This window comes from Mesomycoplasma dispar (genome assembly GCF_000941075.1).
In the GTDB taxonomy this organism is placed as follows: Bacteria; Bacillota_I; Bacilli_A; order Mycoplasmatales; family Metamycoplasmataceae; genus Mesomycoplasma; species Mesomycoplasma dispar.
This window is the reverse complement of sequence record NZ_CP007229.1, coordinates 634,388-1,062,500: the sequence shown is the minus strand read 5'-3', so window position 1 is coordinate 1,062,500 and position 428,113 is coordinate 634,388. Positions and strand designations below refer to the sequence as shown.

Annotated in this window: 294 protein-coding genes, 15 tRNA genes, 11 pseudogenes and 1 riboswitch (2 of these 321 cut by a window edge); of the genes and pseudogenes, 169 read left to right on the top strand and 151 right to left on the bottom strand. The window is 28.8% G+C overall.

Annotated elements, in window-relative coordinates; all coding sequences use genetic code 4:
• Window positions 1–30 carry the beginning of a hypothetical protein gene (locus tag MDIS_RS03840; RefSeq protein WP_044635711.1) on the bottom strand. 432 nt of this gene lie to the left of the window's left edge, so only the first 30 of its 462 coding nucleotides appear in the window; its start codon is at window positions 28–30; the stop codon falls past the left edge of the window.
• 249 nt (window positions 31–279) lie between these two features.
• Here MDIS_RS03840 and MDIS_RS03835 point away from each other — a divergent pair, with 249 nt between their 5' ends.
• The gene (locus tag MDIS_RS03835) at window positions 280–1,083 is read left to right on the top strand and encodes a hypothetical protein (protein ID WP_044635710.1); all 804 of its coding nucleotides are present in this window, start codon (window positions 280–282) and stop codon (window positions 1,081–1,083) included.
• Between the two features lie 132 nt (window positions 1,084–1,215).
• Here MDIS_RS03835 and MDIS_RS03830 read toward each other — a convergent pair whose 3' ends face one another.
• From MDIS_RS03830 to MDIS_RS04020, 4 genes are all read right to left on the bottom strand, one after another.
• Window positions 1,216–2,274, bottom strand: coding sequence for a hypothetical protein (locus MDIS_RS03830; RefSeq protein ID WP_044635709.1), 1,059 nt, complete (start codon window positions 2,272–2,274; stop codon window positions 1,216–1,218).
• A 215-nt stretch (window positions 2,275–2,489) separates the two neighbouring features.
• Window positions 2,490–2,951 (bottom strand): hypothetical protein, encoded by a 462-nt coding sequence (locus MDIS_RS03825; RefSeq protein ID WP_129640163.1) that lies wholly within the window; start codon window positions 2,949–2,951, stop codon window positions 2,490–2,492.
• Window positions 2,952–3,157: 206 nt separating this feature from the next.
• Window positions 3,158–3,289 carry a hypothetical protein gene (locus MDIS_RS04500; protein ID WP_276240847.1) on the bottom strand — a complete coding sequence of 44 codons (132 nt, stop codon included), beginning with the start codon at window positions 3,287–3,289 and terminating at the stop codon, window positions 3,158–3,160.
• A gap of 248 nt (window positions 3,290–3,537) precedes the next feature.
• Entirely contained in the window at window positions 3,538–3,849 is a 312-nt protein-coding gene (locus MDIS_RS04020; protein ID WP_052506243.1) for a DNA cytosine methyltransferase, read from the bottom strand.
• Between the two features lie 298 nt (window positions 3,850–4,147).
• On the opposite strand from MDIS_RS04020, the gene MDIS_RS03815 reads away from it, so the two are divergent.
• Both MDIS_RS03815 and MDIS_RS04015 read left to right on the top strand, forming a co-directional pair.
• Entirely contained in the window at window positions 4,148–7,729 is a 3,582-nt protein-coding gene (locus MDIS_RS03815) for a P97 family adhesin (protein ID WP_052506242.1), read from the top strand.
• A 21-nt stretch (window positions 7,730–7,750) separates the two neighbouring features.
• Window positions 7,751–11,314, top strand: a complete 3,564-nt coding sequence (locus MDIS_RS04015) for a P110/LppT family adhesin N-terminal domain (RefSeq protein ID WP_052506241.1) — start codon at window positions 7,751–7,753, stop codon at window positions 11,312–11,314.
• A gap of 580 nt (window positions 11,315–11,894) precedes the next feature.
• Here MDIS_RS04015 and MDIS_RS03805 read toward each other — a convergent pair.
• The 6 genes from MDIS_RS03805 to MDIS_RS03780 form a co-directional block, all read right to left on the bottom strand.
• Window positions 11,895–13,499: an LppA-related lipoprotein gene (locus tag MDIS_RS03805; RefSeq protein WP_232034217.1), complete on the bottom strand. Its 1,605-nt coding sequence runs from the start codon at window positions 13,497–13,499 to the stop codon at window positions 11,895–11,897.
• Window positions 13,500–13,562: 63 nt separating this feature from the next.
• Window positions 13,563–15,248, bottom strand: a complete 1,686-nt coding sequence (locus MDIS_RS03800; RefSeq protein WP_129640162.1) for an LppA-related lipoprotein — start codon at window positions 15,246–15,248, stop codon at window positions 13,563–13,565.
• A gap of 50 nt (window positions 15,249–15,298) precedes the next feature.
• Window positions 15,299–16,333 (bottom strand): aminopeptidase P family protein, encoded by a 1,035-nt coding sequence (locus MDIS_RS03795; protein ID WP_044635706.1) that lies wholly within the window; start codon window positions 16,331–16,333, stop codon window positions 15,299–15,301.
• 1 nt (window position 16,334) lies between these two features.
• Window positions 16,335–16,487 (bottom strand): 50S ribosomal protein L33, encoded by a 153-nt coding sequence (rpmG, locus tag MDIS_RS03790; protein WP_044635705.1) that lies wholly within the window; start codon window positions 16,485–16,487, stop codon window positions 16,335–16,337.
• Window positions 16,488–16,571: 84 nt separating this feature from the next.
• Window positions 16,572–19,511, bottom strand: a complete 2,940-nt coding sequence (locus tag MDIS_RS03785; RefSeq protein ID WP_044635704.1) for an AAA family ATPase — start codon at window positions 19,509–19,511, stop codon at window positions 16,572–16,574.
• Between the two features lie 207 nt (window positions 19,512–19,718).
• On the bottom strand, window positions 19,719–21,503 hold the full coding sequence (locus MDIS_RS03780; RefSeq protein WP_052506239.1) for an SGNH/GDSL hydrolase family protein: 1,785 nt from the start codon (window positions 21,501–21,503) through the stop codon (window positions 19,719–19,721).
• A 466-nt stretch (window positions 21,504–21,969) separates the two neighbouring features.
• Here MDIS_RS03780 and MDIS_RS03775 point away from each other — a divergent pair, with 466 nt between their 5' ends.
• The 4 genes from MDIS_RS03775 to MDIS_RS03760 are packed head-to-tail and all read left to right on the top strand — an operon-like array spanning window position 21,970 to window position 26,877.
• The gene (locus MDIS_RS03775; RefSeq protein WP_044635703.1) at window positions 21,970–22,707 is read left to right on the top strand and encodes a lysophospholipid acyltransferase family protein; all 738 of its coding nucleotides are present in this window, start codon (window positions 21,970–21,972) and stop codon (window positions 22,705–22,707) included.
• On the top strand, window positions 22,707–23,456 hold the full coding sequence (locus tag MDIS_RS03770; RefSeq protein ID WP_044635702.1) for a segregation/condensation protein A: 750 nt from the start codon (window positions 22,707–22,709) through the stop codon (window positions 23,454–23,456). Before MDIS_RS03775 ends, MDIS_RS03770 begins: the two co-directional genes overlap by 1 nt.
• A complete protein-coding gene (scpB, locus tag MDIS_RS03765) occupies window positions 23,446–24,033 on the top strand; it encodes an SMC-Scp complex subunit ScpB (RefSeq protein WP_044635701.1) in 588 nt (195 codons plus the stop codon). The genes MDIS_RS03770 and scpB overlap by 11 nt, the downstream gene beginning before the upstream one ends.
• Window positions 24,034–24,039: 6 nt before the next feature.
• Entirely contained in the window at window positions 24,040–26,877 is a 2,838-nt protein-coding gene (locus MDIS_RS03760; protein ID WP_044635700.1) for a lysylphosphatidylglycerol synthase transmembrane domain-containing protein, read from the top strand.
• Here MDIS_RS03760 and tsaD read toward each other — a convergent pair.
• Window positions 26,861–27,829, bottom strand: coding sequence for a tRNA (adenosine(37)-N6)-threonylcarbamoyltransferase complex transferase subunit TsaD (gene tsaD / locus MDIS_RS03755; RefSeq protein ID WP_044635699.1), 969 nt, complete (start codon window positions 27,827–27,829; stop codon window positions 26,861–26,863). The two genes, MDIS_RS03760 and tsaD, sit on opposite strands and share 17 nt — an antisense overlap.
• A 72-nt stretch (window positions 27,830–27,901) precedes the next feature.
• On the opposite strand from tsaD, the gene MDIS_RS03750 reads away from it, so the two are divergent.
• Window positions 27,902–27,992: transfer RNA gene (locus MDIS_RS03750), tRNA-Ser, on the top strand.
• A gap of 542 nt (window positions 27,993–28,534) precedes the next feature.
• Here the strand turns inward: MDIS_RS03750 and nusG are convergent.
• Genes nusG through leuS form a run of 12 tightly spaced genes read right to left on the bottom strand, consistent with a single transcriptional unit; the run spans window position 28,535 to window position 40,131 of the window.
• A complete protein-coding gene (gene nusG / locus MDIS_RS03745; protein WP_044635698.1) occupies window positions 28,535–29,107 on the bottom strand; it encodes a transcription termination/antitermination protein NusG in 573 nt (190 codons plus the stop codon).
• Between the two features lie 18 nt (window positions 29,108–29,125).
• Window positions 29,126–29,362 carry a preprotein translocase subunit SecE gene (gene secE / locus MDIS_RS03740; RefSeq protein ID WP_044635697.1) on the bottom strand — a complete coding sequence of 79 codons (237 nt, stop codon included), beginning with the start codon at window positions 29,360–29,362 and terminating at the stop codon, window positions 29,126–29,128.
• A complete protein-coding gene (rpmG, locus tag MDIS_RS04140; protein WP_084217557.1) occupies window positions 29,362–29,502 on the bottom strand; it encodes a 50S ribosomal protein L33 in 141 nt (46 codons plus the stop codon). The genes secE and rpmG (MDIS_RS04140) overlap by 1 nt, the downstream gene beginning before the upstream one ends.
• Window positions 29,503–29,556: 54 nt before the next feature.
• A complete protein-coding gene (locus tag MDIS_RS03735) occupies window positions 29,557–30,102 on the bottom strand; it encodes a sigma-70 RNA polymerase sigma factor region 4 domain-containing protein (protein WP_044635696.1) in 546 nt (181 codons plus the stop codon).
• 33 nt (window positions 30,103–30,135) lie between these two features.
• Window positions 30,136–30,822: a 23S rRNA (guanosine(2251)-2'-O)-methyltransferase RlmB gene (rlmB, locus tag MDIS_RS03730; protein WP_044635695.1), complete on the bottom strand. Its 687-nt coding sequence runs from the start codon at window positions 30,820–30,822 to the stop codon at window positions 30,136–30,138.
• Window positions 30,823–30,855: 33 nt separating this feature from the next.
• Window positions 30,856–32,067 (bottom strand): class I tRNA ligase family protein, encoded by a 1,212-nt coding sequence (locus MDIS_RS03725; protein ID WP_044635694.1) that lies wholly within the window; start codon window positions 32,065–32,067, stop codon window positions 30,856–30,858.
• Entirely contained in the window at window positions 32,054–32,737 is a 684-nt protein-coding gene (locus MDIS_RS03720) for a YgjP-like metallopeptidase domain-containing protein (RefSeq protein WP_044635693.1), read from the bottom strand. Before MDIS_RS03720 ends, MDIS_RS03725 begins: the two co-directional genes overlap by 14 nt.
• Window positions 32,721–33,953: a CNNM domain-containing protein gene (locus MDIS_RS03715; RefSeq protein WP_044635692.1), complete on the bottom strand. Its 1,233-nt coding sequence runs from the start codon at window positions 33,951–33,953 to the stop codon at window positions 32,721–32,723. The genes MDIS_RS03720 and MDIS_RS03715 overlap by 17 nt, the downstream gene beginning before the upstream one ends.
• On the bottom strand, window positions 33,953–35,344 hold the full coding sequence (dnaB, locus tag MDIS_RS03710) for a replicative DNA helicase (RefSeq protein WP_044635691.1): 1,392 nt from the start codon (window positions 35,342–35,344) through the stop codon (window positions 33,953–33,955). Before dnaB ends, MDIS_RS03715 begins: the two co-directional genes overlap by 1 nt.
• Window positions 35,337–35,774, bottom strand: a complete 438-nt coding sequence (gene rplI, locus MDIS_RS03705) for a 50S ribosomal protein L9 (protein WP_044635690.1) — start codon at window positions 35,772–35,774, stop codon at window positions 35,337–35,339. Before rplI ends, dnaB begins: the two co-directional genes overlap by 8 nt.
• Window positions 35,755–37,752: a GGDEF domain-containing protein gene (locus MDIS_RS03700; protein ID WP_044635689.1), complete on the bottom strand. Its 1,998-nt coding sequence runs from the start codon at window positions 37,750–37,752 to the stop codon at window positions 35,755–35,757. Before MDIS_RS03700 ends, rplI begins: the two co-directional genes overlap by 20 nt.
• Window positions 37,753–37,755: 3 nt before the next feature.
• Window positions 37,756–40,131: a leucine--tRNA ligase gene (gene leuS / locus MDIS_RS03695; protein ID WP_044635688.1), complete on the bottom strand. Its 2,376-nt coding sequence runs from the start codon at window positions 40,129–40,131 to the stop codon at window positions 37,756–37,758.
• 213 nt (window positions 40,132–40,344) lie between these two features.
• Here leuS and uvrB point away from each other — a divergent pair, with 213 nt between their 5' ends.
• Together uvrB and MDIS_RS03685 are read left to right on the top strand one after the other, a co-directional pair.
• Entirely contained in the window at window positions 40,345–42,333 is a 1,989-nt protein-coding gene (gene uvrB / locus MDIS_RS03690) for an excinuclease ABC subunit UvrB (RefSeq protein ID WP_044635687.1), read from the top strand.
• 18 nt (window positions 42,334–42,351) lie between these two features.
• Complete coding sequence (locus MDIS_RS03685) at window positions 42,352–43,215, top strand: L-threonylcarbamoyladenylate synthase (RefSeq protein ID WP_044635686.1); 864 nt, start codon at window positions 42,352–42,354, stop codon at window positions 43,213–43,215.
• Between the two features lie 104 nt (window positions 43,216–43,319).
• On the opposite strand, the gene MDIS_RS03680 is transcribed toward MDIS_RS03685, so the two are convergent.
• From MDIS_RS03680 to MDIS_RS03655, 6 genes are all read right to left on the bottom strand, one after another.
• Window positions 43,320–44,606, bottom strand: coding sequence for an IS3 family transposase (locus MDIS_RS03680; RefSeq protein ID WP_044635134.1), 1,287 nt, complete (start codon window positions 44,604–44,606; stop codon window positions 43,320–43,322).
• Between the two features lie 89 nt (window positions 44,607–44,695).
• Window positions 44,696–44,772, bottom strand: a tRNA-Ile gene (locus tag MDIS_RS03675).
• Window positions 44,773–44,838: 66 nt separating this feature from the next.
• Window positions 44,839–45,237: a 30S ribosomal protein S9 gene (rpsI, locus tag MDIS_RS03670; protein WP_044635685.1), complete on the bottom strand. Its 399-nt coding sequence runs from the start codon at window positions 45,235–45,237 to the stop codon at window positions 44,839–44,841.
• Window positions 45,238–45,241: 4 nt separating this feature from the next.
• A complete protein-coding gene (rplM, locus tag MDIS_RS03665; RefSeq protein WP_044635684.1) occupies window positions 45,242–45,676 on the bottom strand; it encodes a 50S ribosomal protein L13 in 435 nt (144 codons plus the stop codon).
• A 145-nt stretch (window positions 45,677–45,821) separates the two neighbouring features.
• Window positions 45,822–46,598: a 16S rRNA (adenine(1518)-N(6)/adenine(1519)-N(6))-dimethyltransferase RsmA gene (gene rsmA, locus MDIS_RS03660; RefSeq protein ID WP_044635683.1), complete on the bottom strand. Its 777-nt coding sequence runs from the start codon at window positions 46,596–46,598 to the stop codon at window positions 45,822–45,824.
• A complete protein-coding gene (locus tag MDIS_RS03655; protein ID WP_044635682.1) occupies window positions 46,579–47,826 on the bottom strand; it encodes a TatD family hydrolase in 1,248 nt (415 codons plus the stop codon). Before MDIS_RS03655 ends, rsmA begins: the two co-directional genes overlap by 20 nt.
• Window positions 47,827–47,923: 97 nt before the next feature.
• On the opposite strand from MDIS_RS03655, the gene MDIS_RS03650 reads away from it, so the two are divergent.
• The 9 genes from MDIS_RS03650 to fusA all read left to right on the top strand — a co-directional run bounded on the left by MDIS_RS03650 (window position 47,924) and on the right by fusA (window position 55,771).
• Window positions 47,924–48,916: a ribose-phosphate pyrophosphokinase gene (locus MDIS_RS03650; protein WP_044635681.1), complete on the top strand. Its 993-nt coding sequence runs from the start codon at window positions 47,924–47,926 to the stop codon at window positions 48,914–48,916.
• Between the two features lie 16 nt (window positions 48,917–48,932).
• Entirely contained in the window at window positions 48,933–49,538 is a 606-nt protein-coding gene (gene rsmG / locus MDIS_RS03645) for a 16S rRNA (guanine(527)-N(7))-methyltransferase RsmG (protein ID WP_044635808.1), read from the top strand.
• A 192-nt stretch (window positions 49,539–49,730) separates the two neighbouring features.
• A complete protein-coding gene (locus tag MDIS_RS03640; protein ID WP_044635680.1) occupies window positions 49,731–51,086 on the top strand; it encodes an APC family permease in 1,356 nt (451 codons plus the stop codon).
• A 119-nt stretch (window positions 51,087–51,205) separates the two neighbouring features.
• Window positions 51,206–51,706, top strand: a complete 501-nt coding sequence (locus MDIS_RS03635) for a hypothetical protein (protein ID WP_044635679.1) — start codon at window positions 51,206–51,208, stop codon at window positions 51,704–51,706.
• Window positions 51,697–52,227: a DUF4231 domain-containing protein gene (locus MDIS_RS03630; protein ID WP_044635678.1), complete on the top strand. Its 531-nt coding sequence runs from the start codon at window positions 51,697–51,699 to the stop codon at window positions 52,225–52,227. The genes MDIS_RS03635 and MDIS_RS03630 overlap by 10 nt, the downstream gene beginning before the upstream one ends.
• Window positions 52,220–52,600: a DUF4231 domain-containing protein gene (locus MDIS_RS03625; protein ID WP_044635677.1), complete on the top strand. Its 381-nt coding sequence runs from the start codon at window positions 52,220–52,222 to the stop codon at window positions 52,598–52,600. The genes MDIS_RS03630 and MDIS_RS03625 overlap by 8 nt, the downstream gene beginning before the upstream one ends.
• Before the next feature lie 129 nt (window positions 52,601–52,729).
• Window positions 52,730–53,149, top strand: a complete 420-nt coding sequence (gene rpsL, locus MDIS_RS03620; protein ID WP_010321104.1) for a 30S ribosomal protein S12 — start codon at window positions 52,730–52,732, stop codon at window positions 53,147–53,149.
• 54 nt (window positions 53,150–53,203) lie between these two features.
• Entirely contained in the window at window positions 53,204–53,674 is a 471-nt protein-coding gene (gene rpsG, locus MDIS_RS03615; RefSeq protein WP_044635676.1) for a 30S ribosomal protein S7, read from the top strand.
• Window positions 53,675–53,686: 12 nt separating this feature from the next.
• Entirely contained in the window at window positions 53,687–55,771 is a 2,085-nt protein-coding gene (fusA, locus tag MDIS_RS03610) for an elongation factor G (RefSeq protein ID WP_044635675.1), read from the top strand.
• 211 nt (window positions 55,772–55,982) lie between these two features.
• Here the strand turns inward: fusA and rpsO are convergent, their stop codons facing one another.
• Both rpsO and tpiA read right to left on the bottom strand, forming a co-directional pair.
• Window positions 55,983–56,249, bottom strand: coding sequence for a 30S ribosomal protein S15 (gene rpsO, locus MDIS_RS03605; protein ID WP_044635807.1), 267 nt, complete (start codon window positions 56,247–56,249; stop codon window positions 55,983–55,985).
• 124 nt (window positions 56,250–56,373) lie between these two features.
• On the bottom strand, window positions 56,374–57,102 hold the full coding sequence (gene tpiA, locus MDIS_RS03600) for a triose-phosphate isomerase (protein ID WP_044635674.1): 729 nt from the start codon (window positions 57,100–57,102) through the stop codon (window positions 56,374–56,376).
• A gap of 175 nt (window positions 57,103–57,277) precedes the next feature.
• On the opposite strand from tpiA, the gene MDIS_RS03595 reads away from it, so the two are divergent.
• Window positions 57,278–59,356 carry an ATP-dependent Clp protease ATP-binding subunit gene (locus MDIS_RS03595; protein ID WP_084217566.1) on the top strand — a complete coding sequence of 693 codons (2,079 nt, stop codon included), beginning with the start codon at window positions 57,278–57,280 and terminating at the stop codon, window positions 59,354–59,356.
• Between the two features lie 5 nt (window positions 59,357–59,361).
• Here MDIS_RS03595 and MDIS_RS03590 read toward each other — a convergent pair whose 3' ends face one another.
• From MDIS_RS03590 to MDIS_RS03565, 6 genes are all read right to left on the bottom strand, one after another.
• Window positions 59,362–62,337, bottom strand: coding sequence for a P110/LppT family adhesin N-terminal domain (locus MDIS_RS03590; RefSeq protein ID WP_169742478.1), 2,976 nt, complete (start codon window positions 62,335–62,337; stop codon window positions 59,362–59,364).
• Window positions 62,338–62,344: 7 nt separating this feature from the next.
• Complete coding sequence (locus tag MDIS_RS03585) at window positions 62,345–65,761, bottom strand: P97 family adhesin (protein ID WP_044635673.1); 3,417 nt, start codon at window positions 65,759–65,761, stop codon at window positions 62,345–62,347.
• Between the two features lie 16 nt (window positions 65,762–65,777).
• The gene (locus MDIS_RS03580; protein ID WP_044635672.1) at window positions 65,778–66,698 is read right to left on the bottom strand and encodes an NAD(P)/FAD-dependent oxidoreductase; all 921 of its coding nucleotides are present in this window, start codon (window positions 66,696–66,698) and stop codon (window positions 65,778–65,780) included.
• A gap of 160 nt (window positions 66,699–66,858) precedes the next feature.
• Window positions 66,859–67,848 (bottom strand): prolipoprotein diacylglyceryl transferase, encoded by a 990-nt coding sequence (locus MDIS_RS03575; protein WP_044635671.1) that lies wholly within the window; start codon window positions 67,846–67,848, stop codon window positions 66,859–66,861.
• 158 nt (window positions 67,849–68,006) lie between these two features.
• Window positions 68,007–68,498, bottom strand: a complete 492-nt coding sequence (locus tag MDIS_RS03570; protein WP_044635670.1) for a peroxiredoxin — start codon at window positions 68,496–68,498, stop codon at window positions 68,007–68,009.
• 151 nt (window positions 68,499–68,649) lie between these two features.
• Window positions 68,650–68,723, bottom strand: a tRNA-Trp gene (locus MDIS_RS03565).
• Between the two features lie 193 nt (window positions 68,724–68,916).
• Here MDIS_RS03565 and MDIS_RS03560 point away from each other — a divergent pair.
• The 5 genes from MDIS_RS03560 (at window position 68,917) to MDIS_RS03540 (ending at window position 72,915) form a co-directional block, all read left to right on the top strand.
• Entirely contained in the window at window positions 68,917–69,249 is a 333-nt protein-coding gene (locus tag MDIS_RS03560) for a glycine cleavage system protein H (protein ID WP_044635669.1), read from the top strand.
• Complete coding sequence (locus MDIS_RS03555) at window positions 69,230–70,099, top strand: SIR2 family NAD-dependent protein deacylase (RefSeq protein WP_044635668.1); 870 nt, start codon at window positions 69,230–69,232, stop codon at window positions 70,097–70,099. The genes MDIS_RS03560 and MDIS_RS03555 overlap by 20 nt, the downstream gene beginning before the upstream one ends.
• A 1-nt stretch (window position 70,100) precedes the next feature.
• Window positions 70,101–71,132: a lipoate--protein ligase gene (locus MDIS_RS03550; RefSeq protein WP_044635667.1), complete on the top strand. Its 1,032-nt coding sequence runs from the start codon at window positions 70,101–70,103 to the stop codon at window positions 71,130–71,132.
• 5 nt (window positions 71,133–71,137) lie between these two features.
• Window positions 71,138–72,319, top strand: coding sequence for an oxidoreductase (locus MDIS_RS03545; protein WP_044635666.1), 1,182 nt, complete (start codon window positions 71,138–71,140; stop codon window positions 72,317–72,319).
• 86 nt (window positions 72,320–72,405) lie between these two features.
• The gene (locus tag MDIS_RS03540) at window positions 72,406–72,915 is read left to right on the top strand and encodes a dUTP diphosphatase (protein WP_084217556.1); all 510 of its coding nucleotides are present in this window, start codon (window positions 72,406–72,408) and stop codon (window positions 72,913–72,915) included.
• Window positions 72,916–73,044: 129 nt separating this feature from the next.
• Here the strand turns inward: MDIS_RS03540 and MDIS_RS03535 are convergent, their stop codons facing one another.
• Window positions 73,045–74,406, bottom strand: a complete 1,362-nt coding sequence (locus tag MDIS_RS03535; protein ID WP_044635664.1) for a DUF2130 domain-containing protein — start codon at window positions 74,404–74,406, stop codon at window positions 73,045–73,047.
• Between the two features lie 138 nt (window positions 74,407–74,544).
• On the opposite strand from MDIS_RS03535, the gene MDIS_RS03530 reads away from it, so the two are divergent.
• The 3 genes from MDIS_RS03530 to uvrA all read left to right on the top strand — a co-directional run bounded on the left by MDIS_RS03530 (window position 74,545) and on the right by uvrA (window position 80,498).
• Window positions 74,545–74,892 (top strand): hypothetical protein, encoded by a 348-nt coding sequence (locus MDIS_RS03530; protein ID WP_044635663.1) that lies wholly within the window; start codon window positions 74,545–74,547, stop codon window positions 74,890–74,892.
• Between the two features lie 231 nt (window positions 74,893–75,123).
• Entirely contained in the window at window positions 75,124–77,643 is a 2,520-nt protein-coding gene (locus tag MDIS_RS03525) for a ribonuclease J (protein WP_044635662.1), read from the top strand.
• Window positions 77,644–77,654: 11 nt separating this feature from the next.
• Complete coding sequence (gene uvrA / locus MDIS_RS03520) at window positions 77,655–80,498, top strand: excinuclease ABC subunit UvrA (RefSeq protein ID WP_044635661.1); 2,844 nt, start codon at window positions 77,655–77,657, stop codon at window positions 80,496–80,498.
• Between the two features lie 559 nt (window positions 80,499–81,057).
• On the opposite strand, the gene MDIS_RS03515 is transcribed toward uvrA, so the two are convergent.
• Together MDIS_RS03515 and ylqF are read right to left on the bottom strand one after the other, a co-directional pair.
• Window positions 81,058–81,774: a ZIP family metal transporter gene (locus MDIS_RS03515; RefSeq protein ID WP_044635805.1), complete on the bottom strand. Its 717-nt coding sequence runs from the start codon at window positions 81,772–81,774 to the stop codon at window positions 81,058–81,060.
• A 265-nt stretch (window positions 81,775–82,039) separates the two neighbouring features.
• The gene (gene ylqF / locus MDIS_RS03510; RefSeq protein WP_044635660.1) at window positions 82,040–82,858 is read right to left on the bottom strand and encodes a ribosome biogenesis GTPase YlqF; all 819 of its coding nucleotides are present in this window, start codon (window positions 82,856–82,858) and stop codon (window positions 82,040–82,042) included.
• A 50-nt stretch (window positions 82,859–82,908) separates the two neighbouring features.
• Between ylqF and MDIS_RS03505 the strand changes: the two genes are divergently transcribed.
• The 10 genes from MDIS_RS03505 to MDIS_RS03460 all read left to right on the top strand — a co-directional run bounded on the left by MDIS_RS03505 (window position 82,909) and on the right by MDIS_RS03460 (window position 84,466).
• Window positions 82,909–82,985, top strand: a tRNA-Arg gene (locus MDIS_RS03505).
• Between the two features lie 74 nt (window positions 82,986–83,059).
• A tRNA-Pro gene (locus MDIS_RS03500) sits at window positions 83,060–83,136 on the top strand.
• A 3-nt stretch (window positions 83,137–83,139) separates the two neighbouring features.
• A tRNA-Ala gene (locus tag MDIS_RS03495) sits at window positions 83,140–83,216 on the top strand.
• 4 nt (window positions 83,217–83,220) lie between these two features.
• Window positions 83,221–83,297: transfer RNA gene (locus MDIS_RS03490), tRNA-Met, on the top strand.
• Between the two features lie 54 nt (window positions 83,298–83,351).
• Window positions 83,352–83,427 (top strand) — tRNA-Ile (locus MDIS_RS03485).
• Window positions 83,428–83,431: 4 nt separating this feature from the next.
• A tRNA-Ser gene (locus MDIS_RS03480) sits at window positions 83,432–83,522 on the top strand.
• A gap of 67 nt (window positions 83,523–83,589) precedes the next feature.
• Window positions 83,590–83,664: transfer RNA gene (locus MDIS_RS03475), tRNA-Met, on the top strand.
• 2 nt (window positions 83,665–83,666) lie between these two features.
• A tRNA-Asp gene (locus tag MDIS_RS03470) sits at window positions 83,667–83,742 on the top strand.
• A 1-nt stretch (window position 83,743) separates the two neighbouring features.
• Window positions 83,744–83,819 (top strand) — tRNA-Phe (locus tag MDIS_RS03465).
• A gap of 194 nt (window positions 83,820–84,013) precedes the next feature.
• Window positions 84,014–84,466: a hypothetical protein gene (locus MDIS_RS03460; RefSeq protein ID WP_044635659.1), complete on the top strand. Its 453-nt coding sequence runs from the start codon at window positions 84,014–84,016 to the stop codon at window positions 84,464–84,466.
• Between the two features lie 43 nt (window positions 84,467–84,509).
• Here the strand turns inward: MDIS_RS03460 and MDIS_RS03455 are convergent, their stop codons facing one another.
• On the bottom strand, window positions 84,510–87,095 hold the full coding sequence (locus MDIS_RS03455; protein WP_044635658.1) for an MAG2960 family serine endopeptidase lipoprotein: 2,586 nt from the start codon (window positions 87,093–87,095) through the stop codon (window positions 84,510–84,512).
• Window positions 87,096–87,812: 717 nt separating this feature from the next.
• On the opposite strand from MDIS_RS03455, the gene recO reads away from it, so the two are divergent.
• The 8 genes from recO to MDIS_RS03415 all read left to right on the top strand — a co-directional run bounded on the left by recO (window position 87,813) and on the right by MDIS_RS03415 (window position 94,610).
• Complete coding sequence (gene recO, locus MDIS_RS03450) at window positions 87,813–88,493, top strand: DNA repair protein RecO (RefSeq protein ID WP_044635804.1); 681 nt, start codon at window positions 87,813–87,815, stop codon at window positions 88,491–88,493.
• A gap of 26 nt (window positions 88,494–88,519) precedes the next feature.
• Window positions 88,520–89,080 carry a 16S rRNA (guanine(966)-N(2))-methyltransferase RsmD gene (rsmD, locus tag MDIS_RS03445; RefSeq protein WP_044635657.1) on the top strand — a complete coding sequence of 187 codons (561 nt, stop codon included), beginning with the start codon at window positions 88,520–88,522 and terminating at the stop codon, window positions 89,078–89,080.
• Complete coding sequence (gmk, locus tag MDIS_RS03440; protein ID WP_044635656.1) at window positions 89,061–89,654, top strand: guanylate kinase; 594 nt, start codon at window positions 89,061–89,063, stop codon at window positions 89,652–89,654. The genes rsmD and gmk overlap by 20 nt, the downstream gene beginning before the upstream one ends.
• Complete coding sequence (rsgA, locus tag MDIS_RS03435; protein ID WP_044635655.1) at window positions 89,655–90,512, top strand: ribosome small subunit-dependent GTPase A; 858 nt, start codon at window positions 89,655–89,657, stop codon at window positions 90,510–90,512.
• Window positions 90,493–91,143 carry a ribulose-phosphate 3-epimerase gene (locus MDIS_RS03430; RefSeq protein ID WP_044635654.1) on the top strand — a complete coding sequence of 217 codons (651 nt, stop codon included), beginning with the start codon at window positions 90,493–90,495 and terminating at the stop codon, window positions 91,141–91,143. The genes rsgA and MDIS_RS03430 overlap by 20 nt, the downstream gene beginning before the upstream one ends.
• Window positions 91,144–91,357: 214 nt before the next feature.
• On the top strand, window positions 91,358–92,716 hold the full coding sequence (eno, locus tag MDIS_RS03425) for a phosphopyruvate hydratase (protein WP_044635653.1): 1,359 nt from the start codon (window positions 91,358–91,360) through the stop codon (window positions 92,714–92,716).
• A gap of 8 nt (window positions 92,717–92,724) precedes the next feature.
• The gene (serS, locus tag MDIS_RS03420) at window positions 92,725–93,966 is read left to right on the top strand and encodes a serine--tRNA ligase (RefSeq protein WP_044635652.1); all 1,242 of its coding nucleotides are present in this window, start codon (window positions 92,725–92,727) and stop codon (window positions 93,964–93,966) included.
• Between the two features lie 107 nt (window positions 93,967–94,073).
• A complete protein-coding gene (locus MDIS_RS03415; RefSeq protein ID WP_044635651.1) occupies window positions 94,074–94,610 on the top strand; it encodes a DJ-1/PfpI family protein in 537 nt (178 codons plus the stop codon).
• Window positions 94,611–94,612: 2 nt separating this feature from the next.
• Here the strand turns inward: MDIS_RS03415 and MDIS_RS03410 are convergent, their stop codons facing one another.
• Genes MDIS_RS03410 through MDIS_RS03400 form a run of 3 tightly spaced genes read right to left on the bottom strand, consistent with a single transcriptional unit; the run spans window position 94,613 to window position 96,770 of the window.
• Entirely contained in the window at window positions 94,613–95,413 is an 801-nt protein-coding gene (locus MDIS_RS03410; protein WP_044635650.1) for an alpha/beta fold hydrolase, read from the bottom strand.
• A 7-nt stretch (window positions 95,414–95,420) separates the two neighbouring features.
• On the bottom strand, window positions 95,421–96,419 hold the full coding sequence (locus MDIS_RS03405; protein ID WP_044635649.1) for a lipoate--protein ligase: 999 nt from the start codon (window positions 96,417–96,419) through the stop codon (window positions 95,421–95,423).
• A 15-nt stretch (window positions 96,420–96,434) separates the two neighbouring features.
• Window positions 96,435–96,770, bottom strand: coding sequence for a hypothetical protein (locus MDIS_RS03400; RefSeq protein ID WP_044635648.1), 336 nt, complete (start codon window positions 96,768–96,770; stop codon window positions 96,435–96,437).
• Between the two features lie 147 nt (window positions 96,771–96,917).
• On the opposite strand from MDIS_RS03400, the gene dnaX reads away from it, so the two are divergent.
• The 13 genes from dnaX to MDIS_RS03335 all read left to right on the top strand — a co-directional run bounded on the left by dnaX (window position 96,918) and on the right by MDIS_RS03335 (window position 109,374).
• A complete protein-coding gene (dnaX, locus tag MDIS_RS03395) occupies window positions 96,918–99,071 on the top strand; it encodes a DNA polymerase III subunit gamma/tau (protein ID WP_044635647.1) in 2,154 nt (717 codons plus the stop codon).
• A gap of 82 nt (window positions 99,072–99,153) precedes the next feature.
• Window positions 99,154–99,432, top strand: a complete 279-nt coding sequence (locus MDIS_RS03390) for a YbaB/EbfC family nucleoid-associated protein (RefSeq protein WP_044635646.1) — start codon at window positions 99,154–99,156, stop codon at window positions 99,430–99,432.
• 2 nt (window positions 99,433–99,434) lie between these two features.
• Window positions 99,435–100,019: a toprim domain-containing protein gene (locus tag MDIS_RS03385; protein WP_044635645.1), complete on the top strand. Its 585-nt coding sequence runs from the start codon at window positions 99,435–99,437 to the stop codon at window positions 100,017–100,019.
• Window positions 100,020–100,021: 2 nt separating this feature from the next.
• Window positions 100,022–100,675, top strand: a complete 654-nt coding sequence (gene tmk, locus MDIS_RS03380; protein ID WP_044635644.1) for a dTMP kinase — start codon at window positions 100,022–100,024, stop codon at window positions 100,673–100,675.
• Window positions 100,638–101,513, top strand: coding sequence for a DNA polymerase III subunit delta' (locus MDIS_RS03375; protein WP_044635643.1), 876 nt, complete (start codon window positions 100,638–100,640; stop codon window positions 101,511–101,513). Before tmk ends, MDIS_RS03375 begins: the two co-directional genes overlap by 38 nt.
• 1 nt (window position 101,514) lies before the next feature.
• A complete protein-coding gene (gene rsmI / locus MDIS_RS03370; RefSeq protein ID WP_044635642.1) occupies window positions 101,515–102,240 on the top strand; it encodes a 16S rRNA (cytidine(1402)-2'-O)-methyltransferase in 726 nt (241 codons plus the stop codon).
• A gap of 32 nt (window positions 102,241–102,272) precedes the next feature.
• Entirely contained in the window at window positions 102,273–102,812 is a 540-nt protein-coding gene (gene hpt / locus MDIS_RS03365) for a hypoxanthine phosphoribosyltransferase (protein WP_044635641.1), read from the top strand.
• 14 nt (window positions 102,813–102,826) lie between these two features.
• Window positions 102,827–103,645 (top strand): energy-coupling factor transporter ATPase, encoded by an 819-nt coding sequence (locus MDIS_RS03360; RefSeq protein ID WP_044635640.1) that lies wholly within the window; start codon window positions 102,827–102,829, stop codon window positions 103,643–103,645.
• Complete coding sequence (locus MDIS_RS03355; protein WP_044635639.1) at window positions 103,618–104,520, top strand: ATP-binding cassette domain-containing protein; 903 nt, start codon at window positions 103,618–103,620, stop codon at window positions 104,518–104,520. Before MDIS_RS03360 ends, MDIS_RS03355 begins: the two co-directional genes overlap by 28 nt.
• A complete protein-coding gene (locus MDIS_RS03350; protein WP_044635638.1) occupies window positions 104,510–105,472 on the top strand; it encodes an energy-coupling factor transporter transmembrane component T family protein in 963 nt (320 codons plus the stop codon). The genes MDIS_RS03355 and MDIS_RS03350 overlap by 11 nt, the downstream gene beginning before the upstream one ends.
• Window positions 105,473–105,475: 3 nt before the next feature.
• Window positions 105,476–107,539, top strand: a complete 2,064-nt coding sequence (gene ligA, locus MDIS_RS03345) for an NAD-dependent DNA ligase LigA (protein ID WP_044635637.1) — start codon at window positions 105,476–105,478, stop codon at window positions 107,537–107,539.
• 24 nt (window positions 107,540–107,563) lie between these two features.
• Complete coding sequence (locus MDIS_RS03340) at window positions 107,564–108,634, top strand: hypothetical protein (protein ID WP_044635636.1); 1,071 nt, start codon at window positions 107,564–107,566, stop codon at window positions 108,632–108,634.
• A 92-nt stretch (window positions 108,635–108,726) separates the two neighbouring features.
• Entirely contained in the window at window positions 108,727–109,374 is a 648-nt protein-coding gene (locus tag MDIS_RS03335; protein ID WP_044635635.1) for a LemA family protein, read from the top strand.
• A gap of 180 nt (window positions 109,375–109,554) precedes the next feature.
• On the opposite strand, the gene mip is transcribed toward MDIS_RS03335, so the two are convergent.
• The 10 genes from mip to pyrH form a co-directional block, all read right to left on the bottom strand.
• Window positions 109,555–112,005, bottom strand: coding sequence for an Ig-specific serine endopeptidase MIP (mip, locus tag MDIS_RS03330; protein ID WP_044635634.1), 2,451 nt, complete (start codon window positions 112,003–112,005; stop codon window positions 109,555–109,557).
• Between the two features lie 17 nt (window positions 112,006–112,022).
• On the bottom strand, window positions 112,023–114,194 hold the full coding sequence (locus MDIS_RS03325) for a putative immunoglobulin-blocking virulence protein (protein WP_232034216.1): 2,172 nt from the start codon (window positions 114,192–114,194) through the stop codon (window positions 112,023–112,025).
• A 507-nt stretch (window positions 114,195–114,701) separates the two neighbouring features.
• Window positions 114,702–115,136, bottom strand: a complete 435-nt coding sequence (gene msrB / locus MDIS_RS03320) for a peptide-methionine (R)-S-oxide reductase MsrB (protein WP_044635632.1) — start codon at window positions 115,134–115,136, stop codon at window positions 114,702–114,704.
• Between the two features lie 129 nt (window positions 115,137–115,265).
• A complete protein-coding gene (locus MDIS_RS03315; RefSeq protein WP_044635631.1) occupies window positions 115,266–115,700 on the bottom strand; it encodes a hypothetical protein in 435 nt (144 codons plus the stop codon).
• A 316-nt stretch (window positions 115,701–116,016) separates the two neighbouring features.
• Window positions 116,017–117,306 (bottom strand): glucose-6-phosphate isomerase, encoded by a 1,290-nt coding sequence (locus MDIS_RS03310; RefSeq protein ID WP_044635630.1) that lies wholly within the window; start codon window positions 117,304–117,306, stop codon window positions 116,017–116,019.
• Window positions 117,272–117,619, bottom strand: a complete 348-nt coding sequence (locus tag MDIS_RS03305) for a S1 domain-containing protein (RefSeq protein ID WP_044635629.1) — start codon at window positions 117,617–117,619, stop codon at window positions 117,272–117,274. The genes MDIS_RS03310 and MDIS_RS03305 overlap by 35 nt, the downstream gene beginning before the upstream one ends.
• A 33-nt stretch (window positions 117,620–117,652) precedes the next feature.
• The gene (locus MDIS_RS03300; RefSeq protein ID WP_044635628.1) at window positions 117,653–122,068 is read right to left on the bottom strand and encodes a PolC-type DNA polymerase III; all 4,416 of its coding nucleotides are present in this window, start codon (window positions 122,066–122,068) and stop codon (window positions 117,653–117,655) included.
• A 30-nt stretch (window positions 122,069–122,098) separates the two neighbouring features.
• Window positions 122,099–123,025 (bottom strand): phosphatidate cytidylyltransferase, encoded by a 927-nt coding sequence (locus tag MDIS_RS03295; RefSeq protein ID WP_044635627.1) that lies wholly within the window; start codon window positions 123,023–123,025, stop codon window positions 122,099–122,101.
• Between the two features lie 2 nt (window positions 123,026–123,027).
• Window positions 123,028–123,552, bottom strand: coding sequence for a ribosome-recycling factor (locus MDIS_RS03290; protein WP_044635803.1), 525 nt, complete (start codon window positions 123,550–123,552; stop codon window positions 123,028–123,030).
• A 76-nt stretch (window positions 123,553–123,628) separates the two neighbouring features.
• On the bottom strand, window positions 123,629–124,339 hold the full coding sequence (gene pyrH, locus MDIS_RS03285; protein ID WP_044635626.1) for a UMP kinase: 711 nt from the start codon (window positions 124,337–124,339) through the stop codon (window positions 123,629–123,631).
• Window positions 124,340–124,505: 166 nt separating this feature from the next.
• Between pyrH and MDIS_RS03280 the strand changes: the two genes are divergently transcribed.
• Together MDIS_RS03280 and MDIS_RS03275 are read left to right on the top strand one after the other, a co-directional pair.
• Window positions 124,506–125,855, top strand: a complete 1,350-nt coding sequence (locus MDIS_RS03280; protein WP_044635625.1) for a hypothetical protein — start codon at window positions 124,506–124,508, stop codon at window positions 125,853–125,855.
• Window positions 125,856–125,894: 39 nt separating this feature from the next.
• Window positions 125,895–126,422 carry a hypothetical protein gene (locus MDIS_RS03275; RefSeq protein WP_044635624.1) on the top strand — a complete coding sequence of 176 codons (528 nt, stop codon included), beginning with the start codon at window positions 125,895–125,897 and terminating at the stop codon, window positions 126,420–126,422.
• A gap of 19 nt (window positions 126,423–126,441) precedes the next feature.
• Here MDIS_RS03275 and MDIS_RS03270 read toward each other — a convergent pair whose 3' ends face one another.
• The 6 genes from MDIS_RS03270 to MDIS_RS04495 form a co-directional block, all read right to left on the bottom strand.
• On the bottom strand, window positions 126,442–127,320 hold the full coding sequence (locus tag MDIS_RS03270) for a leucine-rich repeat domain-containing protein (RefSeq protein WP_044635623.1): 879 nt from the start codon (window positions 127,318–127,320) through the stop codon (window positions 126,442–126,444).
• A 73-nt stretch (window positions 127,321–127,393) separates the two neighbouring features.
• Window positions 127,394–129,109: a type 2 periplasmic-binding domain-containing protein gene (locus MDIS_RS03265; protein WP_044635622.1), complete on the bottom strand. Its 1,716-nt coding sequence runs from the start codon at window positions 129,107–129,109 to the stop codon at window positions 127,394–127,396.
• Window positions 129,094–129,918, bottom strand: a complete 825-nt coding sequence (locus MDIS_RS03260; protein WP_044635621.1) for an ABC transporter permease — start codon at window positions 129,916–129,918, stop codon at window positions 129,094–129,096. Before MDIS_RS03260 ends, MDIS_RS03265 begins: the two co-directional genes overlap by 16 nt.
• Entirely contained in the window at window positions 129,911–130,771 is an 861-nt protein-coding gene (locus MDIS_RS03255; protein ID WP_044635620.1) for an ABC transporter permease, read from the bottom strand. The genes MDIS_RS03260 and MDIS_RS03255 overlap by 8 nt, the downstream gene beginning before the upstream one ends.
• On the bottom strand, window positions 130,758–132,092 hold the full coding sequence (locus MDIS_RS03250) for an ABC transporter ATP-binding protein (protein WP_044635619.1): 1,335 nt from the start codon (window positions 132,090–132,092) through the stop codon (window positions 130,758–130,760). The genes MDIS_RS03255 and MDIS_RS03250 overlap by 14 nt, the downstream gene beginning before the upstream one ends.
• A gap of 115 nt (window positions 132,093–132,207) precedes the next feature.
• The gene (locus tag MDIS_RS04495) at window positions 132,208–132,342 is read right to left on the bottom strand and encodes a hypothetical protein (RefSeq protein WP_276240846.1); all 135 of its coding nucleotides are present in this window, start codon (window positions 132,340–132,342) and stop codon (window positions 132,208–132,210) included.
• Window positions 132,343–132,610: 268 nt separating this feature from the next.
• Between MDIS_RS04495 and MDIS_RS03245 the strand changes: the two genes are divergently transcribed.
• On the top strand, window positions 132,611–133,897 hold the full coding sequence (locus tag MDIS_RS03245; protein WP_044635618.1) for an IS3 family transposase: 1,287 nt from the start codon (window positions 132,611–132,613) through the stop codon (window positions 133,895–133,897).
• A 131-nt stretch (window positions 133,898–134,028) separates the two neighbouring features.
• On the opposite strand, the gene MDIS_RS03240 is transcribed toward MDIS_RS03245, so the two are convergent.
• On the bottom strand, window positions 134,029–134,724 hold the full coding sequence (locus tag MDIS_RS03240; protein WP_044635802.1) for a potassium channel family protein: 696 nt from the start codon (window positions 134,722–134,724) through the stop codon (window positions 134,029–134,031).
• Window positions 134,725–135,078: 354 nt separating this feature from the next.
• Here MDIS_RS03240 and MDIS_RS03230 point away from each other — a divergent pair, with 354 nt between their 5' ends.
• Both MDIS_RS03230 and MDIS_RS03225 read left to right on the top strand, forming a co-directional pair.
• Window positions 135,079–136,563 carry a TrkH family potassium uptake protein gene (locus tag MDIS_RS03230; protein WP_044635616.1) on the top strand — a complete coding sequence of 495 codons (1,485 nt, stop codon included), beginning with the start codon at window positions 135,079–135,081 and terminating at the stop codon, window positions 136,561–136,563.
• A gap of 406 nt (window positions 136,564–136,969) precedes the next feature.
• Window positions 136,970–141,067, top strand: a complete 4,098-nt coding sequence (locus MDIS_RS03225; protein WP_044635615.1) for a hypothetical protein — start codon at window positions 136,970–136,972, stop codon at window positions 141,065–141,067.
• A gap of 930 nt (window positions 141,068–141,997) precedes the next feature.
• Here MDIS_RS03225 and MDIS_RS04490 read toward each other — a convergent pair.
• The 4 genes from MDIS_RS04490 to MDIS_RS03210 all read right to left on the bottom strand — a co-directional run bounded on the left by MDIS_RS04490 (window position 141,998) and on the right by MDIS_RS03210 (window position 143,342).
• Complete coding sequence (locus MDIS_RS04490; RefSeq protein WP_276240845.1) at window positions 141,998–142,126, bottom strand: hypothetical protein; 129 nt, start codon at window positions 142,124–142,126, stop codon at window positions 141,998–142,000.
• A gap of 17 nt (window positions 142,127–142,143) precedes the next feature.
• Window positions 142,144–143,112: a 6-phosphofructokinase gene (gene pfkA / locus MDIS_RS03220; protein WP_044635614.1), complete on the bottom strand. Its 969-nt coding sequence runs from the start codon at window positions 143,110–143,112 to the stop codon at window positions 142,144–142,146.
• A gap of 65 nt (window positions 143,113–143,177) precedes the next feature.
• Window positions 143,178–143,253: transfer RNA gene (locus MDIS_RS03215), tRNA-Lys, on the bottom strand.
• Window positions 143,254–143,256: 3 nt separating this feature from the next.
• Window positions 143,257–143,342: transfer RNA gene (locus tag MDIS_RS03210), tRNA-Leu, on the bottom strand.
• Window positions 143,343–143,675: 333 nt separating this feature from the next.
• Between MDIS_RS03210 and MDIS_RS03205 the strand changes: the two genes are divergently transcribed.
• The 5 genes from MDIS_RS03205 (at window position 143,676) to MDIS_RS03185 (ending at window position 149,339) form a co-directional block, all read left to right on the top strand.
• On the top strand, window positions 143,676–144,809 hold the full coding sequence (locus MDIS_RS03205; protein ID WP_232034215.1) for a hypothetical protein: 1,134 nt from the start codon (window positions 143,676–143,678) through the stop codon (window positions 144,807–144,809).
• 92 nt (window positions 144,810–144,901) lie between these two features.
• Window positions 144,902–146,479 carry an amino acid permease gene (locus tag MDIS_RS03200; protein ID WP_044635613.1) on the top strand — a complete coding sequence of 526 codons (1,578 nt, stop codon included), beginning with the start codon at window positions 144,902–144,904 and terminating at the stop codon, window positions 146,477–146,479.
• 25 nt (window positions 146,480–146,504) lie between these two features.
• Window positions 146,505–147,020 carry an adenine phosphoribosyltransferase gene (locus MDIS_RS03195; RefSeq protein ID WP_084217555.1) on the top strand — a complete coding sequence of 172 codons (516 nt, stop codon included), beginning with the start codon at window positions 146,505–146,507 and terminating at the stop codon, window positions 147,018–147,020.
• A 190-nt stretch (window positions 147,021–147,210) separates the two neighbouring features.
• A complete protein-coding gene (gene pdhA / locus MDIS_RS03190; RefSeq protein ID WP_044635612.1) occupies window positions 147,211–148,335 on the top strand; it encodes a pyruvate dehydrogenase (acetyl-transferring) E1 component subunit alpha in 1,125 nt (374 codons plus the stop codon).
• Window positions 148,335–149,339: an alpha-ketoacid dehydrogenase subunit beta gene (locus tag MDIS_RS03185; RefSeq protein ID WP_044635611.1), complete on the top strand. Its 1,005-nt coding sequence runs from the start codon at window positions 148,335–148,337 to the stop codon at window positions 149,337–149,339. Before pdhA ends, MDIS_RS03185 begins: the two co-directional genes overlap by 1 nt.
• A gap of 139 nt (window positions 149,340–149,478) precedes the next feature.
• On the opposite strand, the gene MDIS_RS03180 is transcribed toward MDIS_RS03185, so the two are convergent.
• Window positions 149,479–149,554, bottom strand: a tRNA-His gene (locus MDIS_RS03180).
• 429 nt (window positions 149,555–149,983) lie between these two features.
• Here MDIS_RS03180 and MDIS_RS03175 point away from each other — a divergent pair.
• From MDIS_RS03175 to MDIS_RS03130, 10 genes and pseudogenes are all read left to right on the top strand, one after another.
• Window positions 149,984–151,366 (top strand): FAD-dependent oxidoreductase, encoded by a 1,383-nt coding sequence (locus tag MDIS_RS03175; RefSeq protein ID WP_044635610.1) that lies wholly within the window; start codon window positions 149,984–149,986, stop codon window positions 151,364–151,366.
• A 94-nt stretch (window positions 151,367–151,460) separates the two neighbouring features.
• The gene (locus MDIS_RS04440; protein WP_044635609.1) at window positions 151,461–151,817 is read left to right on the top strand and encodes a hypothetical protein; all 357 of its coding nucleotides are present in this window, start codon (window positions 151,461–151,463) and stop codon (window positions 151,815–151,817) included.
• Between the two features lie 25 nt (window positions 151,818–151,842).
• Entirely contained in the window at window positions 151,843–153,279 is a 1,437-nt protein-coding gene (locus tag MDIS_RS03165) for a site-specific DNA-methyltransferase (protein WP_318024071.1), read from the top strand.
• 14 nt (window positions 153,280–153,293) lie between these two features.
• On the top strand, window positions 153,294–156,020 hold the full coding sequence (locus MDIS_RS04010; protein WP_052506236.1) for a DEAD/DEAH box helicase: 2,727 nt from the start codon (window positions 153,294–153,296) through the stop codon (window positions 156,018–156,020).
• Window positions 156,021–156,263: 243 nt separating this feature from the next.
• Complete coding sequence (locus tag MDIS_RS03155; RefSeq protein WP_044635608.1) at window positions 156,264–159,557, top strand: exonuclease/endonuclease/phosphatase family protein; 3,294 nt, start codon at window positions 156,264–156,266, stop codon at window positions 159,555–159,557.
• Window positions 159,558–159,786: 229 nt separating this feature from the next.
• Window positions 159,787–161,706 (top strand): DNA gyrase subunit B, encoded by a 1,920-nt coding sequence (locus MDIS_RS03150; protein ID WP_044635607.1) that lies wholly within the window; start codon window positions 159,787–159,789, stop codon window positions 161,704–161,706.
• A 409-nt stretch (window positions 161,707–162,115) separates the two neighbouring features.
• Entirely contained in the window at window positions 162,116–164,173 is a 2,058-nt protein-coding gene (locus MDIS_RS03145) for a S8 family serine peptidase (protein WP_144402873.1), read from the top strand.
• Window positions 164,163–165,629 carry a restriction endonuclease subunit S domain-containing protein gene (locus tag MDIS_RS03140; RefSeq protein WP_129640158.1) on the top strand — a complete coding sequence of 489 codons (1,467 nt, stop codon included), beginning with the start codon at window positions 164,163–164,165 and terminating at the stop codon, window positions 165,627–165,629. The genes MDIS_RS03145 and MDIS_RS03140 overlap by 11 nt, the downstream gene beginning before the upstream one ends.
• A gap of 367 nt (window positions 165,630–165,996) precedes the next feature.
• Window positions 165,997–168,589: pseudogene (locus tag MDIS_RS03135) on the top strand (P97 family adhesin); the annotation flags it as partial.
• Between the two features lie 736 nt (window positions 168,590–169,325).
• Window positions 169,326–172,544, top strand: coding sequence for a P110/LppT family adhesin N-terminal domain (locus MDIS_RS03130; RefSeq protein WP_052506235.1), 3,219 nt, complete (start codon window positions 169,326–169,328; stop codon window positions 172,542–172,544).
• Between the two features lie 205 nt (window positions 172,545–172,749).
• Here MDIS_RS03130 and MDIS_RS04235 read toward each other — a convergent pair whose 3' ends face one another.
• Complete coding sequence (locus MDIS_RS04235; RefSeq protein ID WP_144402872.1) at window positions 172,750–172,923, bottom strand: IS3 family transposase; 174 nt, start codon at window positions 172,921–172,923, stop codon at window positions 172,750–172,752.
• Window positions 172,924–173,250: 327 nt separating this feature from the next.
• On the opposite strand from MDIS_RS04235, the gene MDIS_RS03125 reads away from it, so the two are divergent.
• The gene (locus MDIS_RS03125; protein WP_084217554.1) at window positions 173,251–175,413 is read left to right on the top strand and encodes a putative immunoglobulin-blocking virulence protein; all 2,163 of its coding nucleotides are present in this window, start codon (window positions 173,251–173,253) and stop codon (window positions 175,411–175,413) included.
• 103 nt (window positions 175,414–175,516) lie between these two features.
• Entirely contained in the window at window positions 175,517–176,140 is a 624-nt protein-coding gene (locus MDIS_RS03120) for a hypothetical protein (RefSeq protein WP_044635602.1), read from the top strand.
• Window positions 176,141–176,142: 2 nt separating this feature from the next.
• On the opposite strand, the gene MDIS_RS03115 is transcribed toward MDIS_RS03120, so the two are convergent.
• The 16 genes and pseudogenes from MDIS_RS03115 to cypl form a co-directional block, all read right to left on the bottom strand.
• A complete protein-coding gene (locus MDIS_RS03115) occupies window positions 176,143–177,219 on the bottom strand; it encodes a hypothetical protein (protein WP_044635601.1) in 1,077 nt (358 codons plus the stop codon).
• An 87-nt stretch (window positions 177,220–177,306) separates the two neighbouring features.
• Window positions 177,307–177,543: pseudogene (locus MDIS_RS04580) on the bottom strand (IS256 family transposase); the annotation flags it as partial.
• A 296-nt stretch (window positions 177,544–177,839) separates the two neighbouring features.
• Entirely contained in the window at window positions 177,840–178,007 is a 168-nt protein-coding gene (locus MDIS_RS04280) for a hypothetical protein (RefSeq protein ID WP_165073045.1), read from the bottom strand.
• A gap of 3 nt (window positions 178,008–178,010) precedes the next feature.
• Window positions 178,011–178,976 (bottom strand): carbohydrate ABC transporter permease, encoded by a 966-nt coding sequence (locus tag MDIS_RS03110; RefSeq protein ID WP_044635600.1) that lies wholly within the window; start codon window positions 178,974–178,976, stop codon window positions 178,011–178,013.
• Window positions 178,939–179,949: a carbohydrate ABC transporter permease gene (locus MDIS_RS03105; RefSeq protein ID WP_044635599.1), complete on the bottom strand. Its 1,011-nt coding sequence runs from the start codon at window positions 179,947–179,949 to the stop codon at window positions 178,939–178,941. Before MDIS_RS03105 ends, MDIS_RS03110 begins: the two co-directional genes overlap by 38 nt.
• A complete protein-coding gene (locus MDIS_RS04485; RefSeq protein ID WP_044635598.1) occupies window positions 179,949–182,126 on the bottom strand; it encodes an ATP-binding cassette domain-containing protein in 2,178 nt (725 codons plus the stop codon). The genes MDIS_RS03105 and MDIS_RS04485 overlap by 1 nt, the downstream gene beginning before the upstream one ends.
• Before the next feature lie 2 nt (window positions 182,127–182,128).
• Window positions 182,129–183,073 (bottom strand): thermonuclease family protein, encoded by a 945-nt coding sequence (locus MDIS_RS03095; RefSeq protein WP_044635597.1) that lies wholly within the window; start codon window positions 183,071–183,073, stop codon window positions 182,129–182,131.
• Between the two features lie 33 nt (window positions 183,074–183,106).
• Window positions 183,107–185,239 (bottom strand): P68 family surface lipoprotein, encoded by a 2,133-nt coding sequence (locus MDIS_RS03090; RefSeq protein ID WP_044635596.1) that lies wholly within the window; start codon window positions 185,237–185,239, stop codon window positions 183,107–183,109.
• 12 nt (window positions 185,240–185,251) lie between these two features.
• Window positions 185,252–187,462 (bottom strand): P68 family surface lipoprotein, encoded by a 2,211-nt coding sequence (locus MDIS_RS03085; protein WP_165073043.1) that lies wholly within the window; start codon window positions 187,460–187,462, stop codon window positions 185,252–185,254.
• A 371-nt stretch (window positions 187,463–187,833) separates the two neighbouring features.
• Window positions 187,834–189,990, bottom strand: coding sequence for a P68 family surface lipoprotein (locus tag MDIS_RS03080; RefSeq protein ID WP_044635595.1), 2,157 nt, complete (start codon window positions 189,988–189,990; stop codon window positions 187,834–187,836).
• A gap of 159 nt (window positions 189,991–190,149) precedes the next feature.
• A complete protein-coding gene (gene holA / locus MDIS_RS03075; protein WP_044635594.1) occupies window positions 190,150–191,079 on the bottom strand; it encodes a DNA polymerase III subunit delta in 930 nt (309 codons plus the stop codon).
• The gene (locus MDIS_RS03070) at window positions 190,998–192,134 is read right to left on the bottom strand and encodes a ComEC/Rec2 family competence protein (RefSeq protein WP_232034214.1); all 1,137 of its coding nucleotides are present in this window, start codon (window positions 192,132–192,134) and stop codon (window positions 190,998–191,000) included. The genes holA and MDIS_RS03070 overlap by 82 nt, the downstream gene beginning before the upstream one ends.
• A gap of 167 nt (window positions 192,135–192,301) precedes the next feature.
• A complete protein-coding gene (locus MDIS_RS03065; protein WP_044635592.1) occupies window positions 192,302–192,778 on the bottom strand; it encodes an MAG0490 family ComEA-like DNA-binding protein in 477 nt (158 codons plus the stop codon).
• A gap of 111 nt (window positions 192,779–192,889) precedes the next feature.
• Window positions 192,890–194,611 (bottom strand): ABC transporter permease subunit, encoded by a 1,722-nt coding sequence (locus MDIS_RS03060; RefSeq protein WP_044635591.1) that lies wholly within the window; start codon window positions 194,609–194,611, stop codon window positions 192,890–192,892.
• Window positions 194,589–195,359 carry an ATP-binding cassette domain-containing protein gene (locus MDIS_RS03055; RefSeq protein ID WP_044635590.1) on the bottom strand — a complete coding sequence of 257 codons (771 nt, stop codon included), beginning with the start codon at window positions 195,357–195,359 and terminating at the stop codon, window positions 194,589–194,591. Before MDIS_RS03055 ends, MDIS_RS03060 begins: the two co-directional genes overlap by 23 nt.
• The gene (gene cypl / locus MDIS_RS03050; RefSeq protein ID WP_044635589.1) at window positions 195,343–196,635 is read right to left on the bottom strand and encodes an ABC transporter thiamine pyrophosphate-binding lipoprotein p37/Cypl; all 1,293 of its coding nucleotides are present in this window, start codon (window positions 196,633–196,635) and stop codon (window positions 195,343–195,345) included. Before cypl ends, MDIS_RS03055 begins: the two co-directional genes overlap by 17 nt.
• A gap of 55 nt (window positions 196,636–196,690) precedes the next feature.
• A riboswitch (TPP riboswitch) is annotated at window positions 196,691–196,784 on the bottom strand.
• A gap of 193 nt (window positions 196,785–196,977) precedes the next feature.
• On the opposite strand from cypl, the gene glpK reads away from it, so the two are divergent.
• From glpK to MDIS_RS03035, 3 genes are all read left to right on the top strand, one after another.
• Window positions 196,978–198,510, top strand: coding sequence for a glycerol kinase GlpK (gene glpK, locus MDIS_RS03045; RefSeq protein WP_044635588.1), 1,533 nt, complete (start codon window positions 196,978–196,980; stop codon window positions 198,508–198,510).
• A 24-nt stretch (window positions 198,511–198,534) separates the two neighbouring features.
• Window positions 198,535–199,281, top strand: coding sequence for an MIP/aquaporin family protein (locus MDIS_RS03040; RefSeq protein ID WP_044635587.1), 747 nt, complete (start codon window positions 198,535–198,537; stop codon window positions 199,279–199,281).
• Between the two features lie 195 nt (window positions 199,282–199,476).
• A complete protein-coding gene (locus tag MDIS_RS03035; protein ID WP_044635586.1) occupies window positions 199,477–201,273 on the top strand; it encodes a leucine-rich repeat protein in 1,797 nt (598 codons plus the stop codon).
• A gap of 277 nt (window positions 201,274–201,550) precedes the next feature.
• On the opposite strand, the gene glpO is transcribed toward MDIS_RS03035, so the two are convergent.
• From glpO to trpS, 4 genes are all read right to left on the bottom strand, one after another.
• Window positions 201,551–202,711, bottom strand: a complete 1,161-nt coding sequence (gene glpO / locus MDIS_RS03030; protein WP_044635585.1) for a type 2 glycerol-3-phosphate oxidase — start codon at window positions 202,709–202,711, stop codon at window positions 201,551–201,553.
• Window positions 202,712–202,781: 70 nt separating this feature from the next.
• Window positions 202,782–203,192: an MAG3450 family membrane protein gene (locus MDIS_RS03025; RefSeq protein ID WP_044635584.1), complete on the bottom strand. Its 411-nt coding sequence runs from the start codon at window positions 203,190–203,192 to the stop codon at window positions 202,782–202,784.
• Complete coding sequence (thrS, locus tag MDIS_RS03020) at window positions 203,185–204,924, bottom strand: threonine--tRNA ligase (protein ID WP_044635583.1); 1,740 nt, start codon at window positions 204,922–204,924, stop codon at window positions 203,185–203,187. The genes MDIS_RS03025 and thrS overlap by 8 nt, the downstream gene beginning before the upstream one ends.
• A 3-nt stretch (window positions 204,925–204,927) precedes the next feature.
• Entirely contained in the window at window positions 204,928–205,911 is a 984-nt protein-coding gene (trpS, locus tag MDIS_RS03015; RefSeq protein WP_044635582.1) for a tryptophan--tRNA ligase, read from the bottom strand.
• 41 nt (window positions 205,912–205,952) lie between these two features.
• Between trpS and MDIS_RS03010 the strand changes: the two genes are divergently transcribed.
• The 13 genes from MDIS_RS03010 to MDIS_RS02950 all read left to right on the top strand — a co-directional run bounded on the left by MDIS_RS03010 (window position 205,953) and on the right by MDIS_RS02950 (window position 226,814).
• The gene (locus tag MDIS_RS03010; RefSeq protein ID WP_232034212.1) at window positions 205,953–206,333 is read left to right on the top strand and encodes a PTS transporter subunit EIIB; all 381 of its coding nucleotides are present in this window, start codon (window positions 205,953–205,955) and stop codon (window positions 206,331–206,333) included.
• A 41-nt stretch (window positions 206,334–206,374) separates the two neighbouring features.
• Complete coding sequence (locus tag MDIS_RS03005; RefSeq protein WP_044635580.1) at window positions 206,375–209,575, top strand: DEAD/DEAH box helicase; 3,201 nt, start codon at window positions 206,375–206,377, stop codon at window positions 209,573–209,575.
• On the top strand, window positions 209,562–210,302 hold the full coding sequence (locus MDIS_RS03000; protein ID WP_044635579.1) for a ribonuclease HIII: 741 nt from the start codon (window positions 209,562–209,564) through the stop codon (window positions 210,300–210,302). The genes MDIS_RS03005 and MDIS_RS03000 overlap by 14 nt, the downstream gene beginning before the upstream one ends.
• Window positions 210,286–210,588, top strand: a complete 303-nt coding sequence (locus tag MDIS_RS02995; RefSeq protein ID WP_084217553.1) for a YneF family protein — start codon at window positions 210,286–210,288, stop codon at window positions 210,586–210,588. Before MDIS_RS03000 ends, MDIS_RS02995 begins: the two co-directional genes overlap by 17 nt.
• Before the next feature lie 6 nt (window positions 210,589–210,594).
• Complete coding sequence (gpmI, locus tag MDIS_RS02990) at window positions 210,595–212,112, top strand: 2,3-bisphosphoglycerate-independent phosphoglycerate mutase (RefSeq protein ID WP_044635578.1); 1,518 nt, start codon at window positions 210,595–210,597, stop codon at window positions 212,110–212,112.
• Between the two features lie 140 nt (window positions 212,113–212,252).
• Window positions 212,253–213,491, top strand: coding sequence for a hypothetical protein (locus MDIS_RS02985; protein WP_044635577.1), 1,239 nt, complete (start codon window positions 212,253–212,255; stop codon window positions 213,489–213,491).
• Window positions 213,463–215,235: a hypothetical protein gene (locus MDIS_RS02980; protein WP_044635576.1), complete on the top strand. Its 1,773-nt coding sequence runs from the start codon at window positions 213,463–213,465 to the stop codon at window positions 215,233–215,235. The genes MDIS_RS02985 and MDIS_RS02980 overlap by 29 nt, the downstream gene beginning before the upstream one ends.
• A 140-nt stretch (window positions 215,236–215,375) precedes the next feature.
• On the top strand, window positions 215,376–217,157 hold the full coding sequence (locus MDIS_RS02975) for a hypothetical protein (RefSeq protein WP_044635575.1): 1,782 nt from the start codon (window positions 215,376–215,378) through the stop codon (window positions 217,155–217,157).
• Window positions 217,158–217,297: 140 nt separating this feature from the next.
• Window positions 217,298–219,079 (top strand): hypothetical protein, encoded by a 1,782-nt coding sequence (locus MDIS_RS02970; protein ID WP_044635574.1) that lies wholly within the window; start codon window positions 217,298–217,300, stop codon window positions 219,077–219,079.
• Between the two features lie 140 nt (window positions 219,080–219,219).
• Complete coding sequence (locus MDIS_RS02965) at window positions 219,220–221,001, top strand: hypothetical protein (RefSeq protein ID WP_044635573.1); 1,782 nt, start codon at window positions 219,220–219,222, stop codon at window positions 220,999–221,001.
• Window positions 221,002–221,140: 139 nt separating this feature from the next.
• On the top strand, window positions 221,141–222,922 hold the full coding sequence (locus MDIS_RS02960; protein ID WP_044635572.1) for a hypothetical protein: 1,782 nt from the start codon (window positions 221,141–221,143) through the stop codon (window positions 222,920–222,922).
• Between the two features lie 139 nt (window positions 222,923–223,061).
• On the top strand, window positions 223,062–224,834 hold the full coding sequence (locus tag MDIS_RS02955; protein WP_044635571.1) for a hypothetical protein: 1,773 nt from the start codon (window positions 223,062–223,064) through the stop codon (window positions 224,832–224,834).
• 138 nt (window positions 224,835–224,972) lie between these two features.
• A complete protein-coding gene (locus MDIS_RS02950) occupies window positions 224,973–226,814 on the top strand; it encodes a hypothetical protein (protein WP_232034211.1) in 1,842 nt (613 codons plus the stop codon).
• A gap of 262 nt (window positions 226,815–227,076) precedes the next feature.
• Here MDIS_RS02950 and MDIS_RS02945 read toward each other — a convergent pair whose 3' ends face one another.
• From MDIS_RS02945 to MDIS_RS02935, 3 genes are all read right to left on the bottom strand, one after another.
• Window positions 227,077–228,306, bottom strand: a complete 1,230-nt coding sequence (locus MDIS_RS02945) for an MFS transporter (RefSeq protein ID WP_044635570.1) — start codon at window positions 228,304–228,306, stop codon at window positions 227,077–227,079.
• Entirely contained in the window at window positions 228,278–229,933 is a 1,656-nt protein-coding gene (locus MDIS_RS02940) for a hypothetical protein (RefSeq protein WP_044635569.1), read from the bottom strand. The genes MDIS_RS02945 and MDIS_RS02940 overlap by 29 nt, the downstream gene beginning before the upstream one ends.
• Before the next feature lie 143 nt (window positions 229,934–230,076).
• Window positions 230,077–231,438 (bottom strand): dihydrolipoyl dehydrogenase, encoded by a 1,362-nt coding sequence (locus tag MDIS_RS02935; RefSeq protein WP_044635568.1) that lies wholly within the window; start codon window positions 231,436–231,438, stop codon window positions 230,077–230,079.
• A gap of 462 nt (window positions 231,439–231,900) precedes the next feature.
• On the opposite strand from MDIS_RS02935, the gene MDIS_RS02930 reads away from it, so the two are divergent.
• The 9 genes from MDIS_RS02930 (at window position 231,901) to MDIS_RS02895 (ending at window position 242,525) form a co-directional block, all read left to right on the top strand.
• Window positions 231,901–232,275, top strand: coding sequence for a hypothetical protein (locus tag MDIS_RS02930; protein WP_144402871.1), 375 nt, complete (start codon window positions 231,901–231,903; stop codon window positions 232,273–232,275).
• Between the two features lie 31 nt (window positions 232,276–232,306).
• The gene (locus tag MDIS_RS02925; RefSeq protein WP_044635566.1) at window positions 232,307–234,772 is read left to right on the top strand and encodes a hypothetical protein; all 2,466 of its coding nucleotides are present in this window, start codon (window positions 232,307–232,309) and stop codon (window positions 234,770–234,772) included.
• Between the two features lie 3 nt (window positions 234,773–234,775).
• Window positions 234,776–235,276: a hypothetical protein gene (locus tag MDIS_RS02920; protein ID WP_044635565.1), complete on the top strand. Its 501-nt coding sequence runs from the start codon at window positions 234,776–234,778 to the stop codon at window positions 235,274–235,276.
• The gene (locus tag MDIS_RS02915) at window positions 235,276–237,729 is read left to right on the top strand and encodes a hypothetical protein (RefSeq protein ID WP_052506234.1); all 2,454 of its coding nucleotides are present in this window, start codon (window positions 235,276–235,278) and stop codon (window positions 237,727–237,729) included. Before MDIS_RS02920 ends, MDIS_RS02915 begins: the two co-directional genes overlap by 1 nt.
• 56 nt (window positions 237,730–237,785) lie before the next feature.
• The gene (locus MDIS_RS04005; protein ID WP_052506233.1) at window positions 237,786–238,328 is read left to right on the top strand and encodes a carbohydrate ABC transporter permease; all 543 of its coding nucleotides are present in this window, start codon (window positions 237,786–237,788) and stop codon (window positions 238,326–238,328) included.
• 5 nt (window positions 238,329–238,333) lie between these two features.
• Window positions 238,334–239,269 (top strand): sugar ABC transporter permease, encoded by a 936-nt coding sequence (locus MDIS_RS02910; RefSeq protein ID WP_044635564.1) that lies wholly within the window; start codon window positions 238,334–238,336, stop codon window positions 239,267–239,269.
• A 2-nt stretch (window positions 239,270–239,271) separates the two neighbouring features.
• Complete coding sequence (locus tag MDIS_RS02905; protein ID WP_044635563.1) at window positions 239,272–240,471, top strand: ABC transporter ATP-binding protein; 1,200 nt, start codon at window positions 239,272–239,274, stop codon at window positions 240,469–240,471.
• The gene (locus MDIS_RS02900) at window positions 240,461–241,150 is read left to right on the top strand and encodes a hypothetical protein (protein ID WP_044635562.1); all 690 of its coding nucleotides are present in this window, start codon (window positions 240,461–240,463) and stop codon (window positions 241,148–241,150) included. Before MDIS_RS02905 ends, MDIS_RS02900 begins: the two co-directional genes overlap by 11 nt.
• 226 nt (window positions 241,151–241,376) lie before the next feature.
• On the top strand, window positions 241,377–242,525 hold the full coding sequence (locus MDIS_RS02895) for an amidohydrolase family protein (RefSeq protein ID WP_044635561.1): 1,149 nt from the start codon (window positions 241,377–241,379) through the stop codon (window positions 242,523–242,525).
• Between the two features lie 54 nt (window positions 242,526–242,579).
• Here the strand turns inward: MDIS_RS02895 and MDIS_RS04525 are convergent.
• The 9 genes and pseudogenes from MDIS_RS04525 to MDIS_RS02855 form a co-directional block, all read right to left on the bottom strand.
• A pseudogene (locus MDIS_RS04525) lies at window positions 242,580–242,851 on the bottom strand (hypothetical protein); the annotation flags it as partial.
• A gap of 48 nt (window positions 242,852–242,899) precedes the next feature.
• Window positions 242,900–243,070 (bottom strand): annotated as a pseudogene (locus MDIS_RS04575) (transposase); the annotation flags it as partial.
• 417 nt (window positions 243,071–243,487) lie between these two features.
• Window positions 243,488–243,973: a signal peptidase I gene (gene lepB / locus MDIS_RS02885; RefSeq protein ID WP_232034210.1), complete on the bottom strand. Its 486-nt coding sequence runs from the start codon at window positions 243,971–243,973 to the stop codon at window positions 243,488–243,490.
• Between the two features lie 153 nt (window positions 243,974–244,126).
• Complete coding sequence (locus MDIS_RS02880; RefSeq protein WP_044635559.1) at window positions 244,127–246,481, bottom strand: ATP-binding cassette domain-containing protein; 2,355 nt, start codon at window positions 246,479–246,481, stop codon at window positions 244,127–244,129.
• Window positions 246,468–248,357 (bottom strand): hypothetical protein, encoded by a 1,890-nt coding sequence (locus MDIS_RS02875; protein WP_044635558.1) that lies wholly within the window; start codon window positions 248,355–248,357, stop codon window positions 246,468–246,470. Before MDIS_RS02875 ends, MDIS_RS02880 begins: the two co-directional genes overlap by 14 nt.
• Before the next feature lie 10 nt (window positions 248,358–248,367).
• A complete protein-coding gene (locus MDIS_RS02870) occupies window positions 248,368–248,595 on the bottom strand; it encodes a hypothetical protein (protein ID WP_052506232.1) in 228 nt (75 codons plus the stop codon).
• Window positions 248,596–249,255: 660 nt separating this feature from the next.
• Entirely contained in the window at window positions 249,256–250,086 is an 831-nt protein-coding gene (locus MDIS_RS02865) for a class II fructose-bisphosphate aldolase (RefSeq protein WP_044635557.1), read from the bottom strand.
• Window positions 250,086–251,867 carry a PTS transporter subunit EIIC gene (locus MDIS_RS02860; RefSeq protein ID WP_044635556.1) on the bottom strand — a complete coding sequence of 594 codons (1,782 nt, stop codon included), beginning with the start codon at window positions 251,865–251,867 and terminating at the stop codon, window positions 250,086–250,088. Before MDIS_RS02860 ends, MDIS_RS02865 begins: the two co-directional genes overlap by 1 nt.
• A gap of 22 nt (window positions 251,868–251,889) precedes the next feature.
• Window positions 251,890–252,654 carry a glucosamine-6-phosphate deaminase gene (locus MDIS_RS02855; protein ID WP_044635555.1) on the bottom strand — a complete coding sequence of 255 codons (765 nt, stop codon included), beginning with the start codon at window positions 252,652–252,654 and terminating at the stop codon, window positions 251,890–251,892.
• 135 nt (window positions 252,655–252,789) lie between these two features.
• Here MDIS_RS02855 and MDIS_RS02850 point away from each other — a divergent pair, with 135 nt between their 5' ends.
• From MDIS_RS02850 to MDIS_RS04225, 10 genes are all read left to right on the top strand, one after another.
• Window positions 252,790–254,202 carry a hypothetical protein gene (locus tag MDIS_RS02850; protein ID WP_044635554.1) on the top strand — a complete coding sequence of 471 codons (1,413 nt, stop codon included), beginning with the start codon at window positions 252,790–252,792 and terminating at the stop codon, window positions 254,200–254,202.
• Between the two features lie 260 nt (window positions 254,203–254,462).
• Window positions 254,463–256,094, top strand: coding sequence for a type I restriction-modification system subunit M (locus MDIS_RS02845; RefSeq protein WP_232510545.1), 1,632 nt, complete (start codon window positions 254,463–254,465; stop codon window positions 256,092–256,094).
• A gap of 3 nt (window positions 256,095–256,097) precedes the next feature.
• A complete protein-coding gene (locus MDIS_RS02840; RefSeq protein WP_084217552.1) occupies window positions 256,098–256,748 on the top strand; it encodes a restriction endonuclease subunit S in 651 nt (216 codons plus the stop codon).
• 43 nt (window positions 256,749–256,791) lie between these two features.
• On the top strand, window positions 256,792–257,394 hold the full coding sequence (locus MDIS_RS02835; RefSeq protein WP_044635552.1) for a restriction endonuclease subunit S: 603 nt from the start codon (window positions 256,792–256,794) through the stop codon (window positions 257,392–257,394).
• Complete coding sequence (locus tag MDIS_RS04130; RefSeq protein WP_084217550.1) at window positions 257,391–258,014, top strand: restriction endonuclease subunit S; 624 nt, start codon at window positions 257,391–257,393, stop codon at window positions 258,012–258,014. Before MDIS_RS02835 ends, MDIS_RS04130 begins: the two co-directional genes overlap by 4 nt.
• A gap of 14 nt (window positions 258,015–258,028) precedes the next feature.
• Window positions 258,029–258,706, top strand: coding sequence for a restriction endonuclease subunit S (locus tag MDIS_RS02825; protein WP_084217549.1), 678 nt, complete (start codon window positions 258,029–258,031; stop codon window positions 258,704–258,706).
• Window positions 258,682–259,263 (top strand): restriction endonuclease subunit S, encoded by a 582-nt coding sequence (locus MDIS_RS02820; RefSeq protein WP_052506230.1) that lies wholly within the window; start codon window positions 258,682–258,684, stop codon window positions 259,261–259,263. The genes MDIS_RS02825 and MDIS_RS02820 overlap by 25 nt, the downstream gene beginning before the upstream one ends.
• Window positions 259,260–259,871 carry a restriction endonuclease subunit S gene (locus MDIS_RS04125; protein ID WP_084217548.1) on the top strand — a complete coding sequence of 204 codons (612 nt, stop codon included), beginning with the start codon at window positions 259,260–259,262 and terminating at the stop codon, window positions 259,869–259,871. Before MDIS_RS02820 ends, MDIS_RS04125 begins: the two co-directional genes overlap by 4 nt.
• A gap of 212 nt (window positions 259,872–260,083) precedes the next feature.
• Entirely contained in the window at window positions 260,084–263,197 is a 3,114-nt protein-coding gene (locus MDIS_RS02810; RefSeq protein WP_044635550.1) for a type I restriction endonuclease subunit R, read from the top strand.
• Between the two features lie 26 nt (window positions 263,198–263,223).
• Window positions 263,224–263,397 (top strand): hypothetical protein, encoded by a 174-nt coding sequence (locus MDIS_RS04225; RefSeq protein WP_232034208.1) that lies wholly within the window; start codon window positions 263,224–263,226, stop codon window positions 263,395–263,397.
• 61 nt (window positions 263,398–263,458) lie between these two features.
• On the opposite strand, the gene MDIS_RS02800 is transcribed toward MDIS_RS04225, so the two are convergent.
• The 10 genes from MDIS_RS02800 to MDIS_RS02755 form a co-directional block, all read right to left on the bottom strand.
• Complete coding sequence (locus MDIS_RS02800) at window positions 263,459–265,978, bottom strand: N-6 DNA methylase (RefSeq protein WP_052506228.1); 2,520 nt, start codon at window positions 265,976–265,978, stop codon at window positions 263,459–263,461.
• Between the two features lie 175 nt (window positions 265,979–266,153).
• Complete coding sequence (locus MDIS_RS02795; RefSeq protein ID WP_044635548.1) at window positions 266,154–266,825, bottom strand: protein kinase family protein; 672 nt, start codon at window positions 266,823–266,825, stop codon at window positions 266,154–266,156.
• Window positions 266,826–266,853: 28 nt separating this feature from the next.
• Entirely contained in the window at window positions 266,854–267,984 is a 1,131-nt protein-coding gene (locus MDIS_RS02790) for an endonuclease/exonuclease/phosphatase family protein (protein WP_044635547.1), read from the bottom strand.
• A 29-nt stretch (window positions 267,985–268,013) separates the two neighbouring features.
• Window positions 268,014–268,901, bottom strand: a complete 888-nt coding sequence (locus MDIS_RS02785; protein WP_044635546.1) for a 5'-3' exonuclease — start codon at window positions 268,899–268,901, stop codon at window positions 268,014–268,016.
• On the bottom strand, window positions 268,894–271,851 hold the full coding sequence (locus MDIS_RS02780) for a DNA polymerase III subunit alpha (protein WP_044635545.1): 2,958 nt from the start codon (window positions 271,849–271,851) through the stop codon (window positions 268,894–268,896). Before MDIS_RS02780 ends, MDIS_RS02785 begins: the two co-directional genes overlap by 8 nt.
• Window positions 271,852–271,883: 32 nt before the next feature.
• Entirely contained in the window at window positions 271,884–272,267 is a 384-nt protein-coding gene (locus MDIS_RS02775; RefSeq protein ID WP_044635544.1) for a ribosome-binding factor A, read from the bottom strand.
• Between the two features lie 12 nt (window positions 272,268–272,279).
• On the bottom strand, window positions 272,280–274,079 hold the full coding sequence (infB, locus tag MDIS_RS02770; RefSeq protein ID WP_044635543.1) for a translation initiation factor IF-2: 1,800 nt from the start codon (window positions 274,077–274,079) through the stop codon (window positions 272,280–272,282).
• A complete protein-coding gene (locus MDIS_RS02765; RefSeq protein WP_044635542.1) occupies window positions 274,046–274,339 on the bottom strand; it encodes a YlxR family protein in 294 nt (97 codons plus the stop codon). The genes infB and MDIS_RS02765 overlap by 34 nt, the downstream gene beginning before the upstream one ends.
• Before the next feature lie 8 nt (window positions 274,340–274,347).
• Window positions 274,348–276,258 carry a transcription termination/antitermination protein NusA gene (nusA, locus tag MDIS_RS02760; RefSeq protein WP_044635541.1) on the bottom strand — a complete coding sequence of 637 codons (1,911 nt, stop codon included), beginning with the start codon at window positions 276,256–276,258 and terminating at the stop codon, window positions 274,348–274,350.
• Window positions 276,251–276,478, bottom strand: a complete 228-nt coding sequence (locus MDIS_RS02755; protein ID WP_044635540.1) for an LSm family protein — start codon at window positions 276,476–276,478, stop codon at window positions 276,251–276,253. Before MDIS_RS02755 ends, nusA begins: the two co-directional genes overlap by 8 nt.
• Before the next feature lie 323 nt (window positions 276,479–276,801).
• On the opposite strand from MDIS_RS02755, the gene MDIS_RS02750 reads away from it, so the two are divergent.
• From MDIS_RS02750 to pgmB, 4 genes are read left to right on the top strand one after another with little or no spacing between them, the layout of a single operon-like run.
• Window positions 276,802–278,802 (top strand): alpha-amylase family glycosyl hydrolase, encoded by a 2,001-nt coding sequence (locus MDIS_RS02750; protein ID WP_044635539.1) that lies wholly within the window; start codon window positions 276,802–276,804, stop codon window positions 278,800–278,802.
• Between the two features lie 13 nt (window positions 278,803–278,815).
• A complete protein-coding gene (locus MDIS_RS02745; RefSeq protein WP_044635538.1) occupies window positions 278,816–280,450 on the top strand; it encodes an alpha-amylase family glycosyl hydrolase in 1,635 nt (544 codons plus the stop codon).
• Window position 280,451: 1 nt separating this feature from the next.
• Window positions 280,452–282,818, top strand: coding sequence for a glycosyl hydrolase family 65 protein (locus MDIS_RS02740; protein WP_044635537.1), 2,367 nt, complete (start codon window positions 280,452–280,454; stop codon window positions 282,816–282,818).
• The gene (gene pgmB / locus MDIS_RS02735; protein WP_044635536.1) at window positions 282,808–283,476 is read left to right on the top strand and encodes a beta-phosphoglucomutase; all 669 of its coding nucleotides are present in this window, start codon (window positions 282,808–282,810) and stop codon (window positions 283,474–283,476) included. The genes MDIS_RS02740 and pgmB overlap by 11 nt, the downstream gene beginning before the upstream one ends.
• Before the next feature lie 90 nt (window positions 283,477–283,566).
• Here the strand turns inward: pgmB and MDIS_RS02730 are convergent, their stop codons facing one another.
• Together MDIS_RS02730 and MDIS_RS02725 are read right to left on the bottom strand one after the other, a co-directional pair.
• Window positions 283,567–286,146 (bottom strand): exonuclease/endonuclease/phosphatase family protein, encoded by a 2,580-nt coding sequence (locus MDIS_RS02730; RefSeq protein WP_044635535.1) that lies wholly within the window; start codon window positions 286,144–286,146, stop codon window positions 283,567–283,569.
• On the bottom strand, window positions 286,107–286,490 hold the full coding sequence (locus MDIS_RS02725) for a hypothetical protein (protein ID WP_044635534.1): 384 nt from the start codon (window positions 286,488–286,490) through the stop codon (window positions 286,107–286,109). The genes MDIS_RS02730 and MDIS_RS02725 overlap by 40 nt, the downstream gene beginning before the upstream one ends.
• A gap of 1,054 nt (window positions 286,491–287,544) precedes the next feature.
• On the opposite strand from MDIS_RS02725, the gene MDIS_RS02715 reads away from it, so the two are divergent.
• From MDIS_RS02715 to MDIS_RS02705, 3 genes are all read left to right on the top strand, one after another.
• Window positions 287,545–287,952 carry a hypothetical protein gene (locus MDIS_RS02715; RefSeq protein ID WP_044635532.1) on the top strand — a complete coding sequence of 136 codons (408 nt, stop codon included), beginning with the start codon at window positions 287,545–287,547 and terminating at the stop codon, window positions 287,950–287,952.
• Window positions 287,953–288,294: 342 nt separating this feature from the next.
• The gene (locus MDIS_RS02710; RefSeq protein ID WP_044635531.1) at window positions 288,295–300,156 is read left to right on the top strand and encodes a fibronectin type III domain-containing protein; all 11,862 of its coding nucleotides are present in this window, start codon (window positions 288,295–288,297) and stop codon (window positions 300,154–300,156) included.
• A gap of 66 nt (window positions 300,157–300,222) precedes the next feature.
• Window positions 300,223–311,835 carry a DUF1410 domain-containing protein gene (locus MDIS_RS02705; RefSeq protein ID WP_044635530.1) on the top strand — a complete coding sequence of 3,871 codons (11,613 nt, stop codon included), beginning with the start codon at window positions 300,223–300,225 and terminating at the stop codon, window positions 311,833–311,835.
• Window positions 311,836–311,916: 81 nt separating this feature from the next.
• Here the strand turns inward: MDIS_RS02705 and MDIS_RS04535 are convergent.
• The 8 genes and pseudogenes from MDIS_RS04535 to MDIS_RS02670 form a co-directional block, all read right to left on the bottom strand.
• A pseudogene (locus MDIS_RS04535) lies at window positions 311,917–312,000 on the bottom strand (YebC/PmpR family DNA-binding transcriptional regulator); the annotation flags it as partial.
• A gap of 137 nt (window positions 312,001–312,137) precedes the next feature.
• A complete protein-coding gene (locus MDIS_RS02700; RefSeq protein ID WP_044635529.1) occupies window positions 312,138–313,514 on the bottom strand; it encodes an MSC_0618 family F1-like ATPase beta subunit in 1,377 nt (458 codons plus the stop codon).
• 2 nt (window positions 313,515–313,516) lie between these two features.
• Entirely contained in the window at window positions 313,517–315,043 is a 1,527-nt protein-coding gene (locus MDIS_RS02695; RefSeq protein ID WP_044635528.1) for an MSC_0619 family F1-like ATPase alpha subunit, read from the bottom strand.
• Window positions 315,043–317,355 carry an MSC_0620 family F1-like ATPase-associated subunit gene (locus MDIS_RS02690; protein ID WP_044635527.1) on the bottom strand — a complete coding sequence of 771 codons (2,313 nt, stop codon included), beginning with the start codon at window positions 317,353–317,355 and terminating at the stop codon, window positions 315,043–315,045. The genes MDIS_RS02695 and MDIS_RS02690 overlap by 1 nt, the downstream gene beginning before the upstream one ends.
• On the bottom strand, window positions 317,348–317,818 hold the full coding sequence (locus MDIS_RS02685) for an MSC_0621 family F1-like ATPase epsilon subunit (protein ID WP_044635526.1): 471 nt from the start codon (window positions 317,816–317,818) through the stop codon (window positions 317,348–317,350). Before MDIS_RS02685 ends, MDIS_RS02690 begins: the two co-directional genes overlap by 8 nt.
• Window positions 317,819–318,685 carry an MSC_0622 family F1-like ATPase gamma subunit gene (locus MDIS_RS04120; RefSeq protein WP_197722421.1) on the bottom strand — a complete coding sequence of 289 codons (867 nt, stop codon included), beginning with the start codon at window positions 318,683–318,685 and terminating at the stop codon, window positions 317,819–317,821.
• 19 nt (window positions 318,686–318,704) lie between these two features.
• Window positions 318,705–319,259, bottom strand: coding sequence for an MSC_0623 family F1-like ATPase-associated protein (locus MDIS_RS02675; RefSeq protein WP_044635525.1), 555 nt, complete (start codon window positions 319,257–319,259; stop codon window positions 318,705–318,707).
• Between the two features lie 16 nt (window positions 319,260–319,275).
• The gene (locus MDIS_RS02670) at window positions 319,276–320,865 is read right to left on the bottom strand and encodes an MSC_0624 family F1-like ATPase-associated membrane protein (protein WP_044635524.1); all 1,590 of its coding nucleotides are present in this window, start codon (window positions 320,863–320,865) and stop codon (window positions 319,276–319,278) included.
• A 192-nt stretch (window positions 320,866–321,057) separates the two neighbouring features.
• On the opposite strand from MDIS_RS02670, the gene MDIS_RS02665 reads away from it, so the two are divergent.
• Window positions 321,058–321,861 carry a Cof-type HAD-IIB family hydrolase gene (locus tag MDIS_RS02665; protein ID WP_044635523.1) on the top strand — a complete coding sequence of 268 codons (804 nt, stop codon included), beginning with the start codon at window positions 321,058–321,060 and terminating at the stop codon, window positions 321,859–321,861.
• Between the two features lie 46 nt (window positions 321,862–321,907).
• Here the strand turns inward: MDIS_RS02665 and MDIS_RS02660 are convergent, their stop codons facing one another.
• From MDIS_RS02660 to MDIS_RS02645, 4 genes are all read right to left on the bottom strand, one after another.
• Window positions 321,908–322,603 (bottom strand): PQ-loop repeat-containing protein, encoded by a 696-nt coding sequence (locus tag MDIS_RS02660; RefSeq protein ID WP_044635522.1) that lies wholly within the window; start codon window positions 322,601–322,603, stop codon window positions 321,908–321,910.
• 88 nt (window positions 322,604–322,691) lie between these two features.
• Window positions 322,692–324,158 carry a magnesium transporter gene (gene mgtE / locus MDIS_RS02655; RefSeq protein ID WP_044635521.1) on the bottom strand — a complete coding sequence of 489 codons (1,467 nt, stop codon included), beginning with the start codon at window positions 324,156–324,158 and terminating at the stop codon, window positions 322,692–322,694.
• Window positions 324,159–324,164: 6 nt separating this feature from the next.
• A complete protein-coding gene (locus tag MDIS_RS02650; protein WP_044635520.1) occupies window positions 324,165–324,773 on the bottom strand; it encodes a diadenylate cyclase in 609 nt (202 codons plus the stop codon).
• A 266-nt stretch (window positions 324,774–325,039) separates the two neighbouring features.
• Window positions 325,040–327,937, bottom strand: coding sequence for a hypothetical protein (locus tag MDIS_RS02645; RefSeq protein ID WP_232034207.1), 2,898 nt, complete (start codon window positions 327,935–327,937; stop codon window positions 325,040–325,042).
• Window positions 327,938–328,291: 354 nt separating this feature from the next.
• Between MDIS_RS02645 and MDIS_RS02640 the strand changes: the two genes are divergently transcribed.
• The 7 genes from MDIS_RS02640 (at window position 328,292) to MDIS_RS02610 (ending at window position 344,362) form a co-directional block, all read left to right on the top strand.
• Window positions 328,292–329,512, top strand: a complete 1,221-nt coding sequence (locus MDIS_RS02640; RefSeq protein WP_044635519.1) for a phosphoglycerate kinase — start codon at window positions 328,292–328,294, stop codon at window positions 329,510–329,512.
• Window positions 329,513–329,781: 269 nt separating this feature from the next.
• Window positions 329,782–330,603: a MurR/RpiR family transcriptional regulator gene (locus tag MDIS_RS02635; RefSeq protein WP_044635518.1), complete on the top strand. Its 822-nt coding sequence runs from the start codon at window positions 329,782–329,784 to the stop codon at window positions 330,601–330,603.
• Between the two features lie 116 nt (window positions 330,604–330,719).
• On the top strand, window positions 330,720–332,711 hold the full coding sequence (locus MDIS_RS02630) for a PTS fructose transporter subunit IIABC (RefSeq protein ID WP_044635517.1): 1,992 nt from the start codon (window positions 330,720–330,722) through the stop codon (window positions 332,709–332,711).
• On the top strand, window positions 332,711–332,983 hold the full coding sequence (locus tag MDIS_RS02625) for a hypothetical protein (RefSeq protein WP_044635516.1): 273 nt from the start codon (window positions 332,711–332,713) through the stop codon (window positions 332,981–332,983). The genes MDIS_RS02630 and MDIS_RS02625 overlap by 1 nt, the downstream gene beginning before the upstream one ends.
• Entirely contained in the window at window positions 332,983–333,888 is a 906-nt protein-coding gene (locus MDIS_RS02620; protein WP_044635515.1) for a type I phosphomannose isomerase catalytic subunit, read from the top strand. Before MDIS_RS02625 ends, MDIS_RS02620 begins: the two co-directional genes overlap by 1 nt.
• 512 nt (window positions 333,889–334,400) lie before the next feature.
• Window positions 334,401–338,768: a P110/LppT family adhesin N-terminal domain gene (locus MDIS_RS02615; protein ID WP_052506226.1), complete on the top strand. Its 4,368-nt coding sequence runs from the start codon at window positions 334,401–334,403 to the stop codon at window positions 338,766–338,768.
• 149 nt (window positions 338,769–338,917) lie between these two features.
• Window positions 338,918–344,362, top strand: coding sequence for a P97 family adhesin (locus tag MDIS_RS02610; RefSeq protein ID WP_044635514.1), 5,445 nt, complete (start codon window positions 338,918–338,920; stop codon window positions 344,360–344,362).
• Window positions 344,363–344,837: 475 nt separating this feature from the next.
• Here the strand turns inward: MDIS_RS02610 and MDIS_RS02605 are convergent, their stop codons facing one another.
• Window positions 344,838–346,091 carry an HNH endonuclease signature motif containing protein gene (locus MDIS_RS02605; RefSeq protein WP_044635513.1) on the bottom strand — a complete coding sequence of 418 codons (1,254 nt, stop codon included), beginning with the start codon at window positions 346,089–346,091 and terminating at the stop codon, window positions 344,838–344,840.
• A 99-nt stretch (window positions 346,092–346,190) separates the two neighbouring features.
• On the opposite strand from MDIS_RS02605, the gene dcm reads away from it, so the two are divergent.
• A complete protein-coding gene (gene dcm / locus MDIS_RS04115; RefSeq protein WP_084217543.1) occupies window positions 346,191–348,002 on the top strand; it encodes a DNA (cytosine-5-)-methyltransferase in 1,812 nt (603 codons plus the stop codon).
• A gap of 232 nt (window positions 348,003–348,234) precedes the next feature.
• Here the strand turns inward: dcm and MDIS_RS02590 are convergent, their stop codons facing one another.
• Entirely contained in the window at window positions 348,235–349,311 is a 1,077-nt protein-coding gene (locus MDIS_RS02590) for a DNA adenine methylase (protein ID WP_084217542.1), read from the bottom strand.
• A 428-nt stretch (window positions 349,312–349,739) separates the two neighbouring features.
• On the opposite strand from MDIS_RS02590, the gene MDIS_RS02585 reads away from it, so the two are divergent.
• Window positions 349,740–352,331 (top strand): N-6 DNA methylase, encoded by a 2,592-nt coding sequence (locus MDIS_RS02585; protein WP_084217541.1) that lies wholly within the window; start codon window positions 349,740–349,742, stop codon window positions 352,329–352,331.
• Between the two features lie 74 nt (window positions 352,332–352,405).
• Here the strand turns inward: MDIS_RS02585 and MDIS_RS03990 are convergent, their stop codons facing one another.
• Window positions 352,406–354,178: a hypothetical protein gene (locus tag MDIS_RS03990; RefSeq protein WP_052506225.1), complete on the bottom strand. Its 1,773-nt coding sequence runs from the start codon at window positions 354,176–354,178 to the stop codon at window positions 352,406–352,408.
• A 1,077-nt stretch (window positions 354,179–355,255) separates the two neighbouring features.
• Between MDIS_RS03990 and MDIS_RS03985 the strand changes: the two genes are divergently transcribed.
• A complete protein-coding gene (locus MDIS_RS03985; RefSeq protein ID WP_052506224.1) occupies window positions 355,256–355,603 on the top strand; it encodes a hypothetical protein in 348 nt (115 codons plus the stop codon).
• A 170-nt stretch (window positions 355,604–355,773) separates the two neighbouring features.
• On the opposite strand, the pseudogene MDIS_RS04520 reads toward MDIS_RS03985, so the two are convergent.
• Window positions 355,774–356,262, bottom strand: a pseudogene (locus MDIS_RS04520) (DNA adenine methylase).
• Window positions 356,262–356,621 (bottom strand): DNA adenine methylase, encoded by a 360-nt coding sequence (locus tag MDIS_RS04475; RefSeq protein WP_276240844.1) that lies wholly within the window; start codon window positions 356,619–356,621, stop codon window positions 356,262–356,264. The pseudogene MDIS_RS04520 and the gene MDIS_RS04475 overlap by 1 nt, the downstream one beginning before the upstream one ends.
• A 634-nt stretch (window positions 356,622–357,255) precedes the next feature.
• Here MDIS_RS04475 and MDIS_RS04570 point away from each other — a divergent pair.
• Window positions 357,256–357,488 (top strand): annotated as a pseudogene (locus tag MDIS_RS04570) (IS256 family transposase); the annotation flags it as partial.
• Window positions 357,489–357,566: 78 nt separating this feature from the next.
• Here MDIS_RS04570 and MDIS_RS04210 read toward each other — a convergent pair.
• A complete protein-coding gene (locus tag MDIS_RS04210; RefSeq protein WP_129640152.1) occupies window positions 357,567–358,103 on the bottom strand; it encodes a hypothetical protein in 537 nt (178 codons plus the stop codon).
• Between the two features lie 109 nt (window positions 358,104–358,212).
• On the opposite strand from MDIS_RS04210, the gene MDIS_RS04205 reads away from it, so the two are divergent.
• On the top strand, window positions 358,213–358,611 hold the full coding sequence (locus tag MDIS_RS04205) for a hypothetical protein (RefSeq protein ID WP_129640151.1): 399 nt from the start codon (window positions 358,213–358,215) through the stop codon (window positions 358,609–358,611).
• 364 nt (window positions 358,612–358,975) lie between these two features.
• Here MDIS_RS04205 and MDIS_RS02560 read toward each other — a convergent pair whose 3' ends face one another.
• Window positions 358,976–360,073 carry a hypothetical protein gene (locus tag MDIS_RS02560; protein ID WP_044635510.1) on the bottom strand — a complete coding sequence of 366 codons (1,098 nt, stop codon included), beginning with the start codon at window positions 360,071–360,073 and terminating at the stop codon, window positions 358,976–358,978.
• 321 nt (window positions 360,074–360,394) lie between these two features.
• Here MDIS_RS02560 and MDIS_RS02555 point away from each other — a divergent pair, with 321 nt between their 5' ends.
• The 7 genes and pseudogenes from MDIS_RS02555 to MDIS_RS04470 all read left to right on the top strand — a co-directional run bounded on the left by MDIS_RS02555 (window position 360,395) and on the right by MDIS_RS04470 (window position 367,100).
• Window positions 360,395–360,964 (top strand): hypothetical protein, encoded by a 570-nt coding sequence (locus MDIS_RS02555; protein ID WP_232034205.1) that lies wholly within the window; start codon window positions 360,395–360,397, stop codon window positions 360,962–360,964.
• A gap of 192 nt (window positions 360,965–361,156) precedes the next feature.
• A pseudogene (locus MDIS_RS04565) lies at window positions 361,157–361,391 on the top strand (IS256 family transposase); the annotation flags it as partial.
• 253 nt (window positions 361,392–361,644) lie between these two features.
• Complete coding sequence (locus MDIS_RS02545; protein ID WP_232034204.1) at window positions 361,645–362,223, top strand: hypothetical protein; 579 nt, start codon at window positions 361,645–361,647, stop codon at window positions 362,221–362,223.
• A complete protein-coding gene (locus tag MDIS_RS04410; protein ID WP_232034203.1) occupies window positions 362,162–362,461 on the top strand; it encodes a hypothetical protein in 300 nt (99 codons plus the stop codon). The genes MDIS_RS02545 and MDIS_RS04410 overlap by 62 nt, the downstream gene beginning before the upstream one ends.
• 2 nt (window positions 362,462–362,463) lie before the next feature.
• Window positions 362,464–364,782 carry an ATP-binding cassette domain-containing protein gene (locus MDIS_RS02540; protein WP_044635508.1) on the top strand — a complete coding sequence of 773 codons (2,319 nt, stop codon included), beginning with the start codon at window positions 362,464–362,466 and terminating at the stop codon, window positions 364,780–364,782.
• A 90-nt stretch (window positions 364,783–364,872) separates the two neighbouring features.
• Window positions 364,873–366,825 (top strand): ABC transporter ATP-binding protein/permease, encoded by a 1,953-nt coding sequence (locus MDIS_RS02535; RefSeq protein WP_044635507.1) that lies wholly within the window; start codon window positions 364,873–364,875, stop codon window positions 366,823–366,825.
• A 152-nt stretch (window positions 366,826–366,977) separates the two neighbouring features.
• Entirely contained in the window at window positions 366,978–367,100 is a 123-nt protein-coding gene (locus tag MDIS_RS04470) for a hypothetical protein (protein ID WP_276240843.1), read from the top strand.
• An 859-nt stretch (window positions 367,101–367,959) separates the two neighbouring features.
• Here MDIS_RS04470 and MDIS_RS02525 read toward each other — a convergent pair.
• Window positions 367,960–368,505 carry a hypothetical protein gene (locus MDIS_RS02525; protein ID WP_044635782.1) on the bottom strand — a complete coding sequence of 182 codons (546 nt, stop codon included), beginning with the start codon at window positions 368,503–368,505 and terminating at the stop codon, window positions 367,960–367,962.
• Window positions 368,506–368,778: 273 nt separating this feature from the next.
• Window positions 368,779–369,825 (bottom strand): zinc-dependent alcohol dehydrogenase family protein, encoded by a 1,047-nt coding sequence (locus tag MDIS_RS02520; RefSeq protein WP_044635505.1) that lies wholly within the window; start codon window positions 369,823–369,825, stop codon window positions 368,779–368,781.
• A gap of 842 nt (window positions 369,826–370,667) precedes the next feature.
• Between MDIS_RS02520 and MDIS_RS03980 the strand changes: the two genes are divergently transcribed.
• From MDIS_RS03980 to MDIS_RS04530, 3 genes are all read left to right on the top strand, one after another.
• Window positions 370,668–371,003, top strand: coding sequence for a transposase (locus tag MDIS_RS03980; RefSeq protein ID WP_165073038.1), 336 nt, complete (start codon window positions 370,668–370,670; stop codon window positions 371,001–371,003).
• Window positions 371,004–371,091: 88 nt separating this feature from the next.
• Window positions 371,092–371,421: a transposase gene (locus tag MDIS_RS04465; protein WP_084217539.1), complete on the top strand. Its 330-nt coding sequence runs from the start codon at window positions 371,092–371,094 to the stop codon at window positions 371,419–371,421.
• Window positions 371,422–371,485: 64 nt separating this feature from the next.
• Window positions 371,486–371,614 carry a hypothetical protein gene (locus MDIS_RS04530; protein ID WP_129640150.1) on the top strand — a complete coding sequence of 43 codons (129 nt, stop codon included), beginning with the start codon at window positions 371,486–371,488 and terminating at the stop codon, window positions 371,612–371,614.
• Between the two features lie 397 nt (window positions 371,615–372,011).
• On the opposite strand, the gene MDIS_RS02505 is transcribed toward MDIS_RS04530, so the two are convergent.
• From MDIS_RS02505 to MDIS_RS02495, 3 genes are read right to left on the bottom strand one after another with little or no spacing between them, the layout of a single operon-like run.
• A complete protein-coding gene (locus MDIS_RS02505; protein ID WP_232034200.1) occupies window positions 372,012–373,469 on the bottom strand; it encodes a hypothetical protein in 1,458 nt (485 codons plus the stop codon).
• A gap of 2 nt (window positions 373,470–373,471) precedes the next feature.
• On the bottom strand, window positions 373,472–374,914 hold the full coding sequence (locus MDIS_RS03975; RefSeq protein WP_052506222.1) for a hypothetical protein: 1,443 nt from the start codon (window positions 374,912–374,914) through the stop codon (window positions 373,472–373,474).
• The gene (locus tag MDIS_RS02495) at window positions 374,895–377,192 is read right to left on the bottom strand and encodes a S8 family serine peptidase (protein WP_232034199.1); all 2,298 of its coding nucleotides are present in this window, start codon (window positions 377,190–377,192) and stop codon (window positions 374,895–374,897) included. The genes MDIS_RS03975 and MDIS_RS02495 overlap by 20 nt, the downstream gene beginning before the upstream one ends.
• Window positions 377,193–377,937: 745 nt before the next feature.
• Between MDIS_RS02495 and MDIS_RS04400 the strand changes: the two are divergent.
• From MDIS_RS04400 to lpdA, 17 genes and pseudogenes are all read left to right on the top strand, one after another.
• Window positions 377,938–378,627 (top strand): annotated as a pseudogene (locus tag MDIS_RS04400) (IS256 family transposase).
• A 13-nt stretch (window positions 378,628–378,640) separates the two neighbouring features.
• Complete coding sequence (locus MDIS_RS04395; RefSeq protein ID WP_044635501.1) at window positions 378,641–378,940, top strand: transposase; 300 nt, start codon at window positions 378,641–378,643, stop codon at window positions 378,938–378,940.
• Between the two features lie 164 nt (window positions 378,941–379,104).
• On the top strand, window positions 379,105–379,317 hold the full coding sequence (locus tag MDIS_RS02480; RefSeq protein WP_044635500.1) for a hypothetical protein: 213 nt from the start codon (window positions 379,105–379,107) through the stop codon (window positions 379,315–379,317).
• Window positions 379,318–379,570: 253 nt separating this feature from the next.
• Entirely contained in the window at window positions 379,571–381,340 is a 1,770-nt protein-coding gene (locus MDIS_RS02475; protein ID WP_232034198.1) for a heavy metal translocating P-type ATPase, read from the top strand.
• 463 nt (window positions 381,341–381,803) lie between these two features.
• Window positions 381,804–382,894: pseudogene (locus MDIS_RS04390) on the top strand (IS256 family transposase).
• A gap of 146 nt (window positions 382,895–383,040) precedes the next feature.
• Complete coding sequence (gene lepB / locus MDIS_RS02465) at window positions 383,041–383,367, top strand: signal peptidase I (protein WP_232034197.1); 327 nt, start codon at window positions 383,041–383,043, stop codon at window positions 383,365–383,367.
• A 493-nt stretch (window positions 383,368–383,860) separates the two neighbouring features.
• Entirely contained in the window at window positions 383,861–385,354 is a 1,494-nt protein-coding gene (locus MDIS_RS02460) for a hypothetical protein (RefSeq protein ID WP_044635497.1), read from the top strand.
• A 307-nt stretch (window positions 385,355–385,661) separates the two neighbouring features.
• Window positions 385,662–387,326 (top strand): IS1634 family transposase, encoded by a 1,665-nt coding sequence (locus MDIS_RS02455; protein WP_084217537.1) that lies wholly within the window; start codon window positions 385,662–385,664, stop codon window positions 387,324–387,326.
• A 410-nt stretch (window positions 387,327–387,736) separates the two neighbouring features.
• Window positions 387,737–389,824, top strand: coding sequence for a S8 family serine peptidase (locus tag MDIS_RS02450; RefSeq protein ID WP_044635496.1), 2,088 nt, complete (start codon window positions 387,737–387,739; stop codon window positions 389,822–389,824).
• Window positions 389,814–391,286: a hypothetical protein gene (locus MDIS_RS02445; protein WP_044635495.1), complete on the top strand. Its 1,473-nt coding sequence runs from the start codon at window positions 389,814–389,816 to the stop codon at window positions 391,284–391,286. Before MDIS_RS02450 ends, MDIS_RS02445 begins: the two co-directional genes overlap by 11 nt.
• A 445-nt stretch (window positions 391,287–391,731) precedes the next feature.
• Window positions 391,732–393,822, top strand: coding sequence for a S8 family serine peptidase (locus tag MDIS_RS02440; protein WP_044635494.1), 2,091 nt, complete (start codon window positions 391,732–391,734; stop codon window positions 393,820–393,822).
• Window positions 393,812–395,290 (top strand): hypothetical protein, encoded by a 1,479-nt coding sequence (locus MDIS_RS02435; protein ID WP_044635493.1) that lies wholly within the window; start codon window positions 393,812–393,814, stop codon window positions 395,288–395,290. Before MDIS_RS02440 ends, MDIS_RS02435 begins: the two co-directional genes overlap by 11 nt.
• Before the next feature lie 431 nt (window positions 395,291–395,721).
• Entirely contained in the window at window positions 395,722–397,800 is a 2,079-nt protein-coding gene (locus MDIS_RS02430) for a S8 family serine peptidase (protein ID WP_044635492.1), read from the top strand.
• Window positions 397,790–399,322: a hypothetical protein gene (locus tag MDIS_RS02425; RefSeq protein WP_044635491.1), complete on the top strand. Its 1,533-nt coding sequence runs from the start codon at window positions 397,790–397,792 to the stop codon at window positions 399,320–399,322. Before MDIS_RS02430 ends, MDIS_RS02425 begins: the two co-directional genes overlap by 11 nt.
• A gap of 984 nt (window positions 399,323–400,306) precedes the next feature.
• A pseudogene (locus MDIS_RS04560) lies at window positions 400,307–400,468 on the top strand (transposase); the annotation flags it as partial.
• Window positions 400,469–400,707: 239 nt separating this feature from the next.
• A complete protein-coding gene (locus MDIS_RS02420) occupies window positions 400,708–401,628 on the top strand; it encodes a 2-oxo acid dehydrogenase subunit E2 (RefSeq protein WP_044635490.1) in 921 nt (306 codons plus the stop codon).
• Window positions 401,628–403,481: a dihydrolipoyl dehydrogenase gene (gene lpdA, locus MDIS_RS02415; RefSeq protein ID WP_044635489.1), complete on the top strand. Its 1,854-nt coding sequence runs from the start codon at window positions 401,628–401,630 to the stop codon at window positions 403,479–403,481. Before MDIS_RS02420 ends, lpdA begins: the two co-directional genes overlap by 1 nt.
• Window positions 403,482–403,624: 143 nt before the next feature.
• Here lpdA and MDIS_RS04180 read toward each other — a convergent pair whose 3' ends face one another.
• The 6 genes from MDIS_RS04180 to MDIS_RS02390 form a co-directional block, all read right to left on the bottom strand.
• Window positions 403,625–403,732: an IS3 family transposase gene (locus MDIS_RS04180; protein ID WP_144402870.1), complete on the bottom strand. Its 108-nt coding sequence runs from the start codon at window positions 403,730–403,732 to the stop codon at window positions 403,625–403,627.
• 53 nt (window positions 403,733–403,785) lie between these two features.
• The gene (locus tag MDIS_RS02410; protein WP_044635488.1) at window positions 403,786–403,965 is read right to left on the bottom strand and encodes a hypothetical protein; all 180 of its coding nucleotides are present in this window, start codon (window positions 403,963–403,965) and stop codon (window positions 403,786–403,788) included.
• Between the two features lie 288 nt (window positions 403,966–404,253).
• A complete protein-coding gene (locus tag MDIS_RS02405; RefSeq protein WP_044635487.1) occupies window positions 404,254–404,952 on the bottom strand; it encodes a hypothetical protein in 699 nt (232 codons plus the stop codon).
• Window positions 404,942–405,754 carry a hypothetical protein gene (locus MDIS_RS02400; protein WP_044635486.1) on the bottom strand — a complete coding sequence of 271 codons (813 nt, stop codon included), beginning with the start codon at window positions 405,752–405,754 and terminating at the stop codon, window positions 404,942–404,944. Before MDIS_RS02400 ends, MDIS_RS02405 begins: the two co-directional genes overlap by 11 nt.
• Before the next feature lie 71 nt (window positions 405,755–405,825).
• Window positions 405,826–407,193 (bottom strand): hypothetical protein, encoded by a 1,368-nt coding sequence (locus tag MDIS_RS02395; protein ID WP_044635485.1) that lies wholly within the window; start codon window positions 407,191–407,193, stop codon window positions 405,826–405,828.
• 280 nt (window positions 407,194–407,473) lie between these two features.
• Complete coding sequence (locus MDIS_RS02390; protein ID WP_052506220.1) at window positions 407,474–408,499, bottom strand: IS256 family transposase; 1,026 nt, start codon at window positions 408,497–408,499, stop codon at window positions 407,474–407,476.
• A 329-nt stretch (window positions 408,500–408,828) separates the two neighbouring features.
• On the opposite strand from MDIS_RS02390, the gene MDIS_RS02385 reads away from it, so the two are divergent.
• Together MDIS_RS02385 and MDIS_RS02380 are read left to right on the top strand one after the other, a co-directional pair.
• Window positions 408,829–410,949, top strand: coding sequence for a S8 family serine peptidase (locus tag MDIS_RS02385; RefSeq protein ID WP_044635484.1), 2,121 nt, complete (start codon window positions 408,829–408,831; stop codon window positions 410,947–410,949).
• Window positions 410,939–412,324 carry a hypothetical protein gene (locus MDIS_RS02380; protein WP_044635483.1) on the top strand — a complete coding sequence of 462 codons (1,386 nt, stop codon included), beginning with the start codon at window positions 410,939–410,941 and terminating at the stop codon, window positions 412,322–412,324. The genes MDIS_RS02385 and MDIS_RS02380 overlap by 11 nt, the downstream gene beginning before the upstream one ends.
• A 1,124-nt stretch (window positions 412,325–413,448) precedes the next feature.
• On the opposite strand, the gene MDIS_RS02375 is transcribed toward MDIS_RS02380, so the two are convergent.
• From MDIS_RS02375 to MDIS_RS02345, 8 genes are all read right to left on the bottom strand, one after another.
• Window positions 413,449–415,035 (bottom strand): hypothetical protein, encoded by a 1,587-nt coding sequence (locus MDIS_RS02375; RefSeq protein ID WP_052506219.1) that lies wholly within the window; start codon window positions 415,033–415,035, stop codon window positions 413,449–413,451.
• A gap of 6 nt (window positions 415,036–415,041) precedes the next feature.
• Window positions 415,042–416,487, bottom strand: coding sequence for a hypothetical protein (locus tag MDIS_RS02370; RefSeq protein ID WP_044635482.1), 1,446 nt, complete (start codon window positions 416,485–416,487; stop codon window positions 415,042–415,044).
• Complete coding sequence (locus tag MDIS_RS02365; protein WP_052506218.1) at window positions 416,474–418,810, bottom strand: S8 family serine peptidase; 2,337 nt, start codon at window positions 418,808–418,810, stop codon at window positions 416,474–416,476. The genes MDIS_RS02370 and MDIS_RS02365 overlap by 14 nt, the downstream gene beginning before the upstream one ends.
• Window positions 418,811–419,075: 265 nt before the next feature.
• Window positions 419,076–419,501: an IS256 family transposase gene (locus MDIS_RS04460; protein WP_276240842.1), complete on the bottom strand. Its 426-nt coding sequence runs from the start codon at window positions 419,499–419,501 to the stop codon at window positions 419,076–419,078.
• Window positions 419,477–420,055 (bottom strand): IS256 family transposase, encoded by a 579-nt coding sequence (locus tag MDIS_RS04455; RefSeq protein ID WP_276240841.1) that lies wholly within the window; start codon window positions 420,053–420,055, stop codon window positions 419,477–419,479. The genes MDIS_RS04460 and MDIS_RS04455 overlap by 25 nt, the downstream gene beginning before the upstream one ends.
• Window positions 420,056–420,536: 481 nt before the next feature.
• Window positions 420,537–421,253, bottom strand: a complete 717-nt coding sequence (locus MDIS_RS02355; protein WP_044635480.1) for a hypothetical protein — start codon at window positions 421,251–421,253, stop codon at window positions 420,537–420,539.
• Window positions 421,254–421,255: 2 nt separating this feature from the next.
• The gene (locus MDIS_RS02350) at window positions 421,256–421,939 is read right to left on the bottom strand and encodes a hypothetical protein (protein ID WP_144402869.1); all 684 of its coding nucleotides are present in this window, start codon (window positions 421,937–421,939) and stop codon (window positions 421,256–421,258) included.
• Window positions 421,940–421,941: 2 nt separating this feature from the next.
• A complete protein-coding gene (locus tag MDIS_RS02345; RefSeq protein WP_044635478.1) occupies window positions 421,942–422,448 on the bottom strand; it encodes a hypothetical protein in 507 nt (168 codons plus the stop codon).
• Between the two features lie 167 nt (window positions 422,449–422,615).
• On the opposite strand from MDIS_RS02345, the gene efp reads away from it, so the two are divergent.
• Together efp and MDIS_RS02335 are read left to right on the top strand one after the other, a co-directional pair.
• On the top strand, window positions 422,616–423,182 hold the full coding sequence (efp, locus tag MDIS_RS02340) for an elongation factor P (protein WP_044635477.1): 567 nt from the start codon (window positions 422,616–422,618) through the stop codon (window positions 423,180–423,182).
• A gap of 1 nt (window position 423,183) precedes the next feature.
• Entirely contained in the window at window positions 423,184–425,031 is a 1,848-nt protein-coding gene (locus MDIS_RS02335; RefSeq protein WP_044635476.1) for a transketolase, read from the top strand.
• A gap of 246 nt (window positions 425,032–425,277) precedes the next feature.
• Here MDIS_RS02335 and MDIS_RS02330 read toward each other — a convergent pair whose 3' ends face one another.
• Window positions 425,278–426,564 carry an IS3 family transposase gene (locus tag MDIS_RS02330; protein ID WP_044635475.1) on the bottom strand — a complete coding sequence of 429 codons (1,287 nt, stop codon included), beginning with the start codon at window positions 426,562–426,564 and terminating at the stop codon, window positions 425,278–425,280.
• Between the two features lie 122 nt (window positions 426,565–426,686).
• Between MDIS_RS02330 and MDIS_RS02325 the strand changes: the two genes are divergently transcribed.
• Together MDIS_RS02325 and mnmA are read left to right on the top strand one after the other, a co-directional pair.
• Window positions 426,687–427,559 carry an MAGa3780 family membrane protein gene (locus MDIS_RS02325; protein ID WP_044635474.1) on the top strand — a complete coding sequence of 291 codons (873 nt, stop codon included), beginning with the start codon at window positions 426,687–426,689 and terminating at the stop codon, window positions 427,557–427,559.
• Window positions 427,560–427,598: 39 nt separating this feature from the next.
• Window positions 427,599–428,113: the 5' end (the start) of a tRNA 2-thiouridine(34) synthase MnmA gene (gene mnmA, locus MDIS_RS02320; protein WP_044635473.1), read on the top strand. The gene runs 607 nt beyond the window's last position; 515 of the gene's 1,122 nt are visible here — the first part of the coding sequence; its start codon is at window positions 427,599–427,601; the stop codon falls past the right edge of the window.

Below are 428,113 nucleotides of genomic sequence, written 5' to 3'. Positions count from 1 at the left end.
TAAAGATTTGTCTTTTTTATTAATAGTCATAATATTAAATTATACTTTTTTTTTTTTTTTTGAACGCTAGAAATCTATTTTATGTATTGGCATTTTCATCTTGTTTTTTTATGCTTTAAAAATACTTCTAAATTTTAAAGCATAAAAAATAAATATACCTTTTTTGATATAAAAGTATAGATTTTACTAAATTATGATTTATTTTATAATATAATTTAGTTATAAATTTATAAGAAAATATGATTCTGAAGAAAAAATCTACCTGGGCGGTTATAACCTATGTTAAAAAATAGTAAAAGTAATTTTTGAACTTTCTTCTCTATTGGAATGTGGTTTTGAGTTCAAAGTGCAATTTTAATTTCGGTTGGTGGATATTTGGTTTATGTTTATGATGTTCAAAATCAATATCAATTTTCCAAAATAAGTCAACATCAATTTTGAAATGCTAAAAAAAATGTTCTTACTTTTGAAGGAGTTGAGCCACCCTTTTTTGTTGATGAAATTGATCGAGAAAAAGCAAAAAAAAGACCAAAAACAACAGTAATCGAATCAAAATTAGTCAATAATTTTAATGATTTTCGCGATAAATACGTTTTTGTTAGCAAAAATCCACAACCTTCTTTTCAAAAAAACGGATTAGAATTTAAAAGTAAACAACTACAAAACGCCTATTTAATCAAAAATACTAACGACCTCGTAGATTTAATTATGACTAACAAGAAAAAATCAAACGAAACTTCTCAAGAATTTTTCTTAAGAACTTCTATTGAAAAAGATGTTAATCACTTGCTTAAAGAGGTTAATTTGGCAGAAAAAGATGTGATAATTTTAAATAATTATGTTAGTCAACTTTTTGGAATTTGAGGCGATCGAAGAGAAAAAGGTTTAAATCTTGTTGATTTTAGTTTCGATCAAAAATCTAAAACTATAAAATTAGAGTGAAAATTTCAAAATTATCGCGCAAATGCGGCAATTGTTCAAAAAATTGGCGCTTATGATTGATTTAAATCTTACATCCTTTTGGTCGACAAAAATAAAATTGATACTCTTAAAAACATAAGTTTTGAATCCGTTTTTTCTTAAAAACAAAATTTCTTATTGGTTTCCAAATTCAGTTTTAATAATTGCTAATGAATAAAAAAATCTCATAAAAACTTTTCTAGTTTTTATGAGATTTGTATAAAAACACTGTAATTTACTTGCTAATTTAGAAAATTATTTAACAAAATTACCTAAACGATCAGTTAATTCGCTAACTAAACTTTGTGTTACATCGATTAGTGCGATTACAATTTCTACTTTTGATGCTCAACTTGCTGCAACTAAAGCTGGACGAACAGTTGCTTGTATTCTTCTAACGGTTCCGATTATTGTTAAAACACTTCGAACCCATTTATTAATACTTCCAATAATTCCAAGAACTTGATTTGTGGATGATAAATTGTTTTGTACTTGGTTTGAAATATCAACAGTTGACTGATTTAATTTATTATAAGCTTGTTTGTATTCGACGGCAAGGTAGGTAAGCATTCCACCTGATGCACCCGCAGAAACCGCGGCAACAAAGTTAAAAGTAAATCCATAAGCAACCGCAAGTCCAAAATTTATTGCTGCAAAAACAGCGGATTTTACGTGCGAAGCTCATAGTTTATCCAAAAATCCTTTAACTAAAGGGTCTTTTTTTGGATCCGGAATTCTGATATATTGTGTATTTACTTTTTGGGGATCTCAAGGCAAATACATATTGCCAAAAGGTTTATTATTAGTTAAAATTTCGGTAAAAGTTAGTGAACGACTTTGAAAATTTGTCGCAGTCGGAGAAGCAATACTTGATTTTATTTTTGCATCATATTGACTTTTGATTTTATCAAAATCAATCCCTTTGGTTGCAAGAGTTGATTTTGCTAACTTTTCAAGATCTAAATTTGGGTTTTCCTTAACTTTATCAATAAAGTTGTTAAAATCACTTTTGAATTTAGATGAATTTTTTAGTCTTGTAACATCAGATTGTCCGCCTGAAAAATTAGCAAAATTTTCAGATTCATATGATTCTAGATTTTCAAGCGTGTTTTTAGCTTCTTCTTCTAACGTTGACTTAAATTCTTTGGCAAAATCAGGCGCAGTAGATTTGAAATTGTTACTAATTTTATAGTTTGAAGGGGCGACTGCCGTAATTAAAGGAGTGGAAATCAGCAATGTGGCAAAAGCAAAATTAGTAACATTAGTGAGTTTGAAGATGTTTTTAATTGTTTTTTTGTTTAATTTTGTGGACATTTTTTCCCAGGTTTTAGCAATAAAAAAAAGAGCGTTAACCCTAATTCTTTAAAAAATAAAAAGAACGAAACATGAAAAATATATTGAAAATATATACTATCCAACTTATGAAATTTTATGAAAGGCTATAACTTCAATTATATGATATTTTGAAACTATATTTAAAAAATTATAAAAAAATCTAAAAATTTAGATTTTTTATTTTTCTTATATTTTTAAATTTGGTTGTTATCTATCACTAATTCATCATCTTTTAGTAATTCTTTTTTGTGTCGTAAAATTAGTAACAAAAACATTATCATCGAAATTATTCCAATATAACCAATAAAAAATCCGATAATCGCTGTGATTCTAATTGCCAAAAATCTCGACATTAATAGACGATTTTGCTGAATATCGAGAAAAATTTCTTCTGGTATATTTATTTTTATGATGTAAATTACGAATAAAACCCCAGTTATAGCAGACAATAAAATTCAAATAATTATAAGCGCCAATATGTCTTTAGTTAAAAATACAGGTTCACTGTAGCCGCTAAAAAAACCTTTTAAAATTGGGAGAATGTAAACAAAAAATAAAATTTTTCCAATCACAAATTTTACAGCACGAAATGCAAGTCAAATAAAAATTAAAATTTTAAAAAAACTCAAAAGTCTTTGTTTTTCCTCGTAGTTCATAATATAAAATTATAAAATATTTTTATTATTAAAAGAAAAAATTAGCAAAAAAAATTCACTTTTTCTAAAAATTTATTTTTTCTTAAATTTTTAGCAAAGCTTCTTAATTTTTAAGCCGATCTCTTTGGTTCTTGCAAAACTTAAACGACGTAAAATTCTATGTTTTCCTCCGCCTGAATTTCAAGTTTTTTTCATATATTCGCACGCTAAATTCCGATCAATATTTTTCAAGAATCTTCTGGAGCGACAAACGCAAAAAGTTCAGCTTTTTTAGCAGAATAACTACCACACAAACTTTTTGGAAGGTTTTTTAGCACATCAGCAAGAGTTTTTTTCATTTTCTTGTTCAGGAAATGTGAAACTAGTTTTTGAAACTAAATCATTACGAATTCCAATAACAATTATTCTCTCCCACTTTTGGGCGCGTCATAATCAACTGCGTTAAAAATTTATACTGGATTTTATGCCTTTTTAGCAAAAATCTTGAAAATAGCACTGAAAGTTTACCCTTTATTATGCGAAAAAAGACCTTTTACATTCTCAAAACTCAAAAAGAAACATTTTAGGCTCTAATTGCTCTAAAAAATTAGCATAATGTAAAAAGATTTTGCCACGTTCATCTTAATTCCTTGTTTTTTTCAGCATAACTAAAACTTTGACAAGGCGGTTCGGCAATTATTCCTTCGATTTTCTCATATTTTTTAAGTAGGTTTTTAACTTCTAAATCACTAAATTTACGAATATCAACCGTTGAAACGAGAGTGTTTTTATGATTTTGTTGGTAAGTTTGTGCGGCTCATTCATCTTTTTCAAGCGCAAAAACAGTTTTATACTCTGCCATTTCAAAGCCAGCGCTAAATCCGCCAGCACCAGCAAACAAATCGATAATCTTTTTCATTTATACAAGTTTCTATCTCCAAATTAAGTTTATTTTATCATAATTTTATTTTTAATTTATTGTTTAGAACAATTTATAAATACAAAATTATGATAAAATAACTTTTAAATTCAGGGAAAATTTTAAGAAGTTAACTAGCTTTAAAAGTTTTGCTGTTAGACTTAAGATATATCAATTTTTACTGTTTTTAAATAATTTTTATCAATTTTATACCACTAAATAAAGGTAAAAACCTTTGATTTCAGGGTCTGCTGTGGTATAATTTTCTTATAATCTAATTTTAAAAAAAGGAAACAGTATGGCAAAGAACAAAAATACTTTCATAGGAGCAGCGACGGCGATTGTTGGTGTTGCAGTTTTTGCAACAACCATCGGACTCGTAACCCGTATTCGTTATACAGGCGAGAATCCTCGTGCCGAACTAGAAAATCTAGTCTCTCGTGTTAAAAATGTTGCTTTTAAATCTGACGTTTTTGATAACTCTACTACTTATAAGCAAATAAAAGCGACACTTTTTGACGAAAACGGGAAGTTGTTACCTAACATCGATTTAAATAAATTTATCTCTTTTTACACAACATATAATTCTAAAATTCGTAGATTTGACGTTACTTTTACACCAAATAAGCCTTTTTTTGAATTTGTTAACTTAATTCCAAACGATGAAGACCAAAGTTTTGAACTTCAATTCCGGGCAAAACACCAACTTGATAATAATTACACTGCTTATTCAACAATTTTAAGCAAAAAAATTACTTTTGCACAGCGTTCTCAATTTGCGCTTGCTGATTTTAACGCAAATTTAGAAAAAATCACTGAAAGTTTTAAAGAAAACATTCAAAATTTACGTAAAAAAGATTTGACTAGAAATTTTGCCAGTGAAAATAGTTTGATAATTTCCCAAAAAATTCCTTCACTTACAAGAGTCGAAGATTTTGCTAGTGATATTAATAAATCCGGAACTCAAGAAGAAGCGATTGAGCGAATTTCCCAATATTTTCCTGATTTTCAAAAGATTATTTACGAATTAAACGATGATAAAAATAACAGTTTACCTTTCAGAAAAGGTAAAATTTTTAACTTTAGTTTAGAAAGACATTCCGGAACTAACGATTTTATTGCTCTTGATTCAAATTCAGTACCAAGTTTTTTAGTTAAGGCCGAACTTACAAACGATGCAAAATTTGAACTTAAAGGACTAAACATCCAAGAAGTTCAAATGTTAGAAAAAGTTAATTTAGTTCCGGCATCCGAAAGTGGGAAAAATAAAGAAAAAGAGGTAGAAACTCCAAAAACTGGAGAACAAACTGAAGGGGAAAGTTCAACTTCTACAACTACAGAAGGGGAAAAAACTAAGAAAACTGATAGTAAAAGTCCATCTGTTAGCACGAAATCACCGACTTATTTTGCCGATATTGAGGAAATTTTAAACAAAATCAGTCTTCGAAAACTAGAGTTTAAAGATTTTAAAGTTACATCAAAAAGTGTTGATGATTCATCATCTGCAGCTGCTACTGCTCCTGCCGCAGCCGCAGCTTCTACTTTAGGTAGTCAAACAGAAATTCCTACATTAATTCAAGTATCTTCTACAAATTTTCAACAGCAACAACCTCAACAACAACAGGAAGAATCACAAACTCAAGAACAACAACAGCAAGAATCGCAAGCACAAGAACAACAATCCCAACCTTCTCAAACCGAAGAAACGTCCAAAAAAGAAGATTTGACCAAATATTTAGAAGTTTCTACGCAAAAAGTCAATGATTTTCTTGCTGGATTTAACAAAAAAATCTACCGTTCCTTAAAAGAAAAATCAAAAGCCTTTGTAGATAAAATTAACTCTGATTTGCTAATTAAACCGATTTCATTGGATTTTGGAGAATTTAGCCCTTATTTTAAAGACCGTCAAACTGATGGAGTCGACTATTTTTTGGATGTTGCTAACGCCAAAACCAAAGATGGTTCTGATGGTAAAGAAATTCTTGAAATTCCGGTAACTATTAACCTTTATTCTGGGTTTTTTGGGGATTCAAATAATAAAATTCTCAAATCAAAAAAGACAACTTTTGAAGTTCCTTTTTTCAAAAAAGCAGACGCTTCAACACAAAACGGACAAGCTGATGACAATTTAGACAAAACTCGTAAAGAATTTTATACAGTTGACAGTTTGCCTACAAAATCTTCAGAACCTGTTACTGTCGCGGTTAACGCGGCCACAACATCTTCACCCCAAACTTCTCAACCCAAAAAAATCACAGTTTCTTCTTCGACTGGATACATTTCCAAAGCTGAACTTGAAGCTTTAATCGGTGGAACTAGTTCCGAAACCGACGGTAAAACTACGAAAGAATCAAATGCTGAAGAAATCAAAAAAGTTATTGGAAACCCTTTCCAATATGCTTATAATTTTGATGCAAATGAAGGAATGTTAAAAGCTTGAGTTGGAAAGCAAAACTTTCCCACTTTAAAAGATTTTGCCGATTTCAAAGAAAATAACTCAATTGCTTCTGAATACAAAGTTAAGTCTTTAAAATCTGATAAGTTTTTTGTTAATGATTTTGATGTTGCTGCATTTTATGCACATTTAGCACAAATGGATCCAGCGCAAGTTTTAGAATATCTACTTGAAATTGCAAAAGCACTTAATTTAGTAGATAAATCCACTAAATTAAGTGCTAAAGATATTAGAGATGGTAATGTCTTTAATTCTGCAGCAGGTATTAAACTTAATGTAACAGAAGAAAATCCAGTTTATGCACTTGGTTTCAACAATCAATTTTTAGGATTTGATAATCGAGGTTGAATTTCCAATCTGTTTTTACCAAAAGAAGTTGCTAAAAAATTCACTCAAAATCAAGATGATGATGCAATTTTTGAAGAGTTGAATAAATATTCTTCTGTCGAATTACAAACTGGTGCAGGTGGTTCTGGTTCTGCCGTTGGCGGAAAAGGCGGAAGTGGAACTTCTGATAGTTCGCTTTATGGAGACTTGCAGAAAAAAGCTAGTGAAATTAAAGAAAAATTAAAAACCACAAATTCATCGATACTAAAAGCAACAACAAATGAAAATGGTTCTGGTTCTGCTGGTTCTGCCGTTGGCGGAAAAGGCGGTTCAGGAGTTGCTTCTTCTGATCCAACTTCAATTGAAACAGAAATCAAGAAATTCTTTACCGATAAAACTCAAGAATTCAGAAATTTAAAGGATGTTTTATTAGCTTTTTATTTTAAAGCAAAAGAATTAAACAATTTTAGTGCTTGATCAAAACTTGGCGATGATTTAGATTATAAAATTGTTTTTGAAAAACAAAATGATTCTACAGGTTCAAGTGGTTCTGATTCAACTACCGAACACATTCCTAACGGACTTGAAGCATACAAATTAACTTATCATTACGAAGTTTTTGATGTTAAAACTAAGGATGTTAAATATAAAACCCCAAAAATTGAATTAAGTTTGTGGTTGAACAAAAACGCTTCAAATTCCAAGGAAAAAGAAGAACTTAACAAAGCAGTTTTAACTATTCCGCCTTCATTTTCGTTAGTTTATCTTGGTCAAGATGATTTTGATAAAATTAATAAAAAAGATTCTTCAGATTCTGAAACTTCTCATCATTTCGACAAAACCGAACATTTCAAAAAAATTCAAGCAAAAGTTCAAGAACATAACAAAGATCTTAAAGTTTCTGTTATTTCTGAAGATGAAGATCGTTTTAATCCAAAAAGATACAAAATTGTCAATCTTCAAGTTGAAAAAACTGGCACTCAAGAAAGTCAACCTTCAAACAAATCGGTTTTATATTTCCAAGTTCGTGTTGTTTTAGATGAAACTATTAAAAATTCGTCAGCAACTTCTTCAGTAACTACATCTCCTTCTAATTAAAAACAGAAAAAAAGGACAAAAATGTTTAAAGAAAATGATAAAAATATAAAAAATGGTAAAACGATTATTTCTACTGGATTTTCAGTTACTGCAATTTTAACAACTATAGTTGCTGTTCCAATCGGACTTACAATTTTTGAAAGATCTTATGGATCTCAAGTTTATGGAAATGTTGATAAAAATCAAGTTGTTAATTTAAAAACAGAGACAACTTTTTCTGAAGAAGATTTTATTAATGCTGTTAATAATTTGAAAATTTTTGATAAATACAAAAATTTATCAGCAAAAACGGCGCTGGCTTTAGCAAAAAACCCTTCGTATTCTTTCAACTTTTTACAGGCTTTTGATTTTTCACCAATAACAAAACACAGATTTCGTGTAGTCTTGAACATCGAAAATGCTTCAGTTTCTGGTTCAGAAGTGAAAAATGTTGTTGTTTTTGCACACTCAGATCAGTTGAAACTGACTTATTCAAAAAAAACTGACCTTAGAGGTTTTGCTGCAACTGATACTTCTGATGGAAATTTAGTTAATTTCCAAATTGACCTTGCAAAGTCAAATTTAACAGTTTCTGGTTCAAAAAGTGCAAATTTAATTGCATCTGAGGTTGCTTTCAAAGTTGATAATGACTTTCAAACTGCTTACAAAAAAACTCGCTCACGTTCACAAGCTTTTTCCGATGCTTTGCTCGAAAATGGTCTAAGTTATAATTTAGTTAATAATTTAGGACTTCCAACAATTTTGGAAAAAGGTTATGTTTTAGCACCAAAAACTTCCCTAAATGAAAAAGCTAAACAAGAAAAACTGGTAAAAATCGGCGAAGATGAAAACAAAAGAGTCGAAAATCTCTTAAAAGTTCAGAATTTAGTTTTCAAAAACCTTGATGACAAAAACGGAACACTTTCAATTACTTTTGAGTTATTTGACAAATCTGGAAAATTAGTCCAAGAATTCGACTTTCCGATCACCGGAATTAAAAAATTAGAATATGATGTTAAAAAAGCTGAAAAAGATATTCTTGCAAAAGTTAAAGAATTTGTCCAAGTCAAACCTTTTGTGCAACTTGCACTAGTTCGCGACAAACTTAGTTTGGCGGAAACTATTTACAAAAGCGATACTAATCCAGCTAATTTAGCTAAAGTTTTAGCGAAATTTGGAAAATCTCAAACACCAAAAGCGGAAAAAACTCCTGTTTCTGTGCAAGAATTCCAAGATTCCGGCCAAAGTGGGACTGATGCAGGTAAAAGTTCTGAAAAACCAGGTGAAAAACCTAGTGATGCACCTAAAACTGAACCAAAAACACCTGAAAAATCAAAGGAAACTGAAAAAGTTGAAATTAACCGTGAAGATTTTTCAAGTTTTTTCAATCTTAAATCCAAAGTCATTCCAGTTTCAGAACTTGATTCTTACTTTATCGAAGTAAATTCAATTAATTTTGCTAAAAATTTAACTAAAGAACAAACAGATAAACTTTTACAAGATCAAAAAGTTTCACTTGAAGTTAATTTTAGCGTTAAAAAACAACTTAACGTGCAAGCACCGTATCTTGAAAGCGAATTTGTTAAATCAAATTATTCTCCAGTTTTAAGAACATCACTTTCAAGAGTTGGAAAGGGTAATAATTCCAAAGTAGTTTTACTTGATTTAGGAAGTTTTAAAACTAATATTGATGTTCAACTTGATTATAACGAAAATCAAAGAAAATTATTGTCATCAGTTTTAGAAAAAGACCCGGAAAAACTAGAAAAATTGGAAAATTTGGAGAATTTGAATAGTGAAAGTTCATCTAATTTTGATTTACTTTCTACAACTTTTAAATTCCGTAAAAATCCAAACGAACAACTTTTAACATTAGAACACGTTAAATCTTTAGTTAGCGAAGTCGTTGAGAACGCTAAAAATGGAAAAACTTTTAACGATGTTGCAGCAACACTTCACTTTTTAGATCGCGGATTCCAACCTAAAAATTCAGCTGAACTTGAAAATTATAAGAAACTTTATGCTTCAAAATTTGATAAAGAAGAATCAAAACCAAAACCTGAAGCAGAAGCAGCAAAACCAAAACCAAAACCTGAACCAGAAACAGCAAAACCTAGTGAAAATTCAAGTCAAACTGCAGGAAATGCTGGAAATGCTGGAACTAATGGTTCAACTGAATCATCTAGTTCTTCTTCTGCCTCCACTCCCGAATCTGCAACTTCAGCTTCATCAACTTCGTCTTCCGTTTCAGCAGTCGCAACAACTTTCCAAGAAGCAAAAGAAAGTTCACCTAAAACCTCTAAAGATGATGAAAAAGAAATTATTAAAAACTGATCTTTTGAAGGTTTAGGGGTTAAACTTTGAAAATTCCTGCAAAAATCAAATTATTCTGTTCTCGGCGATACAAATATCAAATATGATGTCCTTAAGAAAAATAAAGAACAAATTGATGTTGTTCTCAGTTTTTCACCAAAAACTGGAAAACCTTCAGATTTGCAAAATGCACAAGTTGTGTTTTCAATCAAAGGTCTAGATGATCAACCTGGTTATGATTTTTTAAGAAGTTACAATCCAACCGTGTTTTTTGATTTTAGGAAAAATCATGAAAGAAATTCAACTGGTCAGATTGATAAAATTTCTGCATTAAATCGAAATGATGCTGTATTTTTAATTAACAAAAGTTCTGCTACTAGCGATAATAACAAAGAGAAACAGCTTTTAAATTCTGTTAATCAAGATGGAATTAGCGTTGAAAAAGCTATTAAAATTGAACAGAAAAAAACAGCACCAGCAGAAAATAGCAAAGATCAAAAAAATGAAACAACTGTTTCCCCCTCTGAAGATTCTCTAATTCTTAAAAAAGGTGTAATTCTTGTTGCGTTTAGTGTTAAAAATGTTTCCGATGGTAAAAAACATCACTTATTTTCATCAAACGAAGGACTTGGGCTTTTTATTAAAAAACAAAAAATGAAGGACAACACTCACAAGTTCATTTTAGGAATAGAGCCGAATCCAAAAGAACCTAACACACCACCAAAAAGTTCAAAATCAACTTTAGCACTAATTTCTGGTCTTGAGGGGCAAACCGAAGCTAATTCAAATTTATTTATCGATGATGAATCTGGAAGTTCAGATAAACCGCCAGAAACTCTAATCTCATTAAACTTTGGCGCTCCACGCGATCCTGATCCTTTCAGGCAAAGAAACATTAACAAAACCGATGTTGATGATTTTGATTTTATTAAAGAAAATCATTTATTATTCTTAACGATTATTAAAAAAGATGACAAATATGATTTTTGATTAACATCAAAAAATGCAAAAAATCCTTATACCCAAAAAATTGCTTCTTTTGTTGATTTATCAGTTTCACGTAGTCATAAAAAAAATCTTAACTGATCAAATTTAGGACCAAATCCACAACCTGAACAACAACAGCAACAACCTCCACAACAGCAACAACATCAAAACCTATCACCTAGAAAGTTAAACGCTGCCACAATCACATTCAAAGGATTTGCAGTTTATGATTCTACAACTTTAGTTAATAACCACGAAGCAGTTTCTGAATTAACAAATCATTTTATTAGAGAATTTAAAGATTAATTTTCAACAAAATTAAATAATTTATGAAAAAAGCACTAATTGCTAAATTAGTGCTTTTTTATTAGACTAACAATCAGTTAACTAGGACACAGACACTAAAACTTAACCTGGGTTTCCCAGTTTTGGTGGTATAATTAATTGTAAATATCAAAAAACACTAATAAATAAGGCTTTGTTTTAAAAAATAATAAGAAAAAAGTACTAACGTTTCATAACAATTATGATATAGTTATTTTAATAATAAAAATGTTAAAAAAGTTGTTCTTTTTTTAGTTTTATAGTAAAAAACCTGATTTGTAAATGCATAATTGTCTCTGATCAAAAATAAAAAGCGACTAGAAATGCATTTTGTTAGCAAAATTTGACAAAAATCAGGGTTATAGGTCAAAAAAATTGTTATGAAATAACGTTAAGTTTTAAAAAGATCACCTAAATTGGGAGGTCTTTTTTAATTAAGCATTTGTAACTGGGAAATTCAGGTAAAACTTAACGTACTTGATAGTATTTTTTGTTTTATTTCTTATTTTTGTAAAAAATATACTAAAAACAAAATTAAATTCATTTTAGTTAATAAAAGTATTTATATTTGATTTAAATCAAATTCACCTGTAATTTTATGTATTTTTTTGTTACCAAACAAAAATTCACCTTTTGGAGTTAGAGTCTGACCATTTTCTAGTAAAAATGATTCTAATTCTAAACTTCAAGAAATTTTAGTTCCTTCTTTTTTTAGTTCTAATTTATTTGTTAATTGAGTTGAATCTAGGTTTACATACTGAATTTGTGGAAAAACAAGTCATTTTTCCGATTTTGTTTCACTCAATTTAACTCATTTATTATTGACATCTGCGTTGATTTCTACATATAATTTATCCAATAACTCTTTTAAAAAGGCGTTTTTTGTAAAATCATTTAGATCTTTTTCTAATAATGTTTTTTTCAGTTCATCACTTAATAATTTCAGTTCTAAATCTTTTTTAGCTAAAGCAATTTGGTAAACATTGCTAGAATTCTTTGCTAAACCTGAAAATTCAACAGATTCAATTTTAGAAAAAAACTCTTTCACATCAGTATTTCCGACTATTTTCCAAAGTTGCAAATTAAGTTTTAATTTACCGTTTTCATCATCAGGTTGAGCACTGACGATATCAAAACCATATTTGTTTTTTTCAACTTCATCAGAATTATCGCTACTAGAAAACTCTACAAAAGCGTCTTTTAATCCAACGCCAAAATTCTGATTAGGTAAAATAAAGTCTAATTTATTAAAAAAAGGTAAAGAAATCACGTCATCTTTGTCTTTATTCAATAAAGCAAAAGCTAAAAATGACGGAAAAATATTTTTAAAACCATCCGGTAAATTTTTTGCTTTTAAAGTGTATTTTTTTTCCCCTTTTTGGTATAAAAGTTTAACTTTTTTAGAATCACGAAGCGATAAATCTTCTTTTGATATCAAAACTAAAAGTACATCTTCGATTGGATCTTTGTTGTTATTACTATTTCCTGTTGTTTTTGCATTCGAAAAATCTAATTTTGCATCATATTTTGCTTCATCAAGACCTTCAATTGGGTCAACGAAATTAACATAAGAAAAATTTTTATAATCATTTTTCCCTTTATAAATTATTGTTTGCGGATACGAGCTTTGCATCGAATTTGTAACATAAAGCGTATTCGGTAAAGTGGAAAGATGCCCTTTTAGCCGTGCTAATTCGATATCAGATTTCTTTTGTTCTTCGCGCGGATTGAAAACTTTGACAATAGGTTTTTCTTTTGGTTTTTCCTTGTTTTTTCCAGAATCTATAGGTTTTTCTTGGGTTTTACCCTTGTTAGGATCGGGTAAAACAGGCTGTTTTTTATCATCATCTATCGCAGGCGGTTTCTCTTTTTTTGGTTTTTCTACTGTAATATCAGGTTTTTCAGGTGGTTCAGTAGGTTTTTCAGGTGCTTTTGGTGGTAGCGGATCTGGTTTAGGTTTTACAGATAAAATTGGGTTTTTTATTTCACCGTTAGAATCGCCAGGTTTTTGATTTTCATTATTATTATTATTATTATTTGGATTTTCCACTTTTTCTTTTTTGGATAGTGGAACATTTGAAGCAACAGAACATCCGGCTGATAAAAGAAAAATTGCCGAAAAATTAGAAAATAAAAGCATTCACTTTTTCTTTTTCATTGTTTCCATAATAAATAATTTTACAATATTTAGGATAAATTTTCTAAAAATAACAAAAAAGGCTATAAATTACTAACTATTTTTGTTTTTTTCAAGATCGAAAGAACCTTGAATTACATGAGTTTTCTTTTCGCCCAGCAAGTAATCACGACTTTGGGGGGTTAATGTTTGATTTTTTGACAATAAATAAGTATTTAATTCAAATTTTCAATTAATTTTATTATCTTCTCTTGTTAAAGTTAGATTTTGGATAAATTTTGTCGAATCTAAATTTAAATATTGAATTTGTGGATAAATTAATCAGTTATCTGCCCTTAATTTAGCGACTTCTATTCATTTTTCGTTCATATTTAAATTTTGATTAATCCGAATGTGTAAATTTTCAAATAAAAGTTTTAGGAAACGATTTTTTGTAAATTCAGAGTTCAGATCATTTTCTGATAGTTTCTTTTTTAACTCTAAATCTGATAATTTTTGCTCAAATTTTCCCCTTTCAGCAACCTCAAATTTGTACTCTTTATTAGAATTTTTTGCAAATCCTGTAATTTCAACTGTTGATATTTCAGGAAAAAACTCCTTGTTATCAGTATTTGAGTTTTTAGCTACTCTTCAAATTTGTAAATTTAGCTTTAATTTTCCACTTTTATCATCAGGCTGAGCACTGACAATTTCAAAATTGTATTCATATTTGTCTTTTTCAGAATCGCTAGCCTTTAAGTCAACAAAGTCATTTTTAAGCCCAACTCCAAAATTTCGATCCTTAAGAATAAAACCTAAATCATTAAAAAAAGGCAATGAAATTACGTCATTTTTGTCTTTATTTAAAAGAAGAAACGCTACGAAAGAAGGAAAAATATTGTTAAATTCAGCGGGTAATTTTGCTTTTAATTCAAAACTACTTTCTATTTTGTTATAAAAAAGACTAACATATTTTCAAAAACTAATATTAGAATTAGTTTTTGAAAATAACACTAATTTTACTCTTTCAATCGGAAATTGGTTTTTCGTCTTTTCTTTGCTTGTTGCCTCTGAAAAATCTAATTTAATTTTGTATTTTTCTTCATCCAACCCGTTAATAGGGTTAATAATATTGAAGGGTAAATCTTTTAAACTATTATTTCCGTTATAAATTAATGTTTGAGCATTTTTTTCTAGGTTAGTTTTAGAAATTTGAAAAGCCGTTGGCAAAATGGAAAGATGACCTTTTAACTGTGCTAATTCGGCATCAAAATTTTTTTGTTCTCTATAAGGATCGAAATCATCAACGAGTTTTTTTTCTGTATTTTGTTGATTTTTTTCTTCCATTTTTTTATCAACAGGAATTGAACCTTTTTTAGGTGGTGAAAAACTTTCGTTTTTCTCTTCTTTTTTTGGTTTAGAAGGCGGTTCGACTTTTTCTAATTTAGAATCTGGTTTTTGGTTATCTTTTTTCTGATTTTGATCGTTATTTGGTAAGTTTTTATCTGTTAAATCCTGTTTTTTCTGATTTTCTTGGTTTCCAGGTTCGGGTTTTTTAACTAAATCGCTAGAATTTTGTGACTGATTTCCTTGCTTATCATTTTTAGGCAGGTTGTTCTTTTGTCCGCTTTCACTGCTTTTGGGTTCAGGTTGGGTAGTTTTTCCTGGTTTTTTTTCAGAAATTGGTACATTTGAAACCACAGAGCAACCTGAAGATAATAAAAACAATGGCACTAAAGTTGTTAGTGTCACTGTTTTTATCTTTTTACTAATTTTTAGTTTACTTTTGTTTGTTTTCACAATATTTTATAAAAAATTGACTAAATATTTATTATATGAATAAAGAAAAACTAACTTTTTTCGTTGCGTGAAAGTGTGCGAAAACCTGATTCTGTGACTAAAACAACATCTTCAATTCTTGCTCCACCCAACCCAGGAATATAAATTCCAGGCTCGACAGTAATTACCATCCCAGGTTCTAAAATTGTTTCGCTATTTAAACTAACAACTGGCAATTCGTGAATGTCGATTCCAACGCCGTGTCCAGTTGAATGCACAAAATATTGACCATAACCTTTTTCGTTAATATAATCGCGGCAAGCACGGTCAATTTCAGATGCTTTTATCCCAGGTTTTACGGTTTTTCTTCCAATTTCAGCAGCTTTTTTAACAATTTCAAGAATTTCTAATTTTTTTTCACTAATTTCACCAAGATAAGAAGTTCTGGTAATATCAGCACAATATCCGTTAAAAAGTGCGCCAAAGTCGATTTTTAAGAGATCGTTATTGGCAATTTTTGCAGAACTTGCTCTTCAATGTGGCATCGCTGAATTTGCACTAGTTGCGATAATTGAATCAAAAGATTCTTTTTCGGCACCAAGTAACTTCATTTGGTAATTTAGTTCGATATCAACGTCTTTTTCAGTCATTCCAGGTTTGATTTTTGGGAATATTTTGCTGTAAGCATCAAGGGAAATTTGAACCGCTTTTTCGATATTGGCAATTTCTTCATCGGTTTTAATAATTCGAAAAAGTTGAGCTTGAAGTTTAATAAATTCAGCTTTAGGAAATCAAGTTTTAATTTTGTCTAATTGCTCAACTGTTAAATATTCAGTTTCAATTCCGATTTTTTTATAAGATTTTTTTTGAAAAAAATCGTCAAGATTAGCTTTAGTAGTTAAAAAAACTTCACAGTTTTGCGCATCTTTTTCCGCTTTTTCGATATAACGACCATCAACAAACAAAAATGCTTTATTTTTTTCAATAAATAAAAGACCATCAGATGCTGCAATTTTTGTAAATCAAAACCGAGTTTGATAAGAAAAAGAAATCACTACATCTAAATTATTTTCTAAAAATGCTTTATCCAAATATTTACGGTTCATCTTATTTTTTCTCACGGTGCAATGTGTGTTTGTTGCATTTGTGGCAATGTTTTTTTACTTCAATTTTTTCAGGTTTAGTTTTTTTGTTTTTTTTAGTTATATAATTTTCCATTTTGCAATCAGTACATCTTAGAGTTAGACCTTCTCTTGGCATCGTTTTTCCTTTTTCATAATTTTATTATTTTTACTGAAAAATAAATTATACCATAATTTATTTTTTTAATAAGCAAAAAGCCAATTATTGTAGTTCGTCTTTTAAAAGTTCGCGTGCTTTTGAGAGTTCAACAGAAAAAATTGAACTTACTCCCCGTTTTTGCATCGTGATTCCTAAAAGTTGATCTACTCGCGACATCGTCCCGTGACGGTGGGTGATGATTAAAAATTGTGTGTTTTGCTTTAATTGTTTTAAAAATTCAACATAACGGATGACATTTGCTTCATCAAGTGCGGCTTCAACTTCATCGAGAATGCAAAGCGGAATCGGTCTTGCTTTGATAATTGAAAATAAAAGCGAAATTGCAATAATCGCTTTTTCACCCCCTGAAAAAAGGCGAATATTTTTAATAGTTTTTCCAGGAGGTTGCGCACTTATTTCAATTCCAGAATTTAGAATATCATTTTTGTCACTAAAGTAAATTTTCGCACTTCCGCCGCCGAACATATTTTGGAAAACTAAATTAAATTCAGAGTTAACTAGATCGACAATTTCCTGTGTTTTTGCAATGATGATTTTATCCAAATCGGAAATTACTTCCAAAATTTTTGATCTGGCAACTTCAAGTTCGTTCTGACTTTTCTTTAGTTTATCAAGACGTTCTGAAGTTTGTTCAAAATCTTGAATCGCATCTAAATTAATGTTTCCAAGGGCTTTAATTTCTGCATTTAAACTATTTACAAATTCACGGGCAACATCAATTTCAATTTCAAGTTCGTATTTTTCAGCAGCAGCTTCAAAAGTTAAATTATATTTTTGTGATAAATTATTTTTTAAATTTGTTAGTAAAAATTCGCACTTATCTTTAAGGTTTTGCTTTTGATTCAAATCAGCATTGATTTTACGCTGTTTTTGATTAAGTTGTTGCACTAAAATTGTTAGTTCATTAATTTGGTCATCAAATTGTTGTTTCTCACTGATTAGAATTTTATTCTCATTTTCGTAAACTGAAATTAAATTCTCGAGTTCAATTTTTTCCTTCAAAGTGCGACTTATTGTCAAATCAACATCATCTGTTTGGTTGATAGTTTCTTCAAGACCTTCGTTTTCAGCTTTAATTGCAATTAGTTCATTTTTTGCAATAGTAAATTTTTGCTCTAAATCATTGAGATTCATCTCTGTTTGTTGCAAAAGCACGCTTTCTCGCGTAATAATTTGCTCAAATTGGTTAGATTGTAATTTAAATTGTTGAATTTTTTCTTCAAAAAAATTCAATTTATTTTTAAGTTCATCAATTTTATACTGTATTGAAAAAGTTGAATCTGTTTTTTGTTTATGACCACCAGAAATTATCCCGCTAGTTCGAATGATATCACCCTCTAAAGTTACGATAACGTATTTGTGATCGACAAATTTTGCAATTCGGTTTGCGGATTCAACTTTGTCAACAACAATGATTCCACCAAGTAAAAAATCAACTAAAACTTGGTATTTTTTATCAAAATCAATTAAATTACTAGCTAAATCAATGAAACCTTTTTGTGAATCTAAATGATTAAGATACAAATCGGAAATAAAACGCGGTTTTAAAGTTGAAAGTGGAATAAAAGTTGCACTTCCAGCATAATTTTTTTTCAAAAAATTAATTGCAGCAACAGCAGTTTCAGGTTGATCGACGACAATTTGTTTCAAAGTTGAACCTAGAGCAACTTCGATTGCATCTGTATATTTTTCAGAAATTTTAATTAAATCACTAACAAGTCCGCAGTATCCAGGAAAAAGAAAACTGTTTTCAACGATGACTTTTGTTCCTTTTGGCAAAAAAGCCATTGATTCAAGTGCTTTTTGCAACTCGGAAATTCTAGTTTGGGCAATTATTTTGTCAGAATTTAAATTATAAAGTGTCTTTTCAATTTCAGTTTTTTTGCTTCTGGAGAAATTAAGTTTTGCTTCGATTTCTTGTTTTTTTGCTTTATTTTCCAGTATTAATTTTTCAAAATTATCCTTTTGAGTAGAAATTTGACTGTATTTTTGTTTAAGTGCAGCCATTTTTTGCTCAAAATTGACACTAACTTCGCTTGATAAAATCATTTCCTGAAGTTGGGTTGCTTTTGCATAAGCTAAATTAATAGAATTAATTTGCTCTTTTAGTTCGTTAATTTTGGCATTTTTTTCGCTAATTTCAGCTTCAATTTTTACTCTTTTTTGCGTATTGTCAACGATTATTTTCTCGTTTGATTCAATTTCACTTAAAAATTTTGGTTCTTGAAACTTTAGTTCATTTAATTCTTCATTTACTTGAGTCAAATTTGATTGAAATTTTTTGATATCACTAACAATCAAACCGACTTCAACAGATTCTAATTGCTTTGATTTTTCAAGGTAAATTTTTGCATTATTTGCCTGTTTTTCAAGTTGTTTTACTTGTTTTTCAAGCTCTTTTATACGAATTTCAATTTTTTCAATTCCAAGAAGAGTTTGGTCAAGTTTGCTAATTGCCTCAGCTTTGTCAATTTTATATTTAGCGGTTCCGGCAACTTCTTCGATTACTTGTTTTCGTTGTTCGGGAGTTGATTCTGCAATTTCAGAAATTGTTCCCTGTGAAATAATTGCCAGTGATGACTTCGAAATTCCCGCTTCAATTGCTAAATTACGAATATCTTTATACCGAACTGGTTGATCATTATAAAAATATTCGTTAGTGCCTTGACCTCTTTTAATAACTCGCGAAATTGTAAAAATTTGTGCGCTATCTTCGCGAGTTTCATCGTTAAACGTTAGTTTTACCATCGCTTTATCGACAGGTGAAACTGTTTTTGAACCAGCAAAAATGACATCGTCCATATTGTGGCCACGAAGTTGTTTTACTGATTTTTCCCCTAAAACCCATTTAATTGCATCGTTTATGTTTGATTTTCCGGATCCATTTGGACCGATTATTCCGACAACAGAACCATCGAATTTAATACTTACAGGTTCAGCAAAAGATTTAAAACCTTCAATTTCAATTTTAATTAATTTCATAATTTCACGATCAACAAAATAAATATTTGAATTTCATTATTATTATAATAAAGTTTTGCAAAAAGTCTATAAAAAACAAAGGTTTTTTTATTCCAAAATTAATTCAGTCTATTTTTTAAAAATTATATCCATAAAAATAAAAACCTAAACTGAATTTAGTTTAGGTTTTTAAAATTTTTAAAAATAAATTAATTAAATTTAATAATTTTATGAAGAAACTCCACTTGTTGAACCAGATGTGCCAGGTTGTGTCGCTGCAGGTTTTGCAGGTTTTGGTGCTGCTGGTTTTGCTGGTTTTGGCGTTGTAGGATTTTTTAGCCGATCTAGCAGTTTTTTTAGACTCTCTCTATTTATTTTTGGTCGACTTTTGGTGGACCCTCCACCACCTAAGAAAAGCGGCACAAGTTTACCAAAAATACGGATAGTTAAAACATCTCTAGTTAATTTTTCTACTTTCCCAGGTGCGCCATTTGATTCTAAAACTTCAACAATTGCTTTAACAAGTTCGTCAGCGAGAACGACGTCTTTTTTACTAATTAGTGATTTTAATTTTTCCTGAATTACTTCTAAATCTTTCAAAAGTGATCCAGATGGTTCAAAATCTTTTAGTCGATCACCTAAAAATCCTTTTGCAGGCGAACTTTCCAAAAGATCCTTAATATTTATACCGCCTAAAGCTTTTGATCCTAAGAAATTTTTAATTATATTTGTAAAGAGAACTTTGTCATTCTTAACAGCATCTTCTTGGTTTTTGTCAAATGTGGACTTACTATCGATAAATTCACTAGTATTTTTATTTTCGTTCAATTTATTTAGTAATTCTTTGTTTGTTTTAGCAAAACTACTTACATCAATAATTTGTTTATAAGTAGGTTTTCCATCAACTATGTCATCAAAATTTTTGCTGTTTTTTAAATCAGAAACTGAAGAATCACCTTCTTCGTTAGGGTTTGTTGCTAATTTTAAAAGAAGTTGATGAGCAATTTTTTTATACCCTTGAATTTGTGGGTGAATATCTAATTTTGTTGCTGAAAATTTTTCATCATTTTCATTTCAAAGACTTTTATCGTAAACATCAACATAATTTTCTTGATTTTTAATAGCAACTTCACGAATAATTTTATTTATTTTTTCAGTACTACTTTGTATAAAATCAAGTTCAATTTTAAGCTCGTTATGTAAAAGATGCTGTAAAACACGGACTAAAGTTGAATTAGGTATTTTATATCCAATTAAATTTATTCGAAGATTGGGATTGATTGCTTTTAATTCCTTAATTAAATTATCAAGATTGGTTTTTAACTCATCAATTTTTTCATTAACTTTAGATTTTAAGTAAGATCCTATAATTTCTTCTCGTTTTTTACTTTTATCAGCATCAATTAATTTTTTTAGTTCTTCATTATCTTTTGATCCTGGAATAAAAAATTTTGTAAATTCAGTAATGACAACAAAAGGATCGTTTGCACCAACTGACATTGTTAACAAGTTAGCGTTCTTAATTTTGCTAATTAATTCAGGATAAGAATCTTTGTCAAACTTACCAAAAACAGAGTTAATTTCATTAAATTTCTCATTTCCAGTATACCCTGAAACTAAAGGGTTATCAGAAACTTTCCCTTTTGGATATTTTTTGGGGTTAATAAGATTTAGTCAATTTTCTGTTGTTGTTCCAGAAATAGCCAAATTATCATAAGAAACTAGCGAATTTTTGTTAATTTTTTGCAAATAATGAGCAAAAAATGCAGGATACGATTGCCCACTTAAATTTCCGTCTTTATCCATTTTACCTTGAAAATCACGGTAAGTGTCTTGGTTAAAACCGGCAGTCACTGAATCACCAATTGCCAAATAATTTACTTTTGAAAGCAAATTGCTTTGATCTTGAGCGACGATAGAACATCCAGCAGCAATAAGCATTGGGAAAATGGTGATAGGCGCTAACCCAAGTGATATCAGTTTAATTTTTTTTTCTTTTATATTAAACTTCATAATAAGCTCTCCATAAAATTTATATTTATAAAATTATACCAAAATAGATATGAAAAGAGTTATAACTTAACAAAATGAGTACTAAAAATTAGGAAAAATTCTTTTTAAATTCATATTTTTTTCTAATTTTGGATCTAAAATTAGAAAAAACCTTTATTTATATAAGTATGTGAAAAGCATGACTCTAAAAAATTAAGAAAGGGGCTTTAATTTTTCTAATTCAACTCATTTTTATATCACAGGTCTTCTAAATTTGCTTAAAAATATACTAAAAAATTCAAAAAACAAAACTAAATAGATACTTAACAAACATTTTCATAGTTAAAATAAGATGTTTAGTTCTTAAATTAACTATGATTTTTAGTTGGATTTTTAAATTAAAAAGATAAATTTTAGTATAATTTTAACATTAACTAGAAAAATAATACATTAAATTAAAAAATTACTAAAAGTTCTTAACAGCAAAATGATAATAAAATTACGAATAGTTCTTTTTTCACTAGTTTGATTGCTAAAGTTACGTAAAATACGTTCTGTTTGAAAAAAACACACCAAAAAAAAAGTTGAATTAAGCGCAGAATTTAGAAGCAATTTGATTTTGAGTTACTCAAAATTCATTTTAAAACTTTTTTCGATTAAAGTAAAAGTTTTTGGTTATGAAAATTTACCAAAAAATGCATCTGTTATTATAGTTAATCGCAATTCAATTGTTGACCATTTTATTTTATTTTCAGCACTCGAGAATCATGAAAAAGGGGAAGATGAAGTTAATCCTATTTTGAGTTTTTTGCTTCAAAAAGAATATTATAATCGTAAAAATAAATGAATTTTTGGTTCACTTGACTCACTTTTTTTGACTGATGATCAAAAAAAAAACAATTTAGAATTAAATAATTTTCTTAAATCTGTACGTGAAAAGAGATCTTTTGGAGTTGTTTTCTCAAAAGAGGTGAACCAAAATTCGACATTTCAATTCCCGATTGATATTTTTAGTGCCACTAAAAAAGTCGGGCTCCCAATTGTCCCTATCACAATTAATTTTTCTGATAAAAATTCTCATAAAACAAGTCGAAAAAAAGTCCAAAATGTTGAAGTTTTAATTCATAAACCAATAAAAACAGGCACTGTTTTTTCACAAACAAGCAAATCTTTGTTTCTGGCAACAAAAAAAGCAATTTTTGAATCTTACAATGGTGATAAATAATGAATTTTGATAGTAATTTTGATATAAAATTAAGCAATTTTTCTGGTCCTCTAGAGTTACTTCTTGATCTTGTTAAGTCAAAAAACATTAATATTCTTGATGTCGATCTTGTTGATCTTGCAAGTCAATATGTGAATATAATTGATAATTTAAAGCAAAAAAATATCCAAGTTGCCGGCGAATATTTAGTAATTGCTGCTACTTTAGTTCATTTAAAGTCAAAAATTCTTTTATTAGGTGATACAGAGGAAAAATTAGATCCTGAAGTTGAACAAGACAGAATTGAATTTTTAGCTCTTCTTTCCGACTACCAGCAAATTAAAAATATTGCTAATATGTTAAAAGAACAACAAGAACACCGAAACGACTATTTTGAAAAAAGTACTTCAAATTACAGCGATTTTCGCCGTCCCAACGATCCTAGCCAACTTGATGGACATTCATCTCAACCTATTTTGGTCAAAGTTTTAAAACTAATGTTTGATCGGACAAGAGCAAAAAATCGACTTAAAATCAGTACAAAGCAAGTTCAAGTTACTGCTGATCAGCAAACTTTGTGACTTAAAAATCTTTTGGAAAATAAAAGTCAAGTTGATTTTTCCGAGTTTTTTTCACTTCCAACTATGAAACATTTTGTAATTACAATGATTTCGATGCTCGAAATGGCGAAAAAGCAAGTTTTACACTTAAAACAACAAAGACAATTTTCCGAAATTTTAATTTTCCGTGGAGGTTTTGATGAAAACTAGAATTATTGAAGCAATTTTGTATTTGCAAGGTGAAAAAGGACTTTCATCACAACAGCTCCAAAATTGTCTAAAGTTAGCAAAAATCAATGAAGCCCGTAAACTTTTAAAAGATTTTGCTGTTCAATTTAATCGTCAAAAACGAGGAATTTTGGTCGTCGAATTTGATGATGTTTTCAAATTTGTTACCGCAAAAGACTTAAAACCTTTCATAATCGACTTTGTTAGTAACGAAAGAAAATACCGTCTTAGTAATTCTTCAATTGAAGTTGCAGCAATTATCGCTTACAAACAACCAGTAACTAGAAGTACAATTGCACAAATTCGCGGCGGAATTAACTCAGATTATATTGTCGGTTCGTTATTAGCGAAAGGGATTATCGAGGAATTAGGAACTGCATCGACCCCGGGAAATCCGACTCTTTATGGGGTAACTTCGCGATTTTTTGATTATTTTAAATTAAGATCAGCAAAAGATCTACCAAAATTTAAAGAATTCGACCTTTTTAGTAACAGTGAGGAAAATTCTCAAACTGAAAGTTTCGACCTTTTTTCTTCACAACGTGAAACTGATGAATAAAAAAATATGGAATCATTAAAAATTAAATCAGAACCGGCTTTACAAAATCAGAATTTAATTTTCTTCAATTATGAATCACCGCTTGAATTAAATAATTCAAAAATTATCGGTTTTATCTCAAACAAACCTAATTCAATTGATGAAAATTACGTTTTTAGTTTAGCGACGATAATTTCTGATTTTTTAAAACAAAAAAATTTGACTAAAATTTTGATTAGTAATAGCGCCAACAATTTTGGAATCGCTTTTGCTTCAATTTTTTACAGTATTTTAGGCGCTGATCCAAAACGAAAAATTTTAATTTTTAATGAAAATTTAGGATATTCTCAAAAATTAGCACGCCACTATTTTATAAATAATGATTTTGATTTTTTTATTGACATTGAAATAAATTGAACTAACAAAAATTCAAATCTTGCTATTCTGTCATTTTTCAAGAAAAATCTAACCTTTTTAACTTACGACGAGGAAAAATTTATTAATAGGGCTGAAAAAAGTCTTTTTTTCTTCAAAAACAACCAAATTGAAAGACCAGAAAAACTAGAAATTAACTGAGATCATATTTTTGAGTTTCAAAAATATTTGAATTTAGATCTTCAAAATTTGCAAAATTTATACCAATTTTACGATCCCGAATCTAGTTTTTTGGCAAATTTTATAAAAACCAATTTTGAGACAAAAACTATTAAGTTTTTGCCAATTAAAAAAAGTTTTCCAATTGAAAACATAATGAAAAAAGTCAGTGATAATTCAATAATTTGAAAAAAAATTACTACTAGTTCCAAATTAAGTACAGATGTAATTTTTTGATTAAGAAAAAATAAAATTATTACCGCCCATCGCAAAAATCTCAATTTTACTATCATCAAAGAAAGAGATTTGCAACTATTATTTCTCGATTATGTTCGTAAAAATTGGAAAAACGGGAAACATTTTTTAGTTAGCAACCAGTGTGATAATTATATTGTCGAGTTTATTAAACAAAATTTTAACGCAAAAATTCAAAGATATTGCGAATATACGGAAAATCCTGAAACTGAAATACTCAAGATTAATTCCCAAAAACAGGAAGAAATTATCCTTATAACTACAGAAAGCATCCATTTTATCCCGAAAAGTTCAGAAAAAAGAACTAATTTTGGGGTAACACCCCATTTTTCTGTACTTTGATACATAAAAGTTTTTGAATTTTACAAAAAAAATAATCAAAACATTTTTGATGTTATTAAAGCAATGAAAAACGAGGTTAACTTTGTTTTTCATTGCAAATTTCGGATGAAAGTTTCACCTTCAAATTTTGATAAAATTGTAAATTTACTTGTTAATGAAAAAGATAAAGAATTTAAACCACAAGGTTTTAACATTAAAAATTCTAGTCTTGATAAAAAAACGATAAACCTTAAAGTAAATTTACAAAAAAATGACTTTTATACTTTAAATTACTTCAAACCCAAACAGCAATTAACGTTAATAACCCACTTTTTGGCAAAAAATCACACTGAAAAACAAGCAGTTTTTCTCGAAAACACTTTAATTGATAAGCTAAAATTAGTTAACAAAGATTCGATTTTAACAAAATCAAATCAAAAAACTAACATCATCAAGTTTTTGATTTTTATTACTACAATTATTTTGATTTTAATAATCTTGTTTTATAACTTTTATAACTCAAGTTTCACTGATGGCTCGCCAACAAAAATTTTTGTTAAATTTTATGAATTTTTCTTTCAACCGCGTATAAATCGGTTAGTTTTTGTTGTAGCAATTGCTCACTTTCTTTTTTGAAACATCAGTGCCGCCTTTCAATTACGGCGAGTTTTCAAAAATCAAGGAATAAAAGCAAGATTTCGACATCTTTTTGTTGGCAGTTTTATTGCTACTTTTATGCAATTTTCGACACCTTTTTCTTTTGGTGGCGAAATAAGTTACTACTGATATTTGCAACGAAAACAATATCCGCTAAAAAATATCAGTACGACATTGACTTACAACGCTTTGGTTCATCAAGTTTTTAATTTATTGATTGGTTTAGTTTTTATTCCTATTGGTTTTGTGTTTTATCGTGAACTTTTTGTTTTTGATTCTTGGGAAAAAATTGTTTTCTTTATTTGATTAATTGTAAATATTTTTCTAAACGCACTTGTTTTACTGATAATTATTATAATTTCGCTTTGAAAAAAATTACAGTATTTATTGATTAAAATTTTTGTTTGACTTTTAAATCTCAATTTTTTTAAAAAAATTGAGGACAAACAGAGACTTGAGTTCCGCTTTCAATTTTTGATCGACAATTTTAAAAATCATTTCATAGAAGTGCTTTCTAATAAAATGTTGTTAACAAAAATACTTTTAACCTACAAATTACCAATATTTTTTGTTAATTTTTCCTTTGTTATTTTAATTGTAGCAATGGAAAAAGGTGGTTTTGACCTAAGAAATATAAATTTCATTCATTATTTGAAATTTATATCTGGTTTTACAATTCTGCAAATTTCAAATAATTTATCACCCGCACCAGGTGGGGTTGGTTCGGTTGATGTGATTACAAAACTGATTTTTCAAAGTTATTTTAGTGAAAAAACAAGCCTTAATTTAGATATTTTTAACTTTGCAAATCGAATTTATACTTGATTTTTACCTTATTTAATATCAGCAATCGGCATTTTCACGGTTTGAATTGGTGAGAAAAGAATCGACCGTTATAAAGAAATTCGTCGAACTATGAAAAATAATCTTGCTCTTAATTTTCAACTCAAAAAGCAAGATACTAATTTTTTTCGTTACGCTATACTTTTTTGACTAATAATTACAATTTCTTCATTTATTTTTATTTTTGTTCATTAGTTTTGATAAAAACTTGTGCCGCTTTTGCGATCATTGCGCCATTATCAGTGCAAAATTCTCTTTTGGGAATCACAATTTTATAATTTTTATTATATGACTGAATTAATTCACGGATTTCTGAATTAGCGGCAACACCGCCAACTAACGTTAAAGTTTTTACATTTTTCTTATTTTTTAAGGCAAAATCAATTTGTCTTTTTAAATATTTTATGACTGTTTTTTGGAAAGAAATGGCAATTTTTACAACTTTTTCTTGTGAAAGTTGATCTTTTTGTTTAAAATTATTAGTGTAATTTATCACCTGCGTTTTTAGACCACTAAAGGAAAAATCAAGGGGATTTTTAAGAACTTTCGGTAAACTAAAGTCAATTAAGTCTGTATTTTTTAAGTTATTTTGCTGTGAAATTAAGTCGATTTTTGGTCCACCAGGAAAACCTAAACCTAAATTTCTTGCAATTTTATCGTAAATTTCACCGAGTGCATCGTCAATTGTGGAACCAACAATTTCTAAATTATTTGCGTTTTCAGCCCAAATTAATTGGCTGTGTCCGCCTGAAATTAGAAGTGAAACCACAGGAAATTCTAGTTCATTTTCGATATTTGCAGATCAAAAATGACCTAAAAGATGATCGACAGGAATTAAAGGTTTTTTAAAATAAATTGCAAGTGCACTTGCAAATAAAAAGCCAATTTTTAAAGGACCAATTAATCCTGGATTTTTAGTATAAGCAATTGCATCAATAGTGGAAAAATCAACATTTTTTAGCAATAATTTTTCTAAAATTATTGCTAAATTTCGCGAATGTTCGCGAGAAGCAAGTTCTGGGACAGTTCCGCCAAATTTTTGGTGAAACTCAATTTGGCTAATTGTCAAAAGAATTTCCACTTTATTTTCATTCAAAAGTGCAATTGATGCATCATCGTGGGAAGTTTCGACTCCTAAAATTTTCATTTTACCTACCTTTTTAATTTTTTATTATAATTATAGATATGCTGTGTTATAATTATAATATAAATTCATTTTGGGTCAGTACTCAAGAGGCTGAAGAGGACGCACTGCTAACGCGTTAGGGGAGTGAAATCCCGCGCAGGTTCAAATCCTGTCTGACCCGCCATACCTTATATACGTTCAAATTTCCACTAATTTTTTTAATACTGATTTTGTTTTTATTTTCATTTGAAAAAAACTATAAATCTCGTATTTCTTATTGTTTCTAAATTCATATTTAAAAATCGCTCATTATGATTTTTTACTCCTTTTTATTTGTCTTTTAATTTCAATTAATTATAGCCATATATAAAATCTTTAATTTCATAAGTTTTTATAAATATAAATTTTCATTTTTTGTAAAACTCCTTATTTTTTAAATTTTGTAATCATTTTTATTTTCCTTCACTTTTTAATTTATTATAATTTTTATACCGTAATTATCTCATCGGTTAATTAGTTTTTATAGAAAGAAACCAGAAATTTTCAATGCCGGAAAATTTCTGGTTTTTTTATTCAAATTATTTTAATAAAGCAGAAAAAACCACTTAAAAACAAAGGGTTTTTATATAGAATAAAAAAAAAAAAAAAACCAAACAAACATAAATTTAAAATGTTTTGTTTGGTTTTTTATGTTTTTAAGCGGTTCTAATTTATTTCTTAACAAATTTAGTCATTAACTCTTTTTAAATTTTTATACTCAAATGTTGCTGGAGTGCGGCGTCCAAAAACATTTTCAAGTTCAACGGTTATCAAAGTTTTGGTTTCATTCATTTCGATAATTTTTCCAAGATCATCAGAAAAAGGTCCTTGAGTTACTTTAACCCAATCTCCAATTTGTCAACTAATTGCACCGTCGTTATTTTGTTGAAAATTAAGGATTTTTTGATTTCAATTTTCCTTCATTTTTTCAAATTGGCGCAAGGAAATTGGGGTTGGTTTTGTCCCTCGACCATGAGATCCGACAAGTCCAGTCACATATTGAGTGTTTCGAACAACAAATCAAGCCCTGTCGACCATATTCATTTTGATGAAAAAATATCCTTTGTATAAATTACGGTATTTTAACTTTTTTTCACCATTTTGTTCGGTATTTTCATCGTAATAGGGAACATCAAATTTTATGATTTCTTGAAAATGTTCTTCTAAACCTTCGTATTTAATTTTATTTTTAAGTAAACTAATGGCAACGTCTTCTTTTGAGGAAATCGTTGAAATCATATACCACTTATAAACTTTCATAATAACGCCAACCTTTTTCTAAATTCCAACACCAACTTGATTTCAAATGAGCGCCGCAATAATAGTGATAGCAAAAAAAACAACCATAAAAATAGTTGAAAAAACAATTGATTGTCCAAAACTTCGAAAAGCAACGCGACTACTAGGCCATTTTACTCTTTTCATCTCTTTTACAAAAAGACGGAAAAAATACTTTTTTTCCCTTGTCTTTTTGATTTTTTTAGTTTTAGACTCTTTTTCACGTTTTTTTTTCACTATTTTTCCTCTTGATGCAAAGTGGATTTACGGCAAACCTTACAAAATTTATTGATCTGGAGACGAGTTTGTATTGATTTGTTTGTTTTATAATTCCGATTTTTGCAAACAAAACAACTTAAACTAATTTTTTTTTTCATAAGAATTATAAACTACAAAGACTAAATTTTATATTATAATATTATAACCTAAACTTAAAAAAAGTTACGTAATTTATTACTAGTAAGTCGTACAAAATCATTAACTTTTTGAGTTGTAATCCCAACTTTTTTTGCAATGTCTTTAGTCGGCAGATCTTGAAGAAAAAACATTTGAAACATTTCTTGCTCAACTTCATCAAGTGGGTCTGTAATTCGACTATAGATGTCCTGAATTTCGTATTGCTCAAAATCACAGTCAGCAGCAAATTGAATTGTTTCAGTTAATTCATCAAGTGAAACAGAGAAATTATTAATTTGGTAATTTTTTGTAGTAAAAGATGTCGCGTAACCTAGCATAAAAAGCTTAATTTTGTGAACTAAATAACTTTCGAGCGGCACACCTAAATTAGGGTCAAATTGCTCATAAAGGTTTACGAATTTTTCAATCGAAGCGTTAAATAAATCAAGATAAGTAATTGGAATTAGTGCAAAAGTTTTCATTACTTGTTTAGCACAAGCTAATAAAATATGCGAATATTTGTTCAAAACTTTAAAACAACGTTTATTTTTCCTTATTTTTTCTTTACGATTCAGTCACATATAAAAAGAAAATACCCCATTTTTCCTTATTTTTTATGTTTTGTTCCTTAAAAAAAACAGAATTATTCCTGCTGCTACAGTTACGTTTAAAGAATCAACTGTTCCTTCGGTTGGGATAAAAAAAGTCTGATCACTTGAATGTGAAGTGCTTTTTTTAATTCCTGTTGATTCGTTGCCAAAAATTATTGCACAAGGATAATTAAACTGTATTTCCTGAATTTTTCTACTTTTTTCATTAAGGTCAGTGGCATAAACTCAAAAACCAAACTCTTTCAATTTATTAATTGCGGCAACAATCGAATTCACCAGAATAAATTTAATCCCGACAAAACCACCAGATGAAACTTTTACTGTTGTTTCATTCAATTTTGCTGCACGTTTTTTGGGTAAAATTATGTGCTTAATTCCAAAACAATTTGCAGTTCTAATGATGTTACCAAGATTATTTTGGTCATAAATATGATCAAGGATTAAAATAATTTCTGGTTTATCTTTTTTTAATACTTCAATTTCAAAAAACTTAAAATTTTCAACAACACCAACAAAACCTTGGTGATTAATGCTAACAAGCTTATCTAAAAAATCGCGGCTAACAACTTTTACTTTTTGATTTAAAAATATTTGATCATTTGTAGGTTTTAAAAGGTAAATTTGTTTAAAAACAAACCCATTTTTGATCGCATCTGTTAATGAATTTTTGCCACAAATATATTTAACCATACTTTTTGTCTTTCAAAAGTAACAAGGAAAAAATTATAAATTTTGGTATATTTTTCATAATTCATCGCGAATTTTGTTAGCTTCCTCAAGTTTTCCTTCTTTGTTTAAACCCTTCCATTCTTCAATTTTTTTTCAATTTTTATCGCCTAAACTTTTATTTATAAAATTAAATCCTAAATTTGAAAAAATATGCTTTAATGTAAGATTTTCTTTTTGTTTTATTAATTCTGATATTAAAAAGTTTGCTTTTGTAAATTTTCCTTCTTCAAATAGTTCAAGAACTTGTTTCATTTTTTCATCATTGGAAGGTTTGGAATCGAAATGCATATCAAAAAAAACTTTTTTATATTTTTCTATTAATTTTTTGTGGTTTAAAATTAATTCATCTGTTAAATTAATTGGTGTTGTTGGATTTATTGATAAAAAAATACTACGAAGAACATCAGGTTCATATTTTTCTGCAAAATCCTTTGCTAACATTACATTTTGCAATGATTTTGCCATCTTTTTCCCATTTAAGTTCACAACTCCCGCGCGAAGTCATTTTTTTGAAATTGGATTTCCTGTTAGAGCAAGATGTTGTGCGTTTTCATTTTCGTGATGTGGAAAAACTAAATCAACACCACCGCTGTGAATATCAATAGATTTTTCTCCAAAATAATCATAAATAATCGCGGCACATTCAGTGTGTCAACCAGGACGCCCAAAACCAAAAGGGGATGCAAAAAATATGCCTTTTTTTGTGTTTTTTCACAAAACAAAGTCATTATTTGACTTTATTTCTTTGTTGTTTTTTTGTACTAACTCATCCTTTTTTTGCCCAGAAATTACTCCATAGTTGTCAATTTTTGCTGTATCGAAAACAAGATCGTTATTTTCGTTGTAATATGTAAATCCTTTTTTTTGAAGAAGTGAAATATATTTGATAATTTGTTCAAGTTTTTTTGTTACACTGACAAATTTCATCGATTGTCTAATGTTGAATATTTTAAGGATTTTAAAATATTCTTCAGTGTATTTTTCTGCTAATTCACTTTCGGAAATACCTAATTCTAACGATTTGTCGATAATTTTGTCGTCAATATCTGTAATATTGTGTAAAAAATATAATTTAGTACCATTTTTTCTTGAATATTCAAAAATAGCATCAAAAATGATAACTGCTCTTAAATTTCCGACATGAATATCGTCATAAACTGTTGGACCGCAAATATAAATATTTAGTGTGTCATTATTGAATTTCATAATTATCTAGTTTCTTTATCAATTCCCTGTAATTTGGAATAATTTTACCAACTTTTTCCCAAAAAAGTTTGTTGTGTTTGCTAAAAAAGTGATGAGAAAGTTCGTGAACAATAACATAATCAATAATTTCTTTTGAAAAAGGGAACAAAAAATAACTATAATGAATTTTTTTACGGTTGTAATTTGTTCCTCAAGCTGTGTTTTTACGGGATAATTTAATTTCGTATTCAGGGGTTTCTAAAATTTTAGATCAATATTGTGTTCTTTTTTGCAAATAATTTGCGAAAAAATTGATTAAAACTTTTTCAATTTTATTTTCCAAATTTTTTGCACGAGTTAAAGGGAAAATTAAATTTTCTGCCTGTAAAAAAAGTTTATTTTGTGATTTTATCAAACTATAGTGATACTTTTTACCAAAAAGATAGAAACTTGACTCAGAAAAGTTAACCATACACCGTTTGGGCAAAATTTTAATTACTTTTTGAAAAAAACTAGAATTTTTAACTATGGAAATTAATGCTTCATCTTTTATTGCCGAATTTGATCGAACAAGAATGAAATCATCGACCATTTTAATTACAATTCGGGAAAATTTAGATTTGTAGTCAACAAAAACTGAATAAGTTTTCCCCTCAAATTCTACATCTAGTTTTCTATACTTCGTTTTCATTTTTAGTTATTTTTACTTCAATAACGTTTGAATTTTTGCCAATTATTTCAAATTCTAGGTTGTATGATGGGGAATTAAAATAAATTTTAGTACCTAAAATCAGTTTCTTTTTGGGGGTTTGTGACAAAAGCCATTGATTTAAATCTTTAAAACTCACAGGCAAATCAACTTTTAGCGCCTTGTTTATTGTAGGAATATTAGTTTCTCCTTTTGTCGTAATTTGGTTTGGATTTATTTGGTAAAAGTCTAAATCGTCACGGTAGTCATGTTCGTCATAAATTGGACCGAAAAGACACTCAAGAATATCTTCAAATGTCAAAATTCCAACAACTTTTTTGTCGCTCATCGAATCAACAACAAAACCAAGGTGGGATTTTGATTTTTTTAAAATTTCGTAATTAGTTTTAATCAAATTGTTCGCTAAAAGCAAAGGAGTTTCGACAATATAGTCGTTAATATCGAATTTGTCAAGGTGTAAAATGTCTTTTGAGAGTAGAATTCCGATAAAATTATTATCTTTTCAGACGGGAATTCGTGAAAAATTATGATCAATTATTACGTTTTTTATTGATTCAAGACTATCTTCATAGTCGACATAGACGACATCTTTTAGTTTTGTAAAGTGTTTTGATGTTTTAAAAGAGTCAAATTCGAGCGCTCGAATTGCCAAATCTGATTCATCTTTTTCTAAAACATCTTCACGGTGAGCTTGTAAAATTATTTTTTTAAGTTCATTTTCGGTGTTAGTTACGTTAATTTTTTTGACAAATTTTGTCATTAAACTTGCAAGCGGATATAGAAAATAATAGAAGAAAGCGATGAAAAATCAGAAAATTTTTAGGAATAAAATAGGCTTTTTTCGCCCAAAAATTTTAGGGTAAATTTCGCCGAAAATAATTAATGGCGGCGTTGTCGTTGCAATCGAAATCAAAATTTGCAACGATTCATTAATAGGCAAACTGGAAAAAAAAGTGGAAATTATGATAGAAATACCGATATTTACGATGTTATTTCAAATTAAAATAATTGTCAGTGTTTTTTCGTAATTATCATAATATTTTAAAATTTGCTTCTTGCCTCAAAATGAATCAGAAATATTTTCGTCAACTTTTACTCGACTTGTGGCTGTAAAAACTGTCTCACTTGCCGAAAAAATTGCCGAAATAAAAAATAAAAATATTAAAACAATTGATAAAGTAACAAAATACGAAGCCATTATTCGTCAAACCCTAAATTAACATCATCCTTTTTATTATATGAAGAATTTAAAAAAGCTGGAGTAAATCTTCCAAATTCAGGGAAAAAATCAAAAAATAAGGTTCCAATCGGACCGTTTCGGTGCTTGGCAATGATTAATTTTGTATTTGGAACTGATTCGTCTGCTTGTTGATTGTTTTTTTTGTGGTAGTAATCCTCGCGATGCAAAAAAGTTACAATATCCGCATCTTGTTCAATCGCCCCAGATTCACGTAAATCAGAAAGCACTGGAGTTTTATCTTCCCTTCTTTCAACATTCCTTGAAAGTTGTGAAAGTGCAATAATCGGCGTTTCGACTTCACGTGCCAACTGTTTTAATTTTCGTGAAATAATTGAAACTTCGACTTGACGATTGTAATTTTGGTTTTTAGACGCAGAGTTAATTAATTGCAAATAGTCAAAAATAATTAAGTCATACCGTTGTTTATTACGGTAACGTTTTTGAACTTGCCAATAAATATCGTCAATATTTATCGAACCTGAGTCGTTAATTGTGAGTTTGCAATTTTTAATTCGAGTTTCAATTATGTTTTGAATTGTTTTAAGATCTTCAGGATGTAAGTTTCTTGGTGTTCGAAATTTACTTGATTCAATTCCAGAAATTAGCGAAAGAAGTCTGGTGACTAAATCAGAACTTGACATTTCGAGAGCAAAAAATAAAACAGAATTACCATTTTCACAGACATTTCAAGCAAGATTTAAAGCAAAAGCCGTTTTTCCGACAGAAGGACGAGCTGCAAGAATAGTCAGATCACCTTTTTGAAAACCAGAAGTCACTGCATCTAAATTATCATAACCAGTCGAAATTCCTTTAATTAAATTTTTACTTGTGCGTAATTCGCCTAAATAGTCAAAAATTTTGACTGCAACCTCGTAAATTGAAACAAAAGACTCGTTTATGTTACTAAAGTTCAAAAGATTAATTTTTTGCAGAATATCTGCACTTATTTCGTAAGAAACTTTCAAACCAGTGTCTAATTCTTTAGTTGAATTATCGACAATTTTCCTTAATTCCCTTAGAATTTTTTTTTCACTAATAATTCGTAAGTGATTGGTGATTTCCGATGGTAAAGAAAAATCACTATTATACAAAGAAGCAATATAAGATCTGCCGCCAATTTCGTTTAATTTTCCCACCCTCTCGAGTTCTTGGAGAACTAAATTGACTTCTGGTTCGTTTGTTTCGCTTGCGACTTTTTTTATTGCTTTTGCAATTTCAGCTAAATTTTTGACACTAAAGTCGTTAGGATCAACGGCATCGATAAAATTAATAATTTTATCTGGATTTGAAAGCAAAAAAGAAATTATAAAAGATTCAATTTCGGGCGAAGTATATCGTGAATTATTCATCTTTAGTAACGTTTATTTTTAATTTTGCACTTATTTCAGAACTTAATTTTATATTTACAAAACTAGTGCCAAAAGTGGTGATTCCACTAGTTTGAATTGTTTGCTTATCGAGAAAAATACCTTTATTTTCTAGTTCTTTTTTAATTTTTTTAGCAGAAACCGCTCCGTGAGCAAAGTCTTTTGTTCCTTTTAATTTAAATCAAAGCACAATATTTTCGATTTCTGATTTTAGCTTAACTGCCAATTCTTTTTTATTTTGTTCTTCAGCTGCAATTTTTTTCTTTCTTTCAATTAAAAGTTTTTCTGTTCTCGAATTAAAAGGCTCTGCCAAATTGTTTTTAAATAAAAAATTTGTGGCATAACCTGGAGAAACATCCACAATTGTGTTTGCTTTGCCATCTTTTGTATCTTTAATTAGAATTACTTTCATATTCTCTCCTTATAATTGCTAATTTAATGTTTTCAACAAATTCGGAAAAAGTCTCAACTGTTGAATAAGCGGCAGCCGATGTGAAATTACCTCCGCCACCAACTTGCTCGGCGATATATTGAACGTTAACATTTTCAAGACTTCGTGCCGACATTTTATAATTTTTTTGTTGAGGTAATTTGGCAACAACAAAGGCGGCCTGCCGATTTTTAACTAGTAAAATTTGTTCACAAGCAATTGAAACTAAATCAGTGTCAATTTCGCGGTCTAAACTTGAAAGGAAAAAACCTGGCTTAATTTCAATTGTGTTTTCTAAAATTTCCTTAATTATTTTCGATTCATTTTCATTTAATTTAAGAAATTCGGCTGTTTTTGCCGTTTTTGCTCCTCAACGAACAAGGGCAGAAACGGCTGCAAAAGTGGAAGAACTGGCAGTTTTTTTCAACTGTGCTGAATCGACATAAAGTCCATTTAGTAAAATTTGCGCTCATTCTTGCTCCATTGTCAAATCTGAATGGAAGGTTAGTAAAATTAAATGGGTAATAATTTCGCAAGTTGATGAAGAAGAAACATCGATATAGTCATGAATTAGTTCTAAAAGTCCTTGCATTTTTGAGCTAATTCCGTGGTGGTCAAAAATAAAAACATTTTCAAGGTTAATGTGATCAAAAGCTTTTGGATTTTCAATCCTTTCAACATCAGAAACATCGACTAAAATTGCAAGACAAGTGTCGCTATTTTTTGAAGCGAGTGTAATTTTTGAAGCAACAGTTGGTGAAATAAATAAATCTTTTTTAATTATAAAGTCAGCCTGTGATAAAAAACGAGTCGTTGTTGGGTCAAAAGTGCGATTTTGAATGTAAAAATTTATCTTTTTTTTATAGATAACTTCTGCATATCTTTTTAAAAAGTTCCCTAAAACATAGGCAGATCCAAAAGAGTCTAGATCAGAATTGGTATGCCCGTAAATAATAATGTTGTCAATTTTCTCTAGTTTTTCCACCAAAACACGTGAAATTCGCTTTAATTTTACGAGGGAATGATGACTGAGAGATTCGCTGTAAGATCCATAAGAGAAAGGTTTTTTTCCGTAAGGGTAAATTGAAACTTGATTTCCACCACGCGCTTTTGAAAAAATTAATGCTTCATTTGCGAGTCTTTTTACTTCAACTAGATTTGTGGTTCCGATTCCAAAACCAACGGAAAATCAAACTTCTGTTGTTTCATCAATTTTTGTGTTTGTATCACGAAAAATGTAGAAGTGATTTTTTTGTCAAATTGCGAAAGTTTCATAATGTAAAACTAGCATAATACGACCATCAGCATATTCTTTGTACAAAAAACCGTATTTTTGGGCTAGTTTTTCAAAAAAATCATTAATAAAAATTTTAATTTTTGGATAGTCTTGGTCGCTACTTCGAAAATTTGAAGAAACAAGGTTATCAACCTCAACCTCGGCAAAAACGAGCGAATTATTTTCATATCCCTGCGAAATCGATTTAAAAAGCGTGATATCGCGGTAGGAAATTCAGTATGCAAATTTATTAAAATTTATTTCAAACCAATTATTCCCCCTTTTTATTTCAAATTTAGGCGGAATGTCCTCTGTTTTTTTGTATTGCGGAAATAAATAAAAAATATCTCGATTAACAAGTCGTTCTGGATACAAATTTTTAACGTATTTTGAAACTTTAACAATTTTGTAAGTTGATGACAAATTGATAATTCCAAGATTATTTTCTTCATTTATAAGATCAAACTTTTGGTAGTAAAAGTGATTCTGTTTTAGAATAAATTGATAAAAAAGAACTATACCGATTGTTAAGGAAATAACAAAAATTACAAAAATTGAGACCGAAACAATCAGAAAAAGGTAAAATTCAAAACTATCATAAAAAATAACTTTTACTAATAAAGTTAAAATTTCAAGCAAAAAACTTATAAATGATATTGAAAAAGGGAATAAAAATTTTTTCATAATTTACTTATTTTTTACAATAAAGTTCAATATTTTTTTAGGAACAAAAATTACTTTAATAATCTCTATATTTTCTAAATATTTACGTATTTTACTGTCTTTTTTTGCAATTTCGATAATTTCTTCCTTGCTTTGTAATTCGTTAAGCTTCAAAATTGACCGATTTTTCCCATTAATTGAAACTGGCAAATTATAGGTATTTTTAACAATTTTACTCTCATCAAATTCTGGTCAACTTTGAAAATGTAAAGGTTTTTTACCTAATTTTTCCAATAACTCTTCAGCAATGTGAGGTGCAAAAATTGAAAAAATAATTAGAAAATCTGTTAAATATTTTTTTGAAGGAATTGCTTCTTGTTTATTTAAAAAATTAATGTAAACCATTAATTTTGAAATCGCCACATTAAATTTAAAATTTTCAATTAAATTTGTTATTTCTGAAACAAAATTATTAAAAAAGTACGTAAATTCATAGTCATTTTCAAGCGAACTATCAATTTCATAGTCATCCAAAATAGTTCGAATCACCCTTTGGATTCAATTATAAATTGACTTTACCCCATATTCATCCCAAATTCGACTATCGCCAATTGGACCCATAAACATTAGAAAAATTCTAATTGTATCAGCCCCATATTGATCAATAACTTGATTAGGATTTATCGTATTTCCTTTGGATTTCGACATTTTTTGCCCATCGGAACCTAGCAGCATTCCTTGGTGAATAATTTTGTCAAAAGGTTCAGAATTTGGAACAATTCCAGCTTCGAATAAAACTTTATGTCAAAAACGGGAATAAATTAAATGACCAACAGCGTGTTCTTGACCACCAATATAAAGATCGACGGGAAGTCATTTTTTGAATTTTTCAAATGCAGTTTCCGAATCTAATTTGAGATAGTTTTTCCCTTTTTCTTTTAAAATAAAAGCTAAATAATATCAAGAACTCCCAGCTCATTGTGGCATTGTGTTTGTTTCGCGACGGTAGTTTTTCCCATCTTTTTCGAAAAAAACTCAATCTTTTATCGAAGCAAGTGGGGATTGACCATCGCCAGAAGGGGTTATTTTATCTATATGTGGGAGTTCAACTATTTTTTCTTCAAGATAAATTTTCCCTGTTTCATCAAAGTAAACTGGGAAAGGTTCGCCCCAATATCTTTGTCGGGAAAAAACTCAATCTTTTAAGCGAAAAGTTGTACTTTTTTCGGCTAAATTCATCAATTTTAATTTTGCAAAAATTGAATTTGAAGCTTGTTCAATATTTAGTCCGCTAAACTCATCGGAATTAATGAGAAAATTTTCAAAATTAATTACTGTGATATAGTCAATTTTGAAAATTTGTGAAAATTCTAAATCGTTTAAATTATGGGCAGGAACCCCCATAATCGCCGAATTTGCATAGTCATTTAGCACATAATTTGCGATATAAACGGGAATTTTACGTGAATTTAAAGGATGTTTTACATATAAACCGGTAAAAATTCCGTTTTTTTCGCTTTGTAATTTAGGACTTAAAAAACTGTTTTGTTCAATAAATTGATTAATTTCTTTATTTTCTTTTGCTAATTCTTGTGCTAAATTGTGCAAAGGAGAAATCGCAATGAAACTAACGCCGTAAAAAGTTTCAATTCTTGTAGTGAAAATCTCAAGAAAATCATCTTTTCCATCAAATTGAAACTTAATTTTTCAGCCTTCAGATTTGCCAATCCACTTTCTTTGAAGAGTTTTTAAAGAAAGTGGAAAGTTAACATCATCGAGTCCATCAAGCAATTTCTGCGCATATTCAGTGATTTTTAAGACTCACTGTTTCATTTTTTTTAGAACAACAGGAAAACCGCCGCGTTCACTAACAAAACTTCCGTCTTTATCTCTTTTTAGTTCCTCATTTGCCAAAACTGTCCCTAATTCAGGGCATCAATTCACTTCTACTTCGCGAATTTCAGCTAGATTCGCTTTGTATAAAAGTTTAAAAATTCATTGAGTTTGCTCATAAAATTCTGGATCAGAAGTGTTGATTTCTTTATCTCAATCATAAGAAAATCCAAAGGAAATTATCTGTTTTTTGAAATTTTCGATATTTTCTTTTGTAAAATCACCTGGGTGATTTCCAGTTTTAATTGCATATTGTTCCGCAGGCAAACCAAAAGCATCTCAACCCATCGGATGGAGAACATCGAAACCGTTTAAACGCTTAAATCTAGCAACAATATCTGATGCAGTATATCCAATCGGATGCCCTAAATGAAGCCCAGATGCCGAGGGGTAGGGAAACATATCAAGAATATAGACTTTTTTCTTTGATGTTTCAGTGGTCTGAAAAACCTTATTTTTATGCCAATAATCTTGTCACTTTTTTTCAATAATTCGGTGCTCAAACATAATAAATAATTATAAATTATAATACAAAGATTAGAAAATAAAAATGAAACGAATTGCTTTTTCACTTGATAAAAAGGAAAAAAAGCGGAATTTGAGAAGTAAAATTCATAATTTAAATTGAAAACGCTTGTTTTCATATTTGTAAATGCTGTAAACATAAAGAATTTTGTGTTAAAATTTTTATTATTTTTTTAAAAATTGGTTGAACTTCAAATGCTAGTTGAAAAAGAGTTTAAAAAATTTAAATTAGATGCAAAATATAAACCAAACGGCGACCAGCCAAAAGCAATCCAAACTTTGATCGAAGGTATCGAAAGTGGTAAAAAATCACAGATTTTAATGGGTGTAACTGGTTCGGGAAAAACTTTTACAATGGCAAATGTAATTGCCCATTTTAACAAACCAGTTATCATTTTGTCTCATAATAAAACTTTAGCATCGCAACTTTACACTGAATTTAAGGAATTTTTCCCAGAAAATCGTGTTGAATTTTACATTTCCTACTTTGATTTTTACAGACCAGAAGCCTATTTGCCAACAAAAGATGTCTATTTAGAAAAAACAAGTAAGACAAATTTCGACCTTGAAACAATGAGAATGTCAGCCTTAAATGCACTAATGATGCGAAATGATACTATTGTTATTGCCTCGGTTGCTGCTATTTATGGAACTCTTAATCCTGATGAATATGAAGATAATTTTTTGACTTTGGAGGTAAATCAGGAAATAAAACCAGGAGAGTTGGCGCTAAAACTTGCTAGAATTAAATATCAAAATAATCCTGTTGAGCAAAAACCAGGAGTTTTTTCGCTAAAAGGTGATGTTTTGGAAATTTTCCCAGCTTGATCTGATGCTTTTAACATCAGAATTGAATTTTTTGGAAACACAATCGAAGCAATCAACATAATTCATCCAATTTCAAAAAAAATAACAAGATCTTATAATTCTTATACAATTTATCCAGCAACGGCATATTCTGTCAAAAAAAATATCATCGATCGCGCGATCGAAACTATTAAAGTTGAACTTGATGAACAACTTGAATTTTTTGAAAAAAATAACAAACTAGTCGAAAAACAAAGACTAAAAGAGCGAGTTAATAACGATATTGACTCGCTTAGCGAATTTGGTATTTGTTCGGGAATTGAAAATTACGCCCGACATATTGACGGACGGCAAAAAGGTGAAAAACCTTTTAGTTTGCTTGATTATTTACCAAAAGATGGGCTAATTTTTATCGACGAATCTCATATTATGGTCAGCCAAATTCGCGGAATGTATGAAGGCGATCGCAGCCGAAAACAAACATTAGTTGACTACGGTTACCGACTTCCTTCAGCACTTGACAATCGACCTTTAAAATTGGAAGAATTTGAAGAATATCAACAGTCTAAAATTTATGTTTCTGCAACGCCAGCAAATTACGAAATTGATAAAACTAGTGGCGAAATTGTCTCACAAATTATACGCCCGACGGGCTTAATTGATCCTGAAATAATTATCGAACCAACTGCTAACCAGATGGAAAAAATTTTTAAACTGTTAGTAAAACAGAAAGAAAAAAATGAACGAAGTCTCATTTTAACAACAACAAAAAGACTTGCTGAAGAAATTAGCAAGTATTTACAAGAAGAAAAGTTGCAAAATGTCTATTATTTACACTCCGAAATGACTACTTTTGAGCGTGATGAAATCATAATTAAACTAAGAAAAGGAATTTATGATGCGATTGTCGGTATTAATTTGTTGCGTGAAGGCGTTGATATTCCCGAGGTATCGCTAATTTTTGTCCTAGAAGCAGGTCTTTCATCCTTTTTAAGATCAAAATCATCTTTAATCCAAATTATCGGGCGTGCCGCTCGAAATGATCGTGGAAAAGTTATCCTTTTTACTGACACAATTACAGAAACAATCCAAAAAGTACTAGAAGATAACGAAAATAAAAGAAAAATCCAAATTGAATATAATCAAAAAAACAATGTTATTCCAAAAACAATAATCAAACCAATTCCAGAAAGCATCAATCCAAATACTTTAAAAATCAGCAAAGTTCTTCGTGAAAAACAGAAAAATAAGAAGGAAATGGAAGGTTATATTAAAATTTTGGAAAAAGAAATGAAAATCGCATCTGATGCCAATCGTTTTGAAGAGGCAATTCAAATTCGTGATTTAATTACAGAAATTAAACTGAAAATGGACTAGTTTTTTAAGAATCATATTATGAAAACTAAAATTCTTCTAATTTACAAAGTTAGTAATTCACTTTTATTTTTTTTTGATTTTCAAAATCAAAAAAAAATAAAAGTGAAAACATCGATTTTTACAGTGTTTTTTGAAAAAAAACTTCATAAACCACTTAATTTTAAATTAAGTTTAAATTTAAAATTAAGATATTTTGAAAATTTTTTACTTTGACTTGTTAGTAAAAAATTACTTTTCAAAAACCATGTTTTTATGGAAAAAACATTGAAAAACAAAGTGTTTTGTTTAAAATTAGCAAATAATTTTCATATTCTGTTTTGAAAATATGACTTTGAAAATCTTATAGTTTTTGTTGAAGATGATGAAAATTTTGCTATTTGATTTAAGGAAAATTTTCATATTTTTGAATTTGAAATTCAGAAATATGAAAAACTTTTTTTATGTACAACTGATACAGTTCCAGGAATTGGCAGTTTTTACGCAAGTCTTGATTTAAAAGCTATTTTTGAAATTAAAAATCGCGATTTTTCAAAAAAAATCGTGACGTTAGTTTCTAATTTAAGACAAATAAAACCGTTAATTTCAAGGAAAAATTACCAAAAATTAAAAGAAATTAGTAAAAATTTTTGACCTGGGCCGACTACATTAATAATTGAAAAGCAATCATTTCGGATCCCAAATCAGGTAAAACTCCAAAAATTATTAGAAAAAAGCGGTCCTGCTTTTGTTACCAGTGCTAACATCTCAAATCAAAAACCACTTAATTTCAGAGATGCAAGGGAAAAGTTTTGGCAAATTTCAAAAATTTTTAATTTTCAACTTGGATCCGAAAAACCTTCAGCAATTTATGACATTGATTTAAAAAAATGAATTAGGAAATAATGTAAAAAAAAAAAAAAAATCTCTTTAAATTAAAGTAAGTTAGTATAGGAAAATGAGACACATCATTATTTTTAATTATTTTTAAAACAAATTTTTATTATTTTTTATTCTCCAAAATTGTGAAAATTTTTTTGAGCACCAAATTGTTCAAAATGAGAATTTGGACTCAAATATGAAAGGCAACTTTGCACTCTAGTTTTATTGTATCATTTAACAAATGAGCTGATTTTTTGATGGGCATCTTCAAGGTTTTCAAAAATTTTACCCTCAACATTCAAGTATTCTCTTTGTAAAATAGCATAAAAGTATTCAATCGGGCGGTTTGCAAGCGCGTTTCCTTTTGGCGACATTGATTGTTGAATGTTGTTTTCTTTTAAAAATTGAGCAAATCGGTGGTTAGCATATTCAACTCCATGATCTGAATGGAAAAATTTAGGTGTAATTTTGTGTTTTTTGATTGTTTCTTTTACTAATTTTATTGTTTCTTCTGAAAATCTAGTCTTGGAAATTGAAAAATTTAGCAAATAATTAGATTTTGTTTCAATTATTGAATGCAAAAAATAAAAATCATCGCCAATTCTTATAAATTTAATATCAGCAAATCATTTTTCACCAAAATTTTTAGATTCAAATTGTCCTTTGATATGATCTTCGGCTCAAATCCGCGAAAATTTAGCTTCTTTTGGCGCATTTTTACCTTGTTTTTTGTAAGCAATCGATTTTATCCCTAAATGTTCATAGTGTTTTTGAAAAACATATGTGCTTATATTATTTCCTTGATTTTTGTATACATTATACAAATTATCTCGACCTTTTACTTTTCTGTTAAAATTAAAACTTTCAAGAATTCAATCAAGTAATTCTTTACTGTATACCATTTCTTTTGGTGATTTTTTCACCTTTATTTTGCGATAAATCGATGTGCGATTAACTTTTAAAACGCTGCAAAGTCTTGTTGAATTTTCGATTTGATCCTTATCTTTTTCTGCTTCTTGTTTTCGCTTTTTAAGTTCGTCCATTACAATTGCAGGATCAATCCCGTATCTTCTAAGGACGTTTTCCATTATTTCTTGATAAATTCCGCGGTCATTTTCCGAAAGATCGTTAATTGTGTATTGTTTTTTTGACTTACGTGGTGATTTATTTTTACCACGTGTGCTAATTAATCCGTTCATACCATAATTATAATACTTTTTTTGTCAGTTTCGAATTAAATTATTCGCATATGTCTGTAAAAAACCCTCTTTTTGCGATTTTTTATTAACTGATTTATTTTTATAAATTTCACGAAACTCGTTTGCAAAATGTATAGTCGCACTTTTGAATCCTTGCGATTCAGCGATTTTGATATATTTGATTTTTTCATTAATTGAAAATTTATTTTGTTTCATAAAAAAACACACCTCTCTTGGTGTGTCTCATTTTTTTCTACTAATTTACTCTTTAAATTAAAGAGATTTTTTTGTAAGTCAATTTGATATGGTGGGAACGAATGGGATCGAACCATCGACCTCACGATTATCAGTCGTGTGCTCTAACCATCTGAGCTACGCTCCCATAATTTATTAATTATAATGTTTTTTTGCAAACACATTATAATTATAACAAATTTTTAAAAAAAAGTTAACGTTTTGAGAATTGACGTGCTCTTCTGGCTTTACGTAATCCAAATTTCTTACGTTCTTTCGCTCTCGCATCACGAGTTAGCATACCAGCAACTTTTAGATCTGAACGATAATCAACCGAAACCTTTAACAAAGCACGAGCAATTCCAAGTCTAATAGCACCAGCTTGGCCAGAAACTCCACCGCCGTGAGCATTGACTCTAATATCAAATTCTGACATTGTGTTTGTAATAGAAAGTGGCTGCAACGCGTCTTTAATTAAAATATCTGATTTTAAATATTCTTTTGCTACCCGATTATTAATTTTAAATTGACCATCACCGTGTTTTAAAATTACACGTGCTACTGATGATTTTCTTCGCCCAGTTCCGTAATAAGATAATTCTTGTTGATTCATTTTATTAGTTTACCTCTAATTTTTCAGGATTTTGTCCTTGATGTGGATGGTCAACCCCAGGATAAACATAAAGATTTTTACGCTGTTTATCGCCTAATTTTGTGTGTGGAATCATTCCAAAAACCGCTCTTTCTATTAGAGCAATTGGCTTTTTAGCTCGCATTTCACGTGCTGTTCTAACCCTTAACCCGCCTGGATACCCAGAGTGATTATAATATAATTTTTGGTCTTCTTTTTTTGCAGTTAGTAAAATTTTTTCTGCATTAATAATGATGATTTTGTCACCCATATCAACGTTGGGAGTGAAATGTGGGTAGTGTTTTCCGCGCAAACGAGAAGCGACAAAAGCAGCTAAACGACCAAGAATTTTTGATTCAGCGTCGATTACAAACCATTTTTGCTTGACTTCTCCATGCTTGACAAAAGTTGTCTGTCTCATGATAAGCCTTTCATTTTGTTTTGTTGACAAAAAACAAAATACGATTTTAATCGTATTTGCTAAATAATATGTAACGAACTAACGGAGTGCGAGAATGTAACAAAATTATACTATAATTTTTTAAAAATCAAAACACTTTAGTTTTTTATAAATTATTAAAATAAAAGTCGGCCAGACTTATATAAGTTAGCAAATCTATTTGTTGTGGTCGTATATTCGCTGGAAATTGAAAAAAATTATAAATTTTTTCAATTTGCTCCCTTTTTAGAAAAAATTTAAAATTATTGTATAAAGTCTTACGTTTAAATTGAAAGCACATCTTTGTAAATCAAAGAAATTGTTCGATTTTTTTAGATTCTAAATCTTTCCTAATTTCAAAAGAAACAACTGCGGAATTCACTTTAGGAATTGGGAAAAATGAGTCTGGTGAAACTTTAAATAACTTCTTAACTTCCGCAACATATTGAGAAGCAAGTGATAATTTTGAGTAAAAACTACTGTTAGTTTTTGCAACTATTCGATCAGCAACTTCTTCTTGAACCATTACCAAAATTTTTTCGAATTTTTCAAAATTAGCAAAGATTTTAAACAATATTTTCGAGGTAATATAGTAAGGAAGGTTCGCAACAATAATCTGTTTTTCAAAAAAATCAAGTTCTACTTGTAAAAAATCTTCGTTAATTATACGAAGATTTTTGTTTTTGAATTTTTCTTCAAGAATCGGGATTAAGTTTTTATCAACTTCGTAGCAAGTCACAAACTTTGCCCTTTTTAGCAAAAAATCTGTTAAAAAACCAGTTCCGCAACCAATTTCAACAACATTTTTTCCTTGAAAATCAATGTTTTCAACAATTTTTTTACCTATTTTTTTATCTTTTAGAAAATTTTGACCTAAATGTTTTTTAGGGATTACTTTTTGCATTTTTAACCTTAAAAATTTTAGTTACATTATCGAAAATTATTTTTGAAAGTTCTCTTTTTGTCAAATTTTTCAAATTTGCTACTGTTTGGTAGGTTCATTGAATTTGTGGGGAAACATTAGGTCAAATTTGCCGATTTGGTTCTGGACTTAAATAAGGAACATCGGTTTCGCATAAAATTTTTGAAAGTGGAGTTTCCTTAATTATCTGCCTTAATTCAACACTTTTTTTAAAAGTTATTACACCAGAAAAAGAAAAAAAACAATTGTTTTTTACGACTAATTTTTTAAATATTTCATAATTTGTTGAAAAATTATGAAATATAAAATTAATTTCAGAAAATCTATCAATTAGTTCTAAAACCAACAACATAGCTCTGTTTTCGCCAGGTTTATCGCGAATATGCAACATAACTGGAATGTTGTTAGTTTTTGCAATCTCAATTTGACTTAATAGCGATTTTAACTGGACTTTTTCAGAGGGATTGTTGTCATAATAAAAATCCAGCCCGACTTCACCAACTCCGATCACTTTATCGTCAATGTATTTTGAAAGCAATGAAAAATTATCTGATTCTTTAACTAAATTAGGGTGAATTCCAATAATTTTATAGATTCGATCAGAATAATTTCCAATTTCCCTAATTTCATCTAGATCTTTTCAAGAAGTTCCCACCGCAAAAATAAGGTCGATATTGTCGTTAAACCAATTTTGAACTTGTTCTTGTGGGTTTTCGAAATATTCGTAGAAAGGATGGCAATGAATATCAATAAATTTGTATTTTTCAACCGATTTTATTTGAAAAGTGTTCAAATTATCATTTTGGGAAGCAGTTAAATTTTCAAAAAAATTAACAAGTTTTTTGTTCAAATCGGGAATTTGTATGTAAAAAGTTTCTAAATTGTAGTTTTCCTTTATAAAGTCAATAACAAATTCGCCGATAATATTGAATCAGTTTTGGTTTAAAAATTCACTAAAAAAGAGCAAATTTATGTAAAAAGTTTGTTCTTTTTTTGAAAGAACAAAAAACGCAAAAATAAAATCGGATTTTTTGTGTTCATCAACGATTAAAAATTCATAATTTTTTTCAAAATTTTGATAAAAACCTAAATTACCGATACTAGTCTTCCCCTTTTTAGTTACTAAATTCAATTCTAAATTAAATTTTTGAATTGAATTTAGTACCAAATTCAAATGTCTAGGGAAAAATTGTTGGATTTTTAAATACATTGCTAAGTTTTTGAATTAAATAAAAATAATTTATTATGCTTTTGTTATACTTTTTTGTACAATTATAAAATTATATATAAAAAAGGAAAAAAGAGTGATGAATATTGAACCAAAAAAAAACATAATTCTTTTTGGAATGGAAAACTCACTTGATTTGGCTGAAAAAATTTCACAACAAACTGGCATTCCACTTTCAGGAATTGAAAGAATTGTTTATGCTGATGGTGAAGTTTTACTAAAATCCAAAGAGACAATTAGAAATTCTACCGTTTTTGTTGTTGCCAACACCTCCAAACCAGTTAATGAAAATATTATGGAACTCTTAATTTTCATTGATTCATTAAAACGCGGTTATGCACAAGAAATCGTTGTAATTCTTTCTTATTATGGTTATGCAAGACAAGATCGTAAATCATCGGGAAGACAACCAATTACGGCAAAATTAATTGCAAATTTACTCGAAAAAGCAGGTGTGACTAAACTGATTTTAGTCGATATTCATAACCCGAGTATTCAAGGTTTTTTTGATATTTCTGTTGATGAACTTCACGGTCAATACATTCTTGCAAACGAACTTGTTGGCAAAAACAAAGATTATGTTGTTGTAAGTCCCGATCACGGCGGTGCTGTTCGAGCGCGAATTTTAGCGGAAATTTTAGGAAAACAGACAAATGTTGCTGTGATTGATAAAAGAAGAACTGGAACAAATCAGACCGAAGTTTTAGGTTTAATTGGCGATGTAAGCGGGAAAGATTGCGTGATAATTGACGATATTATTGATACAGGCGGGACAATAATCAATGCAGCAAATGTTGTTAAGGAAAAAGGGGCAAAATCAGTTGTTCTCGCCGCTACACACGGTGTTTTTAGTTACGGATTTGAAAAATTTCAGGAAAATCCAAACATTGATAACGTGATAATTACAGATTCAATTGATAACACTAAACTTGCTAAAAAATTCAGCAAACTTACAATTACTTCGCTTGCTGAATTTTTGTCAAAAAGTATATTGGCTTGTATTTTTTCAACTTCAATTACAAGTATTTACGAAGAAACAAAGCAAAAGTTGATTGAAAAAAACGGAAATTAAAAACTTTTTAATAATAATGTATAAAGAAAAAACTAAATTAGTAGTCACCCAATCGCAATTTGAAAAATTGGAAGAATATGTTAAATTAATTGAGTTTAACAACAAACACTTTAATTTAACAGGTTTTTCTGGCGATATTCTTTGAAAAGAAGGAATTTTTGAATCAATTTCTACAATGAATTTCATTGTTAAAATGATCAAAGGTGATAAAAATGAACTTAAAAAAGTAAAAATTCTTGATATTGGATCAGGAGCAGGATTTCCTTCGATTCCATTTTTGATTGCAAATCCAGAAATTGATCTTACAATTTCCGAATCTATGCGAAAAAGATGTCGATTTTTAAAGGATGTTTCTGAAAAATTAGCAATTAAATTCACCTTAATTTGTAAACCAGTTCAGGAAATTAATAACAAAAACTTTGACATAATAACGGCACGCGCTGTTGCAAATTTGGAAAAACTTGACCAAATTACAAGGAAATTTCAGTCACCAAAAACAAATTTAGCATTCATTAAAGGTCCAAAAGTTTTTGATGAGGCCAAAAGTTGTAAAAATTGCAACTACCAAATCATTGATTTTATCAACAATTTGGACAAAAAAATTTACATTGTGACTAAATAAGAATGTTTTCACATTTTGAAATTAGTAATTTTTTCTTAATTAAGTCACGAATTTAATTTTTTAAATATTGGAAATATTAAATTTTCATAAAAAATGAAATAAATTTCATTTTTATTTCATTTTTTATGAAGGAATTGGTAAAATTTTAAAACACTTATAAAAAGTGTCTCTACTAAAAGAAAACGAGAAGAAATGTCTGATACAAAATCTAAAAACTCGCTCACTGAGCGTCAGTTTATTTTTTATGGGCTAAATTACATTGTTGGATTTGGGTTTATTGCCACAATTTCACAAGTAATTAAGCAAGGTTTTTGGGGAATTTTGGTTTTTATTTTAACCTCGTTAATTACTTTAGCGGTAATTTTTGCTTTTGCAAGAGCGGGAGAAAAATACCAATCTGAAGTTGGTGGTTCGTATGCTTATGCTAAAAAAACCTTTAAAAATGGGATAGTTTTTTTCCAAGGGTGAAATCAGGTAAGTCAAATTATGCTTTTTTCAGCAACGACACCACTATTTTTTTCAAGTTTACTAACCTCGTTCGACCCATCACGAAAATGAATTTATGTTGCTATTTCTCTAGTAATTTATATTGCACTTATTTTGGCGGGAGCTTTCGGTTTTAGGCTGTCAAAATGGATTGTTTTTATAACTGGAATTTTCAAATGACTGACTTTGTTTGTTGGATTTGGGCTAATTATCTATCTAATTAGTTCATCTAAAAGTTATGGTGAAAGTTTTAAAGAAGTTGCGCCCTTTAGTATTTTAGGGTTTTCTGGAACCGTTCTATCATTTATTTATTCTTATGGTGGGTTTGAATCTTTAGCAACAATTTCGAAAAATGTTGAGACAAAAAGATTTAAAAAAGTAATGATTTTAATCTTTTTGATCGTAATTTTCAGTTATTTCCTTTTTTATATAATATTTTTAGGTCTTGGGAATGAATATTTATCCGACTTTGGGCTTGAAACAGTTTATAAAGTTCTTTGAGGATCAGCGGGAACATCGCTTTTTACAATTGGACTCGCTTTTAATAGGATGTCAGGAGCGATTGCGTCTGTACAACCACGGGCAAGATATATTTCTCCGCTTGCTGAAGATGGTTTTTTACCTGCTTTTTTGGCGAAAAAGAATAAATATAACGAATATCAAAACGCAATTTATTTATCAGTTATAATTGTAATTCTTTCAAGTTTAATTTTCACAATTATTCCAGAAATTTTTGGTCTAAAAAATTCCTTTGATACAATTTTAAAAGCAGGAAATATCTCATTTTTAGTGCAATATTTATTGTCAATTTTCACAGTTTTAGTGTGAAAATGACGTAAAAACGAAGATATTCCGCTATGAGAGACTATAATTTATATTTTAGGGATGATCACAATTTCATTCACACTTATTTTTTCACAGTTACCTTTTATTGGTTCAGAAAAAATAACTTTTCAACAATTTATCCCGCTAATTAGTTATGTTTCTTCAATGTTGATCGGTTATTTTGTTAAATTTTTTATGTGAATTTCGAAAAAAAAAAAAAAAACATCTTTAAATTAAAAAAATTTCAAAAGGATAAAAATATTTAAAAATTTAAAACAGCTAATTTATAAAAGTACTGTAAAATACGTAATAATTTTTAAATTTTTTAAAAAATTTAAAAATTAGAAAGTAAGAAAATGGAACAAAAACAAACAATTGAACAATTAATTAAATTTATTGAAAATAAAGAATCTAAACTAAAAAAAATCCAAAAAATTGCTTACTATAGTGCAAATGCTGTTAAGTGAATCATTTTTTTCGCAAATATAATCGTGATTGCATTAGCAATTTCCGTAATTATCATCGAAATTCACCGTTATCAATTGATTAAATCTCCAAATAAGTCAATTTTTACTGATCTTGGACTCACAATTGTTTTAGCAAGTTTTATTTGCCTTACCTTTTTTATTAATTTATTTCTTGCTGTTTTCCGTGAAGTTATGAAATTTAAAGATTATAAAAAAGCACAACGGGAATTGAGTTATTTATTTTTCCAAATTCAAAACAATGAACAATACAATATGGAAGAATTTGAAAAAGACTATCAGCAAATTTCTGATTTTTATTTTCAAAAAAAAGAAGTTTCAAAATTAAAAATTTTGAAAAAAATTGTTTTTGGAGGTAAAAAATGATTGTAAAAAATGTCCGACTTGAAACAGATGCATATGAATTTGCCAAGTTTTTATACCGAAAAACACTTTTTAAAGCAAGATTCTTTCAAATTTTATTCTGAACAGTTTCACTTTTCGGCATTTTTTTCGGCTTTTTTTCAACATTAATGGGAATTTTTAAATTAGCTTCGCCCAAGTTAAGCGAACTTGAACCTTTTGCTAATTTTTTTACTTCCATTGACGAAAACGGCACAAAAGTTGATCAATGACCAATTTTCGTTTTATGAATTAACCTTTCAATTTCAATAATTAACGGGCTTTTTGCACTTTTTTTAGTAAAACCGCGTTGAATTCGAAATCAAGAAATCAACGATTTCTTAAAAATTGAACTAGTTTTATTTGAAACAAAAGCAGGAAAGTATTCAAAATCAAAAAACGTCCAAATTGAACTTTTTAATTCAATTTCTAAACATTTAGGGATTTTAAACGCACTTAAAACCAAAGTAAACGGACAAAAATTAAAAAACAAGGAAAAAAACAATGAATAAGCGCGAACTCCAAACTAAAATTGATCTAGATATAATTAAATTAACGGCAAAAGCACGGCTTTCAAAGGGTATTTTTCTGTTTTGCAGCATTGCCTTAATTTTAATGTCAGCTTTTAACGGAATTTTATCAGCCTACGCCATCACCAAAAACCCAAACCCAACCGCCGTTAAATTATTTGTCGCGATCGCATTTATCAACGCAATTATTACTTTTGTGACTTCGTTGTCTTCATTTTTTGTTTTCGAAAATGTTTATAAAAAAGCAACACAAAAAATCGAGTTTTACCAAAATAAGAAACTCGAACTCCAAGAATCAGAAGTAAATTTAGACCAGATTGCACGCGAACTAGTTGATTTAAAAATAGAAAATTAAACTTGTTGAAATTTAAAAAAGTGCTAAAATATCCTTATAATTTTCGTTAAAAAAATTCTGTAAAAAATTTTTTTATACTACTGTAACCGTTGTTAACTAAAGAAAAAATCACTGAATTTAAAGGAAAAAATGCCAACAATATCACAATTAGCTAAAGGTTGTCGTGTCAAAAAGACCTGAAAGTCAAAAGTTCCCGCTCTAAATATGCTTTATAACTCTTTGCACAAAAAAGAGTTGAAAATAAGTTCACCATTTAAGCGTGGAGTTTGCACAAGGGTTGCGACAATGACTCCTAAAAAACCTAACTCTGCACTTCGTAAGTTTGCAAGGGTTAAACTTTCAAATGGAATTGAAGTTAATGCTTACATTCCTGGAGAAGGTCACAATTTACAAGAGCACTCAATTGTTCTAATCCGTGGTGGAAAAGTTAAGGATTTACCAGGGATTCGTTATCACATTGTGCGTGGAACTCAGGATACAACAGGGGTTGCAAAAAGAGCACAAGGACGCTCAAAATACGGTGCTAAAAAACCTAAAACATCCAAGTAAAAACTAAAAAATACTATAAATTACGACATATTTTTAAACTAAAAGGAGGTTAAAATGTCACGAAAAAAACAAGCTCCAGTTCGTAATGTTCTTGCTGATCCAGTTTTTAACTCAAAACTAATCACAAAAGCAATCAACTGTGTAATGCTAGAAGGAAAAAAAACTACCGCACAAAACATTCTTTATTCATCTTTTAAATTAGTTCAGGAAAAAACACAAAAAGATGCACTTGAAGTTTTCCAGCAAGCGGTTAAAAATGTAACTCCACTCACTGAAGTACGTTCTCGTCGAATCGGTGGAACCAACTATCAAGTTCCAATGGAAGTTCGTTTGAAACGTCAACAAACTCTTGCACTTCGTTGATTGATTCTTTTCGCCCGTAAACGTAATGAAAAAACAATGGTTGTCAGATTAGCGAACGAAATAATTGATGCTTATAATAAAACTGGCGGTGCTTTCAAGAAAAAAGAAGACACCCACAGAATGGCTGAAGCTAACCGTGCGTTTGCGCACTTTAGATGGTAGGAATTTAGAATTATGGCACGAAAATTTGAACTAAAAGATTATCGCAATATTGGGATTATGGCGCATATTGATGCCGGAAAAACAACAACAACTGAAAGAATTCTATTCCATACAGGAAAAATTCATAAAATTGGTGAAACTCACGATGGGGTTAGCCAAATGGACTGAATGGAACAAGAAAAAGAGCGTGGAATCACGATAACTTCAGCAGCAACAACCGCTTTTTGAAAAGGAAAAAGAATCAACATTATCGATACACCCGGTCACGTTGATTTTACTGTCGAAGTCGAACGTTCATTGAGAGTTTTAGATGGAGCCGTTGCAGTTTTAGATGCTCAATCTGGCGTTGAACCACAAACTGAAACTGTTTGAAGACAAGCAACAAATTACGGCGTTCCGCGCGTTGTTTATGTTAACAAAATGGACAAAGCTGGCGCTAATTTTGAGGCATCAATTGAATCTGTTCGTACAAAATTAAACGGAAATGCCGTTGCAATTCAGTTAAATATTGGTGCTGAGGCTGATTTTAGCGGTGTAATCGATCTCGTTGAAATGAAAGCCTACAATTACGATGGGCAAAAAGAGGAAGTTGAATACGAAATTCCAATTCCTGCAGATTTACTCGAAAAAGCGACTGAAATGCGTCTTGCTTTAGCCGAAGCAGTTGCTGACTATGATGAGAATCTTTTCAACGACTTGCTTGAAGAAAAAGAAATTTCGGCTGAACAATTAAGAGCCGCAATTCGAAAAGCAACAATTACAGGTGATTTTTTCCCTGTTGTTTGCGGTTCTTCTTTCAAAAATAAAGGTGTAAAAAAAATGATCGATGCTGTTATTGATTATTTACCTTCACCTGTTGATGTTCCGCCAATCAAAGCTTTTCGTGATGAAGAAGAAATTACGATTGAAGCTAGTGATGGCCAAGAATTTTCAGCGCTCGCTTTCAAAATTATGAACGATCCTTTCGTTGGTTCGCTTACATTTTTCCGTGTTTATTCTGGAGTTTTAAGCAAAGGAACTTATATAATTAATTCAACTAAAGGTAAAAAAGAACGTGTTGGCCGTATTTTGGCAATGCATGCCAACTCTCGTGAAGAAATTGACGAAGTAAGAACTGGAGATATTGGTGCTTTTGTTGGACTAAAAGATACAACAACTGGTGATTCCTTAATTTCCGAAAAATCAAAAACTTTTGTTCTTGAAAGAATGAACTTCCCAGAACCTGTTATTTCCCAGTCACTTGAACCATTTTCAAAAGCTGAAGTTGAAAAATTAGCAAATGCATTGCAAAAATTAGCAAATGAAGACCCAACTTTTAAAACCTGAACCGACACTGAAACGGGACAAACAATTATTGCCGGAATGGGTGAATTACATCTTGATATTATCGTTGATCGCCTAAAGAGAGAGTTCAATGTGCAAGCTCGGGTTGGAAAACCGCAAGTTTCTTATCGTGAAACAATTACAAAATCAGCCGAAGTTGAAGGAAAATATATCAAACAATCCGGTGGACGTGGTCAGTATGGTCATGTTTGAATCAAATTTGAACCAAATCCAGAAGAAGGATTTGAATTCATTGACAAAATTGTCGGTGGAAAAATTCCGAAAGAATACATTAAATCAATTCAAAAAGGTCTTGAGGAAAAAATGCAAGCTGGAATTTTGGCAGGTTATCCTTTAATTAATTTACGGGCAACTTTATTCGATGGTTCATTCCACGAAGTCGATTCTTCCGAAATGGCATTTAAAATCGCATCATCAAAAGCGCTTTCTCGTGCTCGCGATGCCGTAGGAACAGTGCTTTTAGAACCAATTATGGATGTTTCCGTTTTCGCACCTTCTGAATACGCTGGAGATGTAATGGGAGATTTATCCCGTCGTCGTGGGTTGGTTCGCGAACAAGAAACACGTTCTGATGGCGCTAATGTCATCCGTGGTCATGTTCCACTTGCAGAAATGTTTGGATATTCTACCCAATTACGTTCAATGACTTCAGGTCGAGGAACTTACCAAATGCAATTCGATCATTACGAAATAGTGCCTAAAAATATTTCCGATGTGATCGTAAAACAAAGAGCGATTAAAGAAGACGACTAAAAAAGTCTATAAATTCTTACATCTTTCTAACTAAATTTTAAAATCACAGCAAAAAATATTGTTGTGATTTTTTTTAAAAAATAGTATAAATTCTAGTTTTATTTGCAAAACTAAATTTCATATTTAATAAAGTTAAAAAACCGTGTAAAACAACTTGAAATAACGATAAAAGTTAACACAAATGTGTTAACTTTTATATTAATCTAAAAAATTATTTTCTAATATTCAATGCTTCAATTGTTTCTTTGTAAGAATCAAAATTTTTGGTTCTCAAATAATTCAAAAGTTTTTTACGTTTATTAACTTTTGCAATGAAACCACGCATTGAGTGATTATCTTTTTTGTTTTTTGCAAAATGAACTTTTAATCTTTCGATATCTTCGGTTAAAAGCGCAATTTGAACGCTAGTATCACCAGTGTTTTTTGGACTTTTACCAAATTTTAAAATCAGTTCACTTTTTCTCGCTTTTGAAATCATTTTTAAATCCTTTAAGTTAAATAAATTAAATTTAAAACCTAGCATTAATCCGCGAAACTATTAAAACCAAGCAATAAATCAATGTAGAGATAATTATACAATAAAAAAGCAAAAAAACAAGAAATTAAGAGTTAATTAAAATTCTAACAAACTCTTCGGGATCCAGTGAAGCACCACCAACAAGTGCGCCGTCAATACTTTTTTGTGAGAGTAACTCGTTAATATTCTTTGAATTTACAGATCCGCCATAAATTACGGTGATATTTTCACCAAAATTCACTTTAATCAGTCTGCAAACTCTTTCAGCAATTTCAGCAGTTGCAGTTTTTCCTGTTCCAATTGCCCAAATTGGTTCATAAGCAATAATTGCTTTTTCGAAATTTATTACGTTTTTTACAGCATTTATTTGTGAAATAATTACTTTTTCAGTCTGGTTTGTCTCAAATTCTGAAAGACTTTCACCAACACAAAAAACAGGAACTAAATTATGTTTTTGTGCTTGAAAGATTTTATTTGCTAATTCATCGTTTGTTTCTTTAAAAATAGTTCTTCTCTCGGAATGACCAATTATAACATAATTTACAGATAAATCTTGTAACATTTTTGCACTAATTTCGCCAGTAAAAGCACCTGAATCAAAACTGTTAAGATTTTGCGCAGCAATTTTTAATTTTTTAGTTTTAGATGTTGATATTAAAGGCAAAGAAGTAAAACTTGGAGCGATCGCGAAGTCTAAATCATCCTTAATTTTATTTAAATTTTGGTTGTAGAAAAAGTCAAACTTTTGAATAAAATCACGTGTTTCACTCGCTGTTTTATTCATTTTCCAGTTTCCGATAATAATTTTTTTCATAATAATTAACAATAAATTATAGCATAAATTTGTAAAAAAAGTAAGCAAATAAAGACTTTTTAATTTTTAAAGTATATCTAAAATGATTTTTTTGGCACTTATAATCAAAGAGTGCCAAAAAATATGTTATAATATTGTTGATTTAAAATTTAAAATGAAAATTAAAAGGAAAAAAATGCATTTAAAACTTGAAAACCTAGAAAAATATGCGCGAAATTTAACAAAGTTAGCAAAGGAAAATAAAATTGAGCCTGTAATTGGTAGAGATTCTGAAATTCGACGAATAATTAAAATTTTATCTCGAAAAACAAAAAATAACCCTGTTTTAGTTGGCGAACCTGGAGTCGGGAAAACAGCAATTGTTGAAGGAATGGCGCTAAAAATTATTGCAAATCAAGTACCTGATAACTTGAAAAACAAGCAAATTTTTGAACTTGATCTAACTTCAATTCTTGCTGGAGCTTCGTTTAAGGGTGAATTTGAGAAGAGAATTAAAGCAATTTTGCAAGAAATTGAACAAAAATCAGACGAACTTATTATTTTTATTGACGAAATTCATCTCTTGATTGGTACAGGCTCATCTGGTGCTGATTCAATGGATTTTGCAAATATTTTAAAACCAATTATGGCGCGTGGCGGTATTAAATTAATCGGGGCAACAACGAATTCGGAGTATCGACTTTATATTGAAAAAGATGGTGCGCTTGAACGAAGAATGCAAAAAGTGGAAATTTCTGAACCTTCTGTTATTGATACAATTAATATTTTACGGGGAATCAAAGAAAGACTTGAGAATTTTCATCAAGTAAAAATCCGTGATTCAGCACTAGTTTTTGCGGCAAAAGCAGCAAATCGCTACATTTTTGACCGATTTTTGCCTGATAAGGCAATCGATTTAGTCGATGAAGCAGCTGCTTCTTTAAAAGTGGAAATTAACTATCAACCTGAAAAACTCGAAAAAGCAAAACGTGAACTTATTTATTTAAAGATGGAGCAAATAAATTCACAAAATCAGGATGATTCTGAACTTCAAAATAAGATTGAAAATCTTGAAGTTGAAGTGAAAAAAATGCAAAAAGAATGGGATGATTCAAAAAAATCAGCATCAGAAATTGCCAGATATTCGCTTGAACTTGAAAAGTTAAAATACGAACAAAATCGACTAATGGATCAGGGCAATTATCAGGACGCTTCGCAAATAAAGTATGTAAAAATTCCAGAAATAAGTGCCAAACTGGAAAAAGCAAGGGAAAATCAACAGCAAATTTCCAATGTTTTAGATGAAAATCATATTGCAAAAGTGGTTGCAAGTTGGACTAAAATCCCAATAGAAAAACTTTTAGAATCTGAAATTGAAAAGTACTTGAATTTAGAACAAAATCTTGCAAAGGTTATTAAAGGCCAAAATCGGGCAATCAAAGCGGTTGCAAGTGCGATTTTACGTTTTAAGGCAAAAATTAACGATGAAGCAAGACCAATTTCTTCTTTTTTATTTATGGGACCAACTGGAGTTGGAAAAACTGAACTTGCTCGCGCTTTAGCGCTTAATTTATTTGATAATAAAAACCAAATAATTCGCCTTGATATGTCAGAATATATGGAAAAACACAGTGTTTCCAAGCTAATTGGGGCTCCGCCAGGCTATATTGGTTTTGAACAAGGTGGAATTTTAACAAACAAAGTGCGTCAAAATCCATATTCGATTGTTTTACTTGATGAAATTGAAAAAGCACATCCTGAAGTTATTAACATTTTTTTACAGATTCTTGATAACGGCGAATTAGTTGATAGCAAATCAAGAAAGGTGAACTTTCGAAACACAATTATAATTATGACTTCAAATATTGGCGCATTAGAAATTCTTGATGGTAAAAAAATCGATGATTTTGTGATAAAAAGCGAATTACTGAAGTATTTAAAGCCAGAATTTATTAATAGAATTGATGAAATAATTGCTTTTGATGCTTTAAATACCGACGTAATTTCTGAAATTATTCAGTTAGAACTCGAAGATTTTAAAAAGCGACTAAAAGAAAATAATTTCCAAATTGAATTTGACAGATCGATTATTGACTGAATTATTCAATCAGGTTATGAAAGAAATTTTGGAGCAAGACCGATTAAAAGATTTATTAAAAAGCAAATCGAGAACTTTGTTGCCCAGAAAATTGTTGCAAAAGAAATTGAAAATGATAAAAAACACACTTTGTTTTTTAAAGAAAACAAAGTGTGTTTAGAAAAACAAGAAGATTAATTCTGTTATTTTAAAGAGTTGTTAAAAGCTTCTTCAAAAGTTTTTTTATCAGAAAATTCATATTGAAATTGAGTGAAAAATCTGAATAAAACCTCTGAATTTACAGTACTTTTATTTTCTGAATCGCCAAGAATTAGGGATAAATTATTGGTTTGGGCGGTTCCAGATGTTTGAGTTGTTCCTCAAAAATCTTCTTCTAATTCAATTTCAGGTTGGTTTTTTGATTTTGAACTAGCAATTTTAACTTTTATTTTTTTGTTGGTCGAAGTTCCTTGTCCTGCGCCGCTAGTTGCGGAATTTTCACTAAATCCGTTATAAGAAAGTACAAAATTTGTAAATTGTCCGTCTTCAACAGGCAAAATTCCAATAATTTTTTTAGGCGGTTGACCATTTTGTGCTGTTGCTATTTCATTTTTTTTCGAAACACCAATCACTCAAACTGGCGAATCATCAGGAATTTCGCTTGAATCATCAGAAATTTGTGGCTTTACTTCACTTTTTTTGTCAAATCTTTTCATTCAAATCAAATTATTATTGTTATTCTCTGTTGTTCCAGTTTCCTTTTTACTAAAACTTAAAAGAACTTTGTGCTTGCCATTTTCTAAATTATTTTGAACAGAAAACCCGAAAAAGAAAGGCTTTTTTTCATCAAAAGTAACATCTTCATAAGCTTTATTCTCTTCAGTTTGATATACAAATTTGAGAGGCTCATCATTCAAACTTGGGTGTAAAACTTCGCCGTTCTTGACAAGTTTAATAGTTTTATCACTATTTGTTGTTTGATTTTTAACAGTTGTAATCAAAACTTGTGGATTTGTTATTGATTTGAAGGCTTCTATATTTTTTGGTGATGCAAAATTGTTCTGATCTTTAAGTTTATATCCGCCACCACCATCAATGAAAAAGGTTGCTAAATTTTGTTTTGCAACAAAAAGTGGCGGATTTGCAGGCGCTAACCCCGCAAGTTTAACAACTTTTTTACCTAAAACCTTGTTGAATTTATCATGAATGCTGATGGTTATTTTCAGTTCGCGAGCTAAATTATCAAAGAATAAATTGTACTTAACTCCATAAGAAAAAATTTGTTTGGAATTAATTATGTTATTCATTTTAGCAAAAATTTCTGCTAAAATTTCTTCAGGTTTTTCTGTTGGTTTTGTTTTTTTTCAACTTGGAAATTCAAGCGAATCATTAAAAAAGTCTTTAAATCACGCTACAATTGCTTTTTGACTTGTTAAACTATCATAAGTGGGACTGCTTGTTAAATTAACAATTTCATAACCTTTATTTGTGTCTTTATTTTCTTCAAAAGAATAAAAACTAGCATTAATTGTTTTTAGGTTATTGATAATTTCACTACCATTAAGATAATTAAATTTATCTTTAATTACATAATAATCGTTATCTTTGATCGCCGAATTTAAATATCGTTGCGGTAAATCTTTAAAAGGTTTTAAGGTATAAATGAAATTAAAGTCACGGTAATTTTTTTGTACTTCAAGTTCATCTTCGGTTTGTACAGAAGGTTTTTCAACTTGATTTTCAGGTTGAACTTCGGCTTCTTGGAATAAAGATGCTGTATTTTTCAATGTTTTTTGATTTTGAACAACTTGATTTTCAGTGGCGGAGTCGCTTTGAGTTTTTGGTGCAGTTCCATCTTGTGATTCAGATTCAGGCTGTGTTTTTTCAGTTTTTCCTTCTGATTCTTCAGTTGCTTTTTGCGCCTGATTTTCTCCAGAACTTTGATTTTCAGAGGGGCTTAAATTGGTTTTAGCTTTAAAGTTCATTTGAATCATTAAATCAACTTGTCCAAGTCGGTCATATTGTCTGTTCGCAGTGATTAACCTGATTCCAAAATTAGGTAAGGAATTTGTGAATAGTGAATCTAGTTTGGTGGTATCAAAAAAGTGACGAATCCCAGAATTACTAATTAAAAAAGTTGATAAAGAAACATTTTTGGCAACCATTTCCTGAATTTTTTCATCTTTTAGCACAATTAAATCATCATTGTTTTTTAATAAATTATTCAGATAATTATTAATTTCGTTATAATCTAGTAAATTTCCGACTTTTAAATCAAAAGAGCGAATTTTTTTGTTTTGCTCATCGAAAATATCAAACGGGATTCATAAATTACCTGTTGAATCTTTGATGTTTTTAAAAATTATGTTTCCATTAGAATCGGTTTGGAAATCAAATCTGGTTTTATCTGGAAAGTCAATAACGACATCATTTGAATCAAGTAGTAAAAAAGAACCGTATTTTTCAAGGGTAGTTTTCGCATTCTTTGTTTTTTTATATTCGTTATTTAAACTATCAACAAAAGAAAGAACATTTCATTTTTTTGTTGGTTCAACTGTGTGTAAAATAAAGGATGATTTTTGCTGATCAACATTAAAATTAATAAAAGGGATATCACCTTTTCCTTCAAAACCACGAATTGAATGAACTTTCGAATAAGTTTTATTTGTTAATTGGTCATGTGCGGTAAAAACAACGTTGACTAAATTATTATTAACAACCTTTGTTGTTAAAGTTTTATCTTCGACATCTGAATTTTCAATCGGGTTGATGTTAAGTTTTAAAAAAGGGTATCTTGAGCTGAAATCACCAAGGTTAAAAATGTTAATTAAACGAAAATTAGACTGTGAATTACGAGCTAATTCAAGAATCTGGCTCGCTGAATACTTAGCAAAATCTTTATCAATTTCCATTTTGTCAACAATGTTAGCAAATTGCTGACTTGTTAACTGGATTCCCCTTTGACTTAAATCAGTTGTTACTAAATTTCGCCCGTCCACTTTTGAATAATATTTTGATTCAACAAGCGAAAAAGTTAAAAAAGAAAAACCTAAAACAGCAATTCCAGCGATTGGTCAAGTCGCCATTATCATTAAAGATCTTTTATTTGAAACCTTATTAACGATTTTGGTTTTGGTATTATTAGTTTCCGTTTTAGATTGTGTTTTAGTATTTTTCATATTTAACCTAGTTTCTTATTTGTTGTTTATTTGACTTGATTACTGTGAAAACAAGTGGATATTTTGCTTCTTTTTCTTGTGGAGTGAATTTTTCGAGTTCGTTTTTTAGTTGGGAAGTTGTGGAACCAGATCCAGAAGGAGCCGCTGGAGTACTTGGGGGTGCGGCGGGCGCTGGAGCAGCTGGAGCGACTGGTGCTGCTGGCGAAGGTTCGGTTGCTTCTCCTTCGTTTTGCGGTTTTTCAGTCTCTAAAATATTTGGTAAAACAATTTTTTTCTGTTCTTCTGGAGTTAGGTCTTTAACAGTAAATCTGATTTTAATGTTTCCAAATTTATCTTTAAATACGCTATCTTTTTTATAAACAAGACCATTTCCGCTTAATAAAGGATAAATTTTGACAAAAGTTTTGTTTCCAAAAAGTTTTTTAAAACTTTCAGTTGTTTTTTCAAAATCTTTATCTTGATTGTTAAATTCAGTTTTCAGAATGTCTTCAACACTTTTGTTAATAGTGTCCGCAGTTGCAAAATTAGAATCTGCTAACTGTAATGTTAAAAGTTTTTGTGGAAAATTCAAGACATTATAAGACAATTTTTCAAGTGTGATTCCAGGTTTTTCAGCTAAAAAAACCTTTAAATTTATAGAATTAACCGGTGTTCTAAAGACAATTTTGTTACCATTTCCAGATGTGAAAGTGTAATAATAACCGAGTTTGAAAGTCTCGGTTTCCTGCTCTGGTTTAGTTTCAGAATTTGGGCCTGTTTGTTGCGCGTCGCTAGAATTACCAACTTGACCACTGTTATCACCACCAGAAGTATCACCATTTTGGAACAGAGTAACTTTATTTTTTACTAAAACATTTTGAGTTGTTCCGTCTTGAGATTGTTCTGTTTGGTTTCCAGTTGAACCGTCTGCAGATTCGGCACTTTTATTTCCGGTGCCACTATTAGAATCTGAAGGGCTGCTTTCGTCGGAATTCCCTTCATTTTCAGCATTTTTTTGTGAATCAGAACCACTTGAATTTGGATTAGGTGAGTTTATTTTTTCATCTTCACTAAATTTCTCACTATCTTGACCAGCAACAAAAACGATGTTATAGTTAAGTTTTTCGCCGAAATTGTCAAACTGACTAACTAAATCGCTGTTTTTATAAGATTCGATAAATAAATCTGTAAAATTTTCAGTATTTAATTCTTGATTCTTTTTTTCAGGATCAACTTTTAAAGATTCAATTTTAGAAATTAAATCTTTAAAGGCGGAAACTAAATATTGACTTCGAAGATTTGCGACAATTTTGTCGTTAAATTCAGTTGCTTTTGTGTTTTCTTCAGGTGCTGAATCTGATTCTTGATTGGTTTTTTGATCGCCTTGTGTAGATTCTGAACTTTCAGAATCAGCAGGTTTAGCTGGAGACGAATCTGATCGACCATTTTGTACTGTTCCGTTTTGCCCATTTTCTTGGCTTGAATTCTGCGGACTTTGCGCTTCTGTTTCCTGAAATTTTCTAACTTTTACAGCAACCGATTGAGTTGTAACTGCTGAATTAGTTGTAGAATCTCCACCTGGTTCTGCTGATTTTTGTGATTCATCAGTACTTTTTTCAGCTTTTTTCTCTTCTTCTTTTGTGAGCGCTTTAAAAAGAATGTCGAGATATTTTTTTGCTTCTTCTTTTGGCAGATTTAAAATTTTCTTTGTGAAAAATAGAAATTCTTGGTTGTTTTTGAAAAAAGGTTGAGTTTCTGTGCCATTTTCAAGTGTTTTTGCTACTAAAGTTCTTTTTGAAAATTCTTCAACTGATGGGAAATCGTAACTAGAAATTCAGGAGTCTAAAATTTCTCTTTCTGGAAAAGTTATGTTAAATTTGGAAGAATCAGTTAAAATATCATAAATTTGTTCGTGCTGGTTTGCTGCCAATAATCTTTCTAGTTCAACTTTTGAAACTGATTCAAAAGATTGATAAACTTCGTTGCTGTCATTTTGGTTTTTGTCTTTGATGTATTTTAAATTAACGACTGGAATTGTTGTAAAAGCTTTAGAATCGAACACTGAACTTGGTTGTGAAGTTGAATTTTTAAAGTTTCTCAATAAGATTTTTGTTTCAGTTTTTAATTTGTTTTGCTTTTTTTCATCAAGAGGATAACTGATTTCAAAAGGAATGTAGATTAGTGATGATTCTCCGTCGGCATCGAAACGAATTTTATCAACTAGAATTTGGTAGTCAAATTTTTGTTTGATTTTTTGTTCTAAATCGCTATACTCGCCAAAATCAAGTTTTAAATCACTTTTAAGAAGGGAATTAAGTGCTTTTTTTGCTTCATCAGAAGTTTTTAAGGTTGATTTTTCTTTATATTTAAGGTAATTATAAACTCAAGAAATTGATTTTTGTGAAGAATCAGTTTTGCCTTCTGGATTTTCGCTAGAAAATTTTTCAACTTTTAGTTCAACTAATTTTGGAATGTTAATGAAAAATTTCGGGTTAGCAAAAGCCGATTCGTTTTTACTTGAGTCATAAAGTAAAAAATTAAAATTTTTAGTTATGCTGGTGTTGAAATTTTTTGGGAAAACCTTTTTGGCTTCATCGGTAAAGCTAATTTTTCCTTGAATTTCGAGAAAATCAGAGTTTAGTTGGCTTGGTTTTAGTCAAGTATTATCGCTATTCTTTAGAATTTCAATTTTGTAAGGAAAAACTAAACTATTATTGTGTTTTATGCTAAAATTTTTGTTTTTTAATACTGAATCAAAGTCAAAATTGAAAAATTCGCGGATTTTTTTAATTGCATCATCGGCTGTTGGTTCAACGTTGATTTCGTTTAGAAAATCGGTTGCAAGTCAAATACTTGGGCTTTTTTTATCTTTGTCAGTTCGCGAAAAAGGTGTAACATTTTTCAAGTCAATTTGGAGTGCTTGATAAAAATTTTCTAAAAAAAAAGTAGAATTAGGATTTATAGCAACTTTATCGGTTTTGATGTCAGATTTTATAATTCTTGAACCGTTATAAGATTTAAGCACAAATTCGACATTAAATTGCTGATTTGCATCATCGGGTTCAATTTTTGTGAATTCAGCCCAAATTCCGTTTGGTAGTTTATAGGGTTGTAATCTTTTGTATTCAAGAGTGTAAAAATCGAAGAATTCACCGTTTTTTTCAGAATTTTTTATTGTTTTTCAGTCATTTTTTAAAGTTGCATAAGTGGAAAAAGGTGAAATTTTTTGCGCATTAAAACTTAAGGCATTAATTTTTGATGTAAGTTTATTTAAATCATCAACTGTTGTTTCGTATGATTTTTTTTTAATTAAGGCAAAACCATAAGATGCTGCAAGGGAAACGCTTAAAACTGCAAGAAAAGATGAACTTATACCTAAACCTAAAAGAATTTTTGACTTTCTCGATAAACGTTTTGTTTTCTGTATCTTTTTAACTATTTTCACGTTTCAAACACCTTAATTATTTAATTCGATTAGTTAAAATTTTACCTACAATTGCGCCATCACTTGCGGCGGTAACAATTTGTCTTATATCTTTTGTCACAACATCGCCAACTGCATAAATTCCAGGAATTTTTGATTGGCCATAACGATCAACACTAATGAAATTAATTTTATCAAGAATTTCTTTATGGTTTTTATGCAAAAAGTTTGTTGCTGGTAAAAAACCGATGTAAGGGAAAAGTGAACTGATTTCTAAAGTTTTTTTTTCGCCGTTGCTTTCAATAATTGCCGATTTTAATTCCTGATCACCTTGCAGTTCTAAAACTTTTGTGTTAAAAAGAATTTCGACATTTTTATTTTTTTTCAAATCCTCGATCAGCATTGGTTCGGCATTAAACTGTGAATCGCGAACTAAAACATAAACTTTAGAAGCAATTGAGGCTAAAAAACTTGATTCTTCGACAGCAGAATTTCCGCCACCAATAACAATTGCAGGTTTTCCTGCATAAAAAGGACCATCGCAAACAACGCAATAAGAAACGCCTTTGCCTTCAAATTCAAGGTAATTTTTAATATCAAGTGGTTTTCTTTCAACCATTCCAGAAGCGATAACAACGGATTTTCCGTTAAAAGTTTTGCCATCTTTGCAATAAACTGTATGTTCAAATTCACTATTTGTCTCAAGGTAGTCGACATCGCAAAAACGGTGTTTTGCACCAAATTTTAAAGGGTGTTTGTACATTCTAAGCGCTAAAGTTGCGCCATCAATTATCTCATCACCAGGTCAATTTTCAATTTTTGATTGTGAAACTAATTTACCACCTGGAGCGCCTTTTTCTAAAATCAAAACCTTTAAATTTCCGCGCGAAGCATAAAGTGCAGTCGTTAAACCTGCAGGTCCAGCGCCAATAATTATTACATCATAATAACTTTCCATTTTCAAAAACCCTTTCAAAATATTTTTTATGAAACTATATTATAATAATTATATAATATTTAAATCGTAAAAATGGCAAAAAATATCGATTTTCTAATAAATTTATCAAGTAAAAATCTAGCTTTTCTTTTGTTTTTTAGTACAACTTTTAACTAGTTTTTTAAGCATTTTTTGGTTCTAATTCTTTGTTAGTTTCTTTTAATTCTGAAAAATTACGGTTTCAACGAGTTCAAGTTATTATACCTGCAAAGCGCTTTTTTTCTTTTGAGTATCTGTCAAAAAAAGCGATTTTTAACTTTTTGTTTTCAAATTTTAGGTAGTAATTTGCAAAAAATTGGAAACGTATAAAAAGAAAAAGACCAACAATAATCATAAAAATTGCGATTAGGAAATAATATAAATAAGATTCCTGACGTAAAAATTCCATTGAAGAACGAACGATTCCGTAATATAAAATGTATAAAGCACCGGTTGATCCTGGTTTTAGTCAAGAAAAAAGGTTTAAAATTCAAACTAAAATGATATAACCAAAAAGCGAAGCAATTCCTTCATAGAAAAATAGCGGTACTCGCAACTGTCCGTTTGGCGCGATTTTATCACTAATAAACATATTTTTACGGATGAAACTTCCAAGTCAGTTAACAGTTTTACCTTCGGGATCAAGAAATCCATAAACTTCGTGGTTGGTAAAATTTCCTCATCTTCCGATGAATTGGCCAATTAAAACTGCTGGCAAAATGAAAGAAAATGCTTTTCGTCAGTCAAGTTCTTTTCGTTTTCTGTAAAGATACAATAAATTTGCGATTGTCGGGAAAATTACTCCTCATTGAATCGAAAGTCCACCGTGGCGAATGTTGTACCAGTTTTTTAAATTGGTAAAATCACCAACAAGTAAACGTTCAAGAATAAAACCAAAACGTGCGCCAATTATTGAAACTGGAATTGTGATGAAAATTAGCACTGCTAAATAGTCGTATTTATAGCCTTCACGCTTTCAAAAAAAATAAATTGTAATAATTGAAGCAATCATCCCCAAAACGATTGTTAGCGCGTAAATGGGAATTCAGTCCTGAATTAACCAAAAAGCCTCACCCTCCTTAAACGGGCGTTCATTTGCTAAATCAGCGGGGATTTTTGTATTGTTAGTCATTATTTTCCTGTTTTTATTTGTTCTAGAAAATTATACCATTTTTTATTTTTTTACGTTAATTATTAATATAAAAATAGCACAACTAATGTGTGCATTTTTTTGTTTTTTGATAGGTAAATTTAATTTTTAACTTAAAAATTTCTAAATTTATAAAAAATTTAGGTAAGTTTCTTAAGTTCTTCTTCTAATTTTTCAAAGTCAATTTGATCATGGACATCTGAATTGGACTCGACAACCAGAACCTTACCTTCGGGATCAACAATAATGTAACCACGGTTTAATAAAAAAACATCGTTAATTAAGAACCCAGTTGCTAATCCAAAACTACGGAGTCGGTAGTCTGAATATATTTCTAAATTTTCGGATGCATTAGCGTTTTTTCACTGTCCAATCGCTGAAGGAAGATCTAAAGAAACTGAAATAAATCGGAATTGAGGGTATTTGCGTGACAAATCACGTATTGAAACTGTTTGAAAATCGCAAATTTTAGTGTTAATTGATGGAAAAATTGAAATTACAGTTGTTTTTTCAAAGGATTCAAAGTCAACAACATCAAAATTTGTATCACTAACAGAAAATTTTAATGTTTCACCAGGTTCAATCAATGAAGAAACTAAATCATATTTTTTATCTTTAAATTTTGTTTGCATCATTTTCCTCACACAAAATTTTAGTTTTTATAAATTAAATTCAAATTTATTTGATTTAAAAAATAGAAATTTTTAAATTAACAATTAATTTCATTTTTTCATTTTTTAGACCAAAAAATCAGAAAATAATTGCTAAAAAAAAAAAAAAAAATGGCGGGGGTTAAAGGATTCGAACCTTTACTGATGGGTTTGGAGTCCATAGTACTGCCATTATACTAAACCCCCGTTTAAATTTTTTATATTTAATTATACTCTAAAAAACAAAAAAGATCTTTAAATTAACACGTTTTTTATAGTTAGATTAAAAAAATTCTTTTCAAATTCCTAAATTATTTCCGATTTGTTGTTAATAAAATATTAAAGACATTGTTTTTGTGGTAATATCTTAATTAATACTTAAAAAATAAGGAGGTTTTTTGTGCAAAAAGTTGCTAATTTTATGATAATCGAGCAAAATAATGAAATTTTCACCGTTTATTTAACTGCGGAACTCCAAGATGACCTCGGAACTATTGGTTTTTTGAAGTTTATTAACAAAAAGAAATTTGAAAAAAACGAGATTTTTGCTAAAATCGAAGCCTCAAAAACTGTTTTTTCATTAAAAACACCTTTGAAATGTGAAGTGATTGAGTTTAACGAAGCAGCACTAAAAAATCCAAAGATTTTAAACTCGCATAATCCAGAAGAAAATTGACTTTTTAAAGCAAAAAAAATTGATCAAATCGAGTTCGATGCCCTTGAAGACTTTTAATCAAATTGAAGAATCAGCTAAAAAAATTAAAGAAATAATCAAGAAAGCTGATGCAATTCTTGTTGGCGTAGGTTCTGGAATAACTGATGCTGACGGAAATAATTATTATGGAGCAAAATTTAGCCATAATTTTCAAGATTTTATTGAGAAATATAAGTTTATTGACATGCTACAGGCATCTCTTTTTGATTTTGATTCCTGGCAAATTTATTGAGCTTTTCATAGTAGATTTGCTAAAATTAATTATTTAGATCTTAAGGCATCGCCAAGTTTTTTAAATTTAAAAAAAGTTTTGGAAAATAAAAACTATTTCATTATAACAACAAATTCTGATAGTTTTTTTGAAAAATCAGATTTTCCAAGTGAGAAAATTTTTTATATCCAGGGCAAATATAATTTAATGCAATGTTCAAAAATGTGCAAAAATATCCTTTATAAAAACGATAATTTGCTGTTAAAAATGGCTAAAAGCCAAAAAAATATGAAAGTTGATTTTAAATTATTACCTCGATGTCCAGAATGTGATGCTTTTTTAGAAATAAACAAGCGAATCGCTTTTAAAGGAATGGTGGAAGATAAAAATTTTCACATCCAAAAGAAAAAATACAATGATTTTATTGAAAAAAACAAAGAAAAAAATATAATTTTTCTTGAAATCGGTGTCGGTTTTACTACTCCACAATTGATTAAATTTCCATTTCAAGAAATGACCAAAAAGTTTAAAAATGCAACTTATTTAGTTCTAAATCAAAAAAGATACCGTAAAAACAAAGAAATTGCTGAAAAATCACATTTTTTTTATGAAGATATTAAAATTTTGCTTGAAAAAATAGCACAAAAAGGAACCTAAAATGTATTTAATCGAACCAAAACGCGACGGAAAATGAGTCTATGATGGCGCAGTTTTACTTGCAATTCAATATTGAGCTATAAAAAACTTGAAATTCCTAGAACCAATTATTTTCCCTTATATTTGCGATCCCCATGTGCAAATTGGTTATTTTCAAAACCCAAAAGTTGAAATAAATATGGAACTTTTAAACAAAAGCAACATTCAAGTCGTTAGAAGAGACACTGGCGGCGGCGCGATTTATTTAGACAGAAATGGGATTAATTTTTGTTTTTCATTTCCATATAACAAAAATAAAGATTTACTTGGAAATTATCAGAAATTTTATGAGCCTGTAATTAAGGTTTTGCAAAATTTAGGAATAAAAAACGTCGAATTTAGCGGTAAAAACGACCTTCAAATTGAAGGAAAAAAAGTTTCTGGAGCGGCAATGTCGCTTGTTGATAGCAGAATTTATGCTGGTTTTTCGCTTCTTTATGATGTGAATTTTGATTTCATTGGCAAAATTTTAACCCCAAATCAAAAGAAAATTGAAGCAAAAGGGATTAAATCTGTTTCACAAAGAGTGACAAATTTAAAGGATAAATTAGCGCTGGAATATCAAAATTTATCTGTTGACCAGATGAAAGATCTATTTTTACACGAGTTTTTGAAGGTTAACAAACTAGATAAGTTTCATTATTACAAATTAACAGATGAAGATTGAGTTGAAATTGATCAAATGGTTGCTGATAAATACAAGAATTGAGATTTTGTTTGAGGTTTAAGTCCTGATTTTTCTTTTAATCGAACAATTAGAACACAAATGGGAACGATCACTTTTTCACTTGAAATAACAGAAGGAAAAATTGAAAAAATCAAAATTTCTGGTGATTTTTTCCCGAAAAAAACACTTTTAGAACTTGAAAATTTTCTAATTGGCACAAAACTTGAAGAAAATGAACTTCTAAATCGCTTGAAAGAAGCGAAATTAGAAGATTTTTTTAGTCAAAAACTTGATGAAATAGAAATTTCTAAGTTACTTTTGTCTTAAAATTTATGAAAGATAAACTTTTTAGTCCTTACAAAATCGCTAATTTTACCCTTAAAAACCGCTTTGTTTTCAATCCAATAACATTAAATCTTTCAGAAAAAGGCTTTGTTTGTCAAGCAGATTTAGATTTTGCAACTGCACGAGCTCATTCTGCACCATTAACAATTTCTGGCGGAGTTTGTGTTACAAAATTGGGAAGTTTGTTCAAATATAGTCATAGCATTGAAACTGATGTTTATATTGAAGGTTTGAAAAAATTAGCAATTTCAATGAAATCAAAAGGTAGTTTAGCTGTTTTACAATTAATTCATGCTGGTTCACATTCTGTTGCAACTATTGAAAAATTAGGTTATTGTTTTGGTCCTAGCTCTGAGAAACGAAATTATCCTATAAAATACGACGTTTTTCGACTAACCCAAAAACAAATAAACAAGATTAGCGACCAGTATGCAGCAGCGACTGAACGGGCAATTAAAGCAGGTTTTGATGGAATTGAGATTTCATCAGCGCAAAAACTGTTGCCACAAGAATTTTTTTCAACTTTTACAAATAAAAGAAAAGATAAATACGGTGTGCAAAATCTTGAAAATAGATCAAGATTTTTAATTGAAATATTAGAAAAAGTTCAAAAAACCATTCAAAAAACAGGGAAAAATGATTTTTTACTTGGTTACCGCGCGACTCCTGAAGAAAGGCGCGGCAATGATTTAGGCTATACAATCGAAAATTTCCTTGATTTCCTTGATCTAATTGAAGAAAAAAGGATAAAAATTTCATATTTAGCGATTGCGGGTTGGGGGAAAGACGTTTTCCGTGATAGAGTTCGATCAAAATCAATTAATTTTAACAGACTAGTTTCTGAAGTTGTTTATGAAAAAATACAAGGAAAAATTCCGCTAATAATAAGTGGATCAATAAATTCGTTTGAAAAGTCAATTGAGGCGATTCGGTTTGCTGATTTTCTTGGAATTTCATCAGTTTTTGTTGTTGAACCTGATTTTGTCAAAAAAATTGAAAAAAATCAACCAATAAATTTAACTTTATCCCCAAGTGAGTTCGAGAAGTTAAAAATTGGTAAAAATGCGTTCAAAGAAATTAGTCATTATTTTGATTATGGCAAATCCTTACCAGAAAATTTACGTAAAAATATTTTAAAAAATTCTAAAAATAACAAAAATATTAATTAATTTTTTCATCCACTTGTAAAAAGTAACAAAATACTGTATAATTAAATAGATACTAATTATTTTCTTTTTTCCTAATTTGTGTGATTATGAATTTAGATTTAAAATTGATTTTTGAGAAACAAAAAATTTTAGATAATCTTTTTGCCGAGTATAGTTATGGCAAAAATTCAGCAACTGAAATCGATCCGCAATGGCAAGATAAAGTTATTATTGCTGCAATTGTTGAAATTGCTGAATTCGCCAACGAGATTGAAAGTTTTAAGTACTGAAAAGTAAATAAAAAATCAAATTACGAAAAAACTATTGAAGAATATGTTGATGCAATTCACTTTTTAGTTTCAGCTTGCATTCATTTTGAGACAAAACAAGTTTTTGAAACAAAATTTGTTAAAAATAAGGATATTAACGAGCAATTTAAACAAGTTTTTATTTTAGCATCACAGTTTCTGCAAAATAAAAAAATAGAAATTTTGGTTGAATTATTCGAATTTTTTTTAGGTTTTATTGAAATTTTAGATTGAACAATCAATCAAGTTATTGAAGCTTATCTAGAAAAGTATAAAAAAAACCTTGAAAGAATTAAAAACCAGTATTAAAAAAATTATTTATAAAAAAGTCAAGACAAATTTTATGTCTTGACTTTTTTATAAAAAAACATATGGTTTAGTAAAAACGCTGTATTTTACGGCATTTTTGCGAAGCAATTTTAAAATAATTGGAAAGGATTAGATAATTTCTAGTGCAAGTTTTTCACTTTTTTCTATTTTCTCAACTTTTTTTGCAAGTTTTGTAATTTTAAAATTATCGATTTCATTTTTTAATTTTCTAATAAGAGTGTTGGAAATTTCAATTAATCCATTTTGAATTTTAGTCGCTTCATCAATAATTTTATTACTTGAGGCTATTCCTTCTTCGGATTTTTTTCTTATTTTTTCAGCAATTTTTGTTATTTTGTTATTTTTTCACTCTTCAAAATCTTTAATTATTTTTTCTTTTTCCTCGAGATTTTCAACTTGTCTAGTCAGTTTTTCCTCCTTGATAATCATTGATTTTAGAATCATCAAAAGCGCCAAATAAAAATGTGGTCTACAAATAAATATTTTCGGAAATTTAGGCGCAACCTCAATTGTAATATATTGATCTGGTTCGAGTTCGGTTACTAAAATTGCATAACGAGCTTTCTTTTTTACACGGTCGCTTTCAAGTTTTTTGAAAAAATCCTTGTTTTTTTGCTTCCCAGGTTTTTCCTTTGACTCAGATTTGGCTTCAAGAATTATACTTTCATTAATTTCATTTTCTTTGTCACGAATTGTGAAAATAAAGTCAGCCTTTGTACCTTTTAGTTCGCCATCTTCCTTAAGGTTTTCAGTGTCTTTTTTTAAGGTAAAACTGATTGATTCATCGTTTTCCTGATCAAACGGGAAAACATTTTTGTAACGTTCTAAAATTCAGTTTTCTAAATTTTCACCAATTTCCTTTGAATTGACATTTTTTTCCTTATACTTGTTTAGTTCATCTTCCAATTCTCGGATTTTTGATTCCTTTTCCTTAATCATTTTATCATAACCACTTTGTACATCTAAAATTCTTTTATCTTGTTCTTTTTTAGATTTTTCTTCAAATTGAGCGTTTAGTTTTTCTTCTATTTCTTTAATTTTTTTATCACTTTCAACTTGTTGTTCGAGTTTGATTTTTTCAATTTTATCGCTTTCATTAGCTTTATGGCTTTTGATTTCTGCTTCTAAAATTCCGATTTTTTTATCTTTTTCATTAATTTCGGAAGAATGTCTTGCTTGTAAATTAGAGCTAGTTTTTAAATTTTCACTCTTTAAATCCGAATTTTCTTTTAAAAGTTCTTTGATTTTTTCATCTTTTTCTTTTATGCTTTCGTCGTTTGCAAGAATGTCATTTCGAACTTTAATTTTAAGTGATTCTAATTTTTCTTTAACTTGTGCATTAATATAATTTTGCACATCGCTTGTGATTGTGAACCAATCACCCTTGTTTCCGTCTTCTAAAAGTTCGTATTTAAGGGTTTTTTTGTCAATAATGCTTACTCTAATTTGTTTTTTTTCTTGTTTTTCCATAGTATTTTAATTTTACCATTTATTCATTATTTTAATAAAAAACAAAAAGTGGATTTTGATAAAAATTTTAGAAAATATGGTATAATTATATTTTAAATATTACTTTTTTGGTAATAATACCCCAATTTTTAACTAGTAATGTCAAGTAAAAAAACAAAATTTACTAAAAAAATAAAAGAATTTCACTTTAGTGAATGAGATGAAATCACAAAAGATGTTAAAAATCCAAGCCAGGAAATAAAAAACCTTTTTCCTTACAGTGAAAAAAGTTTTGATTTTCACGGTTTTGACACACAAAAAACAACTGCCATTGTTGAAAATCTCATTTTTGAATTAATGAATTCAAAAATGAGATGCGTTAATTTAATTTCTGGCATTGGATTTGGCCATCTTTATGAACAAATTCTTGATAATTTATCACATTATTCTTCGCAATTTGATTTAGATTTACAAAATCCGGGACTAATTCGCGTTTGCAAAAAGTAATTTTTGTTATTTTTTTAAATAAATTTGTTAAAATTTGTTTAGGTATTTAGGTTCGAACATATCAACCTTTTTTAATTTATTAATAATTTTCATTGTTAAAATTATTAACTACTTATTCTTTTGTTTTTTTTAAAAACACAAAATCGAAAGTTTTTATTGATTATGATTGTGTATAAAATTGTAATTATTTTCGACAAATTTATGAAAATATAATATAATGACAGGAAAATTATGTCCTCAACTGTAAATCCAACACGGTTTTTTGGTCTTGGCGGAATGCAAGAAATCGGTAAATCAACTTTAGTTATTGAAGATGATCATGATATTGTAATTATTGATGCCGGGATAAAATTCGCAAACATTTTTTTAACCGGAATCAAAGGAATGGTTCCAAATTATCAATATTTACAAAAAAAACAAGAGAAAATACGCGGTCTTTTTATCACTCACGGTCATGAAGATCACATTGGCGGAATTGTTTACTTGGTTCAAGAAGTCAATATTAAAAAAATTTTCGCTCCAAAAATCGCTATTGAATATTTGAAGGCAAAATTTGATGATCAAAAAATTAACCCAAAAGTAACTTTTGTTGAAATTAACAAAATGGATTCTTATCGTTTTGAAAGTTTAACAGTCGATTTTTGAACCGCGCAACATTCAATTCCTGATGCTTTTGGAATCAGAGTTAGTTCAAAACACGGTTCAATTATGTGCACTGGCGATTTCCGCTTTGACTATACACCAATTGGAAATTACACTGATTTTGAAAGACTAAAGGAAATTGGTAACCAAAGATTAACAGCACTTTTTTCTGATTCTACAAACGCAATGCGTCCAAATCATTCGCCTTCTGAACGGGATATTCTTGCTGATATCGAAATGCATATGCGTTCTGCAACGCGAAAAATTATTATTACCGCTTTTGCCTCAAATTTAACAAGAATTAAAGCGCTAATTGAAATTGGTGTTAAATTAGGAAAAAAAATTCTTGTTTTTGGTCGTTCGATGGTGAACGGAATTAACATCGGACGCCGTTCAGGTTATATTAATGTTTCTGATGACGTTTTTTTAGGAAAAAATTTAAATGGCGTTGAAGAAAATCAGATGCTAATTTTAACAACTGGTTCACAAGGGGAACAACTTGCTGCTCTTGACCGAATGTCAAATAAAAAACACCCTAAAATCAGTATTGAACCACGTGATATGATTATTTTTTCATCATCGCCAATTCCAGGAAATAAAATCAAAATTGAACATTTAATTAACAGACTTTATAAATTAAGCGCAATTATTAAAGAAAACGGGCCTGATGGCTATCTTCACACTTCTGGACACGCTTATAAAGCCGAGCATGAAAAAATTTTTCAATTAACAAAACCAAAATACTTTTTCCCTTATCATGGCGAGTATCGAATGTCAGTTGCTCACTCACAAACTGCAATTGAATCAGGTGTTGATCCTAAAAATGTAATTATTGCTGAAAACGGGCAAGTTTTTAAAATGGTTGACCAAGAAATTTACAAAACAAGAGAAAAAATTCCTTGTGAGCCAATTTATATCGATGGTGAAACAATTTCCCGTGATAATTCGCGAATTATTAATGAGCGTCAAGAAATGCGTGAAAATGGTTTTGTTTTTGTTTTGATTCCTTTTCACAAAGAGAAAAATTTACTTACTGGTCGAATTTCTATTATTACAAAAGGAACTTTTTCAGTTCGTACAGGAAGTCAAATTATTGCAGAAATTCGTCGTCTTTGTTTTACATCAGTTAAATTTTTTACTGAAAAAAATCAAAAATGATCACCGCCACAAATCAAACAGTTGATAAAAAACCGACTTAATGCATATTTTCACAGAACAAAACGTTGAAAACCAGTAATTTTAACAAAAATTCTTTATATAGATCAAAAAGTTGATTTTATTAAAGAATATCAAGCAAAAAAAGGTGAAAAGTTCATGATTCACACTTTAGAAAAAAGCAAATTTGATTCTAATTTTGAAAAACTAAACCTTCAAAATTCAGATAAAAACAACGAAATTTCAAAGGAAAACCCTTTAAAAACTGATAAGTTTTTCAAGCCAAAAAATTTAGAAGGCAAAATTTCTCAAAAATCTTCAAAAAATTATTATAATAACCAAGTTTTTAACCAAGATTTTAAACCAAAAACAGATAACTATGTCAAACTCTTTAAAAAAGACAATTTAAAAACTACCAAATTAAGAAGAAATTTACAAACTTTTGATTCAAAAAAATCTTTTAATGATTCTACAAGTAAAAAAGCTAGTTTTTTGTGAAAAAAACCGCAAATTAATGGCCAAAACTCTATTATTACTTCTTCATTTTTAACTTCCTTGACTGATAAAAAAGTTAAAAATGAAGAAGATAGTCTTAAATCAATTAAAAAATTTCCAACTTCTAAAAAGTTAAATCTAAAAACACCCTATGAAAAACGTGCTAAAGTTAATAAAAATGACTTTTTGAATTTAAAAAATTTGACTTATAATAATAGGAAAAATACTAATAATCATAAAAGTTCGCATTCTTTAACTGAACAAAAAAGTTTTGTTCCGTTAAAAAACAATAAACCAACTGAAGTTTTCTACCGTAAAAATCAAAAAGATGACCTATTTAATAGTCACAAAAACTGAAAAATGACTAAAAAACCATTTTTTGTTCAGCCACCGCAAGACAAAATAACGAAACAAGATAATATTGCGGAAAAAGTTAAAAAACAAAGAAATAATGAGTAAATTTTGAAAAAATGACTAAAAATAAAGACACTCATAATTTTATTTATATTAAAGGTGCACGCGAGAACAATTTAAAAAATATTGATCTTGTAATACCAAAAAATAAACTTGTTGTTTTTACTGGGCTTTCAGGTTCAGGAAAATCTTCGCTCGCTTTCAATACAATTTACGAAGAAGGAAAACGCCGTTATATCGATTCGCTTAGTTCGTATGCTCGTCAATTTTTAGGTGGTACGAAAAAACCAAAAGTTGAAGCAATTTACGGACTTTCGCCAACAATTTCGGTTGAACAAAAAACAAGCCATAACAATCCGCGTTCAACCGTAGGAACAATTACAGAAATTTATGATTATTTTCGACTTTTGTTTGCAAAAATTGGTAAACCTTTTTGTCCTAATCATAAAGTTGAAATTGTTGCTCAAAAAATTGTTGCAATTTTAGCAACAATTTTATCACGTCCAGAAAAAACTAGAGTTATAATTATGGCTCCTGTTGTGGAAATGGAAAAAGGAAGTCATCGAAATTTGATTGAAAACCTTAAAAATCAAGGTTTTCTACGTGTGAAAATTAATGATGTTTTTTATTATCTTGCTGATGAAATTAATTTGGATCCAAAACAAAAACATACAATTTCGGTAGTTATTGATCGGTTTTTACTCGAAAAAGAAGAGGAAAACCGCCTTCAGTCAGCGCTTGAACTTGCTTTTGATCTTGGCAAAGGAATTGTGCTTTGTGAATTTGATGGATCAGAAACTGTTAGATTTTCAAAATTACAGGCCTGCCCGTTTGGCGATTTTGAGATGCCAAATCTTGAAAACCGCCTTTTTTCCTTTAATTCACCTTATGGAATGTGTAAAACTTGTAAAGGTTTAGGGACGAATTTAGAGGCTGATTTTGATCTTATTGTTCCTGATAAAAATTTGACTATCAATCAAGGTGCGATTAAATATTTTGGTAAATCGGTAAATACAAAATCACTTGAATGGCAAGAATTTAAAATTTTGCTTGACTATTTTGAAATTCCAACTGATTTAGAAATTGCTAAAATGAACAAAAAACAACTTGATGTGATTAAATATGGCACAAAAGAGTCGCTAAATTATTGACTAATTTCCGAAAGTGGCAAGAGATATGACTATTTTCGGCCGATTGAAGGGGTTTTAAGCAAAATTCAGCGAAAATTCTGAGAAACAACAAGTGAAGATTTGCGTCTTTGATTTAAAAAAATGATGTCTGAATTTCTTTGCAGCGCCTGCAAAGGAGCAAGACTTAATGATTATGCTCTCGCTGTTTTAATTGAAAATTATAATATTTTTCAGTTATCACAACTTTCAATTAAAGATTTAATAATTTTTTTTGAAGGTTTAAAATTAACTGAATTTGATCAAAAAATTTCGACATTAATATTATCAGAAATTAAATCTCGCCTTTCATTTTTAGCAAATGTTGGGCTTGAATATTTGACTTTGAGCCGTTCAGCAGCAACTTTGTCTGGAGGTGAGTCGCAACGAATTCGCCTTGCAAGTCAAGTTGGTTCGCAACTGACTGGAATTCTCTACGTTCTTGACGAACCTTCAATCGGTTTGCACCAAAAAGATAATGATAAATTAATTGCAACTTTGAAAAAAATGGTAGAAATCGGAAATAGTTTGATTGTTGTCGAACACGATTTTGAGACTATTTTGGCAGCAGATTATCTTGTTGATATTGGTCCAAAAGCGGGTGAAAACGGTGGTTTTTTAGTTGCAGCTGGTTCGATTAAGGATATTGAAAATGAGCCAAAGTCGATTACAGGTCAGTTTTTAACTGGAAAATTGCAAATTCCAATCCCAAAAAAGCGTCGCAGTGGTAACGGTCAGTTTATTATCATCGAAAAAGCAACTGAAAATAATTTGAAAAAAATTAATATTAATGTTCCGTTAGGTAAATTTGTTGTTGTTTCTGGTGTTTCAGGGTCAGGAAAATCGACATTAGTGAACCAAATTATAGTAAATGCAGTTTCTAAACATCTTGGCGCAACCAATGTTCGAGTTGGAAAATGCGCTGAAATTAAGGGGCTTTTTAATATTGATAAGTTAGTTGCAATCAATCAAAGTCCAATTGGGCGAACACCGCGCTCAAATCCAGCAACTTATACTTCAGTTTTTGATGATATTCGCGAAGTTTTCGCGAATACGGAACAGGCAAGAGCGCTTGGATTCTCAAAGTCAAAATTCTCCTTTAATTTACAAACTGGACGCTGTGATAAATGTCAAGGAGATGGTCAAATTAAAATTGAAATGCATTTTATGCCTGATATTTATGTTTTATGCGACCATTGTCAAGGAAAAAGATACAAACCCGATGTTCTGCAAATTCGTTTTCATGGTAAAACTATTGCTGATATTCTTGATTTAACTGTTTCAGCAGCACTTGAATTTTTTCACAATTGACCTAAAATTGTTGCAAAATTACAGACTTTAATTGATGTTGGCCTCGGTTATATAAAACTTGGTCAATCAGCGATAACTTTATCTGGTGGCGAAGCACAAAGGATTAAATTAGCAACTTTTTTGCAAAAAAAACCAACTGGAAAGTCACTTTTTGTTCTTGATGAACCAACAACCGGTCTTCATAATTATGATGTGGCAAATTTAATTAAAGTTTTAGACCGAATTGTTGATAATGGTGATAGCGTAATTGTAATCGAACATAATTTAGAGGTTATTAAAGTTGCTGATTACATTATTGATTTAGGACCTAATGGCGGAGATGATGGGGGTCGAATTGTCGCAAAAGGAACTCCAGAAGCTATTGCAAATGTTAAAGATTCTTATACTGGCGCTTATTTAAAAACAATTTTAAATACAAAGTAAATTTAAAATTGTTTTTAAATAAAAAACCACCAAATTTTTAGTTTGGTGGTGCAGTTTTTTGCTTTAACTACAACTGCAAAGTCAAAGAAGTTCATTTGAGCGGTCTGAACAAAACCAAAGCATAATATACCATTTTGGTAACTCATAACAAATTATATCATTTTTTTTTTTTTTAAAAAAAAAAAAAAACCAAGTAATTTACAGTCTTTTTAGTAAAATTTGCTTTTATTAGTTTTTTATAGTTTAATTTAAAATTTATTATCAGAATTTTCTTAAAATAAATAAAAATTATTATTTATTTCTCTGTTGATGAAAATAATTAAAATTTATTATTTTTTACCAAAAAGAACTATAAATTTATATCTAAAATTATAGGTTAAACAAATTTGTGTCTTAAAAGTAATATTACTATCGAGTTGAATTTCTAGTTTCCGCTGAAAATTAAAAAAAGGAATTTTGCAGAAGAAACCATAAATACTAGTAAAAATTAACTTTAGAACAAATTTAATTAATTTTTATCCAAGTCCTAGTTAGGTTAAGTTTTAGCACTTTTAATCGACTAATGCTGGTGTAAGGTTAACAGAATTAATGCTAAAACTATCCCGAGAGCGAATAAAAAAAGTGAAAAATGTCACTGAAAAGAAGAATTATTTCTTAAATGAATAAATTCAGGGACTAACTCGATTATTACAACAAAGGATAAAATTGCTCCGCCCGAAACATTAAAAAGGGGAATTAACCAACCAGTTTTTACAAAAAAACGATTTAAAAATGCCCCAATTACAATTATTGGCACCAAAATTAGCGTTGTAATTAGGTTATAAATTACTGATTTTTTAATATTTTGTCCATATTGAACTTGGCGGTAATGAATTATTAAAATTTCAATTAGCATATGAGCAATGAAAGTGCCAATCAAATATCAATTTACACTATCGCCTGCGGTCACTCTCGCAATTACTGAACCTAGAATAAAACCATCGATTGTTCGGTGTGAAAGTAAAAGAAGAATTGCTAGTCAGGCAGATTTTGGGCTATCGACATCAGAAAAATTGACAATGTGATCGCTATGATCGTGTTTTTTATGATCAGAGTGTAATTCTTTTTTAAAAATTTTAATAAAAAATCAACGAGCAATAAAAACAGTTGAAAGACCTAGAATTGCTCCGCCACCTATTATTAAAATTTTGTATAAATTTTCTAGATTGCCAAATTTATGACTAAAATTTTCAGCCCCATGAAAACCTTCTTGCACAAGTCCGACGGTTGCGACCATCAACAAAAGTCCAGTGCTTAACGAATAAAGATAAATATTTGATGTTGGTTTAATTCGTGGTTTAACAAAAGCAACTAATAAAACTAGCAAAACTGGAACTGCAAGAATTATCAACAGAAAAACTAATAAATTTATAAAAAGTGACAAATAAAAATTTGAAGGATCAAGGTAAAAAATGGCACTACCTTCTCTCTACACAAAACAACTAGATAAAAATTATACCACATTTTTGCGCTATACATTATAAAAAAGGAAAATTTTTAAATTAATCTAAAGTAATTTTTTGCTGTTTGAGATAATTTAAAAATCAAATTCGAGTTCTGTTAAAATCCAGTCCATTTTTATCTTTAAACTGTTTAATTTCGGCTAATTTTGATAAATTTTTTTCAATTTCAAATTCAATTTCCGAAGGTTCTATACCCAAATTTTTTACTAAATTTGGGTATAGAACAGAAATTAATTTATAAGCTTCGATAAAAAGGAAAGTTAAATCAATTATTTCTTGTCTTATCGAACCAATAAGGGCCAGTTTTATTGCAACTTTTTGATCATCTAGTTTAGGAGTTAAAATTCCGGGCGTGTCAAGAAAAAGGAATTTTCCCGAACTAATTCACTGATTATTCCTAGTTATTCCGGGCTGATTTCCAACCTTAAGTCGCGAATTTGTCACTAAATTTATTAAAGTTGATTTTCCGGTATTTGGCATCCCAACGACAAAAATTTTTAAGGTCGGGTTTTCAAATTTCATTTGACTATTTTTTTGTTTTAACTTAAAAAAATAGTTTAGTTTTGATAAAATTAAATTTTTACTAGTATTATTTTTTAAATTTAAAAATAATACTAAAAAATTTTTTTCTGTGAAAAAATTTTTAATTTTTACAAATTTTTCGCCATCTGCTAAATCAATTTTTGTGACAATTACTAGTCGAAACTTGTTCGGAGCAATTTTTCAAAAGTCATTATTTATACTAGAAATTGGCGCTCTTCCATCAACAACTAGAACAAAAAGATCGATTATTCTTGCCTTTTTCGACAAGTCATTAAGACTTTTTGCCATATGTCCTGGAAACCAATTAATTTTCATAATATAAAATTATAAATGTTTTTTAAAAAAATGGTATAATTGTTTGGAGTGGTCACGTAGCTCAGTAGGACAGAGCACGAGCCTTCTAAGCTTGTGGTCAGAGGTTCGAATCCTCTCGTGATCGCCATTTTTTTATTTTTTGAAAAAATCAAAAAATAAAAAAATTTGCTTTTTTTCAAAATTAATGTATAATTGTTACTTGGAGAAGTAGCTCAGTTTGGCAGAGCGCTACGTTTGGGACGTAGTGGTCGCAGGTTCAAATCCTGTCTTCTTCACCATTTGGGGGGGTAGCTCATCTGGCTAGAGCGCCTGTTTTGCACGCAGGAGGTAGAGGGTTCGACTCCCTTCCTCTCCACCATTTTGGCTCTATAGCTCAGTTGGTTAGAGCGTCCGGTTCATACCCGGAAGGTCATGAGTTCGAATCTCCTTGGAGCCACCATTCAATAATAGTTTTTTAGAATGAAATAAAATTAATAACTAAAAAATCTGATCTGGATCTATAGCTCAGCGGTTAGAGCATCCGGCTCATAACCGGTTGGTCATTGGTTCGAATCCAGTTAGATCCACCAAAAAGGGCAATTACCCAAGTGGCTGAAGGGACTAGTCTTGAAAACTGGCAGGGGTGTGAAAGCCCGCGGGGGTTCGAATCCCTCATTGCCCGCCATTTTTTCTTTATTTTTATTAAAAAAGATAAAGAATGTGATATAATCTTGTTCTTGTTAACAAAACATAGCGGAGTAGAGCAGAGGTAGCTCGTTGGGCTCATAACCCAAAGGTCATAGGTTCGATTCCTATCTCCGCAACCAATGGTCTAGTAGTAAAGTGGTTAATACGCCTCTCTGTCACGGAGGAGATCGCGGGTTCGATCCCCGTCTAGACCGCCACGGCTCTGTAGCTCAGTAGGTAGAGCAACGGTTTGAAGCACCGTGTGTCACTGGTTCGATTCCTGTCGGAGCCACCATATCTTTTCTTGGCTTCAAAAAAAAAAAAAAAAGATGCTATGAATTACAGCATCTTTTTTTTTTTTTTGCAAAAATTGTAAACTTATCGCTAAAAAGTTTCTTTTTTGATTTTTTTATTTGTAAACAATTATTTTTATAGAATTTATTATAAAATAATCTTTTATAATCAACAAATTTAGTGGGGTTTTAAAAAATGAGTTATAAAAATAACGATCAAAAATATTTTATTAGTCAATATTTTGATTTTATCAAAAAATTAAACCGACCAATTAAACCTTATTCTGAATTACAAATTAGAGAATATGCGAAAAATTACCAAGTTTTGCTTAAAAATAATATCCGCAATAAAATTTGGTTTTGACAGCGTCATCATATTGATGAAATTCATACATCTGGTGCGATTTTAATGGCAAATAAAGAAGTTTATGACAAAGGTCTCACCGTTATTGTTAGCTGGAAAGAACACGCTTTTCTGCATTATCTAATTGTTAATGCAGAAACAACATCGCCCAATTTTGGTTTTTTAATGATGATTAACTTTGAAATTTGAGACGAAGTTGCTCGTGATTTTTGTAAAAAATATAACATAAAATATGTGCCAAATTGGCATACAAAGTTTTCTGGACTAGAAAATAATTTGGAATAAAAGTTTATTCCAAATCCTAAAAGTGCTATAAATCACAGCACTTTTAGGATTTGGGACGAATTTTGACAGTAAATAAATTGTCTTTTTCTAATTTTCTTTTAAAATCTTCACGAATATTACCGTTAAAACCATCTTCGTAAGTGCTTTCACCCTCCATTAAACTGATAGCGTTCGAAAAAGTATTACTACTTGGATCTTTTGAATAGAAAAAATTAATCCCAATTAAATTAAAACTAGAATCAATAGCCATTGAACCAGAAGATCCAGAACTTAAGGCGTTAAGTTTATCTTCGGGTTTTATTTTAGTGTATAAATGCGAATGCTGGTTCAAAATGAGTTTTAACATTCCGTGTTTTAGGTCGTCGCGGAAAGGTTTTTGGTATTTTTTTCAATTTTGATGCTTTGAATTTCAGTCTTTATTTTCACTTTCATTATAAGGAACTCAAAGTGGCTGAAATAAAGAACCAGTAATTATTCGACTTCGAGTGTTGATAATTCCGCCAGTTGATTTGTTAGTTTTGAAATTTAGACCTTTATTTCATTCAACAGTCTCGTTATCTTGACTTGCAACAGGATAACCACCGTAAAATTGTGTTTTTATCGGACTAAATTTTTCATTTTTTCCAAGTCCAACATACCAATCTTTTTCTTTGTCAGTTTCAATTACCTTTTTCAATTCAGGTAAAATTTTATCTAAATCAGTTTTTTTAATTTTTAGCCTTAAAATTACAAAATCAGCACCACCATTTTTTGTCGTTCCAACTCTTGTAGTTTCGTTATAATTATCTAAAAATTTATAGCCAACATCGACATCATTACCCATCAAACCGCTAACTTTGTAGCGAGGCGTGTAATAAGGACCGCTTAAATAACTTTCATAAGCATCGAAAACCGGAAAAACTTTGACACCATTTTGCGTATTTTTGTTTTCAGAAAGTGGGTTTTGCAAACGACCAGCGTTAAAATAGACTTTAGACTGTTTGTTTTTCACGTCTTTTTCACTGATAAAGTGATTATTTTCATCAATAAAACCAGCATTTCATTGTGCTGATTTTGGGTTTTTGCTATCAATATCAAAATACAAACTTTTATCAAAAACACGCCGTAAATTAAAAACGTGAATGTTGGTTGCGACTAAAAGTTCGTAATTTTCTGTATCATTTTCATTAACTATTCTGTCTAAAACTCAAGCAGTTCCTGATTCTTCTTCGCCACGTAAACCGTCGTTTTCAGAAAAAAAAGGATCATCATGCCATTTATAAACTCTAATTCCAAGAGTAAAACTGCGATCATATATGTACTTTTGAAAGTCAAAATCTCTCTTTAGTCCCGAATTGGAGTTTCCACTTGATTTTCATAAATATTTTTTATCATCTTTTGTTTCTAACAGAATTTCAATTTCACCTTTTTTATCATCGAAATTTGCTTTTGCATTTTTTAAATTTGGAATTTTAAAAATTTTTGCAATTTCTTCTAATTTCATATAATAAAATAACTGACTTAAATTAGAAGGCAAAAATCCAAAAGGATTTTTGCTAACAATTTCGCTAATATCTTCTTTATTTTCAGTTACACTTGAGGATTCGCTACTATTAAATTTAGGCAAATAAACTTGTTCAATCATCCCCTTATGAGAAAGACCGCGATTGTAAAACATTAGTTTTTCATCATTATTTTTTCCAAAATCACCATAATGACCGATGTATTTTGTATATTCCCAAAATTTTCTGTTACGATTTTCATCATTAGGTTCAAGGAAATTAATTGGCTGGTTATGTTCGCCAGTATATAAAAAAGTGTATAAATTATGAACTCCAGTTTGATATTTAGGCGTGCTTTGAATAATCTCAAAGGCAGATTTTTCTAATAAAAAATTCTTATCAAAATAATGATCATCTCGGAAATACTCTGGATTTTGTGATTCGGTATAAATTTTATTTACATATTTAAGTTTTGGGTTTTGGTTAAATAAATGGTTGTAATTTTTAGAATTGTAGTTGACGCTGTGAAAATTATTTGAAATTATTTTAGGAGACAAAGGTTCGAAATTTGGTGTTGAATCTTGATATTTTGGTGTTTGTTTTTTTAAATTTTGTGAAAAATCTGGTTTTGGTCTAAAAATAGTTTTACTAGAATCTAAAATTTTTTTAGTGTCATTTCTAACTTTTTCGGGGATTTTTGGTGGTTTAGCAGGTTTTTTTACTTGTTTTTCTACTCTTTTTTTAATTTCTTCTTGTTTTGTTTTTTGCTGGATATCTTGAACTTTTTGGAGATTTTTTAATTCATTTTTATCATTTTGTATTTTCAAAAAAGAGTTGAAAAGAAAAGTTTTTGGTATTGCAACTTGTTTTTCTAAATCTATAAGTGAAACTTCGGCGATTAACTGATTATCTTGGAAATTTTTTGTTAAATTTAATTTTTCTAATCTATATTTATTTTTGTCGTAATCAAAAATAATGTTTTTTCAATCAATACTTTCAAGTGGAATTTGGACTAAATTTTCAATTTTTGCATTAAGAATTTTATTATTTTCATCTTTTTTAGTTTCTTTTGTGACACAAGCCGTAAATAATGTTATTGAGAATGAAAAAGTTACAAATGAAACAATAATTTTTGTTAACTTTTTCATATCTAACCAACTTTGCTAATTTTTAGTAAATATACTTTAAAAATTAATGTTTTAAAGTATATTTACTAAAAATTAGCAACTAAAAATTAATTTTAGCGCTAATATTTATATTTGTAAATTAAAATTAACTATTTTTATGATTAAACTATTAATTTTTATCACCAATTTACTGTACTAACAACTAAAAAAAAAAAAAAAAGAGGAAGAAACATTAAAAAAAGTTGTTAGTTATATGAATAGGAGCATAATTTATAAATAAAGGAAGATATCAAAATATTAATCAAAAAGATTTACGAAAAACATTAAAAAAATTAAGATATCTTAAAGAGGTAAATATATTTTATATATACACAACACAATAATTATTTTATTTATGTTTTAACGGAAATGTTTTATAATTGAAACTTTTAATATATTTTTTAGTAAAATCTACTAAAAGAAACAAATTATTCTTAAATAACCATTTAACACAAGATTATAAATAAAGAAAACAGAAGAAAGGTTCAAAAAATGAAAACTTAAAAAATATTACGGTTAGAAACTTTTGCTAGTAACTAACCAGTTATAATTATAGCATATTTTTATTCAATCAAAAGCAACTAAAAATTTTATACTTATTTTTTAGGTTAAAAACAAAAATAAACTAACAAATAAAAGGTGAAAAATTCTTTGTTTTTTAAAAAAATCCATAAATTCAAAGTGTTTTTGGCAAAAAGAATGGCAGAAAAAATTATTAAAGGTATCGTTATCGATCGATTCAATTTTAGAGATTTTGATCTAATCGTTAGTTTAGCAACAAATTTCGGGGTAATAAAAATGGTTGCGCGTGGCGTCAGACGTCCAACAAGTAAAAATATTTATATTTTAAACCCTGGTTGTTTAGGTGAGTTTGAAATTTTTTTAGCAAGATATTCGAATAAATTGTCTAAATTGAAAAAAGGTGAGTGTTTTTTCAATTTAGACTTAAATGACAAAAAAATTTATGCTTTTTGAAAATTAGTTTCACAAATTACACGTGAAACTAATTTTGTTCCTAAAATTTTTCCAATTTTAGAACAGTCATTTGCCAAAATTAACTCCAAAAACGCGGATGCAATTAAGGTTTATACGATAATTAATTGAATTAAATTTAACGGATGAATTGCAAATTTAACGAGATGTCGAGTTTGTAAAACGAACCAGCGATTAATTAATTTTAATTTTTACGGCGGAATGGAGTGTGTCTATCACCAAAATCCAAAACCTTTTTTTCGTTTTGGTAGAAAAGAATTAGAAATTTTTTACTGATCAAGTTCAAATTTAAATACATTTTTAGAAAAGGTTGACTTTGATTATATTTATTTAGTTTTTGAAATTTTAAAGCAGTTTTTAAAACAAAATTCATACATTTTTTTATAAATTTTGGTATAATTTTTTAATTATTTATGATTAGAATTATTTCTGGAAGTTATCGGCGTGCGGTTATTAAAAATCCTGAATTTTCAGTAGTTCGACCAATGTCTAATCGATGCCGTGAAGCAATTTTTTCGCATTTACAATTTAAAATTCCAAATTCAACTGTTCTTGATTTATTTGCCGGAACGGGAGCGATTGGTTTTGAAGCGAGTTCGCGTGGTGCAAAAAAAGTGATAGCCACTGAAATAAACCAACAAGCATACCAAAATATAGTTGATTTTTGTGAAAAATACAAAGTTAGAGATTATGAAATTTTTAACAAAAATGCAATTTTTTTATTAAGTGATCTTAAAGGACGAAAATTTGACTTCATTTTTGTCGATCCACCGCATCGTGAAGAGGAAATTACTAAAAAATGTCTTTTAAAAATTGCAAAATATAACTTGCTAGAAAATAACGGACTTGTAATTTATAAAACTAATTTAGGCTCTAAATTAATTCCTGATGTTTTTTCTGTTGAAAAAACAAAAAATTACGGAAAAAATACGGTTTTTTTCCTAAAATTGCATAATGAAGACGAAAATGAATAAGTTAATAATCTTATCCGGACCTTCAGGTGTCGGAAAAGGAACGATTGAATCACTTTTGTTAAAAAATAAGGATTTGCTAATAAAACTCGCAATTTCTGCGACAACTCGTGGAAAAAGAAAAAACGAGATTGACGGTATTAACTATTTTTTTTTAACACATCAAATTTTTAAAGAAAAAATAGAAAATAACGAATTTCTTGAATGAAGTCGTCATTTTAACAATTACTATGGAACTCTAAAGTCGCAAATTGAGTTTATTCAAAGTCAAAATTTCATTCCTTTACTCGAAATTGATACGACCGGTGCAAAGAATATTATTAAAAATTACCAAGAAAAAGGTGAATTAGATAAACTTTTAACAATTTTTATTCTTCCACCTTCACTCGAAACGCTTAAAAAACGAATTGAAAAAAGACTAACCGAAACTGATGCCCAAATTAATCAGCGACTAGAAAAAGCTAAATCAGAAATTGAAATTAAAAATTTGTTTAAATTTCAAGTAATTAACGATAATTTGGAAGAATGTGTTAGGCAAATTGAAAAAATTATAAGTAAAGAGATATTAAAATCCTAGATGAAAGGTCAAATTGTTCGAGTTATTGCAGGGTTTTATGATGTAATTGACTGTGAAAGTCAAAAAATACATCCACTTTTAAGAGGTGCTGGTTTGCTTCGCCAAAATGAAAATTCACCTTTAGTTGGTGATTTTGTTGATTTTGAGGTCGATGGATTTATCAAGAAAATTTATGAAAGAAAAAATTGGCTAATTCGCCCAAAAGTAGCAAATATCGACCAAGCTTTGGTTTTTATTTCAATTAAGGAACCTGAATTCTCGAGTTTGTTACTTGATAAATTTTTGTTAATAATTGAATCAAAAAATATTACCCCAATTTTGTTAATCACCAAAATTGATCTTGTTACTAATTTTAAAAGTTTACTACTTGACTATCAAAAAATGAATTATACAATTTTTTTTATTAATAATAAGAAAGGTGAAATTCCTAAAAATTTAAGGGAAAAATTAGAAAAAAAACTTAATTTTGTCATTGGTCAAACCGGCGTTGGTAAAACTAGTTTTATTAATAATTTATTAAAAGAAAAACTTGAAACTCAAGAAATTTCACAGTCGCTAAATCGCGGAAAACATACAACCAGAGTCGTCCAGATTATTGAAAAAGAAAATATTAGAATAATAGATACTCCCGGTTTTTCATCTTTTTCTCATGATGAGATAACAAAAGAAGAAATTCGCAATTCATTTGCAATTTTCCGTGAGTTTTCATCAAATTGTAAATTTCGGTCTTGTTTCCATTTTCAGGAAAAATTAGAACAGTGCGCAATAAAAAGAGCTGTAGAAAATGGAAAAATTCCAGAAAACCGCTATAAAAATTATCTTTATCTTCTAGGAAAATATGAAAAGAAAAATTATTAGCCCTTCACTTTTGAACGTTAAAACGCAAAATCGCCTAAAATTAACAAGAGTTTTCTTAAATCTTGGCATAAAATGGTTTCATTTTGATTTTATGGATGGAAAATTTGTTGAAAATACGGCAATTTCTGTTTCAGAAATCAAAAATATTGTTAAAAAATCAAAAAATTTTATTTCCGATGTACATTTAATGTCTTTTGATCCGGAAAGTCAAATTGATGAATTAATTGGTTATGTTGATTTTGTAACAATTCATTTTGAAAGCAAGAATTATGCCGAAATTAGTAGGATAATTTCTAAATACTCACAAAAAATTAAAATTGGAATCGCAATTAAACCAAATACGGAAGTGGGTGAAATTCTAGAATTATTACCAAAAATCAACTTAATTTTAGTGATGTCTGTTGAACCTGGAAAAGGTGGGCAAAGTTTTATAGAAAGTTCATATGATAAAATAAGTAAATTATCCAAAATAATTAAAGAAAAAAATTATCCAATTATTATTCAAGTTGATGGCGGAATAAAAGACTATAATGCCAAAAAAGTCTTTGATTCAGGTGCTGATGTAATTGTGGTTGGCACCTTTTTGGTTGAAAAACCATCGAAAGTAAAAATTCAGAAACTATTAAGATAAACAAATATTAATTAATAATAAATTTAGTCGTTCTTTCATAGAAAGTTCAAGTAAGGTTAAAAAAATTTGTAAAACCAAAGTAAATTTTCCGTTTTGTAAACTAAAAAACGTGTAAAAGTTTAAATTATGTTATAATTTTTGAAACTGTCAAGTTTAGATTTTTCAACTTTTACTAAAAATCTAATCAAATGAAAACAAATTAGCGAGGTTGATTATGTCAAAAATTACAAAAGTTTTTGCAAGAGAAATTTTAGACTCACGGGGAAATCCAACTATTCAAGTTGAAGTTAGCACTTTTGCTGGCGGGTTTGGTTCTGCAATTGTTCCTTCAGGAGCATCAACTGGTTCAAGAGAAGCGCTTGAATTACGTGATTCAAATACAAAATATGCTGAAAACTGGTATGGCCAAAAAGGTGTAATGACCGCCGTTGATAATGTAAATAATATTATTGCTCCTAAAATTATCGGAATTTGTGTTAAAAATCAAAGATTAATTGACCAAAAAATGATTGAATTGGATGGGACGCCAAATAAAGACAAACTAGGAGCAAATGCAATTTTAGGTGTTTCACTTGCAGTCGCAAAAGCGGCAGCAAGTGAGTTAAGAATGCCACTTTTTCGTTATTTAGGTGGACCAAATACAACTTTAATGCCAGTTCCAATGCTTAATGTGATAAACGGTGGCGAACACGCAACAAATACGCTTGATTTTCAAGAGTTTATGATAATGCCACTTGGTTTTCCAACTTTTCGAAATGCTTTACAAGCATCTAATAAAATTTTTCACAACCTTGCAAAACTTCTCAAAAAATCTGGTTTTGGAACTCAAGTAGGAGATGAAGGTGGATTTGCGCCTAATTTAAATTCGCACGAACAAGCACTTGATTTTCTAGTTGAAGCGATCAAAGAATCAGGATTTAATCCCGCACTTGAGGGCGAAAAAGCTGTTGCAATTGCAATTGATGCAGCCGCTAGTGAATTTTATGATGGCGAAAAATACGTTTTTAAAAAATTAAAAGCAGCACTTTCAACTAAATCTGAATCTGAAATAAGTCAAAAATTTGAGTTTAGTTCTGCTGAATTACTCGATTATTATGGTCAACTTTTTGAAAAATATCCAATAATTTCTGTCGAAGATGGTTTTGCTGAATCTGATTGAGATGGATTTATTGCTTTTAATCAAAGATTTGGAAAAACTCACCAAATTGTTGGCGATGATTTGACTGTTACAAATGTAGAAATTTTAAAAGAGGCTATAAAATCCAAGGCAATTAATTCAATTTTGATTAAATTAAATCAAATTGGAACTTTGAGTGAAACACTTGATGCAATCCAACTTGCACAAAAATCAGGAATGACAGCCGTTGTTTCTCACCGTTCTGGAGAATCTGAAGATACAACAATTGCTGATCTTGCCGTTGCAGTTTCAGCTGGGCAAATCAAAACTGGTTCGCTTTCAAGAACAGATAGAATTGCTAAATATAATCGACTTTTAGTGATCGAAGAATATCTAAATTCTTATTCAAAAAGCGACTATGTTGGGAAAGATGTTTTTTATAACCTAAAAAAATAGTTAAAAATATGGATATTCGCTTAATTTTAAATAATAAATCATTCGTTGAAAAAAAACTTGCAGATCGTGGTTTTGATATTTCGATTATTGATGAAATACACCAGAAGATTTCAAAAAGAAACGCTTTACGTCAGAAAATTGATGAACTTTTAGCAAAAAGAAATGTAATTAGCAAGGAAATTGGCGCTTATTTTCGCGAACAAAAAGATGCTAGTTATCTTAAAAAACAAGTTAGTGAAATCAAAGAAAAAATAGTTAAAATAGAAGTTGAATGGGATGAATTGAATACCTGAGTGAATCAGAAAGTTCTCGAAATTCCAAATTTACCCGATGATTCAGTTCCTTTGGGCACTTCAGAACTAGATAATCAAGTGATTTCGCATTGAGGCTATCCTAAAAAATTTGATTCAAAACATAAACCTCATTATGAATATGGCACTTTTAATAACATTTTAGATTTTAAACGCGCTGTTAAATTGTCTGGAAATCGCTTTGTGATTTATAAAAATCTTGGCGCTAAATTAGTTCGTGCTTTAATTAATTTTATGATTGACACTCATATTGCTTCTGGGTATGAAGAAATTCTCCCAAACACTTTAATTCTTTCCGATTCTCTTTATGGAACTGGCCAACTTCCAAAATTTACAGATGATTTGTACCCTTTAAAGGATTTGGATCATTGGCTAATTCCAACGGCCGAAGTTCCGCTTACAAATTATTTTCGCGATGAAATCATTGACCTTAACAAACCAATTTCGCTAGTGGCATATAGCAAATGTTATCGTTCTGAAGCTGGAAGTGGTGGTAAAGATACTAGAGGTTTAATTCGATTACATGAGTTTCATAAAGTTGAACTTGTGAAAATAACAAACGAAAATGATGGAATTTCTGAATTTGAAAAAGTTGTCCGCGATGCTGCTAATGTTCTTAAATTACTGGAAATTCCTTATCGTGTCGTGCTTTTATCAACTGGCGATTTAGGTTTTTCTGCCAAAAAAACAATTGATTTAGAAGCATGACTACCTTCTGAACATACTTATCGTGAAATTTCCTCAATTAGTTATTGCGGAGATTTTCAAGCAAGAAGAGCGAAAATCCGTTACCGTGACGGAAAAAACAACCGCTATGCACACACAATTAACGGTTCTGGTTTGGCAATCGACCGCGTCGTTGCAATTTTGCTAGAACAATATCAAAATGCTGATGGTAGTTGAAGTGTTCCAAAAGTTTTAAAACCTTATTTTCGCTAATTTTTTTGTTCCAATCTTGTAAAGTAGAAAAATTTTACCACAAAAAAATTTTTATAAAAACAATTTTGTGGTAAAATTTTTTCATTAACTAACAAGGAGCAAAAAAAATGAAAAAATTACTAGTTATTTTACTTGATAAATTTCAGGACATTGAATTAACAACTTTTATTTCGCTAATTAAAAAAGCGAATATTTTTGGGCAAATTGAATTTTTTAACCCAGAAAACAAATTGGTGACAGGTCAATTTGGAGTTGTGCAAATTGAAGGACAAAACCACTGAAAAGCAGATGATTTTGATGCTATTTTTATCCCAGGCGGTTTTGCTGCACAATTGTTTCGCAAATGTGAAAAATCTACTGAATTAGTACGTGAATTTTTCTTAAAAAACAAGTTTGTTTTTGCAATTTGTGATGCACCAAATGCGATTTTTGAACTAAATTTAGCAAAAAATTACAAGTTTAGTTCTTATCCAAACGAAAAAAATTCAAAAATCGAATTAAGACAGGAAGCGTTAGTTACTGTTGATAAAAATTATATTTCAGCAAGAAACGCTGCAAGTTCAGCAGAATTTGCTTTTAAAGTCATCGAAAATTTAGACTCAAAAGAACTTGCTGAAAAAATTAAAAATGGATTTTATGCTTAAATTTACAGCATTTTTTCAATTTCAGCATTAACTTCTTCACTTCTTTCAAAGAAAACAGCATGCCCTGTTTTCTCTAGTTTGATCATTTTTTTTCCAAAAACAAGCGAAATTTTTTCAACACTTTTTATCGAAACAAACTTATCATTAGCACCGCCAACTAAATAATAATCGTTTTTTTGTTCATAAAGTGGTAAAAGCACATTTTTATGTCAATTTAAATTAAGAATTTGCTTAAATACAATGTAGGAAAAAATTATTTCTTTTTTTTCCACAGTTTTAAAAAAATTAATTGCATTTTTGGCTAAATTGTTTTTAAAACCAAATTTATTGTCAAAAACTAGATTTTCAAGTGATTCTTTTGCTTCTTGGAGATTTCTTGGCAATAATCAAATTCCTAATTTTTTCATTTCCTCCATTAAATTTAGTTCAAAAATATAAGGGTTTAAAGGCGCGACTAAAATTGCTTTTTTAGCAAGTTTTTCATTCAAAACATACAAAGCAGATGCTGCGCCAAGCGAGTGGCCAACAACAATTTGGACTTTTAAATTCAAGGTTTTTATGAAACTAATTGCAATTTTTTGGTAATTTTCAACACTAATTTTGTCATTATTACTACTTTGACCGCATCCAGGAAAATCGAATGAAACAATATCATAATTCCGATTTTTATTTTTTCTAAGTTGAAAAATAAAGTTATGACTCGAATTAAAACCGTGTAAAAATAGAACTTTAGGCCGATTATTTTCCTCTAAAAAGTAGAAAATTTCTTCATTTTCAACCTGTATTTTTTTACTAACTTCCATTTATCACTTAATTTCCAAAAATTGTATCTAAAATTTCATTAAGAGGGATTGAACCGAAATATTCTTCTAAATTATGTATATTTAGTAGTTCTATTTCCAAAATATCACGATTAAATTCTTTGTTTTCAAGAATGTTCTCAATTTCTTCAATAGATCTTTGGGATAAAAAGTCGCCCTCAAATTTGATTTTTACAATCAAATTTTTCTCGATATTAGCAAGCACTTTTAAAATTCCAGCACTTGTTCGTTTTGCGTTTTCATAACTAAAAAACGGGTTAGTTCCAAAAACCCAATTTTTTGATTTTCTCAATTGGCTTATTTCTTGGAAATTTTTATGATTTGAAATCCCATTTTCAAAGTAGTTTTCAACATCGACTGCTTTTGTTTCGTATTTTTTTTCAAAAAAAGAAATTAATCTAAAAATAAATTCACTATCATCAATTGGTTCTTCCATTTCGTGAAGGATATTTGTCACCCTTTGGCGGATAGATTTAATCCCTTTTGATTCAATTTTTAGTCGATTTGGCCTTAAAACTTGACCTAGTTTTGCTAAATTTGCATTAAACAAAATTGTTCCGTGATGGACAATTTTGTCTTTATGAATTATTTGCGCATTCCCTGAAACTTTTGCACCATTTACAATCAGATCGTTTCGACCTTTAAATTCAGCTTTTAGACCTAATGATTTAAAAAATTCAATGATTGGCGATAGAAATTTTTGATAACTATGATTTTGCTTTTTAGTTATAAAGGAAAAATTAATATTACCTAAGTCGTGATAAACAGCGCCACCACCTGAAAGTCGACGGTAAACTTCAATATTTTCTTTTTCAATTTTATCAATTTTAATTTCTTCGTAAATATTTTGATTTTTACCGATAATTATTGCGTTTTTATGTTGGTAAAAATACAAAATATCATCGAAATTTTGTTCATCTTTTAAAATTATTTCTTCGCAAACTAACGTGTAAAAAGGGCTTGTATTCTCAGTAGTATAGATTTTCATATTTTCTCCGACATTTTAGTTATATTCCAAATCAAAAGTTGTAATTAATTTAAATTTGGATTTAAAATTTTCAAGATTTTCACCTAAATTCAAATTTTCTAAATTAAAAAGTCGCACTTTTTCGTAATCTCAACGTAAAGCATAACCGTTTTTTGATAAAAAAAAGATTAAATCTTCAACAAATCAGAAAAAATAGTTTGAATTATAGTCTAATTTATCAACAACTTTTTCAACTGATATTTCCAGTTGTCGAAAATGGTAATTTAAAACCTTAAATTCAAAATATAACTTAAAATTTTTACTACATTTTTTCTGAAATTGATTTTTTTCCTTACTAAATGAGGTTGACATATTTTTTTCCTTGTGCTGTATAAAATTAGCGTTTTTGCTTTTATTTAATTATAATTTATAATTATAAACTATTAAATAATAGATTTTATTTCTATCTGATTTTATTTTTAGTCAAAAAATAATTTTTGAATTTTCGAAAGGGCTGCTATGGAAATGAAAAATGGTTATGTTGCTTGGTACCGAAAATATCGCCCAACCAAATTTTCTGATATTGTCGGGCAAAAATATTTGGTTGAAAGTTTGAAAAACATCATAAAATCAGGTCATTTTTTTCACGCCTATCTATTTTCAGGACCGCGTGGAACTGGGAAAACATCAGTTGCAAAAATTTTTGCTAATGCAATAAATTGTACTCACAAACAAGATTCAGTTGAACCTTGCGAAAACTGTATTCAAAATTTGAATAACTCGCTTGATATTATCGAAATGGATGCTGCTTCCCACAACGGAGTCAAAGAAATTAGAGAAATCATTGAAAATTCGATTAATTTACCGCAAGTTAGTCCCTATAAAATTTATATTTTAGATGAAGTTCATATGCTTTCAACTTCAGCTTTCAACGCTTTTTTGAAAACTTTAGAAGAACCACCAAAACATATGATTTTTATTTTAGCAACAACCGAAGTCCACAAAATACCGCTAACAATTCTTTCCCGAGTTCAAAGATACAATTTTCTTGGATTAAATGAAGAAGAAATTTGTAGTAGATTAGAGTTTATTCTTGAAAATGAAAAGATAAAATATGAAAAAGATACGTTAAAATCGATCTTTTTATTAAGTCAGAGCAGTCTTCGTGATGCAATTTCAATTTTAGAACAGGCTATAACTTTCGGAAACGGAGTTCTAAATCAAAAAAATATTAACGAACTTTTTGGTTTAGTAAGTAGAGAAATAATTACTAATTTTGTTAATGCGCTTTTTTTGGGTCAATCTAAAATTTCCTTCGAAATTTTAGATCAAATTTCGTTACAAAGCAAAAATTTTCAATTATTTTTAGAATCATTAATTCATTTGGTAAAAGAATGAATTATTTGAAAAACCACGAAAACAAGTGAATTACTTGAATTTTATACTATTAATGATCTGGAAAAATTAGAAATTAGTCGTGATTTTGCGTTTAAATTTTTAGAAATTGCCTATTCTTCTTTAAAAGACATCAACTTTAAGGAATTTCAAAATTTAACTATTGAAGTTTTTGTAATGAAGGTTTTAGCACAAAAAACTGAAAAAACAAGCGAATTAATCGATATTAAACCTGAAAATTTAGATAACAGTAATAAAAATATTAATAAAAAAGAAAAAAAAGTCGATCAAATTGAGGCTGGTGTTACTAATTTTCGTAAAACAGAGGATCGGATTCAAAAACTTGATAAATTGTATTCAGATGGCTTAAATACAAGTGATAATTTTAAAGAACAAGAAAATTATTCTTCACTTTTTAATCGAAAATTAGAACAAAATTTAGAAAAAAAACCTATGAATACCGATGTTTTTTCCAATTCAAGCATTGGTTTTGAAAAATCCCAAGAAGTAATAAATCCTTTTTTAAAAAGGGAAACTAATGATTTATATTCTTTTAGAGATAGAGCAACAGATTCAAATAAAAATTTAGATTTTCAAGAAAATATTGATTTTTCTAATTCATTTTTGAACGAAAATAACAACGAAAAAATTGAAAATGCTGACAAAAATGACTTTAATTCTTTTAATTCAATGGAAATCAGCAATAAAAATACAGTTAATTTCACCCATTCCTTTGAAAGTAATAATGAAAATTTAGTTGGATTGGATAAAAATTTGACTAATAATAGTAAATTTTTTAAAAAAATAGAGTCAAAAGACTATTTAACAATAGAAGAAGCCTTAAATTTTATACTTTTAGGAAAAAATTTTCATAACCAAGATGCAGCAACATATGTTGCCCTGGTTAAAGATTGAAATACAAATCTACCACTTTTTGAGTATAACGTTGAATTTACAAATATCGTTAGCATTCTAAAACGAGCTGAAATTATCTCTTTAGGATCGAATTTTGTATGTTTTACTGTAAAAAACAACGAATATGAAGAAATTTTAATTGAAACAATAAGGGAAAATTTGAAAGTTAGCGAATTATTAATACAAATTTTTAAACGGGAAATGCAAGCGGTTGCTTTAAGCAAAAATCTGGTAGAAGAAACAAAAATTAGATTCAAAGAAATGAAGGCTCAAGGGAAAGAAATTGTTGTAAAACCATTTGAAATTGCTAAACAAACTGTTGTTTCAAAAGATGATTTAAAAAAACTTTTTTTTGATAAATAAAATTTTAAGTCTTATAATATAATAAATTTACATAATTTTAGTTAATTTTGTTCGTAATTTTAAATTATTGAAAGGACGAGTTATGGATTTTCAAAAAATAATGAAAGAAGCTCGAAGAATACAAAAGGATCAAAAAATTAAAAGAGATGCACTTGAAAAAACAGATTTCGACTTTGAAAACCAAGGCATTTCACTAACAGTTTCAGGTGGTTTTGAGGTAAAAAAAATAAAAATTTCACCCATTTTAGTTGATAAAGAAGATATCGAAACGCTAGAAGATCTACTTTCAATCACATTAAATCAAGCGATGTTAAAAATTAAAGAAGAAAACGAAAAAATAACCAATCCAAGTCAAGTCTAACTATGATTAAAGAAAGATTAGAAAATCTTGCTGAAATTTTAAGGCAAATTCCCGGAATTTCCAAAAAACAGGCAATGAAAATCCTGTTCTTTTTGATTGATATACCACCTTCGCAAATTGAAAATTTTGTTAATTCAATTTACGAATTGAAAAAAAATACTCAATATTGCCAAAAATGTGGTTATTTAAATTCAAATCCAGTCTGTGAAATATGCCTGGATTTTCAACGTTCTTTCAAAATTTTAGTGGTTGAAAATTCAGAAATGGTTACAAAATTTGAAAAATCAGGAAAATATGATGGGCAATATTTCGTTTTTGGGAACTATGATGTTAAAAAATTGGAAAACCATAGTTCCCAAATTAAAAAAATTGCAGATTTAGCTGCAAATAAAAGTGAAATAATTCTTGCTTTTTCATCAACCATAGATGGTTGAGTTTTTACAAATTATCTCGCAAAACACGAACTTTTATCAGGTCTTAAAATTACACGGCTTGCAACGGGAATTCCGTTTGGCGCTTCAATTGACTACATTGATAGCATCACTTTAGATCAAGCGCTTGAAAATCGACAAGAAATGGAAAAGTAAATATGTTTATTAGTTTTGAGGGTATTGATGCAAGTGGTAAATCAACCGTTATGGAATTATTTGCCAAATATTTGAGAATTAAATTTCCGGAAAAAGAAATAATAACCACTTTTGAACCTGGCGGAAGAAATTTAAAAGAAGCCTTACAAATCCGTGAATTTTTACTTAACAAAAACAACCAAATTAGTCCATATGTGGAAATGCTTTTGTTTGCAACTTCAAGGCGAATTCATCTTGAAAAATTGATTTGACCCGCACTAAAGTCAGGAAAAATTGTTCTTTGCGATCGTTATATCGATTCTTCCATCGCTTATCAAGGTTTTGGAAATAATATTGATATTGATTTGGTTATGGATTTAAATAATTTAATTTCCGAAAAAACTTTTCCAGATTTGACTATTTTTTTAGATGTTAAAATCACAAAATCTATCGAAAGAATGAGAATTTTTCGCGATCATAAACGTGATCGCCTTGAGAATCGCGGTGAAGAATTTTACAAAAAAGTAATTGAAGGTTACGAGTTTTTGGAAAAAACTCGTGAAAATTTTTATAAAATCGATGGAAACGGGACTTACGATGAAGTTTTAGCGCTTTTAATTGAGTTTTTTGAGAATTATTATGCTAGCAGAAACAAAAAATTGAACTCATTTTCTTAATAGTTTGACTGAAAGTGAAAAAATTTCTCACGCAATTTTATTAATTTCTAGTTATGCTAATTTTTTGGATGACAAAATTAAGGAATTTCTTGATATTTTTGAGAATCAATACGATATTTTTGAATATGATATTTTAAATAAAACTCTTTCAAAACAAGCATTTGTTGAGGAAATTAATAAATTGTACTTTAGTTCGTTTTCGAACCATCAATCCAAAATTTTCATATTAAAAAATATTGAAGGCGCACACGTTTCTTTACTAAATTCGATTTTAAAAATTCTCGAGGATCCACCTAGGTCAACTTATTTTTTGTTAACTTCAAAGTCTCAAAATTTAGTAATCCCGACTGTTGTCTCGCGTTGTCAAGTTTTCCGATTTAGTAAATTAGATAACGAGAAAGAACTTAAAAAAAAATTAGATAATTGAAAAAAAAGTCCTTATAATTCAATTTTTTCAAGGATTTTTACAAATTTTGAAGTCGCTATTAATGCCATTCAAGTTGTGTCGGAAGAAGATTTAGTAAAATTCGAATCTTTGCTTAGAAATTTAGTTAAAAATAAGGTTGATTTTTTGATTTTCCTAAACAAAACTTTAACAAAAGAAAATACAATTATTTACGTAAAAATGTTAATTTTTCACCTTAAATCAATTTTTTTTGATTATTTTAAAAAAAATCTTAAAAATTTTAAAAAAGAAAAATTTTTACCATTAAATTTTGAAAAAATGACTAATATAATGCAATCATCACATAATTTTTTGTCTACATTGTCTACAAACGAAAATTTTAATGTGCAAAAATCCGCATTTTTAGTAAGATTAAACATTATTTTATCTTAAAATGACTCCAAAAATTACTTTTTTAGCAACTCCAATCGGGAATTTAAAAGATATTAGTCTTCGTGGAATCGAAGCCTTGAAAAATGCGGATTTTATACTGTGCGAGGATAGTAGAATCTCCAAAAAACTATTAAATTTTTTGGAAATTTATGACAAAAAACTAATTTCCTACCATAAATTTAATGAAAAATCAGTTATTTCCAAAATTTCGCCGTTAATTTTTTCAGGAAAAAACATTGTGCTAATTTCCGATGCTGGATCTCCATTAGTTAGCGATCCAGGTCAAATTTTAATAAAATGAGCCCACGAAAAAAAAGTTGAAGTAGATTTCTTGCCTGGTGCGTGTGCTTTTGTCGGCGCTTTTGTCCTTTCGGGATTCGATTCACCATTAGTTTTTATGGGTTTTTTTAATTCAAAAAAACAACAAATTATTAAACAAATAACAGGTTTCAAAGAAGATTTTAGTTATATTTTTTATGTATCACCGTATAAATTAATTCATATTCTTGAAGTAATTCAAGAAATTTATGAACAAACTATAGAAATATTTTTAGTTAAAGAAATGACAAAAATTCACCAAAAATATTTTTTTGGAACACCTTTTGAAATTCTAAATCAAGTCCAAAATTCACTAAAAGGTGAATTTACAATGGTTTTAAGGTTAAAAAAAACTAAAAAAACGCGGGAAAAACAAAACAAGTACCAAAAATTTTCTAAAATAATGTAAAATTTTAAGTTAAAGCTATCCAAGGTGTTAAAATGACTCATAAAAGCATAACTAAAATTCTTTATAATAATGAACAAATTAAAACTCGGATTAACGAAATTGCCGAATGAATTAATCTAAATTATGCAGATTCAAAATTAATAGTTTTTATCGGAGTACTTAAAGGTTCGCTAATTTTTTTAACTGAATTAATTCAAAAGGTTAAAATTGACTGTATGATTGACTTTGTGATCGCCAAATCTTATTTTGGCGGAACTGAATCAACAGGAGAATTAAAAATTATTACTGATATTGATACGATAATCGAAAATAAAGATGTCATTTTAGTTGATGATATTCTTGATTCAGGAATAACCTTGGCTAAAATCAGAGACTATTTAAAACTAAGAAAGCCAAATTCTTTAAAAATTATTACTTTATTTGATAAAAAGTCAAAAAGAAAATACAACATTGAAGCCGATATTTCTGGTTTTGAAGTTCCTGATGCCTTTCTTGTAGGTTATGGTTTGGATTATCAAGATAAATATCGAAACTGACCTTTTGTTGCTATTTTTGATCCTAATAAAAATTAATAAAAAGGTAAAAAATGATCAAAGTTTCAAATATTTGTTTTAGTTATACAAACGATATTGATCAACTTGTTTTAAAAGATATTAGTGTTGTTTTCGAAAAAGGCAAATATTATGCAATTTTAGGGCATAACGGATCGGGAAAATCGACATTTTCCAAGATTCTTTCAGGGATTTTTAGACCACAAAAAGGTACAGTTGAGGTTGACTCTATTTTGTTAAATAGGGAAAATTTGCCAAAAATTAGAAAAAAAATTGGCATTATTTTCCAAAACCCTGATAATCAATTTGTCGGTGCCACAGTTGAAGATGATATTGCCTTTAGTTTAGAAAATATCAATGAAAATCCAAAGAAAATGAATAAAATAATAATTGATTTAGCTGAAAAAGTGCAAATGAAATCCTATTTAGAACGTGAACCGCAATTTTTGTCTGGAGGACAAAAACAAAGAGTGGCGATTGCATCAGTTTTGGCGCTCAATCCTGAAATAATAATTTTTGATGAGATAACTTCAATGCTTGATCCGCGAGGTAAGGCTGATGTGGTTAAAATTTTGGACGATTTGCGGAAAGATAAGACAAAAACCTTAATTTCAATAACTCACAATATGGATGAGGCAATTTTAGCTGATGAAATTATTGTTTTTGCAAAAGGTCAAATTATCGCCAAAGGTGATCCAAGATTAATTTTAAATGATGAAAATATAATAGAACAGGCAAAAATCGACTCTCCTTTTATTTATAAAGTCTCAAGAGCGCTTAATTTAGTTACTCCGACTTACGATGAAAATGAATTGTTGGATCAGTTATGAAAATTAAAACAAAAGAAATTGTAAAAATCTATGATCAAAAATTACCAACTCAATTAATAGCTCTTGATAAAGTTAATGTCGAAATTAATCAAGGCGAATTTATCGCAATAATTGGTCAAACTGGATCAGGCAAAACAACTTTTATTCAACATATGAATGCACTTTTGCTTCCTGATAAAGGTGAAATTGAGTATTTTTATATTGATTCAGAAAATAACGAAAAAAAATTAGTCGTGAAAAAACCAAAGTTTTTTCGTTCAAAACTTAAGTTTGTAAACGAAATTAGACGTCGTGTCGGCGTTGTTTTTCAGTTTGCTGAATATCAACTTTTTGAACAAACAATCGAAAAAGATATCATTTTTGGCGCAGTTTCGATGGGAACTCCTAAAAGTGAAGCGAAAAAAAAGGCGACTGAAATGATTGAATTAGTCGGGCTTGATCAAAGTTTTTTACAAAAATCACCTTTTGAACTTTCAGGTGGACAAAAACGTCGTGTGGCAATTGCTGGAATTTTGGCAATGAACCCCGATATCATTTTTTTTGATGAACCAACAGCTGGTCTAGATCCACAAGGCACAATAAAAATGCTTGAAATTCTTGACACTTTAAACAAAATGGGAAAAACAATCATTTTAGCAACGCACGATCTTGATAGTGTTTTAGAGTGGACAAAACGTTGTATTTTTTTTAAAGATGGTAAAATTATATACGACGGTGAAACTTATCCGATTTTAGCAAATAATAAGTTTTTGGTCGAAAACAACATGTTACCGACCAATCTGTTGAATTTTCGCGAAAAATTAATTAAAATTGGTTACCCAATTTCTGATGTTAAATCAATTGCTGAGTTGATTACAGAAATTAACGCTATAATTGAAAAGGAAAAAAATGCAAATTAGTGTCGCTAAATATGTCCAGCAAAACACGATAATTCATCGAATGGATCCGCGTCTAAAAATAGCTTTTAACATTCTTTTTGCTGTACTTTTTTTTGTTACAACTCATTTAGTCACAATTTCAATTTTGCTCTTATCAACGTTAGTATTTTTTTACATTACCACAAAAAAAATTAAACAAATCTTTAGTTTGATGAAATTGCCGTTAATAATTTTTATAATAATGATTATAATTTACGGTTTCATTATCGACCAAAAAAATATTAACATAATTTTAGGAATTACCACTCCCGAAGATTTGCCAAAATATAAAGTTTTAGGTCTTGATGAACAACAAACTAACAATTTTATTTCGTGACAACTAGTAAAACCAACAGTTTTATTTTGAAATATCAAGTTTTCAATTGGTACAGTTAGCATAATTCGCTCTCTAGTTTTGGCGATTCGGATTTACGGAATGATAATTTCGACTACGATTTTAACCTATTCAACTAAACCATTTTTACTAACTCGGGCAATTGAGGATTTAATTTTACCTTTAAAACTTTTGTTTATTCCAACTCACATAATTGCGATGATAATTTCAATTGCGATTCGTTTTATTCCCACTTTACTTTTAGAAGCGACGAGAATTATGAAAGCGCAATCTTCACGTGGTGTTGATTTCAAACATGGAAAAATTAAAGATAAAGTTAAGTCTTTAATTACTTTGATAATTCCACTTTTTGTTCTTGCCTTTTCACGAGCCGAGGATTTATCAAATGCAATGGATGTTCGTGGTTATGATGTTTATGCAAAAAGAAGTCGTTATCGTCGACTAGTTTTTAATAAACTTGATTATCTTTTCGCTCTTATTTTTATAGGTTTAATTGTTTTAACAATTTTAATGGAAAAAAATATCATTCCAATTTCTCATCTTCCAAAATGGTGATTATATACCAATCAGAAAATTTAAATTATGGAAAATAACAGCAAAATACGTGATGAAATTCTTGAATTAAGAGAAAAAATTGAAAATTGAAACCATCATTACTACCAACTGCAAAATCCACTTGTCGACGATTTGATTTATGACAAAGAATTAAAAAAATTAATTGCACTAGAACAAAAATATTATTATCTTTTTAATTTAGAAGAACTAAATAGTTCGCCAACTCAACAAGTTGGCACAAAAATTACTTCCAAATTCGAAAAGGTTAGGCATTCAAGCCCGATGTTGTCATTAAATAAGGCTTATACAGATTCAGAATTGGAAAAGTGAGCACAAAAAGCAACACTAATTTTAGAAAATGTTACTTTTTTTGTTGAACCTAAAATTGATGGAATTTCTCTTTCGCTTTTTTACAAAAACGGAAATTTAGTTCAAGCATTAACTCGTGGTGATGGTGTTTTTGGTGAAAATGTTTTGATTAATACTCTCAAAATTAGTGATAAATTTATCCCTAAAAAGATAGACTATTTTGCTGATTTGGAAATTAGAGGAGAAATTTACATTGATAATTCCACATTTTCAAATTTGCAACTTGAATCAAAAATGTTCAAAAATCCACGAAATGCCGCAAGTGGAATTTTGCGCCGTTATAAAAAACATAAAAAGGAAAATGAAAATCAACAGGAAAAGGAAACCGATTTTAATTATTTAAGTGGTTTTTTTTACACCCTAATTAATCCAGAAAAACATAAAATTAACTCGCAATCTGATGCTGTTGAATTTTTGAAAAAACTGAGCTTTCCAGTAAATGATTTCCAAAAAAAGTGTGTAAATTTAAAGGATGTTTTTGATTTTATCAACAAAATCAAAGAAAAACGAGAAGTACTAAATTATAATATTGACGGTGTTGTAGTTAAAATCAACGAATTTTCTATTTATGATGAATTAGGTTCAACTTCTAAATTCCCTCATAGTGCAATCGCCTTTAAATTTGAAGATGATGTCGTAAAAACAAGACTTTTAGAGATTTTTCCAACGATTGGCAGAACTGGAAAAGTAACTTACAATGCAAAAATTAAACCTGTAACACTTGCAGGAACGGTAGTTTCATCGGCAGTTTTACCAAATTATTCCTATATTGAGAATTTAAAATTAAATTTAAATTCCGATGTATATGTCAAAAAAGCTGGTGAAATAATTCCGCAAATTATTGGCAGCGTTTTCAATCACCAAAAAACAAACTTTTTAGTAGTTGAAAATTGTCCAAAATGTAACTCAAAATTAGTTTATAGTGATTCTGGCTTGGATCAGTTTTGTCCAAATCAACTATGTCCTGAAATTATTTTGCAAAAAATAGTCCATTTTTGTTCAAAAGCAGCGCTAAACATTGAAACTCTAGCGGAAAAAAGGATAAAAATTCTTTTAGAAAAAAAAATAATTTCCAATCCCTGCGATATTTTCCATCTAAAAGATAAACTTGAACAAATTCATTCTGAATTTAACAATAGGCAAACTAGTGAAGATAAAAAGAATCCACCATCCTTGCAAATTAAATCAATTATGAAACTTCTAAATGAAGTTGAAAAAGCAAAAAACATCGATTTTTATAGACTAATTTTTGGTTTAGGAATAAAAAATGTCGGACTAAAAGCTGCCAAAATTCTTGCAACCTATGCAAAAAATATTTCAGAATTAAGAAATTTGGACTTTAATTCTCTTCAAAGTCAATATGACTTTGGTCCAGTAATTATCGAATCACTACAAGATTATTTTAATAATCCAACAAATTTAGATTTGCTAAATTGTCTTGAAAAAGTTGGTTTTGATTTTAAACAAACTTTAGTTATTGATCAGTCAAACGCTTGAGCTAGTTTTGCAATTTCAGGAAAATTAACAAAATCTCGGAATGATTTTGTTAAAATTATCGAAGAATCAGGCGCAATTTTTCATCAATCAGTGACAAAAAAAACAGACTTTCTTTTATTAGGCGAAGATGCTGGTTCAAAAATAGAAAAAGCAAAGAAAACTGGTGTAAAAATTATTAATGAATCTGAATTTTTTGAACTAATTGAAAAAAAACAAAAAATATAGTACTAATTTTAGGAATTTTGAAAAATGAAAATAATCAACGACTACCAAAGTTATGACGATTATGTTAAAAAAGCAAACGAAAATTTTCGCCCAAAGTTAAAAAAAGTTCTTGATAAACATAATGAAACGTTAAAATTAATGGTAAAAAAGCGAAAAATTGCGATTTACTTCGGGATTGCCGCTGGAATTATTGGTTTTTTAGATTTTATTCTTTATTTATTTTTATTTAAGCAAATTTTTTTAAAAATGGGATTAATTTTAATTCTTGTTATTGCAGCAATCGCTATTATTTTAGGTATAATTTGCTTTTATAAACTTTTATCAATAAAAAACACTATTAAGATACTTTCAAAACAAATAACTCGTGATTTTAATGCTACTGAAACTTATAAGGAAGCGATTCAAGTTTTAGATAGAGGGATGGAATATCTAGGTTCTGTTTCTGACAATGTTTCAAATTTGAAGATTTCAATTAGTGAAATTAAAAATTTTACTCCCGTTGAAATTATCGGCGCATCTACAGCGCAAATATACGCGATCAGGCCAACTCATCAGTTACTTATTGATAAAAAATATAAGGTATGTTTTACGAATGTTCACTGACGTTGAAAAGTAAAAACAAAAGATGAATGAATAACGGAGGAATCTTTCACTGGAATCTTAAAAATCGATACAAGAATTCTAGCTGAAAAAGCGTTTGATTTTCGACTTTTAAGTTCACCTAATTTTTTTGAAAAATTCTTTAAAAAAGATGTAATTAAACTTGAAAATAATGAGTTTAATAAGGTTTTTAGACCTCAGACAGGTGATGAACTTAAAATCCGAAAAATGTATACGCCTTTAGCAATGGAGCTTTCGCTAAAAAGATATTTTGATACCAAAGGCGTTTCTGTCTCAAATGTTAAAATTGAGTCAAATTCCAAATTTTTATACTTTACTTACAATGTGGATTGAAACTTTATGTATCTTGATTTTCCAAAAACCGTAAAAAACCCAGAGTCTTTTTTAAAGGAAATTTTTGATGATTTTATAACTGATACATATAGTTTATATTATATTTTGTCACTTATTTATATTACGCTTTATTTGGATTAATTTTTTATGAGAAAGGTAAATTTTTTGAAAATTTACGAAATAAATATTTTTTAATATAATTTATTATTATATTAAAAAAACGAAAGGAAAAAATGGCTAATTTATTTGACCAGGCAAATAAAGACGATATTGAAGGTTTTGATCCGCGTGTTGATAATAGACCTAAAACTCCAACTGTTTCTGGGTGAGCAAAATTTATTTTTTGATTTTTTGGGACTTTATTATTATTTTTTGCACCAATTTATTATATTGTCAAAAAAAATAATTTTTTAGCTTTACAAAATAGTATCAACGAATCATCTGGAACAATTGAGGTTCAATTAGAACAAAGAAGTGCAACTTTAATTAAATTAGTAGATCAAGTTCGATCATACCGTGAATTTGAAAAATCAGTTTTAACTGATGTCGCTAGATTAAGAAGTTTAGCTTCAAATATTCAAAATGCTGAAGAAATTGACAACCTAAACAGTTCAATATTTGGTCGACTTATGGCGGTAAGTGAAAATTATCCAGAACTTCGTTCTTCACAACTTTACCAAGAATTAATGAATCAAACAACTTATTTAGAGCGAGAACTGGCGGCATCAAGGCGACTTTATAATAGTAAAGTTAATCAATTTAATACTGAAATTTTTATATTCCCAAACTCAATTGTCTCAACTTCGCTAGGTTTGTCCACTATGCAAATGTATAAAGCAAGTGCTAAAAGTCGTGAAGATGTTTCGATGGCTAATCTCTAAAGTTATTCAGTTTTAAAAGATTTTTGAATTAAATTTTTATTTTTTCAATTTGTAAAGATTGTTAAAAAATAAAAAAAACAAACAAAAAGTTTAACGCAAAAGCGTTAAACTTTTTGTTTGTTAGATAAGGCCGATTTTAGATTAATTTTTGTGCTTTAGTTCGAATTTGATAGGTTATTTTTATTGACTGCTAGAATTCCAGTCACCAAAAACATCAACTTTTTGCGAATCATCAAAACCGTTCGGGAACAGGTATGTTTTTACATTTTTATCTTTATAAAGTTGTTGCATTGCTTGAAAATATGATTTTCTTTGATGTTTTGATCCATAAATTAGGTCATATTTTGGTAGATTATACTTACCATAATAACCTTGATAATTTTGACCATAAGATCTTAAATTTAGTGAAATCGCCGTTGAAGCGCGCGGATCAGTAGCAAAAACTAGTGAATAAAGTTTATTATCTTTATATACTCCAGTTCCAGACATTCCACCACCACCAGTGAAATTATCAAGCAAAGTTCCTAAACCTCAAAATAAATACGGTGTTGTTTGAAAAGTATTACTTGATTTATCAAATTTTGTGATTCTAATAAAACCGTTACTTACATAAGGGGTTGAAATAAAAAGATCGGTTAATCCTGGTTTGTTCATAAAAGATCGATAGGATCTTGACCAAGAAAGATCGCCACCTTCTTTTAATTTTTCATTTTGTGCATCTTGGTTATAATAAAGTCCATTATCTTTATTAACATACGGACTTACGCTATGTTTTCTTGTATCTCAAGCTTCTTTGTTTTTAAATTCATCCAAGGTCGAACGTAGTTCGGCTTCAGAAAGCGGGAAACCTAGGCCGTAAAATTTATTTCCGGCTAATTTTTGGTATTGATTATCGTCAACAAAATTGTCTTCAGAAGTAATTGCAGTTGATTTATCTTTAGTTTTTACATCTTTATGATCGTTATACCAATCTTCAGTGATTTTTTTCGCCTGTTCTTCGTTATCAAAGGTTACCTCCATAATTGCAAAATCAAGGAGTTCTTCCATATTTTTATATTTTTGCTGATTTGTGTATTCGCCTAGATTTTTTTCAAAAACGTTAGAACCAAAAACGATTGTTCTAACGTTCATTTCTGCATTTTCTGGAATCGCATTGTTGTTATTTAATTTGTCATCTTGAATTTGGTTATTTGAATCTAGTTGTTTTCCACCATTATGAATATTTGAACTTTTTGAACGAACAACAAGATTAACTGTATCATAATAATTATCTTTTCTTGATTCGCCAGTTGTTGTCATTATGTTGTTAAGTCCAACTGAATTTTTAATTTTTGTAAGTTGAATACTTCAAGTATTATATTGTCTGTTATGCGAATTATAAGCATCTTCATCGCGACCATAAATTTTGCCGCTATGATAATCATTTGCGACTTGAAGGCGATTTAAAACGTGTGCGTTTGTAATAAAATACCAAGTAAGCGGATATTTTCCATTTTCCTCTTTTTTATAGTCAATAATATTCAAAGTTCCACGGTGATTATTGCTAAAATGGACAACTTGATCGGGTGGTAAGTAATCAGGTACTCCATCTTTTCCATCGTGAGTTTTTAAATAGCTTCCGTTACGAAAAGTAACAGCAATTGCACTTTTTGTTAGTTTTTTATATTCTTCATTTGGTAAAATTCTTGGAAGACCTACTCTTCCTGGTCCGCCACGAAGAAATTGACCAGTTTTTTCATCGAGATGAACTGCAGGAGAAGTGTCGCCTTTATGATGTTCGGGAATGTCAATTCCGCTAATATTTCCAGAGTCATCAACTTTTGGTAAAACAAAAGTTCTTTGCGAGGCATTGTCATATAAAGGTTGATTTGCTTTTTTTGCTAATTCATCAATTTTTGACTTTAAATTATTAGCCAATTTTTTTGTCTTCCCGAGTGGATAATCTGCAAGTCCATCAGGGTCATCAAGGCCTAATACTTTTGCACCACCACCGCCGTATTTTTCGATAAAATATTTTCATTCATTATCAGGAAAATCATATTTATACTGATCATCAACAATTCTTTTGCCATCTTTTACAATTGCTCAATTTTGACCTTTAGGAGCAATTTCACTTAATCTTTTATAATATTGATTCACCCGATCTTCAGGAATTTCTGGTCTTGGTTGGCTAGGTTGTTCTTGCCTTTTTTCGACTGGTTTTAAAACATCTAAAAACGAACCAATAATTAATTTTGTTAATTGATCAGTTTGATAATTAGTCTTTTCAACTTGAAAATCAAGAGTTTTTTTAGCGTTATCTCAATCTCTTTGTTTTTGTTCTAAATCAGCATTTTGAAACAATTTTGGCAAGGATTCTTTAATTTCATCAAGTTTTTTCGAAAAAATCTTATAAGTTGATTCAGAAGGTGAACTTTCAAAAGTTTGATATGAAGAATTAATTTGGTTTTTTAATTCTGTTGTAACATTTTCATTGGCAGTTTTATCTGTGTTTTGTTGGGTTGGCGGATTAGGTTTTTCTTCTTTAACTTGGTTTTTTTCACCACAAGATATGAACGAAAAAGTAGCAAAACTAAGACCAAAAAGGAGAAAAAATGCTTTATTTTTCATAAAAAGGTGCTTTTTTTTCATATTTTACTCCTAAAAATTTAATTTAATAAACCGGAACTGCTTGAATCACCAGAAGAATTGCTCTGTTTACCAACTAAAACTTGTGCTGTTCCAATAGTTGAGCCGATACTTTGTTTTGCAGATTCGCTTTCAACAAAAATTTGAGTTATATTATTTCCAGAGCCGTTTGCAACTTCAATAAATTTTCTAAGCTGGCTAACTGAATCGCCACTTGGATTTCCTGATATATAAACAGGATATGAATTTATTTGTTGACCATCAACTTTTACAACAACTCTTGGCGAATTACCTGGAACTGGTTCGGAAAATCTTTCGGTAAATTGAGCGCCATCAAGGTCAGAAAATTTGAAATTTAAACTTTTTGCACCGGATCCACCAGATCCTTTAATTACCAACTTACTGAATTTTAACTTTCTAAATCCAGTGTAATTCTCTTGTGCATGTGGATCATGTTTTCAATTTTTTACTTTATCATTAAAACTTTTATCAAATTCATCGAATTTGATACCTTTAAAAGTATTTACTTCAGTTTCTGAAAAATCAAGTGTTGTTGGTCATCCGCCCTTACCACCAAAATTTCCTTGAAAAACTCTTTGTTCAATTTTGGAATCAAAAACAATCCGAAGACCTTCGTTAATTTTATTAACATCATCACCTTTTTCCCATCTTAGTCCTTGAAAGATGATGGAACCAGCTATTTTCCCTGATGTTGAACCAAAAGATGCTTGATTATTATAGTCAAAACTAATAAAATCAACGTTATTTAAAGCATTAGGATTAATTGATCATTCTTCGTTTAGCGAATTAGTTTCAGTATAAATTGATAATTCTTTTAATTTTTTACCTTCAAGACCACGAAGTGATTTGGTGGCATTAACATTATTTAGGAAAACTGAAACTGTGTTGATTTGATTTGGAATTGCTTTAAGAATTTCATCAGCGTTCTGAAGTGAGTGAGTTTCACCGATGTTTTTAATTCTTATTGCCTGAACTTTGTTATCTTTCTGAGAAACTTTTGCCATTATTTCTTTGAATTTCTGAAAAGCATCATTGTCATTTGTATCTAATTCAATTAGTTTTAATGGTGTTCTTGTCTTATCTTCATTCTGTTCGTTTGGTTTATACTCGAAAACCTTGATTGATTTAGTGTATTGAGATCCGATTTCGTTTGTAAATTGGCTACTTACATCAGATTTTGTCCAACCAGGAAAATTACCTTTGGAAATATCATCAGGCGTCATTGCATACGGACTAGACGTGTTAAAGGTTCTTTTTTTATCATGTTCTTTCAGTCTATTTAAGGTTGGATTTTTATTCTCATCTTCATAAACTCAAACATTTGGTGATTCAGTTGAAGGAACTAGACCTTGTCTTAAAGATTTTAATTCTTCGGCGGTAAATGATGTTTTTGGTGGTCTTCTTTTTAGTTCTTCAAGATAAGTTTTTTCACGATTTAGATTATATTTAGGAAGGTCAATTCTTCTCTGATAATTTTCTTTTCAAAGGTCTCTACCAGCATCAGTTTTTGGAATTATTCCGCGGATATGATCTTTATCAAAATCTTCTTTATACGAGCGTTCAATTTCATTAACTTCCGCTTGTAGTTGTGCAACGCTTTTTTCATATCTTTTAATTTCGGCTTCAAGACCTTGCTTATAACGATCTAACGCCATTTGAATTAGAGATTGTGAAACTGATCCCTGATTTACACTTTTACTAGGGTTTGTCCCCGCAATTGGTGATTCAATTCTTATTCGCGGAACCGTTCTTTCAGCAGGTGGGGCTGGAGTTTCAACAACTTTTTCGGGAGTTTTTAATGAGGGTTTTCTAGGAGAGAGAGAAGGACTTGTTGTTATATTTTTGCTTTCTTTTTTAGGTTTGCTTGGTGAAATTATTTCTGGTTTTACTACTTCTTTTTCAACTTTTGGTTTTATTAAATCAACTTTTGGTTGATTATTTTCAAATGGTTTAAATTCTGAATTTGTAACTGGCGAATAAAAAGTTAAATCATTTGGGTTATTTTTACTTACAATCGAAGGAGATGAAGAATTATATGTAATTTGATTAGTAAATCACAAAAAACCACTAAATTGTGGATTAGCAAAAAAACTGCTACCTCCAATAATTAGTGATACAACAACGCCTAGTATCACGATCTTTTTTCGTCTGGAAAGATAAAACACCATCATTTCTCCTTCTTGTTTTTGTAGCTTCTCTCTTTAAATTATAATATATTTTCAACTTTTATAGTTTTAATTAGATAAATAAAAACTAATTAATTGTAAAGTAAACATTAAAAAACATTAAAAAACTTTAAATAAACCAAAATTATACCTGAATTTTCCGTTTTAAAGGTAAAATTAGTGTTTAAGATTTAAAAAACTCACTATTCCCTTGTTTTTTACAAAAAATAAGTTTCAAACACGATATAACTACTTCAACAGAAGGAGCAAATATTTTAGTTTTTCATAACAAGTTTGAAAAACTAAAATATGCAATAAAAACTGACATTTTTTAATCAACACTCTAAACCTAAATTTTTGGTAAAAAATGATGTGTAAAAATTAGGAAAAACTAGGTTAAACACTTTGAAATTAGAAAATCCAGTTAATCTCAACTTTTAAATAATAAAAGACGAAGGTTTTCAAAAACCTTCGTCTTTTATTTGTTTTTCCAATTTAGAAGATTAAAAAAAATTATTTTGACTCAAAAAATTTCAAAAGATGCACTAAATTATAGTCTTTTAATTCGGATTTAGGAATAAATTTGAGTGCTGCAGAATTGATGCAATAACGTCTGCCACCCTCTTTTTTAGGCCCATCATTAAAAACATGACCTAAATGTGAATTTGCTTTTTTCGAGCGAACCTCAATGCGAGTAATCGAATGGCTAAAATCAAGGACCTCAACGATTTCATTTTCATCAATTGGCTTTCAAAACGAAGGTCAACCTGAACCTGAATCATATTTATTTATTGATAAAAAAAGCGGTGTTCCATCAACAACATCAACATAAACACCCTCTTGATAATTGTCGTTGTAAAGGTTATCAAAAGCTGGTTCGGTAAAATTTTCTTGAGTGACCTTATATTGTAAATCACTTAAATGATCCAGTTTTTTTTTGTTATCCATTTTGACTCCAATCTTGAGAAACTAGTATTTACTGTAAATTTAAAAGTTTTTTTACATAAATAAAAAAATTAAAGAAACAACCAGAATATTTAGAGTTCCTTTAATTTGGTATAAATAATTTAAAAATTTTTATAATATTCGTGTTTTTTCATCAGAATTCAATAATTCTTTTTGATAACGTGAATTTAATGATAAAAACATAATTACTGCAATTACATCAAGGTAACTGATGAAAAACCCAATAATTGAAAGCGTTTTTATAGTTGAGAGTTTTGATAAAATTACTGGATTGTCTCTTATACTTAACACATCAGCAAGCGAACTTATTTTTACAATATAAATAATTAGCAAAATTCTACTAACTATAGTTAATAAAAGCCAAACAGTGAAAAGAACAATTAATCCACCACTTATTTCAATTGCTGATTTTATGGAAAAAGCCGGGATAAGAAAAGCGAAAAATCCACTAACACCTATGATAAATTTAATTATACGAATGGCTAAATGCGCGATTCCGAGATTTTTAATTGAACCTAAAGTTCTTTTTTTGTCTTCTAAATTCATAATTTGTAAATTATACCATATTTTTAGAAAAAATTAGTAATTTACGGATCTTTTTCATGATATTTTAATTTTTGAAAAATTTTAAAAGTTATAATAAAAAAGTGTTAAAAATGATAAAAAAATCGAATAAACCATAAAATTAAAACCAAAACTAGCATTAGTTTTTGGTTTTATAATTTAAAGTTTTTTAAAAAACTTTAAATTATAAAAAAAGTAATAAATGCCTTAGTGAATTTTCAAGTTAAAAATAAATTTTTAACTTGAAAATTCGTTCAGTTCATTTTTTGTTATTGTGAAAAAAGGTAAAAATTTCAAATTATTTGGTTCATCCTAAATTTTTTGTTAATTCTTGTTTGTAGTCCTCAACTCCAGGTTGGTCGAAAGGATTAACTCCAAGCAAATATGCTGACATTGCACAGGCTTTTTCAAAAAACATTACTAAATGACCGAAAGATTTTGGCGAACTATTTTCAACCTCAATAACAATATTTGGATTATTTCCTTTTTCTGAATGAGCTAATGTAGTCGCTAGAAAAGCTTGAAAATTGATTTCATTAACAGTTTTTCCTGAAAGAGTGTTGATTTTTGAATTAAATTGATCCAATTTTTTTATTTCAAAATTAAATTTTGGTCTTTTAACATAAATGACAGTTTGAAAAAAATTTTTACTTCCATCTTGAATAAATTGTCCAAGCGAGTGCAAATCTGTTGTAAAAATAGCAGATGTTGGAAAAATTCCTTTAAGATTTTTACCTTCTGATTCACCAAAAAGTTGTTTTCATCATTCGTTAAAATACATCAAGAAAGGTTCGTAAGAAATTAAAATTTCAGTTTTATAATTGAAATTTTTGTAAAGTAAAAATCGAAAAAGCGCGTATTTATAAGCTAAATTTTCAGAAATTGAACTTTTAGAATAAATTTCATTAGCCTCTTTTGCGCCTTGAATAATCTCAAAAACATCAATTTTTGCAAAAAGCATCGGGAAAAAACCTACCGATGACAAAACGCTAAAACGTCCGCCAATTGATTCGATAACTTCAAAAGTTTCAAAATTATTGTCTTTTGCAATTTGTAAAAGCTCACCCGATTTTAAACTTGTTGTTACAAAGGTTCTTGATTTTGCTTGCTCATCGCCAACTTGTTCAACTAAAAATTGGTACAAAATTTGAAAAGCAATCGCTGGTTCAATTGTTGAACCAGATTTTGAAATAACATTAATTGCAAAATCTTTTGTTTTTAAATATTCAATTTTTTGGTATAAATCTGTTGATGAAAGCGAATTACCTAGAAAAATAACTTCAGGTTTATCTTTAAAAGGTCCTAAACCTAAAATAAAATCAAGTGCAGCTTTTGCTCCCAAATAAGAACCGCCAATCCCAATTACAACTAAAACTTTTACGGAATTTTTATGTAAATTTTCAACGATTTTTTTCATTTTTTCAATTTCTTGAAAATTAACAGCAATTTCTGGGAAATGATTCCATCCTAAAAAATTGATATCAGGACTGTTTTTTGAATTAATTCGCTTGTCAAATTCGCTAATTTTTTCTTCAAATTCTTGGAAATTAAGATTAATTTTTGTTTTTAGACTTAGATTTAGACTCATAATTTATTTGCTCCTCGACAAATTTTTGCAAATTTTTAAATCCGGTTGGGGTTTCTAGAAGTTGATCAGCTTCTTCATAATAAATAATTGGCCGATTATCAGAAAGCGAAGCTTTTTTGTTAAAGTGTGAAATTGTCTCAATTTTTAGTATAAGTTGTTGTCCAACTTGGTAATAATTTTCAATTCTACGACCGCCGGTAAACTGTTTGGCATCCAAAAAAACAACTCCAACATAATCAAACGGCATATCTACCCAAAAATATTTTTTATGCAACGACTTGATTTTGCACAAAACATTATCACCAATATCCATAATTTTACTCCTTTTCTGGAATTTTTTAGTACTTTATTCGAATAAATTCACCTGTGCTTTTTTAGAAATTTTATCAAAAACTCCTAATTCATTTAGTTTTTTTAGTGCTGTATTATTTGTTTCAGTTCGCTCTTGAAAATCTTCAACAGATGTAAAAGGTTTTAAATTACGAGCCTGCACAATTTTTCTAGCATTTATATCACCAATTCCATCAACTGCAATAAACGGTGGAATTAGGGAATTATTTTCTTTATTAACAATTCAGTCTTGTGCTTCTGATTTTTCAAGATTAACTTTTTCAATTTCAAATCCACGTAATTTAAGCTCGAGACTAATTTCTAAAAAAGGAATTAAATCTTTTTCTTTTGGACTTAATTCTTGTGAACCTTTTTGACTTGCAAGTCTTTTTTCATTTAAAGAGTTCAATTTTTTTTCAATTTTTTCAGCAGGTTGGACTAAAGTTTCAATGTCTTTTACATCGGGTCTAATTGAAAAATAGGATGAATAAAATGCAAGTGGGTGATAAAGTTTAAAATATGCAATTTTTCAAGCTTTCATCGCATAAGCAACTGCGTGCGCTTTCGGGAATAAATAACCAATTTTTTGCAGCGATTCAATGTACCAAACGGGAACTTCTTTTTCGTTTAAAAGTTTAATTTCAGATTCATTAAGTCCTTTACCTTTTCGGACATTTTCCATAATGTTAAAAGCATCGCGGTGTTCAAGATTCATTTTCAAAAGGTAAATCATTATGTCATCACGGCATGAAATTACATCGTTAATTACGTGATTTTTTGAAGAAATCAGCGTTTCAGCGTTATCTTGTCACACCCCAGTTCCGTGCGCTAAACCACAAATTGCGACAATGTCAGCAAATGATTTTACTTTTGCGGTTTGGAGCATTTTGCGGACAAATTGTGTTCCAAATTCAGGAATTCCGATTGTGCCAGTAAGTTCGCCAAAAATTTGTTGTGGTTTTATTCCTAATTCTTTGCAAGAACTAAAAAGTGATAGTATTTTAGGATCGCTTTTCGGAATTTGTTCAGATTTTACTTGAGTTAGTTCTTCTAAATGAAGCAAAATTGTAGGGTCATCGTGTCCTAAAATGTCAAGTTTCAAGAGATTGTCATGAAGGGCGTTATAATCAAAATGTGTTGTTTTTCAGTCAGATTTTTCATTATTTGCTGGAAAATTAATCGGTGTAAAATCCTCAATTTCCTGATTTTGCGGAATTACAATAATTCCACCAGCGTGTTTTCCAGAAGTTCTCTTTACTCCTTGTGCTTTTGTTGCTAAAAAATCAAGAAATGAATTGGCAAAATAAGGAATTTCTTTGTTAGTGTCAAATTTTGGATCGAGTGCAGCGCGAAATTCTCCCAATTTACGTCCTAAACCAAAAACAGTTTTTTCAGCGTTAGTCAAAATTGTCCCGGCTCGAAAAGTTTTGTCAATTCCGAAAAGGCTACGCACAAAATCGTGCATTTTTAGTTGCGTTTCACCTGAAAAGTTAAGATCAATATCTGGAACTTTTTCAGCATTAAATCCTAAAAAAGTTTCAAAAGGTATGTTATGCCCATCTTTGTCCATTGGTTTTTCGCAAATTTGACAATTTTTATCTGGTAAATCATATCCCGATAAAAATTGTTCAGATTGATTGAACTCCACTTTTTTACATTTATTGCACAAATAATGACCTAAAAGTGGGTTAACGTCGGTAATTCCAGTTAAAAAAGCGACAATAGATGAACCTACAGACCCACGTGAGTCAACTATCGCTCCTTGTGATTTTGCTTCTTGGACAATTCGCTTTGAAATTCAATAAACAACATGAAATCCGTGCTTAATTATAGGCTCAAGTTCATTTTTTATTCTTTTTTCAATTAAATCAGGCAAGGGATTACCGTATTTTTCATAGGCTTTTTCATAGACAAATTCTTTTAGTTTGACTTCAGAATTATCAAAAGTTGGTGGATATAATCCTGATTTGATAATTTGGATGTCATTTTCAATTAAATTTGCGATTAAATTGGAATTTTTAACAACAATTTCTTCAATTAGTTTATCATTGTTTAGAAATTTAAACTGATTTTTCAATTCATCAGTTGTAAAGAAATGCTTGTCTGGAAAAATATGACTATTTCGAAAATCTTCTCTTTCTTTTTCCCGTGTATCAAACAAAACGTGGTTAACTCCGCCGACCGCTTTTGCGTAAATATAAAGTTCGTAAAAAATTTTTTCCCGCGTCTGACAATAACGAACATCGCCAATTGCAACTGCTGGAATTTTGAATTCATCTGCTAAATCTAAAAGGTTTTTTATTAAATTTTCGATCTGTTTTTCGGTAAAAATTTCCCTTTTGACTAAATGGATAAATGCTGTAGGGGGTGGAATTTCAATAAAGTCAAAAATTTCAGCAAATTCTCTGGCGTTTTCAGGTCCAAAATAAAGCATTGTTTGGATCAAAAGTGAATCTGGACCTCCAGAACCTACTAATAAATCAGCATCTTTTTGCATTTTATCATAAAAAATTAAAGGGCGTGAAATTAAATTTTCCGTATTTGCAAGTGAGACTAATTTATATAATTTTTTAAGTCCTACTTGATTTTTTGCGATTATTGTTAGTTGTTTTGGAAAAACCTTTTCGGGTCGGAGCTCAAAAATTGAACTTTTAATTTTAGAAAGTGTCTCTAAATCATAGATATTTTGACTTTCTAACATTTTAAGGAAGTTTTTTCATATTGATGACAAAATTTTAGCATCATAATCGGCGCGGTGAGCCACTTCGTCATCATATTGGATTTCAAATCTTTTTGCAACGTTTTTAAGACTATGACTTTTTTCGCTTGGGTTTAAAAATCGACTTACTTCAAGAGTGTCAATAATTGGATTTTTCAAAGATTTCTTTACTTGTTTTCTAAAAAATTGCTGTAGAAAATTAAAGTCAAAAACGGCGTTGTGAGCGACTAAAATTGAATTTTCGATAATTTTTTCAATTTTTTGAATAGCTTTTTCTGGGTTTAAGCCATTTTGATCAATCATTTGCTGTGTGATTCCGGTTATTTTTGTTATGATGTGCGGAATTTTTACTGTTGGTTTAATAAAAAATTGGTGCTTTTCAATTTCAACACCATTTTGCAAAACAATCGCACCAAATTCAATAATTTCATTATAATTTGCAGAAAGACCTGTTGTTTCTAAGTCGAAAATGACAAATTTTGCGGAATTTAGACTTTGATTTTCGCCTTTAGAATTAATAACTTTTTCAATTTTTGAATTATATGTTGAAAAAGTTGAGCCATAAATTGGCTTGATTTTCGTTGATTTTACCGCATTATAAAATTCAGGAAAAGCCTGAACTGAATCAAGATCGGCGATTCCAATAGCAGAATAACCGTTTTTTAAAGCGTGATCAACATATTCCTTCGCGCTCGAGATTCCATCCATAGTAGATTTTCAGGTTCGGGCAGCAATTTCAACTCTTTTTTCTTTTGCGTTATCAATTTTTTCTGGAGGAAAAAATTCAGATGATTTAATTTTGGTAATTTTTTGCAATTTTAAATCAGTATTAGAATTATAGCCTGTTGATATTTCTTTTATTTGTGCTTTAACATTTACTAAATCGCCAACTTTTAAGTCATATTTTTGATTTTTTCGCAAAAATTGACTAACGGAAACGGCTTCAGTGTAGTCGTTATTATTAAGAAAAATTTTTAAAATTAGCCCACCTGTCTTTGTTTTTATAGGGTTAATCTTATAAATTTGTGCATCAAATTGAATGTTTGGATTTTTTTGTGAGCGGAGAAATTTTAAATCTATAAATTCAAAGTCAGTTATTTTTTCTTTATTTTTTTTTCGACCTTGTGAAGGTTTGTATTCAATAGGAGATAAAACTGTGCTAATATCAAAGTTTAATTTATTTTCAATTGCTGGTTTCTCCTCAAGTAAAAAATCAACATCTAGATGAATTAGTCCAAAAAATTTAATCATTTTTTGGATTTTTTCCCGATGTTGCTTTAAAAATTCGTAACTTTTTGAATCAGAAAAAACAATTTTAAAACGCGCAGCATCAGATCTAATAATTTCCTTTTCATTGAAAAAATTCTTATTTTTCGAAATAATTTCCATTATTCCGTTTAAATAATCAAGCAAATCTTGATCATAGAAATAATTTTGTTCAATTTCAAATTCAAAGTCAATTTTGCAACTAAACAAACTAGAATTTTTATTTGTCTTATGAATTAAATCTATAAAAGCACAAAGATCCTTGAATCTTGGAAGTTTAGTTTTTCTAAATATAGCTGAAAATACTTGCGATTTCAAGGGTTGATTATCATCTTTTTGAGTGGTGTTATCGTTTTTTTGCTCTTTTTCAATTATTAAAACATCATCTCAATCATAAGGATTTTCTCAATTAATTAATTGAGAAAATTTTTTAAATTTTGTATTCATAAACACTCTCGCTCATATTTAAAAAATAAATTATGATGTTATAATTATGATAATTGAAAATACCAAAAAAACAAAGGAAATAGAATCGAGTCGGTCAAATAAACCGCCATGAGCCTTGATAATTTGTGAAAAATCCTTTATTTTTAGGTATCTTTTTATAATTGAAAAGAAAGCATCTCCGCTGATTGCTGCAATTGGAAGCAGAATCATTACCAAAATTTTAAATAATAAATTTGGGTATATTTTAATACTAAAATCAAAATTTAAAAAAATTAAAAGTGATAAAATTAGTCCAAAAATAAAAGAGAAAATAAAGCCTTCAATAGATTTTTTGGGTGAAAATTTAAATTTTACATTAAAAAACTTTTTACCTAAAAGTGAACCTAAAAAATAACCAAAAGAATCGCTAATTGTTGCGATTGAAATTAATGAAATAACTAGAAAAAAATTAAAAGTATTTAAAATTCAAAGAAATTTAAAAAATAAACTTGCAATAATGATTATTGAGAAATTCAAAAGTGAATCGATTAAAAAATTGCCTTTTTTTTCAATTCTTTTATCAAAAAAGTTCACAATAATCACAAGTGGCAAAATTGCGATAATATGATAGTCAAAAATTTGATTTTTCAGTAAAAAAGACACTAAATCTCAGTCGAAATTTGTTTCTTTTGAAAAAATAGTGTCGATTATTTTTGCTCTTCCAGGAAGCAAAAATAGAAAAAGACCAAAAAAACTAAGTAAAAACGCAAAGGTTTTTTTGGTTTGGAAATGCAGAAAAACCTCAAAAAGACTGTAAAATAAAAATAAACCCAAAAAAACAAAGGCGATTACACGCCCTCAATAAAAAAAATAATAACCAATCAATAAAATTGGCAAAGAAATTAATAAAATTAAAAATGAAGATAAAACCCGATGAAAAAAATCATTTGGTAAACGAATTGGGTTAGACACCCGCATTGCTAAATATTTTGGATTTCTTCCACTTTTTTATTATAAAGTGCGTCAATTTTTTCTATTTGTAAATTTATATTCTTTTGAACTTGATTCAAGTAGTCTTTCTCTTGATCTTCAGAAAATTCTTCTTTTTTAATAAGTTTGTTAATGTCTTGACGAACAAGTCGCATTCTTACTTTCGCTTCTTCGTGAATTTTTTTTAGTTGATGTACACTTTCTTGACGTTTTTGTTGGGTTGGTTCAGGGAAAATTAGACGCACTTGATTTGCTTCTTTTTGCACTTGTGCATCAATTTTTGATGCAACAATTGCAGTAGCAATTTCTTTAACAACAGACATTTCATAAGGTTTTACCAAAAGTTGAAGCGGTGCTGGCGCCGAAATTGAAGCAATTTCGTTAATTGGAGTCAAAACATCGTAAAAATTTACTTTTATATAGGAGATTATTTGTGGATTTGGTGCTCCAACTGTTATTTTTTGAAAACTTCTTTCAAGATAAGTAAAAACGTCTTGAGCTTTTTGCTCGAGCATTTCTTTATAAAAATTAAATTCTATAACTGGTTTTTCATTTTTTTCTGTTTTATCAGACTTGTCGTTTTTCATAATTTTAGTAAACCTCCGTGTGTTTAGTTTGACCTTTTATTAATTTTGTGATACTATTTTTTTCCTTAATATCAAAAATTAATAATTTTATTTTGTTATCACGAGCCATTGAAAAAGCTGTTGAATCCATAACTTTAAGGTTTTTTTCAATAACTTGATCATAAGTAATTTTATCATATCTAACAGCATTTGGGTTGACTTTTGGATCAGAATCGAAAATGCCATTAACATTATTTTTTCCAACTAAAATAATGTTTGCCCCCATTTCGGATGCAAATAGTGTCGCTGCGCTATCAGTTGTAAAAAATGGACGTCCTGTTCCGCCGACAAAAATTAAAACTTTTCCATCGGTCAAGTATTTCATGGCTTTTTCTCTTACAAAATATTCGCAAATTCGTGGATCTAAACCCATTGAAGATAAAACTCGCGTTTTTATCCCAAGATCCCGAAAAACTGATTCAAGCGCGAGCCCGTTCATTACAGTTCCTAACATCCCAATATAATCTGCAGTGTTGCGATTTATTCCGTTTTTAGCGGCCGAAGTTCCGCGTCAAAAGTTGCCGCCACCAATTACTATTAAAATTTTGTGTCCTAATTTTTGTATTTCTTTAAGTTGAGAACCTATTTCACGCACAAGTTCGTAATCAATCGCGAGTGATTTTTGCTTATTTGCAAGACTTTCGCCAGAAAGTTTAATGAGAATAGTTGAATCCATATTAACCCTAAAAGTTTCTTTAAATTATACTTTATTTTATGAAGAATTCCTATTAAAAAAAGAAAATTTAAGGAAAATGATACTGATTTTACTTTTTTAAGAAGAAAAAAGTAAAAAAAATTAAATATATGTGAGAAAAAGAATAAAAGCAAAGGGGAAATGAAAAATGAAAAAGATTTTTAAGTTGGCTTCAGTTTCTAGTTTGTTAGTTTTAAGTCCGTTTTTTATTTTTAGTCAAAAAAGCCCAGTTTTTTCTGATCCATTAGATCTCAATTTTAACTTTGAGGAATTGGCGAAGAAATTAAATTTTGATAAAAATTTAAATCAGTTAAATAGAAACGTCAAAGTTGGCATTATAATCGAAGAAAACGGGAGAGAAAATAATATAAACTATAATAATTTACAGTCAATTTTTCAATTTTTCTCACCAAATTCCAATTTAATTATCTACCGTTTTAAAACAAAAGAACAATGGTTGCAAGGTCTTAAACATTTTGAAACAGTCGGCGTTGAAATGGTTTTGCATTTATATAAACAAGAACGAACTTTTTTAAACGGTCTTCTTCAAAACGGTGAAAAACATATGAAATTTGGTGATTTTCTCGATATTTGAAGTGATAAAACCGGAATTATAAACTTTTTTGATGGAAGTAGGATTCCTGGTGACGAAATTAACAGCAATTTCAGTTTTTTTGCTAAAACAGATGACCGTTTTAAAACAAATAACAGAATGTTAACCTATACAAAAATTTTTGGTAATGGTGCTGGAACTGTAAAATCAAATCATTTTATCGTTCCTGAATTAAAATTTAGTTATCAATTGAATTCACATTTTTCTAATATCGAATTTTATTCATCCTTTTTGTTAGCGGCACTTTTTAGCCAACTTTCTTCTAGTTTTGATGGTTATGAAGAATTAAAGGAAAGAAATCTTAAAATTATCACTGCACTTTCGTTAGCGGCATCACCTTCAGAAAATAGCAACTTAGGATTTGACGGCGCTCACTCAAATGAAGGTTTTGGTTTTATAAATTATAAAGATGCACATTTAACATTAGAACAAGGCAATTATTTATATAATAAATTTGATGGAAACGAATATACATCAAGTCCGTTTGAGTTAAGAAAAGATCAGAAATTTTCAGCAATAGTTTTTCATGATAAATTTTCAAAAAAATACGTAAGAGGCGAATACTTATCTGGTTTTTACGGCTTTTTCTACAATTTGGGTAAGAATATTAAAGAAGTTTTTAATACAACTTTTTACGGTAAACCGGAAACTAAACTTAATGATTTTGACATTTCTATCGAAATTTTTCGCGGTGGTTGGGAAAAAATAATTGAGGCAAATTCAGAAATAAGCCCATATGACAAAATAAGTTTTCACGCCTTTGAAGATGGGCAATACCGAATAAAAATTTCAAACGTAAACTTTTTAACTAGTAAACCAAGCAAATATTTTCTTGCTTGAAGAAGATATCCGCCAAAATTTAAGACAGAAAAGTATTGAATTTAAAACATTTTTACATTTTTGTATTAAAATGTTTTAAATATTATGAATTTTTTTATTGATACAACAGGCAAATATTTAGCACTCGCAATTTTTGAAAAAAATTTTCAATTAATTGACTTTATCGTCAGCGAAATAAAAAACAAAGCAGATCAATTACCTGAATTAGTAAGGCAAATTTTGGTCAAAAATAATAAAAACATCACGGAATTTACAGCGTTTTTTATTAATTTAGGACCAGGAAGTTTTACCGGATGTCGGATTGGGCTAACTTTTTTTCGAACAATTGCACAATTAGAAAAAAAAGAGTTATGAACTACTTCTACTTTTAGTTTGTTATCGTTCAAAGAAACAGAAAATAAGCAATATTATGTTGATTATAGTGAAAAATCGCAATTTAGCGCTTTTGCAAAAGAAGGTAAAATATTTTCTGAAATTTTCGAAATTAAAGAAAAAACTAATAAGGGCAGCGAAATAAATTATAACTTGATTTTCTCAAATTTCGCCGATGCTAAAAAGTTGTTTAAAAAAGAGAATGATTTAATTAATGTTTCCCCTCTTTATATAAAATAAAAGGCAAAATTTTAAAAAATTAATTAAAAATACCTTCGATTTTACTGTTTTTAGGAAGATTTTCTAAATCTGTTTCGTTTTTAATGATATTATCTTTAAAGGCGGAGTCTCTAATTACGAGCGGTTTTCCGTTTGGATTAAATTTTACTTTTGCAATTTGGTTTGACTCAAAACTTGCTAGAAAAATTTCTGAAAGTTCAGTGTTTCCCGAAAAATCAAGTTCATTAATTTTATTGTCGAAAAAAGCACCAGTTTGAATAGTTTCTAATTTTGTTGCTTGTGAAAAATCTACTTGTTCTAATTTGTTTTTTGCAAAAGCCTGCTTTCCAATTGAAGTAATTAATGGCGGTAAAACAAGTTTTTTTATGTTGTTGCCTTGAAAAGCAAAATTGCCAATTCTTTTAAGTTTGGTTGCCTTAGAAAAATCAAGTTCAACAATTTTTTCACTGTCTTGCAAATTTGCGCTGTCGGCGTAAAAGGCATAGTCATCGATTTCTTTAAGTGATTCAGGAAAAATTATTTTTGATAAAAAATAAAAGTTTATTTTATTTTTTGAATCATCAGTTTTTTTTGTGTCTTTTTTTGAATCATCGACCTTTTTTTCATCTTTTTTAGTTTCATCAGATTCTTTTTGCTCTGAATTTTGAGCGTTTATTTTTTGATAAAAACGTGATTTTAGACTGAAAAATGCTGATTTTTCGATCTTTTCAATTCCAGATGTCGACAAATCCAATGTAAATGATTTTGTTTTTTCATCTATTTTTACATATGGTGAATCTTTTTTATCTTTTGTTGTCAAAAGTTGTTCTGCTTGTGAAATTACTTGACCACAAGATAAAAAAGTGATTGTTGGTGTGAAAGCGAAAGCAATTTTTAAAAATTTTGTAATTTTTAGCATAAGAAAAATTTTACAATAATTATTGAAAAATTTATAAAATTTAAATATTTTCGTAATTAAATAGGAAAATTAATTAATTTTTTGTTCTTAAATTATAGTAAGTTCGAATTTGAGAAGCTAATTGTTCATCAAGCGGCTTTAGGAAAGTGTAATTTATTGAATAGCGACCCTCGTCAACATTATTTTCTGTTGGCATATTTCCGTACAAAGTTTGTTGGCTTTGTTGTGAGAGATACATATTTAGCGCACGAAGCGAAGTTTTTTCGGAAATTTCTGATTTTATTTTAGTAAAACTTAAGTTTTTTGGATCGCTGATAATTTCATCATTTTCATCGACTAACACAGATTCATCTTCGCCATCTTCAGTTTCGCGAACAGTCGCAACCGCATCATTAAAGTAGAATTTTTTGAAAAATTCGAATGACTTTTTGAATGAAGGTGTATAGTTTATATAATCAAAATTTGCTAAAACAGGTAGTGATTCATAGTCAAACTTGAATCCTTTACCCTTTTTAGTTTCGAATTTTTCGGTTTCTGAATTCTGCACATAATTGAATTCAACCTCAGACTTAGCCGCATCAACTAGTTCGTCAAATTCAAGTTCTTCACCTTTGAAAATTCCTTCGTAGAGCGAATTATAAACTTTATCAGTCAATTCAGGCGATGTATTTTTCAAGATAATTCATCCATCCAAAAGTGTTAAATTGTTTTTAGGTCGGATAATCGCGATTGTATTTTCTTCTTCAAGTTCTTCGTAATTATCTTTAGAATAATGAGCATCGAGAGCATCGCCGTTGTATAAAAATCCAACATCTTGATTTAAAGAGGGATCAATTACTGAATTTGCTAAATCAAGACCAGAAGTTTTAAAAACATTATGGCGAAGGTTGGTATAATCAAAACCAGAGATGTCGCCAATGTAATTTATAAAACCATCTACTAGCGATTTATAGTTTTTTTCAGTAATAATTGCCCCATATTGGTTGGTTTTTTCACCTCCAATTAGTAAATTATCACGCATCGCCTCGGTTCATTCAAAAAAACTATAACCATTTTTACGGAGTGTTTTTCCAATTCCTGCTAGCGATTGATCTTCAAATTTTAGTCCTTTTTCTTGAATTGACTTACGAAATTCAGGACTTCAGTTTTTCTGAAAATCACGCAAATTTACCCTTTTTCCATCACTTTCATAGTCGCCAATTGTGTAGGCGATAACTTTGTCTTGAGTATAATAAGGGATAAAAAACTCTCAAAAACGGTCTTTTATTCCGTCATTGTCAACGTCTAAGTCCTTTTCAGGATTATCGGCTTCTTTCATAAACTGGTCGTATTTATCGATATGTTCAACAATTTCAGGGCGAAAAATCTCTTCAAAAGCTTTCCTTTTTTTGTTAACAAACTCTTGTTTTTCAGAAAGTGATAAATCTTGATAATTTTCAGGTTGAGCAAAAACTTTTGTAAGTTCCCAATTTGGAAAAAGTTTGGAATAGTCTATTTTTTGCAGTCTTCCTTTTTGGGCAAGACGAGCAATTTGAAAATCAGAACCTACCCCCGCAATTGTGCGATTATCCTCGATTGCTTTTGTAAATTCACTAACATCACCAAATTCACGGTAATTAAAATCTTTGTTAATCACATCGCGACCTTGGTCGGAAATATAAGCTTCATAATTATAAATGACTGGTTTGAAAGGAAAATAAGATTTTGAAAAAGATGCAGCAAAAACAACGCTAATTAGCGAAATTCCTAAGGTTATTTTAGCAAAGAGACTAACTAAACTTTTTTTCATTTTTGCTCCTTTTTGTTTTTATAATAAATTCAAACTAAATTAGAAATAACGGAAACAAAAAGCATAATTGTTCCTAACATTAGCGCTCAAGTTTTAAAAGTTCCTTGATATAAAAGCGTCCCAACTGTTTGCGCATTTGATGTAATTTTTGTGATTATAAAATCATCGAAAGATAGAAAAACTACGACTGCAAAGGTAGAAATTATTGCTGGCGACATATGTTTTAAGTAAATTAAAAATCAGGCTTTCATTTTTGAATAACCTAAATCTTGTGCTGCTTCATACAAACTAAGGGAAAATTTTTCACTTTTTGGGAATAAAAGCAGAATTCCGTAAGGTAAAGTCATAACAATATGGGAAATAATTGCTCGGTATAAACCTTCATGAGCTGCAGAAAGCGAACCAAATAGGAAACCTAAAATTGTCGCAAGTGCAACGGCAGTAATCACATCTGGATTGATTAAGGGGATATTTGAGGTTAGTGTTACATAAGTTTTTGCGGTTTTATTTTTCTGTCTTCAAAGGGCAAAAACTGTTAAAAGTGAAAGAAAAATAACAACAATTGCGGCAAAAAAGGCAATAATTAGTGAGTTAATAAACGCAGATGCAAAACTTTCTTTTCCAAATTCATCAAAAGCTTGCAATGTAAATTTATTTCAAGTTGCAGAAACAAAACCTTTTTTTGAAGGAGCGTTAAAAGCAAAAATTGCACCAACTATAATTGGAATGTAAAAAATTGTAATTAAAAACCAAACATATGATTTTTTCAAAATCTCATGTTTTTGGAAAAAATCAATTATTTTAGTCATATTTAAATCCTTTAAATTTCATAATGATAATTGGTGTGAAATGAATTAGTGTATAAATTCCGATAAAAACTAAAAGTGTTACTAAAACAAGTGAAGAAACACGTGCTAAATCAAAAGGGTTTGCGGTATTTGCTGAATTATTAATTAAATTTCCAATTAATTGGTTTTGCGAACCGTTTGGAAGTAGTTTGTCTGAAACAACAATTGAGGTTGCTGCCATTAGAAAAACAAGGGCAAAACCTGAACTAATTGCCCGAAAACTATAAGGTAAAACTACTTTTATCAGAACTCAAAATTTTGAATAACCCAAATCTGTACCTGCTTCAAGTAAATTTTTCGGCATATCACGAAAAATTGTATAAAGCGGCAATACCATAAAAGGAAAATTTAGAAAAATAAGACCAACAATCATAAAAGAATTATTATTAAGATTACCTTCGTCAAACATCGCCAAAAATAAAGTACGAAGTGCAAAAACTTTTGCGATTGTGAAAATAATTAAAGGCGTAACTATTAAAGAAAGTGAATAAATTTTGAATATTTTTGACTTTGAACTAGCAACAAAAAAAGCATACGGGAATGCTAAAATCAAACAAATGAAAGCGCAAACTAATCCGACAAAAATTGAACGGCCAATAATTTGTCAGGTAGTTTGTTCTTTAACCAACAAATGATTATCGAAACTTTGACCGTGAGTTGAAAGTGGAGTTACCGATTTTACAAAAAGTAAAATTAGTGGAATGACTATTAAAATTAATGCAAAAATTGCATAAGGAATAACAAGACTGATACGTGGATTTAAATTTTTTTTAAAATTTTGTCAAAATTTTTCAAAAAATTTAAGAATTTCCATCTTCAATCTCCATTAAGTGGATCGCATCATCGTCTCATTTTAAGTACACTTCGGTCTCAAGGTCGTAAAAATCGTTAGTTTCGACGTAAATTATTTTATTTCCAACTTTAATATCAAGTCAATAATATGAACCTTTATAGATATTTTGGACAACTTTTCCTTTAAAATATCCTGAATTTAGGTCAATATCAATGTCTTCAGGCCGAATAAGTGCATCTAATTTTTGGTTAGATTGAAATTCGGTGTGAATTGTGTATAAAGGAACGCCAAGAATTTCAACTTGATTTTTTTGAATAAATTTTGCATCAAAAAAGTTAGAATCACCGATGAAATTAGCAACTCATTTGTTAACTGGATAGTCATAAATCTGCTTTGGTTCATCATATTGCGCAATTTGACCGTTTCGAATAATTGCAATTTTATCGGATAATTGCAGCGCTTCATCTTGGTCATGAGTTACAAAAATAAAGGTTAAACCAAGTTTTTGCTGAATTCTCTTTAAAAAAACTTGCATTTTTTGGCGAATTTTAGCATCTAATGCTGATAAAGGTTCATCTAATAAAACAATTTCTGGTTCGATGACAAGTGATCTTGCCAATGCAACTCTTTGCTTCATACCACCTGATAGTTCAGAAATTGCGCGATTTTCATTGCCAGTTAGACCAACAAGTTCAATAATGTCGCTAATTTCCTTATCAATTTCGGCTTTTGTTATTTTTCGGGTAAGATATTTTTTTTCAAAACTTTCTGATTTTGAAAAAACATAATTTTCTCAATTTGAATATTTAAAGTCAGAATCATCTAATTTATCCTGTAATTTTCGACGTGTTTTTTCATACAAATTTGGATTTTCAAGCTGTTTGTCCAGGTTTGCTTGTAAAACATTTAATTCAGCAATTTTTTCATCTTGCTTTGCTTGTCATTTTTTCTTTAACTCAGCGAAATTTTTCCAAACTGAATCAGGAATTTCAGTCTCGCTTTTTTTAATTCGCTTTAATTTAAGTCCAAATTCGATATTTCCTCTAACTGATAAATGTGGAAAAAGTGCATAATCTTGAAAAATTGTGGCTGTATCACGTTTATGGGCGGGAATGTCTTTAATGTCGATGCCGTTGAATTTAATTTCACCACGGGTTGTTCATTCAAAACCACCAATTAACCTTAAAATTGTTGTTTTTCCAGATCCTGAAGGACCTAAAAGAGTGACAAAATCCCCCTTTTTAATGTCCAAATTTATTTGGTTCAAAACTTTTTTATCACCAAATTCTTTGTCAACATCAACAAGTGAGATAATTATTTCACTTTTTTCAGTGTTGTTCATTATTGAATTTTCCCCTTGAATAGATAAAATAAAAACAATATCTAATTTGAATAAAAAAATTAAATTTTTATTCTAAAAAAATATGAAAACCTCATCTTTGAAGAAAAAATCTTCTCTAATGAAGATTAATGGGGAATCTATCAAAAATATCAAGTGATGCGGATTCGAAGAAAAAAGCAGCATCTTCAAAAAGAGATGCCTCAAATATGTAAAGTTTTAGCAAATATAAGTACGATTTTTCGAAATCCATAAGTAAACCAAAATTATAATATATTTTTTGTTTTTTCTTTAAAAAAAATTCGTGTTTTTTATAACGAAAATCTGTTGTAATTTTGCTAAAAACATAAGATTTTATAGTATAATTTCGAATTATAAACTAACAAGGTATAGATAAAAAATCATTTTGTTTTTAAGGCAGTTTTCCTTTAAAAAATAAATTTAATAAGCAAAATTATTCATAAAAACGGTTATAAATTAGTAGAAAAAAATGAGACACACCAAGAGAGGTGTGTTTTTTTATGAAACAAAATAAATTTTCAATTAATGAAAAAATCAAATATATCAAAATCGCTGAATCGCAAGGATTCAAAAGTGCGACTATACATTTTGCAAACGAGTTTCGTGAAATTTATAAAAATAAATCAGTTAATAAAAAATCGCAAAAAGAGGGTTTTTTACAGACATATGCGAATAATTTAATTCGAAACTGACAAAAAAAGTATTATAATTATGGCATGAACGGATTAATTAACACACGTGGTAAAAATAAATCACCACGTAAGTCAAAAAAACAATACACAATTAACGATCTTTCGGAAAATGACCGCGGAATTTATCAAGAAATAATGGAAAACGTCCTTAGAAGATACGGGATTGATCCTGCAATTGTAATGGACGAACTTAAAAAGCGAAAACAAGAAGCAGAAAAAGATAAGGATCAAATCGAAAATTCAACAAGACTTTGCAGCGTTTTAAAAGTTAATCGCACATCGATTTATCGCAAAATAAAGGTGAAAAAATCACCAAAAGAAATGGTATACAGTAAAGAATTACTTGATTGAATTCTTGAAAGTTTTAATTTTAACAGAAAAGTAAAAGGTCGAGATAATTTGTATAATGTATACAAAAATCAAGGAAATAATATAAGCACATATGTTTTTCAAAAACACTATGAACATTTAGGGATAAAATCGATTGCTTACAAAAAACAAGGTAAAAATGCGCCAAAAGAAGCTAAATTTTCGCGGATTTGAGCCGAAGATCATATCAAAGGACAATTTGAATCTAAAAATTTTGGTGAAAAATGATTTGCTGATATTAAATTTATAAGAATTGGCGATGATTTTTATTTTTTGCATTCAATAATTGAAACAAAATCTAATTATTTGCTAAATTTTTCAATTTCCAAGACTAGATTTTCAGAAGAAACAATAAAATTAGTAAAAGAAACAATCAAAAAACACAAAATTACACCTAAATTTTTCCATTCAGATCATGGAGTTGAATATGCTAACCACCGATTTGCTCAATTTTTAAAAGAAAACAACATTCAACAATCAATGTCGCCAAAAGGAAACGCGCTTGCAAACCGCCCGATTGAATACTTTTATGCTATTTTACAAAGAGAATACTTGAATGTTGAGGGTAAAATTTTTGAAAACCTTGAAGATGCCCATCAAAAAATCAGCTCATTTGTTAAATGATACAATAAAACTAGAGTGCAAAGTTGCCTTTCATATTTGAGTCCAAATTCTCATTTTGAACAATTTGGTGCTCAAAAAAATTTTCACAATTTTGGAGAATAAAAAATAATAAAAATTTGTTTTAAAAATAATTAAAAATAATGATGTGTCTCATTTTCCTATACTAACTTAAACCATTTAGAACAAAAAAGCGAGAAATTTCTCGCTTTTTTGTTGTTAAAATCTAAATTTGTTTACTTCTTAATCGACTCTAATTTCTGTAAAACAGTGGTAACATCGCCAATTTTACCAATAATTGTAATTTCATCATTTTGTTGAATTATTGTTTCAGCAGCGGGCAAAAAAGCTTCTTTGTTTCTTTTAATCAAAACAACATTGACGTTAAATTGACGTAAATTAGCGTTTTTAATGGTCTTATTTATATAATGTGGCGATTTTACATTAACACTACCAGCAAAAACTCCGTTAGCAATTTCTTTGAGATTGTCAGCGTAATTTAGAAAATTTTTATCAACAGTTAAAAGTGCCATTTTGATTCCAGCTTCCTCTTCTGGACTAATAATTCAGTCAACACCAATCTGTTTTAAAACACGAGCGTGTCTTTTATTAACAGCACGTGCGGCAATTTTTAGATTATTAAAAAGGTTAATTTCTGTTTGTAATTCTAATAAAGTTGCAATAATTTCAATATTATCCGATGTTGCAACAATAATTGTATCAATATCCTCAAGTCCAACCTCGTTTCGCATTGCGTTTATGTCGCTAGCATCCATAATAATTGGCTCTATCGTCGCGAATTCACGAACAAATTTGAGATTTTCAGCCTTTTTATCAATAACAATTACATTATGTCCTGATTCAGCTAATTGCGAAATCGCCGCCCTTCCAAGGCGACCTGCTCCGATTATACAGATATTTGCACGTTTCATTTGAATAAATTTTAGACTAAAATTCAAAAAAAACTTCAAAATTTTTTTAAAAAATATTTAAAAAATTAAAAAACAAAATTCCTATTATTAATTTCTTTATTAAGTTAATTCTCAAATTTCAAAAAAGTGTATGAATTCATAGATTTTTTTGAAATTTGAGAATAGAAAATAATTAATTTAAAAATTACTCTTGACTTATTTTTGTCTTTCTTGATTAAATTTTTAACTAGATTTGATATAATTATTACATTTATTCTGAACAAAAAAAAATAACTTTTTTTTTTTTTGTTGTTGAAAAATTTAATTTTTAATAAAAATGTAAAAGATAAGGCAAAATATAACAAACGGGGAAAAATGAACCTGAAAATTAATTTCAAAAGTTTTCTAAAATCACTTTTCCGTCTCAAAAAAATTCACATTATTTTCACCGTTTATACATCGATTATTCTTCTTGGTGCTGGTTTTTTAGTGGCACCATTTTCTCATAGTAACTCACTTAATAAAATCAATTTTTTAGCCGCACTTTTTACATCAGTTTCAGCTTTTAGCGACACAGGACTCAGTTTAGTTGATACAGGAACAAATTTTAATGTTTTTGGTCAAAGCGTGATCGCAATCTTAATTTCCCTTGGTGGAATCGGGATTTTTGCTGTAAAATTCTATATTTTTAATCATCTTTTCGGAAAAAAAATTAGTATTTTATCCCGTGAAATTCTCAAAATTGAACGTGGATCGAGCAAGTTAAACGATTTAAAAGGTGTGATTAAAACATCAATTAATCTTTTTTTAATTTTAGTTTTCATTAGTAGTTTTGCCTTAACTCTCTACTTTTATTTCTACGATGCAAATCCTGAAAAGTTTTCCTTTCAAAAATCACCTTATAAAGATTTATCTTTATCGATAAGATTTGCGATTTTTCATAGTATTTCAGCGATAAACAATGCTGGTTTTGACATAATTGGCGCTTATAGTTTTGAACCTTATTATTATTCTTATTTTTTGCAAATAATTATTATAATTTTGACAATAATTGGCGGAATTGGTTATCCAGTAATTTACGATTTTTACTGTTATTTTCGTATTAAACTTTCACGGCAAAAAGTGAAAAACTTTCGCTTTTCCCTTTTTTCAAAAATTTCAATTTTAAGTTATTTTGTGATTTCCTTTTTTGGATTCATTCTCTTTATTGCTTTTGAAACAAGTTCTTCATCAAATCTTACTTTTTGAAACCAAAAACAAAATGGCAACTGATTTGATAAGTCTTTTGCACTTTTATTCCATAATTTTATGGCACGTTCAACTGGTTTTCTCACTTTTGATTTAAAACAATTATCACAAGCAAGCACTTTTTTAACAAGTTTATTAATGTTTATTGGATCTGCGCCTTCTTCAACTGGCGGCGGAATTAGGGTTACAACTTTTTGAATTTTTATTATTGTGATCATCTCTAAAATTAGAGGATCACAAGATGTTAATGTTTTTAAAAGGCGAATCACGACTGACAAAATTGTATCAGCCTCAATTGTCTTTTTTATTTCTTTAGTTTTAGTGATTTTCCTTGTTTTTCTTGCTAGTTTTTCACTTGATGATCTTATTAATCAAGGGAAAAGTAGTCCTTATCAAATTCATCATTTGATTTTTGAAGTCACTTCTGCTTTTGGAACTTCTGGACTTTCGACTGGGCTAATTCGTGATTTGTCGGTAGTTTCCCAAATCGGATTTATGATTATAATGCTAATCGGTCAACTTGGAATTACCTCATTTATTTATGTTTGACAAGGTGATAATATCGGCAAACAAAATAAAACTTATATAACCGAAGATATTCTAATTGGTTAGGTTTTAATCGAAAAATAAAATTTTGTTGATGAAAGATTGCTAATTTTTTTGTAAAAATTCTAGAAATGATATAATATTTATAATTATTATATAAGAAAAATTTTAATTCACTAGAAAAAACACAAACTGGTTTTTTAAACTAACGGTTTAATTTCTTATTAAATTTTGTTTGTTTTTTAAATTTTTTATGTTATAATTACTTCAAGTGTTTTTCAAAACCTAAATTTTAGTTTATTTTAAGAATACATAAATGATCTGTTTTTCTCAAAATGTAGAAAATAGATCATTTTTTGTTTTTCAAAAAATTAAAGGTTCATTTGAACCCGTTTTTTGAGTTTTAATAAATAATCAAAACTAAAATTTCTATTTTAATTTCAAAACGGTTAATGAAAACCGAAGGAGAGAAATGATTAAAAAAAGAAAAAAAATATTAATAGTCGCTACTGTCGGATTTTTTGCAATCACATCGCTTGCACTTACTAGTATCATAATTTTGGGCCAAAACAGTTCAAATTATCTAAAATTGTATAATTATGAATATAAATATAACAAAAATGGTGATATTTTAGCTAGTTTTAATCTTGATAAAAATTTTGCAAGTAAAATTGCAAAATCAAAATTTATAAACAAAAACAACGATTCTGAATTTGTTTCTTTTGAAGTTGACAAAACTGGAACTTTAGCAATAAACCATCCTACAAATCTCGATGAAAGTTTTAAATTAACCTCAATCGAAATTCAAGGCAAACCAATTTTTAAAACTGACTACGAAAATGCGCCGATTTTTAAACCTGTTATGTGAAATAATACAACTGAAAAATTACAATTTAATAAAAATCTTACCGCAAATCGAAATGTATTTTTAATTCTAAAAAACGAATCAGGATATAGCGTTAAAAGAAATATTGCTGTTGATTTCCTTGGTCAAAGCACCCAATTAAATTCTAATTCACTAGATTTAGAACAAAAACTTGCTATTCGTGAAATTTATTTTTTCGATGAAAAAACTAAATCAGAGCAACCAATAAATTTAAACGATCTTTTTGTGGAATTTGAGGGGAAAAAAGTAGTAGAAAATCTCGCTAATCAGTCAAACCTTGAAAATGTTTCTGTTCCAGAAAAGAAATTTTCAATAATCAAGTCAGTAGAGCAAAATGATGAAGCTGTTGATATCTATTTTAATTTCATAGATCCCGAAATAACAAGTTCAAATTTAGTTTTAACAATTAATTCTGAAGATGGACAGACAAAACTATCTTCAAAATACGGATATTTTGATTTTGAAAAAAAATTGTATCATTTTGTTTTTGATAAAATTTTGCCAAATAATAAATATCTTTTATCAAATATTTATTTTATTAATTCAAAAAATAAATTAAATGAAATAAAAATTCAAAATAACATCGAGAGTTTCACTTTTGTAAAACATTTTGAGCCAATAAAAATAAAAGAGATTAAGCACTTAAAAAGTAATTTTATTGACCAAATTTGCGGAGTTTTAGAATTACAAGATGAAAACAGCACTTTAAAACAAGGTGATAAAATTAAACTATTTGCATCTGAAAATCAGAAAGAATTTGAATCAATTGGTGAAGTTTTTGAAGAAAAAGGCAAAATCTTTCTAAAATTTCATTTCAACATTTTACCAAACAAATCGGTTAAAATTGAAAAATTAGAACCATATGAAATTAAGAAAAAATTGTGACTAAAAAATACGGAAAAACCAATTTTTCATGAAAAATTGGCAAAATCAAACTTATTTTCACTTGAAAACAAAATTAAACTTGACAAGATTCAGCAACTTAATTTAGATTCATTTCAAATGAATTTAGTTTCTGAAACAATTGATTTGAATGGCGTTCAAGTAAAAGTTGATTTAAATGAAAAAGACAATCAAAATCGAAAAACTGTTGCTACTAACTACAAAAAATTTAATAATGATTTAGCATTTGATAATATTCATTTTGAAAATAATAAAAAATATGTAATTAACACAGTCAACTTTCGTCAGAATGACAAAATTGTTCCGATAGATTTTAGTAGTAATTTTGTTTTTGATACATCAGTTTTAACATTAAAAGAACTTAAATTTAAAGATTTTTCTGAAAATAAATTGATAATTAGTGGAAAAATTTTAAACAATAACAGCAAAAATTTAACTTTGATTTTAAGGGATAAAAATCAAACTTTTAAATCTTCGTCAGTTAAAACTAGCGGAGAAAATGTTGAATTTACTTTTGAAAATATTGATTCAAATAGAATTTTTGACTTTGACAGTATCGAAACTGATGAAAAATGAATTTCTACTCAAAATTTTAAAGTTAGTATTGAACCAAAAGGTATAGAAATTGTAAAAAATGGAGATAATTTTACAAATTTAACAATTAATTCAGCAAATTTTAGTGCTGAATTAAAAAGTTCTGATAATGTTTTTAGCGAAAACCAAACGGTTAGTGCAGTTTTAACCACAGAAAAAAACGATAAAAGTGAAACATTTCAAGGAAAAATTACGAAAAAAGATCAAAAATGAATGTTAAATTTTAATTTTTCTGGACTAAAAAGCGAAACAAAATATAAAATTCAACGATTATTTTTTAATACTAAACCAGAAAAAGCTTGAAAAAATTACAAACTAAACGGTTTAGAAGGTGTTTTTTATGATTCTTCGATTGAAAAAGCGAACCAATTTGAATTCAGTACAATTAAAAATACAGTCGGATTGACCGTTTTTGACCAGACCGAATCACCTTTTACTAAGGAACGTGAATTAAAAATTGAACTAACAGATAAAAATAAATTCAAAGAAAATAAGGCAAAATTGATTTTTCAGGAAGCAGAAAGTTCAACTGGAAAAGAAATAGCATCTGAATTTTTTGTCGAAAACGAAAGTGTCATTAAAACCAAAATTACCCTTGAAAAAACCAACACTTTTTATGAATTAGTAGCAATTCAAACCTCTAATAATGAAAGGATTAAAGTGGAAAAATCTCAAAGTATTAAAATTTTTGCAAACGATATTTTTGAACAGGGGACACCTATTTTTTCAAGCGATAATCTAAATTCAGTCGATGGGATAATTCCTTTTGCCGATAAAAGTCAAAAAATTAAGGAAAATGACAAGGCAAAAATTACTTATAAAACTAAAGATGGAGAATCTCTTGAAGCAGAAGCAACTGTTGAAAATTCGCAGCAAGAAATTGGTAAACCAGAAGAAAATCTGCAATATTTAAGGGTTAAATTTCAAAATTTAAAAGTAAATCAGAAATACCAAATTGAAACTATTGAATTTGGGACTGAGAAAAAGGTAAACTATTTTAACAAGGAAAACACTGAAAAATTTAGTTTCGAAAATAAAATTGACTTGGTAGATAATTTGAAAATTGACGAAAAAACTGGTGTTGTTAGTTTTGATGTTTCTTCAAATGTTGATTTAAGCAAAAACACCCAACTTTTTGATTTAGAATTACAGCATCAAGAAAAAGAAGATAGTCTGGTTAAACTATTTAGGGCTAAAATTGAAAAGGTCAATAATTCAAATTTGGAAGCAAACAGAATAAGATCACATTTTCAGTTTAAATTAAGTTTTACTTTTGCAAAATCAGAGATAGAAAAGATTAAAACTGGAAATTACAAAATTAAATCATTTTCCTGAAATCAAAGCCGAAACAAACAAATTTTAGACACAGGAATGTTAAAATCAGCGATTAAATTAACCAGTTTTGATGATATTAGGAAAGAAATTGCACAAAAATGGACCGAATTTGCCAAGGAAAATCGTTGAAAATTTGTCTCTGAAATTTCAGAAACTGAAATTGAAAATGTTCTAAAGTCAAATTCTTCACTTTTTAGCAACTTAAAAATTACAAAAGAGAAAAATTTTCCTAATTATTTACAGCCACAATACCAACTTGATTATTTAGGAAGTCAATTTTCTGAGTTTTTGGAAAAACAGAATTTTAACTTTGTTGATTATAACATTTTAAAAAATCCTGGTCAAATTTGAGGATTTGGTGATACGAAATACTCAACCTATTTTTCATACAAATACCGCCCAGAAAATGTTTTTGGACAGGGAAACACTTATTGATATCACGATAATTACGGAAATCAAAGTGGGACTGAATTTAAGATGATTCCAAAAAATGTTTCGCAATATCCTCATGGTTTTTATGTCGAAGGAGTGCGTCTACGTTTTTTTGAAAATAGTGATTATACGCCGATAAACAGAAAAGATTGATGAAAAGATTATATTAGTGTTTCATATGAGGATGTGGATGGAAAAATCCATGAATTAGCTAAAGAAAATATTGGTGATCCTAGCAAAATTGCTGAAATTGATAAGCAACTTTCACTAACAATTACGGTTAAAAAACGCCTTAAAAAGTTAATTTTTAGGTTTAATAACAAAATGGGAAATAAATATATTGCAATTGCGCGGATACATTTTGCTGGTTTTGCTAATAAAAACAAAGACTTTTCCTGAGTTTCCCAGTTAGTGGTATAATTAATTTGTAAATATCAAAAAACACTAACAAATAAGGATTTGTTTTAAAAAATAATAAGAAAAAAGTACTAACCTTTCATAACAATTATGATGTAATTATTTTAATAATAAAAATGTTAAAAAAGTTGTTCTTTTTTAGTTTTATAGTAAAAAACCTGATTTGTAAATGCATAATAACCTCTAATCAAAAATAAAAAGCGACTAGAAATGTATTTTGCTAGTAATGTTTGACAAAAATCCGGGTTATAAGTCGAAAAAATTGTTATGAAATAACGTTAAGTTCTAAAAAGATCACCTAAATTAGGAGGTCTTTTATAATTAAGCGTTTGTACCTGAGTTTCCCAGTTAGTGGTATAATTAATTTGTAAATATCAAAAAACACTAACAAATAAGGATTTGTTTTAAAAAATAATAAGAAAAAAGTACTAACCTTTCATAACAATTATGATGTAATTATTTTAATAATAAAAATGTTAAAAAAGTTGTTCTTTTTTAGTTTTATAGTAAAAAACCTGATTTGTAAATGCATAATAACCTCTAATCAAAAATAAAAAGCGACTAGAAATGTATTTTGCTAGTAATGTTTGACAAAAATCCGGGTTATAAGTCGAAAAAATTGTTATGAAATAACGTTAAGTTCTAAAAAGATCACCTAAATTAGGAGGTCTTTTATAATTAAGCGTTTGTAACTGGGAAACTCAGGAGATCACCTAAATTAGGAGGTCTTTTATAATTAAGCGTTTGTAACTGGGAAACTCAGGTAAAAACAAAGACTTTTAATTTACAGTCGAACTAATTTTTTAAACAAAAAGAAGTCACAAATAACAAAAAATGTTTATTTGTGACTTCTTTTTGTTACAAATTTATCAAAAAAAAAAAAAAAAAACTATAAAAATCGAATTATAGCAAAACTTAAAATTAAAGAATTTTTTAAGATTCAGAAAGACTTTGTTCTGCTAAAAGTTTAAGTTTTGCATTTGCTTTTTTGGCCGCTTTTGAAATTTTCAGACGTCTTAATTCACGTCTTTTTGCCATTTGTAGTCTTCTTATTTTGCGCATTTTTTCACCTTTTAAAACTAGTTTTGGTTAATTTTGTTAACTTTGACAACTAATTCATTCGTTTTTTTAACAGGACTTGAAACAACTTCGGTTATATCACGAGCCTGAATTTTTCCGTCTAAATATCCGATTGCAAGACCAGATTTTCCTTCATTAATTAATTCGATTGCTTTCATTGCCATTTTGGCAGTTAGAATTCGATCAAATGCAGAAGGTCTTCCGCCGCGCTGTGGGTGCCCAACTTCCAACGATCTTGTTGTAATTTTTGTTAATTCTTCAATTTTAGCGGCAAATTCTTTTAAATTAGGCAAAACATTTTCTGTAACAGTAATTATCACACTTGGTTTACCTTTTTCGAATTGTTCTAAAACCATTTCACTCACTTGCTCTGCTGTTAGTATGTGAGTGTTTGTAATTAAAATTTCACTACCAGTTGCCATCGCTGAATACAACGCTAAATCTTGGCAGTGGCGACCCATTACTTCGACAACAAAGCAACGACGATGAGAATTGGCGGTATCTCTCAACTTATCAACAGTTTCAACAATCGTGTTTAAAGCGGTATCAAATCCGATTGTATAATCTGTGAATTCAATGTCGTTATCAATCGTTCCAGGCAATGCGATAACATTAATTCCTTGCAAGTGTAATTTATGACCGCCTTTATAAGTTCCATCTCCACCGATTACAACCAAAGAGTTAATACCGATTTTTTTTAAAATGTTTGCTGCAGTTTTTTGGATTTTTTCCTCTTTGAATTCGGGAAAACGAGTTGAACCAATTGCAGTTCCACCGAAACTTGCAATGCCATTGTAAGGAAAATTAACTGCTGGTAAAATTTTTTCTGAAATTATTCCAGAATAACCTTCAAATATTAAAAAAGGTTCGAACCCCAACTCTAATGCTGATTTTACTAGAAAACTAACAGCAGTATTCATTCCAGGAGAATCGCCTCCTGAAGTTAAAATTGCAATTTTTTTAGACATTTTAAACCCTTTTAAATGGTTTTTCTATTTTTAAACTATGTGAAACGGACAAATTAAATTTGAAATGGTACGCCCTAGAGGATTTGAACCTCTGACCCAATGATTAAAAGTCATTTGCTCTACCTGCTGAGCTAAGGGCGCTTTTGGTGCTCGAAACTGGACTCGAACCAGCACGGGATTACTCCCAAAGGATTTTAAGTCCTTTGTGTCTACCATTCCACCACTCGAGCTGCTTTTGCTTTTTGTTTACGTTAAAACCAAAACTAATTATAACATAAACAAAAAGCAAAAGCAAATTTTATTTTAAATTAAAAGTGTTACTTCAGAAAAGAACAGTTACATTGTACCATAAATTAATTTTTTTTCAGTTAAATTTTAAATTTTAGTAAAAAATTAGTAAATTTTGAAAGCTTTTCTTATTTTTTAGTTATGAATATCAAAATTTTTAATTATAGTAAATGTGAAAAAATAAAAATAAAATCAAAATTTTAATTTTTCCAAAGTTAAGTTTTTTTCTACCAACTTTATTATTTACTAGTTGTTTTAAGATTGACCTAAATTTTATGAATTCTAATAATAAAAATAAAAAAAATTATGATTCAGAACGTGAAAAACCCTTTGTTTTCGAATCTATTATGAAAGGTCTTTCAAAAAATCAAAGAAAACCAACGACAAAATTTAAAGGAATTTTTACAGAAAAAGAAATTGAGAATTTACAAATAGGCCAAATAAATGAGCAGCAATATTTTGGCTTTGAAGAAGTTTTAGTTAAATTTTTCAACACTCTTAATGATCAAGGCGAGCTTAAGAAAAAAGAATTACTTTTTACTTATCTAAAAAAAAGAATTGAAAGTGCAAATTTAAAAATTAACCTTGGAATTAAGGATGATAAAGAATATATAAATCAAAAAAATCCGAGCGTTGAAATAGTACATCCATTTTTTGATGACGTAAATGATAGAATTTTTTACAACGAACAATTAGAACTATTTGAATCGGATAAAAATTTAGAAAAATATCTAGATAAAAAGAAAAAATATCTTTTTATTGAAGAAAATTTTATTAAAGAGAAAAAACAATGAAATCCCGTAATTAAGTTAATTTTTCAATTAAATATGGCGCGTTTTCACCTAGATTTTATTGAAATTACTCAAAATATGATTAAAAATATCATCATTTCAATCATTGATTTTGTTATAAATTTAGAAAATACTAAAAGAGAAGAGAAAAAAATAGAAACTGAAATTGATAATCTTTTTGAACAAAAAAGAAAAATCGAAATCGAAATGTCAAAGGAAAATATTCAAGAGTTAAAACCCGAAGAAAAAGTTAAATTAAAGGAAGAAAATAGTAAAAAACTTGAAAAAGTCAGTGAAAAAATTAAAGATAAAAAAGAAAAACTTGAAAAAATAAAGCAAAAAAATTTACAAATTTTGAAGACTAATGTTAAAAAAATTAGTGATTTTTTGACAAAATTTTTCGATCCTATTTTCCATTATTCAATGAAAAGTGACTATGTTTTTCAGAATGAATTTGATCTTCGAGTTAATAACCAACTTGCTTTTAGTAAATTTTTTGAATTTTTTACAAAAAATTTAAAAGAAAAACTGATTGAATATAATATCGATTCCCCCTTTTCAATTTTAGGCAAAGAGAAAAAGCAACTTATTGAAAAATATTTCTTACAGTTAATATAAATTAATAATAAATAATTTATTTATAGTTTAGATTGCATTTTTAAAAAAACGTGGTATAATTTTACTTCTATTTTGTTTTGAAGGTAAGAGAAATGGAACAAGTGTTTAAAAAAGACAAAAAAACACAAAAAATAACCTTTTTTGGCGCTCTTTTAATAGTGCTTGGCGCCAGTATTGGCGCTGGGATTTTCTTTAAGTCAAAATCCGTTTTAGAAAATTCTGGATATAATCTCGCGCTTGCTATCGGCAATTGAATTATTGCTTGTTTTTCAATTGTTGCAATGGCTATCGCTCTTGTGGAAATTTCATCAGCAACTAAAAAATCAAATTTATCAGTAATTATTTGAAATAAACTCTTTAATTCACAGTCTTTTTTTCAAATTTCAAAGAATTTCATAATTTACCTTTATCTTCCGTTTACTTATTTTGTTTTACCAGTTTATTTTATGCAAATTTTGCAAGATGCAATTGCTTCGTTTCGACTTGAATCTAGTAGTGATTGGAATTTAAGTTCTGATTGAATAATTGTTTTGGTAGTTTCAATTTTAATCACAATTTACTTTTTTGCCATCGGGTTAAACGCAAAAGTTGCCGAATTTCATAATAAAGTAATTTTAATTGCAAAATTTTTGCCAATTTTAGTGACAATAGTTGTTGGTTTTGTCTTATTTTTTCAAGGTGGTTCAAGTAAATTAGTCAATGACATTAATTTTTTGCCAGTAGAAAAGATAAAAACTGAAGGCGCTTCAATTTCTTCTAGTTTGCCTGGAGTTGGTGTTTTAATTTCAATGTCAGGGATTTTCTTTTCGTATGAAGGATTTTTTACCGCTGCTGGTTTGCAATCAGAAATGAAAGAACCAAAAAAAACACCGATTGCAATTTTGCTAGGCATCGGGATCACGACTATAATTTATCTTTTTATTGCAATTGCAACTTCAATTGTTGGCGATGGATCAATTTCATCCTTTATTAAAATTGCAAAAAACGAACTAAAGTGATCGGGTTTAACGATTAAATTAATTCTCGGGACAACCTTTTTATTAATTGGAATTAGTTTATTAGGAATTATTAATGTCTTTACTTTATGAGGTCCAAGAGCTTTAGAAGAATTAATTATAACAAATGAATTTTCTTTGCTTAATAAGTGAAAAAAATTCACAAATTTAAAAAAACCAGTAGTTTCAACTATTTTTTTAGGCTCTTTTTCAATTATTTGTTTAGTTATTTTTACATTAATTGGGGTTTTTGCTTTCGATGACCAAAGCTATGGAAATTACGGTAAAAAATTAAATAATTTGTACTCTTTTGCCGATATTACTGGAAATTGATCGGCTTTAATTAGTTTTTTATTAATTGCAGCGGCAATTTACGGATGTATTCGTAATCGCAAAACCCAAAAAATAACTGTTCAAAAACAGAAGTATTTTCTCTTTTTTGCATATGTTTCAGTAATTTTTATTTCTATAGTATTAATTTTTGCGCTTATTGTTCCAATTATTGATTTAATTTTAATTTCTGCTTATAGACCAGAAATTAGTGCTTTTGATCAAATTCTAAAAACTAGAATAACGCAAGTTATTGTACTTTTATTTTTTATTTTTATACCTTGCTCACCGTTAATTTGAAATTGAACCCAAAAAAAACTAAAAAATCTAAGATTAAAAAATTAAAAATGGTTTATAATATAAGAAAGTTATGCAAATTAACTTAGAAAAATTTATTCGAACTGTCGAGGATTTTCCCAAAAAGGGAATTAGTTTTAAAGACATTTCTCCCCTGCTTGCCGATGGAAAAGCATTAAATTACGCAATCGTTGAAATGGCTTCACTTGCAAAAGATGTTGACATAATTGTCGGACCTGATGCAAGAGGTTTCTTATTCGGAACACCGACCGCCGCCTTTCTTTCAAAACCATTTATAATGGTTCGTAAAGCAGGCAAATTACCAGGCGAAGTTGAGGAATTTGCCTATGATTTAGAATATGGTTCATCCATTTTGGAAGTTCAAGTTGGTATGATAAAACCTGGGCAAAAAGTGGCGATCATTGATGATGTGCTTGCAACCGGAGGGACTGTAAAAGCAATCACAAAAATGATCGAAAGAACTGGTGCTACTGTTTCTAAAATCATCTTTTTAATCGAACTTGAGAAGTTGCAAGGTCGTAAAAATCTTGAAAGTTACGACGTTACTTCTTTAATTAAAGTGAAATAGATTTTTTCTATTTGTAAATAAAAAAGTTTTGACTATTAAGGTAGTTAGAACTTTTTTTATTTAAATAATAATTAAATCTATTTAATGTATAATATTACTTGTAAGTTTATTTTTCAACTCAAGTAAAATTTTTTGGGTTTTTTCTTGAGTTTTGCAAAAAACTACGAAAAAAGTATAAAAAAGGAGACATATGGACAAATTTCGCTATGTAAAGCAAGGCCAAATTATGGCAAAAGATGAAGAAATGATCCGTTTTCTTGATATTGACGGAAATCTTTTAAATTCAACAGTTTTTGGTCCAATTGATGAAAAAAAAGATATCCGCCTTTCAAGCGAGCAAATTAAAAAAGCCTATGAATTTATGGTCTTATCACGTCAACAAGACACATATATGACACAATTGCAACGTCAAGGTAGAATGTTGACTTTTGCTCCTAACTTTGGTGAAGAAGCTCTCCAAGTTGCTTCTGGTATGGCGCTTACAAAGGAAGATTGATTTGTTCCAGCTTTCCGTTCAAATGCAACAATGTTATATCTTGGCGTGCCAATGATCAGACAAATGCAATATTGAAACGGAAGCGAAAAAGGGAATGTAATTCCTGAAGGCGTTAATGTTTTACCAATTAACATTCCAATCGGAACTCAATTTTCACACGCAGCTGGAATCGCTTATGCTGCAAAACTAACAGGGAAAAACATTGTTGCAATGAGTTTTATCGGAAACGGTGGAACTGCTGAGGGTGAATTTTACGAAGCTCTAAACGTTGCAAGCATTTGAAAATGACCAGTAGTTTTCTGTGTAAATAACAATCAATGAGCAATTTCTACTCCAAATAAATACGAAAATGGAGCGACAACAATTGCAGCAAAAGCAATGGCGGCTGGAATTCCTGGGCTTCGTGTTGACGGAAACGACCTTTTAGCTTCTTATGAAGTAATTCAAGAAGCCGTTGATTATGCTCGTTCTGGAAACGGTCCTGTTCTAGTTGAGTTTGTAACCTGACGTCAAGGTGTTCATACTTCTTCTGATAATCCAAGAATTTACCGTACTGAAGAAGAAGAAAAAGAACATGAAAAATGAGAGCCAATGCACAGGATTGAAAAATTTATGTTCGACCGTGGCATTTTAGCTCCTGAAGCAAAACAAAAAATTTGAGATGATGCTCTTGCCGTTGTCAAAGATACTTACGAAAAATCACTTGTAGGTCTTGATTCAACAATTGATGAAATTTTCGATCATACTTACGAAGTTTTACCAGAAGAACTTGCAGAGCAAAAACAAGAAGCACTTGAATTTTTTAAAGGAGCAAAATAATGGCAAATTCAGACAAAATCGCTCTTAACAATATCGGCGCAGTCACAAATGCCCTTGATTTAATGATGGAAAAAGACCCTCGCGTTGTTCTATGAGGAGAAGATGCTGGTTTTGAAGGTGGAGTTTTTCGCGCAACCGAAGGTTTACAAAAAAAATACGGAATTGAACGTGCCTGAGATTCACCAATTGCCGAGGCATCAATTTGTGGTGTTGCAGTTGGTGCAGCGATCGCTGGTCTTCGTCCAGTAATTGAAATGCAATTTCAAGGATTTTCTTTCCCAGCGTTTCAACAACTTTTCGTTCATGCCGCTCGTTATCGTAACCGTTCTCGTTCACGTTTCACTGTTCCAATGGTAATGCGAATGCCAATGGCGGGAGGAGTTCGTGCGCTTGAGCACCATTCAGAAGCAATTGAAGCACTTTATGCCCACATTCCAGGACTAAAAGTAGTAATGCCTTCAACCCCTTACGACACTAAAGGTCTTTTAATTGCCGCAATTAACGACCCAGACCCAGTTGTTTTCCTTGAACCAAAAAAAATCTACCGTGCTTTTAAACAAGAAGTTCCAGCAGGAATTTACGAAGTTCCAATCGGAAAAGCAAACGTAATTAAAGAAGGTTCTGATTTAACACTCGTTACTTACGGTGCACAAGTTCATGAATCAATCGCGGCAATTCAACAACTTACATCTACACCAGGACTTGAAGAAGTTGATGTTGAACTAATCGACCTTAGAACAATTAAACCACTTGATACTGAAACAATTATTGAATCTGTGAAAAAAACTGGAAGAATTTTAATCGTTCACGAAGCAGTTAAATCATTTTCAGTTTCAGCAGAAATAATTGCCCGTGTTAACGAAAAAGCATTTGAGTATCTTGAATCAGCTCCAGCTCGTCTAACTGGATATGATATCACTGTTCCGCTTGCAAAAGGGGAAAATTTCCACTCAATTACAAAAGAAAAAATTATTGACAAAATCCGTAAAATTATGGAGTCATAGTTTAAAACTGTTTAAAAATCCACAGAAAACATTCAGAATCAAAGGATCGGGTTCTGAATGTTTTTTTTATTACCAAAAAAATAAAAAAAACTCTAATTTATTAATAAAAAATTAGAGTTATAATCCCCGAATGGAGAAATGGGGCGGATGACGGGGATCGAACCCGCGAATGTCGGAGCCACAACCCGATGCGTTAACCACTTCGCCACATCCACCAAGTCAGCAAAATATATTAATTATAACATAAAAAGAAAAAAATATGAACTAAAAAATTCAGTTAAAAGTGACAAATTGAGAAAAAAACTAATAATAAAAAGAAGACTTTTTAGGCTAATTTACTAATAAATCATTTTAATTATAATTAATATATTTTTTATTAATTTTTTAATTGAAATTAAAAAATTACGAATTTATTCCATAATTAAAAAAATTACTCAAAGAAGAAAGATAAGCAACACTTTTATTTTAGTTTTCCAGCATTTTAATAATTAATGTTCTTTTGACCAAATTATAACCAAAATAATTTTGACCTTTTTCTACTTTTTACAAAAGTAAATGAAAAAATATAGTATAATTTTCTTAAATTAAATAAAAATATTTAATTTTTCCTTTTTTTTAACAAAAGAAAATAGGGGTTGTACTTTATGAAAATAATATCAATTGGAACAAATCACGCTGGAACTTCATTTTTAAGAACATTGAAAACAATTTATCCACAGGCAGAACTTGTTTCTTATGATAGAAATACTGATATTTCATTTTTAGGTTGTGGAATTGCGCTTTGAGTATCAGACGAGTTCAGTGATCCATCTGGACTTTTTTATTCAAATCCTGAACAACTAAAAGCGATGGGAATTAACGTTAATTTAGAGCACGATGTTCTCGAAATTGATCGGAAAAATAAGATAGTTACTGTTAAAAATTTAGTTACTGGCGAAACTTTTAAAGATAATTACGATAAGTTAGTTTTTGCTGGTGGAACTTGACCGATTATTCCGCCTTTTGAAGGAATTAATCTTAAAAACATTTTAGTTTCAAAAACTTTTACCCACGCAAAAGCAATTAAGGAAAAAGCTGTTGACCCTTCAATTAAAAACGTAATCATTATCGGTGGTGGTTATATCGGAATCGAATTGCTCGAAGCTTTTCATAAATACGGTAAAAAAACAACGCTAATCGATATGCAAGATCGAGTTATTCCTAACTATTTTGATCAGGAATTTACTTCCAAAATGGAAGAAAAAATTCGTGCTGAAGGAATTAATTTGCAATTTGGACAAAAAGTTCTTCGCTTTATTGCCGATGAAAGTGGCAAAAAAGTTGCTTTTGTTGAAACAGATAAAGGAAAATACGCTGCTGATCTTGTAATTTTAGCAATCGGTTTTTCACCAAATACAAAAATTTTAGCTGATGTTGAAAAAACACCAAATGGTGCAATTAAAGTTGATGAATTTCAACGCTGTTTAAGTGATAAAGATCTTTATGTAATTGGTGATTCAGCGGCAATGCTTCATAATGTAACACAAAAACACGCACATATTGCGCTTGCAACAAATGCTGTAAAATCTGGAATAGTTGCCGCTTTTCACCTTGCAGGTCGAAACGATATTCCTTTCCCTGGTTATGTTGGTACAAATGCAATTTCCGTTTTTGGATTTAATTATGCATCAACTGGTTATTGTGAAAGAGGATGTTCATTAATGGGAATCGATGATATTGTCACTGAATATCTCGAAGATTGAGATCGTCCAGAATTTATGCAGGAAAAATCAAAGGTTTGAATTAAAATTACCTACCAAAAATCCACACTTAAATTAGTTGGAGCCCAAATTGGATCATACGGAAAACAATTTAATCACACCGAAGTAATTTATTTCCTTTCCCTTGCAATCCAAAAAGGTCTAAAACTACCTGAAATTGCCCTTTCTGATTTTTATTTCCTCCCTCACTTCAACAAACCATTTAACTTTGTAATTCAAGTAATTTTAAACGCATTAGGACTTAGTTATAATAAAAAGTTAGACTAAAATGTTCTTTTTTAAAAATCATTAATTTCAAAAACGGTTTAATTTTAATATATTAAGCCGTTTTTTTTATTTTTATAAAAAAAAGGAAAAAATTATGAAAAACGAAAGTAAAAATCTTGAAAATTTACTAAAAATTTTAGATGAAATTTCTGTTAATGAACTAAACAGTGAACAAAAACAAATTTGCAAACAACTTTTGAAATTATCCGCTGAAAAAAACCTTGATCTACAAGCAGTTTTTGGTTTTTTACTGCAAAGAGTTAAAGTTGGTTTTACTTTTGATCAGGCTCCAATTTCGGATTCTTCAACCGTTGGAATTCTAGAAAAAGATGAAAGTCTTTCTTTTGAAGGCGAGAATAATTTCCCAAAAAATCATTTAATAATTGGTGAAAATTTCGATGCACTTCAAAATCTTTTAGCCATCGAGAGAGAGAGAGAGAGAGAGCAGTAGCGCAAAAAGTACTGTAAAATACGACATAATTTACATCGATCCGCCTTATAATACCGAGACGACGGGAAATGATGGTAATAATTTTTCAAGTGAAATTTCAGCAAAAAAATTTATTTACCGTGATAAATTTAGTCGAAATGGCTGATTAAATCTTTTAAATGAAAGGCTAAAATTGGCAAAAAAACTTTTAAAAGACGATGGAATTATTTTTGTTTCAATCGATGATAACGAACAAGCCTATCTAAAAGTTTTAATGGATGAAATTTTTGGCGAAGAAAATTTTGTTGCTAATTTAATTTGAATCAAGAAAAATAGCCCTAGCGGAAACACTACAAAACAGAATTCTATCGATGTTTATAGTGAATATGTTCTTTTGTATTGTAAAAATATTAACAAATGTGATTTTAATTATAAAATTTATACTGGCGAAGAACGAAAAGACTTTAAATATAAGGATGAATTTTTTGAAGAAAGAGGTTATTATAAAAGAGTTGAACTTTTTCATAGTGCATCATCTCAAAATTTTCAATATATTGAATCACTTGACTATGAAATAGAAGCGCCCGATGGGACGAAATTTATTGATTATCGTAATGTTTTAAACCCTAAAACTGGACGTTATACTTGAGGTTTTGAATCTTTTCAAAAAGGTAAAGAATTAGGTTTTATTGAAATCAAAGAAGAAATTGACAAAAAAAGCGGCACAAAATATTGAAAAGTATATCGAAAACATTATGAAAAAATAAGTTTTAATCCTAAAGCCAGAAATAATAATGAATTAATTAAATTTAGATTAGCTGGCATAAGATTTGGAAACATAATTGAAGTTATAATAGAGGAAGATGTTAAAGATGAAAATAACCAATCTAAAAAAGTTGAACAGAAACCTAAAACAAAACAATTAAAAACAAGAAGTGTAATAACAAGTTTAGGAAAAAAGGATTTAGTTTCAATTCTAGGTGATAAAAATCTTTTTCCCTATCCCAAACCAGTTGAATTAATCAAATTTTTAATCAATTTACATCCAAATAAAGATGCTAAAATCTTGGATTTTTTTGCAGGAAGTGGGACAACAGGGCAGGCAGTTTTAGATCTAAATCACAAAGATGGCGGAAATCGCAGTTATGTTTTAGTAACAAATAATGAAAATCAGATCGGCGAAAATATCACTTTTGAAAGACTTTATCGGATAAATTTTGGGCAAAAAAGCCCAAAAAATCTTGATAAAAACAGAGAAATTGACTGAACAAAAGACAACAAACCCTTTAAGTCCAATTTAAATACCTATAAAATCAGTTATTATGATGTTTCTGTTTTTGAAAATGATAAAGTTTTAGCCGAATTATTTGAGAAGTTCAAAAAAATGCTAATTAATTTTAATGTCAATTCTAAAAAAAGTATTTTTAATAATGAAACTGAAATTATTCAAGCATTAAAATCGTTAAAACCGCAATTAAATTAGAAAAAAGGATAAATATGAAAGCAAGTAGATCACAAGAAAAAGCAATTAACTGAATTTTAGATAAGGCAGTCCAACATTTGCTCGCTTCGAAAATTCATCTAGGAAATCAAGCAGAATTTAATAGACCATATCAAGAATTTGTTAATCTAAAAGCCCCAACTGGCTCTGGAAAAACTTTTATGATGTTTGAATTTATTAAAAGATTACGGGAAAAATTTCTAAATAATTCTGAAATACGGCTAATTTTTGTCGTTTGTACAGTTGCATCTTCTGATTTACCTGGACAAATTTATCGAAAATTCAATGAATACAAAGGTCATGATAACGAAATTGAAATTGAGCATATTCAAAGCCCTACCGCACAAGCTAAAAGTCGTAAAATTAGTGAACAAGATTTTACAATAAAAGCAAAAAGGAACAAAATTTATATTTTAAGTGGTGCTAGTTTCCGAGCAAACACGATAATGAAGGAACAAAATGTTTTCTATAGTTTCAAAAATCAAATTAGCAATCAAAAGTATCGACTAATTTACATCCGTGATGAAGCTCATATCGGCGATTCTGATTCTAGTAAAAAAGATGCAGATTTTCTAAAATTTGAGGATGATATTCAAAAAACCGCGACTTTTATTCTCAAAATGACGGCAACTCCTGAAAATTTTAGTAATTTATACGAAATTAGTGACCAAGATTTGCTACATGATGAGCCACTTTTAATTAAATCACGTTTAAATTTTAATCAAGGATTTGAAGAAAATCAAGAGGTAAATAGTGAAATTATTTTAAAAACGGCATGTCAAAAATTTAAAAAAATAAAAGAATCTTACCGTGAAAATCAAGAATTAAAATCGATTTATCCTGCAATGTTGATCCAAGTTGAAAACAAAACAGAAAAGAAAGCCGAAGAATTTAATGTTCAAATTCAAAAAATCACTGAAATTATCAAGGAAGAAGGTCTAACTTATTTTAAATATTTTGGTGAAAATGATATCGATTCTAATTTAAAAGGTTTTAAAAATTGAAAACTTGCCGATGTCTCAAATAATTTATCACCTATAGATGTGATAATTTTTAAAGTTGGACCTGCAACTGGATGAGACATTCCGCGCGCTTGTATGTTAGTGCAATTACGTGAAGTTAGCTCGAAGAATTTGACAATTCAAACCCTTGGTAGAATCAAAAGAAATCCAAATCCAGGGTTGATCAAAAATGCAAAATTAGTTCATCCAGGTCTTGAATATTATGTTTATAGTAACAAAAAAGACAATAAAATTCAAGGTTTTGAGCTAAAAACTTATACTTTAAAAAATGAAAATAAATCAATCAAAATTATTGTTGGCGAACACCAATTGCCAAAAAATTTAGCAGAAAATGGGCAATTTTTAACTAGTGATAATGCTTTTTTAAGTGATTATAACAATAAAGTTCTGCAAATTTTAGCAAATTTTATTAACTGTGAATACAAAAAGAAGAGCGAAAATAATTTTGAAAAGCAAAATGTTATTCAAATTGCTGAAACTGAAAGTCATTTATTTTTTTTAGAATCGACATTTTTTGAAAAAGAAAAATACAAAAACAGCGGTATTTATAGTATTTTTGAACAAAAAGTTGATCAGTGACTGAATTCAAAAAATCCTAATCGATATATTTCTGGGTTTTTTAGAAATTATGGCGAATCACAACAGCAAGCTGGCTATGAAATTTATAACCTTCTTGGATTAAAAGAAATTGTTCTTGAGTTAAAAAATAAATATCAAAATTTACTAAATGATTATTTAATAAATCGTATTGAAACTGAATTTTACAGCAAAATTATTTCTAAAATTAAAGTTGATCGCGAAAAAATATACACAATCAGTTTGAATATGTTTTGATTTTTGTTTTTGGATAAAAACATAGCCAAAATTAGCACACTTTTTAGACAAACACTTGAAAAAGTAAAAAATCAAAAACTTACTTACAAAATTAAAAAAGTTAAACTTCCTTATGAGCAAGTTTATAAATTTGAAAGCGAAACTGAAAATAGCAAAAACAAGAAAAAAGGCGAAAAAATAGCAAAAATTGATGAATTTTTTACTTACGAATATACTAAAAAAAGTGGAAAAATAGCTGAAAATGAAAATAATATTCCACTTGATTCTAGAAATGAAGTTGAATTTTTGAAAATTTTAAAAAAATATAGCAAAAATATTAAACCTCCATTAAAAAGTACAGAATTTTTCTGAACAAAACCTCATATCAATGAAGAAAATCCTTCGCTTGATTATTTCGATAACGAAGATGGCAGTCTAAAGAAAATTTACCCTGATTTTATTATTGGGAAAAGAAACAAAAATAACGACTTTGATGTTAGTCACCAATTTTTTATTGAAATCAAAGATAGTGAAAGTGATATAAATCCTGAAAAAACAAAGTTAATTTTGGATTCTTTTCTTGATTTTTTCATCGGCTACCGAAACTATCAAAAAAACCAAATTAACACTCCACATGTGAGCGCAATGGTTTGTTATGTTAGTGAAGTTAATAATGAAAATTTAGAATGCTATGGTTATAGCACAATCGAATCGTTAAACAAAATAATTTCGCAAAAATCAATAGTTGAAATTGATAAATGTGCTAGCGATAGGGAAACTTTTTATGAAAGTTGCAGGTTAGAGCGATTATCAAAAAACAGTGAAGACAGCAAAAACAGTCGTGCAAAACATTTCATTAACCTAAAAAATTTATTTTCGGTATCATAAATAAATTTTTTAGGTTAAAAATTCTAAAAATACTATCAATTTAAACTTTAAAAGGATGAAAAATCCGCGATTAAATACAAACTTGAATCTGTAGAATAATCCCATTTTTGTAGTAAAATTATACAAAAATGGGATTATAGTTTTAATTTCAATTAAGTTTAAAATGAAAATTAGTTCAAAGTTTCTCTTTTTTGTCATAGTTCTATAAAATTATTCAGAAATTCAATTTTATAATAATTATTAATGCATCGGAAGCAGAAAAACAAACAGCAAATTAAGAGAATTTCATTAATTTCCTTTTTAACATCTAGTTTAATTTTTATCCCAATTATCACAACGGGATTTACAGATAATTTTTATAGTCACAATTTCAAAAAACATCCTGTTAGTCATTCTAAAAGCACTAATTCAAATCAGCAAATTGTTAATTTTGATTTTAATGACGATCGACTTTTACTTGGTTTTACTAATCACAATCCTTCTGAAAAAGTTTTTCAGGAAAAAAAAGAAAAAAATACGGCTTCAAACGTTTTTGAAAGTTTTAGCATAAAAAAAGAAGCAAAAACCAATGTAAAAATTACTCCAGGATTTTTAAAACCTGGTCCAATTCAGTGAAATTATAAGTCTAATCCACAAAAAGCTGGATATAATTTTCTTTATGACAAAATTGTTCATCCTGGCAGATATTGGAATCGAATTACAGGAAATCCAGAACAAATTGTGCAAAATGTGCGAATTGGCTATTGGAATTTAACTACTTTTGATGATCAAGCAGATTTTAGCAACATTGCAAAAACAATTTTAGACACAAAATCTTCATTGATGGCTTTATCGGAAAATATCGATAAAAACAGTGATTTAAATTCTAGTAAAATTTTAGAAAATCTAAACTCAAATAGTGAAAATTCCAAATCTGAATGAGTACAAGTTAGTTCAAAAAATGAACAAAACCAGGAAAACGAATCGAAAAAGTACAGTTTTTTCTATAAAAAGAACGAATTAAAACTTTCTGGAAAACACATTAGAGATTCTAATTCTGACCCTTTTTTAGTATCAGATCAGCAAATAAATAATACTTTTCCAGTTGCGCTTGGTTTTAAAGCGCTCAATAATAACAAAGAATTTTTAGTTATTATGGGTAATTTTGTTCAAAAAGGTCAAGAAAAAGAGCAAAAACCACAAGAAAATACTGAGAAAATTATAAAAGAATCAGAAGAGGAATTAGACACTAAACAAGACAGGATTTATGATCCTGTCTTGTTTAGTGATGAAGAAAAAACTGTAATAAAACAGGCACAAAATTCACAACCAACTAAAAAATTAGCAGAAATTATTGAAGAATTCAAGAAAAAATCAGGAATTTCTGAAGTAATTTTCCTAACTTCAACGGATCAAAATCGAAAACTTGGAACTGGTTTAGGTAAGGAAAACTTTGATGCTTTAATTAATAATTCCAACAAAATTACAAACGGTTTGATGACTCAAACGCAAAATCTAGTTAAAAAAATTGAGTCAAATAATTCAGGTATAAATTCACCTTTAGTTGTTGATTTTACTACAGGTCTTTATTTTAAGGATCAAACTACCATTGAAATTGAGGGAGAAAAACTACAAAAATTAAGGTTTGGAAAAATCCCTGAAGAACAAAAAGATGTAAGTCCTGAAGATGCCGACAAACCTGAAAATTCTCCTGAAGATCAAGATAAAAATAGTAGTAACTCTAGTCAAGATCAAGACAAACCTGAAGAAAAAGATCAAGATAAAACTAAAAAAGAATCAGATACAGATAAAAAAGTAGAAGAGAGAAAAGATAAAGACGCATCTGAAGAAGAACAAAATAAAAAACCTGAAGAAGATAAACAAGAATCAGATAAGGAAAAAGAACAAAAACTGAACGAAAATGGAGAGGAATCACAAAGAACAGGGAAGAAACCAACCGAAAATCAAGAAAAAAGAGATCTAGAAAAGCCAGAGGAAACACCAAATTTAGTACGTTTTGGTTTTTGAAATATTGATAAATATGGGTTCTCTAATTCAACAACAAATAGAAGAACTAAAGTTAGCACTGAAGAATCAAACGATGATTCTGCTCTTGAGTTAATTTTTGAAGTATTTAAGAAAATGAACCCAACCGTTGCCGGTCTTGTTTTAAAAGATGTAAGTAAAAAAAATATTGAAAATGCAATTAAGAAATTAGTGCAAAAATTAGAAAATCTTAAAAACAAATCAGAAACTCAAGAATCCATTAAAACTCCGGTTTCAGAAAATGTTGATAGTAAATTAAGACAAACTGCTAAATCTGAATCCATTACAAGATGAAAATACGAAATTTATGACCAAGATGAAGTAAAAAAAATTAATGATGAAAAGGAAGAAGAAAGTGCTTCCCAAGATTCTGGTAGTCATCAAGGTAAAAGAGGATCTAAAAAAACAAGTCCTAAAAAATCCAAAACTGGAAAACGTAAGTTTCTTTTTCTTTATGATTCGGAAATTTGAAAAATGGTAAGTCAACAAGCAGAACAACAAATTAATGCTAAAAATCCATTTATTTCATTCGGTGAAAAAATTGGTTCTACTGAAAGAATGTGGCGAAATCCACCGGTAGGCGTCACATTTGAATTAATAAAAAAACAAGAAAGTGGTGAAAATGCTAAAAACGGTGAAAAAAATAGGCAAGTAACTTTTGTTTTAGGAAGTTTCGATAGCGAAGGTGCAACAAGCCCTGATGAAAAACAAACTAGAACCTCTAGATCTGAAAGAGGTTTGACTTCATCAAGATCAACAGAATTAAATAGTCGAAGTCGTTCGAGATCACGAGGCTCAACTAGATCAAAAATGTTAGAATCCGATAGTGAAACTCAAAGTGATGAATCAATAAGTTCAACTAGAACAATAAATTCTACTATTTCTAAAATTAGCCCTGATTTTTCAAAATACACAGGTCAAGGTTTGCAGGAATTAACAGAAGCAACAAATTTAAAAGACACCCTTGATCAGTTTAAAAAGGACAAACCAACACAAAATCTTCTTTTTGCTGGGACAACCAACATTAAAAGAAAACATTATTCTAATGTTTTTGAAGATTTATTAAAATCATATTCACAATTAATGCCAACTAACCAGCCAACAAAAATTTTCAAAAAAATTGGTTATTCTGAATCAATGAACAGTATGTTTTATACAGGGCAATCAGCACATCCAAATGTTGCACAACGAATTGATTGGTATGGTCTTGAAGGTTATACAAAAAATAGCGAACCACAAGGGCCAAAAGATCCTGAAACGCTGAAACAAGCTTTTGAAAAATACGTTAATGGAAAAAGTGGTTCAAAAAAATCTAAAAAATCAGGGGATTCTCAAAATTGGGATCCACTTAAAACCCTGTCAAATCATGCTCCAATAGTTGTTGACATTGATTTTAATAAACCATTTGATAAAAGCAAATTTGAAGAACAACTTAAAAAAGAGCAAGGAAAAAGTGTTAATTCACAAACGGATTCTGATGATTCAGATTCCAGTGAAGAGGAAGAAAACTAAAAACCCTATAAATTCATAGCTAAATCTTTGAAATCTATTTTTAGATTTTAGATTTCAATTTAAAGTTGAACTGATTTGCTGTTCCTTTGAAAGTGTAAAATCCCCAAAAAAAAGCTTTAAATTTTTTAAAGCTTTTTTCATTTTTCTATTAAAAATAATCTATTAATTTATAGATATTTTGAAATTTATGGTATAATTTATTGTGGAAATTGTCGGAGAAAACTTAATTATGTCAAAAGATTATCAAGCGGAAAATATTGTTGTTTTAGAAGGTTTGGAAGCGGTTCGTAAACGTCCAGGAATGTACATCGGTGGTACAGGGATAAACGAATTGCATCATTTAGTTTGGGAAATTGTTGATAATGCTGTTGACGAAGCGCTTGCTGGTTTTGCATCAAAAATTGCAATTACAATTTTTGATGATCATAAAATTAGTATCGAGGACAATGGAAGGGGAATTCCAGTCGGAATTCACCCAAAACACGGAGTTTCTGCAGCTGAAGTTGTTTTTACAGTTTTACATGCTGGTGGAAAATTTGACGGAAATTCTTATAAAGTTTCTGGCGGACTTCACGGAGTTGGAGCTTCAGTAGTTAATGCCCTTGCAAAAGAATTGGAAGTTTTTATTAGTCGTGAAGGCAAAATTTGGTACCAAAAATTCATTAATGGTGGGCAAAAAACTGACGACTTAAAAGCGCTTTCTGATTTAAAAAGTGACGAAAGCGGAACTAAAATTGTTTTTAGTCCCGATTTTGAAATTCTTGAAAAAAACAGTTTTCAACTTCTTACAATTGTTAGTCGAATTAAAAACACCGCGTATTTAACAGGTGGAATCGAATTTGTTGTCAACGACAAGCGAAATGGCTTTTCGCAGAGTTTCTGTTTTAACGGCGGAATTCGCGACTATGTTATCGAACTTAGTAAAAATTATAAAAAAATAATTGATACAATAATTTATGCTGAAGCAGAATTTGAGCATAACAATGATACTATCAAAGTCGAAGTTGCACTAAATTATGTCGAGGATGATCACTATCAAATCAAAAGTTATACAAATAATATTCATAATACTGAAGGCGGAATGCACGAAATCGGTCTTTCTGATGCGCTTTTACGAATTCTTAACAATTACGCACTATCACATAAATTTATTAAATCTGAATCTGATAAATTCGACAAACAAGATATCAAAGACGGTCTAATTGCGATAATTTCGATCAAACATACAAACCCGATTTTTGAAGGTCAAACTAAAGGAAAACTGAATAACAAAGAAGTTAGACAATTTGTTAATAAAGCTTTTTCTGAAGTTTTTGAACGCTTTTTAGCTGAAAATCCTGATGATGCCCTGAAAATAATCAAGCGGAATTTGCTCGCCCAAAAAGCTGCGCGGGCAGCAAAATCAGCTCGTGAGGCCGTTAAACGAAAATCAGCTTTTGATGTTGGCACACTTCCAGGAAAACTAGCAGATTGCTCAACCAAAAATCCGCAAATTGCTGAACTTTATATTGTTGAGGGAAATTCTGCTGGCGGAAGTGCAAAAATGGGAAGAGACCGTCATTTTCAGGCGATTTTACCTTTACGTGGAAAAGTAATTAATTCCCAACGTTTCCAATTAGAAAAAGTTTTACGTAACGAAGAAATTCTTTCGATGATTACCGCCTTTGGCACTGGCGTAGGTCCTGAATTTAACATCAGCAAAATTCGCTACCAAAAAATTATTATAATGACTGACGCTGATTCAGACGGTTCGCATATTCGTTCGCTTTTGCTAACATTTTTATTCCGTTATTTTAAAAAGTTAATTGAATTTGGTTTTGTTTATATTGCAATTCCGCCGCTTTATAAAATTTCACAAAACAAAAAGATTCTTTATGCCTATAATGAAGCTGAAAAAGAGAAAATTTTAGCAGAAATTAGTGCTGAAAATTCCAAATTTAGCATCCAAAGATACAAAGGACTTGGGGAAATGAACCCAGAACAACTTTGAGAAACAACAATGGATCCAGCAACAAGAAGGATGTCGCAAGTGCAAATTCACGATGTCGAACAAGTAGCGCAAATTTTTGATTCACTAATGGGAACCGATGTCACTTTAAGGAAAATTTTCATCGAAGAAAATGCCCAATATGCAAAAATCGATGTTTAGATTCTACTAGTTTCACAAAGATTTAAAAACAAAAAAAATACACCGAAAATGTGTGATTTTTTGTTTTGATAAAATTAATTTTAATTTATTAAGTTTATTAATTATTATTGAAATTAAGTATAGCTAAACTGTAAAAACTGTAAAAGCGAAAAGTAATAAGAGTTTTTAGAAAAGCAAGAAAAAACCTTTAATAGTTAAAAATATACTAAATTAGTAATAAAATAGAAAAAATTTCAAAATTTAACATTTAATGGTAAAATTAATAATAAAGTTATGATAAATTTCTTATCTGTGCTAATTTTAAATATTTGGAGGTAGAGACGGAAAAAGATTTAGATTATTTAGATGAAAATCTAAAAAAAGTTTTTTTTATTCTATCGGCATTCCTTTAATTATTACACCAATTTTTGTGCAAACTAGTTATTTGCAAAAATCAAAATATTGGTACAATAAAAATACAAACAAAAAAATCCTAATTAGAGATTCGTTTTTGACAACTCTAAGTTTATCTAGTGATAAATCATTGTTACCAAAATCAAATGATTTTGAACTAAAATTAATTTTAAATCCCGATTTTTCTATTGAAGATGATAAGAAAGTAAAAAATTTTAATCAAAATTTTATTAAATTAGTAAAAGATTTAAATTTTAAATTCAAATCTTTTGAAACTAGTAGTATTTTACCGTTTGCTTGATTCTATTTCGATAATGAATTAGAACGTGAAAATTTTATTAAAAAAACTATTAATTTAAAGGAAATTAGTCGTTTTATTGTTTTTAAAAATGAAAATGCAAATCAAAATGATTTAAAACGAATTAGAAACGACTATTATAGCGAGCCTGATACTGAACCTACTGGTTATTCTTATCCTAAAGAGTATAAATACAAAAACCAAAATACAGACCTAGATTTTTTTCCACATCAAGATGGGGATAAATTTAAGGAATCGATTGATAAAAATATTTCAATTGTAAAGTTTGATAAAGAACAAAAGCGAATAGGCGCATTACCCATTAAGGATTATGAATGAATACCAACATATAAAGGGTTTCCACTTACCAAAACAGTATCAAAATATCCAATGCCCCAAGAAATAGGTGTGCTGGAGTTTGCAAAAAGTAAACTTATTTTTGATAAAAAATTTGAATCCTATTTTGCTAATCATAAAATTGATTTTTTTAATCCTGACAAAAAAGAAATTGTTTCTGAAAAGGGTGAATCACATGCAACTCTAGTGTCAATGATTGCGGCTGGAAAATATGGTGTTGATCGAGATTCAAAAGTATTTTTAGCTTTTTTTGACACGGATGGCGGTTGACAAAAAGCATTAGAAGAAATGGTTTTAAACCAGGGAATCAAAGTAATTAATCATAGTTATGGAAGTAACCTTTCAGATGAACATGACTACGATGATAATGCTTATTTTTTAGATTTTCTAGCAAGAAAATATGGTGTTATCAATGTTTTTTCCGCTGGCAATGGTGCAAAACCTAATGGTAGAAATCCTTGAATTAATTCGCACAAACTTTCACTAAATACAATTGTTGTTGGTTCACTGGGTAAGCAATCTGATCCTTCAAATTTAGCATATAATAAAATAGCACATTATTCTAACTATCAACTTAAAGATAGTCTATCCGAACTTGCAAAACCATTGGTTGTTGCTCCTGGTTATTTTTATGATCCAACACAAAAAAAAGTTAATTCAGGAACTAGTTTTTCAGCACCTTTAGTTACAGGATTAATTTCAGCGTTGTTACAAAACAGTGATTATAACCCGTCACTTGATTTTAACGTTCCTGCGATTAAATCGATACTTTCTGCTGCTGCTGTAAGTCCAAAATTAGATAATTTAAATTATAAGCCAAGCGGATATGAAAGAAAAATGGGGGCTGGAACTGTTAATTATGAAAATATGCTTTTAGCCGCCAAAAATCTTGTTACTTTTACGGTTTCAACCTCGCAAAAACCTGGTAACGTTTATACAAGCCGCGATATTTCGCTAAAAACTGGTCAAAAAATTAAAATTGCCTCATCGTGGTTTTTTAATCCCGGGTTGCTAAAAGGAAGGGAATTAAAAACTCTTAATGATTTATATGGATATGCAGATTATTATGGAATTTCAGAGTCTTTTGTTCATCATGTTAACAAATTAACACTACAAAGCAATGATCAATTAAATCAAAAAAATTATCCACAGTGATTAAGACATAAGGAGGAATTATTAAAAGAAAATAAAACTTGGTTTACTGATTTTGATCTTGTGTTAGAAAAGAAAACTAAAAATGGTGAATGAGAAAAGGTTAAAAAAATTTTAGCTACTTTAACCAATGACGAGTTAATTGAATATAAAACTGATGAAGATGGAATTTTTCGATTCAGAATTGAAAAATATAACAATTTAAATTTAGAAGAGCAAATGGATGACAAAATTGCAGTAACTTATTTGGTGCATAATGATGAATAAAATAAAACTTTTTATAAAAACTTTATTATTAAACGGTAGTTTTTCTATCCCTTTAATTCTAGTTTCATGTATTACTGGAAATGATGGCAAAGTCGTCGATGATCACAAAATTGACGAGGAAAATAAAATTGATACGGATAAAATTCTTGATGAATTTAAAGGTTTGATCCAAATTGATTATCAAAAAAAAGGAATAAAATCACTTTCTTTTTCCCCAGCTGAAGCTTATTCTGAAGTTGTAAGGGAAAAATATGAAAATCGATGAGATAAATTGTTTGATAAAAAACTTTTAAATGAAAAAGGATTTTTGGAAATATCTAGTTTTCAAGATTTTAAAACAAAGGTTTTTGATTCTTTTGTTTTAAAAACAAAAGACATTGCTAATTTTCCAAAGATTAGTGAAATTGCTTTTAAAAAAGAATTTGAAAATAAATTTTTGGACGGTCAGAAAATTGAAGACGTTCTAACTAAAAAAAACATTCTTATATCAGAGGAAGATGTCTGAAGTTATGGTTATTATTTACATAGTTTCCGTTATTTTTTAGTTTCAGAAGATGATAAAACATTTTCAATTAAAATTTTTGTAGAATCAGACATTTCTCGTGCTAATTTTAGTATTGTTAAAGATGCTATTCCCAGAGTTGATTCTACTATTTGAACTGTTTTTCAAGTTCCAAAATCTAAAAAAGTTTCTTATAGAACGTTAGATGAAAATATAAAAAAAGATAAACTCAATCAGAAAGCAATTTCGCTAGAAGTTCAAAAAGAGTTTCTTAAAATTTTTGAACATCTTAAAAATGAATACAAAGATATCAAGCAAGAATTTTTGAATAATAAAATCAAAAACAATTTTGAAAAATTTTTGTTTTCAGTTCAAGAAAAAGAAAAAATTCACCGAAATTCTAGTTCAATTTTAACTTCTTTAAATGATAAAATAGATCGTTTTAACAATCCTTTTTTTAAAGATTCACACGTAATTATCAAAACAAAAGAGGATTTTCAAAATCTAATTATTAAAAGATGAAAAGAATTAAATAAAGATGAGTCAAAATTGACTGAAGCAGAATTAATTAAAAATTTTGAAAAAGACTTTTTAGAAAATAAGCAACTAGATAATGTACTTCAGAGTCAAAATATGCTTATTTTTGAAACCTGAATTGATAAATATTTGCAAATTCATCAAAAAAATGAAAAAAATTCCTACCAATTAATTAATTGGCTAATTCCGTTTAAGAAAACTGAAAATGAAATTCATTTTAGCGCAATTGATCCTAAAAACGACTTTTTGAACCGATGTTTTTGCAAGAAATGAGAGTTGCCATTTGCAAATAATGCATTCAATTTTTCTAATGTTGGCTTTCAAGTAGTTCTTGTTCCTAAAAATCTAAAGATTATTTTTGAGAAAAATGTCGATAAAATCGAATTAAATGAGAATTTAGTTAAAAATTATGCTTAAAAATAATTAAAAAATAATGAAAAAATATTTTTTCTTTTCAACTGAAAGTCCAATTTTATTGTTTTTAAAAACGCTATAGTTGGATTTGATTTTAATATAAAAAGATGTAAATAATGCTTAAACAGATACGGATTTTAGTATTTTTCTGTTTTTTTTTTTTTTTTTTGGTAAACAAAAGTTGGTATAATTTTATTGTGCAAATCTAGTAAATTTTTTAAATTTAGTTGCTTATTGAAAAAATTTTAAAGAAAATTAGCATTAAAATATTATTTTTATTGCTAATTTTGCTTTTTATTTTATTTTCATAAGTGCGGAACTAAATTCTAAAAAAATTTATCTTCCTAATCAATACCGAGGAGGTTAGAGTATGAACAAATTGCTAAAATCAAAAACGTTTAAAATTGGTTTAGCAAGCGGAATTGTTGGTATTGGAATTTTTGGTTTAACTGTTGGACTTAGTTCGACAGCAAAATATAATTCTGAAAATCCGCGTAAAAAGGCTAACGATTTTGCTGCAAAAGTTTCAAATTTAGCGTTTAGTCTTGACGCCTTTGATCCTAATTCCGATTATAAGACAGTTAAGAATGCACTTTTAGATAATAATAACCAGATTAAAAACCCAGATGAGGTTCTAAAATCGTTTTCTTTTTTCCAAAAAAATGGTGAAGATCTTGAAAAAATTAATTTCGAAGATACCGAATTTACAAGTGCAAAAATAAAGTACCACATTCTCGAAATTGTCCCTGATGATGCTAATCAAAATTTCAAAGTTAAATTTCAAGCAAGTCAAAAACTTGCAAATGGTGATGTTGCAAAATCTGATATTTACGAACAAACTGTTGCTTTTGCTAAACAAGCGAATCTTTTAATTGCCGAGTTCAATTTTTCGCTTAAAAAAATTACCGACAAATTAAATGAGAAAATTCAGAATTTACTATCTACTAAAATTAGTAATTTCGCCGATGAAGGACAAAGTTCGCAGAAAACTACAACATCAAAGTCAGCTACTCTACCAACTTCTTCAAATCAAAAAGATGTATCAACACTTCGTGCAGTCCATTTCCAACAAGATTTGAATCAATCTTTAAGTCCGAAAGATTTTGGTACCAAACTTGCCTCCTATTTCCCAACCCTTAATAATTTAGTTGAAAGTTTAAATAATTCAGAAGAAAACAAAATTCCTAACCAAACTGGTAGAATTTTTGATTTTAATTTTATCCGTGATCGTTCAACAAATCAATATGTTAGCGTCCAAAACCAAGTTCCTTCTTTCTTTTTAGAGGCAGATTTAACAACTGATGCTCGCGAAACTCTTGGTTCAAATGTTGATTTTAAACGAATTATTAATGCTGTTAAATTAGAAAAAAAAGATAAAACTTCTTATTTTTTAGATTTAAATGATTTTATTAGTAATTTAACTTTAAAAAATCCTGTTGCATCCGATTTTGCTGATACAACAAGCAGCAAATTTGCTTCCGAATTTCTTGCCGATGTTAAATCAGGATTTTTTAGTGATCAAAGTGAGAGATCAAAAAACACAAAATCGGAAATTGATAAACTATTAAAATCAAGCAAACTTGGGTTTTCCTACGGAAAACTAGAAGAAAAATTTAAAAATCATAAAACTTCATCACTTAGTTATTCATTTGATACTTTCAAAGCAACTATTGATAAAAATGATAAAACTAAAGTTTTAATTCCTTATACAATCGCAATAAACGACGGATTTTTCTTACAAGGAGGAAGTTCTTCTTCACAAATTGCAACTAAACCTGGAGTTTTAGAATTATCTGGATTTAAAAATTTAGACCAAAAAGAATTACCAAAACAAAACAAAGATTTGTTTAGTCGCCGTTATTTAGAAAAACTTGGTCAAAGTCAAGATGATGTCAAGAAAAAACAGGCTGTTTTTGCAGCAGGCGGACAAATTAGAACTTCATCAAGACCGCTTGCAAAAGAAGAATTTGAAGAACTTTTTAAGGATAGCGATAAAAACAGAACTGAAATTCGTAAAGCTTTAGCAAGTAATTACGATTTTGACTTCGGCCCTTATTTTTCACTTCTTGATTCTTGAACTGGAAAAACAAGATTTCCAAAACTTGAAGATATTAAAAAATTATCACGTGATGAAGCAAAGTCAACCGCTGATAAAAATGTTTCAGCAATTAATTCCCGTGATTTTTTCCGTGATGGTCACCAAGTTGCAAGTTTTTTCCAAGATCTACTAACAAAAGATCAAAAAACAATTTTAGAAACCTTATTTGAGCTTAGCAAAAAATGAGGAATTGTTGATGAAAAAGTAACATTACCAAAAAGCCTTTTAGAATCAAAAGGAAATATGTTTGCTGAAGCTGATAAGGTTGAATTGAAACCAAAAGCAACACCTGCAACGACGCAACCAACTGCAGTTGCTGCTCCAGTTGCTGCAGCTCCTGCACAAACTTCAACCGAAGCTGAAATCAAAAAACTTTCATTTAACGATCTTTGACAAGATTTAAGTGGTTTTGGATTTTATGGAACTTTAATTTTGCCAGATGAAATTAAGAAAACTTTAACTAGCAAAAAAACAGATGTTGAAGTTTTTGATGAACTAAAAAAACATAAAATTCCACAATTTGATAATCCAACAAAACCGAATGATGACAAAAAATTAACCGAAGGAACCAAATTTGAAAAATTTGGCGATGTGTTGAAGGCTTTTTTCCTAAAAGCTGCCCAATTTGATAACTTTAAATCTTGAACTAAACTAGATGAAAATCTTAAATATAGTTTGGAATTTACTAAAGAAACTGAAGAAGAAAAATCTAGTGTAGAAGAAAAAATAAAGAAAGCGGAAACTGACGCTTCTCCTAAATCCGAAGGAACCCCAAACCAAGGTAAGAAAGCTGAAGGTGCTCAGAACCAAGGTAAAAAAGCAGAGGGCGCTCAAAACCAAGGTAAGAAAGCCGAAGGTGCCCAGAACCAAGGCACACAAAATCAAGGGAAAATTCTTCCAGTTAAATTTAGTTTTAAAATATCATATGGTGAAGATAATCAAGAAAAAAACTTTAAAACTCCTGAAGTTAAATTATTTTTACAGTTAGATTCAGATGATTCATATAATAAAAGAAAAGATATTAAAGAATTAGATAATGCAATTTTAAGTATTCCACGAGAATACGGTGAAACAACTTTGGAGGCTGGAAAATTTGAAAGTTTAAAATTAGAAAATACTACCCAACCATCGTCTAGTTCTTCCAAAAAAGTAAAAGTTTCCGAATATCTTGATGAATTAGGTAAAAAAATTGAAGAGCATTTAAAAGAAAAAAAATATGAAACTAAAGTTGAATCAATAGAAGAATCAACAGATAAAAATACAAAAACTCTTTTCTTTAGGTTGAAAAAAAGTGATTCAGCATCTTCACAAGGCTCTGGAGGCGGAACAGGCGGTTCAGTGTCTAGTGATGAAAAAATTTCCACCCTTAAATTTAAAGTTACTGTAAAAAAAGGGCAAAACGCAGCCAGGAACACAAACACCCAGGATCAGCAAGCCAACCGGGGAAACCAGGGAGCAGCATCCAGCCAGGCAAGCCAGCCAGGAGCAGCGAAGTAGTCAGTCAGAGTCAGGATCAACCAGGTAAACCTGATAATTAAATCGATTTTTAAGTAAACCTTCATCAATTAGTTCAAAGTTAAAAAACAGAAAAGGACAAAATTATGAAACTTTTTAGGAAACCTTTGTGAATAATACTAACAGCAGCATCGCTAACAGTTGCGCTTTCAGCGATTGTTGGTGTTTCGGTTGGTGTTAAATCATATAATAATTCTTATTATTCTTATTTAAATAAAAGTCCTGAATTACATACAATTTCTGGAACTTCGCCGATTAGTGCAGAAGAATTTAAAACTATAGTTACTGATTTAAAATTGAAATCTAACTTTAGTAAAATGTCAGCAAAAACTGCACTTGATCTTGCAAAAAGTAAGTTATACCAACTTGATTTAACTTCAGCATACGATTTTGATAAACTTAAGGCAAAAAATTTTCAAGTTAGTTTTGACTTTGAAAACGCAACTGTTGAAGGAAATGTAATTAAAAATGTTGTTGTTTTTGCAAAATCAGATAAGGATCAAACAACTTATTCAAAACAAGTTGAACTTAAAGGTTTTGCAACAACCGATGAAACAAGTGGTGATTTAGATAAATTCCAAATTGATCAATCAAAATCATTCGTTGATTTATCGCGGTCAAATTTATCGTTAAGTGAATTTAAAAATTCTTTGCAAGATAATTTTAAAAAACAAAGTTCAACTTTAAATGCCTTTTCTAAGTTAGAAAAGGCATTAATTTTAACTAATGCCAGTCTTTCGCTTTATAATTCGCTCGAAGAACCCGTATTTCTTGATGAAAATTATAAATTAGAACCCGTTTTGGATAGTGCTAAAAAAGAATTAAGTCTAGTAGAAAAACAAGGAAAATTACTTTTAGAACTTAATTTGGTTGGTGAAAAAAATAAAAAATCTTTAAAATTACAGCTAGAAATTCGTGGTCTAGTTTCAAATCAGGAAATTAGCAATGCCTTAAAAACTTGATTTGAAGAAAACCTTGAAAATAAAGTTGAAATGAAAGAAGAGTTGCAAAAAGCTCTTATCGAAGACAAAACCAGCCTTGTTGATCATTTGTATAATAGTAAAACTGGTACAAAAACAAGTGCTGTCATAAAAAAAGACTTTAATCAACTTTTTGATTTATCCCAAACTCAATTTGATGCAGAGACAAAATTTGGAGACTATAAGTTAAATGTTCAACCAAAAATTGCTGATGCAACTAAAGTTTCAACTGAAGATAAAACTAAATTAGTTTCATCTAAAAAAGTGCGTTTTGAATTTGTGACTACTGTTAGTCGAAATAATGCTGAAGTTGCAAAAAATCTTTCAGTTTTTGTCGATTTAAATGTTGATCTTAATAAATACGAAGCAGCACTTAGTTCAATTTTTGGATCAGTTAATTCAGTTAAAGAATTTTCAATTGCAAATCAAAACGACGCCCGAACTTTATCATCAAACGAAATTAAAGAAACAATTGACCAACTTTTTGAATTAGCAAAAACAAGTTCGAATCTTGAAGACCCAACTGATGACGTAATTTCTAAGGTTTATTTGCTTGATCACGGAAAATATCCAACATCCGAAGATGAGAAAACAAAGGCAAAAGAAGATCTTAAAAAAGCAATTGAAGACGCAAAACAAAAAGCAAATCCCGGCACAAAAACAGCACCAGCAACTCCGCCTAAACCTGCAAATCCAGCACCAGCACCAACACCTGGAAAACCTGGATCCTCAACACAAAATTCCACCACTCCTCAAACAGATTCCAGTTCTAAAAATGTTTCTGTTAGCACTTTTGCCGACCAAAGTTCTGAATTTGTCAACGATGCAACGCAACAAAATTCACAGACTGCAGTCGCTGCAGAACAAAAAATTGGAACTAACGTTTGAACAACATTAAACGCGGCAACAATTTATGATTTAAAAGATGTAGAACCTAAATATCAAATTGATACTAAAGATGATAAAGTAGTTTTTGATTTCAAATTAGTATCAAAAGAAGATGTCTCTAATATTTTAGCAAGTTCAAAAGTGGTTATTAATAACGTCATCAATTCTGAAAAATCAGCCTATGATGTTATTAAAAAATATAATCCAAAATTATTTTTAGATCCAAGTGGTTTGAAAGTTGATTCTAGTTCAAAATCATCTTCACCAGTTCAGATTTCCGATCCTTTGAATAAAAAACTACTTTTCAAATCAGAAGGTGCTAAAAAAACTGAAGATGGATTGGAACTAACAAAGCCTTTAGTATGGGAAAATAAGGAAATTAAAACAGTTTCTACAGGGAAAGATAATTCTGAATCTGAAGACACAAAAAAACCTGAATCACGCGTAGATTCAGGAGCGGTTTATCTTGCTTTCAGAGCCAAGAACATTTCTGATGGAAAGCAACATTATCTTTTAGCAGATAAAGAAGGCAAAGGAATTTTTGTTCAGAAAATAAAAACTAATAGTCAAAAAGACGTTTATGTAGTCGGGATGGACTATAAACAATTTCAAGAGTATGCTCATTATAAGTCTCACGTTTGGGGTTCAGATAAAAGAGAAAGTTTGATCTCTTTATTCAGTCCAGGAAACAGCAGTCCTAAAATGGTTAATCAACAGCAAATTTTAGTAATTTCTGGATATCCACGTGGAAAAGAGACAAAAACTACTGAAGTTTCCTCGATACCAGTGACGCAAACTGTTTCTGCCAGTTCATCGACCGGATCTATCACTGGAAAGTTTCATATTAGTTCGAGAGATAAAACAAAAAATCCTGGTTTTGAAATAACAACATCTGGAACTTGGGGAAATACCGATACTAAACCAGACTCTAAACCAAAATTACATGATCATGCTAACGATGTTTATTATAAACAGTCATTTTTCTCACCAACCGGTAAGGAATCTAAATATCCAAATTTGCTTGAAGAAGAAACAGATCTTTTATTAGAAATTATTAAAACGCCATATTCAATTAGAACGACCCTTTATTCTTCAAATACCGATGATCCGAAAAATTACAAGGAAGTTGGAACTGTTCTTTACAATTTTGATATTAGCGGAAATTGAAATCCTTTCCCTAACTTCTTCAATTTAGATTGGCATCAAATTGGCCCAGTAGTAAAAAAACCTGAAGCTGCCAAACCAACCGCAACTAAAACAGAGGCTACCAAAACCGAAGCCGCTAAGCCTGTTGCTACTAAAGTGGAAACTCAGCCTGCCAAAATCACCCTAAAAGGTCTTGCAGTTTTTGATGATCCCGAAATTACCTACAGAAAATCTGCTTCAATCCGTAACGAAATAACTGATGCTTTTATTGATTCATATATCAAAAAATAAGAGTTAAAAGTTATTAAAATTTTGCCTTTAATACCCAAAAGAGTCTATAAATTTATAGACTCTTTTGGTATTTTTTAACTTAATCTAGATAAACTTTTTTCTTAAACTCGCTAAATTTGACTAATGTTTTGCGGTAAATTAGTATAGGAAAATGAGACACATTATTATTTTTAACTATTTTTAAAACAAATTTTTATTATTTTTTTTATTCTCCAAAATTGTGAAAATTTTTTTGAGTATCGAATTGTTGAAAATGAGAATTTGGACTCAAATATGAAAGGCAACTTTGCACTCTAGTTTTATTGTATCATTTAACAAATGAGCTGATTTTTTGATGAGCATCTTCGAGATTTTCAAAAATTTTACCATCAACATTCAAATATTATCTTTGTAAAATAGCATAAAAGTATTCAATCGGCCGGTTTGTAAGTACGTTTCATTTTGGCGACATTGATTGTTGAATGTTTGAATCGTTGTGATTCAACGATTTTAATATATTTGATTTTTTCATTAATTGAAAATTTATTTTGTCTCATAAAAAACACAACTTTTATGGTGTGTCTTAATTTTTTCTACTAATTTACAAATTTTGCTTGGAGATTTTTTATTTTTGAATATAATTCTCTAAACCAGGAGAAGATAAAAAATAAAATTAGTAAGTCAATATAAAAAATCGGTTATAATTTAAATTAGATTTAGGAGGTGAATGATGGTAATTTATTTCTCTCGTCGACGAAAGTTGATCATTGGTGCTGCTGGAATGACTTTTTTGGTTGTTTCATCTTTCGTGGTAAAAGAATCATTAGCTAATTTTGATTTTTTACCAACACAAATAAGTTATTCAACTAATGCGCCTTCAACAATTGTCAAAGCAAGACCCAACGATACCGGATTTAATTCGCCAGTGGCGAATACAAATTTTGTGCCACCAAAACCAGAAAAAAAAGTAGAAAACCCGGTTAAGCCACAAATTGTAGTTCCGAAAGTCGAAAAAGTTGACCCACTTCCTGAAAAAATAGAATCAAAACCCAAAGTTTCTTCGCCTGCTATCGAATCACCAATTCCAATTTCTCGCCCTAGTCAATCAAGACAATCACGCCAAATCGCAAGTAGACCAACAATTACGAACACAAGACCAATCGCTCAACCTCAAATTAGTCAACAAAATACTAATCCATCAGCAAATTTAGGTGATTCTGCCTTTCAAAAAGCGCTTGGTTTGTGAAGACAACAAACTGATCGGAAAATTTCTGAAGTACGCCGCGAACGTGATAAATATCAAGCTGAAATTGATGAAGCAGATCGAAAAATTAGAGAAATTGATTCACATTATCAAAAATTTGTTCCACGTGATGAGCACGGTAAGCCTGAAATTACAAAAGAAAATTACCTGGAAGGTATTAAATATCAAAGATGAGTTGCAAATAATTACCGCGAACGTGAACAAGCTTATCTAAAAGTTATTGAAGAAAGAAGAAAATTAGATCAACCTTTCACAGAACAAGAACTACAAATGATTAGGGATGGTTATACTCCAGATCCAAGCACCGATGGATGAGAACCGAAAGTTAATGTTGTTGTTAAAAATATTAGAGCAAACAATAATAAAAGATTAAATGCTAATGACTCAAACTGAAATCGTTACGATCCAACACAAATCGCTTCACTAAAATATGATGGCTGAACTGATTCTGATGTAAGTGGCGAAATTTCTGATCTCACAAACAATAAAAGTTTTTCTCCTGGCAGCATCAAACTTATTAAATACACAAGAAATCAAGGAAATACTGCAGGATCTATTTCTGAATTTAAAACTTTAGTTTTAAATGCCGATGATGATAAAGCATTTCAAGCTTTTGCTGAAATTATGAAACAAGCCGCAAATAAGGACAATTCAATAAAATCAATCGTTCTTAAAAATGTTGGTTCTACACACAAAACTCAAAATATTAAGCAAATACTTGAACTTTTGCCTAAACAAATGCAAAAAGTTTCATTATTTTTAGATGATAAAAGAGCAATTAACGGTCTTCGTGGTCTAGAAAAATTCTCAAAATTATCTGAATTAGAACTTTATACAAACTCACAAACTAACGAACCAAATTGGGCAATTAATCCTAATGCTCTTAAAAATGTTGATTTTATTTCATTCGACTACATAAATAAAGGTGATATTAAACTAGTTCAACCTGGGGAAAAAATTCCTGGATCAATAATTTTTGATACTCTTCGTTGAGATGAAGGAGATTCAGCAGATCAAGTAAACGAAGGTCTTAAGATTGCCTTTGGTTCTAAAATTGATCAGCGCGTATTCCAAGGAACTAACGGTGGTCGCGGCGGTTATCCACTCAATCTTGATTTTTCTTCCTCTAAAAAAATAAAAACATTAAAAGGTATTAATTTTAATGAGATTGAAAAAATTTTTAATCAAAAATTACAAGGATGAGAAGTCGAGGCTGAATCGCAAAAAAATCCTGCGCACGTTAACTTAAGATTCCAATATTTATATTTTGGCGCATCAAAAACTAGTGATTCCGGAGTCGGTAATTACGTTTACAAGGTAGATGTCTCTGATTTTGAAAATTCCCAATTTACCGACAGACTTGTGAATACGCCAGTTCAACAGCCCGGAATTTATGTAAAAGATGAAAATGGTCAAAATCTTAGAGATATTCCGCTTTACATAACAGGAAATTCACTGAATGGCGATGCTTCCTCCCAACTTGCAAAATTCATCGATGTGGCTCGTAAAAGTGCAACTTTCAATAAGATTTATGTCCAAGATTCAAGTTTAAAAGATAAACTTTCAGGTTACGGACTTCCTGTTGAAGTCAAAACTATTAACGTTACAGATGAACAAACTAGATAAAAACAGTTAATTTTTCCTTTTTTTACTTCCATTTACAATTTTTCCCTAAATTTAGTGAAGTAATTGTAAATGGAGGTTTTTATTTAAGCAAAAAAAGGAGATTATGGATAATATTGATTTATGAATTAACAAAATTGAAAGCAATCTTCAAAGATATGGCAATGTTGTTCAAAATTTATACACAATTGCAATTGCATATAGTCAAACTGAGAAAATTTTTTCAATTAGACCAAATTTACTTGATTTCCCGCACGGAATTGGGCTTAAAAAAATCCCGTTTTTAAAAAATTGGCCAACTAAAAAAATTATCACCTTTATTAATAATGGCAAGTTGCAAGAAAAATTTGCTAATTTTCAAAAGTGAAATATACAAAAAAACCGAAGTTTGTTAAGCCAAATTAAAGCAAAACTGTTAGTTTGAGAATGTTATCTTACATTTTTAGAGGGTGATTATTCGCAAACGTTAGTTGCACAAGAAGTTTTATACACTAAAAAGCTTTATTTTTTTAGAGGATTAATCTGAAAAAATAAAAATTACACAATGATTGTTGGTCTAAATAAGTTTCAAGGTAATAAACTTTATGCAAATGATTATTGCTCATTTTTTACTGCGCTTTTAACATCGGAAAGTTTCATTGAAAAAGCACAAAACATCGATAAAATCGCTAAAATTAATAAAATTTGGTATAACTTACAAAAAAATCACGGTAAAATTAATTCTAATTAGAATTAAAAGTTTTCAATTTCGAAAAATCGCTTTTTAATTAGAAAATAATTTCAAATTATGACTGAAAAATAATTCACAATCAATCATATCAAAAACACTGCCAACAACCCAAAAATTGTAAAAACTAGTTTAATTATGGAAAAAGTTAGTTCGTTATTTAAACTTTCTGCATTCAAAATTGTGTAAACATAACTAATATAAAAAATAGAAAGAAAAATAAATATTAAAATTAAGAAAATTAAGTAGTAAAAAAACAAAATCAACGAAAATTGTGAATTAAATTTTTTTCTAAACTCATCAGCAAGCGATTTTTTGTTCATCTCAAAAACATAAGCAAAAACGATCGCGAACGGCCAGAAATAAATATTTGTTTTAATTGAAATTAGTTCAAATTCACTTATTTTTTCTTCCTTATACAAATTATAGTAATGCTCTTCAATTTGATTTTTATAAGTTAAAAAACTATTAAATCGGTATTTTCTTTTTGAAAACCCATTTTCAAGTATTTCAGTTTTGAGTTCATTTTTTTCTTTATCATATGAAAATTTTTTTCTAAAAACATTATCTAAATATGTTTGAAATTTAAATTTTTTGATAAAACCAAAAGTATTTAAAGGATTTATCGTTCCATATTTTCTTCTAAATTTCCTTTTTAGAAGAAAATATAGTCATTTTAAGAAAAATAAATTCACAAAAAATGAACTAAAAATAATTAGACAATAGATGAAAATGTTAAGGAAAACTGCAGATGCAATTTTATTATTAGCAAAAATTCCATTAAAACCGATGTTTTTCAAGTTATCTTCAATTTTAAAAGGCTCAAAAACTCTAAAAATAACAGTAAAAGTTAGGGCAAAAACTATTAGGTATGTAAAAATATTTAAAAAAAACAGAACTGCTGACCGATATTTTGTTTCTGATCGAAAACCGCTTGCAATATGTTTGAAATCCTTGTTATATTTTATTAGCAGACTAAATAGTTTAAAATAAAAAAATGGACCAAAAAAAGGTAGAAAAAAGAACCACTTTGGTATTTTAAGGTTTAGAAATTTTTCAAAACTATCGCGTTCATAGAGCATTTTAATCCTTTGAAAAATTTATTGGTAATAATTATCTTATTTATTATAATCATAAATTAAATTTTTATGGATTTTTCAAATAGAAATCTAATTTAATTTTACATTATTTAGCCAATTAGGGAAAATAATTTCTAATTGTTTTTTAATTATGTGTCAATTTCTTACCTACCTTTGTTATTTTTTGGTTGCTTTTGCAGTGCCAAATAAGTTATTTTGAAAGGTAATTTGCACTTTGAATTCCGTCTTTTGTTTTTGTATTTTTCCTAATTAATTTATTCACTGATTCATTTAATAAGGATATTTAAAAAATTTTGTTAATTTTGCCAAAGTATCTCTGTAAAAGTTTTAAATATATTCGAAATTTCTATGAAAATCTCTTTTTTAATTTTTTATGTCCAACGTTTTTTAATGATTTTTTCAACTTCTAACTCAATTGGGATAATTTTTTGCTCTTTTTTTCATAATTTAGTTCTTGAAGATAAACTTTATCAAATTAGGTTTGCCTTAAGACACAAAATATTTAATATTACCAAATTTTATTAATTCTATAAAAAAATCAATGGCAAAGTTAAAAACTGACATTGATTTTTTTTTTTTTTTAAAACCACATTAATTTTATTTTATAAAAAACCATCAAAAAATGCTTGTTGGAAAAAGTAAATAATTGCTCAAGCAGTTAGCGCGGTAAAAGCTAAACCGATAATTACACAAATTCAAACAAAACCTGATTGAAAACCAAGACCAATTTTTTGTCGATTCTTTTTAAAAAAAGCTTTAAAATCAAACATCTTTTAACCTTTCACCGTTGATCCCTGACGTGATACGGCATTCATAATTCTTCTGCGAAACGCAAAATATACTATAAACATCGGTAAGATCGTTAAAATTGCACCTGCCATTCTTACATTTTTGAAATATCCGCCAGGAATTTGCGCGGTTTCATCAGCAACACCAACTTTTTGAAGTAATCAAGTGTTTAATGTTGTCAAATTTGCTGAATTCGATTGTAAAATCAAAAGCGGTCAAAGTGTAGAATTTCAGGCAGAAAATGCTGTAAGAATCCCGACAGTCCAAATTGTTGGACTTACCATCGGAATTGCGACACGGAAAAAGTAGCGAATTCCCGAACATCCATCGACCATTGAAGCTTCTTTAATCCGATCAGGAATTTCTTCAAAAGCATTTCGGAACATAAAACCAGAAAAAACTGATGCAACAAAAGGCGCGGTGAGAGCAAAAATTGACTGAAAACCGTCATTTCAACCTAACATAACCATAATTCGGTATTGTCCAATTAAAAGCGCAGTTTCGGGAAGCACTAAAATTGAAAGGAAAATAACTCAGGATAACTGTTTGAATCTTCATTTTCGAAGCGAAAACGCATAACCAAAAGTCATTGAAAAAAACACTTTGGCAACAACAGAAATTGCCGTCACTAATGCAGTAATTCCAAGTGCGGCAAAATATCCAGATTCAGCAGCTTTACTGAAATTATCTCAGGCAAAATGTTTTGGTCAATAAACGGGAATTCGTGTATCAAGAATCTGTTCTTCAGGCGAAAGCGCATAAACTAACATAAAATAAAAAGGGAAGATAATAAAAATCCCAAAAACAAAAAGTACTATAAATTTAAAGATAAAATTCGAAATTGCACTTGTTAGACTACGGTTTCGAACTTGCGAATTAATTGATTCAATAACTTTTGCAGTTTTGCGATCGCTAATGAATTTGAGAATTTTTAATTTTATAATAAACATTTTTCTCCGAAATTTTATCAGCTAATAAAAATATAGTACTTAAAAATTTTTTAACAACAATTGACAAGGCGACACCGAAAACAAAAAGGTAAATTGTTAGCGCACCCGCTTGGGCAAAATTAGGCGTTCCACGTACATTTTTATAAATATAAATTAATAAAGTTGAACCACCGTTAGAAATTGCTTCGGTTTCGTTTGGAAAAATTCCGATTGGGAAAACTTTAATTCCACCAATTATCCCAATTGTGATTAGAAAGTTAATTGTTCTTGAAACTGATGGCAAAGTAATTTTGAAAAATTGCCTTACAGGTGAAGCGCCATCGATTGCTGCGGCTTTATAAAGTGTCGGATTTACCGATAACATCGCGGTAGTTAAAATTAAAACCTCAAAAGCGAGACTTCTTCAAACTCCCGAGATTAAAACAACAAAAAGAGCGTTAAGCGAAGAAGGGTTTCCCGAATTTAGCCATCTTGTTGAAATTCCAAAAAGTTTGTTAATAAAACCAGTTTCACTATCAAAAATATAGGCAAAAGCAACTGAGACAGCAATCCCAGAAGTTACATAAGGAAGAAAAAATACTGTCTGCCAGAATCCACGCGCATATTTTCGGTGCAAAGAAGCAATTGTTGATGCAATAATCAAACTAATTATTAATCCGATTGGCAAAGCGACAATTGAATAAATTACCGAGTTCCGAATTGCAATATGGAAATTAGTATCAATTGTGATTAAATCAATAAAGTTATCAAAACCAAATCTTGTATTTCCGGCGATGTTATGATTAATTTCGATACTTAATGATTTTGAAACTGAATACAAAAAAGGTAGGAAAGTGAATAGAAAAATTACTAAAATTGAAGGCAAAAGCGCTAAAAAAGGCTTTCAAAAGGGTTGTTTTTGATCTAAAATCCCGAGTTCAAGATTAGTTTTTCTAATCCTGCGTCGGTAGAAAAATCCGCTGATAAAATTCATTAAATTCGCTCCCTTGTTTCATAGTCAAACAGATGTAATTTTCCAGATCTAAAACTAAATTTAACTAACTCACCAATTTCATAGGTTGGTTTTTTTCGCAAAATTATTGAAACTGAACCGATGTTATTTACTTCGATTTTACCAAGAATATCTTTTCCAAGATATTCAATTACGCTAATTTTTCCTTCAAAATTCCCATTTTCCTGTTCTAATAAATCTTCAGCACGAATTCCAACTCTAATTTTTTCATGCTGATAATCAGCTAAATCATTAAAAATTACTTGATTATCGACAAGAATTCTTTTATTTTTTTCATCATAATAAGCATCAAAAATATTCATTTCTGGTACACCTAAAAAAGATGCGACAAATTCGTTTTTAGGTTTGTGATATAACTCAGTTGGCGTTCCAATTTGTTGGACATAACCAGTCGACATACAAACAATTCGATCAGAAATTGACATTGCTTCTTCTTGATCGTGAGTGACAAAAACAGTTGTAATTCCAATTTCTGTCTGAATTTTACGGATTCATTGACGAGTTTGTACCCGTAGTTTTGCATCTAAATTTGAAAGTGGCTCGTCCATTAGCAAAATATCAGGATGACGAACGATTCCACGAGCAATCGCAACCCTTTGTTGTTGTCCACCTGATAATTTTGTTGGTTTTTTTGCTAAATTTTTCGTAATTTCAACTTTTTCAGCAGTTCGAAGCACGGCGCGATTTATCGCCTCTTTAATGGAAATATTATCGTTTTGATATTCTTGATACTGTTTTAGTTCCGAATCTGATAATTTTTCAGTGTTTAGCGAAAATTTGTTAATTAGATTTTTTTCGTAGTCCAAAAAAAGCTTTAAAGTTGCACTTTTATATGATTTTATCTTTGATTTAAGCGATTTTAACATTAATAAATTCGGCGATTCTTTGGAATTTGTTTCTAAAAATTTCTTTTTAGTTTCTAAATAGTTTTGTTCTAATTCTTCAAGTTTACCTGAATTTTTTATCGCCGCTTTTTCGTTTTCAATTTCAGTTTTAAACCACAATTCTTTGTCGTTTTTTTGCTGATTAAATGCTTCTAATTGCTCTTGATAATCTAAATTAAGTGATTCTTCGTCTTTTAACGATGTTTTTGAACGAAAATTTTTGTAAGCTTTTTGAATTTGACTTAATTCTAATTTAGCATTGTGTCTAAACTTTTTATATAAATCCTCTAGTTTTTCAACTTTTTGAAGCAATTCAGCTTTTTGTTCTAAAAAGTTTTTTCTTGCCTTGACTAATTCAGGAGCGAAATTAATTGCATATTTTTCTTCTTGAATACGTTTTTTATGTTCTTTTTTATCAATTTTTGCTTGATTTTTAATTTTTTGAACTTTTAATTTATAAGCTTTTCGAAACGCAATCGCTTGCTGAATTGGACATATTTCTTCAGAGTTTTTTTGAAACATTTTTTTCCAAAAAGCCCAAAAAATTGAAGCAGATTTTCCTAATTTGAGAAAATCAATTGTAAGATTTTTAATTTCTGCTTGTTTATGCGCTTCAATTAAAAAATAATCAGTTTTTAACTGATTAAGATTTAAATAAGTTTGCGTTTTTAGTTCATTATAGTCGTGTTCTAACTGACGATAAACATCGAAATAATCAAATAAAAGTGATTTATACTTTTCTAAATCTTCAACGGAAGCACCATTTTTTGCTAGGACAATTGAATTGGCATTAACGCGTGCATGCATTGATTTTTCGTATGCTTTTTGTTTTCAACGCGGATCATTATGAAGTGAAAAAGCGATATTTCCAAAAACATTTAAATGAGGATAGAGGGCGTAATTTTGAAAAACTAAACCGATTTTTCGCTGTTGTGGTGACTTTCTTGTAACATCATCACCATTAAAAATAATTTGCCCTGAAGTTGGATTTAACAACCCAGCAATTGCATTCAAAATTGTGGTTTTTCCAGAACCAGAAGGCCCTAAAAGGGTTACAAGTTCACCTTTGAAAATTTTTAAATTTGCTTTATCTACCGCAAGCGTTTCACCAAAATCGATCGTCAAGTCTTTAATTTCAATTGCCGGAATTAAAAATTTAGACTTATAACGATTTTCGGAAGCTTGACGAATTTTTTTAATTTCTGATTCAAAATTAGCATTTAGCAATTCACTATTTTCAGTTATTTTTTTCATTTTTAACTTCCAGTTTTTCTATCCCTTTTTTGTTCCAAACCAAATTCGTATCATTCAAAAACATTTTTATCTTTATTTTTATCGCCTAAAACTAAAAAATCACCAATCGAAGCAACGCCGCGAGTTTTGTAAATTGACTCAATCGCGTTAGTAACTGATTCAAATTTAGTATCTTTTAAATTTTCATAAATACCAAATTTTTTATTAACTGAATTTTCAACAGCGGCAGCTTGTTTGATTGAAACATAAGAGTAAATTGTTGTTTGATCGTTAATACCAGCAAGTCCTTTTTGTAAAGTTGGCACTGCAAGACCAGCTTTTACAACTTCAACGCCGTAACTTTTGAAAAAACCATTATGACCAAAATAAATGCTACCAACATAACGATCATAAGAACGTGCAGGTCCTGTTTTTGGAAAAACAAAGTAAACTAAAGAGTTTTTTGGAAGAATTTTTTCAGCAAATTCTTTTGCTTTTTGGGCATATTTACCTTCTAAACCATCTGTTTTTTCGTAATTTCCAGAAGCGTTTCTTCTTCCAACTTCAGGAGTATCAATACTTTCAAGACGAGCACTAAAATTTTGTGGCAATTTGTCAGAATCTAAAGATTTTAATGTCGCGGTATCGCCATCGGTTCATTTTTCAATTGATGCATTAGCAATTTCAAAATATGTTCTATCAGGAAGAATGTCGTTTTTAAATTTTTGTTTATCTTCTTCAGTTCATACATATTTTCTATCTAAAAATTTTGCAATATCTTTTGCATATTCGCTTTCAGAATTTTGCAAATCCTCAAAGGGATTTTTTAAAAAGTCTTCTATTTTATAGTATTTTTGTGCGTGATTATAAGAAAATTTTTCCTGTTGTTCAATGCAAGAGATAGCAAAAAAAGGAACTAAAATTAAATTTGTAGTTCCAAAAAGCAATTTTGAAAAAAGTTTTTTCATAATTATTTTAAAAAATAGAAAAACTAAATAATTTTAGTTTCTACTTCGATAAGAAGGTCCTAAATTTGTTCTTAAAATTGTAAGAAATTCGGCAAAAGTTCGTAATTTTCCATCACTTGCTTTAAGACTTTGCATTTGAGAAACTGTTGTATCCAAAGTTGAACGGAATGTTGCAGAAGCAGCATCGGCGTTATCGTAAACCAAACTATATCCAGTTTTTGAACTTTCGCTACTAAATTTCTTAAATTGGTTAAGGGCTACTTGCTGACCCTGATTTTTTGGAGTATAAACACCATCACTTAAAGTAGATTTTAAAGGCAATAAATATGAACTAGATTTTGCAAAATATTCAATTGGAGTAATTTTTCCAGCATCACCAAAGTCAACTTTTTCAGTTAAAATTCAATTAACAAAAGCTTTAACTGCTCGATCTTCTTTTTCAGTTGCATGAATAAAAATTAAATCAGGACCTTGGGCGAAAACTCCGGTGGTTTTGCTGTTTTTGTCAAATTTATGTGGTGCGGCTACCATATCAAGTTCGTTATCATTAACTGCTGAAGATCCTGACAATTCTTGTAAACCTGTATATCCAGGAATTACAATTGGTTTAAATTGTTCATTTTTATCAAGAACCTCATAAGTTCCCTCGGCAATTCCGGATGGCTTTTCGTATTTATCAGTAAAATAAAATACTTGTTTTTCTTTGTTTTTTTCTGCAAGTTCTTTAATTTTAGGCAAGAATCTAGCCTTGATTGTTACTTTATCCTTTTTGTTAATTGAGTTTATTGATAAATCTTTGCTAGTATCACTTAAATCTGAAGCTTTAACAACTGCGGCGAACTTAGGGCTGAAAACGCTATATATTTGTTCATTTCCGTTGTGATTAAATCCTACTAGATAATTTTTACTCCCTGCTTTAACAAAATTATGGTGAAATCCTGCTGAAGATCCAATTGAGAAAACTTGTTGGTGATTACGGAAGTAAGTTGAATTATACTCACCGGATGAGGTAAAATAAATTGACTTATCCTTGATGCCCTCAGAAATTAAACCATAGATTTTTTCAAAGTTTTTATAACGATCTGAATTTGGTTGGTCAATAAAAGATGTATAATCAATTAAATTCTTTTTTCGATCCAAAACAGTAACTTCTTTTGATTTATCACCTTCTGATAGAGAACGAGCAAGTGAATAAATTAAAGTTGCAGAATTGTCCACTCCTAGAACTGACTTTGCAGAACTAAGAGCCGATCCGGTTAAAGCTTTTGGAAATGCTTTTAAAATTCTTGAAGATAATTTTTGTAAATCTACAAAATTTTCAAGATCAGATTTTTTAAATTCATAACCAGCAAGAGCTTCTTGGTTTGAAGAATATTCTTTTCAAATTTTTTGAATTTCAGCAACATCCTCTGTACTTTTTTTAGATAGTTGTATAAATTCATTAAAATAATTTTTATCTTCAGCCTTAATTGTTGCTGGTTTTGTTGAATCGCTGGTTGCCTTATCAATAATTCAACCAAATAAAATTTTATTAATCACTAAACCTTCGGTTGATTTTCCGAAAGGAAGAGTATAAACACCTTTTGTATCAAGAAAAGGAATTTCTGAATTAATTTGTAAAAAATCAGAAATTCCTTGTTCCTTTAGGAATTTTTTTGTTGTTTTTTCTTCCTCGTTTTGGGGTTCTTCATTTGAAGTAAAATCAGAAACAATTGGATATGTCATTGAATATTTATTAACTATCGCAAGTAAAGAAGCATAATTTGTAGCAATATTTGGAAGTTTAATACGATCCTTTGTTTCTAAATAGTTGTTGATTGAAGCAGAAGCTCCATTATAACCGCCTTGAAAATATTGTTCTTCCATTTTCATAAAATCTTTTTTATCTTTTGCGGTTGAATTCCAGAGTTCAATTATTTTTTTTAATGCTTTTGCTTCATTTCCAGATGATGAAAATGAGTGCCCAAAAACTAACTTATTATCTTCGTTGCTATCAAATAAAAAGTTTCTTTTTTGGACAGTAGAATCTGTTGAAGACCCTTCATTAGTCGTGCAAGCTGCTGCTAAAAAAGTTATTGGGGCAATGCTGAATAAACTTGTTAAAAAAATTTTTTTAAATTTATTAGAAAATTTAAACTTATTTGTCGTGTCATTATCGAGTTTCATTGTTAAGACTCCTTAATTTTTATTAGATGATTTTTCATCTTTTTTTTCGTTAATTTTTTTAAGTGCAGTTCCAAGGTTTGCTCTCAACTGTTCAAGGAAATAATCGAAATTCAAATCTAATTTAGGATTTTGTAAAAATTGATTATTAACTTGAACTAATGTTGTTAACATAGTATTGCGGAATGTGTTAGAATCAACGCCAGCAGGTTCAGAGAATAATTTATATTTTCCTGGATTTTCTAATTGGTTTTTGAATTGATCAAAAGCAACTTTAAAAATTTGATTTTTAGGCAATAATGGATTTTCGTCAAAATTAGACTTTAAATTTGCTTTTGTTGGGTTTAAATTTGATGCCGAAAATGCCAAAAAGTCACTTGGAGTGGCAGTGATTTTTTGTTTATTTTCAGTTTCAAATTTTACCTTTTCAGAAATAAACCATTTTACAAAGTTAAGAGTTGCAACATCTTCTTTTTCGTTATTATGGAAAGCGATTAGCGAAGGTCCTTGCGATGTAACAATGTTAAATTGGTTTGAATTTTGAGTTTTTCCAGGTTCAGGTAGAACCATTAATTCATCTTCGTTAAGTTTTTCACTTGATTTTGAAAAAATATAAACATTTGAGTTTTGCTTTATCAATTTCACCTTGTTTTTAGAAGAATGATCAGAGTACAATTTACTTAAATCAGGGTTTGTTTTTTGTTTTGATTCAAGTCATTTATCAAAGGCTGGATCAGCCGATAAAAAACTAAAATTATTTAAATCACCCTGTGTTTTTATAGCGCTTTTTATTTCTTCAATCAAATTTTTGTCATCTTCCTGACTTAAATGAATGTCATTTTCAGAAATTGAATTTGATGTGCCTTCGTAAATATAACCTGGCTTGTTATCCAAAATTTGGTGAATTTTAGCAATTGCATTTGCTGGCAAATTTTCTTCGCTAGCACTAACTAATTTCCAGATTTTAGATTTTGAACTTACAGAATAATCAATTGATGAACTTCCAACTTTAAAGCGTAAAAAGTTTTGGCCAATTTTTTCAAAATTTCTAGTGTAATTACTTGTTGAAGTTATAGCAAAAACTAATTGATGATTTTTCAAATAATCACTTGCCAACTTTTGGCTTCAGGGACCAACAAGTTTATTTTTAACTAAATTAGCTATGATTTCAAAGGCTTTTTTTGTGTTTTGGTAATTTTCTGTTGATTTTTCAAACAGATTGTTATAGTTTAATGACTGACCGCTTGAGTCTTTAAAATAACTTGATTTTTCATAATTACCATTAGCTTGAGCAAATGAACTAAAAAAAAGTACGGCAGCTGCATCGTTAAAACCGATTAAAAAATCAACTTTTTCAGCTTGTGAACCTTTTTCTGCATCAGGAAAAGATTTTTTAACTCTGTTAAGAAAGTCAGCAATGTCTTCAAAATTGTTGAATTTTTCAAAACTAAATGTATATCCATCAAAACCATTTTCGTTTACAGGAAAATTTTTATATTCTCCTCAAACTTTTTTAATGTACTCAAGGTCAGTTTTTTGTGGATCGAGATTTTCTACTTTTTGTTTATCGGATTCTAAAATTTTAAATTTAGAACTTGCTTTTTTCGCAGATTCTAAAATATAAGAAAGCACCGGTTTGTCAACCAAAAGTGCTTTTGAAGTTTTCAAAATTGGCAAAAATGGAATTCTCTCAGAACTTATTTCTGGTAAGTTTTTTGTTTCTTCAAGAAATTTTTCATCGTATTCTGATTTAATTTTTTCTTCTAAATCCTTTTGGGTATTTAGGTCTAAAAGCATTCCAAATTTGTTCAAAGTGGAAGCAAGAGCTGGGTAATTTAATGTTAAATTAGGTAATTTTTTATTTTCCTTTACCTCTAAAAAAGATGCTAAACTGGTTTGATCTTTTGTGTAATTACCATATGCTTGATCTAATTTCGCAGGTAAAAAACCAGGTTTTTTTTCTTTTACTTCTGGTTTTTGGTTTCATTTTTGAAAAATTTTATTTAATGCTTTTGCTCTTGCATCGGTTACATTAAAAATTGCACGAAAATCAATCGTTTCATCTGCTTCAGTTTCGTAGCGAAGCGGGTTTCCATTTTGTTTAAAAATCTTGTCATCATTTTTTGTAAAACAAGCAGTTGCAGTTAAGAAAACTACGGAAAAAACAGAACTTAAAATTAATGCTGATTTTAAAAATGTGGACTTAAATTTTTGTGGTTTGTTCATTTTTTAAAAAGGACCAATTATTTTTTTTTAAAATTTAGGCTATAAAATAGCACATTTTTTTAATTTAAATATTTTTGTTTTTTTTTTTTTTTTTGTTACAAATTTCTCTCCATGAATAAATTTTTTTAAAAACAAAAAAGCACAACAAAAAAATTATCAAAATTAACTTGGTTAATTCTTCAAGAATTTAAACCAACTAACCACAAATAATTTTCAGTTGCGCTTAACATTTGCTATCATTATACATTTTTTTAAAAATTTATCAATAAAAAAATCAATTTTTTTCCTAAAATCCCCTTTTTGAATTCCAAAATTGGTAACTTAAAACTTATTTACATAAAAGTTCTGAATTTTAAAAAATCAAACTAAATTTAGCCAACCTTAATTGTGAATAAATTAGTGCGTAAACTAGCAAGAAAATTATCAAAATTAGCCTTTTCTGGACTTCCATCTATTACAAGACGACCCATTTGATTTAAACTAGATAAAATAACTTCACGAATTAAAGATGACCGCGAATCAATTGGGTCAATATAAAACACGCTGTTTTCAGGGTCATCATTTACTTGTTTAAAATTTGTAAAAGCAACACGAAAAGCGTTATTTTGACGAAATTTAGATTTATTTGTCAAACTTTCACGGAAATTAGCTTTTGTTGGCGCTAAATAATTGCCACGAAAAGCGACAAATTCATTTGGACTTCCAAAGTATTTTGCTTCTTTTCCTGCATTTTTGTATGTAAATTCTTGTTTGTGTGTAAGAATTCATTTTAGAAAATTTTTAGTTGCAATATCTTCTTCATCGTTTGAATGAAAGGCAATCAGATCTGGTCCTTGGTAAGTAAATACGTTTTTTAGTTCATTTTTTGAATTTTTAACAGGTTCTTGTAAAAAAATGATTTCATTTTCGTTTAATAATTTTTCACCGTTAATATTTTCAATAAATCCTGATTTTATTAGAAAAATGTCGTTTGAATTGTTATTTTTAGTTAAATTTATAATATTTTCACTATCAATTTTACTAATATTTTCTTGATAATATTTGGCAATTTCAGGATCGATTGCTAAATATATACTTTGATCAGAATTTTTTGATTTTGAATTGATAGCATCATTAATTTTCGCAACTAAATCAAATTTTTTTGCATCTATATAAACATTAGATTCAGGATATTTTGTCTTTTTTGTATCGTTAATTAAATGGGAAAGTTGATTAGTTAATACTTGTTTTAATTGAAAAATTGAATTTTTCGGTTTAAATCCAAAAGAATTAAGTGGTAAAATTTCATAAATTTGTACCGCTGAATTAAGCGGAATTTTTTTAGTAGACTTATTTATTTCAAATACAAAATTAGATTTTGCCCTAGTAAAACGACGTTCATAATTGCTAGTTGAAGAAATTGCCATTGCAATTTGGTGGTGATTCATAAATAAATTAGCAAAACTAGGTTCTGAAAATCGACCAGGATAAAAAATTGCATCTGATTTAAACAATTCTAAAATTTGCTCATAATTCTTTTTGGCAATTTTGTATGTGGGCGAATTTTTTTCAAAAAGTTTTGAAAAACTCACTTGTTCTAGTAATTTTGAATCACCTTTAGCGACTTCGAATAAAAATTTTGAATAATCTGCTCCTGTCGCAGCGAAAATCTTTGAAAAAATTAGATTCGGAATGTCGTCAAAACCAAAAGGGAAATAAGCTGAATCAATTTTTGCTGGATTTAAATTAAATCCAGCTTTGATTTTTAGAACAAAATCAAATAATTGGTCAAAATATTTGAAAATGTCCTGAGAAAACTCGAAATTACTTCAAGGATTATTCGCTTTTGTAAATTCAATAGGTTTTCATAATTTTTGAATTTGTACCAAATCTGTTTTTGATTTGCGAAACTGACTAAAAAATTCTTCTTCGCCTTTTTTGATTTTAGCACCATTTTTTAGTGCATTTTCAATAATTCAAGCCATTACAGGGGCGTTAATTGCAATTGTTTGCGAGGATTTTACAAACGGAAGTGAATAAATTCCCTTTTCATCAAGTGTCGCAATTTGTTTGCTTGTTTCTAAAAATTTTGGATGATACACTTTTTTGATAGCATCTGCTAAATCGGGAAATTCAGCTAAATTTAAAAGCATTTTGTATTTTGCTGCAACCGCAGCTGCGGGAGGAAAATTCAGGACTAAATTAAGTGTTTGGGCTTTATCTTTTGCAGAAAAAATTTGACTAAATTTCGTTGCCATTGGCGCATAATCGACATCATATGATGGTGTTAATTCAATTGGTAGAAATTCACGGTTTTTCATATCTTGAACTTCAGGTTTGTTATTTCAAATTTCTACAATTTGTTTTAGTGCTTGAAATCTTGCCTGTTCTGCAGTTCAACTTGTTACCATCTGTAATTTACCGTCATAATTTCCATCAAAACTAAATTTTTTTTGATGTCCAAGACCGCAAGATGTTAAAATTAAGGTGGAAAAAGATGCTACGGGAAATATAAGTAATTTTTTAAGTTGTTTGAATTTTGTTTTCATTTTTCTCGCCTGTTTTTATTTTTTGGAAAAAATAAAAACCACCCAAAAAAATTAAATTGCTTAAATTAAAACACTTTAATTAAACAAACAATTTTTTGTAGTGGTTTTTGCTTGTGAGAATTATAACACAAAAATCAGTTTTTTTTTTTTTTTTTAAAATTAACTGATTAAACCAAGGAGATAGAGTTCGAATGCTAATTTCTGATTTACTTGTGATTTTTTCATTTGGGTGTCTAATTTTGCAAGTTTTATTATTAGATTTTCAAGTTTTTCAATTCCGATATTATGGTATAAATCGATCGCTTTGTTTATCTGAAAATTGGAAATTTTCATTTTTTGAGAAATTTGTTGGTTTGTCAAACCAAGTTTTTTTTGCAAATAAACAAAAAAACTAAGTGATAATTTTGAATTTATTTGACCAATTAGCAAGTTTAAAGTTTGACCCTCTAACATTTTATGGCGATAAAACTTTAAAACACTTTTTAAATCCAAATTAACAAAAGAATTAATAAAATCTCAAGTTGAATGTGTTGAATACTCACTTACAAAATTTTGAATTATTTCAGAATTTATTGGACAATTTAAACTTTTTAATTTTAAAATTTCGTTATTAATAATCGAACCATTAAGTGGTAACCGCGATTCAAGTTCGATAATTTCGCTAGTTTTTAAATCGACTTTTAAATTATTAAGCGAAATTCTAATAAATTTAGCGATATTTTTTTGATTAATTTCAGAAGTTTGGATTATTTTTGAAATTGGTGAAAAAGATTTATAAATTATCGAGTTTTTAGCATTAGAAATGGTGTTTTTTTCATTAATAATGTATTTAAAAATAATTGTGTGATTAGTGTTTTTAATCTTTGAAAGCAGATATTGATTAGCTTTATTCTCTACTGAAAAATATAAAAAATCATTAAAAACAAAGGTTTTTTTGCTATCAAAAAGTGAAAAATTTGTAATATTTTTCCTAATAAATTCGTATGAATCACTAGTAAAAAAGTTAATTATTTTAGTATTTTGAGATTTTGCGATACTTGAAATTTTTTTTTGGACAATGTAATTGTCACTTCCAAAAACAAAAAACATATTAATGAAATTATACAAGAAAAAATTATAAAAAGTAGGCTAGGTTTGATATTTAAAGTTAAAAAGTGAAGATTACTAATATACTCAACAGTTTGAATAAAATTTTTGCTAATTCATTCAATTATTGTTGGATTAAAAATAAAAATAAGCAAATTTGTATATAAAAATGTAAAAAAAGCTGTAAAAATGGCAACATTTATTGGTGCCATAAAATTGTACATTGAATTCAAAAATAACGAAAATATAGCACTAAAAAAATTAATGAATAAAATTTGTGCTATATATTTATGTCATTTTTTTGAAAATTTTATTTGATTTATGATTAAAATGATAAAACTAATTGTAAATGTTAAAATAAATCCAATTGAATAAAAAATAAGCGGATTTGTTGACAAAATCAGTATTCCACTAATTGATAATAGTTCAATTTTATTGAATTTTTTGTTTAAAAACAGTTTGTTTATTTCGATTAAACCCCAAAAAATAAAGCCCCGTAAAAATGAAATTGCAAAGTTAAAAAGAAACAATTGAAATAATAAAAATGCAAAAAATATCGGTTTGTAAATGTAAGGTTTGATTTTGAAAGCCTTCGAAAATCCAAAAATTGCCTGTTTAAAAAGATTAATATGAAAACCTGAAATAACAAAAATTTGGTAAACACCTAAATAAACTAGTGATTTTCTAAAATCATTTGCTTCCGGTGGCGTTTCTGCTAGAAAAACCATCGGAATTAATTGTTTTGAATAATTTCCTTCTGTTGCAAAAAATCGCCTTATTTTTACAAAAATACTCTTACTTTCACCGATAAGAGTCACTTTTTTATTATTTAGAATTAAAAGCGAACCTTTTGATTTTAAATATGTTACCAAGTCAAAGTCTGATTGATTTTTTGGAACAACTAATTTGCCACTTAATCGCAAATTAGCCCCTATTTCCTGATCTCCATTTCAAACAAAGATTTTATTACCTTTATATTCAACAAAATTTCCAAAACTAACTTTATCAACAACTTTTGATTCAAAATCAACTTGTTGATTATTGATGCTAGGAATCATTAATCAGTAAATTATTAAAAAAATAACTGCTAAAAAAATTAACATTAGAATTTTTTTAAATTCTGAAAGTAATATTAAGAAAAAAATTGGAAAAAACAAGAAAATTATTCATAAAAAACTAAATTTATCAATAGACAAAATTAAAAAAATTAGACTAAGAAAAACTGCTAGTCAAGAGTAAAATTTTCTTGCAGCGTCCTTAAAGTCTCTGAATCAATTTTTAAAGCCCACTCTAACTCTTTTCAAGTTGTTTTTTTGTTTTTTCTTTCCTTAAAAAAAACGCGAATTTTGTCGACAATATTACGACTAATTTTTAGTTTAGCAGTATTTTTTATTGAAATTTTGTCAATTTTAATCCTAAAACCAATCGGTTTTAATTCAACTTTTTGGTCAGTCGTCACTTCTGAATCAAGGTTGTATTTTCCAATATCATAACCACGAATTACATCAAATTCGGTAAAAACTTTCCGCCAATTTATACCATAGTCAAAAAATTTAGTACCTGGATTACGCACTCCGTTCAAAATTGTGATTGCTATTTGCTTGGTTTGTGTGATATGTGGTTGAAGTTTATAAGTTAAATAGGCAAAACCACTTAATGCTCCAACTAAAACAATTAGGCTAATAATTTGTGCTTTTCTCATTTATTCAAATTTAATTTTTGAAGGTTGTTTTCCGTAAAAAAATAAAAAAACAAGAAAACCTGTAATGTTTTCTTGTTTTATATTCTTAAAAAGTAATCAAAAAGTAATTAATTAGAAAAATTTAGAAAAAGGCTTTTTTAGAAATTTATTGAGTAAAATGTTTCGAGTTTTTAAGATAAAATGCACAAATTTTGTGAAATATCTTTTTTCAATGGCTACTAAAGTTATTTCAACTACTAAAATTAAAAATCAAGCAATTCAAGAATAAGTAAAAAAACCGTTTCTATCACCTGAAATTCCGGTTTGCGAAAGTATAGAAATTTTTAAACCTAGTAGTGAACCGCCGAAAATTCCATAAAGTAGTAAATCATGCACTGAATTTGAAATTTCAACCGCTAAATATTTAAAATATTCGTTAGAAATTGAAGGTAAAACGTAGTGAATTATTGTTTTTGATTTACTCCATTGCTGTAATCGCAAAAGTTTATATTTTTGTCAATCAATCGAATTTATTGTTTCGTTCAATTTTTTTGCCATCATTATTCCATTATTAACTCCAACTAAAATCGTCACTCACAAAATCGGGCTAATTGCGAAGTTAACAAAAAGATAAAAGATAACAACTGACGGAATTATTCGAAAAAGATTTAGTAAAAATTTATAACTTAATCATCTAGATCAGTGATTTAACCTTTCGTTTGCCATGATTGCTAAAAAAATTGAGACAATAGCGATCACACCAATGCAAACGATAATTTGGGCAAAAAGTCCCCAAATCATATAAAGTGGATTGTCTAGTTTTCCGAGCGAAAAGAAACCTCAATCAAAAACAAACAGTGAATTAAAAAATCGTTTAACTTGATGAGTGTTTATTGTTCAATTTTGAATATCACTAAGGCTAATAGCAATCAAAATTAGAACAAAAATTGCAAAAAAAGTCTTTAAAACACGGTCATAATTAGTTTTAATTCATAAGTTGAACGAATTTTTTTGCTGAATTTTAACCGATTTTTTATGCAAAATAAACTTATTAAAAAAAATAATTAAAAATTCAAGAACAATCGCAAAAAACAGGAGAACGGCAAGCGGAATTCCAACGATATTTCAGCCCAATGCAGGATTTTGAATTCCGTCGTTGATTAAAACTCCAATTCCAATAACTCCAGTTGCAGAAATAATGGTGGTTCAACGAACATTTGCTTCAAAACTAAACAAAAACAGACCAAAAAATTTATTGACTACAAATGGTAAAATTTCATTTTTAAAAGCAAAAAATCGATTTTGACCTTTCATAATTGATTTTTGATAAGCATTTAGATCAAGCGCATTTAGAAAGGAGTAGAAATAACGGTGTAATCAAATTCAAGTAAATCAAAAAATAATTAAAACTGCTGCTAATTTTTTAGTAAAAATTAGTCGAAAAGGATCGATTACAAAAGGTATTGGAAAGCACTTTAGAATTATAATAATTCACCAAATAAAACTTTTTATAAACTTATTCCTAACAAATTGCGAACTAAAAAGTGCTGTAAAAAACGCAATAATTGTCCCAAAAAAAGTCCCCACGATCGTGTATTTGATTGTTGTTCACAAGAATCGTAAACTTAAAACAAAAATTGAATCACTATAATAAGGGTGAGTGTTCGAAAAACCAAATAAATCATTCAGGTTTCTTTGGAAAACTTTTCAACCGTTAGTATTAATTTTTGAATAAATCGAATAAAACGAAACAATAAATAAAATAACAAAGATCGAAAATAGGATAATTTTTGATTTTTTAAACTTTTGATAAGGTTTGTTTGAAAGTAAATTATTCACTATTTTCCTCACCAAAAATTAGTTGGATTTCATTTTCATCAATTTCTGAAAAAGAGTTAAAAAATTTCCCTTTACCTTCGTTAATGAGCAAAATTTTTTCATTATAATTTTTTACTAAAAAAATATTATGAGAAATAATTAGTGAAATTGAGTTATTTTTTTTTCCAAATTGAATGATTAAATCGATAATTTTTGCAGCGGTTTTTGGATCAAGTGCCGAAGTTGGTTCATCTGCTAGAATAATTTTTGGGTTTTGGAGCATAAGTTTTGCAATTTCTACGCGTTGCTGTTGTCCGCCTGATAAATCTTGAAAAATCGAATAAACTTTTTCACTAAGCCCTAATTGAGACAGAATGTCAATAATTTGTAAACGTTGATTTTTCGTTGCGACTGCAAATAACTTATAAAAAGTGTTTCTATAAGTTGGCAAATTTTTCACTAAATTTGCATAAACGCTTTGAAAATTAATCGAAGTCGGCGTTTGTGTTAGATAACCAATTGACCTGGCGAACTTTTTTTTAGATATTTTTGATTCTTCTAATAAATTTTTCCCTTGTCAAACCAATTGTCCTGATGCAAAAATATGCTGAAAAAGCGCTAGAAAAAACGATGATTTACCTTGTCCACTTGGTCCAATTATGAACAAAATATCCCCGTTACAAAGTTCAAAATTAAGGTTATTAACTAAATTTTTACCGTTTTTGTTATGTCTAAACGAAAAATCTTTAAAAGTTAGACATAAACTTTTAGTTTGATTCTGCATATATTTTACGGAATTCTGGATCAGTTTGATCTATTTTTCTATATCCATTATAACCAACATTTGGTCCGTATGCATCTTTTCCGTTTTTTGCAAGATTTACAAAAGCTTCGGAAATCATATCAGCTTGAGTTTTATTAAAAGTTGGGCGGAACGATCCAACATCATATGAAGCTGGGTTGGTTACCATGAGAATTTCAACTTTTCCGTTATTTTCAGTTGAATGATATTGTTTTCCGTCCTTTTTATTTTCGGTTCAAGCAAAAGAAGCTTCATCATCGAAAGCAATTTTATATTTTGGATCTTGCCCAATTGTAAAACCATCGCCCTGAAGATATTTTTCAGTGTGATTTGTTCTATCTTCATTAAGACTTTTTGCTTTAAATTTATCACCAAAATGCTTTTTTATAATAAAGTTTTGCATTTTGAATTTACCAGCTGAAGTTAATTTTCCGTGGATAATTCCAAAATTACGGAATTTTTCTCAATCTTTTTCATTTCAGGCTTTTTTAATTTCTTGACGAGTTTTATCATCACCTGAAATCATAATCATTCCTCGATAATAAGAAATTATCCGGCGCGGATTTGATTCGTCGTATAAAAATCGATAGGCGATTCCGTCTCATTTTTGTGGGTCATTATTTTTGCTTGATCATTCATTATAAGGATTTTTGTTAAAAAGATCGCTTAATTCTTTTGCAGATTTGCGCAAAGGATCGCTTTCTGTTCCATCCTGATAAAAAGTTGGTTTGTCCGCTGTGTTTTTAAATGCTCAAGTTAAAGTTTGAAGTCCGTTATAAAGTTCTTTTTCACGGTCGTCTTCAATTGTGGTCGTGGCATCAACGATTGCAAAATCAATAGCGTTGTCAGAATTATCAGATGATTTAAGTTGGGAAATTTTAGTTTTTGAATCATCAATCCCAACAAAATCAAAATTAACATCTGGTAAATCTTTTGTTTCTGGATTTGCATTTTTTAATTTATCAAATTCAGCTTTCAAATTTTCTGTGAATTTAGTCACACGGTTTGGATCTTTAGATTTTGCATCAAATCAACTTTGACCTAAACCAAGATTTACTTTTGTATCTCAACTTTTTGCTAAATTAGTCGTTGTTCCTGGAGTTTTTCGGTCCCCGTTCCCTGGGTTTTTGTCTACAGTTTGTGTTGCGCAGCCGGCGGCAACGAAAAATACAGAACTAAATAAAAACGATGACGAAAAAAGAATTTTTTTTAAAAATTCTTTTTTTTTGAAATTAAAACTTTTTGTTTTCACCATCATAAACCAATTTCCTTTTAAAAAATTAGTAAACCAAGGTGTTTTATGACGATATATTCAAGAAAAATGACAAACTCGTTACGCTAGCATTATCTAGGTCAACTAATAAGAGTTTTTCTCAGCCCAAAAAATGGACACCCCTGTTTACCAATTTATAAATTTTATCATAAAAAAAATTTTATTAAATATTTTTATAAAAAAATAATAAATTTTTAAGATTATTGTGAAAATATAGAATTAATTTAAAAAAATTCATAAACTGTTCAAACCTATGTTTTTTCTGGGCTTTTTTATTCATTAAATGTTATAATTTTAATGAATAAAAAATTGAAAGGACACTTGGAAATGCACAAAAATATTGATGAAAAATACGTAATTACGCTTGATTCTGGAACTACATCTTGCCGTAGTTTAATTTTTGACAAAAAAGGACAAGTTGTATCGCTTGTTCAGAAAGAGTTTCAACAACATTTTCCACAATCAGGTTGAGTTGAACACGATGCAAACGAAATTTGGAACACCCAACTTTATACAATGCAAGCCGCAAAAACAAAAGCGAACCTAAAATCTGATGATTTTGTTGCTTTAGGTCTTACAAACCAACGTGAAACCGTTGTTTTATGGGATAAATCAACCGGCGAACCCGTTTATAACGCGATTGTTTGACAAGACCGTCGAACAAGCGATTTTTGTGATGAATTAATTCAGCAAGGTTATGAAAATTATATAAAAGAAACAACCGGTTTAATTATAAACCCTTATTTTAGTGCAACAAAAATCAGATGGATTTTAAAAAACGTCCCTAAAGCACAGAATGTTTTAGCAAAAGGTAATCTTTTAGCAGGAACAATTGATAGCTGACTTGTTTGAAAATTAACCAACGGGAAAGTGCATGCAACTGATGTTTCTAATGCTTCAAGAACAATGTTATTTGACATTAAAGCGAAAAAATGAGACCAAAAAATCCTTGAATTACTAGAAATTCCTAGTGAAATTCTTCCAAAAGTTCTTCCTTCTGCTTCTGATTATGGAATTGTTGATCCAAATTTATGGTCAATTAATGCAAAAGGTCAAGTACCAATTTATGCTGTAATTGGCGATCAGCAATCTGCTTTATTCGGGCAACTTTGCACCGAAGTTGGAATGGTAAAAAATACCTATGGAACAGGATGTTTTACCCTTGTTAATACCGGTGAAAAATTAATTCGTTCAAAAAATAATCTATTAACAACAATTGCATGACAAATTGGTGATAATCCAGTTGAATACGCACTTGAAGGATCAGTTTTTGTTGCCGGAGCGGCAATTCAATGACTTCGTGACGGGCTTGGTTTAATCGAAAACTCTTCTGATAGCGACTTTTTAATTTCAAAAGTTGCCGAAAATGATCATAGTGTTGTCGTTGTACCTTCATTTACCGGACTTGGCGCACCTTATTGAGATTCGTATTCTCGTGGAGCAATTTTTGGACTCGAAAGAGGTAGTCGGAAAGAACATATTATAAAAGCAACGCTTGAATCAATTGCTTTTCAGTCAAATGATTTAATTAAAGCAATGGAATCGGATTTAGGGCATAAAATTACAGTGATGAAAGTTGACGGTGGAGCTTCAAAAAGCGATTTTCTAATGCAATTCCAGTCATCAATTTCACAACTGGAAATTTTTAGACCCACAAATACGGAAACCACAGCAATGGGTGCCGCTTTTCTTGCTGGTTTATTTGCTAAATTTTGAAATTCAGTTGCTGAATTGAAGCAAGTTTTAAAAATTGAAAAAACATTTAGCCCAAAATTTGACCAAAACAAAGTTATTCGTCTAACTTCAAACTGAAATTTAGCAGTTAGAAAAACACTAAACTGGAAAAAAGATATTAAATAAAAGAAAAAATAGAGGAAAAATTAAATGGAAAGTATCCTTTTTTTAGCTGAATTTCTCGGCACTGCAACGCTAATTTTACTCGGGAATGGCGTAAATTATAGTGTGAATGCGACTAAAATGTTTGCAAATCAATCAGGAAAATGAATTGTAATCGCCCTTGGTTGAGCGCTTGGAGTTCTTTTGGGAATTATAGTTTCAAACGGAATTACGTCAGCATCAGTTGCCCATTTAAACCCTGCAGTTTCAATATTTTTTGCTATTAGTGAAAAAAAAGCGGAATTATTAGCGTTAATTCCTTTTGAAATTTTAGGCGCAATTTTTGGGCAGACGATTCTTAATACGATAAATTGACCTCACATCAAAGAAACAAAAGCCGAAGTTATCGCATCTTGTCATCACACTGGTCCAGCTTATCAAAAATCTTATGTAACTAATTTTTTATACGAATTTGTCGGAACTATTGTTTTACTAGGCACAATTTTCCTATTAAAAAAATCATTTCCAACAATGAGGCCAGTAATTGTTGCTCTAATTGTGCTTTCAATTGGACTTTCACTTGGGTCTTCAACTGGTTATGCAATCAATCCTGCTCGTGATTTTGGTCCAAGATTAGTTTATTTTATGTTTGCAACTTTAATTTTGAAAAAAAGAAAAGAATTTGCAACTGTCGGAAATTGAAAAGAAATTTTAGGTTTTAGTTATGCTTGAAACCCAATTATTGCTCCAAGTTTAGCAGGTCTTATTCTTGGTTTAATTACGTTAGCAGTTTAAAAAACTAAAAAAGTTTATCATTTTGCTTAAAAAATTTGAAATAATAACTTATTACAAACAACAAAATTTGCTTAACACACTTCTAAAAGGTGTGTTTTTGTTAATTTAAATCTTTTTTTTTTTTTTTTCGTATATAATTTTCATAGATACCACTTTTTTATTAATACGGATAAAGGAAAGTTAGATAGAGGAAAAATGAAAATTTATAAAAAACCAACTTTTCTAATATTGTTAAGTTCAAGTTTTGTACTTTTAACTTCTTGTGGGGTAAATTTTTCGCAAACCAATCATCACAGTGATTCTAAAATCGAAAAAAGTAAAGATCTTTCAAAAGAAGAAAAGTTTGATAAAATTGAAAAACAAGTAAACGTTGTTAAAAATTTTTCGCAAAAATATTCAGAACTTGAAGATGTGATTAAAAATTTCGTCACTAATGAATTAAAGTCATTAAAATACGAAACTTTGAAAGATAAATTAAATTCGACTATTGATGAAATTGAATATCAAAAATCTATTAATAATAGCAAATTAAGTGATAATTTTTTCGAAAATAATTTTCAAAAACTTTCACAATTATTTAACGAAATTAAAAAAAATTACAAAAATGCACCGGAAATTCCCGCTAATTATTCTCCTAATTTAGAGATTAGCAACTTCAAGAAAGAAGAAAATAACGACGTTCCAGTTGAAGCAAGGGACTACCAAAATTGAGAAACTAACCTAATTTCAAATAAAAATGCTCGAAGTTTTATGAATTTAGTTGGTCAAAATTATGTAGAACCTTTTCAATTTCAAGGTTATACGGAAAAACACCGTCAAAAAGTTGCCGAATTTACTAGAAAATTAATAGAAAAAGAAGGGAAAAAAGATGAAGAATCTAAAATCAGAACAATTTTTAACTGAATTCATCAAAATGTGAAATATGCCTATGATTTAACCAAAATTCCAGCAATTAATCCCGCAGATGTTATCGATTTTCTTTATGCCGTTTGCGGTGGATATTCAAATTTGTACAAAGCGATGCTAGATTCAATAGGCATTAAAAATTCAATTGTAATTGGTTGGTCAAAATACGGTGCACACCAATGAAATTTAGTCTATGATTCTAAAAGTAAAGAATATTTTCACTCTGATCCAACATGGGGGCAATTTCAAAGAACTGATGAGGAATTTGCGAAAGACCATAAAACATTTCGGATTTTAGATACTTACTATTCAAAAAATGGACAAAAATATGAATATAATTTAGGTGTTTCACTTTTTTCTAGTACAAATTCAGAAGTTAAACCAATTGAACAAATTAACAATCAATTTAAAGTTGTCGGTATCTCGCAGGAAGTTTTAAAACAAACAGAAACATTATATGTTAGCAAAAATGTTTCACAAATTGAATACAAAAGTGGAACTTTTAATGTTAAAAATATCGTTGTTGACCAAGAAAATCCTTATTTTGCTTCAAAAGATGGACTTTTATACAATAAGGATTTTACAAAACTAATTTTAGTTCCCGAAAAGTATGAGAGAAAATCAATATTTTTACCAAAAACACTGAAATCAATTGAAGATCAAAAAATTACTTTAAGTGCTAAAAATTTAGAAAAAATTGATGTTGAACCAGGTAATTACTGATTTAGAAGTTTTGGCGGAATTTTATATAATAATGATTTAAGCAAAATCCTTTTTGTTCCGCTTAATTTTCAAGGAAAAGTTGTTACCTCCAAAAACGCCAAGTTAGATCCTCACACTTTTTCTTTTAACCAAAGTCTTCAAGAAATTGAAATTAGCGAAGGGGTTACAGAAATTCCCGATTTTACTTTTAATAATTTAAGCAATTTACAAATTATTCACCTACCAAATTCATTAGAAAAAATTTCAAAAGAAGCTTTTATCGGAATTGATCTTAAGAAAATTAGAATAGTTTATGGCGGTTCTAACCAAAATGTTATTAAAACTCTAAAAGATTTAAAAATTCCAGTTGAAATTAAAGGTTAATTTTATCTTTAAACTAATTTGTTTATTTTAAACCAACAAAAAACCTAGAATGCTAATTTCAAAAATTCTAGGTTTTTTGTTGGTTTTTTATTTGTCTTCAACTTCCTAATTTTACTATTAAAATTGAAGTTGAAGATTTTTAATTAGTTTTTATCCCTTAAAATATAATTTGATAAAATAAAAACGGCGTATTTTAAGTTTTATGATGTTGTTATATGAACTTTTAAAATCTGAAAAATTCAAGGAAAAAATTTTTCTTTTTTTACTTATGGAAAAACTAAATATATTCAATTTCTTGGATTAGTCTTTCTTTTTGAACAAGTTTTACCTGTTTTTTAACTAAATTAACTATTTCTAATGCGATCGCAGGCGCCGCTGATAATCCAGGAGATTGCATTCCGGCTGCAAAAATAAAATTTGAATCACTATTTGAAGTTCTAATAACAAAGTCGCTTTTTTGAATTTCAATTGGGCGAGAACCAGCAAGTGTTAAAAAGGTTTCTTGATAGTCCAAACTGGGAATTATTTTGTGTCCGATTTGTTGGATTTGACTAATAAGATCAAAATCAAGGCAATTTACTTTATTTTTAGGGATATTTTCTTCAGCGGTAGGTCCTACTAAAATATTTCCATCAGGTCGAGGAGCGACAATCACACCTTTTCCATATTTTGAAGGAACTAAAAAATAAACATCTTTTACATTAGGATGGTTTTTAAGAATTAAATATTGCCCACGTCTTTGTTTTTGACTAAATTCATTAAAACCTGCAATTTTGCCGATTTCATCGGCAAAATGTCCAGCAGCATTAATGATAATTTTTGACCGGAAAAGCGGATTTTGTGTATTTTCAGTTTCAATTTTGAAAAGTTCATCTTTTTTTGAAATTGAAATAACTTTAGATTTATTATAAAAATCTAAACCATTTTTACGTGAAATTTCCAAAAATGCAAGTGCAGCTTTTGCTGGATCAACAACTCAAGAACTAGAGCACTCAAGTGCCAAAGTTGCTAAATCAGAAACTAATGGGTGTTCAGTTTTAAGTTGTTTTTTGTCTAAAATTTTTAAATCATTTGGATTAACACCGTTAGTAAAACCACGTTTGTAAAGGTTGTGAATTACTTGCTCTTCTTCGGAATCAAAAGCCAAAACGATACTTTTAGCTTTTTTTCGTGGGAATTTAATTTTTGGAAAAATATTTTCGACCCATAATTTATGACCTAAAACATTCAATTTTGCCTTTAATTTTCCAGGACTTGGGTCAAAACCGCAATGAATTATACCAGAATTTCCGGTTGTTGTTTCAACCGCAGGGTATTCGTTTTTCTCTAAAATTGCTATTTTTAGATCGAATTTACTTAATTCATATGCAATATTAGTTCCGATAATTCCGGCGCCAATGATGACGATATCATAATTTTTAACTTTATTTATTTCCATATCTAATTTTCCTTAAAATTATATATACTAAATTATAACAAAAAGACCATTTTTTGCCTTTTTTAACCTTTTATTGTATTTTTTTCACTTTTCTCTTTCGACTAAATTGCTCAATTTTCTTTTTGATTATTAACGAAGGAATAATTAAAAAAATCGATAATAAAACTAAAAATACTCGTAAAATTAGCAATTTTCAAAAAAGACTAAACGGATAAGTCAAAAGCAAAATGGTTAGTGAAAATGAAATAACGGAATAGTAAAAAGCAAAGGAAAAATTAACAACTTTTAATTTAGTTAGAATAGTCGAAACAACAATCGAAAAAAGGAAAATTAAAATACTAATAACAAATAAAATTCAGTAAGAAATTAGTTCCTTTCCATAAAAATCAGGTGAAAAAAATGCATAAACTACACCAATTGGTGCAATAATAGTTATTAGTGCAAAGAAAAAATCAGGAATTTTTGTTATTTTTTTATGCATTTTTTTCGCGATTTTTTAATAAATCAATAAAAGCAACTAATGAAATTTTATATGTTTCTGGCGATCCGTATTCACGATAAGAGATTTCGTTTTTTTCAATTTCTTCATCGCCAATTATCAATTGAAAACTTATTTTTTGTAAGTTTGCTTCGCGAATTTTCCGAGAAATTCGCTCAGAGCGAATATCAATTTCCGAATGAAATCCAAGATCAAAAAGGATTTCATGAACTTTTTGCGCAAAATCATAATGTTTTTCTGTTACAGGAATTACAATAATTTGTCTTGGTGATAATCAAAAAGGTAAATTTCCTTTGGTTTGTTCTAATAAAATTGCAATAAATCTTTCATAAGTTCCAATTAATCCGCGGTGAATCAAAATTGGTGTTTCCTTTTGGTTTAAATCATTTGTAAAACTAATTCCAAATTTTTGTGGTAAAAGAAAATCTAACTGTAAGGTCGAAATTGTAATTTCTTTATTTAAAGCGGTTTTGATTTGAAAGTCAATTTTTGGACCATAAAAGGCTGCCTCGCCAATTTTTTCAATATATTTAACATTGTTTTCATCTAAAAACTGCTTTAAATCAGATTCAGCCTGGTTTCACATCAGTTCGTCTTGGAAAAATTTATCTTTATTTTCAGGGTCTCTTTTTGAAAAAGAGATATAGAAAATTTTAATTTTAAAAAACTCTAAAACTTCCGTAATCATTTTAAAAAGATGTTTAATTTCGCTAAAAATTTGATTTTTACTAACAAAAATATGACCTTCAGTTAAATCCATTGCCCGAACTCGCTCAAGACCAGAAAGTGCTCCTGATTTTTCATACCGATACAATCTTGACTGTTCTGAAATTCTGTATGGCAAATTTCGGTAACTAAAATGTTGTTGCGAAAATAAAATAATATGGTGTGGACAAGTCATTGGACGCGGAATCAACGGTTCAGTTTCAACCTTAAGAGCAGAAAACATATCGTCTTTATAATGCGATAAATGCCCTGAAATTTCATAGAGTTTTTGGTGACCAAAATGGGGGGTTAGAACTTCTTTAAATCCGTAATTACGGTCAAATTCAAGAATTTTCTGACGAATTTTGTTATGAACTTTCATCCCGTTTTCTAGTCAAACTGGGAAACCAAGTCCAAAATAGGAACTAAAACTAAAAAGTTTCAATCTCGAACCAATTCTACGGTGATCTCTTTCTTGTCTTTCTTGCAAAATTTCAAGAAATTTTGCAAGATTTTCTTTTGAGTCTCAACTTGTGCCGTAAATACGTGTTAGTTGCTTGTTATTAGAATCGCCGCGCCAATACGCTCCTGCTATTTTTAAGAGTTTAAAATTCTTAATTTTATTTAAAGATTCAAGATGTTTACCAGCACATAAATCTTCAAAAAGCACGTTATTTTCGGCATCTACTATCGAATAATAGCTAATTTTTTGTCCATTATTTTCTAGTTCATTTTTTAGTTCTTGTTTATAAATTTGTTCATTAAAATCTAGATTTTTACCATCAGTTTCAATAATTTTCAGATTTTTTGTTACTAATTTTTTCATCAACTTTTCAATTTTAGGAAAATCTGAATCTGAAAGTGAAAAATCAAAGTCAAAATCATAATAAAATCCATCTTCAGAAACAGGACCAAATCCTAATTTAACATTTGGAAAAAGTGTTTTAATAGCAAGCGCTAAAAGGTGTGAAGTTGAGTGATTTAATTCATAGTCAATTTTTAATTCCATAAGTTATAGACCCATTTTTTCTTTTATTTTTAAAAGGTTGTAATTAGCGATTTGATTGGCTTTTTCAGCCCCTTTTTTTGCTAAATCATCGACTAATTCTAGATTTTTTTGGTATTTTTGTTGTAAATCTTCTAAAAAATCAGCAACTATTTTTCCAACTGTTTGTTTTAGAAATTGGTAAGACTGATTTTCAAAAAAAGCGAGACATTCTTCTTGGTTTTTTCCAGTAAAAGCCATAAAAATGTTCAAAAGATTAACAATTCCTGGTTTTTCATCACTAAAATAAATTTTATTTTCAGAATCTGTTTGTGCTTTTTGAATTTTTTTATAGGCGATTTCTGGCGAATCAGTTAGAAAAATAGCAGAATTTTTTACCGTGGTTGATTTAGACATTTTTTTCTGTGGATCAGTCAGTGACATTATTTTTTGTGCAGAATTTGAAATTATAGCTTCTGGAATCGTAAAACTTGTTTTAAAAGTTTTGTTAAATCTTTGCGCAATTTTCCGTGTTAATTCCAAATGCTGCAATTGATCAGCGCCAACCGTGACAAAATCAGGATTGTATAAAAGAATATCGGCAGCCATTAGAATTGGATAAGTTAGCAATCCTGTTGGGATTTTTTCAGTATTATTTTCCTGTTTTTGTCGCGATTTGTCTTTAAATTGCGTCATCCTTGACAATTCGCCAATTGTTGTTTGTGATTGTAAAAGTCAAAAAAGTTCAGAATGAGCACTAATTTCCGATTGGAAAAATAAGACCGTTTTTTCAGGATCAAAACCGCAAGCAAGATAGAAGGCAAAAATATTTTTACGGTTTTCAGCCAATTTTTCTGGACTAATTGGTAATGTTAATGCGTGCAAATCAGCAACAAAAATGAAATTTTCAAATTCATTCTGCAAATTAAGGCTTGGTTTTATTGAACCTAAAAAGTTCCCAATTGTTAGTTGTCCTGTTGCTGTTATTCCACTTACCAATCTTTTTTTCATAATGAAAAAATTTTAACATAATTAGCAGAAAAGTTTTAAAAATGAGTATAATTAAGAACATAATTATGAAGCTAATTTCCAAAATCATTTATTTTCTTTTGCAAATTTTTAGCTTTGGTTTTTTTGCCAAACACATTAACAAAAAACACAATAAAACAAAATCTGATCTTACTTTTGAAAAAAAATTTGATTTTAAAATTGAGGAGTTAATCAATCTGTTAGGAGGAAAAAAAAATATTAAATCAAGCGATTTTAGTATTTCCAGGTTAAAAATTCAATTAAAATCAACAGAAAATCTCGATTTTGAAAAAATCAAAAAATTAAAAGGAGTTTCAGGAATTGTTGTTAACTCGGAAACGATTAGTTTAATTGTTGGTAATAAATCAAAGGCAATTTCAGAAGCCATAAATAATTTTGAATAAGTTTAGAAAAGTTTAGAAAATACCAAGGAAATTACGTTAAAATGCAAAAATTTGGAAACCATAACCGTGAAAACCCAAACTTGAACAATAATCCAAATCAAAATTTAAGTTATGAACGTCTACTCGCAAATTTAATTACAGTCGAGCGTTCAGATTCGGCGCTTTTTACAAGACTTGATAACGAAAATTATATCGATTTATATTCAGTATTAAAGTTAAGTGATTTTAAAAAATTAATCACATCACCTATTTCATCTGTCTCGCTTTCAACTAGTGAAATTGATGATTTTACTGAAAAAATCGAAGAAATTGATAACAAAGATGAACTAGTTGAATTTTTAAAAAGTTCAGATTACAAATTAAATCCACTTGTTTTAAGATCGCTTAATTCCGATTTTCAGTTAGGGAAAAAGGAAATTTTAAACAAAATTTCTTATAAAAAACAAACTAGTTTAGCAAAGTGAAAGCGCTTAATTAAAAAGGCTTATGATATTTTAAGAGACAGAAATGTTTGGCCTTTACACATTGGATTTTTTTATATTTCGTTAACAATTGAGGATCGAAGTTTTTTTGGTCCCTTGTTTGTGAAAGAATGTGAAGTTACAATTGTAAATTCAGTCCCACGGCTTAATGCTGACGGTCACATTAAATTAAATAATAAACTTCTTGCTTTTTTAAAAAAGCTTGATATAGATTTTAATTTCAATTTTGATTTTTCGGAATTTTCAATCGAAGATTTAGTGGAAAATATAAAAAAATTTTACAACGATAAATTTGAAATTCCAAATATTGAAGGTCGGGTTCCAAAGGATTTTGCTTCAAATGAAGATAGCATAATTTTTCATCCTGGAGTTGTTTTAGGATTTTTCAATATCGGCGGATCACATCAACGCCGAATTATGGAAAAAATGATTAAAACTGGTGAAATTCATAATCTTATTGATGTTGATATTAATAAAAATGTTTATCGTAATAATATTGAAAAATCAATTTTTTCACCTAAATTTACAGGTTTTTTTAAAATTCAACCTACCAACTATACTCAAGATTATGCACACATTTCAGCGATTTTGCACAATACAATTATTTGAGGTCCACCAGGAACGGGAAAATCACAAACAATTGCTAATATAATTTCAAACATTATTTCGCTCAACAGAACCGCACTTGTTAGTTCGCAGAAAAAAATTGCACTTGTTGTTCTTAGAAAAAGGCTGAAAATGATGTCCTTTTTTTGCCTTTTTGTAATCAATGAAAAACTTGAAAATTATAAAGATTTTTACAAGCCTATTGAAGAATATATTAAAAACATTGAAAATTTCAATATGGAATCCAAATTGGGTGAAATTAAAGTTTTTTCAGACGATGATCGCCAATATTTGGAACTTTTACTTAAAATTTTCCCAAAAGTCGAAACCTTAACAAATACGCTCGATGCCTATAAAACAATTGAAAATGCCAATAATTTCTTTGCACTCAACGTTGCAGAAGCACTTTTTAAAATAAATAAGTCAATAAACATTAATCCAAAACGTTCGCCGCGTGGTTCTGAACAAAAACTTAAAATTCACATTATCGAATCACAGTTAAAACGTAAATTAAATTTTGTTGAAAAAGCAAAGCATTTTGTTTCAACCGAATTGCGTGAAGATGTTAATTTAATTATTGAAAATTTAGCAAATTATGATGATAATTTGGAAAATATTTACAATAAGATTTCAAAATTAGAAATTTCTAATTTTGAAAATCTTGAAAAGTTTCTAAATTTTGCTAGAAAACCAAAAGTCGAATACCTTGATGATAAAGCATTATTTGTTCATCATGCTAAAAAAGTCTTTGAAATACTGGCTAAATTGAACAATGACAGCGAATTCCAGCAACTTTATACTCGTTTCCGCCTTAGTGTTAAACAAAAAAAGAAAATGTCACCTTATAAATTCTTATTAAAACACGCTGAAATTATCAAGGTTTTATTCCCAGTTATCATTACAACACCTGACATTGAACTTGTAATGTTTGAAAAAAAACATTTTGACTACGTAATTATTGATGAAGCTTCACAAATGTTTTTAGAAGAAGCACTTCCACTTTTATTTTATGGAAAAATAAAAGTTTTAGTTGGTGATCACCAGCAAATGCAACCGATTCGTTGATTTGCATCTAAATTAAACGAAGAATCAGAGGATGATGCCTTTGCAAATATTGAATCAATTCTTGAATATGCCCATTCAAAAGGTGTGTTTAATATTATGCTTGACAAAAATTATCGTTCTCATCATGCTTCACTAATGACTTTTAATTCACGTCATTTTTACGATTCAGATCTTAAAATTGCGAATAATTACAAATTTGAAGGAAATGATGTAATTGAAGTTCATAATGTTAACGGACAATGAGACGGACAGCAAAATATCGTTGAAGCAAAGGCGGTTGTGGAAATTGCGCAAAGAAATATCAATAAATTTCCAACAATGATAATTCTTGCTTTTAACAAAAATCAGCAAAATGCTATTGAAAAAATTATTTTTGAATCCTACCCTGAAATTGAAAGGCTAATTTATACTGATAAAATTATTGTAAATAGTCTTGAAAATATTCAAGGAGACGAAGCTGATCTAGTAATTGTTTCAGTCGCCTATGACCAAAGTGCAAAATTTGGTTCTACTTATATCGCAAGAAAAGGTGGAAAAAACGCCTTAAATGTTGCCACCTCGCGTGCTCGCCAAAAAATGGTAATTTGCAAATCAATCAATGCCGATGAAATTCAAAACTCTTCAAATTCCGAGGATCTTGAAATTTTCAAAGAATGAATCAATTTCCTTGACTTAGATGTTCAATCACAAATTCATTATTCACGTAAAAAGAAAACTGAACTTTCACTAACTGAATTAAAAAAAGTCTCAAAAACAAGTTTTTTCGCTAACTTTCAACAGGAATTTATCGAAGAATTTTCTTCAAATTTTCCCGATTTCGAAGTAAAAGCAAACTTTGTTGTTGGTAGCGAAGAAATCGATGTCGCTATTTTCGACCAAGGCGACCTTTTGTTTGCAATTTACCTTGATTCATTAGAATATAAAACCCCCGAAGAATACATTCAATATTTTGATGCAATTAAATTTATTGAAAAAAAACAATATCCAGTTCTTATTATCAATTTTGTTGACTGAAAACTAAATAAACCAAAAGTAATTGCTAAAATTAAAGAACAAATTCTTAACTTAAAGGAAGATGATCTTGTTTAGATCAGAATTATACAAACCTGATGAATTAGTAATTGGTTGTGATGAAGTCGGAGTTGGTGAGTATTTTACAAATTTAACTGTTTGTTGTGCCGTTTTTCGTGAAAGTGAAATTGATGTCGAAATTTTGGACAAAATTTCTGATTCAAAACTTTTAAACGAAAAGAAAATTAACGACATTTTTGTAATATTAGACAAAAAAATTAGTTATGAATTTATTAGCCTTGAGATGAATGAGTATAACAAATTGATAACAAAAGGTTTAAATTCACACGAAATTAAAGCTTTTTCGTATTTTAAAGTTCTTCAGAAATTAACTTTTACTTTTAAAGATGAAAAAATTGACAAAATTTTTATCGATGGTTTTGTCAGTGAAAGAAAATTTGCTGAGTATTTCTCAAAAATTTCCCGAATCTTCAAACTAGAAACTTGGGATTTTGAAAAATTTCCTTTAATTTTAGAAAAAAAAGCTGATACAAAAATTAAGCAAGTTGGCGCTGCATCAATAATTGCAAAACACGCTTTAAATCAAAAATTTATTCAAAGGCAACAGAAATGAAATGCAATTTTTCCTGCTGGTTCTAACCAAATTGAAAAAATTGTTAATTTTTGCGTTCAACAAATTGGAAAATATGGCAAAATTTTCCTTGAAGAAAATGTAAAATTGCATTTCAGTATTACCGATAAAGTCTATATGAAATTAGAGGAAAAAAATGATAAAAATAGTTAGTTTATTCGCCGAAAACACCGAAAAAATTCAGTCCAATATTAACGTTGCTGGCGGTGTTGGTCTTGGTGGTTGAATTGGAATTACAATTGGTGTCGGAATTGTTTTGTTTATTGCTGGGGCGATTATTGCTTTGGTAGTTTCAAAAAAAATGTTTGAAAAACAAATTCGTGAAAATCCACCGATAACTGAAAGCATGATTCGTGCAATGTATATGCAAATGGGGCGAAAGCCTTCTGAGGCTCAAATCAGAGCGGTAATGCGTTCTGTCAAAAATGCAAAAAAGTAGGAAAAAATGAAGAAAAAATTAGTTTTAATTATCATTGATGGTCTAGGGTTGCGCTCTGAAAAACAAGGAAATGGTTTTGCGCTTGCAAAAACCCCTGTTTTTGATAGTCTTTTTCAAAATTATCCTCATAGTTTAATCACCGCTTCTGGTGAAGAAGTGGGACTTCCTGCTGGTCAAATGGGAAATAGCGAAGTTGGTCATTTAAATATTGGTGCTGGTTTTATTGTCTATACAGGGATTTCAATTATAAATAATGCTTTAAAAACAGGCGCTTTTTTCAAAAACGAGAAGTTTATTAAAGCTTTTGAACATAGTATCAAAACTGGACTTCCACTACAAATAATGGGACTTTTTTCTCCTGGTGGAGTTCATTCGCACCAAGATCATCTTTTTGCGCTAATTGATTTTGCTGCGGATTTTGGTGTAAAAAAGTTAAATATTCACCTTTTTGGTGATGGAAGAGATGTTGGTCCTAAGTCGATCAAACCGTGAATTGAAAAGTTGATTTTAAAACTAAAAAATTACGAAAACTATAAAATAGCTTCAATTTCCGGGCGTTTTTATTCAATGGATCGTGATAAAATGTTCGACCGTGTTGAATTAGGTTATAATGCGCTTTTAGGAAAAGCGGAAAATACCTTCACAAATCCAATCGATTATGTGAATTTGCAATACGGAAAAGGAATTACTGATGAATTTTTCGAGCCAGCAATTAACTTAAAGGTTAATAAAAACGATTTTCTTGGAGATAATCATCCGGTAATTTTTTTCAATTTTCGTCCTGATCGTGCAAGACAATTAAGTCATTTAATTTTAGGAACTAATTTATACAAAAACAAACCAAAAAACCCTGTAAAAATCGACATCTTTGTCTCAATGATGAAATATGAAGGGATAAATTCGCTTGTCGCTTTTGAGGAAATGAAAGTCGAAAATCCGCTTGGAAAAATTATCGACAACGCTGGTTTAAAACAACTTCGGCTCGCTGAAACACAAAAATATGCCCACGTTACCTTTTTTGTTGATGGTGGGATTGAACTTGAGCTAAAAAATTCTGACCGAATTTTAATTGATTCTTTAAAAGTTCAATCTTATGCTGATTTTCCACAAATGTCAGCGGTTGAAATTACTGATAAACTTATTGAAGTCGGCGAAAATTACGACTTTATTATTATGAATTTTGCAAATCCAGATATGGTTGGGCATACTGGAAATTTAGAGTCAACAATTAAAGCTGTTGAAATTCTTGATTCACAAATCGGTCGAATTCATCAATGAGCTAAAGTGAAAAATTTCCACTTTTTTATTACCGCTGACCACGGAAATGCTGAACTAACCGAAGATGAAAATGGAAATCCTTCAACAAAACATACAATTTTTCCAGTAATGTTAATTTCAAGTGATAAAAATATTAAATTAAAAGACGGAAAACTTGCTAATATTGCACCTACTATTTTAGATTATTTTGGAATCGAAAAACACCAAGATATGGATCATAACTCCTTAATAGTTAAAAGTGAATAATTTTTTTATTTCTAAAAAGCGTCGATTTTTACAGTATTTTTTTTAAATTTAGCGATTTTTCTTGAACCAAATTAACTAAATGTATTTTTTTCTTGTTTTTGTTCTTCTAAATAAAAATCTAAAAATTTGATAAATAAAAAATGAAGAAAATCAAAAAAAATTTGATTAAAAAAGTTAGTAAACTTTTTATTTTCCTAACTTTTTCGACATTATCTATAATTTCTGCTACTAATAAAGGTTTGGAAAATCAAGCCGTTATTAGTCAAAAAACAATTGAAAATCAAAGTGAAAATTCTAAAAATTTATATAAAATCACCCAGATGTCAGCAGTGTCTGATAACAAAAATGATCTAATTTCGCCGGCAGTTAAGGAAAAAATCCCCCCACAAAAAAACGGTCTTGCTCCGGCAGTTCCGTTTTTAATTCTTGGCGCCGGCGGTATTCTTTTTGCTAGTTGGATTGCAAATCAATCAAATCAAAACCGACCAATTTTACCAAAACTACCAAATATTACTTTCAATCCAGGCAGATATTCACCACAAAAACCGCAAAAAGAAAATGATTATCAAGATGCAATAGTTGCTAGAACTAATAATTCAATCACTGTTGATCTAAATATTTTAGCTTCAAAAACTAATACAAAATTAAGTTCAAGAGCTGCAGCATTATCTAAAGTTGAATTTGTTGAAGTTACTAGCACAAGTCAACTTAAAAAATTTGATGGTGTCCATTTAGCTTATTTTTTTGATAATGTTCCAGGTTATGCACCAAAATTTTTAATTAGCCCTGTTAAAATTAGCGAAGCGCTTGCCTGAGAATTTTCGGTTTTAAGTCTCCAAGATGCTTTTGACCTTAAAGGTTTGTTATACAACAATTTTTTCCCTAATGTTAATTTAGAACAAAACCCTAAATTTGCACAAAAATTAGGTTTTAAACCTAATTTTTACTCATATAAAAAGAAAAAAATGAAAAAATTAGCCTATAAAGTTGCCTCAACAGTTAATTTATTAATTGGCGCTAAATTGGGATATAATGTTCCTTATTTAAATAATGATAGTGATGAAAATTATCCAAAAAGTTACTATACTGTCGACAAATTTATCGATCAACCTTTTGATAAAAGCATAAATTGATATATGAATATGCCCTCAATTGAAACATTGTATGCAGATGGGAAGGTGAAGGATAAAAACCGTGAAAAAAGGATTAAGGAAAAGGTAGATGATAAAACAATTCTTTTTAGAAACTATCATGTTAGAAGAGTTAAACTTCGCCCTAATGTTGATGGAGAAGAAAAAGAAAAAAAAGATCGAATCGAACTTAAATCTGTAGAAAGAATTCATTATTTATATGGAGATCCAATCAAATTCCCTCATTAATATTAAGCAAAAATTTAAAGAACTAAGATATAGGCAAGTTGATCAAAGAGATTTTATTTCAACAAGAAATATATTTAAACACTGAAATGAACCATATATTCGACCTGACGGAGTTAGAGTATTTACTTGCGCATTTACTTATTGTCAAGAAAAGTTTACAAATTTTTTAAAACATAACATTTCCTTTTACGAACATAATCCTATCGAAGATATGATCGCAATCCTTTATAAACAAGGCGATTATGTTTATCGACTTCAACTTGAAGAAATTCAAAAAGCTGTCTTTTTTTCAAAAGAATTACGATTTTTTAGTTTTTTTAAAAAGCAAATTTCTAAAGAAATTTATCAAATAATCAGCGAAAGTTACTGGCGTTGAACTAGAACATATAGGCAAGTAGACGGAATTTTTTGAGATGAAGGTACTTGAACTGATATAAAAATGGTTGTCGTAGCGATTGAAAACATTGATGATGAAAAAAACTGCCAGTATTCAATCTCTTTTCCTTCAATTTTAAGAATGTCTTATGCAAACAAAGAAAGACTAAAAGAAGTTGAACAGTTAATAATTAACGAAATTGAGGAATTAATTCCGTTTGCAAAACCAAAAAATCTTGAAAATCATCGAGAAAAAATTTTTGACTTTCTAACAATTCAGCATGAATATAATTCAAAACATTTTGATCCTAATAAAATTTATTTAGGTCAAAAAATCGAAGATGATTTAAAAAAAATTGAAAATGGATTTCAGGATTTAAAAGACGATTATTCGCTAGCACTAAATGTAAAAACATTAGAAACTTATGAAAATATTTTAGAAAAATTTAAAAAATATGGAATTAAGAAATTCGACCTTGAAAAAGATGACAGAAGTCAAATTTTAATTAGTTGAATAAATAAATTTGGACCAAATTATCGTCAACACAGTATTAATTTATTCGGCAAAGATGGTCAAAAATATTATGATGATCTAGAAAAATGAACTAATAAAGTAAATTTAGTTCATCTTTTCCAAATTATGTTTGGTCCCAGCGTATATTTTCTTTGAGATCCTACATTGGATGGTCCTATTCCTGATAGTTTAGTGTTAAAAAGTTGGGCTTCACTTGATATTTCTAAATTTGAATTATATTATTTTGGTGGTTCCGAATACGGAATTTATGATGATATTCTTAATCAGTTCGACTCAAAAAACCCTGTTTTTTGACTAAATACTGCCTACGAACCTAGTGGTAACTACGGATCAGAGGGTTGAATCCCAGAAATTGTCACGGCAAATTTAATTTTGCTTTATCGCGATGGCGAAAATGTTCTATACTGAATTGGTAAATGCCCGTTTTATCACCATGTTTATAATGGGAAATATTTTCCGTTAAATTTATATTATAATAAGAAAATTTCTGATCTTGAGAGAGACATTTTTCTTCGCGGAAATACTGATCCGGTTTTTTATTCTTACGATAACGAACTAAAAATTGACGTAATTAGAAGAACAAACAAGGAATTAAGCGAATTATTTGATTATATTCGTTTATATGAAAAAAATTATAAAAATAAGAATGCTAGAAAGCATTTTGAGGATTTTATCGAAGAATCTGATCTTTTAACTGATGAGGATAGAAAAAAAATGACAGTTTGTGAACTAACATCAATTTATTCTGACCACGAAAAATCGATCAACTTTTTAGATATTGAAAATGGAGAATATGTTGATTTTAGATTAAAAGAATATTATAAAAAATCTTAAAAATTAATAACAAAAAAAAGAAGAAAAAGTATAAACAAATTATTAAAAACCAAAAAACATTAAAAATTTGAATTTTTTTCTACTAAATATCAAATTATTGTAAAAAACTACCCAAAAAATAGAAAGAATTCATTATTTATATGGAGATCCAATCAAATTCCCTCATTAATATTAAGCAGAAATTTAAAGAATTAAGATATAGGCAAGTGGATCAAAGAGATTTTATTTCAACAAGAAATCTTTATAAACACTGAAATGAACCATATATTCGACCTGACGGAGTTAAAGTATTTACTTGCGTAACTACTTATTGTCAAGAGAATTTTTTACATTTTTTAGAAATCAACTCTTTTCCTTCTCTTGTTACTAAACATAATGCCATCGAAGATATGATCGCAATCCTTTATAAACAAGGCGATTATGTTTATCGACTTCAACTTGAAGAAATTCAAAAAGCCGTCTTTTTTTCAAAAGAATTGCGATTTTTTAGTTTTTTTAAAAAGCAAATTTCTAAAGAAATTTATCAAATAATCAGCGAACGTTACTGGCGTTGAACTAGAACATATAGGCGAGTAGACGGAATTTTTTGAGATGAAGGTACTTGAACTGATATAAAAATGGTTGTCGTAGCGATTGAAAACATTGATGATGAAAAAAACTGCCAGTATTCAATCTCTTTTCCTTCAATTTTAAGAATGTCTTATGCAAACAAAGAAAGACTAAAAGAAGTTGAACAGTTAATAATTAACGAAATTGAGGAATTAATTCCGTTTGCAAGACCAAAAAATCTTGAAAATCATCGGGAAAAAATTTTTGACTTTCTAACAATTCAGCATGAATATAATTCAAAACATTTTGATCCTAATAAAATTTATTTAGGTCAAAAAATCGAAGAAGATTTGGAAAAAATTAAGGATAAATTTCAAGATTTTGAAGAATATTTTCGTTTAGCGCTAAATGTAAAAACATTAGAAACTTATGAAAATATTTTAGAAAAATTTAAAAAATATGGAATTAAGAAATTTGACCTTGAAAAAGATGATAGAAGTCAAATTTTAATTAGTTGAATAAATAAGTTTGGGTCAAATTATCGCAAGCACTCCATTAATTTATTCGGCAAAGATGGCCAAAAATATTATGATGATCTGGTAAAATGAACTAATAAACTAAATTTAGTTCATTTTTTTCAAATTATTTTTGGTCCAACTATTTTTTTTCTTTGAGATCCAACATGAGAAGATCCGCTTCCTGATAGTTTAGTGTTAAAAAGTTGGGCTTCACTTGATATTTCTAAATTTGAATTATATTATTTTGGTGGCTCCGAATACGGAATTTATGATGATATTCTTAATCAGTTCGACTCAAAAAACCCTGTTTTTTGACTAAATACTGCCTACGAACCTAGTCGTCACACTGCAATTGATGGTTGAATCCCGGAAATTGTCACGGCAAATTTAATTTTGCTTTATCGCGATGGCGAAAATGTTCTATACTGAATTGGTAAATGCCCGTTTTATCACCATGTTTATAATGGAAAATATTTTCCGTTAAATTTATATTATAATAAGAAAATTTCTGATCTTGAAAGAGACATTTTTCTTCGTGGAAATACTGATCCGGTTTTTTATTCTTACGATAACAAACTAAAAATTGACGTAATTAGAAGAACAAACAAGGAATTAAGCGAATTATTTGATTATATTCGTTTATATGAAAAAAATTATAAAAATAAAAATGCTAGAAAGTATTTTGAGGATTTTATCGAAGAATCTGATCTTTTAACTGAAGAAGATAGAAAAAAATTGACAGTTTGTGAACTAACATCAATTTATTCTAACCACGAAAAATCGATCAACTTTTTAGATATTGAAAATGGAGAATATGTTGATTTTAGACTAAAGGAACTTTATAAAAAATCTTAAAAATTAATAACAAAAAAAGAAGAAAAAGTATAAACAAATTATCAATAACTAAAAAACATTCAAAATTTGAATTTTTTTTCTACTAAATATCAAATTATTGTAAAAAACTAATTAAAAAATAGAAAGAATTCATTATTTATATGGAGATCCAATCAAATTCCCTCATTAATATTAAGCAAAAATTTAAAGAATTAAGATATAGGCAAGTCGATCAAAGAGATTTTATTTCAACAAGAAATCTTTATAAACACTGAAATGAACCATATATTCGACCTGACGGAGTTAAAGTATTTACTTGCGTAACTACTTATTGTCAACAGGATTTTTTACATTTTTTAGAAATCAACTCTTTTCCTTCTCTTGTTACTAAACATAATGCCATCGAAGATATGATCGCAATCCTTTATAAACAAGGCGATTATGTTTATCGACTTCAACTTGAAGAAATTCAAAAAGCCGTCTTTTTTTCAAAAGAATTGCGATTTTTTAGTTTTTTTAAAAAGCAAATTTCTAAAGAAATTTATCAAATAATCAGCGAACGTTACTGCCGCTGAACTAGAACATATAGGCGAGTAGACGGAATTTTTTGAGATGAAGGTACTTGAACTGATATAAAAATGGTTGTCGTAGCGATTGAAAACATTGATGATGAAAAAAACTGCCAGTATTCAATCTCTTTTCCTTCAATTTTAAGAATGTCTTATGCAAACAAAGAAAGACTAAAAGAAGTTGAACAGTTAATAATTAACGAAATTGAGGAATTAATTCCGTTTGCAAGACCAAAAAATCTTGAAAATCATCGGGAAAAAATTTTTGACTTTCTAACAATTCAGCATGAATATAATTCAAAACATTTTGATCCTAATAAAATTTATTTAGGTCAAAAAATCGAAGAAGATTTGGAAAAAATTAAGGATAAATTTCAAGATTTTGAAGAATATTTTCGTTTAGCGCTAAATGTAAAAACATTAGAAACTTATGAAAATATTTTAGAAAAATTTAAAAAATATGGAATTAAGAAATTTGACCTTGAAAAAGATGATAGAAGTCAAATTTTAATTAGTTGAATAAATAAGTTTGGGTCAAATTATCGCAAGCACTCCATTAATTTATTCGGCAAAGATGGCCAAAAATATTATGATGATCTGGTAAAATGAACTAATAAACTAAATTTAGTTCATTTTTTTCAAATTATTTTTGGTCCAACTATTTTTTTTCTTTGAGATCCAACATGAGAAGATCCGCTTCCTGATAGTTTAGTGTTAAAAAGTTGGGCTTCACTTGATATTTCTAAATTTGAATTATATTATTTTGGTGGTTCCGAATACGGAATTTATGATGATATTCTTAATCAGTTCGACTCAAAAAACCCTGTTTTTTGACTAAATACTGCCTACGAACCTAGTCGTCACACTGCAATTGATGGTTGAATTCCGGAAATTGTCGCGGCAAATTTAATTTTGCTTTATCGCGATGGCGAAAATGTTCTATACTGAATTGGTAAATGCCCGTTTTATCACCATGTTTATAATGGAAAATATTTTCCGTTAAATTTATATTATAATAAGAAAATTTCTGATCTTGAAAGAGACATTTTTCTTCGTGGAAATACTGATCCGGTTTTTTATTCTTACGATAACGAACTAAAAATTGACGTAATTAGAAGAACAAACAAGGAATTAAGCGAATTATTTGATTATATTCGTTTATATGAAAAAAATTATAAAAATAAAAATGCTAGAAAGCATTTTGAGGATTTTATCGAAGAATCTGATCTTTTAACTGATGAGGATAGAAAAAAATTGACAGTTTGTGAACTAACATCAATTTATTCTAATCACGAAAAATCAGTCAACTTTTTAGATATTGAAAATGGAGAATATGTTGATTTTAGACTAAAGGAACTTTATAAAAAATCTTAAAAATTAATAACAAAAAAAGAAGAAAAAGTATAAACAAATTATCAATAACTAAAAAACATTCAAAATTTGAATTTTTTTTCTACTAAATATCAAATTATTGTAAAAAACTAATTAAAAAATAGAAAGAATTCATTATTTATATGGAGATCCAATCAAATTCCCTCATTAATATTAAGCAAAAATTTAAAGAATTAAGATATAGGCAAGTCGATCAAAGAGATTTTATTTCAACAAGAAATCTTTATAAACACTGAAATGAACCATATATTCGACCTGACGGAGTTAAAGTATTTACTTGCGTAACTACTTATTGTCAACAGGATTTTTTACATTTTTTAGAAATCAACTCTTCTCCTTCTCTTGTGACTAAACATAATGCCATCGAAGATATGATCGCAATCCTTTATAAACAAGGCGATTATGTTTATCGACTTCAACTTGAAGAAATTCAAAAAGCCGTCTTTTTTTCAAAAGAATTGCGATTTTTTAGTTTTTTTAAAAAGCAAATTTCTAAAGAAATTTATCAAATAATCAGCGAACGTTACTGGCGTTGAACTAGAACAACTGAAAACATAGACGGAATTTTTTGAGATGAAGGTACTTGAACTGATATAAAAATGGTTGTCGTAGCGATTGAAAATATTGATGATGAAAAAAACTGCCAGTATTCAATCTCTTTTCCTTCAATTTTAAGAATGTCTTATGCAAACAAAGAAAGACTAAAAGAAGTTGAACAGTTAATAATTAACGAAATTGAGGAATTAATTCCGTTTGCAAAGCCGAAAAATCTTGAAAATCATCGAGAAAAAATTTTTGACTTTCTAACAATTCAGCACGAATATAATTCAAAACATTTTGATCCTAATAAAATTTATTTAGGTCAAAAAATCGAAGAAGATTTGGAAAAAATTAAGGATAAATTTCAAGATTTTGAAGAATATTTTCGTTTAGCGCTAAATGTAAAAACATTAGAAACTTATGAAAATATTTTAGAAAAATTTAAAAAATATGGAATTAAGAAATTTGACCTTGAAAAAGATGATAGAAGTCAAATTTTAATTAGTTGAATAAATAAGTTTGGGTCAAATTATCGCAAGCACTCCATTAATTTATTCGGCAAAGATGGTCAAAAATATTATGATGATCTGGTAAAATGAACTAATAAACTAAATTTAGTTCATTTTTTTCAAATTATTTTTGGTCCAACTATTTTTTTTCTTTGAGATCCAACATGAGAAGATCCGCTTCCTGATAGTTTAGTGTTAAAAAGTTGGGCTTCACTTGATATTTCTAAATTTGAATTATATTATTTTGGTGGCCCCGAATACGGAATTTATGATGATATTCTTAATCAGTTCGACTCAAAAAACCCTGTTTTTTGACTAAATACTGCCTACGAACCTAGTCGTCACACTGCAATTGATGGTTGAATCCCGGAAATTGTCACGGCAAATTTAATTTTGCTTTATCGCGATGGCGAAAATGTTCTATACTGAATTGGTAAATGCCCGGTTTATCACCATGTTTATAATGGAAAATATTTTCCGTTAAATTTATATTATAATAAGAAAATTTCTGATCTTGAAAGAGACATTTTTCTTCGTGGAAATACTGATCCGGTTTTTTATTCTTACGATAACAAACTAAAAATTGACGTAATTAGAAGAACAAACAAGGAATTAAGCGAATTATTTGATTATATTCGTTTATATGAAAAAAATTATAAAAATAACAATGCTAGAAAGTATTTTGAGGATTTTATCGAAGAATCTAATCTTTTAACTGAAGAAGATAGAAAAAAATTGACAGTTTGTGAACTAACATCAATTTATTCTAATCACGAAAAATCAGTCAACTTTTTAGATATTGAAAATGGAGAATATGTTGATTTTAGACTAAAGGAACTTTATAAAAAATCTTAAAAATTAATAACAAAAAAAGAAGAAAAAGTATAAACAAATTATTAAAAACTAAAAAACATTCAAAATTTGAATTTTTTTCTACTAAATATCAAGTTATTGTAAAAAACTACCCAAAAAATAGAAAGAATTCATTATTTATATGGAGATCCAATCAAATTCCCTCATTAATATTAAGCAAAAATTTAAAGAACTAAGATATAGACAAGTCGATCAAAGAGATTTTATTTCAACAAGAAATCTTTATAAACACTGAAATGAACCATATATTCGACCTGACGGAGTTAAAGTATTTACTTGCGTAACTACTTATTGTCAACAGGATTTTTTACATTTTTTAGAAATCAACTCTTCTCCTTCTCTTGTGACTAAACATAATGCCATCGAAGATATGATCGCAATCCTTTATAAACAAGGCGATTATGTTTATCGACTTCAACTTGAAGAAATTCAAAAAGCCGTCTTTTTTTCAAAAGAATTGCGATTTTTTAGTTTTTTTAAAAAGCAAATTTCTAAAGAAATTTATCAAATAATCAGCGAACGTTACTGGCGTTGAACTAGAACAACTGAAAACATAGACGGAATTTTTTGAGATGAAGGTACTTGAACTGATATAAAAATGGTTGTCGTAGTGATTGAAAATATTGATGATGAAAAAAACTGCCAGTATTCAATCTCTTTTCCTTCAATTTTAAGAATGTCTTATGCAAACAAAGAAAGACTAAAAGAAGTTGAACAGTTAATAATTAACGAAATTGAGGAATTAATTCCGTTTGCAAAGCCGAAAAATCTTGAAAATCATCGAGAAAAAATTTTTGACTTTCTAACAATTCAGCACGAATATAATTCAAAACATTTTGATCCTAATAAAATTTATTTAGGTCAAAAAATCGAAGAAGATTTGGAAAAAATTAAGGATAAATTTCAAGATTTTGAAGAATATTTTCGTTTAGCGCTAAATGTAAAAACATTAGAAACTTATGAAAATATTTTAGAAAAATTTAAAAAATATGGAATTAAGAAATTTGACCTTGAAAAAGATGATAGAAGTCAAATTTTAATTAGTTGAATAAATAAGTTTGGGTCAAATTATCGCAAGCACTCCATTAATTTATTCGGCAAAGATGGTCAAAAATATTATGATGATCTGGTAAAATGAACTAATAAACTAAATTTAGTTCATTTTTTTCAAATTATTTTTGGTCCAACTATTTTTTTTCTTTGAGATCCAACATGAGAAGATCCGCTTCCTGATAGTTTAGTGTTAAAAAGTTGGGCTTCACTTGATATTTCTAAATTTGAATTATATTATTTTGGTGGCCCCGAATACGGAATTTATGATGATATTCTTAATCAGTTCGACTCAAAAAACCCTGTTTTTTGACTAAATACTGCCTACGAACCTAGTCGTCACACTGCAATTGATGGTTGAATCCCGGAAATTGTCACGGCAAATTTAATTTTGCTTTATCGCGATGGCGAAAATGTTCTATACTGAATTGGTAAATGCCCGGTTTATCACCATGTTTATAATGGAAAATATTTTCCGTTAAATTTATATTATAATAAGAAAATTTCTGATCTTGAAAGAGACATTTTTCTTCGTGGAAATACTGATCCGGTTTTTTATTCTTACGATAACAAACTAAAAATTGACGTAATTAGAAGAACAAACAAGGAATTAAGCGAATTATTTGATTATATTCGTTTATATGAAAAAAATTATAAAAATAACAATGCTAGAAAGTATTTTGAGGATTTTATCGAAGAATCTAATCTTTTAACTGAAGAAGATAGAAAAAAATTGACAGTTTGTGAACTAACATCAATTTATTCTAATCACGAAAAATCAGTCAACTTTTTAGATATTGAAAATGGAGAATATGTTGATTTTAGACTAAAGGAACTTTATAAAAAATCTTAAAAATTAATAACAAAAAAAGAAGAAAAAGTATAAACAAATTATTAAAAACTAAAAAACATTCAAAATTTGAATTTTTTTCTACTAAATATCAAGTTATTGTAAAAAACTACCCAAAAAATAGAAAGAATTCATTATTTATATGGAGATCCAATCAAATTCCCTCATTAATATTAAGCAAAAATTTAAAGAACTAAGATATAGACAAGTCGATCAAAGAGATTTTATTTCAACAAGAAATATATTTAAACACTGAAATGAACCATATATTCGACCTGACGGAGTTAAAGTATTTACTTGCGCATTTACTTATTGTCAGGAAAAGTTTACAAATTTTTTAAAACATAACATTTTCTTTTACGAACATAATCCCATCGAAGATATGATCGCAATCCTTTATAAACAAGGCGATTATGTTTATCGACTTCAACTTGAAGAAATTCAAAAAACTGTCTTTTTTTCAAAAGAATTACGATTTTTTAGTTTTTTTAAAAAGCAAATTTCTAAAGAAATTTATCAAATAATCAGCGAACGTTACTGGCGTTGAACTAGAACAACTGAAAACATAGACGGAATTTTTTGAGATGAAGGTACTTGAACTGATATAAAAATGGTTGTCGTAGCGATTGAAAACATTGATGATGAAAAAAACTGCCAGTATTCAATCTCTTTTCCTTCAATTTTAAGAATGTCTTATGCAAACAAAGAAAGACTAAAAGAAGTTGAACAGTTAATAATTAACGAAATTGAGGAATTAATTCCGTTTGCAAAGCCGAAAAATCTTGAAAATCATCGAGAAAAAATTTTTGATTTTCTAACAATTCAACACGAGTATAATTCAAAACATTTTGATCCTAATAAAATTTATTTAGGTCAAAAAATCGAAGAAGATTTGGAAAAAATTAGAGATGAATTTCAGGATTTTGAAAAATATTTTCGTTTAGCACTAAATGTAAAAACATTAGAAACTTATGAAAATATTTTAGAAAAATTTAAAAAATATGGAATTAAGAAATTTGACCTTAAAAAAGATGACAGAAGTCAAATTTTAATTAGTTGAATAAATAAATTTGGACCAAATTATCGTCAACACAGTATTAATTTATTTGGTAAGGATGGTCAAAAATATTATGATGATCTAGAAAAATGAACTAACAAACAAAATTTAGTTCATATTTTTCAAATTATGTTTGGTCCCAGGGTACATTTTCTTTGAGATCCAACATGGGATGGTCTTATTCCTGATAGTTTAGTGTTAAAAAGTTGGGCTTCACTTGATATTTCTAAATTTGAATTATATTATTTTGGTGGCTCCGAATACGGAATTTATGATGATATCCTTAATCAGTTTGACTCAAAAAACCCTGTTTTTTGGCTAAATACTGCCTACGAACCTAGTGGTAACTCTGGATCAGAGGGTTGAATCCCGGAAATTGTCACGGCAAATTTAATTTTGCTTTATCGTGATGGCGAAAATGTTTTATATTGAATTGGTAAATGTCCGTTTTATCACCATGTTTATAATGGAAAATATTTTCCGTTAAATTTATATTATAATAAGAAAATTTCTGATCTTGAGAGAGACATTTTTCTTCGCGGAAATACTGATCCGGTTTTTTATTCTTACGATAACGAACTAAAAATTGACGTAATTAGAAGAACAAACAAGGAATTAAGCGAATTATTTGATTATATTCGTTTATATGAAAAAAATTATAAAAATAAGAATGCTAGAAAGCATTTTGAGGATTTTATCGAAGAATCTGATCTTTTAACTGAAGAGGATAGGAAAAAATTGACAGTTTGTGAACTAACATCAATTTATTCTAATCACGAAAAATCAGTCAACTTTTTAGATATTGAAAATGGAGAATATGTTGATTTTAGACTAAAAGAATATTATAAAAAATCTTAAAATTAATAACAAAAAAAGAAGAAAAAGTACAAACAAATTATTAAAAACTAAAAAACATTCAAAATTTGAATTTTTTTCTACTAAATATCAAATTATTGTAAAAAACTAATTAAAAAATAGAAAGAATTCATTATTTATATGGAGATCCAATCAAATTCCCTCATTAATATTAAGCAAAAATTTAAAGAATTAAGATATAGGCAAGTCAATCAAAGAGATTTTATTTCAACAAGAAATCTTTATAAACATTGAAATGAGCCGTATATTCGACCTGACGGAGTTAAAGTATTTACTTGTGCACTTACATATTGTCAGGAGAATTTTTTACATTTTTTAGAATATAATTCGTCTTCTTGATATAATCGCGTGCATAATCCGATAGAAGATATGATCTCAATTGTTTATAAAAAAGATGATTATATTTATCGGCTTAATCTTGAAGAAATCCAAAAAGCAATCTTTTTTTCAAAAGAATTACGATTTTTTAATTTTTTTAAAAAGCAAATTTCTAAAGAAATTTATAAAATAGAGAGAGAAAGATACTTTCGAATGGCAAAAACAGACGCTAATCTCGATGGGATTTTTTGAGATGATGGTTCATTAGTAGATATAAAAATGGTTGTCGTAGCGATTGAAAACATTGATGATGAAAAAAACTGCCAGTATTCAATCTCTTTTCCTTCAATTTTAAGAATGTCTTATGCAAACAAAGAAAGACTAAAAGAAGTTGAACAGTTAATAATTAACGAAATTCAGGAATTAATTCCGTTTGCAAGGCCAAAAAATCTTGAAAATCATCGGGAAAAAATTTTTGACTTTCTAAGAATTCAGCATGAATATAATTCAAAATATTTTGATCCTAATAAAATTTATTTAGGTCAAAAAATCGAAGAAGATTTAAAAAAAATTGAAAATCGATTTCAAGATTTAAAAGACGATTATTCGCTGGCACTAAATGTAAAAACATTAGAAACCTATGAAAATATTTTAGAAAAATTTAAAAAATATGGAATTAAGAAATTCGACCTTGAAAAAGATGACAGAAGTCAAATTTTAATTAGTTGAATAAATAAATTTGGACCAAATTATCGTCAACACAGTATTAATTTATTCGGCAAAGATGGTCAAAAATATTATGATGAACTTGAAAGATGAACTAATAAAGTAAATTTAGTTCATCTTTTCCAAATTATGTTTGGTCCGAATATCTACTCTGTTTGAGATGTCGATGGTGGTTATCTTCCAGATAACGTTATTCTAAAAAGTTGAGCTTCACTTGATCTTTCTAAATTTGAATTATATTATTTTGGTGGTTCACAATACGGAATTTATGATGATATTCTTAATCAATTTGATTCAAAAAATCCTGTTTTTTGAATAAATACCGCTTATGAATCGAGCGGTTTAGATGTTCCCGAAGGTTGAATCCCGGAAATTGTCACGGCAAATTTAATTTTACTTTATCATGATGGTGAAAATGTTTTATACTGAATTGGCAAATGCCCGTTTTACCATCATGTTTATAATGGAAAATATTTTCCGTTAAATTTATATTATAATAAGAAAATTTCTGATCTTGAAAGAGACATTTTTCTTCGCGGAAATACTGATCCAGTTTTTTATTCTTATAAAAACGAACTAAATATTGACGTAATTAGAAGAACGAATAAGGAATTAGGCAAACTATTTGACTATATTCGCTTATATGAAAAAGAGTATAAACCTAAAGATAAATATGCAACTTTTGAAGGTTTTATTCTATATTCTGATTTATTAACTGATAAAGAAAGAGAAATTTTATCTGTTTGTGAGAAAACATCAATAATGTATGAACATAAAAAGTCGGTCAATTTTTTAAATTTTAGAAAAAAACAATATGTTGATTTTAGAATAAAAGAGCTTTTTGGAAAGAATGGTGATAGTAGCAAAAATGATGATAATGATAATGATGAAAATTTAGATGATTTTGAGACAGAATAATCAAAAGAAAAAGTTTGTTGACCTAAAGATCCTAATTGAGGTGCTAAAGCTGTTATTGCAAAAACAGAAAAATCAGTAACAATCGATCTTAATATATTAGCAGAATTAAAGGGAAAAGCAGAAGAAGAATGTGAATAAAAAGTCTCTATATTTAGAATTCTAAATCCAAAAGATACTATAAAATACGACATTTTTTCAATTTGAAATAATTTTAATAATATTTTTTGTAAAATATAAGAATAAAAAGAGACTAGATTTTTGATTAATTTAGTACAACTTTTTTCAATTTTGGCTGAAAAATCAATAACAAAATTGCACAAATTAAAATTATTAAAAAATAAGCAATAAAGGCATAAAGTGCAGAAATTGTTGCAAAATAAGTTAGTAAAATTCTCACAAGCGAACTTAAAATTATTCGAAAACTTAAAGAAATTCCGTTTTGTTTATGAAAAACATCTTTGTCAAATAATTCGTAAGTCAAACTATAATACTGACTAATAAAAAGTGAAAATAAAATTTGTTGAATTGAACTAAAAATCATAAACAAAATTAAATTAATAGACTGATTTTTAACTAAAATTAGCCCTAAAAGTCAAACTAAATTAGCAATCGATATTACTGAAACAACTCAGGACATTTTTATTTGTTTAATTTTTTTTAACTTAAATTGGATTAGCGAAGAAATTAGCGAACTTACTGAAAAAAGAATGTTTAAATAAAAACCTCAAGTTTCTATCGAAAAATTAGGTAGTAAATTAAAAATTTGCGGTAGACCAGATGCTCTAGGATATAAAAATATTCCGATGATCATTGATGAAGAAAGAACAAAAATTCACTTTTTATGCGGTTTTTCTGAGATTTTTTCAGAGGTTTTTGTTTCTTCTTCACTAAAAACAGTTTTTTCCTTATTAGTTTTTAATAACAAATAGAGAAAACCTGATAATAAATAAGTAAGACAATTAAAAATAATAAGGTAATGAAAACTTAAATTTTGGTAGATAAAATATGTAAGAATTGGCGATAAAACAAAACCAACTGATGTTGCAAAAGAAGATCCAATGTTGGTTTTTCACATTTGACTATCGTTGTTTGCGATAAAATAAACAATGTTCCTAATGTAAATAAATCGAAAAGAATGAACAAAACCAACAATTGATGAAATGCTAATTAGTAAAATTGAAAAAATGTAGCTATTCTTGATGAGAAAAAACATCGGAATTAAAGTTATCAAAAAAAGAATACTAATCAAATCACAAATAAAAAGAATTGCTTTATCGGATATTTTAGTAAACTTTGCAACAATTTTTGAACTAAAAAGATAAACAATTATTGTCGGAAACTGAATTAATAAGTACAAAATTGTAACAAGTCAAAAATCCTCAGTAATTCTATAAATATAAAGCGAAGATGCAAACTTAAAAGCTTCTGATCCAATTAGTGAAATCGCCAAAGATGCTGTATATTTATAGAAGTTTTTCTGAAAAACTATCATTTAGAACACCGATTGCTAGGAACATATAGAAAATATTTTTAATAAGTATTTTCGATGAATAACTGTGGATTTCATTTGCAGGAATTGCAATTGTAACTGAATTTTTAAATTGAAATTCGGTTTGATCCGTTGAACCTGAACCAAAATAATACTTAAAAGGTATTGCAAAATCATCAAAAACTCTTGCAATTTTATTAATCATTTCTGCATTTATACCTGTATAAAAATCAGCAACTCGAATTAAAAGGTTTTCCTTATCTCAATGTTGACTAGCAGAAACCTCCAAATTATAAATAAAATTATTTTTTTGAATAATTTCCTTTACAAAAGCTGTTTTTGCTGACTGAGGTTGAACTTCTTCTCTTGTTGTTATCAAAAAGTTAAATTTTGATATTTCAAAATTATCAAAAATCGACAGTATAAGTGTATTAATCCGATTATCGTGATTACGCGATAGAAAAATATGCTCATTAAAAAGTGTTTTTTGACTTGAAACTATCTGGAGAATTTCATTTTCCTTATTTTCATAATCTATTTTTAGTCTAGATCTTGGTATTTTGGCCTGATATTCAACAGATCATTTACTTTCTTCAATTGGAATTCCGTTAGTTTTTCCAACTATTTTCCCAGAAAGATCGTATAAATTATATAATCCTGATTTCCAATTGTAAGTTCCAAGATTATAAATTTTACCATCAACAAGAAGACCGCCTGCTTCATCACTATGACTAACAAAAATATTATCAGAATTGCTATTTTTTTGAAAATAAACTAAATTTTGCTCACTTTTATTTTGATTAATATTAAATATTTTTCTCAAAAAGTTAAATTCAGTTCCTGGGAGCGAAATTTCATCATAACCTTTTAATAAAAAGTTAATAATTTTTTCCTTATTTTTTAAGATAAGATCACAAATATGGACTATTTTATTTATTTTACTGTTTTTAGAAAAAAATTCATAGAATTTTTCAATAATCTCTATTGTGTTCAAATCTAGACTTATTTTTGTAAGATTTTCACTTTTCCCATAATCAAAAACTAGCATTTCCGTGTAGTTATATCAATAAAAAATAAAAAAACTATTTCACATACAATGTTTTAGAAAATCGATTGCTTCATTGGTGAATAGTAAATTTGTATCTATCATTGATTTTCATTTTGATAACTGCGCCAAAGTTCTAGAAATTTTTTGGTCTTGATCGTGAGGAAAATAATCACTTAAAATATAAGGCAAGGAAAGTAATTTTTGACTAAATGACCAAATTTTCTTTAAAAATAGGATACCTTCATATTCAGATTCTTCTAAAAATTTTCTATTAAGATGTTCGAGAAGGACAATTTCAATGTTGAAATTGTCTAGTGAAAATATGAACAAATTACCGTCATTTTTAGTGATTTTTATCTCTGCATTCTTTTCGATATAATTAAGAAACTGCTGTTTAGATTCTAAATTAGTTTCACTTATCGAAAAATCTAAATCGTTTGGATAGTTCTCCTTGGTTTTGTTTTCAATTCAAAAAACGGCACTTCCTTTTAAAATTAGGTTGATTTTTGAATTTGTTATGCCATTAAACTTAACAATTAATTTGCTTATTTTTTCCAGAATTGTTATCGGCATTTTATCCAAAAATCTCCTTATCTTTTAAATTTAATTGCATTTTACTTTAAATTAATAAAAAAAACAAGACAAATCAAGAAAATTGTTTTGTTTTTTAACTAAATTAAAAAAATTATTTAATTTTTTACCTTTTTATTAACAAAAAAATCAAATTACTTTAAATTTGAAAAAGTGATGTTTCGACAAATATAATAAATTGATTCATTCAAAGTTGGGTGTGTATAAGCACTTTTTTGAAGATCAAAAATTGTCATTTTCTGTAAAAGTGCAAGTGCAATTTGATTAATCAAAAGCGATGCTTCTTCTAGAAAAATATTTGCACCTAGAATTTGAAAACTACCTTTTTCAAAAAAAAGTTCTATAAATCCGGCATCTATTTCGCCATTTGCATGTGCTCTTGGTAAATTTTTAGCCTCGATTCTTACCTTTTGAAAGTCAATTTTTTCACTAATAAGTTTTTTTTCCGTCTTTCCAACAGCGGCAATTTCTGGATTTGTATAAATTGCTCAAGGAATTAACTCGGTTTTGAATTTTTCATCGGATTTACTTGTTAGTATATGTTTTGCGACAATATCACCATGTTTATAGGCAACAGTTGATAGCATCATTTGACCAGTTATGTCTCCGATTGCGTAAATATTTGGAACAGAAGTTTGCATAAATTCGTTAGTTTTTAGAAATCCGCGACTGTCTAAATCAAGATTTAAGTCAGAAAAACTATCGTTTACGGCTTGTCGACCGATTGCAAGTAAAATGTTTTTAGTTGGATGTCGAAAAATTTCGCCATTACTTTCAATCAAAAGTTCATTATTTTCATATTTTAAAACTTTTGAATTAGTGAAACTTTTGACATTATTTTTTGTTAAAACAAAATTTGCAGCTTGAGCAATTGAGTCATCAAAATTACCAAAAATACGGTTTCCGGCCTCAATTATCGTGATTTTTTTGCCAAAACTAGCATAAAAAGCTGCAAATTCAAGGGAAATTACTCCACCACCAATAATTGTTAGTTCATCAAATTCAACATTTGATTTAAAAAAATCATCAGAAGTTAATAAATTGATATTATCAGTGCCTTCAATTTCAATTTTTCTTGGTTTTGCACCAGTTGCAATAACTAATTTTTCAAAAGAAAATTGTTCATTTTCGGCTATAAGAGTGTTTTTAGAAACTATTTTTGCCTTTTTTTTGTAAATATCAACACCAGAACTTTCTAATGTTTGTGAAATTGCCCCTTGTAATTTTAATGAATTATTTTTTGCTCTTTGAAAAATTTGTTCTAAATTAAAATTTGAACTTGAGTTTAGACCAAATTTTTCCGAATTATCAAAATAATCTTTGATTTTTGCAGATTTAAGAATTGTTTTCGTTGGAATGCAACCACGATTTACACAAGTTCCACCTAAAAATTCTTGTTCAAAAAGTGCTACTTTTTTCCCATTTTTCGCCAATATAGCGGCAAGTGAATACCCTCCAGGACCACCACCGACAACAATAACATCATAATTTTTCATATAATTCGCTAGAACTCCTTAATTTTTGCAGATATTATAATTTTAATTATAACTTAATTCGTTTGAATTTCTAATCGATAAAAAAATTATAAAATAAAAAGTTTTCAGAATCAGACTAAAAAATTTTATTTTGTTTTTATTTAGTTAAAAAATAAAAATTATTTTGGTCACAAGGGCGATTATAAATTTAAGTCTTACCACTTTTTAGGATAGAAAGATTTAAAATTTTTTTGTGGATCACAAAAGGAAAAATTGAAAAAAATCAGAAAAATAAATAAAATTTTAGTATTTACAGTAAAAATGAAATTTATATGAGTTTTATACTAATTTTTCTAATTTTTTATATTTTTTAATTACATTTATAGTTTTTTTGATAAAATAAGATATGGAATATCATATATGACAAATACAAAACAAAATTTAAAAACTCGTTTGCGATATGTTTTTCTTGGCAAATTACCAATGGAAAGGAAATATCGACCAAAAATTATTGAATATGCCTATTTATTTTTTGGTAATTTTATAATCTTTACTTTCAGTGTGCTAATCTTGCTCCTTTTTGCAAAATACGAATGAAAAATTACCAAAAATTGAAATTTAATTTTAGCAAACGAGTTTAGTTCATATTTTTGGAAATTCTTAATTTCAATTAGTATTTCTGCTTGAATTGTTAATGTTGTTTTATGTATTCACTTAATTTATATTCTTTCAAAAACCGAAAATTATAAATGAATTGCTTATTTGTCCGTTTTTATAAATGTTTTACCAATTTTTAGTTTTTTAAACCTAATCATTTCTATTTTTGGTTTTTACAAACATAAAATTGTTTTCAAATAAAAATAATTGATTATTTTTGAAAGGAATTATGATGAATAAGTTGTCTAAATCCATATTTGGTTTAGTGTCTTTTAGTCCGCTCGCAATAATTGCTTGTGGCGATCCAGTTAATGACTTTGCTACAAACAAAGAAATTATTGTTGCTGTTGATCCAGCGCAAACAAATTACTGAAAAAAAAGTATTGAAGAATTTAATAAAACCGAATCAGCGACGAAAAATGGCTTTAAAATTCGAACTATTTCTAAAAATGTCTTCGCAGCACTTGATTTTTCTACAGTTGGACATACCGACACAAACAATACTCCCGACATTTTTTATGCACCACAAGACAGAATTACCGACTTAGTTCAAGGTGGAGCGATTAGTTATTTAAACGATTTTTCACCAACTTTATTTGATGAAATTACTAAGCAAATTGGTGCGACTGAAGCCGAAAAAGAAAATATGAAAAATTTCGGTACCGTTTTTGGTCTAAAAAATAATAAGCCTCACTCTGAATTCGTTGGAATTCAACATAACAAAGAGGGAATTATTCTTGCTTCAACCGAAAATGAAGATGAAGCACGTAAAATTTTGTTAAATCAAAATACAGATACACTTGCTGAACTTGTTGAAAAAGGTGAGGGAATTTTTCGAATTCAAGACTTTTGATACGGAAACGGTGTTCTTGCGGGCGCGCTTGAAAAAATTGCAATTCGCGAAAATTTAAAGGACGAAGATGGCAAACCTTTAAATTTAATGTCTAAATTATTGTATACTAAAAATAATAAATTTACATCGGGATTTTTGCACAAAGATATTGATCCAGCGGTTGATGCAAATTTAAAACCTGAAGATAACGAGTACCAAAAATATTTCCGCGAGGCAATGAAGTCAGTTGCAAAAATTTACTATCCAATTTTTAAAGCCGCTTATCAATCAGAAACTGAATATAAAAACACAGTTTGGTCAAAAAAAGGAATTTCACAAGCAGATTTAGCACAAATTATTAAATCTGATATGAATGTTGCCCAGAATACAATTTTCCGTTTGATGAAAGAAAAGAAATTAAAATTTGCAATTATCGGTACTTGAGATGTGCAAAATTCTGAAAAATCTGCAAATGCAAAGTCTTTTTTTAACATCGAAAAAGCAACAAACGAAACTGAATTCAAACAAGCACTTGGTTCTTGATCATTTTTAATTAACTCACGGAATAATTCATCATCTCCTGAAAGAAAACAAGCATTTACTGAACTTTTTAAAATAATTTTTTCAGCAAAAACAAATACCGCCTATTTCCAAGATGATTCCAAAATTCCTTTTGCAAAATCATTAACTAACCAAATTAAAGCTGAAGTTGAAAAAATTAATAGACCGCTTTATGGAAAATTTGACCAACTTAAAAAAGATTTAGGATATACAGAAGATACTGAACTTGAAGAAGCAATTAATAAGGAAATCCAAAAAACAGCAAATCCTAAATATATTAACCAAACAATTGAATCAAGTTGGGATAAAACAACAAATAAAGATGCTAGTTCAGAAGAAAACTACTCTGAATTTACAGCTAAAATTGAAACTGAAAATCTAGAGCCATCCTTAGTTGAAAATGCGAAAAAAATCAATGAATTAATTAAAAAATACCAAAAATTTGCCGCTGTTAGAAACACGCTTGGAACATTGTTTGGGCAAAAAGACCTTGCTGATTTTGTCGGTAACGGTGAAAGTTGACAAATCGATCAAAGTTTTTTCAAAGTTGGAATAAAAGATACAAAAGTTGGAAAATACGATTTAGATATTTCCCAAAGCGAAAAAACAGCCCATGTTCGTAAAGTTGAAGGGTTTATTTTTGGTGCAAACGGTGATGAAACTAGTGAAAAAGATAAAAAAATCGAAAAATATCGTGATTTAATTCTTGAAGGAAAATACGATTTAACTAAACTTGAAGCTGAAATTGCAAAAGAAATTAATGAAATTAAAGAAAAAGTTAAACTAATTGCTAAAAATCCAACTGACGATGCAACAATTGAAAAAATTGCCAAAGCTTATTTAAATAATTACGTTGCTGCCGCACTAATTCGTTCTTTCGTTAGTCCAGAGACAATTAAGCAAACAAAAGCACAAAAAACTACAAGCAAAACTGGGCAAACAGTTGATAAATATACACTGGGAAGTGCGGAAAAAATTATTAACGACTATCTTAAATCAAAAAGTTTTGACAAAATTCTTAACGTAATTGACTCAGATAAAAAATTAGAACAAAATGGTGTTGGAATTCTAAATACAGATAATTCTCGTTTTGACCGTTCTAATCCACAATTTTCTTCAACAGTTTGAGGTGCTTGAAACGATCAAACTTTTGGCTCAGAAGTTTTCCATAAAAGTGTTCTTGGAAAAATTAATAGTGAAGAAGATTTTGCCAAAATTTTCTTTGATAAAGTCGCAATCGAATATCATAAAAAAATCTTACTTGCCAACCAAGGAACAAGTAAAGTTATTGTAAATTTTAGTTAAAAAATGGCTTTTGTGCAAAAATTTAAAATTAATATTCCTAAAACTCATTTTTATTCACTAATTTTTCTCTCTGCTTTTCTTACATTAGCACTCGTTAGTTGAATTTTAGTTCCTTTTGTTTTTGGAACTCATTTAGAAAAAATTAATAAAACTAATCAGGAAAGTCAACGTGAAATTTTAGTTTCAAATTTAGCAGTTGGGAAGTTAACATCTTATTTTGCAACAAATTTGTTCATAATTTTCTTTGCTATTTACCTTTTTCTTGCTTATCGTAAAGTAAAAATTGGCTATTTCTTCTATTTTTTCTGAATTTTTGTATTTAGTTCAATGGCGGGTTATCCATTTTTTCAAGGAGCAGAAAAATTAAATCAAGCCGAATTAATAAGTGGCATTTTTATTAGTATTTTTTCAGGTTTTATAGTTATTTCTTTATTTTATTCGGTTTATATTTACCGACTTGAACGAATTATTGCAAAGTATAAATTTGCTGATAGTAGGTTTTAATGAACAAATTACAACTTTATAATTATTACGGGAAAAAGTTTGATACAATAATTGACACTGAAGCCAAAACGCTTAAGGCCTATTATCATAATGCAAAAGTGGCTCATTCGCGTTTTTTGGACAAAATTAAAATTCAGGAAAATGTTGAAAAAGAACTTTTTTTACGTGCTCGACAAAAAATTCGCGACAATTTAAAACGTGAACTGTTAAGTCAAAAAGTCGCTTATAAAAATCAGTTAAAAGTTCTAAAAGATGCTTTTATAAAGTTAAATTATGCCTCTTCAATTGAAAAACTAATTAGTTTTGAAATTAAAAAGCTTGCAAAAGAACTCAAAAATCTTCGTAATTGATTTAGTGATTTTCATAAATCATTAAATCAAACCGAAGATAGCGAAGAAGTCAAACTTGCCTTATTTGAAAAAACAAAAAAAACAACTTTAGAAAACGAAGTTGAACTAATTAAAAAGCAATTTATTTTTAAAATTTGTCTTGATTATCCTCGAAAATATCAAAAAACCGATTTTAATTTAGAGAAAATCATTGAACTTCTTGATCAAGAATCAAGACAATTTTTATTTAGTTCAAACTTAGAAAATGGAAAAATTTTCTTTGATTTTTACCAAAAAATCAAAGAAAAACAAGAAGAATTACTAAAAAAAGTGAAAATTTCGCGTAAAAATTATCTTGAAACCAAGCAATTGCAAGCCGAACTTTATCAAAAAAGAGTAAATAATTTAAAACTTATTGCCAAACAAAAAAGTATTTCACTTGAATATAGTTACAAAAACGCGATTAATTTTTTAAAACAGCAAGCGACCCAACAAAACGCACAGCAAAAACAACTAATTAGCCAAAACAAGCAGGAAATTCTTGCTTTTGAGGCAAAAAATCTTGGCAAATTAGCCGAATTTAAGCAAGAAATTAATGCCGAAATCGCCAAAATAACTCGAGAAAAAAAGCATTATTCTACTTTTAGTTTATCACAGACAAAAATAAATTTTTTTGATCAAGCTATAAAATTCTTTCACTCTGTTAATAAAAATGAACAATGAGAAATTCCTGAAATTAATCTAAATTTAGAAAATCATTCTCAAATTTTAAAGGAAAAAACCAAATTATTTAACAGTCTAGAACAAATAAATCGTCCTTTATTTTTGTTAATTAAAAAATATTATTTTAGTTTTTATGGTAATTTTTTAATTAAAAAACTTGCAAAATCAAGTCTAAAATGACAACTTTTGCTAGAAAAGTCAAAATATTTAAAGCAATATTCATACAAAGGTTTTTATTTTCGCGATCTTGCCTGAGCAATTCGCGAAAAAACAATCGAAGACTTTAAAACGCGAATTAAATTTGTCAATGAAAAAATAGAGGCAAAATATGAACTGAATCTTTTAAAATCTAGCGCTGATTTTCAAGAACAAAAAGCGGAAATTAAAGCAAAAACAGAAGAAATTTTGCAGGAATTTAAACAGCAAAAGTTGGAAAATAAAAGGCGTTTTCAGCAAAAGGAAATTGCCAAAACAGCCTTTAAAAATTTAGAAAATCGCGCAAAAATTCAAAAAAGTGACGCAAAAAGAACACTTTTTTTAAATTCAAAGATTACAAAACTCCAGCAAATTCTTACTACAAATAATTACCGTTATTTTAACGAATTAAAAGTTAATAAAAAAATCTACGAATCAAAAGCAAATGAAGCACAAAAAACTTACCCAGTTGAGACAATAAAAAATGTAAGATTTTTCGCGTTTTTTCTCAATTTGCTTTTTCCTGGAGCAGCTGAATTATTAATTTTTCGTCAGTTTGTTAAAGGTCTTTTACTATTTTTAGTTTCATTTATTTGCTATAGTTTCATTATTCCGTTTTCTTTTGGCGCTTATTGATCAAAAATGGGCGGAATTCCTGGTTTTTATGATCTAGGTGCAAATCTGCATAATCCGCGGCAAGGAATTTTTACTGATGCGAGATTTTACCTTTTTGGTGGTGTTCTTTCAGTAATTTTAATGACATTTGTCCTAATTTATTTCCTAATTGGCGCCTTATCGGCTTGAAGAATCGCAAAGGCAATGGAAGCGGGCGTGACTCCTGGAAAATGACTTTATTCAAAACAGTGACTCCAAACCACAGGATTTCCGTGGATGATTTCGCTTGTCGGTCATGCTTTAATGATTTTCATTGTTGCCGCGCCGATAATTACATCAGTTTTAATTTCTTTTACCGATTATGGTTATAATCACGCTGCTCCTGGTCAAACGGTGAATTGAGTTGGGCTAAAACAATGAGGAAAATGGTGGGATTATCGTCAACTTGGACTTTTCCAATCGCTTGCTTCAGTTCTAGGTTGAACTGCAGTTTGAACAGTTTTATCGACACTTTTTCCGATTGGACTCGGAATTTTAATCGCAATTCTGACAAATTCAAGCAAAATTAAAGGAAAAAAATTTTCCGTTTAATTTTCATTCTTCCCTGAGCAATTCCAGCTTTTGTTTCCCTTTCTTTTATTCGTTCAATGTTTGCTGCTGACTCAAAAGGTTATATCAATTTAATTTTAATTAATTTAGGGATAATCAAAGACGGAATTTCCTGACTAAATCAAATCGGAACGGCAAGGGTGCTTTTGATTGTTGTCCAAACCTGAATTAGTTATGCTTTCATTTTTATGTTAGTAACTGGAAATTTACAAGCAATTTCGGGCGAAATTTACGAAGCTGGTGCTGTTGATGGCGCCTCCAAGTCGCAAATTTTCTGAAAATTAACACTGCCGCAATTACTTTTAGGAATTGCGCCGATGTTAATCGGTCAATTTGTTGGTGCTTTTAACAACTTTACCACAATTTCGATTTTTACTGGCGGCGGTCCTGCTTATGCAAATGCTTCACCGTTTGGGGAAGCCTCAACAGATATTATCATTTCTTGAGTTTTCAAATTAACAACTCAAGGAATAAAAATCGATGGACACCAAGCTTTTGCGGCGGCGCTTTCGACACTTGCAGCCTTAATTAGCATTAGTTTTGCAATTCGTAGCTTCATAAAATCAATGACAAGAAGGTAGGAAAAATGGATTTATTTTCTTCAAAAATTGCCAGTTTTGAATTTGTTCCTAAAAGTAGAAATACAAAAAAACGGCTGAATTTAACAGACGAACGCGATACAAAACCAATTGAATTAGTTTGACTTTTTTTTAATTATCTAATTTTAATTTCTTGATCTGTTATCGTTTTATTCCCAATAATTTCTCTTGTTTTTGCAACTTTTAACGTTGCAAACAGTCGACTAATTACAATTACCCCTTTTGTTTTCGGATTCGATAATTTTCACTACCTTTTTACATCAGAGCGTTCCTATTTTTTTGCTTGATATCGAAATACGCTAACAATTGCCGTTTTGACAATGTTAATTTCAACAACCGCAGTTGCTTTAAATGGTTATGCCTATTCCCGTTTCCGTTTTAAAGGATCAAGACATTCTTTGACAATCATTATGCTTTTGCAAATGATTCCGGCAACATCATCGCTAATTTTCCTTTATATTTTAGTCCAAATTGGGCAAATTAGTGGAATTTCGCCGATTTTTATGTTAGTAATAATTTATTCTGGAGGGGCAGTTTCGGGAAATACTTTTATGTTAAAAGCTTATCTTGATAGTATTTCGCGCGAACTTGATGATTCAGCCAAAATTGATGGCTGTTCAAATTTTGGAGTTTTTTTCAAAATTTTACTTCCCGTTTTACGTCCCGCAATAATTATGGTTGCCCTTTGGTCATTTTTAACACCTTTTACCGATGTTATTCTACCCAGGTTTGTGCTTTTTAATATCCAAGATCTAACGCTTGCAGTCGGTCTTGAAACTTTTATTAACGTCGAACCAAAACACGTTAACGCTGGCGCTTATGCCGCTGGCGCTTTACTTGCTGCAGTGCCTGCACTTGCTTTATTTATGTATTTGCAAAAATACATTGTTGGCGGACTTTCTGAAGGAGCGGTTAAAGGTTAATTATGGAGAAAAATCAGAAACTTTTTCAACTAAAAGATCTAAATTTAGATTTAAAACAACTTGATCTAAATAAACTTGTTGCCTCAATTGGCGAGAGTCAATCGGAAACTAACGGGGCAAAAATTGAACTAAATAATGTTTCAAAAAAATACGAAGGAAACGATAAATACACTTTAGAATCAATCAATTTAGTAATTGAAAGTGGCAATTTTTGCATTTTTTTAGGACCTTCAGGTTCAGGAAAAACAACACTTTTAAGAATGATCGCTGGACTTAATTCAATCACTCAAGGTGATCTGATTTTTAACGGGAAAAGGTATAATAATTTATCCCCGCACCAAAGAAATATCGCGATGGTTTTTCAATCTTATGCCCTTTATCCGCATTTGAATGTTTATGATAATATTTCTTTTGGACTAAAAATCGCCAAAGAAAGAAAAGATGTAATTGATGCAAAAGTAAAAAATGTGGCTAAAATCCTTAAAATTAGCGACTATTTATACTCAAAACCGCGTGATCTTTCTGGCGGTCAACGACAAAGAGTTGCAATTGGGCGAGCAATCGCTCGCTCACCACAGGTTTTTTTAATGGACGAACCACTTTCAAATTTAGATGCAAAACTACGTGAGTCAATGCGTCGTGAAATCGTTAACATTCACAGAATGTTAAAAACAACTAGTATTTACGTTACTCATGATCAACTTGAAGCGATGACAATGGGAAATCAAATTGTTGTTTTCAACGATGGAAAAATTCAACAAAATGGAACAGGGAGGCAATTATATTTTAAACCACAAAATACTTTTGTTGCCACATTCATTGGTTCGCCAACAATGAATTTATTTGATTGTATTTTTCATAACAACCAAATTGTGGCAACAAAAGCGCCAATTTCTTTCGAAATTGATGCAAAACTTGCAGGTTTGCTTTCTGAAGATCAAAATTTAAAAGTCGGATTTCGCTCTGAAGATATCTACATTAACAAAAAAGATGCCCAATTTGACGGGGTTATTACAAATGTCGAACTTATTGGTAAAGATCAACTTGTGGCAATAAAAGTTAGCGATTCGCTTGAACTTATTTCAAATCAGAATAACATTTTTGAATATTTTCTTGATGAAAAAGTGAAAATTAGTTTTAATTTAGCACGAATTCACATTTTTGATGCAAAAACAAAGGAGCGAATCGATTTTGATAACTAATTTAGAATCACGAACTGCGAAAATTTACTTTTTCGTTGCACCTTATTTTACAAGGAAAATTTTGCAATTAATTTCAAAAGTGCTGATATTTATCGTGATAATTTTGGCAATTGTCCAAATTAGCGATTTTTCTCAACGAATTAATTGGGAGATTGACTTTGTTTCAAAAGGCAGTTTTACCAACCTAACAAAAGCAGAAATTTTAGAAATTGCGAGAAATAAGTCAACTTCATTACCACTTTGACCAATTTTTATTAGTCTAATTTCGTTAGTAATTGTTTTTGGAGTAATACTTTTTGCCCTAATTTTAGCCCAACATATTCATTTATGACGTCAATTTGGCGATTTAAAAGTACTTTTTAAGTTTATTTTTACATTATCATTACTTGTTTTTGTGCTAATTTTTTTCATAATTGCACTTCAACCTAATCAAGTTGAGCAAAATATCAGTGTTAAAATTGGACAAAATACAGTAACTGATTCAATTTTTTCCGATTATCCAAATTATTCAAAAATGTGAGTGAGTTTAGCCTTTAGTTTTATAATTTTAATTTTACAAATTATGGCAAAATCAAAATTTGGTTCACTCGGTCGTGATAAAATTTTAGCTAAAAAACCTTTTGATACAACGAAAGTTGAAAACCAAATTAACGAAATTATTCAAAAAAATACTAAATAATTTCGCTAATTTTCTTATAAATAAAAATTTTAAAGTTAACCATAAAAGTAAAGGAATCAAAAAACTTCTGTTTTGATAGATTTTTTTGTTTCTTTCTACATTTTTTCACGTGTTTTTCATATTTCACCTAACTAACTTTTTAAAAAAGTTTGAATAATGATACAATTTATTCAAAATTCAAATTATTTTTAATAAGAACTTTAAAATTAAAGACTAATTTAAAAAAATGCTATACAAAAACTTAAGAATTATAAGCCATTTAGACGAATTTTTTGGTTGAATCGAGTTAGATGACAACGGAACTATAGTCAATTTAGCGCAAGGAAAGACCGATTTGGAAGGAATTGATTGTAAAAATAACGTTTTGTTACCAGCTTTTATCGACTCGCACACTCACGGCGGTTATGGTTTTTCTTTTGAGGATTTTTCTAGTTCGAATTGGGAAAAAAATTTTCTAGACTATAAAGAAAAATTACATAAATTTGAAGGTGTAGCGGCAATTTTTGGAACAACTGTCACGCAATCTTGAAAAAAAATTCAACAAAATACTGAATTTTTTACTTTTTTACTCGAAAAATATCCAAATTTTCTCCTAAACTGGTATTTAGAAGGCCCTTTTATTTCTGTCGAAAAAAAAGGTGCTCACGATCAAAGTCTAATAATTCCAGCAGAAAATTTACATTTTAAATTTCTAGCAGAAAAATTGGATAAGAAAATTACAGTTGTAATTGCCCCTGAAAAAAACTCGGCAAAATTAATTGATTTTTTTCATAAATCAATTAATTTTGCAATTGGTCATTCAAATTGTTTTGACTTTGAAAAAGATCATCAATTAAAAAACTATCGTAGATTTACACACTTTTTTAATGGTAGTTCTAATTTTGACCACCGAAATCAGTCACTTACTAACCTAATTTTTGAATCAAAATTACCTAAAAATTTTCTAGTTGAACTAATTACCGACGGACTTCATATCAGAAATTCAACATTAAAATTTACGATTAAAAATCTTAAAAAGGAAAATTGAATTGCAGTTTCAGATTCTCTTGCACAAAAAGGTCTTAAAGACGGACTTTATAATTTAGGAAATTTAGAAACTGAAAAAAAAGGCGATTTATTTTATTTGAAAAATTCAAAGCAAATCGCTGGAAGTGGAATGACTTACCTTAAAATTCTCCAAAATTTAAAAAAAAATCTTAAACTTTCATGACAAGAGATTGTTTTTTGCTCTTCGTATAACGTTGCAAAATCTCTCAATCTTTTAGATTTTTTCGGCACAGTCAAGGTAGGGCAAAAAGCAAATTTTGTGATTGTTGATGATGAATTTAGTCTAAAAATGGTAGTAATTTTTGGAAAAATTTACTACCATTTTTAAAAAACTTTTGTTTTTTAATTAATAAAGTTATTCGCCACCAAAGTAGAAAATTTAGAAATTTTCAAGTTTCAGTTTTGCCGAACTTGGTAAAATAAAGTAATCAGGATCAGTAAGACATAGATTTTCAGTATCAACATGATATCTAGAACCAAATTTATCAAATCAACTAAGAATAAATTTGTCCCGATTTCAATGTTTAAATCAAGTTTTTTAATTCCATATTTTTCAAATTTTTCAAGTAAATTATTGTAGTTTTCAAAGGTAAATAAATTTTGAATTGGATGAATTTGAGTATTTTTTCCAAAATAATAATTTTCTTTTGGGAGTGTTTATAATTTTGCGTTTTAAATTTTATGGATTTTTCAAATAGAAATCTAATTTAATTTTACATTATTTAGCCGATTAGGGAAAATAATTTCTAATTGTTTTTTAATTATTTGTCAATTTCTTACCTGCCTTTGTCATTTTTTGGTTGCGTTTTGCAGTGTCAAATAAGTTATTTTTGAAAGGTAATTCACACCTTGAATTCCGCCTTTGTTATTGGTAATGTTTGTATAAATACTTTAAGAAAATAAGGAGTTTTGTAAAAATTGACGAATTTTCAAGTATTTTATATATCTTGATGAACAAAAACATATTGAAAATATCAAGCAATTTTCAAAAAAATTAACCAATTACTAAGAAATCTTGACTCAACAGAATGATCGGTGATTATTTCATATTAATTTAATAATCGTGTTATATGGTCGAAATTTTAATAAAAAATTTGAGCTTTTTTCAAGGATAAAAGATAATAAAAATCTTTTATTTGATATGATTTCAAGGCAATTCAAATCGTCTTAACCGTACAAAATGTGGTGAAAAATAAAATTAATTACTAAAGGAATTTGCTAATGTCAAAATTGAAACTATTCATTCAATTTAAAAGAAAATATTAACTTTTACAGATAAATCACTAAATTTTATGCCCAAATTCCTTGAATTGCATTTAAATCAAACAGTCCAAAAGTACGACTGTCATTGCTAAAATTAATATTATCACCAAGAGCAAAAAATTTGTTTTCAGGAATAATACCGTTAAATTTCCAAAACCCTAAATCAGAAAAACTAGCAACTAATTTTCCGTTTATTAGAACTGAATTTTCGTTAACTTCTAATTTATCACCAGGAATCCCGACTAACCTTTTAATTAAAACTGTTTTATTATAGTTGAAAACAACAACATCATTGCGTTGTGGTTTTTTAACTTTATTTATAAAAATTTTCTGCCCATCTTTTAGTGTCGGTAACATCGAAATTCCTTGCACACTCACTAAACGAAAGACATAAATAAAAAGTAAAAGAACTATTAAAAGACTAACTAAAATGAAGGAAAGTATAATAATTAGGCGATTTTTCCTGATGAATTTTAAAAATTTACTGTTTGAAATTTTGGGTTTAACTATCATTGTTAATTTTTTTTGATTGTTTTGATTTAAAATTTTGTTAAAAATAAGAAAAAATCTTAAAATTATAAATTTAAAAATTTAACTACCTTCAAAACTTTTACTTATTTTATCATAAAATTTGCAAATATTAAATATTTTTCTCTAATTATCAATTTATAAATTATTTTTAAGAAGTTCAGTGACAGGTTTTTTGTAATATCTCAATGATATAAAAAAATAGATAAGAAAAATAAGCAAGCTAATTGAGAATCAAATTAAAATAAAATTAATAAAACTTTGCGTATAAGTTGGACTTACAAAATCTGCAGTTGTGATCAATTTATACAAATATGGAATGCTAGGTAAACTTATTATTAAACCTGAAATGAAAATTAAGGAAGAAATTACAAAAATATTTAATATATGTAAGAAAAATATTTTTCGAGTTTTTTCGCCGAGTGATTTAAGAATTCCAATTGATTTTATCTTTGATTGTGTTAAATTTTTTGCATAAAGAACTGAAAATACCAATAGTAAAACTATAAGAATTATTTGAATAAAAAGTAGAACTGCTTTTACTAAAAAAGTAGAATTTCAAATTAATAATTTAACTGATTCAAGATCGTTTGTAAAACGGAAATTTGAAAAATCCTTTTTAAAAGATATTAAATTTTCATCAATATTATCAGATTTTAAAAATATTTTTGCAGCATATGGTCTTATAGTATTTCTATAATCATCACCGTCATTGTGCATTATAATTTGGTATTTAGATTCTAGTTTTTTTTCTTCTAATTCAGGATTTTCTTTTGGATCAAAAATTCCTACAATTTTAAAAGGAACATCTTCTCCAGTTTTTGCCGATAATTTAACTTTTTCTCCTATTTTAAGTTTGGGGTATTTTGCAAGTTTATTATCATTTTTTTTGTTTAACTCATTAATCCTATTATTTAAATTATCTATAATTTCATTTATTTTTTTAAGGGTATTAACTGAAACAACAATTTCATCTTTTTTTTCAGGAAGTCGACCGTCATTAATTTTAAAATTTTTAACTTTTAAATCTTTTAATAAATATTTTTTTTCAATTACAACTATTTCAAAATTCTTTGCATTCAAAGGAGAAATTATTATATCACTAAATAATCCTTGATCGCTAGAATTTTTGATAAAGGATTCATTAATTTTTTTTGCTAAATTATGATGTAAAAAAGAAGGTGTTCTGCCCAATAAATTAGTCGAATAGTTTACTCCGACAATACTAACTTCAAAAATTGTTGGAATTTCATCGACATTTGAATTGCGTAAGGCCTTGATTTTGATTTTTTTGCCAATAGGATTGATGATCTTTAATTTTTGCACAACTGAATTTGAAATAATAATTTCATTTTCATTTCGTATAAAGTTACCTTGAAGGTTTTTGTTGTCAAATTTGAACCTATTTTTAAAAAAATCAGATTGGTCAATTAGTTCTATTTCATTTTTTTCAGAAATTAATTCTTTCTCATGGTTGTTATAAGCAAAAGTAAAGTTTTGAGTCCTAAAAAGTGGAACAATTTTATTAATAATGTCTTTTTTAGTGTTAAATTTCTCAATTTCTTCAGTGAAAAACGGCGAAATTTCTTTTTTACTAACCTCAAAGGAATCTAAATTATATTGATGAATTCGTTGCAAATCAACACCTTTTGCTTGTGTATCAAGTGCAACAAACAAATTAAGACTTAAAATGCTAATTAGAAATGTGGTAATTAATAAAATGGTAATAATAACCTTGTTTTTAAAGTCGAGTTTCAAAAACAAAAAAACAGATTTTAATTTATCAACTAATTTTAATGGTTTTTTTTCAAACTTAAATTCATAATTACTTTTATTTGTATTTATTTCTTTATTTATTTCTTCAATTTTATCAATTTCTAATACAGATTCATTTTTTAGGTAAATTATTTTATCAGCGTATTTTTTAGCAAGATCTAAATTGTGGCTAACTATCAAAATAGTCTTGTTTTTCTTTAATAATTGTATTTTTTCGAAAAGAATTTTAGCATTTTCGAAGTCAAGATTTCCAGTTGGTTCGTCTAACAAAATAAAGTCTGATTCACGAGTTAATGATCGTAAAATCGCAATCCGTTGTTTTTCACCGCCTGATAAATTACTTACATTATTTGCTAAATTTTCTTTTGAAATATTAACAAAACTTGCGTTTTCTTCAATATTCTTTTCATCAATATTAAAATTTATTGCATTAACTCCAATTCTAATATTTTCCATACCAGTAGCGGATTCAATTAGGTTAAAATCTTGAAAAACAACGTCAATTAAAGGGTTTTTAACAATTTTGTTATCTTTATAAAAAAGAATTTCACCTCCATCTTTTTGACTAAAATTAGCGATTAGGTTAATAAGAGTAGTTTTCCCAATCCCAGAAGGTCCAACGATAAAGACCAACTCATTAGACGAGATGTCTAGGCTAAAATTTTTAAAAATAGCTTTTTGGTTAAAATTTTTACTCAAATTTTTAATTTTTATCATTTTTAAGTAGCCAATCTATTTGATAAGTCATATAAATAGTTTTAATATTTAAAAAGTGTGTTTTACCTATTTTTTTATCTATTTTATCTAAAATATCTTTTTTTAACAATGAAATAAATTTTTCCAATTTAGTAGAATCTATTTGGTGTTCTAATTTTGATTTAATTGTACTTTGAAACTCAATATACCAAAAAAGATGCTCTAAAAATTCAGTGTTATTTATATTTTTTTCATCAAGATTTTGGTTTATAAATTCAACAATTTCCTTGTTGTCATCTAATTCATTTTTAAAAATAAACTTAATAAATAAGTTAATAAATTTTAAAAAAAATGGAGCATTTTTTTCTAGTTTTACATTTATAATATTGTCAAAAATTTGCTTGGAAACATTAATTTTTGCCGGCTTGTCTGTATTATAAAAACTATTTAATAGCGCAATTGTTTTAAACAAATAAAAAAAATCAATTGGTTTTTTTACAAATTTACTATAACCAATTATTGTATTTAAAAAATCTTTTTGACTCTTAAAAAAATCGGGATGAGCCTTAATTGAAAAAAATACATAATTATATAAGTCTTCAAAAAAATCAGGATTATTTTCCGGTTTTTCCGTTGTTTGCTTAAATAAGGTTTCTATTGTTTGGTTTATTTTTTGCACTTGATTATCTTTTTTCTCACTCAAGTCTAAAATCTGTTTTACAAAAATAGTTTTTGCGATGTCAGGTTCGTGAGCAAATAAACCATTTTCAATGCCATAATCTACAATTTCTTCACTTTTTTTAAGTAATTCGGGCTCTATTTTTTTATTATTTCCAAAATAATAGTAAAGAAGACCTGAGCCATAAAAACTTGGATCTCTTGATGAGCTAAAATTTATTAACCAATTTTTAGTAAAGTCATTTATTTTTGACAAATACTCTGGCGAGTAGTTATAAAAATTCTTGCTAAAATAGTAAAAACTAACCATTGGTAAAATAACAAAACTACTTTGGTTTTCTTCTCTATCTTTATTTTCAATAATTTGTCTAAAATGGTTATCTCATTTTTTAATTAAAACATTTATTGATTTTTGTTTTTCTTTTATAATGTCGGTAAAATAATCCTTATCTAAATTATTAATTATTGTTAAAATAGCGATATATTTTCTAAAAAGCAGAAAAGATTTTTTTTGTAAAGTTTTATGAGGTTCATTATCACTTATTAACACCTCATCACTTTCAAAATTCGCTTTCTTAAATTCATTTTTAATTCAATCTTTAATATCGAAATATTTTTGAAAATCATGCCCATTTAATTTAAAATATAAAATATTTCATGCTAAATCTTGAAAATCATCATCATTAATATTAATAAATTCCTTTTTGTTTTTGTCATAATATTTTGAAATAAAATTAACGAGTTTAGGAACGTTATTAATTGGGTCAATATTAAAATAAATGTTGCTTATTTGGTATATATCACTCAAACTAAATTGTATTCTTCGCGATAAATTAGGCGTAGTTTTTAATATTGATTTAAGTTTCTCAAATTGGTTAATATTATTTGTAATTTTTAAAATTGCTAAAAATTCATTTGCAAACGCGTAATTATACTCTTCCTGAAAATTATTTTTTAGAGCATAGTCACTATTTTCTGTACCTTTTTTTAATTCGTTTTCTAAAATAAAACTGTTTATTTTTTCTAAATCAGAATTAGAAAAAATAGATACGGATTTTGAATTGTTAGTTAATGTTTTAGGTTCGAATCTATTTATTTCAACTTCAACGGACCTAGTAAGAGCATAATAAATTAAAGGGGCACTTATAGCAATTGATCCCAAACTAGCTCCAATAATTGAAAAAATAACTCATTTTTTTGCAAAAATTTTAGGTATCATCTCTTATTTATTATTTATATAAATTTTCAGATAATTTTCAAACTTTATCATAATAAGAATTAGACAAAATATTTGCTACTTTACCTTTATATTTAGCTCTCGCCGCTGCTCAATGTCCAAAAGTTGTTACTTTGTATTTTCAACCATGAAAGTCATAATCAATTCCGGCATATTTATGATTATAGATTATAATTAGTAATTGTGTCAACCAAATATCCATTTGAATCAATCGAAACATTCAATGATATCCGAAATAATAATTAACTATATATCTTTCAGTCTGCTAAAATCGCAATTGTTGGCGTTATAACAAAAAACAATAAACCTACAAAAGGTAAAGAAAAAATTGAAAATTTTTCTTTATTTTTGTCTACTCCTATTTTTAATTTACGATTTGTAGTAATTATAGCATAAAAAATAAAAAAATATTTTTTATGCTAGTTTTTAAGCCCAGTTTGATTTGATTTTTTATAGTATTTTTTATTATTTACCTTAAAAACACAAAATTATAAACACCATTTAAAATCTAGTCAAAATTTCAATTTTCTAGTAAAATAATTGAAATTTAGGTGAAAAAAAAGGTTAAACTTATAGCAATATAAAAAAGCGCGCTTTTTCAATGCTTAGCATTAAAAAAAAAAAAAAAATCCTAAATTCGTTTAACTTTTCTGCCTTGGTTTAGCTTTTATAACTAATTTTTAAAAACTAGATAAAAACCTGAAATTAGAAAAAGGCAGGCGAATATAAATAGTATAAAAATTACAAGTCTGATCGTTTCCTTTTTGAAATTAGATCAGTTTTTATTGTATTTTTTTTTATAAAATCAAAGAAAAAGTGTAACTAAAAATAGAAAAATGGCAATTAAAGTTGAAAAAATTAAGTATAAAATCATAAAATTTTATGATAATTCAAGATAAAAAAGCACTTTTTCAATCATTTTTTCAATCCCCTTTTGATTAATTTTCCTAATGTCATAAGCATTAGGATTTTCCTGAAAATACTTTTTAACTTCATTAGAAAAACTAACTAAAAGGTCAGTACCAACATTAATTTTGTTAATTCCAAGATTGATTGCTTTTTCAATTTCTTCCCGGGAAAGACCGCTACTTCCGTGCATAACAAGCGGGATTTTATAGTATTTTTTGAAGTTTTTAACTAGATTTCAGTCCAAAACAGCTTTTTTTTGGTAAATTCCATGCGCGGTTCCAAAGGCGATCGCTAGAAGATCTGGTTTGGTTTTTTCATAGAATTCTTTAACAACATCAAGTTCAATAATTTTTTCACTATTTTCTTGATAACCAATTTCTTTGCCGCCAATTTGACCAATTTCTAGTTCGAGAAAAACATTTTTTTTACTTGCGAGCGTTTTTGCTTTTAGTGATTTTTCAATATTTTCGCTAATTTCTAATTTTGAACCATCAAACATTGCCGAGTTAAAACCAAATTCAAGATATTTTTGAAAAAGTTCTAGATCATCGCAATGATCAAGGTGAAAAATAAACTGACCTGAAGAATTTTTAATCGCGGATAAAATCATTGACGCTAAAAATTCAATGCGTGAATATTTGATTGCGCCTTGACTTAGTTGAATAATTAAGGGTTTTTGGGAAATTTCACCTGCTTTAATTACAGCTAAAAGTGTTTCTAAATTTAAAACATTAAAAGCAAAAATTGCTTTATTTTCCGCATTTAGTTTCAAAAATACGGATTTTGGATCGATAAGCGCCATTATTTTCCTATCATTTTACGAAGATGATCGGCAACAAATTCGACATCAGTGCCAATTATAATTTGCAGACCTTTATTACCAACACGAACGATTCCGCGACCGCCTGCTGCGAGAATTTTTGCATCTAATTCATCGTTTTTTTTATTATCTTTAACAATAAGCCTTAATCTTGTTGCGCAATTTGAGACCTCTTCAATGTTTTCTTTGCCTAAAATTTCAATGAAGGTTATTGCCATTTTTTCGTAGTCATCGTTAAATTTTTCTTTATTTTGTGTTACAATTTTGTTCTTTAATTGTAATTTGTCGGTATTTTCAATGTCTAAATTCTCTTTTTTATTATTTATCTCAGTTTCAATTTTGTCTTCACGACCTAAAGTTTTAATATCAAACTTTTTAATGCAAAAGTAAAAACTTGAACCTTGGATTAAAAACATTATTGCTGAAAATGCCCAAATTCATAGTGGATTTGCCATAATTCCACTGTTTTTTGCAAACGCTCAAGAACGTGGAAAAGAAACAATATAGTCAATAAATCCCGCACTAAAACCAATTCCGATGCTCATCCCCGTTCATGTTACAAACATATAAATTAGTGAAGTGAGAAAAGCGTTTAAAAGTCATAAAAGTGGGGAAATAAAGATAAAAGTGAAAATTAAAGGTTCATCAATTCCAGTAAGAAAGCTTACAAGTGTTGCCCCTGCTAAAAAAGTAGTAATTGTTTTCCTATTTTCCCGTTTTGCGGCAAAAATCATTGCTACTGCCGCGCCTGGCAGTCCCCCTAAATATAAAGGGAAAAACCCAGTTGTAAACCCACCCGAACCAATAATACCAGTATTAAATGCGGTTATATCCCCATTTACAGTGTAAATATCGCCAACTTTTGCAATAGTTTTCCCCACTTGGTCAACAACAGGGCTAATTAATTTACCTTCAATTGGCAATTGAAATCAAACAAAAGTATTCAAAATGTGATGAAGTCCAAAAGGCTGGAGCAACCTGTTAAGAAATGCATAAATTGAGACATAAAATCCGCGAGCATAACGATTTGCGCTTTGATCCGAAAGGGCTGAACCGATTTTAATTAGCGCATATTGAGCTCAAGGTCAAATGATTGCAAAAAATAAACCAAGCGGAATTATTGACAAAATTCCTAACATCGGTACAAATCTACGCCCGCCAAAAAACGAAAGTGTTTGTGGTAGTTTCACATTTTTGTATTTATTATACAAAAATGCAACAATAATTCCGACAGTAATTCCGCCAATCACACCTGAGTCTAATTGGTAGACAGGCTTTCCACTTTTTAGAAAATACAAAAGTTGCGTTAAACCTTTGAGTTCGCCAGATTGTGCCACTAAAACTTTTGAATAAATTGCTTCGGCAAGTTGATTTTGTTTTAAAAGTGCCGTCATTCCGTATCAAACAACCGCACCAACAAGCGCGGCTTCGCCGCGATTATCTTTGGCAAAACCAAAGGAAATACCGATTGCAAAAATAATTGCTAAATTATCAAAAACGATACCACCTGGAGTTGAAATTAACCGTCCGATAAATTTTTGCACTTCGGAAATACCGATGGAATTGTTTGCTGCTGGATCTTGAATTAGCGCGCCGATTCTTAATAAAAGTGCAGCAATTGGCAAAACGGCGATTGGAAACATTAGTGATTTTCCAAGCCGTTGTAATTGATTTAAAATTCGGTTGAAAACCGAATTTTCTGATGTTGATGTTTTTCCCTTCGGAGTAAATGTTTTAATTTTCTTAGAAAATTTAGATGACATTTGAAACTCCTTTTTAGTTATTTTAATACCAAATTGCTTTATCAAGTGTTTCTTTTGACAATTTAGAGGCCGCTTCTTTGTCTAAAATAAAAGTGCAATTTGGATGTAATTGCAAAAAAGATGCACTAATTTCTGAATTAGGTTTTTCTTCTAACATTGCTTTTGTCACATTCGCTTTATGCGAACCGAAAGAGATCATAATCGCTTTTTTTGTGTATTTTAAAATTGTTTGAATTCCCATTGTGATTGCCTGTTTTGGACATTCGTCAAAAGTGGAAAATTTCCCTTTTTTGACCATATCAACAATTGTTTCATCTGTTAAATTAGTGACATGAGTTTTTGAATTAAAAGGCGTTCCAGGCTCATTGTAGGCCATATGACCGTTAATTCCGATGCTAATATATTGCAAATCAATCGGATTTTCAGCGATTTTTTGTTCATAAGCATTTGCTTCGTTTTCAGGATTTTCTGCTTTGGAATTGGGAATGTTAATTCGTGAACTTGAAATGTTAATATGGTCGAATAAGTTAGTTTTCATTTGTTTTATGAATGATTCAGGGTGATTTTGGTCAATTCCGACAAATTCATCAAGGTTAAAAGTTGTAATTTTATCCCAAGAAGTCCCGTTTTGCTGATGATCTTCAATTAAAAGTTTATAAGTTTCAATTGGTGAAACTCCGGTTGCAAAACCTAAAATTGAATCTGGTTTTGTTCTAATTTGGTCAATAAAAAGATCAGCACAGTGTTTGTGTAAATCGTCTAATTTTTCAAAAATCAAAATTTTCATTTTAACACCTTTTAAAAGTAATTATATTAATTTTAGCATATAATTGGTATAATTTACGTATTGTTAAAAGTTATAAATCAGCAATTTTCAAAAATTCAGTCGATGACAAGCTAGCCCTTTCTTATTTGGTGGATGATGAAAACTAAATTAGTTTGAACAAAATTTTCAGTAATAAGTCTATTAATTCCGGCACTTTCTTTGGCATCCTGCATTCAACCTGTCTCTATTATTGATAAACCAAAACCTAAAAAAGTGCACAAATTTGTTTTTAATAAGGAATACGATTCAAGTTATTTTCTAAATTTACTTCGTAAAAATAATGATGAATTAAATTCGAAAACTGCTACATTTTACGGATTAAATTTATTTTATAATCAAGATGAAAAAATACATAAAAAAAATTTTTTTCTTGAAAATAAAGGTGTTGAAACAATTAAAACATTAGCACAATTCCAAAAAACAATCATTAATAAAACAATTGAACTTACGAAAAACATTCCAGATTATTTAAAAAAACCTGAATTTGAAATAAAAAAAGAATTTGAAGACAAGTTTTTAAATGGAAAATCTGTTAATGATGTTCTTGAAAATAACAATATTAACTTAGTCGAAGTAACAAATCAATGAAAACTAAACAGTTCATATAGTTATTATCTTGAAAAAAATGGAAATTCAAACACGTTAAACGTAATATTTTTGAAACCTTCTTATGTTGAAGATGAGACAATGGTGCCTGATAAATTTTTTAAAAACAAACCATATTTTATATCGATAGTATATCCAAAAAACACAAAAATAAATTTTAAATATGCGTATAGTTATAAACCCATCACAAATCCAAATGTCGAACCCTCAATTGAGAACGCAAAACTAATTTATAAAAAACTTGAACAAAAGTATAATATTCCAAAAACCGAAATTAGTACTTCTTCTAATTTTTTTATGCTTAAAGTTATTGATTTTAGTCAAAAATTAAACAATATTAAAACTTTTAGACCAAAAGTTCTTGATTTGATTGCTGAAAAAATCGATCCTTGAAATAATACTTTTTTCCCAGAAAAACAAGTTATTATTAGGACTGCTCAAGAATTTAGAGAAAAAATTTTAAGGCGAACTTTCAAACTAGATCCATTTGCAAAAATTGATAGTCAAAATCTAATTTTAGATTTTGAAACTAAATTTTTAGATGGTAAAAAACTTGATGAAGTTCTAAAAAATAACAATATTTTCATTTATGAAACTTGAAAACAACTCGGTTGAGGTAATTTCAAAGAGATCGGTTGGGATAAGTTTGAAGATGAAAAATTACTATTAAGAAAAATGGAAAATAACAATATTTTCTTAACAACAATTTCTAAAACTGACTTTATTTTAAATTTTTTTGGCGGAATCCCTGATCCAGATTTTGAAAAAGTTGCTTTTCAAGTTTTAGTATTTCCTAAAGACAAAAACATTGTTTTTGAAAAAAACATTAACCGTTTTGAACTAATGAAAAATTTAGAAGAAAATTATTTGCCAAAATATAAAGAGGAAAATACTGGAAATTAGAGGAAAACTCCTTTTTTTTCCTAGAATTTTTCATTTCCTAGTTTGAATTAGAGCATCGTTTCTCAACAAAGGTTTGATTTTTTTATTAATTGAAAATTTATTTTGTTTCATAAAAAATACACCTTTTATGGGGTGTCTCAATTTTTTCTACTAATTTACCTTAAACTACATTTTGTGTGAAAATTTAGAATTTTACTATTAGTTTTTAACTATTTTTCTTTATAATTTATAGTAATTTCTGGATTTTTTTCTAGTTCAAAATGTTAAGGAAAAATATGCACCAAGTAAATAACGAAAACGAAAAAACACAATTATATAGAACTCTTTTAAATTTGGCTAATATTACTAGAGGCGGCGCTGATGCCTGGGATATTAAACAATACATTTTTGGTTTGCTTTTTTATCGTTTTATTTCTTCAAGTTTGACAAATTACATTAACAAAAACGAACGTGAAAATGGTAATTCTAACTTTAATTACGAAGATATTTCCGATGAAGAAGCTAAAATTTTTGATTTTGATGAAAATTTGATTATTACAGAAAAAGGTTTCTTTTTAAAACCAAGTCAACTTTTTATAAATATCGCAAAAAACGCTGCGAAAAACGACAATCTCAATGTTGATTTAGAAAAGGTTTTCAAAGAAATTCAAGAATCCAAACATCCTGAAAATGATACCAAAATTTTTGCCGGTTTATTTAGTGATCTTAATTTTAACAACGAAAAACTAGGTAATTCTGTTAAGGAAAGAAATAGTTTGCTTGTCGATGTTATCGAGGAAATTGCCCAACTTAAACTTGGTGATTTCAGTAAGTCAAATATTGATGCTTTTGGCGATGCCTACGAATTTTTAATGCATTTTTATGCAGCAAAAGCCGGAAAAGGCGGTGGTGAATATTTTACACCGCAAGAAGTTTCCGATTTACTAGTACAAATTTCACTGGCTTCGATTAAAATTCCAAACCGCGGAAAATTAAAAGTTTATGATCCAACTTGTGGTTCAGGTTCACTTTTACTTAAATTTATCAAGTTAGCAAAAAGCAAAGAGGGAATTGTTATCGATCACGAGACTGGTAAAAAAATTAGACAAGATGAAATTATTCTTTATGGTCAAGAAAAAAATCATACAACTTATAATTTATCAAGAATGAATATGGTGTTACATTATCTTGATTATGACCAATACAAAATTGAGCATGGTGATACTTTAGCCGATCCAAAACATTCTCTAGAACAAAAATATCATATTATTGTTTCAAATCCGCCTTATTCAGCAGATTGAAAACCATCATTGTTAAAAGATGATGAAAGATTTCAATACGCGCCATTAGCGCCTGCTTCAAAAGCTGATTTGGCTTTTATTATGCATATGAATTATGTTTTAGCAAACAACGGTGTCGCAGTAATTGTTTGTTTCCCTGGTGTTTTATACCGTGATGGGGTTGAGAAACAAATTCGCGAATATTTAGTTAGTTCAAGCATTGATGCTGTTATTAATTTGCCAAATAATTTATTTTACGGTACCACAATTGCGACTTCAATTTTAGTTTTAAATAAGGCGAAAAAAAGTGATAATATAATTTTTATCGATGCGAGTGAACAATTTTATAAAGATCGGAATAAAAACAAATTAACGAAAGAAAATATTGATTTTATTGTTGATATTTATAAAAACCGGAAAGAAATTCAAAATATTAGCAAAATTGCCACAATCGATGAAATAGTTGAAAACGAATACAATCTTTCTGTAAGTAAATACGTTATAAAAACTCAAGAAGATGAAGTCAAAGATATTGCTGAACTAAACCGAAAAATTGAAGAAATTGTTGCTAAAAATGATGAGTATCGTCAAAAAATTAACGAATTTATTCGTGAATTTGAGGAAATTGAATAAAAAATGGATAGCAAAACTAACCAAAAATCATTTGAAAAACACGGTATTTTTGATAATTTTAAAAACTGAAAAATTCAGCAGTTCAAACTTGGTGACTTATTTGAAATAAAACGGGGAAGAGTAATATCGAAAACATATATCGCTGAAAATCCTGGAAAATTCCCAGTTTATTCATCCGCAACTCAAAACAATGGCGAAATTGGAAAAATTTCCACTTTTGACTTTGATGGTGAATTTATTACCTGAACAACCGATGGTGCTTGAGCCGGAACTGTTTTTTATCGAAACGAAAAGTTTAACGCTACAAATGTTTGCGGTGTTTTGAAAAATAAAACTAAAAATAATACTAAATTTTTGTTCTATTTGTTAAAATTTGTATTTCCTAATTATGTAAATCGAGAAACTTCTAATCCAAAATTAATGTCTAACGTGGTTTCTGACATTCAAATCCCCGTTCCTCCTATTGAAATTCAGGAAAAAATTTTAAATATTTTTGAAAAAATAGAGAATTTCAATGCCCTAATTGATATATTAGATTCGGAAAAAGAATTAAGATTAAAACAATTAAATTTTTATAAAAATAAAATTTTGTCATTTTTAGATTTAAAACCTACGTCACACACACACACACACAGAGAGAGAGAGAGAGAGTAAAAAGGTCTGCAAATACTTTACAAAAATATTCAGCGAACAACTTTTGACTTACATCAGTACAAATTTAGAAACTAAAAAGATTTCTGATCTTTTTGAAATAAAACGTGGAAATCCTAAATTTACAAAAGAATTTATAAATAAAAATCCGGGAAATTTCCCGGTTTATTCGGGATCAATTTTAAATCAAGGTGAAATTGGAAAAATTTCCACTTATGATTTTGAAGGCGAATTTTTAACTTGGACAATTGCGGGTTATGCTGGGCATATTTTTTATCGGAACGGTAAATTTAATACAACAAATTTATGTGGTGTTTTAAAACAAAAACCTGAACATAAAAATAATTTGAAATTTTTTAGTTATATTTTACCAAAATATACTTTAAATAACGTGATTGTTCGAAAAAAAGGTTATACAATTTTGCAATCTAGTGAACTTTTGAACATCGAAATCCCCGTTCCTCCTATTGAAATTCAGGAAAAAGTTGTTGAAATTCTTGACAAAATTAACAGTTTTAAAAAAGAAATTACTAAAGGACTTGAAATTGAGAATCAGTTAATAAAAAAACAACATCAATATTATAAAAGCGTTTTATTAAAACTACTTAAAATTAGCGATAGCTCTCTCTCTCTCTCTCTGAACAAATAGTTAATTTATTCGACCTTATTTGGCAAAAAACCTTTGAATTTATAGGTAATTTTCAATTTTTTGATTTTTTAAAATATAAAAAACCAATTGGTGAAATCACCAAATTAACCCGTGGAAACGGAAAACTAACCAAGAAATTTATTGAAAAAAATCCGGGAAATTTTCCGGTTTATTCAGGATCGACGATTAATAACGGCGAAATTGGAAAAATTTCCACTTATGATTTTGAAGGCGAATTTTTAACTTGAACAATCGATGGTTATGCCGGAACTGTTTTTTACCGAAATGAAAAATTTAGTGCTAATTCGCATTGCGGGATAATCGAAATCAAAGACCAAAAAATTGTAAACCCTAAGTTTTTACAGTATATTTTGCAAACCCTAACCCCAAAATTTGTTAATTTTGATGCGACAATCCCTTCGCTTTCAATGGAAAAAATGAAAAAAATCGAAGTCTTAATTCCAGCAAAAATAATCCAGGATCAAATTGCTAATGATATTGAAATGATTCAAATTATTTTTAATAAAATTAATTATAATATTGAAAAAGAGATTAAATTTCTAAAAAAACAACAAAATTTTTATAGAAATTTAATTTTTGATAAATTTAAAAATTTATAATATATAATTAAAAAATGATAAAAATAAAAGAAATTTTTGAACTCATTGGAAAAAGTGAAATTAAATACTTTAAAATTAGTGACTTATTTGAAATAAAACGGGGAAGAGTAATATCGAAAACATACATCGCTGAAAATCCTGGAAAATTCCCAGTTTATTCATCTGCAACTCAAAACAATGGCGAAATTGGAAAAATTTCCACTTTTGACTTTGATGGTGAATTTATTACCTGAACAACCGATGGCGCTTGAGCCGGATCAGTTTTTTATCGAAACGAAAAGTTTAACGCTACAAATGTTTGCGGTGTTTTGAAAAATAAAACTAAAAATAATACTAAATTTTTGTTCTATTTGTTAAAATTTGTATTTCCTAATTATGTAAATCGAGAAACTTCTAATCCAAAATTAATGTCTAACGTGGTTTCTGACATCCAAATCCCCGTTCCTCCTATTGAAATTCAGGAAAAAATTGCAGAAATTCTTGATAATTTTACTAATTTAATTAACACTCTAAAATCAGAAAATAACATAAGAAATAAGCAATTTAGTTATTATCAAAAGCAATTTCTTTCTTTTTTAGACTTTAACACACACACACACAGAGAGAGAGAGAGAGAGAGAGCAAAAAGGTCTGCAAATACTTTACAAAAATATTCAACGAACAACTTTTGACTTACATTAGTACAAATTTAGAAACTAAAAAGATTTCTGATCTTTTCGAAATAAAACGTGGAAATCCTAAATTTACAAAAGAATTTATAAATAAAAATCCGGGAAATTTCCCGGTTTATTCAGCCGCAACTAAAAACAACGGTGAATTGGGACGAATTTCCACTTTTGAATACGATGGTAATTACATAACAATCACTACAAACGGCGATGCCGGTTATGTTTTTTATCGAAATGGTAAATTTAATATGAATTCCGATTGTGTTTTGCTTAATTTAAAACAGCGAGAATTCAACTTAAAATTTTTTTATTACATTTTATTTTCTGTAGTTCCAAAAAATAGACACGAAAATAATGGTCGTCCAAAAATGCCGACTTCAACATTGAAAAACATCCAAATCCCCGTTCCTCCTATTGAAATTCAGGAAAAAGTTCTTCAAATTCTTGATAAATTTGAAGAAATCACTAGTACAATTGAAAAAGAAACTAAACTAACTGAAAAGCAGTTTGATTTTTATCGTAAAATTTTACTTGATATTCTGAATAGCGATAGCTCTCTCTCTCTCTCTCTGAAGAAATAGTTAATTTATTTGACCTTATTTGGCAAAAAACCTTTGAATTTATAGGTAATTTTCAATTTTTTGATTTTTTAAAATATAAAAAATCAATTGGTGAAATCACCAAATTAACCCGTGGAAACGGAAAACTAACCAAGAAATTTATTGAAAAAAATCCGGGAATTTTTCCGGTTTATTCAGGATCGACGATTAATAATGGCGAAATTGGAAAAATTTCCACTTACGATTTTGAAGGCGAATTTTTAACTTGAACAATCGATGGTTATGCCGGAACTGTTTTTTACCGAAATGAAAAATTTAGCGCTAATTCGCATTGCGGAATAATCGAAATCAAAGACCAAAAAATTGTAAACCCTAAGTTTTTACAGTATATTTTGCAAACCGTAACCCCAAAATTTGTTAATTTTGATGCGACAATCCCTTCGCTTTCAATGGAAAAAATGAAAAAAATCGAAGTCTTAATTCCAGCAAAAATAATTCAAAACAAAATTTCCTTAATTTTTTCCCTTTTTGAAAAAACAATTAATAACGTTGAAGAAGAAGTTAAACTTTTAGAAAAGCAATACCATTTTTATAGAAATTTAATTTTTGATAAACTTACTGTTAAATAAAAATTTCCTAAATAATGACAAAAATTTTTTATTCTATAATTACTAATTTCAAAAGTTAATTTAAAAATTTGTTATTGAATTTTATTTTTTTATTACTTGGCAGAAAACATAACAAATTTTCCCTAAAAATTGTTATAATTTTAACATTTCAATTCCTTTTGAATATTGTTTTAAAAACAAAGCGACTATTTACATATAATTTAAGGAAAAAAGTGGATCCAGTCAAAAATATTTTGGAATCAGAAGAGTGAACACTTGTTGCGACCTATAAACCAGATGAAAAAAGAAAAATATATCGACTTGAAAAAGAATGAGAATTTGAACTCCTCGAGATTTTAAAAACTCATAATTACGAATATCGACAAGATTTAAAAAACGAAAATGATTTGATATATAACTTAAGAAGCCAACTCGGAAAATTAAATGAAATTAAATTTTCTGACAATGAATGGGATAAAATTCTATACGAAATAACTAAAAAAGTTAATAGTGTATCAGATAAAAACAAATTTTTTCAGGTTGATGAAATAATTAATTTGGAACTTGATAAACCAAATAATAATGGACAAAAATTTGTAAACATTAAATTAATTGACAAAAAAGAATGAACAAAAAATTCTTTTCAAGTTGTCAACCAATTTTCGAATGAAAATGACGAGACTGGTAGAAAAAGTCGCTATGACGTTGTTATTTTAGTAAATGGTCTTCCACTTGTTTTAATTGAACTCAAAAAACCAGACATTAGTATTCGAAAAGCATTTAGTCAAAATTTATACTATAAAAAAACTAGTTTTAACACAGAACATAAACTTTTTGAGTATGTGCAGATTTTTGTAATTTCTAATGGAAATGAAACAAAATATTATTCAAACACAGCACTTGATGCTATTAAAAATAGAAATAAAAAATTACTAGATAGTAAATTAAGAATTCCTGATGGTTTCGGTTTTACTTCCTTTTTAACAGATCAAAAAAATAATAAGATTAAAAATTTACTTGATTTTGCAAACCATTTTTTCGCTCGCAAAATTTTATGAAATATTTTGACAAAATATTGCATAATTGTCAAAAATGATGAAAAAAATAATTTAATTGTTATGCGACCATACCAAATTGTTGCAACAGAGAAAATAATTAATCGTATAAAAACAAAGCATAACGATCCAATAAATTCTGGTGGGTATATTTGGCACTCAACTGGTTCGGGAAAAACGTTAACTTCGTATAAAGTGGCTAAATTAGCGGCTGATTTTGATCATATTAAAAAAGTTATTTTTGTTGTTGATCGCAAAGATCTTGATAATCAAACTCAAGATGAATATAAAAAATTTGAAACTTCTAATTCAGTTATTCAGGATTCTTGAGGAGTTAAAAATACCACTGATTTGTCAAAAATTTTACAAAAAGATAATTATAATAAAAAAATAATTGTAACTACAATTCACAAATTAAGCAAAGTCGTTGAGAAATATAAAAATTTACCAATTTATAACGAAAAGGTTGTTTTTATTTTCGATGAATGCCACCGTACTCAATTCGGTGATATGCACCAAAAAGTAAAAAAATCGTTTAAAAAATCATTTATGTTCGGATTTACAGGGACACCAATTTTTAAAGAGAGTTTAACACCTAGAAGCGGAAAAGATAAGGAATATAATACTAAAGTTTATCAATTTCAAACAACTGAACAACTTTTTGGTATCGAATTACACCGATATTCGCTTATTAATGCAATCGATGATAAAACCGTGTTAAGATTTTCATACAGAAATTATACTACAATGAAAAAAAATGAAAATTTTGACGATCGAAAAGTTGAAACTATTGATGAAAAAGAAGCACTATACCACCCAACTAGAGTCAAAAATAATGTTAAAACAATAATAAATTATTTTAACAGCGACAAACAGCATCGTAGATTTAATAGTCTTTTTTCAGTTGAAAGTATTAAATTAGCACAAAAATATTACGAAGAATTCAAAAAACAGTTAAGCGAAAACAATCCAAACAAAATGAAACTTGCAATAATTTATAGTCCCGACTCGAAAAAAGACGATTATTTATCCGATTTTTCAGAAAATGAAGAAATAAATTTTAGCAGTAACGAAGAATTTCTTAAAAAAGCAATGGATGATTTTTACCAAATAATTTCCGATACCAATAACAAAAACCAAGAAAGTAATTATAAAAATAGCAAAAAAGGCATTGGGAAATTTAGTGAATATCAATCTAATTTGGCAAGGGAAATTAAGAAAAACAAAATCGATCTTACAATTGTTGTTAACATTTTTATAACTGGATTTGACTCGCCAGAATTGCAATCGCTCTGACTTGATCGCGATTTAAAAGAACACACATTAATTCAGGCTTATTCACGAACAAATCGAATTTATAACGATGAAAAAGAGGCAGGAATTATTCATTCATTCCGTAATTTAGAGCAAAATAATAAGGAAGCATTAATAATTTATGCTGGCGATGACTCTAATAAAAGCACTATTTTTTTACCTAAATATGAAGAAGTTTACGATTTGTATAAAAAAATAGTTCAAAAACTTCTAAATCAATTTCCGCCTGAAAAAAATATGGATAGTGGATCGCTTGAAGAAAAAAAGCAATATATTAAAATATTCAATGAATTTATAAGACAACATCATTTGTTAAACAGTTTTAGTCAATTTTCAAATAAGGGTCAAAAATTAATAAACGAAAATTTATTTGACAAGTACAAGGCAGATTACCACATAATTAAAGATCAACTTCACGAGGAAGAAAAAAAGGAAAAAACTTCAATTTTAGATGGTATAGAATTTGAAACTACACTAACGAGTGTTTCTGATTATGATCTTGAAACAATTCAATCGATTATTAACAAACATTTACACGAAGATGGTAGAATCAACTATAATATAATTGAGGAAATTAAAGGCAAAATTAAAAGTTCGGAACAATTACGTTTTAAAAGCGATTTAATTATTAAATTTATTGAAAAAATCAACGGTAATTTTAACCAAAAAGACATTAAAAACTTTGATGTGCAAATTGAATTTAGAGATTTTGCCACTGAAGAATTTTATACTGATATTGCAAATTTTACTGAGCAAAACAATCTTAAATATGAAGAAACAATTGAATTAATTAAGGATTTACTTGAAAATGAAAAATTTGAAAAACCTTCATATAAACAAATAAGAAAAATATCTAATGAATCGCTGGGATTACGTCGTGCCGATGGTGCAAGCGAAATTATAGAACAACATATCGAAAATTTAAGGAAAAACTTCTATAACAAATATGAAGGGATTTCTCTAAATTTTACAGACTAAATCGTTATCAAAAGTAGTATAATTTAGTGCTAATAAACGGAAATTTATTTGCTAATTTTTCTGATTTAGGGTTTTGGAAATTTAACGGCATTATTCTTGAAAACAAATTTTTTGCTCTTGGGGAAAATATCAATTTTAGCAATGACAGCCGCGCCTTTAGCCTATTTGATCTAAACACAATTCGGAGAATTTGAACCTAAAATTTAGAAAATATTTTTGTAAAAGGCGATATTTTCCTATATAAATCTTAATTCTAACCTTTTATTCTTCAATTAATTTTGCAAGCGGATGATTTTTAACAAAATTAGTCATAAAATTCCAATCAATTTTACCTTTTTCATTAATGGGTAGGCAAATTTTAGTTGAATTAAAACGATTTGCTTGCCAAGATCTTCCATAACTAAATTTATACCGGTGTTGATCGAGTACTGTTACTAAAAATAAGCCGTTAAAAACGTTAAGTTTCTTTGAATAACCGCAAGAAGTAAACCCTTTAATTGCCATAAAATCATCAGGTTGATACAAACTATATCCGCCTGAACCTTCGCCACCGTTAATAAAAAGAACGCAATTACCTTTAGAAACATAACTATCAATTTTTTCAACTTTTGCTTTAACACCGTTATTATTTTTTGCTGCACCAATATAATAAATTTCTTGTCCGGTAATTAATTCTTTGGTATTTTGTACTTTTGAGTTTTCAATTTTGAAAATATCAGTTATTTTAAATCATTTTCACTTATTTATATTAAGTTTTGCGGTGTAGCTTTCCTGTTTTTTAATAATTCTTTGGTATTCGCTAAACTTTTTTGAAAAAATAAGTTGCTCAAGAAGTTCATATTCATCAAGGTTTAAATGAAGAATATCAAAATCCTTTTTAATTTGAAATAAAATATAATTTTTTATTACTTTTTCAAAATTACTTATTTTTAAATTTGAATAGTCAGTTTTTGTATGTGCATAAATATTTCATTCCTCATCCTCTTTGATTTTAGTTTTAATTGAATTTACCAAATTACCTTTGTTATTAGGGTTTTTAATAAAATCAAGTAATTCTTTCTCTTTTTCAGCTCAATTGTTATTAAAATCTACTCTACCTTTTGGGGTCATAACAAATCCGTCATCTTTTAGATCGTAAAAAGCAACTTCTTCGTCAAAATTATGGGGAATATTTGTTTCAAAAATTGCAATTGAGGTATAAGTCGCGGCGTTTGGTTGAAACAATTCCTTTGGCATATTAATAACAGCTTTTAATTTATGTTGCTTTAGAATTTTAGCACGTCTTTCATTTTCGCTAAAATACATCGAATAAGGTGCGATAATAATTACGTAGCGAGAACATAAACTTAATATTTTTTCTAAAAAAGTTATTTCCTTAAAAGTTGGGTTTGTTTTACTTTCTCTTCCCGAATAAGGCGGATTAATAAATCCAATTGTTGGAGATAGTTCTTTAATTTTCTTAATAATTTCTTTTGTTTCAAAAGAATCACCAATTGCACTACCATGAAAAATTTGCGATTTTCCATCACCACGAAATAACATATTGGAAATCGCTAAAATATACATTGTTGTATTAATTTCGACACCAATTATTTGCTTTTTTTTGATATTATCAATTTTTTCCTTTTTATCTAGCAAATTTTGATTCTCAACAGTATTAATAATTTTATTCATCGCTGCAATCAAAAAAGAACCTGTTCCACAACAAATATCTAAAATTACATCGTTAGTTTTTATATCAATTAAATTTGTAAATAAAGTTGTAATATGTTCTGGGGTAAGAACAATTCCCCTTTTTACATTAGCAAATCCGGCGTATTTTAGAAATTCCTCGTAGAATTTTCCAATAATGTCAAAATTTGACCTAGTTGAAAAAGTTCCGTTTATTAAGGGTAAAACGTTTTCTTTTAATTCAGTCAAAATTGAATGAATAGTTTCAATTTTGACATCTGGCGATTCTTTTAGTAAATTGATTTTACTTTTAATAAAATCAATTTTATTTTTCATCACCTTTTGCTCGGTTAAGGTGGTTTGAATCGCGCTTGAAATCATATCAATTAGAAGATTTTTATTATCTTTTATTTTTGAAAAAAGTTCAAATTTTTTATTTAAATCTTGCCCATATAATGCGATCATTAAGTATGAAAGAATCACTGGCCTCTCTGTTGAGTCAAGATCTCTTAGTAATTGGTTAATTTTTTTTGAAGATTGCTTAATATTTTCAATATGTTTTTGCTCATCAAAGTCTATAAAAATACTTAAAAATTCCTCGATTTTTACAAAATTTGTTATTTCTTTAACGTGTTTTATACGAGCATTATCAACAACAAAACAGTCAAATTTTCCAATTTTATTTTCAGAAATATCGCCGCTTACAGCAATTCCGATAATTTTATAATCCTCTAAATTCTTTAATTTATTAACAAATTGTTGCATATACCAAATTATTCCTTGGATAGCAAAATCAACAACATTACATTCATTACTTAATGTAAAATTTTCGCATAAAGGATTGTTGTCTCGATGTTTTTTTATATTTGATTTTTCCTCGACTAAAATTAAAAGTTTATGCTCTTTATTGAAAAAAATTCTATCAGGATAGCCATAATTTTCTTTGGTTTTTTGCAGATTATGATTTCTTTTAGAAGATGTTTTCAATACCTCTAGAATATCTTCATTCAATAATTTGGGGCTCAAAGAAGCATCTCACAAACTAATATCATAGCCGAGATCTTGTAGTTTTTTAGTAACAGATACAGTAATATTTTTGTCTTTAATCATAATTTATTTTATAACATTAACATATTTTCTTTATAATATAAAAATTATAAAGAAAAGGAATAAAATTTCATTAAATTTATCAAGGTTTTGGCTTTTTTAGTTTAAAAAGGGAAAACAAAATTACGCCTAAATTCAAACGTTTTTTTTAATTGCTATTCTAACAATTGTCTAATTTTTATTTATCATAAAATTTTTTATTTCAAAAGTTAGTAAAAACATTAACTATGTAAACAAAATCATTAAATTTTTCAATTTCAAGATTAAAAAATTTAATGATTTTTTCAGGAGAAATTCCTAAATTGATGTACAAACAAACATAATCAAAGTAAGGATTATTAAGTCTAATTCACTCAAAGTCAATTAAAAAAACCGCCTTTGTCGAAACGATTATGTTTTTAAATTGCAAATCATTGTGCGAAATTACAAGTGAATCAAATTGGTATTTTTCAACTAGACTAATGTATTTTTTGTCCAATATAACGTCGGTTTGCCAGTTAAATTTGGCAATTTTTGTATTTTTTTGCTTATGAAAATCAGAAATTGCCAAAAATAATTTGTCAAGGTGTAAACCCAAATTTTCTGGACTTAAAATTTGGCCCTCAATTCACTTTTTAATGAAATTTCCCTGATCATAAAAGAGAAAATTAGAATTTTCTTGAATAAAATTCTTTTCATTTTCCCAATTTACAAAATCGTTAGTTGCAACTCGAATTTGAACTTTTTGATTTTTAAAAAAACCTACAAAACTACAGTTGTGATAACCACAAGAAATCAACTCTGATTTCTTTATTTCTTTTTTAACAAATTCTGGAAAAACATCGAAATTTACAGTACTTTTTAATTTCATTAATTGTTTAAATTGAAAAATTTAATATCTAATTTTTATCACTCTCATTTAATTCAAGGTCAAAATGAACCATTGTGTGATCAGAAATTGCCCGGATGCGGTTAAGATCGTTCGGGTTATTTGCTTGGTAATTAGCGGATCTACCATCTTTTCTACGCATCTGATCATATTTTGCTAAATCAACAATTTTATTACTAAAAATTGAAAAAATGTCAAATTTTTGTGCGTTTTTAGTCGCAAGATCACCTTTATAGAAAATTTTGTCATAGGAGTTTGCATATGACCGACGTGAGCCAGAAAGAGTTGTGTTTTCGTTATGACTAAGTAAAGATTTATAAGATTTAAGTGTAGATTTGAATAATTTTTCTGCATTTTCACCGCGAATGTTAGTGTCCGCCATAAAAATTATTTCGTTATTTTCACCATCTTTTTTATCAATTTCACCTAAAACATTAACTAAATCGCGAGCTTCTCCAGCTTCTTGGGCACCTTGTGAAGTTTCAGAATCCTTTGCTTCATTACGATTTTTGCTAGCATTTGGCGCATCAAAATGACCTATTGCTAATGTGAAATCATTTTTAATAGTTGTTTTTGTTTTAAACTTCACAGCCGCCAGTGGGCGAGCTCATGTTAGTTCTGTGCCATCTTGAATTAAATACGGATTAGAAGGGTTTTCAAAATTTATCGTTTCTAAAAGTGAAGATTTATATAAAAAGGTATATTTTTCTTCCTGGTTTTTCTTTCCATATTTATTAGTAGTCAATTCCTTTCAGCCAGCATTCGGATTGAGATTTTGAAGTTCCTTGACAAGATCAGCGCCATCTGCGTTTGGTTTAATTTCGGCTAAACCAATCAAATCAAGACCCGTAAAATCGATAACTTTTGCAATTGCATAAGTTTTTGCAGTGTTTTTTGCTCTTGTAGATTTATTAGAATAGTTGTAAACATTCCAAAAACCAATACGAATTGACTTTTTATCAGAAGGATTGACAACAACATTGTCTTTTAAATCTTTTGTTTTAGGTAATTCTTCTGACTTTTTAATGCTAATTCCGGGGGTGTTTGTAGTATTTTTTGATGCTTTGTAAATAAAATAAACTCCACCGGTTGCCGCTGCTGAACCCAAAAGGATGAGCGGGAATAAAAAAATTTTCTTCATTTTAGGTTAATTTTACAGAATTTATCAGTTTAATTTTGTTTTGAAGCAAGTTCAAATAGAGCATCGTTGACTTTTTTTAACTCAAGATCGTTTAAAATATCTACTAAATCGCGGCTAATTTTAATTTCTAATTTTTGAAAAATATCAAAATTAAAATTAGCACTATCGTTTAGTTTGATAAAATCTTTAAAAAATAACAGTTCGGTTTTCTTTTCGGTAATTTGTTTTGCAAGTTTTTCATTAATTTTACCAAGATTTAGGAAAATATTATCTAAATTTTTATATTTTTCCAATAATTTTATCGCACCTTTTTTCCCTAAACCTTCAATGACCTTAATATTATCAGAACTATCGCCGGCTAAAACTTTAAAATCGACAACCTGTTCTGGATGGAATCCGTGTGTTTCAAAAAAATTATGAATTGTATTAGTATTTATGAAATTATTTTCAATTTTATTAATAATTGTTGTTTTTTCGTCAACTAACTGCAGTAAATCTTGATCTGAACTAAAAATTAGTATTTCTGCTTCTTCATCAGTTTCTCTAATCTTTTTTTGCAGGGAAGCAATTAAGTCATCAGCTTCAAAATCTTCGTGTTCTGATCATAAAAAGTTAGCAAAACCAAGGATCTTTTTTATTAACTGCATTTGCGAAAAAAGTGAATCTGGCGGTCTAACTCTTCCCTTTTTATAATCAGGATAATTTTGGTGTCGAGCAGTTTTTGATCCATAATCAAAGGCAAAATAAATATTATCAGGTTCAGTAAGTCTTATTAATTTAAAAAGTGAATTAAAAAAAATATGAATTGCAAAAGTCATTTCCCCTTTTGAATTAATAAGTCGATTCCCGTAATATCCGGCAAAAAATGACTTGAACGTTAGTCAAGTTCCATCAATTAGCAATATTTTTCTAGTCATAATTAGCAACTCTTTTTGGAATTCCTTTAATTTGGTATTTTCCTGAATTAGTGAAAAGTACTATAAATTCATAGTATTTTTTTGTTTCTAAATTTTGATATTCTGGATTTTTATCATAAGTTACAACCTCATTATTTTGCTGATCGCTTAAAGATATTTTATAATTTTTATAGATTGTTTTTTTGACTAAATTTAATTTCAAAATCAAACGGTATTCAACACCTGGTTTTAAATCTTTTAACAAAATTTGGTTGGCAAAAAGCGGATTATTTTGTCGCTGAATAAACGACATTCCGAGATATTTTAACTCGTTTTGGTAATTATTTTCTTCATCATAAGGTATTTTTTCTAAAAAATCAATTTCTGAATTATCATTTTCCGAATCTTGTCGGGATACTAAATTTCCCTCTTTATCATTTAAGACAAAACTACCATGATTTCAAAGTAATTCAAAATTATGAGCTAATGTTTCTTGATTTGCAAATTCGTTAAGTGCATTTGCAAAAATTAATTTTTCGATTGCTACTTTCGAAAAATTAACTAGTTTCATTCTTCTAATAAAATCAAGGAAATTTTTGTATTTGCCGTTTTTGTTTCGTTCGTCAACGATCGTTTTCACTGCAATCGCACCAAGACCTTTAATCATTAAAAGTGGCAAAAAAATTGAATTTCTTGATTCATCAAAAACGGCGTTTTGCGTTGAAAAGTTAATGTTCGGTCTTTGGATTTGAAAGCCAAAATTTTTTGCTTCATCGGCATATTTTTCAATATTAGGTTGTGAGCCGTTTTCGTTTGAGATTAGTTCAACAAAAAAATAGGCAGGATATTTCGCTTTCAAATAGGCCATTTTATAAGCTAAAGTTGCATAAGCAACCGCGTGCGCTTTGTTAAATCCATAATCAGCGAATTTGTAAATCAGATCATAAATGTGTTTAACTAATTTTGAATCATAACCTAAATTAATTCCATTTTTAATAAAATTTTCTTTAATTTTATTAAGTTTTGTCTCATTTTTTTTTGAAATTGCAACGCGGATAATATCCGCTTGCTCTAAATTAAAACCAGCAACAACTTGGCAAATTTGCATAATTTGTTCTTGATAAATAATTACCCCAAAAGTCGATTCGACGATTTTATCATAGTCAGGAAATAATTTTTTTCAGTTGTTAGTTGATTTATTTTTTGCATAAGTTGGAATTTGCTTGATTGGACCAGGGCGATAAAGTGAGATTATCGCAGTGACATCGTTAATTGAATTAACACCAATTTTTTTAATACTTGCAGTCATTCCTGGTGATTCTAGTTGAAAAATTCCGCTTGTTTTCCCTTGAGATAATAAATTATTTGCATCTTTATCTTCGGTTGGCAGTTCTTCAAAAGTGAGATTTCTACCGTTTCTAGTAATTTTTGAGAGAATATTTGCGACTATAGTTAGATTTTTAAGACCTAATAAATCAATTTTTAAAAGCGAAAAATCCTCAATAAACTCAGCTGAAAATTGAGTTTGATTAAGATTTTCCTTTGAATAATGAACGGGAACTAATTTCTGAATTGGCACTTTTGAAAGAATAATTCCAGCAGCATGAGTTGAAGACTGACGAGGCATCCCTTCTAAAAAAACACTGATTTCATAGATCTTTTTATAAATTTCACTATTATCCTGCCCTTGGAAATTATCGCCGTTGTTAATTAATTTACGAAAGGCTGATTTTTCCTGGGCATATAATTCTGCTAAACTCATATTAGCAGCAATTAACTTTGCATTTTTATTAACTTGAATTTCTGGGATTCCAAAGATTTTGGAAATATCACGGAAAACACTTTTAGCGGCTAATGTCGAAAAAGTGATAATTGTAGCACAATGTTCACTACCATACTTTTCAAATAAATAATCAATTATCTCGTTTCGTCTTGTGTCTTGAATGTCGATATCGATATCTGGCATCGAAATTCGTTTAGGATTTAAAAATCGTTCGAAAATTAGATTATGTTTTAAAGGATTTACGGCGGTAATATCTAGCAAATAAGCGATTAAAGAACCTGAAACTGAACCTCGTCCTGGTCCGATTAGAATTTGATTTTGCCTTGCTCATTTTAGAAAATCTCAAATTACAAGGAAATAGTTGCTAAAGTTTAACTTGCAAATTGTATCATATTCGTATTTAAGCCGTGGTTTTCAATTATAATTTACAAGTTCAGCGCTTTTTTTTTGAATTGATTCATTAAGAATCTTTTTTAAAAGAAGATTTGACTCAAGACCACTTTCGTGATTCAAATCAGGAAGGTTAAATTCAATTTTAGGAAATTCAATTTCGATATTTTCAACAAGCGAATTTGTTCGCTCGATAATAACAGGATCGATTTCTTGATCTCATTGGTCAAAATCGTAAAACTTTGCTTTCGAATCTAAAATTGTCCCTTTAATTTTGGCAAGTGATTCGAGATAAATTTTTTCTTTTGCAAAAAGAACATCCCTTTCTTGAACATAAATTGCGTTACTAATTTCGGGATTATTTTCAACAATGTAATAATTTTTTAACTTTTTCTTATCAAATAGCGTGTCTAATTGCGTTTTTTTTTGGGCATAAAACCCTTTTTTTGGATGATCGACGATAATTATATCATCTTTTTCTAAAAGATCAACTAAAAAAATATCATTTTTTTTTGTTTTTTTTGAAGAAATTTCGGAAAGAAAAACATAACCTTGATAATTTTTTGCAAGTAGTATAAAATGGAAACTTTCAATTTCAATTTCAAGCCCGATAACAGGATTTATCTCATTTTCCTTGCATAATTTATAAAATTTGGGCACGCCGAACATTGAATTTAGATCGGTTATTACCAAAGTTTTTAAATTTTTTGCAACTGCAAAACTAATCAATGAATCTAATTTGATTGTTGATGATAAAAAAGTATATTCAGTTCTTGTATGTAAATTAATTAATTTCATTTTATTTTGCTAAATTTTAAAAAAAGCGAACTTTATTCGCTTTTTTTATCCTCTTGTTGATTTTTCCCGTTATTTTCTTCATTTTTTTCATCTTCTTCCCTAATTCGGGCAAAAATTTTGTCCATTTCATCTACCCGTTTCGCCACTGGATCAAGTTGGAAGTGTAATTCAGGAACTTTAAAACCTTCAAGGAGATTGCCAAATTTTAATCTGATAAATTTTTGGGCACTAATAATTTCTGCTAGATATTTTTCAGCATCAAATTCGAACTCTAAATAAACAAAAAGATGGGAATTATCACCTGAAAGTCGCACTCAGTTAACTGAAACTGGCATTCTTTCGGAAAAATGTGACTCGATTACTTTTGAAATTAATTGTTGGTAATAAGTTTGTCTTTTTTCGTGACTAACAGACATTATTGCTCCTTTTTATTCTTCGACTTCAACATCTAAAAATGCTTTTAGTTCATCACCGATTTCGATGTCGTTGAATTTATAAATATGTGTTCCAAATTCATTACCCACTTGGACTTCTTTGACTGGATTTTTATCACGTTGAAGGGATTCAATCCTTCCAGTGTGGATTAATTTTGAATTTCTTCAGAGTTCAATTTTGCAATTTTCAACAAATTTTCCCGAAAGCACGCTACATCCAGCAATTGAGCCAACCTTAGAAAATCAGAATTTAGCAATAATTTTTGCTGTTCCAATTTGCTGAAGTTCATATTTGATTTCGCGCATACCACGGACTTGCTTTTTAATTTCATCAACAATTTTATAAATAATTGTATGTTCGCGGATTTCAACATTTGCCTGTTTTGCTTGTGCTTTAATTGCTGCTGGAATTTGCAAGTTAAATGCATAAATTGTTGAATTTGAGGTTTGTGCAAGTAAAATATCAGCCTTGTTAATAATCCCAACTCCTGAATGCAAAATGTGAATATGCACGTGTTTTGAGGCAAGTTTTTCAATTGTAGCGTGTAAAGCCTGCGCAATTCCGGCAACATCGGCTTTGATAATAATGTTTAGTGTTTTTTCTTTTGTTTGTTGGCGAGTTTGTAATTTTGACTTCGAAATTTTTTCTGACTGCTTTTTCTCAAGTGCTAACTGTTTGGCAAATTTTTCTTCGTGGAAACCGAAAAATTTATCACCAGCTTCAGGAACATAATTCAGACCAGTAACAATTACTGGCGTTCCTGGCGGCGCAAATTTAATTGACTGTCCGTTTGTATCCTCAAGTGAACGAATTCGACCGTATTGATAACCAGCAACAATAAAATCTCTAACCATTAAAGTTCCGTTTTGAACCATTAAAGTGGCAATTGTTCCTTTATTATGGTGCAGTTTTGCTTCAATAACTGTCCCAATTGGATAACGATTTTTATTAGCTTTTAGTTCAAGCATTTCCGCAACTAGTAAAATTGAGCGAAAAAGACTATCAATTCCTTCACCAGTTAACGCTGATCCGTAGACAAAAATGTTATTTCCACCCCATTCTTCGGTGACAATATTAAGTGCAGAAAGTTCGTTTTTGATCCGATCGATGTCTTTATTTGGTTTATCCATTTTGTTAACAAAGACGATAATTGGCACATTTGCCGCCATTGCGTGATTAATTGCTTCTTTAGTTTGCGGCATTACCCCATCATCAGCGGCAACAACAAGGACGATAATATCGGTAACTTTTGCCCCGCGAGCCCGCATTTGCGTAAATGCTTCATGTCCAGGAGTGTCGATGAAATTAATAACGTGATTTTCAAAAATAACTTGATAAGCTCCAGTGTGTTGGGTAATTCCCCCTTTTTCACTTTTGGCAATATTCGTTTTACGAATATAATCAAGTAAAGTTGTTTTTCCGTGATCGACATGTCCCATAACGGTAATAATCGGTGGACGCACAGTTAAATCGACGGCACTATCTTGAATTGAGACTTCCTCCATAAAATTAGAAGCATCAATTTGGATTTCCTTTTTAAAATCAAGTCCGAATTCTAGACATATTTCGGCAATTTCGTCCTCGGTGAGACTATGATTTAAATTATACATTTTTGCCTGGTGGAAAAAATAGGTAATAATTTCGTTAACTGAGACATTAATTTTTTTTGCTAACTCAGCAATTGTCATTATTCCAGAAAAAAGGAAAACACCGTTGTGTACTTTAGTTTCAACGTTTTTCAGTTGTGCTTTAATTTCGCCTACATTTGAGATTCGTTTTTGTGGTTTTTTCATATTAGATCTACCTCGTTGGCTAAATTTTGGTATGCAATAGTCGGAATATTCGTTTTAAAAGCACGATTAAAAAGTTTCCTTTTAATGGCTAGCTGAATTTTATCATAGTCAGCAAAAATGTATGCGCCTCTGCCACCAATTTTTCTATCTAAAAATTTGTCAATAATTAATTTATCTTTTTTATTATAAGTGAATCTAATTAAATTTTCAATTGGATAAATTTGTTGATCAACAATGCATTTTCTTGTATAACTTTTCACTTTTTTTCCTAAAAATCAAAGTCGTCAATATCAATATCACCAACTCCTGTGTATTTTACAAGATCATCATCGGATTTGAAATTTCGAATTTGTCTTTCATTTTGGATGTATGCTTCTTCTTTTTTGTCAGGATCAAAGTTAGGACTAGTTTTTGGCGGTCTATTTCCTTGGTAATTTCGACTAGAATTTGCTTGGAAATTGTTATTTTGATGCTCTCTATGTTGTTCTTGTTTTTTACTTTCTTCCTCTTCTTTATGTTTTTTATCAATTAATTCGTTTTCGTTAATTGCTTCATTTAGGGCTGAATTAAAAAGCGAATCAGCGTCGAAAAACGCTTTTTGACTAACATTTTGGTAAGAATTAGAACCATCTTCAGAATCAGAGTTGTAATTATTGTTATAATATCCTGAATTATTATCACGTTTTGCTAAATTTTTAGCAGCAAAACGTGATTTACTAGAAGAAGGTGAAGGGTTTTTTCTAGTTTGTGCTACTTCACGCTGTTCTGAACGTTCAGGTTTTTCGGTTCTTTGTGATTTTTGTTGATTTCTTGGAATAAATTCTCTTTCAACGCCATAAGGTTTTTCGAGTTCGCGAATATCAGATTCAAATTCTTGGAGAATTGAGTCAAAACTATCAGAATTATGACTATAATAATTTCTTTGACTTTGATAGATGCGATTTTGCTGACGTTGCATATATTCATTTTTAATTTCAGTTAATTCTTGCTGGTCTTTAATGTTTCCGTTTCATTCAATTTGGAAATTTTCATCTTTTAGAATCGCTGAATAAGGAAGAATTTGTAATAATGAACGGGTTAAATCCGCTGCTAGTTTAACATTTGAACCATTTTTTCCGATTGCTAAACTATGTTGAAAATCAGGAACTACTACCGTAAAACGCCGTAATTTATGGTTTATTCTAAATTCTTTAACGCAAATAACTCTTGCTGGTGCCATCGCATTGACGATAAATTGGATGATATTGTCATCGTGTTTAATAACTTCGATTTTTTCGCCATCTAATTCTTGGGAAATTGCAAAAACTCTTGAGCCAGTCTCACCAACAATCGAACCAATTTCGGAAATATCACTTGCCTCAGAGTCATCAGTTTTACGAACGGCAACTTTGCATTTTTCGCCAGGTACACGCGCAATTGAAGTTATTTCTAGAAAATTCGACTGTAATTCAGGAATTGCATCGATTATTTTTTTCTTAACTAGTTGAACTGATTTTGAAGAAACAATTACTTGTGATTGTCGAATATTTTTAGTAACATTTTCAATTACAACTTCGTGTTTAGTGCCGATTTTCATATTATTATGCCCAATTGCGTAATGACTTGGCATAAAAGCAGCGACTTTGTCATCATCGATTTCGAAAATATAACCTGCAGAAATTTTGTTAGTAATCGTTGCTAAAACTACTTGATTTTTAAGTGCTAAATATTTGTCGTAAATATTGTTGCGAACAAGTTCAGAAATTTTCTGTTTGAAAGAATGCATAATTGCGGTAAAAAGTCATTGTTCAAAAGTCTCAAGATTGATCTCAATTGTGAAAATATCATCAACTTGAACGTTAGGGTTAACTTCTTTTGCATTTGAAAGTAAAATAAATGAAACAGCTTCACTAACTTTTTCTTCATTGGTAAGTTCTTCAAAATAAGAATCTTCAACAACAATACCGTTTGTGTTGTAAACTTTAAAGATAGACTTTTCAATATCGGCTTCGATTTGAATTTGTGCATCAGGGTCAATTTTTTTATTTATGACAAATTCAATTGCTTGTCGAAAAATTTCGATAACAGTTTCTAATGTTAACTCGCTGTTTTTAGCAACCTCTTTAATTGATTGAACTATTAATTTTATACTATCTTTTGGGTTGATTTTTGGGTTTTCATTTCTTTTTTTTTTAGTCATTTTGGAATTCCTGTCCTCTTGAAAGTACCTCTAAAATAAAGTTTTTTTCATTAGTTTCAATTTTATCAATAAAATCAGAAATCTCAATAGAAATTTTTTCAACTTCCTTAAGCGAGCGATAGTCGGTGACGATTCTCAAATAATTTAAACCATTTTCTTGAACAAAATTAATCGATAAAATCTGTTTAAATTCATTTTTTAATTGTTCAATTAAATCCAAATTTGCTCCTTTTAACCCTATCTAATAAATAAAACAATAAACAAAAAGTTGTCGAAATGACAACTTTTTGTTCTAAATACAAAAAAATTGTGATATTTGAAATTATTATACCACTTTTTTATTTTAAACAAAATAAAAACTTTCAAAGAGCATTTTTGTAATTTTGTGATATAATAAAACTTTGTAGTTTCAAACTAAATTAAAAGTTCAACTTTTTGTTTTTTCAAATTCTATTTAAAAAAACAAACTCAATTAGTTCCCTAACATAGGCATTATAACTAATATTTGTGTGAATTTTAACATTTTTTAGGTTTATAGTAAATATGTTTTTTAATTATGATACTAATTTATTTCGTAAGAATTTTCGCGGCGAATCGTATTGAGGACCTCTAGGTCTAATTTATAAATCAAACATTTTTGAATTTTACCTTTGATCCCCAGATGCGACTCGCGTTCACTTTGCAATTTATAAAGATCCTGAAGACAAAATTCCGGAAGAAATCATAATAATGTCAAAAATTAACGATGTTTGATTTTGCCAGATTGACAGTTCGTTTCACGGGTATTCGTATAATTTGCTAATTGAACATCACGATTTAAAAATAACTGAAGCACTTGATCCTTACGCTTTTAGTATTGCACCTTTTGATTGAACGAAAAATCAAAGTCCAAAGGCATATTTAGTCGATATTTTTTCCCCTGATGCTGGAAAAACTCCTTCTAGCCTTGATTTATTAGGTAAAGATCCGAAAATTGATGCCCAAATTTACGAATTACACATCCGTGATTTTAGTTCGGTTGTTGATGAAGTAACGAATAAAGGAACTTTTATTGGTGCGTTAGAAAATAATATTTTCGGTTATCTAAAAGAGTTAAATCTTAATTTTTTACAGTTATTACCAATCCACTCTTGTTATACTTTTAGTCAAAAAAACGTGCCAATCATCCACAAAGGGCAAGGAAAAGGTTATTTTACACCTTATAATTGGGGTTATGACCCAATTGGCTTTTTCTCTGTTAATTCAAGTTATTCAACCGATCCTACTGATCCATATTTAAGAATTGCTGAATTTAAAAAGTTTGTTGATCAAGCTCATAAAAACAACATCGGTGTTGTAGTTGATGTTGTTTTTAACCACACTTTTAAAAATTCAATTTTTGAAGATGTTGCCCGTGGTTATTTTTATCGTGATGAAGCAGTTGTTTTTCCAGTTGAATTTCCGCCAATTGACTCGCAAAAACCAATGGCATTCCGCTTGATTTTAGATTCGCTAATGTTTTTTGTTGACTATTATAAAGTTGATGGATTCCGTTTTGATCTTGCCTCATTTTTAGATAAAAAAGCACTTGAAGTTATTAGTGATGAACTAAAAAAACTTAATCCAAACATTCTTTTATACGGTGAGGCTTGAAATTTTAGCGACTTACCTAACCGAAGTCGACTAGAAAAAGGAAAAACTGGTAATGATTTTAATTTTGGATATTTCAACGATACAATTAGAAATGCGGTTCGTGGTAGCGACTCACCTAGCGAAAAAGGACTTATTCTTTCAAAAACTGGCGGAAAATTAGCCGCTTATGTTTCTTCGATCCCTGGGAATATTACCGATTTTAATTTCAAAAATTTCTTTCACTCAAAAAAACGTTACGATCTTTTTGCAAACGATATTAGTTTAAATCTTGCCTATTTAACTTGCCACGATGGTCCGACGCTAGCAGATAAAATTCTTACATCGGCGACAAGAATTGCTAGAAAAGAGTTTATCGAAACTTACCGTCAGGCATTAATGTTAGTTAGTTTTGTGCAGGGAAAAGTTCTTTTTAGCGCTGGAACTGAATTTGCTTTTTCAAAAAATTGCGATTTTTCTGGTGGTAGTTACCAAAGTTGCCATCCGAATTTGAACACAAAAAAACCACCTTTTCCGTTTCTGGCGGCGAAATATTTTGACTTTAATTCGTATAAAACCACCGATTTTACAAACGGACTTAATTTTGGTCTTCTCAAAATTACCGAAATTAAGGAAAAAATCTTTGATTTTTTCGTAAAAATTAACGAATTTCGCCAAAATACTCCATTTTTCCGTTTACCAACCAACAAGGAAATTAATAAGTCTTTAAAATTTAAATCTGTTGAAAAAGATAAAGGTTTAGTTATTTTCACTATCACTTGTGAAAATAAAATTATTAAAGTCATCCATAATTTTTCAAGTAATTCATACGAATATAATTTTGGTGATTTTGAAATTCTCTTTAGTTCAAAAATCAAAGTTGTCTTTAATTTAATTCAGAAACACCAATCAATTCTATTAATGAAAAAGGATTAATTTCTACTATATAATGATTAAAAATTTAAAAAATAAAGTGGTATACCAAATTTTCGTCCGCTCTTTTTTTGACTCTAATAACGATGGAAACGGTGATATTTTAGGAATTTACCACAAACTCGACTATCTTCATAGTCTAGGAATTGATGCAATTTGACTCACACCAATTTATGAAACTAATTTTGTCGATGCTGGTTATGATGTTCTTGATTATAAATCAGTTTGGTCCAAATTTGGTAGTTTAGAAGATTTTAAGAAACTAGCAAAAAAAGCCCGTGAATTACGGATAGATTTAATAATTGATGTCGTTTTAAACCACGTTTCATCGCAGCATTCCTGGTTTCAAAAAGCGATTGAATCTGTTGAGAATAAAGAACATAATTACTTCATTTGACGAGAAAAATTGAGCCCTGAAGAAGCAAAAGCAAGTTCAATTTTTGGTGGTTCAGCCTGAGAATGACAACCTGATGTGCAAAAATACTATTTCCACCTTTTTTCCAAAGATCAAGTTGATCTAAACTGGGCTCATCCAGATACTCAATCCGCTTTTGTCGATATTATCGATTTTTGATACGATCTTGGCGTGCGCGGTTTTCGTCTTGATGCAATTAAACACGTAGCAAAAACTTTTGATGATGTTGAAAAAAATCCTTATTTTTCGTGATGTCAGGGTGCAAGTGACTATCTTGAAAAATTCAATCAACTCGCTTTTGCAAACAAACCCGATGCTTATACTTTCGGTGAGGCGAGCGGAATTAATGTTGAAGAACTAATTAAATACGGCACAGGTTCAAAACCGCTTGCAAATAATTTTTTCAATTTTTCCTGATGATGAATCGGTTGGTCAAATAAAACTGGCAGAAACGGATTTAATGCAAATTGAGACTATAAGGATTTTCTTAAAGCACAAATTCCTTTTCAACATAATCCAGAAATTCCTGTTAGTCTTACAAGTAATTTTCTTTCAAATCATGATACTTCAAGAGCAATTTCACGTTGGGGAAATTATCCGTTTTTTTGGCAGGAATCAGCAAAAACATTAGCTTTTTTACTGTTTTCAATGCGCGGAATCCCAATAATTTACTACGGCGAGGAAATCGGACTTAGCAATTCCTACTTTGAAAAACGTGCTGATTTTATCGACATTGATATGAAAAACGCTTTTGATTCGCTCGTTGATAAAGAAAAAATTTATTCTGAATCAGAAATGATGATCTATGCCAATATTAACAGCCGCGATGCTGGAAGAGGCCCAATGCAGTGAAACTCATCGGAATTTAAAGGTTTTTCGCAAAAAAAACCTTGAATTAATTTTGGCCTAGATGATCCAAAAATGAATGTTGAAAGTCAAATTTCAGATCCTAATTCAATTCTCAATTTTTATAAAAAGTTAATTGAACTTTATAAAAATCAGTTGCGAGATTTTCTAGTTGATGGCAGTGCAAAATTGGAAATTCTTGATGGCGGAATTTGCCAAATTAGTCGTGAATTTAAAGGTGAAAAGGTAATTTTTTACTTGAATTTTACAAAAAATGAACTAGAATTTAACGGCAAAATCAGTGGTGATTTAATACTATCTTCATACCAGGATCTAAAAAAACCAACTACAATTTTTCGGCCTTTTGAATCGATTTTAGTTAAGGAATAGAATGAATTCAAAAAAATTTATCAATTATGATTATCAGAAAAAATTAATTATTCAAAACGGTTTTGATCGTCGTTTTGTTGGAAAAACTGAGTCAATTTTCGCCCTTACAAACGGTTATTTGGGTCTCCGAAGTAGTGACGAAGAACTAGATTCCTATAATAAACCAGGTTTTTTTGTCAGTGGTGTTTTTAATAAGGATGTTGAAAACGAAGTCTATGAAATTTGTAATTTAGCCGATTCAATTACAACACCAATTTTTATTAACGGTCAGCCGTTAATGCTTAGTTCTGAGGATGAATATCAAAAAGTTTTTGATATTAAAAACGGCAGTTTAAGTCGTTCAGTCAAGGTCAGTCGCCAAAAAAACACTATAAAAATCGACACTTTTCGTTTTGTGTCCCACTCTGAATTAAATTTATATGGCCAAGAAATTAATCTTGAAATTATCGACACTGACAAAGACTATGTCGAAATTGAAATCAGACCGCAAATTAATGCCCAAATTACCAATAGTGGAACACAACATTTTGCCGAAGGCGAAAAGTTTCGTCCTTACGAAAACGCCTTGCAATTACAGCAAAAATCAACCAATTCACAATTTCTAATTGTTCATAATCTTGTTAGTGATCTCGAGGTTGACGGGCAAAAAATTAGCCCTGGAAACGATAACTATCAAGTTGATGTATCAAGGAGAGTTATCCTTTTCCGTATTAAAGGCAAATACAAAAAGGGAACAAAAATTAGACTTAGAAAACTAATGTCAGTTCATAGCACAATTGATGATTCTGAGAATTTGCTTAGCGATTTAACTGTGCGACAAAACGCTAATAAAATGTTAGAATCACTATTAAATCTTGATTTTGTAAGTGCTTTTTTGGAATCCCAAAAAGCACTTACAGAGAAATTATGGAATAAATTTCTTGTAAAAATTGATTCAAATTCACCTTTTGATCAGCTTGCACTTGATTTTGGACTCTACCATCTAAACGGACTTATCCGTCGAAATTCAACAACAATTAACGCTGGGGCAAAAGGTTTAACTGGCGAAGGCTATCAAGGTCATACTTATTGAGATAGTGAATTTTTTATTAACCCTAATTTTCTCTTTACAGAGCCAGAAATTGTAAAAAATCTCTTAATTTATCGTTATAAAGGACTAAAAGGTGCTCGCGAAAAAGCGGCTTCAGAAAAAATTCGTAAAGAGGAATCAAATCTTGAAGGTGCGCAATTTCCTTGGGAAATGGCGCTTCCGGATCACGGCGAGGTTTGTCCTTTTTGAGGTCAGGTTGATATTATCTCCGGAAAACAAGTTCCAATCGCTTCTGCGCGTCAAGAAATTCATGTTTCAGCCGATATCGCCTATGCAATTCAACAATATTTTATCCTAACTAAAGATCAAGAATTTATGGATAAATACGGTTATGAAATCATTTTTGATACTGCCTGATTTTATGCAAATCGTGCTGAAATTGGAAAAAATGGTAAATTTGCAATTAACGATGTAATGGGACCGAATGAATACAAAGGTAATATTAACAATTCTGCTTATATAAACAGGATGGCAAAATATAACCTTGAACTGGCAATATTTTACTATCAAAAAATTAAAAATAGTCCTATTTTAAAGACTGTTTTAGCAAAAATCCCTTATTTTATTGATTTTGAAAAAATCAATAAAATTTTTCAAAATTTAATCCAACAAGAACCTAATCAAGATTTAATTATTGCTGAAAACGATTCGTTTCTAGAACTCAAGCGCAACGATATTTCTGAGTTTAAAATGCTAGGCGATGCTGGCAAAAAATTATTTTCAACCACAAAAGGGCAAGAAATTCTTAGTTCACAATTAGTAAAACAAGCGGATGTGGTGCTTTTAAATTATTTATTTCCCGAGTTATACTCAAAAGAAATAAGAGCCAAAAACTTTGATTTTTATGAAGAAATTACCACTCATGACTCTTCACTTTCAGCAGCAACTTACGCAATTGAGGCGGTTAGATTAGGTAAAATTGAAAAAGCTTACCAACTTTTTCAATACGGAATTAATATCGACTTAGGTCATAATATGAAAAGTTCTGATGCCGGAATTCATGCTGGATCACTTGCAGCAATTTGGCAAATGGTGGTTTTTGGCTTTGGTGGTCTTCGTTATTCAAATCACCAAATTCATTTAAGCCCGCAATTGCCAAAACAGTGAAATTCACTTATTTATAATTTTGTCTACCAGGGTGCAAAATTACAAATGCGAATTGATCAGACAGGCTTTCGGATTGAAAATTTAAACCAAAAACCGGTAAAAATTTGGATTAATCAAAAAGAAGAACTAATCGAAACTATTCACTTTTTTGAAAATAACTATGAAAATTAAAGCATTAATTTTTGACCTTGACGGGATAATTACAGATACAGCCCAATTGCATTTTTATGCTTGAAAAGAAGCGCTTTCTAATTATAAAATCGATTTTACTAATGCAGAAAACGCTAAATTCAAAGGACTTTCACGTAAAGATACGCTAGTTGCAATTTTAAATCTTAAAAAAATCAGTTGAACAAATGAAAAAATTGAAACTGTTTGTTTTGAAAAAAATCAGATTTATTTAAAACTTTTAGAAACAATTGATAAAAACTTTCTACTTCCCGGGATTTTCGACTTACTTACAAGAGCAAAGGCTAAAAATTTAAAAATCGGACTCGCTTCAAGTAGTTTAAACGGACCTTTAATTTTAAAAAAACTTGGAATTTATAGCTTTTTTGATAATATCGCGAACCCTAGCGAAATTAGAAAACCAAAACCTTTTCCCGATATTTTTCTTTTAGCGGCAGAGGGTCTAAAAATTAGTCCTCAAAATTGTCTTGCTTTCGAGGACTCGCTTTCAGGATTTCTAGCAATAAAAGCAGCAAAAATGCACTCAATTGTTATTTCAGAAGACAAATTTATCGAATTTGAACAAGCTGATTTTTGACTTAATTCAACTAGCGAAATTAATCTTGATGAAATTTTGGAAAAATTAGAATTTGTTAAATAAAAGCTAAAAATACTATCAAATACGAGTACATTTGAACTTAAAATTCTAAAATAAGGTAGTCCGGGTTTGTTATACTTAATTTGTTAAAGGTTATTCCTTTTCTTCCTTATCTAATTCTTCTTTCAATTTTTTACTATCAAATTTGCTTTCAAAATCGATTTCAACTACAATTGGCGCATGTTTTGATAGACTTTCTTGTGGTTCTCAATTTGGTGATTCATCTTGCTTTTTAGATTTTTTAGTCCCTGTTTTTTCAGTAACATATTTTTCAAAGGCTGCTTTTAAAGACTCCGAATTTTGTGGGCCTTTTGGTGAATCGCCTTTTTTGTAACCATCAAGTCCGTACCAATCAATTCGTTTAGCAATTTTTGGTTGACCTCATTCTCCTTTATAAAACATACTATTCATTGGGTCGACATAACCATTGTTTTTATGAATTTTTGTTGGTTTGTTAGTTGGCATTAATTGCGAATATGATTTTAGTAGATTCTCAAAAATTTCTGCATAATCCCTTTTTTTAATATTTGTAGTTCCAGCAAAAAGCAAGTTTTTTGTTGAAGTATTTTTTTTAATTTCATCCAGAGTTGCGCCAAGGTTCTGTGCTTCGGTTAATTCTTGTGCCCCCTGCCCGCTAAATTTGGAAAAATCTGGTTCATCTTTAACAATGGAGAGATCTGCTGAATTATGTGTATTTTTTAATCTACTTGTAGCAGCAGATTCTTGACTTTGAACTTCGTTGTCCAAATTTGTGTTTTTATATCTAGAGTTTTGTCTTGAACGAGATTTTCCTTTACTTCTTGTTTTAGATGATGAAGTTAATCTTTTTGATTTAGTATCTCCAACTTGTTTTTCATCGGCGCCTTTTCCTTCGCTATCAAAACTTCCTAAAACAAATGTAACTTGATTGTCATTACTATTTTTTAGTGCTTTTTCTTTATTTTTGCGGTTTTCCAGTAATTCTAACGTAATTCCTACTGGTGGATTTCTTCAGGTTCTCTCAGTATTGCCAATTTTTTCTTTTGATGTTATGAATGGATTTTGTTTATCAAGTTGTTCGTTTGCTTGTTTGTTAATTATTTTCCAAATTGATGAATCATACAAGAAAAGAAATTTTCGCCTACCAGTTCTTGTTTTTTTTCTCCCACCTCTTTTAGAAACGCTTCTGCTAGATTGGTTATCAGATTGACTTGAATTATCTTGTGCTTGATTGGTTTTTGCTTCATCTTCATCATAAATTTGATATTGCCATTTTGCTTGACTCGTATATGTTCTTCTTAAATTTTCAGAATCTATACCAGATGAGAGCGGAGTTTTGGCAGTTTCCTTATTCTCTGTTTTATTTTTAATTTCATCTAATTTTTGTACTATTTTTTTAACTGAATCATCGATATTTTTCTTACTTACATCTTTCAAAACGAGACCAATAACCGAAGTATTCATTTGTTTTAACACTTCAAAAATTAATTCAAGACCAGAATCATCCTTCGCTTCTTCGTTAGAAATTTCACGAGACTCTTTGTTTGCTCTTGATTTAGAAAATCCATATTTATCAATATTTCAAAAACCAAAACGGACTAAATTTGATACTGGTTCTGATTTTTCAGGCAGTTTTTGTCTATCATTTTCAGTTGGTTTTTTTTCATTTTCCTTCGGTTTTTGATCTTTTTCCTTGTCTAATTCTTGCCCATTTTTATTAGGTTTTTGATCTTTATTTTCATTAGGGATATCTTCATCTTGTTTTTTCTCAATCTTATCCTGATCTTGGTTAATATCATTATCGTTTTTGTTGTGAACTTCAGGAACACTCTCTGGTTTATCGTTATCTTCAGAAATTTCATCTTTTTGTTGCTTAGGAATTTTTTCAAGTCTTAATTTTTCTAGTTTTTTACCTTCAATCTCAATAATAGTTTGATCTTCGAAATAAAGACCGGTAGAAACATCGACGACTAAAGGTGAATTTAATCTTGAATTATTTGTCTCGATTTTTTTAACTAAATTTTTAGTATCAGTTATTAAAGCGTTTGTTACTGAATTTGAACTATTAATTAAAGCATCATAATTTTCCTTACCTAAACCGGTGCCAATTTTTCTATCTTGGTTAGTTGAAGTTAGGAAAATTACTTCAGAAATTCCCGATTTTTTCTTAAATTCTTCAATAATTTCTGATAATTTTTTGGTTGGTTTTGAATTTTGTTCCTGTTTTATAACAGGTTTTTCTTCATCGCTAAATAAAAATGGATGATAAATTTTTTCCTTGTTAGTTTCTGAGTCATTTTCCTTTAAGTTTTTTCTATTTTGATCAGTTTGTTCTTCTGGTTCTTGCGCTTTTTCTTGAATTTTTTGTGCAAAATCACCCATAATAACTAGAAATTCTTTGTTGTTATTAAGCGCTTTAAAACCAAGTGCAATTGGAAAAGTGTTATTGATTTGCTGATCTGATACTAAAAATGGGTTAGAATCAGGTTTGCTAATATGGTTTCCAGAAAGGGTTAATTCATTTTTTTTATAGAAAAAACTATACTTTTTCGTTTCATTTTCCTGATTTTTTCCATTTTTGGAACTAACTTGCACCCATTCAGTTTCAGAATTTTTACTATCTAAATTTAGATTTTCTAAAATTTTGCTAGAATCTAAATTACTTCCATCGCCAAAATTTTCCGATAATGCCATAAGTGATGATTTTGTGTCCAAAATTGTTTTTGCGATGCTATAAAATTTGTTTGTTGTGTAAAATTTGCTAAATTTCAATAGCCAATTCGCACATTCTGGACAATTTGAGCCGGATTTCCGGTGATCCGATTTCAGTATTTTCCCGGATTTACAATCCGTTCGTAAATGTAATTATAACTTGGCTTTTTAGGATCAGATTTGTAATTTCACTGAATTGGACCGGGTTTTAAAAACCCTGGTTTGATTTTAGTTTTTTTCTTTACTTCAGTTTTTATACTAAAGGCATCAGAAACTTTGGTGATAATTTCTGATTTTTGATTATCAAAAATTTTGTTAAGATGCAAATTATGTACTTTTTTATTGAAACCGACTAAAATATCGTTTTCGTGAAAATTAAAATTGATAATTTCAGTATTTTGCTCTTTTATTATATTTTTTTCTGAAAAATTTTTGATATGTTTTATTATTTGCAGTCAATAAGAAAAAAGGACTTATAATTAGACTAGACGAAAAAAGTGAAACTAGCAAAAACCTGCCATTTTCCTTCTTTTTCTTGTGTTTCTTTTGCATTTTTATTATTTTAAATTAATATTTTTATTGAGAAAATTAAATTTAGAACAATAACTTTTGCGAACAATTTTTACACCTTCAAACAAATATTAACATTAATACAAAAATTTTTTTCTTTTTTTAAAAAATCTGTTTTTTTATGCTATAATTTAAAACGATTTCATATGTATTATGAGATTTCAAAAATTTATACAAATTAATATAATATTATTTTTTGAAATATTGGTTTAATTCCCATCTCATAATAATTCTAGCAACTGGTGCGCCGGTATGAAGCAAAACTCGCAAGTTTTAATTTAAACTTGCGAGTTTTTTATTTTTTGCAAGTTCTTGATTAAAACATCGAATTTTTTCAATCTTTCAGTTTTAATTTTTGCTTGTAATTTAATCCAGAAAAATTCTTTTTTAAATTCGATCTTTATCCAGTTTTTGTGTTTTAATTTAGTTGAAACAACTAAAATTCTTAAAAAAACTTTTTGAAAATTAGCGTAAGTTAAATTTGGTTCAAGAAGGTAAAGAATTTTTCATAATTTTTTATTTATATATAAAATACAAACGAAAAATGTATAATTTCTATATGATTTACAACAGCAATGCCGCGCCAGATTCGAAAAACCTAAAAAGAACTTGCAAAGATAGAATGTCAAAGGCAAAAAACAGCGGAAATATCGGTATCAGGAAAATGGGATACCGCGAATTTGAGAGTTTATTTTTGGAATTTTCGGTATTCCTAAAGAAAAACAGTGGAAAAAGCTAGTGAAAAAACTAAAAAGCGCTAATATTGACAAAAATTTTAAAATTAAGATTTTAGTCCCAAAAACCTAGGGCTTGCTTTCCGAAAAGAAAGAAGCAAAATTAAATTATGACATTGGCATTGAAGACAAAGTGCTTGAAATTTTTCATAGTCTAAAAGATAAAGGCAGCATTACCAAAATACAAAAAAGGCTTGAAATTGAGAATAGCACTAAATTAAACAGAGCTATAATTCGCAAAATTTTAAACAAAAACGGCTTAAAAATGAATATTTACAAGAAAAAAGCAAAGCAGAAAATAACAGACTTAAGTGTTCAAAACCACAGTTTTGCTAAAAATCATTTTAGAAACGAAGAAGGCGAAAATTCTGCCAGAATGCATATAAAATATGCTAAATTGTTTTCAAACGATGTCTCAGAAAGCGATGTTAATTTTTCCTTAGATTATCACTATAATGGTAAAAGTAAAAAGCCGAATTTTTAGCCGAATTTTTTGGGTTATAATAACGCTTGTTAAACTTTTTAGTAGCTAAAAAATCATTTTTTAGCGTAAAAACTGTTTAATTAAATAGGTATTTAGGCAAACTTTTTTTTAAAAAAAAAAAAAAATCTAAAAAATTTTAAATGTAGTATAATTTGGTTATCGAATTAAAAATTAGTCAATATTAGTTGCTATATTTTTAGTTTTAGAAAAAAATACTATCTCTGAGAAAATCAATGGTGTTAGTTTTACTAAAATCCATTGATTTTTTATCTATTAAAAAAAGAAAAATTAACTTATTTTAAGAACAAAAATTTTTACTTTAGATAAAATAAAGGAGAAGAAATGACTGACAATAGCACCACTAAAAAAAAAAAAAAAAGGTGGGAAAAATCTAAAAAACGTGCATTAGCACTATCACTTTTAGCATTCGGCGGGCTTTCAATTGGCTCATTCGGTCTTCTACCTTTTCTGCTAAAGTCCTGAAACACGCTCCAGTATAACATTGTTGATTTCAAACACGTTAATCATAACAATGCAAGTTACGAAATTGAATTTGCATTAAGCGATCTTGATGCCTATAAGTTAAATTACCAAGATCTAAATGTCGATCTGACAAACGACCAGGAAGGAAAAAACGTTGTTGTTTCGCACATCGCAAACTACGATGAATTTTCGCGTTCTTGAAAAATAAATTCAAATTATACTGGCCTTAGTTTCGGGAAACGTTATTATTTAAAAGTTTACCTTGATGACAAAAAGCAAAAACGTTTTGCGGCAAAAAAAGTAATTGGTTTTGGACAAAATGTTGCCAATTTTGTTGATACTCCGCCTGCGGTTAGCACGATTAATTTTCAGTCAAAAACACCTTCTACAGCATCAGTTTCGGTTAAATTTGCCGATGAAGCCGCGAATTTAGAAGGGAAAAAAGTCGCCCTTGAGTATTATTTTGTCCTTAAAAATCAAGAAGATAATCTCGAAAATAAAATCAATAATGCCCAAGAAATTCATACTTCTTATGTTGATTCTGCCACTGTTAAAAACGGTGCCGCCGAGTTTAGTCTAAATAATTTACACCCTGGACTTGATTATAAAATCAGCGCAATTCGTTATGTTGATAGCGAAAATCGTAGCGAAATTCCGTTGCAGCCGATGCAGAAAATTCCGCTAGATCCAAAGATTGACTTTGAAAAAGATAAGTCAAAAAAGGGTCTTTTTGAGACAAAAACGGCAAAATTCCGTTTAATTGCAACAACTTTAGTTGACCAAAATTTATCATATTCGCAAAAAAGACTTACTGTTAATTTCGCGAATTTCGATAATACTGCAATTATTCAGAACAAACCAATCACATTGAATTATAAAAATGTTGAAACTGGGCAAAAATTTTCAAGTAAATCGTTTTTTAGTGCTAATTTAGCCAGTTTTGACCTTGATAAATTAGATCCAGGTTCTACTTATCAAATTGAAAGTTTCAACCTTGAGTCATCAACAATCGAATTTAGTAACACTTTTTCGAAAAATTTCTACACTCCAGCAGCAATTATTGACTCAAAAATTGCAGTTGGGGCAACTTTTGCCGATGTCGAACTTAGTGTGGCTTCTGCTGATGACTTAACTGATAAAAAGGCACTTTTATATCTTGATGACAGCTCAATTGTTCCTGCATCAGCAACTTTTTCAAAAACTGATAAAAATAATGTTTATAAAATCAAACTGCAGCCAAAAGGGCTTGTAAATGCAACAAAATATGCCCTTGATAAGTTAATTTTTGCCTCACAAATTCCCAATTCGGTTTTTGCAACCAATCACGACGGCTTTGATTATCGCAATGTTAGTTGGGAAAATGATTTAGAAATTAGCTCACCAAAGCGGAATTTTGTCACCAAAATTTCCGATTTGAAAACTTTTATTAAGTTAGAACCAAAAATTTATCCAACAAAAGTTGAATATACTTTCGGATTTTTGCTAGAATCTTCATACCTAAATGATAAAAACCTCTATTTATATTATTATAAAAAAGATGAACCAGGAAAACTTTATAAGTCCAAAGTTGCGCGTGCTCAAGGTTCAGAGATAAAATTTGAACTAAGTGATTTTGAAGTTTCTTCGGTTTATAAACTTGATAAAATTGAAATTGAAAACCATCCTGAATTAGCGGTTAAAATCGAATTTGATGAAAGCAAAGAATCAGCACAAAAACTAAAATACGATGAATTTTTTATTAAGTTTCACGTTAATAAAATCGAATTTGAAAATATTACCGAAACAAGCGCAAAAGCAATCGTTGAAATTCAAGGTGATTTTAAAAATATTACCAAAAGTGGAATTAAAAATCAATTTAGTCCTAAATTAGTTTTTGGACAACCTGGTTTTGCTAATCTTTCAAAATCAATAAGTGTAAATTTGGATAGTTCACTAACTGCAGGAGCTGGCACCACAGATCAAAAAAACTATGAAATTAAGGACAATAAATTAATTCTTTACTTTAAATTAGACAATCTAGATCCAAAAACTGAATACCAAGTAGCCGATCTTGAAATTCCTGAACAAACTGAATTTTTTAGCTCTTCAGGAATTTTAGAATTAAACGCAAAATTTACAACTGAATATCAAAAAGTTAAGATTTTCGGGTCAAATTTTGACTCAATTACTGAAAATTCAGCGATAGCAACAATTTATTTTGATCCAACTTTCAATAGTTATTTAAATGGTTATAAATTTAAAGTCAAATTCAAAGACGAAGATGGAAAAACTGTTTCTTATCCAAACGAGGCTAACAATAACACTGAAAGTTACCAGAAAGTTGAAAATAATCAAATTAAAGTTAGTCTAACCGGATTAAAACCAGGGCAAAAATACACTTTTGCCGGTCTAGAACCAGCACCTGGACAAAATGCAGACGGACTAAATAACCTTAATTTCGAATATTTAGTTTCAGAAACAACAAACTCCCAACGACAAAAATTCGAAACTGCCGAAGACAAAGCGCCTTATGTTTATACGACAACCGACATTGCATCAGTTCAAACAAATCCTCAACAGGATGCGGCTAGTGTGACGGTAAATTTTACCACAAAGGATCCAAAATTCAAAGAAAGAACAAATTCTACCCAGAAAACCGCGGTAATTTTCGTTAAAAACAACGCAACCGGTGGTATAGCAAGCGCGACGGCGAAAATAGAATTTAAAGACAACAGCAATTCTGCGACATTTAATCTTAAAGAACTTTCCAAATTGACTCATCACACAATTACTGAAATTTTGGTCGATTCACAGAAAATTCAATTTGCTGAAAATTTGAAACAGGAAAACTCCGAGCAACGTAATTTTAACACTGTCGCAACAACGGCAACGGTGGAAAAAGTTGTTCAAACAGAGAAAAAACACAATAAAATTGGACTTGAATTGTCTTTTGATCCGATCAAAGATCGGTTTTTAGAAGGCGATGAAATTCAGGTTAGTTTAAGAAATAAAAAAAGTAGTGATAAAGTTATAACAGCAAAAGCAAATGTTGATCAAAATTTAGTGTTAAAATTGGATTTTACTGAAAATGTTGAGCCTGGAACTGAATATGAAATTAGTAAAATTTCTGATCTGACAAAAGATAAAAATATTCAAACTTCAGTAGGGTTTGAGATTAAAAAAGCTGAGAATTACGAACCAGATCTTGCAGATCCAAAAAAAGATGACCAGAAAATCTATTCCGCTCCAGAATTAAAAGAATTTAGTGTTAGTGAAAACAAAGATGAAACTGTAAAAGTGAAACTTACTTTTAACGATGCCGAAAAAGTTCTTGTTAAAAACAACGGCAACGGTGGAGTGAATAATCAAAACCTTACATTATTATTAAAAAATACAAAAACAGAAGCTATTGTCACTGCAAATGGCCAAGCTCAAGAAAAAGATGGCACAATTTCTGCTGAATTTACATTTTCTAATCTTGATCGAAATGTAAAATATGAACTTGTTTCAGTCAATGATTATTCTAAAGCTGATTCAGAAATTTGATACAATAAAGATACTTTCACTGAAGGTAAGAAAGATTTCACCGTTAACGTTGATAAAATTGAAGTTAAAAATCTTGTTTTTTCAGAAATTAAGCAAAATTCTGTTAAGGCTCAAATTTATTTCGATCCAATTCGCGATAGTTATTTAGCAGAAAAAGAAATTGAGGTTGAGATTGGCGAGGACAGCGATCCTGTTGCGCAATTTGTTCAGGTTCAAGGAGCGGTAGAAAATTCTGCTCCTGAAATGAAAAAAAGAGTGAAAATTACACGCTTACAGGACGGAAGATTAGTTGCAAATCTTGACTTTTCAGGACTAAAAGAAGGTTCTGATTATAAAATTAAGTCATTAAAACTTGACAAGGGTGCAATTCAAACTAATGAAGATAACAAGGAAACCGGACCTAAATTCGAAATTGTCAACGAATTTAGCACGGCAGATTCAGTTGGACAACATCGTCAAATTGGTGAAATTAACGATGCTTCAAAACAAAAAACCCTAAAATTTGCCACCGATGTCGTTGTTTCTGATGTAGAAATTAATCCAAATGCTGCTGGCGCTGCTCAACAAGACAAACAACGTTCTGCCACAATTAAAGTAACTTTTTCAAATTCAAATAACGAAATTCTTAAACTAAAAAAAGATCAAGTTGCTACAATCACTTTAATAAATAAAGCGACTGGAAAACTTGTACTAACTTCGGCAAATATTCAAGCTGAAGAATCGACTGTAGGAAACAAACAAACCAGCGCAAGCGCAACTTTTGAATTTCGAAACGATTTAGACAAACTTACAAAATACGAAATTAGTTCAATTCAAGTTGTAAGATCAAACGGAATTTATTCAATTCCGTTTTCATCGACGATTCAAAATGATGAAAGTAAAAAATCATTTACCACCCAACTTGATTCAATTACGGTCAAAGATATAAGTTATACCGATATTTCTTCGACAAGCGTTTTACTAACAACTTTTTTTGACTCACTCGAGGATAACGCGCTAAATAATCGTTTTGAGGCGGAATTAGAATATGTTTTAAAAGGAAGTCAAGAAGTTAGAAAATCATCGAAGGTAGACATTTCGAATAATCAAGCAACTTTTACAATTGAAGGGCTTCAAGAAGCAACTGGTTATGAAATTAAAGATTTAAAATTAACGAAAAAAAGTACACCTGTTAGAAGTACAAGATCGTTGACTCGAATTCGCAGACAAGCGCCAGAACCAATTCAAAATGTAACAGTTAAATTTGATCAAACTGAAGTTGAAAATAAAGGGAAAAAAGATTTTGCCACAAAATCTTTAATTTCCGAAGTTAAAATTGACTCGGGGTTGATTCTAAAAAAACCGCAAAATGTTCAAATTGCAAATACAAATCTATCTGATACTAGTGCTGGAATTGAACTTAAAATTAAAGATCCAAAGAAATTTTTTGCTGATTATGGAACAGGAAAAACCAAAAACGGCCAACAAAGTCAAGTTCGTCTTATTATTAAATCAAATAGAACTGGGGCAATTGCCGAAACAGGGGCAACTATCACTTACGATGAAGGCCAAAGTACCGCAACCGCTAAGTTTAGCTTCGAAAATCTGGAAAAATATACAATTTATAATCTTGTTGATATTTTCATCAACGGCGTTCCAGTTGGGTTTTTAAATAGTCTAACCGAAGAACAAAAGCAATTTCATACGACCGCCAAAGAAGTTTTACCCGAATTTATTAACCAAACCGAGTTTAAAAAACACGGTGCCGTTGTTAGAATGGTTTTCGATGTTAATAAAAACTGGTTTTTAGTGGGAAATAAAGTTAAAATTAACTTTAAAAAGTTAGGAAGTCAAGAACCCGATGATCCAGAACTAACCGCCGAAGCCGTTGTTCAAAATGACGGACTTGCCGTCTTTAATATAAATAAGGAAAATGTTAAAACTAAAGTTCCGCAAGGGACAAGATTTGAAATTTCGAAGTTAGAATTTGAACCTGAAACCAATTCTAACCAAGAAATTGTCAAAAATTTTCCGTTAAATAAAATCACTGGAAGTGATCAAGTTCAGGTTTTATCAACAAGTGCTGGAATTCAAGCAACAAGAATTCGTAGCCGCCGCGATGTTGTTAGTTTATTTGCCGAAGGTGATGCTGAAAATCAAGTTGAAAATGTGGCAAATCAATTTCAAACTGTGCAAACTCAGACAGGACAGAATAATTTTGCTGCTGTAAATCTAAGAACTGAACCGCTGCAAAGTGTTGGACCAGGCACTCAAAGTCTTACTAAAACTTTTGACACTGCTGCTTATATAACAAAAGTGGAAAAAGTAAATTTAGCAGGAACAAACGGTGAAATTAAAATCACCTTAAGTTCAACAAAACTTTTAGAAGGCGCCGCATTAGCGAAAATGAAACTAAAGTATATTGATATTAGTGACGGACAAGAACATGAAGCTAATTTAACAGGTATTCCGGCACTGAATTCTTCAACTTCTGAATATACTTTCAGCGCAACAAATTTAAAAGCTCTCAATTACTACCAATTAGTTTCAATTACTTACGAAAATCAAGGGCAAACTGTCCAAACAATTAACTTTGACGAGGATCAAGTTTCTTATCAAGACCGACTTTTTCGGACAACGCCGGAAAGTTTTGCTGTTGTTGATATTAAATCAACTTATAATAAAACAAATAAAACTGCTAATGTTAAATTGCAATTAGATGATCAAGTAACTAAATATCTTGAAGGGTATAAAGTTAAAATCTCCTATAAAAGACAGGATGAGGCAAATAATTCAATCCCAACCTCGACAGTTGAAGGAGTAATTAACTCTGATGGTTCAGTTAATGTTGTTCTTGATGATCGATATGAGCAAACAACACAACAAAAAAACCTAATACTTCCAACTGCACCTGATACTGTAAAGGTTGTTGAGACCACGAATACGTTGCAATCAAATCTAGGAATAACACCAGAAAATCAAATAAATAACGGGAGAAGAAGTATCGATGCTGAAAAACTTTTTGAAGGCTTTAAATATAAAATTGAAAAAGTTGAACTTATTCAAAAACCAGATGCATCTTCAGGTGGTCGAAAAAAACGTTCAGTTCAAGATCAAGATTTAATCGAGTTTAACGCTGGATTTACTAAAGAAGCTAAATTTGAAGCCAAAAGTTCAACTCCTCAAACTCAGGGGCAACAAACATTTGAAGAATCCAAAAAAACAATTGAAACAATCCCAATTTCATTATATGATCAGCTAATTTATACTGAAGAAAAAGATAAATCTTCGGGGATTGATACCAAAATTTATGCCTATTTTATTTCATCAGATGAGCTACAAGATCAAGACAAAAACCACTTCAAAGTTCAACTTTATAATAAAACACTGAAAAAATACGAAACAATTACAAAAGCAACTTCGATTAAAAAAATTAATGAAAATAATGGAAAATCCCATTTTTACGTTGTTACTTTTGAAACTAATCTAAACAAAGCTTCGCTTTATGAAATTGAACATTTTGTTTATAAAAATCAAAAAATTGATCAATCAGAATATAAAACCCCTCGGGTAGAAAAAACTGAATTTACTACACCAGGGAAAAAAGCTTGACTAACCAATTTTTCGCAAATTGGTGCTTACGAAGATGATGCCGCAACTGTTTATTTCCAATTTGATGAAAAAGATGAATATCTTTGACGAAACAAACATAAAATTGAATTGGAGATTGCTTCTGAACCAAATTCGGCTTTACAACAACAAACACAAGTGCAAACTCTTAAATATACTTTTGTGCCTGAAGGTTCGCTTACAAAGGTAAGAATTGATAAAAATTCTAATAAAGATCAACAAAATTCAAGCCTTGAAATCAAAGAAAATACCGTCTATAGAATTACTAAATTTACAATTAAAGAACCTGAAACAAGCGCTAGCCAAGGTCAAGCAAATTCGCCTGAACAAAAAAATAATAAATTAAAAATCGACACTGTTAATCAACAAAATACCGTAACTCCTACCAATCTCGGAGATGGGCAAATGGAAGTTAAAAAAGTTGAATCTGCTGAGGTTGTTAATTTTAAACCTGATCAAAAAGATGCCTTTTTTGAAACTAAAGCTAAATTTGATTATCAAGAAGAGACTAATTTCATTCAAAACCCCGATAAAAATGCTGATGGAAGATCAGCAACTTTAGAATTTAAATTTAATGATAAATTTTTACAAATTCCGAAAAAATTCGCAACTATTACAGTCGCTAAAAAAGCTAGTTCTTCTTCTTCTTCTTCTGAAGAAATTAGTTTTACATCTGAGTCTGAATATAATCCTACCAATCAAGGGAAACTTACTTTCAAATTAGAAAATCTTGATCGCTTCCTAACTTATGAAATTAAAAAACTTGAAATTGGTGGAATTGAATTTGAAAGTTTAAGAGGAAAAGTTATTCAGTCTACTCAAAAAGACGAATTTACTCCGGTAACACAAAAAATTTATATTGCCGATTTAAAAGTGGAAGGGTTAAGAACAGGAAATAATGAAAGTGCTACTGAACCACAAGATGGATCAAAAGTGTTTGGAAAAATTAATGTCTTCTTCGATAAAGATGACGAATGACTAAACGAAGCTAATGTAAATATTTCAATTAAAGACAAAAATAATAAAAATACAGAGTTAGCTAAAATTGAAGGTGTTAAAGTAACCAAAAATGATCAAGTGCCAGCAACACCATATAATGTTGAAATTGATTTAAATAAAGATACGAATAATAAAATCCAACCTGGAAGCAAAATTTCTTTAGGTTTCGAACTAAAAGACACAAGAAAAGATATTAATCTTAAAAATAAACAACCACAGGATATTTTAATTGAAATACCAGAAAATCAATATAATTTAGAATACGCACCAAAAATTAAATCTGATATTGTAATTCCACCTGTAATTGAAGATGTTATTGTTACTGACTTAAAAGATACAAGTGCGAAACTAATTATCAAATTAAAAGGCCACCGTGAAAATTTTAATAAATTAGTCGAAAATCCTGTTGTCCTATCAATTCAACCTGATCCGAATTCTAATACAAACGGGAAAATACCGATTAAGTTATTGCAAATTTCAAAAATTTCAACATTTAAAAGTGAAAATGATCAATTAAAATTTGAATTAGAATATAATCTTGAAGACTTAATTCCTAATCTTGAGTATAAAATTTTGAAATTAAAAGGTCAAGATTTAGAAATTCCGTTTGGCGAATTAGACTATAAACTAAAAACTTTTGCACAACACGGAAGTGCACTCGAACCCTTAAATAAAAATTTGGATAGTAAAATCTTTAAAACTACTTTCACTGATTTATCTCCTGAAAAAATAATATTTACACAAAACCCACATAACTCTAATTCATTAAGACAACAAGAATATGCAAATGAAAATTTAAACTTAAACCTTGATCCAATTTCGATGTGATCTCTTGCTGATAAAAAAATTCAAGTTAAATTAAAACCTTTAAATCCCGATGGAACAGATATAGGGAATTCTAGTATTAACGGACAAGAAAAAGTATATGAATTTGATGTAAAATCAGATCCTTCTAAAAAAACTCTAATCGCTTCGCTTGATAAAAAAGTAACGGATGAAGTTAATGATTCATTTCTATTTCCATCGACGACATATAGAATTAGCGAAATCTCAACAAAAGATATTAATAATCCAATAACACTTAACCTTGACAAAACTAGAAGGGATACAAAAAATCTCCAATTTACAACCCAATTATCACAACCAATTCTTAAAGAGGTTAAAATCTCTAACTTTACAAATAAAACAGGAAAAGAAGACGGTTTTGAGCAGCAAATTTATTTCAAATTCGAAGATCCTTATAACGCAATTGATGAAACCTCAATGAAAGATTGAAAAATAATTTTAGAAGGAAATAACAGCAATAATAATATAGATCAATGGGAAAATGTTGCTAAATATGAAGTTCAAACTGAAAATAATATAATTGCATTAACTAATCCAAGGGAATTACAAAAACCTCCGTTTGATTATGTGGAGGATCCCGAATTACAACGAATATTAGTAGAGCAAAAAAAACTTGATGAACGTTTAAATGTTATAAATGAACAAATTAAAAATAAAAGTAAAATTATTAATGAAAGGACTGAAAGACTTTCAAAACTATCGAAAACAACTAATAATCAACAATTTAGAGATGAGTTAAATATTGAAAATAGCACAATTACTAGGGCAATAGAAGAACAGAAAGTTGAAATTGAAAAGGAAAAACAACGAATTCAAAGTTTAGATTCATATAGTAAATATGATAAAAAATTAAACGAGCATAATAAACAAATAAAAGAAAAAAATATTCGCTATTTTGCTTTTACGTTGAAAGGCAATGCTTCTTGACTAAAATTTTACAAAATGCGTGTTGCGATCCAGTATAAATATTTTAAAAATAATAAAGATCGTAAAAACTCTGTTTATGGCAAATTCATAAATAATTTGAATGTAAATCAGACAGATAACCCAAATAACAAATTAAATTTATCTGAATCAGAAATTTCAAAAATGCAGAAAATTGAATTACTTGATTTTGCTAAATATACAAATAGAATTTTACTTAAAAAATCAGTAATTAAACCACTTAATGCAATGGGTGCGTATATTGAAATGGAATTCGATGATCCAAAAAACTTATTATTTAACTTTGATGGGGGTTTTCCAAAAGCTAATACAAAAATTGATGATTTATCTGTTTGAACTGATCTTACTTCCCAAGCCCCTGCTATGATTGAAGAAGAAATTAAAAATCCTTACGAATCAAAATTTAAAGTTGATACTACAAATGATGTTGGTGATATTTCAGAACCATCTAATAAATGAAATATTACAAAAAATCCTTTTAGTCGCAATACCCTACCTAATTTAGATTTTGATGTCAATGCATACAGATATAATTTAACTAACCCGTTCAATACTTTGACCGAAAATCCACACCAAACCTATATAGAATTGCTTAATAAAATACCTAAATCAGTATCATCACAAGGTCCTTTAATTTTAAATACATCCCAACAAAAAAACTATACTTTACGTCTAGCTATGGTAGAAAGAAAAAATAATACAGTTAAGATTGGTTTAATTATAACTTATTATTTTCTAGAACCAAGCGCATTTGAGTCAAAAATATTCACAATTTTCCCAAAAATTTTAAACCCCTCTATTTCTTCTAATAACCCCTCTAACATTGATATGAGTGATTATTATAAACCGTTAGTCCCTACTTTGTCAAAAAACGTAACATTATCGTTTATGTCATCGCCGATAGTTGATAAAGAAGATCCTTATTGGGGCAATTTTTGAGCGAATTCAAGCGGTAATGTTTGGCATACGTCCAAAATTAGGCAATATAGTAGTCAAAAAGGGCAGGGTCATCTAATTGTTGATAGTTTTCAAGATTCTTTATTCCAAAAAATTCAAAGTAGCAATTCTAATCTTTGAAACTACGATTATGCCAATAATTTTTTTTTAGGACCTACAAGTCCAATTAAAACTTTGTCAAATAGTTCAAATGTAAAACCTATAGGTGCTGTTGATAATTTTGCCGAGCAAATTAGAGTTAGATATGGTGGTGGTAACCGATTAATTCGAGATTGACTAAATGATCTTCTAACAAGAAGGGGAAAATCACGCGAACCATTCGGTATTAAATCAACTTCTTATGATCCAAGTAGTAAAATCTTTACTGTTAATTTTCACATTCCAGGAACTCCTAGAAAGATTAAGGAAATAATGCCTACTATTGCTTATGCAGTTTTTCTTGAACCATCTGGAAAATTTTATTTGTTTGGAAATCATAACGGAAATCCTTTGCATTTTGATCGTGATTTGGATTTAAAGACTAAAGAAATGAAGATCAACTTATCACCTCTATCTTGGGCTGAAAATGAACTACCATCTACAGGAGTAAATCTTAATTTTGTTGGAATAATTGTTTTTCCTTATTTACCAACCGATATAACCAAAAACGTTTTTTTTCATAAAACAAAAGGAATTAGTTTTTTTTCAGAACATCGACATTACATTCAAAAAAATTTTAAGAAAAAATATAAATATATTCTTCCAGTTGAAAATTATGAAGATCTTGCCGTTGATGCCAAAAACCCTTATTTTGTGCCGTGAGTTTCAAATGAAAATGCTTGAGATCGAATAACTTACTAATTTAGAACTTTAAAACAACAAAATAATGAAATTTCATAAATTTTTCACTAATTTAGGAGATCAATTATGAAAAATGAAGCTAATTCTAACCAAAACAGCAAAACTCTTAACAGTCATTTAACAAAAAAACTACTTGCCGCCGGCGGTTTTGTCACCGGTGCCATTGTTTCTTTATCACCTTATCTTGCAAAAATAATCTCGCCGAAAACGATTTATCTCACCGATTTTGTCGCTAATAACATCACGGCAAACTCGGGAGAATTTAGTTTCAAACTCCAAGGGAAAAATCAAGCCGATACTGCCTGGACCAAAAAAGCCGACCTCGAACTTGTCTATATTAGCAAAAATTCGCGTTATCAAGTTAAAACTAAAGTCGAATATGATGAAAAAACCAACAGTTTTTCCACTTTTGCTGATAATTTAGTCGGCGGTTCGATTTATGAAGTTCAGTTAGTTGCTGCTAATAATCCAAGATATTATTTCAGTTTTACAAACAGTTCACAATTTTTTTCGACAAAAAACCAGGTCGAAAAATTTAGTCATTATGATATCGAAAATGATACAATTTTGAATCTTAACTTATTTGATTCACAGAATTTATTACAATCTGCGAATTTAATTCTCTATTATAAAGAAGTTGGTACTGATAAAATTCTGACTGCAAAGGGGCAATTTAGCAGCCAAACTGAAGAAAAACAGGCAAGTTTTGTGCTGCGAAGTCTTAAAAAGACAGCAAAATACGAAGTTGTTGCAATCAAGTATCATTTTGACGATCCAGACCAAACTTTTGATCTCGAAATTTCTCCACTTGCTAGTCGTTTTTTTGCCACTAGTCCGCTTGGGGGGAAAATCGTTAATTTAAGTCAAAAATCTTACGGTCTCAATTCGGCGCTAGTCGAAATTTCGCTTGCACTTAATAATCAAAAAGTCAAACTGGAAAAAAACGAGAAAATTAACCTTGAATATTACTGAAAAGACGAATCTGGCGCTCACCAATTCGGGGTTGCCAACGATGTCAGTCTCGTTTTTGATGCTAATAACAAAATTTATGCCAATCTTGATTTAAAGCAAATTCCTGGAGGGGCGAAGTTTTGAATTTCGCGAATCTGGAATAATTCCGGAACACTGGCGATCAAAGTCGAAAATAAACTTTCGTTTATTTCAGCACCCGAAATTGCCCGCATTAAAACTTTCGTTGATGGCAATAACACTTCCAGTTTTGATGTTAAATTCAACGATCAGTCGTTACTTTTAAACGGAAAAGACGTTAAAATCAACTTTTTTGCCGATGACAGACCAACAAAAATGCTCTCAGCAATCGGTCAAGTTGTCGGAAATAAACTGTTTTCGTTTGCAAAAAACTTAGAAAAAGAGAAACATTTTACAATTTCTTCACTCGAAATTGTTAATAAAGCAACTAATTTTGACGAAAGTGGTCAACAGCAAACTAGCACAATTTTCTTTTCACAAAATTTTGACCAAAAAGAGAAAAAATTCTTTACCCACGCAACGAGCGCGCAAGTTGAATCGATTACAACTGATAAAATTAGCGAAGATTCTACGCGAATTAGCGTGGTTTTAGACTCAGTTGATGATTTTATTAAAGACAAAATTGCCACTTTGTACTTTAGAGTTGCTGGATCGAATAGTTTAATCAAATCTGAGGCTCAAGCTTTTAAAATCAACGGCAATAAATTAGTACTCACCTGAGATCTCATCAATTTAGAGCCAGGGACAAATTATTTAATTGACTCAATCGGGATCGCCGATGCAAATCAGCAATTTGTTAATAAATTATACCTAAATTTTGGCGCTAATATTGGTGCTGAAAAGCTAAACTGGACGACAAAACCAGCGGTTTCTTCGATTAGTTATATCCCCAGAAGTGAGAACTCAGTTGCACTAAATATTGCAATTAAAAATATTCTTGAGCCATTAAAAACAGCGAAAATTAAGTATACTGAGCTGAAACCAGGCGGACAAACTAGAACAATTCAAGCTCAAATTGAGAATAATTCCATTATTTCCAATTTGTTAGTTGAAAATCTGGAAAAAGGTCTAGATTATCGTATTGATTCAATTGAAATTGATGGTTATAAATCATCAAAAGGTGAAGCTGATATTCTCAAAGTTTCAAAAACAATTACGCCCGCACAGCGAATTTTTGGAGTTCATGCGCCTTTGGTGGTAACTAAAATTCAAAATGAAAAAGAAGAACAAACCTCTGCAAAATTAAAAGTCGAATTTACCCCTGAAACCATCAAAGCAATCGGAAATAATAAGGTAAAAGTTTATTATTCACTTGCGGGGTCTTCAAAACTTTTAAGCGCTGAGGCGAGTTTAGGAACGCAACAACCACAAAACAACCAAAGTCTCACTTTTGACCTAAACGGTCTCGAAATTGGTTCAAAATATAACATTAATTCCGTTGTTTTAGTTCGTGAAATTCAACCTTTATTGCCAAATCAGCAAACAATTACCACTGAAAGAAATATTTTATTTGGGGATGCAAGTCATCAATTTCAACCAAGTCAGTCATCATTTTTCACAAAAAGCGCCGTAATTGAAGTCGGTTATGATAATTCTTACGAGCAAAGAGTGATTGCAACTTTTACACTCGCGGATGCCAAAGGTGATTTTTTAGGGAAAACTGCGAAGTTAAAATATACACTTAAAAAGAAAAATGGGGATGAAAAACAGGCAGAATCTGCTCAGAAAAAAGAAGGTGAAATCACCGCGCCCGTTGTTGGCGCAAGAATTCGTTTCGATATTACCGACCTTTATAAACAAGGTTTATACGAAATCGATAAAAATTCACTTGAAATTGTGGATGGAACAACCGCTGTTGCTGCCCCTGCTACTGCCGCAGTTCAGACTTCAAGTCGCGTTCGGCGTGAAGTTAGTCAGTTTCAAGTCCAACAGAATCAAGCAAAAATTATTCCTTTCAAAGAAAACTTGCTTGATTCTACTGAAAAATCACAGTTTTCAACTATTCCAAAAACGGCAAATGTTACAAGTTTGACTTTAAAAAAGAGAACAAAAAACACTGCCGAATTCGAAATTGAATTCGGAAAAGAGTTTTCAAAAACTGCCGAAGTTGTACAAAGCGCGGAAAAACTTGACGATTTTCTTAATACCCAAAAATTAAAAGTTCGCTTTAAAAAATACGGTGGTGAAGAACAAGTCCAAGAAGTTCAAGCCACAAAAAATGTCGAAACCCAAAAAACAACTTTCAACCTTACAGGTCTCGAAAACGGTCAGCAATACGTAATTCTTGGTTTTGAACAGGTTAAAGAAGAAAATTCAGAAAAACCTGAAGTAAAAATCAATCTTGATGATCTTGATTTTTACAAAGATCAAGTAATTGCGACATCTGCAGTTATTAAAAAATTAGAAGTCGATACTTCTGTCGAAACCCAAGCAAAAGTTCATCTCGAGCTCAAAGATGGCGGAAGATATACTGCTGGGAAAAAAGTGACTGTTGAACTTGAGAAAGTTGATGGAACTGGCGGGGGAGCACAACAAGTTGGACAAAGTTCAACTTTTAAACAAGAAGCAACTTCACTTAACGGAATTTATGATTTTACCTTCTTAAATTTAGAAAAAGTTGCAAAATATAAAATAAAATCAGTAAAATTTGAAAAAGATCCCGAAATTCAACCTCAAGCTTCACAAGCACAAGCACAAACTCAGGCAGCAAATCTTGTACTTTCACGAAGCAAACGTTCTTTAGTTGATCCAAATATTCAGCAATTTAAAGCGGTTTTTGTTAATGTTCAAACTGCTTTAACAAATGAAGAAGAAATTGATCTTCTTGAAAATCAAGAATCAGAATTAGAACCTAAAAAAACCTTTGTAACTAGTGCTCAAAGTGCAAAAGTTATTAAAATTGATCACGAAAGCAAAAACACTACAGGCCTTACAATCAAATTAACCTTAGATAAAATTGATGATTATTTGGGAAGTAAGCAAATAACCTTAACTTACAAAAATTTAAGTCAAAATAAAACCCAATCAACTAAAGATGCAACTGTAAATGAAAGAGACAAAACAATTTCTTTCGCTCTAACCGGACTCAACCCTGGTGATCGTTATGAAATTGAATCACTTCAGTTAAAAGATGAAACTACTGACGTTAGAAACGAAAAACAACTTAAAAAATCAGAATTTAAGTTCGAATTTGACAAATCACCTACCACACAAGCAGGATTTGAGAAGCAATTTTTCTCGCCAACCCCAAATCTTGCTGAAATTAAACCAGAATCAACTTCTGAAACTTCGGCTAGAATTACGGTCAAATTAAATGATAATGCTGCAAACTGAAACTCTAAATTTTTACAGATTAAGCTAAAGTCAAAAAGCGGTCTTCCCCCAACTCCGCCAGGTCAAAATCACATTTATACTAGTCAAATCGCTAACGGACTTGCTGTTTTTGAGATAAGCGGTCTTCAAAAAGCGGGTTCATATGAAATTGAAGAGATGAAAGTTCAAGATAACTTGACTCAACAAGGCGATCAAATTCAGGGCGGAATAAAAGTTGATGGTTTTGACCAAAACTCACCTAAAAATAATGATAAAATCAACAAAACCTTCGAACTCGATGCGGAATCAGCAACGATTACCGATATTTCTTATAAATCCGATAATTATTCCGCCGATGTCACTGTCAAATTTGATACAACAGAAACTTTTTTAACAAAAGAATCTAATGGTAAAAGAAGAAAATTAAAATTCTACTTTAAAAATAGTCAAACCGGCGAAGAAGTTACAACTGAAAAAGAATTTGAAAATCAACAATCTCAATTACCTCAGGTTCAACAGCCAGAATTAACTCTTAATTTAGGTGGTCAAGCGGCTACAACTGGGGTCGGCGCTGGTCAAAACAGTCCTTTAAAAGCAGGAAGTCTTTATTTATTAACTAAAGTTGAGGATATAACTGATGAAGGCGGACCTAAAAAACTTAAAACCTTTAAATTTGAAAAAGATAGTGTAAGTGGACAATCTCAAGTACAACAAGCCCAAACTCCCGAAGTGCTTTCAAAACTCTTTTTTGCAACAAAACCAGAAATTATTGCCTATTCAATTGAGAAAAAAGATGAAACAACTTACGTTGCTAATTTCGACATTGCTGATCCTTTAGCGGGAAGAGATATCGAAAAAGGTGGATTTGAAGGTAGAGATGTAAAGGTTAAACTTGAAAGAGTTTTTGATCCTGATGGTAAACAAGCGAAAAACAATTTTAAACCTTTAGAAATAGAAGTTCAAGCAAAAGTTGAAAAATCAAAAATAAGTTTCGAAATTAAAAGTGATCTTGAAAAAAATGCTACTTATAAATTAAAAAGTGTTGAATGGGCTGATAAGGATAAAACCGGCGGAAACAAATTAGATCCAACAATAAAAGAAAACGCAACTAGTTCAAAAGGTCTGGGTCAAAATTTCTCCAATTTTGCCATTAAAAAACTTGATGGTCAAACCAATTCCAACATCGAAGGAAATGTTGCTGGAAATGATCGCAAAAAATTTGGCGAAAATTTCATCATCCAACCTGAATCAGCGAAAGTAATTAAAATTGATAAGGAAGACAAAAAAGATAATTCAGCAACAATTACGCTAACTTTCGATGAAAAAGATAAATATTTAGAGCATCCTGATTATAAAGATAAGTTAAAACTTGTTTATTATCAAGTTGGCGATCCTCAAGAAAAGGAAGTTAGGTTGAACTTTGAACAAAATGGCGCTGGAACTGGTGTCAAATTTAAAGCCGATATAACAGGACTTTCTGGTGGAAACGGCTACCGAATTGTTGGAATTAAAAATGAAGGAACTGGTGCACAAAGATCTCGCCGCCGTAGATCGGCTGATTCTGGAGCCGGAAAAACCATCAATTTTTACTTTGATGACCAACAAGTTCAAGAAGATAGCAAAAAATTTGCCACTTTACCAATAATTAATTCAATTTTGCAGTTCAGAAATGATAAAAATCCAGAAGATTATGATTTTCTTTTAACCTTAAAAGATACCGGAGATGTTTTTAAAGATAAAACAAATATCAAAGCTAAAATTCAGTATAAAAAAGTTGTTGATGGGAATCAAGCAAAAGCGACTATTGAGGAAGTAGTAGCAGAATTACAAAAAGTTGGACAAAGTGGAACTTCTAGCCAAAATGAGAAAAAATCTGATGAAGAAAATCTTGAAAAAAGTACCACTTTTAAATTTACACTAACGGGACTTGATATTTTTGCCCAATATTATATTGAAAATATTGCTTATGATAGCAATAGCAGTACTGATAATGTTCTAAATAAAGCAAAAAATCCTGCTCAAGTTACAAACTCCGAAAATTCCGGACTTTTTAAATTCTCTGATGATGCCGAGAAAAAACGGGCATTCGTGACTTTTCCCGATAAAGTTGAAATTAAAAAAGTTGATATTAAACCTGATTTTAGACAAAATACTGCCAAAGTTGAACTCACTTTTGATGAAAAATATAAACCTTTTTTAGAAGTTTATAATAAATTTACAATTGCCTATAAAAATCCAAAAGGAATCACGCAAGAAGTTCAAGTTGATAAGGATAATTTTGTATCCAATCCAGATTTGAGCAGCGGTGAACCTAAAGTCGAAGTTACAATTAATAACATTTCTGAACCAGGTCAGTACATAATTGACAGCCTTAAATTTGCCGATGAAAAATCACAGCAAATTAAAGCAATTTCTAATTTAGAATTACCGCCAGTGGCGATTAAAGAAACAATCAGTATAAATGAGAGAAGTTTTTATACTAATACCAAAATTATTGCAATTCGGAAAAAACAAATTGGCGAAAGACACGCACTGATTGAATTTGTCCTTGATGATCCGAATGGATCTTTTATTGGTAAAAAAGTAAGTGGAACTTTTATTCCAACTCCTAAAACTAATGCAACTCAAGATAAAGTTGATACAACAACTATTGTTGCCGATGAGATCGGAAAAACTTCTAAAGCTGTCTTTAATTTAAAAAATTTATTTAAAAATACTGAATATACAATTTCAAAATTAGAATTTGATGAAACACAAACTCAACAAACAGGTGCGGGTCAAAGTCAATTTGCGGAAAAACGAGAATTAGAATATGATGATTCAAAAGTTCTTGAAGAAGCTAAAAAAGAACCAGCTTCTACGCAACAATTTAATAATGCTGCTGATGTTAAAAAATTTACTACTACTTTTGAAACCGCAACCGCGCTTGGAATTACTTATCAATTAGATCAACAACAACAAACCGCTACACCTTGAAAAAAGGCAAAAGTTAGGGTATTTTTTGCAAAAGACGACAAACCACTTAAAGATAAACAAACTAAATTAAAACTTATTTATCAATCATCCAAAAACGGGATTTCAACTACATCTGAGAGAGAAGTTCAAGCACAATTAATTTCAACAGGTGCTACAACATCGTCACAAGGTCAATGACAAAACAGCCAACCTGATGGGGCAACTTATTTTTACGAATTTGAGCTTGATAACTTAGATGCAGGGGCAAAATATACCGTAATTGGTCTTGAAGATCAAAGTTTAGACCAAAAAGTAAAAATCATTGTCCCTAATAGTTCTTTGGCGGCCGCAGTTCCTGTAAATGTTGCTGCAACTGCAACTTCACAACCTTCATTTAATTTTAACACCGCGCCATTGATTACTAAACTTGCTTATGTCCCTAGTGAAAATTCAATTAAGCTAATTTTTGATGTGGAAAATTCACAAAAATTAACTTTTGAAAATTCAAGAATGACAATTAAGTATAAAAAGTTGAAAAACAAAACTAATCAATATGGTTGAGAAGATCCAACACAACCTGAACCAGGGGATCAAACTAAAAATTCTCTTAGTGTTAGTGCAAAAAATATCACTAACGAACAAATTTTAGGGACTACTTCACCCGATACAGATTCAGTAATTACAAGACTTGAAGTTGATCTAAACGGATTAGATAAAGGTCAATGATATTTAATTGACGAAGTTAGTCTAACTGATGTTCCAGGACAGACTGGTGAGTTTAAACTTTTTATCGATAAAACAAAAATGGAGAATCTAGCAAATAAAAATTCAACTAATCAATCAGAAAAATGACAAACAATTGTAAATACTTCAATTGAAAGTGCAACGATTTCCAATGTTAAGACTTCCACAACAGAAACAATAGAAGTTATGGAAAAAGGTGTAAAAACATCAAAAAACTCCCCAGAACTCCGAGAAGGTTATTTTGAAGTTGAATTTGCAAAAGAGGACATAAATTTTCTAAAAGATAATTACAATATTCAATTAGAATTAGAATCAGTAGATCATAAACTTTTTTACACAAAAACTTCAGAAATTATATCTACTAATTCGGGAGTCGGAAATGATACTCTAAAAGTTGTTATCAAAGCCGAAGGATTAATTCCGGGAGATAAGTATATTATCAAAAATTACATATTTACTTTAAAAAAAGGGAAGACTAGTCAGTGGTCAGTAAATCTACCTAATAATTTAGTTGCAAAACCCCAAAAAACAGATTATGAGTTATTAACGAAAAATGCAATTAAGTCAATTAAATATGAAGCAATTCGAGAAGGTCAAACTGATATTACGGTTGAATTATTTAATAATAACGGTTCTCTAAATCAAAAAGAGTTAACATTGAATGGGGAAATGAACAAACAATTCGGGAACAAATATACAAATCCCGATTGAGATAATGATAATAAAAAAGGACTCATTGTTTCAGCGAAACAAACTGTAAATATTACGAATGGAAAATCTAATAATATAATTAAATTTAGTGTAACTGAAAATCTTAAAAAAGCAAAACAATATATAGTAAAAAAAATTGAATATGAAGGTAAACAATTAGATTTCGATCAATCAATTGATAATGAATATTCATTGCAGCGACTTTTTTACTCACAAGCTGATAATGTTAAACTAGTTAGCACAAAAATATCGAATGTAACTTATGATTCAGCAAATATTACACTTAAATTCGATGATGATGACGCGTTTTTAAAAGATGATCAAATTACTTTATATTTAGAGAATACAGTTAACGGAAAAGTTGAAAAATCAATTGGATCCACGACAGAGATTACTACTACACATCAATTCTCAAAGAGCCAACTTGAAGCCACTTTTAACTTTCAGAATATTCTTAAACCCGGGACAAAATATACAATTAAAGCACTTACATCAAAAACAGTAAATCTAACTGTTGACCAAACTAACAAATCATCCAATGTTGATCTTGCCATTGGTTGAAAAACGAAACAAGCTTCACCGCCACAGTCTTCCAGTGTCAATCTTGAATTTATAACAAAACCTTTAATTACTAATATTATAACAACTCCTGAAGACACTAACGCTAAAATTAAACTAGTAGGTTGGACAAAAGATTTAACCGATGCTGGCCTTCAGCCAAGTCTCACTATCAATGAAAAGGAAGGTTCAAGAACTGAAAAAAGTGGGATAAAAGAAAATTTAACACAGTCAAATGATGATTCACAAACATTTATTGTTAATAGCCTTACCAAATTTACCGAGTACAATAATATCACTTTAAAAATTAAAGGTGGAACTGGTAATGTTGCTTCTGTTAGCTCTGAACAAGAAGTCGATTTTGCTCCCGAAATTGCCACTGGTGCAAAACAAAATTTACGCGAATTTAGAACTACTGCAAAAGATTTGTTATTGAAATCTAGTGATCCTGTTAAAATTGTACCAATCTCTACAAGTGCTACTAATATCGAAATTGAACTTCAACCCCAAGATGCCAAATCGATTGCTGCAATTCCGTTTGTTTTAAAGTACAAGAAGGCTTGACCAAATTTTCGGGTTGGCGAAAATTCTAAAGTAGAAATTTCGCAACCTGTATTAATCAATACTCAAACAAATAAATTAATATTTAATATTACTAATCTAGAACCAGGTGTTGTCTATAGTGTTGAAGGACTAGAAACGTATGATAAAAAAATCATTGAAAGTCATAAAGTTAGGGATGAAATTTTAAAAATACAAGATAATCTTTTGAAATTATTAGAATCAGTAGCTACTTTTCCTGTCAAAATACAAACTCAACCAAAAAAAATATATTTTGCCCCTTTAAATGTTCCTGTAAGATTGATAACCGGTTGGACAATACCACTTCGATATGATTATTACGAAGGTGAAGAAGTTTATATTAAGTTTAATGATGAATCTGCAACTGCAATAACTGAAAATTGATTACGTCAAAATTTAAAAATTAAATTAAATCCACATAAAACAAATATTGCAGCTCAATCATTTAACAATGAAAAAAATTTTAATAATAATATCAGTTATTCGAAAACGAGAAATGAGGGTGATTACCCTAGTGAACTTGAAATTTCTGATGTTAAATGAGATCCGGAAAATGTAACTGCTAGATTAAAAATTTGACCAAAATCGCTAAAGTCAATAATAGGTGCGACATTAACTGTAACAATAAAAAATACTAAAGATTATCCAAAAAATCCTACTGAAACATATAATTCAGTTAACCAAACGACATTGTCAGAACAATCAATCACTTTTTCAACAACAGTACAAGCAGCAATAGTAGCCCCAATTAACGTTGATTATATGAACCCTGGTCTTATGGGTTTTACATATGCTATTTACGACCCACAAAGATTAATTCAACCAACCGGATCTAAATATAACCCGTTTGGTTCATTCCCCCATTTAACCCCTTATAATGAGCAAGATTGATTAAAAGTTGTTCTAAATGAAGGAAAAGATCTTACAACGGAGAATAAACCACTCGATCCACCAGATCAAACAATTTTTAATTCAAATAATCCTGGTTCTAGTCCCGAAGAACTTAAAATCCCCGATCCACCTATTGCGATTCAAACTTCGCAGGATAATGATAACATTTCTTATTTAACTTTATACTGAAGAATAAATTCTAATACTTACAATTTTATTATACCGAGTGAATTTTCTAGTGGAAAAAGATTATGATTCCCAAATGGTGGGTTTGTTTCGCTACCAATTTCGTTACAATTTAAGTCAAAAACTGCTAATGCATTAGGTTCAATGTATTCTTTTGTCGTTAAATCATCTTATGCGCCCAAAGGGTTTGTGCTTCCAATGTTTAATTCAGATAATCCAGGTGAAGCAGTTTCAGTAGTTACCCAAGGTGCAAAAATGCTTGTAAATATGCAATTTGGTAATAATTTAGAATTACTACCTCGGATTAACAAAAGCCCAAAAAACATATCAAATGTTTTTTGGGCTTCGCCAAACCTTGATGAATGAACTACAAATGAAAATGAATTGGAAAGACTTTATCGTTTAAACCGAACTGCACCACAATGATGGGGGGATGATAAAAGAGTTATACCTACCGGGCGTGATGGTGCAGGTGGAACCAGATATGTAGGGACAAATATTAGAATTAGATATGTAAGTTTTAAAAACCCGATTGATAATACACAACAAACTTTGAAAACTCGTCCAGGTTTGTTTCAGTGAGATTGAAATACACAAAGATTTAATTCATGAGCATATAGAAAAAAATCTACCGAGACTATGTGATATACTTCCTTAACTCACGGTATAAGTAATTATCCTATTATGTATGATCCTTTAAAGTATTATGATTTCTTTAAACCCACATATCCACCAAAACTTCCTGATTAATTAGAACTTTTTTTTAATAAAGTAGAATATGCATTTATTATTTTCTAATAATTTATAAGTAAAAAAACTTTAATTTATAAATTAGAATTTTAAATTGTGATAGACACTTTGAATGTCTTCGTTATCAAGAAAATTATCAATTTGGTTTATATTTTTTCAGTTGTTCCCGAGTTTCCCAGTTAGATGAGGTAATTTTAAAAAATTAAAAAAATGACGGAATTAACGTCATCTTTTGCTTGTGAGAGATTCCAGCTGGGAAACTCAGGGATAATTTAGATTATTATCAATTTGCTAAATTTTAACTAACTATTTTTGTTTTTGAGTAAATCATCAACCGAACCAATAAAGGCGAATTCACTTGGTGAAATATCTAAAAATTCACCATCGATAATGCGGATTACTGAATCAATTGTTTTTTCAAGTGGGACATAAACTCCTGGTTCTTTTGTAAAAGCGGCGGCCATAAAGAAGTTTTGTGTGAAAAAGTTTTCCAACTGAAGTGCTTTTCGCACGATAATTTTACTTTCGGCATCAAGTTCGTCAAAACCTAAAATTAGAATTACATCTTCTAAGTCTTTGTATTTTTTCATAATTGATTTCGCAGCAATAATTGCATTAAAATGTCTTTCGCCAATTACGTTTACCGAAACCGAGTTTGAAGTTGATACAAGCGGATCGAAAGCGGGGAAAATATTACGTGACATTTTATCACGTGAGAGCACAAATGATGAATCCAAGTGGGTAAAAAGCGAAATTGCCGCCGGATCAGAGAGATCATCCATTGGTAGGAAAACGGTTTGGAACGAAGTAATTGAACCGTTTTCATTTTTATATAGTCGATCTTCAATAAATGAGACATCAGAGTCCATCGTTGCATGATAACCACCAATGGAAACGTTTTTTTCAAGCGCTGATGAAACTTCATTAGTTGCCTGAATAAATCGGTAAATATTATCAATGAATAAAAGCACATCTTCCTTTTCGTAGTCACGGGCATATTCGGCGGCAGTAACCCCCATTGGCACAATCATCGACCTTGCACCAGGAGTTTCGTTCATTTGGGCAACAAACATCGTTGATTTTGCCATCAAATTTGACTCTTTTAGTTCTAAAAATAGTTCTAGCCCTTCACGGGAACGTTCACCCGAACCAACGAAAATTGAAGAAACTTTTTGTCGTTGTTTGGAAACGTTAAAAATAATTTCTTTCATCAAAACGGTTTTACCAACTCCAGCACCACCAAAAATTCCGATTTTATAACCTTCAAAAATTGGCACAAAAAAATCAAGCGCCTTAATTCCAGTTTCAAGTAGTTTATGTTTTATTGTAAAATTTTCTTTGGTAACGTTAATTGTTGAGTTAATCGGAATTGTTTTTGGACGGTATTGCGGGCTGTTTTGTGATTGGGCAAGGATGTTAAAAACTTGATTTTTTGCCCCTGGACCTACAGGAACTTGTAAAAAATTAAGCGTATTTAAAACTTGCGAACCAACTGCAATTGGTTCAGATTTGGCAATAACAATTGCTCTGACTGTGTTTTGGTTAAGAATTTTTTTAATTACCAAAATTGTTTTATGCTCATGCATTGTTAGCGCTTGCTCGAGCTGAATTTTATCAAGATCGCTTGAGAATTTAATTTCGGCAACGTTAGTCCAAATTTGCGAAATAACACCAATCATTTTTATCTACCTCCAATTGCTTGTGCTTTTTTGATAATATTATCAAGCAAAGATTCTTCCATTTTTGGGAATGCAAGTGGTACTTCGAGCGCTTGCGTTGTCGTTTTTGCTAAAAATTGGTTTACAACAGTGGCAAAATAAGAACCAGCAAGATCGTTATCAACAAATTCATTATTTGTATATTTAGTAAAAATCTGCTTTGCAAACGGGTCATTTTCGACAAGTGCACGCACAAAATCAACAACTTTTGTAGGGTCTTGAACATCTTTTAAAAGCCCTCAAGAAATTATTTTAATTCCCATTAAAACGCTTGTTGGCGAATAGTAAGAATAACCTTTTTGCACTAAAAACTGTTCAACTTGTGATCCTTTAAAAAGTAAATCAGAAGTTTCTTTGTTAAGATCGTAATCTAATTTTGCAAGTTTAATCTGTTTTTGGTAATTATAATAAAGTGAAGAAATTTCCTTTGAAATTGTGCGAATATTTCTTGCTTGAACCGAAGATCCTGTCCGCGAAACTGAAAGTCCGATATTAACCGCAGGAATTTTTCCTTCGGCAAAAAGTGCCGAAGAAGTAATAATTTGTCCGTCAGTAATTGAAATTACATTTGAAGATACAAGCGAAGTAATATCGTTGTCAACTGTTTGTAAAATTGGTAATGCGGTAATTGATTTTCGTCCAATAAATCTTCCTGATCGTTCTAAAAGTTTTGAATGGGCAAAGAAAATATCAGCTGGAAAAGCTTCTTTTCCGATTGGCTGATTTGTTAAAAGCGCAACTTCCCGCCAAACACTTGCATGTTTTGATAAATCATCAAAAACGATTAAAACATCGTAATTATAACTCAAATTTTCCGCGTGCGCCATCGCAAAATAAGGGGCTAAATACTGATCAAATGGACTAGTTGAAGGCGCGTGAAGCACGATTGTGTTATGCATTGCGCCGTTTTTGACAAGATCTGAATATAAAGAAACTAAATTTTGTCGTTTTTGCCCGATTGAGACATAAATACATTTTGTTGACTGTGAATTTTTTTGGTTAATAATTGCATTAATTCCAATATGTGTTTTCCCAGTTTGGCGATCGCCAACAATTAATTCACGTTGCCCAAATCCAACTGGGTTAAAAAGGTCAATCGCCAAAATTCCGGTATAAATTTGGCGATCAAGCAGTTCACGTCTTAAAACTCCAGCGGCAGTTTCAAAAGCAGAGTGCCGATATTGCAAAAAAGTTGTTGGTTTTAACGATTTAGGTTCGATGATATTTCCCGAAAGGTCGATAATTTTCCCAAAATATTCTGTTGAAGTTGAAATTCTGTCAAAATTAGGAATTTCAACTAACTCATCATTTATCTCAATTTTCCCCTTTTGGTTGTTAAAAAGCAGATAAGCTTGGTCAAAAGAAGCCTGAATAACGACTGCTTTAATATCTGGTTTCGTTTTTACTTGAAAAAATTGTTGTTCTTTTCAGTGGTATTGACCTTTAACTAAAACAACATAATCTAAAACTGATGCAACTTTTAATGCCATTATTCATCTCCCTTAATTTTTTCACTAGTTTTAATTTGGTTTTTTTTATAAATTAATAATCTTGATATTGTTGCGACTGAAATTAAAACTAATGTAATTCCGCCAATTAATAAATAAACTAAATTATTAGCAATTCATTCATTAGCACTAGAATTTTTGTATTCTTTGATTAAATTTGCAAAATTTTGCACTGGATCAAGTGGTTTTTGACTTTGTCCTTCGGTTTTGTTATCATTTCCAGAAGTAGATGGTTTGTTATCTTTTTCGTCAAAATAGGCAATCTGTCCTAAAATTTGGTTTAATTGGTTAATTTGGCGACCAATTTTAGTCATTGCCAAAAATGAATTAACTAAATTTGACGTTAATTTATGAGATTCGTTATGAAAAAGTGCAACTTTTTGGTGCGCTTCAGCAAAAAAACGATTTATATCTTGGCGAGTAATATTGAGTTTTTTGAGCGTTTCTTCAAGTTTTTTCTCTTCTTCACTCTGATTTTCACCGCCAGTTTGAGCTTGGTTTTTCTGGTTAGCAGCGCCACTATTAGCAGTTATTTTTTTTGTTGCTTGATAAAATTTATCTTGCAAAACAATTAAATTAAGGAAATAAATTAGATAATAATGTGATCAAGCTTTGTTATTATCAATTTCTGCTTTTTTTAGATAGGATAAAAACTGAAACTGGGAAGCAGAAAAAACGGTTGCTTGTGAAGAATTTATATATTCACGTGCCATTTTTTTCTGAGCATTTAGAAAATCTTCGTTATAAAATACTTTTGTTAATAAATAAAAGAAATTATAAATTGTTGTTTGTGATCCAGGTGAATAATAACGAATTTGGTCAAAACTAAACTGATCATTGACATTAATAGTTTTAAAAAATTCATCAATTACTGCCGTTACCCCCAAATTTGAACGGTATAAATTTGCGGTAATTGCCTGTTTTTGATATCCTGTTGCACCACCAAAATCATCGTATTGTAAACTATCATAAACTTTTTCGTATTTACTTTTATCGTTTGCATCGCGAACTTTGTTAACAAAATCAGTGATTTTTATTTTTGCACTAACTTTCCCATCTTTTTCTTCAACTGACTGAATGTCATATTTGAAACGGGAATTTAGCGGATTTAAGAAGAAAAAGATCTTCTTTTTTTCTTCTTGAGATGCAGAATTATAAAGACTAACGATTTCACTTGCAGACATATTTGCATATTCTGCGGCAACAATCGGCGGTAAATCGGGAGCAATTCGCACTTCAAATTCAGGTTTTTCGGCAACATCGGGCGGATTTTGGTTTGTTATTTTTTTAATTGCAAGATTAATTTGTTCCTGCGCTGATTGTGAAGAACTAGGATTTGGTAGTTGATTTAGCGAAAAATCGAGCAAAAGTGACTGTTTTTCAAAGTAATTTTTAATTCAATCATTTCAAGAACTAACACCTTCTTTTCCTTTTGGTTTAGATGCTAATAAAAGTGATTCTTCAGCATCGATTCGATCACGATCGATATTTAAATCAAAATTCTTTTTATATTCAGGAAATTCTTCTTCTTTAAATAAATATTGTTTATAACCTGATTCTAAACCTTGGAAATAAGTTTTAATTCGTTCTTCAAATTCTTTCCCTTTTAAAGTGTTGGGAACTTCGGTTACTTTATCAGTTTTAACACCTTTGACTTTTGCATAATCATCATTTTCATTACTTCCCCATTCAAGACCTTGATGATTTTCTTTTTCAAAACTGACATCACCACGTTTTAATTTAAGATTGTTAGCGAAAGCGAAAGGGCTTATGATATTTAGACCGTATTCTTGTGGGTTTTTTTTAATCCCTTCGGCATTTTTTTTGAAATAATAACGTAATTGGATTCAAAAAAAACTTTGTTTTAGTCTTTCTTCGACATTATCGCGAGTTTTTGAGTTGATATCAGCGAGTTTGATTTTAATATCTTCGTCAACTTTTTGCAAAAAGTTATCAATTAGACTTGATTTTTGCGCGTTTCATCAAGCCTGATTTTTCTTTAAATCTTCTTCTGTGATTGGTTCGGCTTTCTTTTCTTCTTTTTTATTGCCAGATTTTCCATCTTTTTTAGACTCAGGAGACGAACTTTCTCCATCAGTTTTCCCATTTTTTCCCCCAGATGCAGAATTGTCATTAGAATTTGTCCCACCAGATTCGCGATTATTTCCAGGACTTTGTTGAACTGCTTCAGCCTGGGTTAGTTTCATTCCTGAACTTAGAAAGAAAAACGGGGTTAGTGTTAAAATTGGGAAAAAACTAGTAAAAAGTATTCTCTTTTTTGCTTTTTTAGACATTGTTCACCTCAGTTTTGACTAGAAAAAACAATTCTTTAAGTCGATTTTCTTCATTTTGTTGTTTTGTGAGTTGGTAGTTTTGGTATAGTTCTAAATCCGAACTGATTTCTAAATTTGCTTGTAATTGTAATTTATGTAAAAGTTTGTTTTTATTATTTTGCCCTGATTTTTTCTGAATATAAAATTCTTTTTTATCAACTTTGTAAAAAATTAAGTCATCATAAAGACGAATTGAGACTGAATCTTCAAGCGAAAACAAGAGTGAACGGTGAGCAAAAAAATAAAGAGTTTCGTTTGAAACTTCAATTTTGATAAGCGAAAATTGTAAGTTGGAAACTAAAAATGGCACGATTGGTGCAAAATATTTTTCCTGTTCGATATTAATAAAAACTTTGCAATCTTTAAAACTAACAACCTTATTTTCAGGAGTTAAAATTCTGAAGTTTCAGAGTTTTGCGGCCATTTAAAAAACTCCTTTCGGTTTGCGTTTGATTAGATTCAGTTCTTCAATTTCAAGTTCACGTTCGATTTTGAGAATTGTTGTTTTAAGATGGTGAATTTTTTCTTCAATTTCTTTTAACAGCGTGTTTTCGTGAATTAGTTTGTTTTTATAGACAATAAATTGCGACTCTAAAAGCAAAACCTGAACTGATGAAGCAAAATAAGTATGAATTTGGGTTTGGTAAAACTCTTCAAAATTAGGGAAAAAACGGACTTTTTCAAGGTTGTTTTCAATTATTTCTAGCGCTTCCTGACTTGTTTCCATTTTAAATTCAAATTGATTTAAAGGGAAAATTGTGGCAATAAAATTCGGAATTTTATTAGAATAAACTGCCATTTTTACTGAAGAAAACTGACGATTTTTAATTCCGTGTTCAATAATTTGGGCGATTTTATTTGAATTTTCAAACGAATTGCTAAGATCTTCAAAACTTTGAATAATTTTCATATTTTTCTTTTTTGCAAACTCAATTGCGCGCACGCCAAGTGGAATAATAAAATCTTTTTCAGTGTAATTTTCAAGAATTTTATGCTCGATTTGGTCAAAAAAGTTTTGCGTATATTTTTCGTTTGACGAAGGGTAAATTCAAAGATTAATATTTTGTCTTGTTAAAGCTTTTCTAGTAATTAAAGTTAATTTTGAGGATATCGATCTTTGGGAACTAAATTTGGTAAGAAAATATTGACCAATAAGGAAAAATTCATAAACATTTCTAATAGTTCTTAACAAGAGATTAATTTGGATTAAGGAAATGTTTCGATTTAAAGATACTAAATCGTAAATTTTAACAAAATTGGCTCTTTTTTCCTTTTTTTCGTTTATGTTCATAATCTAAAAACTTTCAAAATTAGGATTTCTTTGCTTTTTTCTCTTGTTCTGTTTGATTTTCGAAACTAGAAACTAATGACATTTCGCTAAAAACGACTTTAAGCGTGCGAGTTTGAGGGTCGCTAAAAACGATGCAACCTTCAACAACTTCAACAAAACGGTTTTTATTACTAATAAAATCTCATGCGAGTGTATTTAAATTTGCAAGGATTGAAGAAAATCTTGAATCGTTGCTATCAGCAAAGAAATTACTTGCCATTACATTTGAAGATTCTTTTTGGGCAATTACGGGAACAAGACCTTTTGAGCCAAATCGTGAAGACCTTTGTCACGAGATAACAAAATTTTTAAACACTAATTCAGTCGTTGCTTTGTAAGAACTCATTACTTTTTGTTGGTATTTTGTTCGCATTGATGATTTTGCTTTTTGTGAAGATATAAGCAATGTCAAATTCATTAAAGCATCAAAACTAACAAAACTTGGGTGCTTAATTAAATCATAGTAATCACGAAATTCAACTTTATTGTCAATAACAGTTGAATTTGCTTCTTTTTTCGATCCAAAAATTTTCATAATTTGCTCCTAATTTTTAGTTTTTTGACTTTGAAGTTTTTAGATTTTGACTATTATTTGCAGAATCATTTGCCACTTTTTCCTTTGTGGTTAATTTTTGATTCTGTTTTTGTTCTTGGGAAGTTTTTTTCGTTGTTAATATTAAAGCGTTTTTTCCAATAGCAATAAACAAATTTGATAATACAAAAACTCCAAGTAAAACGTTAAGAATTCCAAAATAATAGAAACTATAGTCAATATAAAAAGTTGATACTAAAGCAGATGAGTCTTTCTTATCAGTTTTTACAACCGAATTTGTATAAACATTAATATTTAAAGTATAAATGAAAGTAAAAATTATATATAAACTAATAAAAAAGCCAATTAAAAATTTTAATCACAAAGGAAATTCTGGTCTTATTTTTATAAAAAGTGAATAAGTTATAATAAGAAAAACTATCTGACTTAAATTTATTCAAATAGTGGCAAAAACTGTATAGTTTAAATAAGAAATAACAAAACTAGTAATAAATGATAATAAAAGGAAAAATCCAAAAAAACTTAATTGATAATCTTTTATTTTTGCTTTTATGCCGGTGAAATTCAAAAGAAAATAAACTACCAACAAAACAAAATGAATCGAAATTCCGATTATCATTGGCACATAATTTGTTTCTAAATTTTGACCAAAAGGTAAAAATTGAACAAAATTTCCGGTTGCATAAATATTAACATAAACACTATAAATAAAAATTGAAAAAACAGCGAAAATTAAAATGGAAAACGATGGGACGAATTTTTTTAGTCTGATAAAGCTTTGGCGGTAAAAATAAATTTGCGGACTAAAAAACAGCAAAAACATTACTAGTGCAAAAACTAATATCGCAATTAAGATGAATGAATTAGTAGCTTTTCCAACCTCGCCGATAAATGTATATAATCAATCCGCAATTTTATTGCCATAAGTTACGGTCGGAGTTGCATTTTCTTTTGGGGTAGAAAAAACCATTGAACCAAAAATTCCAAATAAAATTGCAGAAACAGCAATTGCAGCAAAAAGACTAATATGCTTAAAAATAAATAATTTCTTATAGTCATAATTAATCTTATCGTTTTTTCGCCCAATTCAGATTCAAAGGAAATAATCGAGAAAAATTAGCACAAAAATTTGCGCTGAAAATAGAAAAATATTAATTCAATTTGTTGTTAGTCAGGCAAAATATAAAATAATATTAAGTAAAAAAAGCGAGAAAAATACCGTTAAAACAAAGTATTTTTTCAGTTTTTGTTTTAGTTGTAAATATTTTAGCCCTTTTAACAAAAAAGCAAAACTAAAAAATAGCAATAAAACTGATCTTGTTATTCGCGAGGAGACAAACTCGCGAATATTATCCTCGATCGGATTAAAAAAAGTTGAAATACTCGAAATATTTGAAGTTGGCGAATTTGCGGGGTCGATACTAGATATATTTAGAAATGATCGGGGTGAATCAAAAAAAATCGCCAAACATAAAATTGCAAACAAAAAAACAACTAGTGCACGGAGAAAATATTGCACTAATTGTTTTTGGCTTATTTTTGCGGGTTTTGTTTTGAGAGTTAAAACATCATTGTCAATCTCTTTCATTGCACTTTCCTTTCTTTTCTAAATTTTAACTAGAATTTAATTATAACTTTTTTTTTTTTTTTTATGAAAAATTGCCAATTTTAAAGTAGAAATGTTGTTTACCTTTATTTTTTAAAATCCAATCCGCCGAATAATTCTAATTAAAAAGTTAATTTCTTTTTTTTTATTTAAATATCTTTATAATTTTAACAAATGAACAAAAAATTAATTTTTAGCGACATTGATGGCACTTTATATTGCGCTGATTTTAAGGTTAGCGAACAAACAACTGATTATATAAAAAAGAACAAGGACAAATTTATCCTTGTTCTTAATACTGGTAATCCTTTAAGTTCGCGGATTCGCCAAGTTGCAAAAAACCTAGAAATCAGATACGTTATAACTTCAAATGGCGCATTGTTTAGCGATCTTGAAATTGAAAATCACCAACTAATTAACGGTTCAATTTCGACTGAGTCACAAAAATATGTTTTTGAAATTGCGAAAAATTTAGATATGCAACTAAATTTTTGGAATCAGGAAAAATATTTTAGTTTCAATACTAAACGGGAATATTTTTCGTTTTTTAACTATCCACATCTTGATCCTGAAAATGAGGTTTATTTTACCGATTCTTTCCAGGAAAACGTGATTAAATTAGAACTAATAGGTTCGCCAGCACAGATTGAAAAAGCCTATAAATTACTAGAAAAAGATCAAGATTTAGAGGTAGTTTTTCTGAAAAACTTAAGTCTTGAAATTAGTAAAAAAAATACAAATAAGGGAAATGCTGTTGAATTTGTTTCTAATGCCCTTAATTATAAAATTGATGAGGTGATGACAATTGGCGATAGTCCTAACGATGTTTCAATGCTTGAAAGAACAAAATTTTCTTATGCGATGGCAAATGGTTATGAAGCTGTGAAAAAAACGGCTAATTTTCATACAAGCGCTTGTGATCAAGAAGGGCTAATTTATGCAATTAAGGATTTTTTGTACCGTACAAAGTTTAACTAATTTAAGATTTTTACTGAAATTTTAAGAAAAAAACCTTCAAAATTAACTAAATTCAGTTGATTTTGAAGGTTTTGTTTATTTTGCGTTGTTGACCTAACTGGTAAAAATAGGCAAAAAGTTGTAAACTTGCGATTAAAAAACCGATAATTTGGAAAATTAGTGCAGGAATATAATTTGATTCTTTTTCAACAACTAATCTTAGAAAATCATAAATAACTCAGGCAAAATTTAGTAATAAAAGGTTAATTAAAAAAGTTAATGGGATAAATTTTATTGTTTTTTGCTTGATTCCTAATAAAGTTTGTGGTAAAAAAGCGATATTTACACAAAAACCAGCAAAAATTACGATATAAGTTGCCGCTGATATAATTTTAGAAAATGAAATTAATTTTGTTGCAAAAAGAATTCCAGTTAGTAAAATTAGAAAGTAAACAATTGAACTAAGAGCAAGAAAAGCAATATTAGAATGCAGTTTTTTCGTTGTTTTTAGTCGAAAAATGTAATTTTGCACTAAAAAAATAAAAGTAGTTAAACCGCAAAAAATTTGCGTAATTACAATTGGTAAATCATTTATAACCAAACCAAAAAAGGCAAAACCTAAAATTCCAAGATAGTAAATTCACCAACTAAAAAGCGAAACTTTCGGTGGTTTTTTTCCTAGAAATGTATTAATTACAAGTGGAAGTCCAATTATGGCAGTTAAAACTGAGGCAATTCAGCCGATTATGTTAATATAAGACACTTTTTATCCAATCAAATTAGTAATTTTTTAAAATTATGAAATTAATTTCATAATTTTATTAATTAATAAATTTTTTGAAATTTATTAATTAAATCATTAGAAACACAAGAATCGTAATACCAAAAAAGATTAAAGTCGAAACTGAATCAGTCACAGTTGCCAAAATTGGTGCTGACATTACCGCAGGATCGCGTTTGATCGCCTTTGCCAACATCGGAATTGTTGCCCCAAGAATTTTCGAAAAAATGATAACACATAAAAGCGAAACGGAGGAGGCAAAAGAAATTATGAGAATATAATCGCGGATTGTTAGATTAGAAATTGAATTTTCAGGAATTTGTGTGTTTTTAATATCACCTGTAAAACTAAAGTAGATAACAAGACGTACAAAATTTAAGAACATCAAAATTGTGCCAATTATCAGACCAACACTAATTTCTTTTAGCAAAACTTTGCGGATAAAATTAGACCGCGAGACTTCTTTTAAAGAAAGGGCGCGCACAATTGTAGTCGCTGATTGCGAACCAGCATTTCCAGCTGAGCCAGAAATTACTGGAATCATTGAAACGATTGTGGTGATAAACGAAGCAAGTCCGATTGATTTAATTGCGTTATTTTCGGTAATTGCATCAGTAAATTCTTGGATAATAAACTGTGATAAGGTTGAGCCAAACATCAGAATGATTAGCCAAAAAACTCTTGATTTTACGATCTGTTTTAATGTTGATTTAATATAGGAATCATCAACTTCTTGCGGCAAAATCCCAGCTAGTTTATACATATCGCTTGTTGCTTCTTCTTTAACAATGTCGATAATGTCATCACTTGTGACCATTCCAATTAATCTTTGGGCGGTATTTACGACTGGTAAAACGGAAAAATCATTTTTTGCAAAAACTTCGGCAGCTTGTTCTTTTTTATCAGTTGTAATTAAAAAAGGTACTTGAAAAATGATTTCTTCGATTTTCAATTTAGGATCAGAAAAAACTATATCTTCTAAAGTAGTGGCGCCAATTATTTTTTTATGGGCATCAACGACATAGTAATAATGAACTAACTCGGAAATGTCTTTATATTGACGGATTTTTTCAAGTGCTTCCATACAGGTAAATTCGTTTGAAAGATAGACGATATCAACGGACATAAAAGAGCCAATTTGGTCGTCGGTATATTGCAAAAGTTGATTGACTTGCTTACGAGTATCAGTGTCAATGTTACGTAAAATTCGTTTAGCAACATTATCAGGAACTTCATCTAGGAGTTCAACAATTTCATCGGCATAAAGTTCGTCAAGTAGTTTGTTCATCATTTCGTTTGGCAAACTAATAACTAATTCGGTTTGAATTTCGGGAGAAAAATAAGTGAAAATTTCACCAGCAGCGGCAGTATCTAACATCCTAAAAAACAAAATTCGTTGAAATTGACTAAATTTGGAAACTTCTTCGGCGATTTCGGAAAGTGGCTTTTGTTTGGCATAATTGCGAACTTGATTAATTTTTTTAGCATCTACTAATTCGGCTAAAACAGAAGAACTAGTTGCTTCAAAATTTTGCATATTTACTTATTTATTTGTAACAGCTTTTGTTAAATTTAGTTCTTTTGTTAAAATTTCGGCAAACGAATCGAGATTAGTAATCTTAAAAAAATTAGCATCGCGGACAATTATAACCTCACCACTTTGTTCTGAAACAACAATCGTTATCGAATCAGAAACCTCCGAAATTCCCAAAGCCGCCCTATGTCGGGCGCCATATCGGTCTTCAAGCGTCGATTCTGATACGGAAAAATAAGTCGATGCATATGAAATGCGATCATCAACAATGATTACTGCTCCATCGTGCAATGGTGAATTTTTTTGAAAAATTGCAATTAGCAAAGATGAATTAATCATTGAATCAATTTTGACTCCATCGGTACGAAGACTATCAAGAAGCGTGTTTCTTTGTAAGGTAATAATTGCGCCGATTTTGTTCTTTGAAAGATGTTTAACTGCAAAAAAGAGTTCGTAAACTATTTTTCTTTGCGTTGAAATCCCAAGGTCAAGGAAACTGCGATTAACTTTGTTTTTATGCAAAGTTTTAATGTGATTATAGATGAAAAAAACGGCAAAAATGAGCCCTAGCAATAACGTTAGTGCTGTAAGTGCCAAAATTGCAATATCTAAATTCATAACTCATTCCCCTTCCCTGATTTTTCCAAAAAAACAAATTAAAACAATTTACTATTAAATTATATATTAAATTAGTTTGATACAAAATATTTAAAACTTTTTTAACCAAGTTTAGCATAAATTAAAAAAGCTTCTGCGAATTTTTCCAGTTTCTGAAAAATAATTAAAATAAAACTACCAATTCCATTTTTTATAAAATTTTTTACAAAAAATGGAATTGGTAGAAAAATTTTGATTTTGTTAAAAAAAACTGTATAAATTTATTGCTAAATTATTCCAACACCGTGAAGGACGAACATCACAATAACGATAATAAGAACAGCAATTACCGCAAAAAGCACAAATCATAGAACATAAGAAGGAAGACCCCAAATTGTTGACTTTTCGGTTGCAACGATTATAATTTCTTCGTCGTCATCGACACTTGAAGTCGAAGCGGCAATTACCCGAGTTGCTTCATCAACACTAAGATCACCTAGCCCAACTGAAAGTCCGCTTTGGACATTATAACCACCATAACCACGTTTTGTATTAAATAATTCATCATCAACAATTGAATTATGATCAGCTCAATTTAGTCCTAATAAAGCTTGGTAGACAATTCCTTGGAATAGCGGAATTAGTGCTGGGAATTTGTTTAGTGGATAATTTGTAATTCCAGCAGGACAATGATAAATTTTAATTCAAGAATAATCAAGAACGACTTCGACAACTTGAGGAATTTCAACAATTTCCGGAATTGTCTCGTGAGCGATCGTTTTTCCGTGAGCCAAAACTAAAAGTGGATTTATATGGTTGAAATCATCGCTATGAAATTCATAATTAATTATTTTTAATAAGTAATCAATTGAAAGGTTTTTTTGGGCAAAAAGGTAGCGACAAGCGGGACAATTTTTTGCTTCAAGTAAAAATGCACGGTATTTTTGACAGAATTTACAAAAATAAACGTGGGAACAAGAAGCACAATTTGCATTATATGCAAGTTTTTGCTGCTCTAAAAATTGGTGAGTTACTAAAGCGCGTGATTCAAAATATGGATAATATGATAATTGGTAGATTTTTTCTTCAATATCAATATTTCTTGCTCGTAGCAACTCTTTGCAAGCAGAACATTTTCGTGCTTCACGGTAATATGCTGCTAATTTACGGCATTTTGGGCAAAAGAAATTGTGATTGCAAGTAGCACAAGGTGAATTATAAGTTTGCTGTCAAACTAAAGAATATAAATCACTATAATTATTTACGCGTAATTCGGCTAATTTTTGTTCATAGTCAAAATTTTGCTCCTTAAATCTAGCAAGACAGGCAGGGCAATTTTTTGCTTCCAATAAATAAGTTGCATATTTTTGACATCATTGACAACTTACATTGTGAAAACAAGCAGAACAGGAAATTTTTGACCGAATTATCGGTAAATTTTTAGAATAAGAATCAAAGCGAAGTTCTAATAATTTAGCATCAACATCAAAATTTTGCTCCTTAAATCTAGCAAGACAGGCAGGACAATCTTTTGCTTCTTGTAAATAAATACGGTATTTTTGACATCAAGGACAACTTGCATTATGATTGCAAGCCTTACAATTGCTAAAATATTTGTTTTTTAACAAAAAACTTGGATAAGAAGGATGTGATAATTCAAAAATTTTACGGTCAAGATCGATATTTTTTGCCCGTAACAATTCCTTGCATCCACCACAATTTCTTGCTTCTAATAAATAATTACGATATCTTTGGCATCAAGAACAAAGCGCATTATGTGTACAAGTTTTGCAAATTTGCGACGGAACTTTTGTAAGTTTTTTAGCAACAAAACTTGTTGAACGTAGTTCGTGAATTTTTCCAAGGTAGTCAAAATTTTGCTCCTTAAATCTAGCAAGACAGGCAGGGCAATCTTTTGCTTCTAATAAATAATTACGATACTTTTGACATCAAGGACAAGATCCATTATGAGCACAAGCAGAACAAGGAGATTTTGAGAAACTAGACGAGACGGGAGAATCGCAAAATTCAGAGTGTGAATCGCTTAAATTATCATGATGGTTTTCATAATCATTTTCAAGATCATTTCCATCAAGAATTTCGCCTTCAATTACCGGAGTTTTTAACTTTGATTCTTCTTCAAATTCTTTCTCTTGACCTTTTTTTATTAATATTTGGGTTCTATATTTAACTTTTTCAAGAACTTGCTTATCAAATTCATCAGAAATTTCTTGATTAAAAACTAGATCCTCGGGAAAAATACTTTCTTTTTTCTTTTCTTTTTCCAATTTTGTTATTTCCTCAAATTTATCTTCGTTATCAATTTCTTCGTAATTATCGTTTTTTTCTTTTTCGGTTCGGTCTTCATCATTAGTTTTTTGCTCGAGTATAGTTTCTTGATTATTTTTAAAATTTGCTGTAAATTCAAAGTCTTTTTTAGTAACTGCTTCGTCATTTTTGGTTTCAGAATCAACTAAAAATTGGTCAACTTCAGATTTGTTATCAAAATCGACTGTTTCAAAAGAGAAGCTTTCACTTGATTGTTCAGGTTGAAATGCATTTTTATTTTCAATACCAAAGTCGTTTTCGTTTGGATCAGAAATTTCAAGTTCAATAAGATGGCAAGGACATTCGTGACTTGCAGTTTCATCTTCGTTATACTTATCACAAACTGGGCAATCAATCGGTAAATCAGTTTCGTTTTGGGTTAAAGCATACAAAATTTCATCAACAGTTTTTTCATCTTCAGTGATAACTAATTCTGTTTTTGGTTGCTTTTTCTTGTTTTTTTCAAAAACTAAACTATTATCAGATCTAGAAACAACTTGTTGATTAATTGTATCATTTTTCTTAATTTTATCAGCAACATCAGAACTTTTACTTGTTTTAATTTCTGAATCTTCGGCGAATAATTTCGCTAAATATTCATCTCTTTGAGCAGGAGAAAGAGTTCTTATGTTGATAGGCAAAGGAAAAGATATCACATTCTCAAATTTATTGTTACGTAAAACCCAAAGTCGCACAGGATTTTTAACATCTTCAATTTTAAAAACAACATCTGCAAGTGATTTGAAAATACCAACAGTTTCTTTTGCAAATTTAAGACGATAATAGCAATCTTTTTCCTTATGAAATTCTTCGCAAATCTGCGTTAAATAAAATCTTAAAGTTTTGTTTTTGTTCATTTTTTAGCGACTTCTTTTGAATTTATTTGAAAAAATAATTTAAATTATAGAATAAAATTGGAATTATATGATCAAAAAATAAATTTTGCCTTTGCCTTGGTACAAAATCTAATCTAAATTTTATCATAAAAATAAATAAAAATAACGTTATTTATTAGAAATTTATTAATTTTTCATACACTTTTGTTTTTAAAATCCTTTTCTAATTTTTATTTAGATGTTTTAGTTAAATTTTAAAGCAATTTTTAAAATTTCATCATAAATTCATAGATAAATTTTTCAAACCATTTTCTAATCATATCAATTTAATAGTTTATAATATAACAAAAAATAGTAATTTTTGGAAGGAAAAAGATGATACCAGTTTATAAATCCAAAAAATTCATTGATGAAATAGATTTTTTAAATAAAAAAGTCATTCTTCGTGTTGATTTTAACGTCCCAATTATCGATGGCGAAATCACTTCAACAAAAAGAATTGTTGCTAGCCTTAAAACTATTGAAAAAATCGTTAATGACGGTGGAAAATTAATAATTTTATCCCACCTTGGTCGAATCAAATCTGAAAGTGACCTTGAGAAAAAATCACTTCGCCTAGTAGGAGAAAAACTAGCGGAAATTTTAGGTAAAGATGTTAAATTCATCGCTAAAAACCGTGGTGAAGAAGTTGAAAACGCAATCGAAGAACTTCAAAACGGCGAAATTCTTCTCCTTGAAAATACAAGATTTCAAGATTTAAATAATAAGGCTGAGTCAAAAAATGACCCTGAATTAGGGCAATATTGAGCATCGCTAGCTGATGTTTTTATTAACGATGCCTTTGGAACTTTGCACCGCGCTCATGCTTCAAATGTCGGAATTGCTACCTATATTAAAGAATCCGCAATTGGCTATCTTGTAAAAGAAGAACTAGATGCGCTTTCAAAATTAATTTTTGAACCAGAAAAACCATTTTATGCAATTATTGGTGGCGCAAAAATCTCCGATAAAATCGGCATAATTTCTGCTTTATTAGAAAAAGCTGATAAAGTTTTAATCGGTGGCGGAATGGGTTATACTTTCAAAAAAGCACTTGGATTTAAAATAGGTCTATCAATTTGCGAAGATGACAAACTCGATCTTGCCCGTGAATTGCTTGAAAAGTATCCTGATAAATTAGTTCTTGCAGTCGATGCTGCTCTAGCGGCTGAATTTGCTGATGTTAGTCCAATTTATAACGATGAAAACCCGCTCGAAATTCCTGATCATCTTGAAGGAATGGATATCGGACCTTTGACAATTAAATTATTTGAAAGTCAATTAAAAGATGCAAAAACTGTCCTTTGAAACGGAACTTTAGGTGTTGCTGAATTTAAAAATTTTGCCAAAGGAACAAGAGAAATTGCCAAAATAATTGCCAAACTTGAAAATTGCTATAGCGTAATTGGCGGCGGTGATTCAGTTGCGGCAATTGAAGCTGAGAATTTAGTAAATTCATTTAGTCATATTTCGACAGGAGGAGGTGCTTCGATTAGTTTTATCGAAAAAGGTGATCTAATCGGCCTTGGACCAATCCAAGAAAAAGAAATAAAATAGCTTTAAATTTAAAGTATTTTTTTAAATAAATTAAATATTTTAATTAATTTTGTTTTATTTGAAATTTTTTTTGTTTTTTAAAATAAGAAACGAAAAAATAATACAAAAAAAATGTAATCACTTTAAATTTATAGTGTTTTTTAAACCAAATTAAATTTTTTAATTTTTATTCTTTCTTATGAAATTTTTTTCATTTTTAAAGTAAAAAATAAGAAAAATGAAAAAAAGTTAAAATTAAATTGGATTTGGTTTATTACCGTATTTTTTTTATGAAAAGTGTTTTTTTTGATACGAAAATTGTTGAAAATTTAACGAAAACAGAAAAAATAATTGTTAAGTTAGCACAAGAAAATCCGCAATTTTTTTATAAGTCTTCACTTAAATCTTTGGCAAATAAAAGTCAGTCCTCAATTTCACTAATTTCGAATTTAGCAAAAAAACTAGGCTTTGAAAGTTTTAAGGATATGCAATTTTATGTCTATTATCATTTTCTTAATTCAAATGAAATTAAAACAAAAGAAAATGGGACAAAAAACGCTAAAATAATCCAGAATCTTTATAAATACTATCATAATTCACTAATTCAAACTTTAGAACTCATTGATTTGGAACAAATTTCTGAATTTGCATTACAAATTGTTAGTGCTAAAAAAATTTTCATTTATGGTGCTGGTTCTTCAGCGATTGCTGCAAGCGAACTTGCAATAAATTTACAAAAACTGGGTCTAAATTCAGTGAATTTCCGTGATTTTCATAACTTTTTGCTAGTTAGTGTTCAGCCTGAACCTTTAAAAATTTTGTTTTCAAAATCTTGCAAAACAAAAGAAGTAAATTTTGCATTGCATAAATTTGTCGAAAATAATGACAATTTTATTTTAATTACCGCTAATAAAACAACAAAAATAGCAAAAAATCGCGTAATTTTATACCAAACTTTAGAACAAAAAGACCGTTTTGTTTCAATTTCTTCAAAAATTAATCAGCAATTTATTTCTGATGTTATTTTTTTCAGCGCTGCTAATTTGATTTCAGATCACTATCATAAAAATTATGAAAAAAATTTAAAAATTCTAAAAGAGTGAAACTCCTAATTTAAAAAGTTTTTTCAAATTTCCCCTTATTTTTAAAAATATTTTTATTTTCCTTATTTTTTATAGCTAAATAAGCGATCATTTAGTTATAAAAATTTTTAAGAAAGGAAAGTAAAATGGAAATTTTTGAAAAAGATTTTGTTTTTCTCTTGCAAAATTTAAAAACAAAAGACGAAGTTTTTGAATTCATTGCCAAACAGTCGCTAAAATTAAACATTGCTACTGATGAAAAACAAATTATCAAAGATTTACAAAACCGCGAGTCGCAAATTCCGACTGGTCTTGAATCAGGTTTTGCAATTCCACATACCCAAAGTGAGTCGGTATTAAAACCAGCTTTGTTTTTCATCTCCCTAAAAGATGGAATTGACTGACAAACTTTTGATAATAGTCTTGCAAAATACCTTTTTTGCATTTTATTACCAAAAAACGGCTTTGATGAAGCGCAAGTTAATGTTCTTGCTAAAATCGCTTCACTAATTTTGGATCCCAAAGTTAAGGAAATTTTAAAATCTACTGAGGTCGATTTTGTTTTTGCAAATCTTGCAAAGCATTTTCAAGAAAAACTAGCAATTAAAGATAGTGAAAATAAAGAAGAAAATTTTGCTAATTTAGAAAAAGTAGTTGCAATTACTTCTTGTACAGTCGGAATTGCCCATACTTATTTAGCCGCCGAAAAATTAGAAACCGCACTAAAAACTAGCGGTTATCATCCAAAAATTGAAACCCGCGGCTCTGTTGGTCCGAAAAATATTCTTAGCGAATCTGATATTAAACAGGCAAAATTTGTCATTATTGCCGCCGATGTCGAAATTGATACTAGTGCATTTTGAGGTAAAAAAGTTTATTTTACCAACACAAAAGATGCAATTCACCAACCGAAAAAAGTGATTGAAAATGCGGAAAAAGCACCTATTTTAAAGGCTAATTTAGCAAAAGAGTCACAAAAAGAGACAAAATCACAACAGGGCAGTTTCATCAAACACATCATGACGGGAATTTCTTATATGATTCCTTATGTTGTTTTTGGCGGAATTATGATCGCGCTTTCACTTGGAATTGGAAAAGCAATTTATGGGAATAATTCTGCAGCACCAAAAGGCGATTTTCTCTGGTGGATGTTAGAAATTGGTCTAATTGCCTTTAAAATTATGATCGGCGTTCTTGGCGCTTATATCGCCTATTCAATTGCTGGCCGATCAGCACTTGCCCCTGGATTTATTGTCGCCACGGTCGCCAATTCTAACGATCTTTTCTACGGAATTGGCGGCATTTCGGTGCAAACACCGATGGGTTTTATCGGTGCCGTTTTATTTGGTTTGCTTGTCGGAATTAGTGTCAAATATTTAAATACTCTGAAAATCCAGAAATCTTTTAGCGCAATAATGCCGATTTTTGTCATCCCGATTGGTGTTAGTCTTTTTTGGTCTTTAATGGCAATTTTTGTTATCGGTGCGCCAATTGGGTATGTTCTTGACAAATTTATCGAAGCACTTAAGTCGGTTTTTAATAACAAAGATGGTGTCGGAATCGGTATTGCCTTTCTTTTAGGACTTTTACTCGGCGGAATGGCTGGTTTTGATATGGGAGGTCCAGTTAACAAAGTTGCTTTTCTTACCTCGACTGCCCTTGTTTCTACCAAAATTTATGAACCAATGGGAATGATGGCAGCAGCAATTCCAGTTGCCCCATTTGGAATGGGGATTGCGACTTTAATTTGACGGAAAAAATTTAGCCAGGAAGAAAAATCACTCGGCATTTCGGCGCTAGTTATGGGTTTTATCGGTATTTCTGAGGGTGCAATTCCATTTGCAATCGCCGATCCAAAACGGGTAATTACTGCCAATGTAATTGGATCTGCAGTTGCTGGTGGACTTGCTGGAATTCTTGCTGTTACAAATCAGGCGGGTCATGGTGGTCCGATTGTGGCAGTTTTAGGCGCAATTGGTTCACTAAAACACGGCGTTGGACTCGGAATTGCTTTCTTCTTTTTGTCAGTAATTGTTGGAAGTCTAACTACGACATTAATTTATGGCTTTTTGAAAAATCGTAGTTTTAATATTTTTGACCGTAGTAATAAAAAATTCGCTAAAAAAGGAGTAAAATAATGAAAATTGGAAAAATTAAGAATAAAACGATCCTTTTTATTAGTTTAGCTCTTGGTTTGATTTTATTGATAACTGGCATTATTTTAATGGCAGTTGGCGCTCCTGAATATCAAAATTTCATTAAAGAAACAATTGATCGAAAAAAAGATGCTCTTCATAGCGAAATTTTTGTCTACGGTGTTTTTTCATTAGTTCTTGGAATTTTACTTGCAATTCTTAGCGCTTTTATTGCAAACGATGTATTTAATAAAAAATTAAGACAGCAAAACTAATGAAAAACAAGATTTTTTTCCTAAAACCTTACCAAAAAGAAACTTTATGAGCGGGTAAAAATCTTCAAAATCATTTAAAATCTGATAAGAAAATCGGCGAACTTTGGTTAATTTCAGCCCAAGAAAATGCTGAATCGATTATCGATTCAATTCCGCTTTCAGAATTTTATAAGAAAAATCCTGATTTTTTTTCCAATTACCACGCAAAAGTCTATCCTAATTTGCACAAAATTATTGATGCTGGGCAAAAATTAAGTTTGCAAGTCCACCCTGATAATGAAATTGCCGCTGAATTTAATAGTTTGGGCAAAGATGAGGCTTGATTTGTACTAAATTCTAATCAAAACCCGTTTTTAATTGGTGTTAAACCTCTTAATTTTACTAATGAAATTAGTAAAATTAACTTAAAAAATATAGAAAATTATTCTAATTTCTATAAACTTGAAAAAAACGACTTTGTCTACATAAATGCCGGAATTGTCCATTCAATTCCAGAAAATTCCCTTGTTTATGAAATTCAACAAAATAGCGATCTCACTTTTCGGATTTATGACTTTGACCGTTTAGATCATACAGGCAAAAAACGAGAATTACATCTTGATTTAGCAAAAAGAGCGATAAAAACTGGAATAATTCCGAAAATTGTTAAAAAAACTGATGAAAAACAGCAAGTTTTAGTACAAAATAGTTTCTTTAATTTAAAAAGAGTTAAGATTTCAAAGACTTTTTCTTTAAATCCAGATCCGATAGTTTTTTGATTTGAAATTATTATCATTGAAGGTCAAGGGACAATTTCTGGAATTGAATTTCAAGTTTTTGATACAATTCTTGTTAGTGGTAAAATTATTGAGCCAATTATTTTCAAGGCTGAAAATGCTACAATTTTGATTAATAAGGTAAAATAAAAATCTTTAAAATCAGTAAAAAAGCTATCAAAACCGATGTTTTTAATCAACCTTAACGCCATTAGCACAAGTTAATGGCGTTTTAATTTTATTGACTTTTTGCTAATGTTTTGTGCTTTAAGCGGAATCTGTTTTGATAAAGTTTATCATAAACTTAAATAATATATAATTAAATTAAATTTCTATTTAGAAAATCGGTAAAATTTTAAAACACAAAATTATAAACATTCCCAATAAAACAGTAAATTAAAATTAAAACTCAAATTTATTGAGAAAGAAAAATTGAAAAATTCTTAAAATTTTTTGCTTATGCCTGTATAATTTTTTATGATTTGATTAATTTAGAAAAGCTAGAAGTAAGTTTCTAGTTAGAATTGATAAATAAAAAAAAATTATAAAAAACTTTTTAAAACTGAAAAATAACATATAATTTTGTTTTTGAATTTAAATTCAACAAATCGAAAAATAAAAAATAAAAAAAATTTAATTCTTTTTGGTATAATTTTAGCATTATGAAAAAACAAATTCGCAACAAAGTATTAATCGTTTTAGCAGGCCTAAGTTTTGTCGGAATAACTGCGGGAGTCGGAGTCGGAGTTCAAAAATCAGCTCTTCGTTCTTCGTATCTTGCTCAATTTGATAATGATAAGTCCGAAACGGAATTACAGCCGCCAATAAACGATGCTGAACTAGCCGGTGTGATCAGCAATTTTAGTTTAAAGCCTGAATGAAGTAAAATTTCTGCTGCCCAGGCTTTTAAATTACACAAAGATCCTTTATACGCTTTTAAATTAAGTCAGGCCGTTGATTTTTCGAAAATTGATAAGAAATTTTCGAATTTATTTTTTAATATTCAAGTAAATGAGAATACTACTGTTGAAGGTAATGCAATCAAAAATCTAACCGTTTTTGTTTTTGATAATATTACAAAAAAAGAAGTAGCAACTCGTGCTTTTAAAACCGATTTAAGCGGATTCAGCAGTGTTGCAAAAGAAGATTTTATCGATAATTTTATCGCTGATTCTTCAACTTATGATCTTGATAAATCGTTACTAAAAACTAATTTTGCTACCGAAGCAGTTCTACCTTCGGCTTTTTCCATTAAATTTCAAGATCAACTATTAACACATCTACGAAAAATCTCCCCACAAAGTTTTGAGACTCCAAAAACAACCCAAGTAAGTGCAATTAGCAATTTAGCAACTGAATTTCAGCAGCAAAATGGGCAAGACAGCGGGAATTCTAATGGGAACCAAGGCGGATCATCAAGTCAAAATAATCCTCAAAGTGGCGGGAATTCTAATGGAAACAACCAAGGAGGATCATCAAGTCAAAATAATCCTCAAAGTGGCGGGAATTCTAATGATGGACAAAATTCTGGAGGATCTGGAGGATCTGGAGGATCTGGAGGATCTACCCAAACTGATGGAAATCAAAGTCAAACTGATCAAACCGGCGGAGCCGGACAAGGTCAGGGAAGCGAAGCCCAAAAACCTAATGAGGAAACTCCAAAAGAGGTTGAACCTAAAAAAGAGGAATCTCCATCCAGCAAACTTGTTATTTCTAACGAAAATCTTGCAAGCGCACTTGCTGATACTCTAAAAACTTTTGGCGGACTTAAATTAGTAGCAGCTTCTGGTCTTCAAGGTTTAATTCCAAATGATTATACTTTGTTGCCAGTATCTTCTGATAAATCTTTAGTTAAAGTTGTTGCTGACGATCAAGCCGGAACAGCAAAAATTTCTTTAAAATTATTAGATAAAAGTAACCAAGAAAAACTAATTGAACTACAAATTACCGGACTTAGTTCAGTTGGTGCAATTAAAGATGCAATTTCTGCAAAAATTACAAGAAACCAAAGTGCTTATTTAACTTTAAGACCTCAAGTTGCGGAATATTTCAAAAAAAATCAAACTAAAAATATTAGTGAGTTAATTTCAAGTTTTTCAAAACATAAAGATAAACTAGATGGATACAAAAAACAACTTGGTGATAAATATAAAGACAAAGATTTAATTGAAGAACTTCTTAAACAGTTAAAAGAAAGACAGCAACAAACAACACAACAACCAGAAGAACAACAAGTAAGCGTTTCTACAACTTCTACTACAGAGTTCCAACAACAACAACAAAGTGGCGGAAATTCTAACGGAAACAACCAAGGCGGATCACCAAACCAAAATAATGGACAGAGTGATTCAAGTTCAAGTTCAGAATCTCAAAGTCAAACTCAAACTCAAGGTTCAGGTTCAAGTTCAGGAACTCAAACTCAAAGTCAAGGTTCAAATTCAGGAACTCAAACTCAAAGTCAAGGTTCAAATTCAGGAACTCAAACTCAAAGTCAAGGTTCTGGAACTACTCCTGAAAAAGAAAAAGAAAAAAATGATTTAGTTAAAAAGTTTTTAGCTGATTTTGATGGTGCTTCTGCTTCTCTTTTCGGTGTTTTTGGTAATAATTACGAAACCTTTCCAAAAGATAGCGAAGGTAAAATTATTTTCCCCGATAAAGCTGATTTTTGGTTTGATTTAAAAGATAAAAAATTAGAATATCAAAATTACAAATTTAGTTTTTCAATTCCAGAACAAAAAGATAAAAACGATCCTAACAAACTTACATTAAATTTAGATATTCATCCAAGTCAAGATCTAAAATTAGAAGTTGATGAAAAGAATCGTCAATATATTGATGTTCCAGAACAGGCACAATATTTTGAATATGATAAAAGCGGGAAGAAAAAAATCGAAGGCGTATTAGTGCCAGTTCAGACAGATGCTGCTTCTTCAACAGAAACTAATTCAGTTTTTGCTCAAGACCGTCGTTATTCAGGGTTTACTTTCAAAAAATGAAGTTATCCAATCGAAATTGATCTTCGAGGTACAAAAGTACAACAAGAACTTGCCAAATTAGTTGGTAATTTTCATCAAGCTGAATTAAATAAGAAAAATCGTTATCAATTATTTGATTATGATTTAGATAAAATCTTTAAAACTGCAAAATTAGAAAACTGGTTTAGTTTATCTGATGCTGAAAAAAATCAAGCAAAAACTTACTTAAAAGCATCACTAAATTCTATTAGTGAAGAATTAGAATTACCAAAAAAAGTTGAAGAACCTAAAGTCGATCAAGAACAAAAACAACCAGAAACTCCAGCAGCGCCAACAGCTCCAGCTCCAGCAACGCCAGCTCCAGCAACGCCAGCTCCAGCAGCACCAGCACCATCAGCGCCAAATTCATCAACTCAAACCCAATCTGGAAATTCAGGATCAAGCGCTGGAACTGGAACTCAAGGTTCAGGTCAAAGTTCTAGTTCACAAAATGGATCTGCTTCTCAATCTTCTTCAGGAACTGCTGCCGTTCAATCTTCTTCATCTGTTTCTGTTAAAGTTCAAAATTTCCAACAAGAATCAACTGATTCATCTGATTCATCAACTAAAGAACCAGAAAAATTAGCTTTTGGTGATTATTTAATTAAATATTTAGATTTATTTTCAACATTTAAAACTGAACAAGGACAAAAATTAAGTCTAAAAGGCGAATATGATCGTGCAAGTCGAACATATAATTTTGTCTTTGCTGTTCTCGATAGTCAAAATGAGCAAGTTGCATCAGCGTTATTCCAATTACATGGAGTAAATGCAACTAACGTTGCATTTACAAAAGCATTGCCGTATGCGCCTGATGTTTTTGTTGATGGAAGATCTGGGCTTGAATATGAAAAAGATCGTGATAAATCTTATGTTTCAGCATTAAGTTCAATTAATAATACTAATGTCGCTTATGTGGCGAATAAGAAGTGGGTTGAACCTGAAAAAGATATAGATAAAATTCTGAAAGATTTGACAGCTTGATCGCGTACGCCAAGTCGCCCTGATAAAAATAAACATAATTATCCTGAACAGGAAAATGAAAAAGCAGACGATGGAATTAAATTAAACTTCCCATTGCGTTATGATTATAAACGTGAAAATCCGCTTGCTCTCGACTATTCTACTCGTGAACGTGTGGAAAAAACAACATTAACCAAAGGTGTTTTATACTTTGTTTTCCGTCCGGAAAAAGTTCTTCTTGAAAAAGATAAAAATCAATCGTTTGAATTAGAAAAAAAACCTTATAGATTATTATCAACTACAACGGAACAAGCAAAATCCGAATTTGGTTTATCAAGTCTAGAGTTATTTAAAGATAATAATAGTGATAATAATAGTGATAATAATAAATTAAAATTAGGTTGAAGAATTCAACAATCTCGCCCATTAAATACGGAATTTAAAACATTAGTATCTTCACAAATAAGCGCTAAAAATCTTGGTCTTGTTCTTTTAGAAGATAATAAAAAAGAAGAAAATAACAACCAATGACTTCCAGCACCTAAAAAATATGAACACAAACATTCGGAGGAGCCGTCTAGCGAAGAACCAGTAGAAATTAAAACCACCGACTCTAAATTGGTAAATGATCTACAGTTAAAACAGACAAGCCCATCTGATTCATTAGAAAATTATCTTGGAAAAACTTGGCTTTTAGAATTACAAATTACTTCTAATTCAGTGGTACTTACAATAATTCCAGAACAACAAACAAGTGGTGGAAAACTAAAAGTTTGAAGATCAGAAATTGGTCCAAGGTTTAATTCAGAAATAAACAAAGATCCAGAAACAGATTCAGGACAAATTTTTGGTCGTGGTTTTGATTTTGGTCAAATTGGTGATTTTGTAGAAAGTAACTCTGAAGAAGATGGAGACACTGGTCAACAAAAAACAAACAAGCCAGGAATGACTTTTAAAGCGCTTGCTGTTTTTAGAGGTGATAGACTTTTAAATGATGCAACATCAAGAAACCAAATGCGTCAAGCCTTTATTGATCAATATTTTAAAAAATAAAAGCAAAATATAGCAAAATTAAGTAAATATATATAATTTTTATCTAAAAATTGATAAATTTATAATAAAAAGCAATTTAATTTGTAATTAAAAATTAAATATTTTTAAGTTTTACTATCTTTAATTTTAAGAAAAACTTGGAGGTTTTCATGAAAAAGAAGAAATCATCATTATTATTAGCAACGGCGGCTTCGATTATCGGGATAACGGTTTTTGGAACTGTTGTTGGTCTTGCATCAAAAGTTAAATATCGTGGCGTCAATCCAACTCAGGGCGTAATTTCACAATTAGGATTAATTGATTCAGTTGCTTTTAAACCTTCTGTTGCCCATTTTACAAGCGATTATAATACTGTTAAAAAAGCAATTTTAGGGGATAAAACTTTTAATGCTTCAAGTGCTGAATTTGCCGATTTTGTTAATAAATTTGATTTTCTTACAAATAATGGCAATACAGTTTTAGCTATTCCGAAAAAATACCAAGTTGTAATTCAAAGTTTTACCGCCGAAGATGATAAACAAAGATTTCGTTTATCTTTTTATCTAAAAGAAACCTTAGCTGATGGCAATGTTGCCCAGTCAGCAACAAAAACAATTTATTTATCTCCAGTTGATGCCCCAAAAGCCGCGCTTGCGCAATATTCTCACATCGTTGATAACAATTTTGCAAATTTAATCCAAAATCCTTTATCTCATTTTTCATCTTCTTCTGTAAAACCTTTAGGACTAACTAGATCTGCTGATTTTGCTAAAAAATTAAACGAATTCCAAAATGAAGATGATTTAAAATCTTATCTTTCAAAGTTTTTTGATATCGAAACTTTGAAAGCAAATATTCGTTTGCAGGCGCAAGGTTTTGGTTTTGCCAAAGGTGATCTCGAAGAGCCTTTTGTTTATAGTTTTGTGAAAAATCCGCAAAATTCTAATGAATTTGCGACTAATTTAGATCAAGAAGTAAACACTGTTCGTCTTTATCTTAAAACCGAATTTAGCCCTGAGGCAAAAGCTGCTTTAAAAGATTATAAGGCAAAAGATGAATCTTATACAACTGCAATTGATCTAAAAGCAGTTAATAACACAACATTGTTTGCTAATAATACCGATTTAGAATCACAATTAGATGTTAATTTACTTGATGCTGCTGATTATTACGGAATTGGTGATCGAAAAATCAATGACAACAGTGAAGTTGAAAAATTACCCGAAGCTTTCCAAACTTTAAAACAACGCGATGAATCTCGTCTTTCATCTAGTGATCGAACATTACCAAAATTCTCGCTATTTTCTTATGATGCACTAACTTTTTACCAACAAATGCAAGAGTTAGTCGCAAAACCAGAAGCAATTAAAGATATAATTGATGCTTCATTAGAACGCGGACTTACTTTTTCTTTTGGTAAATACGATTTGTTATTCGATGATTTACGCCAACATTTAGATTATCAATTTTTAGTATCAGAAGCAAAAATTAAACAAAATTCTTTATCAAAGAAATTGTTTATTGAAATCCCAATTAAAATTAAGTTAATGTCTTCAATATTTGGCGATTCTGGTTCTGATAAAAAAGTAGTTTTAGAAAAAACTGTCTCATTTAAATTAGATAATTTCCGTAACGTTTCAATTGAAAAAGCATTTGGAGTTTTATACCCGGGTGTAGACGAAGAACTGAAAAAAGCTAAAGAAGAGCAAGAAAAAGCTAAGGCAATAGAAAAAGGTAGCGCATCACAATTATCTTCAACCACCGACGAAGACGACGAAGACGAAGATGAAAAACCAGTTGATTCACCAATACAATTCCAACCTGATGTTGAAAAATTAGCAATTGGATCTAGTGCTTTAAAACCTTACGAAATCCTTCTTAATCATCCTGATAAATATTTACTAGCAAAATCAGAAATTAACGAATTAATAAAAGCAAAAAATTACCAGAAATTAGCCGAATTAATTTCCGATTCTTCAACTTATAACGTTCCTTTACGTTTAAAAGATGAACTTTTTAATAATAATGTCAAAATTCCTTCAAGCAAGGAAATTGAAAATGCTAATTTTGCAGTCGATGAAACTGATGCGACTGTTTTTTCTAAAATTTATTCAGCTTCTTCTTCAGTTTTCCAAAATAAAACTTCACTTTATGCTTATTATCGTTACCTTTTATCACTTAGTCCAAAAGAAACAATTGAGCAACTTGTAAAACTTGCCAAAAAAGTTGGTCTTAAATTCGAAGGTTATGAAAATTTACCAATTGATTTTAATCTCGAAGATTTAAAAAACGTTAAAATTACAACTAATCTCGACAACCGTAATTCTGGTGAATCTAGTGGTTCAAATGACGGAATTAAATTTGGGTTAACTTTATTAGATTTTAACAATTATTTTGCAAACGATGTTAAAAAAGCCGAAGAAGGTCTTCCAATATTTTTACCAGCGAAATTAACTGATGATTCTAGTTCTTCAAATACTTCCAAAAATTGAAGAGAACAAATAATTGAAGAATTCAAGAACCAAAATCAGCAAGATCAATTAGGACAATTACCATTAAAAGTTTGGCAAAAAATTATTGGCGATGAAAAAGAACAAGATGTTCAAAAAACCGTTAAACAAAAGATTTTTAAAAAATTCCAAGAGTCATTAACAACTTCTAGAAAAGCTAGTTTTTGAAATGATTCTTCTTCAGGTTCAGATTCATCAACAAAAGAACCATTTAAAAATTCTGATTTTGCACAAATTAGCAATCTTCAAGATTTAGTATTTGCCTTTTATTCTTCAGCGGCACTTGCCGATAATTGGAAAAATTACCAACAAAACGGGGCAAAACCAGCAATTATTTTTGAAGCCGAAGATGAAAAAGAAAATAAAGATGCAAATGTTTACCAGTTAAAATTCCACTATGCAATCGGTTTTGCCGATAATGCTGGTAAATTTAATGAAGATGTAATTAAGTCATCAACAAGAACAATTTATCTAAAAACTTCCGGTAGATCAAAAGCGGAAGTTAGTGCAATTAAACAACTAAATGAGACAATCCAAAATGCTCCTTTAGGAATTCAAAACGTTTTCCTTGACTCGGAAAAATTTGCAGTCTTGCAAACACTTGCAAGTTCAATTGCTGAAAAAAATAATCCGCAAGTTGAAGAAGAAATTGACAAACCCAAACCCGATGACACAACCTGAGTCCACGATGAAATTAAAAGACCAGAGATCCCCCAAATTCAAGAAGAAAAACAACCAGATTGATTTGAAGGGAAACTCAAAAATCAGCAAGTAGATAATAATAGCCAAAGTTCAACCCCGACAAAAGTAGCAGTCTCAACTTTTGCCAACATTAGTGAAAGTCCCTTTTTTAGTACTAATTTCCAAGATAGTCAAAATCAAGATAATGCTAATAAAGCTGAAACAGATCAGTCAAATAATAATCAAGCTAAAAAAGAAGCAGCGCTACTTAAAGAAAAGTTAGCAATTTTATTAGGTCAGCAATTTATTCAATATTACCAATTAGCAGGCGAGCAAGTTGAATTTGAAATTCAAAAAGTTGAAAAACTTAGTCAAACTAGTTTTAAAGTTGAATTTAAACTAGCAAAAACCGTTAATGATAATAATGTGATCGCAAAAGTTGTCTCTGATGAATCAATGACATTAATTGTTAATACCGCGCTAACAAAAGCGCCAGAATTAGCTAAAAAGGCACAAGTTTCTGATACTGAATGACTAGCTCAGTATAATCCCCAAAATCCGCTTGCGGCTAAAACTAAATTTACCTTAGAATTCAAAGAAAAGATTCCCCTTGATGAAAAAGGGGCACCAACCTCAGAATGACTTGCTTCAGTACCAGTGGTAATTCACCAACAATTATTGAAACTAACCCCGGTGGTGAAGTCGATGAATGATGTGCGAATTGAGTTAAGCAGCAGTAAAAAAGATCTTGAACGAAAAGAAGACAGTGATTCTAGTTCTTCTTTAGCAGAAGATAAAAATTACTACATCCTCAATCCGCTAACAAAAACTCATTGACTAACATTAAATAATGCAATTAATAATGATTCTAATTTCAAAATTGAAAATTTAAAGGTTAAAGAAAATAATCAAATCGAATTCGATCTTCGTGCTAATAATATTAAAAGATTAATTAATACACCAATAACATTTTCTGGTTATAGTCCGTTTACTGAAGGAACAGCTTTACAAACCCCTGAAATTAGAAATCAAATTCTTAATGATATTAACAAAGAAATTAGTAAAGAAAATTTCAACCAGATTTTTGTTGGATTAAATAAAGAAAATCAAACAAATCCTTCGCAGTCTTACGTAATGATTAAACCAAAATATATTCTCGAGCGCACCGTCGGTGTTCCTTGAGCAACCGGATATGATGGCTATGAGGGGGAAGAGAAGGATTTGATAACACAATATCAAGAAGGATATTTGAGAAAAAGAGACTATATTGATCTTCTAGGTTTAAAAAACACCGAATATACTGAAAAAGTCGGTCTGTCAGTTAAAGTTTTTGACCCGGATAATGTTTTAGGTGAAATTAAAAGTCAAAATAGTAATAAAAATAAAGAAGAAATAAAACTAAAATCTTACGATCTTTACAACGATCCTGAACAAGAAGATGGGAAAAAACTTGCAAAAGGATGGACAAATATCCACCCAAATCAGCGCGTAATTCAAAATGAAAACCAAAAATTACCAGAAAATTATTTAAATGTAATTTTAAACAAACCTTGAAAAGTAACTTTATATAATTCAAGTGATTTTATTAGTAATTTATTCTCTCAACCGGATAATAAAACTAAATTTAAAAAAGTAGTTGCTCGAAAAGTTAATAATAATTTTGTTGACTGGGGAACAGCGTATTTAACGCTTTGATATCCGCAAAACTTAATTCAGCAACAACCGAATATAATTAGTGCCAATATTGATCAGTTGTTATTAAAAGATCATATGGAGTTAAAAAATAATCAAAAATTAATTGCGCCAAATATTACGCAATGATGACCAAATATTCAGAATTTCACTGAAGCGAAAGTTAAGACTGAAAAGAATGATAATCTTAAAAGTGAAATTAGTGTTCCCCAAGAAAAGATTCATGATAAGTCTATCGTTTGAGCCAAATTCAAATTCGACGGATTCACCCTTCAAGCTCTAAAGTCAAAATTCCGTCGTAAATCACGTACTTTTACATTAACAACAACGGTTCCGACTCCTTTGCAAAAATATAGTATTGACTTCAAAAAAGAAGACTGAAGATTAGTTTTCCAAAATGAAGAAAACCAAATTGCGATGTTACGTGCTGAAGAAGACACACAATCTAATGATAAGAAAAAATGGATTGAATTCAAAGTAAGAATTCCTGATGAAATGTTTAGTTCAAATGTTAGATTCGTTGGCGTGATGAAACAAACTGAGAATCAAGCACAATGACTTCCAATTGTTAATACTTCGAGAATTTTTGACTATCGGGGAATTAATGATCCAAGTGGTACTGAACTTTTTGGTGCTAAAAAATACAAAGACATCAAAGGTCTTGGTCTCACTAATAACGCTTTTAACAATGTTTTTAAAGAATTTAATATTCACCGAAAAACAATAAAATAAATATTTAGAATTTCTAAATTAGTTATTAATAAATTAGGTTAATAAAAAAACCACCTATTTATATTATAATCATAATTATAAATTTAAATTAAACATCTCCAATTAAAACATAAATAAGAAGAAAAAATGAGACACACCTTGCAAGGTGTGTCTCATTTTTTCTTCTCTCTTCTCTCTTCTCTCTTCTCTCTTCTTTTTTTTTACTCTTTCAGCTTCTCCTCCTTATTTTTGTTCTGTTGTTTTCTTCTTTAGGTTCTTTTCCCTTTTATTTTCTTTTTCAAATATCTCTTGCTCTAATTTTATTTTAAGTTATCTTTGTTACTGGCAGAAAACTAAAATCCAGTTAAATAATCGACTTATAATTTTTTAGATCCTTTTTTATTCTCCTAGTACAGTTGACAAAATCACAACTACACAAAAATAAAAAAACCTTTTCATATTAAATTAACATAAAATTAAATAAGTTAATAAATATTTATGCAAGGTTTTTATGAATAAAGTCAATTTTTTCACTAATTGATTCTTTATTTTCGACGAATGAGTTAAGAAAACTTATGAGACTTTTATTTGAATTTTTTAATATCGAATCAATAATTTTTTTCTGATAGTTATTATTTGATCTACCTTTTTTTAAAGCAGAATGACAAACTGGGCACAATTTTACTAGATTTTCGATAATATCAACATTAACTTTTAGATCAGATTGCTTGCTAAATGGCAAGACATGATGAATTTCTAAATATAATTTACCTGTTTTTGGTTGGATAAAACTCCTATTTTCTAATGGATATTCGTCTTTGCAACCAAAACAAAAATGATTTAATAAAATTCTAGCAATTTCTACAACTTTTTGATTTCTAGTATAAAATTTTTCATAAATATTTAAGTTATTTTCAAAAAGTATTTTTCTAATTTTGTTAATTTCATTATTTTTTCTACTTTCATCTCAATCCTGCGATTTTAACTCCCAATTCAGAACGTGTTTTTTATAAAAAATTAGTCGTTCAACAAAGTTGCTGCGTTTAATTTTTTGTTTTGTCTCTGTTTGTTTAAAACGAAACAGATTGTTTTCAAAATTCAAATATTTATAAACATTTATTTTTTTCAAATCATTGCCAAATTTTTCAAAAAACCATTGAAGATTTATGATTCTGATTTGCAAATTTCTTTTATTTTTACCTGTAACATAATCTGGTTGAAGTTCTCTAAAATTAAGGTTCAAGAATTCAATTTCACCAAATGTTAAAAGTAAAGAATATAAATTGTCAATATAATTAATGCTAATATCTTTTTTTCTGATATCTACTGCTCACATTTTTCCAGGAATATCAAGACTGCCTCTAAATGCAAAAAGAGCTAAAAACAAACACTTTTGGAATATATATTCATCACTTTGCTCCTGGTAGTATCATTTCATTATAATTTGGTATATTTTTGTCAAAAAATACTCTCTAGAAATATTTATATCGTTTTCAATAAAACTAAAGTGCTTGTACTTTTCAAATTCAAATTTAAGCCCTGTGTAATTTTCAAAATTTTCATTATTAGTTACTGCAATATCATTATCAAGGACAATGTTTTTATTTTTCAAATTTTTATACTGAATCTCTATTTGAAAATAGCATTTTTCTTCCTTTTGGGTTTTATTGGCTAAATTGAAAAAAATAAAGAAAACTAACTTTAAATTAGCTTCACTAAAACCCAAATTTAACAGTTCTGAAATTTTCATATTTTTATTATAAAACATTTTATAAATAAAATAGAATTATTTAAATACTTTAATGGTAAAATAGGAAAAAATAGCAATTAAGGTGTAAAAATTACTAAAATGGAATTTAGAATACTCGATTTATTTTGCGGTGCTGGTGGATTTTCCCTTGGTTTTGAACAGGTATCTAACTTTAAAACAGTTCTAGCAAACGATATTAGTGATGATGTTCTTAAAACTTTTGCGAAAAATTTTCCAAATACTATAATAATCAAAGGCGACATTTTAAACCCGTTAATTCAAGAGCAAATTATTGAAAAAGCTAAAGAATTGAAGGTTAATATGATCATAGGCGGTCCTCCTTGCCAAGGTTTTTCAAATAAAGGAAAAAAATTAGGTCTTAAAGATCCGCGGAATTTTTTGTTTTTAGAGTATCTAAAACTCGTTAAAGCAATAAGACCAAAAATTTTTATAATTGAAAATGTTAAAACTTTATTAAGTTCAGCAAAAGGATTTTTTATTGAAAAAATTCGCCAAGAAATTGAAAAATTGGGTTATTTTGTTAATTATGATGTTTTGAATTCTTATAATTATGGCATTCCACAAATTAGAGAAAGGGCAATAATCATTGCTTTTAAGGAAAAAATGCTTGAATTTCCTAAGAAATATTCAGAAAAAGTGAGTGTTTTTGATGCAATTTCTGATCTTAGTTATCTTGAGTCAAATCAAGGTGAACATAAAGCAACTTATCTTTTAGAGCCAAAATCGCAATATCAACAACAAATGCGCCTAAATTCGCCAGTTTTATATAATCATAAATCAACAAATCATAGTAAAATTGCTCTTGAAAAGTTAACTTTAATCCCAAAAGAGAAAGGGAAAGAGTTTTTGCCAAAAGAAATGTTAGGAAAACAAAAATTCAAAACAACCTGAGGGAGACTAAAATGAGATCAACCAAGTCCAACAATTGATACCCGTTTTGATACACCTTCAAATGGGACTAACTCACATCCAGTTTTAAATCGTTCAATTACACCAAGAGAAGCGGCTAGATTGCAATCATTTCCAGATAATTTTGAATTTTTAGGTACTAAAACAAGTATTTGCAAGCAAATTGGCAATGCAGTTCCGCCTTTGCTATCAAAGTCGATTGCTTTAAGTCTAATTTTGCAACTTTCAAATAATAACAGTGATAATTTTGCTAATAGAAACTTAGAAACAAAAGAAAATTTGGAATTATATAATGATGATGCCCTTGAAATTATTAATGATTTTTTGGATAAAAAATTAAAAGTTGATCATATAATTACTGATCCACCTTATAATATTTCCCAAAAAAACAGTTTTTCAACATTGAATAAAAACACAAAAAGAAATGGGATTGACTTTGGCATCTGAGATAAAAATTTTGATGTTTTATCTTGGATTTCTAAATATGCAAAATTAGTCAAATCAAATGGTAGTTTTATTGTTTTTTGTTCATTTCGTTATCTTAGTTTTATCATTATAGAACTAGAAAAATCAGGTTTTGTTATAAAAGATGTTATTAAATGAATTAAAACAAACCCGATGCCGCGAAACGTGAAAAGGCGATATGTCCAAGATACAGAATATATAATATGGGCAGTTAGAAAAAGAGCCAAATGAATATTTAACAAACCCGAAAATGTCCCTTATTTAAAGTCTTTTTTTAGTTCTTCAGTTGTTTTAGGTAAAAATAGAACTATTCATCCAACTCAAAAATCACTTGAGCTAATGGAATTTATTTTAAAAGTTCATACTAATGAAAACCAAATAGTTCTCGATCCATTTATGGGTTCAGGAACAACTGGCGTTGCTGCGCTTAAATTAAATCGTAAATTTATCGGGATTGAGAAGGATGAAAACTATTTTGAAATTGCAAAAGTTAGACTTTTAAAACAAAAAGTCTAACTTTTATAACTTAATTTAGCACTCTAGTTTTGTTCTATCATTTAAAAAATGAGCTTGTGTGGTAATTAATTTTTACCGTGTGCGCTAATTAATCCGTTGATACCATAATCATAATACTTTTTTGTCAGTTTCGAATTAATTGAAAATTTATTTTGTTTCATAAAAAACACACCTTTTATGGTGTGTCTCATTTTTTCTTCTTATTTATCCATATATTTTTCCCTTTATTTTTTTAATAGTTTGTAATCAATAAATGATCTACATTTTTTTTATTACGGTTTTTAAAACTTACTGTATAGTTTTTCTTGAAATACTTGATGTTAAAATCTTTGTATAAATCAAGGATAAAATCAGTTTTTTTAATTATTAGCATAAATTTCGCCTTTGTTGTTTTGCAGAAATTTGCAAGTCGGATTTGATCGTTTTGATCAAATGGATTTTGGTCATAGGTTGAAAATTCTGTATCATAAGGTGGGTCTAAAAAAACAAAATCATCTACTTTTGGTTCGTTTTCAAAGAAAAATTTTTCAAAATCAACATTTTCAATTACTGTTCTCTCTAATTTCTTAAGCAAACTTTCTTGTTGCAAAAATTCAATTTTAGCATCTAGATTTTTTTGATCATAACTGATCCCGCCATAAGGAACGTTAAAATCGCCATTTTTATTATAGCGAAACATCGAAGAATAGCAAAAATCGCGGAGATAATAGAAAATAGCAATGCGCAAACTAGGACTTCCGTAGTCAACTTTGTTATAAATTTGTCGATAAAAACTATACAAACTTGAAGCAATGCCGCTATGAATATTTTTCAGAATGTCAATTTCTGATATTTTTTTGTCAATTTTAGTTTCGAGTTTGGAAATTAATTTAAATTTTGGCATTAGTGAATCTGCTAATTTTTCTTGAAAGATCGCAATATTATTGAGATTAAGTTGAACAAAAATACTATTAAATAAAGGACTAAGACTAATTTCTAATCCCTTTTTTCAGTCATAATAAGAGTGAATTAAGCTTTTTTTGTGTTTTTCAACAAAACTAGTAATTAATTTTAAATTAAAATTAATTTTTTCTAACTCTAAAAAAAAGTCATGGTTTTGCCTTTTTATAAATTGATATAATTTTATTAAATCTTGCGAAATATCATTAATAAAGTATTTTTTATAACTCATTTCAAGAAAAACAGAGCCGCCGCCAACAAAAGGTTCGTAATAATTGATTGCAGTTTTTGGCAGATTTTCTTTAATAATTTTAAGTTCGTTTTGTTTACCTCCTGGGTATTTTAACAACGACTTCACTACTTTTTTCATAAAAATTCTCCGATTTTGTTATTGCGCTTTCTTAAATTTTGGGTGTGTATATAATTTTGTGTTTTAATCTTAAAGGATTTTGAAATGGGCAAAATCTAATCTAGTTTAGTTCTTTAAAATAAATTTTATCAAAACAGATTTACTTTAAAACAGAAAATATTTAATATTCCTTTTATTTGTTAAATTTTAAAGACAAACAAAGGAAAAGGAAGAACGACTAAAATGGTAAAAGATGATTGAAAAATAAGTTAATTTGATTAGTGTATCTGTTCTCTTGAAACCTAATTTTCCACTAAATTTTGTTATTTCTTATCCTTTTAATTTATAATAAAAAGAAAACCACTAAATTAATTAAAATTTTAACCGGATTTTTGATTAATTTTTATCTCTTAACAAATAAATAAAAGAAAAAGAACGGAATTTTTGCTATGAAACCAAAAACTGCAGAAGCTAGTGTTGCCAATCATTTTAATTCAGAGTTAAAAGCAATGGAAATCGGTGTTTCATTAGAATCAGAACCACTAAACGATCAAATTGATTTTGCACTTAACGAATATTATTCTAAATCCGGAAACAAAGGTGGGAACAAACCGGATGCAAAACTTTTAAAAAGCGATAGTTTTGGAAATCATTACCCAATTTTAATCGAATATAAATCTGGATTTAACAAAATGGTAAAACTAGATGATGACAGTTTTCCCGATTTGTCCCGCTTTGATCATATTAAAAATTTTGCCGTTAATGGTGCAATTCATTATGCTAAAGCGGTTATTCTATACACTTATTATCCTGATGTCATTGCCATTGGTGCAGTTGGTGAAAAAAATAAAAAAGGTGAATTTGAAGGAAAAATTGAAGTTTGATGAGTTTCAAAAGAAAATTATACTAAAGGACAAAAAGTCGGCGAATACAGTGATTTTAGTTTTTTAGCTCCCAAACATTTTGATAAATTTATTGAAAAAACCAAAAATTCATTTTTAAGTCAAGAAGAAAAAGATAAAATTCGCCAAAAAACTGAAGCGGAAATGGAAATCGCGCTAAAAAAACTTAATAATGATATTTATAAAAATGAGTTAAATATTGAAGCTGATACAAAACTGCATTTAATTGTTGCTAGCATTATTGCAAGTTTGATAATTCCGAATAAAGTTAAGCCACTTACAAAAAATGATCTAAAATCAGAAAATGAAATAAACTACCGTGATGGTGAAAAAATTTTAAGAAAAATTATCTCTTTTTTACGCGAAAAAGGGCTTTTACCCGAAAAACAAAAATCTCTAATTAATATTTTAAAACCAAGTCTTGAAGATGATGCGCTTAATTTTCCAGAAAATGGTGAATCGCGAATTAGAAGAATTTTTGTAAAAGTAATTGATAATATCGGCTATTTTTTCAAAAACGGGCTTGAGATCGACTTTGCCGGTAAATTATTTAACGAAATGTATTCCTGACTTGGTTTTAGCGAAGATAAAAAAAACGATGTCGTTTTAACTCCGCCTTATGTTGCCAAACTTTTAGTAAAACTCGCCCGTGTTAACCAAGATTCTTATGTTTGAGATTTTGCCAGTGGCTCTGGTGGACTTTTAGTGGCAGCAATGAACGAAATGATTGCCGATGCAACTCAAAAAGCAAAATCACCAAAAGAATTAGAAACTAAAAAAATTAAAATTAAAAAACAACAACTATTAGGAATTGAAATTCTGCCAAAAGTTCATATGCTTGCAATTTTGAATATGATCATAATGGGTGATGGTTCTTCGAGTTTGCTAAAAGGAGACTCGCTAGAATTTGTTAATGAGAAAAATTTTCCTGCTAATGCTTTTATTCTAAATCCACCTTATTCGACGCCAGGAAACGGGATGGTTTTTGTAAAAAAAGCACTTTCAATGATGAAAAATGGCTATGCAGCAATCATAATTCAGTCCTCGGCTGGTTCGGGAAAGGCGCGCGAATATAATGTTGAAATTCTAAAGAAAAACACTTTATTAGCAAGTATTAAAATGCCAATTGACTTATTCATCGGAAAATCAAGTGTGCAAACACATATTTATGTTTTTCAAGTTGGACAAAGTCATCATAAAGATTATCAAGTTAAATTTATTGATTTTAGTGATGATGGTTATAAACGAACTAACCGAAAAAAAGCAAGTATTAATTTAGTTGATAGCAATAACGCGACTGCCAGATACCAAGAACTTGTTAATTTAGTCAATATTGGTGGGCATAAATTAGATTTAATTGGTAAAAATAATTATTTTACCGATGTAATTGATCCTTTAAATGGTGGTGACTGAAATAAAACAAAACAGGTCGATCTAAAACCAAGTATCGCTGATTTCAAAAAATCAATTGGTGATTTTTTAATTTGAGAAATCGCTGAAATTATTAAAAAAACCGAGATTGACTTAGAAAAAGCTGAAGTTTCACTAGTTGAAAAAATTCAGTGGGGTGAATTCAAAATTGGTGATTTATTTACAGTTTCAAGTTCAAAAAAGATTATTCACGCTAATAAAGTTCAGATTTATGATAAACAAATTCCAAATTCTTACCCTTATGTTGTCAGGCAAAGTAAAAATAACGGAATTAAAGGATATATTAAAGAAGATCCGAAATTTTTAAACCCGAAAAACACGATCAGTTTTGCTCAAGATACTTTTTTTAGTTTTTTTCAAAAACAAGAATATTTTACTGGTAATAATATAAAAATTTTAAAGTATAAAAATTCTGAAGAAATTAGCCAAAAGTCATTGTTATTTATTGCAACAACAATTCAAAAAGCAATTGATAAATTTGATTGGGGAATAAATTCTTCAAAAGAAAGTGTTCTAAACACTAAATTTTTACTTCCCATTAATAATGGGAAAATTGATTTTGATTTCATTGAACTATTTACTAAAGAACTCGAAGTTGCCCATTTATGAAAACTTAAAACAGATCTTCTAGCAGAACTTAAAACTTATTCAGTCGCTACTGGTCTTGATAGTTCTAAACTTCAAACAGACAAAGAAAAATTAAAGTAGCATATTTATTATTATTATTATTTAAAATAAAACCGAGGTTTTCACCTCGGTTTTATGTTTATATTATTTATTATTTATTTTATTGTTTTTCGGTGAATATTAAATTCTTTAAAAACGTTGTTAAAAGCGTTGTTAGTGAGTCCAAGACCTTTGATTTGTTTGTATTTTCTAATATCAAAAAGTTCAGTACCACTTGGATCATCAATTCCCCGATAGTCAAAAATTGTCGAAGTATTAACAATTGGAAGCCATTGCGCTTGATTTTCAGTTTGTTTCATCACACCAACAAATCTAACATTTGAACTAAACATTTCATCAGGAATTCTTACTTTAAATTCAATTCATTTTTTCTTATCATTAGATTCTTTATCTTCTTCAGCACGTAACATCGCAATTTGGTTTTCTTCATTTTGGAAAACTAACCTTCAGTCTTCTTTTTTGAAGTCAATACTATATTTTTGCAAAGGAGTTGGAACCGTTGTTGTTAATGTAAAAGTACGTGATTTACGACGGAATTTTGACTTTAGAGCTTGAAGGGTGAAACCGTCGAATTTGATTTTGGATCATGCAACTCGTAACCTAACTTTGTTATTTATTTTTAATGACGAAGCATATTTTTTTTCAGTCTTAATTTTCGCTTCAGTGAAATTCTGAATATTTGGTCATCATTGCGTTATATTTGGCGCAATTAATTTTTCGTTTTTCTTTAGTTCCATATGATCTTTTAGCAACAACTGATCAATATTGGCACTAATTATGTTCGGTTGCTGCTGAATCAAACTTTGTGGATATCAAAGTGTTAAATACGCTGTTCCTCAGTCGGCAAAATTATTATTAACTTTTCTAGCAACTACTTTTTTAAATTTAGTTTTATTATCCGGTTTAGAGAATAAATTACTAATAAAATCACTTGAATTATATAAAGTTACTTTTCAAGGTTTGTTTAAAATCACATTTAAATAGTTTTCTGGTAATTTTTGGTTTTCATTCTGAATTACGCGCTGATTTGGGTGGATATTTGTCCATCCTTTTGCAAGTTTTTTCCCATCTCCTTGTTCAGGGTCATTGTAAAGATCGTAAGATTTTAGTTTTATTTCTTCTTTATTTCCTCCACCTTCCTTTGTGATTCCACCTAAAACATTATCCGGGTCAAAAACTTTAACTGACAGACCGACTTTATTAACATATTTAGTGTTTTCTAGTTTTAAAAGATTAATTAAATCTAAACTTTTTATACCTCTTCTTGTTTTAGCAAGTAAATTGTTCTCATTCCCCTCATAACCATCATATCCGGTTGCTCAAGGGACACCGACGGTGCGCTCGATAATATATTTTGGTTTAATCATCACGTAAGACTGCGAAGGATTTGTTTGATTTTCTTTATTATTTAGTTCAACAAAAATCTGGTTGAAATTTTCTTTGCTAATTTCTTTGTTAATATTATCAAGAATTTTATTTCTAACCTCAAGGATTTGTAAAGCCGTTCCTTCACTAAACGGACTATATCCAGCAAATGTTATTGGTGTATTAATTAATCTTTTAATATTATTAGCACGAAGATCGAATTCGATTTGATTATTTTCTTTAACCTTTAAATTTTCAATTTTGAAATTAGAATCATTATTAATTGCATTATTTAATGTTAGTCAATGAGTTTTTGTTAGCGGATTGAGGATGTAGTAATTTTTATCTTCTGCTAAAGAAGAACTAGAATCACTGTCTTCTTTTCTTTCAAGATCACTTTTTCTTCTTTTTTTTCCACTATCTTCACATCATTCATCGACTTCACCACCGGGGTTAGTTTCAATAATTGTTGGTGAATTACCACTGGTACTGAAGCAAGTCATTCTGAGGTTGGCGCTCCTTTTTCATCAAGAGGAATCTTTTCTTTGAATTCTAAGGTAAATTTAGTTTTAGCCGCGAGCGGATTTTGGGGATTATACTGACTTAGTCATTCAGTATCAGAAACTTGTGCCTTCTTAGCTAATTCTGGCGCTTTTGTTAGCGCGGTATTAACAATTAATGTCATTGACTCATCAGAGACAACTTTTGCGATCACATTATTATCATTAACGGTTTTTGCTAGTTTAAATTCAACTTTAAAACTAGTTTGACTAAGTTTTTCAACTTTTTGAATTTCAAATTCAACTTGCTCGCCTGCTAATTGGTAATATTGAATAAATTGCTGACCTAATAAAATTGCTAACTTTTCTTTAAGTAGCGCTGCTTCTTTTTTAGCTTGATTATTATTTGACTGATCTGTTTTCGATTTATTAGTATTATCTTGACTTTGACTATCTTGGAAATTAGTACTAAAAAAGGGACTTTCACTAATGTTGGCAAAAGTTGAGACTGCTACTTTTGTCGGGGTTGAACTTTGACTATTATTATCTACTTGCTGATTTTTGAGTTTCCCATCGAATCAATCTGGTTGTTTTTCTTCTTGAATTTGGGGGATCGCTGGTCTTTTAATTTCATCGTGGACTCAAGTTGTGTCTTCGGGTTTTGGTTTGTCAATTTCTTCTTCAACTTGCGGATTATTTTTTTCAGCAATTGAACTTGCAAGTGTTTGCAAGACTGCAAATTTTTCCGAGTCAAGGAAAACGTTTTGAATTCCTAAAGGAGCATTTTGGATTGTCTCATTTAGTTGTTTAATTGCACTAACTTCCGCTTTTGATCTACCGGAAGTTTTTAGATAAATTGTTCTTGTTGATGACTTAATTACATCTTCATTAAATTTACCAGCATTATCGGCAAAACCGATTGCATAGTGGAATTTTAACTGGTAAACATTTGCATCTTTATTTTCTTTTTCATCTTCGGGTTCAAAAATAATTGCTGGTTTTGCCCCGTTTTGTTGGTAATTTTTCCAATTATCGGCAAGTGCCGCTGAAGAATAAAAGGCAAATACTAAATCTTGAAGATTGCTAATTTGTGCAAAATCAGAATTTTTAAATGGTTCATTTGATGAACCTGAAGAAGAATCATTTCAAAAACTAGCTTTTCTAGAAGTTGTTAATGACTCTTGGAATTTTTTAAAAATCTTTTGTTTAACGGTTTTGTCGACATCTTGTTCTTTTTCATCACCAATAATTTTTTGCCAAACTTTTAATGGTAATTGTCCTAATTGATCTTGCTGATTTTGGTTCTTGAATTCTTCAATTATTTGTTCTCTTCAATTTTTGGAAGTATCTGAAGAATCATCAGTTAATTTCGCTGGTAAAAATATTGGAAGACCTTCTTCGGCTTTTTTAACATCGTTTGCAAAATAATTGTTAAAATCTAATAAAGTTAACCCAAATTTAATTCCGTCATTTGAACCACTAGATTCGTTAGAATTACGGTTGTCGAGATTATGAAAAAACCTTGATTTTCAATTTCTCGCAAAATTTTGTATTTTTTAAAAAGTTCAACTCATGCTTTGTTTATATCCACTTTGTTTTTATGAGTAATTTCTGATTAATATTTCATTTACATTTTGCGGATTTTGCGCCTGAGAATTTACAAGTCTTTTCGCCTTGACAGTAATAATTTCATAATCTTTATATAATTTATGAAATAAAGGATGGTCTGAATTCGACAATAGAAATTTAATACCTTTGGCATTTAGTTTATCGCATTCCCTTTTAAGTTGAATTTGTTCGTTAATGTTAAATCCTTATTTGGTATAACTTGTAAACGAAGAACTAGCAGACATTGGTAAATAGGGCGGATCTAAATAAACAAAATCATCTTTTTTGAGATTATCAAAAATTTTTCGATAGTCAAGACTAAAAATTTCAATTTTATTTTCATTAAGATATTTTGATATTGCCCAAATTAGCGACTTATTAACAATGTTTGGATTTTTGTAATAACCAAAAGGCGAATTAAATTGTCCTGCTTGATTAACACGGTATAATCCGTTATAACAAGTGCGGTTTAAATATATTATTCTCGCCGCCCTTTTGACATCGCTAATTTTATCAAAGTTTTTTGCCGATCTAAATTTCGAATTTCGTAAAAGTGATTTTTTGAATGGAATTTTTGGTGTTCTTCCAATTCTAAAATTAATTCTTGTGGTTTATTTTTGATTACTTGATAAGTATTAATTAATTCAGTATTAAAGTCATTAATAATTGCTGTTGAAGGTTCTAGACTAAAAAATAGAGCCCCGCCACCAAAAAAAGGTTCAATATAATTGTTAAATTTTTCAGGAACAAGTGGGATAATTCGGTCAAGTAATTGCCTTTTTCCACCGACTCATTTTAGAACAGGATTGATTTTATTTTTTCTATTTTCTATTTTCATTAATACTAATCTCCTCTTGTAATATAGCGACACTTCTAAAAAATTTTTTATTTAGTATATCAAAAATTAAGAATATTTTCTAAACAAAGCGTTTAAATTTGTTTAGATTTCGATAATTAAATATCAACCTTAAAAGATTTTTTTAGTAAATTATTTCTATCATAGTGCTCGCAAATCTTAATATAATTTTAAAAATTTTTTCTTGCCATCATAGTGAAAAATATTGATTTTTTTGGTTAGAAACATTAAAAAAATTGTCCTTTTATTGTTAAAAAACGAAAATTTTTAGTACAAGATTAGTCTCTAAAATATTGGGTGTGTTCATAATTTTGCGTCTTAGCTTTTAAGACTTTTGAGTCAACAAAATCTAATTTAGTTTAATTTTACATTATTTATACGATTTGGAAAAATAATTTCGGGAATATTAAATATTTTGTGTTTTAAGGTAAATCTAATTTGATAAAATTTATCATAAAGGACTAAATTATCAAAAAAGAGCAAAAAAATTATCCCGATTGAGTTAGAAGTTGAAAAAATCATTAAAAAAAAAAAAAAAACGTTGGACATAAAAAATTAAAAAAGAGATTTTCATAAAAATTTCGAATATATTTAAAACTTTTACAGAGATACTTTGGCAAAATTAACAAAATTTTTTAAATATCCTTATTAAATGAATCATTGAATAAATTAATTAGGAAAAATACAAAAAAGTGGAATTCAAAGTGCAAATTACCTTTCAAAATAACTTATTTGACGCTCGAAAACGCAAGCGAAAAATGACAAAGTAAGGTAAGAAATTGACACATAATTAAAAAACAATTAGAAATTATTTTCCCTAATTGGTTAAATAATGTAAAATTAAATTAGATTTCTATTTGAAAAATCCATAAAAATTTAAAACACAAAATTATAAACACTCCAATTAAAACAAAAAAATATTAAAATTTAAACTAAAATAGTCTTGTTTTGTTTATATTTTATTAGGTTATAAATTGAAACTATAGGCACAAAAATGTCTAAAATATATAAAATTAAATAAAAACCTTTTTTTGTTAAACTTGCAAAATTTGCAATATAACGTGGCACTATGTAAAAAAAATAAAACGAAAATGCAATACTAAATAAAGCAAACAAAACGCCAATACTGGCTTTTTGACCAATAAGTTGATCAGTAGGCACCACTAGTAAAACTATGGCTGCTATCATAAAAAGGATAATAAAAATAAAATGAAATATATTTTTGATAATTGAGAATTTGTAAAATTCTAAACTAGTTTTGATTTTGGATTCTTCTGTGATTATTTCTTCGTTTGTTTTTAATTCTTTTTCTATAAGCGATATGTTCCAATCAAACCTTAAAGTTTTGATATTTTTGTAAAACAACCGACCGTAGGTTCCCAAAAAATTCGCAAAAAAAGCTAAAATAGTAGATGTTTGATTCGCCTCTTCAGTTTTATCAATTGATTTATATATTTTGAACAAATAAGAAACTAATGAAAAAAAATAAAATCAGACAAACCAAAGTGTAAGAACAAATATTGGCCGTAGAACATCTGCAAAATTTCTAATAAAATTATTATCGATTGCCCTAATGCCTCTAGAAGATAACGCATATGTAAAAATTAAAGCCAGTAATGCGGTAAAAAATAGAGTCAACAAAACAAAACGATTAATAATTTTCCATTTAGTTATTAGTTGTCTGGTAGTTCAATGATTGGCAATTGTATTTTTTGGGCTAAACGAGTTATTAATTAATAAAATCGACACAGTTAAAGGGAAAATTAAAAAAGCATTTGAAAATTGTTTAAGATTTATACCAGATTGTTTAAGAATTTCATCATCCCTTAAATTTCAAGCTAAAGAAATCCGGAAAAATAATGAAATTAAAAACAAAAAAATAGCTATTAAAAATATTGTAATTAATACTCTTCCGATTAAAGAGTCTAGGTCAAAATTATTTTTTCTATGTGAACTCAGTCTAGGACTATAGTCATACGAACTACTATATAAAACAACTAACGAAACAAAAAATATTGTTTTAATTATTGACAAAACAAACAAAATTCAAAATTTTCTAGAATTTTTATCATTTAATTTTTTTTCTTTTATTAGATTAATTAAATTGGTCATATTTCAATTATTTTTAAATTTACCGGCTGGGTAATTTGATATTTTTTAGTTAGTTAGTTAGTATAATTTGTAATAATAGATATAATTTGTCTAAACTCTAATTTTATAAAACCAGTATATGTAAAAAAGTATTTTAAAATAAGATATTTTTTTAAAATACTTTAATAAAAAATTAATAGTAAGATATAAAAATATGGTAAGAATTAAATTAAAATAGTCTTGTTTTACTTATATTTTATTAGGTTATAAATTGAAACTATAGGCACAAAAATGTCTAAAATATATAAAATTAGTGAAGTTCGTTTGGAATTTATGTTAACAGAATCTGCTAAATAACGTGGTCCAATGTATATAAGGTAAGTCATAGTCGAAATATTAAATAAATTAAAGAAAATTAGAGTAACACCAGGGTTACGAAGAATTTCATTTTTAGTTATAGCTAGCGACATTGTTACTGTAAAAATTATAACAAAAATTAAATAGAATATATTTTTTACAATTGTAAATTGATAAAATTGTCGACTAATTTTGTTATTAATTACTTGTGTTTCTACTTCATTTTGACTTGCTAGTGTATTTTCTGCAATTTTTAATTTTTTAGAAAGTCTCAAAACATTTTTTCAAGCATTCAAGTAAAAAAATGGCATAAAAAAAACGTAACTAGCTGATTCCCAATAAGTTTTTTCTCTTTTGCTGATTAATCTGTATATTTTAAGAGAATAGGAAACCAAAAAATAAAATGGAATTAAAAAATAGAAAATCCCAACAAAGATTATTATAATTACAACCTCATTAAATTCTTGAAACATTGTATTACCTAGGCCAAAGCGAAGAATTAACGAAACAATAGCAAGTACAATCGAAGAAAGCCAAAGAAGAACAACCAAATCCTTAACAAAGTTAATAATTTTTCATTTAAGTATTAATTGCCTTGTAGTTCAATCATTACCAATTGAAATTTTGTCTCTAAGTGACTTAGTAATTAATAAAATTGAAGTAATTAAAGGAATAAGCGCAAAACCAATCGAATATTGCTTAACATCTAGCCCAGTTTGTTTAAATACTTCATCATCCCTTAATTTTCAAGCAAAAAAGATGCGCAAACCCAATGAGAAAAGAAATGAACCTACAAATAGAGCAAGCATTATAGCGTTTAATCTTTCAATTGGCGTTTGTGAACCCGATCAAGTTATTGGTTTGTTATTAACACCGCTAATACTATTTAAAATAACAGCTACAACCAAAATTATTGTTTTAAAAATTGACAATAAAAAAAGTAATATAAATTTTATGGAATTATCATAATTAAATTTTCTGTTCATTTTTAAATTAATTCGATTTTATAAATGAGTATTTCATAATTTTCCTCCATTAAATATAGAAAATTATATAATTCATTGTACCATAAATATGTAAGAATTATACAAATATGATATACTTTAAAAAATCCTTATTTTTACTAGATATTTTAGTATTATAAGCCCTTTGTTTTTGACCCTTTCTTGCACAAATATTATAATTAGCAAATCTGAATTATCAAAAATAGAAAGTAATGTTTTTAATTTTATAATAAATGAAAATGAAAAAAATTTAACTAGATTTACGGCAACTTTAGTAAAAAAAAAAAAAAAACTAATAATAACTTGACTTTTGTCACCACTTTTCATTCGTTAAATTCAATAAAAAACAATATAAAACAACAAATTTTTGATATTTTTTTACAACAATTTAGTGTAAAAAATTTAGAAACTAAATTAAAATCAAAAATTAGAATTGAATATGAAAATAAAGAAAAAGATATTATAGTTTTTTCATTAGATACAAAAGAACTCTTATTGTTAAGAATTTCGGATTCTATTGATTTTCAGGTTCTAGAGGATTTTACAAACACAAAAAATAGCCTATTTAGTTTAGGTTTCCTCACGCTCTTAAACGAAGATTTTAAACCTAAAACATTAAAAACATTATTTTATGTAAATGACAAAGTTGTTGAATTGGATAAAGAAAATGTTTTTGTTCAAGATATCAACTACACGCAAGGTTCGTCAGGTTCTCCTCTATTTTACAAAAACAAAATTGTTGGTTTGTATAGGGGGAAAAAATTAAAAAACGGCAAATTAACTCCCTTTTTTAGACTTATTGATTTAGATACTTATCAAGAAATTAAATCAGTAGTTTCAAAATTAGGGAATATTAAATATTTTGTGTTTTAAGGTAAATCTAATTTGATAAAATTTATCATAAAGGACTAAAATATCAAAAAAGAGCAAAAAAATTATCCCGATTGAGTTAGAAGTTGAAAAAATCATTAAAAAAAAAAAAAAAAAACGTTGGACATAAAAAATTAAAAAAGAGATTTTCATAAAAATTTCGAATATATTTAAAACTTTTACAGAGATACTTTGGCAAAATTAACAAAATTTTTTAAATATCCTTATTAAATGAATCATTGAATAAATTAATTAGGAAAAATACAAAAAAGTGGAATTCAAAGTGCAAATTACCTTTCAAAATAACTTATTTGACGTTCGAAAACGCAAGCGAAAAATGACAAAGGCAGGTAAGAAATTGACACATAATTAAAAAACAATTAAAAATTATTTTCCCTAAAATCGGTTAAATAATGTAAAATTAAATTAGATTTCTATTTGAAAAATCCATAAAAATTTAAAACACAAAATTATAAACAATCCAAAATTATTGTAGATAAAATTAAAAATCAGCAATAACTCTAATTAAATAATTATTTGCTTATTTAACAAATTATAGATTTTAATTAAAAAATTAATTTGGAATACAAAAATATTTTGCAAAAATGGTATAATGACAAAAGTATTAAAAAAAAAAAAAAAATATGATAATTATCATTATTATTTTTTAGAAAGGCACATTTATGATTATTTCAAAATTAAAAAAAATTTTAGGCTTCACACTTATTGGCCTTATTCCTGTAACATTTTTTTCCTATAGTAGCGTCCATAACAACGTAAATTTAACAAATGAAAACTCACAACCTCAATTATTTTCATATTATCATAAAGAAGATGAAAGTATTAAAGCGCAGAATATTTTAGATGAAATTTATAGATCAAAACACAAGGGACTATCTAAAATCCCGGCTTCCTTACTTAATATAAAAAATCTTAAGTTTGAAGATAAGCACAAAATCTTAACAACCGATCAAGGAGAATTAGAAATTCTTATTAGAGGTGTTAAAAAAGTTGTATATTGGGGCGGATTATTTTGGCAAGATAAAGCCGCGTGATTAGGAAGAGCAGAAATTAAGTACACCAAAAATAGCAACTTTTCCAATTATTATAATTCTAAACCAGATCGAATTAATTTAAAGACGCATGCTTGAATTTCTGGACTAGCGACCCCGTCTTTTGAAATAAATGGTAAGGTAGCTTATGCTACTAAAAAAAAGGGAAGTAACTGCTGAAATTGGTGCATCAGTAAAATTGGAATTTAATTCCTATGAATTAGTAGAAACTTTTGAAAAAAGCAATGCTGATAGACTAGTAATGAATTATGAAGGTACTGGATGGAATTACAAAATATCAGGATTTGGTCAATATGCAACCGGAGTTGTGATAGATGATTATGAATATAGTTCAATCTCGACAAATAACCCGCTAATTCCCGACAAAAATTCAAATTACCGACCCACCACATACCCATATTATATAGATAACAGAAGCAAATTTTAATAATGATTAAAATAGAAAATTTAACTAAAAAAATTGATAATAAATTTATTTTTGATAATTTAAATCTCGAAATTCCTTTAAACAAAATTACATTTGTAATTGGAAGGTCTGGAATTGGTAAATCCACACTAATTAATTTGATTGCCGGATTTACAAAAAAAGACAGTGGAAAAATCTCTTTTTTTGATGAAAATGGTTCTGAATTAGAAAAACCATTAGTTGATGTTGTTTTCCAAGACTTTAATTTAATTGAGTCATTAAGTATAAAAAATAATATTTTAATAGCAAATCACATTTTGAATCGCGAATCAGATGATTTAGAAATACAACAAGCTGCGAATTTTATCGGTATTGAAACCAACAAATTAGATCAGGTAGCGAAAAACTTATCAGGTGGTGAAAAACAACGCGCTGCATTTTTAAGAAGTTTATCAAGAAAAAGTGATTTTATTTTGCTTGATGAACCAACTGGTAATTTGGACCATGAAAATTCCATTGCTTTACTCGATTTATTAGTTAAAGCTTCTGAAAGTAAAACAATTTTAATTGTTAGTCATGATTTAGAATTAGCAAAACAATATGCCGATCAAATTATTAATTTAGAAAATTTATCTGTTAATGTTATAGAAAATAACAAACAAATTAATGTCGAATTAAAAAATAAACACTCAAACCCAATATCAAACCAGGTCTATAAAAAACCTGGTTTCTTACAAAAATTTAAAGTAGCTTTATTGCTTGTATTGGCGGATTTTAAATCAAAAATTACGAGTTTTATTTTAGTTTTAGTAACATTTTTTGCTTTAATTTTTAGCATGGTTATTTTCATGAACTTACATTTTTCAGCAAAAAATATAGTCACTGACACGGTAGCCCAATCAAATTTTGACGCCATTAGAATTGGCGAAAAGGATATTATTTCTTTAGCCCCTGAAGAAATAGACCAACTTAAAAAGGATAACCCCAAAATAAAACACACTAGTTTATTATATAGTAGCCTTGAAGATTTTACATTTATCTATAATGATAACGTTTCTCTTGAGAATCGTTCTATTTGACCAACTGATGAATCTGATTTTTTTAAAAACAGGTTTAGTTCATTTAGTAAAGACAAAGATTTTAATAACAGGTTTATTACCAACCCAAATGAAGTTATCCTCTCGCAAAAATTAATTGAAGAATTAAAAATTGATAATCCAATTGGAAAAACAATTAAAATTATTAACGTTAATCCATTAATTTTAAGGCAAAAGTTCGAAGATTTAGATCGCTTTTCTGAATCAGCAACAATTGTGGGAATTTTAGATAAGCCTTTTGATGATGGCGCCAATTTTTCGCTTGTTCACACAGATAAATTAAAGTCAGTTTATCAAAAATCGAAACCAAATGAAAAAGAAAGTAAGTTTGATGAATTTGAGTTTTTACCTGATGATTATTTTTCATTAAACTTTCAAAAGTATGTTTTTAGTAGGCGATCAACCGTAGAAACTGACGAAACACTTGTAAAACCCAATAAAATACATAAGTCTTTCTATGAGAACTCAAATCAAGCCAATTTAATAAACTTGAAAAAAGGTAAATTGCCTAAAAATTTTAATGAAATAGCAGTTAGCTCGAATATAACTGATAAAATAGGAAAACTTTTAAAAGTTGCTAATAATAAAAATACTTTAATTTTTAAAGTTGTTGGAGTTTTTGATCCTGAAAAAGATGATGAAAATATCGCTATTTTTAACAATAATATTGAAAAATATTCTAGCGAATTACTTCCAATAAGTGCTATGATTTATTTTGATCATGATAATTTATACAATAATATTAATCAATTTTTAAATAAATATAGCAAACTGGGCGTTAGTCGTTATTACTCGACAAATGGCGGCCCGGATGAAATTCTGAATCAAATAATTTCCTCTCAATATGTTTTGTTATTAATTATTTTTGTGTCAATAATAATTTTTGGAATAAGTTTGTTAATTTTTGTGTCATTATATGCAACAAATCTTTCTAAATTCAAGAAAAAATCAATAGGTATTCTAAAGTCTCTTGGTGGAAAAACATCACAAATTTTCTTGTATCATTGATTAAATCTGGTAATACTTTCCGCTTTTGTTTTCGTTTTTGGTATTATACTTTCAATTTCTTTTGTGCCTTTAATTTATGGTGCAATTTCACATCAAAATTCAGTTTTTCCTGATTATCAGCAAATTAGCATTATTTTTATAATTATCTGGTTTGCCAGTTTCTTTATTTTATCAATCATATATTCATTAATTTCTTATATAACTTATAAAAAAGATATTGTAACATTACTAAAATAATTTTTAAAAATTATTAAAATTATATTTTTCTTATCAAAAGTCTTAATTTTATAATGTTAAATAAGAAGAATACAGCAAACTCGGAGCAAAATGATAAAAATTGAGAATTTAACGAAAAAGATTGATAACAAAATCATCTTTGATAATCTAAATCTTGATATTCCTTCAAAAAAAATAACATTTATAATTGGGAAATCAGGAATTGGGAAAACAACTCTTATTAATTTAATTGCCGGTTTTACTAAAAAAGATAGTGGAAAAATTTCTTTTTTGGATGAAAATGGTTCTGAAATTAAAAAACCATTAGTTGATGTTGTTTTTCAGGACTTTAATTTAATAACTAATATTTCATCAGAAAATAATATTTTAATTGCAAATAATGTAATAAATAGAGTTTTAGACCCAAAAGAATTGGAACAACAGGCTAAATACGTGTCAATTGAAACTCGACAATTAAAGCAAAAAGTAAATAATTTATCTGGTGGCGAAAAACAAAGAATAGCAATTCTCCGTTCGCTTTCAAGAGATAGTGATTTTATTTTACTCGATGAACCAACTGGAAATTTGGATTTTGAAAACGGTGTTTCTGTATTTGAAAATCTAAAAAATATTGCAAAAAATAAAACAATATTAGTGGTCAGCCACAATTTAGAATTTGCAAAAAAATATGCCGACAAGATCATTCGTATTGAAAGAGGAAAAATTTCCGAAGAAAATATTGACAAAAGTGAACAAAATTTAGCAATTAACAATGAAAAAAGTAGTCAATTAGTTTCTTTTAAGAGTTCCTCCTATTCAAAAATTGCAAAAATTAGGCAAGAATTAAAAACAGGCTTTTTACTTACTCTGGCAGATTATAAATCAAAATGATTTTCAACTATTTTATTTGTAATACTTTTTCTAACAAGTATTTTTGGGACATTATTATTTGGTGTTTTAAATTTAAATATTTCCGCTTCTAATTCCCTTAAAGTTAATGAATATCAACTTGATTCTGTTTTAGTTAGCAAAAAATTAGAAAATAATTCCACAACCTTCACAGATAATGAAATTAATAATCTCAGAGAAAAAAATAAAACAATAAAAAAAATTACTCCTTTCTTTACTTTGCCATTATTAAGTTTTGAATATAATGATAAAAAAAAGTTAGGAGCACCTATTGATTACATTGATGAAAGTGAATTTTTTAAAAATAGGTTCAATTTTGATCAAAAAAATTTAATAGGAAGAAACATTAAAAATTTAGATGAAGTTATAATTTCAAAAGAAGTAGCTACACAATTAGATATCAAAGAACCAAAAGAACAAGAAATTGCTGTTTTAATTGGCCCCAAAGATAAAAAAACATTAAAAGTTGTTGGAATAAATAATTTAGTTAATGCAAAAAAATTAAACCTAACTTTTTTGCATCATAAATTCGGTGAAGATATCGAATTACAGAAAAGTAAAAACAAAAATCCAGGCAATTCACAAACCAGTCAAACCAAAAAAATAGAACCAATTATTTTAAGGTTGTATTTTGAAAATGATAATTTGGAAAATAATATTGATAATTTTATTGAAAATAATAAAGAGTATGCAATTGACTCCTCGTTAAAAGGTATATCAAGATTCACTTATAGTTTACAAAATTTTATAAATTTAATTGTTGGAGCAATTTTAATTGTTTTTATAGCAGTTTTATTGATACAAACGATTTTTTATACAAAAAACCTAACTGATTCAAAAGTAAAATTAATTGGAATTCTTAAGGCGCTTCGCGCTAAGACATGGCAGATTTTTCTTTATCATTGATTAAATATAATTATAATTTCATTTCTAATTTTAGTCATTAACTTATCAGTGTCTCTCCCATTAATTCCAAAAATTTACATTCGAATACTCGGTGAAGATGCCATATATCCTTCGATTTCACAAATAGTAATTTTAATTTTCATAATATGAATAGCAATGTTTTTTATAATTTCGTTTATTTACTTATTGATTTCATGGTTTAATTATAAAAAACCTGTCACAAAATTGCTAAAATTCGACTATTTTTAACGACCATTTTTAAAAATATATGGCCTTAAAAAAACAGTTATATTGAATCTTGTTTTTCAGACTTAATTAGATTAGCATCAAAAAATCGCTTTTTGATGCGGCGATATGTTCACTCAATAAATATAGATTCTAGCATAACAACGGACATAAAAATGACAATAATAACAGATCCTAATGCTGAAATTTTTAACCAAAATGTTTGTTCATCAAGAAGAAAATGATTAAGGAATACAAAAATTGTTGAAAAAAGAAGAATTCAAATTGATAAAATATAAAAAAATAAAATTTTAAATAAGTAGTAGAAAAACTTTTTTCTGTTAAAATTTTTTTCATTTTTATTAAAAATTGAAGCAAAAATAAATGTATAAAATCAATAATAGTTTTGAACCTCAGTTACAACCCAGTCAAATTCACTAATTTCCTTGCTGTTCCTTAACTTAATATAATGATATTTAAAAGAACGTCTAGTATGCTTAGGGGAGTTAATTACTTCTGTTAAAAGGCTAATTATTGTGTAGTTATGTTGATACTTTCAACAAATTTTTCTTGATTTCTTCTTCTTTTTTTTACAATTTTCAGTGTCAACAAGAACGGAATTTACAAAATATTCTAAATTAAAATTTTGTAAAAATTCAAAGGTTGTGATTTTATTTTCCAAATCGTATTTTCAGTATAAAAATTTCTTAAAAAAGTAAATAACAAATTTTGCTCAAAAAGCATTTAAAAAAAACCCAAAAAATGCAATGAAAGAATATATCACCACATTCATAATATTCGGAAATCAAATATTATAGTCATAAAAATAATTATGTTTATTTTCAAGGCTAAAAATAAAATTTTCACCAAAAGAAAAAAAATGAACTCTGTAAACAAAAATTAACACAAATAATAAAATGGTCAAAATTATTGAAAACAAATTAAGTATTAAATAGAAAAGTCTCGAAATTAGTCTGGTTTTATAGTACAAAATCCCCTCAAAACTGTTGTACTCTACAAGTAAATCGAATAATTTATAATAGCTATTAGTACCAAAAAATGGAATAAAAAAAATTCAATTATTAAATTTTAAATTAAAAAATTTTTCTAAACTTTCTTTATTAAACATTATCTAATTAAATTAGTTGTCCTATATTTTTATACAAATCTTCAAATTACATTTTGAATAAAATCAATTACAGCAATGGCAAGTTTTATTTTAAAAGAGACTCAACTAGCAGATAGTAAAATTGGTCTAGCTTTTAATACTATTTTTCTTAAGCGGCTAATTGTTTCAAGTATTAAATAAATACGCGTCTTAGCCTTTCTTATTTGTGGGATAAATTTCTTGTTTCAATCTTCAAATTGCTTAATTGTTTGATACCTAATCCTTAGTCATTCAGAATCATTAGTCATGTCGTTATAAGCTCGCTTATATTCAATAGCTAAATGAGTTAAAGTCCCAGCAGCTATTGCTGACGTGGCTACACCTAAAAAATTTCAAGAAAAGGCATAAGCGATTGTAAGAGCATAATTGACAGCAGCAAAAACTGATGATTTTACATGACCATTTCAAATTTCATTTGCTAATTGTTCAAAGGTCATAGAATCAGTGCTTGAATAAGAAGAAAAGTTAACTGAATTAATCTTGGTGTTATAACATAATTTTATTTTAGACCAAGCATTTTTTTTTTTTTTTTGCAAAAGGTTAAATTTAACTCATTCTACCACATTTAAAACATAGTGCAAAATTCGCATTATCTGATTTTTTAGACAAAAAACATAATTAAGTCCTTCCTAATTCAATATCAAAAAATTTATTAATTCATTCTTAGCAAGGTTAATTATAACTGAATTTTTCTACTAATTTAGAATTTTTTTATTTTAAAACTTTAAAATAAAAAAATAAGACTCGCACTTTTAAAGCAGCGAGTCTTACAAATCAATTTACAAATAATAAAACGAAAATAATAAACTTTATTTTGTCGCGTCAATGAAAATTTTCATTGCTTTATTGTCAGATGCATTTAAGAAGGTATCATAAGCTTTCATAATATCAGAAAGGTTAAAGCGGTGGGTAATTAGTCCTTGAACTGGTAGTTTTCCGGTTGAAACCGCGTTAATTAGCATTGGTAGTGTGTTTGTATTTACTAGTCCGGTTGTAACGGTGATGTTTTTAATTCAGAGATTTTGGAGATTAAAGTCAACTTTTTTTCCGTGGACACCAACTACAGAAATATTTCCGCCTGGTTTAACAATTTTTTGGCAAGTGTCTCATGACTGTGGAAGTCCGACAGCTTCAATTGCCACATCAACACCATCAGGACCGACAATTTCGTGTAATTTGTCTAATAATGTCTCATCAGGAACTAATGTGTGAGTTGCTCCTAATTCTTTGGCTTTTTCTAAACGGTTTTTGTCAAAATCAATCACGATTAATTTAGCTGGTGAATATAGTTGGGCAGTTAAAAGCGCTCCCATTCCAACTGGACCAGCACCAATAATTGCTACTGATTTACCAGGTGAAACTTGACCATATTGGACACCAATTTCGTGTCCAGTTGGTAGGGCGTCTGATAACATAACAGCTACTTCGTCAGTAATTGTATCAGGATATTTATATAAACTATTATCGGCAAAAGGAACTCTTACATATTCGGCTTGGGTTCCGTTGATCATGTAACCGAATTTTCAACCACCTTCTGCTTCACGGCAATGAGAATATAACTGTGTACGACAGTTGTCACACTTACCACATGGAGTTATGCAGCCAATTAAAACTTTGTCACCTACTTTAACATTAGAAACACTTGAACCTATTTCTTCAACAACACCAATACCTTCGTGACCTAAAATTCTACCTGAGGCAACTTCGGGATTTTTACCTTTAAAAATTCCTAAATCTGTACCGCAAATAGTTGTTTTGGTAACTCTAACAATTGCATCTGTTGGTTTTTGTATAACTGGTTTGTCAACATTTTCGAGGGCAATACTGTGATCGCCACGATAAACTAATGCTTTCATTTTTATATAATGACCTCGTATATAATTATTTTCATAAATAATTATATAACTTTTTTTATAATAAATAAGTATTTTTATTGAAAATTTTTTTAGTCAACCTAGTGTAAAATTTCTGCCTTATTTACCCGAGGTTTTGACATTAATTTTGTACTTAGTCACAAAAACCAATTTTTTTCCCGAGTTTCCCAGTTTGATGAGATAATCTTAAAAAAGTGTCCGGTTTTAGCGCTTTTTTAACTTTTTTTGCAAAAATTAATTACCTATTTTTTTACTAACTTATTAAGATATCAAAGTAAAAATCATACCTATTTCAAATATTTGGATCATTCGGAACGCCCTTCGCGATTTTTAAATATTATTTGCTGATTTGAAGTGTTAAATTCAACCTTTTGTCTTAATTTTCGCCATCAAACTAGGAAACTCAGGAAAAATAACTATCAAATCAAAAACACTGAATTTTAAATCTAACACTCATGAATGCAAAATCTGCTTATTAATCAAATAAAGCAAACTAAAAAGCAAAAATTTTAACTTAAAAAGTAAAATATGAAATATTTAAACTACCTTTTGGGAATATTAAGTATTTTGTGTTTTTAAGGTAAATCTATTTTGATAAAATTTATCATAAAAGACCAAAATATAAAAAAAGAGCAAAAAAAATTATCCCCATATGACTTAGTAGCTAAAAAAATTGTTAACAAATAAGCTGATTATAAAAAATTAAAAAAAGAAGATTTTCGCAACGAAATTTCGCATATGTTTAAAAATTTTGCTGAAGCGCTCTTAAAGGCGGAATTAACCCAACATTTAGGCTATGAAAAAGGAACCGAAACAAAAATGGCGTGCATAGACCGAATAAGCGAAACGGGTTTTCGAGTAAAACTGTGAATTATAATAGTGGTAATATGCATCTAAAAATACCAAGAGATCGAAATGGCAGTTTTGAAAACAAATTCATCGGTAAATACGAAACAAATTTAGGCGATATCGAAGAGCAAGTGTTTTCACTTTTTGCATCAGGGATGTCATATGAAAATATTGTTAATACAATAAAAAATATCTATAAAAAGGAAATAATTATCGCCTGAATTTCTTCAATTACTAACAAATTATTACCTAAAATTGAAAAGTGAAAATCGCAAAAATCGAGAATTCCTATCCAATTTCTACATTGATAGAATGTTTTTTAATGTTAAAGAAAACGGTGTTTTTGTCAAAAAATCACTTTATCTTATTCTTGCAATTGATTAGCAGGCCGATAAAAAAATACTGGGATTTTGGATTAAAAATAGCGAATCAGCAAGTAATTGAGTTGATGTTTTTAGCGAACTAAAAACACGTGGACTGCAAGATGTTCTAATAATTTCTTGCGATAATCTAAGCGGAATTAGTCAAGCAATTGAAGCGGTTTTCCCGCAAACAGATGTTCAAAAATGTGTTGTTCACCAAATTAGAAACTCGCTTTTAAAAGTTTCTTACAAGGACAAAAAAGAGTTTGCCTATGATATGAAAAAGATTTATCAAGCGATTAATCAAGAATTTGCAATGCAAAATCTTGATGAATTTGCGAAAAAATGAGGGAAAAAATATCCTTAAATTGTCAAATTTTGGTATGCAAATTTCGCTGAATTAACGACATTTTTTTAAATATCCATATGAATTGAGACAAGCAATTTATACGACAAATTCAATTGAATCAGTGAATAAATTAATTAGGAAAAATGCAAAAACGAAAGGCGAAATTCAAAGTGTGAATTACATTTCAAAAATAACTTATTTGACGATTTAAAATGCAACCGAAAAATGACAAAGGCAGGTAAGAAATTGACGCATAATTAAAAACAATTAGAAATTATTTTCCTTAAAATCGGTTAAATAATGTAAAATTAAATTAGATTTCTATCAGAAAAAAAATCCATAAAATTTAAAACACAAAATTATGAACACTCCCATTATTTCTATTGAATTTTTTTGCAATTTTGTAACGAAAATTAATCATATTGAAGGTCAAAATTTTGAAAATGTAACTATTGCTTTTTCATATAAAAGCACAAATTTTATATGAAATAACTTATTTATTCAGATTTTTAAAAATAAAATGTTAGAAAAAATTAACAAAAGTCAAAATCAAAATCATAGATAGAAACTAGTTGTCTAAATTTTTTCTACTAATTAAGGTTTTAATATTATTTCTTAGTTATTATTTGATTATATAAATTATTGAATTGATCTATTGTTTCAATTTTAGAAAATTCAATTTGTGTTATTGTTGTATTTCCGATATCAATTTTTTCAAGTTTTTGTAAATTTTTAATTTTAAAATTTTGAGGTTCTGTTGCAAAATTAGGGAATAAATCCTTATAATTAAAGGTGTAAATTTTTATTTTTTTAGCTTGTTCATCAACTTTTCAATACAAAATTTCGTCATCAAAAATTTTTTTTGCATCTTGTTTTTTTAAAATAAATTTATTAAAAACTTCAGAATTATCTTCTGTTGGAATAAAAAGTTTTGAAGGAACAAATGCATCACCTCATTCAGAATTTATTGAATCTTGCATTGTTACAATTAGGTTTTTTGTTTCTTCTAAGGTTGAAAAAAATTTTAGGTTTTCTAGTTGTTTATTGTTTGAATTTGCATATAATCTTGTGCTTTTTAGGTTATTTGTATCTAAAATTTCCTGTTTTTTTAAAAGAAATTCTTTGAATTTTGAAGAATCATTATCACGAACAATGTTATTATAAAGAACAAGATCTTCGATTTTGCTAATATGAATGTCCAATTTAGGATTAAAACTATTTTCAATAGATTTGTCTATAATTTTGTAATAAATATTAAATTTTTCAATAATAAGATCTGAATTAATCGAAACAAACGGATTACTAATTATTAAAGGATTAATAATTTCGTTATATTTAAGGCCGGGAGTAAAAAAATCTTTGAATTTTGAGTCAAACGACATAATCCCAACATTATTGGGATTATTTGGATCAAAAAAAGTATGATTTGGACTAAAAAATGGTTTTTTAGCTTTCGATGTAAAAGCTAAATCTTGATAATTTCAGATTGGTCGAACATAAGCAATAATTGACTTTTTTTCAAAAAAATCAGGTGTTTGTAGTACTCTTTTGTAAAATTTATCGTTTTTTATCTTTGAAAAAAATGAGAAAAAGTCATTATAGTTTTTCAAAATCACAAAATTATTAATAATTTTTTTATCTTTTCATACACCTTGATCATTTATTTGGTCAAATTCTAATGTGTCACTATTTTTTATAAATTCAGATCGAAAAAAGCTACTTAATTTAAAAAGGGGTAAATTGTTATCGGAGTTTTTGAACAAGTTATTTTCAAAAGATGGATATTTTTGCCGTAATTGGTTAGCTCTTTCTGGATTTTTTTGAAGAAAATCTGATCAATATTGTGAAGTAAATCAATGATTGTCTACCAAATTAGCAAAACCCTCAGGTTTAGTGTTGCTAGTAAAAAATTTATTTTTAGCATCGGACACATCCTGAAAACTAAGTATTTGTGATTTTTTAGGACTTTTACGATTAATGATCAAAATTATAGAAACAACCCCAGCAGCTACAAAGTTTGTTAATAACAAAGATCTATAAAAAATTTGTTTTGCTTTTTGTTTCATGATTACCCCATTGTTTTATTATATAAATTATTAAAATCTTCGATGGAATTTAATTTTTTTATTTCAATTTCTTGGACGTCAATATCACCAATATCAATTTTTTCAAATTGTAACAAGTTATCAAAATTAAAGTTTTCAGGTTGTTTTGCAATTTGATGGAAAATGTCTTTGTAATTTAAAGTATAAATTAAAACTTTTTTGGAGTTTTTATCAAATTCTCAATAAATAATTTCATCTTTAAAAATCTCTTTTAATTGTTGTTTTTGCAAGATGAAACTATTAAATTTATATGTTTTGTCCTGTGTTTTTGTGGGGATAAATAAATTTGATAGGTGAAATGCGCTTTTTCAGTGCTCATTTTTCAATAAATTTTTGTTATTTATCAAGTCTTTTACTTCGCTAAAGTTTGAAAATATTTTATTTTCACTTAAATTAGCTATGTTTTTATCAATTTGTGATGCATAAAATCTATTCTTTTTCAAGTTTTTTCTTGACAAAATTGTGCTTTTTTTATTAATAAAATCCAAAAAATTACTAAACTCCGCTGATGTTTTGTCTAGTGAATTATACAAAACCAAATCTTCTATATCGGTAATTTTTATTGAAGATAACGGATATGATTTATTATAAGAATTTTTAGGAATTGATTTATAGAAAATTTGGAATCTTTTGCGTGTTCTACTAGTAGAAGAAGAATTTTCTTTTAAATAATTTGAAAATTTTTGATCAATTGAAATAATTAAATTCTGATTTTTATAGGTAATTAGATCTATTGGTGATAAATTAGTTTCTAGGCTTGTTTTGTTAAAAATAGGAGCAACATTTGACTCGTCTTCTTTTACATAAACTAGAAATAGGTTATTATCAAAGAAATCTTTATTTAAATTTTTTCTATCAAATTCTTGCTTGTCTTCAAATTCTTTGAAAAAATTCAAATAATCGTCAAAATCTTCGATGATTAAAAAATTATTAGAAAATAAACTGGGAAATCCAATAGAAAACAATTCTAATTCTATTTTTAATTCTTTAAAACTAAATTCGTTCTTTTTATTATTATATTGATTAGCGAAAAAAGTTACTAAATTTTTAGTTGTTTTATCATTTAAATTGTTGACAAAATTTTGTTCTTGAAAATATAAATATTTTTTTACTATTTCTTGAATTTCTTCAGGATTTTGTAGAAAAGTCATTTTCCATTTAGAGTTTTTAATTCATGGTGCTTTTTTGCTGTCAATATTTAGTAAATCATAATATGAAAAAATATTTGATTTAACTAGATCATTACCATCATAAATTCTAATAATAGATTTTTGTGGATGTTGACTAGAAAAATTTGCTTTATGTCCAGAAGAAAAATTTTGAACTGCAAGAATAATTATAGGAAGCAACCAAGGAGTCGCTAGCATAGTTGCTATAAAAAATATTTTATTTTTCTTGTATAACATATGAAACCGCCAAATTATCATCTACCGATTCTTCAAAAAGATAAGACTTATGTTTCCTTACCAAGATTCGGTATATCCCTGATTCTTCTGCTGAATATCTTATTAACTCAACATTCGAAGATCATGAAGAACCAGAATTTAAATAGATGCTTTGCCAATTGTCCCCCTCCTTTTTTTGCAATTTTAAATCATAATCGCTAAATAATTTATTTTCCTGTTTTTCAAAAAGTGTTTTTCTATTTAACCACTCATTAGGATATTTAGGATGATATTCTTCTTCAAAATTTGATTGTGGATGATATTCACCATATAGTGTTCCTGGGTTTTGATCAGCAACATATGATGAACCATATGCAACTAAATTATCGTACCACGAATGAAGACGAGATTCATATTTTTTTAGGGGTTTTGTTAATCCTGCGTTAAAAGCTCAAGCAAGTGAAGCTTTTATTTTGTTTCCTTGATTTAATTTTATTTCTGGTGATACATAAACATATTCATCAGTGTTTTCAAATGATACAGAAAAAGTTTTTAAATTTTCTATTGCTTTTTGTATATTAGCGAAATTAATTTGTCCCGCCCCAACTGCTGTATCAAAACCATTCGGCTTAGATTTGTGCTCATTTTCGTAATTTTGCAAATATCGGCTTTTGCTAGAATCTTCTAGGTAATCATCAATCGAAGACGATGTGTGTCGTTTTTCATTTTCTTTTTTTGTAGATTCAACAAAATTCTTTATACCTTGATAATCTAATTTGCTATCTACCGCAGATGAAGACAGCACACTCTTTATTGCTGGAATAATATTTTTTTCATTAAATAAATAAGGATTTGAACCAATTATGGTTGAGACTATACCGGTTACAATTGGCGCAGAAAAACTAGTTCCTGATTCTGGTGATTTTTGATCAGATAAGCCAACTATATTCTCGCCTGGAGCAACTATGAGCGGTTTAGGCAAGCCTTTTAGAGCATTTGGTAATAATCTATTACTAAAATTACTTGCATAGAAATTTTCTTTTGTACCAAAACTAGAGCCAACAACAATAGAATTTATTGCATTAGCATACCCAGATATGTAACCATATTTTTTTTTAGGATCATTATTTTTTAATCTATCATCATATTCATTTCCGGCAGCAAAAATATTTATAACACCATATTTTCTTGATAGAAAATCCAAATAATAAAGATGATCAATATATCGAGAGACAGAGTTTTTTAACAGAGAATTATTACCATAAATATCTTTGAAACTAGCATCAACGTCTTTTTGATCTATGAAATTAAATCCATAGCTATGGTTTATTACTCTAACTCCTTTTTCAATTATTAGTTTTTCAAAAACTGACATTCAAACAGGGGAATCGAACGTTACTTCGCCCAAATTTGCGAGATGCAAATCAGTATTAAATGCAAATCCGCTCTTTCCTACTATTATTCCAGAAACCAAACTGGCGTGATCATTTTGATTTTCATTAGTTTTTTTTGAATCAGCGCGACCTATATTATAGTAATTAACCAAATATTTGGGAATTTGAGCTTTGAGGGAATCGCTTTCATCATAGGTGCCGCTCATACCTGGTTCAACTACTCCGACTTTTTCATACTTATTAGATCCTCGATACTTATAATCAACTATTTCCTTTTCTTTTGTAAAATAATATTTGGTATTACTTAAATATGCGTAATAGTAGGCGGCATGGTCTAAGTTATCGTAAAATATTTTGGGTTTAGCTTCTTGGTTTAAAGATTTAGCAGAATAAGTCGGGAGTGAATCCGAGTTTGTCGTATTTTCTATATTATTAATTACTAATAAAACAAAATCTAGTTTTTCTAACAATTCGAGGGATTTTTTTTCAGCCAGTGAATTAATATTAATTCATATTATTGGCGACAATTTGCTTACATAACTACTATTTATTTTTATATTATTTTCTTCAAAGAACGAAATTATTTGTTTTAAATATTCATTGTTTTTAGTTTGATAATATTCAACATTCGCACTTAAGGAATTATTGTTGGTATCAATTAAATCTAAAAATATTTTAATATCTACATTTTCACCTTTTAAAACATTTTTAACATTACTAGATTTTAGTAATGAAAAATTTGTGAATTTTTGATTAGATTGTCTACTAAATATTTTTTTATTTTTTTGCTTAAAACCAACAAGATCTTCTTGTGATTTTGATAATTTGTTGTCGTAATTAATTTTATTAGCAAAAGTATTTGTAAAATTACCAGTTTTGTTAGATTCTGGTGAAAGTGTGAGCAAAATAAGGCCTGAAAAAATTGGTATTGCTAAAAACGATAGTAAAGGGAAAAAATTAAATAGTTTTTTTTTTTTTTTTTGACATTTTTTATAGTATATTCTCCTAATTATCCTCATATAAATATTATACATATTTTAATCAATAAAAATTAAAAATAATTAATATTTTATATTTTAATTAAGGTTGAACTAGAAAAGATCATAAAAGTAAAATATAGTAATTTCAAGGTTAAAATAAAATAAAACATTCCATAACAGGGCATTTTTTTGGACTTTATTTTTTATGAATAATTTTAAATTTTAATATTAAAATATAAAAAAAATTAATAATTTCAATAAAAAACTATCATACTTTTTGCGTTAAAACGTTGATTATAGGTGTTGAAGAAAAATGGCAGAATCTAAAATAAAGTCTTAAACCTTACACATTTAATCTAATACACACTTTTAAAAATTGTTAAATATAATAATTGTAAAATAAAAAAGGAATGAGTTCTTGTTAGAGAAACTTGCTCTTTTTTCGGTTTTTAAGGGGAAATTGAAAGAAACGATAGTATAATCTAAAAATTATGAATTGATAAAAAATTCAGAGAAAAAAAGGGAATATTCAATATTTTGTGTCTTAAGGTAAATCTGTTTTGATAAAATTTATCATAAAGGACTAAAAAATATGAAAAAAGAGCAAAAAATTATCCCCATTTGAGTTAGAAGTTGAAAAAATTGTTAACAAATACGTTGATTATAAAAAATTAAAAAACGAAGATTTTCACGAAAAGGCGAAATTAAGCCAACATTTAGGCTATGAAAAAGCAATCGAAGCAAAAATGGCGCGCATAGAATCAACAAGCAAAACGGGTTTTCGGGCAAAACTGCGAACTATAATAGCAATAATATTCATCTAAAAATACCAAGAGACCGAAATGCCAGTTTTGAGAACAAATTAATCGCTAAATAGGAAACAAATTATTTAGGTGATATCGAAAAGCAAGTGTTTTCACTTTTTGCATCAGGGATGTCATATGAAAATATTGTTAACACAATAAAAAATATCTATAAAAGAGAAATAAGTAGCGCCTGAATTTCTTCAATTACTAACAAATTATTACCTGAAATTGAAAGGTGAAAATCGCAAAAAATTGAGAATTCCTATCCAATTTTCTACATTGATGGGATTTTTTTAATGTTAAAGAAAACGGTGTTTTTGTCAAAAAATCACTTTATCTTATTCTTGCAATTGATTGGTAGGGGAATAAAAAAAGTGCTGGGATTTTGGATTAAAAATAACGAATTAGCAAGTAATTGAGTCGATGTTTTTAGCGAACTAAAAACACGCGGGCTACAAGATGTTCTAATAATTTCTTGTGATAATCTAAGCGGAATTAGTACAAGGACAAAAAGGAGTTTGGCTATGATATGAAAAGATTTATCAAGGGATTAATCAAGAATTTGCAATGCAAAATCTTGATGAATTTGCGAAAAAATGAGGGCAAAAATATCCTTCAATTATCAAGTCTTGATATGCAAATTTCGCTGAATTAACGACATTTTTTAAATATCCATATGAATTAAGACAAGCAATTTATACGATAAATTCAATCCAATCAGTGAATAAATTAATTAAGAAAAATACAAAAACGAAAGGCGGAATTCAAAGTGTGAATTACCTTTCAAAAATAACTTATTTGACGTTCCAAAACGCAACCGAAAAATGACAAAGGCAGGTAAGAAATTGACACATAATTAAAAATTAGAAATTATTTTCTCTAATCGATTAAATAGTGTAAAATTAAATTAGATTTCTATTTGAAAAATCCATAAAAATTTAAAACACAAAATTATAAACACTCCCATATTTATAATTATTTTTTATAAGTAAATTTGTATTCTAATTGATATTTTAAATAAAGGAATTAAAATGAAAACTACAAGATATTTTAGTATTGATATTAAATGCGCAAGCTGCAAGGTAGTTTTTGAAAAACTATTTGAAAATTTGGAAGATTTTGAATGGAGTGTAAATATCAGCGCAAAAGTTTTGAAAATTATTGCTGATGAAGAAAAATATCCTGACGAATTTATTAGTGAAAAATTAACCTCTGTGGGTTATGAAAATGAAAAAATCGACTAATAATAGAAAATTTTTCGCTGACTCTAAACAAAAAGCAAAAATAAAAATATTTATTGAGTTATTAATTTTTATTTTTGCTTTTTTTTCGTTTATTTTTGATACTTTAAATAATTATAAAGTTTTAAATTTTAGTCACGATCACAAAATTCATCTAATTTTAGCGTCAATTTTGTTTTTCTTGGCATTTTTAGTTATCTTTTTAGAAAAAAAATATTTTTTAGCATACAAAAACCTTTTAAGAAAAATTTTTACAATGGAATTGCTAATAGCGATTGCAAGCCATGTTTCATTTATTTATTCTGCAATTTCATTTTTGTATAAAATAATCACCGGTGAAAAAATTAGTATGGAATTTTTTGAAGTTTCAATTATTCTGTTCTTATTTTTTAATGCTGGAAAATATCTTGAGGAAAAACTACAAAAAAAATCAAGTTCAAATTTTCAAGGAATACTAAAATTAAAAAATCGCTATTCATATATAATAGTTGATGGCAAAAAAGAACAAATTTTAACTAATAAAATTACTCCTGGCAATATTGTTTTTGTTCCAAAAGGTGAAGTTATTCCAACTGATTCAACCCTAAATTCTGATTTTGCAACTATCGATTACTCGTCAATTAACGGTGAATCTCTGCCTATTGAATTTGTTAAAAATCAAGAAATCTTGTCTGGAAGTATCAATATTGGCGAACCAATTTACCTAACTTGCACGAAAAAAGCGCAAGATTCATTTTTAATGCAAACAATTAACAGATTAGAGTCCATTTTTGAAACTCCTTCTAAAATTGAAAGAGTTTCAACTAAAATAGTTTCACTTTTTACCCCAACTGTTTTAATTTTGTCAATTTTGGCTTTTGCAATCTGAGTCATAATCGGTTATTCGCTTGGTGATTTTGAAAAAATTTATACTGGTTTTACACCACCGAGAAATTCTCATCCATTTTATGTTGGTGCTCATATAGGTGTTGCTGTTTTGGTAATTTCTTGTCCTTGTGCTTTTGGAATAGCCGCGCCAATGGCCATTTATTCTTCTTCGATTTTGGCCTCAAAAAATCGAATTTTATTTGCAAATTCAGAGATTTATGAAAAAATTATTACCACAAAAACAATAATTTTTGACAAAACCGGAACTCTAACTGAAGGAAAACCAAAAGTTGTTGAATTTCAAGGTGATTCAAGTTTTTGGCCTTTAATTAAGGAAATGGCTCAACATTCTAAACACCCAATTTCACTTTCAATTTATAATTTTTTACCAGAACATCAAGAAAAATTTGACAATTTTAAGGTTAACGAAATTCCTGGTCAAGGTTTGGAACATATTGATTTAGATTCTAATAAATATAGCCTTATTTCTCATGAGTTCGCAAAAAATAATAATTTTTGATTGGATAATAATTTCAAATTTGACAAGCTAGGTAATTACACAGTTTTTGCTAAAAATAATAAAGTTATTGCCGTTTTTTTAATAATTGATCAAGTTAAAGAAAGTGCAAAAAAAGTTGTTAAAAAATTTCAATCTCAAAGGATAAATTGCATTATTGCTTCAGGAGATAATCCAAAAAATGTTGAAAATGTAGCAAAAATATTGGGTATAAAGCAATTTTACGCAAATTTAAAACCTAATGACAAGTTTGAATTAGTAGAAAAATTAAAAAAAGAAACCCCAATTATTTTTGTAGGTGATGGCTTAAATGATATTTTGGCATTAAAATCCGCCGATCTTTCAATTGCTTTTGAAAGTGGTTCTAACCTTAGTAATTCAATTGCTGATATTTCCTTATTTGAAACAGATCTTGTTATGGTTTATAAATCAATTGAAATTATCAAAAAAACTAATAAATTAGTTAAATTAAATTTTTTGTGAGCAATTTTATTTAATTCGCTTTTCATACCTTTAGCGTTTTTAGGTTTTATAAATCCAGTTTTTTCAATGTCATTAATGTTGTTTTCATCAATTTTCCTTATTGTTAACACAATTATTTTTAAAAAAAGACATCAGAAGTTTCTCGAAAAAGCTATTTAAAATTTTTATTTTTATATTTGTCAAATTTACTTGTTTCCAAAATTATCTTAATTTTAAACCTATGAATTCATAGCTTTTCTAGAATTTAGACAATTAAATTTACTCCTTTTTATCAAATTAATTTGGGAATTTAATAAAATTAACCCATTTTCAAAAAAATTAGAGTCTTATTCTTGAATTATTATTTATATTATGTTATTTTCAAAGTTTCTAAGTTCTAATTATTTTTTAACAAGTAAAAATTTAAAAAATTAAAAAAAACAATAAATCATTTTATGGGAATATTAAATATTTTGTGTTTTAAGGTAAATCTGTTTTGATAAAATTTATCATAAAGGACTAAAATATGAAAAAAGAGCAAAAAAAAATTATCCCCATTTGAGTTAGAAGCTAAAAAAATTGTTGACAAATACGCTGATTATAAAAAAATAAAAAAGAAGATTTTCACAACAAAATTTCGCATATGTTTAAAACTTTTGTTGAGACGCTCTTAAAGGCGAAATTAAACCAACATTTAGGCTATGAAAAAAGCAACCGAAGCAAAAATGGTGTGCATAGACTGAATAAGCGAAACGGGTTTTCAGGCAAAACTGTCAATTAAAATAGCGATAATATTCATCTAAAAATACCAAGAGATCGAAACAGCAGTTTTGAGAACAAATTAATCGCTAAATACGAAACAAATTTAAGTGATATCGAATAGCAAGTGTTTTCGCTTTTTGCATCAGAGATGTCATATGAAAATATTGTTAACACAATAAAAAATATCTATAAAAAAGAAATAAGTATCGCCTGAATTTCTTCAATTACTAACAAATTATTACCTGAAATTGAAAAGTGAAAATCGCAAAAAATTGAGAATTCCTATCCAATTTTCTACATTGATGGGATGTTTTTTAATGTTAAAGAAAACGGTGTTTTTGTCAAAAAATCACTTTATCTTATTCTTGCAATTGATTGGCAGGGTGATAAAAAAGTACTAGGATTTTGGATTAAAAAGAGCGAATCTGCAAGTAATTGAGTCGATGTTTTTAGCAAACTAAAAACACGTGGACTGCAAGATGTTCTAATAATTCCTTGTGATAATCCAAGCGGAATTAGTCAAGCAATTGAAGCGGTTTTCCGCAAACAGATGTTCAAAAATGTGTTGTTCACCAAATTCGAAACTCGCTTTTAAAAGTTTTTTACAAGGACAAAAAAGAGTTTGGCTATGATATGAAAAAGATTTATCAAGCGATTAATCAAGAATTTGCAATGCAAAATCTTGATGAATTTGCGAAAAAATGAGGGCAAAAATATCCTTTGGTTGTCAAATCTTGGTATGCAAATTTCGCTGAATTAACGACATTTTTTAAATATCCATATGAATTAAGGCAAGCAATTTATACTACAAATACAATTGAATCAGTAAATAGATTAATTAGGAAAAATACAAAAACAAAAGGCGGAATTCAAAGTGTAAATTACCTTTCAAAAATAACTTATTTAAAACTGCAAAACGCATCTAAAAAATGACAAAGGCAGGTAAGAAATTGAGGCAAAATTAAAAAATAATTAGAAATTATTTTCCCTAATCGATTAAATAATGTAAAATTAAATTAGATTTCTATCAGAAAAAAATCCATAAAATTTAAAACACAAAATTATGAACACTCCCCTTTGTATTTATTTTTAGGTTAGTTGATGTTGAAGGTAACTCGATGTTTCCAACTCTTCAACACGGCCAAAAAATTTTTATTAATAGGGTAAAATCACCAAAAAGAAACGATATTGTCGCTTTTAATTACAAAGAAATAGTTTTGATTAAAAGGATTTTGGGACTACCAGGCGATAAAATAATTGTTAAAGATAATGAAATTTACATAAACGACAAAAAAGTTGCAACTTTTATCAAAAGCGCGACTTTTTTATTCGATGGAATAGTGCCTGAAAATAAATTTTTTGCTGTTGGTGATAATTTGGAAAACAGTAGCGACAGCAGGGATTTTGGATTTTTTGATCTAGATGATGTTATTGGAATTTTATAAGGGTTTAATGCTTGCTGCACATAAATTTATTAATTTATAAATATAGAGGCTGTTAAAATAAAAAAATATAATTTTTTTTTTTTTTTTGCAAAATATGATGAAATTATATTTTTTTATTTTTTTATTTTTTACTTTCTTGTTTTTGAAGATCATGATATAATTTGTTGAAAATATAAGAACAAAATTATAAGGAGAATATGATGAAGGTAACAAGCGATTTTATCTATTTTGGCAATTTTTGCAGATCATAGTGATTTAACCAAAAACAAAAATGGTTATTTTGAAAAACATCAGTCAGGCATCCTAATTTTAAAAATATGTTAAAAGCTAGTGAAAATATTTACTTTATTGAAGACTAAAAGAAATTAGAAAATTAAATAATTAATTTTAAAACAGAAAAACAGCTACTATCGAATTTATATCAAAAAATTTAAATCTGTAACTTTTGATAATTCTGTTGAAGATAAATTAGCACTTTCTTATTTGGTTAATAATGAAAACTAAACTAATTCTCACTAAATTTTTGGGGACAACCCTTTTAATTCCGGCATTTTTTTTAACTTCCTGCGGAAATTTAATTACTTTTATTACTAAACAAATTTTTAACATAGATGACGGAATTAACAATCCAGAAAATTACAATTCTTACTATTTTTTAAATTTACTAGCAAAACATTATGAAGAATTTAATGTAAAAAACGGAACTTTTTCAGCCTTACATCTGTTTTATAATCAACCCGAAAAACAACGGGGCAGATATTTATTCCTTGGTAAACAAGGTGAAACAACAATTGAAAACTTAGAACAATTTCAAAAAAATATTATTGATAGAGCTGAAGAAATTATAAAAAATAATCCTAATTTTGCCAATGTTAATAGTTCGGATCTCAAGTCAGAATTTGAAGACAAATTTCTAAAGGGAGAGCCTCTTGAAAAAGTCTTAGAAAAAAACAATATTATAATAGGAGAAGCAGGCGGATATTGAAGGTCAACTCGCGTTACCTACTATTATTTTGAAGAAAATGGTTTTTCAAACATTACAGCCACAAGATTTACGCCAGACTATATTATAGAAGGAGAATTAGTTCAACCCGCTGTGGTTTTTGATGATTCGCCTTTTTTTAATGTTATAGTCTACCCTAAAAATAAAACAATCACTTTTAGGGACATTGACGGAGGAATTTACACTGACGATAATGATAACATTATAGATTATGAAGAACAGAAAGAAAGGAAAATATTAATTGAAAGAGAAGCTAGAAAAATTTATAATAAACTCGCAAAAAAGTACAATTTGTCAAAAAACAAAATTAGTACTTCTTCCCCCTCTTTTATGTCTGATATTATCAATTTTAGCCAAAAAATTAATAATATTAAAACTTTTAAGCCAAAAATTCTTGATTTAATTACAAATAAAATTAACCCTTGATCTAACAGATTTTTACCAAAAAAACATGCTATTATTAAAAATATTGACGAATTTAAGACAACAATTATTGACCGAATTTTAAAATTAGATCCTAAATTAAAAATTGACCAAAATGATTTAATTTCTGATTTTGAGCAAAAATTTCTAAAGGGCGAAAAACTTGATGAATTTCTAAAAAATAATAATATTTTTATTTATGAAACTTGGGAACGAATTGGTTATGAATCATTTTGAAGATGAGTTCCACATAGTATACCGGATCCTAATAATTACCCAAAAAGAGTGGAATGAGAAAAATTAGTTCTTAGAAAAACAGAAGATAATAATATTTTTTTGACAACAATTTTTGAAACGGATTTAACACTAAATTTTGTTAGAAGTCCTGAATCTAGTTTTGATAAAGTGACTTTCCAAATCCTGGCTTTTCCTAAAAATAAGAATATCGTTTTTGATAAAAACGTTAGTCGACTTGAACTAATCGAGGACTTAAAAAACAATTATTTAGATAAATATGAAGAAAAAGAAAAAGAAAACGTAAAAGAAAAAAACTACGTATAAGTTTAAATTAGTAGAAAAAATCAGACAAATAGTTTTTTATTTATGATTTTGATTATACACTCTGCTAATTTTTTCTCTCATGTTATTTTAAAAGTTTTGGATAAATAATTTCCCTAATATAAAACTTGGGCTTTTATATGATAAGTAACTTTTAAGGGTTCAGCTCAATTTTCCTGAGTTTCCCAGTTGTAATAACAAAAATATGGTTCAAATTTCAAAAAACCCCTATTTATAGGGGTTTTTTGTTTTAAAAAATTTAAAAAAAGTATTAACGTTTCATAACAATTATGATATAATTATAATTAGAATGAAAACTAATAAAAATTTAATCCTTTTCAGTCTTCATGGTAAGAAAGGCGTGATTTATAAATACGTTGGAGTTTCTAATAAAAAGGGAAAGCCGCCAATTAGGCGATTCAGTCTTGGAAATTTGGAGAAATTATTAGAAATAAACCCAGAAGCTGTTGAAATTTTAAAGTGAAAGTTAAAATTTTTCAGCCAAGATGATGACCCTGAATATGTAAAAGCCGCGCTTTTAGAATCGATTAAAAGTGATAAAATCAAGTGGAAAAGTATCAAAATTGGTGGAGAATTAATTGAAAAAATCTTGGAAAAACACAAAATTTTTGAATCAATTAAGAAGACTAAATATAAAAATATGCACGAAATATTTCAATATCTAGTTACAAAAAGAATCATAGATCCTGATAGTATTTTGAAGGCTTTTAATAAAAACAGCGAATATTCCTTTGATATTTCAGCCTCAAAAAACAGTTTTTATCGCCTTTTGGATATTATTCACGAAAATCGGGATAATCTTTTAATTGCCATTAATAATATGATCAATTTAGAATCAAATAGAAAATTAGATCAACTTTTTTTTGATTCTTCGACAGTCTATTTTGAAACTTTTAACCGAAATGGTTATCGGAACAATGGTTATTCAAAAGATGGAAAATTTAAAGAAGATCAGATCGTAATTGCACTTGCCTGTGATCAAAACGGAATTCCTTTTCATTTTAAAATTTATACAGGAAATATCCCTGATGCAAAAACGATGATTCCATTTATGTTAGAAATTGAGCAAAAATATAAAATTATTAAGGAAAATATTACAATTATTGCCGATCGCGGCATGTCCTCAGCCGGTAATATTCGCTTTTTAGAACAAAAAGGTTATAAATTTATAATTTCATATCGGGCAAAATCGGGATCAACCGAGTTCAAAAAATACATTAAAGACCAAAGTGATTATAAAATTTTGAATAATTCAATCAAATATAAAACACAAGAATATTTTTCAACCTACAAAAATAAAAGGCAAACTGAAAACATTCGCAAAAAATTGATAACTTTTAGTAAATCAAGAGCACAAAAAGATAAAAAAGAACGACAAAATCTAATCGAAAGTTTCTTAAAAAAGCAAAAAAAGGATGGAAGTATTGATCCCTTAAAAATGCTCGGAAGTAAAAAATGTAAATTTTTCAGGCAAATTTCTAATTTTAAATTCGAATTAGATGAAGAAAAAGTAAAAAAAGACCAAGAATTTGACGGAATTTATATCTACGAAACCAATCTAATAAATGCAAATCCTGAAGAAATTATTGAAACTTACTCAAAACAATGAAGAATTGAGGAAAATTTTCGCAGTCTAAAAAGTCTTTTGGAAATTCGGCCAGTTTATGTTAGTTTAGACAGTCACATTTATGCTCATACATTGATTTGCTTTCTTTCACTTGCAATTTTGAAACTTTTTCTTTATAAAATTAATAATTTTTATAAAGAAAACGGTGTAATTCATCATCTCACACAGGATTCATTCGTGCAAATTTTGCAAGAAGTAAAAATTAGAGCCAAAATAGATGAAAACACAGGCAAAATTATTAGATTTAAAAGAGAAAATATTTCAACCATAAAAAATATATGAGAAACCTATGATGAATATAAAAAAATTGTTATGAATAATTTTTAAAAAATAAAAAGACGCCCTTTTTTAAGACATCTTTTTAACTAAACCTTTGCAACTGGGAAATTCAGGTAAAAGTTTTGGATAAATAATTTCCCTAATATAAAACTTGGGCTTTTATATGATAAGTAACTTTTAAGGGTTCAGCTCAATTTTATTTCATTTTATGTGGCAAAAGGTTAATAATTTATTGTGAGAATTTTAAAATTTTTTAGAAAATTGAAAATTATTAATAAATAGAGCTCATGATTATTAGTCATAATTTGTTAATAAAAGTATAATGATAAAATATTTATTTAAAAGTAGAATTCGGGTTTTCAATAAAAAAATTAAAGTGATAATAAAATGAATATAATTAAATTAAAAGTACAAAACATGTTATAATTTTTATAAATAATTTTAATTAGGTGTGAAAAATGAAATTAGCAAAATTTAAAAAAATAATTTTATTATTGATGTTTTGACCATCAATTTTTTTAATATATCACTCTTTTTTTATAAATTTTAATACTAAAAAATATTGATATTCTTCAAATTTTAGTAATAAAATCGATATAAGAGAGCCTTTTGCAAAACAGTTAAGTAACTCGTCAAAAATTAATGATTTTGATAATCAATTCGAATTAAAACTATTGTTAAACCCTAATTTCTTGAGTACTGAACCTAATGAAATAAGTAATTTTAATCTTGAATTTATTAAAAAAATAGAAAAATCAAGATTAAAATTCAAAGAAGCTAAGAGCAGTAAAATATTGCCAATTGTATGGTTTTATTTTGATACCGAAAATGATAGAGAGTTTTTTGTAAAAAATTCAATAGAAAACTCGTCAATTAGTCGTTACATCGTATATAAAAATGAAGGAGATAAAAAAATAAAGCCTTTAAGTTGGCTTCGTTATTATGATGAACTAGATAGTTACAACTATTATTTGCCTAAAACCCCAATTGACAAGTTTAAAGAGTCATTATCAAAAAATATTAAGATTGTTAATTTTGAAGAACAGGCTAAAAAGGATAAGTCAACTTATAAAACACCACAAACAAAAGTTGGAGCAATTGAAGTTAAGGATGAATTTAACTATAATTTTATGAGTTATTTTAATTCTAATAACTTTCATATTAACGACTTGGGATCTACTAATAAGTGAAATAAACCAATCACAACAAAGGATGATGAAGACGAACCACTTCATTCAACTTTAGTATCATTAATATTAGGTAGTAAACTGGGCATTGATACCAAGTCAACTTCCTATTTGTCTATATTTACTACTAACGGCGAATGACAAAAAGCAATTGAATGAATGGTTGAAACCAATAATGTTAGGGTAATAAATCACAGTTATGGGGCCACAGGAGAAGATTTTTACGATTATAAAGAAGACGCCTTTTTTCTTGATTTTTTAGCAAGAAAATATGGTGTTATTAACGTTTTTTCAGCGGGTAACGGTGCAATGGAAAGAAATAATGCGGAAATTGTAGATCACCCTTGAATAGATAAAAAAAAATTATCTTTAAATTCTATAGTTGTTGGCGCACTTGATGATAATTCCGAGCCTTGAAAAATTGCCAAAAACAAAATTGCTGAGTATTCAAATTATAAAACTGACCAAAAATATTATGAATTGGCCAAACCTTTAGTCGTCGCTCCCGGACGGATTTATAATCCTGTTACTAATAATTTTAAGGATGATTTTGTTAACGGAACTAGTTTTGCGGCTCCTATTGTCACTGGTTTAATATCAACATTCCTAAGAGAAAAACCAAATTTAGATAATGATGATAATAGACTAATAGCATTAAAAGCGATTTTATCTGCTTCGGCAATTTCCCCAGATCATAGTGATTTAACTAAAAAGAGAAATGGTTATTTTGAAAAATATGGGTCAGGCACTCCCGATTTTAAAAATATGTTAAAAGCTAGTGAAAATACCTACTTTATTAGAGACCAAAAAAAATCAGACCAGGAAATAATTTTTACTAGCAAACCATTCTGAGTAAATTCAAACGACAAAATTAAAGCTTCTTTATCTTGAATGTTTAATGCTGGTCTTTTAAAAAATAAAGTAGCCGCACCTAACAAGAGCAACTACGTAAGTTGATGATGATTTTTAACACCTTTTACTTCGATTGGTTTACCAGTTGCAGGCGCCGCTGCTATTTTAGATGCAAAATCTAAGATGAACCAACATAAAAATGACTTTGACAAATGGTCAGAAACACATATTAATTCTGAACGTTTAAAGCTAGAAGCTACTAAAGAAAATCAAAAAGGCGATTTTATTTCAGATTATGATTTGTATTTGCAAAAACTTGATTCAAATAATAATTGAGTTGATGTTTCTTGGTCAACAAGCTCTAAAAGCAATGATGAATTAATCAATTTTAAAGCAGAAAAATCAGGCTACTACCGGCTTTATGTCAAAAAATTTAAATCTGTAACTTTTGATAATTCTGTTGAAGATAAATTAGCACTTTCTTATTTGGTTAATAATGAAAACTAAACTAATTCTCACTAAATTTTTAGGAACAACCCTTTTAATTCCTGCATTTTTTTTAACTTCCTGCGGAAATTTAATTACTTTTATTACTAAACAAATTTTTAACAAAGATGACGGAATTAACAATCCAAAAAATTACAATTCTTACTATTTTTTAAATTTACTAGCTAAACATTACGAAGAATTTAATGCAAAAAACGGCACTTTTTCAGCCTTAAATCTGTTTTATAATCAACCCGAAAAACAACGGGACAAATTTTTATTCCTTGGCGAACAAAGTAGAATAACAATTGAAAACCTCGAACAATTTCAAAAAAATATTGTTGATAGAACTGAAGAAATTATAAAAAATAATCCTAATTTTGCCAAAATTAATTCTTCTGAACTCAAGTCAGAATTTGAAGACAAATTTCTAAAAGGAGAACTTCTTGAAAAAGTCTTAGAAAAAAATAATATTATAATACGCGAACGTGTCAGATATTCAAGGCCAACTCGTGTTACCTACTATTATTTTGAAGAAAATGGTTTTTCAAACATTATAGCAACAAGATTTACACCAGATTATATTATAGATGCAGAATTAATTGAACCCACTATAGTTTTTAAAGATTCACCTTTTTTTAATGTTATAGTCTACCCTAAAAATAAAACAATCACCTTTAGGGGCATTGATGAAAAAATTTATGCTGGTGATAATGATAAAATTATAGATTATGAAAAGAAGAAAATATTAATTGAAACAGAAGCTAGAAAAATTTATAATAAACTCGCAAAAAAGTACAATTTGTCAAAAAACGAGATTAGCGGTTCATCCCCCTCTTTTATGTTTAAAATTATCGATTTTAGCCAAGAAATTAATAATATTAAAACTTTAAAGCCAAAAATTCTTGATTTAATTACAAATAAAATTAATCCTTGATCTAACAGTTTTCTACCAAAAAAACATGCAATTATTAGAAATATTGACGAATTTAAGACAACAATTATTGACCGAATTTTAAAATTAGATCCTAAATTAAAAATTGACCAAAATGATCTAATTTCTGATTTTGAACAAAAATTTCTAAACGGCGAAAAACTTGATGAATTTCTAAAAAATAATAATATTTTTATTTACGAAACTTGGGAACGAATTGGTTATGAATCATTTTGAAGATTGATTCGCGACCCCATATCACCTCCTACTAATTTTTCAAAAAGGGCGGAATGAGAAAAATTAGTTCTTAGAAAAACAGAAGATAATAATATTTTTTTGACACCAATTTTTAAAACGGATTTAACGCTAAATTTTGCTAGAAGTCCTAAATCTAGTTTTGATAAAGTTGCTTTCCAAATCTTGACTTTTCCTAAGAATAAAAATATCATTTTTGATAAAAAAGTTAGTCGACTTGAACTAATTGAAGATTTAAAAAACAATTATTTAGATAAATATGAAGAAAAAAGAAAAGAAAACCAGCGCCAATAAACCACATATAAGTTTAAATTAGTAGAAAAAATCAGACAAATAATTTTTTTCTATGATTTTGACCGCACCACTTTTGCTTATTTTTTCTCTCATGTTCATTTTAAAAGATTTGGATAAATAATTTACCTAATATAAAATTTGGGCTTTTATATGATAAGTAACTTTTAAGGGCCTGGTTTAATTTTATTTTCTTTTTTATGGCAAAAGGTCAATAATTTATTGTGAAAATTTTAAAATTTTTTAGAATATTGAAAATTATTAATAAATAAAGGTCATGATTATTAGTCATAATTTGTTAATAGAAGTGTAATGATAAAATATTTATTTAAAAGTAGAAGTCGGGTTTTCAATAAAAAAATTAAAGTGATAATAAAATGAATATAATTAAATTAAAAAGACAAAACATGTTATAATTTTTATAAATAATTTTAATTAGGGTTGAAAAATGAAATTAGCTAAATTTAAAAAAATAATTTTATTATTGGTGTTTTTGCCATCAATTTTTTTAATATATCACCCTTTTTTTATAAATTTTATTACTAAAAAATATTGATATGCTTCAAATTTTAGTAATAAAATCGATATAAGAGAGCCTTTTGCAAAACAGTTAAGTAACTCGGCAAAAATTGATGATTTTGATAATCAATTCGAATTAAAGCTATTGTTAAACCCTAATTTCTTGAGTACTGAGTCTAAAGAAATAAGTAATTTTAATCTTGAATTTATTAAAAAAATAGAAAAATTAAGATTAAAATTCAAAGAAGTTAAGAGCAGTAAAATATTACCAATTGTATGGTTTTATTTTGATACCGAGAATGATAGAGAGTTTTTTGTAAAAAATTCAATAGAAAACTCGTTCATTAGTCGTTACATCGTATATAAAAATGAAGGAGATAAAAAAATAAAGCCTTTAAGTTGGTATCGTTATAATGATCCATTTCTAGATAGTTACAACTATTATTTGCCTAAAACCCCAATTGACAATTTTAAAGAGTCATTATCAAAAAATATTAAGATTGTTAATTTTGAAGAACAGGCTAAAAAGGATAAATCAACTTATAAAACACCACAAACAAAAGTTGGCGCAATTGAAGTTAAGGATGAATTTAACTATAATTTTATGAGTTATTTTAATTCTAATAACTTTCATATTAACGACTTGGGATCTACTAATAAGTGAAATAAACCAATCACAACAAAGGATGATGAAGACGAACCACTTCATTCAACTTTAGTATCATTAATATTAGGTAGTAAACTGGGCATTGATACCAAGTCAACTTCCTATTTGTCTATATTTACTACTAACGGCGAATGACAAAAAGCAATTGAATGAATGGTTGAAACCAATAATGTTAGGGTAATAAATCACAGTTATGGGGCCACAGGAGAAGATTTTTACGATTATAAAGAAAACGCCTTTTTTCTTGATTTTTTAGCAAGAAAATATGGTGTTATTAACGTTTTTTCGGCAGGTAACGGTGCAATGGAAAGAAATGATGGGAAAATTGTGGATCACCCTTGAATAGATGATGAAAAATTATCTTTAAATTCTATAGTTGTTGGCGCGCTTGATGGTAATTCTGAGCCTTGAAAAATTGCCAAAAACAAAATTGCTGACTATTCAAATTATAAAAATGATCAAAAATATTATGAATTGGCCAAACCTTTAGTCGTCGCTCCCGGACGGATTTATAATCCTGTTACTAATAGTTCTAAGGATGATTTTGTTAGCGGAACTAGTTTTGCAGCTCCTATTGTCACTGGTTTAATATCAACATTCCTAAGAGAAAAACCAAATTTAGATAATGATGACAATAGACTAATAGCATTAAAAGCAATTTTATCTGCTTCGGCAATTTCCCCAGATCATAGTGATGTAACTATAAAGAGAAGTGGTTATTTTGAAAAATATGGATCAGGCACTCCCGATTTTAAAAATATGTTAAAAGCTAGTGAAAATACCTACTTTATTAGAGACCAAAAAAAATCAGAGCAGGAAACAATTTTTACTAGCAAACCATTCTGAGTAAATTCAAACGACAAAATTAAAGCTTCTTTATCTTGAATGTTTAATGCTGGTCTTTTAAAGAATAAAGTAGCCGCACCTAACAAGAGCAACTACGTAAGTTGATGATGATTTTTAACACCTTTTACTTCGATTGGTTTACCAGTTGCAGGCGCCGCTGCTATTTTAGATGCTAAATCTAAGATGAACCAACATAAAAATGACTTTGACAAATGGTCAGAAACACATATTAATTCTGAGCGTTTAAAGCTAGAAACTACTAAAGAAAATCAAAATGGCGATTTTGTTTCAGATTATGATTTGTATTTGCAAAAACTTGATTCAAATAATAATTGAGTTGATGTTTCTTGGTCAACAAGTTCTAAAAGTAATGATGAATTAATCAATTTTAAAGCGGAAAAATCAGGCAACTACCGGCTTTATGTCAAAAAATTTAAATCTGTAACTTTTGATAATTCTGTTGAAGATAAATTAGCACTTTCTTATTTGGTTCACAATGAAAACTAAACTAATTCTTACTAAATTTTTGGGAACAACCCTTTTAATTCCGGCGTTTTTTTTAACTTCCTGCGGAAATTTAATTTCTTTTATTAATAAACAGATTTTTAACAAAGATGAGGAAATTAACAATCCAAAAAATTACAATTCTTACTATTTTTTAAATTTACTAGCAAAACATTATGAAGAATTTAATGCAAAAAACGGTACTTTTTCAGCCTTAAATCTATTTTATAATCAACCCGAAAAACAACGGGACAATATTTGATTCCTTGGCGAACAAGATAGACTAACAATTGAAAACCTAGAGCAATTTCAAAAAAATATTGTTGATAGAACTGAAGAAATTATAAAAAATAATCCTAATTTTGCCAATGTTAATACTTCTGAACTCAAGTCAGAATTTGAAGACAAATTTCTAAAAGGAGAGCTTCTTGAAAAAGTATTAGAAAAAAACAATATTATAATAGACGAACATGGTAGATATTCGAGGCAAACTCGTGTTACTTACTATTATTTTGAAGAAAATGGTTTTTCAAACATTATAGCCACAAGATTTATACCAAATTATATTATAGATTCAAAATTAATTGAACCCACTATAGTTTTTAAAGATTCACCTTTTTTTAATGTTATAGTCTACCCTAAAAATAAAACAATCACCTTTAGGGACATTAATGAAAAAATTTATGCTGGTGATAATAATAAAATTATAGATTATGAAAAGAAGAAAATATTAATTGAAACAGAAGCTAGAAAAATTTATAATAAACTCGCAAAAAAGTACAATTTGTCAAAAAATGAGATTAGCACTTCATCCCCCTCTTTTATGTCTATTATTATTGATTTTAGCCAAGAAATTAATAATATTAAAACTTTAAAGCCAAAAATTCTTGATTTAATTACAAATAAAATTAATCCTTGATCTAACAGTTTTCTACCAAAAAAACATGCAATTATTAGAAATATTGACGAATTTAAGACAACAATTATTGACCGAATTTTAAAATTAGATCCTAAATTAAAAATTGACCAAAATGATCTAATTTCTGATTTTGAACAAAAATTTCTAGACGGCGAAAAACTTGATGAATTTCTAAAAAATAATAATATTTTTATTTACGAAACTTGGGAACGAATTGGTTATGAATCATTTTGAAGATGAGTTCCACATAGTATACCGGATCCTAATAATTATCCAAAAAGAGTGGAATGAGAAAAATTACTTCTTAGAAAAACAGAAGATAATAATATTTTTTTGACAACAATTTTTAAGACGGATTTAACACTAAATTTTGTTAGAAGTCCTGAATCTAGTTTTGATAAAGTGGCTTTCCAAATCCTGGCTTTTCCTAAGAATAAGAATATCGTTTTTGATAAAAACGTTAGTCGACTTCAACTAATGGAAGATTTAAAAAACAATTATTTAGACAAATATGAAGAAAAAGACAAACAAAAAGTAAAAAACTACGTATAAGTTTAAATTAGTAGAAAAAATCAGACAAATAGTTTTTTATTTATGATTTTGATTATACACTCTGTTAATTTTTTCTCTCATGTTCATTTTAAAAGATTTGGATAAATAATTTCCCTAATATAAAACTTGGGCTTTGTATGGTAAGTAACTTTTAAGGGCTTGGTTTAATTTTATTTTCTTTTATGTGGCAAAAGGTCAATAATTTATTGTGAGAATTTTAAAATTTTTTAGAATATTGAAAATTATTAATAAATAAAGCTCATGATTATTAGTCATAATTCGTTAATAAAAGTATAATGATAAAATATTTATTTAAAAGTAGAATTCGGGTTTTCAATAAAAAATTAAAGTGATAATAAAATGAATATAATTAAATTAAAAAGCCAAAAGATGTTATAATTTTTATAAATAATTTTAATTTGGTGTGAAAAATGAAATTAGCGAAATTAAAAAAAATAATTTTATTATTGGTGTTTTGACCATCAATTTTTTTAATATATCACTCTTTTCTTATAAATTTTAATACTAAAAAATATTGATATGCTTCAAATTTTAGTAATAAAGTCGATATAAGAGAGCCTTTTGCCAAACAGTTAAGCAACTCGGCAAAAATTGATGATTTTGATAATCAATTCGAATTAAAACTATTGTTAAACCCTAATTTCTTGAGTACTGAGTCTAAAGAAATAAGTAATTTTAATCTTGAATTTATTAAAAAAATAGAAAAATCAAGATTAAAATTCAAAGAAGCTAAGACCAGTAAAATATTACCAATTGTATGGTTTTATTTTGATACCGAGAATGATAGAGAGTTTTTTGTAAAAAATTCAATAGAAAACTCGTTCATTAGTCGTTACATCGTATATAAAAATGAAGGAGATAAAAAAATAAAGCCTTTAAGTTGGTATCGTTATAATGATGAACTAGATGGTTACAACTATTATTTACCTAAAACTCCAATTGACAAGTTTAAAGAATCGTTGTTAAAAAATATTAAGATTGTTAATTTTGAAGAACAGGCTAATAAGGATAAAATAACTTACAAATCACCACAAACAAAAGTTGGCGCAATCGAAGTTAAGAATGAATTTAACTTCAATTATATGGGTTATTTTAATTCTAATAACTTTCATATTAACGACTTGGGATCTATTAAAAAGTGGAATGATGTAAAGGATGGTAAAAAAGAACCATATCATTCAACTTTAGTATCATTAATATTAGGTAGCAAACTAGGCATTGATACCAAGTCAACTTCCTATTTGTCCATATTTACTACTAACAGTCAGTGACAAAAAGCAATTGAATGAATGGTTGAAACCAATAATGTTAGGGTAATAAATCACAGTTATGGGGCCACAGGAAAAGATTTTTACGATTATAAAGAAAACGCCTTTTTTCTTGATTTTTTAGCAAGAAAATATGGTGTTATTAACGTTTTTTCGGCGGGTAACGGTGCAAGAGAATATTCTGATGAGGAATATGAAGACCACCCTTGAATAGATGATGAAAAATTATCTTTAAATTCTATAGTTGTTGGCGCGCTTGATGATAATTCTGAACCTTGAAAAATTGCGAAAAACAAAATTGCTGACTATTCAAATTATAAAACTGGCGAACAATATAATGAATTGGCCAAACCTTTAGTCGTCGCTCCCGGACGGATTTATAATCCTGTTACTAATAATTTTAAGGATGATTTTGTTAACGGAACTAGTTTTGCAGCCCCTATTGTCACTGGCTTAATATCAACACTGCTAAGAGAAAAACCAAATTTAGATAATGATAACAATAGAGTAATAGCATTAAAAGCGATTTTATCTGCTTCGGCAATTTCCCCAGATCATAGTGATTTAACTAAAAAGAGAAATGGTTATTTTGAAAAATATGGGTCAGGCACTCCCGATTTTAAAAATATGTTAAAAGCTAGTGAAAATACCTACTTTATTAGAGACCAAAAAAAATCAGACCAGGAAACAATTTTTACTAGCAAACCATTCTGAGTAAATTCAAATGACAGAATTAAGGCTTCTTTGTCTTGAATGTTTAATGCTGGTCTTTTAAAAAATAAAGTAGCCGCACCTAACAAGAGCAACTACGTAAGTTGATGATGATTTTTAACGCATTTTACTTCGATTGGTTTACCAGTTGCAGGCGCCGCTGCTATTTTAGATGCTAAATCTAAGATTAACCAACATAAAAATGACTTTGACAAATGGTCAGAAACACATATTAATTCTGAACGTTTAAAATTAAAAGCTACTAAAGAAAATCAAAAAGGCGATTTTGTTTCAGATTATGATTTGTATTTGCAAAAACTTGATTCAAATAATAATTGAGTTGATGTTTCTTGGTCAACAAGCATTAAAAGCAATGATGAATTAATTGATTTTAAAGCAGAAAAATCAGGCTACTATCGTCTTTATATCAAAAAATTTAAATCTGTAACTTTTGATAATTCTGTTGAAGATAAATTAGCACTTTCTTATTTGGTTAATAATGAAAAATAGACTAATTCTTACTAAATTTTTGGGAACAACCCTTTTAATTCCGGCATTTTTTTTAACTTCCTGCGGAAATTTAATTACTTTTCTTACTAAACAAATTTTTAACAAAGATGACGGAATTAACAATCCAGAAAATTACAATTCTTACTATTTTTTAAATTTACTAGCGAAACATTATGAAGAATTTAATACAAAAAACGGTACTTTTTCGGCCTTAAATTTGTTTTATAATCAACCCGAAAAGCAGAGGGATAAATTTTTATTCCTTGGCGAACAAAGTAGAATAACAATTGAAAACCTAGAACAATTTCAAAAAAATATTGTTGATAGAACTGAAGAAATTATAAAAAATAATCCTAATTTTGCTAAAGTTAATAGTTCTGAACTCAAGTCAGAATTTGAAGACAAATTTCTAAAAGGAGAACTTCTTGAAAAAGTCTTGGAAAAAAACAATATTATAATACGCGAACGTGGCAGATATTCAAGTTCAACTCGTGTTACCTACTATTATTTTGAAGAAAATGGTTTTTCAAACATTATAGCCACAAGATTTGTACCAGATTATGTTATAGATTCAAAATTAATTGAACCCGATGTAGTTTTTGATGATTCGCCTTTTTTTAATGTTATAGTCTACCCTAAAAATAAAAAAATCATCTTTAGGGACATTGATGAAAAAATTTATGCTGGTGATAATGATAAAATTATAGATTATGAAAAGAAGAAAATATTAATTGAAACAGAAGCTAGAAAAATTTATAATAAACTCGCAAAAAAGTACAATTTGTCAAAAAACAAGATTAGCGCTTCTTCCCCTTCTTTTATGTCTAATATTATCGATTTTAGCCAAGAAATTAATAATATTAAAACTTTAAAGCCAAAAATTCTTGATTTAATTACAAATAAAATTAATCCTTGATCTAACAGTTTTTTACCAAAAAAACATGCAATTATTAAAAATATTGACGAATTTAAAACAACAATTATTGACCGAATTTTAAAATTAGATCCTAAATTAAAAATTGACCAAAATGATTTAATTTCTGATTTTGAACAAAAATTTCTAAAGGGCGAAAAACTTGATGAATTTCTAAAAAATAATAATATTTTTATTTACGAAACTTGGGAACGAATTGGTTATCGACCACCTTCAAAATGACCTGCCCACCCTATATCGGCTCCTACTAATTTTCCAAAAAACGTTGAATGAGAAAAATTGGTTCTTAGAAAAACAGAAAATAATAATATTTTCTTGACAACAATTTTTGAAACGGATTTAACACTAAATTTTAATTGAAGTCCTGAATCTAGTTTTGATAAAGCGGCTTTCCAAATCTTGGCTTTTCCTAAAGATAAAAATATCATTTTTGATAAAAAAGTTAGTCGACTTGAACTAATTGAGGATTTAAAAAACAATTATTTAGATAAATATGAAGAAAAAGAAAAAGAAAAAGAAAAAGAAAAAGAAAAAGAAAAAGAAAAAGAAAAAGAAAAGAAAAAGAAAAAGAAAAAAAACTTCGTATAAGTTTAAATTAGTAGAAAAAATCAGACAAATAGTTTTTTATTTATGATTTTGATTGTACACTTTTGTTAATTTTTTCTCTCATGTTCATTTTAAAAGATTTGGACAAATAATTTACCTAATATAAAACTTGGGTTTTTATATGATAAGCCACTTTGAAGTCTTGAATTGTTATACTAATCAATAAATGAAATTATTCTTGATGAGCGATTGTTATATTTTCGAAATTTTTACCCTTAATATTATCAATTTAGGTTGCAAAATGTCATAAAGGAATCCAATAGAATTGATGGCTAACATTGTTTTTGCTTAAAATACTAAAAATTCTGGTACTGTTTTCAATTTTTTTCTTTATCTTTTTATTGTTTTCCTCTTTTGAGTTTCTCAAGAAAGATTGTAGAATAATTCTGTCTTTTTAACAACATTCTCCATTTTTTCTTGATAAATTCCACGATCATTTTTCAAAAAACCCTTAAATTGTTATTTTTTTTTGGTTTGCTCTGAGATATATTTTTCATAGATTTATCAAACTTTTTTGCCGATTTGTTATTAAATTATTCCCATATATATGCAAAATTGATTCATTATGTGTAATTTTACTTTTTGATTTTTTTGTAAATTTGTCTAAATTCTTTTGCAAAATGCAAAATTACCATTTTTAACCTTTAGATTGGCAATTTTGATGTATCTAAATTTGTCTTCAACTGTAAATTTGTATTGTTTCATTTTGACACACCTTTTTTGAATCGTCTGAAATTAATATACTAATTTAATTTATTTGGGAATATTAAATATTTTGTGTTTTAAGGTAAATCTGTTTTGATAAAATTTATCATAAAGGACTAAAATATGAAAAAAGAGCAAAAAAATTACCCCCATTTGAGTTAAAAGTTGAAAAAATTGTTAACAAATACGTTGATCATAAAAATTAAAAAATTTTCACAACGAAATTTCGCATATGTTTAAAACTTTTGCTGAGACGCTCTTAAAGGCGGAATTCAAAGTGTGAATTACCTTTCAAAAATAACTTATTTAACGCTCCAAAACGCATCTAAAAAATGACAAAGGCAGGTAAGAAATTGACGCATAATTAAAAAACAATTAGAAATTATTTTCCCTAATCGGTTAAATAATATAAAATTAAATTAGATTTCTATTTGAAAAATCCATAAAAATTTAAAACACAAAATTATAAACACTCCCAATATTCCCAAGGTTTCGAAATATTTTTAGCATTTTTTTGCTTAATCAAAAAATTTATTTTATTTAACCCTTTTTAATATATAATTTAAATGTTATATTTTTTTCAATTAAATATAAACCATTTTTTTTAATCCAATCAAAAAACACTTTAAAATCTTATATATTTTATAACTAGGGAAAATAATATGTCAAAAATTTTAGCAACCCCAAAAGCAAGAGCGATGGCAAAACAAGCTAATATTGATCTTGCTGATCTTAAAATTGAAAATCGGAAAATTGAGTCTTCCGATGTTGAAAATTATATAAATTCTTTAAAATCTGCACAAACTAGTGCAGCAAAAGTAGAAACTCCAACTATTCAAGTTGAAAAAGTTTCTAGTCCAGCAGCGGTTGTTTCTAATAAATTAGAAGCAAAACGCGAAAAAATCGCTCCAATTCGTAAGGCGATTGCAAGAGCGATGACAAATTCTTGAAATTCGGTTGCCTATGTTAATCTAGTTAACCAAATTGATGTTAGTGATCTTTGAAAACTGCGTAAGTCCGTTTTAGAGCCAGTTCTAAAAGCATCAGGTGTAAAATTAACTTTTCTTGCTTTTATCGCCAAAGCAATTTTAATTGCGCTTGCCGAATATCCAATTATGGCGGCAAAATACGATGAAGCTGCAAGCGAAATTGTCTATCCTGATTCGCTAAATTTAGGACTCGCCGTTGATACCGAAGCTGGACTGATGGTGCCAGTAATTAAAGATGCACAAAATCTTTCAATTGTTGAAATTGCCAAAGAAATTGTTCGTCTTGCAAAAGCAGCTCGTGATCGTAAAATCAAGCCAAGCGAAATGCAAGGTGGATCATTCACAATCACGAATTACGGATCAGTTGGTTCACTTTATGGTGTTCCAGTTATAAATTATCCTGAACTTGCAATTGCTGGAGTTGGCGCGATTATTGATTCTGCTGAAGTTAAGGATGGACAAATTGTTCCAGCAAAAATTATGCACCTAACAGTTGCCGCTGACCACCGTTGAATCGATGGTGCAACAATTGGACGTTTTGCGGCAAGAGTTAAAGAATTACTAGAAAAACCAGAGATTTTGGGGATTTTATAATGTATAAGTTTAAATTTGCTGATATTGGTGAAGGTCTTCACGAGGGAGTTGTTTCCCAAATTTACAAAAAAGAGGGGGACCAAGTTAATGAGGGTGATTCACTTTTTTCTGTTGAAACCGATAAAATAACCGCTGACATTCCTTCACCAAAAACTGGAAAAATTATCAAAGTTTTAATGGCTGAAGGTGATACAATCCACGTTGGTCAAGAAATTTATTTCATCGATGATGGAACAGGTGGTGCTGTTAGCGAAGAAGCGCCAAAATCAGAAGTAAAAGAAGAAGCGCCTGCAGCCGCTGGCGCAAGTGTTGTTGGTGAGGTTAAAGTTAGCGACACGCTTTTAAGTTTCGATTTTGGACCTAAAAAACCAAAAACTGAAAGTCCAAAAAAACCAGTTGTTGAAAGTGAAAAAAAAGTTGAAGAAAAACTTTTAAAAACTGCAGTTTCTGGTAAAATTTATGACGGAAAAGTTGACCAAGAATTTGATGTAATCGTTGTCGGCTCTGGTCCTGGAGGTTATCTTGCGGCTGCCGAGGCGGGAAATAATGGTCTTTCCACCTTAATTGTTGAAAAAGAATTTTGGGGTGGAGTTTGTTTAAATGTTGGTTGCATTCCAACAAAAGCAATGTTAAAAACCGCAGAAGTTTTTGACTATCTTGAACGATTTAGTGATTTTGGACTTGATGGAAAATCAGATTTAAAAATTTCCTGAGAAAAAATGCACCAGCGAAAAGCCGATGTTGTCAATAAATTAGTTGGTGGTGTCAAAGCGATTGTAAAATCGGCAAAAGCAACAAGTATTTTTGGCGATGCTAAATTTGTTGGTGCCCGTGAAATTAGCGTTAATGGTAAAGTTTATCGTGGCAAAAACGTTATTCTTGCAACTGGTTCAACCGATCGCAAATTAAATTTAGCTGGTTTTGAAGAAGGTTATCGATCAGGTAAAATTCTCACTTCCAAAGAAGCAATTAATCTTTTAGAAAAAATCGATTCAATTGTAATAATCGGTGGTGGAGTTATCGGGGTTGAATTTGCACAAATTTTTGCCGCTGCGGGAATTAAGGTAACAATTTTACAAAATCTACCGCGTCTACTCGCTAATTTAGATACTGAAATTTCGCAAATTATCACAAAAAATCTTGTTGATAAAGGTGTTAAAGTTATTCTAAACACAAACATTCTTCGTTATGAAAATGATAAAGTGATTTATGAATTTGAAGGTAAAACTGAATCAATTAGTGCTGATAAATTTCTCGTTAGCATCGGTCGGCAAGCAAATTCAGAAGGACTTGCTGAAGTTGGAATCGAACTTGATGCTCGCAAAAGCGTAATTGTTGATGATCAATGCAAAACTAATGTTGCTAATGTTTATGCAATTGGCGATCTTTCTGCCAAAGCGATGTTAGCACACGTTGCCTACCGTCATGCAGTTGTTGCTGTTAGTGCAATTTTAGGAAAATCAGATAAATACCAAGATAAATCTGTTCCTTCCTGCGTTTATACCCACCCAGAAATTGCTGTTGTTGGACTAACCGAGGAGCAAGCAAAAGAACAAGGTTATGATTTTGTTGTTGGTAAGGCAAGTTTTTCCCATATCGGTAAAGCGATTGCATCCGGAAATGCCTATGGATTTGCTAAATTAATTGTTGATAAAAAATACGGCGAAATCATTGGCGCCCACATTATCGGTCCAGTTGCAACTGATATGATTTCCGAAATTGTAATTTCAATTGATAGCGAAGTAACAATTTACGAACTTGCTAATGCAATTCACCCACATCCAACTTATAGCGAAATTATTTGGGAAGCAGCAAGATCAGCAGTTTCAAAATTAAATCGACTGAAAAAGTAAAAATAAAATCGAATATTAAAAAATTTTAGCAAAACATGGTCTTTAACTATTTTTAAAACAAATTTTTATCATTTTTTTATTCTCCAAAATTGTGAAAATTTTTTTGATCACCGAATTGTTCAAAATGAGAATTTGGGCTAAAATTATGAAAGGCAACTTTGCACTCTAGTTTTATTATATCATTTAACAAATGATTTAATTTTTTGATGAGTACCTTCGAGATTTTCAAAAATTTTACCTTCAACATTCAAATAATCTCTTTGTAAAATAGCATAATTATAATACTTTTTTTGTCAGTTTCGAATTAAATTATTGTCATATGTCAGTAAAAAACTCTCTTTTTGCGATTTTTTATTAACTGATTTATTTTTATAAATTTCACGAAACTGGTTTGCAAAATGTATAGTTGCACTTTTGAATCGTTGCGATTCAGTGATTTTGATATATTTGATTTTTCATTAATTGAAAATTTATTTTGTTTCATAAAAAGACACACCTTTCTTGGTGTGTTTTAATTTTTTCTATTAATTTAGTTTCCTATACTAATTTAAACCAAAAAATAACAATCTTTTTATTTTGAGTTAACCAAACTGGAAAACTCAGGAAAAACTAGTCTTGACTTTTTCTTACTTTTCAGTAGAAAAAATGTCGAATTTCATAGTCAAATCATGGTTAATTCAAAAAATCAAATTAATTTGCTTTTTTGAATTAATTTATTTAAAAATTATTAAAAGCGATTTTTTAAACAAACAAATATAAAAAATTTTAAAAATTAACCGGATTTTTTGTATAAATTCACAAAATCTTGGTAAATATCAACTGATTCGAATTTAACGTTTTTTAAACTTGGAAAATGGATCCCCCAAATTATTAGATAAAAAACGTCTAAACCATAACCTTTCAAATATTTTCGGAACTCATCGCTGGAAAAAACAACCTCTCGTTGCCCAGGGTTGACAAAAGCGATTAAATTTTTTGTTTTTTTATTATTAGGATGGTATTCTCGATCAAAATAGAAACTTTTACTATCAAAATTCCACTTTTGAATACGGATTTCTGCTGTTTTAATCATTTTTTTGCTAACAAAAACAGTTCCAAAAATTAAAGCTGCAAATAAAAATTTTGCAAAACTTAACAATCCTAGAACAAAAATGAGGAAATATAAATCTTTTGGATCAAAGAAAATAACTCAAAAAATTACAAATTCGCTAACAGAAAACGCAACTGTAAAAATTAGATTAAAAAGCAAATATTTGTTGTTTTTTCTTACAATTTTCCCAATTTGTGACAACCCTTTTTTGAATAATAAATTGCAATTTATACTATCTAATTCTTTATTAAGAAGTTTGATTCTCCTGAAAACATTCCGAAAATAATAATTTGCTCTAACTTTAAATCAAATAATAATATTAAAAGCCGCAATTACAACAAAAGTTAAAAGTGGTATAAAAATTAATAAACTAGATGGCATTTTTATCTTTCTTTTGATTTTTTAAAACCATAACAAAATCTTTATATAAAAATTGATAAGAAGGAGTTGTCGAATCAGACTCCTGAAGATGCGAACCTCAAATAAGGAAATAGTACAAATTAATTAATTCATCGGTTTTTAGTTTTCAAAGACTAAAATATTTTCTAAGAATTATGAAACTAAGTGGGAAATTATCCCTTTTTTTACTATGTAAATTACCACTTTTTCGTGGTATTTTCGTCTCAGGAAGTTCGAAATTTTCATAGTCTCGATCAAAAAAGTAGTTATCTCCAGCAATAAAGTTAAAATTTTTAATCTTTTTTTCGAATTTTGTTAATAATTTTTTTCTAACCCCAAATTGTAAATAAACAAATGAAGGGAGAAAAATTGTTTGAAATGCTAGTTGAACAAAAGATTCAGGATGCATAAATAAAAAGGATGTCTCGATATTATTTGGACTAAAAATAAAGATTTTATATAAAATAAAAAATATAGTCATAGCTAAAAGTAAAAAGGCAAGAATTAGCGTTATAATTTTAACTTTTAGATTATTTTTTGTGATAATTTCCTTTGCCTTTTCATAACCGGTTAGAAAAATTTGGTTAATTTCGGTTTTTTCTTTTTGTTCTAATTTTAGGAAAAAATTAAAAACCTTACGAAAATAAAAGGTAATTAGAAACTTGTGGTTTAACGTTTTTTGAATTATTGATAAAATAAACATAAGAATTAAAAAGAAAAATATAAATTCTAAAAAACGCATTTCCGGTGTACGTTCGACAACATCGAAATCTTTATCATCCATATAAAATTAACTCCTTTTTGATTTTTTTTGGGACAAATTAGTTAGACAAAAATATCCTCTTGCTTGCTAATTTAACCCAAGTTATCTTTCTTCGTTAAATTAGGCAATTTTCTAATATATCAATCCTTAAGTAAAGGGTTAAAGACCTTGATCATACCTCATTTTTTCAAGGTTAATGGATCAATTTTTAACATTTCTTCAATTGTTTTCGTTTCGTTGGTTTTTAGATTTTTAAAAACCAAATTTTTCCCACCCGATCCTCCGTTATAGTAATAATCTGTTTGTGGCGTTTCGCTTATCACTACTCATTCAACCGCTTCGATTAGGTCATACTTTGATCTTAACGATAACAAAAGAGATTCTAGTTTTACTTCAAAATCATTTATTCTTTGAATTCTTTCGCTAGATTGACTTAAATCATGTCACGTAAAGCCTAAATTCGCTATTTCAAACGGAATATTTATAGTTGAAAGTAAATATGTTTTGGGTATTAAATTAATTCCCGAAACTAGTTTGAAAAACCCAGGAGAAGTAACCTTAATTACAAGATCTACTAAACTTTTTCTAAGTCCAAAAACTGCAAGCGTTGTATATCCGTATACTGATTTAAAACTAGAAAAATCTTTATCTTCATCCGGTTTAGAGAATAATTTTGTATGTCTTGTAATTTTTTCTCTAATTTTTTCAATTCGTTTATTTGTATCACTAATAATAAAAGAAATCGTTGCAGAGGAAATTCCAGTTCCAAGCGTTACGATTGTTAATGCAGGCAATAAAATCGATAAAATTCCGGTAATTATCGAGGTTGCAGTTAAACTTATTTGTGCTATGAGCAATTTGTTTAAATATTTTTCAGAAACTTTTAACTCCTGTAATAGATCATCCTTGATTTTGGCGTTAATTTCAATTAATTTTTTTAACTCCTCAAGTTCAAAAATTAACTGTTTGGAATTTTCTTCACCATCTATGATATTAACTCGATAATTATTTTTTTCATCGGTAATTCTTGTTTTTAAACTTTCTTTAAATTTTCTAGTCAATTCTTTGTTCTTTTTCGTCTCTTTTTTGAAATCAAGAGCAATTTTTTTAACATTTTTTTGGAATAATTTTAGATGTTGATCGTTGATGTTTTCAATTAATTTCTCTTTTTGTTCTTTTGTTAATTGATTTTTTAATTTCGTTTTTTCAATAAATTTTGTTAATAATTTTATAAAATGTTCTTTTGAAATTTGTTCAGATAATTTTGTTGCAGAGATCTTTTTATCAACAATTTGTTCACTAATTTTGTTAAGTTCTGCAAAATCCTCGGTTTGAACGCTATTAATAAATTCAGAAATTTGTTGGTTAATTTCAAGACTGCTATGATTATTAGGAGTAGCAGTGCTAACAATATTAGAAACTGCTGTGACATAATTTGCATTTAAAAAAAGTTTTTTCACTTTTTTAAATCCTTCTATAATATTTATTATTTTTTATTAATATTATAAAGTAAAAAATAATAAAACGATAATTTTTCTCTTTTTTTTACCTTTTAAAACAAATTTGGCGGGTATGTTCATAATTTTGTGTCTTAACTTTTAGGACTTTTGAACCAAAAAAATCTAATTTAGTTTAATTTTACATTATTTATACGGTTTGGAAAAATAATTTCTAACTGTTTTTTAATTATGTCCCAATTTCGTGCTTGCCTTTGCCATTTTTCCGATGCTTTTTTAAGAGTTACATAGACAATTTTTGCCAGATAAGTTTCACTTTGCAACCCCCTTTTGTTTTTTTATTTTTCCTGATTAATTTATTCAGTGATTCAATTGAATTTGTTGTATAAATTGCTTGCCTTAATTCGTAAGGATATTTAAAAAATGTCGTTAATTCAACAAAGTTTGAATACCAAGACTTGATAATTGAGGGGTATTTTTGCTCTCATTTTTTGGCAAATTCATCAAGATTTTGCATTGCAAATTCTTGATTTACTGCCTGATAAATCTTTTTCATATCATAGGCAAGCTCTTTTTTGTCTTTATGAGAAACTTTTAAAAGTGAGTTTCTAATTTGGTGAACAACACATTTTTGGATATCAGTTTGTGGAAAAACTGCTTCAATTGCCTGGCTAATTCCATTAAGATTATCACAGGAAATTATTAAAACATCTTGAAGTCCGCGAGTTTTTAATTCAGAAAACACATCTAGTCAATTACTTGCTGATTCAGTGTTTTTAATCCAGAATCCCAGTGCTTTTTTGTTTCCTTGCCAGTCAATTGCAAGAATTACATATAGTGATTTTTTGACATAAGAATTATTTTCTTTAATGTTAAAATACATTCCGTCGATATACAAAATCGGATAAGAGCTATCAAGTTTTTGCGATTTTCACTTTTCAATTTCAGGCAATAATTTGTTTGTAACTGAAGAGATCCAACTAGGACTTAGATCCTTTTTATAGATACTTTTTATCGTATTGACAATATTTTCATATGGCATTCCTGATGCAAAAAGCGAAAGAACTTGCTCTTCGATATCACCTAAATTTGACTCGTATTTATCAATTAACTTGTTTTCAAAACTGCCATTTCGATCTCTTGGTATTTTTAAATACATACTATCATTTTTATAATTAACAGTTTTCCCAGAAAACCCGTTTCGTTTATTTGGACGGCGAATCCCGTTTTGACTTCGCTTACTTTTTTCATAACCTAAGTGTTGGGTTAGTTCTGCGTTTAAAAGTGCTTTAGTAAAAGTTTTGAACATATTAGAAATTTCGTTATGAAAATCTTCTTTTTTGATTTTTTATAATTAGCATACTTGCTAACAAGTTTTTGGGCTTCTAATTCAAATGGAGATATTTTTTTTGCTGTTTTTTATTGTGCTCCTTTAGGATAAATTTTATCAAATTAGACTTATTCTAAAATACAAAATATTAAATTCTCGCTACTAAAAGAATAGCAAAAAATTTTTCTTATTATTTATGGTTTTATTTTATATAAAAACCTTTAGTTTTTTCAAACGCCATAAAAAAATTTGATAAAATTATAATAATGTTATAAATAATAATTAAATTTTATTAATAATGGACGGAAATGAAACTGAAGAAATTTAGGAAAATATTTTTATTATTACTATTCTCATCATCAATATTTTTTATATACCATCCTTTTTTTATAAATCAGAATTTTAGTAAAAAATACTGATATTCTATAAACTTTAGCAATAAAATAATTGTTCGAGATTCTTTTGCTAAAACATTTAATAACTCGTCTGAAATTGAAAATTCGGATAACCAGTTTGAATTGAAATTATTGCTAAATCCTGATTTTTTGAGCGATGAATCTAAAAAAATAGTTAAATTTAATCTTGACTTTATTAATGAAATAAAAAAATCAAATTTAAAATTTAAAGAAGCAAAAAATAGTAAAATACTACCAATTGTTTGATTTTATTTTGATACAGAAAGTGATAGAGAATTTTTTGTTAAAAATTCTCTAGAAAATCCTGCTATTGATCGTTATATTGTTTATAAAAATGAAGACAAGGATAAACAAACAAGGTATATTGAAATGTTTACTGAAGAGGGGTATTACGAAAATAAACCACCCACTAGCGAAGAACTTTTTAAGACATCAATGTTAAAAAATATGTTCATTGTTAATTTTTATGGACAATCAGAAAAAGATAAAAAAAGTTTTTGAACCCCTAAATCCAAAGTTGGTGCGATTGAGGTTATTGATAAATTTGATAAAAACTTTTCACATTATTTTAACAATATCGATTCCAATATTTCTGATTTTGTTTCTTATGATTATCGTAATAAGTCGTATAGAGAAGAAAAAAATAAAAACAATGATTACCATTCTACATTAGTATCATTAATATTAGCCAGCAAAATGGGTTTTGATCAGAAAGCAAATTTTTATTTATCTATATTTAGGTTGGATAGTGAATGACAAAAAGCAATTGAGTGAATGGTTGAAGATAAAAATGTCAAAGTAATAAACCATAGTTACGGGAATGGCAGTATAAAATTTGCTGATTATGACGAAAATTCTTATTTTCTTGATTTCCTATCAAGAAAATATGGTGTAATTAATGTTTTTGCGGCTGGGAATGGAGCTAAAATGTCAATTGATGGGACATTTACTAAAAATCCCTGAATAGACAAAAAAAGTTTATCATTGAACTCGATAGTGGTTGGCGCCCTTAATAATAACTCCACTACTCCTTATATTGCAGGAAATAAAATAGCCGATTATTCCAATTACAAAAATATTGATAAATACTATGAACTTGCAAAACCTCTAGTTGTTGCTCCTGGATATGTTTTTAATTTGGTTAAAGCAGAAAATTCTCATTTTAAACACAATCCCTATGACAATGAATTTAATAAAGATTTTTATGATGAAGGAACCAGTTATGCGGCTCCCATTGTTACTGGTTTAATTTCAACACTTTTAAGAGAAAAACCGAATTTAGATAATAATGATTTTAGAGTCCCAGCATTGAAAGCAATTTTATCTGTTTCTGCTATCTCACCAGATCACACTAATTTAAAACGAAAGGAAAGCGGGTATTTTGAGAAGTATGGGTCTGGAATTCCTGATTTTGAAAATATGTTAAAGGCTACAAAAAACACTAGTTTTATCACCGAAGGATCAGGAGTAGAGAAAAAAATAATTTTTACTAGCGATATGTTTTGGGTGGAATCAAATAAAAAAATTAAAGCATCTTTATCCTGAATGTTTAATGCTGGTCTTTTAAAGAATAAAATAGATAACCCAAGAAAAAACAATAATAATTGGCGGTTGTTTTTCGGTTCCACTGTTTTGCCAATTGCTCAACCTAACCCTGAAATAGGAACTTTTGTAAATGGAAATTTTCAAATAGGCAATAGCAAAAAAGAATTAACTAATTGATCTAATAATCACATAAATTATGAAAGACTAAAACTAGAGTCCGCGAAAAAAAATCAGGACGGTAAATTTTTTTCGGATTATGATTTATATTTGCAAAAAAGAGATTCAAACGGAAAGTGAGTTGACATTTCTTCATCAAAAAGTTTTTCAAGCAATGATGAATTAATTGATTTTACAACAAGTGAAGCCACTTACTATAGAATTTATGTTAAAAAATATAACTCTGTAGTTTTTGAAAATTCTGTTGATGACAAATTAGCAGTTTCTTATTTGGTGCATAATGAAAATTAAAATAATCTTTACTAAATTTTTGGGAATAAGCCTTTTAGTTTCGTCACTTATTTTAAATTCATGCGGTATTATAAGTCAAAAAAGCGAACTTGATGATATAACAGGATATAATCATACTTATTTTCGAAATTTACTTCACAAAAACAATGCTGAATTTAATGCAAAAAGTGCTACATTTTCGGGAGTAAATCTATTTTACAACCAAATTGATAAGGACTCTAAAAAAAACTATTTTCTAGGCGAAAGTAGTTCTATCAGAATTGAAACATTAGATCAATTCCAGAAAATAGTGGTCAATAAAACAGTAGAACTAACAAAAAATTATCCTAAACATTTAATGATTCCTGATTTTCAAGCAAGAAAAGAATTTGAAGAAAAGTTTCTAAATGGCAAAAATGTAGAAAAAATTCTCGAGAAAAATAATATTTATTTATCTGAAACAGGAAACGTAAGAGTACCTGATTTTTATAGAAATAATTATTACTTTGAAAAAGATGAGTCTCCAGATACTTTAAACATAGTACTACTTTCTCCTTTTTCCATTTTAGGTGGTACCGAAATACCGCTTGGGCTTGCTAATGGTAGTCCTTACTTAAAGACTATAGTTTATCCAAAAAATAAAAAACTTGTCTTTAAAACATTAAGTGAATATGCTGGAATTACGAAATTAAGTGATCTAGAATTAGTTAGAGCAGCTAGAAAAATCTACAACAAACTTGAGAAAAAATATAAACTTCCAAAAAACGAAGTTGGAACTTATTCAGACCATTTTATCCTTGATCTTGCCGATTTTAGTCAAAAAGAGAATAGAATTAAAATTTTAAAGCCAAAAGTTCTTGATTTAGTTAGTAAAAAAATCGACCCTTGAAATAATAGTTTTTTCCCAGAGAAAAAGATAATTATCAAAAATAGTCAAGAATTTAAAGAGAAAATTTTAGACAGAATTTTGAAAATAGACCCTGCTGCAAAAATTGATGAGACTAATCTAATTTTAGATTTTGAAACCAAATTTTTAGATAGTAAAAAACTTGATGATATCCTAAAAAACAATAACATTTTTATTTATGAAACTTGAAACCAAATTAGTTATAATTCGCATAATGGCGAAATTGAAAAATTAGTACCTAGAAAAACGGAAAATAATAAGATTTTTTTAAGTAAAATTATTGATGTCGATTTTGTTCTGAGTTATGTTGACAGAAGAAACAATCCAACTTTTGATGAAGTTGCCTTCCAAGTTTTTCTATTTCCAAAAGACAAAAATATTGTTTTTGAGAAAAATGTTGAGAGGTTTGAATTAAAAAATGATCTTGTAAAAAATTATTACCCAAAATATAAAAAATATGAAAAGATATTAATGGAAATCAATAACTAACTCTAAAGATACAAAAGCAAAAAATTTAATTGATTGCAAATTAAAATTTTTTCACTTGGTTTACGATGAAAACTAAACTAATTTTTACTAAATTTTTAGGAATAACCTTTTTAGCTCCATTGCTTTTTTTAAGTTCGTGTGATACTATCTCATCTTTTTTTAATTCAAAATTTAATAAAGATGAAAAGACTGATAATGAGCAAGAATACAATCCCTCCTATTTTTTGAATTTATTCGTAGTGAAAAAGGGAAATTATACTTTCAAATCTTAATTATTTTTGAACAAATTCCCTACTTTTCTAAAAATAAGATAAACAGAAAATGGGAAAAAATAACCCACAAAAATTTTTCTAAATATGCTAAACTTTCCGCTGATGATCAAATAAGTTTTAGACATATACCAGATAAAATTTTAATAGTTGTTATTAATTTTTCTTGTATAAACCTAAAAAATAATTCTGAACATAATGACATAGAAAAAATTTTTAATTTTGAAGACTATGGAACAATCAGTAATTATCATTTGGATAATTGTTTAGAACCGCTTGAATATTCTAATGTTCTCGAACCGATAAAAAATAGAATTAAAAATTCCCTGGGTTTCCCAGTTTTGGTGGTATAATTAATTGTAAATATCAAAAAACACTAATAAATAAGGCTTTGTTTTAAAAAATAATAAGAAAAAAGTACTAACGTTTCATAACAATTATGATATAGTTATTTTAATAATAAAAATGTTAAAAAAGTTGTTCTTTTTTTAGTTTTATAGTAAAAAACCTGATTTGTAAATGCATAATTGTCTCTGATCAAAAATAAAAAGCGACTAGAAATGCATTTTGTTAGCAAAATTTGACAAAAATCAGGGTTATAGGTCAAAAAAATTGTTATGAAATAACGTTAAGTTTTAAAAAGATCACCTAAATTGGGAGGTCTTTTTTAATTAAGCATTTGTAACTGGGAAATTCAGGTAAAAATTCCGTAATAATAAATGATTACGATGATTTTATCGAAAGAATTAGTTATTTAATAAAAGGCAATATTAAAAATTAGAAAAAGTGATTAAATTTTAAAAACTAGTCCCTTTAAAACTGGGCATCCAAGTTAACACGAAGGTGTTGGCTTTTTTATTTGACTAATTCATTATAAATTCTATCAAATTCAGATAGAGACTTAATTTTAATATATTCAATTTGATCTAAATTGCTATTTCCGAAATCAACTTTTGTAAATTTTGCTAATTTTTCAATTTTGAAATTGGCGGGTTCGACTGCAAATTTGGGGAATAAATCCTTAAAATTAAAAGTATAAATTTTAATTTTTTTAGAACTATGATCAATTTTTGAATATAGAATTTCATCATCAAAAATTAAATTGGCATTTTGTTTTTTAAGAATAAATTTATTAAATTCGGCACTAGTGCTACCATTTTTTGCTGGATTAAATAGATTAGAAATATGAAAGGCATCACCTCATTCTCAACTTTTTCCTAGGTTTTTGTTTTCTAGTAAATCTTTAGTAACTTGATAGTCTGAATAAATTTTTTGACTTGCAATTTCAGTTTCATTTTCCTTTATCATTGCATAAAGTCTTGTTGTTTTTAGTGGGTTTTTACCTAAAATTTGTTGTTTTTTTAATAAAAAATCTTGGAAATTTTCTAATTCAGTTTTGGATCTTTCGATTCTATTATACAAAATTAGATCTTCAATAGTATCAATATGAATATCCAAATCATTATTAAATTTATTAATGTCTGATTTATCAATGATTTTGTAAAAAATAAAAAAATGGTTTGATGGCCTTTTCTTAGGATAATATCAATGATCCTGGTAAATTTCGCTTTGAAACGAGAAATCAGAAGGTCTTATTACTGCAGGCCTAACGGCATCTCCGCTTTCAATATCTCGATATTCATAATCTTGATAAAAAAAATTTCAAAACTTATTATCATAGGAAATAATCCCAATTTGATCGTTTTTTTTGGAATTTTTATAAGTAAAAGCCGGTTCTAAAACTGGATTTTTTCCATTTTCCTTAAATCTTCAATTAGCAAAAATTTCACCAGGCTTTATAAAAACAACAACAGCCTTTTTATTAAAAAACTCTGGATTTGAAAGGACTCTTTTATAAAATTTTTTATTCTCTAAATTTGTAAAAATAGAAAAAAAATCCTTTTTGTTTTTAATAATAGAAAAATTATTACTAATTTTCTTGTTCTGCCATTTCTTTTGGTCAGTTATTATATCAAATTCTTGAATATGTGTTTTAAAATTCTTTTTAATCTCATTTCTAAAAAATGAATGTAAATTAATTAGCGCTTCATTTAAAGGGTCATTATTGAATAAAGAGTTTTCAAAATAAGGAAATTTTTTTAATAAATCAGGAATCTGTTGAGGTTTTTCCTGAAAAATAGAAGTTCATTTAGAATTATTTAACCAAATTTCATCTTCTCAACTAATATCTATATTTTTTTCAAAATTGGAAATAAACTTATTTTCCGCTTCAGGTATATTTTCAAATTCATATTTTTTAGTATCAACTTTTTCTTGCTCGTTTTTCTCTTCCTCTTCAGAATTTAGGTATTCTTCTGCTATTTTTGAATTTTTTATTACATAAAAACTAACTGCTATGACAATAGTTAAATTTGCTAATGGTATAAAATTAAAAAGAAATATTTTAAAAACTTTTGATTTAATTCGAAATTTTCTTAACATATTTTCCTAGCCAATTATTTTATTGTACAAACTAATAAACTTATTCATTGATTTTATTTTTCTGAACTCAAAGTCTTGAAAATCTGTATCTCCAATATTTATTTTTGTAAATTTTACTAGATTTCCGGGACTAAAATCGTTTGGTTCTGTTGCTAAGGATGGGAATAAATCTTTGTAATTGTATGTATAAACTACAATTTTTTTAGTTTTTTGATCAGGTTCTCAATATAGAATTTGATCGTCAAAAATTAAACTGGAATCTTGTTTCTTTAATATGAATTTATTAAATTTTTCTGTTTGGTTGTCAGTTTTGCTAGGTATAAACAAATTTGAAATATGAAAAGTATCAAATCAATCTCAATTTTTTATGATTGATTCATTATTTATTAGTTCTTTAACCTGTTCAAAATTTGAATACAGATTTTGTGGTAGAAAATTTGAACCAGTTTTAATTGAACCATATAGCCTTGATTTTTGTAGTTTTCTGTTTTTCAGAATTGTCTGTTTTTTTGCTAAAAAATCAATAAAATGATCAAACAGTTTTGTTTTCTTATCAACTCTATTAAAAATTAATAAATCTTCAATTTCACTAATATTTAGTGATGAGATATTCGACAATTTATATAGGTCTGTTTTTGGAATATATTTGTAAAAAACTTGAAAACCTTGATCCCTTCAACTTGCTGATGTGAGTTTTTTGGTTTTATCAGCATAACTATTAAGTTTTTCACTTATTGAAAGTAAAAAATTAGTTTTTGTTTTATTTGAAATTATATTGATCGGGTTTAAATCAAGATCTACACTTGTTTTTTTAAATATTGGTGCACCACTTTTCTCATTAATATAAACTAATAAAAACTGGTCTTTGAAAAAATCATCAGAAATTTTACGATTCAAAAAATCCGACTTTAGTTCAAATTTAGTAAATAAACTTACATATTGTTCATAATTCTTAATAATCAATAAATTATTAAGAAAAAAATGACTAAACCCATCAGCGGAAGGTTTTATTGATAAACTATTAAAAGGATCGCCATTTTTTTTAGTTTTTTCAATTTCCTTTTTAAAAAAATTTTTTAGGTTTTCAATAGATTCATTTTTTTTATTTTCAAAATTATTTTCATCAAAATATAAATATTTATTAACTATTTTTTCGATTTTTTCAGGTTCTGTTAGAAAAATTTTTCGCCAAGTAGGGTTAGTATACCAAAAATGATTTTTGTGGCCAAGTTTTTTTATATCATTATATGAGTAAAAACTTGAATTAATTAATTCATTTCGATCAAAATATTTAAAAAGTGGCTCTGAATCTTTTTGAATGAGTTCGCTATTATTATTTGGAGAACTTAAGTTATTTGAACCACTAAAACTACCTAAAATTCCTGAAAAAACTAATCAAGGAAGCAATATTGTTGCAACAAAAAGAGCAAGTTTAATTTTAGGAAATGACATATGATACCGCCAAATCATCATCAATTGATTCCTCAAATAAGGATGATTTATATTTTCTTATCACTAATCGATAGACTCCATCGGAATTTGGTTTATACCTAACTAACTCAACATTTGATCTACTTGATCTACCAGAATTTAAATCAACTTCTTCCCACCTATTTCCATCAATCTTTTTTTCTAGAATTAGATCATAATCAGTAAATAACAAATTTTCTTGTTTTTCAAATAATTCTTTTTTCTTTAACCACTCATGCTCAAACTTATTATCATTCTTATTTGTGCCTTCTTTGAGTAATTTTTGTTCATATTCATTTGCCGCATATTCCCACAATGCTTTTGTAAGAACAATAGCAAAAATGTTACCTAATCAATTACTCTCCTTAGCAAGTTTTTTTCATCCTTCAATAATACCAGCATTAAATGCCCAAGCCAATGATGCTTTGAATTTTTCACCCTTTTTAATTTTAAATTCAGACCCTACATAGACTCTTCTAACATCAGGGTTTTTATTATACGAGATACTAAATGTTACAAGATTTGAGAGAGCTTTTTCCATTTTTTTATAATCAATTTGCCCCGCTCCAACTGCCGAATCCAACCCGCTACTTTTTAGTTCGCGTTCATTTTCATAATTTTCTAAATAGATTTTTTTTGCATACTTTTCTAAATAATTATCTATTGATGATTTGATATTCTTTTCTTTATTTGACTTTTTTGTCGATTCAATAAACCCTTTAATTTTATAAAAATTTAATTCGCTATCATTTGCGGATGAGGTTATTATACTCATAATTTGTGGAATTATTTTTCTAGGCTCGCTTAATTCTGAATTATTGTTTATCAGTTTTGCTATTAGGCCTGTAACAATTGGAGTAGAAAAACTAGTGCCTGATCCTGGGTTTTCTTGTCCAATAAATCCAATAATATTTTCCCCCGGTGCGGAAATCATTGGTTTTGGCAAACCATTCATAGCATTTACTGCCAATCGATTACTAAAATCACTAGCATAAAAATTTTTACTATCTCCAAATGTAGAACCCACAACGATAGAATTCAATGCATTAGCATAACCAGAAATATAACCATATGATTTAGAGTTATCATTTGTATTAGATTTATGCTTATCATATTCGTTTCCAGCAGCAAAAACATTTATCACACCGTACTTCCTTGATAAGAAATCTAAATAATAAACTAAATCATAATATTGTGCAACTGATTTTTTGATTAAATCATTAGCGTTGTTAAAAATATCATAATGATTTCTATCAATCTCACTTGTTGAAATTTTACTAAAACCGTAACTATGATTTATGATTCGGACGTTTTCTTCAATTATGAGTTTTTCAAAAACAGACATTCACAATGGCGAATCAAAATCTATTCTATTTAAATTAGCAACAACAAGTTTTGTATTTGGAACAAAACCATCCGCACCTGCAATTATTGAAGATACTAAAGTCGCATGATCGTTTTGATTTGCTGTTTTTTTATTTTGAGCAGCTTTCCCAATATTATAAAACTTGATATTTTCGCTTCGTATTTTACCTTTGCGATAATCATCAGAATTATAAATTCCACTCATATTCGCCTCAACAACACCTACTTTTAGATTAGATTTAGGATAGAATGGTGTTTTGTCATTATTAACGATTTCTTTTATTTTTCCGAAAAAAACATCACTAGTACCAAAATTATGAGTTTTATTGTATCGTAGTGAATAATTTAAACTAGATTTTTTAGGCAACAAACTTGAATTTGTATCTCTATTTTTTATATTATTAATTATTAGCGAAACGAATTCTAATTTTTCAATTAATTTTGATGCATTTAATTCATCGGCGCTTTTAATTTTTATTCATACAGTTGGCGATAGTTTACTGAAATACTTACTAATTACATTTATGTTATTATTTGCTAACAACTCTATTATTTGGTTTAAATACTTTTGATTTTCGGTTTTATAGTATTTTACATCCTCTGACATTGAACTACTTGCTTTGGGAATTTGGACATTTAATAAAAGTTTTATATTTACTTTTTCCTGGACATTGACATCATTTTTCTTGATTTTATCTATAGATTTTTTGTTTATAACACCAACAGTAGTTCTACTAAATACCTTAATTTTTTGGTTTGTAAATTTTAAAAATTTCTTTTTAATTTCAGAAATGTTTGGTATTTGGTTAATATTTGAACTATTGTAGATACTACTATTATAAGTTTGATTTCTAGCGGTCGAGGAAATACCATATAATAAGGGTATAATTAGTAATTGGCCTATTAATAGATATTTAAAGATAAAGATTTTTTTTAACATTTTCCTCAAGGTTTGACCTCATTTCATTTAAGGCTACGAATGATAGGCGTAAATTGTGTATTTATAATTTTGTGCTTTGAAATTCTACAATATTTTTAAACATAACTTCTAATATAATTTTACATTATTTAACCGATTAGGGAAAATATTTTCTGGTCACTTTTCAATAATCGATCTTTTTCTTATCTACCTTTGTCATTTTTCGGATACTTTTCGAGCATTACATAAATTATTTTTGATAGATTAGCTTATTTTGTGGTTCAACTTATGTTTTCGTATTTTTCCTGATTAATTTATTCAGTGATTCAATCGAATTTGTTGTATAAATTGCTTGCCTTAATTCGTAAGGATATTTAAAAAATGTCGTTAATTCAACAAAGTTTGAATACCAAGACTTGATAATTGAGGGGTATTTTTGCTCTCATTTTTTAGCAAATTCATCAAGATTTTGCATTGCAAATTCTTGATTTACTGCCTGATAAATCTTTTTCATATCATAGGCAAGCTCTTTTTTGTCTTTATGAGAAACTTTTAAAAGTGAGTTTCTAATTTGGTGAACAACACATTTTTGGATATCAGTTTGTGGAAAAACTGCTTCAATTGCCTGGCTAATTCCATTAAGATTATCACAGGAAATTATTAAAACATCTTGAAGTCCGCGAGTTTTTAATTCAGAAACACATCTAGTCAATTACTTGCTGATTCAGTGTTTTTAATCCAGAATCCCAGTGCTTTTTTGTTTCCTTGCCAGTCAATTGCAAGAATTACATATAGTGATTTTTTGACATAAGAATTATTTTCTTTAATGTTAAAATACATTCCGTCGATATACAAAATCGGATAAGAGCTATCAAGTTTTTGCGATTTTCACTTTTCAATTTCAGGCAATAATTTGTTTGTAACTGAAGAGATCCAACTAGGACTTAGATCCTTTTTATAGATACTTTTTATCGTATTGACAATATTTTCATATGGCATTCCTGATGCAAAAAGCGAAAGAACTTGCTCTTCGATATCACCTAAATTTGACTCGTATTTATCAATTAACTTGTTTTCAAAACTGCCATTTCGATCTCTTGGTATTTTTAAATACATACTATCATTTTTATAATTAACAGTTTTCCCAGAAAACCCGTTTCGTTTATTTGGACGGCGAATCCCGTTTTGACTTCGCTTACTTTTTTCATAACCTAAGTGTTGGGTTAGTTCTGCGTTTAAAAGTGCTTCAGTAAAAGTTTTGAACATATTAGAAATTTCGTTATGAAAATCTTCTTTTTTGATTTTTTATAATTAGCATACTTGCTAACAAGTTTTTGGGCTTCTAATTCAAATGGAGATATTTTTTTTGCTGTTTTTTATTGTGCTCCTTTAGGATAAATTTTATCAAATTAGACTTTTCCTAAGACACAAAATATTAAATTCTCCCGTAATAAAAACCATCTTATTTCTATTTTTAGACAAGGCAGACAACCGGATGGATCCTTCCGAAATCCTAAAATTTTAATCAATAAACGTAAAACTGAAAATTTTATTATTTATTCTTATGATTCTAGTTAACGATCTTCACAAAATAAAAGCAATGAAATTAGCAATACAAAATGTGCCGAAAAATATAGTGGGACAAGTTGAGTTTAATTAATTAAATTTTTTCCTGTTTCTAAAATTATTTCATTAAAAATTATCAAAGTCAAATTTTTAAATAATTAAGTATAACAAAAAATTAAAATTATCCCGCCTTCTTGTATAAATTCACAAAATCCTGGTAAATATCAAGTGATTCAAATTTGACATTTCTTAAAAACGGGAAATGGATTCCTCAAATTATAAAATAGAAAATCTCAAAACCAGAATTTTTTAAATGTTTTTGGAAATATTCGCTTGAAAAAAGAAATGCTCGTTGTCCTGGGTTAACAAAGGCGATTAGGTTTTTTGTTTTTTTGCCATTTGGTTGGTATTCTCGATCAAAATGGAAACTTTTATTATCAAACTTCCACTTTTCAATGCGATTTTCTGCTGTTTTAATCATTTTTTTACTAACATAAATGGTAGCAAAAATTAGAAATGCAAATAAAAATTTTGAAAAACTTGCCATTCCTAGAAGAAAAATAAATAGAAATAAATTCTCTGGATCGAAGAATAAAATTCAAAAAATTGTAAATTCACTTACTGAAAAAACAAGGCAAAAAATTAAATTAAAAATTATATATTGATTGTTTTTTCTTGTAATTTCACCAACTTTTGATAATCCCTTTTGGAATAAAAAATTACAATTTAGAATATCTAAATTTTTATTAAGAACTTTAATTCTCCTAAAAACATTACGAATAAAATAATTTGTTCTTGCTTTGAACCAAATAAAAAAATTTAAACCTGAAATTGCTAAAAAAGTTAAAATTGGGATAAAGGTGAGTATGAAAACACTTGTAAAACTATTAAATGGCATTTTTATCGACCTTTCTCATTTTTTAAAACGGTGACAAAATCCTTATATAGAAATTGATAAGAAGTAGTTGTGGTATCAGATTCTTGGAGATGTGAGCCTCAAATTAAAAAGTAGTATAAATTAATCAATTCATCAGTTTTTAGCTTTCAAAGATAAAAATATTTTCTAAGAATTATAAAACTAAGTGGATAATAATCATTTTTACTATGTAAATTACCACTTTTTCGTGGTATTTTCGTCTCTGGAAGCTCAAAATTTTCATAGTCTTCATCAAAAAAGTAGTTATCGCCTACAACAAAATTAAAATTTTTAATCTTTTCTTCAAATTTTATCAGTAATTTTTTTCTAACAGACAATCGAAAATAGATAAATAATGGTAGGAAAATTGTTTGAAATGTGAGTAAAACAAAAGATTCAGGGTGTATAAACAAAAAGATTTTTGGATGATATATGTAGATTTTGTATAAAATGAAAAAAGTAATTTCCGATAGAACTATCAAGGAAATGATTATTGTTAAAATTTTGATTTTTAATTTATTTTTTGAAATTATTTCTTTTGCTTTTTCATACCCCAATAAAAAAATTTGGTTAATTTCAAGTTTTTCTTTTTCTTCTAGTTTTAGAAAAAATTTAAAAACTTTACGGAAATAAAAGTTAATTAAAAATTTGTGTCCTAAAAATTTCAAAATTATTGAGATATTAAAAAAAATCAATAAAATGAAGAAACCAAACTCCATAAACCGAATATGAAATAACTGATCGAAAATTTTAAATTCCTGTTCACTCACGGATTTACTTCCTTGTTCTTTTTTACCTCTTTTTTGAATTCAAGAGCAATTTTTTTAACATCCTTTTGGAATAATTTTAAATGCTGATCGTTGATATTTTCTATTAATTTTTCTTTTTGTTCTTTTGTTAATTGGTCTTTTAAATTTGTTTTTTCAACAAATTTTGTTAAAAGTTTAATAAAATCTTCTTTTGAAATTTGTTTAGATAATTTTGTTGCAGAGATCTTTTTATCAACAATTTGTTCACTAATTTTGTTAAGTTCTGCAAAATCTTCAGTTTGAATATTATTAATGAATTCAGAAATTTGCTGGTTAATTTCAAGACTGCTATGATTATTAGTGGCAGCAGCGCTCACAACATTAGAAACTGATGTGATATAATTTATATTTAATAAAATTTTTTTCACTTTCCCTTATGTAATATTTTATTACATTATAGACTAAAAAACAATAAAACCATAATTTTTTCTTTTTTAAAAACAAATTTAGTGCTTATATTTCTCTTCCTAATTTCTTAATTTATGCTATAATTTATGAATGTTTTATTACTTTGGCCAATGAAAAGGGAGGTGAAATGATTAATGTTAATGAATTTCGTCCCGGAATTACGTTTGAATTTGAGAAAGAAATTTATGTTGTAATTTCAGCTCAGCATTCAAAACAAGGTCGCGGTCAGGCAAATTTAAAAGCTAAAGTTAAAAATTTGCGTACCGGTGCGATCACAATTAAAACTTTTTCTGGTGGCGAAAGAGTTGAAAAAGCTCATATTGAGAAAATTTCGATGTCATTTCTTTATAATGATGGCGCAAACATTGTGTTAATGGATGACAACACTTATGAGCAAGTAGCAATTGAGAATACAAAAATTAGTTGGGAATTAAACTTTTTAGTCGAAGGTACAAAAGTAAAATTACGGAAATTTAACGACGAAATTCTTGATATTGAACTTCCACCGAAAATTGAACTTAAAATTGCATCAACTTTTGATGCCGTTAAGGGAAATACGACCACAAACCCATCAAAAAGAGCAACATTAGAAACTGGATATGAAATCGATGTGCCAATGTTTATCAAAGAGGGTGAAAGTGTAATTATTTCAACAGAGGACGGAAAATACGTATCGCGGGGGGATAAAAACTAAAATGGTAAAAAAAAATATCGATGAAATAGTAGTAAATTCCTTAAAAATGCACGGTGTTGCCGCTGTTAATAAGGCAAATTCTGGTCATCCTGGAGTAATTTTATCTGCTGCTAAAATGGTTTATGCGCTTTATCGCGACCATATGAATTTTGATGTCAGCGATCCTAATTGAATCAACCGTGATCGTTTTATTTTATCAGCAGGTCATGCATCTGGACTTTTATATTCCTTATTATATAGTTTAGGTTTGTTAGCGCAAGAAGATCTTGAAAATTTCCGTCAGTTAGGATCAAAAACTCCAGGTCATCCCGAATATGGACATACACTTGGAGTTGAAGCAACAACAGGTCCACTTGGTCAGGGTGTTGCGATGGGAGTTGGAATCGCTTTGGCACAAGCGCATTTGAACTCTAAATTTAAAGAAATCGACCATTATACCTATGTTTTATGTGGTGATGGCGATTTGCAAGAGGGTATTTCTTATGAAGCGCTTTCGCTTGCGGGGCATTTAAATTTAAAAAATTTCATCGTCCTTTATGATTCAAACGATGTTCAACTTGATTCACCACTTGATGTTGTTTTTAGCGAAAATGTCCAAAAACGAATTGAATCGCAAGGTTTATTCTACCAATTAGTTCAAGAAAATGATGTAAATTTAATTTCAGAAGCAATTTCGCGAGCAAAAGCAGCAAATAAACCAAGTTTTATTGAAATTAAAACAATAATTGGCGAAGGAAGTAGCAAGGAAAAAACCAGCGATGTCCACGGCGCTCCGCTTGGGGAAGACATTCTTACTTTGAAAAAAAATCTTGGCTGAGAAAATAGTGATTTCTATCTTGGAAATGAAGTCAAAGAACATTGAAAAAACACATTAGGAAATAGAACTTTTGAGAAAAAAAAGAACTTTAAACTTTCTAATGAACTCGCTGAATTTCTGAAAAAAGGTGAGAATATTGATTTTAAAATTGACTTAGATCTTGCCAAAAATCAAGCAACTAGAAATAGTTCTGGAAAAATTTTAGACTATATTTCCCAACATCTTCCTTATTGAATCGGTGGTTCTGCTGATTTATCAGTTTCAACAAAAGCCAAAGGTTCTGATGGAATTTTTAGTAGCAAAAATTACCAAGGGCGAAATTTAATGTTTGGTGTACGTGAATTTGCGATGGCTTCAATCGCCAACGGAATCGCCTTACATTCAGTTTTACGACCTTTTGTTTCAACTTTTTTTGTTTTTGCCGATTATTTAAAACCAGCACTTAGATTATCAGCGATTATGAAATTACCTGTAAGTTACATTTTTAGTCACGATTCTTTAATGGTTGGTGAAGATGGACCGACTCACGAACCAGTAGAGCAACTTGCAATGTTAAGATCTGTGCCAAACCTTGGAGTTTATCGTCCAGGGGATGAAAACGAACTTAAAAGCGCTTATGAGCTTGCGCTAACAAAAAAAGACCAACCAAGTGCGATAATTTTATCCCGTCAGAACATTAAATCTTTTGATTCATGCAAAAAAGGCTTTAAAAACGGTGCTTATTTGGTTCGAAAAACTAATTCACAATGAGCAATTATTGCAACTGGATCCGAACTTGGTCTAGCTGATGAAATTGCTAAAAATTTAGATCTTAATTTAATTTCTTTATCAAATTGGCAAAATACACCAATTTGAGATCCAAATTTTGCAATTTCATTAGAATTAGCAACAACTTTTGGTTGAAAAGTTCACGCAAAATATAATTTTGGACATGATGACTTCGGTTTTTCCGCTCCTGGTGATCAAATATTAGAAAAAATTGGTTTTACAACTGAAAAATTAGTTGAAAAAATTAAAAAAATAATTGTTTAGTAACAAATTTATTCAAAAAAATAAAAAAGCGCAATAAAAAACTAAAAAAGAAGTGAATTTTGCTTCTTTTTTAGTTTTTTAGAACTGTTAATTAAGAAAAAACACGGAAATTGCTGTTTTAGTTACGATACTTTGGCTGCAAACGGAATTAAAAGTAAAAATTGTTAGTAAAAAATCTAAGTTAGTATAGGAAAATGAGACACATCATTATTTTTAATTATTTTTAAAACAAATTTTTATTATTTTTTATTCTCCAAAATTGTGAAAATTTTTTTGAGCACCAAATTGTTCAAAATGAGAATTTGGACTCAAATATGAAAGGCAACTTTGCACTCTAGTTTTATTGTATCATTTAACAAATGAGCTGATTTTTTGATGGGCATCTTCAAGGTTTTCAAAAATTTTACCCTCAACATTCAAGTATTCTCTTTGTAAAATAGCATAAAAGTATTCAATCGGGCGGTTTGCAAGCGCGTTTCCTTTTGGCGACATTGATTGTTGAATGTTGTTTTCTTTTAAAAATTGAGCAAATCGGTGGTTAGCATATTCAACTCCATGATCTGAATGGAAAAATTTAGGTGTAATTTTGTGTTTTTTGATTGTTTCTTTTACTAATTTTATTGTTTCTTCTGAAAATCTAGTCTTGGAAATTGAAAAATTTAGCAAATAATTAGATTTTGTTTCAATTATTGAATGCAAAAAATAAAAATCATCGCCAATTCTTATAAATTTAATATCAGCAAATCATTTTTCACCAAAATTTTTAGATTCAAATTGTCCTTTGATATGATCTTCGGCTCAAATCCGCGAAAATTTAGCTTCTTTTGGCGCATTTTTACTTTGTTTTTTGTAAGCAATCGATTTTATCCCTAAATGTTCATAGTGTTTTTGAAAAACATATGTGCTTATATTATTTCCTTGATTTTTGTATACATTATACAAATTATCTCGACCTTTTACTTTTCTGTTAAAATTAAAACTTTCAAGAATTCAATCAAGTAATTCTTTACTGTATACCATTTCTTTTGGTGATTTTTTCACCTTTATTTTGCGATAAATCGATGTGCGATTAACTTTTAAAACGCTGCAAAGTCTTGTTGAATTTTCGATTTGATCCTTATCTTTTTCTGCTTCTTGTTTTCGCTTTTTAAGTTCGTCCATTACAATTGCAGGATCAATCCCGTATCTTCTAAGGACGTTTTCCATTATTTCTTGATAAATTCCGCGGTCATTTTCCGAAAGATCGTTAATTGTGTATTGTTTTTTTGACTTACGTGGTGATTTATTTTTACCACGTGTGCTAATTAATCCGTTCATACCATAATTATAATACTTTTTTTGTCAGTTTCGAATTAAATTATTCGCATATGTCTGTAAAAAACCCTCTTTTTGCGATTTTTTATTAACTGATTTATTTTTATAAATTTCACGAAACTCGTTTGCAAAATGTATAGTCGCACTTTTGAATCCTTGCGATTCAGCGATTTTGATATATTTGATTTTTTCATTAATTGAAAATTTATTTTGTTTCATAAAAAAACACACCTCTCTTGGTGTGTCTCATTTTTTTCTACTAATTTATGTTAGTAAAAAATCATTTTTTTTCAATTTTAAAAAATTTTTGTTATATAATATAAGATTAATATTTTGGTACTATGATTGAAAATAATAACTCGTTTTTGTCAACAAAACTTGATCATTTTTCTGCTTGGAAGAGAGAGCGAAAAACTGCGCTTGTTTTTTCATTAATTATTCTTGCAATTACAATCTCACTCATCGGTTATTCGATGATTAGAAATCGCCAAGAATTTGTTGTTGATAAATTTTATTTCATTAGTTTTAGCAATTATTTTCAAAATTTTAGCGCTTTTTTTTATCTCACCTACCAATCAAATTTAATTTATGGACTTGTTTTATTTAGTTTCGTCTTAAACGCAACTGAACGGAAATTTCAAATTTTATTCGTTTTTACAGTGATTTTAACCATCGTTTTAATAATTTTTTGAACCGTAATCGCCTGAAATTTGAATATGAGTTTTGTTGTTTTTCTAACAACATCAACGGTTCACCTAATTCATCCCGTTTTTGCAATTCTTGTCCTTTTTTGATTCCGCAAGGAATTTCCAGTTAATAAATTAGGGCTTAGTTTTGGTGTTATTTATTCAATTTGTTATTATTTATTTTGCCTACTTTTATATTTTTTCACAATTAGACAATGAATTGCTCCTGAGTTTAAAAAAACTGAAATTGAAGCTGAAAAAAATATTGTCTTTTTCTATACTGGACTTACAATTTATCCTTTTCTAAATTTTTTACACCCGTTTTTTTATTCAGGTGGGAATAATACAATTGTGATTTTGCTAAATCTATTTATGGCTTTTTCGGTTGTTTTTCTTCCATATTGACTTTCGCTTTTTTATATTAATGTTTTTGGGATAAAGTCAATTAATTGAAGTATTTTCCGTGAAATTAAAACATTATTCAAACGTTTTACAAGTTTTTTCTGAATTACAAAACCAAAAAAATAAGAAAAAGAAACAATAAAATAAGAGATTTTGGAGAAAAAAGTGGCAAAAATAGTTGTTGGTCTTTCAGGCGGAGTCGATTCTGCAATTACTGCTTATCTTTTAAAAAAAGAAGGTCATCAAGTAATCGCCGTTTTTATGCGAAATTGGGATTCAAATTTAAATAATGACTTTCTAGGTCAAAAAAATTCAGAAAATCATAACATTTGCCCACAAGAGCAAGACTGAAACGATGCAAAAACAGTGGCAAAACAACTTGAAATTCCTATTTTTCGCGTTGATTTTATTAAAGAATATTGGGATGAAGTTTTTAGCGACTTAATTGCCAAATACCAAAGTGGACTAACACCAAATCCTGATATTTTATGCAATAAAAACATAAAATTTAAGCATTTTCTAAATTATGCACTAGAAACTCACCAAGCCGATTTTATCGCGATGGGTCATTATGCAAAAGCGATTAAGGGAAACTTGTATGCTGGAATTGATAGTTCAAAAGACCAAAGTTATTTTCTTGCACAACTTTCAAAATCTCAACTTGAAAAAACAATTTTTCC